The organism is Celerinatantimonas yamalensis (genome assembly GCF_046054155.1).
Classification (GTDB): Bacteria; Pseudomonadota; Gammaproteobacteria; order Enterobacterales; family Celerinatantimonadaceae; genus Celerinatantimonas; species Celerinatantimonas yamalensis.
On sequence record NZ_JBEQCT010000001.1, the window covers coordinates 632,979 to 974,053 of the forward strand.

Sequence of the window (341,075 nt, forward strand, 5' to 3'; positions counted from 1 at the left end):
CCATGAAATGGGGTTTGCTAAACAAGTCGCCGACCGAGTTATTTTCATGGATCGCGGTGAAATTATTGAACAAAATAATCCTCACGATTTCTTTGAAAATCCAATCTCAGACCGAACCAAGCTATTCTTGAGTCAGATCTTGAATCACTAAAATATCAATATTGAGGGCATCTGTGAAAGATGCCCTCGTTCGCAAATTTGTTCTCAACTGTTTTATTTATTTCTCTTCTCTGCCGATAACTCATCAGTTACATCTATACTAAGCTCTAGCTGTCCAATAGGAGTATATGAACGATGAAGTTATCACTACAAGTGAAACTGATCACTATCACCATACTATTGTTAACTGTTATTTCGCTTTGTTTCGGTTATCTTGCATACTCACAATTAGCTACTTCACGTGAAGAATCAATCCGCTCTGAAAGTAATGCCCAAGCACAAGCATTTATCCTATACCTATCAACATGGGCTGAAGATCGTCAACAAACGATGGCTGCTTTAGCAACACAACTCGATGCAGAACTAAAAAGCGCCCCTGTGCTCAATCATCAAACAACGCTCCGATATCTCAATCAAGCAAAAACCAGTGGCAGTTTTGCTCTAACGTTTGTGGGATTAAATGATGGAACAATGTATCGCGATAATCCCAGCTTAGATAAAAAAGGGTATGATCCACGTGTTCGGAGCTGGTATAAGTCAGCAAAAGACCTACAAAAACCTTTGACCACAATACCCTATGTCGCTGTGACAGGTAATAAATTGGCGATTACGTTTGTCTATCCGTTGATCGTTGATGGCCAATATCGGGGAGCTATTGGTGGGCTTTTTTATATGGACAAAATCATTGATAAAGTTTTAAATCTCAAAATTCAAGGGGGTGGTTTTGCTTTGTTACTGGATAAGCGTGACGCAATAGCCGCTTATAGAGATAAATCGATGATCACTAAATCGCCACAGAAATTAAGCCCCTTCTTTAGTACACAAACACTTTCCTCACTCGATGGCCACCCCAGTCTACATGATCTAACCATTGCAGGGAAAAAGACACTTGTTTATTTAGATGCCATCCCGAATACCAACTGGATTTTAGGATTTGTCATGAATAAACAGATCCTATATGCGCCTATCAATCAGTTGTTATGGAAAACAATATTGGTTGCCGCTACTCTCTTGTTGCTAAGCATTTTTTTCGCTACGATTTTAATTCGGTGGTTATTTAAAGACCTACGCCAAGTTTCAGAGGGACTTGCCAATATTGCAAGTGGTAATGGTGATCTAACGCTACGGATCCAGACTACATCACAAGATGAAATTGGTGATCTAGCTCGTAATTTTAATACATTCGTTGAATATTTACATGGGATCATTAGCCGCTTGCGAAGCGCTGGCGACAACTTAGTTGATGAGGCAAAAAATGCTCACCAACTCTCTGATGCGAGCGCGCAACGTGTCCAACATCAACAACAAGAGGTGACGCTAGTTGCCACTGCTGTACACCAAATGACAGCAGCAACACAGGAAATTGCCAATAATGCAGCCCACACAGCAAGTACATCAGACGATGCTGTACATCTAAGTCAAACAGGGCTTGTTCAAGTAAACAAAAGCCAAGAAAGTATTAATTTATTGGCTAATGAAATCCAAGAAACTTCATCAGCGATTAGTGAATTAGACAAACACGTGCAAGAGATAGGCTCAATTCTATCGACAATCTCAGCGATTGCCGAACAGACGAATTTACTAGCACTAAATGCAGCAATTGAGGCTGCGCGCGCGGGTGAGCAAGGTCGTGGCTTTGCAGTGGTAGCGGATGAAGTTCGTTCGTTATCTCAACGAACTCATTTATCTACAGAAGAAATTCGTAATATGATCAATGTACTGCAAGGAGCAACAGAAAATGCAGTCAATCAGATGAACAGCAGCCACAGTACGGCGCAAAAGAGTGTCACCGACAGCGATGCGGCAAAACAAAGCTTCATCGATATTCGTCAAGCAATTGAAACAATCAATGAAATGGCAACTCAAATAGCAACCGCAGCAGAAGAGCAGACATCCGTAACGGCGGAAATTAATGAAAATACAACAAATATTAATGTCGTATCAGAACAGCTCAGTCAAACCGCGCAAAATGGGGCTAAACAAGCTGAAATTCTTTCTGAGATCAGTGAAAGAATTCGTAAAGACATTAGTGTGTTTAAACTATAGACGTTGCTTCATATAATACATTTGTAAATCTTCACTAATAGCAACCTGTTGATTATGTTCGACAGGTTGTTTTCTATAAAATAGGCCGTAGGAACTTGGTGAGAATCCACGTTTGGCACACAGCTGTTGGATGCCTTGATAGGCTGGTGACAATGACACTCCGATGCCAATACGGCGACATGCTCGAAGAGCTTTAAGCTCAATCCGGCTGATTAGCGCGGTGGCCACGCCTTGATTTCGCATTTCGGGAAGAACAATCAAGGTCGTGATTTCGGGAATATTAGCTTCTTGAAAAGGCGGAAAATCAGATTTCCAATTCATACAGATAAAACCAATAATTTTTTGCTCTCGTAAAGCAATCCAACTTTCCGTGTTCTCAAGCAATTGTTGGTGGTAATTATCAGGATTATCACATTTAGATAGAAATAATGACGAATGGGCAAACCGATCATAGAGATGTCCACACCACTCCTCTTGAAGAGGTTTGATACTACAAATAGTTTTACTGGTGGCTTGCAACATAACCTAACCCAAATCATTTCAACATCAACACGTTAACCTACCGTGTTATCACAATAATTTCTAGTATAACCGCTAAATTCATTCATAAAATATGCTGCAGTCTGTCTTATTCTTGCGTTTATACACAATCGGGCAATAATACTATATTGTCTTTATCAAATAGATAGGGGGTAAATGGGATATAACAGCGGCTGTAATGGATAGAGCTTCTTTAGTTTCAATTTACTACTGAAACTATTCATGGGAATCTGTTTTATAGAAAATTAACTAGAACGAATAATTGGCCCCTCTTATGAAGAGGCCAATTAGGAGTGTCGAAAACTGCGAATGATTCAATCCGACTTAGGTTCTGCGTGTTCTACTCGGCTTTTTAACTTCTGACCAGGTCGAAACGTAACAACTCGTCTAGCACTGATAGGAATATCTTCGCCAGTTTTAGGATTTCGGCCAGGACGTTGACTCTTCTCACGAAGGTCAAAATTCCCGAACCCTGAAACTTTAACTTGTTCCCCAGATTCTAATGCTATACGGATTTCCTCAAAAAAAGCCTCAACAACATCTTTTGATTCTTTTTTACTAAACCCCAACCGATCAAAGAGACTCTCTGCCAGGTCAGCCTTAGTTAGTGCCATATTTAATCCCTCAAGGATGCATCGAATTCGGACTTGAGTGCAGCAACAATGTTATCAACTATTGTAACAATCTCACCTTCTTCCAAGGTATGCGAGGTATCCTGTAATGTCAGACTCAGCGCAATGCTTTTCTTCCCTTCAGTAACACCTTTACCTTGGTATACATCAAACAAGTTTACGCCAACTAATTGATTTGTGCCATTTTTCCAAACAGATTTTATCAAATCTGCGGCATTAATCGATTGTTCAACAACAATTGCGATATCTCGACGGTTCGCAGGGAACTTAGAAACTAGTTTTGCTTGAGGAATAACAGCTTGAGTGAGAGCCTCTGCTGTCAGTTCAAACAAAAAAACTCGGCCACTCAATCCAAATGTTTTTTCAAATTTTGGGTGAATTGCCCCTATCCAACCCACTGTTTCATTATTGCGTAAAATTTTTGCCGATTGACCCGGATGTAACGCTGGATTTTCAGCTTTAACAAAGTCAAATTCTGCTGAACAACCTGTCGATGCAATCAGTACTTCAACATCACCCTTCACATCGAAAAAATCAACGTCACGAGTATTGCCATGCCAATTTTCAGCACTAGATAGCCCACAAATAACCCCTGCCACCATCTGCTCTTGACGTACATTCAATGGCGATGATCTATCAGGGACAAAACGTAGGCCCGTTTCAAATAAGCGAATACGACTCTGCTGACGCTTCTGGTTATAAGAAAGCACATCTAGCAATCCAGTCCAAAGACTCAAGCGCATCTGAGACATATCTGATGATATAGGATTAGGTAAATCCATGGTCTCTTGTTGTGGATGCAGTAACTGTTGTTTTTTAGGATCCACAAAACTATAAGTAATTGCTTCTTGGTAATCTCGATCGACTAAGATATGACGAAGCCGACTTAGTGACAATTTCGACTCAGGCACTGCAGACATTGTTAAATGAGCGACTGGCGCTTTATTAGGAATCGAGTTGTAACCATAAATCCGAGCAACTTCTTCAATAAGATCTTGCTCAATCTCGAGATCAAAGCGATAGCTAGGCGCAACGACATTCCAACCCGAATCTATTTCTACAACATGCAGTCCTAGTCGAGTTAATATTTCTGTCACTTGAGTACGTTCAAAAGCTTGTCCAATAAAACGCTCTAAACGAGAATGGCGAAGAATAATCGATTGCGGCTTAGGAAGGTGTTCAGGGGCCTCGGCAACGTTCACATCGCCGGCTAGACCACCACATATAGCTAATATGAGCCCACTGGCACGATCTAAAGCGCGCTCTTGTAATTGCCAGTCTACGCCACGTTCAAAGCGATGAGATGCGTCAGTATGCAAGCCATACTGACGAGCACGCCCTGTAATAGCCAGTGGTGAAAAGAAGGCACTTTCCAAGAAAATCGTTGTCGTTTTCTCACTGATACCGGTTGCCTGACCACCAAAAATACCTGCCAAAGCAATGGGTCCTTTTTGGTCTGCGATCACCAGTGTATTATCGCTTAATTCAATTGTTTGCTCGTCCAAGGTGACAAGCTTCTCACCATTTTTTGCTAAACGAATATCAATACCACCTGATAATTTATCTGCATCAAAGGCGTGCAAGGGCTGCCCTAACTCAAGGAGTATATAATTAGTAATATCAACAATTGGGTCAATTGAACGAATTCCGCCTCGTCGCAATTTTTCAGCCATCCACAACGGTGTGGTTGCTGTCATATCGATCCCTTCGATGACTCGCCCTAAATAGCGAGGACAAGCATCTTTTGCAGAGACAACAACCCCAACTTGGCGGGCAGACTTACTATCAACACCTGAAATTTCGGGTTCAATGACATCAATATTGTTCAGTACTCCTACTTCTCGAGCAACCCCGGCAATACTAAGACAGTCAGCACGATTTGGCGTAAGATCAATATCAATCGATTGATCATTGAGCATTAGGTAATCGCGTAAATCTTTGCCCACTGGCGCATCAACAGCTAACTCGATAATACCATCATGGTCATCACTTATTTCTAATTCCCTAGCACTACATAGCATACCGAATGAGGGTTGACCGCGCAGCTTTGCTTTTTTAATTTTAAAATCGCCCGGTAAGATTGCGCCAACCATTGCAACCGCAACTTTTAAACCTTGACGACAATTTGGTGCACCGCAAACAATAGAAATAAGCTCATCGTTACCCACATTTACCTGAGTAACGCGCAGTTTGTCAGCATCAGGATGTTGTTCACAATGAACGACTTCACCGACAATGACGCCACTAAATGACCCCGCGACAGGTGATACTTCATCAACTTCTAAGCCCGCCATTGTCACTTGTTCACACAACGCATTTGAGTCGATTTGCGGATTAACCCATTCGCGCAACCAAGCTTCACTAAATTTCATTACCCTATTCCTAGTTGAATTGCTTCAGAAAACGCAGATCATTTTCAAAGAAAGCCCGCAGATCGTTAACGCCGTAACGAAGCATCGTCAAGCGTTCAACGCCCATTCCAAATGCAAACCCAGTATATTGTTCTGGGTCAATGCCCACAGATGTGAGCACATTTGGGTGGACCATGCCGCAACCAAGGACTTCCAACCAGCCATTTTGGCCCAATATATCTACTTCTGCTGAAGTCTCAGTAAATGGAAAATAAGACGGTCGGAAGCGAATTTTTAGATCAGCCTCAAAAAAGTTTTGAAGAAAGTCATACAAAACACCTTTAAGTTCGGTAAAGCGTACATCCGTATCAACCATCAAACCTTCAACTTGGTGAAACATGGGAGTATGAGTCTGATCATAGTCATTGCGGTACACCCGTCCAGGGGAGATGATCCGGATCGGTGGTTTTTCCACTTCCATCGTTCGAATTTGCACACCAGAGGTTTGCGTGCGCAAAACTAACTCAGGGTTAAAATAGAAGGTATCATGATCAGCGCGAGCTGGATGGTGCTTAGGAATGTTCAGCGCATCAAAGTTATGATAATCATCTTCAACTTCTGGGCCATGGCGTGTAGTAAAACCTAATTGTCCAAAATATTGCTCAATACGCTCAATTGTTCGAGTGACCGGATGCAAGCCCCCTGATTGAGCTTGACGCCCTGGTAAGCTGACATCAATACTCTCACCCACTAATTTGGCGTTTAAAGCAGCATCTTGTATCGCACCACGCTTATCATTGATAGCTTGCGTAATAGTTTGTTTCGCTTGATTAATAGCTTGACCAGCTGCAGGCCGCTGCTCAGCACTTAGTTTCCCAAGTGTTTGCATCTGCTGAGTCATCAAACCTTTTTTTCCTAAAAATTCAACGCGGACAGCGTCCAGCGCAGCTAGATCGTCAGCTTGCCCTAGCTGTAAAAGGGCCTGAGCGATCAGCGCTTCGAGTTGTTGCATGAGTTCCTCTATCCCGCTTCGCAATGGATTGAGCGATTAATAAAATATGAAAGATAAATAGTAAAGGAAAGTCTTTAAAATGGCTAGGTGATGAGCGTAAAAGTCGCTAATTATCAACATATTCAGACATAAAAAAGCCCAGCACTAGGCTGGGCTCTCATAAATTCTCTAAAATTACAGTACGCTTTTAGCTTTTTCTACTAAAGCAGCAAATGCAATTTTGTCGAATACAGCGATGTCGGCCAGGATCTTACGATCAATCTCGATAGATGCTTTTTTCAGACCATCAATAAAACGGCTATAAGACAGGCCATTTTGACGAGCTGCAGCATTGATACGAGCAATCCAAAGCTGACGGAATTGACGTTTACGCTGACGGCGGTCACGATATGCATATTGACCAGCTTTGATTACAGCTTGGAATGCAACACGATAAACACGTGAACGAGCTCCATAATAACCTTTGGCTTGACTCAGAACCTTTTTGTGACGCGCACGGGCAGTTACACCACGTTTAACTCTTGCCATCTGTTCTCTCCTCTAACTTAAGCGTACGGCAACATGCGGACAACAGCTGCAACATCGGATTTTGCAACCATACTTTTAGCACGCAATTGACGTTTAACTTTGGTACGACGCTTAGTCAGAATATGACGCAGACCAGCTTGTTTACATTTAAAACCACCGGAACCGGTTTTTTTGAAGCGCTTTGCAGCACCCCGGTCAGTTTTCATTTTTGGCATTTTCATGCACTCCGCATTGTGATTAATAATATGCAGCAAGGCGAACAAACTCAGCCACACATTGTGTGGCTAAGTTATATTACTTGAAAGCCTTAGCTACTTCTTCTTAGAAGCAAGGACCATCACTGCCTGGCGACCTTCCATCTTCGGAAACGCTTCAACAACAGCTAACTCTTCTAAATCGTCTTTAATACGATTGAGGAGATCAAAACCTAACCGCTGATGAGCCATTTCGCGACCACGGAAACGCAAGGTCACTTTGGCCTTATTGCCCTCTTCAATAAAGCGAATCAGGTTGCGTAGTTTTACCTGATAATCGCCTTCATCAGTCCCAGGTCGGAATTTAATTTCCTTAACCTGAATCTGCTTTTGCTTCTTCTTCTGCTCTTTGGCTGATTTACTTTTTTCGTAGAGGAATTTCCCGTAATCCATGACCCGGCAAACAGGCGGCTCCGCATTAGGGCTAATCTCCACCAAGTCTACACCTGACTGAGAGGCCTGTTCCAAAGCTTCTTCTATCGTTACAACTCCAGCCTGTTCACCATCAAATCCAATTAATCGGACTTCAGGTACTCGAATTTCACGGTTAATTTTATTTGGTCGAACAACTTTTTGCTGACCTCTTCTTCCACCTTTTATAATCTATTCCTCCAACGTTGCTGTAACACGAGTGTCAATTTCAGCACGTAATTTAGTAATCAGATCTGCGATCTTCATTTTGCCAAGATCAACACCCTTGCGAGTACGGATAGCGACTTCTTGAGTCTCGACTTCTTTGTCGCCGACGACCAATAAGTACGGCACCCGTTTAAGAGTATGTTCTCGGATTTTAAAGCCTATTTTCTCGTTTCTCAAGTCCGCACTGGCTCTAATTCCAGCATTATTGAGTTGTGCCACGGTTTCATTCACAAAATCAGCTTGTTTATCGGTAATATTCATAACAACCGCTTGAGTGGGTGCCAACCATAACGGAAATAAGCCAGCATACTCTTCAGTTAAAATACCAAAAAAACGCTCTAGGGAACCGAGAATAGCGCGATGAATCATTACGGGTATCTTGCGTTCATTGTCTTCCGCGACATATGATGCGCCAAGACGCTCAGGCATTGAGAAATCCAGTTGGATTGTACCACACTGCCATGCCCTGTCCAGACAATCATACAGTGTAAATTCAATTTTAGGACCATAGAAAGCCCCCTCACCCGGTTGAATGTCATAATCCAACTGATTATGCGCTAGCGCTTTTTTTAACGCCTCTTCAGCTTTGTCCCAAGTTTCATCACTACCCACACGTTTTTCTGGGCGAGTAGATAATTTCACGACAATTTTCTCAAATCCAAAAGTCGAGTACATGTCATAAACCATTTTGATACATGCTGATACTTCGTCTTGGATCTGCGCTTCTGTACAAAAGATATGTGCATCATCTTGAGTAAAACCACGCACGCGCATTAGCCCGTGCAGCGAACCTGATGGTTCATTACGATGGCAACAGCCAAATTCAGCCATTCTCAGTGGTAAATCACGATATGATTTTAGCCCTTGATTAAAAATTTGTATATGTCCTGGGCAGTTCATTGGTTTAATCGCATACTCACGATTCTCTGAAGATGTTGTGAACATGTTTTCAGCATACTTGTCCCAATGGCCTGACTTTTCCCACAAAACCCGGTCCATCATAAATGGCCCTTTGACTTCTTGATAGTGGTATTGGTGAAGCTTTTCACGAACAAAATTTTCCAATTCACGAAAAATAGTCCAACCGTCATTATGCCAAAAAACCATTCCAGGTGCTTCTTCTTGCCAATGAAATAAGTCTAGCGCTTTGCCAATTTTACGATGATCACGTTTAGCTGCTTCTTCTAAGCGGTTTAAATAAGCTTTAAGTTGTTTCTTATCGGCCCAAGCAGTGCCGTAAATACGCTGCAACATTTTATTGTTACTATCGCCACGCCAGTACGCACCTGCAATTTTCATCAGTTTAAAGTGCTGACAAAAACGCATATTAGGCACATGAGGGCCACGACACATATCGATATATTCTTGGTGATGATACAACCCTGGGCGATCACTTGGATCAATCCCCTCAATGACCTCGAGTTTATATGTCTCACCACGTTCTTGGAAAACACGTTTTGCCTCGTCGACAGAAACCTTTTCCTTGATAACGTCATAGTTGGTTTTGGCCAACTCATGCATTCGATTTTCTAAAGCATCCAGATCTTCCTGAGTCAGCGAATGCTCTAAGTCCACATCATAATAAAACCCATTATCGATGGTTGGACCAATCGCCATTTTTACATCTGGCCACAGCTGCTTAATTGCGTGTCCCAACAGATGAGCACAAGAATGGCGGATAATTTCTAAGCCATCGTCGTCCTTAGACGTGATGATCGCGATGTTAGCATCGGTGCTGATTACTTCACACGCATCAACACGTTGACCATTGATACGTCCAGCGATGCAAGCTTTTGCAAGACCGGTTCCAATATCGGCGGCAATTTCAGCAATAGAAACAGGTTTCTCAAATTGACGTTGACTACCATCAGGAAGAGTAATAACTGGCATAACGATTCCTTAAATTACAGTGGTGATGCCTACCAAACATCACATGCAAATATGAATTTATGGGGTAAAACTAAATAAAAATATGTCCCGCTCGTTACCATCGAGCGGCGACCGCTAATATTATCTGAACCACACTATAAACTCAAATAAGGTCGTGATATAACTCTAGGTTTTACGAGCAAATCACTGCGTTGGTTTTGATAATGGCAGTTAATAGACCATAAAAGGTGTTTTTTAGCACTAAACACGTTACTCTCTGCGGTCTATTTCTAGCCAGTTTTATATTTTCATATGAAGTCATTTATTCAAAATGAAGCGTTTCGTTTAGTTCGCCTCGCATTTCCAGTGTTAATCACCCAGCTTATCATGATTGGGATGAGCGTTGTTGATACGTTAATGGCTGGCCAAGTTAGTGCGACCGATTTAGCTGCCGTAGCGCTGGGTGGAAGCTTGATCATGCCACTGGTATTTTTTTGTCAGGGGGTGTTGTTAGCTGTCACACCTATTATTGCCAACCATTTTGGTGCCAAGCGTTATCGCTATATACGTCGAAACATGATGCAGTCATTATGGTTAGCGTTCTTTTTGAGTCTATTCGGATTTGCCATCGCAACGCAACTCGGTCGTGTTGCAGCGATGATGAGCCAAGATCAGCATCTTATTGCGTTAGCCAGCCGCTATATCCACTTTATGTCTTTTGGTATATTTGGCGGATGCTTCTATCAAGCTTGGCGAGGTCTAAATGAAGGTATGGGCAATACCCGTGTGATCATGATGTTTGGTATATTAGGGTTATTGCTTAATATTCCAGCTAACTACATCTTTATACACGGATTGTTTGGTCTCCCCCGCCTTGGTGGTGCTGGATGTGGGTTAGCGACAGCATTGGTGTTTACCTTTATGGCATTGGGGCTGGGTGGATATGTATACAGTTGTAAACGATATCGTTATTTGCAGCTATTTCAGATTCAATTTTGGCCACGATGGGATCGTATCTACGCGATTTTATGCTTAGGATTACCGATCGCGTTTTCTATTTTCTTTGAAATCAGTTTGTTTTCTGCAATCACATTATTAATGACACCGTTTGGTCCAACAACCATCGCAGGGCACCAAGTGGCCTTAAACGTCGTCAGCGTTGTGTTTATGGTGCCTTTGAGTATAGGGATCACATTAACCATTCGGGTCGGACAGCTACTCGGTGAGCGCCGCCTAGTTGATGCCCGTCGTGTTGGTTTACTTGGGCTAGGTTTATGCTTAATCGTAGCAATGTTTACAGCTTCGCTCACGCTAATTTTTAGACCTAATATTGTCCATTTTTATAGTCAAGATCCGCAGGTACAAATAGTAGCTATTCATTTATTACTTATCGGCGCTGCATTTCAAATTTTTGATGCATTGCAGGTAGTCACAGCTGGTATTCTTCGCGGTTATCAAGATACGCGTAGTGTATTATGGATCACACTGATTAGTTATTGGCCAATTGGACTCGGCAGTGGATGTATTCTCGGTCTAACTGACTGGCTCACGAAAAAGCCCATGGGGGCGACAGGTTTTTGGCTGGCATTTATGTTCGGACTAGGTTGTTCCGCAATACTGCTGCTGATTCGCTTTTCGCGGTTAAGTCGTCGTTATGCAAATTGGAACATCCCAAGCCAAAAAGTCCAACATGCAATTTAACTAGTAGTGCACCTTAGAATCTAAAAAATAGCCATTAACAGTAAAAAGCCCTAACAATTTTGTTAGGGCTTTTTTAAATCAAATATCCGTTAATAATGAATAGACCCGTAGCGTTGGTAGACTACACGGCCTGAGCGAACACCTTTGGGGGCTCATCCTCCACCAACCGATCACGCATCACTTTGATGACTTCAAAGCAGTGCATTGTTTTAGCTGCGCCTAAAACCAGTTCTTTTTCTAAACACATACAAAGCGCTGTAGTTGGTTCCACATCAAGCACGATGAACCGAGCCAGTCCGCATTGTGTTTTCAGAGAAACAACTTCTGCAAATTCGCAAGGTTGCATCTGACTGCCTTGTTCGAAAAACCAGCTTTGTGGCATCACGGGTTTGTGATACTCAGCAAGCGCTAATGCATTTAACGCAGTCTGAACCTTGATGGGGTCAGGCCAATTAAATCCCTGTAAGACATCGAGAAGCTGAAGATAGCGCTGCGTTTGGTCACACGTAAATTCACCTGCTCGCTGGGCAGCCAGACTCATCTTACGCCCATCAAGCTCACTGACGAACTGCATTTGCTCCCCAAGTAGCAATGTCATCCGCTGCAACGTTGGATCATAAAACCATCGCCAAGTTTTATTAGGGTGCAATAACATATCCTAACCTTTATTAAGCATATGTATTAGGTATATGGCATTTTAATAAAAGATTCAACCAAAAATTTAAATTGCCTGATTAATCTGCTGAATTAATTCGGGTCCTCGATAGATAAATCCACTATATATTTGAATCAGCTTCGCACCGGCCATGACTTTTTCTTTAGCTGCCATTGCCGAATCAATTCCACCCACACCGATAATAGGCACTTGATCACAGAGATAACCATGCAATTTTTTTATAACCTGTGTTGATGTCGATTGTAGCGGCCGACCACTCAATCCACCTTGTTCATTTGCATAGCGCATCCCTTCTACCATGGTACGATCAATCGTAGTATTGGTTGCGATGACACCATCAATTTTATATTTAATGAGGCTATTGGCAATCTGTTCAATTTCTTGATCGCTAAGATCAGGCGCGATTTTAACAACCAATGGTTTATATTTTCCATGTTGTTCAGCTAACTGCTGTCGGCGTTGAACCAAGCTATTCAATAAATCATCCAAGGCATCGCCATACTGCAACGTCCGCAGTCCTGGCGTGTTCGGACTTGAAATATTTACCGCGATATAAGATGCATATGGGTAGGCTTTTTCTAGACAAATTAAATAATCATCTTTGCCCTGTTCAACTGGCGTAGTGAAATTTTTGCCAATATTAATGCCTAAAACACCTTTAAAATTAGATTTTTTGATCTGTTCGATCAGATAATCGATCCCTTTATTATTAAACCCCATGCGATTAATAATGCCTTCAGCATCTAATAATCGGAATAACCGAGGTTTTTCGTTTCCCTCTTGAGGTTTTGGCGTAACGGTTCCAACCTCTAGAAAACCAAATCCCATTGCAGCAAATGCGTCTAAACATTCACCATTTTTATCGAGTCCTGCAGCTAATCCCACAGGATTAGGAAAGCTGATCCCCATAACATTAATGGGGTCATGAACAATATTACGCCGATACAGGTAGCTTAATGGAGTACAGCCTGTAGTTTTAAAAAGCGAAATAATAGCATCATGAGCACGCTCAGGTGCGAGTTGAAACAGCAAACTTTTTGCCAATGGATAATACATTAGAACTCCCTTAGGTCACCCCCCCGAAGACGCGGGGCTTCGGGGGGAATAGTCTACCCTAAATCGGCGCAGTTTAAATTCAATAAATTGAGTTCACGCAACAATACTGAAAATTTAGCAAATTCATGGGTAGTGGATGTCTTAAAATCAGCCAACATATGCTGCCAACGTTCAATTAATTGGCTATGAGCAAGCATCCATTCATCAACGCCAGGATCAGCATCCAATTTCTCCTGCTCTAACCAGCGAATAGAATGAGTTACCAATACGCGTTGTTGCCAATCTAGCTCTTCACGAAATGACGCACGTGCTAATGCTTGCCAATGATTATCAACAGGCTGAGTCAGAATCTGATTCAAGAACCAATGTAACCCCATTTTTGCCCCTAAACTAAAGTAGAGATCAGCAACATAAAATGCGGTGCTATCTACTTGTTCACTTATTTCAGCAATATCGAGGCACGCAAAGATAGAGCTCAGTTCAGCCACTCGCCGAGCAACCTCTACAGGAACCCCTGCCAATGCCCATAGATCAACGTTATCTTGAATTTCAGTGACCTCTTCTGGAACAAGTGCATCATCAAGAGAATTGATTAAAGTTTGATAGACCGGTTGATAGCGGGCGACCTGCTCATCGATCGTTAACTTACGGTTACGCTGGCGTAAAAAACGGCGCACCGCACGACGCATCAACCGGCGAACTTTCCCCATTAAATCGAGTTGTACTTGTGCATCAACTTGATTATCTAAAGCTTCAAGCTGCTCAAACAGGTGTTGAATTCCAAAAATTTCGCGGCTCATAACATAACAAATGCAAATTTCAGCAGCGCTAGCCCCAGTATCATCTTGCAATCGAGCCACAAAATTAAAACCCATATCATCGACTATCTGATTGGCTAATCGGGTGGCAATAATCTCTGAGCGAAGTGGATGTTCGTCCATGGCATCGCGATAACGCTCTTGCAATAATGGAGGGAATGATTGCACTAATACTTGCTGGAAATACTCGTCTTCAGTCAACTCTGGCGTATTAAATTGCTGTTTGAGTACCATCTTCGCATAGGCTACCAAGATAGCCATCTCAGGGCGTGTTAAACCAATTTTAGTAGCAATTCGTTCGCTAAGTTCATCATCGGATGGTAAGTTCTCCAAAGTGCGATCTAGCCAGCCCTGACGCTCTAGTGAGTGGATAAAGCGGATATTCTCTTTACCAACCCCCTGCCCTAGAGATTCTGTAATACTAATACTTTGCCCTTGGCGATAAGCATGGCGCAAAACAATCGTTGAGATATCATCGGTCATTTGGGTTAGAATTTCATTGCGTTGCTTCTCAGTGAGATCCCCCTTACGGACTAATGAATTGAGTAAAATCTTAATATTGACTTCGTTATCGGAGCAATCGACCCCACCCACATTATCAGTAAAATCGGTATTAATCTGACCGCCATGGGTCGCAAATTCAATCCGCCCTTGCTGGGTACATCCTAGATTTCCCCCTTCGCCCACAATTTTCGCACCCAACTCAGCGCCATTAATACGAACGGGATCATTGGCGCGATCCCCCACTTCTAGATCAGTCTCATGAGTCGCTTTCACATAAGTCCCAATACCACCATTCCAAAGTAAATCAACAGGTGCTTTGAGAATCACTTTGATCAATTCATTGGGCGCGAGACGTTTTGCATCTGTAGCCAATATCTGACGCATCTCTACGCTCAAAGGAATGGATTTAGCTGAGCGTAAAAATAATCCTCCACCTTTGGAAATTAACGAGCGATCATAGTCATCCCAGCTTGAACGAGGTTTATCAAAAAGTCGTTTTCGTTCTTGATATGAGGCCGCCGTATCGGGAGTTGGGTCGATAAAAATATGCATGTGGTTAAAGGCCGCTATCAATTGCGTTTGCTCTGACAATAACATTCCGTTGCCAAACACATCGCCCGCCATATCGCCAATCCCAATACAACTAAAGGGTTCCAGCTGGCAGTTTTTACCCAACTCTTTAAAATGACGTTGAACGGACTCCCATGCCCCTTTTGCAGTAATGCCCATTCCTTTATGATCATAACCATGACTGCCACCTGAGGCGAACGCATCACCCAACCAAAATTGATACTGGGCACTAATTTCATTGGCAATATCAGAAAATGTCGCGGTTCCTTTATCTGCAGCAACGACTAAATAAGGGTCGTCTTCATCATGACGAATCACATCTTCAGGCGAAATAATTTCCCCATCAAGAATATTGTCAGTTATATCAAGCAATCCTCGAATAAAGATTCGATAACAGTTCTGCCCCTCGCTAAGCCAAGCATCTCGATCGGTTATCGCGGGGAGTTGCTTACAAACAAACCCTCCTTTGGCCCCCACGGGTACAATGACCGTATTTTTAACTTGTTGCGCTTTCATTAACCCTAGGATCTCAGTGCGAAAATCTTCACGTCGATCTGACCAGCGCAATCCACCACGAGCCACTTTCCCACCTCGCAAATGCACACCTTCCACCCGCGGAGAATAGACAAAGATCTCAAAATGTGGTTTGGGCTCCGGCATTTCACTAATGTGTTCTGGTAGAAATTTAAATGAGATGTAATCGCGCATCTGATTGTAGCGATAATAGTTGGTTCGAATAGTTGCTTGAATTAATTCAAGGAAGCGACGAATAATGCGGTCATCATCTAGATTATCAACTCGCTCTAAAGAATCAATAATCGACTGACTAAGCAATTCTTCTTGTGCACTATCTCGTAAATCCAACGCAAAACGGGACTGAAACAGTTGGACCAACATCGCTGCAATATGCGGATAGCGCGAGAGTGCTTCTTCCATATATTGTTGGCTAAATTTAACCCCAATTTGCCGCATATATTTAGCATATGAACGCAAAATCGTGACGTTTCGACCAGTTAAGCCAGCCTGCAGAACTAGTCGGTTAAATCCATCACTTTCTATGGTGCCACGCCATATTCCTGCAAATGCTTGTTGGAAATTATCTCGATATTTATCCAGTTCTAGCTCACCATCGCCGACATAACACATCGCAAATTCTAAAATCCAATACGTTTGCTCCTCAACAGTATGAATTCGATAAGGTGACTCACCAATCACACGTAGTCCCATATTTTCTAACATCGGCAAAATATCAGATAAAAATAACGGAGCTCCAAGATGAAATAATTTGAGATTAACTTGATTGCTGCTGCGTTTTTGCTCTTGAGGGCGATACAATAGCATCCCCAATTCTTCCTCAGAATGAAGTTGCTCTAACTGGCTAATATCAGCAACAGCTGAGCCCGGCATGACTGATTCTTTAAATGAACGAGGAAATGCAGCTTGATACTTGCGAATTAAACGATGCGCTTCGTCTTCCCCAAAGTTCGCAATTAATGAATCGGATAATTTATCATCCCAAGAGCGCGCGGCTTCAATCAAATTTTGCTCCAATTCAGCCAAGTTGATGTCATCACGGGGCGCTTCAACACGCACTAAATAGTGCGTTCTAGCCAGTGCACCTTCGGTGAAATAAGTCGAGAACTCAACGTCTCCAACTCCAGAAAAATATTCTTTGAGAATTGCTTGGGTTTTCTGACGAAAACTAGTGTTGAAACGCTCTTTGGTTGTGTAAACCAAACAAGAATAAAACCGACCGTAGATATCACGTCTCACGAATAATTTCACTTGATCGCGTTCTTGGATCTGGAACACTGCAATGCCCGTTTCTAGAAGTTCATCTTCGCTGGCCTGAATTAAGTCATCACGCGGGTAGGTTTCAATAAAATTCAACAGCGCTTTATAAGCATGCGATCCAGCAGAAAGATCCGAATTATCCATAATACGTTTAACTTTCTCATTGATCAGAGGAATATCCATGACACTATGATTATAAATAACGGATGCATACAGACCGATAAAGCGATGTTCGCCTACAACCTTGCCTTTTACATCAAATGCTTTCACCCCAATATGATCAATATAAGCGGGCCGATGAACACGTGATTTAAAGCGACTTTTATTAAGCAATAATGGATTTTTATTCAACGCTAAGTAACGCGCTTCCTCGGGAACTGAAGATAAAATCACCGTAGGCGTTTCAATATCACTGCGGAAAATACCAAAAACGTCCCCCTCAGCAGGCTCCAAATGATAGTCCCCTTCGACAGGTTTAAGGGCATAAAATCGATAACCTAAAAAAGTAAAATTATCATTACTTAACCATTTTAAGAATCCAAGCTGTTGGTCAAAGTCATATTGATGTTGCTGAGCAGACTGCTCAAGAGAGCGAGTGACGGTTTGTAATTTATCTCGCATCGACATCCAGTCACACACCACCAGAGATATTTCTTTTAAAACTTGAGAGAGTTCATCTTTAATAGTATCGATCGTTTGTTGTGATGACTGGCGGTCAATCTCAATAATAAATGCAGTTTGATGGGCACTATCTCGATTTTCAGCGGTGCGAGCAATGGTGCTCACTAATCCTTTACTATCGCGTTGTACAGCCATAGGCTCGTGTAAAAATAGATGCGCGTTGATCCCGGAGCGATTTAGAGCCATTCGAATCGAGTCGACTAAGAAGGGTTGATCCCGCACGACAATTTCAACGACTGTATGTGCTGATTGCCAGCCATGGCGAGACAATTCAGGGTTATAGACATATATATACGTTTCATCAACCGTAGTTTCTTGCAGCGCATTCCAAAGATTAATGCCCATTCCATAGAGATCGCTATCACTATGACGTGATAAATCAATGCTTGATAATCCCTCAAACATTTTTGCCATAAATTGCGTCGCAATAGACGCTTCACCATCAGGAAGTTTACGCTCGACAATCGCGTAGACTTTTTCAAGCAATACGGATGAAACATGTACTCTCGTCATCAGATATTTCCTTCAGTCGACACTAGAAACTTAATAACTATAGAATCAATTTTAACCGTGCTCATAGTAACGCTATTTAATAAATAATTTTCAAACTGTTATCACTTTATTAACTTATTTTTTCTAATGACACGTATTTATTTTTGTTATCCGTAGTTAAACGAAACCGCCCCCGGAGTCCTATTTGAGTTAGAAAAGGTAAAAAATGACATGCTTGAATCTGCAATGAAAGACCACTATCACTGCGCACAATGAGATTTTTCACAACGCCTCGATAAACATCGAGGAATTCATCATAGCTAATATAGATATTAAATAAATATTGTTTCATTATAGACATATAAAAAGGAAAGGAGCTCGAAAGCTCCTAATATTTACTTATGAATTAATTTGGCTAAGTGCCTTGTCGACTTTTTCATACAAGTCACCACTGATATTAGGTAATGCGGCTAACTTACCTAATATGACTTTAATTTTTGCCTGACGCGTTTTGCCTAATCGAGCAAATTGAATTAGCGGCGTGAGCAACCCCGCGGCTAATTGCGGATTATTCTCGTTAAGCTGCATTAAAATCTCTGACAAAAACTCATATCCACTGCCATCTTCAGCATGAAATGCCACAGCGTTCCAATAACAGAATCGACCAACGAGTGCTCGAGTTCGGTTCGGATTACTTAAGCTAAAACTAGGATGCTTTAATAAACTTTTCACTCGCTGCAGCGCATCAGTACCTGGATAAGTCGCTTGTAAATTAAACCATTTATCCATCACTAACCCATCGTGCTGCCATTTTTTCTCAAAGTCACGCATCAGCTCATCGCGGCAAGGGAGATCCGCTTGGTTAGCCGCAGTGAGTGCAGCCAAAGTCATCGTCATGGTCTGAGCCTGCCGGTACTCATTTGCAATAAGTGCTTCATCACGGAACGCTGCAAATTGTAACAATTGTGATTTCAAACTGCGCCAACCGATTTGAATCGCTTCCAAATCATTGTGATCAATTTGACTCGCATGATGGATTAACGCAGTCATCTCATCTTCAAGTTGTTCAGCTAAGTATTGCATCAATTTCCCACGGACACTGTCAATCGTTGCAATATCTGCTTCATCAAACAACTGAATAAGCTCTATAGTACTTGGCAAGGTAAACAATAATGCATTGAACGCTGGGTCTATGTCAGGGTCTAGAAGAGCACCACGCAACACATCCACAAACGACTCAGGTAGTTCAAATACACCACCATTTTGCTGATTGTGAACATTCAACCGGATATATTTATGAATCAAGTGTTGCAGAGCATCCCAACGGCAAAATGTATCTGTCGCAAACTGAGTAATCCGTAACAGCTGCTCATCGCTATAATCGTAATGACATTTCACTGGCGCTGAAAATTGTTGCAATAGGCAAATCGTCGGTTCATTGGCCACATTTTCAAAAATAAAGGTTTCTTCTTGGTCTCGCAGATTTAAAACTGCTCCATTACGCTGCGTATCACAGCCTACTAATGCTATCGATTCACCTGCATCCGTTAGAAGTTCGATGTCAACTGGGATATGAAGCGGTAATTTTTCATCTTGATCTGCAGTCACCGGCGTCATTTGACGAATAGTTAAATGATATTGTTTAGTTTGTGCATCATAGCGATCAGAAACATCTAACTGAGGGGTTCCGGATTGTGAATACCAACGACGAAATAGACCTAAATCAATACCAGAAGCATCTTGCATCGCTTGGGTAAAATCATCACATGTAACGGCTTGTCCATCATGACGTTGAAAATAAAGTGCCATCCCTGCTTGGAATTTTTCTTCACCAAGTAAGGTATGGATCATTCGAATCACTTCTGCACCTTTCTCATACACGGTCAGTGTATAAAAGTTATTCATTTCAATAACTTTTTCTGGGCGAATTGGATGCGCCATTGGACCAGCATCTTCAACAAATTGCTGACCACGTAATATACGAACGCTATTAATGCGCTTGACCGAACGATAGTTCAAATCAGAGCTAAACTCTTGATCGCGGAAGACCGTTAGCCCCTCTTTAAGTGATAACTGAAACCAATCGCGGCACGTGACACGGTTACCGGTCCAGTTATGAAAATACTCATGGCCGATCACCGATTCAATTCCCATGTAATCGGCATCCGTTGCAGTATCTGGGCTGGCTAGTACATATTTAGAGTTAAAGACGTTTAGGCCTTTATTTTCCATTGCCCCCATGTTGAAAAAATCAACCGCGACGACCATATAAATATCAAGATCGTATTCTAAATCAAAACGCTGTTCATCCCAGGCCATCGATTTTTTAAGCGATTCCATCGCATGATGCGCACGATATAGATTGCCTTTGTCAACGAATATTTCGAGTGCCACTTGGCGGCCACTACGTGTGGTAAAGGTATCCGCTAATTGATCAAAATCGCCTGCAACGAGTGCAAACAAATAGCAGGGCTTAGGAAATGGATCTTGCCAACGTACCCAATGGCGATCGTTATCCAGCTCGCCTCCGTCGACTTTATTACCATTAGATAATAAAAATGGATAGCCTGTTTTAGGTGCCTCAATACGCGTTGTAAACGTTGCTAATACGTCAGGGCGATCTTGATAAAAGGTGATCCGACGAAAACCTTCCGCTTCACATTGAGTACAAAAGGCGTCACCTGATTTATACAATCCTTCCAAAGCTGAGTTATTTTTCGGGTCAATTTCATTCACGATAGTCAGCTGGCAGCTGCCAATACCAGAAATTGTCAGGCTGTCATCACTGCATTGATAATCATCATGTGCTTGGCCATTAACCAAAATCTGTAACAAATTAAGCGACTTATTACCATCAAGATGCAGCACTTCTCCTTCGCGCAGTTGCTTTACATCTAAAATCGCAGTCACTTTGGTTCGATGATCATCAAGTATGATATCAAGATCCACATGCTCAGTAGTGAATGCAGGTGAGAGGTAATCTTTGCGATATTTAGCTACATGCGTAGACATCTATCAAATCCTTATCCGAAAAATATGACCCTAGTGTAATAAAACTGCTTATAGCGGCAACCAAAATCAAAGAAAAACGCGATATTTCTAATTTTATTTATCAAAATCGATTAAAAAAAAAGCAAAAACAACGATTAATGATAATTGTATAAAAATTTTTCTAGATAAGCGTAGCTTATTTAATAAATGCTCAACTAAAAAAATCTCTCATAATCAACTCATACCGTTCACTTAAGATAAGCGGCATTGTTCGTATAGATGTATTTTTTCAGTCTTGGTCTAACTGTTTGAAAATGTTCTTTCCCTTCGTGCTTCTAATATCAAGCGAGCCCTACGATGGATGTTCTTGAGCAGATAAGGGAGCGCACTAGAAGTGCGAATAAACTAACCCATAGGTTCGTAGAGAATGGTCCTTGATAATGATCAGTCCATCAATGACTTTGTTAATGATCTCAATATAATGAATAGAATTGAGAAAGCCCCGAGCATTTGTCGCGCACTGCAATGAAACAATCAGCTAAGCTTTAATGGTACTCGGATCATGGACGCTAAAGTCAACTGCCCTAATCGGTCAATAAGTACACATCATCTATCCAAGCAAGGGGATAGTCAATTGGATCATATTTCGACCTAATTGGGTGTCCAAGTGGTGAAGATACCCAAGGCTTGTGAAATATCCACAAAAAATCCGAATGCATCGAATACACTCGGATTTTTACATTCTTAAGAGGTCAGTTGACCGACCCTATTTGGCTTAATTGATCGGCATTACCTCACATAATCGAGGACTTTTTACGTTTTTGAATCGTTAGAGTGAATGCTCTAGATATTTCAATAACCATGGCAACACGCCGATGGCATTGAGAAAAACTAATGTAATAGCAGCAGGCGTGATATATCGCAGACAAAAGATATACTGTGAAAAGCCTACTTTCATCTCAAAACTTTTCGCAGTGCGTTTGTTCACTTTTAACTTCCAACCGACGAATATTGCAGTAAACAATCCGCACACCGGCAACATAATATTAGCCGTTACATAGTCGAGAATATCAAAGAAACCGTTGCCCAAGGGAGTCTTAAATGTCGCCCAGCTCGCGCCAGCAAGCGAGAATATAGACAATAAACTCAGCAGCCAAATTAATACACCACATAAGATCGTGGCACTGATACGAGTCATTCCCCGACGTTCAACAAAATAGGCGATTGGCGCTTCAAATAAAGATAAAACCGAGGTCAATGCGGCAAACGTAACCATAACAAAAAACAGTGTGGCAATGAAGCCACCCAGTGGCATGTTACTAAACGCAATCGGTAAAGACTTAAATAACAAACCTGGACCGGCTCCCGGTGCAATACCATGCGCAAATACAACAGGATAAATAGCTAGTCCAGCAAAAAGGGCCACAACTGTGTCAGCTAAAGCAACAATAATGGATGTCTTAGCAATCGAAGTGCCCTCCGGCAGATAAGCCCCATACATGATCATAATCCCTAATGACAAACTCAAGGTAAAAAAAGCGTGCCCCAGCGCAACCAGAAAACCACTAAAACTTAATTTACTGAAATCAGGGTAAAACATAAATTGCACAGCACCATGAAAGTCACCTGTTGCACATGAATACAACATGACAATCACAAGTAAAATAAACAATGCTGGCATCATATAGCGGATTGCAATTTCCAGTCCTTGTTTCACGCCGTGAGACAAAACATAGACGGATACACCAATGATAATGGTTGTAAACAAGATAAGTTTATCTACTGACCCGACTAAACTGCCAAAAAGATGTTGGATCACTGCAGACTGACCATTCGCCGCAGTGATTGCACCACTGGCTGAATAATAGATATAAGCAACGGCCCAGCCGGCAATAACAACATAGAAACTTAAGATCAAAAATCCAGCTAGAACACCCAACGCACCATTATATGACCAATTAGAGCTGATATTATGTTCTCGAGCCACTTTGCCCATTGCGTGAGCAGGTGAAGAACGGCCTTCTTTACCGATATATACTTCAGCCATCATCACAGGAATACCGACCAGAAGAACACAAAAAAGATAAACAAGGACAAATGCTCCACCGCCATTTTGCCCCATGATATACGGAAACTTCCAAAGATTTCCTAATCCGACTGCCGAACCTGTTGCAGCTAAAATAAAGGCCAATTTGCTTGACCAACGGCTACTAACCGATGTTGTAGTACTCATTTGTTTAAAACTATTCCCTGAGTTTATATTTTTAGTAAATTTCACCAAATTTAATCACAAATGAGCATTTTTTAATATGCTTATGACAACACGAAGCAATCATTCAAACAATAATGCTATTCTAATTATGCCAGCTAGCATATCGTACCAGCTGGCAGATATTAACTAGTTAATCATCTGTCGAAAATAACAGCAATCCCATATGGAATTGCTTAAAAAAGACTATTATTAGACAAACATGCTACTAGTGTAACAACTTATTGATGTTTTAATCCTGCAAGCAACCAACTCTGCTCATAATCTTTCATCCGATCAATAGCGCTCATCGATTCATCACTATCAGCCACTTGGTTACTCATTAACACAAAGGGGATCAGTTTTCCTCGCCGGTAAATATAGCCAGCTAAATTGGAAACACCATCCATCGACCCTGTTTTTGCATGAATTTCCCCCTTTAATTGCGCCGTTAAAACACTATGGCGATAACGTAACGTGCCATCAACACCGGATATTGGCAAATCATCAATCAATGAATGAAATTTCGGATCATGCAACCAAAGCTGTAGAACTTTGTAAAAGGTTTCAGGGTAAATAAGATCCTCTCGTGATAACCCTGACCCATCCATCATCACTTGATTACGCTTGGCAATATGGTGGATCGCTAATACTTGCCAGACAACCTTAGCACCTTCTCGGTAGGTCCCTACGCCTTTATCAGATTGCCAAGCAAGTTGCTTGAATAAGCTATCAGCAATGACGTTATCCGAAACTTTTAGCATGTGATGTAATAAATCGGCCAACGGTTTTGACACATGTGCAACATATTTTGTATAAGGTGACGTAACCGACATAAAGTGCAATTCCCCATCCCACTGCACGCCTTCAAGTTGAGTCATCTTCTGCAAGATGGCACGAAGATAAGCATGTACATTGACGACTGAAAACGCTAAGGGGAGCTCCGTTTTTTCAGCAGAAATACATCCAGATAAGGTAAAGTGGTTGTTGCTTGTTACTTCGTGTAGTGGTTCGCAAGTAGATGATGATGGCCTGGTTATTACCTGATTGGTAAAACTGACCCCAGCATAATCTGAAACAAACAATCGAGCTGGCTGACCCATTTGAGTGGGTCTCAAGTTACCTCGTACGCAGTTATGATCAAGAATAATAGCAGTGACAGGCGCAGCAAAGCAGATCCCATGATCATTCCATACTTGTCCAAGTCCCCATTGATGGCCGCTATAGTGCGAATCATCGACATCAAAGCGAATGATCTGATTGATCCCAGCCTGTTTTAAGTGATGGACTAGTTGTGCTAGATCGGTGATCGTTAATGTTGGGTCACCATTAAAAATAAGCTGTACAGCTGCTTGATGGGTACCCTCTTTTTTATAATGTAGTGACGTGACAAATTGAAATTTAGGTCCCAGTTTCTCCCATGCAGCCGTAGCTGTTAACAGCTTCATTAGGCTGGCTGGTTTTGCTAAATATTGATCATTATGACTGCTCCAATCGGAGCGGGTCATCACAAGTGCTCCTGGGGGAGAATCATCAGCGTAGGTGGTAATAGAAAAAATAATAAATAAAAAAATAAACAATGTTCGAATGACAGGCACAACAAAATCTCGTCAATAAGGTGTCTGGAGCCTTAGATTAACAAAATGGCAATAAAAAAGGCAGCTCAAATGGCTGCCTTTATCTATCAATCGTGGAACTAAGCTCGACGAATGCGTAATTTACGCTGTTTCACATAAGCTTTGCCTAGATCACGGAATACTGTATCTGACATACCTTTCGGTAATTCAACAGTACTGTGATCATCAAACAATTCAATGCGTCCAATGAACTGACTTTCAATGTTCGCTTCATTGGCAATAGCACCAACAATATGTTTAGGTTGTGCACCGTGACTACGGCCAACATCAACACGAAAGCGTTCCATCGGAACATCAGCTGTCGGACGTGAACGTTTCCGTTCATGGCCACCAGTGTTTGCCCCTGCCGAACGTTCACGGCGACTACTGCTGGGTTTACGCACCCGCGCAGATTCTTGATGTTTTTCACGAGCGGGTTCAACTACTTTTAATGGACGAGAACCTTGAGCAATCATCAATAATTTTGCTGCTAGATCCTCAATTGAACCTTCATGCAGCGTCATTAACTCTTGAGTTAATTGACGGTAGTCATCTAACTGTTTACTTTCACTGAGTTTAACTAACTTAGCAGTGAAGCGTTCTAGGCGACAAGTTTCAAGCTCTTTGGCTGTCGGCAAGCTAATTGGCTCTATTTTCTGGCGGGTAGCCCGTTCAATTTGATGCAGCATCCGTTGTTCACGACGAGCAGCAAACAAAATTGCTTCCCCTGAACGACCCGCACGACCAGTACGACCGATTCGATGTACATACGCTTCGGTATCAAACGGAATGTCATAATTAACAACTAATTCAATACGCTCAACATCCAAGCCACGAGCTGCAACATCTGTCGCCACAACGACGTCAATTTCGCCATTTTTCAATTGTTCAACAGCACGTTCACGCAAGTTTTGACTCATATCGCCATTAAGAGCTTGGCTACGAAAACCTCGCGCTTCCATGGCACTGGCTAACTCAACTGTTGCTTGCTTGGTACGGACAAATACGATTGTCGCATTTTCTTGCATCTCGAGAATACGAGCTAACGCTTCCTGTTTTGAGTAGCGTTCAACCATCCAATAACCTTGTTTGACATTGGCAACGGTCTCGGTTTTTCCCGCAATTTTGATCTCTTTCGGATCACGCATATACTGACGTGTCAGTTTTCTAATAACTGTTGGCATTGTTGCCGAGAATAGCGCAGTTTGGCGTGTCTCAGGGGTTTTTGACATGATTTTTTCAACATCGTCAATAAAGCCCATACGCAACATTTCATCCGCTTCATCCAGCACCAAAGCACGCAAATGATCAAGCTTTAAAGTACCGCGTTCGAGATGATCAATCACTCGACCAGGTGTACCAACAACAATTTGAGCACCGCGGCGCAAAGCACGTAACTGCTGACCATAATCTTGACCACCATAGAGCGCCAAAACTTTAATGTCACTCAATACTTTCGCGTAACTTTCAATTGCTTCAGCAACTTGCCCGGCTAACTCACGGGTTGGCGCTAAAACTAATAATTGGGTATTTTTTTCACTCGGGTCAATCCGAGCTATGAGAGGCAGTGAAAATGCAGCTGTTTTCCCCGTACCGGTCTGAGCCATGCCAAGTACGTCGTGACCTTCAAGTAGTAACGGAATAGTCTGCGCCTGAATTGGCGATGGTTCAGTATAACCGAGCTCGGCAACCGCCCTAAGGATTTCTGATGGAAGTGGAAATTGAGCAAAGCCTGAACATGTTTCAGTCATACTGTGCAACACCTTTAGATTATGTAAAAGGGTGTCACTATACGCTTTTTTTTGTGATGTGTCTCCCAGTATTTAACTATAATTAGATAACGTACTGGGAGATAACCAAATTTAGCTTTGCGATACTTACCTACTCTGCAGATTGCTCTGCATCATCGGCATGCTTCGCTGCGGCTTCCTTGATTAACGAGGCAAGCTCGCCTTCTCGGAACATTTCCATGATAATATCACAACCACCGACCAGCTCACCTTCAACCCACAACTGTGGGAATGTCGGCCAATTTGCGTATTTAGGCAGTTCGGCGCGAATTTCTGGATTCTGCAAGATGTCAACATAGGCAAAGCGCTCACCACATTGCGACAATGCCTGAACGGCTTGCGCTGAAAAACCACAGCTCGGGAATTTGGGAGAACCTTTCATGTATAGCAGAATAGGGTTTTCGCTAATCTGTTGTTTAATCCGTTCTACGGTTTCCATTCACACTCTCTTATTACTTACTGGGCGGGGGTATTGCCGCCATCAAACCATAACATCACTATATTAGCATTAATGAACTACGCATGAAGCAATATTCACCTTAGAATGATACAGCAATGCAACTTTTTGTGATCCCAACTATAACAGAGCGCAGCGGTAGTTTCACCCATTGATCCGCATCAATGATTTTTTCTTAAATTTGTTGTAGCCCCTTGTCATTTATTGCTAAACTGGAAATTGAAATTAGTCAAAATTACAACATAAGTTATTCATATTCACACTATATTGTATCTGTGAATATCAATAACTTTTCAATCATGGAGATCATCATGGCTTTCGAATTACCTGCACTGCCATATGCGAAAAACGCACTGGAACCACATATTTCCGCTGAAACATTGGAATACCATTACGGCAAACACCATCAAACCTATGTTACAAAATTAAATGGTTTGGTTAAAGGTACTGAGTTTGAAGGCAAATCTCTTGAGGAGATCATTGTTAATTCAACGGGTGGCATTTTTAATAATGCCGCACAAGTGTGGAACCACACATTCTACTGGAACTGTTTATCACCTAATGGTGGTGGTGAAGCAGAAGGTGAATTAGCTGCAGCAATCACTGCACAATTTGGTTCTTTTGAGGCATTTAAAACTCAGTTTTCTGATAGTGCTACTGGGAACTTTGGTTCGGGCTGGACTTGGTTAGTTAAAACAACTGAAGGCAAACTGGCCATCGTTAACACAAGCAATGCGGGCACCCCATTGACTGATAGCGCAACACCACTGTTAACCTGTGATGTCTGGGAACACGCTTATTATATTGATTATCGAAATGCCCGTCCTAACTATCTGAAAGGATTCTGGGAATTGGTTAATTGGGAATTTGTTGCTGCAAATTTAGCTGCATAAATTCTACTTAAAATTGTGATCGATAAAGCCGCCTTAACAGGCGGCTTTTTTATTCGGAACAACTAACGATCACTATGCCCTAACTCGCGCTCAGGCGCAATAATATCGCGAACCCGCTGCTTGATCTCTTTTGCCTCAGGGAAACGCCCTTCTTGTTGCCGACTCCAGACTAGCTCATCATTTACATAGATATCGAACCCACCTTTTAAACCTGGACAAAGCGCTACTTCAGCTAGCTCATCATCAAAGGTAAATAATAACTCTTGTGCAAGCCAACTAGCTCTTAATAGCCAACGACATAGACTACAATAATGAATAGATATTTTGGGTTTAACTGGACTCATCGCAGCTCCTTGGTTATTTGATCAACCCGTTGGCACACGCGCTTAGCTGAAATTGGATGCGCTGTACCGAGTTGCTGCGCGAATAAACTGACCCTTAGCTCTTCTATCATCCAGCGGATCTCATCACAGTAATCCTGGGCTAACGGGTGGTGTTTAAGCTTACTGGTTAACCCATTATATGCATCTAGCGCTGGCTGGATTTGGATCATTGCTAATCGGTCTTTATTGGGGTCGATGGGTAATTTTTCCAAACGACGCGTCACGGCTTGCAAATATCGCTGAATATCGCGCATTTTTGCTGCCCCAGCCTGAGTCACAAAACCTCGAAAGACCAACTGCTGAAGTTGTGTTTTCACATCATTGAATGCCATCACCTGATCGAATGCAACCCGTCCCTTCATCTTCTTAGTTATTGTATAATGTGCTGAAAGAATTTTTTCAACTTCAGCTGCGATAGCCAGTGTTGTGTCAGCAATTTCCGATCTAACTCGTTCTTTAGCAAGCAGAAATTCATTTTCATGCCGAATCATATTCGTCTCAACCAATTGATCAACAGCCGCTTGGATACAATCGTCTAACAGGTCTTCAATTTTACCAAACGGGTTGAAATACAATCCCAATTTCGTTTTATTCGGCAACTTCTGTTGTAAATACTTAATCGGTGATGGCACATTGAGTAACAGTAATCGTCGTACACCTTGACGATGGTTCTGCGCCGCGCGTTCTGGGCGATCAAACACCTGTACATCAACATGCGTGGTTTTATCAACTAATGCCGGATAACTTTTAATGATTAAACCACTTTGTGACGCTGAGATCTCTTCTGGCAACGCTTGATCAGGCCAGGTATAGAGCTCTTTTACTTCGAGTTTTTGACTTCGCGCCGTTTCATTTAACTGCTCAGTAACCTGCCCTTTGAGTTGTTGTTGCAATGCATTGAGCTCTCGGCCTTGGGCAACTAACTGGCCTTGATCAATTACTTTAAAGTTAATCCGCAGATGAGCTGGTAACTGTGTTGCATCCCATTGTTCATCATCAATGCGTACGCCAGTCATCCGCAATAATTGATGAGCTAACGCAGCCACAAAGAGTTTCTCATCATCTCGCAGCGGCAAAGCTTCCATACATGCTTTAGCATAATTGGGTGCAGGCACAAAATTACGGCGAAATGTTTTAGGTAATGATTTAATCCAAGCAATGATCAATTCTTCACGAAATGCGGGGATCTGCCAGTCAAACCCTTGCTCATGGATCTGATTGAGCATTGCCAGCGGAATGGTAACCGAAACGCCATCATCAATCTGATTGGGCTCAAACACATAGCTCAGAGGTAACGTCAACGCCCCCTGTTGCCAAACATCCGGATATTGCCTCGCTGTCACATGCTCAGCATCATGGCGCATCAACATTTGTTTTTCAAAATTTAATCGATGTGGATCAGTTTGTTGAGCTTGTTTCCACCAACGATTAAAGTGTTGAATTGAAACAATATCTTCAGGGATCCGCTCAGCATAAAAATAATATAAACTTTCGTCATCAATCCTGACATCGCGTCGGCGGCTCTTTTGCTCGAGCTCTTCGACCTCATCTAATAGAGCTTGATTGATTTTCAAAAATTCAGGTTGATAACGCCATTCTCCTTCAACTAACGCACTGCGAATAAAAATGTCTCTCGAAAGCTTAGGATCTACCGAACCATATTGGCAAAGGCGTCGCACCACAATCGGCACACCAAACAGTGTCTTCGTTTGATAGGCTAAGACGGCGCCCTGTTTGGCCGACCAATGTGGTTCGCTATAACTTACTTTGACTAAATGCTGTCCTAGTGTTTCTAACCATTCAGGCTTAATCGTCGCCGCATCACGCGCAAACAATCGTGATGTTTCAACCAACTGAGCACTCACAATCCATTTAGGTGGTTTCTTGGCTAAGGCTGAGCCAGGGAAAATAACAAACCGGGTATTACGTGCTCCAAGAAACTCTCGTTCTTTATCACGAAATCCTAAATGACTCAGTAGGCCGGTCACCATCGCCTGATGAATCGTGTCATACTCAGCGCGTTGTTGATTAACTTTAAGCCCTAACTCAGCGGCGACTTGACGAAGCTGTTGATAGATATCCTGCCATTCACGAACACGCATGTAAGCAAGAAACTCTTTGGTGCACAGTTTGCGAAATTGATTATGAGAAAGCTCACTTTGACACCCTCGCAAATAATCCCAAAGATTCAGATAGCTGACAAAATCTGATTGTTTATCAATAAATCGTTGATGCTGCAGATCGGCTGCTTGTTTGGCATCAAGAGGTCGCTCACGTGGATCTTGAATCGATAGCGCAGCACAGATGACCATGATCTCTCGGACACAACCAAGTTGACCGCCAGCAAGTACCATTCTCGCCATTCTTGGATCAACGGGCAATCGTGCTAATTGTTGTCCTAGGGATGTTAGTTTAATCCCTCTAAAATTACCATTTTGCGGAGTCACCGCACCTAATTCATCGAGGAGATTAATCCCATCATTAATGCTTCTCTGATCAGGTGGATCAATAAATGGGAAGCTCTGTATGTCGCCCAAGCGCAGTGCTGCCATTTGTAAAATAACTGACGCTAAGTTAGTACGACGAATTTCAGGATCAGTAAATTCGGGCCGAGATAAGAAATCATCTTCGCTATAAAGGCGAATGCAGATCCCTTCTGCTATACGGCCACAGCGTCCTTTTCGTTGATTAGCACTTGCTTGTGAAATAGCTTCAATAGGCAAACGCTGAACTTTCGCTCGGGCACTATAGCGGCTAATTCGGGCCGTCCCTGGATCAATCACATAGCGAATTCCAGGCACCGTCAGACTGGTTTCGGCGACATTGGTTGCCAAAACAATTCGTCGGCCAGTATGTGGGGCAAAAATCTTATTCTGCTCAGCATTAGAGAGTCGAGCATATAATGGAAGTATCTCAGTATGCGGTAATTGGCGTCGCCGCAACCAATCAGCAGTGTCTCTGATCTCACGTTCGCCATTCATAAAAATAAGGATATCACCGCGTTGTTCTCGGTATAATTCATCAATGGCCATATCAATAGCATCGTTTAAGTCATGCTCCTTACTCGTTTCAATGGCAGAACGATAGCGGGTTTCAACCGGATAAGTGCGCCCTTCAACAAGTAACATTGGAGCATCGTTAAAGTGCTTCGAAAAACGCTCAGGATCGATCGTCGCGGAGGTAATAATCACCTTCAGATCACGGCGCTTGAGCAAAATATGTTTGAGATAACCGAGAATAAAATCAATATTAAGACTGCGCTCATGCGCTTCATCAATAATCAGTACTTCATATTGACTTAAAAAGCGATCATGCTGTAGCTCGGCAAGTAATACACCATCCGTCATCAATTTAATCAGTGTATTATCACCGACTTGATCATTAAAGCGGATTTTATAACCCACCTGTTCACCGGGTTGGGTCTGGAGTTCTTCACACAAACGAGCACTTACACTTCGCGCGGCTAAGCGTCGCGGCTGCGTGTGGCCAATTAGCCCACGTTGGCCTAATCCGAGTTCAAGGCATATTTTGGGTAATTGCGTGGTCTTACCCGAACCGGTTTCACCTGCAACAATAACAACCTGGTGTTGCGCGATCGCTTCGGCGATATCATCTTTATTGGCAACGACAGGCAGTTCAGCCGGATAATTGAAAGATGGAACAAGTTGTCGACGCCGCTCTACTTCAGCAAATGAACGTTGAATACGCTCGCTGACTCTGGATACGGCTTGAGAGTTAATGTCATCCTGTTGCTGAGCCAATTTTTGGATAATTTGTCTCAACCGATGTTGGTCTCGACATAAAACAGAAGACAATTGTTCGATGAGCTTAGCTATTGACGGTCGCAAATTCCGCACCTCTACCCTAACATAAGGCGCTGATGCTACCAATTCTTAGCCGTTAAACCAACCTACTCGAGGCTTTTGCGTCATTATTTATGAACAAAACAGCTGGCTAATTGGTCACTCATTGCATGAAGCACCTCACGACGAGTAATCATACCGATCAATTGACCATTTTCCACGACTGGATACATTTTAGGTTTATGATCGCACATCATCTGCGCCAATTCTATAACACTCATCGTTGGCTCAACGGTTAACACATCCGTTCGCATCACATCATCAACCAATGAGATGGACTCGCAGTGATAGGCATCTTTCAGAATTTTGCTTAAACAATCTTGCTCAGATACCCACCCCAATAGATGCGATTGATCATCACAAACAGGCGCCCCAATCTGTTGGTTTTTAACTAGTAACTCAACAACTTGGGCTAATGATTGTTGAGGATGAAAAATGATCGACTGCTCTAGTAGATAATCACGCACTAACAAAGACATATTGATGATCTCCATAACTGACCTGTATAAAGTCTAGCCAGCGATGCTACAATTTGCTGGAAATTTGATCGTTCTCGCTATATCTATGTATGAATATATACATTTACCCCATTTGAGTGATGCTTAAATTCTGATAAAATCTTATCTTGTAAATGACTGAGTAAAACATCTTTTACTTTGGTCATTCGTTTAGTTACCTTTTTGCTGTTTTACAGCTGCTACGTTTAAGTAATACCCTCCGCAGTTCTCCCAATTGCGGAGGGCTTTTTCCGAAGTACTTAGTGATCAATCAGATGTCACGCCTTAGTAGTTCTGTTAGCATAATCATTTGTTAAGAATACTTGGGCGTTTTTGTATGACGGATACATTATTGTTTCATGATTATGAGACCTTTGGCACTTCACCTGCATTTGACAGACCGGCACAGTTTGCAGCCATTCGAACCGATCTAGATTTAAATCCAATTGGCGAGCCTATTGAATTGTTCTCTCAGATAGCTAATGACTATGTTCCTAATCCAACCGCTTGTTTAATCACTGGGATTACACCACAACAAACGCTCGAACGGGGTCTATGCGAAGACGCTTTTATTAATCAAATTAATCAGCATTTTAGTCAGCCTCAAACCTGTGGTGTTGGTTACAACAGCATTCGTTTTGATGATGAAGTGACTCGCTATACTCTGTATCGTAATTTTTATGACCCTTATGCCCGAGAATGGCAAAATGGTAATTCTCGTTGGGATTTAATTGATGTCGCTCGCGCCTTCTATGCATTGCGCCCCGACGGTATTGAATGGCCAGTTGATGAACAGGGGTTACCATCATTCAGGTTAGAAAAACTCACTGCAGCCAACGGCCTAGAACACGGAAATGCGCATGATGCATTAGCGGATGTTCGCGCAACGATTGATTTTGCCAAGTTATTAAAAAAAGCTCAGCCTAAGCTTTATGATTTCGCGTTTTCACTACGTGATAAACGCCATGTGGCGAGCTTCTTTGATCTAGTCAATTTAAAACCATTAGTCCATGTCTCTGGTATGTTTGGCGCCGCTCAGGGTTGTATATCATGGATTGCTCCACTGACTTGGCATCCAGTTAATAAAAATGCCGTGATAGTGGTCGACCTCAATCAAGATATCTCACCGCTCATTGAACTTGATAGTCGAGCTATCTATCAGCGGTTATACACGCGACGCGATCAACTTAGCGATGATGAAAATCCGATCCCCGTAAAACTCATTCATACCAATAAGTGTCCGTTTATCGCGCCGGCCAAAGCCCTAAGTGCGCAGCGAGGTGAAGAACTTGGCTTGAATGGTCAGCAATGCCGCAGCAGTTTAGAATTATTAAAAGCACATCCAGAAATCCGCGATAAACTAGCTGAGGTCTTTAATACTCCTCGAAAGATCGCTCATGACGATGTGGATGGTGCGCTTTATCAAGGATTTATTGGAAAAGGAGACAAAGCGCTGATGGAAATCCTCCACGGCAGCGATCCGGCAGCAATTAGTAAGGATGCATTCCAATTTGAAGACCCTCGTTTAAATCAGCTATTACTGCGCTACAAGGCTCGTAATTACCCTTATGCTTTAACCGACAGCGAACAACAACAATGGCATGCTTATCGACAAGAGCATCTGCCCGCTCACATTGAGCAACGGTTGTTAGAACTTGAAGAACTAGGCCAAGAGCATCAAAATAATCCAACGAAAATGGCGATTCTTAAGTCCATTTATCGTTATTTAGAAACGCTCTAAAAGAGAAATCGATTGGTCAGACCATTTACCAATCGATTTCACAAACCTATACATAGATCACAGAAAAGCGCTACAATATGAATCTCTTTCATTTAGTTAAACACTTTGCCGTTCCTATGTGGCCCATTCGCTTATGCCGAGATTTCGTTATCATCTATGCTTGTTTGATGATGGGTGAATTCGTCTCGCTATTACTCCCGATTAAATTTCCTTCCAGTATTATCGGCCTGCTCATTTTATTTGTTTTATTATCGCTACGCATCATTCCTGCTCGTTGGGTTGAATTTGGTGCAGAAAAACTCCTATCAGTGATCGCGCTGTTTTTTATTCCCCCTGGCGTCTCCGTCATTCAAGATCTCACTGATATTCGACTTTTTGGCTGGCAACTGATCGTTTCACTGATTTGTGCATGGTTAGCGATGGTGGTCACCATTACTTATTTGTTTCAATGGATGGAAAAAAAATGAGCTGGCTATTTTTACCGATGACCTTGGTGATCTACTATTTATCTGTACGTTTATACAAACGTTATCCGAACCCGCTATTGGCGCCATTTTTGGTCAGTTTGGTCGTGATTATTGCTATCTTACTTCTCTGTGGTATTGATTATCCCACTTATAATAAAGGGACTAAACCACTGACATTTTTACTTGATCCCGGCATTGTCGCCTTAGCATATCCTTTATTTACCTCCTTAAATGAAGTCCGTCGGCAATTCTTACCGATTATTACGGCTGTGATTGTTGGCGCCCTGGTCGGATTCATTGTAAGTATGAGTGTTCTGCATTACCTAGGAGGAGATGCTCAAATGTTAGCCACAATTGCACCGCGCGCAGTCACTACACCGATAGCAATGGAAGTTTCGAGAAATCTTGCTGGAAAACCTGGGTTAACAGCAACCTTAGTCATCATCGCCGGATTATTAGGTTCAGTCGGTGGATTCAGTTTGTTTAAATTGCTGCGGATTCGCTCAGAAGCGGCAATGGGGATGGCGCTTGGCTGTGCAAGTCATGCATTGGGAACAGCTAAGGCAACCGAAATTAATCCTAAAATTGCAGCATTTAGTTCAATTGCTCTGATTTTGAGTGCGATCACTACTTCTTTATGTGCTCCTATGCTTCAATGGTTTATCCATTGGATTTCTTAAAGTGATATGTGATGAATGATAATTTAAACATCGATCAATTGGCTTTATCAGAGGCTGTGAAGCAAGCATGGCATCAACAGGTAGGCCCGCAGCGAACAAGCCGACTCGATGGTGCACAGATCAAACAGCTCACCCAATCTTGTCAACTCAGTATTGTCGAACTAGCTGAGCAGTTGTTACCCATTGCAGCCTCTTATGCTGTTACGCCAATCTCTCACTTTAATGTTGGCGCCATCGCTATCGATCAACACGGTCAACTGTTTATGGGCGCTAACTATGAGCAGACGCAAGTTCCATTGTCATTGACCTTGCATGCAGAACAAGCTGCGTTGTTCAACGCATTAAATCACGCAGCTGCCCCGCTAAGACATTTGGTTGTCAATGCCGCCCCCTGTGGTCATTGCCGTCAATTTATTCGTGAACTCCCCGAATATAACAATTTAGATGTGTCCTTTTCTGGACAGCATTTTCAATTTGAACAACTACTGCCACACTCATTTGGGCCTAATGATTTAGGTATAAGCGTTCCCTTAATCAGTTACCCAGAGACAACGGATGTGCAATCGCTCTCAAAACATAGTTATGCGCCGTACAGTCATTGTCAAATCGGATTGCTGGCTAAACGCGCTGAAACCCCCCTAGCGAGTAGTTGGTATGTTGAAAACGCGGCGTTTAACCCATCTGCATCGCCATTAACGCTTTTGCTTTCGCAGTTACATTTAAATGGCTATCAACTAGCGCAAGTTGAATCAATCGATATTGCTTGCAATCAAGCATCGATAAGTTTTCAAGATGAGCTCAATACCTTTTGTGCGCTTCATCCACAAATAAAAATACAAAAATTTAACTAATTTATTGAAATATAATAAGTTATTAAGAATATTTTCACTCCACCTACAGCCTGTAGCAATATAAGCTGTAGGTTCATTTTGTTATTTTCATGTCTAAATCAAAAATTGAAGGATAGATCTCATAAATATGTATGATACACTAATGACTAATGGGGTGTGACCACCCTTTTTTTAGCTAGCCCGTCACAAAGACCTATCCTTAACCGCGTACTTGGCTAGACATATAAAATAGACGAGCAATCACTATGTTTCAGAATATAACCTTGGGCGGGCTCCTGTTTAGTCCACTCGTCATTTTTATCCCTATAGCTTTTGTATTGTCCGCTATCACGCGTCTTATTTTACATAAGCTGCATATTCATCAGTATATTTGGAAGGTTGCCTGGTTCGAGGTCGCTTCATTTGTTTGTTATTTAGCAATAACGGTTTATCTATTGGGTGGAGTTACTTATTCATGACGAAATTTTTACGTATTTCAGTAACCATTGTATTTGTAGTCATTGCAATCTTTGCTGGACGTTGGGTATGGAGAGATTATTTATATTCGCCTTGGACCCGCGACGGTCGCATTCGGGCGCAGATCATCACCGTTGCACCAGACGTGTCAGGATGGGTTACGCAACTGCATATTACCAATGATCAAAAAGTTAAGCAGAATCAATTGTTGTTTAAAGTCGATGATAAGCGTTATCTCGCGGCTGTAGCACAAAATAAAGCCAGCACTGAGTATCAACTTTATGCTTGGGATCTTGCCAAGCATAAATATCAACGCCGACTCGATTTAACGGATAAACAAGCAATCAGTGCAGAAGATTTAGAAACCTCGCGCATCAATACAAAACTGGCCAAAGCAAACTACGATCTGGCAAAAGCAAATCTGGCTACCGCCCAGCTTGATTTAGAACGTACGCAAATCCGAGCGCCAGAGGCTGGAGAGGTAGTTAATCTCAATTTACAGCAAGGCAACTATGTTAGTCGCGGTAAGTCTGTATTGGCGATCGTGAAACAACATTCCTTTTATGTAACTGGTTATTTTGAAGAAACGAAGCTCCCTCTGGTTCATTTAGGGCAACAAGCCAAAATTACGCTGATGAGTGGTGGTAAACCACTTCTGGGCAAAGTTACCAGTATTGGTCGCGCGATCGCCAACACCAATACCAACGGCAATAATGAACTTTTGCCACAAGTTCAACAGACTTTTAACTGGGTTCGCTTAGCACAGCGAATTCCTGTTGACATTCAACTAACCAGTATCCCCGCAGGGATCCACCTTAGTGCTGGTATGACTGTATCCATTCAGTTAACGAATACTAAATAGGAGGTTATTTGGGTACTGTTCTAAGTTATATTCTGATGCCGGATAGGCGCTCAGTGCAATTTGCATTAAAAGGGGTTATCTCGATGTCTCTCGCCCTGACCATTGCTATTGCGCTGCAACTTGACAGACCTTATTGGGCTGTCATCTCGGCAGTCTTTTTACAAATTCGACCAGAGAGCGGCTTAGTACTTGAAAAATCACTCTGTCAAATCTGTGGGACAGTAGTTGGAGGGATTGTCGGAATTTTCATCTTGGATGCGTTTATGCCATACCCTTATTTAGCATTAGGGACGCTGACTGTTTGGCTTGGACTCAACTCCGCTTTATCCGCCATGGTGCGACGAGTTAATTTGATTTACGCATTTGCCATGGCAGGCGTAACTGCTGAACTCATTGTACTACTAGTGATGGTTGTCCCCGCTCAAGCTGATAGTCAGACAGTTTTTAACGTCGCGCAGGCGCGAGTTAGTGAGATTATTATTGGCGCTATTTGTGCGGCGGTTGTCAGTAATTTATTTTGGCCAGTGAAAGTCAAAGAATTATTGAAAACACATGCCAACGGTGCCATCCACAAAACGCTCGCTTACCTTGCTACCGAACTTGATCCAACAGGGTCCCATGAAGATCGCCACCAGCAAATTGATGGGATCCTGCAAATGCTAACCGAAGTGAGTGATAATTGCAGCGCAGTAAATTATGAAGGCCCTGAGGGTCCCGGCCGTGCGCGTGCAGCCAATCAAATTTGCCATAAAATACTTTCATTGCTCTCATCTATCCAAATTTTTGGGCGATTGCAACGGCGCAATGCTGAGTTAATCACCCCAGGGTTAGCTCATGTGCTCGAAGCAATGCGTCAAAACTTTGAACAAATTGCTAGCTCAACCGATTTAAAGCAAAGTTACCAATTAACTAAGACATTTCGACATAATCTAGCCACCTATCGCACCACCCATTGGTGTGACACGCCATTAGAAACTCGGTTATTGCGGGTAGCTCTTGAAATGACATCTGATCTAACCATTCTACTAAAAGCTTTTCTCGCCCTAGAGAATCGAGACACCACACTGCTGCATGCTTCGAGTATGAAGCCGTATCGCGATCCTATTATTGGCTTAATTACTGGGGGGCGAACTGCGCTAGTATTTATGATCGGCACGTTTATATGGATACAAACTGGCGCTTATGCGGCGCTCATGATCATGATTTTGCCGGTTATTTTTTCAATCATGCTGGCCCGTTTACCTTTGATGCTCAACAGCATAGTACTAAAACGAATGCTAGTCGGCGTAGTCATCTCTATCCCTGTGGCTATATTCTATGTTGCTGGCTTATTGGCGCAGAGTAGTGGTCAGCTTGGCGAACTTTTATTGATCTTATCCGGCCCTTATTTTGTTGGCGGGCTTGCATTGGCTAATCGCCCCACGCTTCCTTATGGTCTGGGGTTTTTAATTTCGTTTACTATTTTAGTTCATGTCAGTACGACCATGACAAAGGCATTTGCAACGGATTACACTCTCAGCTCTGCACTGGGGATCCTTGTTGCAATCGGCATGTTATATTGGGTCTTTCAAATGATTTCCGGACCCAGCGCTCAGTTCATGGTAAAACGGTTATTTCAGTCGACGTATCAAGATCTGTTGCAAATGAATAAACAAGAGCGCCCCGAGGCCTGGTTTAATCGTCGAATGGCCGATCGCTTAATTCGTTTAACCAATTACGATCAACGGTCAAAAACGCGAGCGGTAACCGATCTTGCTTTAACTGGATTGAATCTAGGTCACATTTCCATTCGCCTTCAATCGCTGTGTCAAAGCTATGCACAAGCCCCTCTGCAAACATTAGAACATTGGCAGCAAGCACTTGCCGAATCCTTTCTACTTGCCACCAAAGGCCGTTATTCAACACAGTTGGCAACAGCTAATGAAGCACTGCTCAATGAATTATCAGCAATACTCGGTGAATCATCACAGTTAGCGATGATCCAGGGGATGTTCCAACGCTTAACGCTCACTTTACAACGCAGCGCACAAGTCATGGCTAAAGCGATTGGCGACTAAAGCAACTCATCGCACCATTCTAGAACATTTCCTTCAGTTTGAGCATGCCTGCGATAAATTGCTAAATGGTCAATGCTGACCATTTCCTAGCATCCGCTTTCTTCCCACCTTATAATGCTGCCTGTCGTTTTCTGGTTAAGTTTTTAGATAGCAATGCTAGCCAAAAGAATGAAAGCAAGGCAAAGCATCCCCCCAATATTTAGGAGAGTTTCATAAATGAAGTTAGGTTCCCCCCTTACAATGAATGCTACCAAAGCACTTTTACTTGGTTCAGGTGAATTGGGTAAAGAGGTCGCCATTGAATTTCAACGCTTCGGCGTCGAAGTGATCGCTGTTGATCGTTACCCAAATGCTCCTGCAATGCATGTTGCCCAGCGCCACTATGTAGTCGATATGCTTGATGGCGATGCAATAGCAAAGATTGTGCATGATGAGCAACCTGACTTTATTGTTCCTGAAATTGAAGCGATAGCGACCGCTAAACTAATTGAACTTGAGCAACAAGGATTTAATGTTGTCCCAACTGCGCGAGCCGCTCAACTAACCATGGACCGTGAAGGGATACGGCGTCTGGCTGCAGAAACCTGTCAATTACCGACGTCGCCTTATCAGTTTGCGCAAACGCAAACGCAATTTGAACAAGCCGTTTTGGCGATTGGCTATCCTTGCGTTGTCAAACCAGTCATGAGTTCATCGGGGAAAGGGCAATCGGTCATTCGCGCGCATCACGATATAGCCTCGGCATGGAATTATGCTCAATCAGGTGGCCGTGCCGGAGCGGGTCGCGTGATTGTTGAAGGGTTTGTTGAATTTGACTATGAAATCACATTATTAACCATCCGTGCCGTAGATGGTATTCATTTCTGTGCTCCTATTGGGCACCGCCAGGAAGATGGTGACTATCGCGAATCATGGCAGCCACAACAGATGTCTCCTGTTGCACTTGGACGTAGCCAAACGATTGCTCAAACTATCGTTGAAGAACTCGGTGGATATGGATTATTCGGTGTGGAACTATTTATTAAAGGCGATAATGTCTACTTTAGTGAAATTTCACCTCGACCACATGATACTGGAATGGTCACTATGATCTCACAAAACTTGTCAGAATTTGCCCTACATGTTCGCGCGATATTAGGCCTACCTATTGGCCATATTGAGCTATATGGTCCAAGCGCATCAGCGGTAATTCTCGGCAATGGTTATTCAAATCAGTTGAGTTATCATGGTATTGAAAATGCGCTAGCCATCCATGACACGCAAATTCGGCTATTTGGCAAACCTGAAATAGCGGGTCGCCGGCGATTAGGTGTTGCACTTGGTCGAGCAAAAACAGTTGAAGATTCAGTCAAACGTGTTAAAAAAGTAATAACAGGAATTATTATAGACTATGAATGAGTAATATAGCGCATCACTTACTAGATGATGAAGAGTTAGCCCTACTACTGGCACCGGTACAGACATCCGGTGTCACGAGTCTGTCTCGCATTATTAGTGCAGGCGTTTTGATCGACACACCCATTGATGGGGTCCAACTTCTCTACTGCCAGCAAATCGGCGAGTTGATGACCTATCTACTGAACGATACCGATATCGATGCGATTATTCTTGCCGATGAGCTATTAACTGCTGAAAATATTCATCTACTTTTGCCTTTATTAGAACATCTTGAACAAATTAAGTTATTTATTTTAGGTTCAATGCCTGAAATTTTAGACAATTTTCCTGATTTTTTCTTCTGCCAAAATAAAAGAATACTCCTCAGTGAAATACAAGATTGGCATGAACGGTTACAGAGTGACTATAATAACTGGCTGGTAACTGGGAATATAGCCATCTCAGAAACATATCGGCAATCAGTCAATAATATTTTTTCAGTAGAAATTCTAATCACAATTCAGCAGCTAATTAAAGAACAAAAACCTCTAATTGCATTACTTGATTGTTCAGTAAACAATACAAATCTTCGCCAAGAAATGCTGCAACTTGCCCACTTCTACCCTCAGATACCACTGGTTCTCATTAGTGATCAACAAGCCGTATTGCTTCACAGCTGCCAGCATTTAGCCAAACAGCTAAAACTGAATGTAATGGCCGTGCTAGAACATGGGCAACTTGATAATGTTCTGCATACCATCATCGTACGTTATTATCGCCGCTACCTACGCTGGTTAAATCACCGAACCATTTATGATGATCACCATGCAGGACTTGTCTATCAAGTGGGCCAAACGAAACCCTATGGAACCTTTCATTGGCCACCCCGAAGCTTTGCGTCTCAGCCACATTATTATGTTAATTGGCAAATCTTGTGTAATAAAAGTCAACAGCACGATCTGGTGAAAGCTGCAGCTTATATACAAACGCTGTACCAACTAGAGAGCCATCAATTGCTGATCGTTTTTGACGGACCGACCCCCAAAGATGAACAAATTGCAGCCGCCATTGAGTTATTGCTCCAAGGGATCCGCATCTGCTGGGTCCCTCGTTCAGTCAGGCAACTGCTCAATACTCGTGAGCAAGTTGGAATATCACAAATCTTCGTTCCCTTATCAGTATGGCAAGAATTAGTTGCTGATTCCGCTCTGTTAAAAAGATGGCAGACTCGTTATGAACATCAGCAAGTTGATATTGGCCTGTTGGGTGGGTATTGTGCCATGCTTCAATATACTCAAGAATTGGGGTTAACGTTCATGGCCGAACCCTGTGACGCTGACTAATCATTGCGTCTACGCAGGGTTGTCAATATCAACGAACGTTACCTCAAAATTATAGTGCTCTGCCAGCCACTCACCGAGTGCGGTTACCCCATAACGTTCACTCGCATGATGACCACTGGCAAAATAATCAATACCCATTTCTCGAGCAACATGCGTCGTCTGCTCTGATATTTCACCACTAATAAATGCGTCTAAACCTTGCTCAGCGGCGAGTGTTAAAAAACTTTGCCCACCCCCCGTGCAAATGCCAACTTTTTTAATTAGCCGTTGATGTCCCTGAATATGAAGGGGCTCGCGCTTCAATACTTGCCCGATTCGAGCTGCTAATTGCTCACCACTTAACGGTATATCTAATTCACCAACCATCGCTACACTTTGCTTGTCCCATGGCTCTAAACCGCGCCGCAGAGTAATCCCTAAGCGTTTAGCCAACTGAACGTTATTACCAAGCTCGGGGTGAATATCGAGTGGCAAATGATAGGCGAGTAAATTGATCTGATGCGCCATTAGTAATGCGATCCTTTTGCCTTTCATATGCGTTAAAACCGGTGACTCACCTTTCCAAAAATAGCCATGATGAACCAATAAAGCATCCGCATTGAGTTCAATAGCTTGCTCAATGAGCGCTTGGTTGGCCGTCACACCTGTGACAATTTTCCTGATGGATGAACGTCCTTGGACTTGTAATCCATTTGGACAATAATCTTTGATAGCAAAGGATTTAAGCTGCTCATTCAGAATGTTCTGTAAACGAAATGGATCCATTTTCCATCTCCAATTAGTGTATGATGAAAAGCATGTTAAAAGTTCATCTACGCCCACGCAAGCGCTAGAGTGACGAATCATCACTGCGGTTCAAACGACATGCTAACTCCTGAACACGAACACCGGATCAACGTTTACCGTTATTGCCTCAGTTCTCCCCCACTTGCACAATTGCCGAATATGCTCACCGCCGACGATCTAAAAGAGATCAATGCGGTTCTTCCTGATTATCCTCATCACTTACCGGAATATAACGGTCGCTTGGGAATATGGTATGAACACTTATGGCTCGCGATTGTAGACAGTCACCCAAATTGGCAGCTCATTGCAAGTAACTACCCCATTCAAGAAGGAAAAAAAACGCAAGGAGCCATTGACTTACTGATTGCCGACCACCAGAAACAGCAAATAATTCATCTCGAACTCGCGGTTAAGTTTTATATGCAGTTCTATCAGAGTGGCTGGCAAGGTTGGTTTGGGCCAAATCCAACCGATCAGTTTTCAAAAAAATTGGCTTGGATGTTAACGCACCAACTACCAATAGGGTTTCATCCAACCATTCAGAAGCTCCGGTTACAATTTCCACATTATCAGTTTGTTCAACGGATGCTGATGCAGGGACGATTATTTACCGCAGGTCTTAGGTGTACTGATGGTGTTTGGCTAAGAGACTCACAGTTACAAGGGATTATAAGAGGTCGCTATTTGCAGGTTACAAAAAATAATTGGTTGACGCCGCAAGAGCTAGCCTATCAGCCGTTACCTGAACATATTAACTCAGTGGTGATGGTTTATGGTCAAGGACAACAGATGATGTTAGTCCCTGACCATTGGCCGATGCTTATCGAAGCGCAGGATCATCCTCAGGTGAATATTCACACATAAATTCACCGACATGATCGACCATTTCACTGCTACCACAAATAAACGGTGAACGTTGATGCAGCTCTGATGGCTCAATATCTAAGATACGGCGAAATCCATCGGTTGCTTTTCCTCCGGCTTGCTCTGCCAAGAAAGCCATTGGGTTACACTCGTACAATAACCGCAATTTACCATTAGGAGCACTTGCAAATGATGGATACAGATAAACCCCACCTTTAATCATGTTCCGATGAAAATCAGCCACTAATGAACCAATATAGCGAGATGTATAAGGACGATTAGTTTTTTCATCACGCTCTTGACAGTACTTGATATATTTTTTTATACCATTGGGGAACTTGATATAATTCCCTTCATTAATTGAATAAATACGACCCTGTTGCGGAATCATCATATTTTCATGTGAAAGATAAAAGACCCCCAATGACGGATCACAGGTAAAGCCGTGAACACCGTGCCCAGTGGTGTACACTAACATCGTCGATGACCCATAAACCACATAACCAGCTGCGACTTGCTTATAACCAGGTTGTAAGAAATCTTCCATAGTGACTTGTGAACCGATTGGGCTCAAGCGTCGATAGATAGAAAAGATCGTCCCAACGGTCACATTGACATCGATATTGGAGGACCCATCTAGTGGATCCATCAACACGACATATTTACTTCGACTCTGTCTTTCGCCATTAAAGATAATAATATCTTCTTCTTCTTCAGATGCGACACCACACACTTCACCACGGGCTTCCAAAGCTGCTTTAAATTTTTCATTCGCATAAAGATCGAGTTTCTGCTGTTGCTCTCCCTGAACATTTTCCAAACCCGTTGCACCAATGATATCAACTAAGCCTGCTTTATTAATTTCACGGTTAACTACTTTCGCAGCAAGTCGAATAGAACCAAGCAGCTGAGTTAACTCACCAGATGCTTCTGGAAACTGATGTTGCTTTGCAACGATGTATTCCCCTAGGGTAATCATTATCAAGTCCTGATTATAAATAGAAAAATTGTAGCCATTAATGTGTTATAGCCATAGAACCAATATTATTCAACGCTTTAAAATTTATTACAAACGTTACTTAGATGATACGTTTATTTCTTATGCGAAACAAAGAGCGTAACACACTCAAAGTTACCCGCATTGTCAAAAATTCCCTATTGTAACAACCAGGAATGGCTTACCCAACACGATCAATATTTAGCAGACGCATAGAACTGTTCTTGATAATCTCTTAAAGAGTCGCTAGCAAAGATTAGCGCACTACACACATCAATCAATAGGGATATGTATGAATAACATGATAATAAGGCGTTTCACATTACTGTTCGCCATCTTGCTAGGGTTGATCATCCCAACGACTTATGCGGCTTATCTTCCCGCCGTAGAAGCACAACATGGAATGGTTGTTACCTCACAAAGGCTCGCTTCTAAAGCGGGCATAAAAATTTTAAAAATGGGGGGAAATGCCATTGATGCTGCAGTTGCGGTTGGTTATGCACAAGCCGTAGTGAACCCATGCTGTGGTAATATTGGCGGTGGAGGGTTTATGACCATTCATTTAGCCGATGGTAAAAATACCTTCATTGATTTTCGTGAAAAAGCACCGGCTAAAGCTAGTGCGACGATGTATCAAGATGCCCAAGGTAACTTGATAAAAGGTGCAAGTTTACACGGCTATCTAGCCGTTGGTGTCCCCGGTACCGTCAGAGGCCTAGAAATGGCGCTTAAAAAATACGGAAGCGGTAAATTGACGCGCGCCCAGATCATGGCACCCGCGATTGCTCTGGCTCGTGATGGGTTTATATTGACACGGGCCGACACCGATATTCTGGATTTAAAATTAGCTACTTTTCACCACGACCCACAAGCCGCAAAAATTTTCTTGCGCCCTGATGGCTCGGCGCTGCAACCGGGCGATCGTCTAATACAAAAAAATCTCGCACGTACTTTAGAATCCATCGCTAAACATGGACCAAAAGCATTCTACCAAGGGGCCATTCCAAAAGCGGTTGCACACGCATCGCAACAAGGTGGCGGGATCATCAGCGCGGCAGACTTTGCCAATTATCAAGCCAAAGAACGCCAACCAATTCATTGCCAATATCGAGGATATCAGTTCATTTCAGCACCGCCACCAAGTTCAGGCGGCGTCACCATGTGTGAAATATTAAATATTCTCTCTGGATATGATCTCAAATCAATGGGGTACGGCTCAGCAGAAGCTGTCCATTATATGGTCGAAGCAATGCGTCATGCTTATGTCGACCGTAATACATTGCTCGGCGATCCTGACTTTGTCAAAATGCCATTAAGCAAGTTACTAAGTGATAAATACGCCAGCGATATACGCCAACAAATTAGCGCTGATAAAGCAGGCGATTCAAGCACCCTACATCCTGGCGTGTGGCCCCATGAAAAACCTGAAACCACTCACTTTTCCATCGTCGACCAACAAGGAAATGCAGTTTCAACGACTTACACGATCAATGGCCGGTTTGGCGCGGGCGTAATGGCCCCTCACGCTGGTTTTTTCCTCAATGATGAGATGGATGATTTTACCAGTAAAATCGGTGAAAAAAATATGTATGGCCTAGTGCAAGGTAAAGTCAATGCGATAGCGCCAGGCAAACGGCCACTCTCTTCGATGTCACCGACTATTGTCACTAAAGATGGGCACATTTACTTAGTCGTCGGCTCGCCAGGAGGCTCACGTATTATCACCATTACCTTGGAAACCGTTGTCAATATCATTGATTTTGGAATGGGCCCGCAAGAAGCCGTCAATGCGCCTCGCATTCACCATCAATGGTTACCTGACAAGGTTTACTATGAAACGCGAGGATTATCCCCTGACACGTTAAAGCAGCTCAAAAAAATGGGATATAACATGGTGCAACAAACGCCATGGGGAGCCACCGAACTGATAATGGTTGGTTTACCACTGCCAACAAACACGATTAAAAGTTCAGGCAATGACTCAGCTGTATCTGGCAAAATTCGCCCAGGCTTTCTCTATGGCGCGAATGACGCGCGTCGTCCAGCGGGTGCTGCAATAGGTTACTAATCACGGCTTAACTCAACTCAAGGGGCTCGGCATGGTACATGCCGAGTCCTTTTAAGCGCTAATGGGCATATATTTGCTTAGCCCATCGTGTTAACCCCTCGGTGACACTCCCAAAGTTATCCCCACTCACCTGTTCAATACCGACAAAGCGTGTTTTAAGATAATCGCGAATGATTGGCGATTGGGCACTTCCCCCAGTTAAAAACAAGACATCCGGCTGATGCCCAGCCTGCTGGATCACCTCCTCAATTAACTGCGCAAGTGTATCGGTTAATTTATGGCTTGCCTCAACAAGCTGTGCAACCGAAATCGGCACGCTCAGACTGGCTTCAATATAATCCAGCGAACATACATAATGGGTCTGCTCAGCTAAGGTGATCTTAGTTTGCTCGGCACTGCGATTTAAACGTTGCGTCAATTGTTCTTGCTGCAAGTGAGAGAGGCGTTGCCAAAAGTGAGGCTGCATATCATCTTTGAGCTGAGCGAGTAATTGGCTAGTTTGGCGGGCATAAAAATCACTTTGCGCAGGTAGATTATTAACCGATGCGGCATCGTGATAAATTTTATGTGGCATGGGTTGCCCAGAAGCCAAGGTTTGATTCATTCCTAACTGCGGCATTAACGCCAATAGATTGAGGGCAATATCAAAATCATTCCCACCGAGCCGCTTGCCACTGTAGCCTAATACCAATCGCTCATGATCAAATTTCTGATCGTATTCAGGTCCCATTTCCATCATTGAGATATCACTGGTTCCTCCACCAATATCAACGACAAGGACACGTTTGGCTTGCGTGAGTGTCGCTTGATAAGTCAATCCAGCCGCTAATGGCTCATATAAAAATTCGATCTGCTTAAATCCTGCAAACTTAGCCGCTTGTGTTAGGATCTGAACGGCTTGGATATTACTTTGTTGGCTATTAACTCCTTGAAAATTAACTGGCCTACCAATCACGACTTGTTCAGGCCAACACTGGGTATGCTGTGCCACTTGGCTTCGAATATGCCACATCGTTGCGGCGATAATATCTTCAAACTGCTGCTGATGGCGCTCAGTTAAACCACTTGCTCCAAGAAACGACTTGGGCGATTTGACATAATAACAATCCAATGGATCATCCATATATGCGGCAAAAGCCTGTTGCCCAAAATACAGCTCACCGCCATACCCATCTAATTGTGCTTCTTTAAGCGCTAATAAGCTGCGTTGAATATGCGGCTGGCGGTGAATCGAATAAGCCTGACCTAAACCTACGGGTTGCAATTGTTGATACAACCAACCACTGATAACTTCTCTAGTGGGCGCAAATAAAGTCGAAGGCAAATAGCGGCCATGCGCGGGTAAAGACGCTAAAACAGGACGTTGGTCTTGATACAGACCAAATGCACAATTTGAGGTGCCGAAATCAAATCCAGCAAAAGTAGAATAAGTCACAGTCGCGGCCATTAACAAAATTGGATAAGGCCGCGCAGCTTAAACTAAAATAAGGGCCATCAGCAAGTCTCTCAGCATGATTAATGCCGACGAAAGTACCGAATAGTGTAGCAAATTAAACCGGCAACAATGACCGCACTAAGCGCTTTAAAGCCACTCATTTGCAATGTTGCTAATGGCTGTTGTGAATGCCCTAATGCTTGACCTGCAAATAGGGTCGCCGTAGCTGAAAGCAATAATCGATTCATCTTCCCTCTTTTTAATTTCTTATTTCATCTTATATAACGTCATATGACTCAATCCATGTCGCTACGACATGTCCACCGTTGCGCATGTTAACACAATTGTCTGTTTTTGCACCACTAGTAAGCTGCCGTCATCGGCTAATTGTGTTGAAAAAAGACACAAAAAAACTTGCAATTCGACTCTTTTGAAAATACTGTATATCCATACACTGTATATATACACAGTATTGGAGAGCGACAATGAGTGAACCACTAACATCCATGATGGAACAACAACTAATTTGGCAGGGTAAAGATTGGCATCCAAGTCATCAGCCGCTCACTCATAGTGGGTATCCAACACTTGATAACCAATTAATTGATCATGGCTGGTCTTGCGATAGTATCAATGAAATCTATGTTGAATCTCCTGGCCTAGGCGAGTTGCAATTAGTCGCCCCCGTGCTCGCAGAACTCAGTGAACAGAAACGGTGGATCATTTGGATTGCTCCCCCTGCAATACCCAACGCCCCTGCATTACGACAACTTAATATTAATATTGATCGGATCTTAATTGTGCATTCAGACTCTAAAAAAGATCGCTTTTGGGCGTTAGAGCAAGCACTGCAAAGTGGCTCTTGCAGTGGTGTTTTAGGTTGGTGTGAGGGGTTATCAGCCATTCAAATACGACGCTTAAAATTGGCAGCGAAGCGAGGCAATAGTATTGCATTTTTATTTCGACCTTTGAGCGAGCGGGCTTTAGCATCACCAGCAAATAATCGAATGCAAATCCAGGCCACCTCAGTAGTTAATCAATTTTGTATCGATTTATTTAAACGTGATGGTGGCTGGCCGACACAGATCAACAACTGTCTTTATCAGGATGGTTTTAGCTGCTGAAGAAGAGTCAACCACTAGCAATATACTGGTTTATGATGTTGGAGCACGCAACGGATCAAGCTACAACAAATAACCCATTATTGCTCATAGTTGGCCCATCTTAAGCGGACATATTCAGGTCAATTAAGATATCTACTATTATGTACTGGCTTTATCTCGATCTTCCCTGTGTTGCGCTGGATCTTATGCAGCGCAATCATTCTCGTCATCAACCTCTTGCAATCATTGCTCAGCAACGAATTGTGCAAGCCAATCAGAGTGCCCAGCAACTTGGCATTAAACTTGGGCAATCCGTGCTCAACGCGCAACAAATCGTTTCGTCATTACAAATCGCTCCCATATCAGAAGCTGAAATCGACGCTTGTCTGCATTCACTCGCTGAACAATTACTGGAATTGACCCCAAAAGTTAGTATCATCAAACAACAAGGTCTATTAGTTTGCTCGGATGCAATGGACGCGATTTACCCGACCATTCAGCAACACCTTCGCACCCTAATTCTCTATATTCGCAGCCAAGCGCTGCAAAGTGATGGTGTCGCAGCAATGACTGCACCGTTGGCGATTTGGCTTGGTCAGCTACGCCGCCGCCAACCGCAGCATCCCCGCATTCTACTGCGTATCGAGAACGGTGATCTGCCAATATGGGCGAGTGCCTTGCCTAAACCGATGATCACCCATTTGGCTGATATGGGATTAGCCACGCTTGGACAACTCTTACAATTACCAAGAGCCGATCTCAGAGCGCGATTTGGCCGAGAACTGCTCGACTATATTGACAGCTGTTTAGGTAAACATCAGATAACTTATCAATGGCAAACAGCGAGCGCTCAATTTTCTCGCAAAATGATGCTTAATTATGAAGCAACCGCCACCACTCACTTACACCACCCATGTGAACGGTTGATCCAAACATTTGCTCACTATTTACAAACCAATCAATTTACCTGTCAGCAGCTTAATCTGGAGCTCCATTATCGGCAAAGCCCAAGTGAAACAGTCTTAATTCAAAGTATCCAATACCAACATCAAGCTCAGGCATGGTTAATGTTGGTACAACTACGTTTAGAGGCTATTCAACTTGTCGAGCCGGTGATCGCAATGACGCTCACCAGCGGCATTTGCCGAGCACAACAAAGCAAGAACTATGATATTTGGCAACAGACCAGCCCACAAAATGATGCGGCATTACTCAATCAACTGACCCAGCGGCTCGGTAACGCGGCCGTTTATCGGCTGCGTCATGGCGATGATCACCAGCCTGAACGAGCCTCGATACTGAAAAACCTAGATGAATCAAGCGACGAACCATTACCAGAGCAGCTTCCTAAACGAACACGACCAATCTGGTTATTACCGCAACCGTTGGCGATAACCTCCATGCAATTTGAATGTTTGGATACCCCAGAACTGATTGAACTCGATCACCAAGAGCACCGTTGTGTACGTTGCTATCAGCGCATTCGATTTCACGATACACAGGCGCAAGGCTGGGCGTTTTATGACCCGCTATCAACGCCGGCTGGTTGGTGGCTACATGGCTGGTTTGCTTAAACTTATAAGTGGCTTTGCTGAATTAAACGCCTTGAGTTGGTTCAGTTTTTTAAAAAGTGCAGCGAGCCCAGAGCAACTGGTTGAAGGGGCTGCTCATCGTGGCTATGAGGCGATTGCTATCACCGATGAATGCTCTCTCGCCGGAGTAGTCAGAGCTTGGCAACAAAGCAAAATCACCCCCATACAACTGATTATCGGCGCTTCATTTTTAACTTACGAGCAGCTACAACTGGTCGTACTAGTAAAAAATACACAAGGGTATCAGCAGCTTTGCCGAGCCATTAGCCAAGCTCGGCAGGCTCAAAAAGGCAAAACCTATCAGATTAGCGCAGAGCAGCTGACAGCTTGCGATCAATGTTTGATTTTATGGCGACCAACAGCATTATCAACCTTGAGCGCGCAATTATCTGTACTCAGCAAAGCTCACTGGTCCGAGCAATATGCGCTGATTACCGACGATCTCTCGGACTCAGCGTTTGAGCTAAGCACTTTGCGCCAACAGTTACAGCAACGCCAAATCCAACCCGTTGCATCCACTTGGCCAAGGTTAATTAGTCGCCGGCAAAAAGGTCAGATTGATCTGATTGATGCAATCGCCGCACATACTCCTCTGGCACAAATGGGCCAACGTCTCGCAGTCAATGCCGAGCGACGACTTCAGCCGCGAGATACATTATCTCAGCGCTATCGGCCCTCAGAGTTACAAGCGAGCTGCGAGATCGCGCAGCAGTGTCATTTTGCATTGGATAGCCTGCGTTATCACTATCCAAACGATCATGCACCTTCGGGCATGACCGCCGATCAATATCTACAACGGCTCACCGAACAAGGTATTGATGAACGTTTCCCCGAAGGGATGAAGTCCATACACCAGCAACAGCTTGATAAAGAACTGAAATTAATCAGCCAGTTGAATTATGCAAACTACTTTTTGACCATTTATGATCTGGTGCAGTTTGCCAAACATCGGCATATTTTATATCAAGGACGAGGTTCAGCGGCTAACTCTATCGTGTGTTATCTTCTGGGGATCACTGAGGTTGACCCTGATCAGGTGAACCTATTATTTGAACGATTTATCTCAAAAGAACGCCTTGAGCCACCCGATATTGATGTGGACTTTGAGCACCACCGCCGCGAGGAGGTTATTCAATATATCTATCAAAAGTATGGCCGAGATCGCGCCGCATTAACTGCGACTGTGATCTGTTATCGCGCCCGCAGTGCGCTGAGAGATGTAGGCAAAGCACTCGAACTATCAGATATAGTCATCGAGCAACTCGGCCGATTGCCTGATTGGCGTGATAAAAGTGTGCCAACCCAAACACATCTACAACGCACTGGGTTACTTTCTCCCACGCGTTGCCAGCAACTCGCTAACATGGTTGATGCGCTACGTGGCATGCCGCGCCATCTATCACAACATGTGGGGGGATTTGTCATCGCAAGAGATAAATTAGTTGATTTAGTCCCCATCGAGCCGGCTTCTATGGCTAATCGCACCATTATTCAATGGGATAAAAATGACTTAGAGGCATTAGGAATGATGAAGGTTGATGTTTTAGCGCTTGGCATGTTGAGCGCTATTCGACGTGCATTGGATCTGATCCGTCATCTTCCTAACTCACCACAATGTTTGGCCGACATCCCCAAAGAAGATCCCAATGTCTACGCAATGATCACCGATGCTGACACTATTGGCGTGTTTCAAATTGAATCACGTGCACAAATGAACATGCTCCCACGGCTTAAACCAAGCTGTTATTATGATCTGGTTATTGAAGTTGCCATTGTTCGCCCTGGCCCGATTCAAGGTGAAATGGTACACCCTTACCTGCTACGCCGCGAGGGAAAGCAACCCTATGCTTATCCCAATCAAGCTATCGAAAAGGTACTCTCTAGAACGTTAGGAATACCCATATTTCAAGAACAAGTCATCCAATTAGCGATGGTTGCCGCAAACTTTAACGCTGGTGAAGCAGACCAGCTGCGCCGAGCTATTACTGGGTGGAAACATCATACCGATCTGGCGCCCTTTGAACAAAAATTACGCGAGGGTTTAGCAAAAAATGGCTATGATACAACATTTTCCCAACAGGTGATCCAACAGATCCACGGGTTTGGTGGCTATGGCTTCCCTGAATCGCATGCAGCTAGTTTTGCGCTATTGGTCTATTTTTCCGCTTGGCTTAAATATTATTATCCAGCGCAATTTTGCGCATCCCTATTGAATAGCCAGCCAATGGGGTTTTATTCATCCGATCAATTGATCCAAGATGCGCGGCGCCATCAGGTTAACGTGCTTGCAATTGATATTTGTCATAGTCATTGGCAACACACCATTGAAGATGGTGCTCTGCGTCTAGGCTTGTGTTTGGTCAGCTCGCTAAGTTTCCCTGCTTGTCAGCGCTTTTTACACTATCGAGATGAACACACAATTACTGCTGATACGCTCCCACTGTTTTTTGATCTATCCAGTCGTCAAGCTCTTGCCAAAGCGGATGCATTGCGTTTCCTATTGGGTCACCGCTATCAAGCGCAGTGGGAAATAAGCCAGCTGTATCCCACACTACCTTTATTGCAATCTTTACCTAAAGACGGCACGATTCATCTTCCTGCCCCGAGTGAATATCAAGATGTGTTAAGTGATTATTACAGTACTAAGGTCAGCTTGAGGCGTCACCCATTAACATTATTACGCGAGCAAGGGGCATTGCGTCTGATAATAAATAGTCAACAATTACAATTTTGTCATCACGGCCAACTGGTTTGCATCTGTGGTCTAGTTACCGGTCGGCAACGTCCTGGCAGTCCTGCTGATGTGACATTTGTCACTCTTGAAGATGAATATGGCGCAATCAATGTCATTGTTTGGTCAGCAACAGCCAAAGCACAACGCAAAGCGCTAATTGAAGCGCAACTGCTGACCGTCTATGGCATTGTTGAGCGTGAAGAGCGAGTCATTCATGTGGTTGCAGGGCGACTGATTGATGACAGTGACAAGCTTGCGATGCTGCCCGTATTCTCAAGGGATTTTCGATAATATATTGACTGAAAGGTCAGGCATATTACAGCAAGCTGGTTTAACATCGAAAATACAACGATCGGATCATGACCGATCTGAGTTCCCATTAGGCAACACGGCAACAACACTGATATTTTCGTCATCTTAAATTCATCGATCTATGTTGTCATAGAGCATTAGTGTCAGGGATACAATCTATATAGTCAATTAAATTCAAGGAGATAAAAGTTATGGTACGAATTTTTACCCTGCGACAAATTGCCTCAATGGCTACATTGATGTGGGGTCTATCAGGTGTTGTCCAAGCAGAGCAGACGATGGATCTCGATGTATTTGCGATCCCATCTTCATCCATTAACCATTTAGTGGCGACTACAAGTGATCAACTAAAACAACAAGGGATGGTCAGTTTTTATGAAAAAGGGATGCCAGTTCACGCCACGCTGTATTTAACCAATTATCCAGAAAGGGCTAAATCGCACTTACTTCGCATTGCCAAACAGATCGCAGCGCGCTCAAAACCTTTTGCCCTCAAAGCAGATGGCATCACGGTAACCAAAGGTAATTGGGTATTCATTAATCTTAAAGACTCTAAGTCATTCCAACGACTGGCCGATGAGGTTACTCTAGCAGCTGAGCCTTATCGTAATCAAGCAGCACAGTTGCCAAGCTGGGTGAAGGACTATCCGAATAAGTTAGCTGCGTTTACGCGGTATGGAAGCCCTAATGTGTTTCAAAATTTTCAGCCTCATTTAACCTTATTAGCTAACGAAAAAAGTCCAAACCTACGTCAGTTTAAGCAGGCTGTTTTAACCAATCCACCTCAAGCGAGCGGGCAGATCATTGGAATTGGCGTTGGAATAGCCGATCAATGGGGACAGCAGAAAAAAGTGCTGGCTACCTATCTTTTCCCAGCCAATACACATAAGTAAACAGCGTGTCGGCCCTTGGAAAAGGGCCAACATCTAGTTATTAAGGCGTAATGGTAAAACGAGGCTTGACGCAAGACCCCGTTACGTCAATCTGGTAAGTCTTATTGGCTTGATTCAGTGAAAATGACAGAGCCCCCGACGGATCCCATGTCCCCTTGCCGGTCAAATGAGTGCCATCATTCAACGAAAGCTGCAGCGAATCAAACAACAATTGATTACCATCAAATTGAGCTCGGCCACTCAACTGTGAAAGCTCACTATGCCCCTCAGCTTTAAAGTGAACTAAGTCAATTCCTACTAGCATTGCATTTTGCATCGCTACTTGAATACGCCCTTTCATCTGAGTTAATTCAGTTAGCGGTGTTTGCCCTTCTAACTGAGCACTGATGCGCACAGTGCCTTGTATGGGCGATTGCTGACAGGTACTTTTAAGCATTGACTGACTGGTCACGCCTGCAATATCGGCACTCATATTAAATACAGGATGAGTCGCGACTAAATTTATTCCCATATTAGCAGTCAGATTACCATCGTAAAAATCGGCTGTGGCTTGTTTGAACGTTAACATACCTTGATCGAAATTGACTTGACTCAGCAGGTTAGCTAAATGTAATTGACCAATTTGCAAATCATCAGCTTTGATTTGACCATCCGCTTTAACATCGAGATATAACGGATCATGGTAGCTTCCCAATCGATTTAACAACAGCTTGGCTGCTGGCAACGTCAGTTGAGATGCGGTTGCGTTAAAATTTACAGCAATAGGTCGTTTCGACCAATCAACATTCAACTCACCATCAATACTTGCTTGTTGATTAACGCTAATCGCTAATGGCCGTAGCGATAAATGTTTGGAACTCGAATTATAGTTAACACTACCTATAATGGTTGCTTGCTTTAGACCTTGCTCGGCCGCAGCACCATGAAACTGATATGTCTGTGTAAAATCATTGATCGACCACTGATGCCAATTATCAGTAATACGTATCGCACCTTGCAACTGACTGAAAAAATTCAGTTTGCCATCATTAAACTGATAGGTTGCCTGGATCGGGCGCGTTTGCTCAGTGGTTAATTTACCAATGGACAGATCGAGCGGGGCAATTTGCACATGCCGATTCGTCCGATTGTCGTCGATATTCAGTGACGCTTTTTTTACTTCCAACCCTTGGGCGGTAATGGACCAAGAAGAGCGCAACGGCAACGTGTGAAAACCACCTGATGCGCGGCGAATATCAGCGAGCAAGGACTGGACATTGGTATAGCCATCTTTTAGCCTAACCCAATGAAACGTCACATCAGAGAGCTCAATTTTACCAAGCTCTAAATGCCGCGCCAATAATCCCCATGGTGATACGGCCACGTCCATTTGCCCAATGGTCACCAAATTGCCTTGACGAAAATCTGGATCATCGCGCAAACTTAAGTTCTGTGCCGACAAGCCAAGCTTTGGCCAAAAATGCCATTTCATCGGGCCATCGATCGTGAATTGACGACCGGTTTTAGCCTGAACTTCAGCACTTAACACTTGTTTGAGTTCACTCGGCTTCACCTGCAATATGAATGTAAGTAATCCTGCGCAGGCAAGTGCAATAACGACGACCAAGATGACAATCAGTTTTTTCATGCATCAGCCCTAGGTATTTTGTTCATCTTCATCAATTCGGCTAGCCACTGCACCTTGCTGATTCTGATATTTGGCATTTGTGCGCTTATTATATGGCCGCGCGGAATGACCGGACAATGTCTCAAAATTTAAGGCGCCAATTGCCATTTTGGGGCGCAGTGCAAGAGGCAATTTTCCGGAGTTATAAAACTCCAATACAATTTTACCCGACCAACCTGGATCGATTCGATGTGCAGTCACATGAACCATCAAACCCAAGCGAGCTAATGACGACCGCCCATCTAACCATCCCACTAAGTCATCGGGGAGTGTCACTGACTCATAGGTCGCAGCCAATGCCAGTTCACCAGGATGTAAGAAAAAGGCATCCCCATCAGAGATATAAATCTCATCACTCATCACTTTATGTAACTGCTCGGTGACTTCATCTTTCGGCCCACTTAAATCAATATATGGGGCGGTATGATCATTAAATACCCGAAACTCATGTCCCAATCGAATATCCACTGACACCCCGCTAATCATTCCTGGTGTTGGTGCCGGTTCGATAATAATTCGGCGTTCACTCAGACAACGTTCAATATCAACATCACAAAGGCGCATCAGTTTTTCTCCTCAGAGCTAGCTAGTAAGTGGCGAATACGTGTTTTTATGATGTCAATCGCAATGCGGTTTTTCCCGCCTCGAGGAATAATCACATCCGCATACTGTTTTGATGGTTCAATAAACTGTTTAAACATCGGACGAACAGTCAAATGATATTGTGCTAACACTGACTCGAGGCTTCGGCTTCTTTCTCTGACGTCCCGTTCAACACGGCGAGCAAGACAGATATCAAGCGGTGTATCCATAAAAATACTGGCATCAAGTTGTTCGCGGATCGATTTCTCAGTAAAAAGCAAAATACCTTCAAGAAGAATGACTTGCGTCGGTTTGAAGTGCCTTGTTTGGGTTAACCGAGTATGTTCATGATAAGAATATTGTGGTAGCTCGACAGCGTGGCCCGCTTTAAGCATTTTAAGATGCTCAACCAACAGCGCATGGTCCATCGATTGCGGATGATCATAATTAGTACGTACCCGTTCGGCCATCGTCATATTCGACTGGTCTTTATAGTAGCTATCCTCGGAAATAACGCTGATACATTCAACGCCTAGCTCATCACTGACCTCTTGATACACACTTTTTGCAAACAAGCTTTTGCCTGATGCTGAAGCTCCAGCAATTCCGATCACTACACACTGAGAAGATTTAGACATAGTTTATTTTTATGTTAATATTAGATTAGTCAGTTTATATAGAAAAACCCCGTACGTTCATTTGCGCACAGGGTTTAAACGTTTTTTGTCAGGCCAGTCAAGATGTCTTAGAGCTAGCCGACCACACATTTAAAGCACTTCAACAGCGATAGGTTCTGCACGAGCGCTCGAATCAAAATAAAGACGTGTCACAATTTGCTCAGCTAATTGACGATACAGCAACGCACTTGCACAACCACTTTGCTGTAGATTATGACCGTTCTCATTACAACTATTTACTTCACTATCAAATGGTAACTGAGCAAGAATAGGTAACTGGGTGGCCTTCGCTAACATTTCCCCACCATTTTGCCCAAATAGATAATGAATCTGATCACACGATGGGCACGTATAGTAACTCATATTTTCGATAATTCCGAGTACTGGTACTTCAACATGATGAAACATTGAAATCCCTTTATGCGCATCCCTCAATGCTAATGCTTGCGGCGTGGTCACAACTAGGCTCGCAGTCACCGGCATCTGTTGTGCCATGGTTAACTGGATGTCGCCAGTACCAGGGGGCATATCAATAAACAGATAGTCGAGATCAGGCCAATTGGTCTCTTGTAACAGTTGTAATAACGCTTTGCTGGCCATTGGTCCGCGCCAAATAGCCGCTTCTTCTGGAGGCTGCAAAAAACCAATACTATTTGCAAAAAGCTGATGCGCATATAATGGCTCCATAGTCTTACCGTCATTGGTGGTCGGTTGCTGACCCTCTAATCCGAGTAACAGCGGGATTGACGGCCCATAAATATCCGCATCCAAAATACCAACTCGCGCGCCACTAGCCGCAAGGGCCGTCGCTAAATTAACCGTGACCGATGATTTTCCCACACCCCCTTTAGCCGAACTGACTGCCAACATATTTTTAACGCCAGCCAGTGCTGTTTGGTGTTTTCCCTTCAATGCTCGAGGACTGACCTGAGGTTGATACTCAACATGGCCTAACGCCTGTTGCAGATAATCATGAACACTCGGGCAAGCAAAAGGAGGCGCAAACAACCACGGATGTTCAGCATTATTGGTCTGCTTTAGCCATCCTGATTCGCCGATAGTTACCACCCAGTATTCTGGCCGAAATTGAAAAACCTGATTTTCCATGATGTTACCCTATTACCTTTGCTTGACTGTATTATACGCATTTAGCACGCAGGCGCGATGGGTGTCTAGGAAAAGTGTAGTCAATCAGGTAGGATGGCAGGATGTGAACAAAATCATCTTCTGAATTTGACATCTATCAAGTTGCTCACTTTGCTTAAACTGAAATAATAAGTCGATCATAAGTGTCAGCTTGAATCCAACTAAAACATAGATGTCTGATCAACCATCTTAATGGTGATCAAACAGGTATATATTCCTGCCCTTTTGGCCTGAGGAATATCAACAGAGATGTTTTAACTATATAATCGCAACCATTTCTTTTACTTAACGCATTTGAATCAGCATGACAACACAACGAAATATTTTGGTAACTGCAGCACTGCCATACGCCAATGGTGCCATTCATCTTGGCCATTTATTAGAGCATATTCAAACTGACATTTGGGTTCGTTTTCAACGCTTACGAGGCCATCATTGCTACCACATGTGTGCCGATGATGCTCATGGCACTCCCATTATGCTTAAAGCCCAGCAACTCGGTATTACACCTGAAGCGCTGATCAGCCAAGTGCGCAAAGAACATATGGCTGATTTTGCAGGTTTTCGCATCGGATTTGATAACTACTATTCAACTCACAGTGATGAAAACCGAAGCTGTTCAGAGCATATCTATACTGTACTGCGCGACAACGGCTACATCAAAACACGCACCATTTCACAACTATTTGATCCAGAAAAACAAATGTTTTTACCTGATCGTTTTGTCAAAGGGACCTGCCCTAATTGTGGCTCCGATGACCAATATGGCGATAACTGTGATAGCTGCGGTGCAACGTATAGTCCGACTGAGCTGAAAAACCCGCGCTCTGTCGTATCAGGTGCAACACCAGAGCTTCGTGAATCAGAACACTATTTCTTTGATTTACCTGCTTTTGAAAGCATGCTCGAAACTTGGATTGACTCCGGTTCACTGCAAACGGGTGTAGCCAATAAATTGCGGGAATGGTTTGAGCAAGGGCTACAACAGTGGGATATTAGTCGTGATGCGCCCTATTTCGGCTTTGAAATTCCTGATGCGCCCGGCAAATACTTCTATGTTTGGCTAGATGCTCCAATTGGCTATATGGGGGCTTTCAAAAACTATTGTGATAAGCATAACCACAATATTGATTTTGACGCATTCTGGAACAAGGATTCCAATGCGGAGATTTATCACTTTATTGGTAAAGACATCATTTACTTCCATGGTCTATTTTGGCCTGCAATGCTTGAAGGTGCAGGCTATCGCAAACCCACCAATATTTTTGCCCATGGTTATGTCACGGTAAATGGTGAAAAGATGTCCAAATCAAAAGGGACGTTTATTCAAGCCAGTACTTACCTCAAACATCTTAATCCAGCTTATCTACGCTATTATTATGCCGCGAAGTTAAATAACCGTATCGATGATCTAGATCTTAATCTTGAAGATTTTGCCCAGCGCGTTAATTCCGATTTGGTCGGTAAAGTCATTAATATTGCTAGTCGCACTGCAGGCTTTATTCATAAGCGCTTTGGTGGCAAGCTTGCCGAGCAAGTTATTGCTCCTGAGTTATTGGCGCATTTTGTCGATGCTAGCGCAACCATTGCGGAGTATTATGAAGCCCGTGAATTTGGTAAAGCAATTCGTGAAATCATGGCGCTTGCCGATAAGGCGAACCAATATATTGCCGAACAAGCACCTTGGAAATTAGTCAAAGATAATGCAACGCTTGAGCAAGCCCATCAAGTTTGTTCATTAGCTTTAGAATGCTTCCGAATTCTTATTACCTACCTAAAACCAGTATTACCTGATTTAGCCCAGCAAACTGAAGAATTACTGAATTCAGAACTGACTTGGGATGCGATCTCAGTCCCTATCTTTGGCAAAACGATCAATCCGTTTAAAGCGTTATTGCAACGTGTCGAGATGGAAAAAATTGAAGCGATGGTTGAAAGCTCAAAAGAAGATTTGGCGAAAATGAACCAACCACAACCCACCGGACCACTGATCGATGAACCTATCAGTGAAATCATTGACTTTGATGATTTTGCTAAAGTTGACCTACGTGTCGCACGGATTGTGAAGGCTGAACAGGTACCAGATGCCAACAAGTTACTGAAATTGCAGCTGGACTTAGGCGGCGAAACCCGACAGGTATTTGCGGGGATCAAATCAGCGTATCAACCTGAAGATCTTGAGGGACGGCTCACCGTGATGGTGGCCAATCTAGCACCACGTAAAATGCGCTTTGGTATCTCTGAAGGAATGATCGCTGCTGCCGGTCCTGGAGGTAAAGACATCTGGCTGTTAAGCCCTGACGACGGGGCGGAACCTGGCATGCGCATTAAATAAGTTCGGTTAGCTTAAAACGTATTTATACCAAAGGCCTGCAAGGGCCTTTTTTATTGTGACCATTTTCTCATTTTAAAAACATTATCAAAACATTGTTTCAAATTGATGAGTAAGTGCAATTTTCTATTAATAGAAAAGGCTATTATCAATAGCAAATATAGTAAAACAAGGAAAGTGATAATGAAGATGATCCGACTTGCTCAGCTCACAACGCTTTTGCTTGGGGGAAACCTCTTGCTATTGAGTTCCCACGCCAACGCAACTGTTTTAAAGCTGGCACATAATCTTGATAATAATCATGTAGTTGCTGTTGCATTCCAGCATATGGCAAAGGAAGTAAACGAACAGTCTCATGGCTCTCTAAAAATTCGCATTTACCCCAATGGACAAATGGGAGGTCCTCGCGAAAACCTTGAGATGCTGCAACAAGGTGCACTCGATATGACCAAAGCAATGGCCAGTGAACTAGAACCTTTTGATTCAATTTTTTCTATTTTTAGCCTGCCCTACTTATTTTCAAGTAGTGAACAATACCATAAAGTGCTATATGGCCCGGTTGAAGAAGAACTTGCCAATCATATCAAACCCAAAGGACTCTACCCAATAGGTGTTTATGTCGGTGGAAGTCGCAGTTTTTATGCCAAAAAACCAATTCGAACTCCAGATGATCTCAAAGGGTTACGGGTGCGCGTCATTACCACTCCAACCACCATCCGGATGATCCAATTATTGGGTGGCTCACCAGCCCCAATTCCTTTTGGTGAAGTCTATACCGCACTTCAACAAGGTGTCGTGGATGCTGCCGAGAATAACATTCCGTCCTATGTGCAAACTCGACATATGGAGATCACACCTTACTTTTCAGCAGACCAGCATACTTCTATTCCCGATTACTTAGTCATCTCGACACGCAGTTGGAATAAGCTAACAGCTGAACAACAAAAAATATTGAAAACAGCCATCGAACATTCCGAGCAATACGAACAGAAACTTTGGACAGCGCAGGTGAAAAAATCCAAAGCGCAGGCAATTAAAGTCGGAGTACATTTCATCGAAGTTGACAAAACGGCTTTTCGTGAAAAACTCAAACCAATGTGGCTCGAAATGGAAAAAGATCCAGAACAAGCTAGATTACTTAAAGAGATCCAAGCAATTCAATAAATCATATTTAAGAGGGCATAGCTGCCCTCCATTCTGATTCTTATATACACATTCAAATTAATTATTTATTTAAATTTGATCTCATAGAATAATTTTTCAACTCTTTTTATAGAGTTACAATATAAACCCCTGAACGTATATTAAGATATTTTTATATATAAATTTTGCAATTCCACTGGAATCTTAATGACTAATCATTTTATTTTTAATAAAATTGTTTTTTTCACTTACTCAATACACTAGAGAAAATGAGAGTATCATCTATAATACTATAAATAATCAATACAATACAGGTACTATTTTGAAATTCCATTAGACTGTACATTGAAAAATTTATACAGACTACAGTAATGTAGCTAAACTCTTCAATATATAGCTCACCTTGTTTTATTTTAAAATAAGCGTTATGTTTATATAACTTAAGCTATGGGAGAGCTACTGTATGCTAAATGATTTACCAGAGCTAAATTTTGGTCAATCTGCAATATTTCTAGACTTTGACGGCACGCTCGTCGATCTTCAATCGACTCCAGATGCTGTCATTGTGGGAGACGTTTTAAAGAAAATGCTCTTCCAGTTAGACCAACGGACACATCAATCGCTAGCTATTATCAGTGGACGGAGCATTGCATCGTTGGATCAACTGCTCGCTATTGCTAATCTACGACTTGGTGGCAGTCATGGAATGGAATATCGATTGTCATCTGGCGCCTCCACCACCATTCATCCAGACGTCGTCCCTATACCGGAGCAACTGGTCAAACAGTGCCAATCATTTTGCCAGAAACATCAGCTTCTGTGGGAATCAAAGCCACTATCAGCCGCAATTCACTACCGCGACAATCCAAAACTTGAAGCTGATATAGATGATTATTTAACACATCTTATCTGTCACGATCCAAACTTAGAGATCCAACGCGGTAAATTTATTCGTGAATTAAAACCGAAAGGGATCAGCAAAGCCTCAGCACTCGAGATTTTCATGGCTAAGCCACCTTTTTACTCAAAAATACCTTGGTATTTTGGCGACGATATCACCGACGAAGATGCCTTTTCATGGATAAATCAACACGGTGGTGTCAGTGTAAAAATTGGCGATGGCGAGACGCTAGCAAATTACCATCTACCCACCCCACAGCATGTATTAAACTATTTTTTATCGAATTTACATAGCGAGGAGTAATATGCCTGATAACAATCTAGACTTAGCATTAATCGGTAACTGTACGATCAGTGCGCTCGTAAATAATATGGGCGAGATTGTCTGGTGCTGTATGCCTCGTTTTGATAGTGACCCTATCTTTGCATCCTTATTAAAAACGGGGGATAAAGCTTCTTTAACAGGAACTTATGGGATCGATTTGGCCGATTATTCCTATAGTGAACAGCAATATTACAAAAACACAGCCATCGTCAAAACAACACTCTATGACCAACATGGAAACGGTGTAATTATTACCGACTTTGCCCCACGTTTTTGGCAGTATGGTAGAACTTATCGCCCGGTGACGTTAATGCGCATCGTGACACCCATAGGTTCGCCTAAAATAAGAATTCGATTACGCCCAGCTGATAATACTCAAAATACCCCCTATCAACGGATTGAAGGTAGTAACCACATAAGTTTTATCGGTGAAACGCAATCATTACGCTTAACGACCGATGTGTCCGTGATTAGTATCCATGATGAAAAATGGTTTATTTTAGATCAAGAACGGCACCTGATTTTTGGCTCTGACGAAAGTATTGAAGAACCAATAACGCAGCTAACACAGCGCTTTTTGAATGAAACTGAAACAAATTGGCAAGATTGGGTACGTAATTTAGCGATCCCATTTGAGTGGCAAGATGCAGTCATCCGCTCTGCGATTACTCTCAAATTAAGCGCATTTGAGGATACAGGGGCCATTGTTGCCGCAATGACCACATCCATTCCAGAAGCTCGCAACACCCAGCGCAACTGGGACTATCGCTTCTGCTGGTTAAGAGATAGTTATTTTACGGTTCATGCTCTTAACCGACTGGGTATTACGGCAACCATGGAGCAATATCTACAATATTTAGTTAATTTAGCTGCAAGTGTTGATGATGAATATATGCAGCCGGTCTTTTGCATCAACGGCGATAAACAGATGGAAGAGCGCATTATTGATGCTTTAGACGGCTATCAAAGTATGGGCCCGGTCCGTTTTGGTAATCAAGCTGCCGACCAAATTCAGCATGATGTCTATGGCGCCATCGTATTGTCCGCAACACAAATGTTCTTTGATGCACGAATTCGTCGTCCCGGCGATCAACGGTTATTTCAACTGCTAGAAGCAGTCGGTGAAAAGGCGATTCAATATTACAACCAACCTGATGCTGGTATTTGGGAGCTTAGAGGAAGTCAACATATTCATACATTTTCAAGTATGATGTGTTGGGCTGCAGCTGACCGATTGGCCAAAATTGCTGCAGTTTTGCAACTTCCTCAGCGTCAGCTGTATTGGCAACAACATGCCAATACCATCCGACAAGATATTGACCACAATGCATTTAATGCACAACTCAATAGCTACACCGCTACTTGGGGAGGTGACACAATGGATGCCAGCTTACTATTGGCATGTAACTTAGGTTATCTCAATGGTAATGACCCTCGATTTGTTGGCACAGTTGAAGCGATAGAGCAACAGCTTCGACCTTCTGGAAGTAAATATCTGTTTCGTTATGTCATCGAAGATGATTTTGGGGCACCAGAAAATGCATTTACCATCTGCTCTTTTTGGTATATCGAAGCATTAGCAACAATTGGCCGTAAGCAAGAAGCTCGAGAACTGTTTGAAGACCTTTTAGAGAAGCGAAACCATGTCGGCTTACTATCGGAAGACCTAGAACCGAGCAGCGGCGAGTTATGGGGGAATTTTCCACAAACATATAGCATGGTAGGGATCATCAACTGTGCACGAATTTTAAGTCAACGTTGGGAGGATGAACTATGAGTCGACTTATCGTGGTATCCAATCGGGTCGCCAGACCAGACGCGTTAAGTAAAGGAGCCCAAGGCGGGTTAGCTGTTGGCGTATTGGCAGCGATGGCCGAAAATGGTGGCTTATGGTTTGGTTGGAATGGTCGGATCGAAAATCGTTCGACCTCTGAAGTTCGCGAAGAACGGCGGAAAAATATCGATTTTGTAACCGTTGGTTTAAGACAAAACGAATACAACAATTTTTACCGCGGTTATGCCAATAGCGTGCTTTGGCCACTCTTTCATCAACGTCCCGATCTGATGAACTACCGTCATCATTATCGAATGGGGTATTTAGGTGTAAACCGTAAATATGTGGACTATTTACTGCCTTACTTAAAAAAAGATGACGTTATTTGGATTCATGACTACCAATTGATTCCGATGGCACGAATGCTACGGGAAGCAGGCGTCAAATCACCTATTGGTTTTTTTCTTCATACACCGTTTCCACCACTGGATTTGTTACGCGCCCTTCCCGACCATCGGGAAGTTCTAAATGAAATGCTTCATTATGATCTACTGGGTTTTCATACACTCACTGACGAAAGAGATTTTCACGAGTCAATTCGTTATAGCCTTAATGGTGATATTTCACCTTCTGGTTTAATTGAATGTCAAGGCCATCAAGTCAAGACCGGCGTATATCCGATTGGAATTGAAACCGCAGACATACCCAACTTGGTTCAAAGTGGGAAACTTTCAAAAGAATATCAGCAGTTGAAAAAAGAACTCTCCGATCGGAAATTACTGATTGGTGTCGATCGACTAGATTACAGCAAGGGAATATTTCATCGCTTTCAAGCCTATGAACAGTTGCTTAAACACCACGGCGAACTACATCGAAACATCGTCTATATGCAAGTTGCACCAACCTCTCGAGGTGATGTTCAAGCCTATGGTCAGCTAGCACAGCAAATTGATCAGGCAGCGGGTCATGTTAATGGCACTTATGCTGACTTTGATTGGACACCCTTACGGTATTTGAATCGAGGATTTAGACGCAACACGGTTTTAGCTTTATATAATCTATCGCATGTGGGGTTTGTGACGCCCTTGCGTGATGGAATGAATTTAGTCGCCAAAGAGTTTGTAGCCGCTCAAGATGGTGAAGATCCCGGCGTATTGGTTCTGTCTAAAATGGCTGGGGCTGCTGCAGAGCTCACTTCGGCTGTCATCGTCAACCCATATGACACGGAGGCGGTTGCCAGTAGCTTAGCTGAGGCAATTCAAATGCCATTGGATGAGCGCATCGATCGTTGGCAACAAATGATGGTGGTGTTACAACGCAATGATATCCATGCATGGCAACATAATTTTCGAGCCGATTTAATTGCTCGCCCACATAAATTAACGCCCTAGTAATCATAAGAACTCCTTTTTAGGAGTTCACCAATTTAAGATCACGAGACGCTTTACGATTAACTTGCTTGTGCTGATTGAACCTTTTATAGTCTCTCGATTTAAGATGTTATGAGTGATAAAAATTTTAATCAACTGTCAAGTAAGTTCACCCAAAATATTTACGGCACTATCAAAGGACAAATTAGGGTTCAAGTGCTCATGAGAGATTTGCTTGAACACACTCCATTAGCCACTCGTAAATTACGGATCTTAGATGCGGGTGGCGGGTTTGGATACCTTAGCCAGAAGCTTGCTGCAATGGGTCACGAGGTGGTGTTGTGTGATATATCTGAAACACTACTTGACAAAGCAGCGCAAAATATTGCTGAATCCGAGATACCACTATCAATCACATTGCGACATTGCGCCATCCAAGATCTGCCCGATGAACTCGGCCAATTTGATATCGTTCTTTGCCATGCGGTATTAGAGTGGCTTGAGGATGGACATCAAACGCTCGCTAAGCTAGAACGCTTTGTGAGTGCTTCAGGATATCTATCATTGATGTTCTACAATCTTGAAGCCCAACGTTTTCACGCCTTAGTATGCGGTAATTTTGACTATGTTGAGAATGGTTTAAAGGCCAAAAAAACTGTCCGTCTCACCCCACAACATGCTTACTCCTTAACAACAATTCGCCGATGGCTGACTGACTGGAAACTCAATGAGTGTCATACCTCAGGCGTTCGTATTATCAACGATTATCTTAAAGCTAGAGCTCGTGATCAAATCACCAATGAATCACTGATTGATATGGAACTTAAGTACTCCACTCATCCTTGTTATATTGAGCTTGGACGTTATATTCATATAATAAGTGTGAAATAGAATTAAGATTTGTCATTAATTCTAACTTAATTAAAATAAAATTGATCTTAATCATGTTAATAAGTCGTTATTTTTTCTTAAATTATACATGTAATAATGCTATTTAAATAAATCTTTAATTTTGATGAAAATTTAAAATTAACCTTTGTTTCTTTGATTTAGATCAATTTTGTTTTAATGGCAATTTTTGTCTATATTTTTCACTCTGACAACTATTGTGCGCATAATGAGACATATATAGAACCACAAAAAAACACATTCAAAACAAATTTGAAACATTTAATAAACAATTCATGATAAACCTAAAAAATTGCTAAAAAATACGTCTTTAAACTCTTAATTAAGATCAATTAATGGCATAATTATTTCGTGGTTATTGAGTTTTTAATACAAAAACAGAATGCCTCAATACAAAACAACCCAGAATAGCGGTGACGTGTAGCGCCTACCGCCTTCTTGGTGTAGGAGTCAACGCTTTTGCATACCCTCTACGCTAAGATATGTAAAATTATAATTCGTTACTTAAGGAGCAGATAATGATTAACGAAACGGTGGTCGAGCTTTCACGCTGGCAGTTCGCCCTCACCGCGCTATATCACTTCCTGTTCGTCCCATTGACGCTAGGTATGTCCTTTTTGTTGGCCATCATGGAAACAACCTACGTCATTACTGGACGGCAAGTTTATAAAGATATGACACGGTTTTGGGGGAAGCTCTTCGGGATTAACTTCGCCCTCGGCGTTGCAACGGGCTTAACCATGGAGTTCCAGTTCGGGACAAACTGGTCGTATTTCTCTCACTATGTAGGTGATATCTTCGGTGCCCCATTAGCGATTGAAGGCTTGATGGCGTTTTTCCTCGAATCCACGTTAGTCGGCCTGTTTTTCTTTGGTTGGGATCGCCTAAGCAAAGTAAAACATATGGCTGTCACTTGGTTTGTTGCCATAGCTTCAAATTTATCGGCGCTGTGGATCCTGATTGCCAATGGCTGGATGCAAAACCCAGTAGGTGCGCACTTCAACTATGAAACCATGCGCATGGAACTGACCAGTTTTTCTGCGCTGTTATTTAACCCTGTGGCACAAGTTAAATTCGTGCATACAGTTTCAGCAGGCTATTGCACCGGTGCAGTGTTTGTATTAGTGATCTCTAGTTACTATTTGCTCAAAGGACGTGATTTACCGTTTGCTCGACGCTCTTTTGCCATCGCGGCTGCATTTGGTCTAGCTGCGAGTTTAAGCGTGATCGTCCTCGGGGATGAATCAGGTTATGAAATGGGTGACGTGCAGAAAACCAAATTAGCAGCCATTGAAGGTGTATGGAAAACAGAACCAGCTCCCGCCGCATGGACGTTAATTGGTTTTCCCAATCAAAAACTCAAAGAAACCGAATATGCGATTAAAATTCCTGGGGTTCTGGGTTTAATTGCGACGCGCTCTCTTGATGAAAAAGTAACAGGTCTTGATGACTTGATGAAATATCATCGCCAGCGCATTATCAATGGGATCTACGCTTACCAACTTTTGACAAAATTGAAAGCAGGAACAGCGACCGATCTAGAGAAAGCCAATTTTGATAAAGTGAAAAATGATCTGGGTTACGGGCTATTAGTTAAAGTTTATAACCCCGAAATGAAAGACATCACTACGGCCCAGATTGACGCAGCCGTTAAGAGCAGCGTACCAGAGGTCGCCCCATTGTTCTGGGCGTTTCGCATCATGGTCGCCTGTGGTGGTCTGATGTTATTAATATTTGCAGCAGCTTTTTACCAGAATGCTCGTCGCCGAATTGGTCAAAATCGAACCTTCTTGAAGATCTGCATGCTGGCACTACCTCTTCCTTGGCTTGCTTGTGAATGCGGTTGGTTTGTTGCCGAATTTGGTCGCCAACCATGGGCAATTGGGGAAATATTACCAACAGGTCTAGCTGTTTCTAATTTGTCAGAAACAGACATACTCATCACAATGATTAGTATGATTGGACTTTATACTCTCTTCCTCGTCGCCGAGATGTATCTGATGATTCGATTCTCGAAACAAGGACCATCTAGCTTACATACCGGACGTTATGCGCTGGAACATGAAGCTTCTGCGACAGCCAAGGAGATTTAATCAATGGATTATCAAACTCTTAAATTTATCTGGTGGATATTGATGGGTGTACTGTTGATTGGTTTCACAGTCACTGATGGTTTCGATATGGGGGTTGGGATCTTACTGCGCATTATAGGTAAGCGTGACTCTGAACGCCGTATTATGATTAATAGTATGGCGCCTCACTGGGATGGTAACCAAGTTTGGTTCATTACCGCTGGTGGCGCATTATTTGCCGCATGGCCAGTCGTTTATGCAACTTCATTCTCTGGGTTTTATCTTGCAGTATTGTTAGCATTGGCAGGTCTTTGGTTCCGCCCTGTGGGCTTTGACTATCGTTCTAAGTTAGAAAATAGTCAATGGCGTAATGCTTGGGATTGGGGAATTACCTTTGGTTCATTTGTTCCACCACTTATTTTTGGTGTCGCATTTGGTAACATTCTACAGGGGGTTCCATTCCATTTTAATGACCTAATGGAGTCTTACTATACAGGTTCATTTTTTGGCCTATTAAATCCGTTTGGTGTTTTAGCCGGTTTAGTCAGTGTCATGATGGTCGCGACACAAGGCGGCGCTTGGTTACAGATGAAAACCACTGATGAACTGCATGCCCGCGCATGTAAATCAACAGCTATTACGGGTCTGTTATGTGCCGTATTATTTGCTCTAGCAGGTGTTTGGCTAGCTTATGGTATTGACGGTTATGTCGTCACCAGTTCAATTAACGCTAACGCCGATATCACACCGCTGATGAAAACTGTCTCTATTCAGCCTGGTGCTTGGCTAACCAACTATAGCAAATACCCCATTTTAGTCGTAGCCCCCGTGCTCGGTATTGGTGGGATGTTATTAGCCGCGTTGGCCTCATTGAAAAACAAAGGATGGCAATCATTCTTATGTTCTTCACTAGGTATTGTTGGGGTAATCTTAACTGCCGGCGGCTCAATGTTCCCATTTTTGATGCCTTCATCAACTAATCCGAACATGAGTTTGACCATGTGGGATGCAACATCAAGCGATAAAACGCTCACCATTATGTTTGTCGTCGTTTGTATATTTGTACCCTTGATTTTGGTGTATACCCTTTGGAATTACTGGGTCATGCGTGGTCGGTTAGATGCCAAACACATCGAAGACAATAGCCATTCACTGTATTAAAGGAGTACGATTATGTGGTATTTTACCTGGATTTTAGGTGTACTTCTGGCCTGTTCTTTTGGTGTAATCAATGCAATTTGGCTAGAATTCAACGGTTATGAAGGTGAAAAGGTTGAGCAACAAGGTTCAGACGACTAAGTCCAACAACCTGCTCAAAAACCTACAGGCGCAGCAACGAGCATCTTTCGTTGCTGCGTTTTTTGCGGGTACCGTCATTACGGTGACGGTTATTATTCAAGCAGCGTTATTGGCAACTATCATTAGCCAATTAATATTGGCCCATCACTTTGCAATTCATCTCGTGTTTTGGCTCATGATCACCTTACTGGTTCGAGCTATCGCAGGTTTTTATAAAGACAAAAGTTGTGCACAGGCAAGTACATCGATTCGTTCATCGTTGCGCCGCCAGCTCATTGAACATCTAGCAATGCTCGGCCCTGCCCGTCATATCATTGATCAAGATGGTGGATTATCGACCACAGTCTACGAGCAGGTTGATGCCTTAGATGACTACTTTAGCCGCTATCAAATACAAGCGGTTATGTGTCTATTAATCCCCGTTGCAATTTTACTTGCGGCAGCGTATATATCCTGGTTCGCATTTACAGTCTTTGCCCTCACCGCGCCGATGGTTATCTACTTTATGATTTTGGTCGGGCAAAAAGCGGCTGAAGCAAATCGACGTCAGTTTGCGGTGTTGGCATTATTGTCCAATCAATTTGTTGACTTAACCCGCGGATTATTTCAATTACGCCTATTAACCCGTGAAAAAAAAGCGGAGCAGCGGCTCACAGAAAGCGCCGAAGCTTATCAATCAACCACCATGAAAGTGCTTGGGTTAGCTTTTTTATCAACGGCGACATTAGAGCTATTTGCGTCGGTATCAATTGCTATTATCGCTGTCATTTTAGGATTGGGGCTAGTCAAACAGGTTCCTGGCTATCAAGGGCAGACTTTTTTAGATCTGCATGACTCACTCTTTATGTTATTACTGGCACCTGAGTACTATCTCCCGCTACGCCAGCTTGGTGGCGATTATCACGCCAAACAGAAAGCACTTGCTGCCGCTGAAAAAATCCTAGAAATTCTAAGTATCAATATTGTTCATCCAATGACTGACAACCAACAGCCATTGCAACAAGCGAATCCCGATATTGTTTTTTCTAAAGTGAGTTGGATCATCGATGATCGCTACTTGCTAAATGACATAAACTTGTCTATTCACGTCGCAGAACGGTTATGGTTAAGTGGTGAATCAGGAGCCGGAAAATCCAGCTTACTGAATTTATTACTCGGTTTTCACCTCGATTATCAGGGTCATATTCAAATAGGCGGAATTGAGTTAAAGCAGCTTGATCTTGCGAGTTGGAGAAGCCAACTCGCATGGATACCGCAGACACCTGAGTGGGTCAGTGGCACTCTTGCACAAAATCTTATACTGGGTCTTGGCGCAGTCAATGATACGCAAGTAGCACAAGCTTTACGTCAAGCGGAAGCAGCTGAGTTCATTAAAGCGCTCCCGTTAGGCTTAGACACACCTGTTTCTGAATTAGGTTCTGGACTTTCGGGTGGCCAGCTACAGCGGTTATCCATTGCACGAGCAATTTTGTCTGATGCACCTATTTGGCTTTTAGATGAACCAGCTGCACACCTTGATCCTGAGACAGCACAAGCACTTTATCAAACTTTAGAAAAAGTGACCCAAGGCAAAACGACACTGCTAATTAGTCATGATACCCACCCTGTCGCTTGGTGTGATCGCGCACTTAGTATTCATCAAGGAGCGCTTCATCCATTTAAGCAAGAGGAGATATCTGATGAAAGCTGATCAAAAACTAACGATCTACTCTTTGATAAAAAATAACCCAGGCATGTTATGGCTCGCTTTAATCTTGGGAACAATATCCAGCTTGGCTGCTGTTTTCTTACTCGCTGTCTCTGGTTGGTTTATTACTTCAGCAGGGTTAGCTGGGGCAATGGGTCTAACGATCGCATTTAATTTTTTTACACCAGGTGCGATTATTCGACTCATGGCGATACTGCGCACAAGCGGTCGATATGCTGAGCAGCTTACTGCGCACTATCATCTACTCGATCTACTTAAAGATCTCCGTCTATGGGTATGGAAGCAATTAACTCGCCATGCGCTTCCACAGCATTTACGTATTGGGGCACTATTGCAACGAATTGTCAGTGATGTCGACTTGCTTAATAGTTGGCCACTGCAAGTGTGGATGCCGCGTATTTATGCATGGATCTGCGTGTTGTTTTATTTAGTCGTCATTGACTTGTTCGCCCACGCTACATTGATTCCAATGGCATCAGGGCTTCTGATTAACTGTATCGTATTACCATGGCTTTGTTACAAGCTAGGTAAACGTATGGTTTGGCAATTACAGCTAATTGGTATCTATCGCCGCTCACGTTTTATTAACTTTTTTGGCGCGTTAATCACCTTATCGATCCGAGGACGCTGGCAAAACTATGCCCAACGCTTATTTGAGATGGATAATCGCCAATTTGACATTGAATATCGAATGCAAGTGTTAGCAGCAGCGACTCGTCATTTGATGTTGGCTATTATTGCAATCACCATCATGAGTAGCTCAATTCTTGCGGCCCCACAGCTTATCAACGGCACAATCAATGGTTCAGTATTTGCCGGACTTTTATTTGCACTATTAGGGCTTAATGAAGTGCTATCCCCACTAGCCATGAGTTTTATTGGTACCGCGAAAGCGCAGGTAGGGGTGAAACGACTCAATCAGTTATGTCCAGATCAACCCATTGCTCCGCCAGAAAATCATGCCAATATGCCTGAACTGCATGAAATCACGTTTCGTCAGGCGACTATTCGTAAATCTGGCGCCGTTAATGGAATCAGTCAACTTGACCTGCAACTATCGCTGGGTATGCAGCTTTGGCTACGGGGCCCAAGTGGTATCGGTAAAAGTACCTTGCTCGATGCAATCGCCAACCAACTCGAACCCGAGTCTGGGGAAATTGACTATAATGGTCAGTCGCTGCGCCATAACGAACGGCTACGCTATCAATCCCAGATTGGCTATCTGTCTCAATCACCTTATATATTTAATCAAACAATAGCCGGAAATTTGCGCTTAGGTGATGAACAAGCCAGCGATGAACAATTATTTGCAGCGCTTAAAGCTGTTGCTCTGGAACAATGGGTTGCCGCACTGCCTAAGGGAATGAATACCCTACTTGGTGCACAAGGTAGTAATATTTCAGGGGGACAAGCTCGCAGATTAGCTCTTGCTAGGGTGTTATTACAAAAACCCGTTTTGATGCTGCTTGATGAGCCCTTTGAAGGGTTGGATAAACAAACAATCGATGTCATCTCGACAGCACTACAAGGTCTATTTAAACCACCAATATTGGTGGTAGCTAGTCACTTAGATGTGCCGATGTTCGAGCAATTTCAGCAGCTTAAACTTTTATCCCAGTAATATATAAAAAGCCACCTAGGCAAGGTGGCTTTTTACAGTTCAACCAAACTAACAGTAATCTTTGAATGGATTTTCGGATGGCAATGGAATCGCTGTAGCAAATTGGCTCAACGTCAATTGCTGTGGGCTTAACGTGACATCAGTACTATCCATGACGGCTTGACCGAATTCATAGATCATCGGCTCGTCGCCCTGGCATGCAGCTTGATCAACCTGTTGAATGCGTAACTGCACATCTTTATTTTTAGCCTGATAGGTAGCGAGTCTTTGTTCACCATATTTATTGTGTAACATGTTCATTGTTTGCGTGGGTGATAAAACCAATGCAGAGGCATTATTCCCGCCGAATCCTTTTGCGTTAATGATCACCCCTTGGCAATTTTTACCCGCCTCACCCATATATTGATGATCGGTCAAAATATTTAGGTTGGAGCAGTGAACATCATCTGCAATATGATCAATGGTTTTAATCCCTGGAATATAGCCATAACGCCATACTCCTAAAGAAGCAATAAGTTGATCGCCCGCAGCAACCCCCATAGAATGACCCACATATGCCTTAATCGCCGTTACAGGCCAGTTTTCAATACCAAATGTTTTCGCAACTTCGTTAATAATATGGCTTTCAGTCACTCGGTTTTGCGGTGTTCCTGTTCCATGCGCCTGAACATAAGTTTGCTTTAATCCACTCTCACCTAAAATAGCTTTAGCAAGTGCGGTTGCCTTAGCCATGGTGACATAGTTACCCACACCAGGCGCTGAAATAGATTTCTTATTGGCATCCGCGTTCACAAATACATCCGCAACTGACCCATAAATTGTTGCACCTAACTCAATCGCTAACTCATCATCCATCAGACAGATAAATTGCGACGACTCACCCATGATAAAACCAGCATTATCTGAAAAAGGCCGACAAGCACGGCGATTATCAGGTTGATCACTACCATCTAGTGCACACAGCTGTTTATCCTCAGCAAGCGCTCCCATCACGCGATAGCCTTCCATCAGTTCTGCAACCACCGGCGCTTCAGCATTACCAATGATCGCAACACGTGCAATTCCTTGATGGATGTCTTGCAGACCTTGACGCAAGTTATATAAAAAAGTGGCGCAAGCCCCCATATTGGTGCCGGTATTCCCAATGGATCCTAAAACATAGCTATTGATAAAGTCAGCAGGCATTTGTGCAAATGACATTGCCATCATTTTAGAACTCACTCGGCCACCCGTTAACGGCGCAGCCATCATGCCCAGCATCGACTGTTCATCAATTTGCCCCATCGAGCTACCCGCATAGACACTGACTTGATCAGGGGTAATATGATTTAGAACATCAGTCCAATCAAACCCAAGTGAGTTAATCAAATCGGATGCGCCATAAATGCTCAACATCAAACCTTTAGGATGAAAACGAGCATTGTACAAAGCCCCTGGATCAAAGCCTGATGGAATATTAGCGGCGCTACTTACTGGGTAGCTATTGTATTCTGGCAATAGTGCATTGAGCTCGCCAAGCACCGTCACGCGAACTTTACTACCCTGCTCTTCGAGCTGCCAATGCGCTGGGATTTGATCCGGTAATTTACTTTTGCGAAGCGTAAATTGAATTTCGCCATCTTGACTGCTGAGCGTCGCTTTGGACTGATAAAGCACATGATCTGGATCGAATGATTCCACTCGGCGAACCAAAGTGCCTTGTTTAATAGATTGGATCAACTCATCATCAATCAGTTGTGCAGATACTCCCATACGTGTTGCTAGATCGCGCCACGTCGAGTTCATTTGCTCAGCACTTAATATATCCGCGATCATCCGCTTATAACTATGAAAGCCAGAACTACGGCCGGCGGCATTCATACCCCCCAGACCAACGATCACCGGAATTTTTGTCATTACTATGCCTACACCTATAAAATATGACGCTAAGGTTACCAATTTATGATAATCTGTAACCTGATATATATGCCAAAAAACATGAAATATAGGCCAAATTTACGTTATGAATGTTGCTTTCGTGCTTTATGCTCGAGCATTAGTCACCGGAGTCTCATTAGCTGTTGAAATGTTAACCAGCGCAGCTATGTTACGTGAGCGGGCATTGCAAAAAACGAACCCCTTAGTGGTACGCATTGTAGCCGCCGATAAAACACCTCCGCGTTTAACTGGCGGACTTATTCTACAACCCGACATCACCTTTGATGATGAATTTGACACCGATATTATTATTTTCCCGCCCATGTGGGGAAATCCTTTAACGGCCATTAAGCAAACCCCTGATTTAATTAATTGGTTGATTCGTCATTATCAACGTGGATGTCAAATTGTCGCCGCAGGAACAGGCGTTATTTGGCCCGCTGAGGCAGGGCTATTAGATGGTCAGGTCGCTACAACACATTGGTCTTTCTATGATAGATTTGCCAGCCGTTACCCGCAGATAAAACTGAATCGAAAAGCTTCAATTACCGCTGCCGATGGGATCTATTGCACGGGAAGCATCAACTCGCAGGCTGAAATGTTGTTGTACCTCATTACTGAGCATTTTGGACAGCGAATAGCCAGTATTATCGAAACTCAATATGGGCATGAAGTTTCTAAAACCTCGCAACAACCGTTTTATCAGATTGGAGGACAACTGCAATTTGATGAATCAATCGCTCTTGCCCAAGATTGGATGAAACGTAATTTAGCCACCTCAATGACCGCTCAAACAATTTCGATGCAATGCAGTCTGCCGCTACGCACCTTTAACCGAAAATTTAAAGAACAGGTCGGTCAAACACCACATCAGTATTTACAACAACTCCGTATTCATACAGCTCAGCAACTTTTACGCGATTTTAGTATGTCTATTCAAGACGTTGCCGAACAAGTTGGCTATCATGATAGCTATCATTTTTCAACACGGTTTAAACAGCTTTGCCAAATCACTCCCAGCGAATACCGTAAAATGGTAAAAGCGAAGATCTATAATGCCTGAATCGTCTCTATCGAAAAAAGGTGCTTGATATTTTACATCCATATTTAACCGCGTAATATGGATGTAAAGATGATAAGAAATGATAGCATGATACTCATTGACCAACTCGCAGAACGCCACATTCAGCAAGCGATAGAACAAGGACAACTCAACCAGTTAGCCGGGACTGGGCGTCCGTTAAAACTTGATGATGACAGCCATGTTCCAGCAGAGCTACGAGCAGGGTATCGCGTTTTAAAAAACGCAGGTTTTATTCCACCCGAGTTAGCCGAACGTAAAGAAGCTTTACGGCTATGCGATTTATTAAAATCGACAGGATTACCGGATGCGGATCCAACCACACAGCATCCGATTTATCAACAGCTTAAAAAACTCGAACTCAAAATGCGGGTCAAGGGCATCAATACCTACGCGATCCAACATTACCTGCACCGTTTTTCAGTTAAGACGTCATAAGCATTTTGTGAATAATTTGCGCAGCTAATGGCAATTCACTGACGCCTTCTTTGGCTAAGAAATGACCATAACCAGACATCTGATAGGTTTGCATCATCAGCTGTTCAGCCAAACGCCGGCTATACTGAGCAGGAACCACAGGATCATTATCACTATAGAGCATGACACGATGCTTAATTTGCTCTTGTAGTTGTTGGTAAGGCAACTGAAGTTGGCTGAATGGATCAAGCTCAGCCAGTGTTGCGATTGATTCCGCAAACCCGGCCACTAACAGTACTCCGTGGATCGGTTGTCCCAACTGAGCTAAAAAACGTAATAAACTAATACACCCCAAACTGTGACCGATTAAAATTGTTGAATGATCAATTTGAAGATGCTGATTGAGCGTAGTAAGCCAGCTCTCAACCTTCGGCTCATTAGGATCTGGCATGGCAATACGCTTAAATTGAACATGACAATTGTCGACAAACTGCGCTTCTAACCAAGGGAACCAATGCGAATTAACTGAAGCGGTATAACCATGCACAAGGTAGATTTGCTGCATCAAAGGAATGACTCCTCAATCCTATTCCTATCAATAAATCATCCAATTTAATAACAATAAAATTGCGCTGTCTAATACGAGAGTGGAATTAAATAGAACTAATCAGGCAGTCTAAATCTAAAACAAATCGTTCGGATTAAACAATAAGACAAGATAACAACAACGCTATCTTGTCTTGAGTAGCTTGTCCAAGACAACTATTGATCATTCAGTCATGATGGTGGTGATCGCCATGGGCGTGTACGTGACCATGATCAAGCTCTTCGGCCGTTGCATCACGAATTTCTTCAATGCTTACATTAAAGAATAGATCCATACCGGCTAATGGATGGTTGCCATCTACAACAGCTTCATCATCATTCACTTCAAGAATCATCACGGTTTGTTCACCAGTATCAGTCGATGCCCGAAACTGCATACCTGCTTCCACGTCCATTCCTTCAAACATGGATAGAGGCACCGACTGGGTCAGATGATCATCTCGCTGACCGTATGCCTTTTCGGCTGGGACCTCAACGTCAAATTTTTCACCAACTTTACGTCCCATCAACGCTTCTTCTAAACCAGGGACTAAAAAACCTTGTCCGGCAATATATGACAGCGGTTCTTTATCTTTTGAGCTGTCAAGTTCAGTTCCTTGCGCCGAAACAGTGTAATGAATCAGTACGACCTTATTTTCTTCAATTTTCATAATTGACCTACGAGCTTTATGTGTAAACGAACGAGTGTAGCGTTATCTGAACCTTATCGCTAGAATAGACACCAAATTCTCAACTGATTGGATACCTTTGCACCAACTTCGCGATTATCAACAGCATGCTGTTGATGCTGTAGTTCGCCATTTTCGTCAAACTGATGAATCAGCTATTATTGTGTTGCCCACTGGCGCGGGTAAAAGTTTAGTGATTGCCGAATTGGCTAGACTGGCACATTACCCAATTTTAGTTCTCGCACATGTCAGCGAACTGGTTGAACAAAACGCGCAGAAGTATCGACAACTAGGCCTTGAATGCAGCATCTTTGCTGCAGGCCTCAACCAAAAACAAACAAATAAACAAGTTTGTTTTGCCAGCATTCAGTCAGTTGCCCGTAACCTAACTAAGTTTGAGCGCTTTTATTCACTGGTAATCATTGATGAATGCCATCGCGTCGGCTGCGATCCTGATAGCCAATACCAGTTGCTGCTGATGCATTTACATCGTTTTAATCCACACCTGAAAGTGCTTGGACTTACTGCGACGCCTTATCGATTAAACCAAGGTTGGTGCTACCAATTTGATTATCGTGGGTTCGTCAGACCCATTAAAGAAGCCGCTTTTAAGCACTGCATCTATGAATTGCCTCTGGCGGCACTTATTCGGCGTGGCTATCTCACTCCACCAACATTAATTGATGCACCGATTGCAGAGTACTCGTTTGAGGCATGTCGCACCATGAACGGGCTTTTTGATAACCCCGCGATAAACCGATTATTAGTAAAATCACAGCGGGTTACGCAATCGATTATTGAGCAAGTGATTGAACTATCGCAGCAACGTCAAGGCATTATGATCTTTGCTGCAACGGTTGAACATGCCCAAGAAATCATAGGATATTTATCTGGTCAGTCAGCGGCTATAATTGTTGCCACAACGTCCAAAGGTGAACGCGCCAGCATCATCGAACAATTTAAACATCGCCAAATTAAGTATCTTGTAAATGTATCTGTATTAACAACGGGCTTTGATGCGCCTCATGTTGACATGATTGCTTTACTGCGTCCCACAGCCTCGGTGAGTCTATTCCAGCAAATTATTGGACGAGGATTACGTCTTGCCTCAGGAAAAAAAGATTGCCTAGTGATTGATTATGCGGGGAATGGATTTGATCTATATCAGCCAGAGATTGGCCAACCAAAACCTGATAGCACCAGTGTACCAGTCATGGTTCCTTGCCCAGTTTGTGATTTTGCCAATACCTTTTGGGGCAAAGTTGACGCCAACGGTGCTCTGATTGAGCATTATGGTCGCCGTTGTCAAGGACGGATTGAAACCGCTACAGGCCCCGCGCAGTGTGACTACCGCTTTCGCTTCAAACAATGCCCACACTGTATGGAAGAAAATGATATTGCCGCTAGGCGTTGTCAACACTGCGGCTATCAATTGATCGATCCGGATGATCTATTAAAGCGAGCCCTCTCACTTAAAGATGCCATGGTCATCCGCTGCTGTGGCATGCATTTTTCCAAGAAAAAAGAGGCACTGGTCATTCAATATTTTGATGAAGATGGCGCACAGCTCCAAGAACAATTTTATTTAGCAAAACCTGCATCTCGTAAAAAGTTTTATGCTCTATTCTTGAAACGTCAATGGCAAGATCCCATCATCCCTCAAAGTGTTGAAGAAGCGATTGCCCATCAACAGAATTTTCGTCATCCTGACTTTGTCGTTGCTCGTAAAAAGCAGCAATATTGGCGCATTCAAGAGCATATTTTTGATTATCAAGGACGCTATCGACTCGCCCATCAACTCAATTAAAATTGACAATTCAATGAATATTGCTCAGAGTTAATCTATGCAAACAAATATAACGAACCCACTTAACAGTGCTGTGCTTGAGTTCCTTGCCAAACAAGCGCACTCCATCACAGAATATCAGCTGTTACAACGGGTTAAATCTCATCCTTTTATGCAACGTTTTTCGCCCAGTAGTCCTGAGCTGCGGTTATTTCAGCAACATTTCTTATTGATGAATGCGCTTTATCAACTGCAAGAGAATTTATCAGGTTATGGTTATGGGCTACTTATCCATGCACTAAAAATTGAAATGATTACACTCAATACTGATACTTCGACACGGTCGCTCAATCAGAGTGATCCATTGAGAGATTATTATTTAGATTGGCAACAACTCGCTAAAACCAATGAAAATGATGTACAGACACTCTTGAACTCATTTTGGCGACAGTTCAAGCAAGGATCAACGAAACAACATGAAGCACTGAACATACTTGATCTCCCCAAGGGGGCCAATCAGGCTCAAATTCAAAAGCAATATCGGATATTAGCGCTGCGTTATCATCCCGACCGAGGCGGTGATCCACAGCGCTTTTCGCAAATTTGCCGTGCTTACCAACAGCTAAAGCACTAATCCATACATGGCTTTAATCTCTTGGGCAACACCAGAGGTAACATGTTGTGCTTTTTGCGTTCCTGCTTTTAGCACACCGAGCAAATAAGATGTGTCACTCATTAGCACTTGACGGCGTTCACGAATAGGCCGGATAAGTTCTTGTAAGCATTCCTCTAAGATATTCTTAATCTTCGTATCTCCGAGGCCACCGGCACGATATTCCGACTTCAATTGTGTGACATAATGACTATCAGGATGAAACGCATCCAAATAGGTAAAAACCACATTCCCTTCAACTTGACCTGGGTCACTTACCCGCAGGTGATTTGGATCAGTATACATTGATTTGACTGATTGGCGGATCTCAGCTTCATCACTACTGAGCATAATGGTATTGCCCAATGACTTTGACATTTTATTTTTACCATCGACCGAAGGGAGCCGTGATACATTCGATAGCAATGGCTTACATTCATTTAAAATATGCTTGTCGGCTAATCGATTCACTTTGCGTACAATTTCATTGGTCTGTTCAAGCATCGGTAGTTGATCATCCCCAACAGGAACCAACGTTGCTCGAAAAGCTGTAATATCTGCCGCTTGGCTAATAGGGTAAGTTAAAAAACCTGCTGGAATCGAATCACCAAATTGTTTTGATGCAATCTCATTTTTCACCGTTGGATTACGCTCTAAACGAGCAACACTCACAAGGTTTGCGTAAAACATGGTCAATTCTGCCAAAGCTGGTAACGCTGATTGTTGGCAAATTGTCGTTTTAGTCGGGTCAATGCCCACAGCCAAATAATCAGCGAGTACTTCGATAATATTCTGAGAGACCTTTTTCAGATCAGTTCCATTATCAGTAAGGGCTTGCATATCTGCGATGAGAATTGTTTGAGGAAATTTTTTTTGAAGTGCTACCCGCTGTTGAAGCGAGCCCACATAGTGCCCTAGATGTAATGCCCCCGTCGGGCGATCACCAGTTAATATTGAATCAGACATAAATGACTTTCCTTGTAGTAACCTACCAAGGCAGTCGAAATAAATTAACCAACCGCCAGGCAGGCGGCAATAACAAAGTTAGCGCCGCAAAAGACGGCTACGCCAACAGATGAGCAGACTGAATAACACGAATAAATAGCCCATATAAAATATTTGTTACAAAAAACCAGCCCGAAGGCTGGTTTTACATCAACTTAGCTCAGATAAATCTGGGTCTTAGAAGTTGTATTGCAGGCCAGCATGGTATGCATTGCTGTTATCAATTTGGTCAGCAGTGTTGTTGGTCCATTGGACCATACCTTTCACGTTGCTGGTGAAGTGGTATTGCATACCCAATTTGAATGCTTTCGCATATTTTGAATCGTTACCAGTAGCATCGCTATCTTGTTTACCGTATGCATAACCAGTTAACAGAGAGATTTTGCCCATGTTATATTTAGCGGCAAACTCATAACCATTACGTTTAGCAGACTGATTGACACCGTCTTCTTTGTCATGAGTATACAATGCTGCAACATACAAGTTATCCATGGTGTAATCAACACCAAAACCGTAGTTGTTTTTATGCTCGTCACCCGCAAAGTTCTGACGCGCATATGCTGCACGAACGTTCAGACCTAAACCAGTGTCATACACAACGGCTAAGCTGTGTGCATTGCTTTGGTCGGTAAATGTACCCACACCACCATTAAAGGTGTCAATAGCTGCTGCGCCACTACCCTGTTGAGTATCGAACTGATATGAAGCTTGAACAGTTACAGGACCAAAAGCATTGGTATAAATTGCTTGGTTTGGATTGAAATTCTTACCATAAGTACCTACGTAAGATTCTTGACCATCCCAATCAAAAATATCGGTTACTTTAGTCAAAGAACTATAGAAAGGTGTATGGTCTTGGCCTAATTCTAGGCTACCAGCTTGACCATAATCTAAACCGACAAAAACTTCACGTGACATTAAATCATCATTGCCAGCAACATTAGAACTCAATTGATCACGTTGTGACTGCATGTCCCATGCTACATGAGCGAAAGCAGAAAGGCCTTCAGAAATTTGTGTGGTCCCTTTAACGCCAAAACGCGCACTAAAGTCAGAACGAGTTTGAGAATCGTGGTTACGATTTACAGAAAATTTACCACGACCAAAAACGTCCAACGTTTGTGAATCAGTTTTATAAACATTTGCAGCAGTTGCTGCGGCAGAGACTGCCAGCATAGCTGGAATAGTCAACGCTAAAATAGTTTTTTTCATTGTCCGGTGCCTTATAAACAATTAAACACATAATCCTTAATATTCGCAGTCTGACAGTGATATCATCTAACCTGTCGAGTAAAAGGTTAACATCGGTTATTTAATTTCGCAATGAAAAAATGAACTTTTTACAAATCCCGTAACCACAAGATTTTAAGGGGAAAACAAGAATTAGTTAGATGTCATAAATGTGACAATCGTCAAATTTTTGCAATAGAATTTCTATAATACATCAACTCTGGTTTTATCTAATAATAAATATATTATTTTATAAAATCTTGTAAGCGATTTTATAATCTCTAATACCTCTTTCGCTTTACTTTAAAAGAAAACTTATTATTGTATACTATCTGTTTGAAATAGCCTGAATGGACACCATGCTCAGCGCTAAACACAAACAGCTCATTCGAACCACTTATCAAACACTACGCCAGCAAAATCCAGACTTAGTGCCTCGTCGTGCGCAAACTGCCTTGATTGCTAAAATCGCCCAAAATATCGCTGGAGAGCTTAATCGTCATCACCGGCTATTATTGGCTGAATCAGGTACAGGAACAGGTAAATCACTGGCTTACTTATTGGCGGCCATTCCTCTGACACTACAATTAAATAAAAAGTTAATTATCAGTACAGCAACAGTGGCCTTACAACGCCAGTTGATAGCACATGAGCTACCGAAAGTGCATCAAGCCATGGGCGGGAGTTTTCAGTTTAATCTAGCCAAAGGACGCCAGCGTTATTGTTGTCAACATAAACTCAAACGACTCTCGCTGAATCCACAAAACCAAAAAGATGTTCCTTTAGTTGCGAGTCTTTGGCAGGCGCTAAAAAATAGTCAGTGGCAGGGTGATCGTGATAGTTGGCCAAATACAATTCCAGACGCCATTTGGCAGGCTATTCAAAGTGATGGATTTAGTTGTAGCAGTGCAATAGCTCGTCACCGTCATTGCCCTTTTAGCAAGGCTCGTCAGGCGTTGCAAAAAGCACAGGTAATCGTGACTAATCATAGTTTACTGATTGCTGACTTAGAAAAAGGTGGCGGTGTTATACTCCCTGATCCAGAAGATTGTATCTACATATTAGACGAAGCTCATTTAATCCCAGAAATTACCCGTCAAGCTAGCTTATGTCAGGTTGGTTTATCACACACCTCTGAACAATTAAAAAATATTCGAACATTTATTCAACAAGTCGATAAAAAAATCACCACCGGGACATTTATTCAAACTCGCTTACAGCTGCTTGATACAACGGCCGAACTACAAAAACTCATCAATCGACTCAGCGATTTTCAAGCGCTCAATCCAAACGCTTTTAAAGAAGGGATTTGGCGTTTTACGCCTGGAAAACTGCCACAGCAACTGGTCAATTTAGCGCATAATTATCAAGGGGATTGTCAACGATTACAGCGTGCACTAGAGCAACTAGCCGAGCAACTACAAGATGCCGCCAATGACAGTGTGCTGCGTGAAGCCATCGCTGAAAGCTGGCTCGCCCAACTTGGCCCATTTCAATTAATGGCTGAGAATTTGCTAAATACACTTTATCACTGTCAACGCGAATCCAGTCAGACACCTTATGCATATTGGTTTGAACAAACGCAACATGACATTTTGTTATCAACGTCACCTTTAGAAGTGGGAGGAAAGCTACAAGCTATTCTTTGGGATCAGGCTTTTTCGGTTACAGCTTTATCTGCAACGTTATCGGCCTTAGGGCGTTTTGACTATTTTATTCATCAAGCAGGTCTATTACACAAGCTAACCGATGAACAGCAACTATTTAATCCGTCACCTTTTAATTACGCTCAAGTCACTCTAAAACTAACTCGCCACTTCCCCGAACCCGGCGATGAGCATTATATAAAATCCCTCACAAAGTACCTTAAACAATGTTATCAGGCCAATCAAGCAACGGTCGTTCTATGCACCTCTTATCAACTTGTTGAGCAGCTCTGTGATGACTTAAGTGACATTCCTCGTTTGCTTGGTCAAGGACGTTTATCCAATCAGCAACTTCTAACTCGCTATAAGGTGCTTATCGACGAACATCAATCAGCCTTACTTATCGCAACAACGGGTTTTGGTGAGGGGATCGATCTGCCCGGTCATTATCTAACGCATTTAGTGATTCCTCGCTTACCGTTTGCTGTCCCAACTGATCCGGTTACTCAAAGTTATGCTGAATTACTTGAGCTCAAAGGCTTAAATCCATTTTTACAACTCACACTCCCCTTAGCGAGTCGAAAACTGATCCAATGTTGTGGCCGACTGATGAGAAAAGAGAGCGATTCAGGTATTATCTCGATCCTTGATTCGAGAATCGTGACAAGGCGTTATGGAAAGCAACTCATTGATGCTCTTCCACCTTATCATATTGAATATATAAATGATTGAATTATCTATAAATATTCTACCAATTATCATTATCACGGGGTTAATCGCAGGATTTATTGATGCAATTGCTGGTGGGGGTGGATTATTGACAATCCCAGCTTTGTTAGGGATAGGTTTACCCCCTCATTTAGCGCTTGGAACGAATAAACTGGCAGCAAGTTTTGGCTCGAGTACCGCAGCAATTACGTTTTATCGCAAACAATTATTTAAACCAACGCTCTGGTGGCGCTCATTTGTCGCCACTGCAGTTGGTGCGGTATGCGGCGCCTTTATTGTTGATTGGGTTAGTAAGGCATGGCTTGATAAACTGCTCCCAGCCATCATTATAGGCAGCGCGCTATATACGATAGTAAGTCAACGCAGCACGCATCGACTATACAAAGATGACGCCTTCATTCAATGCCATCCGTGTAAGCAAATCACTCAAGGGCTTGCGCTTGGGGTCTACGATGGTTTTGCAGGCCCTGGGATAGGGGCGTTTTGGTTAGTATCATCGATGGCTCTTTATCGGCTGAGCATGTTGTTGTGCGCAGGATTAGCAAAGGCGATGAATTTTACCAGCAATTTTGTATCTTTGCTCACTTTCATCTATCTTGGTCACGTGAATTGGCTCATTGGTTTAACGCTTGGCATTAGTATCATGATCGGTGCCTTTTTTGGCGCCCATTCAGCCATTCGCTTTGGGGAAGGATTTATTCGACCTATCTTTATTACTGTTGTCATTATTTTAGCAGGTAAATTAGCATGGCAAGCTGGGTTCTAGCAGATATCAACAAATTGGAGCAGCAATTGCGGCTTCTCCATCAACAAGCTCAGGAGAAAGACAGCCAAGGCATTTATCACGCCTACCAAGTATTAGGGCGAAAAGATGAGCGATTTCATTGTATGAGTGATCAATTTGTTGACTATGCAGATGAACTGTCAGCTGATTTAGTCCGGTTACAACAACTGCAAAAAAAGACCCAAGATATTGAACTTCTTAAACATTATTGCGATCAACTCTGTGGTAAGTTTGTCATGTTGCAAACTACATTGCAAAAGTTACGTCCTAAAGAATTGACTACCTATAAAAAGGTAGAAGCATGGCAAGAACAATTAAAAAAAGCCGCAAATTCAGGTCATCTCTCTGAACTTTATGCTAAATTAGAGCAACAAAAAGTATTTGAAGAACGTTTAACTACGCAGATTGAGCAGCAGATCCGTCAGCTCAACAAATCTCAAAGTATTGAACAAAGCGCTCAATTACAACAAAATATCTTAGATTTAAAACAACGACATGGACGCTGCCAGCGTGCTACTTGGCAGATCGAACAATTAATCAGTCAGAAACAATCGCGCTATTAGGAGTCATACGCATGCGCTTGAATAAAAAAACACTACTATTAGGTTCTCTTGTATTGGGGGCTACCTCGCTGCCTACGATGGCAGCGACCTTCCAAGTTCCAACGTCATTTCAGATCATGTATGTTGACTTACATGATGCCCAAAAATTTGGTGATGATTTTAAAGTCAACATAAAACCAGGTAAACACCAGTTTGTAGTGCGTTACAAACAGATCGTCAGTCACGGCGATAATGATGATATGTTCTCTTCACAGCCCATTATCATTGACATGGATGTTAGCAAAGATGAAGCGATTCAGCTTCAGGCTCCGATGTTGACTGATAAAAGTAAAGCAAACATCTATTCACAACACCCCACTTTCTCAATAGTTAACGAGAACGGACAGAAATTGACCTACAAGCAGCAGACCCTTCCACTGCAACCGGGCTTTCAGTTGGGTGTCGATTACGTCAAACAGATCAAAGCCCTAGAAAATGGTAGCCCGTCAAATTCTGGTGATGACATGGAAGGACCCGCTGCGGCTGAAATAAAAGCAGTAGACAAAACAACCGCATTCTCTATGCTAAAATTTTGGTATAACAAATCTGACGAAACCACTCGAAAAGATATCCGAATTTGGATGATTGACCACTCATATCAAGCTAAAACATCAGCTACTACACCTTATCAAATGCTAAAATTTTGGTTTAATAAAGCAAATAAGGCACAGAAAAAAGCCTTCCAAGTGTGGTTATTGCAGTAAAAATAACAACTTAAGAGCTCTGTAAAGTTCTTTGATCTCACCCCTCTGCATTCTACCGCTCGATTGTGTTATAATTGAGCGGTAGGTTTCAAATAGCAAATTTTATGTCTCTCGAAAACGCGCCCCCAGAAATACAGCTTGCCGTTGATTTGATCCAGTTGTTGGAAGAGCATCAAGTTGATCCTGAGTTAGTTTTGCTGGCATTGGACATCGTTAAGTCCGACTATCAAAAGAAACTTGCAAATCGAACAAAAATCGACCAGATTTAAATAACCAGAAACTAATTTCCCCACTCTATCAATTGAAGTCGGAATTAGGTATACCCATCTAAGAGCCAAGTACTTATTGGAAACGAGGTCAAAAAATTATGAATACGTCCGCGCATCAGAGTAAGGAGAATCAACCTACCCCTAGAGCACCATTATCAGTCGTTAGTAATGATGCCCCTTATGCGACCATCAGTGAACTTGCTGAAATTTATGATATTGAAACAAACATTGTTCAACAACGGCTAGGTGCTCACTGGTCGCTGGAAAAAGCGCTGACCACTCACAATTAGATTTTTTCGGTTTGCTTAAATAAAAGAGCCCACTTGAATCAGTGGGCTTTTCAATCTAAGCGAGCAACATAATTGATCTTAGCTAACTACCAACCTGTTATTTCTCGCAATGCTTGACCAATATCTGCCAAACTACGAACAGTTTTAACGCCAGCATCCTCTAACGCCGCAAATTTCTCAGCTGCAGTCCCCTTGCCACCGGCAATAATGGCCCCAGCATGCCCCATGCGTTTACCTGCAGGTGCAGTCACACCCGCGATATATGAAACCACTGGCTTAGTCACATATTCCTTGATAAATGCAGCGGCTTCTTCTTCAGCGGAGCCACCAATTTCACCGATCATGACGATGGCTTCAGTTTTAGGATCATCTTGATAGAGTTTCAAAATGTCGATAAAACTTGAGCCAGGAATAGGGTCACCACCAATACCGACGCAACTGGATTGACCGAACCCTTCATCAGTTGTTTGTTTAACGGCTTCATAGGTTAACGTCCCTGAGCGCGAAACGATCCCAACTTTTCCAGGCAAGTGAATATGACCAGGCATAATCCCAATTTTACACTCACCAGGAGTGATAACTCCAGGACAGTTCGGACCAATCATCCTTACGCCAGTCTGCTCAAGTTTTTGTTTAACAATAAGCATATCTAAAGTTGGGATCCCTTCAGTAATGCAAACAATGAGTTCAACCCCAGCATCAATCGCTTCAAGAATGGCATCTTTACAAAAAGGAGCCGGCACATAAATAACTGAAGCTGTTGCACCCGTTTTTTCAACTGCATCACGAACAGTATTAAATACCGGTAAACCTAAATGGCTAGTGCCGCCTTTACCAGGCGACACGCCACCAACCAATTGTGTTCCATACTCAAGCGCTTGTTCTGAGTGAAAGGTCCCCTGACCACCGGTAAATCCCTGACAAATAACTTTAGTGTTCTTATCAATCAGAATGCTCATTGGTTTCCTCCTGCCGCTTTAACGACTTGTTCAGCAGCATCGGTTAAGCTAGTTGCAGCGATAATATTCAGTCCAGACTCAGCCAGTTTTTGAGTACCTAACGGGGCATTATTGCCTTCTAAACGAACAACCACAGGCACATGCACGCCAACTTCTTCAACGGCACCAATAATCCCTTCCGCAATGAGATCACAGCGTACAATACCACCAAAAATATTCACCAAGACTGCTTGAACGTGACTATCTGAAAGAATAATTTTGAATGCTTCAACCACTCGTTCTTTAGTTGCACCGCCACCAACATCTAAAAAGTTAGCAGGTTCACCGCCGTGTAATTTAATAATATCCATGGTTCCCATAGCCAATCCAGCACCATTGACCATACAACCAATATTGCCCTCTAGGGCAACATAGTTTAGCTCCCATTGAGCGGCCCGTGCTTCACGCTCATCTTCTTGTGAAGTATCTTGCATATCACGCAATTTAGGCTGGCGATACAATGCATTGCTATCAACGTTGATTTTGCCATCCAAGCACAATAAGTCACCTTTTTGGGTAATGATCAACGGATTGATCTCAATCAGAGCCAAATCATATTGATTAAATAGTGTGGCTAATCCCATAAACAGTTTTACAAACTGTTTTTGCTGCGTTGCATTAAGATTCAATTTAAACGCAAGCTCTCGGGCTTGATAAGGCTGAGGACCCGTTAGTGGATCAATGGCAGTGGTATGAATTAACTCGGGTGTTTTTGCTGCAACTGTTTCAATTTCTACCCCACCTTCAGTGGAGGCCATAAAAACAACCCGCTGACTCGCCCGATCGACTACCGCACCCAGATAAAGTTCCGATTCAATATCACTCGCTTGTTCGACCAGAATTTTATGAACAGGTTGTCCCTTTTCATCAGTCTGGTATGTGACCAGGTTTTTCCCTAACCAATGCTGTGCAAATTCACGGATTTCATCTTTACTGGACGTCACTTTTACCCCGCCAGCTTTACCTCGTCCACCGGCGTGAACTTGGCATTTAACCACCCACTTATCGCCGGGAAGCGAGTCAACATGTGCGGCTGCATCTTGTGGAGTTTCGGCAACATACCCATCAGGAACAGGCAGACCAAACTCGCGAAACAGCTGTTTTGCTTGATATTCATGAAGATTCATGGTGTTTGTTTCCGTTATTATGTTCTATTTCAGAAGAAGAGAAAATCGACGTATTAATACGTCGATTCAATAGATTATACATCCAGCAATAAACGAGCTGGGTCCTCGAGTAATTCTTTAATAGTAACGAGGAAGCTGACTGACTCACGGCCATCAACTTGACGATGATCATAAGAAAGAGCAAGGTACATCATTGGCAATATCTCTACCTTGCCATCAATAGCCATAGGCCGATCTTGAATTTTATGCATACCCAAAATCGCGCTTTGCGGCGGATTAATAATTGGTGTAGACATTAATGAACCGAACACACCACCATTAGTGATCGTAAAGTTCCCGCCAATCATCTCTTCGACCGTTAACTTGCCATCCCGCCCTTTGATTGCCAATTCTTTAATTTTTTTCTCAATATCGGCAAGGCCTAATGAATCGCAATCATGCAACACAGGGGTCACCAAACCTCGTGGTGTGGACACCGCAATGCTAACATCAAAATAGTTATGATAAACAATATCATCACCATCGAGTGAAGCATTCACATCAGGGAAACGTTTTAGCGCCTCAACCACTGCTTTCACGTAAAACGACATGAAGCCCAATCGAATACCGTGACGTTCTTCAAAGCGGTCTCGATAGATTTTACGTAAATCCATAATAGGTTTCATATTGACTTCGTTGAAGGTCGTCAACATCGCAGTGGTATTTTTAGCCTCCAATAAACGCTCTGCCACACGTCGGCGTAAACGTGTCATTGGAACTCGTTTTTCAGAACGCCCCTGATTGACAACTGGATCACTTGAAACGCTATCTGGCGTTTTATTCGTTGATTTAGCAGCTACTTTGATATGCGCTTCAATATCTTCTTTAGTAATACGACTATTTTTACCCGAACCTTTCACCTGTTCAGGTTTAAGGCCATTTTCGGCTAGCAAGCGACGAATCGCAGGCCCAACTGCATCTTCACTATTCTTATGCTGGTCAGCGCTATCAACAGCTGCTTTATTGTCTTCTTTAGCCGAGTCATTCTTTTTGGTTTCTTCACCAACAACGACATCTGTTCTGAGCACACCAATGACTTGCTGCGCGTTTACTGTTGCCCCTTCATCAAAGATAATGCTATCAAGCACACCACTCTCTAAAGCAGGGACTTCTAAAACCACTTTATCGGTTTCAATATCAACGATTACCTCATCCCGTTCAACAGCATCTCCTGGTTTTTTATGCCAAGTTGCGATAGTTGCATCGGCGACCGATTCGGGTAGGTCAGGTACCTTGATTTCGATGGTCATTTAATAATTTCCTATATCAATTCGATTACTTAATAGTTAATGCATCTTGAACGAGTGCTCGTTGTTGCTCTAAATGCAGTGACATATAACCAACAGCAGGCGATGCTGAGGCTTCACGCCCAGCGTAACGAAGTTTTGCATTGTCTGGTATGGCAGCAAAAAAATGATGCTGACTACAGTACCAAGCCCCTTGGTTTTGAGGTTCTTCTTGGCACCAAACAAACTGTTTAACGTGTTGATATTTCTCTAGTAATTGAGAAATATCTTCATAAGGGAATGGGTAGAGTTGCTCAATACGAATAATAGCAACATTCGTTTGCTCTGCTTTACGGCGCGCGTCCAACAGGTCGTAGTAAACCTTACCTGCACACATGACAATTTGTTCAACCTGCTCAGGAATTAGTTCATCAATTTCATCGAGCACATTATAAAACCTCCCAGAAGCCAACTCGTCAAGCGATGAAACAGCCGTTGGATGACGAAGGAGCGATTTAGGTGACATTACAATTAATGGTCGTCGAATTTTACGAATATGTTGCCGGCGTAACATGTGATAAACCTGAGCAGGTGTTGAAGGCACACAGACCTGCATGTTTTGTTCAGCACACAGTTGTAAAAAACGTTCTAAACGAGCGGATGAATGCTCTGGCCCCTGCCCTTCATAACCGTGCGGAAGTAACATCACTAACCCGCACATCCTGCCCCATTTTTGTTCACCAGAGGATAAAAATTGGTCAATCACAACTTGGGCGCCGTTAGCAAAATCACCAAACTGAGCTTCCCACAACACCAGTGATTCAGGTTCAGCTGTCGAATAACCATATTCAAAAGCTAACACCGCTTCTTCTGATAGGACCGAATCATATAAATAAAATGGTCCTTGCTGATCACTTAAATTTTTTAGTGGAAAATAAGTAGAGCCATCATCTTGATTATGCAGCACCGCATGGCGATGGAAAAATGTCCCTCGCCCTGTATCTTGACCTGTTAAACGAACTCCGGCTCCACTATCAAGCAGTGTGGCATAAGCTAAATTTTCAGCGAACCCCCAATCAGCGGGTTTTTCGCCTTTAGCCATTAACGCACGGTCTTCATAGACTTTACGAACACGTGGATGCAATTTATGACTGTCGGGATAAATCGATATTTTTTCTGCCAACTCTTTTACTTTGTCTATATCTAGCCGAGTATCGTATTCAATATCCCAAGAATGGTTAAGATAAGGTTTCCAGTTAACTGAATGACCCGTCATCGGGCGCCATTCCTCTACAACGCACTCACCACGATCAAGTTGATCGCGATATCCATTACTGAGCGAATTAACCTCGGAATCTTCTAAAATATTCTCGCTAGTCAGTTGATTAGCATAAACTTTCCGAGGGGTTGGGTGTTTTTTGATCTTTTGATACATCAACGGTTGCGTTGCATTCGGCTCATCCGCTTCGTTATGCCCATGACGGCGATAACAGACTAACTCAACGACTACATCCCGCTTAAAGGTGTTACGAAAATCAAGAGCTAATTGTCCAACAAATGCAACCGCTTGTGGGTCATCGCCGTTTACATGGAAAATAGGCGCCTGCACCATTTTGGCAATATCAGTACAATATTGGGTAGAGCGAGAATCTCGAGGGTTCGATGTTGTAAAACCGATTTGGTTGTTGATTACGATACGAACTGTCCCGCCTACACTATAGCCGCGGGTTTGTGACATATTGAATGTTTCTTGGACAACCCCTTGTCCGGCAATCGCAGCATCACCATGGATTGTAATCGGTAAACAACTATCACCACGACGGTCTTGACGAGCTCTCACTGAACCAATCACAACGGGATTAACGATCTCTAAATGCGAGGGGTTAAACGCTAAAGAAAGGTGGACATTACCGCCAGGGGTTGCAAAATCAGAACTAAACCCTTGGTGATATTTTACGTCCCCAGTTCCCCAAGCACTATCGTGACGCCCTGCAAATTCATCAAATAGTTCAGCCGACGTCTTACCAAGAACATTTACCAACACATTTAAACGACCACGGTGAGCCATTCCTATCACAACTTCCTTAAGGCCAGCACTACCACTTGAACGAACGAGTTCCTTAAGTAAAACAATTAAACTATCGCCACCTTCAAGTGAAAACCGTTTTGCCCCAGGAAACTTAGCCCCTAAGTATTTCTCAAGGCCCTCAGCGGCGGTAAGGCTTTTAAGTAAACGAATTTGATCATCTTTAGAATAATTGCCACACCCTTCCACTGACTCCAAGTGCGCTTGGATCCAACGCTTTTCTTCAGTATCAGTGATATGCATATACTCAGCACCAATGGAGCCACAATACGTTTTTTGCAATGACCGATATAGTTCATCTAGCGGCATGGTCTCGCGGCCAATTGCATATGAACCGACATTAAATGCTTGGTTAAAGTCACTATCTTCTAAATTATGAAAGGCAGGATCTAAATCAGGAACTCGAGGCTGTTTCCATAGTTCAAGAGGATCTAACTTGGCATGTTGGTGCCCACGAAAACGGAACGCATTAATTAATTGAAGAACTTTTACTTGCTTAGAGCCTGTTTGAGGGTCTTGTGCAGAAGAACTTATTCGAGAATTATTATCTCGTGCCAATCGGAGGAAATATTCCTTCAGTGGAGAAAGCGGCACGTCATCTGGAATATTCGACCGGTGAGGGAGTGCGTTAAATACCGCAACCCAATCATCCGGTACAGATTCAGGGTCTTCAAGAAAGGCTTCATAGAGTTCTTCAACATAAGCAATATTGGCGCCATATAGATGTGAAGAATCGAGCCAATCTTTCATTATGCCATTTTGCATCAATTATTTCCCTTGTACTCATCTCTTTATTCAGGTCAAATCAATTCCCCATAAAATAGCCTTTAAAAAGCTAAAGGCTGTTTAGGGATTGGTCACACATTAGGACTATACGGCTTCTTTTAATAGCATTGACTTAATTTTACCAATTGCCTTGGTTGGATTAAGTCCTTTAGGGCAGACACTGACACAGTTCATAATACTATGACAACGAAAAACACTAAATGCATCATCTAATTCAGAAAGGCGCTCTTTGGATGCATTATCGCGACTATCTGCTAGCCAACGATAAGAAGCCAAAAGTCCAGCCGGTCCAACAAATTTATCAGGGTTCCACCAAAAAGATGGACACGCAGTCGAACAGCAAGCGCAAAGAATACACTCATACATGCCGTCAAGTTCAGCACGTTGTTCGGGTGATTGTAAATGTTCACGAGCAGGTGGCGGTGTTGAATCATTTTGATGAATTAAATATGGCTTAATTCGCTCATAGTTTTCATAGAATTGACTCATATCAATAATCAAATCTCGAACCACAGGCAAACCAGGCAAAGGTCGAATGACCACCTCTCCTTTTCCTAATAAATCAGACAATGGCGTGATACAGGCTAATCCATTTTTACCGTTTAAATTCATACCATCTGAGCCACACACACCTTCACGGCATGAACGACGAAATGCAAGTGTTGGGTCTTGCTCTTTCAGTTTTAACAGTGCATCAAGCACCATCATATCCGACCCTTCTGGAATATCGAGCAGATAATCCTTCATATACGGTTTGTTATCTGTCGCAGGATTGTAGCGATAGATGGAAAATTTCACATTCATTAATAGCCACTCCTCAATTAATAAGTTCTGATTTTCGGTGGGAAGGCTTCTCGTAAATGAGGTGCCATATTGACAGCTCGGCGTTGCATTTGCTCAGATTCAGGGTTATAGAGAGAATGACATAACCAATTTTGATCGTCACGATCTGGGAAATCCTCACGGCTATGCGCCCCTCGACTCTCAGTACGGAAATTTGCCGCACTTGCGGTCGCCAACGCTGTTGCCATCAAATTATCGAGTTCTAAACACTCGACACGTTGCGTATTAAAATCTCGAGACTTATCATCAAGACGGGCATTTTGTAGCCGCTCACGAATTGTTTTAAGCTCTGCCAGCCCTTCCGCCATCACACTACCTTCACGGAATACAGAAAAGTGCATTTGCATACAGTGTTGCAATTCATGGCGTAATTTTGCCGGATCTTCACCATCTTTAGATGAGTTTTCCCAGCGATTATAGCGGTGCATTGCACTTTCAATATCTGACTCTGAAGCCTCTTGCGATAATTGTGTCTCAGCTAAATAGGTTTTTAAGAAACGTCCTGCTGAACGGCCAAATACAATCAGATCAAGTAATGAATTACCACCTAAGCGATTCGCACCATGAACAGACACACACGCGATCTCACCGACGGCAAACAACCCATTGACTATTTTATCATTTCCTTGGGCATCTTGACAAAGGGCTTGTCCATGAATTGTCGTTGGAATTCCCCCCATTTGGTAGTGGCATGTTGGAATAACAGGGATCGGCTCTTTTACCGGATCGATGTGTGCGAAGGTACGAGACAACTCGCAAATCCCCGGTAAACGAGACTCAAGGACTTCTTCACCCAGGTGATCCAATTTTAATTTAAGGTGTGTTCCCCACGGACCTTCACAACCACGACCTTCAAGAATTTCTGTCATCATCGAACGGGCGACAACATCACGGCTAGCCAAATCTTTAGCATTTGGTGCATAACGTTCCATAAAACGCTCACCATCTTTATTCAGTAAGTAGCCGCCTTCACCTCGACACCCTTCTGTTACTAAGACGCCAGCACCAGCAATACCAGTTGGATGAAATTGCCACATTTCCATATCTTGAACAGGCACATTAGCACGCAAAGCCATACCAATTCCATCGCCAGTATTGATATGCGCGTTAGTTGTCGACGCAAAGATACGCCCTGCACCGCCTGTCGCCAATACTGTTGCCCTAGCTTTAAAATAAACTAGTTCACCCGTTTCAATACTAATTGCCGTGACGCCAACCACATCGTTTTGGCTGTTTTTAACCAGATCGAGCGCATACCACTCAGAAAAAACAGTGGTTTTGTTTTTGATATTTTGCTGATATAGAGTATGTAGCAATGCATGCCCAGTTCTATCAGCTGCGGCTGCAGTACGCGATGCTTGCTCCCCTCCAAAATCTCTCGACTGTCCGCCAAAAGGACGTTGATAAATTTTACCATTTGGCAATCGTGAAAAAGGCAACCCCATATGTTCAAGCTCAATGACTGCTTCAGGGCCGGCATTACACATAAACTCAATCGCGTCTTGGTCACCGATATAATCGGAGCCTTTGACGGTATCGTACATATGCCACTGCCAATTGTCTGGATGGGTGTTTCCGAGGGCAACTGTAATACCGCCTTGAGCAGATACAGTGTGAGAACGGGTTGGAAATACTTTAGAAATCAATGCGCAGGAATTACCTTGTTGAGAAATCTGCAACGCTGCACGCATACCAGCACCGCCAGCACCAATAACTACTGCATCAAATTCACGAATCGTTAAAGTCACTCTATACACTCCATAAAATCACAATGCCCGCCGCTACATAAAACAAAGCGACCACATTAAGCACCCATTGACAAGCGAGACGTAGTGCCGTGTGATGAACATAATCACTTAATACTTGCCAAAGTCCGATCCAAGCATGGATCAACATGGCAACAAGAGCCATCAAGGTAAAGGCCTTTGTCGAAACTTCACTAAAAAAGCTATGCCATAACTCATAGGTGACATCATTAAATGCGACAAAACTGACTAGATAGATGACATAAAGAGCAAGAATAGCCGCTGACGCACGCACTAATATATAGTCATGAGTTCCACTTCGCCCCACTGTTGCAGCATTATTTACCATACAAGTATCCCCATCAGTACAGCAATAACTGCCACGACAATAAAGCCGCCTCGAGCACTCGCTGAACCGCTTTGTAATTCTTCCCAGTAGCCAAAGTCCATTACTACATGCCGTATTCCGAACACAATGTGATAAGCTAAGACGCTTAAGATAATCCACATAACCAGTTTTACAGGCAGCGAGTCAAGCCAACCCATCACCACAGCAAAACCATCTGCTGAATGCAATGATTTGGAAAGCAGACTTAACAGTACAGCCAATGCAAAAAAAGTAATAACGCCGGAAACACGATGAAGAATCGATGCGATAGCCGCTATAGGGAAGCGAATCGTTTGTATATCTAAATTTACAGGTCTGGATTTATTATTCACAATATTTACCCACTTACATCCATGAGTTTACGCTGGATTAGTAACCTAATTGAGATTACATAGTTATAAATATGTTAAAAATTATTTTTACTTAGTCAATGCTTGTTTTGGAAGCATTGCGACACATTAATACCTTTCCAAATCACTAAGTTGTAGTCATAACTACTGAGCCAGTATAGTGAGGCGGTACTTCAAATACAATTAACAATTGTGCAAAGTATTCTTTTTTTAAAATATGAGGCATAGTTCACATTTCTCTATTTAACAAATAGTATATACAAGTGTAACAATTCCCATTCTTCTCAGTAGTTTGACAACCCTTCTGATCGGGGTAATACTGAATTCACATTTAACCATATAAATTACAAATTATAGAGCAAGGGAGACGTGCTATGGCTGATAATGTAGCCACATTACATTTGCCCGGACAGGAGCCTATTGAGCTTCCGATTATGTCTGGGACAGCCGGACATGATGTAATCGATGTTCGGCAGCTAGGCTCAAAAGGCTACTTCACCTTTGATCCCGGTTTTTTATCAACCGCATCATGCGAGTCACAAATAACCTTCATTGATGGAGACAAAGGGCTATTATTACACCGCGGTTATCCGATTGAGCAACTCGCAGAGCAATCAGAATACCTTGAGGTATGTTATTTATTGCTATTTGGAGAGCGCCCCACTGAAGAACAGTATAGTCAATTTAAACTAATCGTGACTCGTCATACGATGCTTCACGAACAGTTAATCCATTTTTTCCAAGGTTTTCGCCGAGATTCTCATCCAATGGCCATCATGGTTGGTGTTGTTGGTGCATTATCTGCTTTTTATCATGATTCTCTGGATGTCACTAATGAACGACATCGTGAGATCGCCGCCTATCGATTACTCTCAAAAATGCCAACTCTGGCAGCAATGAGTTACAAATATTCGATTGGCCAACCGTTTGTGTATCCAAGAAATGATCTTAGTTATGCCGGTAATTTCCTAAACATGATGTTCTCTGTTCCCACCGAAGACTATGTCCCCAATCCAGTTGTTGAAAAAGCGATGGACCGTATTTTTATCCTCCATGCTGATCATGAACAAAATGCCTCGACTTCAACGGTTCGATTAGCAGGCTCATCTGCATCAAACCCATTTGCCTGTATTGCTGCAGGGATTGCCTGCCTTTGGGGGCCAGCGCATGGTGGTGCTAACGAAGCTTGCCTCGCTATGCTAGAAGAAATAGGTTCCGTTGATCGCATACCAGAATTTATTGAGCGAGCGAAGGATAAAGATGACCCATTCCGTTTGATGGGTTTTGGACATCGCGTCTACAAAAATTATGATCCTCGTGCTAAAGTCATGCGGGAAACCTGTCATGATGTATTAGAAGAGTTAAAAATTGATGATCCGCTCTTAGATGTGGCGATGGCACTCGAACACATTGCATTGACCGATGAATATTTTATCGAGAAGAAACTCTACCCTAATGTTGATTTCTATTCAGGGATTGTTATGCGCGCAATCGGCATACCAACCACTATGTTTACCGTAATGTTTGCGCTAGCTCGCACTGTCGGCTGGATTGCTCATTGGATAGAAATGTTGCAAACACCAGGTCAACGAATTGGTCGACCGCGGCAACTTTACACAGGGGAAAGCATGCGAGATTTTCCGAAAAAACCTCGTGAATAGTATTTCATTACTAGATAAAAAGGCCGCGAAGGTCTTTTTATCTATATAGTCACGTTCTACCATCAAATTTAGCTAATTTTATGATAAATCTAGCTGTTAGTACATTGACTGGTAATGATTTGACGCACTTTGATCAGATCTTCTGGCGTATCAACCCCAACAAGAGGCTCAACCAGAGCTTTCGTTATCTTTATAGAAAAACCATGCCAAAGGACTCGTAGCTGCTCAAGTTTTTCAATCAGCTCGAGCGGCGATGGCGGTAATGCTACATATTGGCGAATAAAGCCAGCACGATAGGCGTAAATTCCAATATGACGCATATAGCTTTCTAGCGGCCAGATCTGCTCACGCGAATATGGAATTGCGGCACGGCTAAAATACAATGCCCGTTCTCGGCTATCACAAACAACTTTGACTACATTGGGATCTTGAAGCGTTTCGATATCGGATATATGAGCGCCTAAGGTCGCCATGGGCATTTGTGCATCAGCGCTTAATAGTTTGGCAACCTGATCGACAATGATTGGTGGAATTAGCGGTTCATCACCTTGAATATTAACAATAATTTCTTGATCATCCAGCTGTAACTTAGTGACTACTTCAGCGAGTCGCTCAGTCCCTGATTCATGACTTGTCTGCGTTAAGCAAACCTCGCCTTGAAATTGCCTAACACAATCAACAATCCGCTGATCGTCAGTTGCTACGACCACGCGATTTGCGCCACATAGACACGCTTGCTCGTATACACGTTGAATCATCGGTTTACCAGCAATGTCAATTAAAGGTTTACCTGGCAATCTGGTTGACGCATACCGAGCCGGAATAACAATGGTGTAATTCATTTAGGCAACTCATCACAGGTTAACTCCCGCGCCTTGTCTTCTAATAACACCGGGATCCCTTGGTCAATCGCATAAGCTAACCTATCAAACTTACAAATCAACTCATTATTGTTTTTGTCAAAATACAGTTTTCCCTTACAAATAGGACAAGCGACAATTTCCAACAGATTATGATCAAGCGACATACACACGCTCCAGTTGTTGTAAGATAGAAGAATAAAATGCATCAGGCAACTGCGCCGATACAGGTAGATAATACCACTTAGGGCCGGCTTGATGACTATATTTCAAGGCATCTTTCTCAGTCATAAGTACAATTTGGTCATGATATTTTTGAATTTGCTCATGAGTGAGTCGTCCGTGATCACCAATCTCTATACATTCATCAATCCCAATGCCCATCTGCCGTAGTGTTTGATAAAAACGAGGCGGATGACCAATACCAGCCAACGCCACACCATGGCTAGGCATGCTTACTGATTCGACTAACTGACCGGAACCAACATAGCGCCAATCATCAGGTGTTAGCGCCATCACATCCGCATCGTAGTGATCAATAGGGCCACCATTAGCAACTATTCGATCGACGCTCATTAAACGAGAAAGTGGCTCTCGCAGCGGCCCTGCCGGCAAGCAAAAACAATTACCAAATTGACGCTCGGCATCCACCACACAGATTTCGATATCACGAGCCAATTGATAATGTTGCATGCCATCATCAGCAATAATAACATCGCACTCTGGATAACCTTTTTGGACAAATTCAACGGCTTGCGGCCGACGCCGACAGATGACCACGGGGCAACCTGTACGACGCCGAATTAACAGAGGTTCATCGCCGCAAAGTGATGTATCCATATCGTCGTTCACCGCCAACGGTCCAACCGCTTGTCCTCCATACCCTCGGCTGATCACAGCGGGTGTATAGCCTTGCGTTCTTAAATAGTGGCAAAGCGCGAGTACAACAGGTGTTTTGCCATTGCCACCAATACCAATATTTCCGACAATAATAACGGGTAGTGTACTGCGGTAACTGCGCTGTGGATGCTGTTGATATTGACGGTACCGATACCGAACAATCACACTGAACAACCAACTGAGCGGCCAAAGCAACCATGTTAGCGGTCCTTTTCGATACCATATGGTGTTAAGCACTTTCACCGCCAAACTGCAGTTGGTAGAGCTGATAATAAGCACCTTGTTTGTCGATAAGCTGTTGATGTGTTCCGCGCTCGAGTAAATGCCCCTCATCGATAACGAGAATTTCATCAGCATTTTCAATGGTCGACAAACGGTGAGCAATGACAATTGCAGTACGGTCTTGGCAGACCCGTTCAATTGCTTCTTGAATTTTACGCTCGGATGCCGTATCTAGTGCAGAGGTTGCTTCATCCAAAATTAAAATTGGAGCGTCACGTAATAATGCACGAGCAATGGCAACCCGCTGACGTTGTCCACCAGAGAGCATGACTCCACGCTCGCCAATGACCGTATCAAGACCTTCAGGTAGCTGGTTAGAAAATTCCAAGACATTCGCCATATTCGCGGCCCGATCAATTGCCTCACGCGCAACATCGACCTGTGGATAAGCAATGTTTTCAGCGATTGTGCCCGAAAATAAATGCACATTTTGCGAAACCATCGAAAACTGGCGGCGTAATGAAGCAATGGTGTAATCACGCACGCTATGGCCATCGATTCGAATCACTCCCTCTTGAATATCATAGAATCGCGGGAGCAAACTCGCTATTGTGGTCTTACCACTGCCTGAGCGCCCAACCAAGGCAATAGTTTTGCCCGGTTCAACCTGAAAACTAATATCTTTTAATACTGGCTCAAGTTTGGTTGGATAGCTGAAGGTAACATGATCAAGCGTAATTTTCCCCGAAACACGTTCAACTTCCATCGACCCCGTGTCTTCTTCACTTGGTTCATCTAATACACCAAAAATACTAGTACACGCGGCCATGCCCCGTTGAAAATTGGTATTCAGTTGGGTAAGTTGTTTAATCGGTTGTTGAAGCATCATCATTGAAGTTACAATTACGGTAAAAGTCCCAGCTGTCAATTGATGCATAATTTGCGGAAAAGAAGCAAGATAGAGTACAACAGCCAACCCAGAAGCCGCAACCGATTGCACAATTGGATTAGATATCGCTGAGGTTGCCGACATTTTCATCTGCTGGCGGCGAATCTGATTACTGACTTCATCAAAGCGCAGGGACTCTTTGTCTTGGCCATTAAACGCCAATACTTCCCGATGACCATTAAGCATCTGCTCTGAAACTGCAGTTACAGAGCCCATCGCATCTTGCAAATTTTTACTGATCCGACGAAAGCGTCGACTGACGATTCGAATAGCAATAGCGACCACGGGGCCTATCAGTATAAAGATAACGGATAACTGCCAGCTATTATAAAACATCATACATAACAGACCGATCACCAATCCACCCTGCTTAATCATGGTCACCAATGTTTTAGTTGCAGCCTCGGCAATCTGGTTTGTATCGTAAGTGATTTTAGAGAGCAGTGTTCCAATCGAATTGCGATCAAAAAATGAAACTGGCATATTCATCAGATGATCAAAAATCTCGCGCTGCATTCTCATCACGACATGAGTTCCTACCCAAGACATGCAATAGGATGAAACAAAGTTAAATGTCCCTCGACAAAGAACGATACCAATCACAAAAAAAGGCATGATTTTTAAGATAGATGGATTTTTACCACTCAATCCTTCATCAATCAGAGGCTTGATTGAATAAATAAAAGAAACATCAACAATTGCGTAGCCAATCATACCGATGATGGCGGCTACCAGTCCTGCCTTTCGTTCTGAAACATAACTGAGTAGCCGGATAAAGTTTGATTTATTAGCTGGTTCTTCTTTCTCGTGTTCCATAGAATTATCAACTTAGAAAAATGACGGCCATTTTAACGGGTTGAGTCTCGATCACCAACCCCTCTTATCAACCAATAGTCGATTGTACCAAAAAGGCGCCAGATTCTGCCGATAACTGATGATTTTTTCACGGCGTAAATGAAACTTAACGGCAATTTGGCCAAGGTTAGCGGTATTATAAAGGTGAATGCCAAGGTGTTGATAGCGACGCACCACGGATGGATGAGGAAAATGGTAGTAATTATCAAACCCGCTGCTAATCACCGCCCAGTGTGGCCTAATCCGTTCCAACCATAGTTTAGATGACGAAGTATGGCTTCCATGATGCGGTACACTTAATCCATCGACTGGGGGAAATGGTTGCTTTAACCACCACGTTTCAGCGGGTTTTTCAATATCCCCCGTTAGCAACACACGATGATAAGCATCACTAATCATAAGGATACAAGAGTGATCATTTGGCGAGCGCTCATCAACGTTCGGTTGAATAAATTGTAATCGCAATGACTGCCAATGTCGGACACCTTGACAATTATGCACTTTAAATCTCGGATCAGCGCCAAAAATTGATTGAGCCTGAGGATATTTTTGGTGCAATAACCGATAACCGCCCGCGTGGTCACGATCAGCATGACTCAAAACGATCATGTCAATGTTCAATCTAGACTCATGAAGGAACGGCAAAATAACTGAGCGAGCGTAGGAAAAACCACTGCGATAGCGATTCCCTGTATCATAAATAAGTGCATGTCCGTGGGACTGAACGATCACTGATAATCCTTGTCCCACATCAAGAAAATCAACCTGCCACCGACCAGCCTGATTCGCAAAGTTTGGTGCAATTGCCCATAGGAGCAGCGCGGCTATCGCACCGCGCGATCTAAGTCTTAAAATAATTGCCAGTAATATTAGCCCCAACAACAAGTGCGGCCAAAGATGGTGCGGAATTGGCAACGCTAGCGAGCTGATATGTGTCAGCAATACTAAAGCTTTATCTAACCACTCTAATCCCCACCCAACTAGGTGATAGATGATATGTGCAGCGCTGTGTAGTTGACAGATCGCACACACACTTGCAACCATTAACAGAGGGATCACGAGAAAACTAAAAATGGGAATAAAACACAGGTTTAATGGAATGGACCAAAGCGAGAAATAACCAAACAACCAAATCTGCAAAGGCAACAATAAAATGACTAGACCCAATTGAATCAGTAGAATGCGATACCATCCATCAATTGGCACCACCCACAACATCACCAAAACAGCTAACATTGCGGCAAAAGAGAGCCATAAACCGCCCGATAAAATAGCTAAAGGCCACCCGAGGCTGACCATGAAAGCTGCCACTAACCAAGCATCCATTCGAGTGATCGGAATGCGTAAACTTGTCATCGTGAGCCAAAGCATCAACATAATTTGCGCTCGCTGCGCAGATACTGGCCAATTAGCTAGATAGCCGTACATCCCTGCGAGTAGCATTGCACTCATTGCAGGTAAAAACCGCTTCATTTGCGGCCATAATAGACTCAGTAGACGCCCTAACAAAAATCCCCAGAATGCGAGGATCCCCAGATGCAGTCCAGATATTGCCAATAAATGCCCAACTCCAGCATTCATCCATCGCCGTTTTTGTTTGGCATCTATATTAACTTTATCACCAACACTCAGCGCTTGTATCATCCCATCCTGAGGGATATGGGCATAATCCTTTTTAAGTATTGCCAGTAACCGAGTACGAAAATGAGAACCGGGTGATTGCTGAATAACGTGATGAATTGATCCAGTGGCAATAATTGCGTGCGCGACTAAATAACGCTGATAATTAAAGCCGCCTTCATTTAAACTGCCATGAGTAGCTTTGAGGGTTGCTTTGACGGTGATCTGCTGCCCCATATGCCATCGCTGATGGTGCGTTCGGCGATTTGACCAATACTGTGATAAGTATACAAATTGCGCCATCACCCACTGCGGCCGCTGTTGATCAAGTTGAGCAATTCGTAGCGTAATTTTTTGGCTATATGGGTGATTGGATACTGCTACAATTTGCCCTTGTATGATATGGTATCGATCTTGTCCTGCTAGCTGTTGCACAGCCTGTTGAAACACCATCGCATGCCAAGAAAAATAGCTGACGGCCAAGCAAGCACCAGCTATTATATAGTAGCGTTTTAATAATGCGCCACAAGCAAGCAGTAACAAACACAAGATGACCGGTAAGGGTGGAAGTACAGGCCAGAATAACGACGAACTTAGGGCGACCAACCAGCCTAAGATAAAATATTTCATAACAACTATTGATGAATTTGACAGTATAATAGCATGCCAAAACGAATTTTGCAGCGCATCATGCCTGATCCTGAACAGTTAAAGCAGAATAAGAATTTAAGGTTTTTAAGTCGATGGTTACAAGATGGTAACCTTTGGCGATTAACGCGTCGTTCAGCGGCTGGCGCTTTTGCCGTTGGATTATTTATGGCATTTGTCCCGCTGCCTTCACAAATGCTGTTAGCTGCAGCTGGCGCTGTGCTATTTCGAGTCAACTTACCATTATCAGTAGCATTGGTTTGGGTCTCCAACCCACTAACTATGCCACCATTATTTTATTTTTGCTATCGCATAGGTGCCGTTGCATTGCAAAGGCCAACCGAGCAGTTTCATTTTCAATTATCATGGCAATGGCTTATCGAAACGATGGCCCATATCGGCCCTCCGTTTTTACTTGGATGTTTTATCTGTGGTGTGTTCTTCTCGCTACTCGGGTATATCAGCGTAAGTCAGTTATGGCGCTATTCGACTATCCGCCGCTATCAGCAACGTAGACATAAACGCTAATCAATAAAAAGCCCTTTTTAAGGGCTTTTTATATCAATCTAATTTGAAAGCTCTTCAGCTGGCTGAATATGTCGGGCTTGACTGGCTGGCCAAATAGTTGCCAGTAAACCAATCCCTGCAGCCGTCACACTCACTAAGGCTACATTGGTCCAATCTAGCTGACTCGGTAGAAAATCCACAAAATAGACGTCGGGTGACAATAGACGTCGGCCCGTTATGCGCTCAATAAACGCGACAACATCAGGTAACCACCAGCTCCCTAGCACACCAAAGACAATTCCCCAAAAACAACCTACAATCGCATTGTATGCGCCGTACACCATGAAGGCGCGGATTAAAAGCCCATCTTGCGCCCCGAGTGTTTTCAAAATGGCCAAGTCTTTACGCTTATCCGCGACCGCCAAAATCAACGTCGAAATAATATTAAAGCTAGCTACCGCAACAATCAGCAACATAATGGCATACATGATAGTACGAACCATTTGAATATCTTGATATAAGTAGCCATATTGTTGTGTCCAGCTCTGCACATAAACTAACTGTGGATATTGTAGCCCTACCTGACGAACAATGTGCGTTGCACGCAAGGGATCGGTAACCTTGACACTGATCCCTGTCACTTCATCATGTTTCCAACCATTTAACAACTGAGCTTGATGTAATGCCATGAAAGCCAATTGACCATCTAACTGACCACCAATTTGAAAAGTGCCAAGCACCGGCATTCTGACTCGACGCGGAGCTTGAAGTGATCTGGTTTGATTCTTAGCAGGTAGCATCAACGTGACCACATCACCGGCATGCACATCCAGTTTAGCAGCGATTTGCGCACCCAACACAAGTCCAGGTTTTGCCTCGGCTAGCTGACGCCACGCATTCGGTTGTACAAAGGGGCGTAAGTTAGTCACTTGTAATTGTAACTCAGGCTCAATTCCGCGGATCCCAACCGCCGATAGATGGCCATCATGAGCAAGCAATCCATTCATCGAGATATAAGGCGCAGCCCCCAGTACATTGGGTGTATTGCGAGCAATCGTGGCTAATTTACTAGCTTGTTTTAATGGCGGTTGAACGGCGGGCAATTCGCCTTGACTAACCACTGACAAGAAGCGATCATTTAACTCTTTCTGAAACCCATTCATCACCGATAAACCAATAATTAAAACCGCAACACCAAGTGCAATGCCGATCGTTGACGAACGAGAGATAAAGGCCACTAATCCTCGGCGATGACCAAACCGGTGATAACGCAACCCAATAAACAGCGCTAAAAAACGCATCATAATGACATGACCTCAGCGGCGGATTGGTCTAATAGACCATCATTCATTAATAGTTGTCGATCAAAACGGCCTGCCAACTGACGATCATGAGTCACCACCACAAATGCGGTCCCTTGTTCGCGGTTTAATTCTAGCAATAGCTCATATACTGAATCTGTCGACTGACTATCTAAATTACCAGTGGGTTCATCGGCCAATACGACATCAGGCTTATTCACCAATGCTCGAGCAATCGCAGTACGCTGACGTTCACCACCGGACATTTCGCTAGGACGACTATTTAAGCGATGTCCTAGCCCAACACGTTCTAACAAAGTACTTGCCTGCGCTAGCGCTTTGGTCGGCGAGATACCAGCAATCAGTTGCGGCATAGCGACATTCTCTTGGGCACTAAATTCACCTAACAGATGATGAAATTGATACACAAAACCTAGCCGCTGATTACGCAACGTGGCTAACTTTCGGGTACTTAACCGCGCCAGTGACAAACCATCTAAGTAAATATCCCCAGACGTTGGCTTATCTAAGCCCCCCAATAAATGAAGTAAGGTGCTTTTGCCACTGCCTGAGCTGCCAACGATAGCCATTGCTTCACCAGCTTGAAGCGTCAAATCAACGCCTCTAAGCACAGAGACCGTTTGCTCACCATCTTTATAATGCTTACATAACTGGCTGCAACTTAATATTGTCTTACTCATATCTTAACGCCTCTGCTGGTTGAATTCGGCTTGCTTGCCAAGCTGGATAAACTGTTGCTAATACGCTTAAACACATTGCCAGCCATGCAATGCTGGTGACTTGCACCGATTCAATCACAATGGGTACCCCCCCTGAACCAAGCGCCATATTTAACCCGAGGAGGGATAAAACAGGGTTAAGATGATGTGCCAAGGTGATCCCTAAACCCACGCCAATCAGTGCCCCCAAACAGCCACTCCAAGCGCCTTGGATCATAAAAATCCGTAGTAATTGGCCACGCTGCATACCCAAAGTTTGCAAAATAGCCACATCGGCCTGTTTATCACCCACCATCATCACCAGCGCTGAGAGGATATTAAAGGCCGCTACCGCAATCACAAGGCAAAACAATAAACTCATCATGGTTTTTTCCATCTTAACAGCGGAAAAAAGTTGTCCATAATAATGCCGCCAATCGAGGCCACCTTTAGGCAAATAGCGGCTATACTGCTCGATATTAAGTGGATCAGGAACAAACAAGCGCGTTTGTTGCACCATTGCCAGAGGCTGGCGGAGTAGCCGGGCGGCATCACTATCATTAACCCAAATAAATTGACTATCCACTTCTGCGGCAAACTGAAAAATACCCACAACATGAAAAGTTCGTTGCGAGGGGATCTCGCCAAACGGGGTATATACAAGCGTATTAGTAGCCATTAAACGCACATTGTCGCCAACTGAAACCCCTAATTGACGCGCAACTTCACTACCTAAAATGACGTTAAATTGATTAGATTTTAATGCGCTTAGCGAGCCCTGGATCAAATGCTGTGCCATAATCGCTCGATCATATTCATGCAAAGGCGATAACCCTTGCATCTGAACCGCTTGCAATTGTTGACGACTTTGTATCACTACCATCGCACTCACCAACGGCGATTTCGGCAAATGCGCCAAAGCCGCTGGCACCTTATCATGCGCGGGGATTTGTAAATGCGGCACAACATTTAAAATGCGCTGTTCAAGCTGCGTTTGAAAGCCATTCATCACTGAAATTACGGTGATTAATGCCGCCACACCGAGTGTAATACCAATTGTAGAGAAACCACTCACAAACGTCGCAAACCGCTGTTTATGACTTCCTCGAGAAAATCGCCAAGCGATTTTAAATGCTAACTGCCAAGTTTGTTGCACGTGATTCCACTGAACCGTCAATAAATAGCGGCTATCATACCGTGCTCAAAGATGGGCAACAATGCAATGCCCGCTTTTTTAATTAATTTGCTATGATGAGAGGATCTTACGTAATTTTATCGGAGCCTTGGTTTAATGAATGACGAAACTTCTTATTTTAGTGTCTCTTATCAACTAAATCTGAATATTAAGCCGTTACCAATCGGTACCGAGTTACCCGATTATGAGCAATTTCTAAATGCTATTCCCGAATCATTTCGACTGGCCGCTAGCAATCAAAACCGAGTCAGTGATATCGGGACCAGTTTATCCGCACTAGGTGAAGCAGGTGTTGCGCTGCAGCGCTATCTCAAAGCACAAGCAGATAAACTCGATATGATATTAACTTACATGTTGTCGCTACAAGATGAGGTGGCGGCTCGCACCCAATCAACCCATTTCGGTGGTTCACAAATTCGCTTTCACTGGCCAACTACCTTAGAAGTTGGGCAACTTGTTGAGATGAAGATATTTCTTTCAGATGAGGCAACGGCTATCTACTGTTATGCTCGCGTTATCGATGTCATCAACAACGAACCATTCAATATTGCCTGTGAATATGCTTTAATTCGTGAGGAAGATTGTGAAAGCTTGGTTCGTGCCAGCTTACATATCCAATCAAAACTGTTGCAAGCACGCGCTAATGCCCGCCAGCAACACGACTAATTTACTAACTGAATATCCAGTAGAAGGTTTGTCACCAGTTATGACAGAGTTGTTTCCTAATCTCCCGTACCTCGAAGGGCCTGGTGACCAAAAAAGTCTTGGCCAATTACCTGGCAGTAGTATCGCACTAGCCGTCTATCATTACATTCAACACAGTAGTGCGCCATTAGTCATTCTAACCTGCGATACGCGCTCGGCATTACGCTTAGAGCACGAGCTGTCCGGGTTAAAAACGACTCGACCAGTGGTTTTTTTACCTGATTGGGAAACTCTCCCCTATGACCATTTTTCACCTCATCAAGAGATCATCTCAACACGTTTAAGAACGCTTCACCAAATGCTCAGTCAACCGAGTCATCAAGTGATGATTACCACGGTTGGCACATGGATGATGCGAACAGCATCGACCAATTATCTACTGGGTCGCAGCTTGCAACTAAAAACAGCGCAAGCACTCGATATTGAAGCGTTTCGGATTAACTTGGTTGATACCGGTTATCAACCGGTCGAACAGGTGATCGAACATGGTGAGTTTGCCATCCGCGGCAGTATCTTAGATATCTTTCCGATGGGATCCGATGTCCCTTATCGGATCGATTTTTTTGACAATGAAATTGACTCAATCCGATATTTTGACCCAGATGACCAGCGTAGCCGTGACATAGTCGAACAGATCGATCTACTGCCAGCCCATGAATTTCCAAGTGACAAACCAGCAATTGAGCTTTTTCGCAGTCGTTGGCGCCAACGCTTTGATACACCGCGCGAGCCAGAATCAATCTATCAACAAGTTTCAAAAGGCATCTGGCCCCCCGGAATTGAGTACTATTTACCGTTATTTCATGAGCAGACCACCACACTGTCACAATTGATGCCTGACGATTTACAGATCTTGGCAATTGATGATCTGCAATCAGCGGTAAAACAATACTGGCAGGATATTAATGAACGCTATGAAAATCATCGCTACGATCGCTTGCGTCCCGTGCTTGAGCCTAATGAGCTATTTGAAAACGTTGAACAATGTCTAGGTGGGTTGAAAAAATTTGCCCGCGTTAACTTACAAACACAGCCATTAACCCCGGCCCCAGGGCGAAAAAATTTACAACTGCAAGCACTCCCCGATCTTAGCTTTAGTCATCAGCTGAATGAACCGACTCAAAAAGTTCGCCAATTTATTGAGCACTTTGACGGTCGAATCTGCTTTGTGGTTGAAACAGCTGGTCGGCGTGAGGCTCTCTTAGCACTCTTAAAACCATTAAAATTATCGATTAAAACTATCGAACAGCTAGACGAACTGGGTCAAGCGGCGCGTTTTAGTCTGTTAATTGCACCACTCGAACAAGGGTTTATCTTAAGCGAACAACAGCTCTGTTTTATTGGTGAAAGCGATCTGCTAGGCAAACGCATTGTCCAGCGCCACTCTCGCAAAAATTCAGCGGGAAATCCTGAAGCACTGATTCGCAACTTGGCAGAGCTTTCGCTCGGCCAGCCAGTCGTTCATTTAGAGCATGGGGTTGGGCGTTATCAAGGCTTAACGACACTTGAAACCGCGGGTATAAAAACAGAATTTTTAACTCTGCTCTATGCTAATGATGCGAAGCTCTATGTCCCCGTTGCATCGTTACATCTTATTAGTCGATACAGCGGCAGTAGTGAAGACTCGGCACCGCTCCATAAATTAGGTAACGATGCTTGGCAAAAGTCACGTAAAAAAGCGGCAGAAAAAGTGCGCGATGTTGCAGCCGAGTTGTTAGAAATTTATGCGCAGCGGGCCGTCAAGCCAGGGTATTCATTTCAAATCGATACCGAGAGCTACCAGCAGTTTTGTGCCGATTTTCCGTTTGAAGAAACCGATGATCAACACAATGCGATTCAAGCCGTATTGGCCGATATGCAACAACCCGTTGCGATGGATCGGTTAGTCTGTGGTGATGTCGGCTTTGGCAAAACCGAGGTTGCCATGCGCGGTGCATTTATTGCAGTCAATGATAACAAACAGGTTGCTATCTTAGTCCCAACCACATTGTTGGCTCAGCAACATTATGACAATTTCTGTGATCGGTTTGCCAATTGGCCGGTACGCGTCGAAGTGCTTTCGCGCTTTAAAACCGCTAAACAGCAAAGCCAAATTATAGACGCCTTGGCGCAAGGCAAAATCGATATTCTCATCGGCACCCATAAATTACTATCAAAAACGGTCAAATTTGCCGACTTGGGGTTATTAATTGTCGATGAAGAACATCGCTTTGGGGTCCGTCACAAAGAACAAATTAAAGCCATGCGCGCCGATGTGGACATTTTAACGCTCACAGCAACACCGATTCCACGCACACTGAATATGGCCATGAGTGGGATGCGTGATCTGTCGATCATTGCCACACCACCAGCACGGCGTTTATCGGTAAAAACATTTGTCAGAAAACGCGATGATGCACTGATTAAAGAAGCGATTATTCGTGAAATTACTCGGGGTGGGCAAGTCTATTTTCTGCATAATAATGTTGAAACCATCGACCGAGTCGCTGAGCAGCTGCAAGCATCCATTCCTCATGCAAGAGTCGCTATTGGTCATGGACAGATGCGCGAGCGCCAGTTGGAACAGATCATGGGTGACTTTCACCACCAGCGATTTAACATTTTGGTCTGCACCACGATTATTGAAACGGGTATCGATATTCCCAATGCCAATACCATCATTATTGATCGTGCAGATCATTTCGGTTTAGCCCAACTTCATCAGCTCCGTGGCCGTGTCGGACGATCGCATCACCAAGCTTATGCGTATCTGATGACGCCCGCCCCTAAAGCGATGACCCGAGATGCAAAACTACGCCTTGAAGCAATCGCCGAACTTGAAGATCTAGGTGCGGGATTTACACTGGCTACCCACGATCTTGAAATTCGCGGCGCAGGTGAACTGCTTGGAGATGAACAAAGTGGCCAAATTGAAGCCATTGGTTATTCACTGTATATGGAGATGCTCGAGCGCGCTGTCAATGCGTTAAAATCGGGCAAAGAGCCCTCACTCGATTTGCTTCAAGCGGACCACGCTGAAGTAGAACTGTCGATCCCAGCTTTACTCCCAGATACCTACATCAGTGATGTCAATACTCGTCTTTCTATTTACAAACGGCTCGCCAGTTGTGATGACGAAGCCCAAATGCGCGAGCTACAAGTGGAACTGATTGACCGATTTGGCTTGCTACCTGATGCCGCCAAGAACCTCTTCACACTGCAAGAGTTGAAACAGCGCGCAACACATTTAGGAGTGAAACGCGTAGAAGCAGGTACTAAATCAGGCTCTCTTGAATTTACACAACAATCAACAGTGAACCCAAGCTATCTCGTACAATTGCTCAGTGATGGCTCACAACGATACAAGATGGAAGGACCGAACCGCTTGATTTTTACCATCACCTCAACTGATCGTCGAGAAAAAATAGAACAAGTTGAACAACTACTCACTGATCTTGCAAACCACCAATTGCCGGAAGCTCAATATGCTTAAACCTATTGCTTATATCCTGATCGCGCTTGTTTCAATCAGCACCCCTATTATAGCTAACGCGCAATCTCGCTCATTCGATATTGAAGTGATTATCTTCAAACGTCACCAACCGCAGCCTACTGGTGAATATTGGGATCAAACCCAACAAAAATTATCAATTCATCCAACGCAATGGTTGTTGGCACCACTACTCAAATGTCAATCGAGCGACTGCGTCAGTAGTCAGGCCGTGACGCAGATCCCAACAGTTATCAATGGCAGCAACTGGCCTGTACAAAAACCAACATCATTACAGATGCTGCCAAGCAGCCAATTTAAACTCAATACACAGTGGCAACGCTTAAGCCGTGATACTGCATTTACACCGCTTATACACCTTGCTTGGCGTGAAAAAGTACCATCACGTAGCCGAGCAATCTATTTGGGTATTATGGCTGGCAAACGTCTACCAAATGATTTACGCAGCTCAGTTAATGCGCCATATTGGCAGTTACAAGGTGGGATAAAAATTAGTTTGCAACATTATCTGTATATTGACTCTCAACTATTACTCACCGAAGTAAAAAACACAGCGGCTCAATCAACCGCTGTCAATACGCAAACGAATATCGTACCCAACTCAGCCAACACTCAACCTTTAAACGCATTAGTCAGTTATAAATTTGATCAAAAAATTCGAGTGCGATCTGGTGAAATCCACTATTTCGATCACCCTAAAATGGGGATGTTAATTCAGATTCGAAAAATACCTGGCGCAAATTAATGATGAACTAATACGCTAACTCAATTGGCCATAATATTAATTGAACTATGGGTTAGCGACAAAGTTGGCGGTCCACTGCCAGTAAAGCCGCCACAGTGATCGCATCGGTAATCAAGCCTTGGTCAATCATGGCTAAGGCTTCACTAAATGCAACGCAGCGCACTGTGATATCTTCACTTTCCTCTAAATGTTGTTCACCTTGTGTTAAGCCGGTCGCCAGATAGAGATGCGCTTGCTCATCGGTGACTGAATTAGACAAATGCAACGTGAGCAGCGGCTGTAGATGTGCAGCTTTCAGCCCCGTTTCTTCACTTAATTCACGCAGCGCGGCAACCTCAAGTGCTTCACCATTCGGACATCCACCTTCGGGGATCTCCCACGAATAACTCGCTAATGGATAACGGCTTTGCCCAACCAGGTAGACCTGCCGATCATCGGTCATCGCCACTACCCCAACGGCTCTATTTTTAAAATGCACGACGCCATAGCGCGTTGGATGGCCAGCCGGATTAATCACGTCGCGATCTTCCACTCGTAACCACGAATTCTCAAATACAACCTGCGACGATTTTGTTTGCCATGCCATGATGATGCCTTTTAATACCTATAGATGTCACCATTAAAGCATATCAACTGACTGATGCTAAAGCGCTAATACTTATCATTGATCAGATTTTTTATGGAGATATTCACATCGAAAGCGGTTTGTGAAAGACACATAGGGCAAAGCGTCCAAATGAAGTAATGATGAAATAAATGATGCGTAGACAGCCGTAGTAGAGGCATCAAAGCGATGCCTCTAAAGATTCGATTAATGCAGTTTAAGTTTAGGACGTAGCATTTGGTTGATACGTCCAACCAGCATAATCAACCCTGTTTTAAGATAGCCAAATAATGCAATTTGGTGCATGCGATACAATGAGATATACATGACACGAGCAATTCGTCCTTCAACTTTCATCGAGCCTTTCATTAAATTACCCATTAGCGAACCAACGGTACTGTAATTACTCAGAGAGACCAATGAACCATAGTCTTTATAGACATATTCTTTAAGAGGTTTTTCTTTGAGCCCCGCAAGGATGTTGTCATAGACCTGAGAAGCCATCTGGTGCGCTGATTGCGCGCGAGGTGGAACAGTTTTACCCGTTTCGTCAATCGGACAACTGGCACAGTCACCAATTGCGTAAATATGTTCATCGCGTGTGGTCTGTAATGTTTTACGAACCATCAATTGATTGATGCGGTTACTTTCAAGACCTGCTAGTTCATGCATAAATCCAGGACATTTAATCCCTGCTGCCCAAACCATTAAGTCAGCTTCTAACAGCTCACCCGATTTGGTCGTCAACCCTTGCGCTGACGCTTCCGTAATCATAGTTGCAGTGCGGACATCCACCCCCATCTTAACCAATTCGCTATGGGCTGATGACGATATCCGCTCAGGTAAGGCGGGTAAAATACGCGGACCCGCTTCAACCAGTGTCACTTCCAAACATTCATTAGAGACGTGCGGTAATCCATAGGCCTTCAGCTGCTGCGCGGCATTATGCAACTCGGCAGACAATTCCACGCCTGTCGCCCCACCGCCAACAATCGCAATACGGACTTTTTCATCGTCATTCGGATGCGCAGGATCGCTAACTTGACCTGAAAATTGTAAAAAACGATTGAGTAACCGTTGGTGAAATAAATGTGCGCGTTCTGGATTGTCTAAAAAGATACAATGATCTGCAACGCCCTGGGTACCAAAGTCATTTGACACCGAGCCAATGGCCATTACCAAAATATTATAGTCAACGGTACGCTCAGGCAATAACACGACACCTTCTTCGATAACAGCTGACAGGTGAACCTGTTTCTTTTCGCGATCAAGGTTGCACATTTCCCCCTGCTGGTAGTGAAAGCCGCTGTGGGAAGCCTGAGAGCGATAACTGAGCGCATCAATTCCTGAATCAAGCGATCCTGCAGCGACTTCATGTAGCAATGGTTTCCATAAATGGGTGCGATCACGATCAATTAAGGTAATCTCAGCTTTCTTTTTTCGACCGAGCTTACGTCCTAGTTTCGTGACCAGCTCTAAACCGCCAGCACCGCCACCGACAACCACAATTTTCAGCATGGGTACGTCTCCAAATTAAAAATAAATGAATCTTTACTCTAAAAACTAATTAACTTGTTATTTTTTATAATTTTATAGGCTAAATTTAGTTTTTATAAGATGTTATAGGAAGTGATTATAAGGAAATATCAGTGACTTTCATCACATTTTTTCGATTTTTGGCGAATTACTTGCCAGATAACCTTAAGAAATAAGAGAGTATTGATGATATTAAGAAAAGATGTCTATTTTATCAATTTATGGTCGATAGAAGCAGGCATCAGGATGTCGACCCCAATGTTAACTTATGAGATCGACACCCTGAATACAGTTTATGAAAGCCAGCGTTGTAGGCGTTGATAACGCGGCGATTGGCTTAACTCTGTCCAGTTCAAAGCCTTCCCTTGAGGACAAAGTTGCAAGGCTTTATCATGACTAATACACTGATGATCTAATCCATCAAGTAACTGCTCAGTGCTCTGCCTATCGTTACAAGCAAGCAGTAAATCGCACCCAGCAGCCAACGCCAAATTAGCTCGCTCAAGTGGTGTACCCGCAATATGTGCGGCTTGCATCGAGAGATCATCACTAAAAATCAACCCCTGGTACCCATATCGTTGGCGCAAAATAGTCTGTAACCATTTTTGACTAAAACCAGCCGGTTGACTACTGACATTAGGATAGATCACATGAGCTGGCATCAACGCATCCAATAAACCGGCTCGAATAAGCTTCAGAAAAGGAATTAAGTCATGGGATTCAATCTGCTCAAAAGATCGTGTATCGATCACTTGAGCAATATGCGAATCGGCCTGAACGCTGCCATGGCCAGGAAAATGTTTGCCCACACTACACATATGTGCATCACGCATACCAAAAATAAAGGCTTGCGCCATCGCCACGACCCCTTCAGGGTTATCTGCAAAGGCCCGATTTCCGATGACATGACTCATCCCGTCGATATCCAACACCGGTGCTAAGCTTAAATCAATATCACAAGCTCTAAGCTCACTGGCCATCAGCCATCCTAACTCTTGAGCATAATGTAAGGGCTCAACCGAGAGCTGCTGCGCCAAATGATACATTTGCCCTGCGGCTGGAATGGCGCTGAATTGTTGGCGAAAACGTTGGACTCGTCCGCCTTCTTGATCGGTAACAATTAGCAACGGCTGGGCGCGCGACTCTCGGATCAAACGCACTAAATCACACAATTGCTGGCGATCTTGGTAATTGCGACTAAATAAAATCACCCCTGCAACCAGTGGATGAGCCAATATTTCGCGTTCGATAGCAGATACATCGACACCATTAAGATCTATAAATAATGGCCCCATGCTTACCAGCCAAACAATGAACGTTTAGCATCTTTGCGAATTTGCGTTTCATCAGCCCAAACGATCAGCCCTGTTTTCAAATCCATCAATCGCATTGTCATTTTGTAGTAGACATCTTTTTGACTGCTAGTTGATTTAACAATACTGGATAAATCGCCATAGAGCATATACTCCGCCCCAACTTGATGACCAAATTGCACGGCCTGCGAAGGATCGACTAAACCACTTTGGTTTTGATAATTAAGCTGTTTGCGCACCGCATTGACCCGGCTCATATCAACAAATTGAAACTGCCCAGACTGAATTAATTTGGTTGAAATAGAATCGGTGATTGACTCCGTATCAATATGTTCACTCGTTTTATTTTTAATACCCTGAACATACAAAATAGGCAATTTGTGACGCGCCTCAAGGCGAGTTAAAAATGGCGACGCCAAAAGTGAATCAGTCATGCTATTGGCAATTTTTTGTAGATCAGTCGAACCAAAATCAACATTAACGGTTTCAACCGCTTGAGCATCACCATAACTAACTTTTTGCGCGCACCCACTCAGGGTTAACGCAGCAATGACCGCCGAAGCGACCAGCAAAGGGGTTTTGTGACTCATACTCACTCCTAATTAATCGGCTTGGCGAATGTAAACGCGAAAAGCACTCGCTTTAGTGGATTGGCTTATTGAATGTAATTGCTTTGTCTCTTTGCCATGCAGCATCACTGCAAGCCATGGTGTTTGTGCTAATTGCTGGCCACTGGCATCATACCAATAAAATCGGTACTGTAAATTTTGGTCATAGTTACTAGTGGATTGCAACGTAATAAACGCCTGCTGACGACCGTCCGAGCGCGCTTTGATCCCAGCATGAGTAAAAGTAAGTTTTCTGGCTAATAACGAGTTATCGCTTTGCACCAGTTGGTTGGGCATATCCGTTGCGGCGATCACTGGGGTTCCGACTCCAGCTGAGTATGTGGCACAGCCACTTAACATCATCAGTGCTGCTGAAACAGCCAATATATGACGACGCATAACGCCTCCTTATTATAGTAAAAAGTTCTGAGAGACCCATGTTTGGCCTATCTGACTGACTATCACTAACGTAACTCGATTGGCTTTCACCTGAATCGGCACTTGTTTTCCAATTCCAACAAACCGTAATTGATAAGTCCCCGCATCCACCGAGTTTGCCGAAAAACCAACCGCCGCAGGAAGTGATTCCCAACTGCGGGTATCGGCATGTTCAGTTACTGCATTATATAGATTAGCAACCAAACCTAGCCAAGGATTTTGTTTAGTTATTTTATTGGCTAGTACCGTTTTACTCGATAGGCGAATAACCTGACGAAGTATCATGCCGGGTAACTGCTCTTTGAGCGAGTGCGCTGCCAACGCTTGTAGTTGAGTCGCAGATTCAATCGTTGTTACTTGCCCGGCAAGATTAATCTGCAAAGGGGGACTTGACACAACTTCATCAGGTAAGTAGGGAAACGCAACAGATAGATATTGCAAGCGGTCTCCGACTAAAATGGGTAGATGCAATGCCACTTGACGCCGATAAGGGATCAAATTTTGTTCTGTTAGTACCATCACTAAACCTTGATGAGAGGTCAGACTCAATGGCTTAAATCGCCGCTCAAGATTGGCCAAATCGGGCATACCGAGCTGCTTTGCCAGTCGTGTTGTTAATGCGCCTATCGCTGGATTATCTGGGGCAATCTGAAGGGCCCGTTTCAAATCAATGTACGCATCGTTGGGCTGATTCGCTGCTAAATAAAGCGCGCTACTGAGCAAATAGGTATAACCATTTTGATAGGCACTCTTGCTTTTTTTTAGCAACGCTTGCATCGATGGGTACTGCGCCAATGTTGATTGCACTTGGTCGCGGTACTGCGATTGTATTTCAGAGAGCTGCGAGCTATGTTGGTCAATCGCCTTTTGTTGTAGTAATTCACCTTTACGAACCTCAACCAACGCCCCACTCAGATCGTTTTGATGAAGATAATTCAGCGCTTGATAATGATGCAGCATTACCCGCTCATACACAGGGATTTGATAACTACGCGCTGTATCATTGGATAACACGGCAATACTATCCTGCACGCCACTAGACAGTCGAAATTGCGCTTGACTCTCCAGCCACTGTTGATGTTTTTCGACTATTGAAAAGTGCTTTTGGCTCGCCGAATAATGGCCAGCTAGCTGTTGCAACCGCCCCAGTTCTAGCTGCTTGAGATAATAATTCGTATCACTGGTCGAACCAACATCCACATCACTAATTGCTTGCTTTAACTGCCCGCTTTGAACCGCATGGCGCATATCAGTCATCTGTGCGCTATAAGGTTCAACGAGATCTTTACCCGACAGTGAAGCACACCCCGCTATCAAGGCCAACAACACACTCAGAACGGCCCAACGGAGCCCACCCATTAATTGATTCATTTAACCGCGCTACAGTAATGGTCCCAAGGGTGTTCCCCCAAGAAGATGCATATGCAGATGAAAAACCTCTTGTCCGCCATATTCATTACAATTAATCACTAATCGATAGCCATCCTCAGCGATCTTCTCTTTCGCTGCAAGTTGGCGAGCAACGCTCACCATACGACCCATCGTCAACTCATCTTCAACCTCAACATCATTAACCGTGGGGATTAATTTGTTTGGAATGATCAAAATATGAACTGGGGCCTTTGGTGAAATATCACGAAAAGCCGTTACTAACTCATCTTGATACAACAATTCAGTCGCAATCTCTTGACGAATAATTTTACTAAAAATGGTTTCTTCAGCCATATATCCTCCAGAATAATATGAATACAGTTTCACTGTAGGGAAAATAGCTTAATCGAGGATGCTAAATAAATCTATCGAATCGTTGCATCAACAACACTTTACCCATAGGATCATAGTCTATGTTGTATCTCAATGGTTATCATCCTCACAATGCCGCACCTTCAGCCTGACAATCATCCTAGCTTAACCTCAACCTTAGTCCTGCTCATGGCGGTCACCACCGGGGTGGCAGTTGCCAGTAACTATTATGCCCAGCCGTTACTCGATACCTTAGCCGACTACTTTCATATTTCTCAGTCAATGGCCGGTAATGTGGTGACCATCGCACAATTAAGTTATGGAACAGGGTTACTGCTAGCTGTGCCGATTGCTGATATTGTTGAACGCCGCGCTCTAATGATCAACCTGTTAGCGCTGACCTGCGTAGGGCTAATGATCAGCGCCTTTTCGCCCAATATTTATTGGCTATTCGTCGGAACAGCAATGACTGGATTTTGCTCTGTCGTGGCGCAAGTTCTAGTCCCTTTTGCTGCGACCTTAGCCGCTCCGCAAAATCGAGGACATATCGTTGGTCGGGTCATGGCAGGGTTATTATTAGGGATATTAATGGCCCGAGTCTTCGCCGGCGGCCTTTCCACATTTGTGAATTGGCGATGGGTTTATGGACTTGCTGCTCTTATTTTGGCTGGTATTACCATAGCACTGGCCCAAATACTCCCCCACGCTCCCAGCACCCAACATATTCGCTACCGACAGCTCATTGGATCGGTTCTCAAATTGTTTCAACAGCAACCCATTCTGGTCTATCGCTCCTTACTAGGAATGATGTCATTTTGTCTGTTTAGTATGTTTTGGACACCGCTTGCTTTTCTACTCGCTAAACCGCCTTATCAATACAGTGATGCAATCATTGGCCTGTTTGGTCTGGTGGGGGCAGCGGGCGTAATGGCCGCTACTTGGGCAGGAAAACTTGCTGATGCAGGCCATGGACGACAAGCGACATTCGCTGGGCTAGTCGGGCTTATCATCAGTTGGGGATTGTTATATTTTTCCCCTCATTCGCTCACATTGCTACTTGTGGGGGTCGTTTTGTTAGATCTCACCTCACAATTGGTGCATGTGAGCAATCAAAATGTCATTTACAGCCTTGATGAAAGTATCCGCAACCGCCTCAACGCAGGGTATATGACCTGCTATTTCATCGGCGGTGCTTTTGGCTCTTGGCTATCGGTCACCCTATATCAAATCGGTGGATGGTCATGGGTATCACTAGCCGGCCTTAGCATTGCCAGTTTGGCGCTACTGGTTGCACTGTATAAACATCAATAGAACAATTCTTTCTCACTAAGTGCCGTATTGTGGGAACACCTTTACACGGTTGTTTCCCCCTAACGGCATCGGCATACAACTATAGGAAAATAACGCGCTATTTTTTACAATTCCACAATCGCGCCCTTACCCACACCTTCATAACCATGGATACGAATAATTTGTCGAGGATGGCTCTTTTTGATACAAGATCCAATATAGTAGGTCAAATTCTCGACGGTGGTATCACAGTCCAGCAGATCACATTCAGGCTGGGGCACCGCAAGTTCAAAAAATCCCTGCGGAGCATGATAAGCAAAGCCAAGATGGTTTGGCATCACCGCATGTTTCGCAAAACTCAGTTCGCTGAGTTCACAACAATCGTCACTTGATCCTAAATAGATATTGCGCCATTTCATCGCCCAGCTCGCACAGAGTTCATCATCTAATTCATCGTCGACAAAAATTTCGATCATCGAGCGATGACCATGCGCGATACGTTGGCAGTTACCATCATGTTTTTTTAAGCCATGGCTATAGTGATAATACGGTCCTTCAATCGTTTCGTTACGCAAACGAATGGTAAGATCATCAATATTTTCAGGAAGATGAGGTGTTAAAACGGCAATCAAGTGTTTAATAATGGCCGCTTCGGTAATTTCAACGCAATCAATCAAACAAAAAGCCTGCTCTGGGCAACATAAGTAGAGATGTCGATCTTGGGCGCGCTGAAAACTGACCTGCATCCGGCCATCGGCCACAGCATGGAACTGGCACTGCGGTGAACGACTAGGCACAAGTAATTTATGATCAACATACTGATCGATCATTTTTTTGATGGTTTTTTTGACCACACCAAAATCAAGCAGCATATTCATCTGATTCAATTGACCGCCCAATTCAATATCCACAATCCAACTATCACCGACTAAACCGCGGTCTGGACAAAGAAAGGTCGAGTCAATCACCGTTAAATCGTTAACAAAAAGTTTCATTCCAGTTGTTCAACAGCTCTGTGATTCATATCTAGATCCGCTATTATACCTACACCATTGAACAAATGAACGATCAACCCCCATGCAAAGACTATTAATTAAAAACGCAACGTTAGTTAATGAGAATCAATGCCGTATTGCTGATGTCCGAATCGTCGGTGAACGGATTGAGGTGATTGGGCAATCGTTGAGTGCACAAACTGGCGAACAAATCATCGATGCCAGTGGTTTACACCTGTTTCCCGGCGTGATTGATGACCAAGTCCATTTTCGGGAACCGGGATTAACGCATAAAGGCAATATCCAAAGCGAATCACGCGCAGCAGTGGCAGGTGGTATTACCAGTTTTATGGAAATGCCAAATGTGAATCCACAGACCACCACGCTCGATGCACTTGAAGAAAAATATCAACGCGCCGCTGGCCGCGCATTTGCCAACCACAGCTTTTATTTAGGTGCCACCAATGACAACTTGGAGGTTATTAAGTCCCTCGATCCGAATGCGGCCTGTGGAGTTAAAATTTTTATGGGAGCAAGCACCGGCAATATGTTGGTTGACGACGAAGCCGTACTCACCGGTATTTTTGCCAATTCGCCAGTATTAATTGCCACTCATTGCGAAAATACGCCGATGATCCAACAGTTAGAGACGCAATATAAGGCGCAATATGGTGAAAATATCCCGATGCAGATGCATGCCGAGATCCGCAGCCGAGAGGCCTGTTACCAGTCTTCATCAACGGCCATCGCATTAGCAAAAAAAAATGGCGCTCGCCTGCATGTATTGCACTTAACTACCGCCGAAGAACTTAATCAATTCCCAGCCATTACCGATCTCAGTCAACTCGCACAAGCCACTGTTACCGCTGAAGCTTGTGTTCATCATCTGTGGTTTAATAAAGATGACTACGCCACGCTCGGTGCTCAGATAAAATGTAACCCGTCTATCAAACTACGATCTGATCAATTAGCCCTACAACAGGCGGTCAATGATGATCGCATCGCCGTGATTGCCACCGACCACGCCCCCCATACCTGGTCGGAAAAGCAAAACAGCTACTTCAACGCACCATCCGGTTTGCCATTAGTCCAACATATGTTGCCAGCCCTACTAGAGCTTTATCATCAAGGTGTTTTCACATTAGAACGAATTGTTCGAAAAACCGCCCACGCAGTGGCAGAACGCTATCAACTCAAAGATCGGGGCTACATTCGAGAAGGCTATTTTGCTGATTTGACATTGGTTGACCTTAACCAATCGGTCACCGTTAACCCAGATAACATTCTATATCACTGTGGTTGGTCACCTTTTAACGGGCAATCCTTCCGCAGCGCCGTCACCACGACGTTAGTGAATGGTCAACTAGTTTGGCATCAAGGCGCCATTCAAAGTCAGGCAAATGGGCAGCGACTAACGTTTAATCGCTAATACGCAGTCTTCCTCATCATTTTGTGATAGAGGAAGACCTAAAACCCATCTCGGTTAAGATTCGTCTACGTCGCTGGCTCGGCGTAGCTGTTCGCGTAGATTAGGCGGTAATCCAACAATTGTCAGCGTATCTGTTTGTGGGTCATAGCTCACCCGATCACCCAATAACGGTTGATCAAAGCTAATGGTCATGCCCTTGCCTTGGCCAAAATATTTGGTGAGTTTTTTCAACGAACTGCGATCTGCAGGAAACTGCTCTTCAATCGGGAAATTTTCGGCCGCAAATGTATAGAAGTCATTGGCAGGCCCATCAGTTTGCGGCAAATTGGCCGACAGCTCTTTGACTTGAATTTCTTCACCATCTTTGAGCTGTTGATCACAATACGATTTGACCTGCGCGCGATATTCCGATTTTTCCTCAGGTTCTAGCTGCGAAACGGCGCAATATTGGTCAACTGCACTCATCAACATCGCATTCTGCTGTTTGGTATCAAAGCCCTCTTCGCAACTTAAAAAATCGATAAAAAAGTCAGCGATTTTGCGACCGGCTCGCCCACGAATAAAAGATACATAGCGTTTTGATTCAGAATTACGCTGCATTTCAGTCAGCTCGATACGCGCCGCAAGCTGGATGGCAGAGGTTTCTAAATAGTGACTGGCCGTGATCTCCATCGAATCATTCACCGAAGGCGATACTTTGTCTTGCAGCAAGACAATTTGCAGATACTCGCTGCCAATAAATTCATAGTGGCTAATCAACAAGGTGCCCTGCTCTTGCAGTTCATAGTGATTGATGCGAGCCACTAACTCGTTGGCTAGCGCGTGAGAAAACGGGATAAATGACTGTTCTGCTAACAAGTATTGATTTAACTCAGTTGGCAGCCGAGCCGCTGGATCGGCAAAGTAACCAAATCCTTTGGCAGCCTTACTATTGTAGGTTAAATGTAAATTTCCCACTAACTCTAGCGCATTATCAGTGACCGGTGGTTCATGGTCGCGTAGTTGCAGAGTCATTTCTCCTTGCTCATTAACAGCAATAGAGTGTAAAACTAAGTGATTTAGCGATAAGCTCATAGTCGTTTTGTTAGTTTTTGTGTCTTGGGTACGGTATTATACGCATCTTTTCTTTTGGAATCAGACGAACAACATGGCTATCATTTCAAAATATCCATCTGAACAAGTGGAACAAATGCTTCAAGAAGTGATGACAGTTTTGGAAAACCATCAAGCACCACCTGATTTGGCGTTGATGGTCCTTGGGAATGCAGCGACCACATGGCTGAATCGTCGCGTAGCGGCCGAGCAGCGTCAAGTGCTAGCCGAGCGCTTTGGCAAAGCACTTATCAGCTCAATTGAGCCTCCCAGAAATTCATAGTTTGTAAGGAATAACCAGCAATATGGCTCAAGGCGCGCTCAAATATCGCGACAAAGTCTCCCAGCTCATCAGTTGGGGGCACTGGTTTTGCTTAGGAAATATTGTTATCACGCTATTGATAGCTATCCGCTATCTTTATATTGCACATTGGCCGGATACCTATTTGGGACAGGCCTACATGCTCATTAGTTGGCTAGGGCAATTTTCTTTTTTGCCGTTTATGATTTTTTTGCTAACACTGTTTCCTCTGAGCTTTTTACTCCCAAGTAATCGTAGCATGCGCTTTCTAGGTGCCATTATTGCCACTATCGGCATGAGCGCGCTAGCCATTGATACACAAGTCTTTTCTCGATTCTATGTTCATCTTAACCCCATGTTATGGCAGTTGTTGATTGATAAAGAGAATAATCGCCAGAGCACAGACGTGAATTTGGTCTTTATTTTAGTTCCGTTGATTTTTTTTATGGAACTATTAATGGCCAGACTCTGCTGGGTCAGTTTGCGCCGATTAGAACGTCGACGAATTGGCAAACCAATTGCTATCGGTTTCTTTATCTGTTTTTTCCTCACACATATCATTCACGTATGGGCCGACGCGACTATCTATCGGCCGATTACCTCACAAAAAATTAATTATCCATTGTTTTATCCGATGACTGCCAGAAACTTTCTCAATTCTTATGGCTTAATCGATATTGAGCGGATCCGTCAAAAATCCCGCCAAGCGGGTCTGCACGATGGGAATCCACTTACCTATCCAGAACGACCACTAGAGTACACCAACCAGACCACTCCACCGATGAATCTATTGATGATCGTCGTCGAAGGGCTACGCTTTGATGCGCTTAACGCTAAGAGCATGCCAAAGACTTGGCAACTGGCACAACATTCACTGCAATTTACCCATCATTACAGTGGGAGTAATGATCATACATTGGGTTTGTATTCACTCTTTTATGGTTTACCAACCTCTTATTGGAAAAGTGTCGAGGAAGCTTCGATAAGCCCTGTGATGTTTACGGCGCTTAAGCATCGAGACTATAAAATTGCCTTATTTAACAGTGATGGCTTTCATAATGCGGCGTTAGATAATACGGTTTGGGGTGATATTCCGGCGAAGCAATTGTCACAAGCGAAGATGGATGGTGGCGTGAAAGGTGATGGGCAAGTCGTCTCACTTTGGCAGCAATGGCAAGCCGCTCATGCTCAAACACAGCCTTGGTTTAATTATCTTGATTTCACAGGTGTCGTTCATCTCGATGTGCCACCTCACACGCTACCAAATTCAGTTAACAGCAGTCGCCAATGGCAAACGATGTATCAACATGCGGTTGCCAATGCAGACCAAAAAATCGGACAAGTATTAACGACTTTGCAAGATTCGGGACAGTTAAAAAACACAGTAGTGATCATCACCTCCGATCATGGTCAAGAGTTTTCTGATCAACAGAGTGGTCGTTGGGGATATGGTAATAATCTCTCTAAATATCAAACTCAAGTACCATTGGTCATCCATTGGCCCGGAATTGCGCCAAAGGTTATTAACACCGATACCAGCCATCTGGATATCAGTACGACCATTAATAGCGAGCTGTTGGGGGTGAACAATCAGCCCAGTGACTATAGCATTGGTACCGATCTATTGACCTTATCAAGTCAGTCCCGAGGATGGATTTTAGTCGGCAATGCCGATGAACAAGCGATCTATCAGAAACACAAGATTACTCTGTTTAATAATCACGGTGACTATCAAGTTCGCAATCGCGATTACCAGAAAGTAAATGCGCGAGCCGATATGCCAATTATATTGCAAGTACTGAATGAATTACGTCGATTTTATCGAGATGATTCATAATTCGCCAGAATGAACAAAAGTGCAGCAATCGCACGATATGAAAGTAATAAACGGTTGCAAGGACCATAAAAAACAGTAAGATGAGTTCAGATTCGGAACGTAGCGCAGCCTGGTAGCGCACCGTCATGGGGTGTCGGGGGTCGGAGGTTCAAATCCTCTCGTTCCGACCATTTTAAAAAAACCAACCGCTTAGGTTGGTTTTTTTGATCATAATACACAAATAGAATATCATTGATAAAATAATCCCTCCTCTTTTGTGCTTTTTTGCCAAAATAGTATGATGCACCCTCGCATTTTTATTTTGTATTAAGGTTCTTATCATGTCTTCGGTCATCCCTCTCACAATTAAGCATATTGAACAGCTCGGTCGACTCAATCAGCAGCTTCTTGAAGATGAAGGGAATAGCAAGAACCTAAGCCACAGCTATCTATGCCAACGCATGCGCGGTTGGCTAAAAGATGCCAACTATTTTGGTTTTGGTTGTGTTATTGAAGGTCAGATCGCTGCCTATATTCTCGCCTGCTATGAAGATGACTTTATCTATGTTCGCCAGCTTGTCACAGACCGAGAATATCGCCGACAAGGGCATGCCAGCAAGTTACTCCAACATATAGAGACATATCTCGGTTCAGCAAAGCAGATCAGGCTAGACGTGCTCATGAATAATCAAAGTGCCATGTTTTTTTATGCTAAGTTGGGGTTTAAGCCCTTCTATATGGCTATGATAAAGCATACTTAAGTCACATTAAGCTGATTTCATGGCTGTTACTCTGAGGTAAAGAGTGTACTTTTTATCGCCAACCTATAAAATGACAATTTAATCATTAATAATTAGATCTTACAGGTTTATATGTGCTTGTGATTTTTCAACGTAACTAGGTAAGGCTTAAAAAACAAGCAAGCCCTGAAATGTATCCCTCTATGATAAAGCTGGTTACATGGATATGTGCCAGCTTAACCATCTCGGGAAGCACAAATCTGAGCCTTAACAGATTAACCTATTGAGACTAATCAGTATCAGTCACGCTAATGAGATGTTATCACTGCGTTAAGCTTATCCATTGAGTCAGCGGACGTTAATCGCTAAGCAATCAATAGGGCATGATTTAGCAGACTGGCTCAGTTAAAGGACAAACTAGATGTTTTTTAAACGTAGCCTCAAGCACCAACATATTTTATCCGATAGAGTGGCTAAAACTATATCAACCCACAGCTCAAAGCTTTGTGAAGAATTATTGGAGCCACTTCACTTTAGCGAAGGAACAGCACTGGTGATCGCTTTTATTTCACCATTTTGTGAGTTTTCCAGCGTGATCAAACAACTTAATCAATATCTTCCATTTACCCATCATGTATTAGCGCTCATGACTGCAGGTGAACTCAGTGGTGATCAGGCTAAATTTTATCATACCGAGCCCGAAACAGACACCATCGTGCTACACAGCTTTAGCCAACGACTGATCGCTGAAGTATCGATTCATACAATAGATCTACTCGCTAAATCATCCCCCTCTGGCACTTATCTCAGTGATAAGCACGTAGCGGCAATTGCACAGCAACTGACCCAAATTGCCCCTCCATTCGCCATTGAAAGTTCCAATACGGTTGCACTCACCTACTTTGATGGCCTATCTCATTGCGAGAATTTGTTCACTCAAGCACTCTATCAAACCAATACACTCCCCTGCTATTTTATTGGCGGAAGTGCAGGTGGTAAGCTTGATTTCAAACAAGCTGCTATTGCTTATAATGGCGAAGTGAAAAATGATGCGGTGCTACTGACTTTGTGTAAAATCGCCCCTGAGTACCGCTATGGGATCCTAAAAACACATAACTTTGAACCAACAGGATTTGCCTTAGATATTGCCGAATTTGACTCGTTAACACGAACTTTAAAAACCGTACTCGCACCAGACAAACGCTTAACAACCCCCGTTGAAGTGCTCTGTGACTACTTTCATTGCAGAAGTGAACAGTTAAATGACAACTTGTCTGGCTACTCATTTGGAATAAAATTAGATCAGTCAATTTATATTCGCTCCATCGCTGAAATCCACTCAAATGGCAGCCTACAATTTTTTAGCGACATTGAATTTGGCGAGCAATTGCTGTTAGTCAAAGCAAACGACTTTATTGCCACAACTGAAAAAGACTATCAAACGTTTCTAAAAGATAAGCCAAGCCAACCTGTTGCAATGATCGCCAACGATTGCATATTACGCCGACTCAATAATCAACAAAAGCTGGCCGATATGCACTCATTTGATGGGTTATGTGTTTCTGGTTTTTCTTCATTTGGTGAATTTTTGGGCGTGCATCAAAATCAAACGCTTACCGCGTTGGCCTTTTTCAAAGTCGAGCCAGGGCAATCATTTCGCGATAAATATGCCAACCATTATCCCTATTACTATGCCGTATATAAAAACTATCACACGCATTTACAGTTGGTGAGTATGACCCGGATCAGTCAACTCCAAGAACAACTGATCCAAAGGATGCAAAAATACCAGCCACAACTGCGTTCATCAACAGAAAAACTGCGCCAGATTGTCGAACAAGCCAATGATTCAGCACAGCGTCAGCAGAATATACAACAACAATTTAATTTATATATGCAGCTTATTGATCAGCAAACGCAGCAGCGTAGCTCTCTTGATGAAAGCATGGAACAACTCAAAGTAAATACGGTGCGCATCAAAGATGTGATTCAATCAATAAGTAGCATTGCCGATCAAACCAATTTACTGGCTCTTAATGCGGCGATTGAAGCGGCTCGTGCCGGTGATGCTGGTCGGGGATTCGCCGTTGTGGCTGATGAAGTCCGCGCTCTATCTCAGCGAACCCAACATAGTTTAGATGAAACAATACAGGCCATTGATAAAGTCTCTTTCTCGGTCACTAATATTGATTCTTTAGTTAACAAAATAAGCCAAGTACTGGAACAGATTACAGCAAACTCGCGGCAACTAGACACTGAACTCACCCACCTATCAGACGACAGCCACCTGATGTCTACACGCGCGGAATCAGGACTCAGAGAAACAGATAGTATCATTGAACAAATGACGCAGGTTGAATATGAAATCGCGCTCATCAGTCAATTATCAACATTTATCAAGCAAAGCACGGCGTTGTAATGCGGGTCCAATACATAGACTTATAAATAGCTTTATAGTACAATTATTTACTTATAAAGAGGTTGAGAAAACTTAGGGCATCATTAACTGTATGGTGCCTTCTGTATTTAGGGCTTGGGATCAGCCCTCTGAGCATGTCCTTCTATTTATATTTACCTTTCATGTAACTGCTCAGATTAATTGCTATATAGGGATTTCAATAAGAGAATTAACGATATGTATTCAAGTAATAATTCCTATTTACAATCAATTTATGACAGTCAGATCACGGAAAAAATGCTCAATGAAGAGAAGAAAGTTGAGCAGTTGGAATTAGGTGAGCAGCTGATTTGGATCAAACGCCCCGAGGCAACTCGCTCTAACCTCTTTCATCGAATCGTCCACCAGCTGACAAAATTAAAAATTTTAGTGCCTGTAGAACGCAAAACACCGCTGCAGAGCTTGAACTTTGAAGCGTTAAAACTCAAGACATTGGCACGCTCTGGCATATCGGTGGCTGAGGTGATAGGACAAGACCGTCAATTCCTTTATTTATCTGATACGGGAACCGATCTACGTTGTTACTTTAAAAAAAACCCATTAAGCCATCATGAACGAACTGCAATTATTTTAAAGGCCGTAAAGGTATTAGCAGCAATCCATCAGGCGGGACATTACCATGGCGGAGCGCAAATCAAAAATTACACCATCGATGCGCAAGGTGTCGTTTCAGCCATTGATTTTGAAGACAGTTTCAGTTCGTGCACTTCGCTAATTGATACCCAATACAGAGACTTATTTTTATTTTTGATGTCCCTGAGTGCTTACGGTGATCGATCCACCTATAGACAAGTGATTGATTGCTATTTCACATGCACGGGCAATGACGTAATTAAACAAGAATTACAACAAGTAGGTAGTCGAATGAAGCCCTTAGTCAAACTATTAGGCTGGATGGCAAGTCATCATCATTTAAGCCTTGATGTGATTGGGGTTTACTCTTTACTGAGTTTCCTTACAACACTTTAGTTCGCGCCATGTTGATAAAAGAAAAAGATCGCTATTGCGATCTTTTTTTTGTCTTAAGTAACTATCTCCAAAAGAGAAGATTCACTTACTATTAGGCTTTGAGTAAACGGTTCATCCGCTGTACAAAATCGGCTGGATTATCAAGGCTTCCACGCTCAGCCAACTCAGCCTGTTGCATCAACAGTCTAACCCATTCACCAAACTGCTGTTCATCTTGTTCATCAGCAACGCGTTTCACGAGTGGATGATCCGGATTTAATTCAAAGATATATTTCTGCTCAGGCACAGGTTGTCCAGCAGCCTGCATCAGTTTGAGCATTTGAGTACTCATATCATGCTCACCAACCACGATACATGATGGCGTATCAGTTAGACGATAAGTTAAACGAGCATCTTTCACATCTTCACCCAGAACTTGTTTAACGCGCTCGATAAATGATGCGTATTCTGTTTTATCCTGTTCTTTGCGCTCTTTTAACTCTTCATCATCTTCTAAGCCACCCAGGTCAAGATCACCTTTGGTCACAGACACAAACTGCTTGCTATCAAATTCGGTTAAATGTCCCATCAACCATTCATCGATACGTTCATGCATCAACAACACTTCGATGCCTTTTTTACGGAAGATCTCAAGCAGAGGGCTATGTGCTGCAGCTTCATAGCTATCGGCAGTAATAAAATAGATCTTATCTTGCTCTTCTTGCATCCGGCTAACATAGTCTTCCAATGAGACGATTTCATCAGCACCATCGGTATGCGTTGAGGCAAATCGTAATAGCTTCGCCACACGTTCTTTATTCACAAAGTCTTCTGCAGGACCTTCTTTGAGGACATTACCAAACTCTTTCCAGAATTGTTGGTATTCATCTCCCTCTTTCTTCGCCAGTTTTTCCAACATGCCTAATGCCCGCTTGGTGCAGGCTTGACGCAAGTTAGCCGTGACTTTGGTATCTTGTAAAATCTCGCGAGAAATGTTCAATGGAAGATCGTTAGAATCGAGGACACCTTTAACAAAACGCAAGTAGTTCGGCATAAACTGTTCTGCATCATCCATAATAAAGACGCGTTGAACATACAATTTTAAGCCATGCTGATGATCGCGATTCCATAAATCCCAAGGAGCTTTCGAAGGAATATACAATAAGCTGGTATATTGTTGTTTCCCTTCTACCTTGTTGTGGCTCCAAATAAGTGGATCAGTAAAATCATGAGAAATATGTTTATAGAACTCATTATACTCTTCATCACTCACTTCACCTTTTGAGCGAGTCCACAACGCCTGGGCACGATTAATTGCTTCCCATTCACCTGGGGTTGCAGCAATTTTTTCACCATCTTCGCCTTCTCGCTCTGGCTCACCTTCCTTGAACATCTCAACCGGAATGCTGATATGATCTGAGTATTTAGTCACTAGTGAGCGAAGTTTCCAATCATTGAGAAATTCGTCTTCTTCATCACGAAGGTGCAACACAATACGTGTGCCGCGCTCAGCTTTAGTGATGTCACTAATTTCAAATTCACCTTTGCCTTCAGATTGCCAATGCACACCTTGATCTGTGCTTACCCCTGCGGCGCGTGTTTCAACACTCACTTTATCGGCGACAATAAAAGAAGAATAAAAACCAACCCCAAATTGACCGATCAATTGTGAATCAGACGCTTGATCACCAGTCAGATTACCAAAAAATTCTTTGGTGCCTGATTTTGCAATCGTACCGAGGTTATCGATCACCTCATCGCGCGTCATACCGATCCCATTATCATCAACGGTAATGGTTTTAGCATCTTTATCAAAACTGATGCGAACCCGCAATTCGGCATTGTCTTCATACAGCGCATTATTCTCTAATGCTTTAAATCGCAACTTATCCGCGGCATCTGCGGCATTTGAGACTAATTCTCGAAGAAAAATTTCCTTGTTGGAATATAACGAATGGATCATCAAATGCAGTAACTGTTCAGTATGTGCATTAAATTTACGACTTTCGGTGTGTTGTTCTGCCATTATCTGCAAATCTCCACGTTCATTTGGCTTCTATACAATTCGATAGGATCTATTTGAGGTCAATGATAGAGATTTTCAATAGCTACAAACTAAATATTATCAACATCGTTGATAAAGAGATGAAACAAAATCCTTTTCAGGTCACATTTTGAGCACTTTGTATTATTTTTGCGCATAGAATAGCTATACTGACAGTGTAGAGAATGTCCTGAGAGATAAACCAATGTTACCTTTTTAAAGGTAACCGGGCCCAGAGTGAAATCTGGGCCCTTTTCATTAAATTAAGCAACCGCAAGTCCGATGTTTATCCACTAGCATTCGATGTCACGCTGCCAGCGTGTTTTATGACCAAAAACAAGTCGATTATTCGTCATTTTCAAGGTATCGATTTGAATAAGCCAAGTTGGTGCAGGTTTCGCTCGAGCAATGGGAAATTTTTGGTAATACAGCTGAAGCGCATTTTGCTTCTCTGAGCCATTCAATAACAACGAGCGACCAGTGTATTGAACCCCTTGTAAATGGGCAATACTTTGGGTTTGATCAGAAACCGTACCGCATACCTTAGGATAATCCTTCATTATTTGACCGTGGCGAGTATTCAGCGAACTTAGCACGATAAAGCCAAGCACCTCAGCAGACCAAACATAAAAACAATTAGCAGCCCACAGACCTTGTGCATCTTGTCCGGCAATAGTCACAACGTGCTGTGATGAAAGATACGATTCCAGTGCACTCGATATTGGTTGGTTTACAGTTGATGTCATCGTTATTTTATGAGGAGGCTAAAAGTCTATGATCACGTGTTTCACTCGATAAAAGCAAGCCTTGTTTCAATATGACAAAAATTTTGTTTAAAAAACCAGCAAGGCTCATTTCAACCAACCGAAATGATAGCCATTAGCACAATAAATCCACTAACAAAAAATCAAAAAAATCTTTGAGCGAGTACTTTTACTACAAATTGAGCATTATTAAATCAATCAATTCCAAACCAATTAGATTTCTAGACGTCTAGATTGACAAACATCTAAATCATTTTAAAATAACGACCAAATTGTGATTAGGTGATTTAGGGATATGAGCCAAAACAACGAAAAAACCATCAAACCAAGTGCTGTTGCACTGCTGCCTATCGGCGTGTTTCTTTTATTATTTATAGGTGTTGGCGCTTACTTGCAGAGCCAAGGCACTCATTTTGCGTTTTATCAATTGCCTTCACCCGTTGCCATTTTGCCAGCATTGGCTTTAGCACTAGTCCTCAGCAAGGAAAAGCTCAATCACGCTATCGATTCAATGATTGCAGGTATGGGACATAGTAATATTATCACTATGTGCCTTATCTATTTACTAGCGGGTGGATTTAGTGTTGTAGCAAAGGCTACAGGTGGTGTTGATGCAGTCGTTGGGTTAGGATTGAGTATCATTCCAAGCTGGTTTCTCGTCCCAGGGATCTTTATTGTCTCAGCATTTATTGCCACTGCAATGGGAACATCAATGGGCACAATCGCCGCCGTTGCTCCCATCGCATTAGGCATCAGTCAAGCAGCTGGCGTACCTGAACCTTTAATGGCTGGAGCCGTGTTAAGTGGTGCCATGTTTGGTGACAACTTATCGGTCATTTCAGATACTACCATTGCGGCAACGCGAACTCAGAACTGCGAAATGAGAGATAAATTTCGTGAGAATTTCTGGATAGCCCTACCCGCCGCAATTATTTCCCTGCTTGTTTTTTGGTATCTCAGTGGTCATGCACAGATCCCCCACCAAGACTTTGCCATCATGCCCGCGCTTCCCTACATCTTTATATTGATTCTCGCGGTCGTTGGAGTCAATGTCTTTGCGGTACTTACTTTGGGGATTGTATTAGCAGGACTCAGCGGCATTATCGGGGCTGACTATGCTTGGATGACCTTTGCCAAAGATATCTATAAAGGCTTCACAGGAATGCAAGAAATCTTCATTCTCTCGTTGCTGATTGGTGGTCTCAGTGAATTAATGCGTCGCCAAGGTGGTCTAGCCTACTTACAGCGTTTAGTAAGCAAGTTTGTCTCGCTTTTTGGTCAAAATAAAGGGACCGCTCAATTGGGCATTGCACTCTTAGTGATGCTGACCAACATCTGTACCGCCAACAACACCATCGCGATTTTAATCGCTGGTGGCGTTGCCAAAGAAGTGGCCGATGAACATGAAATTAGCGGGCGTCGCAGCGCTTCTATTTTAGATATCTTTGCATGTGTAATCCAAGGGATCTTACCTTATGGTGCACAAGTCTTGTTATTAGGTTCGCTGTTTAAACTATCCCCATTAACCATTTCAGCAATGGCCATCTACCCAATGCTATTAGGTGTAGTCTCGTTGATTACCTTATTTGTTCGTCATCAAAAAACAGCCTAGGCTACTTTTAAAAAGCTGAGCTAAATGCTCTAATGCCGATCAGTTAAACCAAATGGGCTCGGTTAACCGAGCCATTAAAAATGTCAAAATCCGAGTGTATTCAATGCACTTGGATTTTTTATGGATATTTCATAAGCCCTAGATGTCATCAGCAATTAGTCAAAACATTGGTTGATTGACGTCCCCTCGAGCAGATTATACGAAGCGTATTCACTGACCGATACCTATCACAATACCAAAGCGTAAGTTGACTTTAGCGTCCATGCTCTGGCTGTTCGTGGGAATGGTCATCGATGGTTGATACGATGCGTGTCCCGTTGCAGCTGACATTGACAGTCTCTATGGGCATCGTTGGGAAATAGAAATGGGCTATCGAGAGCAGAAACAGTTCATGCTGGTCATTGACTGACCTGTAGTTGTCTCCCAGAACTGGTCAAAGCGCTCAGAGATTATTACTGACGTATAACTTAATTTGTTGTAGGGCGATCGAGTGGACAGTGCTTCACATTGAAAAAAACTATCGACGCTATCGGTGATAGCTTTAATAGCACATTGGCTTAAGTCATGCGATTACAACGGGTGATTATCTTATTCAACCCCCAGGCGCCCCCTCGTCAGATCAAGAACGTCCAGCGCTTGGTGTTAGGAGGACTAAGGAAAAGAATGTGTCCTCGAACAGAAAAAATACGCCTATAAAAAAGCCGCCCACCTTAGGTGAACGGCATTTGCTTTGAATCAGCGGCCTTTTTGTATTATGAGCACACCAACTACCAAGGCGTTGCTAAACGAACCAACTGGATAATAGGCTGTGGATAAACCCCCAGCAACAGCACTAATGCAGAAGCTGCAAGAGTCACAATACCGCCAGCAGTAATCGCCCAGTCTTTGGTGGTATCCTGCGCATACTCTTGACGAGGAGCCAAATACAAGCTCACAGTGACACGTAAATAGTAATACAGACCGATTGCACTACCGATCACAACCGCTCCCGTTAACCACCATAGATGTGCATGCACGCCTATCGCCAATACGTAGAACTTCCCAATAAAGCCAAATGTCATTGGGATCCCAGCTAATGACAACATAGCAATCGTCATGACTGCGGCTAAAACTGGGCGATGCCAAAAGAGTCCTCGATACACATACAACTCATCAGCATCATTTCCTCGATACGGGCTGGACATCAAACTTACAACACCAAAAGCACCCACACTGGCTAATAGATAACCGGCTAAATATACGCCGGTAGTTTCCATTGCTAGTTGATGATCCTTAACTGCTACCAATGCGACAAATAGATACCCCAGATGCGCAATTGATGAATACCCAAGTAATCGCTTGATGTTGCTTTGCGAAACAGCCATTACATTACCAAAGAGAATCGATACAAACGCCATCACAGCAAGTACCAGCTGAACCGAGTGGTTATTGGTCAACGGGGCATCGAGGAAAAAGCGCATAACGACCGCAAAAATAGCAATCTTGCTAGCAGTTGCCAAGTAAGCAGACACTGGCGTTGGTGCGCCTTGATACACATCTGGTGTCCACAGATGAAAGGGTACCAAAGACAATTTGAACCCAAACCCAACTAACATCATCCCAATGCCAACGAGCAATAAGGGCTCATGCAGCATACTTTGGTTTAGGCTTGCGCCAATCGCTGTAAATGACAAAGAACCTGACTCGGCATATAACAAGGCCATCCCAAATAACAGAAAAGATGATGCGCCAGCAGATAATAATGTGTACTTGATAGCTGCTTCGAATGATCGTTTCTGTTCAATGGCATAGCCAGCCAAGCCAAATAGCGGTAATGAGACAAGCTCAATCCCTAAAAATAGGGTTGCCATATGATTCGCGCAAGCAAGTAATAACCCACCACAGGTAGAAATTAATACCAGCAGATAAAACTCTTCACGGTTATCTTTAAAGCCTTTGAGCCATGAATAGGCAAACGTACAGGTTGCCAGTGAAGCTAGCAACACCAGCGCCGAATAGAACATCGTAAACCCATCGACTTTCATCAATGGCGTGACTTGCGTTGGGATCTCAGATCCGACTGCAATTAACGAGAGAAGTGCCGCGTTTAAGCCAATCACGCTAAGCAGGGCGGTGCCAATATGGCATCGCCGCCAAGCGATAGCCAGCATCACCAAAACGACCGTTAACCCAACGATCAAAAGTGGTAATAACGCGATCAGTTGTTCAATAGTTATGGTCATGGCAAATTATAGCCCTGTGGTTGAAATAGATGAAACAGACGTAAACCAATGTTGAATATTCGCAATGGCCGCATGCGATGTTTCCAGCACCCCTTGAGGGAAGAAACCTAACAAGACCAACAACGCCACCAATACCAAACTCATTGATAGTTCACGCGCCGACATGGCTGCTAAAGGTTGCTCAGATTTCGCTTGACCAAAATAGGCTCGCTGTATCATCGCCAACGAATAAATGGATGCAAATACCAACCCAAATGTGGAAATGATAGTAATCACAGGCACAACTTTATAACTGCCAAACAACATCATAAATTCGCCAACAAAGTTCCCCGTACCAGGCATACCTAGTGTAGCGACAGCAAAGAACATCGAGAGTCCGGGGAGATAGCGTAAACGCCCCCATAATCCCCCCATTTCGCGCATATCACGAGTTCCAAGACGTTCATAAAGCTGACCACAAAGAATGAATAACGCCGACGCTGATAAGCCGTGTGCGATCATCATTACAACCGCCCCTTGATAGGCCAATTGACTACCGGTGAAAATAGCAATCATCACTAAGCCCATATGCGACACACTAGTATAAGCAATGAGGCGTTTGATGTCGGTCTGAGCGAAGGCCATCCAAGCACCGTAGAAAACCCCTATGGCACCCAAACACATTGCTATTGGCGCAAATTCAGCAGAGGCATGAGGGAATAACGGCAGAGAGAATCGCAATAACCCGTATGCTGCAGTTTTCAGCAATATACCGGCTAAATCAACAGAACCTGCCGTAGGTGCCTGACTATGTGCATCAGGTAACCAACCATGAAAGGGAACTAATGGCATTTTCACGGCAAATGCAATAAAGAAGCCAAGCATCAGCAAGTAAGCTGTCTCATTGCTCATCTTCGTGCCAAGCAATTGTTCATAGTTAAACGTCCATACCCCAGTGGCATGGTAATGAACAAATACTAAGCCCAAAATAGCAACTAACATGATCAGGCCACTGACTTGGGTATAGATGAAGAACTTAATCGCCGTTCGAATCCGTGTCTTACCATCTGATCCTTTATGACCCCATAATGCGATCAAAAAGTACATCGGAACCAGCATCATCTCCCAGAAAAAGAAGAATAAAAACAGGTCAATGGATAAGAATACCCCCATCACTCCACCAATAATCCACAATAGATTAAGGTGGAAGAAGCCTTCATAGTGTTTGATCTCCTTCCAAGAACAAACCACTGCTAATAGCCCCAGAAAGGCGGTTAAAACAACCATCAGCAATGACAAGCCGTCGAGCGCTAAATGAATCGATATCCCGAAACGAGGGATCCACGGCGCAACATATTCAACTTGCCACTGTGGAAGACCATGTGGGATAACTAAGCCATAATGTCCTTGCCCCCAAAGTAACAACGACAACAGCAAGGTAAGCGCCATCGAGATCACCGCAATCCAACGCGGTAATACTCGGCTAAAGCGCTCGCTCTGCCAGCATAAAAAACCACCGATAAAAGGCAGAAGAATGAGCCAAGGTAATAGCATGGCGTTATACGTTCCTCTTCATTTGATAACATTGCCAGCATCGCTGAGACGCTGGCACCAAAGCCTCGCCACTTAATTCCAAAGCAAAAGGCCTAATATGATCACAGCACCAATCCCCATCGATGCCATATACCAACGAACCTGACCATTTTCACTATATGTCAGGACACGATTACTCCCTTGTGCCAAGAAGCGAGCACTATCAACTGCTGCATTGATTGGATCACTGCGCAGTAACCGAGAAATCGCTAAATAAGTACGGACAAATAACAAATCGTACAACCAATCAAATCCCCAAGCATTAAACCAATACCGTCGCAGCAGTCGGCCAAGTCCAGTCATCGCTATACGCTCGACCACTCGACTTTTGCCTAACCACAACCATGCAGCAATAGCTACCCCTACAACGGCAATCACACCAGAAACCATCTGTACGCTAATCGATTCTGGTCCAGATAGTTCAGGTAATACATCATGCAAAGGCGGTTTAATAAAGGCACCAACGAAAGTCGAAAGAACCATCAACACCAGCAACGGCAAATGATGTGAAATCCCCCGCCCTGGCGTCGCCTTAATCTGTGCTTTACCATGGAAAACGATGAAGATCATTCGGAAGGTATACATTGACGTTAAAAAGGCCCCAACCAGACCAGCGGTTAACAGATTAATATGACCGCTTACAAAAGCCCCTGAAAGGATTTCGTCTTTACTATAAAACCCAGCAGTTACCAACGGTAATGCAGCCAGCGCACCGCCACCCACTAAAAAGCATGTATAGACCAATGGGATCTGTTTCCGTAACCCACCCATTTTGAAAATGTTCTGTTCATGATGGCAAGCAAGGATGACTGAGCCTGATGATAAGAACAATAATGCTTTAAAGAAGGCATGGATCATGAGATGAAAGATTGCCGCATCCCACGCTTGGACACCTAAGGCCAAGAACATATAACCAATTTGGCTCATAGTAGAATAAGCCAATACACGCTTGATGTCGGTTTGTACTAATGCCGCAAATCCAGCGAGAACCAGAGTTATTGCACCAATGATCCCAACCAAATGTAGTATTTCGGGTGACAGTAAGAACAACACATGGGTACGAGCAATTAAATAAACCCCCGCTGTAACCATCGTCGCCGCATGAATCAAAGCGGACACAGGTGTTGGACCGGCCATCGCATCGGCGAGCCACGTTTGCAGCGGTAGCTGTGCCGATTTACCTACTGCACCACCAAGTAGCATCAAGGTCGCCCAGAACATCACCGATGATCCTACGGCCACTTGCGCAGGTGCGCTCATTGCCAACTGATGAATATTCAATGTGCCAAATTGGGCATAGAGAATAAATAAAGCAAAGGCTAAAAATACATCGCCGACACGAGTTACAATAAAGGCCTTCATCGCCGCAGCACCATTAGCTGGATTTTTATAATAAAACCCAATTAACAGATAACTACACAGACCAACACCTTCCCACCCTAGATAGAGAAATAATAAGTTGTCAGCTAAGACCAAAACCAACATGCTGGCAATGAATAAATTGGTATAAGCGAAGAATCGAGAATAACCTTCTTCAGAACGCATATACCACGATGCAAACAGATGGATTAAGGCCCCTACACCGGTAACCACTGAAATCATAGTAAGCGATAAGCCATCGAGGCGTAAGGTCGCTTGAATATCAAATGGCCCCTCATGGATCCATGTCCATAGAGGTTGTTCAAACACACCCTGTCCATGTTGGAAAAAACTTATTCCAACAATCAGTGTTATTACGGCCGAAAGCAGTACTGAACCGACACCAATACTCGCAGAGGTGTTTTCAGACCATCGTCCCCGTGAAAAAGCTAGTACAACAAACCCTAGCAGAGGGAATAAAATAGTTAAATACAGTAAATTCATCCGCGCATCTCACTGACAGTATCCACATTCAAAGACTGACGACGACGGTGCAATTGCAATAAAAGCGCAAGCCCGATACTCGCCTCGGCTGCGGCTAAGCTGATGGCCAAAATGTACATAACCTGCCCATCGGGCTGATGCCAATAACTGCCGGCAGTCACAAAAGCTAATGCAGCCGCGTTGATCATGACTTCTAAGCTAATCAACATAAACAACAAGTTACGTCGAATCAATAGACCAGCAAAGCCAAGTGTAAACAGAATTGAAGCGAGAATTAATCCATGTTGTAAAGGAATCATGCTTTGCCCTCCGTACGGCGCTGCGCTTCTTTATCTCGACCTAAATGGAAGGCAACAACTAAACCTGCTAACAGTAATAGGGATGCTAATTCAACGGCTAGTACATAGGGGCCAAACAGTGACACGCCAACAGCTTTAGCGCCAATCAACTGCACGTGAATAATACTATGGCGTAAACTGGTAATCCCATGAACTAACGCGCCCAATAAAACTGCAGATAAAAGTCCTGGTCCAACCCACAACGAAGGACGCAGCCATGCTCGTTCTTGCTGAATGGTTTCTTGACCTAAATTTAGCATCATCACGACGAAAACAAACAACACCATAATGGCTCCTGCGTAGACGATAATTTCCAACGCGCCGGCGAAATACGCCCCCATGGAGAAGAATACCACCGCCACTGATAACAGTGAGACCACTAAATACAACAATGCATGCACAGGATTACTGTGACTAATCACCCGGATGGTGGTTAACACTGCAACCAAAGCAGCTACATAAAAAACAATATCCATCGCAAATTCCTTAAGGCATTAACCCTTTGACATCGATAGGCTTCGCTTCATTTTCACCACTCCCTTTCGACTTCCCATCGATCGACATTCCAGCCATCCGATAGAAGTTATAATCAGGATATTTACCTGGCCCTGAAATCAGCAAATCATCTTTTTCATAAACCAAATCTTGGCGATTAAATTCACCCATTTCAAAGTCTGGTGTCAATTGAATTGCAGTGGTTGGGCAAGCTTCTTCGCACATGCCACAAAATATACACCGAGAAAAGTTGATACGAAAAAACTCGGGATACCAACGCCCATCATCTTTTTCTGCTTTTTGCAGAGAAATACATCCCACAGGACAAGCAACAGCACACAAGTTACACGCAACGCAACGTTCTTCACCGTCAGGATCTCGCGTCAAAACTATACGTCCACGGTAACGTGGAGGAACGGGAACAGGGACATCGGGATACATATGGGTTTCGCGTTTGGCAAATGCATGCATGCCGATCATCCACAGACTTCGCACCTGTGAGCCAAAGCCAACCAACAAATCTTTTAACGTCATGGTTGTCTCCTTATTTAACCTTGTTGAATCAATATCAACGCAGCAGTAACTAATAAATTTGCCAGCGTAATCGGAAGGCAAATTTTCCAACCAAATGACATCACCTGGTCATAACGAGGACGAGGTAAGGCGGCACGAACCAAAATAAACATCATCATAAAAAATGCAGTTTTCAGAGCAAACCAAATAACTGGTGGCAAGAAAGGCCCCTGCCAACCGCCAAAAAATAGCGTCACAATCAGAGCAGAAATAGTCACAATACCGATATATTCACCGACAAAGAACAAACCGAACTTCATCCCTGAATATTCAATATGATATCCGTCAGCCAGCTCTTGCTCTGCTTCTGGTTGGTCAAATGGATGCCGGTGACATACCGCAATTCCAGCAATGACAAATGTCACAAAACCAAAGAACTGTGGAATGATATTCCATAGATGGGCTTGATTAGCGATGATATCGGTTAATTTGAATGAGCCCGCTTTAGCCACTACCCCCATCAATGACAATCCAAGGAATACTTCATAACTTAAAGTTTGTGCCGACGCACGAATTGCACCAAGCAGTGAAAATTTATTGTTACTTGACCATCCGGCAAATAATACGCCATACACACCTAAACCTGCCATCATCAAGAAGAACAGCAACCCAATATTAAGATCAGAGACAATCCATGTTGGACTCACTGGCACAATTGCAAAGGCCAGCAACAATGCAGTGAAGGCAATCATTGGTGCCAGAGTAAATAAAAACCGATCAGCAAATGGTGGGATCCAATCTTCTTTAAAGAACATTTTGATCATATCTGCGACAAGCTGCAGTGAACCGCCCCAGCCTACTCGGTTTGGTCCATACCGATTTTGAAATAGACCCAATAGGCGACGTTCACCAAAGCTCATAAATGCACCACACGCCACCACAACCAGCAAGATGACTAGCGCTTTGGCCACTGCGATAATTGTAGCCATCACGGTGGGAGTAAAAATGCTCATGCTTGTCCCTCCAGCAATTCTTCTATCGTCTGCCCTGCCAACACTGCTGGCAATCCTTCAGTACCTAATGGCAAGCCAACAGTTCCGGGGAGCAATGCCTCACTTAATTGCAGTGGTAACTGCCATGTGCTTCCACCCCAAGAGAACTTCAGCGTTGTATTCGCCGAAACGCCTAAGGTATTCGCATCTTGCACGTTCAACGTAACGTAGTGCTGACCAGCGCGCTCTGCAATAACAGCACTGCGTTGGGATAGCTCGTCACTACCAAACAAACGATAGAGCGCAGCGACTTGCCACTGACCCGGGACCACAGTAAAAGCCGCGGGTATATCAGCAAAGTAACGAGCCGAACCACTTGCTTGGAACAGACGTACACCTGGATCACCATGGCGTAAATGCCCACCCACTTCATCTTGAAATTTGTTCCATGCTTGCGGTGAATTCCAACCTGGCGCCCAAGCAAAGGCAACTTCATTGCGATCAGCACCGGGGCTGTTATTGCCTTCCATCGAGAAAGCAAACGGCGAATCAACATCTTGTGGTTGACGTGGCTCATGCACACTAATATTGGCCCGCAGCGCAGTACGACCACTATAACGATGAGGTGAACGCGCTAGTTTTTGACCTCTAACGCGATAATCAGCATTAAAATCACTATCAACCATCGCAGCAAGATACGGGAATTCTCTCACCAATTCAGCGATCACATGATCAAGCGTTCCCCAATCGGAGACTTGACCACGATTGAGCACATCAATTTCATGCAACCAGCGCCAGCTGTCTAATATCACAGCATCGGGACGATAATAACTGGGTTCATAAACTTTGAAAAATCGCTGTGCGCGGCCTTCCAAATTGACAACAGTTCCATCGCCTTCAACAAAACTAGCCGCCGAGAGTAATAAATTAGCTTGCTCGGCTAAACGATGCTGCTGATGATCGACCACAATCAGCTCTTCTAACTGGCTTAATGCCTTATCAAGGCGCGCTGCAGGTAAACGCTGATAGAGGTCATTTTCTAATACAACCGCGGTATCGGCATCATCAGCGATGGCATCCAATGCATCGTCTAATGATTTAGCACCTAATAATGTCAAGCCAATGCTATTCACTTCACGGGCGACCAACGTTAAACCAACTTCTTTATCCCCTTGCAATTTCAGAGCTTGAGCAATATTTGCCGCCGCGTCAATTAGGGCTATCTCACCGGCTTGGCTACCACTAATAATCAGTGGTTTACGAGACTCTTTTAACGCTGATGCGATAAACTCTGCTTTTTGTTGCAATTCAGGCGCTAAATCACTCACGGCTGGCGCATTTGAGTCAATCGCATGAGCAATAGCAAAACCAAGCCGAGCTTGATCAGCTGCGGGTGCTGAATAACGCCACGCGGCGACATCATCCAAGCGTGTTTTATCACTGTGAGTGACAAACAATGGATACCGAGCATGCTGGCCAATATTTTGAATCGCGGCCATCTGCCAATCAGCTACTCGCTGAGCAGAAGCCATCTGCCGAGCTTTACCTTTTACCGCTTGGCGAATAGCTAATGCAATTCGAGCTGCAGTCTGAGTGACATCTTCACCTAAGATCACGATAGCATCGTAATCTTCCATATCATGCAGTGATGGTGTATTGATCCCACTGTGTTCAAGAATATCAACCATCCGGCGCAAACGTTGCTGTTCACCAGCTTCAATGCCGCTGAAAAAGTTGTCGACCCCAACCAACTGGCGCAGCGCATAGTTGCTTTCAAGGCTTGCTCGAGGAGAACCAATCCCAATCACTCTTTTCGCTTGTGTAAAAATACCAACGGCGGCACGAGTTGCTTGCTCTGCGTTGAGTTCTAACGAATCATCACCGCGACGTTGCATTGGGCGCTGAGGTCGTGACGCTAAATTCACATAACCATACCCAAAGCGGCCACGGTCACATAAGAAGTAATGGTTTACATCACCGTTAAAGCGATTTTCAATCCGACGTAGTTCGCCATAACGTTCACCAGGACTAATATTACAACCCACACTGCATTGCTGGCAGATGCTCGGTGCAAACTGCATATCCCATTTACGATTGTAACGGGATGAATGGGTTTTATCAGTGAATACCCCAGTTGGACACACTTCGACCAAGTTACCAGAAAACTCGTTCTCTAATGTTCCCGACTCAGTACGGCCAAAATAAATGTTGTTATTCGCGCCATATACACCCAAATCTTCGCCATCGGCGTAATCTTTGTAATAACGAACACATCGATAACAAGCGATACAACGATTCATCTCATGAGCAATAAATGGGCCCAATTCTTGATTTTCGTGAGTACGCTTACTAAACCGATATTTACGAGAACTATGACCTGTCATAACAGTCATATCTTGAAGATGACAATTTCCGCCTTCTTCGCAAACTGGGCAATCATGTGGGTGATTCGACATCAACCACTCCACAACGCTCTCGCGAAAAGCCTTTGCTTCCGCATCTTCAATCGAAATGTATGCACCATCTGCTGCTGGTGTCATACACGACATGACTAATCGGCCGCGTGTATCATCTGCGTCTTTATATTGCTTTACGGCACATTGGCGACATGAGCCAACGCTCCCTAGCGCAGGGTGCCAACAAAAGTAAGGGACATCGATACCGAGGGACAAACAAGCCTCTAAAAGGTTCTTCGCACCATCGACTTCGTAATCTTTGCCGTCTACATGAATGGTTGCCATATTTCGTATGCTTCCCATTGGCCCGCTGTTGCAAGCAGGCGTTAAACACATGAATTTTAAATTAGGTGAGCGCGCTATAACTGATTGGGTTGGATCCCTTGAATTGCGCGTAAATTAATTGCATCACCTGATATACCCGCTTCAAATTCTTCACGGAAAAACTTAATTGCGCTTTGCAGCGGCTCGACAGCCCCAGGGGCGTGCGCGCAAAACGTATTTCCCGGGCCAAGCGCGCGGCAAAGGTACTCTAATGTTTCGATATCACCGGGTTGACCCTCACCTTTTTCAATCGCTCGTAAAATTTTAACGCTCCACGGCAAACCATCACGACATGGCGTACACCAGCCGCACGATTCTCGAGCAAAAAATTCTTCCAAATTGCGCATCAACGACACCATGTTAATACGATTATCTATAGCCAGAGACAGTGCGGTTCCCATTCGACTTCCTGCTTTACCGATATGATCAAAGTCCATCGGTAAATCAAGGTGTTCCGGTAACAAAAAGTCTGTTCCAGCACCGCCAGGTTGCCAAGCCTTGAGGGTTAAACCTTGCTGCATTCCACCGGCATAATCTTCCAACACTTCACGGGCGGTCGTTCCAATAGGTAATTCCCACACCCCAGGATTATTAACCATGCCCGAAAAGCCCATCAATTTAGTACCCGCATCATCACTACCACTAGCCGATAAACCGTGATACCAATCCGAACCTCGATTTAAAATGCCAGGGACATTACAGATGGATTCAACATTGTTGACACAAGTTGGTTTTCCCCATACCCCAGACATGGCTGGAAAAGGCGGTTTAGCACGAGGGTTCGCGCGGCGACCCTCTAGTGAGTTAATCAGTGCGGTTTCTTCACCACAGATATAACGCCCTGCACCAGTATGAACAAACAGTTCAAAATCTTTGCCACTGCCTAAAATATTCTTTCCTAAAAAGCCAGCCTTATGGGCTTCATCGATCGCACGACGAAGATTCTCGGCCGCCTCAACATATTCACCACGCAAAAAGATATAACCGCGATAGGCTTTGATGGCCTGAGCGGCGATGATCATCCCTTCAACAAGAAGATGCGGCATTTGTTCCATCAACAAACGGTCTTTATAAGTACCCGGTTCCATTTCATCGGCATTACAAATCATATAACGGACATTAAGTGACTCATCTTTTGGCATCAAACTCCATTTCACGCCCGTTGGAAAGCCTGCACCACCGCGTCCTCGTAAGCCAGCATCTTTGACTTGCGTAACAACCTCTTCGGGCGATATTGCTAACGCTTTTTCAACCCCAACATATCCTTCTTGACGACGATATTCATCAAACCAAACTGGCTGACCATCATCGTTGAGACGCCAAGTTAATGGATGGGTTTCAGCATTTCGAGTGATCGATAAACTCATTGATACTGCTCCAAAATGGTTGAAAGTTCAGACGGTTTAAGATGATTGTGGGTGTGATCATCGATCATCATCGTTGGCCCTTTATCACAATTACCTAAACAACATGTTGGTAACAACGTAAAGCGACCGTCGGCAGTCGTTTCTCCAGGCTTAATGGCCAGTTGCTTTTCAAGCTCTTTGACAACGCCCTCGAAACCGGTGACATAACACACCACGCTATCGCAATAACGGATCACATGGCGACCAACTGGTTGTCGATAGATCTGACTATAAAAGGTTGCAACACCTTCTATATCACTTGCTGGTATAGCCAAAATTTCAGCGATAGCGCGAATCGCGCCATCGGGCACCCACCCATGGCTTTTTTGGACAATTTTTAGCGCTTCAATTGAGACAGAACGCGGATCCTCATAATGATGTTTTTCATGCTCAATAGCTTGAGCATCCGCTTCACTTAAGACAAAGTCATTGCCGTATTCAACTTTTACCGCAATAGTTTCATTGGGTTGTTTCATGATTAACGATCCACGTCTGACATAACAAAATCAATACTCCCAAGGTACACAATCAGATCTGAGACTAAACTCCCTCGGATCACAGAGGGTATCTGCTGGAGATGTGCAAAACTCGGAGTGCGCACCCGAGTTCGATAACTCGTCGTGCTGCCATCACTGGTCAAGTAGTAGCTATTGATCCCCTTGGTTGCCTCTATCATCTGAAATGATTCATTCGCTGGCATAACAGGCCCCCACGACACTTGTAAAAAGTGGGTAATCAAGGTTTCAATATGCTGCAATGCGCGCTCTTTAGGTGGCGGGGTAGTCAGCGGATGATCGGCTTTAAAAGGTCCCGCTGGCATATTACGCAAGCATTGATTCAGAATTTTTAAGCTCTGACGGATCTCTTCGACTTTAAGCATGACACGGTTATAACAATCACTAATGCCACCCCCAATTGGGATCTCAAAATCAAAGTTTTCATAGCCTGAATAAGGGCGCCATTTACGCACATCAAACTCTATCCCAGTGGCTCGAAGCCCCGCTCCCGTGACCCCCCACTCTAATGCTTCTTTAGCATTATAAGAGGCAACACCTTGTGAACGACCTTTAAGAACACTATTTTGCAGTGCAGCTTTTACATATTCATTAAGCCGTTTTGGCATCCAATCTAAGAACTCTTTGAGCAGTCCTTCCCAACCTCTTGGTAGATCATGAGCAACACCACCAATTCGAAACCAAGCTGGATGCATCCGAAAACCAGTGATCGCTTCCACGACATCATAGATTTTTTGCCGATCAGTAAACGCGAAAAATACGGGCGTCATTGCCCCAACATCTTGAATAAACGTTGAGATATAAAGCAAATGGCTGTTGATTCGAAATAGCTCTGAGAGCATCACTCGAATCACTTCAACGCGCTGTGGCACTTCAATGCCAGCGAGTTTTTCGACAGCAAGAATATAAGGCATTTCATTGACACACCCACCTAGATACTCAATCCGGTCCGTATAGGGAATGTAACTATGCCATGATTGACGTTCAGCCATTTTCTCAGCACCGCGATGGTGGTAGCCAATATCTGGCACACAATCTTTAATCTCTTCGCCATCAAGCTGTAAGACAATACGAAAAGCACCATGAGCTGAAGGGTGGTTTGGCCCCAAATTAAGGAACATATAGTCTTCATTTTCATTGCTACGTTCCATCCCCCACTCTTCTGGTTTGAAAGTCAACGACTCCATTTCCAGATCTTCTTTTTGCCGAGTGAGTTCAAATGGGTCAAATTCAGTCGCACGAGCAGGGTAATCTTTACGTAATGGATGGCCCTCCCAAGATTGCGGCATCATTAATCGCCGTAAATTAGGATGGCCTTTAAAGACGATCCCAAACATCTCCCACGTTTCGCGTTCATACCAATTTGCATTGGCAAAAATACTCGTAATCGTCGGCAACTCAAGACTACTCTCATCTAGAGCGACTTTGATCATCACATCACTATTTCGTTCGATCGATAATAGGTGATAAAACACGGTATAGTCAGCAGCGGGAAGCTGTTCGCGATGAGTCCGTTGACGCTCATCAACCCCATGCATGTCATACAACATTGAATACGGTTTAGACCGCGTTTTCAAAAAATGCAGACAATCTTTTATATGTTCCCGAGCAATCCAAAGTACAGGCATCCCCGTGCGGGTTGGTTGCAAATATAAAGCCTGCTCCCCGAACTGTTGCATTAGTTCGGCGACAATCGGATCATCTCGGTGATCAGTTGTTTGCCAAGGCGGATTCGCCGGCTGTGTTGCAGTGTCAGTCATCATTTATCACTATTTTGCTTAAGCCTAAAACTAATCTGAACGGCATCAGATCTCATCTGGAGTTCGTAAATTTTTCACCGCAATGCGTTCACCATGTTTACGCTCTCGCTCAGACTGCATATTAGCGCGATACACACCTTGGTCACCAACAACCCACGACAACGGTCGACGTTCTTTGCTAATCGATTCCTGCAATAATGTTAACGCTTGGATATAGGCTTCAGGCCGCGGAGGACAACCAGGAATATAAACATCGACAGGTAAAAACTTATCAACACCTTGGACAACAGAATAAATATCGTACATGCCACCTGAGTTTGCACAAGCCCCCATAGAGATAACCCATTTAGGCTCTAACATCTGGTCGTAGAGACGTTGGATAACTGGGGCCATTTTGGTAAAACAAGTTCCAGCAACAACCATAAAGTCAGCTTGACGAGGCGACGCTCGCAATACTTCAGAACCAAAACGTGCAACATCATGAGCTGCAGTAAATGCAGTAGTCATTTCAACATAGCAACACGATAGACCAAAGTTGTAAGGCCATAATGAGTTCTTGCGCCCCCAATTGACCATATCATTCAGCGCGGTGTCGAGTTTCCCCATATACACGCTGCGATGCACATGTTGATCTAATGGATCGGCGACGATTTGCTTAGTTTCTAACGGATAGCGATCATTCTCGCCATCAGGCTCTGCACGAGTGAGCGTATAATCCATGATGGGACCTCTTGGTTATTTAGGCGAACCGTCAACGGTTTTCATGATTTCAGATTGTTCAATTTGACTTCTCGAACGCTTAGGCGCCCAGTCGAGTGCTTTAGTCCGAATGAGATACACCAGACCTATTAGCAAAACGACAATAAAAATAGTGGCTTCAACGAATCCAGTCCAACCGTTTTCGCGAATACTGACAGCCCAAGCATATAAATAGAGTGCTTCGACATCAAATATGACAAAAAACATAGCAACTAGATAAAATTTAGCGGGCATTCGAAGACGAGCCGAACCCACGGAGGCAATTCCTGATTCAAATGGCGTGTTTTTATAACGAGCCTTTGCACGTCCACCTAAAAAATACCCACCTAAGAGCATCGCACCGCCTAACGCGATTGCGACCACCAGAAATATCGCGAAAGCCCAGTATTGAGCGATTACATCAATGGTTGTTGACATAGTTATGGCGCTTACAGTTTGTGGTAGACAGCATCAATCTAGCACATTCTAACGAAGCTAAATTGATACAACGATTTTTTGGGATAGCTGAGGCAAAGATGGTAATGCCTTTTGCTTACTCCTAAACATTACTCTAACTAAGTGACCACTTAATTACCTGTGCAAATTAGACAAAATAGTTTCCGCCAACTCATGCTGTTAACTATCGATTGGTCTTTTCTACTATTCGCCGTTTCCAAGTATGGTGCACAATACCACTACTCAGAGGAATACGAATACGTCAACGATTTATTGACACTGTATATCCATAAATCCTTGGAATATTTTACATCAACTTTACTCTTCTTAACATAGCTTCATCTGCCTAGCCCCGTGATAACTACAAAGAATGGGGTATATGTGATGAAAATGTTAAAATACATATAATTTTATATGCGATACACCTTAATCCCTCTAAATATAAGGGTTATCTATTTTTTTTATAGAGAAATAGGCTATATAATAATATTTATATGTGAATACCCTATAAAAAGTATAATTTTAGACGATTAAATCCTACTTTTTTGGGATCAAATATGGAAACACCTTTTTAAAAATTTTTGATCTGCATAGTTAGTTAGCTTATAGCTAGGTTCAAAATCGCTTGGTTAAAGATAGCCGTGTAAAACAAAGGGTCTATGGAATTTTTGAGCTAACAATCAAAGTTAAAAGAGTTTACAGCAACACAGTGAAGGCCAAATATCTGGTCCATAATGATCATATTTTTTTTTATATTTTTGAAATATTTGAGATTATTTAAAATGCTTTGAGCGAATTATAGACAAAAAAGTACGAAATTGCTTTTTGAGGCCAAAAAACTTCGCACTATCAACTTATTTGTCAAAAAAACATAATCATCTTCATTATTGGAGATATCGTCTATCAATTGGACTACTGCTTGGCATAATATGTTGAATATGGTACTTGTGTAGTCTAAATGAGTGCAAAAAAGTGTTATACTTGAATCATGCAACTACCTAGGTTAAGCAAAAATAATCGGAAGCAACCACCTAAGTGGTAATAATATGGCTTATTTTTTATACAAATCATAATTTTTTATAAAACAAGCCAATAAAACAACAACATCGTACACGCTGTAATATGGGAGATTTTAAGTGGTGACTGATATGAACAATGATACGGCCATTCAAAAAATAGAATATAACTTGTCATACTTAGCCAGGTGGCTGGAAGCCAATCATCGGCGGCGTAACTACCCGCTAGAACGAGCTCATTACTTATTACTTTGTTTACTCACCGAAAAATCTCCGCAGTCATCTGGCATTTTAGCCGCTCAGCTAGGACTGGATTCTTCGACTGTAACTCGCCAAATCAAAGCAATGATTGATTTACAATTGCTGCAACGCTTACCCGACCCCTGTGATCGCCGAGGATGTTTGATTAATGTCACTGCGCTTGGGGTTGAAAAGTATAATGCGATGCAAGAGATAAAACGTCATAACGTTGAAAAAATCTTCCAAGACTGGAGCCCAGAAGATAAAGAACAATTGGGTGACTTATTAGCTAAAGTAAACGAATCTATCTATAACAACTTAGATAAACTATAGACGCGCCACAACCCTGACCAAATTTGTCTTATATTAATTTGCTCAGTGATGCCATAATTGACTAGATTTTAAAAGCCCAATCAAATCTGAGAGGGCTTTTTTAGCTCTATCTCTGCACCACAACGTCTAACGAATCGTGCTCGTGACGTGTTATGATCACCGCTACTGACTTGGATGTCGGGGTTTCACTGTGATCACCAAAACTCATTAATGGAATCAATACGTTAGCTTCAGGAAAATACGCTGCAATATTTCCTTGAGGAATCGCATAAGGAATTGCCTTAAACCCCTTTATCTGACGAGTTACATCATCACTCCAAAGGGTTTTGATATCGATCTTGTCACCTTCGCTTAAGTTCAAGTTCGCCATATCGATAGGGTTGATAAAAACAACCTCTCGTTCTCCAAAGATCCCTCGATAACGGTCATCGTAGCCATAGACAGTGGTATTATATTGATCATGTGAACGTAATGTTTGCAGCACAAAAATCGGGGCATTCGTTTGAGCAATTAACTGTTTAGGGATAATTGACTCAGGCAAAATATTCGCCAAAATCTGAGCTTTGTGACTTGGAGTTTTCCAACAAAGATCACGCGCACTATTTCCCAAATAAAACCCACCCGGCCGATCTAAGCGTTGGTTGAATTGCTCAAATCCAGGAATTACAGCCTCAATAAGCTCTCGAATGCAATCATAGTTATCAGCCATAGCTTGCCAGTCAATTGGATAATGCGCCCCCAATAAAGCCTTGGCGATTCCTACAATAACAGCAGGCTCAGAGCGCATTTGGTCATCATGATGCATCTCAACCCGCCCTGACGATGCATGAACCATTGAAAAGGAGTCTTCCACTGTTATTTTTTGCTCGCCACTGGCTTGCATATCAATATCTGTACGCCCTAAGCATGGCAAAATTAATGATTCATGGCCGGGATTCACATGGCTTCGATTTAACTTTGTCGCAATATTAACCGTCAGTTGACTTCCTCGCATCGCCTGAACAATAAGAGACGTATCTGGCGCAGCAGCCACTATATTTCCACCTAAGCCAATAAATACTTTGCTTTGTCCACTACTTAAGGCGCGTAATGCTTGCACAACATTATGCCCTTTGGAAACTGGCGGCTTAAAACCACAAGCTTGCTCTAAGCTTGCTAAAAAACTCGCAGAGGGTTGCTCATTAATGCCAACTGTTCGATCGCCTTGGACATTGGAATGACCGCGAACAGGACAGAGTCCCGCGCCCGGTTTACCGATTTGTCCAAACAGTAGCTGTAAATTCACAAACTCTTGAATGATATCGACAGAATGCTTGTGTTGTGTCACCCCCATTGCCCAAGTCACTATAACGCGTTTGGCATGCTGATATATATTGGCCGCTTGTTCGAGTTGTTCCCGACTTAAACCTGATTGCTCAACAATCTGCTCCCAAGAGGTTTGTGCAACGATGGCCAAATATTCTTCCATCCCTTGTGTTTGAGCCGCGATAAATTCTCGGTCAAAAATGCTTTCACCATGTTGCTGGGCAATCTCATCACGTTCAGCTAATATTTTTACCATTCCACGAACAGCGGCCATATCACCCCCCAATTTGGGGGTGAAATAATCACTAGTCGTCGGATTCGAGTGATAGGTGAGCATTTCAAGTGGATCTTGTGGATTGGTAAAACGTTCTAAACCACGCTCTTTTAGGTTGTTAAATGCCACTACCCGCGCACCACGTTTTGTCGCATGGCTCAATGTTTCTAACATGCGGGGATGATTAGTTCCTGGATTTTGTCCGAACAAAAAAATTGCATCCGCTATCTCAAAATCATCAATGGTGACAGTCCCTTTACCAATTCCAATCGATTCAGCTAGCGCATAGCTGGTTGCTTCATGACACATATTGGAGCAATCAGGAAAATTATTCGTACCATAGCTACGTGCCATTAATTGATAGAGGAAAGCAGCTTCATTACTGGCTCGGCCAGAGGTATAAAATTCTGCCTGATTCGGATCATCCAGTGCCCGAAGCTGCTTGGCTATAAGCTCAAATGCGTTGTCCCAACTAATCGGTTCATAATGATCCGTTTCACGATTATAACGGACAGGCTCAGATAGTCGGCCTTGAAATTCCAGATAGTAATCGGTTTGCTGATTGAGCCAACTGACCGAGTGCTTAGCAAAAAAATTGCCATCGACCCGTCGACTAGTCGCTTCCCAGTTAACGGCTTTAGCACCATTTTCACAAAATCGAAAACGGCCGGGGATCCCTTTTTCACCCCAAGCACAACCCGGACAATCAAAACCATGGTCTTGGTTAGCTTTCAGCAAGTTGGAAATATTTTTAGCAACATTTTGGCTTTTGAGCAAATGAGTCGTTGTTGCTTTCAACGCGCCCCATCCCCCTGCAGGTCCTTGGTATTCTTTATGGCTCATGTAACTATCCGTCTTATCGCAATCGCCAATGTCCATGGTACACATTAAACTGGTTGCGTTTTGTAAACCCAATGAGGGTCATATTAAACTGTTTGGCCATATCAATAGCCAAACTGGATGGTGCACCGACAGCTACTATCACAGGGATCGCAGCCAACATTGCCTTTTGCACCAATTCAAAACTCACACGCCCGCTTAAAACAAGGACACACTGCGCCTGCCAGAGCGTTTGTTGGTATATGTGACCAATCAACTTATCGACGGCATTATGGCGCCCAACATCCTCAGCTAAGACGGGAAGTTGCCGATCATGCCAATACCCAGCACCATGGACGGCTCCCGTTTTGGCAAACAGAGGCTGCATCTGGCGTAATTGCTCTGGCATCGCCAATACATCATCGCCGCCCAGCCAACCAGCTTGTTCATCAAGTTTAATCGGATGTTTTAAGCATAACGATCGCATCGAGGTCATACCACAGATCCCACAACTCGACTGACTCATATAACTGCGTTGTAATTGCTGCCAATCAGGTGATACCCCTTCTTTTAAGGTCACCACCAGATGATTTGCTGCGTGACGTCCTTCAGGATCAAAGGGCTCAATTAACATGACATCATCGAGTGAATTGACAACCTGTTGCGTTAAAATAAGTCCTTGTATCAACGCCACATCATCGCCAGGTGTACGCATTGTCATACTCCACTCTCGGCGCATCGGCTCAGAAGACGCCAAGTCATACCATTGAAGACTAATTTGTAATGGCTCTTCAATAGCCACGTAGTCTTGTTCTAACTGCGCATCTTGATGGCGATTAATGCGCTGACGGTAGATACTACTTAGCCCTGGCGCATGATCATGCGTTAACATAATGTAAACATCCCGTAATTAGATAGTAGTCGATTCTATAAAACTGGTCTCGATAATAATAACTATGTCATACAACAATTGGTGTTGCTGCATGCAGTGTGCAGATGATGTTTTTTAAGGTAGATGCCTAGAAAAATTAACGAGTTTTCTTTCTTGAATGAGCATAAAATTACTCCCCTACAGCATCTCGGTCAAGTTCAATTTAGCACTCTGAATGCTGCAATAAAATTGCTAATTTGTAATCATTTATGCGCGCTAATTAACACCTCGAGCGTTATCATCTTTACTTCTAAACTTGGCATGTTATCGTGGCTGAAGATCTAATTATCCGTCCTAATGGAGAGATTTTATGAGTCAGCCTATCTCTACGATTGCATTTGACATGATTGATGGTCAAAGCAGTTCTCTTAATGATTATGCAAATAAAGTTATTTTAGTTGTCAATGTTGCATCTAAGTGTGGTTTAACACCACAATACGAACAGCTAGTTAGCTTATATCACCAATATCAAGCCCAAGGATTAGTCATTATTGGTTTCCCAGCCAATAATTTTGCTGGACAAGAGCCTGGCAGCAATGGGGAAATTGCAACATTTTGTAGCGCGACCTATGGCGTTGATTTTCCAATGGCAAGTAAAATTTCGGTCAACGGTGATGATCGCCATCCTCTGTATCAGGCTTTGATCGATGCCCAACCGAACGCAGTTCGAAATCAAAACAGTCAACTCGAACAAAAACTTACTGAAAAGGGACTTGCGTCTAAAAACGAAACAGATATCACTTGGAACTTTGAAAAATTCTTAGTCAATCGCCAAGGCGACGTGATTAGTCGTTTTGCGCCGGATATCACTCCAATTGATGAACGAATCACTAATGCAATTAAAGCCGCTATCGCTTAATTGTTTAATCATGATGTGCAGCAAATAATAGCTGCGCATCATTGTAACCGTTAATCAATCAAACCACGCTGCACAAGCCAATCAAGCACTTTTAAAGCAGCAACAGAGCAGCGGCTTTTGTCTTGACTGTTTAACCAAGCTAATTCTTCAATTTCAGCACTTGCTAACGCAGTTCCAGTTGTTTCGCCCCAATAACAAGTCAATTGCACCTCAACACCCAGAGGCTTACCATCTGCCTGCGCACGGAATACTTTTGCGGGTATAAGTGATTCAGGGTTTAATGACACACTTAATTCTTCTTGAATTTCCCGAATCAAAGCTTGTTGATCCGTTTCCCCTGATTCACGTTTGCCACCCGGTAAGTAAAACTGCGATTTACCATAAGAACGCGTTGCCAAAAAGCGTCGATTTTGAACCACAACCCATGCCAATTTATCAATCATAATAACCAAATATTCTATCGAAAGTAGATGATATATAAGTTAATTTTCGCAAATACTTAGATAAATTACGAGAAAATTGTCAACATTATTTGTTGCGATCTTCATGAAAATTTCATAAAACCCTCGCTAATACATTTATTGCTCTAACTATTTAGCATTAATTTCCTATTGTCTTTTAAGCATCAAAAAAAGCCTGATTATAGGAAATTTCACCATATTTGCCTATTTTTTTCATTTTATTACATTTTTTAATATAGTGCTTCGATCACAAAAATGATACTAGACATTAAAATTGTTTAGTGTACGATAGTTACAACACTAAGTTAAAAAACAAAATAAAAATACAACAATGTGGATTAATGGCTTGATACTTAAACAAAAAAACAAGTCATGAGATACAGATAAATAATTTGAGCAATAAGGATTTAATCATGAACGATGCGTTCATTTTTAGACAACCAACACTGCAAGATGGAATGGCGGTATACCAACTAATACAAGATTGTCCGCCATTAGATACAAACTCAAGTTACTGCAATCTGTTGCAATGTAGCCATTTTGCAGCGACCAGTATCGCGGCATTTGATGCGCATCAACACCTCGTTGGTTTTATCAGTGGCTATACGCTTGCTGATTCACCGAATACTCTCTTTATCTGGCAAGTTGCAGTGACTCGTCAGGCTCGAGGGAAATCTTTAGCGAAACAGATGCTCAATCACTTAATTGAACGCATCACTCCGCAATTCATTCACACCACTATCACCGATGATAATCAGCCATCATGGGGCCTGTTTCGCGCAATCGCTCATCAGCACAATGTGCCGTTGGCCGATAAACCCTACTTTGATAGCCAGCAACATTTTGCTGGTGCTCATCCCAGCGAACAATTGGTCATATTAGGACCTTTTCAAGCAGCTTAACCGCTCTCGCTATCTTCATTGTTAATCACTAACTGACCTTAGGAGTCACTGATGACAATTTTCGATGAAATCGAATCTACAGTACAAAGCTATGCCCGTTCTTTCCCTTGTGTTTTCCATAAAGCAAAAGGCGAGTATCTCTATGACGAACAAGGTAATAACTATCTCGACTTTTTGGCAGGAGCAGGCACGTTAAACTATGGCCACAATAACGACATTTTTAAACAACCGCTCATTGACTATATCAATGAGGATGGCATCACCCATGGGCTCGATATGCACACCCGAGCGAAAGCTGCCTTTTTAGAAAGTTTTAAAGAAAAAATTCTCGATCCTCGCAAGCTCGATATGGTTGTGCAATTTACCGGACCAACCGGGACCAACGCCGTTGAAGCAGCCTTGAAATTAGCGCGCAAAGTCAAAGACCGCGACAACATTATTTCATTTACCAATGGCTTCCATGGCGTCACGCTTGGCGCTCTGAGCACAACTGGTAATTCCCATCACCGCGGCGCTTCAGGTGTCACTATGGGAGGAAATAGCCGTATGCCATTTGATGGTTACATGGGCGACGGCATCGATACTACGCAATATCTAGATAAAGTCTTAAGCGATCCAAGTAGTGGTGTCGATAAACCCGCTGCGGTGATTGTCGAAACTGTTCAAGGTGAAGGGGGTATTAATGTCGCTAGTATGCAATGGCTTAAAGCACTGGAAACCGTCTGCCGCCGTCACGATGTTTTGTTGATTGTCGATGATATTCAAGCTGGCTGTGGTCGAACTGGCACCTTCTTTAGCTTTGAACCGGCAGGGATTCAACCCGATATGGTGACCCTATCAAAATCAATTTCTGGCTATGGTGTGCCATTTGCTCTGCTGTTACTGCGCCCGGAATTAGATCAATGGAAGCCTGCAGAACATAACGGTACGTTCCGCGGCAACAATATGGCTTTTGTAACAGGTAAAGTTGCAATTGATCACTACTGGTCAAATGATGGTTTCGAGCAAGAAATTCGCCGTAAAGGCGACATTATAGGTCAGCGCTTGGAACATCTTGCAACAACCTATGGTGAAGGCAATTTCACAGCCAAAGGCCGTGGAATGTTCCGTGGCATTAGCTGTGTCACAGGTGAATTAGCGGGGAAAATAACCCGTCGCGCATTTGAGAAAGGGCTGATTATTGAAACCAGCGGCGCGGATAATGAAATCATCAAGTGTTTATGCCCACTGACCATAAGCGAAACAGCGTTAAATCATGGCTTAGATATTCTCGAAGAGTCAATGCAAGAAATTTGTTCGAAGACAGAACAGATCCCTGAGGGGAAAGAGTATTTTGAATATGACATTGCAAGCTAACGAACAGGCCATGCTGCAGGTTGCCGCTGGTGAGCGGCGCTTGCTCGAACCGACGAAAAAGACCGTGATATTATATTGTTATCAAGGCCAGAGCATGATTCGCCGTGACTCACAGCCCCGTCGCCAAAGCTTATATGCAGGTGACCATTGTCTTATCGACAAAGATGAAGCTGCCACAATAACCGGCTGCGAGCCAACTCTATTGGCCGTTGTACCAACTTCTATCAATGACGAAGAGGAAAATCAATGATTGTACGTACACTTCAAGAATGTGAACAAAGTAACCGCCGTATTGTTTCGCCCGACGGCAACTGGGAAAGCACGCGGATGCAGCTCAAAGAAGATCAAACGGGTTATGCATTCAACATTACGACCATTTATGCGGGAAAAGATTTTTTCCTGCATTATAAGCGCCACTTTGAATCGGTGTATTGCATCAGCGGTCGCGGTGAAATTGAAAGCAAAGTCGATGGTAAAGTTTATCCAATTACTCCCGGTACTTTGTACATTCTCGATCAACACGATCCACACATGTTGCGCGCTTTCGAAGAACTTAAACTGGCTTGTGTGTTTAATCCGCCCCTCACTGGCCGTGAAGTTCACAATCCAGATGGTTCTTATGATCTAGAAGCCGCTCCAATTGAGGCTTAACATCATCATTATCGAAGCGAAATTACAGTAATAAGAGGAGCCCCCCGGTGGCCAAACAACATCATCTGACGGTTGAAAAAATTGGTGGAACATCCATGAGTCGTTATGACTCAGTTCGCGATAACATCATTCGCCGTTCAGGTCGCAGTAAACCACCCTATCATCGCATCCTCGTGGTGTCGGCTTATGCCGGCATCACTGACCGTTTATTGGAACATAAAAAAAGTGGTCAACCCGGCATCTATGCACTTTTTGCTAATGGGCGCCAAGATGATAGCTGGCAAGACGCATTACGACAATTAGATATCGAAATGCAACAAATTAATGCAGAGCTATTTGCTGACGACTCAACCTTGTGCGACGCAGCTAATGCGTTTATGAGCAACCGTTTGACGCGCGCACGACACTGCCTTGAGGATTTGGAAAATCTTTGCCGACACGGACATTTCTCACTGGCTGATCATTTAGCGACGGTACGCGAGATGCTTGCCAGCCTTGGTGAATCACATAGTGCGTGGAATATGGCAGAACGACTTAAAAACGATGGCATTAATGCTCGATTTGTCGATCTAACGGGTTGGCAAGACGATGCGGAACAAAACCTTGATGAGCGAATAAAAAGTGCATTTGATGATATTGATTTGGCCAATGAACTGCCCATTACGACCGGTTATGCTCACACGCAAGAAGGGTTGATGTCGACATTTGATCGCGGTTATAGCGAAATGACGTTTAGCCGAATTGCCGTCATGTTTGAAGCGGATGAAGCGATCATTCATAAAGAGTTCCATCTCAGCAGTGCCGACCCTCGCGTCGTCGGTACCGATAAAGCGGTTCCAATTGGTCGCACCAACTATGATGTGGCTGACCAGTTAGCAAACTTAGGAATGGAGGCAATTCATCCTAAAGCAGCTAAAGGATTACGCCAACATGACATTCCTCTGCGAATCAAAAATACCTTTGAGCCTGAACATACGGGTACGTTAATCACCCGTGACTATGTCAGTGAAAAACCCTGTGCTGAGATCATCGCAGGCACACAAGGCTTATATGCACTGGAAGTCTATGATCAAAATATGAGTGGCAATCATATTCATTATGATCTTGAAATTCTAAAACAATTAGCACGGTTTAACATTCCAGTGATAGCCAAAGATACCAATGCCAATACAATTACCCACTATATTAGTGCAAGTTTGAAAATCATTAAGAGGGTACGTCGCGCGCTTGAAGAACATTTCGATGAAGCCATTATTGATCAACAGCAAGTTGCCATGGTATGTGCTATCGGTAGCGATCTTCGTGTCCCAGGCATTTTAGCGAAAACTACACAATGTTTGGCTAATCATCAGATTCAAATCAAAGCCGTTCATCAATCCCCACGCGAGGTGGATATCCAATTTATTATCCACCAAAATGACTACCACAAAGCGACCCAAAGCTTGCATCAATGTTTGGTCGAAATTCACGACCACGGTCGCGCTATCTGTTTAGCGTCATAACCTCATGACTCGTAAATTTTGTCCCGTAATTAAAAAACCACCCTTTCTTTTTAATTACGGGGTTGTCGTTTGTTGGTGATCCACTAGAAACTTTAGGTAACCAGACCGGTATCGACGCTTTACATCGGGGCAGCGAATTAGACACACGCTTCTTTCTCCTATAACACCACTCTAGAAAAATAGTTGAGCGTGCTTTATAGCCTAACACTAACCAATCTAACCCAAATCATTAGGTTTACTTGCTTTGAAATCCGCAACGCTATATCGAACCTAACTCGACTTTATAACAAGTCTGTTGTAAATCTAGAACCAAACATTCAACAACTCAATGCTGCCAAAACCCCACGACTTGAGCTAGATGCGGCTGGCTCATCCTAAGTAATTGTTCTTACTATCATTCAAGTACAGGAAAAACCAATTTTTATGGCAATGACTGAGTCAGTCAATAACCGGGTCCTTTAAGTCAGGTAATCACGTCTATCCATTTTCCAATTTAGCTATTCGATGCTATGGTGTTCCATCCATTATTTACAGCTATTAGTGAAAATTATAAGGGAATCATCGATGGTAACATCACGTATCTCAACGTTTGTTAAAAGCAGCCTGTTAACCATACTCAGCACCCTGACATTTTCAGCACAAGCACAAATTACCCAAATTCGTTTTGCCGTTGATCCAACATACCCTCCTTTTGAATCCAAACAGCCCGACGGCAAAATAATCGGCTTTGATATCGATTTAGGGAATGCTATTTGCCGGCAAGTTGGTGCTCAATGTCATTGGGTTGAAAGTAGTTTTGATACGATGATCCCCGCCTTAAAAGCGCATAAATTTGATGCCATTCTCTCTGATATGGGGATCACGGAAGCACGTTTAAAACAGATCAACTTTTCTATTCCAATCTACAATACTCCCATTCGCTTGGTTACACACAAAGGGAAACATCTAGAACCCAACGCTAAGTCTCTGCTTGGCATGCGCATCGGTGTTGAACAAGGCACGGTGCAAGAAACCTATGCCAAAGCGAAATGGCAGCCCCATGGGGTCGATGTGGTCATTTATGCCGATCAGTCACAAGTGGAATCAGATCTATTATCCGGGCAGATTGACGCTTTATTGACTGATGCAGTGCAAGCCAAAATTGGCTTTTTGTCTCAACCTCGCGCCAAAGGGTTCGCCTTAACAGGTCAGCCAATTCCCTCCAAAGGATTGGTCGGGCCAACCGCTATCGGCCTGCGTAAAAACGATACACAACTTAAAGCAGCGATTGATAATGCCTTAATAACACTTGCTCAAAATGGCACACTTCAAAAAATTCAGAAAAAATATTTCGAGACCGATATCATCGTGATCCCTCAACAGCACCGATAATCACCCTTTGTCTACACGGTGGCTTCACAGGAATATCTTATGCACCAACCAAAGCCTATATTCAAGCATCAATTACATGATGAATTGCCCGGAATGGTGGTTGCTTGGTCCCTTAAGCAGCAGCTAATTAAAAGTAGCCAGCTAGTCCCCTCAATCACCGTTATCCCTGCGGTTAACCCGATTGCTTTAAACCAGTTTCAACAAGAGATGCATCTGGTGCGCTTTGAACAAACTAGTGGTCAGAATTTCAATCGTCACTATCCCGTCTTCAGCCCAACCTTAGCGCGGCAGTTAAAAGATCAATTTAGCGGCGATGCATCTTCTAAGCAAATGCTGATCCGCCAAACCTTAGCAACACGGCTCAAAGCCTTAAAGCCAGTGACTGAATTAGACTCACTGCGAGCCACATGACTCTACTTGGCACATGATGCCGACTCATGTTGGACCTGCATTGTAATTGGCAAGCTAGCGCCCATTTGTACACCATTCCACAGGCATAGCCAGATATCGAACCTTTGGCGCGTTATTTAGGGACTGAGGTCCAATTACTCGCAGAGATTTCAAGCGGTAAACCTTTTGATGAAACCTGCTATGAACCATGACGCTATTTCAAACAGCATTGTGGGCAAAGCTACCCTATTCCGTTGGGCCTTAAGCCGGTCACCATTGAACTGCGGGGAGTGACAGATGTGAATCAGCTATAACAAGGTATAAGAGCAATCAAAAAAAAAGAGTGTCACGTGCGACTATTCAATTTGGCAGAGCGTATGCAAACAGGCCACTCAAAATCGGGTACATCGAATGATGCTCAAATCTAAGACCCAGCCCGTAGAGCCCCAAATAGCTTATATCAACAACTGCAAGGATAATTTGTTAGATCAATCCAGTAGCGCGCAATACATCTTGATAAAACGGGACCAAATATCATATTTTCCAATTGTCCACCATTGTTCTCAATCACTTTGCGCGAAGCAATATTATCCTGATCGGCCGTCACTAATACTTTGCTAAAGCCCTTTTCTCTCGCTTTTACTAGCACAAGCTTCAACATCAATGATCCATTCCCTTGGCGCCGAGCACTCGGCATCATATCGTAACCAATATGCCCACCCTCTTGGTATAAGAAGTCATTGTCAATACGATGACGTAAACGAATACACCCCAAAAGATGCGAGCAGTGATTATCCACCAACCAATAATGGTCACTCGGGACATACCCTGTACGCAAATTAATCCCATTTGCCTCATTATCGAGCTGATGAATATAGCTTGCATAATCATGATGCCCAAGGCGATAACGCTCAGCATTCATCGCATCATGGCGAATATAATCATCATAAAATGCATCAAATGCGTTTTTAAGTGCTAATGTCGGAACAATTAATTTCATCGTCATCGCTTAGATTCTGCCTTCAACAGTGCGTTTATTCACATGTCCATTCAACGAGTGATAAAATACTACCCGCCCCAAAAAGCCGTTAATGACAGCATGATCGGTAGCGTCACTAAACTCGCTAACGTCGAGAGCGTTAAGCTCTTGCATGGGAAGCTCGTATCTTTGCCGGTCAGTTGGGCAAATAGAACCGACATTCCAGCAACAGGACAAGCAGCCAGCACCATGGCAATCATCAACAAAGAACCATGCAAGCCAAACATCAATAACACCAATAAGGCGACAAAAGGAAATAACAGATTGCGCATCAGCACACTGATCCAGGCATAACCGCTTAACCAGATGGTTCGCAGTTGAATTTGGGTCATAGCCGCGCCCACAACGATCATCGAGATAGCCGTGTTCATATTTGCAATATACCCTAAGGTCGAATAGAGCGGTTTTGGCAATTTAATAGACAAAACAAAAAAGCAGATCCCAACCAAAGAAGCGACCGTATTTGGATTAGATATCACTTTAAGCAATGAATGGCGGTCAAATTTTCCGGTATAGATAACAACACCGTGCGTCCAAACAAACAACCCGTTCACCGCAATATATACTGAGCCGTAAAATACCCCTGCATCCCCCATCAATGCCGCTACTAGAGGGATCCCCATAAAGCCACAATTGGAATACACTGCGGTAAATTGCATCGGCATCACCAGATTAGACTGTCTGATAGTTTTTCGATTCAATAAGACTTTACTTAAAAAAATGTACAATAGATGAATGCCGGCTGAAGTTAAAAACATCAGCAAAAATTGATCCAACATGCTCTCTGAAAATGGTGTTTGAAACGCCTTTAAGATCAAGCATGGCATGACGATATAACACAACAGCCATGTCAATTGTTGAAATGTTGGCGCGCTAAAAACTTTATATTTAGCTAAACCGAACCCCAACCCCATTAACAAAAATAACACGCTAATTTGATTCATCATTACATCAAGATGCATAAACAATGATCACTAGAATGAAAAATAATAAGATACTCGATATTGTACATGGATAATTTGTTTTTATGCGATCATTTATAAAGAGATCGAAGCTTATCTTGACAGCTCACAAACCATGCCTTGCTTTGTCACTGCCCACGTGTGAAGTACCACTGAAATTACGGGGTAAAAAATACGTGTCAAAGCACGACGCAATTGGAGGACAATTCAGAGAGATGAGCGCACCTGCAACTTAGCAATGTCGCTCGTATTGGCGGGTGAAACCGCTAACGCTGAACTTTCATGGTTATCACACTAAAGCGGCCGTTTGCTGTTTTAAGAACTCTAATAACTTTTGTGTCATCACACTTTGTTGGCGATGCTGTGGGTAAACGACGTGAATATCTAACAGCGGTGGGCGAAATTCATCGAGAACGGTCACCAACGCGCCCGAAGCAAGTGACTTTGCAACAATGAACTCAGGTAATAACGTGATTCCAAGACCTGCTACAGCAGCGTGCGCTAATGTCTCGCCATTATTAGCAACCATTGGCCCACTCACGCTATATAGTTTAAGCTGCCCTTCAACGCACAAGTCCCAGTTCATCTGAGTTTTTAAGCCAAAACGCAAACAACTATGCTGCAACAACTGCTCAGGTGATGTCGGAACGCCACAGCGCCGAATATAATCAGGGCTACAACATAAAACTCGATTGAGCTTACCTAAGTGCCGAGCAATTAAAGTTGAATCAGCCAAACGGCCAACTCGAAGTGCCAAATCAAACCCTTCACCGATAACATCGACATAGCGATCAGCAAGCTCCACTTGGCAAGAGACGCCCGCATTTTCTCTGAGAAATTGACAGATAATTGGTGAGAGGTGACTCATTCCATACGACATTGGCAGACTAATTTTAAATGAACCATGTAATTGCTGGTTCTGAATAGACATAGCCTGTTTCATCTGATCAATGTCATCTAAGATCTGCTCGGCATGGGTTTTAAATCGCTCACCGGCTTCGGTAATCGACAGCTTACGAGTATTGCGCACGAACAGCTGTACATTCAGTGATGCTTCAAGCGCCGCTACTCGTCGACTGACATATTGCTTAGATAACATCAGTTGTTCACTGGCTTTCGTAAAGCGGCCGACTTGAGCTACCGCCAAAAAAATTTTCAGATCATCTATTTGCATCGCTAATTCAGTGTCTACTAAATGGTGACGGTTATTCACAATAATAGCTCATTAATCGTCAAATTTGTTTACTGAATAATAAAACTGCGCTGTAAATTTACAATAACTGGAATCAACAGAAACTAACTTTAAACATAGAAAGGCCGCATTATGCGGCCTTTCTACTTTTTTATTAAGCTCCCTTTTCCAACATGGAGCGGACCCCTTCTAACTGTAGCAATGCAGCTTTACGTTCGACTCCACCCGCATAGCCAGTCAGTTTTCCATTGGATCCAATCACCCGATGACAAGGAACAATAATTGAGATGGGATTTCGTCCATTGGCCGCCCCTACCGCACGCACAGCACGAGGATGACCTATCGCATTAGCCAGTTGCTGATAGGTTCGTGTTTCACCAAATGGGATGGTCATTAATGCCTGCCAAACTGAACGCTGAAAAGGAGTCCCCGTCATGACCACCGGCAAAGTGAACCTTGTGCGTTTTCCAGCTAAATACTCATTAAGCTGAAGGATAACCGCCACCAACATGGGATGTTGATCGTTTCTGCGACCCAAATCGTCGGGTAGTGTCGTTTGAGTTTCAAACCATATCCCGCTGATTCCTCGTTCACAGGTTTGAATGGTGACATCGCCCAAGAGCGTAGCCGCATGGGTAAAATACATCATCTTATTGATTCCATAAGTGAAATGTGGCGTAACTGCCCCATGGGGATACTGTCTCTTCCGATAACCCTGAGAAATGCGCCAACTGTTTTTTTACGATCAAATCCGACACAAGAAAACAGTCGGTTAACGACAACCCCCGTAGCTGAGCGTAACTGACAGTCCATGGTCCAATTCCTTTAAGCTTGAGCCACTCCATGGGATCAGAATCCGGATATTGGCGAATATGCTCAGCAAATCGTTTCAATGTATCTTTGCGGCTTTGGGGCATTTTAAGAAACTCAAGATCGCCATCTGCCACAGTATCCGGCGTTGGAAAACAGACACTATTGCCATGCGTAGTGATCCCCTCCACCAACTGATTCAGCTTGGTAGTTGCCCCTTTTACCGATACCTGCTGGCCAAGAATGGCCCTGACACCAGCTTCCCATGGATTCCATACGCCGGGAATTCGAATTCCCGGCTGTTTGACCATGCCGTGCGCCAGTTGCCCAAGATACTGCTCTATCACCTCAGTATCTGCATCCAGATCCAACATACGACGCACTCCGCAAATAAGCGGTTTTAACACATCGATTGCATCACTTTGCACTTCCATCATCAGACGTTGCTTGTTATCTGCCATGATGCGAAACCCCACGGTATGATCGCCGATACGGACTTGACGAGCATAGCTATGTTCATCCACTGTCTCTAGCCCCTTAATGGCACGCAAACGGTAGAAAGCCAGCATATGAGGCCAGTTCAGCTTTCCCCTATAGGACAACTGAATTTGGGGTCTTGCGGTTACGGTCTGATTACGCCGAATATCGGACGGACGCAGTTTCATCTGCTTACGAAAGGCATCCTGAAAGCGACGAGTACTGTTAAACCCTGCTGCAAAACCAATATCGGTCACAGACAAGCTACTTGAATGCAGCAACTGCTTTGCGAACATCAGTTTCTGGTAGAGATCATACTGTTTGGGTGACATACCCAGATAACGCTGAAACAGCTGACGTAAATACCGATCGGTAATCCCTAGCCGCTCAGCTAGATACGCGACGGATCCCTGCGTTAATGCACCTTGCTCAATATTCCTCAGAGCGCGTAGATATGTGGTTTCAACCCCTTTCCACGCCCACGAGGACGGCGCGCTGTCAGGTCGGCAACGCAGGCAGGGACGATATCCTGCCTGAAGTGCCTGTGTTTTATCGGAAAAGTATTCCACATTTTCTTCACTTGGCAGTTTTGCCGGACATATCGGGCGACAAAAAATACCAGTGGTTTTTACCGCAATAAAAAAACAACCGTCAAAACGGCGATCGCGAGACAACCGCGCCTGTCGGCATTGTTCTGCAGTCAGGTCAGTATAGGGATGGAGCATATCGGTTCCCGCTGTCTGTTATCTTATGGCTACTATACATGGGAAATCCCTCCGATAGCGCCATTTCCGGAACTGAATATGACACAGGTGGCAGTTCTCTCTTCCGGTTACGCACATAACCACGATAACGCCCATATCCGGTGACTCAATTAGCCCGTAAATGGTGTCCCAAAATATCCTGCCACCCAATTCGCCTCAAAGTAGTGTTGGCCGCAATCCTTTTGTAACTCTCCCATAAAATAATGGCATACCATTTTGGAATTTCTCTGATTACACTGAATGGATAGGATAACTCGTTATGAAAAAATCACGTCATACCGAAACTTAGATCGTCAAGATCTTGAAGGAAGTAGAAATGAGCCGACAGGTTAAAGAAGTCTGTCGTGAATAGGGTATATCGGATGCAACCTATTACCACCAAAAATCGAAATACGGTGGTATGTAACCATCTGATATAAAAGATTTAAAGAGCTTAAATATGAAAATCGCCGCTTAGAATCCATGTTTGCTGAATTAAGTTTAGATCCTCGGATACTCAAAGACATTGTGAAACAAAGCTGTAAAGCCACGATGAAGTGTGAGCTTGTCGATTAAGCTCGACAACGGCATAACGTCAGTTTAAGGCTTGCTTATCCGCTGTTGGTATTAGCGATTCGGTGTATCGATATCACCTCGACAAAACAAAATCCGCACCGATAACTAATCGTCCACTTAATAGCGACTATTATTCTCAAAATAGCTCATTGATCATCAAACTAGTTTACTGAATAATGGCGGCATATACCACTTGTACACTATTTCAGCTCGATGCTTCAGTCATAACCACTGACATTCGAGAAAGATGGAATCAACTTTAGGATGAAAAAATGCGTTATTTTTCACTCGAAAAATACAAAAACCCACTTTTGTTCGCTGCTCGTATTTTATTAATGCTATTGTTCGTTATTTTCGGCTGGCAAAAGTTGGTCGGTTTTGGTAACGCTGCAGGCTATATGGCCGCTGAGCATTTACCATTTCCGACAATAACGGCAGCCATCGTTGTGATGATTGAATTTGGGCTAGGATTACTCCTAGTCATCGGATTTTACACCCGCCCCATCGCCTTATTTATGATGGTGTATACCCTTCTCACGGCGCTGATTGGGCATCATTATTGGAATGAATCCGGCATGCAAGCATATGGCGATATGATTAACTTCTATAAAAATATTAGTATCATGGGTGGCCTACTGTTGCTTGCCTTAACCGGCCCGGGCAAATATTCACTCGATCAAAAATAGTATTCACCCGAGCCACTCACATCAAGTGGCTCGAAACCCGCCCCTGCGCCCATAGCTTAATCACACCTCAGATTTTCCACCACAACCCAATATCACTGCGCAGGTGCAGTCTCAAATGAGTGACGTCTTTTAACCTTCCAGAATAGCTAAAATATGTTTCATCGACTGCTCATATTCGGCATCATTGGAATTTTTAAAAATCAAGAAATCATCAATTACATCTGGATCATCCAGCTTTTCTGGAATATCAAAATTAACACCTTGAATGTACTCATCCCAATGCTCAAGCTTCCAAGTATCGCGAGATGAATTACGCGCAATCATTCTCTGTTTGATAACATCAACATTGGTGATCACCCAAACGACTGTTAATCTTGCCTGTTTGTCTATTAACTGTTTTTTCAGATTCGTAATGTAGTCAACATCACGGATCTCGCGAGTAAACGGCGCATTAATCAGCACAATGTCATCGTATTCTAACGCTTCCATCGCCAATGCTAACGTCGCCTGATATTCATAATCACGAATATTTGCTTCAAAAAAATCTGAACTGCGGTTTACTTGCTGATGTGCCACTTTAAAAATCTGATGCGACAGCACAATCAACGTGTCTTTATCCAGATAAACCACATGTTTTAATTCTTTAGCTAACTGTTTAGAAATATACGTTTTACCACTCGCTGGCGGCGACGTAACAAGAATGAGTCGTTTCATAGCGGATCCCTACCAAAACATAAAAACTACATTCATCGTATCTCAGGCATTTGCAAATGTAGTGAACAAAATCAAGGAAACTGCCGAATAGCGAATTTCTTATAAATTCTAGCTCACTCGGCCTTATTGTTTTATTTTTAATCGGTATCCCTGCTGATGACACCATCGCTCGCATCATATCGGCGATTGACTCAGAGCCATTCCATGATCGTTTCGTGAATAAAATGTCTTCGGTGCATACACTCGCTTCGTGGCTAATCCAACCGTGAAGAAAGAGTCAGTACTCTCCATATGATGAGTGTATATACTTGTTCAAATAAATTGGTGTTCGGCCAGCTAAAGACTGAGCAAAAAAGTAACGAGATAACCGAGAGGCCCTGAGCTGATACAAATCTTCGATCGCAGAGGCTCCCTAGCCACGATTAATGCCATGGCATACCAACTCACATAGCCAAAGCCAAAGCCATAATAGACCAAGGTGGTGATTACCTGCTTGCGGGTTAAAAGAAATCAAGACAAGCTTCGACAAGCAATAGAAAATGCGATTTCATCGCAGCAAGCTAATCTGGCAGATAACCTCAAATTCGAAGACAAACATGACCGTATCGAATCGCAGCTGTGTTACGTTTTTGACAGTTTGAAACTGGAGGGCAACTTCTCACGCTGGAAAGGCCTGTAACGCATCGTGATGGTAGAAAATTTTCACCTCGATAAAGGAAAGTCAGTCAACTTAGAGTTCCGTTACTACATCTGCTCTAAAATGCTTCGAAGTGAGACAAACTAGATTAAGTATTATGGGCAAGAAGAAGCGCTAAATAATGAACACAGTCATGCTGGAATCAGTATTAAAGCTGGTTTTAACGAAGTGGGTGAATGTTAACCGCTCATGCGACTCTGACTAACCACACCACCAGAATATTCCAAATGGTAGCAACAGTCGTCCTCTAAAGAGCTTTCGCACTTTATCATGCAACCATTTTTCGCACTAACGAACTTATAAGCGTTTTTATTTGCAGAAGGTTTACGAAGATTTTGAACGTGTAAACATCCCATATCATTGTAAAAAACAACCAAATTAGGTTTAGGACACTTTATGGGGTTTAAAAGGACATCTTATGGCTTTATCGTGTTGCTAACCGACTGATTTATAGCAAACGATCAGGACAATTTATGCTTTCAGCGACAAATTGGGTGGTGGTTCTACGAGCAACACCCCGGCACTCGAGTCGTCTGCTGCGGCTGCTCCCTTCCAGGCCTGACCGGGTTCACAGAGTATCGATGCGGGAGAACCCGCAGAACCACCATAATAGGCGTTTAACAATAATTACGCTAAACGTGGGCAGGATAATAACAACCATGCTTGAGAATGCAAGCTCAGATTACCCCTTTACCCGTTGTTTGCTGAAATTTCAGTCAAAAACACATCATCAAACAGAAGGGCCGTCCAATAACGGCCCAAAAACATTAAAATAATTTTTGTTGCAATGTATAGAGGTCTTGCGAAAATGGTCGACGCATATTTTCAATACATTCAATAATGTCGTGGTGCACGAGCTGATTGTTTTGTATACCAATACAACGGCCACCTTTACCGTCGAGCAACAGCTCAACCGCATATCCACCCATCCAACTCGCAAGCACACGGTCACGCGCTGTCGGTGAACCACCTCGCTGAATATGTCCCAATACCGTTGCTCGTGTTTCACGGCCCGTTGCCATCTCAATCCCAGCGGCCAGTTCATTGACGTTGGTAATATGTTCAGTGATAGCAATAATGGCGTGTTTTTTCCCTTTTAATTTGCCTTCATTTAAGCTTTTGAGCAAATCGGTGCGGCTAAAGCCAACTTCTGGGATAATTAAGTATTCAGCACCACCCGCAATAGCAGCTTGTAGAGCTAAATCACCGCAATAACGGCCCATAATTTCAACGACAGAAATACGATTATGCGATGATGACGTATCACGAATACGGTCAATCGCATCAATAGCTGTGTTTAAGGCCGTGTCAAAACCAATGGTATAATCGGTGCCCGCAATATCATTATCAATCGTTCCTGGAATACCAATACAAGGGAATCCCATCTCGGTAAGTTTCTTAGCGCCCATATAAGAGCCATCACCACCGATAACGACGAGTGCGTCAATGTCGTGTTTTTTCAAATTCGCGACGGCTTCTTCACGGATCTTTTCGTCTTTAAACTCAGGGAAACGTGCAGAACCCAAGAACGTACCGCCACGGTTGATGATATCAGACACGCTGTAACGTTCCATCTTTTTAATTTTGTTTTGATGCAGACCGAAATAACCGTCGTAAATACCAAAGACTTCAAGATCATAAGATAATCCGGTGCGTACCACGGCCCGGATTGCCGCATTCATACCCGGTGCATCACCGCCACTGGTTAGAACACCAATTTTTTTTACCATTGGTTCCTCTCAATTCATCCTGTTGGAAATGTTGAAAAAATATTACATCTGTTCGCTTAGATAGCGATGAGCAAAGTTGAAATATCCACTCTATGAGGCCTCTTTTCGATAGATGTACCGCAACCTGTCATTTCATGGGGGTATTCTGCCACACTTAAAGCTAAACTTTAATGACTAGCCTCAAACACTTTAATATTTAAGTAAGAATATTACAAAAATAAGGATCAAATTTTAGGTAGCAGACTAGGTTTAAAACACTTTTTCTACATTCTGCAGCACCCGGTAACCGTTTACCAGGTGTTGCAGTAGAAATCGAAACGAACGCTGAACACGGCTTCAACCTTGTTAAAGCAGTTTGTCACCACTTCCATGCCCTAGCGAAGATAAAATATCATCATTCAATGATAATATGTTTGTTTTGCTGATTCGATGCCGATAAATTTCACGCAAATAACGGATCGCATTTTTGACGTTGTTGATGTCTAAGCGTATATCATTGATGGAGACGAAACGCTGCTGGTCTTCAATTAACTCGCGATATTTTTTCTCATACATCGGTTTGATGGCATACCAGTTGGTATCAAGAATTTTCGCCGGATTTTCATACTGGCTGAAGTAACGTTCAACCAAACTGTCATCAAATACATCAGAGCGAATTAAATCAATCACAGCTTTATCGATGTCATCACTGAAACGGTACTCATCTTTGGCAAAACAACGTTTCATATAAGCGACCATGAGTGTTAAAAAGTCATCACTTAGGCAAGGACTTTTGGCGATTAAGGTGGTCAATGATAAGTTAGCAGAAGCACCAATCACAAGTGCATAGCGTTTTAAGGTCGTATTCGGACACAGGCGGTTCAAATGAATTTTCAAACGATTCAGAGCGCTAAAGGACAGTTTATAATCGCGTGGTAACGAGATAATCGAAACGACAGATGAACAATTTTTATAAAAATGCAGCCGATTTAATTCACTGGGATCATATCCACTAGCACGATAGTCAATAATTGCCTGACGGTAACGTTCTGACTCAATTGGTAAGATACTAATCCCTTCAATCGCTGAAGTACTATCATTGAAGTGGGGTAAATCGATAGAACGGCAAAATAGATCATCGATATCAACCGCCTCTTGGTGGGCATTATCACTTACTACACTTTCAGCATAAGCCACAGCAACTGGGCCCGCTAAACTCATAAAAAGATCATTGGCATCTAAACGAATGGTTTCAGCGATATCAATCCCAGCGCGTCGAAAATAATCTTCGTCGTAATCAGTGGTGACCGCTTGCGCGGTTAAAATATTAAAAATTTGCTGGGAGATATATTGGTTGGCGTACTTTTCCATGGTGTTCACATCAATGTCGCTTGATGACTCACCATTTGCCTCTTGAGCATAACGCATAATGTCATTAGAAATGAGCATCATCGCATTCCAAGGACGAATCCGCTTCATCACATCCTCTGGGACTTCGTCTTCTTCACGCTCTTCGTTATAAGAAAAATTCCATTCCTCTGAGATATATTTGGTCAGTAGTCGTCCCGCATTGATGTGCAGAGCCTCAGATATATCTAAATCGTGCCCTGAAATATTCGGTAAAATGCAGATCCCCGAGGTAAAAATCGGTTCAAAGACAAAACTATGACGTTTATCTACCTGTTGGTTTTGTACCGCACGATAATCAAATGTCTTGCTTAAATAGGAGAATTGCTGTGCCAAACCAAACTCAGAGGCCATCCCCGAACCGGTACCGCCACCTGCACTAAAAATATAAAAATACAATCTTGACTGATTCGCTTTAATACCACAGGAGTCAACCAAATAAGAATGCATGTGCCGCCAACTGTCATTCCGAAAGCTTGAGGTATCTTTATTGAGAATAATTTTAGCAAGATATTGCCCCAAGATAGGTGCATTCCCTGCCCCACCAGCATGAACCTCAGACAGGTCCATGACCTGTAATTTGCGGTATTCTTTTAAAAAGCGAGCCCGTCCATTTTGACTAGAAAAACGGATCCGCCCTTCAATATCTTTATCTAGATCGCCAAGCATCACGATCGGCTCAATTAAAAAGACCGGTTGCGCTTGGCTTTTATTTTCAAGGGGAAGGTGATTTTTGATCCAGCGCATCGGCTCAAATTCTCGTTCATGCGCTTTTTGTTGCTGATATTCGAGTTCACTGATGTAGTTGGTGCGCGCATTAAATACTAGTGTTGCCACATCCAAGGCAATATTTGAGCCACAGCGTCCCAAACCGATCAAACAGACGGATGGAAAATTCTGCTCTTGTGCTTTGTCGCCATCAACTAGATCAGGGCTTATCTTCTGGCGAATTACATCGAGATTTTCTAAAATTTGCTCAAGGTCATTTTCGGTGTAATACAGGTGCTCTATTGGTAGATTATCTTGGCCCATTCCATTGTCCTTATATTGAGCGCAGATTTAGCATTGCTCTAATTAAGGTTGATAAATTCCCATAGTGCAAGTTTATCCAACTAATGTATTAATATTTATATTTTTTATTAAAATAACTAGCTGTAAATCACCTTATTCGAGCCTTTGTGTTCACAAAAAACCGACCTTTTCAGGACCGGTTTTTTATTGGAACAGCGTTACTTTTTTTTACGTTTATCGTTTACTTGCCAATGCCCGTCGTGATATATCGCTGACCAGCCAGTCGCTTTTTTGTCGACCTCAGTCATCACATATTGCTCTTTATTTTTACGACTGTAGCGTACCACCGCAGGTAATCCGTCTGGATCATGAGTAGGGGCATCCGCCAAATAGTAAAACTTAGGTGAAATACGCCCCCTAAAGCGCTGCAATTCGGCCACTTGTGGTGCCCGTGTTTCACGCGATTTGGGGAATGTATTTGCGGCTAAAAATAATCCTGAAGCCCCATCACGCAACACAAAATATGCATCACTTTGGCTACACTTTAGCTCCGGCAAATGCACAGGGTCTTCTCGAGGCGGTGCAACTTCACCATTTTTAAGGATCTTCCGTGTGTTGTTACATTCGGCATTAGTACATGCCATATACTTGCCAAATCGCCCAGTTTTAAGCTGCATATCATGACCACATTTTTCACATTCGACGACAGGCCCATCGTACCCTTTAATTTTAAAGTTCCCTTGTTCTATGACATGTCCATCGCAATCAGGGTTATTACCACACACGTGCAATTTACGATGCTCATCAATTAAGTAGCTATCCATCGCTGTACCACATTTAGGGCAACGTTCTTTGGCTCGCAACGCTTCGGTCTCTAACTCTTCTTCATCGGTAGTAACGACTTCTTCACCAGGGATCAAGTTAATCGTGCATTTACAGCGCTCTTTAGGGGGTAAGGCATAGCCACTACAACCTAAGAACACACCAGTACTGGCAGTTCGTATCCCCATTTTCCGGCCGCACTGTGGGCAATCAATATCCGTCAAGACTGGCGTGTTCGCTCGCATCCCATGATCATCATCTTCAGCGGCATGCAGCTTATGCGAAAAATCGACATAGAATTGATCGAGCGTTTGTTTCCAATTGCGATGCCCTTCAGCAACTTCATCCAACTCCGCCTCCATATTGGCGGTAAAATCATAACTGAGTAAGTTGGCAAAGTTTTCACACAGGCGATCGGTCACAATCTCGCCCATTTTTTCTGCATAAAAACGCCGATTTTCCACATGCACGTAGCCACGATCTTGAATCGTTGAAATAATCGATGCATAGGTTGATGGTCGACCAATACCGCGTTTTTCTAACTCTTTAACCAGCGACGCTTCATTGAAACGAGCTGGCGGCTTGGTAAACAGCTGCTGCGGATCAAGTGCACTAAGGGCTAATATCTCACCTTCATACACTGAAGGTAATGTTTGGTCTTCCTCTTTTTTTGAACTCGAGGTCGGCATGACTTTAGTCCAACCATCAAAACGCAAAATACGCCCGCGCGCTTTAAGCTCATAGTCACCCGCTTGCACAGTCAAGGTCGTCGAGTCATATTCTGCAGGCGTCATCTGACAGGCAACAAATTGACGCCAAATCAACTCATACAGTTTTTTTGCATCATTATCAACATCACTGAGATCGCCAGATTTAACCGTTACTGCACTCGGGCGGATCGCTTCATGCGCTTCTTGGGCCCCTTCTTTGTTGCTGTAACTATTGGCTTTCCCAGGAAGATAACGCTCACCATACTGCTCACCGATAAAGTCGCGAACCGCACTGAGTGCGTCTTGACTAAGATTGGTCGAGTCAGTACGCATATAGGTGATGTAACCGGCTTCATAGAGGCGTTGCGCCAACATCATGGTCCGTTTCACCCCATAACCGAGTCGCACACTGGCAGCTTGTTGTAACGTCGAGGTAATAAAAGGAGCCCGCGGCCTCGTTTTAGTCGGCTTATCCTCGCGCTTAATCAGTTGATATTGCGCAGTTTTAAGAGCCGCTAAAGCAACATCAGCTTGATCTTTCGTGTGCGCGTCGAACGTCTTGCCTTTAAATTTAGCCACTTGCATGCGCAGATTGGCTTGCTCACTGCTTAATAAATCAGCAAATATATTCCAGTATTCCTCAGGAACAAAGGCTTTAATCTCGCGCTCACGTTCAACCACTAAACGCACGGCAACCGATTGTACGCGACCGGCTGACAAGCCCCGAGCTATCTTTTTCCACAGCAAGGGTGAAACCATATATCCGACGACACGATCCAAAAAACGCCGTGCTTGCTGCGCATTGACTCTGTCGACATTCAATTTACCAGGTTTGGAAAAGGCCTGTTGAATGGCTGTCTTCGTTATTTCATTAAACACCACACGCTTAAAACGTGAGTCATCACCGCCAATAATTTCACGCAGGTGCCAAGCAATCGCTTCCCCTTCGCGGTCTAAATCCGTCGCTAGATAGATAGTATCGGCTTTTTCAGCAAGCTGCTTTAGCTCTTTAACCACTTTCTCTTTACCAGGCACGACTTGATAGTTCGCCTGCCAACCATGGTCAGGGTCAATTCCCATTCGGGTCACTAGCGCTTGCTGTTCTCGTTCCTTTTTGATTTGCGCTTTATCCTGCGCAGACAACCCCTTAGTCGATACTGGGGTCGCTTTTTTCTTTGTCGTTACGCCTGAACCACTCTTCGGTAGGTCACGCACATGCCCTACGCTGGATTTAACAACAAACTGATTGCCAAGATACTTATTGATCGTTTTCGCCTTGGCTGGCGACTCCACAATAACCAGTGATTTACTCATGCTCTCAAATACCATTGACCCGCATATCTGCGACGGGCTTATAAAAAGAAATTATACCTAGTCTTGCGGCACATCCTCGCAAGCTCAACCTTAATTTGCAACCTTGTTTCATTCAGACATACGTCTATCGCTTCATTGTGCACTCACAAACTAATCGGTATAAATCGACTCAAACTGATTTAGTTGATTCGCTGAATCACTCATCCTTAGCACCTCGATTGCGACAAAACCATAGATAAAATTGCACTGTTTTGCCATACTTTTGCACAGGATATAACCAATAATTCAATCAATTAAATCTCTCTTAAGCGCTGAGGATAGCTATGAAACATTACGAAGTAAACTTTGATGGCCTAGTTGGACCAACTCATAACTATGCTGGGTTATCATTTGGCAACGTAGCATCAGTATCCAATGCTAAGAATCAGTCCAACCCACGAGAAGCCGCCAAACAAGGTCTGGCGAAGATGAAATCACTGACTGATTTAGGATTAACCCAAGGCGTACTTGCTCCTCAACAGCGCCCTGATTTAACCACATTGCGACGACTTGGTTTTAGCGGAACAGATGCAAAAGTGTTAGAACAAGCCGCCTTGCGTTGTCCTCAGGCACTATTAGCATGCTATTCAGCATCAAGCATGTGGACTGCAAATGCAGCGACCGTTTCCCCCAGCGCCGACACGCAAGATGGTCGTGTTCACTTTACACCAGCCAATCTCGTTGATAAGTTTCATCGCTCTATCGAACCCGACGTTACGGGCGCCATTCTAAAAGCAACTTTTCACGACAGCAAATATTTTGCACATCATCAACATCTACCATCACACACCGATTTTGGCGATGAAGGCGCAGCTAACCATACACGATTATGTCAACAATACGGTCATGCGGGCTTAGAACTATTCGTCTACGGACGTAGTTGTTCTCAAAATGAACACCTCCAGCCGCACAAATTTCCGGCCCGGCAAACGCTTGAAGCTTCGCAAGCGATTGCCCGCCTACATGGTCTCGATGAAGAAACAGCCTTGTTTATTCAGCAAAATCCAGCGGTGATTGATCAAGGGGTTTTTCATAACGATGTGATTGCCGTCGGCAACCAGAATGTCTTTTTCTACCACGAGCAGGCATTTTTACATCCAGAACAGTTGTGTCAAGATATTCGCCGCTTACTCCCTAACACTGATCTGCACTTTATCCAAGTGAGCGAGCAGCAAGTCAACTTAGCTGATGCGGTTAAGAGCTATTTATTTAATACTCAAATCGTCACATTAAATAATGGCACGATGGCGATCATCGCGCCAACTGATTGTCAAGAAACACCTGCAGTGAAAGCTTTGCTAGACGATATTTTGACACGTAACACGCCGATTCAGCAGGTGCTTTATTTTGATGTAAAACAAAGTATGCGCAATGGTGGTGGGCCTGCCTGTTTAAGGCTTCGCGTAGCATTGAGCGATCAAGAACTAAGCGCTGTGAACCCCAATACCTTGCTAGATGATACGCTATTTAACACGCTTAATCAGTGGGTTGATAAACATTATCGTGATCGACTCAGTTTTGATGATCTTAAAGACCCTTCACTTATCACCGAGTCATATACAGCGCTTGACGAGCTGACATATATTCTTAAATTAGGTTCGGTCTACCCCTTCCAACAAGTCGGGTAATGTAAATGCCCCTGAGATGATCGCAGGGGCATTTAATTGGCGTTAATTTGCTAAGCAGTGATTTGCTTGGGTACATCCCAGTTTGGCCAACTTTGCTTTTATTTGGCCGCGTCGACCTTGATCAGCGATAGGTCGATCAGATCGAAGCGGTGCATGATAGGCTTTTAGAAAATACGCCACCGCTTGTTTTTTGTTCCCTTGAGAACGCAAAAAATCGGCATAAAAATAGTTGCTGTCGATTCCATTTGGGTTAATTTCTAGTGATTTTTGTAAATACTTTTTTGCTTCGCTATCACTGCCAAAGCCGATTGGCCACCCTGGCACTTGATAATACAGCGACCCAAGAGTGGTATAAGCAGAACCGTCTAAAATAGTGGGCTTTTCAGACAACACCTGCAATAGCTCTTTTTTTGCATGTTTGACCAAATCTAAGGCGCTAAAACCACCTTTTTGCCCGGCTAAGGAACTTTGACTAATCGCTAGCCATATTTTTATATCGCTGCGTTCTGGATATTGCGCTGCAATACTTGCAACATGCCGGGTTGTATCTTCTAAACAAGTCTGTTTCGGTTTGTCACCACTGACTTGATATTCACAGTGTGCCCATTGATGCTGAATATCAAGTAACAGTGGATCGGCCATCGCATGATTGACCAACAATGTTATTGTCGCGCCAAACGCGCATTGAAAAATGCTGCGGGTCATTATTTTTTCTCCTGACGAAGGATCGGTTCAATGATCGATCGTTGTTTAACTAATTCGCGTCCAACCCAACTTGGTCGTAGCTGATTAAGTAGAACAAATAAACGCTCTGGCCAGCCGATCCAACGTACGCTACGGTTTGCCTTAATTGCTTGCAATACAATGCTAGCGACCTCTTCAGGACTATCGACATTTTGTTTTAGACGTTGCTGCATAGACTGAGCGCGAGCATCATTCAAGGTTGTTGCAGTGGCTCTAGGAGCGACATACAGCACTTGTCGGCCCGATCCTGACCATTCCCGAGCTAGTGCTTCACTAAATCGATACATGGCTGCTTTGCTCGCGCCATAGACGCTATATCCCGGCATGCCTATCGCAGCGAGTACCGAACCAATATTAACCAGCATCCCAGGGCTTGTCAGCCACTGCTGTGCGGCTAACGCGATCTGCATCGGCACCTCAACATTAAGCATTAGTTGCCGGCTAATATCGCTACTTTGATGATCACAAAACAGATCTAAACTTTGACAACCGGCGTTATTAATCACCATATTGATGCTGTGTGTTTGCCCATAGTCGTTAAGTCTCGCTAAAAACTGTTGCAAGGCGTGAGGCTCTAACAGCTCGGCACACCAACACTGATGCGATCCTGCAGGTAGTGATGCTGCTAACTGCTCTAAACGCACCATATCACGTCCAACTAAAATTAAGTTTGCCCCAGCCTGAGCAAGCTGCATTGCCAACGCTTGCCCAATTCCGCCAGTGGCGCCTGTTAACACAATACATTGTTGACTAATTTGCATCACACCCCCTCTTGAATGGGGCGGATTTGCGCTAACATTTGCCCATACAGTGCAAAAACCATATTGGCAGAATCAATGATCACCTGCTGGTCGCGTTTATCTGTAATTTTATCCATTAATCCTGCAAATAATTTGATATGTTGTTGATCTAAACTACTGTGTGAACGCAGATAACTCATGGCCTCATCAGGCAGTTGCAAGTGCTGCTGGATCAAGTCAGCCATGGCACCGCCAACCCCAACACTGGTTCCCTCTAATACCCATACCATACCGAATAGCGCCAATGGATTATGACGATCAATTTGATAATACAGATAAGCGACCATCAGTTCGATTGGCGCACAAACACGGCCTATTCCAGCATTTTGTTGCACAGCTCTAATATCCGCGCCGCACACTTTAAGGTCGTCCAAAATCCACAAGTGATGTCCTTGTTCCTCTTCGATGTATTCAGCTAACGGTGCTTGCATCCATTCATCACGCTCTTTTAGACGAGAACCACATGCCATGAGTAAGGGCACCGTGTGTTTGACGTGATGATAGGCTTGCGTTAGAAAAGCCTGATAACTCGGTAGATCAATATCACCGCGTTGGCACGCCGCAAAAATAGGCGCATTGAGCATATGATGTCGAGCCACCTCGGTCGCTTGTTGTAATTGCGCAAAAAATAGCTCATTCATGACAGTCCACTCCAGTAGAAGAAATTGTGTTCGCTGCGTCGAGCTGATGCAATGGCACCACGCTCACAGCATCATTAACCGTTAATATAGGTTGCCATCCGCGGCTGACTAACCAAGTTTGAATGTGCTGACGGCGCCAACGACCATTGCTGGTACGCCAATCGCTAAGCATAGGGTTATGCTGCCAGCACCAATAAATGTGATAAAGACGAGCATAATCAGGTAGCTGTTGATTAAACGATTGCACGCTTTGTTGCAGCTCATCAAGCATTTTTTCGGCCATCTCATCCGATGAGGGCTGTTTGAGCAATACCACGGCCTCTAACTGCGCGCCTCCATCACCAAACACCACCAATTGTTGTAACAAAGGCCAAATTTGCGCTTCAGACTCAAGCCATTCCGGTGAAATATTACGGCCAAAGCTGGTAATGAGTAGATTTGACGCCCGGCCTTCTATGTAGAGATAGCCTTGCGCATCTTGATGCGCTAAATCGCCGGTATCGAGCCATTGTTCACCGAGTTCCGGTTGACCGAGATAGCCTTGCATTAACGATCCACGGACCCACAAATGCCCTTGTTCATCGATACGCAGTTGGCGATGTTCAAGCGCTTGCCCCACACTCCCGATACGATTTGCCTGAGGGGTGTTAAAACTCACCACAGAAGCGGCTTCCGATAAGCCATAGCCCTGATAGACGGGCAACCCTAACTGCTCAGCCTGCGCAAGAAGGCGCTGCGAAACCCTCGCACCGCCAAGAGCAATAAATTGTAGTTGACTAAATGGCGCCATTGAATGGCTGGTAAGCTGCACTAATGCGCCTAATAAAGCAGGCGTGACCACCAGCGAATGTGGTTGATGCTGGCGCAATGCTTGGCTAAAAATTGCGGCATCAAAACGACTGGAGCCAAATAAGCCGACATGTTGACTACGACGGATCACACAGCTCGCGCCAAGGGCGAAAGGCACATAGAGTGCACAGATATTTTCAAGTAAGACACTTAAAGGCAACAACGCCATATGACAAGAGAGGTTTTGCTGATTGGCACTTAAACGACTGGCCAATGATTCGGCCACATCGGCTTGTGCTTGACGGCTCAAACAAACCCCTTTGGGGTCGCCTGTTGATCCTGAGGTAAAGGTGATCTTCTGTGTATCGCGGGGAAACACAACAGTATCTGTCACACGCTGACAATAGAGCGGCATATCCATAAGATACGTCGTTGCATGCATCTGTTCAGGCCAATCGCCCCAATAACCATCAGCTTGACAGCTTTTAGCTAAATAACTGATTTGTTTGGCACTAAAAAATGTTGGCACAGGCACCAAGACAATGCCTGCACGCATCGCGCTTAAATCAGCGATCGCCCAATTTAAGCTATTATCGGCTCGTAATAACACACAGCGGATCTGGCGTTTGACAAGCTCGCTAGTTGTCCGAGCCACCCGCTCTTCTAACTGAGCATAGCTAAGCGCTTGATAGCCTCCATCCAACCAGTCGCCTTCGAGAGCGATCCGATCGGGATATTGTGTAGCTCCGTGGTTCAGCCACTGATTAATTTTGTCCATCAATAACGTCTCCTATCACGCCCAATTCAGGTTGTAATGTTTGTCGCAATTGCGTGGCCATTAGGCTTAAATCAGCACCTAAAACACGCGGGCGATGGTGATAGTAATTCCCCCATAGGGTTGCTTCATCAGTTGGCAGTGATTCAAGCGACGCGCCACTTAATGTCAATGGATGCATGCCACAGCGTTTAAACAATGCCCACAAAGGGCCTGTTGCAGTAACCATTGCCCACTTAAACCCGCGGGCTAACAACAGCTCAGCTACGGCCAAAAATAAGTGCGGCGCTTGGGCGATCGAAAAAGTGGCCAACTGACCAATTTCAACGAGCTGGTCACGACAAACGGATGCTTGCAGAAGCTCACCTAACATAACTTCTGCTGGCGTTTCTAGATATTGTTCGAGATGCAGTGGCAGGTGAGCACCGCGAAAACCGCAGGCAAATTGAATATTTTGGTGGCGATCAAAGCTAACGATAAAATAAGGATGGAAATCTCGAATTGTCGCTCCAAATGCACTTCGATAGCGCATTGAGATAAACACTTCAATGTCTTTACGCATCAATGATTCAGGGCCAACAATCACTAAAGGCGGAGAACAAGGACGAACTTGTGAACAAAGTGGCATCAATGAATGACCTTCTACAGGTAAATCTCATGTCATTTTTAACAAGATCTTAATGAAAAATAGATTAGTTATATTTTTTCTACATTTTTGCACCATGATCGGCCAAAAAAAAAGCTTGCAATTGCAAGCTTCCTATTGAAGATCAATGCGATAATTTTAGCGCATCCAATCCCATTTACCTTGATTGAGTAGGCGACTAAATGAGCGATCAACACCCATCGATACCGCTTTACCTAATTTTTCACTCAATGTTTTTTTGCTCTGATAATGAACATTAACCACTTGCATGTGTTGATAATGTTTCATCAAATAATCATCACTAGTCGTCATAGCGTCAATCAGTCCTTTTTCAAGGGCTTGTTGGCCAAACCAATGTTCACCAGTGGCAACCTTGTCAACATCTAATTCAGGGCGATATTGATGAACAAATCCCTTGAAAAGCTGATGCGTTTCTTCTAATTCTTGGCGAAATTTTTCACGAGCCTCTTCAGTGTTTTCACCAAAAACTGTCAATGTCCGTTTATATTTACCAGCCGTGATCTGCTCATAATCAATATCATTTTTTTTCAAAAGTTTATTAAAATTAGGTAGCTGCGCAACAACGCCGATGGAACCAACGATCGCAAATGGTGCTGCTAAAATCTTGTTGGCAATACACGCCATCATATAACCACCGCTTGCGGCAACTTTATCAACAGCGACGGTCAGTGGAATGTTCGCTTCGCGGATCCTCGCCAACTGCGAGGCTGCAAGTCCATATCCATGGACCATACCACCACCACTTTCAAGACGAATTAATACTTCATCAGTCAATTTGGCGACAGATAAAATTGCAGTAACCTCTTCACGTAATGATCGCACTTCTTTGGCATCAATACTGCCTTTAAAATCGATGACAAAAAGCTTGTTTTCATCTGATTTAGACTGCTTTTTCTCCTGTTTGAGCTTGGCCTTCACCGCTTTTTGATGAGCTTTTCGTTCTTCTTTAGCCATCAACTCTTCAGTGATTTGATCACTCATCCGTCGATATTGGCTAGAGAGATCCGTGATCTGTAATCCACCTGCTTTTTGGCGACTTTTCATGCCTGCTGCAACAACGATTACAGCGATTGCTGCCACTGCCGCTACAATAATCACCGCTTCAAGCAGAAATATCCCCACATGGTATAAAAAATCCACAATCATTCTCCAATATAATTTGCTCTATTCTAGGATCGGTTGATAGGGAGTGTCTACGGTTAACTCTTGAAGAGTTTGACTCGTCAAGGCTGTTAATTTGCGGTATAAGGAAAGGCTATGATAATTTACAGTCGCGAGGGAATGTGATGGCTACCAGCCAAGAGCTTGATTACTTGCACTTTCAACCTCAACCTCAAGCGTTTAAAGATAAGGTCATTCTCATCAGTGGTGCTAGTGATGGTTTGGGTCGCTGCGCTGCGCTGCATTATGCACAATATGGAGCAGATTTAGTCTTATTAGGCCGAGACCGGCGTAAGTTAGAGCAAACACTGTCACTGATAAAACCGTTTAATACCCAAACCTTAGCGATCGATTTTGACCTCGCCCATGCTGATCAAACAGCGTATCAATCGTTAATCGCCCACATTGAGACGCTGTGGCATCGCCTTGACGGAGCCCTTTTCAGTGCTGGTATTCTCGGGGAACTTGTATCAGTAATCGACATTAATATTCATAACTTTGATCAAGTCATGAATATTAATGTCCGCTCGCAATTATTGCTTAGCCAATCCTTACTGCCACTACTTTTAAAAGCATCCTTGAGTTCACTGATTTTTACCAGTTCCAGCGTTGGTCATATCGGCCGAGCTGGTTGGGGCAGCTATGCTATCTCAAAATTTGCCGTTGAAGGTTTAACTCAAACCTTGGCGGATGAGTATCATGCTAGTTCGCTGCGCGTTAATTGTATCAATCCCGGCGCCACCCGCACGGCTATGCGTGCTCAAGCAAACCCGCAAGAAAATCCTTTGATCCTCAAAACACCCGAAGATATTATGCCGACTTATCTTTATTTGATGGATGATAGCAGTCAATCAGTCAATGGCCTTTGTTTGGATGCGCAACCTAAATGAGTCTTTACCGTGCTCGCACCACCATTGAGCAGTGGCGTATTTTTCAAGCCGTTGTGCACTGTAACGGCTATGCGCAGGCAGCCAAAGAGCTGAACAAAAGTCAATCGTCACTGAATCATGCTGTAGCCAAGTTGCAAGCTCAACTTGGCGTACAACTGTTGGAAGTAAAAGGTCGTAAAGCCCAACTAACCGCTGCAGGCGAAGTCATGTTACGTCGCAGCCAATTCTTAACACAGCAGATAGAAGATCTAGAACAACTAGCACATTCGCTTGAACGTGGTTGGGAGCCAACACTGACGATTGCCGTTGAACATTTTCATCCGAAAGATAAAATATATCAGGCGCTGAAGTTATTTCACCCACAAAGTCGCGGCACTCGAGTGACGATTATAGATACCGTTATCTCAGCAACTGCAGAGGCGATTACTGATGCGAGTGCAGATCTAGTTATTACCCCGGAGCTACCGCTTGGCGTTCTGGGGACCTGCTTGTGCCATACCAGACTTGTTTTAGTTGCCCATCGCCAACACCCCCTCGCTCGGCAATCGAACATTAGTTACGACGATCTAACGCAGCATTTGCAATTGGTTGTTCGGGATAATGGTAAACACCCCGATAATCGTCACGGTTGGCTCAAAGCGGAACAACGCTGGACACTATCAAACTTTAATGAAGCAATCGAGTTACTCTTACAAGGAATGGGATTTGCTTGGCTACCGGAACATCAGGTTAAAGAGCATCTGAGTTCAGGGATTCTCATTAATTTAAAGGTACAACGCGGCGCAACGCGCCAATTTACTAGCTATCTGGTGGCACCAAAGCCCCAACATCAAGGCCCAGCCGGCGCATTACTTGAGCAGCTTATTGTCGACCAATATACGTCATCAGCGAGCTGATTCAATTATATATTGCAGCCAGTATAGCGAGAATTTTGGATAACGTGTTGGGGGGAGCGGGTCGGGAAATGGCTGAAAAAAATAGTTAGCTGCGACCATATCGGCATCGACACAGTGAACCCTCAACGCTAGTAAACTCCGCCAGGGAGGTCTCATAAGCTCTTATGCACTTAAGCGTAACTAGCTCATTAAAAGGGCCTTTGTAATTCCAACAAGTTAGATGCCGCTATGTTAGCAACCTACGCAACTGGCCCCATTTCACCAACCATTATCTGTCCAAAGCAGACAATAACCTATAGTTTTTTAGGGTTATTGGCAGTTGCCCATTTACATCAAACACGATTTGGATCAAAATCATCAAGATAAAAGCGAATTATTATCATTTGCAATATGTTTTATAAGCGATACTATTAATCATAATCGCTATCGACAATAACTATACTGTACGCCATTTGATGCGATACTCAGCAACTATTAGCAGTGGAACATAATGAATCAATTAAATAACTTGCCACTCTCTGTGAGGGTCAGTCAACTTCAACTCGGCCACCAAGCAACAATTATCCAAATTCATGGCTCTTCTCGTGACATTCAACGAATGAACATGCTAGGTCTTCGTAAGGGAATTTCTTTAACGGTTGTTCATGGGCCCGGTCGACGCGGCGCAGTTGTAAAAGTCGGCGGCGCTCGCATTGCGCTCAGCCAAGAAATTATCGACCAAATTGAAGTATCGACCACTGCTGACAAGGAGACTTCATCATTATGAGTTCATGCTGTGGATCGCCTCAGGATCATGTATCTAAAAGTAATACACCTATCATCGCCTTAGCGGGTAACCCTAACTGCGGAAAAACGACATTATTTAATTTGTTGACTGGCGCTCATCAGCATATTGGCAATTGGCCTGGGGTTACCGTTGAAAAACGCTCGGGCATGATGAACTTAGCTAACCAACGGGCGAGTTTAGTCGACCTGCCTGGCGTTTATAGCTTGCTCGGCGGTGGCAGTGATGACCAAGCCGTTGCGCGCGATTTTTTACTGGATCAGAACATCGATTTAATTGTTAATATTGTTGATGCTTCAAATCTTGAACGACATTTAAGCATGACCTCAGAGTTATTGACCATTGGCAAGCCGATGATCATGGTGTTGAATATGATTGATGAAGCGCAATCATTGGGCTTAAAACCAGAGGTTGAGCAGTTATCAAAAAAACTCGGTATTCGCGTGATTCCGATGGTCGCACGCAAAGGACAAGGCCGCGAAGAGCTGCTAGATTGCATTGAACACAGTTTAACTAAGCCACAGCTTGGCATTCCCGTTGCGTACGATAACCAAACGCAATCGGCCATTGAAGGATTAACCAACGCAATAGCGCATGATAATCCAGCGCGAAGTCGTTTTTCAGCATTTCGTTTACTTGAAGGGTTATCATCCACTTCAGACAGCCAACTACAAAGCTTATTGGATACCTATCGCCAGCAGGTTTATGACAGCCAAGGTGAAGATCTTGCGGACATGATTGCCGCGGCTCGTTTTGACTGGACATTAAGTTGTGCGACACTTGCGTTTAGTCCAATCAAAGCCAACCCCATGCGCCAGAAAATTACCACTTGGCTTGATAATATCGTGCTCAGCGACTGGCTGGGTGTTCCGATTTTTCTAGCTGTTTTATATGTTGTTTTTGTCGTCAGTTATAGTGGCGGTAACATTTTACTCGACTTTTTTGACCAAGCATCATCTGCATTATTAATTAGTGGGGTTGGCCATGTACTCTACCTCATTGGTTTACCTGATTGGCTCGTCTCTGTGGTTGCTGGCGGAATCGGTGGTGGTTTAAACCTTGTGATCGCATTCATTCCGCCAATCGGGCTCACATTTCTATTCTTAGCACTACTAGATGACTCAGGCTATATGGCCCGAGCTGCTTATGCGATGGACCGGCTGATGCGCCGTATAGGATTGCCCGGTAACACACTAGTACCTATGGTGATAGGCTTTGGCTGTAACGTCCCTGCCATTATGGGCTCGCGTATTATTGAAGACCCGCGCGGACGAATTCTAACCGTACTCATGCAACCATTTATGTCATGCTCGGCACGTTTAACCATTTATATGGCTTTCGCCGTCGTTTTCTTCCGCGATAATGGTGGCCAAGTGGTCTTTTTATTATATGTCATCGGTATCGTTGTCGCGTTTTTAACTGCCTGGTTACTTGGGAAAACAGCGTTAACTGGCAAACCACAACCTTTTGCCATGGAATTACCGCCTTATCGCTTACCCAGCTTGCGTAGTGTGACCTTGCAAAGTTGGCATCGTTTAAAAATATTTATGTTCCGCGTTGGCCGCGTAATTGCCGTCATTGGTGTTGTGCTATTCGTTCTACCCGGTATCGGTTGGCATAATGGCAAGCTCACATCAACCGATATTGATCACTCATTACTTGCTCAAGGCAGCCGAGCTATTGCACCTATCTTTGCTCCGATGGGGATTAAAGCCGATAACTGGCCAGCTGTGTCAGGTTTGATTGCCGGCGCTGCTGCCAAAGAGATCGTTATCGGAACCATGAATGGTATCTATCAGCGACAAAATGCAGAAGACAATATGGCGAACTATCGTCATCCTGATATTTTAAAGCAATTAAAAGATGCGCTAGCCACTATTCCTGCGAACGCGATGACCTTTATCTCAACATTAGGTGATCCATTGGGAATTGCTAATCTCAATAACAACGATGACGCGCGCCAGACATCAGGGGCAAGTAGTGCGACCTTACAAGCGCTTGCCGTTGGTTTTACACCGTTGTCAGCCTTCGCTTATATGGTCTTTATTCTACTATATATGCCGTGCGCCAGTACCATGGGCGCCCTGCGACGTGAAGTAGGTTGGGGATGGATGGTCTTCTCTTCCGCTTATGGCGTTGCCTTAGGCTGGGCTGGTGGTACCCTAATATTCCAACTGGGGACCTTTATCGAACACCCTGATAGCTCACTCGCTTGGAGTGCCGGCATTGTAGCTGCTTTTATTATTGTTCTGTTTGGATTACGTTTGTTTGGTAAACATCAAATCCAACAAACAGCTATTACGATGGAGAGTACTCTGTGAACCCACTTTTTGCGGTAAGAGACTTATTGCGTGAACATCATGTGGCAACCCTCAGCCAAATAGCTGTAACCTTGCAACTCTCTCAGCCGATAGTCGAACAAGCTTTAGCGCATTGGCAGCGTCGCGGTATGGTATCGTTGCGCGTTGACAATGGCTGCCAAAGTGGTGGCTGTAGTAATTGTGAATCAGGTGGCTGCAGTTCAAAAGCGTTTTATCAATGGCAACCAGAGCAAAGGTTGAGCCCTTTACACGTTAACGCTAAAATAATTAGCTAAAATCAGCCCAGATAGGCTCCAATAGCCTATCTGCTTTTATATTGAGAGTTATTCATGGCAAGTTTACACGACCAACTCAGCCAATTAGTCTATAGCACCGATCGAGGTCGAATTGAGCCAGAAGCTGAGTCCGAAGTGATCCCCGAAGGGAATGGTGTGATTCGCATTCAGCGAGAAACAAAAGGTCGCAAAGGTAAGGGCGTGACTGTATTGAGTGGTTTTGGCATCAGCCAAGATGCGTTAAAACAGCAGGCTAAAATCCTTAAGAAATATTGCGGTGTGGGGGGGAGTGTCAAAGATTACACCATCGAGATCCAAGGCGATCAACGTGCTTTGATTGAAAAGTGGCTTACCGATCATCAGTATCGATTCAAACGAGTCGGGGGATAATTCCCCCAATTTGCTTTGACAAGCTAAATTCGCTAGAATAGCCGCCGCTTTTGGGGAGTAGTCGTCGCACTAAATATGATGCGAGTGATTGTCAACATTCTTGCCACTCATTTGGCATGGTAATCACAGCCAATATTGGCCTGACAAGACCAAGTCGCTTATCCAACACCAATAATAATGAGGTGGGTCATGGATATGCTACTGTGTTTTTGTCTGACCCACCTCTTGGTAATAAACTTCATGGACGCATTGTTCACTTCGGCTGTATCAGTTAGTATCGCTGAATTAGGTGACAAAACACAGTTATTGGCACTTATTCTGACCTGTCGGTTTCGCAAACCTCTCGCAATTATTGCTGGAATGGTCCTAGCCACTCTTTTAAATCATCTTATTGCAGGGTATTTAGGAATTGTTATCGGACAATGGTTGCAACCTAATATCACTCGTTGGATTATCGCTGCTTCATTTTTTATGGTCGCTATTTGGGCATTATTTCCTGATAAGATGAATGATGAATCACACAGTGCCATGCGCTATGGCCCATTTTTAGCCACTTTGATCACGTTTTTTATTGCTGAAATTGGGGATAAAACGCAAATTGCGACACTGCTGTTAGCAGCCAAATTCCACAACATTGAATACGTTGTGATAGGCAGTACGTTGGGAGTTTGTGTTGCCAATATTCCTGTGATGTTACTCGGTTACTACCATGTAGATAAATTACCTTTGCAATGGATCCGCCGAGGTGCATGTTTATTATTTACTGGTTTAGGAATTTACACGCTATGTTCATAGCGTGCGGATAACCTCTCCTAACCAGAGGGAGTTGACACAAATGAGCCGCAATCTGAATCTAGTGCGGCTCTCTTTCTCTTAAAACAGGTCTCTTAGAATAATTTCTTTAAAACAATGCACTATTTAACCAAAGGTGCATTAAAATGCCCCCTACATACCCTAGTGCAATAACCGGTGACCAACGAAGGTGACCAAAGAAAGTATAAAAGCCTCTGGCCTGCCCCATCAGCGCAACCCCAGCTGCAGAACCAATTGAGAGTAAACTCCCACCAATCCCAGCCGTCATCGTCACCAACAACCATTGACCAACACTCATGGCTGGGTGCATAGAAAGGACAGCAAACATGACCGGAATATTATCAACAACGGAGCTGAGCACCCCGACCGCAATATTGGCATAAGTAGGATTCCAATTGGAATACATCGCCGTTGAAGCTAACTCCAAATAGCCAACAAAGCCTAATCCACCGACACACATGACCACGCCGTAGAAAAATAGTAATGTATCCCATTCAGCTTGAGCAATGCGATTAAACACATCAAACGGAACAACACTTCCCAGATAACTCATTGCTTGCTTGTCACCACTTTGCTCAGCTTTTGCTTTGTGCATAGCAAGTTTACGAGGGAAACTACGGCGCAAGTAATAGCCCATACATTGCAGGTAACCTAACCCCATCATCATGCCCATCACGGGTGGCAAATCAAATGAATTATGCGCAATCACCGCGGTTACAATCGTAAGCACGAACAAGCCAATGATACGTCGTGCACCGCGTTGCATTGAAATATCTTCGCTACTGGATTTAACCGGACCTCGGGCAATGAAAAAAGTCATAATGACAGCGGGAATGACAAAACTCACTAAAGCAGGGAAAAACAGATCAAAGAATTGATTAAATCCAATCACCCCTTTTTGCCAAACCATCAATGTTGTAATATCACCAAATGGGCTAAAAGCACCGCCAGCATTAGCAGCAACGACAATATTGATACAGGCCATATTAATGAAGCGTCGTTCACCTTTAGCCACTTTAACGACAACGGCACACATCAACAGAGCTGTCGTCATATTATCGGCAACTGGTGAAATAACAAAGGCCAATAATCCAGTCAACCAAAACAGTGTTCGATACGATAGCTGTTTACTCACCAACCAACACCGCAATTTATCGAAGACGCGGCGCTCTTCCATAGCACTGATATAGGTCATTGCAACCAACAAGAACAACAATAGCTCACCATACTCTTCTAAATTTGAGCTAAAAGCTTCTCCAACCCACGCCGCATGTGGCGATCCCCGTTCAGCAATGCCGATCGCAAACCAGATAACTCCAGCCGCGATCAATACGGGTTTTGATTTATGTAACTGGGTCCATTCTTCACTGGCAACCAGTAAATAAGCGACAACAAAAACAATAAGGCATAGCCATGCTGTCGGTGTGCCAACTAAATGAAGATGAGGGACGGGTTGTTCTGCTAGAGCCGGAAAACTCAAACTCAATAATAGCCAAACTCCCCATCGGAGATATTTAGACATAATAATTCCTGTTCGTTAATGCGTTCGCAGGCAACTGGACGGACCTTCTAAGCAGACCAATTTGCCAGTTGCCAGAATTAATTATCGATGACAATGCCCCATGTCTGTGGATATCATCGGTTAGTGTTCTACCCAAAAGTGCACTATACAGAGACTAAGGTGATAAGATAACCGCTTTATATTAAGGCACTTTCTTACCTAAGATTGTGATACGAATAGCTAGCAATGAACTTGACAAAGATCAGCGTTCACACTAATACGAAATATAATTTCATTTCTAGTTATAAAATCACGCACCTTGATAGAATCTTACAAACTCCTTCACAAAATGATGCTATCCAACTCATTGCTCATTCACTTGAGACACTTTGCTCTGAGACTTAAAGCCAACTAAAAATCAGGTTACAATAGCTCCCTATTTTCAATGAGTGTTAGCCATGCCATTATTCGACCCTACTGCGTTTCGCCGTGAGTTCAGCTGTTTTTCTAGCTCAGATATGTTGGGGATCTATCTAGATAACGCGGCAACGACACAGCTCCCTGATGAAGTTGTACAAACATTAGTCAGCTACTATCAGCAAGGGCGAAGTAACGTGCATCGCTCTTCATCATTACTTGCCAATCAAGTCACCATCGCTTTTGAACAAGCCAGAACCACTGTGGCCGCATGGCTCGGAGCAGACACTGAACAACTCATCTGGACCAGCGGCAGCACCGATGGACTGAATCGTATTGCCTCTGGTTTAACCGGCCAGTTTCAAGAAAATCAGGCGATTATCGTTTCAGCTTTAGAACACCATGCTAACTTAATCCCGTGGCAACAGGTATGTCAACAGAACAACCTGCAGTTGCTGATTATTCCAACAACAGAAGCTGGGGATCTAGATTTAACGCAATTCGAATATTTATTAAACACTCATTCTGTTGCACTCGTTGCCTGCTGCCATGTGGCCAATAGTTTAGGCACACACAATAATGTGGCATTGATTAGCAAATTATCCCATCAATATGGCGCCTTATGCGTGATTGATGGTGCCCAAGCAGTTGCTCATCTAGATGTCGATATCAAGCAGCTTGATTGTGATGCTTATGTATTTTCTGGCCATAAAATGTATGCGCCAACAGGGATTGGCGCACTCATCGGGCGAATTGATTTTTTAGAGCGGCTAACCCCTACGCGATTTGGAGGAGAAATGGTCCGAGAGGTCGGATATTACAATGCAAGTTATCGTGAACTCCCCTATCGGCTGGAACCGGGCACCCCCAATATCGATGGTGCTTTGGCACTGGCTCAAGCGGTTACATTTATTCGTCGCTGGCATGCGGGTCGTCATGATTACGAGCAAAACCTCCTAAATTATACAATCGCGCAACTTGCAGCTATTGATGGCGTAAAACTAGTCGCGACACCATTACAGCAGTGTGCGGTGATCGCTTTTGAGGTCATTGACGTTCATCCATTTGACATTACCAGTTGGCTTAACGAGCAACAAATAGCGATCCGTTGTGGCTATCATTGCGCGATGCCTATCACCAAGGCTCTCACGCGTTATGGGAGTATTCGTGTGTCGCTGGCCAGTTATAATACTCAATCAGACATTGACTTATTCATTCAAACTTTACAACAAGCTATCGATATTAATCGCTTATGAACTATCCTCAATCAGAAAACATCCCCTCTTGGTCGGATCTTTGTGAATTATTCCAACAGGCTAAAAGCTGGGAAGAGCGTTATCGACAACTGTTATTGCTCGCAAAAAAATTGCCACCACTTTCAGAATCACAACATCGGGCCGAATACGAAGTCCAAGGTTGTGAAAGTCGTAGTTGGGTGTATCTGCACGATGAGGCTATATGGCTAGATAGTGAAGCACGGATTATTCGCGGGTTAATGGTGGTTCTTTTAGTTGTTATTCATCACCACTGTATACAAGATATTTCGACCATTAATATTATTGAAAGATTAGAAACACTAGGACTACGTCATTATATTAGTGATTCGCGAATAAATGGCATTCAAGCTATTTGGCAAAATATCAATTATTTACATACATATGAGCGTGATATAGATCCCAAAGTTATTTAATTTTTTATGACAGTAATAAAAATGTAATTTATTTTTCTTATAACTGGCTGGAAACAGCTTGCAGCTATAAAGGCTCTGTGTATACTAAATTACGTTTAAATTAATAGTGTCATGCCATTGACTAGATTATGAGTTTCATACTCGTATGCTTGGTAAGCACTTCTATTTAAGCGAACTATGAAGATATTTTTTATTGCAGGATCGTGATATGTCCAATAGATTGACTGGTACCGTAAAATTCTTTAATGAAACTAAAGGTTTTGGTTTTATTTCTCAACAAAATGGACCTGATGTGTTTGTTCACTTCAGTGCTATCCAATCTGATGGTTTTAAAACCCTTAAAGACGGTCAACAGGTCGAGTTTACTCTGGGCCAGAGCCAAAAAGGCCCTCAAGCAGAGAATGTTATTCCTCTGTAATACGCCACAGATGATATTAATTAGCCGCAATAGCGGCTATTTTTTGATCAACAGCGTACCGTCTAGGTGCTCGTTCTGCCCTGAACACGCCCTGTTAAACGTTAGGTAACTGGCATTTTATTCAATTCAGCAACTACCATATCACCAAATTCATCTGTCTTAATCAGTTTTACATTCTTACCTTTAGCAAGATCTGGTGTGCAATAACCCGCGGCAAAAACTGCTCGCATTGCTTGCCATAAATTATGTGCTTCTTTTTTCATTCCAAAGCTCATATCTAACATCATGGCAACTGAACCTATCATCGAATATGGATTAGCAATATTTTGCCCAGCAATATCTGGCGCACTCCCATGCGATGGTTCATAGTATGATTTTTCTGGTCCCACACAGGCCGACGGCATTAAACCTAATGAACCCAAAATCCCACCGCCTTCGTCACTTAATATATCACCGAACATATTCTCCATGACCATCACGTCAAATTGTCCGGGGTTAAGACATAAATATGTAGCGGCTGCATCAACTAATATATGTTTAACTTCAACATCTGGATAATCAACTGCGACTTCAGAGACGACCTCATTCCATAAGACGCTAGATTTTAGAACATTACTTTTATGAATATTATGGAGGACCTTTTTCCTTGATTGAGCCGTTTCAAAGGCGACCGTTACAATGGCTTTAATTTGGTCTTCGTTATATTCAAGCGTTTCTTTAACATAACGCTTACCCTGCTCATTGATACCGGTAACTTTTTCACCAAAATAAAGCCCACCGACCAATTCACGAATAATCATAAAATCAATGCCATCACCGATAATATCTTCTTTTAGTGGCGAGAAAAATGCCAGTTCTTTTGGTAGATACACAGGACGGAAATTAGCAAAGGTATTATAGCGGCGACGCATTGGCAATAAGGCACCCCGTTCTGGTTGTTCATCAACAGGTATTTTTTGTGACTCTTCGTGGCTTAAACCAATTGTCCCTTTTAAGATAGCATCAGCTGCATCACAAATTTGCATGGTTTCTTGCGGAAAGGCCTTCCCTGTTTCAAAATAAGCAGCGGCACCAAATAAAGCGGGTTGCAACTCAAATTGCACATCGCGATGACGAGCTTCGATTGCTTTCAATACCTTAACCGCTTCACGCATAATCTCTGGACCAATCCCGTCCCCAGCTAACAATGCAATTTTATACTGATTCATTCTCAACTCCTGAAATCTAAGCCCTCGTAGGCTAAGTTAGCTTGTGCTCTTTGAGTTTTTTCGCCACGGCAGTGTGTGATAATCCCAGCTTTTTAGCTAAAGAACGTGTACTCGGATACTGTGGATAATGATAACTCAAGAGCAATCGTTCAAAGTCGTTCATCGCTTGATGATAATCCTTATCGAGTAGACCACTTACCATCGGTTCGCTTTTCTGTCGGCGATGCTCATATTGAATATCTCTTACTATCCAGGCTCTTGGGCCTGTTCTAGCCATAGTATCACGTAACACCTGCAATAGTTGAGCAATATTGCCTGGCCATTGACATTTTTTAAGGAATTGTTGCACAGATTTACTCAAAGCTAGTGAAGAACGCCCCAAGCTCAAATAATATTCATCCAACCATGCTTGCGCCAACGCGACAATATCATCGGGACGGTTACGTAATGGCGCAATTTCAATACACTGACCAATCCCAGAATAAAATAGCTCATTACCAATTTGCTCGATCAACCGCTCGGGGCTGTATTGCGACGTAAAGGTAACCTGTTTGACACTGTTCAACTGCGCCATGATTCGAGGCAGTTGCTCCGAGGAGAAATTCTCTAATTGATAAACCAACACCATTTCAGGGCGATTGATGGCAATTTCAAGTAACTGTTCATCTAAAGCGGTGTCATCAATGGGGCCAGCCAATTCCGGCATACTCTCGAGCGAATTTCCTTGTAAATGGTTTAGAAGCTTAGCAGAAAAACGTTTACCACTGCCTACTTCACCATAGAGCAGGAGCGGTCTAGGCTGTTGGGCTATCTGCTGCAATTGCTCGATAACTCTGGAATACTCATTAGCCTGAGCAATCAGTCCAAATGGAGCAAAACTGTCGCGAATACTGGCCAAATCTAAATTAGGGACATATTGTCCCTCCAAACGGAACACCATCAACACACTAGGAAAATGCGATAACGACAACTCATCAGCGAGTGGCTCAACAAACGCACGATAAGGCCGTTCGCCTAAGTACACTTCAGCAAACTCTGTACGCCCATTGCCACTCCCCAGCCAACGACTGATAGAAAAGCCTTTTACAAAGTCAGTGAGAGGTCGCCCCAATAGCTGTTCAAATAAACTCTGACAGGCGAACGCGCTCGCCTGATTAGCATGCAAAATGAGGCCATTGCGATCAACAAGCAACACAGGGTATATAATTTGGTCCAGCAATAATTGAATTTGGCGATCCCCTAATTCAGATGGGATCATTCCTACGACTCGGGCATCCAGAACACTATCTAAACAGCGGATACCGGTTAACAGTTCCTTTAAATCAGCGAAATCTAAATCAGAAATCACAATATAGATAAAGCCAGACGGATCAGACTCTATCCCATCAATAGAAAGTTGGTACGCTGCCAGTATTTCAAAAATATGGGAAATAACTTCAATACTACAAGGACAGACTATTTCCAAACATCTCATAACTATCCTGCACTTCGTTCAGCCAATTCATCACAGCGGGCGGCCATGATGAAATCCATTTCGGTTAAGCCCTGTTGGCGGTATGTCCACCAACTTACCTGTACCCATCCCCATTGAATGACCAGTCGTGGATGATGTTTTTCCAATTCTGCGATATTGCCAATTTGGTTAGCCAATAACATCGCATCAGCAAATTGTTGACACTGATATTTTTTGACTAATCGTGGCGATTCATCAACATGCTGTAGTTGCCAATGGTCAAGGTGAGCCAACAATTGCTCAATCTGCGTATGGCTTAATACCTTCAGCTTTAAAGGTTGTTCTTTTTTAGTCATCATGACACTCCTTATCGGTCCTGTATGATCAATATAGCGGATCAGCCCTTCAATGATCATCTCTTAGACGTCATGACGACTAAATCTTTTAATAACTGCCGCTGAATTGATGCCAATTTAGGGAGTTGTTGTGATGTAATCGTCAATGGTCGACAAACTTGCATACATTTATAACCTAGGCGCGCAGTCAACAATCCTGCACTCAGTCCATCAGCCATACTCGCAGATAACTTACGAGTTAAATTGGTACCTGTCATTTCAACCCCTAGATCGGCAATAACTTGGCTCGCTCCAGCAAAAGCAATATTACCAAGAATGATTTTCATCAAACTCATCTGCATCATTAATCCGCTGGGTAATCCATACAATTTGGCCAGTAACCGCATGAGTCGTAAATTACGCCACATCATTAAAGCCATATCTAAACTCGCAAAAGGACTCAGGGCCAACATAACGGCCGACTGCGACGAAAACTTTAATATCAATGCCTTGGCGCGCTTATCCTGTTCACTGAGCACTTGTTGCTCAAAAATCGATAAAATTTCTGAGGGCTCATGATAATTCTGTATCGACTGTTGCCACTGCGTTTGAGAGCAATGCATTGAGCTCGCCATCTTGGCACATTGACGACGAAGCTTTGTGACCGAATATTGATTGGTATGTTGCAACCAATCGTGGCTGTGTTTTTGACGCATCGACAAACAAAACACCGCCCACCATTCATAACCGATAGCAATCAACACCACCACGCTTAACACAACCACACTGATTGCAAATAACTGATTTAACGCAAGGGGCTCATAAATCAATGAATACAGTGAAGTAAATAGTGGCCACAACAAAATGAATAATCCACTGCTAAAAGCGACTCGCCAGTACCAACGTAGCCGTGAAGGTCCAGTGGATATAATCGGTTCGACGATGGGAGATATCATCTCTTCAGAATATGCTTGCCAATCGACATTTTCTGACGAAAAGTCACGACGTTGCCCTAACGGTTCATCCACCGATGAGGACGATGACTCTTTATCTGGATAATCTTGGCGTGGGGGAACGTTCATCAATTACTCCTCATCATTTAAGTGCTGGGTTATAACTAGTCTGTCGCTTCATGACAACTTATCACCAACAAGATACTCTAACAACGCATCCATTCGCATATGGGGAAGCAGCTGATTTAAGGGCTTTGAAGGGGGTAAAAATTGCGGAAAATCGAAGTGATGCTGCTGCCAAAATGATGACTCAGGAATACTACGAGGAACCCCACCAGGAAACACATTAATCATCTCTCCACTGCTTAGATCACGACCGCGAAGGGCTGACTGACCATGGATACGACCTTGTTCTGTCGCCACCACAGCACTGGTAACCATGGTTTGATAAGCGGTGCCGCTAAAGCGGATGCGGTTGACCGCTGGCGCTAACAGTTCATCAAGCAGTAGCGCCAACGCAGGATATTGGTCAAGTGTCACGCGATCAGCCTGTGAAGCGGCGAACACGACTCTATCAATACGAGGCGAAAAAAGTCGGTTAAATATGTGACGCCGTCCATAATGAAAACTCTCGAGTGCTTGGCACAGCGCTTTTTGCATTTGCAATATGGCACCCTCGCCATGGTTAAGTGCGTCGAGCACATCAACCAGCACCACCTGACGATCAAATCGACTGAAATAATCTCTATAAAATGGCGCGACCACCTGATCGCGATAATAGTTATAACGCCGTTGTAAAACGCGATAACAGCTATCCTCAGATAATTGCTCGGGGTGTTTAACCGGTTGTCCAAACCACGGGAAAAAAGCCAAAACAGGGGCGCCTTTAAGCTCGCCTGGCAATAAAAATCGCCCCGGTTGCAACCAATATCCCCCCACATCACGGGCGGCAATAAGATAATGCTGGTAATCCTCAGCAATCGCATCTAACGGGTAATCATTGGCTGGCCGAGCCGAATCAAGCTGACTTAATTGGTTGAACAGTTTTTGTGTGGGTACCGGAGTTAGCGCAAAGGCTTGCTGCATGCTGTCACTCCACTGCTGAAAAGATTGTTCTAATAAAGGAAGATCCAGCAGCCATTCGCCCGGGTAGTCAAACAAATCTAAATAGAGATCCCGATGATGAAATAATCGCTGGCGAATCGCACCACTGGGTTGATAGCGGATCACCAGACGAATTTCATTAAGCGTTTCTGTTGCCTGGGGCCATAGTCCCTGCGACAACATCTCTCGTTGTTGGGCATAGGGGAAAGTGGGAATATGTAAACTCTCATAGTGTGCCTGTTTACTTCCCATCAAACGCCCACTGGCAGCGACCTGCCACAGAGGGAAAGCACTTGCATCAGCATGTAGTAAAGCATCCACCAATGCCGTCATAAACGTTGTCTTGCCGCTTCGGCGTAATCCAGTCACAGCAATACGCAGATATTGGTCACTTCCGCGTTTAAACCACTCGTTACTCTTCATCTGCCATGATGATCGCAAATCAATTCTCCGCCTTCACCCCACTAAATGATCATAGTTTAACCGAAAAGGTGGTGTTGAAGAAGCCTTGCTTTTTTAATTATCTTTATGAAATTTTTACAAATTTTTCTATTTTTTAGAAAAAAATCTTAAAAATGTAGATACAAACAAGAGGAGCCTTTTATAATTCATCCTTTATCCATCACCGATATGAGAGGTTTTAGCTCAGAGATGTTAAACTCAGCGGCTTATGATGGAGCCATTAACCACCTCATTATACAGTTATAATGAAATATGGATGATGTCACCCTATTCACATGAACAGGAAGTAAACGATGCTACGTTACTTCATCAGGCGGATCATGCTATTGCTGATCACCCTGCTAATACTTAATTTGATTGCATTTTTATTGGATCGTTATCAAGTCGGGGGAATGGTGCCGGTGACCGGCAACCCCATCATACTGTTTGGGCAATTTTTATGGAATAACATACATGGCCATTTGGGCGTTTCGCACGTGACGGGTCGCCCCGTTATGCAAGAAATATTACAAGTATTCCCTGCAACTCTGGAACTTTGTTTCTCGGCGTTTATTCTTTCATTAATCATTGGAATCCCACTTGGAACAATCTCTGGACTGTTTCGTCGACATTGGATCCGTCGAGCCATACTCAGTTTGACCGTGATAGGTTATAGCATTCCAGTATTTTGGTTAGCTATTCTCTGTATCATGTATTTTTCACTGGAGTTGGGCTGGTTTCCCGTTGCCGGACGTTTTAATCCCTTATTCCCCATTCCTCATGTGACTGGCTTCGGGATTATTGACGCCTTACTCATGCCGAATGATCAAATGAGTTCTATTGCACTATGGTCGGTGATTCATCACCTAATATTACCTGCATTAGTGTTAGCCATTTTGCCAACAACTGAGGTCATTAAGCAGCTTTCAACTGCCATGACAAAGGTTATGCAAGAAAATTATATTAAGGCCGCTGCGCTAAAAGGCTTATCTAAAACAGAGATCGTACTACGCCATGCACTACGCAATACCTTACCCACTATATTTCCCACTTTGGGGCTTCAATTTGGCAGTGTACTGACCATGGCTATGGTCATGGAAATGGTATTTTCATGGCCAGGTATTGGCCGCTGGTTGATCACCGCAGTCTATGAACACGACTACATTGCCATTCGCGGGGGAATGTTGGTCGTTGCAAGTTTTGTCATTTGCGCCACTATTTTGACCGATCTATTTACCGCGCTCACCTACCCGATACGGCGCAAGGAGATCTATGAGCAACTCTAATATTTTTGCCCAAGAATATATTCCTTCAACCCCAGTTCGGATCTGGCGTAGTTTCAGTAACGACCGTATGGCGATGCTGGGATTATGGGGCGTAGCACTATTTATCTTACTGTCGATTATTGGCCCACTTATTGTCGGCCATGCGATTGATCAAACTAGTAATCTGCTGCTCTATCCCCCTTACTGGGATAATAAAGGGATCATGAACCATTTCCTAGGCACTGATGATTTAGGCCGCGATATGCTCTCTAGGCTTGTCTACGGTACACGCCTAACCTTTGGTGGTGCTTTAGGCGTTGTTATCGTTGCTTTAATTATCGGGGTACCTATCGGTATATTGGCAGGCGTAACACGGGGCTATAAATCCAGCATTTTGCACCATCTCATGGATACAGCCTTATCAATCCCTTCATTGTTGCTTGCGCTGTTATTAGTATCAGTGATGGGCATGGGCTTAAATGTGACATTAATAGCCGTCACATTGGCTCAAATTCCCAAGTTTTTACGCTCAACCTACACGGTTGTCGTAGAGCAAATGCAAAAAGAGTACCTGCTAGCCATTAAGCTGGATGGGGCCTCAAATCTACATATTCTCAAGTATGGCATTTTGCCTAACATTACTGAGACCATTGTCACGCAAACAACCCGCGCACTATCGTCTGCTATTTTAGATATTACCGCTTTGGGCTTTATCGGCATTGGCGCCCAGCCGCCACTTCCCGAATGGGGGGCATTACTGGGTGGAAGTCGAGATTTATTGCTGGTTGCACCTTGGACCGTTATTATGCCTGGAGTGGCGATCATGATCTCAATTATAATGGTCAACTTGGTCGGTGAAGGTCTCCGCCATGCGTTGAATGAAGGGATCGAATAATGGCATTATTAGATATTCGTAATCTCACCATTGAAATCGAAACACCAACCGGATTGGTTAAAGCGGTCGAGCGCGTCAGTATCACAATGGCTGAAGGTGAGATCAGAGCACTGGTCGGTGAATCAGGTTCAGGTAAAAGCTTAATTGCCAAAGCAATACTGGGCGTGACCAAACCAACTTGGCGAATTCAAGCCGATCGCATGCGGTTGGGTAAATTAGATTTATTAACCCTCACCCCTAAACAACGCCGCGAAATCATGGGTCGCGAAATTGCAATGATTTTTCAAGAACCCGCCAGTTGTCTTGATCCTGCCGAAAAAGTTGGCGAACAACTGCGTGAAGCGATCCCTTGGAGTTTATTTAAGGGCCATTTTTGGCAACGTATTCATTGGCGTAACCGAGAAGCGCGAAAACTACTTCATCGAGTAGGCATTAAAAATCCACACAAAGTGATGCATAGCTATCCCTATCAACTCTCTGATGGCATCTGCCAAAAGATCATGATCGCTATGGCTATTGCAGGTCAACCAAGGTTATTAGTGGCTGATGAGCCAACCACTGCGATGGAAACGACCACTGCGATGCAGATCTTACGTCTACTGGACAAACTGAATAAACTCAATAACACCGCGATTTTGTTGGTCAGCCACGATTTTCGCACACTAGCCGATTTAACCGATCAGGTCACCGTGCTCTATTGCGGCCAAACTGTGGAATCAGGCCAATCCAAGCAGGTTTTAGAAAATCCAAATCATCCTTATACATCGGCCTTAATTGATGCAGTGCCGAATTTTCGAGATGGTTTAATACCTAAAAGCCGATTGCCATCATTACCTGGAGCGACGCCTTCTTTACAGCATCTGCCTATTGGCTGCCGACTTGGCCCACGTTGCCCACGGGCACAACGAGAGTGTGTTCAACAGCCGCCACTAAGGCAGTTTAAAGGGCATTATTTCGCCTGCCATTACCCACTCAATTGGGATGAAAACAACGGATGAGTGCTTTATTAGAGATCACCAATTTATCGCAGCAGGTCCAAGTTCATAATACCTGGTTTAAACGCCGCAAGATTGAGATCTTAAAATCGATCAATCTCACGCTTAAACAAGGGCATACGCTATCACTTATTGGTGAGTCAGGGTCAGGTAAATCGACTCTCGCCCGCTTAATTGCGGGACTTAATCAGCCAACAGAAGGTGAAATCTGTATCAATGGCGAACCCCTTGAATATGGTGAGCATAGTAAACGCTGTAAGCTGATACGGATGATTTTTCAAGATCCGAATACATCGCTTAATCCTCGTTGCCGTATTGGCCAAATTTTAGAAGTTCCGCTGGCACTAAATACCTATCTTCAGGAACAACAACGTAAGCAGCGTATTGCATCCACTTTAAAACTGGTTGGATTACTGCCAGAACATGCTCAGTACTACCCACAAATGTTAAGTAATGGCCAAAAACAGCGAGTAGCATTGGCACGCGCTTTAATTCTCAATCCAAAAATAGTCGTCGCAGATGAAAGTATTTCATCACTTGATGTCTCGGTACGATCTCAGATCATCAACTTATTACTTGAGTTACAAGAGCGGTTTGCACTGAGCTATATCATTGTGTCTAATGATTTGGGAATGGTCAGCCATATGAGTGATCAGGTGGCAGTGATGCATCAAGGTGAAATTGTCGAATGGGCAACGACGCAAACATTATTTGAACAACCTCAGCATGAAATAACGCAGCGGCTGCTCAATGCATATAACACTGAGTTTAAAAAATAAGCTCACCATAGAATCTGCGACTGGATTGCAATCAGGTTGTGATATTATACCTCAGTTTTACAATCGCCTTATCCGGTTAATAACTGAATAAGCCAAAGGAACCAAATAATGATTATTAAACCCAAAATTCGTGGATTTATTTGCACGACCACACATCCCATTGGCTGTGAAGCTAATGTGAACGAGCAGATAGGCTACGTTCAAAGCAAAGGCCAACTCAACAATGCTCCCAAGCGAGTTCTTGTGATTGGGGCTTCGACTGGATATGGTCTGGCCTCACGGATTACTGCCGCATTTGGCGGTGGTGCTGCAACATTAGGCGTGTTTTTAGAAAAAGCACCCACTGAGAAAAAAACAGCCTCAGCTGGCTGGTACAATAGTGCAGCGTTTGAAAAAGCGGCTCATCAAAGCGGTTTGTATGCTAAAAGCATTAATGGCGATGCATTTTCAGATGAAATCCGCCAAGCAACAATTGAGCAAATTAAAGCTGACTTAGACAAAGTTGATCTAGTTGTTTATTCATTAGCCTCCCCTGTACGCAAAATGCCAGATACGGGTGAGCTAATCCGCTCAACGTTAAAACCCATTGACTGCACTTATACTGCAACAGCAGTTGATACAAATAAAGATGCTATCTTTGAGGCTAATATTGAAGCGGCAAACCAAGAAGAAATCGATAACACCGTAAAAGTAATGGGTGGCCAAGATTGGGAACTTTGGATTGCAGCGCTTAAAGAAGCCAATGTTCTAGCCGATGGTGCGCATACCGTCGCGTATAGTTATATCGGTGCTGATCTGACTTGGCCTATCTACTGGCATGGCACTATCGGGCAGGCAAAAAAGGACTTAGACCGCGCAGCAGCAGCAATTAACACCAATCTAAGCGAACTCAATGGTAGAGCCAATGTAACCGTATTAAAAAGTGTCGTCACACAAGCAAGTGCAGCCATTCCAGTAATGCCATTGTATCTGTCACTCGTCTTTAAAATTATGCAGGAAAAAGGCATTCATGAAGGTTGCATAGAGCAAATCCAACGACTTTTTGAACAACGTTTATGTAGTGATGATAAGCAGATTAGTACAGATGAAGGGAACCGCATCCGTTTAGATGACTGGGAACTACGTGACGATGTTCAACAAACGTGTCGTGATATGTGGCCAACTATCACCACAGAAAACCTCAAAGAACAGACCAGCTATCAACTCTATAAAGATGAGTTTATGAAATTATTTGGCTTTGGCTTAGATGGCGTCGATTACGATGCTGATGTCAGTCCATTAGTTGATTTCACACCGCTTGAAGTCTAATTTCTTCAGCAAGCCCAAATAAAAAAGCCATGTTTTAAGCATGGCTTTTTAGTCTTCAACTAAGTGCTGTTGGGAGATGAATGACCATCCACTATTTAGATTCGAGAAGCGCCTTAGGTACTGGACCAACCCGATTGTAAGTCAATTTTCCAACTCGTGGCATACGAATAAATAGCCGCTCTAAATCGCGAGATATTTCATACTTATAGCTATCGACATTGGTGGTCACGTAGATGGTGCGACCTTGAATTTTATATTGCGTATTAATCAAACTACCATGACGTAAAACACCACGCTCAGTAAATACAAGCTCTTCTGTTTTACCAAAATAAGGTTCAGCCGAACGCCATCTACCCACCAACGGATTCACTATCTGTGGGTGATAATAGAAGCCATAGTAACTAACAGCCACCGCAGCCACAACAAGAGTCGTTGCTGCTAACAATAAAATAACCAGCCGCCGCCGACGAATCAGCGGCTGGTTCACTTGCTTTGTCTTAACCATTATACTCAATGTTTGCTTTACTTTTTAAATAGTCTAGCAGTAATCGATAATCCTCATTGACAAAGTACCCTTGCAATTTTTGAGCAATCTGCCCATCTAATTTTGCATCAGGCTTCGGTTGAGCAACGTTTAATAGCTTAACCACATAAGAATCACCACTCGCTAATTGCACCACTTGCGAAGGTTCTTTACCAGCCTTCGGATGAGGCATTGAGAACACCTGTTGGAGCAGTTGTGGGTCCAGCTCTTGATCATTACGCGTCACTGCTTTCACTTGCTGTTCTTGAAGACCTTTAGCTTGAATTAGCTGCGCAAATTGCTGAGGGTTGGCAATTGCTGCAAGCAACTTCTTAGCATAAGCTTGACTAAGTTTAAGTTGCTGCTGTGCAACAAAACTCTTAGTCACTTGATCTTTTACTTTATCAAATGGTTGAGTCTTAGCTGCTTGGTGGCCTGTCAGTCGGACAACAACAGCTTGTTCAGGACTAAGATTGATGACATTACTATTTTGTTTCTTTTCAATCGCGTCTTGAGAGAAGACTTGTTTAACCACTTCTGGATTTTGCAGATCTCCAGGTAAATTAGCTCGTGTCACATTTGTCGCTGAGAGCACTTTAACACCCATCTGTTTAGCAACCTGATCTAAACTATCAGGCATTTCAAAAGAAAGATTGCTCAACTTCTGTGACAGATCATAGAACTGAGTCATAGCCTGATCTTGCTGAATTTTTTTCACGACCTTCGCTTTGACACTATCCAGTGATGGCATTTTTGAATTTTGGATACCTAACAGCTTAATAATATGATAACCATATTTCGTTTTCACCACGGAACTAATGTCACCCACTTTGGCAAGGCCAAATGCCGCCTTATCAAAATTTGCAGGCATAACACCCTTCTGGAACCAATCTAACACGCCGCCTTTTTTGGCGCTAAAAGTGTCTTGCGAATCTTTTTTAGCCAGTGCTGCGAAATCAGCACCATCTTTAAGTTGTTTTTCAATCGCTTCGGCTTTGGCTTTAGCTTGGGCTGGATCCTTACCAAATTTAATTAAGATATGAGCAACATGGCGCTGTGCAGGCAATTGATAATCATTGGCATGATTATTCAAATAGCTTTGCGCTTGTTGATCACTGACCTGAATGGTTTTAGCCAATTGCTTCGCATCAACCAGGATGTAGTTAAAACTAACCATTTCAGGTGAGCGGAATTGCTGAAGGTGTGCTTGATAATAATTGTTAAGCTCTTTATCTGTGACCTTTACATCATCAGCAAATTTATCACCAGGCACTGCGACATAACTAAACTGACGAGTCTGACTCTGCAAATTAGCCAACTGAGTCACTTCATTTGGTAATGTAAATTGCGTTGCAAATAAAGCGCTTTGAAGTTGCTGATTCATCAGGTCCTTACGAATCAACTGGCTAAAACGCGCAGGCGTCAACCCAGCCGTCGCTAAACGCTGGCGGAAGGTTGCATTATCAAAATGCCCATCTTTTTGAAAAGCAGCCATTGCTAAAATAGCTTGTTTAACTTGAGCGTCTGAGACGCTAATTCTCATCGCTTTTGATTGTTGATCGATCAGCTTTTGATCAACTAAGCGTTGCAATACATTTTTTTTCAACTGAGCCATATATTGCGGATTATCCGCTAGTTGCAAAAATGCACTGCCAAACCGGCTCTGCATTTGCTGGCGTTCATTTTGATAGGCTTGCTGAAATTCAGCCTGTGAAATAACGTCCCCATTAACTTTAGCAGCATAGCTTGCACTGGGCGATGCAACATAACTACCGATTCCAGCTAAGGCAAATGATACAATGATTAGACCAAGAATAATCTTAATGACTAAGCTTTGGCCCCCCTCTTGAATCTTATCCAACATGCTTTGGTTCACTCTTTAACGACGTTTAGATAACGAAAAAGCGCATCATTGATGCGCTCTGCGGTTATGCAGCGAATTATGACTCATTGATTTACTGCATTTTTAAGCAACTTGCCAGCTTTAAATGCCGGAACTTTCGCTGCAGGAATTTCGATCGCGGCACCTGTCTGTGGATTACGGCCACTGCGCGCAGCTCGCTCTCTCACATCAAACGTCCCAAAACCAATAATACTGACGGCATCGCCAGCTTGAAGTGAATCTTGAATCACTTCAAGTATAGAATCTAATACTCGCTTAGCCGCCGCTTTAGACAAATCAGCGCTGTCTGCTATTTGATCAATTAACTGAGCTTTATTCACAAGAATCCCCTTTAGTGACTAATCCAAATGCCAGTAAGCCTTATCATCCTGAAGGCTTTTACATAGCTATAATTGCCAGCTCTTATGCGCTGAGCTGACAATTATTATTTATCAAGCGCCTGAGCTCAAGCGGTTTCAGCATTTTTAGTAACGAATTCGACACCAAACGGGTTACGCTCTAATGCCAGCTCTAATACTTCTTCTATCCAACGAACAGGACGAATGTCCAATTCTCTTTTAACGTTGTCTGGAATCTCTTCCAAGTCCCGCTCATTCTCTTTGGGTATTAAGACAAGCTTAACCCCGCCGCGATGCGCCGCGAGCAGTTTTTCTTTGAGACCACCAATAGGAAGTACTTCACCACGCAGCGTAATCTCACCGGTCATAGCAACATCGGCGCGCACTGGATTACCCGTTAATGCAGAGACAAGTGCAGTCGACATTGCAATCCCAGCACTTGGGCCATCTTTGGGGGTTGCCCCTTCAGGCACATGTACATGGATATCTCGTTTTTCATAAAAGTCAGGGTTAATACCTAACTTGTCAGCTCGCGCACGAACCACAGTCATAGCAGCTTGGATGGACTCTAACATGACATCACCTAATGAGCCAGTCTGAGTCATTTTACCTTTGCCGGGAACCGAAGCGGTTTCAATCGTGAGTAGATCACCTCCCACTTCCGTCCATGCAAGCCCGGTAACCATACCGATCCGGTTATGTTCTTCCGCTTTTCCATAATCAAAACGCTGTACACCTAAATAATCATGAAGGTTGTCACCATCCACAGATATATGTTTTACCTCAGGATGCAGCAAGATTTTTTTCACAGCTTTGCGACAGATTTTAGAGATTTCACGCTCTAACCCACGCACCCCTGCTTCACGCGTAAAATAGCGAATAATACCAGTAATAGCGCTATCTTCAATCGTCAGCTCATTTGGTTTCAAACCATTGCGTTTGATTTGTTTATCAGTCAAATGCTGCTTGGCAATGTTCAACTTCTCGTCTTCGGTATAACCGGACAAACGAATCACTTCCATACGATCAAGCAATGGACCTGGAATATTCATTGAATTCGAGGTCGCAACAAACATCACATCAGACAAATCGTAGTCAACTTCCAAATAGTGGTCATTGAAGCTATTATTCTGTTCGGGATCAAGCACCTCAAGCAAAGCGGACGCCGGGTCCCCTCGCATATCCGATGACATTTTGTCGATCTCATCTAATAAGAATAGCGGGTTTTTTACCCCTACTTTGGCCATTTTCTGAATCAGTTTACCAGGCATTGAGCCAATATAAGTGCGACGATGGCCACGAACTTCTGCTTCATCACGGACCCCACCTAATGCCATCCGTACATATTTACGACCTGTTGAGCGAGCGATTGATTGACCAAGCGAAGTTTTCCCAACCCCTGGAGGCCCAACCAAACATAAAATAGGGCCTTTAAGTTTATTGGTTCGATTTTGCACAGCCAGATATTCTAAAATACGCTCTTTGACTTTCTCTAAGCCATAGTGATCTGTATCGAGAACCTCTTCGGCCTTCGCCAAGTCTTTTTTCACTTTAGAACGCTTAGTCCAAGGAACACTGATCATCCAATCAACGTAACCGCGAACCACCGTTGCTTCAGCAGACATAGGCGACATCATTTTGAGTTTGTTCAATTCCGCTTCAGTCTTCTCGCGTGCTTCTTGCGGCATTTTGGCATCTGCAATTTTTTGCGCTAAAACTTCGAATTCATCTTGACCTTCGTCCATCTCGCCGAGTTCTTTTTGAATCGCCTTCATTTGCTCATTGAGATAATATTCGCGCTGGCTTTTTTCCATCTGTTTTTTGACGCGAGTACGAATTTTTTTCTCAACCTGCAATAGGTCGATCTCCGACTCCATCATGGCCATTAAATATTCCAGTCGCGCGGTCACGCTGGCTATCTCTAACACTTTTTGCTTATCTGCCAATTTCAACGGCATATGAGCGGCCATGGTATCGGCTAGACGAGCCGCGTCATCAATCCCAGAAACGGAAGTTAAAACTTCGGGGGGAATCTTTTTATTTAACTTAATATAGCCTTCAAACTGCGAAATAGCTGAGCGAACTAATACTTCTTGTTCTCGCTCATCAATCGGCTCAGATTGAATAAATTGGATACGAGCTTCGAAGTAGTCTTCATTATCTGTAAACTCACTTAATTTAGCTCGTTGGCTCCCCTCTACCAGTACTTTCACTGTCCCATCAGGCAGTTTTAGTAACTGGAGAATATTCGCAACTGTCCCAACATCATAAAGTTCATCAACATTCGGTTCATCAGTTGATGCATCCTTTTGAGCAATGAGTAGCACTTGTTTATCGTGCTCCATTGCCGTTTCAAGACATTGGATAGACTTTTTGCGTCCCACAAATAGAGGGATGACCATATGGGGATAAACCACAACATCACGAAGTGGTAATACGGGCATGGTAATGCTTTCTGAACGCTCTAAGGTCATTGGATCCTCTCTGCCTTAGCTGAAATATAAATTCGCTATCTTCAGTATATTGGGGTGCGGTGCGTAGATTCAATCAAAGAGGTGATAAAAACTGACAAAAAGCACCTAACTGAGCACTATTAAGCCAATTGTGAAGGAAGGTGTAACACTGATGTAAAAAGATGGCTCGATCATCGAGCCATCTTTTTCAACTTATTCGCCAGATAATGCTTTCGCTTGGTCTTTATTCGAGTAGATAATTAATGGATCACTCTCGCCACCAATCACCGTACCATCAATAACCACCTTACTGACATTGTCCAATGACGGCAATTCATACATAGTATCTAACAAAACAGCTTCAACAATTGAACGCAAGCCACGAGCACCCGTTTTACGTGCTAACGCTTTATGTGCAATCGCCTGCAACGCATCTTCACGGAACTCAAGTTCAACATCTTCTAGCTTGAATAGCTCGCCATATTGCTTGGTTAACGCATTTTTAGGTTCGCTGAGGATCTGTACCAGAGCCGACTCATCCAATTCAGTCAATGTCGCAACCACAGGCAAACGACCAATAAATTCAGGAATCAACCCATATTTAACTAAATCTTCAGGTTCAACGTTAGCAAAGGTTTCAGATATCGTACGCTTTTGCTCAGTTGTTTTAACATCGCTACCAAAACCAATCCCACTGTTAGTATCACAGCGCTGACCAATGATCTTATCTAAACCCGCAAATGCGCCACCACAGATAAACAGAATCTTCGATGTATCAACCTGCAAGAATTCTTGCTGTGGATGTTTACGACCACCTTGTGGTGGAACCGATGCAACAGTCCCTTCAATCAGTTTTAGCAATGCTTGTTGAACACCCTCGCCAGACACATCCCGGGTGATCGATGGATTGTCTGATTTTCGTGAAATTTTATCAATCTCATCAATATAGACAATACCACGCTCAGCTTTGTCAACATCATAATCGCATTTTTGCAGCAGTTTTTGGATGATATTTTCAACATCTTCACCCACATAACCCGCTTCAGTCAGCGTCGTTGCATCAGCCATTGTAAATGGAACATCCAATAACCGAGCCATCGTTTCAGCCAACAAGGTTTTACCACTACCTGTTGGGCCAATCAGTAAGATATTACTTTTACCTAGCTCAACCTGATTGCCTTTGCCTGCATTACGCAGACGCTTGTAGTGGTTATAGACCGCGACTGACAGTACTTTTTTTGCCTGCTCTTGACCTATCACATACTCGTCTAAATGCGCACGAATATCTCTGGGCACAGGCAGTGACTCACCTTCGTGCTTGGGTGATATATCTTTGATCTCTTCGCGGATAATATCATTGCACAGTTCCACACACTCATCACAGATATAAACCGAAGGGCCTGCGATCAATTTGCGAACTTCATGCTGACTTTTCCCACAAAATGAGCAGTACAACAGTTTACCGCTGTCTCCATCACCTTTGTGTTTATCTGTCATTGGCTAACCTCACAACTGCAGAGCTAATCATCGCTTTATGCGGTTATATCGATGATGATCACACTCTACATACTTTTCAAATTAACTTAACCGCGATTAATAAATATATCGTCCACTAGACCATATGCTTTAGCTTCTTCTGCGCTCATATAGTTATCACGATCGGTATCCAGAGCAATTTGTTCATACGATTGCCCGGTATGATGAGCGAGTAACTCGTTCATCTGGCGTTTTGTTTTGATGATCTCATTGGCATGAATTTCAATATCTGATGCCTGCCCCTGATAGCCACCTAACGGCTGATGAATCATCACTTTCGAATTTGGTAGACAGTAGCGTTTGCCCGGCGCCCCACCTGCCAACAAAAATGATCCCATACTTGCAGCCATCCCCATGCACACCGTGCTAATGTCTGGCTTAATGAACTGCATAGTATCATAAATCGCCATGCCAGCTGTAATTACACCACCTGGAGAATTAATATAGAGGAAAATATCTTTTTCTGGGTTTTCAGATTCTAAAAACAATAACTGGGCCACAATCAGATTGGCCATATTGTCTTCTACCTGCCCTGTAAGAAAAATTACTCGCTCTTTTAACAGGCGAGAAAAGATATCGTAAGAGCGCTCACCTTTGGATGTCTGTTCAACAACCATAGGCACCAAGGCGGCGAGAGGGTTACTCATATCGGGATAATTTGTTGACATCAATGCACTCTTCCTTAAACAAAATGGCTCGGGAGAAATAAACCTACCGAGCCATTATAAGCAAGCCTTCACGGCTAAAGTCAAATCAAACCCAATAGGGAATGATTTACTTGTTCATGATTTCATCAAAACTACGCGTAACTTCAGTTACTTTCGCTTTTTCAAGAATCAATTCAATGGCCTGTTCTTCTAAAACAACGTTCGCTAGGTTTTCTTTCAGCTCTTTGTTGTTATTGTAGTACTCAATCAGTTGTTCTGGTTGCTCATATGCTGAAGCAATCTCGGCTAAATGCTCTTGAATTTTTTCTTCATTCGCATCAAGCTCATTGGTTTTAATCACTTCACCTAACAATAAACCAACTTTAACACGGCGTTCAGCTTGTTCACTAAACAACTCATCAGGCAGCTGCGGTAAGTTTTTCGCGTTAGTTTGGCCGCCAAAACGTTCCATTGCCTGCTTACGAAGTTGTTCGATTTCACCATCAACCAATGCTTTAGGCACCACGATATCATTGGCTTCAACCAACTTGTTCAAGACCAAATCTTTCACATCAGCTTTGAGTTTCTGGTTAAGCTCACGTGCCATATTTTTACGCAGCTCAGTTTTTAACTCGTCAAGATCGCCTGATTCAATACCAAACTGAATAATGAATTCAGCCGTTACTTCAGGTAACTCGGCTTCTTCAACTTTAGTCAATTTAATATCAAATTCAGCTTTTTTACCTTTCAGGTTTTCCGCATGATAGTCTTCAGGGAAAGTGACTTCAATGGTAAATTCTTCGCCCGCTTTGTGACCGACAACACCTTCTTCAAAACCAGGGATCATACGGCCAGAACCGATTTCCAGTGAAAAGCCTTCAGCTTTACCACCTTCAAACTCTTCACCATCAATTTTGCCAAGAAAATCTAATGTCGCACGTCCGCCATCAGCCAACGCAGCTTCGCTGTCCAGCCAGCTGACACGTTGCTTACGTAACGTTTCAATCATCGCATCGACATCACTGTCAGCCACTTCTGATGATACTCGCTCAACTTCTAATTGCGCAAAATCGCTCAACGTCACTTCAGGGAAAACTTCAAAAGTTGCAGTAAAGTGGAACTGACCGTCAGTTGATTCACCAGCTGTTAAAGTTGGTGCACCAGCTGGATTCACTTTTTCTTGCATCACTGCTTCATAGAAATGACGCTGCATTGCTTTGTCTTTTACATCTTCTGCAATTGCGTCACCGTAACGTTTTGCAATCACTGACGCAGGAACTTTCCCAGGGCGAAAACCTGGCATACGTTCACGTTTAGCAATATCACGAACTGCTTGTTTGATTTCTTGGTCAATCGTATCAGCATCAATAGCAATAGATAGACGACGTTCCAGACCTTCAGTCGTTTCTAATGAAACCTGCATTTTTTTTCCTCATATCAGTCAGCTAATACTGACTTTTCCACTAGAGTAAATCATTCGATTAGTGCTAGAAAGCATGGTTCTATTAGGCCTGTTTCGAGCTTCATTGTCAAAGTGACATACTTTCAAACAAACCCAACTCTATGGCTAATTGCCACTCAGATCCCCCAAAAAAACGCATCTAGCATTGGCGAACCTAAATAGAACCAAACTTCCTGAAAACCGGCAATTTGGATTTACACCCATTCATCAAGACGCAGCATTATAGCTATGCTTTTTCGATGAGTCGAGAAGGTGACTATAAAATCGCGACATGTTCGAAAAACAATGTTGCTTACCCCTCCCGAAATGATTGCAAAACAACCCCAACTCTTGCGTATCAGCACCCTTTTTATGAAATATGGATATATAGGCAATAAACACTAATTTTAATCAATTAGGAGCAATCATTAAGACACTAAGATCCAATTAATCTATCAAATATTTTAATTATTCAATATAAGTTAGCACATAACACTTCACTTTTACTTCGTTTTAGCGCACTATATCCGCTATTCTTGTTCACCTAAAAGTGGGCTGTTCGCCAACATCGATGCTATAAGTCATAAAGGTCAGAATCTATGATAACTGGCTGGAGCAAAGTGGGAAATCCAATGAAAAAGACAATGTATGAAAAAATATGGGATGCGCATGTCGTTTATGAACCAGAGAATGGCACCCCACTGTTATATGTTGACCGCCATTTAATGCACGAAGTGACGAGTCCCCAAGCGTTTGAAGGGCTCCGGGTTGCAGGACGTTCAATCCGTAACCCTGCCAGCATTTTAGCAACGATGGACCACTGTATTCCGACTAAAAATCGTGACTTAATTGAAGATCCGATTGGCCGAAAACAAGTTGAGACCTTGGCGCAAAACTGTGCTGATAATGGCCTAAATCTCTATGATATGAGTAACCGATACAACGGGATTATCCATATTGTGGTGCCTGAGCATGGCTTTGTTCATCCCGGAATGGTTGTCTGTTGTGGCGACAGCCACACTGCGACGCATGGTGCATTTGGCGCGCTTGCATTTGGTATCGGGACATCTGAGGTCGAACATATTATGGCGACTCAGACCCTCCAACAGAAAAAATCCAAAACCATGCAAGTCAAAGTTGATGGCCAGTTAACCCAATATGCGACAGCTAAAGATATTGCACTGGCCATTATTGGTAAAATTGGTACAGCTGGCGGTACCGGTTATGTGATTGAGTTTGCAGGTTCCGCCATTGAAGCGCTCTCGATGGAAGGTCGAATGACCTTATGTAATATGGCCATTGAAGGAGGTGCTCGCGCGGGATTGATTGCCCCTGATGAAAAAACTTTCGAGTTTCTTAAAGGCCGTGAGTTTGCACCTCAAAACGACCATTGGGATGATGCCGTTGCCTATTGGAAATCACTGTGCACTGATGAAGGCGCCGAATTTGATAAAGTAATCGAGTTAGATGCCGCACAGATCACACCACAAGTCACTTGGGGAACATCGCCTGAACAAGTATTACCTGTTGACCAGCCATTACCAGATCCAAGCCAGATCAGTGATCTGATTAAATCGACATCGGCTGCAAATGCATTGCGCTACATGGGCTTAAAAGCAGGCACTAAATTGACTGACGTTGCTGTTGATGTGGTCTTTATTGGCTCTTGCACCAATGGTCGTATTGAAGATTTTCGCGCCGCAGCCAAATTGCTAGAAGGGAAGAAAGTCGCACATGGGGTGCAAGCTATTGCGGTTCCAGGCTCTTACCCTGTTAAAGAACAAGCCGAACGTGAAGGACTCGATAAAATTTTTATTGAAGCCGGATGGGAATGGCGAGAACCAGGTTGTTCGATGTGTTTGGCCATGAACGGAGATTTTCTCAAACCGGGACAACGAAGTGCATCAACTTCCAACCGTAATTTTGAAGGTCGTCAAGGCAAAGGAGGACGTACTCATCTGGTTTCTCCTGCAATGGCCGCTGCAGCATCCGTTGCCGGTAAATTCGTCGACTTACGTCATTGGAAATAATTGCACAGCAACCCACATTTGAGGAGAATGAATATGCAACCCTATACCACTCATACGTCGATTGCTGCAGCGATGAATCGTTCCAACGTCGACACTGATCAGATCATTCCTAAACAGTTTTTGAAAAAAGTAGAACGTACTGGATTTGGCATCCATTTGTTTAATGATTGGCGTTATCTGGATGATGGCAGCGATAACTCAGAATTTGAACTAAATCAACCCGCCGTTCAAGGTGCAAAAATTTTAGTAGCCGGCGATAACTTTGGTTGCGGAAGCTCTCGTGAACACGCGCCATGGGCAATTGCTGACTACGGTTTTAATACGGTCATTTCAACTAGTTTTGCCGATATTTTCTTTAACAACTGCTTTAAAAATGGCATTTTACCCATCAAAGTAACTACGGATCAGCTAGCTGCTTTATTTGCTGAGTTAGAAGCTCACCCAGGGAGTCAATTCAGCGTTGATTTAAAAACACAGACCGTTACAACTGCGGCCGGCCTCATCATTGAATTTGAAGTGGATCAATTTCGCAAACATAGTTTGCTGGAAGGCTTGGATGATATCGGTTGGACACTGCAACACGAAGAGAAAATCACCGCATTTGAACAGCAACAAAAACAGGCTCTGCCCTGGTTATGGCCAAACGCATGATCGTAACGCAATAGCAAACCGGACCATGGAGTCCGGTTTTTAACAAGGACAGATCATCAGTTATGAATCAGGTAAAATTACTCGATACTACCTTGCGTGACGGCGAACAGACACAAGGCGTATCATATCACCCCGATGAGAAGGTCAGTTTAGGTAAGGCGTTATTACAACGGCTCAATGTTGATCGCATAGAGGTCGCTTCAGCACGGGTGTCTAACGGTGAAAAACAAGCCGTGCACCAACTATGTGATTGGGCTAAACAGCACAACTATCTAGATCGCATTGAAATTTTAGGATTTGTTGATGGCAAACGCAGTGTTGATTGGGTCGTCGAATCTGGGGCACAAGTGATCAACTTACTCAGTAAAGGCAGTGAACACCATTGCCGTACACAACTTGCTAAATCGCCAACCGAACACCTTTCCGATATACTTGCATGCATTGATTACGCCACCAGCCAAAACCTTCGCTGTAACCTCTATTTAGAAGATTGGTCCAATGGGTATAAAGATAACTCTGAGTATGTCTATGCGCTTGTGACGGGGCTCAGCCATGCGCCCATTGAACACATCATGTTGCCAGATACGTTAGGCGTGATGACCCCTGATGAGGTAACCCGCGCGATTACAGACATGTGTCAGCGTTTTCCGACTCGCCAATTCGATTTTCACCCACATAATGATTATGGCCTCGCCACTGCTAATGCAATGGCTGCAGTTGCTGCGGGTGCAAGTAGTATTCACTGTACAGTGAATTGCTTAGGCGAGCGCGCAGGTAATGCTTCATTAGCCGAGGTCGCAGTCGTATTAAAAGATAAGCTCGGCGTGGTGGTTCAATTAAATGAAAGTGAAATTCATGACATTTCAAAACTAGTCGAAAATTTTTCTGGGAAACGGGTTGCAGCGAATACCCCGGTGGTGGGTGCTGATGTCTTTACCCAAACAGCCGGGATTCACGCTGATGGCGACCGTAAAGGAAATCTTTATGTGACAGACTTAACCCCTGAGCGATTTCATCGCGAGCGCCGTTATGCGCTGGGCAAACTCTCTGGTAAAGCATCGGTGATTAAGAATCTCGAAGCATTAGATATTGAGTTAGATAATCACGACATTGAACGGGTACTCGCACGAATTGTACAACTGGGTGATATGAAAGAGGTTATTACCCCAGAAGATTTGCCCTTTATCATTGCCGATACCTTAGAGGCGAAACAATTTAATTATTTGGAACTACTTAACTGCTCGATTACCAGCGGACTTGATATGTATTCAACAGCCAGTATTCGCCTTCAATATAAAGATCAAATCATTAAGTCGGCTGGATCAGGAAATGGGGGATTTGATGCATTCATCGACGCGATGCAAACACCGCTACAGCAATTTAAGCTGACATTGCCAACATTGACGGATTTTGAAATCCGTATTCCTCCCGGAGGTAAGACCAACGCCTTAACGGAATGCTTCATTAGCTGGCAATGTGAAGATGGTCAAAAACTGCGTACTCGCGGCGTACACAGTAATCAAGTTTATGCCGGAGTTCACGCCACGTTGCGGATGATCAACATGTTGATGCATCAGCATCTATAAAACCAGCTCCCCCAGATCCCGCACTGATAAGGGATAGGGGGCGTTTTACAGATGCTCGGCAAGACGGGCTAAACCACGATCTAAATCCTCTATCAAATCTTGCGTGTCTTCTAAACCAATATGAACTCTAATTAGTGGCCCGGTTTGCTGCCAATCCGTTACACTGCGCAGATGGGCAATATGCTCTGGCATATGACCTAAGATCAAGCTCTCAAATCCACCCCATGAAAAGCCAATTTTAAAATGTTCCATGCCATCAAGCATCGCGTTAATACCCGCTTGATTGCCCTTTTTAAGCACAAATGAAAACAACCCATTAGAACCTGAGAAGTCCCGAATAAAGTGCTCATGGCCAGGGCACGTTGCTAGTGCTGGATGACGCACATGATCAACGTCAGCGCGTTTTGCAAGCCAGTAAGCGAGCTCAAGCGCATTTTTTTGATGTTGTTTCATGCGTACACCGAGCGTACGTATTCCTCGCAGCGCTAAATATAGATCATCGGGAGAAGTACACTGCCCTAACAGATAGCTGTTTTCACGTAGCTGATCCCAATGTTCAGCAGTCGTTGTTGCTGTTCCTAGCATCACATCCGAATGGCCCACAACATACTTGGTAGCCGCTTGGATAGACACATCAACACCTAATTCAAACGGTTGTAAATTCACCGGCGATGCCCAGGTGTTATCAAGCATAGTCAATATGCCATGTGCCCTAGCGACATGCGTGATCGCGGGAACATCCTGTACTTCCATCGTCAACGAACCAGGGGATTCGAGATAGATCACTTTGGTATTAGGTTGAATCAACGCCTCAATATCAGCACCAATCAATGGATCATAATAGGTCGTTTCGATTCCATAGCGACTCAACAAGGTATCGCATAGATCGCGGGTGGGCTCATATACATTATCAACCACTAACAGGTGATCACCCGCTTGTAAAAAAGATAACAATGAACCGCTAATAGCCGCAGTGCCAGATGGATATAGCGCGCAGCCAACCCCACCTTCGAGCTCATTCATCGCATCTTGAAAAGCAAAGGCTGTAGAGGTGCCTCGGCGACCATAAAATAGGGTCTTGCTATGGCGTTGCTGCGTTGCCTTTTTCATCTCACTCACAGAATCAAATACAACTGTTGACGCACGTACAACAGCTGGATTCACCGCGCCTCTGGTCCATTCTTTACTTCGGCCAGACGCTACAAATTTGGTATCTTTTTTCATAGGGCCTACATTTTGGAGTTATAAGAAAATTCGTTTGAGATATAACAGAGTGCCCCATCAAGAACATCCGAAAATCCAGCAAACTATGTCAATAATAGTGATCGATCAGCTATGCCAAAAAAATAAAATAAGCTTGCATGTTAAATATACGCCAATCTAGTATCCAAAAGTTCAATTAATCCACGATAATGAGTCCATAGACAAGCGTCAAGGGGGACTGACTTATTTAGCAGAATTTGCGAAGAAACATGTGACATAAGGGAACGATGGAACGGAAAATCGCAGGTAATGAAAGCAAATTCAGATAGCTAGCTTGTCATTGACGCTCATAACCCATATCCACTGGCGTTTGAAAAACGTAGCCGTTACCTGAACGTAAAGTAGTAACTATTCAGAAAACAAACCTATTGGAAAGGCGAGCTTCCAAGCCACCACCTATAATTGGGAAGTGAACCACATAAGAAAAAGCGAAGGAGCCAATCATCTATCAAATAATTCGAACTGGCTTCTTCACTCACTATTAATAACTACAATTTAGGCTCAGTGCGCGGGCTTTTATCTGTTGATTGAGAGCGAATTCGCTCAGCAGAACCCTTCGTGGGCGAATTTGCTTGTCTATCAACTAAAATACCAATTAATGCAAATGCCATCATCCACAAAATAAGTGCATGACGCATCTGCAAAAATGGTGAGTTACTACTAAAAAAGGTCACTGAATCCCACTGGTTAAAATCACTCAATAACCAAAGAGTCCCCTGCCAGAGCCATCCTAATCCCAACGCCGCCCCAAGTAGCGCAATAAAGGCAAGCTTTCTATACCACACCCCCCAAGCACAGAGCATACACACTAGCGCAACAAACAACGTGCATACAAACCAAAGCAGTGGCATAGGCGATGCCAGTTGCATTAATGCGCAGCAACATAGCAGTAAGACCATCACACCGGCAAAAAAACGCTTCACACTACTTCCCCTGCTTGATCATGAATACCATTAAAGCCTATCAAAACATGGGCCGCAATAAAACGGCGGGATTAGCAATGAAATGCAAAAGTTGTCGAGTGCTTGAATACACCATCAGGGCGTACAATACACGCCTCAGCTTCATCACTATTGGGTTGATCAGGCATAAACTGCGTTTCTAAACAAAAGCCATCGCGATTTTGATAAACCAACTCATTGTGCCCGCGTGTACCTTCTAAATAATGTCCCGTATAAAGCTGCAGTGCCGGTGAGCTGGTATACAATGTCATCGCGACTTGTTCATCGCCGGAACGAACTTGCGCGGCCGGTTGATCACCACTATTGGACAAGATAAAACAGTGATCAAAGCCACGATAACGCTGATCATCTACCACTTTACGCCAGTCTTGATTTAACGCTTTAGCATGGCGAAAATCAAACGGCGTATTGGTCACCGAAATCGGCGCACCGACCGGCAAACTGGCCTGATCAACGGGCAGATAACGATCCGCATTCAATTGCACCACGTGGCTCCCCACATCGCCAGCCACGCCGTCCAAATTAAAATAGCTATGATTGGTCAAATTGATAGGGCAAGGTTTATCAACAGTAGCGCTGTAATCAATTTGCACGCGATCATCTTCACTCAAGGTAAAGGTCACAACCACCGTTGCATTGCCTGGAAAACCCTGGTCACCATCTGGCGAATGGAGTGTAAATTGAACTGCGGGCTGCTGCTCTAGTACTTTCGCTTGCCATAGTTGATGAGAAAAACCTTCTGGACCGCCGTGCAAACAGTGATTACCTTCATTAGCGACCACTGAATAGGATTGACCATCGATCGTAAATTCCGCATTGCGAATACGATTCGCATAGCGACCAACCGTTGCCCCTAAATAGGGGCTTTGTTGGTAGTCATTTAACGTGTCACACCCAAGCACCATCTGCCGTAACTTGCCATCCGGCATTGCAAGTTTCAGTGATGTGAGCGTTGCGCCCCAATCAGAAACGGTCAGTTGAGTTCCACGACGATTAGTTAAATGGAAAAGACGAGCGGCTTGGCCATCTGGGGTCAATTGCCACTTCTCCCATGTGACCGCTATATCAGCTCGCTGAGGCATGTTGTTCTCCTGTAAAACTTTCAGATAAGGCAAAATCAACGTATGTGACACTAATCACGTTGCAAAAAAATGACGCTATTAAACCAAAACACAGTTAGCAAATCTGGTTCTAGATCGCAGAACAGACGATGAGATGACTCTCTGGTCGAAATGTCGACAAATACGACCTGAGAATCATCGTTGTACAAGCTCTGCGACTCTATCTATCTGTGGCACTGACGAAGGTCTCTAGCTTGCCACTTAAATCTGCAGCTATTTTGCCCTGCTGGCTAATAAACTCAAGTAAAATTCAGTTAAATAGCGCTAAAAGCTTACTGCTGGTGAATCGAGAGTTCAAGCGTATGTAACTTTCCATAACACTAGCATTCATTTAAACTAAGACTTTTACAAACTGAGTGCATCATGGCAACAGTTCAACGGCTCGATAAATTTATCAGCCACGCAGCGGATCTGCCCCGCAGCCAAGTAAAAAGGCTGCTTCATGCTGGACGCATCACCGTCAATGGCACAATCACAAAACAGGCAAAATTAGTCGTCGATAGCGATGATGATATTCGTCTTGATAAATCGCGCCTAATCCAAGCGCGATTGGCTTATATCATGCTGAATAAACCAACAGGCTATGTCAGTACCCGAGATGACTCAACCTATCCGTCAGCCCTTGACTTAATTGAAGGGCACTTTCATCCCCCCTTGCATGTAGCTGGACGACTTGATGCTGATGCGACAGGATTATTATTCTTAACCAATGATGGGCAGTGGTCTCATCGGGTAACGTCACCCAATCATCAACACCCAAAAACATATTGCGTCACATTAGCTGAACCATTAAGTGAACAGGCCATCCAGCAGTTAGAGCAAGGCGTCATGTTACACGGCGATGAACGGCCCACATTACCTGCACAGGTTGAACAATTAGATGCCTTAACCATTCGCTTAGTGATTCAAGAAGGACGCTACCATCAAGTTAAACGCATGCTGGCGGCTGTTGGCAATAAAGTGATGCAACTGCACCGTGAACAAATAGGGTCAGTACGACTAGACGAACAACTGAATGTTGGCACATCACGAGAGCTCTCTCAAATAGAGCGCGAACATTTCATTGGTTAATCACCGCGGCCAGCAGCATATGGTATTACGTCCGGCTGCTTTGGCTTCATAAAGCATATCGTCAGCGCGCTGAAATAACTCATCAGCGCTGCTGCCTTGTTCCCAATCCACAACCCCCATGCTACAGCTACATCGTATATTTTCCGTAAAAGCATGTTGAACAAACGATTGTTGGATCTGCTGGGCTAATTTATGGGCCTCAGCCAGCCGCGTTTCTGGCAATAAAATAACAAATTCTTCACCGCCCCAACGCGCCAAAATATCGCTCGATCGCAGCCTTAATTGAAGCAAATTGGCCACTTCAACTAAGATCTTATCACCGATCACATGGCCATATTTATCATTCACTTGCTTAAAATAATCCAAGTCCACTAAAATCAAGGTCAGTGGATGTTGATAGCGCTCACTGCGGTTTAAATCTCGCTTTAACTGTTCGTTAAAATAGTTGCGATTATACAATTTCGTTAAAACATCAGTATTGGCCTGATGAGCTAAACGAGTGGTTTGTATATGCTGTTCGAGAATATCTACACCAGAGAAGACAAATAAATGATCTTGATGCATAGAGCGTATCACCGTAATACTCAATTTGAGATAGGTAGTCTTATCGCCAAACGTAACTTTTACCTGACCCAACCAACCATTTTGCGCTCGGGCACTATCCAAAAGGGGTTTTACTCGAGGTCGCAATTCAACAAATCTGTCAAGAGATCGTCCCAGCACCTGATATTCTCGGCGGTCAATTTTATCCAAACAAAACTGGTTAATTTGTTGCACTACCCCGTTAGCATCAACCACTATCATCACAATATTGCTATCAAATGCCGCTTTCTGAAGCTTCTGGGACACGATAAGCTGCATGTTCCGTTTACGGCCATCGACATATTGTCGAATCAATAGTCCTCCCATCCCCACCAAAAAAATCAGCATCAACCCCATGCCAATGATCCAGTCATTCATCTGCTTGAGAATCGATGCTAACGAGATATACACAACGGCAGGGTCACTATGTTGGTCGAATTGAAACCAAGCCACTAACAGCTGGCCACTCATTAATTGAATCGACTGATTTTTAAGAGATGTCAACGCTTTCAAGCGTTCCACGTACGCCGATGTTGTGGATAAATCAGGCCAGCCCAATTTTAATGCCAATAACGTTTGATCACTATTTTCACCACGGCGTATCCCAAATGGGGTTAACACAATCGATTGATTCAAAACAGAGGAGTGACTAGGGAACTCATAAGACTGATTAACCTGTTCGATAGTAAATGTATTAAATAGCCAGCCAAGTAGTTGGCCTCCCGCATTGAGCACTGGGGTACTTAAAAAAGTATAGTTCGGCAACGCCGAAGACGCCAAGGACTCTGCCGTTGATAGCTGCGGATGCTTTTTAAGATATGCCAAAACAGCGACAGGTAATTGATGTGTCATCGTATAGCCACTAGATTGTTGCTGATACCCCACCACCTGGCCATCGCGGCGCAAAAAGTAAATATCACCAGCCAGTTGATAGTTACGCCTCGATGCATCCCATAACCGTTTAAGTTCTGAATCTAATTGTTTATGGTTGTTATGTTCAAGCATGAAACTAATCGTTTGTGCCATCCAAAACAGATTCTGTGTTAACAGACCACGAGTATGATATAGCTCATCGGGATACAGCGAAAAAGTGAGATAAAAATCGTGAGTCATACTCTCTCTTATCCCATCATATTTCTCATATAGCGAGTAACCGATAATAAAGATGACTAGTATTGACCACCCCATGAACAGCAAGCCAAAAGAGGTCGATAGTTTGTCTCGAAAATGATCACTCAACTGACAAATATTCCGCCAGATTACGCCCACCTATATGCTCCTTTAAAATTGTGATGCTATATATATTATAGATTAGCTTACTTTAAAGGCGTTCAACCTCATTGATTAGTTGGTCCGGCAGCTGTTTGGTTGTAGGTATTTGTAGATCGCGCAACTGCTGCGCTTGTCCGACTAAATTACCGCGACCTTGTGATAATTTTTGTATTGCGCTGTGATAACTCCCTTGCGCTTTGTCCAAATTTCCCCCCACAAGCAGCAAATCATCGACAAACCCACAAAATTTATCATATAAGCGCCCCGCTCGCTCGGCGATTTCAGCCACATTACGCTGCTGATATTCACTACGCCACAAATTTTCTACAGTGCGCAGAGCCACTAATAAACTCGATGGGCTCACCAATAAGATGTTCAAGCGACTCGCTAATGGAATCAACTCAGCGTCATGTTGAATAGCGAGTTGAAAAGCCGCTTCAATAGGCACAAATAACAAGACAAAATCTAGTCCATGTACGCCATAAAGCGTTTGATAATTTTTCTTACCCAATCCGTTAATGTGGCCTTTAAGGGAACGTACGTGCGCCTGCAATTCCTGCTCTCGAACCTTGTCGTCTTCTGCACGGCAGAAGCGTTCATACGCCACCAGCGTCACTTTAGAGTCAATAATAACACAGCGTTGCTTGGGTAAATCTACGACGACGTCTGGTTTGATCAATTGACCTTGTTGATTTTTACCCGACACTTGCATGCGATATTCATGGTCCTGACGAAGGCCCGACTCTTCCAACAATCGTGACAGAACCACTTCGCCCCAATTACCTTGTTGTTTATTATCACCTTTGAGCGCGCGAGTCAGATTCAAGGCCTCGGTGCTCATCTGCTGGTTTAATTCACTCAAACGTTCTACTTGTGCTTTCAACGAGTGACGTTCCCGCGATTCCGTATCATAACTTTGCTGTACTTGCTGACGGAAATTCTCTAATTGTTGGCGCAGTGGCCCTAACAGTCCCGTTAAACTCAGTTGATTTTGTTCTTGCAGAACACTGCTTTTTTTATCAAAAATTTGATTGGCTAAGTTTTCAAAGGCTTCTTTAAATCGCTGCTCGGTTTGTTCTAACAGCTGTAGCTGCTGTTGCTGCGAACATTGCTGTTGCTCTGCACGCGCTAACTTACTTTGCAGCTGAGCTTGCAACTGATAACTTTGCTCTAACTGACTACGCTGTTTATCCAATTGCAATTGTAGCTGCTCAGCATATTCGGCCTTCGCTTGCCATTGCCCTTGTTGATTACTTTGCTGCTGGTATTGCTGTTGCCAATGGTAACTTTGGTCTCTAAACGTGTCGAGTTCGCTCTGTAGAAGCTCATTTTCTCGCACTAAAGCACCACACTGTTGCGTAAGCTTATTTTGCCAATATTGCATGCGCCAATTGACCAGCCAACCACATAGCGCAATAAATCCAATAACATAGGCCCATAACCCTGGAATGGGTTGAGTAAATAACTCACTCACAACCGTCTCTCCGTTGTAACTCTCGTGTTTGATGCGTATCATCTAGCCTGTATCTATTTGAATCAAGGAATTATTATGGGACTTTTTAATTCAATCAAAGGCCTGTTTAATTATTCACAAGTGAATCAATCCACTGAACATGAGTCGACAGATTATCAAAGTTTTTCGATAATCCCTGCGCCAGTTGCTGAACAAGGCCAATATCGTGTTGCCGGTTACATTCGCAAAAGCATCGATGATGAACAAAGGGAACATCGTTTTATCCGCAGCGATGTTTGTCCCAGCGAACAACAAGCAGTCGAACTAACCATTAGCAAATGCCAAACACTGATCGACCAAATGGGCGACAAACTGTTTGAACAATAATTTTGGGTTTTATTCAAATTCGATGAAAAATAGTTATCGAATTTTAAAATGGAGTTTATAGCATGCGTTGGCTATTCATGTTTTTTCCTCTTATGCTACTGACGGCTTGTAGCCAAGGGCCGATTGCCGCACAAGATACAGGTGTAAAAACAGGTAAAATTGTCCATGGCAAACAACAAGAGCTCACTGCTTTTGAAGATATTCCCGCAGACTCAGGAACCAAGCTTGACCCAGAGTCATCAATTATTATTAGTGAAGGTGATAATTGGTTAGGACGGCTCACTTTAAACAACGATATGAGTCCCTTTCACACATTTGAGTATTATCGCAAACATATGCCACAGCTAGGTTGGAATTTAGTTGCATCGGTCAAAAGTGAACGATCTGTGCTGACCTATATCAAAGGTAATCGGGTGGCTATTGTACAGATCTCTGGCAGTCAATTTGGCAATAGTAAAACAACAATTACAGTATCACCTAGTACTGGCGTGAGCCTCAAACAACCTTAAGTGACTTGAGATGGGCCCGCCCATCTCAAACAAATAATCGCGAAAACGATCAATTAAGCATTGCCAATATCATTTGTTTCACGCCTGTGATATCAAATGGTTTATCGACTAATGCCGATACCCCACTTTGACGAATACCGTTCAGCTTAGAAACATCATTTTCAGAAGTAACCATCATGACTGGGATATGTCGAAACATTTCAGATTGACGCAAGGCCTCAACAAATGCAGCCCCATCCATGACTGGCATATTGTAGTCAGAAATAATTAAATCTGCGCTGCGCTGATTCAGTTCCAACAAACCATGTTGGCCATTATCGGCGGTGCGAATATCGCTAATCCCCAGGTTTTGTAAAACACGACTAATATGGCGTCGCGCTGTCGAACTATCATCAACGACTAACACCGATAGGGTTTGCAATTGCTCGTGCACATCTTCATGTTCTTCAGGCTCAATAAAACTCAATGTTGAGCGCAGCGCATTTTTGAGGTCCAAAAATTGAAAGGGTTTAGGTAAAATAGCAACAACACCCGCTTGACGAATTATATCTAAGGAGTGAAATTTATCCTCACTGGAAATCAACATATAGGCAGTCGCTTCTAACAAAGAATTTTCGCGTAATTGTTCAATCAAATCAGTCGCTGTGCCATCATTGAAGTACATGGCACTAATAACCAAATCTGGAAACTTCTCCACGGCAATGTCATATGCACTTTCACAGTTGTGCGCAAATAAAAATCGATCAACACCGGCTTCATGCAACTGGCGGTGAATAATATTACGTTGAGTTTGCGAAGGCTCAACTAACAAAATTGTTAATTCGGACAGTGAAAGACGCTCCATGATAGCCACTTTTTAATCAGTTATTCGCACAACTATAGTCGAAATGCCCAATAAGAGGCAATCAATTGGAGGAATTTTCAATATAGATCAAATCAGATGAGCACTCAGATGTTTTTGCATTGATGGCTTGAAATTGCTAATAATACCCCAATCTATGCAAGTAAAGTCACTATAGGAATTACGTATGTCCAATGCCGAATATATCGTCGATATTAGTATGGAAAATGCCAAAGCAATCCTTATCGACCGATCATTTGAACACCCGGTTGTTGTTGATTTTTGGGCCGATTGGTGTGAGCCGTGTAAAGACCTTATGCCAATTCTAGAAAAATTGGCCAACGAATATCAAGGTGCCTTTACTTTAGCCCGCGTTAATGCCGAGAAAGATACGTTACAACCGCTTGCTGGTCAATTTGGCGTTCGCAGTTTACCAACCGTCATGATAATGAAAGATGGTCAACCTGTTGATGGTTTTGCCGGTGCACAACCTGAAGGGACTATTCGCGAGATATTAGATAAATATCTTCCTAAAGCAGAAGATTTGAAACTGGCACAAGCCAAAGAACTTCTGGCCGTCGATGCGCCAGCCGCCCTGCCTATTGCCAAAGAAGCATGGCTGCTTGATCCAACTCGTAGTGATATTCACTTTACTTATATTCGCGCATTATTGGCGGTCAATAAACGTGATGAAGCCAAGCAATTGTTAGATCAAACAAAGCTAGAAGATCAGCAAGCTGAATATAATGAATTAGTCAGCCAGTTTGAGCTATTAGAACAAGCTGCCGACACACCAGAAATTCGCGCCTTAGAAGAACTTTTAAAAGACTCACCGGATGATGCGCAGGTCAAGGTCAAGCTAGCGATCCAATATGATTTAGCGAGTCGCCATGAAGAAGCACTGGAATTATTAATGAGTCTCTTGGATCACGATCTAGATAGTGCAGATGGCCAAGCGAAAAAAACCTTTTTGGATATCGTCAATACCCTATCAGGCGATCCGGTCGCGTCCAAATATCGACGTCGCTACTTTAGCTTATTGTATTAATACAGCGTGTATCGACTGAAGTCAAAAGCGCAGTTCATACTGCGCTTTTGATTACGATCAACCTCGTTATAAAATCTTCGCTAAAAACTGTTTGAGACGTGGATGTTCTGGACGATCAAATACGGCCTCTGGCGTATCATCAACCAATAATGCCCCTTCTTCCATAAATAGCACTCGGTCAGCGACTTCTTTGGCAAACCCCATTTCATGGGTCACAATAGCCATTGTCATCCCCTCTTTGGCTAATCCTTTCATCACATCAAGGACTTCACCCACCATTTCGGGGTCTAAAGCAGAGGTCGGCTCATCAAACAACATTAAATCAGGACGCATCGCCAAAGCCCGGGCAATAGCCACACGCTGCTGTTGTCCACCGGACAAATGAGTTGGATAGTTATCCATCCGATCCGCCAAACCCACCCGCTTCATCAGCTCTTTAGCATGCTGCTTAACTTCCTTCATTGGCCGTTTAGAAACCTTCAGTGGTGCAAGCATAACGTTTTCTAAAGCCGTCTTATGCGGAAATAGATTAAAGCTCTGAAAGACCATCCCAACATTTTGGCGCAATTGGTTAATATCGGTGCCCTTGTCATACATATTAACGCCATCGACCACAATAGTGCCTGAGCTTATCTCCTCAAGCTGATTCAGCGTGCGTAAAAAAGTTGATTTACCGGATCCTGAAGGGCCAATAATCACCACAACTTCACCGCGATGAATTGTCGCAGAAACCGATTTTAAAGCATGGCAACCATTCGGGTAGAACTTATCTATCCCTTCAGTTACCACCATCTTTTCACCATTAAATTGATTAGTCACTGGCAGATAACCTCTTCTCTAATCGTTGAATAGCCCATGACAGCGAGCCTGTCACCAACAGATATAAAGCCGCAACTGTAAACCACACTTCAAATGGTGCAAAACTACCACTGACTACTTCACGCCCCGCTTTGGTTAAGTCAGTAATTGAGATAACCGACACCAACGACGAATCTTTGATCAAGTTGATGAACTGACCGGCTAATGGCGGCAAAATACGCTTAAACGCCTGCGGTAGTACCACATAACGCATCGCCGTCGGATAGGTCATTCCCAATGATCGTGCGGCTTCCATCTGTCCGGTAGCTACAGACTGGATCCCCGCACGAATAATCTCGACGACATACGCCCCCGTGAAAACCGACAACGCCACCACCCCTGAAGTAAAGCGATCCAAATTTAATACCGTCCCAATGAAGAAATAAACGATAAAAATTTGAACCAATAGTGGGGTACCACGGATGAGTTCCACATAGGTTAATGACAAATCGCGAGCGACTTGATTTTTAGACACCCGCATGAGACCAAAAATGAGCCCAAGCAATACGGCAAAAATTAATGAAATAAATGATATTTTAACGGTCATCCAAAGACCGACAGCAATAGGTCCAAATTGCCAGTTTTTGAGTTCTGCAACCGTGTCACCCTGAGACACCATGTCGCCATCACCAACAAGCAATTTGTCATATTTTTTGACAAGTTGCGGTTTACTCTGACCTTGAATTTGAATAGATAAATGCCCATTCTGCAAATGGGCTGTCCCATCCCCTTGAGCCCGAATATCTTTCATTTGGGTATTTAAAATATAGGGCCATAAACGCTCCCAATGCCAATTATAATTGATGCTATTACCGGAGTAATAAATTCCCCCAATTAACATCGCCATGATCACAAGGTAGATCCCGTGTCCTGCCCAACGGCTGGATTTTGATTGCATCAAACAACTCTCTCTTTCATCGAATTAAAACCAGCTGAGTCATCAACTCAACTGGTCATTAGATTACTGGATCTGATTCAACCAGCTGTTGGATTTAAACCAACGGTCATAAATCCGTTTATAGGTTCCATCACCTTTAGTTTGGCGTAAAAAGTTATTGAGGAAGTTCAAAAAATCTGGGTCATTTTGACGAATGGCCCAAGCAAGGGGTTCGTAAGTAAATGGTTTATCAAGAAATACAACTTGTTTTTTATGTTGCGCGGCATAGATCGCATTAAAGGGTAGATCATAAACGAAGGCATCGGCCTTACCATTAGCCACCTGCAGCACCGCATCCGCTTCAGTATCAAACAACTGTAATTTAGCGTTAGGGATATCTCGCTTCGCTGATTGTGCGCCGGTAGTGCCCAATTTAGAGGCAATAGTATATTTACTGCTATTTAAATCTTTATAGCTGGTAATTTTACCTTTTAACTTAGGCGAAATAAGGATCGTTTGACCGATCACGATGTAAGGGTCTGCAAAATTCACTTTTAAATTGCGTTTTGGGGTGATCGTCATCCCACCCATGATAATATCGCACTTCCCAGTTTGCAGAGCTGGAATAATACCATCCCATGCGGTATTCACAGGGACAAACTGAACCCCCATTGCACGAGCCATGGTTTTCCCCATATCAATATCAAACCCAATAAATCGACCATCTTTAGTTTTCATTTCAAACGGCATATAGCCCGCTTCGAAACAAACGCGCAATTTACCTGAATTTTGAATCGTCTCCAGCGCTGATTGCGCCATCGCTTGAGTGCTTAGTAGCGCAGAGCATGCTAAAACCACACCAGCAGTATAAGTTAGTAACTTTTTCATTATATCCATCTCTATTTTTATGTTTTTTTAGCCGTAAATATCCGATTTACGACATATGATGTTGTGTTTGTGTAGTTTTACAATATAACTTCATATTGCCCTACGCTACTCATAATGCGACATAGTGGTATAAAATATCAATAGGCTAGGTAAACTAACCCACAAAATATCTCAGATTATGTTGCCCCTTAGCACAGACCAACTCTCTAGGGCAATGATTTTTGAGGCGAATCACAGCAATTATCGATGGATCACTTGGATAAGATTGCCCTCTGTTACAAACTTCCGTAATCTTATAGCATCCATACAGATGAGTCAGGATGTAGAATGTCTCAAATTATCAATCAGCGTTTGCAGCAGATCCGCAGTTTTATGCAAGAGCATGCGCTTGATGCCTTTATTATTCCTCGCGCCGATGAATACCTTGGCGAATATGTTCCCACTTGTAATGAACGGCTTCATTGGATCAGTGGATTTACCGGTTCAGCGGGTGCAGTGGTCATCTTAAACGAACAAGCTGCTATCTTTGTCGACGGCCGTTACACCGTACAAGTTCGCCAACAGGTCGACAGTGCGTTATTTAGCTATCATCACCTCATTGAAGAACCATTCTTATTTTGGGTCTGCCAAAAACTCAGCGCAGGCCGGCAGGTGGGTATCGATAGCCGTACTTTCAGCCTCACCCAGTACCAACAAGCTAAAGCACTGTGTGACCATCAACGCATCACATTAGTAGAAACGCCCATCAATCCTGTTGATAAGCTTTGGCAAGACCGCCCTAGTGCACCTAGTGGTATCGCCACCTTGATGAGTAATGCATGTGTCGGCGCGAGTAGTCTGGAAAAACGCTTACAAATAGGTGAACAGATCCACCAAACTGGCGCACAAGCGGCACTTATCACCGCGCCAGATTCGATTGCATGGCTACTCAATATTCGCGGCAGCGATATTTCCCGCCTGCCAGTGGTGTTAAGCCAAGCAATTTTACATGCCGATGGTCAAATGCAGTGGTTTGTCGATCCCGCAAAAATTCCTGAAGGGTTTATCGAACATGTCGGTCAAGGTGTCAGCGTTGCACCAGAGACTGATTTCGCCGATGGCCTTAAACAACTGGCTACACAATACCAAAAAGTGTTAGCCGACCCAGCCACTAGTAATGCATGGTGTCAGTTAAGACTGCAAGAACAAAGCGTGCAGTTGGTTGCACTGGCAGACCCTTGTTTACTCCCGAAAGCGTGCAAAAATACAGCTGAAATAGAAGGCATGCGCGAAGCTCATCGACGCGACGCATTAGCTGAAGTGCGCTTTTTAGCATGGCTCGCCCAACACGAACAACAAGGCACCTTACCTGATGAAGCACAGGCGGCCGATCACTTGCAGCAGCTACGTTATCTGGATAGTGATTGTGTTGATTTAAGTTTTGATACAATTTCAGCATCTTCAAGTAATGCAGCCATGTGTCACTATAACCATGAAAATGCAGACGTGCCTGCAGCGCTGCAAATGGACAGCGTGTACCTCGTTGATAGCGGTGGTCAATATCGTTTTGGCACCACTGATATCACTCGCACAGTGGCAATAGGACAACCTTCTCAGGAAATCTGTCAGCGTTTTACCCTAGTCCTCAAGGGAATGATTGCTCTGGCATGTCAACGTTTTCCAAAAGGAACGACTGGCACTCAATTAGATGTACTTGCTCGTCAATATTTATGGCAGCAAGGGTTGGATTTTGATCATGGCACAGGTCATGGTGTAGGTCATTTTTTAAGTGTGCATGAAGGGCCGCAACGCATATCCAAAGCATTCAACGATGTTGCTTTGGCACCAGGCATGGTGATCTCCGATGAACCGGGCTATTATCAAGATGGCGATTACGGGATACGCTGTGAAAATTTACTGGTCGTTGAGCCACTAGAGTTCCCTCATTCAGATCGGCCATTTTATCAATTTGCCACATTAACCTTTGTACCATTCGATAGACGGTTGATCATACCCAGTCTGCTTAGTGATGCTGAGCGACAATGGCTCAACCACTATCATCAGCAGGTATTTGAACTGGTCAGCTCACAGCTAGAGAGTACAGATATTGATACCCTTACTTGGCTGAAAGCTGCAACAGCAACGCTTTAATCATCACCCATTCAGCAGTCCGTCTTAATCATCAACGGATTGCTGAATCACCGATGCTTGATGACTTTGCCACTCATCATCGCCACTTAAATCAACATTGACGATGCCATCTTTGGGCCACTGAATATAATCTTTATCTAGCAGAGCTCCCAAAGGAACAATGATGAATTGCTGTTCTGTTGCAAGCTGCAGCCACTGCTTAAATAACCCAAACTGCGCGCTGCCCTCCACTTCCGCATGAATATTATAGACGTTGAGCTGATTGGTTTTAATCTGCTCAAGAATATGTTGATTATAGTTTTTGCGTGTTATGCCGTGTCGACCAATCAATTCTTCGTAGGTTGGAAGCGTCACTGGGATCTGCGGTGCCATACCCTGAGCCGGCACGAAGATAAATTTTCCCCGGCAATCACTGTTATAACGAAATGGAAACGCTTCTTTTTCCGTCAACGTTGGTTCACTACAACGCCATCCAGCAGCTGCACTGCATTCAACATCTCGTCCGAGGACTTGGCTTAATAGCTGGTAACCTTTTTCCAGTTCAACACGCAATTCCAAGGGCGACATTTGCTCGGTTTTGCTCATCCATTTGTGATGATCCCACGCATGCAAGCCCACTTCATGGCCTGCTTTATCGGCGCATTGAATAATATCGGCAACGCGTCGACCAATCACCGGCCCTCGCCATAACGCACCATTAAAGTGATAATGTACGCCAGCAAAAGAAGTGCGAATAAAACGTTTAAAATAAGCTGGATGCCATAGCCGCCAGAACTGACGACCATTGTTATCGGGGCCAACCGAAAAGAAAAATGAAGCATGGATCTGATACTCATCAAATAACTTGAGTAATCGCGGTACCCCATCGCGAGCGCCGCGATAAGTATCGACATCCACCCGAAGCCCTACGATCGTTTGACTAGATTGCTTCATAATACTCTCATTCATTGCAATCTGAGAGGCAGCAACATATACCACCTCTTATCAGATATTCCTTGCATCATTGCTACCATCTAAACTTTCAATTGGCTCACACCATTGAAAGACGAAGACATAGCACCCGTTAATGCGCTCTTAAAATTCCCTATTAAAATACACGCATCAGGCAACAACGAACAATGATCATTCCAATTTTATTGGATCAAATTGAGTCAGCAAATTCACGTAAGACCTAGCGGCGTACTTGATTGGCCAGCCACATGCCAGAGAGCATCGCAATCACAAATAGGAGTAATGGCGTCGCAGCACTGGAAATACTGGTGATCGCGGGCCCTGGACAAATACCAACTAATCCCCAACCAACACCAAATAGTGCCGCACCGACAATGAGTTGCCAGTCGAAATCACGCCGAGTAGGAAGCTCAAAATGAAGCGCTAAAAGTGGTTTTTTCATCCGCCGCACCAATACCCAATAACCGGTACTGAAAACCACTAAAGCCCCACCCATCACAAACAATAAAGTAGGGTCCCAATCATGGGTCACATGTAAAAAGCCAATGACCCGCTGCGGATCAACCATTTGTGAGATCACAAGACCTGCACCAAACAGCAATCCGACCAACCACGCAATAACCATCGATAACTCCTAATGCAACAATGATGCAGTAATCATCGCCACAACCATAAAGGTAACTGTTGCGACTAATGAGCGAGGCGATAACCGTCCTACCCCACAAATTCCATGGCCACTGGTGCAGCCATTCCCTAGACGCGTGCCAAACCCAACTAACAAGCCCGCAATTAATGCCAGATAAGGATTAATTTGGCTAAAACTAGGCAGGTACACCCCCAAAGGGGCTACGATCCAAGGTGCCATGAGCAATCCCACTACAAATGCTGACTGCCACAGTTTAGGTTGGCTCCCACCAGAGAGCAGTGCTGAGACGATCCCACTGATACCGGCAATTTTACCGTTAACCACCAGCAGCAGCAGCGACGCGAGACCGATGCACGCCCCTCCAATCAAAGCCATCCACCATGCATAGTGCATTAGAGCTCTCCCTGTTGGCTTTGTTGCCAATCACAATAAGTTCGATATCCACCGGTCAAATTAACGACTTTCCAGCCAGACTGACACAACATCCGAGCCGCCACGTGTCCGCGCAGCCCCACTTGGCAATAAACCATGATGGGTAATGTTGGGTTCAATTCATTCATCCGTGTTCGCAGTTCATCGAGCGGAATATGCAATGCGTTAGGTAGCATGCCATTTTGCAATTCAGCCTCATTACGAATATCTAAAATTTGTCCTTGATAATCAGCAACCTGCTCTGGATAAATCAGTTCATCATTTCCTTCAAGCCAGTTCACAGCGACAAATCCAGCCTGATTCAGCGGATCTTTCGCACTACCGTAAGGTGGGGCATAACACAATTCAAGTTCTTCGAGATCATAAACACTCATCTGTGCTTGTAGTGCAAGAGCAAGCACATCGATGCGTTTATCCACACCGTCTTTGCCCACGGCTTGCCCCCCAAGTAAGCGGCCATTGTCAGGAGAGAACAATAATTTAAGATGAATCGGCTGCGCCCCAGGATAATAACCAGCATGTTGGCTGCTGTGGGTATAAAGTTTACGATAAGCTATCTGCTGAGCTTTGAGTCGTTTTTCACTAGCGCCGGTGCTAGCAACCGCCAAATCAAAAACTCGGCAAATCGAACTGCCTTGTGTTCCCCGATATTCACACTCACGTCCAGCCATATTATCCGCAGCAATACGGCCTTGACGATTAGCCGGCCCAGCCAGTGGTATTGAGGCCGGTTGACCGGTCACCCAATCGATGACTTCTATCGCATCTCCCACAGCATAAATATCTGGATCGCTGGTTTGCAAATGCTGATTAACTTGAATCGAATGACCTTGACCTAATACTAACCCAGCTTGTTGGGCAAGCTGATTTTCAGCTCGAACACCCACGGCGCAAATCAGCATCGACACATCCACTGACTCGCCAGAGGATAACTCCAACACTAACTCCTCAGTTTGTGGTCGCACCGCTTTAAGCGCGCTATTTAAACGTAAATCAATGCCGTGCTGGCGCAAGGTTCGATGTAGCGGTGAGGCCATTTCAGGATCAATACTCGCCATCACTTGTGCACCAGCTTCAATAAGCATGACGCAATAGCCCAACTGATGCAGCGCCTCAGTAATCTCTAAACCAATAAATCCAGCCCCTAGAACCGCAATGGGTCGATCTTTGGTGACATGTTGTAATTGCGCAATAATCTGATCCATATCAGGCAATGAACGTAACAATAACACTCTCGCATCATCCATTCCCGGTAGATTGGGTTTAATGGCACTAGCTCCGGGGCTTAACAGTAACTTATCATAGTTTAATGAATAAACTTGCCCATCAGCCTTCACTACAACTCTGTGTTCTTTGGGATCAATCTCTATCGCTTCATGGTGAATACGCACATCCACGTTAAATCGTTTTGAAAATCGCTCTGGTGTTTGGACCAATAAGTCTTCGCGAGCACTTATCTCACCGCTGATATGGTAAGGAAGCCCGCAGTTGGCAAACGAAATATAGGGACCTCGCTCAAGCAACACAATTTCAACTGATTCATCCATTCGTCTTAGCCGAGCCGCCGCTGAAGCGCCCCCAGCAACACCGCCAATGATCACTACTCGTTTCATAATGCCTCTGTTAATTTAGATAAAACTAATTTAATGATTTTATATTAGAAAAGTCTAAATTAAAATACTATTGTAGATTGAATTCATAGTATAGATCTAATGCGTTATCTAGGCCGCTGACGACTTCCAAATAAAATTTAGGGATTAATTGGTAACGCAAAGTTAATTCATTACTAGCAGCAAACATACCTCGTCCATATTTCACTTGCACACCAGGGAATAGGTAACCACTTACTTGGACCTGCGCATTGTCACCACTACCACTGGTCGATAAGCTCAGCTGTTTAATCCCAATTGTGTTTCCTAACTTCGTCACCAGTTCACCGGTTTGATTCAACCCGGTGCTAAGCAGCAGTGATGTAAGAACCGAACTATCCCCTTGACTACTGATCCCATGGCCACGCAGTAAATAGGAAAGCTGTTCGCTTTGCGCCATTAGCGGGTTAGAAAATAATTTCACGGTAAGGTGTTTAGGTGTTCCCACTGCCGTGACACCGACCGTTACATTGTCAGTCGTTTGACTCGGATCGCGGATAGCTTTGATGTTAATGATTGGAGTAGCTGTTTCGCCAGAAAAAGTCAGTGATCCTGATTGGATCTGTAAATATTGGCCATAGGCGATAAATTGTCCGTCTTGAAGATTAATCTGCCCAGTGGTTTGCATCGTTTGACCTGGACGTTGATTGACATTCAGTTTCCCTGTCAATTGACTGGTTAGACCAAATGCATTGAGATACAAGGCATTACCGAGATTAAGATCGACATTTATCGCTAGTGCTTGCCCTACGGGTGCAGTTTTGGGTTGGTCAACGATATGAACATCGGTTGATAACGACGTGGCAGATGTCGGCAATTTGGCCACTTTAATCTGCCCTTTATCAACTTTTACTGTGCCATCGATGCTTAATTGCATTTGATTAAAGCGCACACGTAACTGCGGAGAAACCTCTAGGTCAGCTGGTGGATAGTGCACGGGCAACTTATCACCGCTAAGCTTAACATCGGCGCTTAGCGCTCCACCTGCCCAACCAATGCGCCCTTGCCATGAAGCAAGATGCCCCGCACTTTGAAATTGCCCAGTCAGTTTTGCTGATTGCCCTTGGATCTGAATATCACTATTGAGATCAGCGACGGGCAATGGCAATTGCGGCCCTTCTAATGCGCCATGACGCAGTTTTAATTCACCATTAATCGTTGGATGACGGCTAACACCGGCAATACGAAGCTGTCCATCAATACTTCCCTGTAACAGGGTCAATGATTTAACAAGCGGCGCATAGGGTGCCAGTTGTAATTGCTTAACACGCAGTTGTCCTTGTAATGGATACGGCGCACCATGTTGTAAATCAGCTTGCAGCTGCGCAGTTAAATCACCCAGCTGCTTACTTTGACTGAGCAACTCGAACTGCGCATCGCCAGCTCTTGCCTGTGCATTAAGGCGCAAGGTTTGGTAGTGATATTGCTGAGATTGCTGATTACTGTTTGTAATCACCACACTCCCAGGAGACACTTGCAGTGCAAGACGACCTTGTGGGCGCTGCCCCACTTGCCAATGGACATTAAATTTTCCGTTAAGCGTCGCTTGCCAGCGCACTGATTGGAACCACAAACTAATGAGTGGCTGCAGCGCAAAACCATCCAGCTTTCCTGTCAATTGCCCTTGGGCAGGGCTAATAAGGGTTGGTTCGGTCAAACACAATTTCCCTTGCTGGGAATCGCGCAAACAGATTGGTGCCAAGGTCAGATGGGTTTGCTCAATGCTCAAGGTTGTTGGATGTGCTTGAGTCAATCGCCCTAGCTCACTATCAATGGATAGCTGTTGCAGCTGGCCGCTCCAATGCTTCAAGCTGCCTTGTCCTATCAGCGTGACTTGCATATTGCGTTTTGCTTGCTCGGCTTTTAAATGCAATTGCTGCTGCTCATTTCCCCGATAATCGGCACTTAGATTAACAGGCGACTGCGCGCCATAACGTCCGTCCTGTATCGTGAGATTAAAATGGCCACGTAGCGCTGAACTAAGCAGCATCTCACCTTGACTTTGCAAAGATCCCATCATTATCGGCTGCTCTTGCAAATGTAATTTTTGCGCCGCCAACTGCCAACTCAGTTGTGGTTGCTCAGTGCTCCCACTCAGGCTTAGCTCACCATGGAGCGTCCCCGCTGAAAACCACGGTAGTTGTTTTAACTGATTAAACGCCAAAGAGGCTTTTAACTGCAACGACTGAGTGATCGAGCCACTAACATCAAGCTGATTTTGACCTAGCTGGGCTTGCACATTAATGCGGTCTACTTGGCGATTTTGGCCGTGAGCCTTCAATTGAAGCTTCCATGGCTGATTTTGCCATTGTCCATGCAAATCAGACCCTGAGATACTCCAGAGAGATTGCGCAAGTGTGGCGGTCAGCTTGCCATTAATTTGTGGCAGTGATAACCCCACCCAAGTGGACAAGTCCAATTTCTGCGCATTAATGGTCGTTTGCAGCGCTAATGTCGATTGCCAGCTGAACATCCCATTGGCATTTAGCTGCCCGGTAGGGCTAGTTAGTTGCAGTTGAAAATGCTGCAATTGACTTTGATCACCCACAAATTGCCCTTGTACATTCAGCTGTTGTTGCTTGGCTTGCAACTTAGCACTGAGTTGTCCTTGATAACCGAGAAGAGAACCTTGCAGTTGCAATGCGCCACTTATTTGTTGAACAGGGGCTAGCCGAGCAGCTTGGCTTTGTGCGTGCAGCTCTAATTGAAACGGCAATGTTGGATTATGCCAGTTCAATTGCCCTTTTAACTGAGCATCTCCATCACCTTGATAAGCCGCGTTTATTTTCAAAGCCGTTGCGGGCCCTTGCCCGCTAAGCTGAAGCTTGCCAAGCTTCTGACGCTGAACGTTAAGATGAAATTGGCTATGAAACGGCGCCTTAAGTCCAAGGGTCAGAGCACCATCAACTTGCCCTTGATCGGTGTCTAACTTGAGCGCGACCACATTTAACTGCTCAGGCGAAACTTGGCCAGTCAATTGAAAATTAGCTACTTTCAAAGGTGTTGCCAAGTCAAGAGTCCCCGCTGTTGCAACAAGTTTGCGAATATCGATGCGATAGGGAATATTCAACTTTACCAATGCAGTAGTTAACGATTGGGTTAAATGAATCGATGTCGATGAAGCCGGCGCATTGGAAACAGAAACATTCATCGGTACTTTTTTCTCAGCAGAAGAAGTCGATGCAGTTTGATATGACCAATGATCCATGACGAAGCGCTGCACTTGGATCTGATCGCGATGCCACTGCGCCTGCAACTTTAATTGGCGCCAGGCCAACCGTTCGTCGGCAATCATTAAATGTACCTGCTGAAGGTCAACACCTTGCAAGAAAATCGGCCATGGTGGCAGCCAAGCTGCGCTTGATGAATGCGACGATTGTGACTTAGATGATGCAATTGGATGCCATTGCACATCCAAGCGTTTCACCGCTATCTGACGCATACAAATTTGGCTGCGTAGCAAACATGACCAGCTCATATCAACAGTCAAGTCACGTGCCGCCACGTGCATATCAGCCGTTTTATAATCGACTGAACTAAGGCTTAACCCGCTAAGTAGCGAGCCATTGATGTTGCCAATGGTTAAACCCGGAACATACTCGCTGGCATAACGCAACAACGCGCGGTTGGCTTGCGGACTTGCTAAAACAACCAGAAGTAGTGTGATAAGTACCGCTAATATTGGGAGTAAAACTCGTAAAATTCGCCATAACTGCTTCATAAATCAGGCCCTAACGAAAAGTGAATTCGCCAACTATCGCTACCATCAACTAATGGTTTGGCCAAATCAATACGTACTGGCCCTATTGGGGTAAGCCAACGAATACCGACCCCAGTGCCAGCATACAAAGGCTGACTAAAATCATTCGCTGCCGTTCCTGTATCGTAAAACAAGGCAACTCGCCACTTTTGCGCAAACTGATAATCATATTCAACACTGCCCGTCAGCAGATACTTCCCACCAACCAATTTGCCCGCGCTGTCTTTGGGTGAAATAGTCTTATAACCATAACCACGAATACTTTGATCGCCGCCGGCGAAAAAACGCATTGAAGCAGGGACGTCATCAATATTATTGACGATAATCACCCCACCGGTGGCTCGAACAATCAATCGATTGCGATGATAACTGCGTAGCCATTTAGTCGTCGCTTTGATCTTGGTTAACGCCACATCAGAGAACCACAATGGACTGGAGACCTGTGCAGTCAATTGCTGCGAATCTCCCCAATATGGGTCAGCTTGTGGACCGAGCGAGCGCAATCGACTCACACTGAAACCGGGCATAAACAATAAAGTCGACGCGTTTTGACTACCTTGTCGGTAATCTTCATAGAGTGTTTTAAAAAAGATTTGTGGTGTCCAGATGGAGCTCCAATCCCATTGCCGCAATAGCGTAATGAGGTGCGTCCGGCTATCAGTGTCATTATCCACCTGACGGTTGTAGCCCGTTTGCAGTGCGACAAAATCACTAATTGGATTGCCAATAGGGATGCGATATTCCGTTTCAATGGTTTGTTCAAGTTTAGAGGCTTCAATGGAGGCGTTAAATTGATGACCATAACGGTTCACCCACGGGTGGTTCCATTTTAATTTGCCTTTCACCCCTTGGTCGGTCGAATAGCCTAATCCGACCCCAAAAATATTCGCCGGTTTGCGCTCCAATGACACTTTGATATCAATCTGCCCATTATGGCGTTGTTCCAACTCTGGAGTCACTAGTACCGAGCGGAAGTAACCCGTTTGATTTAAAGATTGACTAAAATCTGCGACTTTTTGCGCGGTGTAAGGTTGTCCACTTTTAAATTTTGCAAGATCTCGCACCAGCGGTATCGCCATATTAGCTTGTACAAAATCAAGCCGACCAAAGCGGTAGCGCTCACCACTATCATACTGCAAAATGATATCTGCTTGGTGCTTGGCCAATGTGACATTAACGCGACTTTTAATAAAATGCCCGTCGAAATATCCATGGCTGCTGGCGTAGTTATCAATAGCTGATTTAAGCTGCTCATAATCTTCGCTATTAAATACGCCACCGATTTGAAGGGGGTATTTAGTGCGAAGAGCCGCAAAATCAGAATCAGATTTAATCGCGCCGTTTACCTGCCAATTTAATCGATGGATCACCACAGCTTTGCCCGGATTTAAATGCACCCGAACTGAAAGATCTTGATCATCTCGCTGGACTTGGACCTGATTCTCGCTGGTAAAATAGCCTAGGGCCTCAAGCGCCTTATTGGCTTGTTCCTCGCTGCGGCGGCGGATAAGCTCAAGACTATCGTTTATGCTAAGCGTTTGACTTTGTAAAAAGGCTTCAACATTTGTCCGCTGTGCTTTGTTGCCACCGTCAACATTATATCGCACACCGGCCCAAAGCGGTGCCGATACCAACCAAACAAGCAACGCTACTCTGCGCAACTGAAATTCCTGATATAATGAACATTCATAATCATATTGTTACAGAGTTTTTGAGTTGATGATAGAAGAACATCGCCATACAGATTGGCCCAAACCCGTGATTGCATTAGCTGGATTCAGCGGCTCAGGGAAAACCACTCTTTTGTGTAAACTGTTGGATCAGTTGACCTCGCAAGGCTTTAATGTAGCAGTCATTAAACATAGTCATCATCAGGTTGAATTAGATCAACCTGGTAAAGATAGTTACCGCTTAACACATAGCGGCGCCAGCCAACTGTTGCTGAGTTGTCCCAATCAAGCCATCTTGTTTCATGCACAAACACAGCATGATGATATCAATAGCCAGCTGCGCTTATTAGACTGGAAAAGTCTAGATTTAGTCATCGTAGAAGGCTATCGCCACAGCAACATAGCAAAGTTAGAAGTGCATCGCCCCGAACTAGGCAAACCGCTATTGTGTCTCGATGATCCTGATATTTTTGCCCTGGCCTGCAATCAACCGATGGAGCAGGTAACCTGTCCGGTTTGGCCATTGAATGCTCCGGATAAAATTGCCCAGTTGCTCATCAATTACTGTTTTGGCGATACATTGACCCATGATCACGGTGACTGACAGAGCACAATCAATAGAGCCTATTAATTGGCGCGAAATAATGGCAGATGAAACAATTAATGGGTGACTATAACGAGGAGCTCATCTTATCTAAAAAACGCTGCATTGCCGCAACAGTTGCTTCACTGCAATGATGTTCAATACCTTCGGCATCACTGAGAGCAGTATCTTCTGGGACACCTAAAGTCAGTAAAGTTTGCAACACCACACCATGGCGCTGAGAGACTTTTAGCGCCATTTGCTGGCCAAATTCAGTGAGAAAGATTCCTCGGTAAGGGCGGGCCTCCACCAATCCATCGCGTTTAAGGCGAGTAATCACTTTAGATACGGCCGCGGGGCTAACGCCAAAACGCAGCGCCAGATCACTGGCTCGCGCCTCGCCCATATGAGCATGCATATGAGCTATCTCTTCAACATAATCCTCGACTAGTTCACGCTGATGATCTTCTTTAACTCGTTGAAAGTGTTGGTGTTGTGACACAACAATTTACCTATTTGATTATTATATTTATTAAGCAAGGGTATAAAATAGCACATAGACATTCAGGATTATAATTAAACTGCAAATTGCACCGCCAATGACCGTCAACCAACGTTTGTTCACTAAATTACCCATTAAACCTTTATCCGCGGTAAACGTCAGCAGTGGGATCAGCGCAAAGGGAATACCAAAACTTAATACCACTTGGCTACCCACCAATGCTTTTTGTTCTGAGATCCCCATGAAAATGACCGCAATGGCTGGCACCATGGTCACCAAACGACGAACGCTAATGGGGATCGTAAATTTCACAAAGCCCTGCATTAACACCTGCCCTGACATCGTTCCGACAATTGATGAAGATAAACCGGCTAATAGCAGTGCAAAACCAAAGATATAACTGGCTGCATTACCGCCTAACAGCGGCGCTAACAATTTGTAACTTTCACTAATGGTTACCACCCCCTCATACCCATGACGATGAAATGTTGCTGCTGCCAATGCCAATAGGGCAATATTCACTAGCCCTGCTAATGCCATCCCAACAATGACATCCAAGCGATAAAACCGCATCAATTTGTGACGATCGCTATCATCTTTGGCTTTAACCCGATGTTGCGACAATGCCGAGTGCAAGTAGATGACATGCGGCATAATCGTCGCGCCCAATATCCCGGTTGCCAGATACACCGCGTAATTATCAGGAAATTGTGGCACCAATAATCCGTGCAACATGGCTCCAGTGTCGGGTTGGCTTAAAAATAATTCGGTAAAAAAGCCTCCTGCAATCGCCATAATCATAGCCCCGATAATGATCTCCATCACCCTAAAACCATATCGTTGTAGTTGCAATGCGGCATAAGTCACAATCCCAGTGAGGAGAGCGCCTTGCATCATGGATAAACCAAATAATAAGTTAAAGGCTAGCGCTGCACCTAAAAATTCAGCCAAGTCGGTCGCAATCGCCACAACTTCGGCTTGAATCCAGTAAACCCACACCAGCGGTCTCGGATAGCGTTCGCGGATAACCTCTGCCAAATTTTTCCCAGTTGCAAGCCCAAGCCGTGCTGAAAATGTTTGGATCAACATCGCCATAATATTTGCCAGTAAGACAACCCAAAGCAGCACATAACCATAGCGTGATCCCGCTTCGATATTGGTCGCAAAATTTCCTGGATCAACATACGCTACAGCAGCAATCAGCGCTGGTCCAAAGAGCGCCATCCAGCCGGTACGCCCGCCTTTGCCAGAAAGTGTTTTATGAGCCAGAAGTTGTATTGATGAATCTGATATTGACCGCAGCATGATGAATAATCCAACAAAGTTAACCATGGTTAACAATATATACTAAAGTTAATCTAATTCAATGGGGTGCCGAATGATTAAAAAAAGCGCAGAGCTAAAATCAGTCTTTATGCACGTTCAACTCATATTAAATTATTTAATAACTTATTGATTTAAAATAATTAATATAAATAACTATTAGAGCATTAACAGGCTGAATGGGATCATTGGAAATTTCCGAATAGTGTAATAAGTAGAACCTATGGATAGATGTTGCTCCTCACAGCAAGCGAGGAGCTAAGGTGAAAATGATGCTTAACAGGTTTTATGTATTGATGCTTGATAGATCGAGTCAATCGCGGCTTTCAGCAAACCATCAAACTCAATATCATCTTGCTGAGCCCGAAGATCTTGCAACAACGCACGGCTAAACGAAGCAATTAGACCTGGACAAGATGTCAATTTTTCATTGGCTTCATCGCGTGAATATCCCCCCGACAGAGCGACAACACGCACCACATGCGAATCATCACGCAACCCATCATAACAATGAGGATCAATTGGAATTGACACTTTAACCATGATCCTTACGGCTGGATCCAGTTGCGCCAGATGCCGTTTAAATTCTTCGGCCAAAAGTTTTTCTGAGTGGTCTCTATCCGGCGCAGTGATGGTACATTCGGGTTCTAAAATCGGGACCAAACCATGCCGCGCGATTTGCATCGCTATATCAAATTGCTGATCAACAATGGCTCGAATACCCGCAGGATCGTAACTATCGATCACCGAACGCATCTTGGTGCCAAATACGCCATGGGAAACGGCTCGTTCAAGCGTTGCATCTAAATCAGCAATCGGCTTCATTAACCGCACGCCACTTTCTGGTTCAGCTAACCCTTTATCACATTTTAAAAATGGCACAATATGCTTGCGCTGCCACAAATATTCAGCGCTTCCTAAGCCATCGATGCTGCGATCCATGGTGTCTTCAAATAAAATTGCCCCCATGATCTTCGATGTATCAAACTCTTTTGAGGTAATAACACGAGTGCGCATCGCGTGCACTAGTTCAAACATTTTGGCTTTATCGTGAACACCATCCTGAGTGTATACGGACTCGTCAATGCCGTATCCCTTAAGCGCTTTAGGGGTAGAGCCTCCAGATTGGTCAAGTGCTGCGATGAATCCCTGTCCATGGGTTGCTTGGTCAAGCTTTTGTGAATCAATGGGATGTAGAACAGTCATGATGTTGTCTCCGTATGTTAGAGAACGAGTAAGGTATATTGAAGGTTGAATGTCATTCAATAAAATCGAAGCATCACACTTACTAAAGATATATTTGTAAAATGACGCATATATCGGTGATAAAAATACAGATCAACCCCGTTTTTATATCCTGTCTTTTGTTGCGAATTCAATATACATCAATCACCACTATACCATGTTGGCCCAGCTTGCCAATTCATCTCATTAAGCGATTACACGACCGATAAATTAAGAATGATTCGCAATTCCCCCTTGACCTTGTAGTGCACTTTAAGATTTACAATTAACAATCGCAGTAACAAACGGAACAAAATTCATGTCAGGAGGAATCATCATGCAAACGCTTTATTCAATTGGCCAAGCATTTGTCAATTTGTGGTTAGATGCCGCTGCTTGGCTGGTGCTCGGATTGATCGTAGCGGGTCTACTGCAGACATTATTGCATAGTGATAAACTCGCGCAGCACCTTCGCGGTGATGGCTTATGGCCAGCTATCAAAGCGGCCTTATTAGGGATGCCATTGCCCCTTTGTTCGTGCGGAGTCATTCCCGCAGCCATTGGGCTTCGCCGTGCTGGAGCTTCAAAAAGTGCCACAACCGCCTTTTTAATCTCAACCCCAGAAACAGGTGTTGACTCTATTGCAATCTCTTACGCGCTGTTAGGTCCGTTTATGGCGATTATTCGTCCTATCGCCGCGGTTTGTTCTGCCATTGTAAGCGCTGCACTCGTCTTACTCGAATCTAATCATAGCCAAGCAACCACACCAACAAAAACACCTTGTCATGCACAATCGAGTTGCTGTTGCCATGACCATGGTACAGAGTCGGCCACATCCACAAACCAAGGCCTTATCAAACGCTTATGGCAGGGGCAACGCTACGCTTTTAGCGAATTACTTGAGGATCTGTCAGTGTGGTTATTGGTCGGATTATTGATATCAGCGATTGTTGTCACCAAAGTGCCTTATGATGCACTCGCTGATATCAGCCGTGGTCCATGGGCGATGATTATCATGGCGCTGATTGGCGTTCCCATGTATATCTGTGCATCAGCGTCTACGCCATTAGCGGCAGGCTTAATGCTCGCGGGGGTCTCTCCTGGAGCCATTTTAGTCTTTTTGCTAGCAGGTCCAGCAACGAATGTCGCCACATTAGGCATGGTACACAAAGAAATGGGCTGGCAAACATTGATAAGTTATTTAGTTGGCGTTATCGGTGTAGCAATAGGGTTTGGTTATCTGACCAACTGGTTAGTTGATCTATGGCAGATCAATATCCAAAACGAACTTTCCAGCAGTCACAACTTGATGCCCAGTTGGCTTGCCGCAACTGCAGCAATATTCCTAGCGATTGTCGTACTCGTTGATCTGTGTCGAAAAGTTCGCAGTTTGTTGTCTGCCCATCATCGTCATAGCCATGATGGGCATCATCATTAAGAAGGGAGCTTCGCCCCGATCACTTTAGCCATATACGCTCGCTCGGCTTGTTTTTGCCGAGCGGTCAACATCTGCCCATAAAGCGCGCTTTGGATAGCCGCAAAGGACAACTGCTGCGCATCTTGATGGCTTTCACACCAGAGCAAATGCACGCCCATTGGCGATTCGACCGGGTCACTCACTTGGTTATCGGTTAGCTCAAATGCAACCGCTTCTAATTCAGGATACAACTGCCCTTTCTGTACCCGGCCCAACACCCCACCTTGTAACGCAGAAGGGCACTCTGAGTGGCGCATTGCCGCATCGGCAAACTGCGTTGGATCGGCGCGTAACTGCGCGGCCAGTGTATACATCCATGGCCATACTTGTTCAAGGGTATTTTCCGCTAAATCATCATTAATAGTGCGTAAAATATGCCGCAAAACGCGCTGTTCTGGCTGTACAAATTGCTCAGGGTGCTGTTGATAAAATTCCATCAGTTCACTTTCAACCGGAGGCTCAACTTGTTCGCGCACATGGGCCAACACCCGATCCGCTTTTAAAGCTTGGGTTAAACTCTGTTGCAATAGCTCATCATCAAGTTCTAGCCAATCGCGGGCCTGATGATAGTCATTCATTGAGGGAAACTGTGCAATCAAGGTTTGTTCAGCCATCAATAGCTCTTCAGATGTAACCGGATGAGCACTTTGACGAGCGACATAGCCTTCAATCCATTGTGCTTTGGTCAAATGAGCGAGTAGCTGTTGCTGTTGTTTGGACGACAAATCCTGCGGCAAACAATGATAATCTTCAATCGCGCAGCGCAAAAGGGGGTAGCGTATTTTAGCTTGAATGGTATTAGTTTGGTAATTCATCAACTGTCTCTAGCAGCGTTTCGGCAATACTATAAAGCTTATCATTTCCAAAATTAACGTGATAGTGCACCGGCGTCGATGAACGATCTACTTTTAGGATCTGACCATGCGTCCCTTGCCCCACTCGCAGCTCACCCTGCACGCTCAGCGCGCACTTCACCCGCACTTTTTGGCGAAACTCAAATAAACTCGGCTGCCACGGGTCATCGGCAGCGATTAATTCACTTTCGCGCACCCCAACCGCGTAGCCATAATCGGCAAAGAAAACGCTATAGATCAGTTGCGTTTGCAAAAATAATCCCACTTCAAGAACTTGGCCAATACTCCCTTTCGCCACTAATAGATCGCCTCGGGTCGCGCCCGCAAAACTACCATCATTATAAATCCGTCGCACCACCCGAACCGCCGCATCAATCGCAAACTTAGCTCGCTCAGATTCATTGCTCATTATCACTCTCCCACAAAGAACTTAAAACAACTCGGCTAGGCCGCAGCCGCTGATAGACAGCAAGGGGCGAATGTTCACCCAGCGCGGGTTGCGTTTGCCGCTGATATGCCTGACCCAATAGTTGCGCTGCAAGTTGGTAAGCTGGCGCACCAGCAGCCGGCTCACTCATTTGTGACAGCGCAATGTGAAAATCTTTCAATATATGCAGTTCGCGCCCCGCTAATAATTCGGACTGATACGCCACCGCAAAAAAATCTAAGAAATCCCGAGCACTCGCCAATGACGTAACCCCGGGTATCTGCTTAAACCACTGCATTTAAACCTCCACTGAGTCCGGTGAGCTGTGCATAAAGCATCAATAATTCATTTTCATTAACAACCCGCTTGGCTCGTTCAGCTACCAACCTGATTTGCTCTAATAACGCCAATGATTGTGCCTCATCCAATTCAATGCCTAATTTCGCATAGGCCCATTGCAAAGCATGTCGTCCCGAGTGTTTACCAATAACCAATTGATGCTGACGACCCAATAGCGCCGGATCAATCCCTTGATAGTTATGAGGATCTTGCAACATGGCAGCAACATGGATCCCCGACTCATGAGTGAATACACTCTCACCAACTAATGCTTTATCTTGTGCAATAGGGCGATTTGCCGCAGCACTGACCAAGTGGCATAACTCCAGAATTTGGGTAAGCTGATAATGCTCAGGCAACTGCCCTGATTGATGTAATACCATGAGGATTTCTTCAAGAGGGGCATTGCCAGCTCGTTCACCGACACCTAATACCGTGGTATTCACACTCCCTGCCCCCGCTTTAATCGCAGCCCAAGTATTGGCCGTTGCCATACCCATATCATTATGGGCATGCATCTCAATAACCAACGTTGTGTGTTCTTTTATAGTCCGAATCCACTGCTGGGTAGTAAAAGGATCTAATACACCCACCGTATCGGCAAAACGCAGTCGCTTCGCCCCCGCTCGCTCAGCAATTCCGGCCAGCGCTAATACCTCATGGATATCGGCCCGAGAACCATCTTCTAGTCCCACGCAGACATTGAGCCCCAACTTAATGGCCTGGCTGATCCGCGCTGCCAATTGTTGTTGTAACTGTAAATAGCTCAAGTGCAATTTAAAGTGCCGCTGCTGCGCAGATGCTGGGATAGAAATGTCAACCCAATCAACCCCCAGTGATGCTGCCACTTGGATATCCTCAGCAAGCATGCGGCACCATACCATCATGCTCACTTTCGGACATTGCTCACGAATAAACCGAATATCTTGCTGCGCACTCGCCCCCATCGCCGCCACACCCACTTCTAACTGTTCCACACCGAGTGCGACTAATTGAGTAGCGATTTGCAGTTTTTCACGGCGACTAAAAGCCACCCCGGGGGCCTGCTCGCCATCTCGCAAGGTGGTGTCATTGATTATCACTGGGTTATCCATAAACACCTCGTTTAGCCGAATGATGGAATAAATGCACTCTTGGCGCTTTGTTGTTGCTGCCAATAGGGCGAAATAGCTCGCAGTCGTTCGATAATGCCCGGCAGAACTTCGATCACGCGATCAATCTCTTTTTCTCGGGTATAACGTGACAGGGCAAAACGGACACTGCCATGTGCAGCCGTTTGCGGAATACCCATCGCCCGCATCACATGAGATGGCTCTAATGAGCCAGAGGTACAAGCACTACCACTTGAAGCAGCAATTCCATATTGATTAAGCATCAACAAAATAGCTTCGCCTTCAACATATTCAAAGGCAATATTTAGTGTATTCGGAGTGCGATGCTCAACATCGCCGGTCACTAAACAATGTGAGATTTGCTCGGTCAACCCTTGCTGCAATTTATCCCGCAAGCGTGCGGTTTCTTCAGTCAACATTGGCAGATGGATCTCAGCGAGTTCAGCCGCTTTACCCAGCCCGACAATCCCCGTGGTATTTTCTGTACCAGCGCGCCGACCCCGCTCTTGGTGCCCACCTCGCAGCCACGGCCGATAGCGACAACCGCGGCGCAAGTAAAGCGCACCGACACCTTTGGGCGCATGAATTTTATGTCCGGACATCGATAACATATCAATGGCACTGTCTTTTAGATTAATGGGTATTTTACCTAGCGCTTGTACGGCATCAGTGTGAAATAAAATGCCATGCGATTTCGCCAGTTGCGCCATTTTTTCAACCGGAAACACCGTCCCTGTTTCATTATTGGCCCACATCACACTGACCAGTGCCACCTTGTCACTGAGCAACTGCTGATACTCATCCATCGCCAGACGTCCTTTGCTGTCGACCTCTAAATAGTGCACTCGATAACCTTGCTCGCGCGCAAGATATTCACAAGCAGACAGGATGGCCGGATGCTCTACCACCGTGGTAATGATCTCACGGCGAGCTGGTTGTGCAGCCACTGCCGAGTAAATGGCCGTATTATCTGACTCACTGCCACACGAAGTGAATATCACCTCACTGTCGTATTCGGCACCAATCAATGATTGCACCTGCTCACGCGCGAGCGCAATGGCACTTTCAGCTTCACCACCAAATTGATGAATAGACGAAGGGTTGCCATAATGCTGACAAAAAAATGGTGCCAATGCATCGAATACGACAGGGTCAACGCGAGTTGTGGCGTTGTTATCAAGATATATTCCAGACATAATTCTCTCCTTGTGACGCTTAAGCGTTCGCTTGAGCGGTGATCGATACATTCACTAATCGGTAGTAATGCCCCAATTGCTCCATTAGTTGTTGGCTCAGCCAACCTAAGGTCATATCCGTCATCATGCATCCTTGACAATTTCCCGAGAGCATGACTGCCACCTCGTTGTCATGTACGCCAACCAGCTCTATATCTCCCCCATCGGCTTGTAGCGAGGGGCGTAATGAGTCAATCACGGTTGATATCGAATCGAGCGTTTGCTGATCATGGGCATTCATCGCTGGCGATGCCACCGTAGTCACAGGTAAAGCCGCTGTAGCAACAGATTCATCAACCAATTTAGCCAGCAGCATTTCTATTTTTTCATGGCAACTGGTACACGCTCCCCCTGCTTTGGTATAATGGATCACATCTTCAAGGGTGGTTAGATGATTGGTTTTCACCGCGCGCATAATCATCCCTTCATCCACCGCAAAGCAGCGGCAGATCAGTGCCCCTTCTTCTTCATCGTGCGCTTCAATAGTTTCGCCGCGATATTGAGCAATCGCGGCATGTAAGGCTTCTTGTCCCATCACTGAACAATGCATTTTTTCTGCTGGCAGACCATCCAAATAGTTAGCAATGTCCTGATTGGTAATACGTGCCGCTTCATCGAGGCTACGACCAATAATCAACTCAGTCAGTGCAGAAGAGGAGGCAATCGCACTACCACAGCCAAATGTCTGAAACCCCGCATCCTCAATAATATCGGTATCCGGATCAACTTTAAGCATCAGTCGAAGCGCATCGCCACAGCTAAGTGAACCGACATCACCAATCGCATTAGCCTGCTCAACTACTTTGGCATTACGCGGATTAAAAAAATGATCTTTTACTTTTTCGGAATACTTCCACATATCAAGCTCCTTGATGATTCTCGATAACATCCAGTTTGGGGGGATAACAGGCTGCATGTTCACATGAACATGGGGCCCATTGAGCATTAAACAGTAGGCTGATCACTTGGCTCTGGGTCTCAACATCAATCTCTAACGAAACGGCCAGAGTTGCCAATGATGCGCTAATCCAAACCGGTAAATCCCCCACTTGTTCTTGACGATCATCAGGCTGGGCACAGTGCTGCAATTTGGCCTGGATCTGTAATCCTTGGCAACGGTTGCCAGCCCCAAAAAGTCGCATTCCCTGTTCGGGAAAACGCTGATGTAATCGCTGTAAATAGGGTCGAGCTTGCTCTGTCACTACAATCACAATGGCTCCTTACTGGATGCTGACTGACATATCATTGCAAATCACAAACCAAAATAAAATTCATATTATTCAGTTGGTTATAAGTTTGTTGTTCGGCAGGTATAACACAAGTTGTCATTTTTGTGTTGGATGCGACAAAGCGCGGCAGGATCTATAAAAACGAACACAATGGAGATTTGAAACATAACCGGCATAAAAAAGGGCTAATCATTAGCCCATGGACACGTTGATATGCATCACCATCAATGCTGATGGCATCCTTTCGGACAGACTCGCTCACAAGCGCCGCAGCCAATGCAATCCCCCGCATCGGTCACCGTCATCACCATCCGCACTGAGTCATCTATCCAATCGTCATCATCGCTATCATCATTCTCAATTAATTCAAAGACATTGCGACCACACACTTTATAACATCGACCACAACCGATACACTGTGCACTGTCAATTGATTGAATATATTGAGGCTGCCAATCCCGCCCATCTGCTGTGAATGAACTTGTCATACGATCTCTCCTTGTTTGTCCAAATCACTCTATTGAGTCATCCCACTGTTCATCGAATCCGTCGTCCCAATCACTTAGAGCATCAGTGTGATGATGGATCTGGCGCTTAAGCGGTGCATCTTTACGATTCAGTTCACGGTGTAGCTCAGTGACCAAGGCCAAAATGGAACTCCCTTCAAGCACGCGCACCGGTCTTATCCCTTTGGCCCAGAGTAAACGCACCACCGCATCCCCCACCGCCACAACATATACGGCTAAACAGTCTTTGAGTAAATTCAAGCGCATCTCAATATTATCTTGGTGGTGGCCTGACGGGGGCTCACTCATCTCAATAATCTCAACCAACTGCGGTGCCCCTTGTCCCACGCTATAAATGCTAAAGCGCGAGGCACTGGCAAAATGTTGGTTCACTTGATGTTGGTCACTGCTGGCGAAGGCCACCTTAAGATGACTGATCTCACCATTAGCCAGTTGTAATTGTCGGCGGACTTTTACATTTTCCATTGAAACCCCCTCTACCTTTTTAGATGATGCGACAGGCCTGCTTTTTCGCTCGGAACATCGCGCAAAGTGGGATCAACACGCTAACAATCATTGACGTCAGATTGCTTAAGTGGACTGTGATAAACTGGCCGGTGCACCATTTGCAAATGCACCTGATTGGCTAATTCAAACAACGTATCACGAACTCCCGCGTACAGCTGACGGCGCTGACGAAACCCACCAAAATGATCAAAAATAGGAAAACCGCTCAAAATAAGCGACATTGATAGCTGCTCGGCCAACCTCTGTGCATGAGAGTTAGCAATTAGTAACTGCGCGGGCGTTGCCAGCAGTTGCTGGTGAAGATCAGAAAAATCCCCAATCAGTACTTGCTCGCAAGGCAGTTCAACGAGTTGACTGTAGCGCGACGGCGCCATCACCACTTGTTCTTGTAACCCCACCATGTGTGCAACAGCTAACCAATAACTCAGTAATTCAGGTTCAGCAGCTAAAGCGATAGGAACAGCATTTAACACGCTATGACAGTCAAGCAAGGCATCTTGCAATTGCCGTCGTTCCCGATTGATATACTCAGGCACCGCATGATCGCTCAGCTCAATTAATAGTTCAATAAAGCGATCACACTGCACTAAATCACCAAGGTGATCGAAATAGAAGCTTGGCACTTCACTGTGCTGCGCCAAATACTTACCAGCACGATACACACTAAATCCCACTGCGATGGTCGCAATACTTTCAGTTAATCGCGGCAGCTCTTGCAGCGGCGTGCCGCCCATCGACACCGATGAATAATCTTGGTCAGCTAAATGACCATCTAGCGACTCACTGATATCGGGTAAAATGGTTGCTTTTAACCCAAACGCTTCAATCAAGCGTTGCAACGCTTCAATATCCGCCGCTGTGCAGCCGTGCCCCACTAATAAATTAATACGCTTTTTGCGAATCGTTTTTACCCTTGGTTCACTGGCAGTATCACTGACATAGTGACGCACCACCGCTTCCACCACGGCCGAATATCCACTTTCAAGCGACCCATAAAAATCGGGGGTATTCACTACCAATACCGTCAATTTATGATGCTGAGGGTATTCGTCTCGAAATTCACGCAGCGCTCGGGTTAAATCGGTGCCTTGGGCCTCACTTAAGCCATTACTCATCACCACAACGACCCGCAAGGACGAATTTTGGGCCAGATGATCCAATGCTTTTTTGACATTACCATCAGAACCCATAATCGTTGAAATAGGGTCCATCGCAGTGGATTGCAGCGCGACGGGTTCTTGATAGTGACGCACAAAAAATGCTTTAGCAAAGGCGCTACAACCTTGCGCCGAATGCATCAACGCCATACTGTCAGATAGCCCTAGAGTAGCAATAGTCGCCCCTAAGACTTGGCTGGTTTTTAGCGGCGAAATACTCAATGGTTTACGAATTGGAATCACGTCAGCCATGCAGAACACCTCCCCGTGAATGTTGCCAACTGGCCCGAGAGCGCACCTGCGCCCAGATAGGGCTATGAAGGGTTTGACATAATTGATGAGCCAGTTCAAGCATGCCGTCATAACCGGCATAGGCATGTTCTCGCTCCTGATTGATATCCAAAAATGGGAGCCTTGCTTTTAATGCGGTATAGCGGTTACGTCCTCCAGCTACCATCATATCGGCGCGGTAGTGATAACAGATATCCAAGAGATGCCGTGGATTAGGATCGTCAAGCATCAGGGCATCTTCGCCCATCAGCTCACGGATCCGCGCCTTGTCCGCTTCGGTTGATTTACGTGTCCCCGTTGCCACCACATCCAGCCCTAAATCTTGCAATGCGGACACCACAGACCATGATTTCACACCACCGGTATAGAGCAGTACGCGCTTCCCTGCTAATTGCTGACGATACTCGGCAAGTTGGCCACTGATGCGCTGCTCTTCACGTATGATCAACGCCTCGCAGCGTGCAGTTAAATCATCGTCAGCTAAATGCTGAACAATAGTGCGCAGCGCTTCACTGGTTGCTCGCATGCCATAAAAACTGCCTTCAAACCATGGAATTTGGTAGCGATCTTCAAGTTTGCGCGCCACATTCATCATCGAGCGTGAACACACCACCATATTCAATTCACTACGATGCATGGTCTGAATTTCGCCAAATCGAGCATCACCAGAGAGTGAAGCTAAAACTCGGATCCCCAGTTCATCGAGCAGTTTTTGAATCGACCAGAATTCGCCAGCGATATTAAATTCACCAATCAGGCTGATATCATGCACGCCTGGTGGCGGGGCATCAGGTTCTCGGGTGCCAATGACCTTATCCACCATGACTTCACCTGCGATTCGGTTGCCTAAGTTTTTACTCCCATAAAAACCAGCCGCATCCACGACGATCACAGGTAACTGGTAGCGCTGCTCAGCAAGACGTGCTGCCGCTTGGATGTCATCGCCCTCCATTGCGGGGACACAAGTGTTGTAAATGAAGACTGCGGCAGGATGATAATGTTGTTGGATATACCCAACAGCGGCCACCAGTTTGCTTTCACCACGGCCCATAATAACATCTTGTTCGGTTAAGTCGGTGGTCATACCCAAGTGAAATAATCCAGGGATACTGGATAAACTGCCGCGGTTATCCCACGAGCTTCCCGCACAACCAATGGGCCCGTGCACTAAATGCGCCACATCAGCAATCGGCAATAAGGCGATCTGAGCCCCATCAAAGGCACAACCACCCGCAGTGGCGCCCGGTTTGGGGGGTTGACAGCCTGACTTTTGTTGATGGTTATGTTCGCACAAAGGCTCATCCATCATGATCCGCATCGAATGCTTCATTTGACCTCCTCAAACAACTGAGCGAATTACTGCGTTTGGATTACTATTAATTTGTTAATATATGCAAAGTTCGTTCTTAGTCGCTAAAGCGCGTCAAATGGGCAATCGTACCTGTCAGCTTCCCCACAAAAGAGACAAAATGTCTCTTCATGCCGACCAATCCATCATTTGCCAAGACTCCCCCATGATTTTTTTTAGCCATGGCGGTAATTCGCCTTGTTTAAGCCGTTGCTGGAGCTTAGCTAGCGTCTGTTCAACCGAGGTAGATTCTGCGACTTTCATGGGGTAAATATCGGCGCGAATCACCCGTGCAGCGGCTGGGCCTCCGATGGCGGCCACAAACAATAATTGGCAATCATTGAGCGCATTCACGCGCGCCCCATGATCATCTGCGCCGTGGGCTTCGGGCATCTGCCGCAGCGCAACAATCTCGACACTCGAACTGGACACATCGTATACAGAGATCAGTGGACAACGGCTGAAATGGCCATTAATTGTCTCACCATCAAGGCTTGCTAGCGCACAGCGCAATGTCTGCGCCGGTCTGGGCACCCGCCGTTCAAGCAATTGCCAGCGCTCCAATAACGGTGTCTCAAGTAGCGCTTTGAGCTGTGCGACTGTGTGTGAACACAGCCCAGCGAGATCGTCTACGTTACCTTGTAGCAGTGCTTGCAGATTGATCTGATGCGCTGGGATCTGCAATTGTTCAGCGATTTGGTAACGCCGACACACCAGCTGTTCTAGTTGAGAATATTGCATCATAACTCTCCATATTTTCCGGACTTTTCATTCATCCCCTATTGCCCATCCAGCTATCACGTTTTTTCAATGGCGCGATAACTTAGCCTCGGGAAAGCCGCACTTTAAATGGAAACGAGGGAACAGCAGGTTGTGGCGCTAAATACCAGGCTTGTCCATCAGCCAATTCCAAACGCCCGCCCCAACAATCCGCCTTCTCAAATTCAATTTGCACCACTCGTGCTTCTAGATCCCGCTTGGCGATATAACAATACAGTCCATCGCTCTGCTGGCGTAAAATCACATTCGCCATGACCACTCCCTTGCCTTTGAACAAAAACAAACAGCCGCTTGATACAAGCGCCTGTTTACGTTTCAATCCACTAACGTACTAAATCAAAACCATAATCGGTTTGACCCATCGCCATGGTGCGTTCATCCAATTGCTCTAACACAGCGTTTACCAGTGTAGTGAGAATTTGCATCGCCCCCTCATACCCCCAAGTTGTCTGTCGATGGAGATGGTGGCGGTCAAACAACGGAAAACCGAGTCGAATCAGCGGTACTTCAAATTCCTTACCTTTTGCTCGCGTATCACGTTGAATAAATTTGCCATAGGAGTTCCCGATCATAAAATCAGGTTTGCGCGTAAACATTAGCGAGCGAAAATGCCATAGATCTTTACCGACAAAAACCTCACTGTTTTGTCCATAAGGCGATGCTTCAAGGATCGCATCCATCTCTTTTTTCCAACGTTTGTTGGCATTGTGACAAAGCACGACCGTTGGTTCAGCACCAAGTTCAAGTAAAAACTGCGCCATTCCCATGACAAAATCAGGGTCCCCATATAAGCCAAACTGCTGACCATGTAACCAAGTGTGGGAATCGGTCATCATGTCAACTAATCGACCCCGCTCCAGTGTTAAGGCCTCACCAATCGGTTTCCCAGTGAGCTCGCTAATGGTCATCAACAACTCATCGGTTGCACTCAGCCCAATTGGCACACGCGTCGGTGTCACCGGTTGTTGCCAGGTGACTTTGATAAATTTACTGGTTTTAGTCAAACCATGGGGCTGCAACAACAATGTATCGATGGCATTGGGCGCTTCACTAATTTGTTCCTGAGTCGTCCCCCCTGCGTACATTCGATACTCACCATCGGCAGGGGTATCCAGAACTTCAGAAGGGTCGCTGAGCAATGAATAATCCACGCCCATTTGCACCATCATCCGTTTTAACACCCGATAATTGCCAAGGTAGGTTTCAAAACCTGTGACCAGATTAATTTTGCCATTACTACCAACTGCCTTATCGGCCATTTTGTTCACCGTGAAGTAACGGCAAAACCCTTCAAACATGGCATCCCAACCGGTAATGTGACTCCCCGCAAAGCTTGGCGTATGCGCAAATGGCAATGGCAGCTCATTGGGAACATACCCATCTTTTTTAGCATTTAGGGTGTAAGCATTCAGATCATCCCCAATTACCTCAGCCATACAGGTAGTTGAAACTGCGATCATTTCCGGTTTGTACAACGCGTAGGCATTCTCCAAACCATCATTCATGTTTTTATTGCCACCAAACACCGCGGCATCTTCTGTCATCGAATCTGACACACAAGCAATTGGTTCTTTAAAATGACGGTTAAAATAGGTCCGAAAATAGGCGACACAACCCTGGCTCCCATGCACGTATGGCAACGTGTTTTTAAACCCAAGGGAACACAAAACTGCGCCGAGTGGCTGACACATTTTAGCCGGATTAATGGTTAGCGTTTTACGTTCAAAGTTAAGATCTTGATAGGCTTGAGTAGTCGTCCACTCAAAAACCTCTTTGATCTTTTCAGCCGTTTCTGGCTCTTCAAACAGAGCCTTTTTACGGTTTAATACATCCTGATACTCCGGTTGTTCAAACAGAGGATAACCAGGTTTAATTTTATCAATTGATTGCGCCATCATTTATCTCCTTAAGCGACTTTTTCCTCTGCGACAACAGCGTCAGTCTGATTATCAACTTTTAGCCATGGGGGCGTAGTCAGTGACCAACACGGATTGTTGATAGTCATATCCATATCTCGGGCAAAGACAGCAAAACCATCATAGCCATGATACGGACCGGAATAATCCCAACTATGCATCTGGCGAAATGGAATCCCCATTTTCTGGAAGATATATTTCTCTTTAATCCCAGAACCGATCAGATCGGGTTTGACCGCTTTAACAAACTCTTCAAACTCATAGCCTGTGATATCGTCATACAGTAATGTGGCTTCTTTTAATTCACCGACGGTGCGATCATAGTCATCCGCATGGGCGAACTCATATCCGGCACCGACAATCTCCATGCCCAAGTCTTCATAAGCACCGATAATATGTCGTGAGCGTAATCCCCCCACGTACAACATCACTTTTTTGCCTTCCAAGCGTGGTCGATATTTGTCAATCACCGCTTGATACTCCCCTTGATAGGAAGCGATCACCTTCTCAGCATTTTGTTGAATGGTTTCATCAAAGTAGCTGGCAATCGTGCGTAGCGACTCAGCAATTTTAGTCGGGCCAAAGAGGTTATATTCGATCCATGGAATACCATACTTTTCTTCCATATGCCGCGCGATATAGTTCATTGAGCGGTAACAATGGATCAGGTTTAACTTCGATTTAGGTGTATTTTCAATCTCTGCCAGCGAACCATCGCCTGACCACTGCGCGATCACCCGCAGACCCATTTGTTCGAGTAAAATCCGTGAACTCCAAGCATCCCCACCGATGTTATAATCACCAATAATGGCGACATCATAATCAGTTGCTTCAAACGAATTTTCATCATCACGATTACCCAATACCCAGTCACGAATCGCATCGTTGGCAATGTGGTGACCTAGCGATTGAGAGACACCTCGAAACCCTTCACAGCGAACAGGAATACAGGTTTTACCGTTGCGTTTTTTATTGGCTTTAGCGACCGCTTCAATATCATCCCCAATCAGTCCCACCGGGCATTCAGATTGAATCGTTGTGCCTTTATTCAGAGGGAATAAGGTATCGATCTCTTCTAAGATAGTGGTTAGTTTTTTGTCCCCACCAAACACAATATCGCGCTCTTGAAAATCCGAGGTAAAGTTGATCATCGAAAAGCTATCAACACCAGAGACCCCCGTTAGGTAGTTCCGTCGTCCACCTGTGGAATACATCCCACAACCCACAGGGCCGTGAGACACATGAATTAGGTCTTTGAGCGGCCCGAAGACGACGCCTTTGGAACCTGCATATGAGCAGCCACGAATCGTCATCGCCCCAGGGACTGATTTACGATTAGAGACCACACACTTACCATCACTTTGTGGATCACTGGTGGTTAAATGCTTGGCGCGGTCCTTTTTCGCCTTGTCAGGATAGATCTCCAATACTTCCTGAATCAGCGCCTGATTCTCTTCTATAGTTCTGTCTGTCATTTGAGGTACTCCTTGTCCATATCAGCGTCGACGCAACGTTATACCAATGTGGCCGATTTACCGATGATGCTTTCGTCTTCCTCTTCGAGGATGCCAAACTCCATCAACAACTCTTCTAATTCATCCATAGTGATCGGCGTTGGAATCACAAATTTTTTGTTATCAATCACTTTTTGTGCCAGTGTTCGATACTCTTGTGCTTGGTTAGCAGTGGGATCATATTCAATGACCGTCATACGACGAATTTCGGCACGTTGCACCACGTTATCGCGCGGTACAAAATGGATCATTTGCGTACCCAATTTTTCGGCTAGCGCCATAATCAGTTCATCTTCACAATCAGTATTACGCGAGTTACAGATCAATCCAGCTAGACGCACACTGCCCGATTTAGCGTATTTACAGATCCCCTTCGAAATATTATTTGCCGCATACATCGCCATCATTTCGCCAGAGACCACGATGTAAATTTCTTGCGCTTTGTTTTCACGAATTGGCATGGCAAATCCACCGCAAACCACATCCCCAAGCACGTCATAGAAAACAAAATCGAGGTCTTCGTCATAAGCGCCTTCTTCTTCAAGGAAGTTAATTGCGGTGATAACCCCACGACCCGCACAACCAACGCCCGGCTCAGGGCCACCTGATTCAACGCATTTCACCCCGCCGTAACCGACTTTGAGCACATCTTCTAATTCAAGATCTTCAACCGACCCCTGTTCAGCGGCCATTTCCATAATGGTGTTTTGCGCTTTGGCATGCAGCATTAAGCGAGTTGAGTCAGCTTTTGGATCACAGCCGACAATCATTACTTTCTTATTGGCTTCAGCTAAAGCGGCGACTAAATTTTGTGTAGTGGTCGATTTTCCGATCCCACCTTTTCCGTAAATGGCACATTGACGCATGACCATGGTGTATCTCCTAGTGATGTGAATACCGTTGATAATGTGCACACTCTGTACCATGACCAATGTTTATATTTAACTAATTGAAAAATAATATGAAAATATATATTTAGACGTTATCGACACGTATTAACTCCCACAAAAACCAGCGAATTGTCACAGAGCCGACAATGACGACCTAAGCCTTACACAGCCAAATTAATCAGCACGCTGTGCGCTTTGTTTATTCCAAAACTTAGCTTAAAATAAGCAAATTCATCAGCTAGTTACCAAGTTTCTATGCAGACCCAAGTACTTCCTATCGACACAATGACCCTTAGCGACGAACAGTTACTGAGCGGCGATGCGGGCACGCCGACAATGATCGCCGGTGTGCTTCGTCTTCCCAGCGCTTGCAGTCAACCACTCGTGGTGCTATTACACGGCTCCAGTGGCTATCACGATCAAATAGATGAATGGGTCGCACGGTTCAATCAACAATCAATCGCAACCTTTGTGATTGACAGTTTTACGGGACGAGGATTGAGCAATGTTGATACTAATCAAAGCGATTTAGGCCGTTTGTCGAGTATTGTCGATGCCTATGCAGCGCTTGCTCGCTTGTGCCAACACCCTAGCATCGATGCCAAAAAAATTGCGCTGATGGGTTTTTCTCGCGGGGGACAAGGCGCTCTGTATGCGGCGATGAGTCGTTTTTCTAAACGTTTTAGCCAAGCACCCAATCACTTTGCTGCATTTGTTTCATTTTACCCAAACTGCAGTTTTCAATATATTGACGATACCCAATTGGTCGATCGCCCTATCCGTATTTTTCATGGTGAATGTGATGACTTTAACCCCATCGCAGCCAGTCAGATGTTTACCCAGCGAGCACAACAAGCTGGCGCTGATATTCAGCTGATCAGTTATCCTGATGCCCAGCACGGATTTGACAGTCAAGCTTTGCCTGAGCGGATCTTTCGCTCAAAGAGTCAGTCCACACGTCACTGCCAAATTATTGAGCAAACTCCCGGCCAACTGATCAATCAGGCCACGGGCAATCGCTTTAGCTATAGTGATACAACTATCGAACGCGGCACGCATTTAGGTTATCAAGCCAAAGCCGCGCAAGATGCGCAGCGGCGAGTCAGTGAATTTTTTAAGCAGGTTTTTCATCTTTAAGATCTGTGTGTTCAACACATATTGACGTATTCGTTCAATCTCGACATGCTAGGACTACAGATCGATGTTAACCGAGGATGAACGAATGGCTCGCAAGCTCATTATAGATACCGACCCTGGCGTTGATGATGCCATGGCAATTTTATTTGCCATGCAATCCCCCCAACTGGATGTGATTGGCCTGACGACCACCTTTGGCAATGTTTGCGTTGAAAGAGCGACGGAAAATGCACTTATTTTAGCAGAGCTCGGCAATAGTACAGCGCCGGTGGCACAAGGAGTGAGTGTTCCTTTGCAAATGCCTCCCAAACCACATGCTGAGGCAGTCCATGGCGATGATGGTTTGGGCAACATTCATTGGCCCGCTTCGCAGCGCAAACCCCTCTCGCTCAGCGCTGCTGAATTTATTATCGAACAGGTGCGTACAAATCCTGGCCAAGTCACCTTAATTGCACTCGGACCGCTTGGCAATTTAGCTCAAGCCCTCACGCTTGATCCCCAAATAGCCGATCTGGTTGACGAAGTGATCCTAATGGGCGGTGCGGCACAAACGTTTGGTAATATGTCACCCGTCGCTGAAGCGAATATCTTTAATGATCCGCATGCCGCCGACCAAGTATTCACCGCCCCGTGGAAAGTCACCATGATCGGGTTGGACGTCACCCATCAAGTATTATTGACCAATACCCGGCTGATGCGCATTCAACAAAACAACCCGAAAATAGGCGATTTTTTATACCGATCTGCCCAATTTTATATTGATTTTTATCGGAATTTGCATGGCGTCGATGGCTGCTATTTCCATGATGCTTCCACTATTGCCTACGCGCTTGACCCTAGCTTATTTAAAGTTGAACCAGCAGCCATTCGCGTCGCATGTGAAGGCATTGCTAGCGGTCAAACCATTGTTTGTCCTAAAGGGATGAGCTTCCCTGAACCACACTGGGATAATTTACCGTTGGTGGATGTTTGTATGCAGGTTGATAGTGAGCGCATGCTCGATTTGTTCGAACAAACGCTCAGTCAAACTCAGTAAGCGAGCAAAAAATTAATGACCCAATATGCCGTAGCATATTGGGTGAGCTTGAATAGGGTAACCGTGTATAAGCAAAAAAGTTCAATTGACCGTTAAAGCTGCACGACTTTTGCTCTGACTTTACCGATATGCTACCCCATCATGCTTTCCTGCCTATTAACGTAGTGTTAGCCGCTAACATGGAGATCAATGCAATATGCTAAATTTACTCGATATTGACGATTTCGATGCAGAAGATATCTTACAAATATGGAAAAATGTTACAGATAGTTCGCCTACCAGCTTTGAAGGTCATATTGCTTGGTCGTTCGAAGGCAATGGAATACGGACAAGAACCACTTTCATTCAAGCATTCCAAAAACTTGGCGCTCAGTATATAGAGCTACCCAATTTTTTAAAAACAGATGAATCGGTGCAGGATTTGGCGGGTTATATGGATGAATTCTATTCAATGTATGTCATTCGTCACGCTAACCACCAAAGATTAACCGCGTTTGCAGCTGAGACAACAAGGCCAGTGATCAACGCCATGTCCAGTGATGCTCATCCTTGCGAAGTATTGACTGACGCCTATTATCTTTTATCAAAGTTTGGATCGCTCAGCGGCGTACGTATTTTACTGTGGGGACCTGTGACGAATATTTTTAAATCGTGGCATTCATTATCGAGTGTTTTAGGACTAAATATGACGCACTTTTGTCCCAGCGAATACCACCAAAAAACAAAAAATGTCATGTATACCGAGCAGTTAACAGAAAACTATGATGTTGTTGTGAGCGATGCTTGGCCTGTTGGCTTTTTTGATACGAAGTACAGTCTTTCTGAGAATAAGTTACGTGATATGGGTTATCCAATTTTACTCCCAACACCACCAGTGACTGTAGGTCGTGAGTTACAACAGTCGTTAAGCGATACGACAAATTTTGTGGGCTACCAGAGCAAAGCATTATTATTGCCCGTACAAACAGCGATTATTGCCTACTTACTCAGAAAAGGGTAAGTCAGCACCACAGATCAAACGAAGTGACGCCGAAAACTACTTTAGCAGCGCATAAACGCTGATCATACTACAAACATGGCTAAGGAGCATTTAACACGTGGATGTCATTATCTTAAATGGTGCGAGCAGCTCGGGTAAGAGTTCCATTGCCAAACAATTACAAGCCCTTTTGGATGAAAATTATCTACATATTGGCATTGATACTTTTATTGCGATGATGCCACAACGATGTAATGCTCTTACACAACCCGATCAAACTGCAGATGGTTTTTATTGGAAAACAGAGCAGATCAAGGGTAAACAAACACTAAGAATCAAAAGCGGCGATTATGGCCGGCAGATTAATCGAGCCTATCATTCGTGCGTCAAACACCTCATCAACTCAGGTTTAAAAGTCATTGTTGATGACGTAATGAATGGTCAAAAAGAGCAGCAGGCTTGGTTAGCCGCACTGGGCGACAGTAGCCGTCTATTTGTCGGTGTTTTATGTGAAGAAAGCGAACTGTTACGTCGTGAAAATGCCCGCAGTGACCGGATCAATGGTTCGGCCCTTGAACAAGCCAATAGGGTTCACGAAGGGGTCAATTACGATCTAACCGTCTCGACCAGTTCACTCTCTGCAATTGATTGTGCAAAGCAGATTATTTGGCACATCACAAATAATTAAGCCAAAGTTTGTCGCAAAAGATAGCGTCGAGTGGCCGGTCATTTAGGCGCAATGCATCGTTTAACGTTAACCCCGCTAAGCGATTATTTATCTGAAAATGCTTATCACCTAACCTCACTTGCACTTTCAACGCAATTAAAATCAGGTTTTCTGATCCGGCTCAGGCTAAGCAAAATGGCGAGTATCGATCCACCAAGTGCTAGATAAAAACAGAGGTGAATAGAGCGCACGATCGAACTACCCGCCCCCACTCGCCCAATATCGATATGAGCCAATATGGAAAGAATGATCCCGACACACGCCGCACCTAAACATTGACCGAAAGTACGCATAATAGCCAATACGCCCGATGCGTAACTGCTATTCGCCATGGCCACATTGGCCAACATTTCACGATTATTAGGGCTTTGAAATAAGCCAAAACCAATGCCACAGAGCAAATTTCGCCAGCAGAGATCCCAAATTGCAGGCGATGTTGGCAATAACGCCAGTGACAAAAGCCCCGCAGCAAAAATGGTCAGACCAATCGTCGAAATATAGGCAGGTTTATATTGGTCCGCTAAACGGCCTGCCCTGGGCGCTGCCAGCGCTATTCCAATCGGCCACGGGGTAAATAGTAACGCACTTTGCAATGCACTGTATCCATAGACATTTTCAAATAAAAAGGGTAATACAATAAACGTCATATTTTGACTGACAAATGAAATCAGCGAGGTAAAAGCCGCTAATGAAAAGCGTGCTGAAGAGAACATGGCAAGGGGAATCAATGGTCGTTCGGCGCGTCGTTGCCGACGGATAAAAACCCAAGTACTGATTAGTGCCGCGCCAGCATAGCTCGTTGCCACTTCAATGGGATGCCGCCACTGAGCGCTATCCGAAGCGATTTGAGAAAAGCTATTAGCACACATAATCAACGACCCTAGGGCAATCGCCGACATGACCGCGCCTAAGGTATCAAACCGTTCTGTCACGCAGTTAGGCTGGTTATCAATCGTCCGCAGCACGAGTGTTATGGCAGCGATACCTAACGGTAGATTCATTGCAAATAACCATTGCCAACGAAAAAAAGCGAGTATCGTCCCTCCTAAAATAGGAGCCAATGCGGTACATAGCGCAATTAATAACGCATTCAGACCTAAGATTCGCCCGAGTAACCGGCGAGGAAACACTGATTTAAGCAACGCCGGAGCAATGCTCAATGTGGCCGCCCCACCGATCCCTTGTACGAATCGCATCACAATTAGTAGTGGTAAAGAGGATGAGCCCGCGCAGCCCAGTGAAGCCAGAGTAAAAAGGCCTAACCCAGCCACAAACTGAACCCGATAACCAATTCGAGTGGCTAGCGCCGCAAAGATAGCCAGCGTCATCGCCACTGACAACAGGTAGGCATTCATCACCCATATTGCCGCCGACGCAGGAACGCGCAAGGTTTGCGAGATGGTGGGTAAGGCAATGTTGATCATCGACGCATCAAATACATTCATCGTGGTGGTGATCATCACCGCAATCATGGCTAGACAACGCGCCTTACCCGGCAACCCTTCATCACCCGGCTTATCAGAAAATAATGTCATATCACTCTCACTTCTACATGGGTCAACATCGCGGCATCTGTAAAAAATCATCACAGTTTTATTGGTAATGAAAGTGTATAAAAGTAAGATAAATAGTGGAAGATGCATCATTTACAGTTATATATTGCATATGACGCCATGTCATTTGAATTAGCTTTGAGAACCGCAGATGAATCAGCCTGACTTTAACTTATTATTGGCACTCGATGCGCTATTAAGCGAACAAAGTGTGGTAGGAGCCGCTCGCCGCTTAAATCTGAGCACTTCTGCAATGAGCCGAACTTTGAGCCGAATACGTACGGTCACTGGCGATCCGCTGCTCGTCCGTGCGGGGCGTAATATGGTTTTAACGCCCTATGCTCAGCAAATTAGAGAGCAAACCCAGCACACTGTTTTTGAAGCGCAATCGATTCTTCGCCCAAATTTCAAAACCCTAGAAACCGCTTCTCTTGAGCGAACATTTGTTCTTAGAACCAATGACGGTTTTGTGGAAGCATTGGGTCCATCACTGATTAGTCAGGTGGCGCAAGTCGCCCCTTTGGTACAACTGCGCTTTACGCCCAAATCTGAGAAAAACACGCGTCATCTGCGAGAGGGCTTGATCGATCTTGAAATGGGTGTAGGGGGCGAGCAGATGGGCCCAGAAATACGTATACAGATGCTCTTCCAAGATCGCTTTATTGGCGTGATCAATCAACACCATCCGTTAGCGCAAACCAAACAAATAACCGTAACAGAGTATATAGCGTTCAAACACGTGGTGACATCGCGCCGCGGTTTAGCCACTGGCCCTATCGATAGGGCCCTAGATAAATTAGGGTTACAACGGCATATTGCAGCGGTAGTGCCCAGTTTTAACGCAGCATTTACAGTCGCAATGACAACCGATTTTATCGCTTTAGTACCAGAATCGTTTGCATCCCAGCACCCGTTAATCAATAACGCCCAGCAATTAAATCAACTCAAAACATTTGAACTACCCGTCGCAACGCCGTCTATTAGCGTCTCTCAAATGTGGCACCCCCGTTTGCAGATGGACTCAGCGCATCGTTGGTTTCGTAACTTGGTTCTCAGTGTATGCCGAGAAAAAATGGGATCAGATGCTCCTTGCTGATCCGATCAAGTCACGCACAGCTTGCAGCTAGTCAACAGGTTCAAAACACTCTTGATAAGATGTGCATTCATCGCACGAAGGCGAGCGGCAAACTAAGGCGCCATGCTCAAGGCATAGTTGCCGGTAAAAAAACTTTTTCCAACGCATCGCAGGGTAATTACGCGCGGCGAGTTCGGGGAAACAATCCACCATCAATTGGGTGAGCATCGCTCTTTTAGGCAGCCCTAGATCCTGCCATAAATGGTGAAATCCCATACTAGCGCTGGAAATCACCATCGCCATATCCCAATCGTTAGGGGTTTGAAAATGCAAGAGCCATTGATAAAGTTGTTGAAATTCATCCTTGCGTCGCTGCTTTTGTAATTGTAGCAACCGAGCTTTAAGCGACTCTTGCTCTATATTGGGTGTGGTATCACAACTATTCGCTAATACCAGCAACCGCGCATAGTCATTTTCGCCAAGCTGTAAGTTTTCGCCTAAAATCCCAAAACCCTGACGCTGACGAGCCACGAGTAGACAACTCCAATATTGCACCTTTTCGTCAGTCATTTTGCCTCCACTATTTCATCTGAAAGCTTATCCAACATCCAACTGTATCTGTGGCATCTTTTGACTATCTTGCCACCATTGCTGCAACGACTGGTGAATTGGTTGCCAGGCGTAATCGATCACTGGCACCGTATGCTGTTGTTCCAACTGTTGCCAAGGTTCGCGGCCAATGCGCGCGCAAAACACAGCGTCGATATCCCCTAGCACCTGAAACACTGACTCGTTCGGTTTTGTTTCATCACATTGCGATTCACCTTGGCAATATAACGGTACATGGCGACGCTGCACAAAATGTACGCCATCATCAGTTACCGAATAAATTAACAAGGCTCGAGCATGGCCAAAATGTTGATCAATCACCGTCATACTTGAGCTGGCGACTGCAACCAACTTCGCATCATCATCACTGGCGGCTCCGTGGCTGGCAATATCGGCCTGAATGCGCGTCCGATTGGCCATCACGACAGCATAATCTAATGGCAAATTAGGCAACTGGGCTAAATTGAATTGTTGACTGCGATCTTCACCTAAAAATCCAATCGCATCGGCTCGGCACTGCTGGCAATGCGTCATTTGAGCCATTTGTTCACCGCAATTTTCACGCACTGACTCCACTTGCTCGGCAGTGGGCTCGGGCTCATGTGCTAAGCCAAACTTGGTTCCATACTCAGGCTTGGCTAACAGTGGCATGACATTATGTAAAAACACCTGCTGGCGATGTAGCTCTCGGCTTAACTCTGGCAGATGGTGTTGATTGATTCGAGGGATCAGCACCGAATTCACTTTCACCAAAACCTGGCGCTCCATTAATTTGCGGAGTCCTTCAAGTTGTTGGTCGATCAATAGCTGTCCAGCACTAAGGCCTGTATAGCTTTGCCCTTCAAAGGCGACCCACTCATAGATTTCTGCCGCAAGGTAGGCATCTAGGGTGTTAATAGTAATGGTGACATGATCAACCCCGACATCACACAGTTCATCAATAAACTCGGGTAATGCGAGCCCATTGGTTGATAGGCATAAGCGCATATCGGGCATGTTTTGCCTAAGCAATTCCAACGTTCGCAGCGTTTTTTGCGGATTTGCCAAAGGGTCACCGGGACCTGCAATACCAATCACCGAAAGCTGCGGAATCTGTTCGGCCACATACATCGCCTTATGCAAGGCTTGCATTGGGGTTAACAATTCGGAGACCACCCCTGGGCGGGATTCATTCGAGCAATCAAATTTACGATTGCAATAATTGCACTGCATATTACATTTAGGGGCTACCGCTAAATGCATTCTGGCGAATCGATGACTGCCCGCTTGCGAATAACAAGGGTGATTAGCCACCTGCTCGCTCATCGCTCTTGACAGCACTGATCCATTTTTCGCATCCGGATGGCAGTTTGCTGAACACGATCCCATAGCTCTCTCCTTTTCATTCAAACCAACCTTGGTTTACCTCATAAAGAACTATTGCAAATCGTAGACCAGTTCAAGTGGATTTATAACGTATTGTTTTTATATAATTTTTATTTAATACAACAACTATTCACACACGTTTGTCGCGCTTTCTCCCAACATTGTTGTAGATCTTACAGGTGACGCATTTGGATGTTCATCACCTGAATACGATAAGCTATTTGACGCGGAGTCATCCCTAAAATGCGCGCTGCTTTCGCTTGTACCCAGCCGCTGGCTTCGAGCGCGGCAATCACTCGCTGGCGTTCATCCAGGCTTTCATCCTGCGGCGAAACAGCGCTGGCGTAACGTGACATTGAACTTTGTACCATACTGGGCTGTGGTTTGGGATGCATGGGAGATTTCTCTAAAATAATCATATCGCGGTCGATCAGTCCAGACTCACTTAACACCGCCGCTCGTTCTAAACAGTTTTCTAGCTCGCGCACATTGCCTGGCCAATTATGTGCCATCAGTAACCGCACGGCCCCTTCACTAATATGCAATTTGCGGTGTTGCTTTTGGCTGAGTTTTTCCAATAAAAACTCCGCTAGTGAATCGATATCTTCAATTCGCTCACGTAACGATGGTAACTCGATAGGCATCACATTCAAACGATAATAGAGGTCTTCACGAAATTCACCCTCACGGACTTTGTCTTCTAGATTTTTATTCGTCGCGGTCACAACGCGCGCATCGACTCGCAAGGTTTCGTTCCCTCCGACTCGCTCAAATTCGCCCTCTTGCAGAACACGTAATAATTTGGCTTGGAACAGTGGACTAATCTCACCGATTTCATCAAGAAAAATGGTCCCCCCATCGGCTTGCTCAAAGCGGCCTTTTCGTTGACGAACCGCGCCCGTAAACGCGCCCTTTTCGTGACCAAATAATTCACTTTCTAATAAACTCTCCGGCAACGCCGCGCAATTCAGCCGCACAAAGCTTTGATTAGAACGAGGGGAGTTATAATGAATAGCATTGGCAATTAGCTCTTTACCAGTTCCACTTTCACCGCGGATCAACACCGTTGTATCCCACTTAGCCACTTGGCGCACCATCGAGAACACTTGCCGCATTGCCGGGGTTTTGCCAACCATATTAGCAAAGCCATATTGGCCCCGCACTTTACGCCGCAATCGGTCACGCTCTTCAATAATTCCTTGGCGTTGCGTATTGGCTTGTCCTACGAGTCGAACCGTCTGCCCCACTAAGTTAGCGACCACTTCTAAGAATCGTGTTCTAGCCGCGAGTTCTTCAGGGCGAGACTCCATAGGCTGAGCGGCGAGCACCCCAAATGGTTTAGCATCGGGACCAAGGATTGGCACACAAATAAATGGCAATTGATAGTCATACACATTCATTCGATCTAAAAATCGCGGTTCATTTTCCAGCTTTGCAACAACGGCCGCCTCCCCTTGACGCATCACTTGGCCTAGGATCCCTTCGCCTAGCCGATAGCGAATTTGCGAGACATCTTTACTCACCTCAGCCGACACACCATAGAGTTTTTCTAACATCAAGGCTTGTTGCGAGGAGTCATACAAAGCCACCATTCCTAACTGCATTGAGACCTGCTCTTGCAAACAAGCGAGCATTTGCGAAAGCGCTTGTTCAAGATCGAGCGTACGGCTCATCACTAGGCTCAACTGTTGCAGTGCCTGCAGTTGCTGACGAGATGAAAAATCATGTACTGTCGATTTAGTAATCATCCAAGGCCTCCTCCATATGTTCAACAGGTAATGCCAATATCACACAGCTTCCGCCGCCCATGATCGGCTCCACATCCATGGTTCCTTGATGTTCCAATACAATATCTCGCGCCAAACAAAGTCCTAGTCCAAACTCATCGCGTAGCGATTCACGATTATAAAAAGGCTGCATAATCCGGTGACAAGCTTCTTTACCAAGGAGGGGGCCATTATCGCGAATACGCACCAAGAACCATGCATCATCTAAGTCAAATGTAATATTCACCTGAGGCTGATGACTTACATCACCGCATCCTCCTTTTAACGCGGCGACTAAGGCATGCTCCACCACTAGATCCAGCGCACTTAATATGCGAACTCGCTGACCGGTTAAGGTAGCGACATCCACTTCGCCTATCACCATCTTGACGCCAAGCCTGCGAGCTCGGCTTTGTGCTAACAATGCTAAATCATCAGTTAACGCAGCCACCTCAAAATGGATGCTCATTTCCGATTTAAGGCGAGGCATACTGGCCTGTAGGGCTTGCAAAGCTTGTTCTGCACTATTGAGAATATCACTGAGCGCAGCCGATGGGCCCGCGAGGGGTTGATTCAATCGTTTCATGGCATACAATAAATTAATCGGTTGACTCAACTGGTAGGTCGCCGTTTGCAAAGTTTCGCGAATAGCTGAAAGCATTTTACTATCCGCTAATTGCCCTTGAAGCTGCTCGAGATGATTTTGAATAAGCAACTTATTTGAGGCAGTGCAATCTTGTCCTACTAAAATATAAAGCTGTTCATTGTGATGGCTAAAATAGTGACTTACCTTTTCATTCACATGCGCGAGTGGCTGACAACTTAACGATAGCCATCGCTTCTCGGAACGAACCCAGTATTCAATGATGAGCGCGTCAGTTGAGCTTAAAAATGTATCAAGGATTTGTTGATGCTGCTGATATAGCTGCTGACTAAAAAAGGTTAATGGCTCGCTGCCTGCTAAATCAGTCTTCAATGTTTTATAGGCGAGATTATCTAAAATCACCCGTTGCTGCTTGTCGAAAACGACGACCATGTTGTCATTGGCATTGAGGACCGCTTCAAAATGCGCTTTTTGGTTACTAAGCTCTTGCGTTAATTGATACGATTGACTGACATCACGTTGAATGCCGATAAAATGCGTGATCGCACCATCGTTGTCGAATACTGGAGCAATCGTAATCTCTGCCAAATAATCCACACCATCACGAGTACGATTAACCAGTTTGCCACTCCAAACCTGCCCTGAGGTGATTTGTTTCCAAAGCTGTTGATAACAGTCTTTGGGTGTTTGGCGAGACGATAACATCCGCTGATTCTTACCCTTGAGCTCAGCTAACGAATAACCAGTCAACTGCGAGAAACATTGATTGGCATAACAGATATTCGCATCTAAATCGGTCATGGAAATCGCAATGGGCGCCTGATCCACCACCTGGGCAAATAACCCCTCAGGCACATGCTGTAATAGCTCAGCAAACGGCCGCTCCCACGTTAACGAACCATACGAAGGTTGCATCACTTCTGCCATAGAAAATTCCTTCAACAAGACTGTATGAAACCCGACAATTTGTTCGAGCTGGCCTGAAATCGACCGTAGCTAGGATAATGGATGCATAAAATGCGCCCTATTTAATAACCACAATATAGATAGGTGTTTGGGCTTATTTCGGCCCTGTACGCCTGACGGCGATGCGCCATATTGATTCATTTTTAAACTAAAAGGCACATTTACTGTGCACCTTGTCATTGGCATAAGTTTCGCAGTACCTCCCCTATTAGACATTGAAAGTGAGGCGATACAATGCAAACACTCCTACTCCTATTTGTCGCCAATGTGTTGGTGAACAATGTGGTATTGGCGCGCTTTTTAGGACTTTGCCCATTTATGGGGGTTAGCCGGGACATCGAGTCGGCTTTGGGAATGGGATTAGCCACCACCTTCGTGTTGACTATGAGCTCAATTGCTACATGGCTTTTAGAATATGGGGTACTTGAGCCTCTTGGACTTGGTTATCTCAGACTACTTACCATGATTATGGTGATCGCCGCAATGGTTCAACTCACCGAACTCTATATTGCCAAACAAAGCCCTGCATTACATCAAGTGTTAGGGATCTTCTTACCGCTTATTACCACTAACTGTGCAGTGCTCGGTGTGGCACTACTGATTATTCAACAGCAATTGAGCTTCACCCAAAGCCTCGTTTACGGATTTGCCAGCGCCTTAGGCTTCACTCTAGTCATTGTGATTTTTGCGGGGCTACGGATGCGCCTGGCTTTAAGTCACGTTCCTAAGATTTTTGCGGGAACCCCGATTGCGTTTATTACAGCAGGAACCTTAGCAATGGCCTTTAGCGGATTTGCTGGAATGGCCCATTGAGGCAAGGAGAACAGTGATGTTAAATTTTTTGACCTTTCCACTTTTAGCCGCCGCGGTGGGATATCTGTTGGGAATAGCCGCCAAACAATGGTATGTCGCCAAAAACCCATTAGAGCAAACCATTGCCGATTTGCTACCCAACGGTCAATGTGGGCAATGTGGCTACCCCGGTTGCAACGAAGCAGCCAAGGCCATGGTCGCTTATCAACTCAGTGCAACAGGCTGCCCACTCGCAGATGCAGTGGTCATTTCTAAAATTGCTGACACATTAGGTATTCCTCTTGAGAATAAAGAAAGTGATGAGGCAATAGGCATGGTGGCGGGGATTGATGTAGACAAGTGTGACGGCTGTAGTCGCTGCTTAAAAAAATGCCCCTTTGATGCCATTGTCGGTGCGCCCAAACAACTCCACGGTATCATTGCCAGTGCATGTACTGGTTGTCAGCAATGCATAGCCGTCTGCCCGCACCAAGGCATTACACTCTATCCTGACCCGCAATTACTCAATCCCATCCACAAGCCTATGTGGCAGTCACTTCAGTTGGACAGACAACATGTTTAAATTTGCTAAAAATATCGTTGGCGGTATTCATCCTATTGATGATGGCAAATCACTTACCAGTGACAAGGCTATTGAACCTTTAGCACGGCTCCCCCCGCGTTTATACATTAAGCTCAAACAGCATCCTGGCGCACCAGCTAATGCGCTGGTACACGCTGGTGATCGAGTACAGGCAGGGCAATGTATCGCTCAAGCTAATGGCAATTTTAGCACGCCGCTGCATGCGCCATTACATGGCCGTGTTGTCGCCGTCACCGAGCAATACATTGAGCTTAAACCTGATAGCGTCCAACCCCCAATAGAACCCGCTCAATCACATTCACCGCTCAATGAGGATCGCAGCATCTTAATTGAACGAATTGCTCAAGCAGGTATTGTCGGTATGGGCGGCGCGATGTTTCCATTGGCCGACAAACTCGCACTCAGCGAACAATACGCCATTGATACATTATTAATCAACGGCAGTGAATGTGAACCCTATATGAGCTGTGACGATAGAGTCATGCAAGAGCAGTCTGCTCAGATCGTGGGTGGCATTCGCTTACTTCTGCACATTACCCATGCCAAGCAAGCCATTATTGGCATTGAAAAAAATAAGCCTGCAGCAATCACGGCGATGCAATCAGCCACCAGCGAAGATAGCAAAATTCGCGTGCAACCCCTTCCCGCCCTCTACCCGCTGGGTTCATCAAAACAGCTGATTCGAGCGTTAACAGGTATTCAACTAGAACAAGGAAGACGTTCTGCCAGCTACGGGGTATTAGTGCATAACGTAGCCAGTTGTGTCGCAGTTTTTCAAGCGTTACGTTTTGCCCGACCGATGACCCATCGCGTCGTCACAATCAGTGGTCGAGCGATCAGCGAACCTCGCAATATCTACGCCCCCATTGGTACCCCAATATCACACTTGATCAACCAATGCCAAGGCCTAAGCGAATCCCCTGTACAACGCATTATGGGCGGGCCAATGATGGGCCGTGCCATCACCAATATCCATCAGCCCATTGTTAAAGGTACTTGCGGGATATTAATGCTCTCAACCAGTGAAAGTCAGGTCGAGCAGCCCAGTAGCTGTCTGCGCTGTGGCCGCTGCGCACAAGTTTGTCCGATGCAATTACAACCCCTTCATTTATTACCATTGGTTCAACATGAACAGTTTGACCAAGCTAAACAATTAGGTCTTGGGCAATGTTTATCGTGCGGGGCTTGTGCCTATGTCTGTCCGGCGTCACTCCCCTTAACAGCCAGCTTCAATTGGGGCAAGTCTGAGCTAAAAATACAGCGCTATCTGACTAATAAGTCAGAATTAACTCGGCAACGAGCCAGTGCTCATCAACAGCGTATTGTCGCGGAAACAGAAGCAAAAAAATCCGCCAAAGCGGCGAAAGCAAGCAAACGACAAAATCGACGTCACATGACAGAGGAGCAACCGCGATGAACCAACAAGCACCTTTTACTCACCTTGGTGTACGCATCCCACAAATGATGCGGCAAGTGCTATTCGCGCTCCTTCCAGCTTGGCTATTTGCAATCTATCTCTTTGGCCCCAAAGCACTGTTGTTATCAGTCGGCTGTATCGCTGCGGCGCTTGCGAGCGAATGGCTTTGCCAACGCCTGAACAGCACCACACAAGGAAGCTGGCTCGATGGTTCAGCGCTGGTCAGCGCATTAATTCTAGCCATGAGTTTACCCCCTCATGCCCCAGTCTGGTTAGGTTGTATCGGCGGCTTCTTAGCCATTGCGCTTGGCAAGCAGTGCTATGGTGGATTAGGGCAAAATTTGTTTAATCCGGCCATGTTTGCACGGGTCATCTTGTTGATCGCCTTCCCTGTCGCGATGACGCACTGGCCGCAGCCTTCACCTGCAAGCTGGCATCTTCTCAGTGCTGATGGCATCAGTGCCGCCACACCGCTTGCGCATGAAGGACAGTATCGCGTAGTTTCCCTGTTCAATCGGGTCATCGGTGACACTAATGGTAGCTTAGGTGAGACATCGGTCATTGCCCTAAGTCTCGGGGGAATTTACCTTTTATATAAGCGTATTATTGAATATCCATTGGTTATATCAAGCCTGCTCGGGTGTTTGATCCCCGCCACATTAGCGTGGTTCATCTCGCCAGCAACGCATTTGTCCCCACTCACCGAGCTCACCAGTGGTGCCCTCATATTTGCCGCATTTTTTATCATCACCGATCCAGTGACTGCGCCCTCATCGCGATTTGGACAATGGCTATACGGAGGACTATTTGGCTTACTAGTTTGGTTGATCCGCGAATTTGCAAATTATCCAGAAGGCGTCGCATTTGCAATATTGCTATGTAATGGCATCAATCCGCTGATCGAGCATTACACCCGCCCAGCCATATTTGGGCAACGCATCAGCCGGAGGAAGCCATGAACACGGCGACGATTAAACCACCCCACACTCAAGCCGTTATATTGGCATCTTTTGCACTATTAGTGACCTTATTAGTGATGTTCTCCAATCGCTGGTTAGGCCCGCTCATTGTGGCTCAAGAACATCGCGACCAACTGAGTAAGATCCAGCAAGTGCTTCCCCATGCACTATATGATAATGACCCTAGTCGTCACGAAATTACCCTGACACTCAATAATGGTCAGACCGTTGATTACTTTTTAGCAACACTTAAAGGACAACCTAGCGCATTTATTTTTAACTCGATTGCACAAGGCTACTCGGGTGACATTCGCTTAATGATTGGGATTCAAACTAATGGCGTCCTCAGTGGAGTACGTGTATTGGAGCACCATGAAACGCCCGGTCTAGGTGACAAAATAGAAGCTGATAAAAGTAACTGGATTTTGCAATTTAGAGGGTTGTCACTACAAAACCCGTCTGAATCGCAGTGGATGGTGACCAAAGATGGCGGGCATTTTTCAGCCTTTAGCGGCGCTACCATTACGCCGCGCGGGGTGGTGAAAGGGATCCGCCAAACATTAGAGATGTTCCGCCAATATCACACTGTTTTTATGCATCACAAGGAGGTCGATAATGGCCATTAAACAATATATGCGCCAGCTTTATGAAGGCTTGTGGCCCAATAATATCGTCTTAAAACAAACTTTGGCACTTTGCCCAACCCTTGCTGTCACAAGCTCTGCCACCAATGGATTGGGAATGGGGCTGGCGACCTTAGTGGTGATCATGCTCTCAAACGTATCGATTTCTTGTATTCGCAGCTGGGTGACACCTCAAGTCCGCCTCCCTGTATTTACGCTGATTATCGCCGCGTTAGTCACCTTGGTCGATCAAGCCATGAATGCATGGGTGCATGACCTGCATAAAATTTTAGGACTATTCATTCCACTCATCGTCACTAACTGCGCTATTTTTGGTCGAGCTGAGAGTTTTGCCTCTAAAAATGCACCGGTACCCTCATTAGTAGATGGACTAGCAACTGGTATTGGCTTTACCTTTGCGTTGGTCTTGCTCGGCGCCTCACGAGAAATCGTTGGACAAGGGACATTATTTAGCCACGCTTCATTACTCCTTGGCCCCCATTTTACTTGGCTAGAAGTAACCCTATTGCCTAATTATCATGGCTTTTTACCCGCGATTTTGCCCAGTGGTGGATTTTTCTTTCTGGGACTTCTCATTGTCGGCTATCGCTTAGTTGAACAAGTAAGGGTCAAACGCAAACTCAGCGCTAGTGCAATGTCGATGGAGTCAACCTCATGAAAATTTCAGTTGCCCATGCAGCAGGGCGTTGTGGTAAATGGATTGAGATCGAGGTCAATGAACCGGTCACCATTCGTCAAGCGCTTGAACAATCCACACTGCTTACTGACTTCCCCACTCTTGATATTGGGCACTGTAAGGTTGGGCTATTTGGCAAAATTGCATCGCTTGATACACCCGTTAGTGCGGGGGCTCGGGTCGAGATTTATCGACCACTAGCCATAAACCCGCGAATGACTGACGATGATGATGATGAATATGAAGATTAATCAACCTCTATCACTGATCTGTGTCGCGCCGCGAACACGAAACACTAAGGAACTATCATGACAAAAGTAGGCATTTTTTTTGGAACAGATACAGGTAACACCCGCAAAGTGGCTAAATGGATCCACCAAGCCCTCGGTGATGAGCAGCAAGTTGCTAAGCCACTGAATATCAATCGGGTCACTGTGGCTGATTTACTGGCGTTTGATGCATTGATCTTAGGAACACCAACGCTCGGTGAAGGTGAATTGCCAGGGCTTGAAACACAGTGCGAAGCCCCAAGCTGGCAAGAATTTGTTCCCATGTTAGATGATGCTGATTTTAGCGGTAAAACCATTGCATTATTTGGCCTTGGGGATCAACTTGGCTACGGTGATGAATTTGTCGATGCGTTAGGTGAGCTTTATGACCGCTTCGCTGATACGGGCGCCAAGATGATCGGTAACTGGCCAGCTGACGGCTATCATTTTACTCATTCAGCAGCACTCGATGGTGATGAATTTGTTGGGTTAGTCATCGATCAAGACAATCAAGCAGAGCAAACATCAGCGCGCATTGAGCAATGGATTAGCCAAATCAAACCAGCACTGGGACTATAAACTATAAACATGGTTACGGCTTTGACAGCGCTAAGCCTGTGCTGTCAAGCCAACACCTCAGTATTGTCACATTAATAACACATTCGCTTTATCAGCGGCAACTTCAACCCGATCACGCCCATTGTCTTTCGCTTGGTAAAGCGCTTGATCGGCGCGCTTCATCAGATCAGTGATGGACTCACCAAGACGATATTCGGCAACACCAAAACTTGAAGTACAATGAAATTGATCGCCAAATTTAAATTGGGCAACATTCTTGCGTAACGACTGCGCCACCCCATAAGCCTGTGATAACGTGGTATTTGGCAACACAATCACAAATTCTTCACCACCTATGCGGGCAATATGATCCCCTTGACGGATATTTTGTTGTAATACTGCCGCGAAACTTTGTAACACAGCATCACCACACGAATGTCCATACTGATCATTCACATACTTAAAATGGTCAATATCGATCATAATCAAGGTGATCGGTTTCATTAAAAAATTAGTTTTAGCCAGTTCATCGACAAATAATTGATCTATTTTTTTTCGATTCCATAATCCTGTCAACCCATCTGTATGGGCCGATTTTTCCAAATTACATTGCTGTAAGTAGGTGGTTTTTCGAATTGTTTCAATCACAGTCGCATTCACTAAACCAAACATGAATGCGGATATCAGCCACAAGATATGTAACAGGAAGAATTGTTGAGGAATTGGCTGCACCACCATGGCACAGACAACGATCAACATCGAGGCGAAAGCAGACAGACACGCTGGGCGATAGGTGAGCCCAGAAATAGTAAGCGTCCAGATAATACTAAGGTAAAGCTCTGGCGCAAAAAAAATAAAGTAAGCCGTCCCCATATTGACCCATAGATTACAAAATACAGCAATCACAGGCGCTATAACGAGTAAACATCGAATGATCCGATACATCCGAGGATAAAAGCTACACACACCGATAAATAAAAGCATGAATGGAACAATCAAGCCATGCAGCGTCAAACGGACCCCTGCCATGGGAAGATGTAGATGGTATTCGATGACTGCATAGGCAACATAAAGTAACGCGGTGAGAAAAGCGCTATAACGCAGTTGTAATAAGGTTGTTTGAATACTCCAAAACTGATAAGCAGACCATTGATGCGGCTTGGATTGAATCATCGAAGATAAAGGCAACACGCGAATGTCCCTATTCAAAAACAAATATAAACACCCGCCTAGCTAAGCACATGCTCCGCTGCAGCGTCCGCACCGAGCCTAAACGAATACCTAAGTGGCTATTTATCCATTATGGCATAAAAGCACATGCCAATGCCGCCCCATAAAAATGAACAACTCATACGACAATCATAAAATAAGCGATCATCTCTCATCTTTACAACCCATTTACAGCATAATAACACCAATAAAAGTAGTGTTATAGACATTAACAAACAATCACATCGGCCGATGTCAAGCGACTCAAGTGGAATAACAACATTTGCCGACAAAACCCGCAATAGCTTGAATAACAGCTATCGGGGGATAACCAAGAATAATTCATCAACTAGAGCGAGATGATACATGCCGCCACCTGAGCATCCATCTCACCGGTTAGATGGATCCGCACAGGGCCAGTTAGCGCCTTCATACAAGATAATTTGTAAACGACTGATTGAACAAACCGGTTAAGCTGTTACAGCAACCACTTGGCAAGAGAACTCAGTGGAGGCATTGAGGTATCTCTATAAAAAGAAACTATTTTGCTATTTTAATACCGGAACATATGAACCATGACACGGAGTGTCAGAAGGGCAAACTCGACTGTTGTCGCATAACAGAAATGTAGCATTTATCTAAAACACAAAGTGATGATTGATTAAAAAGCTCAGTTCTCTATCCACCGAGCTTTAAAAGACTTCAAGTATAAACCTTAACACACCAACCGCTCATCGCACCGTTCAGCTGCCTGAACTAACCACATGTGATGCACAAATTTTATTGCCTGAGGGATCGCGCAAATAAGCCAGATACATCTGACGTTGACCGTTAATCCGCAGCCCTGGGGGTTCTTCACAAGAAACGCCACCATTGGCCACACCTGCAGCATGCCATGCATCAACAAGTTCGGGAGTCGCCACTTTAAATCCTATTGTCATCCCATTACCAGCCGTCGCAGGTTCACCGTTGATAGGCTGCGTGAGCGCAAACACATTCCCTTGTTCCTTATAGAAACATCGACCTTTCGGATCAATAAACCCCTCGTTGTAACCTAAAACACCTAAAATCGCATCATAAAACTGTTTGGACTCTTCAACATTATTCGCCCCCAGCATTACATGACTAAACATACCGTGATCCTTGTCCATCATAATTAAGCAGAGCACTTAATGTGCTACATCTTTGCTCGCTTGTCTAGGCTCAGAGGCCATAGAAACATCAACTCGCACCTCACACTCATTATTTTTAAAATAAGACAAGCCGACCTGCCAATCAGCACGCATTTGATGGCTTAGTTGGCTCGCAACACCACAGTCGCTTGCAAGCGGCGCTGACCAAAGCGAGACATTTTCTCGAATTCATCCCGAGCAATCGGCATATATTGACAATCTAACGGACTTTGGTTGGGATCTTTTTCTTCAAAATCTGGATCATGGACCAAAATACAATGCTCGTCATAACCAGACATCACCACCCAATGAGGCGACTTTTTCCCATCCATCCGAAAAGTGCTGATCAATATAATGGCCAAAGCTCCGGAATCAAAGGCGGTGATCAATTGTGCTAATGGCATCACTGAATAATGAACGGGAATATCTTCAGTTTTACATTGCTTCATAAAGCTATAGTGCACCCGTTCAATGACCGCTTTTTTTAATTGATCACGAACACTGTCAACAAATAATGGCCCCTCTTGGCTTAGCCAGACTTTTGCCGACAATCCCCGCTTCTGCGCGGCTAAGGCTAAGCCCATGGGATGGCAACCACCATGACCGGCGGTCATAAAAATGGTCGTCGCTTCCCGCCAGATATCTAACTCATCTTCGGGGGTTGCTTGGTAATTTGGATTAAACGCTGAAAGTACCATTTGTAAGGACACCGGCCCACAGGTAAACGGCGTTCGTTGTGCCAACCAAGGGAGCGGATGCGAGCTTTGTTCAACACTCATATGACGAAGCGGCTTTTGCATCCGAATCGCATCGCTTTGATCTTCATAATAAGCATGGTAGTAACCGAACTCACGGTAGTCCATTTTTTGATATAAGGTGATGGCGACTTGGTTCAGTGCACTGACTTCCAAACGCAATAATGTTTTGCCAGTGTTAATTGCTTTTTGTTCACAGGCTTTCAGCAACCGAATGCCAATTCCGAAGCCACGTGCAAAAGAAGCAACCGCCAATGAATACAAGCGCGCTAAGCGAGTTCCTTGGCGCAAATGCAATAGTGCATAACCCAACAAACCTTGCGCCCCAACAGCTATCAATAACACCGAACCATCACTCATAATCGCTCGGCGAAAACTGCGACGACTAAGGCGATCATAATTAAACGCGAGCTCTTCTAGGGCCACCAACGCCGTTAAATCATCCAATGTCGCTAGACGAATATCTGGATTGAAAAGCTGTTCATTTTTACATGCAGTCATGATCATCATCTCGCCTTAAACTAGGCATAAAGTCGCTTAAACAAACCATTCAGCCCATCTCAAAGCAGTGAATATGGCAAGCATAATAATCGAATATTTTAGGTTGAATGATCAGCAAAAGATAGCGAAATGGGCATCCCAAAAAACATTTTATTTATCTTAATTTGGACTATTGTTAAAACACAAAAACAGGCGCACTATCCGCGTCAATCACTTGTACATTTACCATTACTCACCTTTATTAAAAAGGAACCCCAAAGCCAATGTCACAGACGTACATTGTTGTTGATCAGGCCAAAGATTGGTCCGCATTTTTACCCAGTGATCATGTGATCACCTTTTCGCAATATCTAAACTTGACAACCAAAAGCCAAGAGCGAATTCGCGTTATCAACCTATGTAAAAGTAGTAAGTATCTTTCAGATGGTTATTATTGTTCGCTATTGGCTGAAAGTCGCGGACACCACGTTATGCCTTCAGTTAGGGTGTTAAATGACTTAGGCAAAAAAAGTCTTTACGAGCTAGAGCTCTCTCATTGGCTACCACTATTGGCAACAAAGCTCGTCATCCCTGATGCGCCTACCGATCTAAAATTTCATTGCATATTTGGTCAATGCGTTCATCCAGAGATGAAAGAGTTTGCCCACAAATTGTTCGAGAGCTTCCCTTGTCCGATCATAGAGGTAACCTTGAAGTATCGTAAGCAGTGGCAAGTAACCGCATTACAACCAACCTCTCAACGCCAACTCAATGATACGGAAGAAAATCTTTTCGCTGAATCGTTAGAAGCATTCAGCAACAAAGTCTGGAGCACCGGTCGGGTTCATCGCACCGCGAAATTCGATCTCGCCATCTTAGCTAATTCACAAGAAGTATTGCCACCGAGTGATACACAGGCGTTGAAAAAATTTGTCCAAGCAGGGAAACAATTGGGCATTCATATCGATGTGATTGGCCCCAAAGATATTATGCGATTGCCAGAATATGACGCACTGTTCATTCGCGAAACAACGAACATTGACCACCATACTTATCAATTTGCTAAAACGGCCGAAGATATGGGCTTAGTGGTGATGGATGATCCTCAATCGATTATGCGCTGCACCAATAAAGTTTACTTGGCAGATTTATTCCATACCCATAAAGTCCCCTGCCCGAAAACGCAGATTGTCCATAGAAGGGATCATAATATAGAAGAATCGCTCGAAGCTGTCATCAGTTACCCCATGGTGGTCAAAATTCCTGACGGTTCGTTCTCTAAAGGCGTAATCAAAGCAGAAAATCGGGATGAATTAAGAACAAGTTTAACAAGCTTATTTAAGAAGTCGTCTTTATTACTGGTGCAGGAATATCTATACACTGAATTCGACTGGCGTATCGGTATTTTGAACAATAAACCTATTTTCGCCTGTCGTTATTATATGGTTAAAAATCACTGGCAGATCTACAAACACACAGAGACTGACAGTAAAAGCGGTGGTTTTGATACATTGGCCACCTTTGAAGTACCAAGACGCGTATTACAAGCTGCAATTGCGGCAACGAAACCCATTGGTGACGGTCTGTACGGAGTCGATGTAAAAGAGGTCAACGGCCGCGGGTATGTGATCGAAGTAAACGATAACCCAAGTATTGATCGAGGCGTAGAAGACAAATATTTAGGGAATGAACTCTACATGCAGATTATGTCTGAATTTTTGCGCCGCATGCAGCTTAAACGCAGCGATAACCCAGCCTAAACACAAATTATCCCAAGCCTTTCCTGAATAAAACCCCCAAGGCTTGGGGCTATTTGAGCAATAAATAATACATAAAACCGCTCTAAAAATGGATGTTCAGCACATACTAGACGATAAAGCATACTGCCTTGTCGTTTATTAAGCGCAACAAAACGATAAATCCATTTAACTTACAGAAGTACTGGCACCGGTTAATACATTAGATATTTACGAGCTTCCCAACATTTTTTCACTGAAAGGATCTATGCGTTTTTCGGCAATATCTTTTTTGTCCACAGCCTCGATTTAGCGCTCGATAAACTGTGGAACAATGACATTGAACGGTTTTTTCGATTTTAGAGAAGAAGTTCCCCATTCCAAAAGTACGGACATCTGGTATATTCTCCCCTCGATCAACAGCTGATAACTCATGGTCATACTGGTTCATCTTTGGCGAAAAAAGCTTACCACTTTCAGCGTTGGCTTTCTCTTGTATACCATTCAATGAGCGTCGCACTTATGATCTGAAATCGGGCATAATGACTAAGATATGTAGTCAGTTCTATTCACTAATGCGATATAGCTCGGCTATAAATCGTCATTTATGGGGCATCGCAAATTCAATGGGAGTCATTCGTGTTATCTAGGTTACCGAAGTGGGTAGAATATGGGGCTTTTTTACTTGCACTGGTGGCAGGCTATGTCAACGCTATCGCTTTATTAGGGTTTGAACATCAGGCCGTATCGCATTTGTCAGGCACCGCTACCTTAGTGGGCAGTCAGATTGTCAATGGCTCTGGGCAGCTTTTTCATCTATTAGGCATTTTATTGAGCTTTGTGTTCGGTTCGGCCATATCAGGTTTTATGCTAACGGGGACATCACTCAAATTGGGACGTTTTTACGATGTCTTATTAGTGATGGAAGCTTGTTTCCTACTTGTTGCCATGTATTTGCTAATGAATGACAATACAACGGGACATTTTTTTGCCTCCGCCGCATGTGGACTACAAAATGCGTTAGCAACCACCTACAGTGGTGCCGTGATAAGAACAACCCATGTTACAGGCATTTTTACCGATCTAGGCATCATGTTAGGCAGCGCTTTTCGCGGCAAAGATTTAGATAAACGCAAAATGTGGCTATTTGTGATTATCGTGCTTGGGTTCATATCTGGCGGTTCTGTGGGCACGTTGGTCTATGACACCTACCGCTTTAAAGCTTTAGCTATTCCAGCTGCCTTTTGTTTTCTATTGGCGATTGTATACCGTATTTATAGGCAAAAATTGATACAAACTGAACCCATCACATTTGAACAGAGCTCGTCACAATAATGTCTACCCCACCCCATAACGGGAGAACGAGCATCTGGTAAATAAGCTCTACCAGCATTTATCTTTGCTGAGAAAAATGACAACGGGAGTCAACACAGTTCTATCACTCGACTGAAAATGAGCTGTTTCTCATAATACTAATTGATCCGCAGCATCACTGAAAAAACTCAGATTGTTGAGTGCCTCTTAGTCTTTTTCCTAGCAGATGTTTTAGTTAAAACACTTTTCATGGATCATAATCAATACGACAAAGTGCTGTGTACCAATATCACTTCATCCTAAATTTTTACCGTTACTTTTCATACTATTGAGGGTCCTATCTAGGCTGCCATGGTCAAGATTATCTCTAGCAACATAAAAATCGCGAGTTCAACTTTCAACGTTCCCGTTTAAAAAAATAGTAAGCTAAAGCCAAAACCCGATTTGAAAAATGACTCAAATAAATAGGCGTCGGATCTAATGTCAAAGGTAAAACGGCCTACTGCTATCAAACTACTGTGCATTAGGAATATCGTGCGCACTATTACAGGTTTTTTGTGCAGGACAATATTTATCCAACAGCATCAACGTCACCCCATTCGTCCAACCGAAACCATCTTGTAACGGATATTCACCACCACCACCACCCCCTAATTTTTTACCTTCAACCACATATTTTTCCACCAGCTTATGCTCTTTATCATAAGTGACCTGGACATTACGCAAAAATCGCAATCCGACCTTTTTTGATAATTGAGGTTGATGGTAATAATCTAACCCTTTAACCGCAATCCACTGTAGCGGCGCCCAGCCATTAGGCGCATCCCACTGCTGGCCCGTATTTAAGGTAGTGGTGAGCAATCCGCCAGGTTTAATCAGTTGTTGATCAACCGCTTTTGCCGTCTGTTTCGCTTGGTTTTTCTCTGCAATTTGCATATAGAGAGGGAAAAGTGTCGCCGCAGTCAACTGTGGATGGATCTTTTTCTCTTTCCAATTGTAATCCGCATACCAACCTTGTTGATCATTCCACAAATAATGATTAATGGCCGCGCGGCGAACATTCGCTCGTTGGGTATATAGCTTCGCTAGGTCAGACTGGTCATTCAGTTTATAGGCCTTGGCAAGCACCCGTTCCAAATGGTAAATCAAGCTATTCAAATCAACAGGAACCAACTGCGTGGTCCGAATCGAAGTTAATTGATTTGTTTTAGCAAACCAACGAGAGCTAAAATCCCAACCCGAAGCCGCGCCTGCTCGCAGATTACGATAAAGTTTGGCTCTATCATCCTGCGGCACGTGCCGAGCAGTTTTAATATCATCGAGCCAAGATTCTGTACGAGGCACATCTCGGGCATCCCAATAGCGATTAAGCAACGTTCCATCATCAAGCTTCACCACACGATTAACAGCATGACCTCGTTTAACTCGATCACGGCCTTGCATCCAATAATCATATTCTAATTGTAACTGTGGCAAATAATGTCGATACGCTTTATCCCCCTCATGAGTCGCTAGTAGATCGACCATCATGCTAAAAAATGGGGGTTGAGAACGGCTCAGATAATAACTGCGATTACCATTAGGGATGAGTCCATAATGGTCGAGCTCCCAAGCAAAATTATCCACCATATTTTTAATACTATCCCAGTGGCCACTTTCAGCTAAGCCCAACATGGTAAAATAACTATCCCAGTAATAGACCTCACGAAAACGTCCGCCAGGAACCACATAAGAATAGGGCAATGGCAACAACGAATCATATTTCCCTGACATTTTCGCAGTTCGAGTTAATACCGGCCATAACCCATCAATATGAGCACGTAAACTCTGATTAGATGGCGGCACATAAGCTTGCCCTTGACTGGGCAAAATGAAATGGTGTTGCACAAACTGCTTTAGATCAAAATCAGGTTGAGTTTTCTGGCTCTGCCAACTCGCAATAATGGATGCTGGATCAGAGGTAGGCACCGCATCGGCAAAGGTCTTTTGGTCAGTAAATAATGCCGCCTTTTGCACCGTATCGAATAGCGAACCCAACAAAATATCTGGAGGCTGAGGGGACCTACTCGCGGAGCTGTCGGCATAGACAGTTATCGGCAAAAGGCCTAGAGCAATACTTAAGATGATCGGGGTGAGACGAAAAGGCTTTCTAGGCAACATGGCAGCAATATCAGTCATTCGCTTATACTCCTTTGCAACTTAAATGAAAGACACCACAACAATATTAATACAATGATCAATAGGTAATATCGACCAACAGCACAGAAATTAGCTTGCAGCACACATTTAATCGAATGGGTTTAAAAATGCCACCGGTAACGAACATTTCTCTATCCACCTCAAAAACTACTTTATTTGTAAATTTCGATAAAACGACAATCTAATCCACTCATAAGACAATCACGGTATTTGTGCCCGGTTAGCCTGCACACTGCAGCAGAAAATTAAGAAGCCTTTCAAAAATCCATAAAAAAGCCACCTTGTTAAAAAGGTGGCTTGTAAATCCGTACAGATAACTCATATGCCGTGATGAAAAACATAAAGATAACCGCGAACAACTATCGCGCACCCTATGTTTGATAACCTCAATCGTTCATGAACTACCCAGTAAGCCCTTGCTTAGCAAGATACTCATCATATGAACCATGAAAATCACTCACACCATCTTGAGTAATCTCGATAATCCGAGTCGCAATGGAGGAAACAAACTGACGATCGTGAGAGACAAATAATAACGTCCCTTTATAATTTTCAAGCGCTAAATTCAACGCTTCAATCGATTCCATATCCATATGGTTGGTCGGCTCATCCATCAACAAAATATTCGGTTGTTGCATGATCAACTTACCAAAGAGCATACGGCCTTGTTCACCACCGGAGATGACTTTCACCGACTTATTGATTTCATTTTGTGAAAACAGCATGCGCCCAAGAATGCCACGAACAGTCTGTTCGTCATCACCTTCTTGTTTCCACTGCCCCATCCAATCTAATAGATTCATATCTTGACCGAATTCATGCGCATGGTCTTGCGCGTAATAGCCAATATTACTATTTTCAGACCACTTGATCTCACCGGCTATCGGCGCCATCACCCCGGCTAATGTATTGAGTAATGTCGATTTACCAATACCATTTTTCCCGATAATCGCAATGCGCTCGCCCACTTCAATCATCAAATCCACACCATCAAACAAAATATTGTCACCATAACCTTGTTTGAGTTGGTTCACTTCAAGAGCATTACGAAACAACTCTTTCTCTTGATCAAAGCGAATAAAAGGTGATTGACGGCTGGATGGCTTGACCTCTTCAAGCTCAATTTTATCCATACGCTTTTGCCGAGAAGTGGCTTGCTTGGCTTTTGACGCATTGGCTGAGAAGCGACTGACGAATGTTCTTAACTCTGCAATTTGTGCTTTTTTCTTCGCATTATCAGCATGTAAGCGCTCACGAACCTGTTCGGCGGCAATCATGTACTCATCGTAATTACCATGGAATAAGCGCAGTTCCCCATAATCTAAATCAGCCATATGGGTACAGACGGTATTTAGAAAATGCCGGTCATGCGAGATAATAATCATGGTGCAATTACGCGTCTGCAGTGTTTGCTCTAACCAAGCAATGGTATGCATATCGAGGTTGTTGGTCGGTTCATCAAGCAACATGATATCAGGTTCAGCAAACAATACTTGAGCCAGTAAAACCCGCAATTTCAGACCGGGGGCAATGGCGTTCATTAAACCAAAATGCTGACTTTCTGGAATACCTAAGCCAAGCAGTAGCTCGCCTGCTCGCGCTTCGGCTGAATAGCCATCCATTTCGGCAAACTCAGTCTCTAGATCACCCACACGCATGCCATCTTCATCAGACATCTCAGGTAATGAATAGATCCGGTCACGCTCCTCTTTGACGCGCCACAGTTCCTTATGACCCATAATCACCGTATCAATCACGGTATATTCTTCAAAAGCGAACTGATCTTGTCCTAGTTTGGCAATCCGTTCGTTGGGATCGGTCATCACCGTTCCTGCAGAAGGCTCTAACTCATCACTCAAAATTTTCATGAAGGTAGATTTGCCACTGCCGTTCGCGCCAATAAGGCCGTAACGGTTGCCATGACCAAATTTGATCGATATGTTTTCAAACAATGGCTTAGCGCCAAATTGCATGGTGATGTTTGCAGTTGCTAGCACAAAAAAATTCCAAGTCGGTAGTAAACAAAAACAAAGCAGGCTAAGCGCCAACTTTTCGAATGGCGACATATTACCAGTTTTTGTGCGCTACATCAGGTTTTGAACATTGATCAAATAACAATCTATTCGCTCTATTTTGCGCTAAAGTCACCTGCAAGGGTAAAAAGCTATTATTTTCAATGGGTTTATGTCGCATTCACGATGTTGCCATCACACTGTTTTTTATTTGCACTTAGTTAAGGAACAATAAGGGCGGCTGAAGGGATTTAATCTTGATGACCGATTGCGGATAGCACCTTTAGACGAAATGATATACAGCTCATAGCTTATGGATAGACCACCCAATAATCCATATATATAATTGAATATATTGAAACTTTTATCATCAAATGAATAATGCCGCAATGTGAATCTCAACCAAATAAAGCTATCTATCTAGCGATAACCCTTGCAGTCAAGACCCACTTTGCACATTCACTTTACTCTGCTAAAAATTCGTCCACTGCACTCAACGCCTGTGTACCGTAGACAAGAGAAGGGCCGCCCCCCATCATGACAGCAACATTGATAGTTTCGATCAATTCTTGTCTTGTTGCGCCCGCTTGGATTGACGCTTTCGTATGAGCAGCAATACAGCCATCACAACGTGCAGCAATACCAATACTCAAAGCCATCAGCTCTTTGAGCTTGTTAGATAGTGCACCTTCTTGCATGGCAGCCTTGTGCATCGCCATAAAACTATCGAGCATAACAGGCGATGACCTTTTGTATTCGCGAGCAAAGGTATTTTGTTCGGTATTGATCTCTTTATAATTTTTCACGGCATTCATTCCACAATACATTAGAATATACTAATATATTACACTGATTAATTTAACAAAGCACGCTCCACAACAGCGAGCCTGCAACAAAACTGAACACTGCCGACGATGACCAATGAAGGGTATTAAAAAAAGTTGCACTTTATAGTTAATATGGATTAAAGCGACTACGTGGTCAGATCTGTTATCTGCTCGAGAAACAATGGGCTTTAACTAGCTCCCCCACCATTCCCCTAAAGTGCATTAAGCCATCCCAGTGCAAATAGCGCGAAAAAAGCCCATGCCCTGTCACTTAGATATGTTTAAATTCAAAAATATACAACACAAAGATAAATGTCCCATCCGCTCAACCAAAGAGCTTTGGATACTGTGACCCATTTATCTATTAAACGATTTGGCGCAACACAAGTCACAAAGCTGTAGCCAAATAGATACAAATCGAAAAAACCTCCTACGACTTAAAAAGTCTACAATATTGACGGTTTAAAATGCCCACAAACGCTTATCTAAATAAGACGATCCATAAGCAATGCCGTAATTTTTATTTTTAACTATGCTCATTCATTTCAAATAACAAAAAAGCATTTACACTTTACAAACAAGATTATGGCACATCCATCCTTACTCATTAAATTAAATTAGAATTCATCTCCAATAGTTTAATTAATTATATATTTATAACCACATCGAGACCAATTAATAACTAACTTTATATAATGAAAAGTGGTTATTTGAAAAAATAAGACTGCCTAGTCGTATATCTATTTTTTTGATATTTACATTCATACACTTAAAGCGACCTCTCAGTCTAGAATCCTGACGATTTAGCCAACCCAAGCTATTATATGTTGGGCTCATTCGATGAGCAAAATTGCAGCACATCGCCAATCACTGCGGATTACAAACTGCGCCCCATAAATTATCCAACGGTGCAATGGATTCTGACAACATCTGACTGAGTTGTGAATAGCTATATGCGAGCTTAATTTGATGCTCATCACTGTAATCATCTTCCCAAATAGTGGCATCAGTTAAATCAAAATGGCGCGGCGCCGCTAACGTTAAACCAGACTCTGGGCGCAAATCGTTCAATTCCAATTGCAGCGCTAATTGCTCAGAGGCCTGCTGAGCCAGCGCCGAATACCCTAATTGATCAAGCAATAGAATGGCATGCGCATGGGTGACACTATGAATGCGCTCACCGGTATAAAAATACCCACCAGAACTGTAGTACACATCGGTTGTACTTCGCTCCAGCGCACTGCGACACAGCGCCAGCAGATCCAACTCATGAGCATTTTTTGCAGTAAAGCGGCGATAGTCACTGCATCCGAAGTATCGCGCCCAATTATCAACGCTACAATTATTTAATAGTTGGGCAATATTAGCGACTGCTCGCTGGCTAACGTTGATGTGATACTTAGCAATCGCTTCTAAAAATAATGCTCCATAGATCACGCCATGTCCTGAACGGCTCAACTGCTGCGCATTATTCTCAATTGCACTGACAATCGAACTAAAATCAGTGGCCAGAGGGCTGGGCTCAAGCACTTCAAATAGTGCTGGATGGTTTTCTTGGTGCTGCTCTAATCGAGCTTTCAGCGCTCTTGCGGCACGCTCGGGTAACTGATTACTCTCTAGTAGCTGCACACCTGCGAGGATAGACGCCCCGACATGCCCTTGAAACCACCCATCACTCTGTTGCACTGCAACATTGGCAAGCGCTAAAATACCCTGTTCAATTAATAGCGTCATATTCATCCTATCAAGGTTATCCTGCTGATTTAGTCTAAATAACAATGTCGCATCACCCGCAGCTAGGGTCAATAAGTAGCAAAAATACAGTCAGGAATATAGTGTTTGAATAAATCTACATGAATAAATAGTCCACTGAGTTCGATATGCAGATAATTACCCTGCCTAATTGCAGCAGCATCACCATTCAGATCACGGATGATACGCCAAATAAAAGAGTCACGGCAACGCTAATGATTACTATGTGAACACATCATCAGTTGAGAGAAACAGAATAAATGCAGCATGCGCTTTACCAATAGGTAAACGCTATCTTTCCCCATTAATAAGTGGAATTTAGTTTTCCTCGAAGACCAATTAAGTTACCAAAAGGATCTTCGACTTGGCACATTGCCAAGCCATTTTCGATCATTAAAGGTCCGCGATATAACCTCGCGCCCAGCTTATTGAAATGCGCTAATGCGTCATTCAAATTTTTGAATGACCAATATAAAACACTGCCACATTTACCTGCACTTACTTTTTCATCAGCCTGAACAATTTCAAGAGAGAAACCATCGATGCTTAAGACGGTAAAATCAAACTCTTCTAAATAACAAACGCTCGCCATAGGGAACGCCTTTTGATACCACTTTAAGCCTAATTGAACATCAGGAACGTGAATCAATACAGCAACTGGTTTCATCAGATACCTCTTGTTATGCCATGCTCTAGGCAGATCCATAGTTGGAATTTCTTATCACTACATCGGTTAGCCGTTAAGATGCCATAGAAAAGAGACAGGCTCGCAAAACCATGAACGACACATCACAACCACCTTAATGCGGATTCACTATAATCGACTCAAACTACTTGCCACCGGCTAAATCGATAAAAGAGCCTGTGACATAAGATGCTTCATCAGATAATAACCATGCAATTGCATTCGCGACTTCATCAGCACGGCCGCCACGTTGCAATGGGATCTGCGGCGCTAAGCGATGAACCCTATTCGGTTCTCCCCCATCGGTGTGCATATCTGTATAAATGAACCCAGGTCTCACGGCGTTAACCCGAATGCCTTGTGCTGCAACTTCCAATGACAAACCTTTCGTCAGTGAATCCATCGCACCTTTAGAAGCCGCATAGTCAACATATTCAAATGGCGCACCGGAGCGAGAAGCAGCTGATGAGACATTGACGATCGAACCGGTAGCGTGGTTGCGCTTGATAAACTCACGAGAACAAAGAAAACAGCTTGTAACATTCGAGCACATGACTTGATTAAATCGCTCGACATCAATATCAACAAAACTAGATTGGGTAAAAAGAATGCCTGCGTTGTTGACTAAGTGGGTGACATTTCCGAGTGTTTTTTCAACCGCATCAAATAACGCAATCACTTCATTTTCATCAGACACATCGGCTTGAAACGAAAAGGCCTGACCACCTAATGCAACAATATCACTCACAATTGCCTCTGCACTTTGTGCATTAGAGCGATAATTCACACAGACAAGATAGCCTCTTGAAGCTAACAACTTAGATGTAGCTGCACCAATACCTCGGCCGCCGCCAGTGACGATCACAACATGACTCATATCTATTCCTATCACTTATTTAGAAAAATTCAATCCCGTGACTTTAATGGGTAATAAAACCACTAACAACCCATATTCCAAAAAACTAAATTAAGCCAATATGCGCCGCCAAGATCATAATCAAATATATTTTTTATTCAGAATATTGTTAATGCCTCAACCACGTCCTTAAAGACGCGCTGACTAAGCGATGGATTCTACTTACAACTAAGGCTAGTATTGCAGAAAATAAGCCAATCCGGCATCCGCCGTATGCATGTGCTTTATATTATTATGCTCAGGCTTTTATCGCATGGGCAACATTTTTTATGCAACGCCTTGCCGATGCGCTGACCCCTGATAACTGAAAAAAGCCATGAATAACGCCAAGGTAGCGCTCACAATAGGCCTCTACTCCATGCGAAATTAATAACCGATATAGCTTTTCACCTTCATCTCTGAGGGGATCGAATTCAGCAGTAATAATGTAGGAAGGTGGCAGCCCTACAAAATCAGCTTTTTCTAGAGGGTTAAGCTCAGAATTATCTAATACTCTGGCGTACTCACCGATATACAACCTAAAACCAGAAAGCAGCATATTGGCTGTAATGATAAAATCTGTGCCATTAGCTATATAGCTATCTGACTTTCCTTCAGGATCAAGCATCGGATATATGAGTATCTGTTTTCTAGGCAACCATGATTGTTTCGTCTTTAAACGTAAACAAGTAGTTAAAGCTAATTGCGCGCCTGCGCTATCACCCACAAATGTGATGTTATTTGTGTCACCGCCATATTGATGGCCAAATTCTTTGATACTCAACACGGCCCGATAGGCATCATCATGAGCGGCGGGATAACAATATTCTGGAGCTAAGCGATACTGAATACAGACAACTAAATTATTAGAGTATTGGGCAAGCTGTCTTAACTGCTGATCGTGGGTGTCAAATCCACCACTGATAAAACAACCACCATGGAAGTAAATTGTGACAGGTAAGTGGCTCTGATTGGTGGGCTTGTAAACTTTGACTTGAATGCCATTTAATTCATCAACAAACTCTTGAGCCATACTCGGGCTTGAACCTGCTAAAACCGCACTAGAAGCATACCCTTTTCTTCTATCGCTAATACTTTGTAGAGAAGGACAAGGCTTCCCTGCATCGATAAAGCCCTTAACTAATTCTCTTATTCCTAATTCTAGATGGTTAATCACAACTGAGGCCCTCATTATTGATAAGCCAACAATGATAAAACTAAAAAATAAACATGTATATAAACACAGTAAAAATTGATATTTTTGTACGTAAACATACAGGCTGTATTCACCAAAGCCTTAAATCAAGTACCTCTTGTAATGTTCAGACACCGTCACGTTAGCCTCATCCCTCTGGCTAAAGTGCAGTATTTTCTTTTCAAAAAAGCACTTAAATCACTGTTTCAATGGACACATAACCAGCAGAATCGTGGATAGAAGAAAGAACATTCAACATCTCACCTATTCCCTCCTTGCTGTTAGCCGATATACCCCCTGGAAAATTTCATCATTCGGCATACGACTTAAAGTTCGAACCATCTACTCTTTGGGCAAGGCTCTCCATTGAATTAAGTTACACGACAAATTTCTGGTAATCCTCATCAATGGCGTCTTTGTGTTGTTTTGAGGTATAACATCTGAATAATGGACATACTGAATGACCGTTTTATGCTTAGAAGGCAGTAGCAAAAAGACGGCCATTAGCTATATTCTCGTTAATTCCTAGGTTATATCAAAAGTCTTCACGCCCTTGCAGGTCGGTGAAATCACTCATAATCCATTTCTTATAGCCAGGACGGGTTTTTAACGCCTCAAACCACGTACTCACATGAGCTGGTAATTCAATTTCCAGCCCTTGAGTGGTCAAACGATAAAAGACCCCGCCGACGCAGATATCTGCAAGTGTGATTGAAGTGCCTGCCAAAAACTCACTCTTTGCTAAAGCCTGTTCAATTAACCCGATACACTGTTGGCATTTGTCTAATTCGCGATTGACGGCTTCCATGTTTCTTTTGCTTGGGGGCATCCGATAATAATTCCAAAATACGCCCATAAATGCAGGTTGAAACGTGACCTGAGACCAATCTTGCCAGCGCTCATAAAGCGAGCGCGTATAGGCGTTGTCGACATACCAATCCAACCCACCATAACTTGCCGCTAGATACCGCAAAATGGTGTGCGATTCCCAAATGGCTTGGTTATTGTCGATGAGCACAGGAACTTTTTGCATCGGATTGAGCATTTTAAATTGCTCAGTATCTAAACCGCCAAATCGCCCACCCACCTCGACATGTTCATAAGGGATCTGGAGCTCTTCGAGAAACCATAATATTTTTTGAACATTAAATGATGTGATTCTTCCGTAGAGTTTCAATGGACTTACCTCTTTTTGTAACCGCTCATATTTAACATGCTGACTAATGGGTTGAAAAACATCGCTAGACACCTAGTTCAATGAGTAAGTCAACCCAATGCGCCACCTAAAATTTGATGAACACCACAACCGCCAAGTCACGCGCCTCCCATACATGCGCCGATACCAACCACTACCAAAATACGGGTGAAATAAGTTGATAACACGATACCCACATAACCCATGCACATTTTCCACTGACACAAAAACAGTTACTCAATAAACCGTGTTAGCTAAGTTATTATTAGATGAGTCACGAACGCCACATTAAGCTGGCATAAACATCTCAGATTGTTTGAATGAGAAACAAACTTGCGAACAACTCCTCGCTTTTTAGATAAAAATAACTGGTGCTACTTCGTGCTACGATCAGCGGGATGGTTTACCCCATCATTGGTCACAACGTCACCTAAATCAAACGGGTTCACGCCCTCTAAACAGCCGACATTAAACCCATATTCGCTTGGATTAGAACGGCGTTGATGATGGGTATAAATCCCGCAATGGGAGCAAAAGTAATGTTTCGCGGTCTGGGTATTAAACTGATACAGTTTTAAGGCATTTTGCCCTTTAACAATACGGATCCCATCCAGTTTGACTGACGCCACAATCGCGCCTTTGCGCCGACAGATCGAACAATCACAACGCCTTGGATTCTCAATCCCATTAGGTAGCGTAAGTTCTAACTCAACAGCCCCGCAGTGACAGGTTGCCTTATGCTTAAGCTGAATGGGTGTTGTGCCAACCATTTTGATCATCGTTTTATCCCTTAATGTTTCATCAACCTTATATCCGAACCAGTACACAAGTGACGCGAAATGCCGATTAGCTATTTTTTAGTCCCACCATTGAAAAATGATGGCTGGCGATATTAAATCCTGCACGCAGGTAAAAGCGATGCGCGGCAAAGCGTTGAACGCCTGAATCTAAATGAATTTGGTCACAATCAATTTGCACTGCATAATTTTTAAACCAATTCATTATAAATTGACCAACACCGCGTGAACGATGCGCTGAATGAGTAATCAGATCATCAATGTAGATAGACTTACCCCACGCCAATTTTTCACTCACGGTGAAACCTGCAACCGCTAATACGCCCTCAGGAGATTTCACGTAAACCACTTGATAACCACTTGAAAGTTGTTTATCGACTTGAGCTGACAGAGTTTCCATATCGTAGCCGGTTCGCAATTGCAGCAAAACGTCTAGCACTGCTGAATAATCTGAATCTTTCGTTAAAAAATGAATGTCCATATGTTCTCCAATCGGCTGTCAACACCCCATTAACATACTGTTATCAAGTTCGTTTTACCAGATTTTATCTAGATCTTGCGCATATAATAAAATGGCACGTTGATAACGTTTAATCGCCTTGCAGTCGCTGCTTGCAACTAATAGCTCCAGCAACAAAGCAGTCGCTTGTTTATGCCGGCCTACATTGTATAAACACATTGCATAAAACGGCTGAACTTCTAGAGCATCGGGATACTCGCTCAAAGTATATTCAAAGTATGCCAGCGCCTCTGTGTAACACCCTAAACTTCGATAGGTACTCGCCAAACCAAATAAAGCATCAAATCGCTGATCGATAGTGAGCGTACCTTGCAAGGCTTCAAGATAATGCACAATAGCTTGCTGCTCACTGCCCTCGTTATCGTGCGACCAAGCAATATGTAAATGCGCAATTGCCCGATAGCTTTCGTCATTCAGTAAACTTGTCAGCAGCGTTCGAGATTGCTCAAATAATCCAGCTTGGCGCAAGTCAATTGCTTGTTTGATCACAGAATCCATTTTAAAAGCCCTGCTTACTTACAACTCTAATCCACCCATATGGACGCCCAAGAACCGCCTTTAGACTGGTGACCACGGCTCAATCACAAGGCTTGGCCAACGTGTTTGGTAGCGTCGATTCATCGCATTGTAATTATCTTCACTCATCGCCGTTTTATTGGGCCGGATAATCATATTGGCAAGATCATCAAGCCCAAAGGGAGCGAAAACTCGCATGCTATCATTTTGTAACCTGACACCAACGGCAAAACATGGCAACCACATCCGGATCCCATCTTCAGTTTCAGTCAGTGGCGCAATATCTGAGCCAAACTTTTTCCCATACCATTGATGGACCTTGGCTTGATTTTTAACATCAACCGGTCGATCAAACGCCCTGATCTGGTGTATCTGCTGTTCATAGTGCAGCTCGGCATTGTCAGCCGCACGATCAAAGTAAACTACATCAAAGTCTTTAATTTGGTCAAGTGGCGCATGACCAAGCTGACAATTCCACACGGCCTGGGTGATAGCCCCACCGGCCAAATAATGATTAGGCAGTTCCATCTCTTGTAAAATGCTAAGCAACGCCATCATTTCAGGAATGTCGGCGATGGTAGCCACTAATTTTTGTTCGTCCATGCACATCCCCTTATTTAATCGGTTTTCACTTGTCATTGACTATACTAACCATTGCGTGATCGTGCCGCGGCCATCGACTATCCCAAGGCGCGCCACACTACCGTTAATCAGCGTCAAGTTTGGCGGAGCATGACCAATGTCAACATCATACATCACAGGAATGTTTTTATTAGCAAGATGCTCGTTAAGCACTTCAAGGTATGTCAGATCACTATCATTATCGCTGTCGGCTCTAAAATTACGACCTAAAATCAAGCCATTAATATGATCAAATACACCGCGGAACTGCATACTGTGAATCGCACGAACCAGATCACATGGGCTCATTTCAACATTTTCAAGATAGAGAAGTACGCCTTCTTCATACGTTGCGCTCAACGTCGATAAACTTAAAAAAGACGTTTCGAACAAATGAATGAGTGTATCCCAACATCCGCCAATTAAGCGTCCGGAGATAAACTCATCCGACTTTGATTTGTTCAACCATCGCCACTGAGTTGGGCTCTCACCCACCACAAAAGCCAACGGATCACGATCAATTTTCGGCCAAGTCATCGTGTACTTATCTGAGCTGTACTGCTCGAAAACCCCACCAATTGGCGTTTCCAAGTAGTTCAAGGTGTTGGCAATAAGGGGGGCGGTATTCGTAGAGATTAAATCCATCAGATTCGAGCTATGCACACTTGCCCATCCAAGTATCGAATGAATAGCAACACTCAATGTACTGACATCTGAAAACCCAAATAACCATTTAGGTTTTGATTGGGCAATCCGCTTAAAATCTAATAGTGGAAGTAATTCCATCGCCAATTCACCGCCCCAAGGCGGGGCAATCGCATCAATACGATCATCGGTTAGAAACCGCATTAACTCCTCTGCACGCACTTCTTTAGGCGCACTGACATGTTTACGCTGACCTTTCAGACAGTCACCAACAATCACATCATAACCTCGCTCCTGAAGCGTCCGCACAATTTCCGCGAAACGGCGTTCGTGACATGGTTCAATCCCCGTAGAAAATGCCGTAATGGCAATTCGGCTTCCGGGCCGAAGTGGTTCTGGATAAATCACTATAATTGCTCCTATCAATATATAGTTGTATGTCGTCTGATTAATGAACCAGTAGCCATGCGACCTTCTCATGGGCTGCAAACAATAGTCATGCGTGACACAAAATTTGTTTATATCGGCTCGATTTATCCATCATAAAAACAAATAAACACATGTATATCAACACAGCTAAACTGTAAAAAAACGCAGTTAAACGTACACTTATCGCATACAGATAACTACCTTTTCTGCAAGACAGCTTGCACGAATGCGCCACATCGTTGTCAAACGCTCCGGATGTGACCAATGCCCATTATCGTCAAAAAGTTGGACATTTAAGGTGGGTTGGTACCGCGCAATCTGCTGCATGTTGCAGTCCGATGGAAAAGCGATTTGGGTAGCAAAGAATTAAGCTCAGATCTAAACTGACAGATGTTGATTCAACATACGGTCACGATCAGATTAGGTCTGAGAAGTCTTAATAAGCCATCTCGAAACATCATGCTGCGCGCGACTGGCACACCCATATGCGTATTGCTAGGTTATTCGTAAAAGCAGATAAAATTTACTCGTCTAACTGAAGCACATGGAATCGGTGACGAAAACCAAGCCCCTCGTAAAACGCTAACGCTTGTTCATTACCTTCAGCTACATAGACTCTGGTTGTTTCTGGCAAATACGCCCTGATCCATTCAGGTTTGAATGTAATACCGCTAGCACACCGTGTTTAATCTCTTTAGGATGACTAATTGAGCTGATATCGAAGTCGCTGGTGTTCACCCTCACCTTGGCTATCGATGTATTGAGCACCACTGCTTTCGATCACTTTACGCGATGCGATATTATCAGCACGGCAGATAATATAAGCGGGCTCGTTTAATACATGCTGTTTAACATGCATCAATAGAAACTTAGCCACACCTTTTCTGCGACATGTTTTGCGCGTCTCGTAGCCAATATGTCCAATCTCATTTTCAATATAGTCATTGGATTGATGACGCACCCTAATTGCGCCTTGAATTTCACCGTCTGATACACAAAAGTAGGTGGAATACGCCCCCCAGCCTTCTGGTAAATATAGACCTTTGGCATGACCAATGAGTGTTTCCAAAAATGCATTTGGATCGATGATGGCAAACGCATAGTACTCAAGTTGTTCATCCCAACAAGCTTGAATGTATTTGACGTATTCATCATTATTAATTTGTGTTGGCTCAACAATTCTCATTTGGCTCATCGGTAATTAACCGTTACATCGCTTAAAGGATGGACAAGCGTGTTCAGTACATTGATTAACTCAGATAAATGCTCAATCGATAATCCGCCCTGAACCGCATCAGCCATTGGATGAAACCCTGAAAGTAAAACCGCGCTCATTCCTGCGTTGAGAGCAGCTTGTCTGTCATTTTCTGGATGATCGCCGACATATAGACACTCGTCGGGTCGAAAGCCTGCATTCCGGGCTGTCTCTATAAATATCTTAGGATTTGGTTTTTTTAGACCAAACGCTTGCGAACTAACCAACTCGCGAATCAAGTGCGCAAAGCTTGTCGATTTTAATGTCTGTTGACGACTTTTCTCAGCACCGTTAGAAATAATACCCACATAATAACCCGCTGCTGTTAGGCGTTCGATCAGTGCTTTTGCCCCATCCATTTCAACTGTACTCTGAGGAAACTCGCTTTGCCAATAAGCGCTAATTTCTTCGGCAGAAACGTAGTTATTCCAAGGTAAATGCTCGCTTAACTCACAACCGATCGCTGTATAAATTTTTTGATAGGGTGACGTTTTAGGTAAGTAACCGCCCTGGTCGATACTTCGGATCAGTGACGATACATCCTTGTCGGTGATAAGGGATAAATGATGCGCATAATGGCACACAAATGATTGTGCGAATTGGCCGATGCTAGCAGCTCGATCAACCAGCGTATTGTCTAAATCAAAATAAATGGCTCGAATCATGATCGATGAACACTTCTATTCATTGGTAAGTTTACAAGTAGTGAATAAGTGGCACCACATAATTGGGATATGGCTTGTCGATCGTGAAACTTTCAAAACCGAGTTTACGATAAAACGCCTCCGCATTCAGTGACGAGTTGACGCGAATATAACCGCGATGATCACGCGCTTGCACGTGTGACAAGGCCGCAAAAAAAAGCGCCTTTCCCAACCCTCTACCCTGCGCTTTCGGGTCGATAAATAAGTCGGATAAATTCCAAGCGTTGCGAAGCAAAATATACCCCAGGATTTGCCCCTCGGGCCCCACCGACTTGAGAAATACATGTTCAGGACTTGATAGACCGATGCCAATATGAGCGTGAGTATCGGCAATGATACCCTGTTTAAGTTCTGGGGCAGCTTGCACCGATTGCAAAATAGCCTCTGTCGATATTGTGTTAAGCGCTGCTAGATCATGTTGTTCTAATCATCTGATTTAAATCTCTTTAATTCTACAGGTGCTTGTCACAGAGTACTGCATTGCACCGCTACTAACAAAACCAAATCGTATCGGTCATCTTGGCTATAACAGGTATTCATGTCAAACCGTAATCATCACAATCACAGTGAGTTACATGAATCCATCGATGCGACAAGAGCGTTCCATCTAGCGACTGCGCGTCATCTGATACAAACAATGGCGCTCTAGCCAATGCCCCGTAGCGAGTTGGGGATGATTAAAGTCTTGATGGGTATTCACCATCCCAATTTTTTCCATCACCCGCTGAGAGGGTATATTGGCCAATGCAGTGAACGCATAAACGCAAGGCACAGCAAGTGTGTTAAAAGCAAACTCTAGTGCCTTTTCTGCCGCTTCTGGCGCATACCCTTCGCCCCAAAATTCAGCGGCTAGCCGCCAACCAATTTCAACAAACGGAGCATTCGGAATACCACTGTCTTCAGCTTGGCGATGCAATCCAACAAATCCAATAAATTGACCCGTTGATTTGAGCTCAACAGCCCAAAAACCCCAACCATTTTCAGCAATGAGATGTTGAATGCGTTGCGCTTGTAGATTGCTTTGCTGCTTAGACAAAGTTGTGGGAAAGTAACGCATCACTTGCTGATCAGCATTAAGCTTTGCATAGTGTGCATAATCATCACGCCGCCATTGCCGGAGCACTAATCGCTGTGTTTCCATCCCCATATGCCTCTCCTTGGCCCTTAACCACATCAAATAAAATCAAATTTCTCCGTTAACTTGGGTATAACGAACGTCTCGTGCATCGCCTACAATTACATCAATAATTTCAGACACGCCGGCTCTAAAATTGATGTTTGCCTGCTCGGCTACGTTAGCATCATATTCAATCGGTGAGATAACGCCACCAAACGGTTGAGCCACCAAAACCATAGATGTCGTTGACTAACCAATCCTTGTACTAATTTCCAATATCCGTTTCGGCTTGCTTAACGTAAGGATTAAATTTCAAAAATCTTGCGACCTCTTCATCCACAATGGGAATAAACTCTTTTGACGCTGTTTATTGGATAACTAATTGTTCTGAGGTGTGCATGATATACAACTCGTTTACAGATTAATGAGTCGACTTATGTCCGGCAAAAAAGTAAATCGACTGTAAACACGCCACTGATTTGCATGTCTACGCCAACCAGTTGTATCCATAAACACCAGCTTTTATACTGATTTGACGATATCCACGCTGACGCCTAAATTGGGATGCCCCACAACCGCCATATTGCGTTATCCAAATGGTTCTGACTTATTTTTGTCATACCACATTTTTAACGATGGCACTTACTTCCAACTCATCACCCCATCATATTCGGTACAATGCTCTATAGCGCTTGAAGCACTAGCAATATATACCTGCACTTTAGCTGAAGCGGCATAGCTTAAATACTTCGAACATTGTGCACTTTGACCATTACCGACAACGACCATTGTGTTGGGCTTAAGCGTGCATTTCACCATTTTATCCAATGGCGACCACTGATAACATATTTCATAATCTTCTCTATATTGAGAAATAGGCCCCGATGGCATAAAAAAGGACCACCATTGGCCGAATTTACTACTAGGATTGGTACTATTCCATGCACGATAAATGGTTACGTGCGCATTCTTTTTGCTTTGGTAAACCCGCCCTTGGCACAACTTTCCTTGCTGCGGCTTGCCAAGTGCTTGACTGAGAAGTGCCTCATTGGCAATCGGCTCAAATTGAGCGACTAAGGCTTGGGGTAAATCAATGTGTCCAAGACAGTTCGGTGCAGTAACATTCGCTTTTTCAGTGAGATAACTAGAACAACCTGGTAAAACGATGAAAAAGGCACCCAGTAAAATCCTTTTCATATAAATCATTCCTTTTATTGATGAAGCAGATCATGCATCGTCTCAACGAAGCAGGTAACTTGCAGTACCAACGAAAAATTGTCCCGTTGCCCACACCAACTTAACGATGCTTAACAATCGCCTATCACTGTAAAATACAGCTAAACGACCAGGACGATACAACACCACGAGTCCTCAGACGTTACTGGACCTAATGCATAAAAGAGATTTTGTCCATCTATCCGCGTCTGGGAATAATTCAGTTTCAATTATAGTACCAATACGACTATCGATCTTTTTGAAATACCCTACTCTATAACGGCCATCCTTATTTTCTGCTCTATCTTTTTGAATGGGTACAGACTCGACACGGTGTGTAGCAAGAATACTCGCATAAGACAGGTATTTGAGTGAATAAGCCGATCAACACAATCACTGACAGCATTAGAATGACAATACAGCTAACTCTGTGTCGAACCAGATAGACTGCAGAAAAGACGGTTAACGATAGGCATGATAGGAGCGGCTTATAGACAATAAATAACCCACGGAGATCAGCATCACAACCGAGTACCTGACTGATTGGGTTAGCTGAATTAACTCGACCCTTTTGCGTAAAAAAGCCAAACTAGACCTAACCTATAGGCCTCAGTGGTGATGTGATGCAGCATACTGACGCTCGGTTAAAAACTAGCAAAGTATAGCGGCATTACATGAGTACTGCAGCGAGTACAAAAACCGCGCAACTTTAACACCCTTGATGGCGTCTCCGTTATCCGTTTGATTGTTTAGTTTTTTGATACTCAAAAAACTTAAACTCTTTATTTAAGTCTAGTTGTGATTCTCCAATTTTTAAGTATCCCAATTTTTCATAAAAATGATGATTACGATACGCTTTCGAAGGCGTTACCAGATTCCAAACGGTCATACTCGGATACTTCGCCTCAATCAAATGCATTGCAGTAGAACCTATTTGCCTATTTTGAAATTCTTTGGCTATAAAAAAGTATTTAATTTCAATGTCACTATCATGTGCTGGGACAGCTAACATTCCACCAGCAACTTTGTCATTATTGACAATTTTGTAGTAATGTCCTTTTTCAACTTCTGATGCATGCCAAGTAAGCGATTCAATTCCAGGGGGATAAGACCCATACTGCTCAAAATCAGGGGAGAAGGCATCCATACTAATTAACTTGAGTATCTCAGCATCTTCTAATGTTGCTAACTCCAAACTGACCATATTCTTCCTTTCTAAATCAAACGTAACATGAAAAAACATAACGTCCAGTATGGTTTGAGTAGCTTGTTCTATGCCAGATATTCAGTATAGCCTAGCCGCTCAACAATCAGACCACCGTTGTCCAATTTGGGCATCGCGATACCAACTCATCAATGCCTTATGCTTGTCATCATCCGCAGCTGGCGACCAAGGGGCAAAATCTTCTTCTTTGAATGGCACATACGGGCCTTGTTTGACTTCAAAGATAACGGCATTAGGCTCAAGCGAAAGTACGGCATGCCAGCCTGCAATTGGGGTTTCAATTAACGACTCACTTTCCCCTAAAATAGCTCGGTTGCTCACCACGCCATGATCATCAAAAGTCAGAACAATAAAACGCCCACGCAAAGCGGTGAGTAGCTCCCAAGTCTGCATATGACGATGCGGACGAATATAAGTATCCGGCTCCATCGCTATCGCCAAGCGCTGAACTGAGTCAGATAACTCAGAATGGATATTATGATTCATGCGCTGGCGTGGCGATTGTCGAGCATCATCACTGAGAGTAGAAAGACGGTCAAAGCTCAGTTTATTCATAGAATAAATCACTTATAAGAAAGATTGAAAAAAATCATGCTAAAGCGACCGTCTCTGGTAGTCAATTCATTGTCGTAAATTTGCTGTTCTAACCGCTTGCCGATTGCAATTATAGCGTCATCCCTAAAGCCCTTTCGATCACTTACGCATGAAACTCACACTAAAAATCGCAAAGCAAGAGATAAACAACTTGGGTTAAATAACTTTCAGCAAAAACCACCCCATGCTCGCAATCGCCTATTAAAGACAACTGAATTGTCCTGAGGACATTCACTGGCAAAACGGCCGCTAGCGCTGAGCAGCATTCAAGCCAATGGCATTGCCAAGAGGGTCTTTGAGCATGGCGACGTCTGCACCTAGATCAGTTTTTCCTGGCCCCCGATAGAGCGAAGCTCCCATTGCAGTGAGTTTTGTAACAACTTCTGCGACGTTGTTTACTTCAAAATAAGTAACAGAACCATTGGAGCCCATGTTATTTTTGGAATCAGTCACAACTTCTTGAGCGTCATCTATCGCTCACGCATGAATCTAACCAAAAGAAATCAGAAAACGTGAGACATGCAACTTCAGTTAAAATCATCCAGATTCAGCAAATGCCTATTTTCCAAAAAGCGATCAAAATAGCATGCAAAGCTATTTAACCCCTCTTCGGGTGTACACGCTTACAGGCGAAAACAACTCACTTTATTTTAAATTCAGCGCTCAGCTGAGATAACCCCAATAGAACTTATGGCATAGCACATAACTTCTATTGGGATCTGAAGCATTTTTACTGAACAACAGTGCTTCACCGCTGAGCTAATGAACAGGCAAACAGCAATGGAGTAACGCTGATACTGACAGAGACCGTGCAAAAGCCGCATAGTTTTACATGTGCTAATGAATAGTTATGGACTTACCCAAAAAACACCCGCTTTATCACGATCAGTGATCAAAAAAATTTCTTCTATAGTATTGGCCGTTTCAACTGGCTCATATTTCTTGCGACTTCGAAGCTCTCATCGAGCGTCTTTGAAAAAATCGCATTAGCAGATGCCTCACCTATTCCAGCACGGTTGAGTTTTAATACCATCCGTGGCTGCAAGTTATTGATGATAATACCAATATTTTTATTTTGCAAATCGTCGACGATTGACTCCATCGCTACAATAGCACTCATATCAAGCAGCGTAACTTCTGACATATCAAGTATAACGATCCGAATATCAGGCCTCACTGAAGCAATTGTTTTGAGTGCTTTTTGCGCGGAACCAAAAAATAAGGGGCCATTAATATCATAAACCACGGTATTTTCAGGCATATCATATTCAGCATGATTCCCCTCAATCGTCGCGGTCTGAGCCAAACTAACACTTCGTCTTATAAACAACATCGCTGCCAATCCCATTCCTACGGCGACAGCAACTGTCATATCAAACAAAACGGTCAATAGAAAACACAATATCAGGACAAATACATCATCTTTTGGTGCTATCTTGACCGTGCGAATAAAATGTTTAGCTTCACCCATATTCCAGGCAACCATCAACAACAATGCAGCCATTGATGCCATGGGTATGTACGATAATAATGGGGCGAGAAGTAAAATGCTCACTAATATGAACAGGGCATGAATAACGGATGAAAGGGGCAAATTCCCCCCCGACCGAATGTTCGCTGCCGTGCGGGCAATAGCGGCCGTAGCGGGTAACCCACCAAACAGTGGCGAGATGATGTTCCCAATACCCTGACCTATCAGTTCATCATTTGGGTTATGTTTTTTCCCAGACATTCCGTCGGCGACAACTGAACATAACAATGATTCTAAAGAACCCAAGATGGCAATAGTAATCGCTGATGGAAGAAGCCGCCTGACCAGTTCAAAACTGAACCCAATGGGCGATCCGTCCGCGCTAGCTAAATGCCACGGCCAGTCAAAGACTGGGAGACTGGGCGGGATCCCACTTCCTATTACGCCCAATATATCAAATGAAAAACGACTACCAATAGTGGCCACAGAAAAACCGGGCAGATAAAGGCTAAGTACCCAAGCGGTAAGGCTACCAACCAGCAGCGCAACAAGGTGGCCCGGTATTTTTGAGTGGCACTTTGGCCAAACGATTAATATTGTTAACGTCAAAACACTAATTAAGGTTTCTTTCCATTCGATAGATGGTAATGCAAGGAAGATAGCCGATAGTTTGTGTAAATAATGGCCCCCTGAGGATTCAATACTAAGACCTAGAAAATCTTTTATTTGCAAAGTGGCAATGACCACACCAATTCCTGAGGTAAACCCGACAGTCACAGGATAAGGAACAATCTCGATCAATTTGCCAAGTTTTCCGACCCCCATCAAAATAAGAATAAAACCAGCCATGAACCCGCTAACTAACAACCCGCCTATGCCGAATTGATGAACAATGGGCAATAAAATGACGACAAATGCGGCAGTAGGGCCAGATATGTTGACTTTAGATCCACCGGTTAGGGAAATAACAAAACCAGCCACTATCGCCGTATAAAGACCATGCTGCGGTGGCACACCACTGGCTATCGCCAGAGCCATAGAGAGTGGGAGTGCAATAACCCCAACGGTTAACCCTGCAAGCACATTCGCTTGGATGTCTTGATACGACGGTTTACTTTGTATAGATCTTCTGAGTGCAGATAGCATTTTTGACTCGACGTTGATGTACTCTAAGGCCCGCAACAGCGGGCAGTTTTAAGCGCAGCTGGAAATAGCTCCACTACTTACGCTTGCTACTCGCATGTCAAAATGACACACGTATTACCTATTTTATAATTTCAGGCATAATCTTGATATGGCATTTTGACACAACATAAATGACATTATGGTTGCCTCCACTGCTCGCATCATCGCTAAAGCAGATGTCGATACACACAACTAACTCACTAAGATTGCCGCTATTACGGAACTGTCTAGCATTAATTCCTTTGTACTGAGTACATCAATTGAAAAAACTCATTGAATCAGAACAAATTTTAAAGCAGAGGCAGGCTGACGCAACTTTCTTAGTGGACACACTTCCCCCAGCACCGCCAAATGCAACACTCAAATTCACAGCAGAACAGAAATTTCCAAACAGAACCAAACAGGATGAAAACCGATTCAATGGTGGGGCTGAAGCCTTCAAGAACAACCTTAAAGCGATGGCTCAACAATAGACGAAGAAGGATAACACCCGAACATTCATTCTGAAATGATAACAGCAATAACTCTTATGTTATTGGCTTTAATACGCTAACAATGACGGCGATCAATACTTGAAAAGTGATAGCAGAAAAATCAATCATCTACTGCCGACAAACTCACTTCATCTTTGATCATGCGGTGAATCTGAACATATGACAGAGCGGAAAAATCAAACCAACAACGTCATTCATTTAAAGTGACCCTGTAAATAATTCTGTGTAACTGTTCCGTTGCCTACGATCATTCACGAGAAATGTGAGCGAACGATGACTGACTTGGCCATCAGATAAAAGTGATCTGATCTGGCACATGATGAAGCATCCTTGCAGTTGTATTCTTTATGCTCATGAAAAAATCAATATTCAGATGACTCAATACAAATGGGCATTATCCACAGCTCGCACCGCGTTGACCTTGCCAGCAACTGAAATGATCTTGTTCAAAAATAACTTTGTGTTCAAGTAAAGCACTATTTACATCGCGCCATTATTAATCGATTGTTAAATATCAAATTTTAGCGCACATAAGAACAGCACCCACACCATAACGCGAACACAATGGCACCTCATTCTTTGCCTCAAAACCAAACCTAGACCAAAACCTTGACGCCCCTTGCACAGCAACAAGATTAATTTGAGTAAAGCCTAACCGGTGTGCGTTGAGTAAAAGAGTATTGACCATAAACGTGCCCACGCCTTTTCCTCTGACTTTACTTGATATCGCAACATCATAAGGAAAGGCTACGATACTCAAAAGAATCGAACCGAGAATATTTTTAAACACTCAAACTCATTATTTTGATTTAAAAGCAAATCCATTGCCACTTCTAGTTCGGCTTCATCGAACAAGACAACCTGGTCGGTATGTCGCTCGCTACTGGCTGTAAACTGTTGGGCTTTTTTGAGCCTGAGTTTCTTTTCCAACAAGAGAATTTAGTTGTGTTATCGTCTCAAGGACAAAGTAATGAGCAAGTGCGGCTAATTGCTAGCTTTTTTCTCATACGAGTCAAAAAGGTCAGTCACAAGAACACCATTAATCGTCATTCCTTCCAGATTAGCATCATTGATTTCAGCGTTTGACAGATTCACGCAGCTCAAAGACACGCCCGACATATTTATATTGTGGAATTTAGCATGACGCATGTTGATGTTCTCATATATACTTCCAGAAAGATTTACATCATTGAAAATACACGATTCCAAATTACAATCATTAAATTGGGAATTTTTTAATACAGCCCAATACGATGAGTCAGTTAGATCCACACCATTAAACTTTGCACCTGTCATATCTAACTTAGAAAACTCGTAACCTTTGAACTTCGTATCTGAAAATAGATTATTATTCTCTGACATGATGTTCTCCTTTTCCTTTTTTTAGTAGATGTCAGGTAAAGTGAAGCTGCATTATGCTAAAATAACGTGGCCAGCACATAAGTCACACATAGTTGACTATCCGATTAGTTTTTATTACATACATAGTTCAACGTTTAGTACCCTTGGTATATAACAAATACCTTTTTACTTTGTTCAGTGGCCGTAACTCGAAAACCAAGGTGTTCATAACAAATTAGTCTTGAACTAAGATTTCCTTTATAACTTTCGCTGGATTACCCCCAACTACTACGTTATTACCGAAACTTTTTGTAACAACTGCCCCTGATGCAACGACAACATTGTCTCCTAATGTGACGCCTGGGTTAATTACAGCTCGCCCGCCTATCCAGCAGTTGTCACCAATATTTATTGGCTTCGCTAACTCTAAACCACAATTTCGTTCAAATGGATCCAGAGGATGTGTTGCTGTGTAAATTCCAACTTGCGGGGCCAGCATACAATTATTTCCGATATGAACTTCAGCAACATCTAAGATTACACAACCAAAGTTTGCGTAGAAATTTTCTCCGACATGAATGTTACAGCCATAGTCGCAATTAAAAACTGATTCGACAAAAATATTCTTACCGGTTGAACCCAATAACTTTTTTAGTAACTCAATACGTTGCCCATTATTTGAAACTGAAGTCGTATTAAGCTTTTCAGTCAATAATCTAGCATTTAACCTCAATTCCATTAATTCACCATCTGTAGGGTCATAAAGTTCACCAACCAGCATTTTTTCTCTTTCCGACATATCAATCACCTTTTCAGAACAACAATGACTCAATCACGGTGGAACGCCCCATGACTGATGCGCCTGGTACAGATCCGAGCATACGAAATGGCCGTATCATCCAGCTTTTCAGTTATATTGTCACTCGTGTTAAACACGTGCCTACCTATCTGCAGCAATGGTAATATCGTCCACAAAGAAGACGGCTGACTCTATATATTTAACCTCAAAGTGATGGTTACGATCCTAAAGCCGTTTGGGGTCCGTCTGCTCCCGAAATTCGTCTGAGAGTTCCACAAGCAAGGATCCATCAGCTAGGCCATTAGCTCGAATCATCGTGAGCTGCATCCGTGCATTGGACTGGCTGTGGTTGTCAAAAATGAATGACATTTCTTTATCGCGATTTTGAACAAGTTTGTAGAGCAACAAATAGCGATTATGAACAGGCTCATTTGTATCTGAGATGACCGTTTCAAACTCATCAAGAGCCCGAGTGCAAAATTGCTCGATGGCTTTCTTCTTGATAATTTTAAACGTCTTCCAATCACTCTCTTTCATGGGCACTCCTTGAGCCTAACGCTAAACGAATGGGCAGGCAGCACATAGCGTATAGCCAACGCATGAGTTGTAAGCGATGACTGTCCCGATTAAGTATTTTGTGACATGCATAGAGTTACAATTCATAAAGTGATAACTATTTTGCAGCCTTTACCACGCCAATAGTTTCAGTGAGTTTCAATGCTTCAGCTTTAAATTCGGCGGTATGTTTGGTTCCGCTCGTTTTCTTTGTTGCCATGGTGCACCTCTTGGGTGATTGTACTCACTAACTCAATGTCCGAAATAGATGGAGCGGATAATGCTTCACGAACCAGCTCCATTAGTACATTTGCGTTTTTTTATCCACAAATCACTGTCTCATGTTGTCAACTTCGACAAAGCGCTATAAAAATATAACGCTTACAACGCGCGCGTTTACAAATCGCAGTGCCAGTGATTGTTCTATGCTTTAGCCAATTCAGTGGCTGTTAATAAAGCTATAAGTTCAACGCCTTCGTCAAAAAGTTTTTCTTTTCCACCTGTTTCTCGATCAATAGTACATATTGTTTTTTCAACAACAATATCGTCATTTCTTAGCATTTTAGTTGCATCAATAATTGCCCCACCACTTGATACAACATCTTCTACCAATACAATCCTTTTACCAGCTAATTCAGTTCCCTCTGCATATTTGCAAGTGCCATAAGATTTTGGCTCTTTTCTGATAAAAGCCGCAGGCAACCCAGAATAATGACTCATCATTGTGACGATTGGAATACCGCCCATTTCCAAACCGCATAAAACTTCAGTACCTTCAGGAATAAGCTTGACCATCTCTTGTGCAATATCAGAAAGAAGTTTTGGCTCAGCTTCAAAACGATACTTATCAAAGTATCGATCACTTATTTTTCCGCTGCGCAGTACAAACTGCCCTTTTATTTCAGAAATTTCTCTTATTCTTTTTGCTATTGACATAATAACTCCCAGTTCATACTGCTCTTTACATAGAACGCCCAGCTAATAGGCAATCAGAGGACAGCGCGTTGCGCTAAAATGGCGTAACCGGCGCATTAGTCACAAACGGTGATTGTCCCGACTGAGTATTTTTTCATGTGATTTTAACCAATTGATATTTAAACTAAACTTGACAGGACATTAATTGAACCATACCACCTACATTGATACTTGGATGTTCAATTACAGCTTTTTGTCCAACCAAGCTAAAGCCATTTTTTTCATAAAAGCGCCGTGCGCCTAAATTAATTGAGAAAACCCTCAGTGAGAGTCGTGGCAACCCACGCTTTCGAGCTAAATGTTTAGCATATTCCAAAAATTTTGTACCCAATCCTTGTCCACGAGCCTGAACTAAAAAGCAGATCTCTGCTATAAATAAACTTTCTGGATCTGTTAACTCCCGGTAAGGAGTCAAGGCTTCAATCAAATCTGCTGGTAATGAGGACTTTTTAACGTCGTCCGAAGACAAACGCGATTCTTGATAGGTAATCATAACACCAACCCTTAAACCATTGTCCTTTACCAAAACCGCGTTCTTGACGCCTAAATCATTTAATGGGTCTGTTAGATATCTAATAGCTGACTCTTCAACTGATTCGTTCTTCTCTGATAATGCTTTCCACACTGCTGGCCAGACACCCCCTGAAGATTCCGCAATAAGAGGAACAATAAATTCAGCATCGAGATTATTTGCAGCATAAAAATTTTCCATATTCATATCGCCCTAATTTTGTTTTTTAAATTTCCTGTTAAGGACTGATGACCACTTGTGTTCCCCGCATAAAACCAAGTTCACCAGACAATCAGGCGCTCATCGAGTCATTTTTCCACGTGCAGCAACTTATTAGGTTTTATTATGCAGTTTATCGGTTGAATGCTGAACGAATAAGCCCAATGCCAGCCACTGCAAATAATCCTGAGACGATACTGTTAATCCAGCGACTAGCACGCTGATACCAAGCCATAACGCCTTTAAATGAGAAAAATATGGAATACAGAGCGTTAGTAGCAAACCCAACAAGTATACAAACAATTACACCCAACATGAGTGAAGTAGTACTATCGTTTGCTCCCAGCCCTACTGAAAGGGCGGCCAACCATGCGATTACAGTCTTAGGGTTCGAAACATTGAGTATAACGCCCTTGATAAACCACCCTAAATGGGACTTTGAATTACTTGCTACTTGTAACGATTTATTATCTGGATGGATAGCTGACCTGCCTGTTAAAAAGGCTAACCATAGAAGGTATAACCCACCAAATAATTTAAGTGCCATTAACAAGTAAATCGAACTTTGAAGAATGACGCCGAGGCCACTTGCCGCAACCATTCCCCAGCACACCAATCCAGTTGATAAACCAGCACCATATATTAAGCTGATCGTTCTTCCTCGACTCATCGCAACCGTTGCATTTGATATATTCGCAGGCCCTGGCGAAACTGCGATCACGAAGAACGCGAGACCTATACTGAATAAAGACAACATATTTATAACCCCTATTTTTGTATGGACAACCGCAGCCAAACTTTCCGAAAATGACGCCTAGTCAAGTGGCTGGGAACGCCACCACTAAGTTCAAAATAAACGTCTTAATCACACAAGCCAATTTGAACTGAAAAAGCTACGCGTTGCCAGTTCGAATTTAACCGCTTGTTATCTGCCAGTATACGAGAGAACATGATTACGATGTAACTCGCCCTCAAGATTAAAGTTGACTTCTCCAACCATATTGAAACCTAACCGATTATAAAAACCAAGAGCCCTATGATTATTAACCCAAGTAGACAACCAAAACGGTAAACCATATAAGCCTTCAACCTCCTTAAGAAGTTTTCGACCTATACCAGCGCCTTGAAAATGTTGTGACACATACAAAGTGACCACTTCATACCCTGAATTTGAGCTACCTTTGAAGGTCGATTCCAAATCAACAACAATAAAACCTGTCAGGTGTGAATCTTCTTCGAACACTCTTATATCAATTGATTTTTTATTAAGTAAGTCAATAAAGTGGCCTTCGGTAAAAGTAGATAAAGCATATTGCGATATTTGAGAGCGGATCCCTTTTATTGCGTATGTATGTAGCCACACTTGAAGAGATAGTACGGCTAAATCCATACAATCACTTTTTTCTGCTTTCCTTATCATTTATGAACTCCTCTAGGCTCATAACGACCGCTTCTCAGGGATCCCCACATAAATCCCTGTCAGTTCAAACGGCTAGACAGCATGGTGTTATTTGATTGAATCAATTTCGCCAAAAACCTATTCAATCCAACGCCATACACGATATCCATATCTTACACGATTTACTCAAAAATCAATGCCCGCAAATTCACCAAAAGCAGCTTAATTTTCAGTCGCTCTTAAAAGTGGGAAACCTTAAATGAGGGTATCCTTGTCAGTCTTATGATAAAGAAATTATTCACTCGACTGAGCTCGTGCTGGCTCAATAGCCAAAGAATCACCAATATTCCACAACCTTCTTAATTTTGCAAAAACAGGTATGCAATCCCTCTCACCTTTGCTTAATGGACGAACTGACTCGTAGCCTTTCAATAGCTCTAACTTTTGCGATTCAGGCATGTATTCAGTCAAAGCTAATTCATAAGCACGCCACCCATAGGCACAGTGATCAAAATCAAATAATGTTAACTGGCTACCATTAAAGTGGATATTACCGGGATGTAAATCACAATGAATAATACCGAACTCATCACCGGACACATCAAGTGAAGTGATGATTTCAACTAGCTCTTCTATAGGTTGCATTGACGAGATCATTTCTTCAAATTCTTCGAGTTCTTGCTCTGAAACGATTCTAAATTCTTTGTTACGTTGTTGAGCGATAATTTTCAAAGGTTCATCGACTAGATACGTCCTATCCAGATGATAGCGACGGTATTCTGACTGAAAACCGTTCGCAGCCAAATGAAGTTCTGCGGCTGTTCTCCCCAATATAAAACATTGTTCTGGCGTGACTGAGAGTGCATCACCTTCAGCATAGGAAAACAGTGCGAATGCTCTATTACCGAATGCTGTCGCTGTCCACCCTAGCGATTCGCCGTTATCTCTTCGACTTGCAGGTGCAACCGGTATACCAGCGCTATAAAGATAATCGAGTAGGTCCAGTTCAAACTTGAACGCATCTGGAGATTCAATATAATTTTTGTGGTTCAAATATACGCGGAAAATATACCACTCAGTACCAATGCCAATGAGATAATGATCGTTGAACCCCCGCCTGAGGAACTTGCAATGATGTGCCTGTCCTAATGATCGATATTCGGCATTGACCAGTTTCAGCACTTCGGCGGATGTTAGTAATGTATTCATTTCTTGTCCTACTTCATGTTTATAACTAACTTAACAGAGCACCCACTTAAAGGCTAATAAGGTCGTTAATTGACTTAATTTTTTCGACACTAAAGTGAGTACACTAATTAACTCCCCGTGCATGGCATTGTTATGTTTTTAGTGAAAACCGCGCCCCCCGTGCTTAACGTCAGCTGTACTGTGTCCGATTTAATTGCCTTGTATGCGTGTGCTGATTATTACCCTTGTTCTAGGTCATTTTTTTGCTTTTGTTTGATGTCAGCCCATGAAATGCCATTTTCAATTGCAGATACTCGCTCTTCGTATTTTCGACATGCTCTTTGAATAATTGACTCGAGCTTTACCCCTTTTTCTTTTTCCAGAGACAAAACTGCGTTTAAATAATCCCACAGTACATCACCTAGTTCATCTTCGAGATAGCACAAGCGATCTTTGGGAAGTTCTTCAACAACTTCATCAACTTCTTCTTTGATCTCAGCTAAATACGTAGAAGAACCTTGATACCAAGAGTTATTCTTATCGAATTCTGATTTACGTTTAGCTATTTCTATCAATTTATCAATATGTTTCATTTCATTTCCTACGAAAATACCTAACGCCATTGCTAATAGACAGCCAACGTACAGCGCGTTGCGCTAAAATGGCGTAGCCAGCGCATTAATCGCAAGCGGTGGTTGTCCCAGTTGAGATTTTGTTATGCCTACCTTTTAGCCATTGGATGCTCTGGGTTCAATTGAAGAAGATCCCATAAGTTGCCATACAAATCCTCAAATACCGCGACTGTGCCGTAATCCTGCTCTTTCGGGTCACGAACAAACTTAATACCTATTGATTTCATACGCTCATAATCGCGCCAAAAGTCGTCAGTATTTAAGAAAAGAAATACGCGCCCGCCTGTTTGATTACCGATAAAGTTAAGTTGTTCAGGTTTTGATGCTTTTGCCAATAATAAGGTGACGCCATGTGAGTTAGGCGGAGCAACTATCACCCAACGTTTGTCTTGCTCTGGTTGATATGTATCTTCGATAAGCTCAAACTTAAGCTTGTTTACATAAAAATCTATTGCTTCATCATAGTCTTTTACTACCAATGCAATATGTACAATACTTTGCTTCATTTTCTTTCCTTAAATGATGAAGTTTCTAGGTTTGCATAACGCCCCTAATAACTTGCAAATAACTGTTGGCTAAACTTCAGTATAGCGAAAATAGCCAGCCGTTATTTTACATATCGATTTTATTGTTAGTAGTTTTTTCACTACTTAGCTATCGTTTCTCCAACCTAAAATAAATTGAAAAATATCTGAATCTTTATAATCATAAGGCTGAGAAAGCGATAAAACCTTATCAACAGATTCGGAGATGTCATTTGACTCAATAAATACAGCAAGATCTGAAAACGCCTCACTCAATTTAAGAAAGTAATCATATTGTTGAATAGAAAGTTTGCGATATCTTCCAATTTTTCTACTAATTTGATCTGAGTTTGTTCCCGAATTCTTAGAGTGGTCCATTTCTCGTGCCGCTCTATTTTTCTCGTTAATGTGAAAGAAAATATATTTATCTGGAAATGAAATTTTATTGGCTTTCAACATATCTAAATAAAATTCAATCATTTCATCATCGCATCCCCAGTTTTCATCGGAAAATAAATAGTTGAATCACACAGGCTGAAAAATATCCCCATCTAAAATTTTTATACTTTTCGAATCTGATTCTAGGATTGCCACCATGCTCCACCTTTCTACTTGCTTTTGATAGTTCCAAAGCTGAGACTCTCGATTTTCTTTACCAAATAAGACGTTTACCTCGGAGATAACTTGGCAATTATGATGACTTTTTAATGTTTTTAAACCGTACTGTTCCCTACGGCGGAAGCACCTTCAAATACTAACTTCATTACAGTCCCCCACCCTTCATACGATTAACTGCTAACGCCAGCCATAAGAAACGCCCTGACTGACAAGAGCGTCCGAGGGCCATCGGCCCGTAACAAACTTAATGGCCTTGTATGGCGAGTTCAAGACTAAAAGAATGCCGGCATTAAGCCATCAAATCCCGATGGGCCGTTTGAACTAAACATGCAATCAGAATCATCAATACGGACAAAGCCAAGCTTACTATAAAACTGATGGTCAATATCACTATGTAAGTATATGGCTTTGCAGTTATGGTTAGCGAACAACTCCGTCTTCACTAAACTTACCAAGTGAGATGCATAGCCTTTACCACGAAGGCTTGGTAGAGTTGCCACTGAGCCCACACCAAAACAGCCGTCTTTGAGACCAAACATGCCGCTATAAACAATGAGAGACGATACAATTTGATCATTTTCCGTTAGCGCATACCAAGTACCAGCTTGATACTTTTCACTCCTGCGACAGCCTGCTAAATACTCTTCAAAGGAAAGGCCATCATTCCACACATCAAAGCCCATAGTATAAATAACATCTAGTTCATGAGCCTTTGCTTCTTTTAAGTACATCCGTGTAAACCTCCTGAATTGACCAAGACATTGGTGTTCCCCATAAAAAATAACACCTTTAGAATATTTTAAGTCCTTATTAAAATTAATTTTTCATCATCGATAATTAGCTCATACCTAGCCTGCCATCTCTTGCAGTTTTCTTTGCGTAATAGCCTCGGGACGATTATCCATAAATTGGAAAGGAGACTTACTGCCGGCCTGTTCATGAGGAACAGTCATTCGCTACCGATTGTCTTTTATTTTCTTGTGTTTTGTCAGCGTAAGTTTCATTTTTAAAATGCTTCTTTCGTTGACAGAAGCATTGGAGTATGGAGACAGATAACGCCGCTCTTTGCGAAGAGCAAGCGCAGGGCCGCGAACAACGACTTATTAGGCGAATTTGCTACGGAATGCAAAGTATACTGCCCCAACCAAACAAAAACCTGCCCATAAATAATCTAGTTTTAGAGGCTCTCTAAGATAGAAAACCGAAAATGGGACAAAGACCATTAACGTAATTATTTCTTGCATAATTTTTAGTTGGCCAACATTTAGAACTGTATAGCCAATCCTATTCGCTGGAACTTGTAACATATACTCAAAAAGTGCAATCCCCCAACTAACTAGGGCAGCTATCACCCAAGGTTTATTATTCAGTTCTTTTAAATGGGCATACCACGCAAAAGTCATGAAAACATTACTACAAACAAGCAGTGAAATACTGATTACTATAGGGTTCATTACATATCAAACTCATACAAATCGCTCACCACTTTTTAAACTGATGAGCTGTGCCAAAGTTCTGCACATTCTACTGGTGGACTTGTATACCGTAAATATCTATTTTGACCAAAACCCTATTTACCTAACGCTGAATTAAGTAGTGGGCAACACCGCCGCCAAGCCTAACCCATTGTGCTGAAAACACAACTTTGAAATAAGAATGCCGAGCGTTGGGAATCTGTCTTAAACGTCTTGTATACAAAATCTCACAACACGCACAATACTTATACTATGATTACTAAATCTTGTTTTGATTGGATAGGTTATTTTGATTTTTGACACTTAATCCACTCTTGTGAAGCATCGCCCATCGTCAATCCAGTTGCATTCTTCATCCAATGCATAAAATCTCGGTTGAACTTAAACTGCTCACCAAATTTGGATTTGAAATATCTACGTACATTTTGTGTGGTTTTATAACTGTCCGTAATTATTGTATTGTCATTAATATGATTTTTATGCCAATCAACCTTTTCCATGGTTTTTAAATCTCCTTTTTGTATAGACATAATGACACGAGGTGCTAGCCTCCAGTTTTGTGGGTTAGCTTAAAGCCAGTGCCATAACTAGTGTGCAAACAACTAAATCTAGAGGCATGAATAACGATAACATAATTGTTATTGGCTTAGATACACACAAATTCTTTATCCAAGTCGCACTGTTACAAGAGCATCGAGGGACACAACCTCACCATATTGGACGTGTTGAATCTAATCAATCCGCTGTAATTAAACTGGCTCAGCAACTACAGTCCAAATACTCTAAAGCCACTCTTCATTTTGTGTACAGGGCTGGCCTTTGTGGTTACTGGACTTATCGCTTACTGACCAGTCTTGGTCATTGTTGTTAGGCGCGAATTCAACTCCAAAGTGCACCATCTCTCATTCCAAAAAAATCGGATGACCCAGAGGCGAGCGCATGAGTGTATTCACTTTTCAACCAACGCCTGTGGCTAGAACCTCCTCTAAAAAGCGGGGATCCATTAAGCAACGCTTTTTTGCCCACAAGGCTGATTTTGATTGGTTCAGCGCGCCCCCTATTTAATGCCATGAGTCTGAGGCAGGCAAAGTTTTCTGTACCATTGTCTTTATAGATTTGGCACGCGTCGTCACTCAGAGTAACATCCAGCACCCAGAGCATCGACTCAATGCCTCAATGCCCCATCGCGCGGCTTGCTGATTGATGCCTTTGATCCCTTGGTTTGACAGGCCATGGCATCAATCGTAACCAGTGCACCTCGTAAATCCAGTAGCCGGATGAGCCCAGGAATGGCGCTCATTTCATAGCTCTTTTCGTCCGTTTTTAGCGGTCCAAGCACAAAGTGATTTTCGCTGGTATACGCACTAACCCTATGAATGGTGCTGCTTCTATCATTGCGGTTGTAAAAGCCTTTCAGCGTTTTACCGTTGATAGCAACCACTTGTCCATCTCTCATCTGATACACCGCTTTCATCCAGTCGATAACGCAGGCTTGAAAGGCGCTGATATCGCGCGTGCAATAGTATTATCGGCAGGAATACTTGCCTTAAACATATCCTTTTGCTTAAACCAATCATACTGGCCTTCGATATATTCTCGGATATCAAGCCATCTTTTCGCGCCGGCGATAACAGCACAGAATGAGGCAAAGAGAAGGTCAAAAAGCAGGTAAGTCACTTTGACGGTTGCCATCAACGGCACTGAAGTAGCTTTTAAATATCTCGATATTTAAAAGCTAGTGAGTTTTGGGGAAAAGGATATATGATCACAGCCATCATTGATCGTCAGATCGATCTTTGTTGGTTAAAAAATGTTCACACTCTCGCTCTGGTGAGTTGAGGGCTTACGGCAAACAAGTACTGGGATTATGAGCAGGGTGTTTTTCTGCTGGAATTTACGGTTTGACTTGGAGCCGCGAGGGAGAAACCGTCAGTTTCTATTCAAATGCCCCAGCTAGTCCAAATAAAGCCGAAAGTTACTCCGCTTGATCAGCAGTAACAATTAATATTATACTGGCACCTCGGATACATCACTTTCGTTCCCTATAGAAATGGATCAAAAATAGAAGTGGATCAAAAATGGATGCATGTTTTTTTCAATGACATGCAGCAATATCGGGGTAATTTGCTATTAATAAAAGCGAGTAGAGGTGTTTTTATAGCCTTTTTACTTGTGATATTGATGCCTCGAGACGTTAAAGGTTTCATTCACTTGTTGATCAATTCTTCAAATGCACTGTTAACTACGTCACAGCTATCATCGTTGATATCAATTCTAGTTTTCAACGGAATACTGTTATTTAGTTATCTAATTCAAGCTAAAATTCTGCCTGTTGCATACAACACGAATTATATCGCCAGTATTTTTGATAGTTTGTCAGTGTTTATTTCAAGAGCTATATTTTTTCTCGCCACAAACTGGTTTATTCTTGTCTGGATTTTGGCAGGCGTGATACTGTCACCCAATGTAGTTAGTAGTGTTATTATTCTAAAAATTTTATTCGTTACCTTGAATATCTCTTTCACTTTATCCTTAATGCATGAAAAAAGATATTTTTTATTACCGATATTATTCTTGCAGCTAGTTATATATGCTTATTTAAGTGATGTGGTTATTATATCTATCGCAAACACTGTTATATTGCTCTTCTTGTTTTCAGAAATATACAAAAATGACATTAAAAAAATTAAGCTCTTACGTTTATTTAAAAGAAAATTTAAGCCTAGTATATACCATAATTTTATTAGTGGTCATCAATCTTTACGAGTTGGTATTTTGCTAAGAGGGAATTTTCTCTCATCAATTGGTATCGGGTGCACTTTAATTTTCTTCTATGAGATATTTTATCATTCACTGTTATCAGCAGAAGGACAAAGCACTAAAATAATATGGCTGTATACATTAGCTACACTTTATTTATTATCATATGTTTATGCAAAGCTACACTTGGAAAGAAAAAAAATTGGGTGTTTTTTAGCCTCTATATCACCACGTTCAACCGAGGTTATTCACGATTTCTTCTTTGTTTTTATTATCTTTGAAATCGTTCAGATTTTATCAATTTTTTCCTTTCCTATAACACAAAAATGGCTCCATAGTTTATCTTTCATTGTACTTCCCATACCTATATTGGCACTTTTCTGCTTTTTACTAACCATTAATAACCGAAATCGGAAAATATACCATTTTGTATCTTTCTGTTTGATAGCGTGGTTGATTTTATGGATCTTCTAGAAGTTAGCAACATTTCTGTCACCTTTGGCAAAAAAATAATCTTTGATAATTTTAATTATATATTTCGTCCGGGAGTGACATTGGTGACAGGTCAAAATGGCGTTGGAAAATCGACTCTGTTGTCTGTAGTAAGCACAACAACATCCCCAGACAACGGTGAGGTTAGCTACCAAGTAGCAGGTATCAAAAAACCATTCGATATTATTAAAGATGGCATTTTCGTTCCTGACAAGCCTGATTTTTATCAATTTATGACAATTAAAGAGTTTTTTAAGTTAATAAAAAAAATTAAAAACTTGTCGTTCGATTTCTATGAAAACGCGATTTTTGAAGAATTTAGCTTGAAAAAACACCTTAATACGCCACTACGTGAGCTATCGTTTGGCACCAAGAAGAAGATTTTTTTACTAGTTGCTTTAACGGTTGATTCTCCGGTGATTATTTTAGACGAGCCGACCAATGGTTTAGATTCTGAAAGCCACGAAATATTAGTAAAACACTTAAATATAAGCCGTCAAGCAGGCCATATTATTATTATGTCTAGTCATGATACGAATTTCACGAAAAATTTTAATGATGAAATAATCAACCTTTAAAAGGTTACGAATAACATCAAACTTGAACTGAAAATTCCAAGAATTGGGAATCCGTCTTAAACACTTTGTTATAATTTTATTTATAGACGACCTTAAACCGCTCTAAAACCAAACGCATGTCTTCATTTAGTTCAATACCTAGCTCTTCACATTCGAGACTAAAAAATCTCCAATGAGCTTCACGCCACCACTCTAGAGATTTGTCGCCTTCACCCTCTTCAGCTGCAAACTCTGCCGTGACTTCGCTGTATTTACATGTGCTTACTGAGGTTAATTCTATGATGCAAATCGGTTTACCGTTCCAATCAGTCACAACTTGAAGATGGCCCACTTGTGGCATTTCCTCGCCTTTGTGACTATACCAATATTCCATGCTGCATGATGCACTCTTTTCACCACGCAAGATTAAGTCAGCACATAGGTTGGCATTGTATTCATCTGCACAAAAATAGTCAGCGCTGAAAGAGCTATACTTTTGAGCAACTTCAATAGGCAGTGAGCCCAAATATTCGTTTAAGTAAAATTGACTTCTATCTTCCATAATTCTCGATACTCGATTAAAAATAATCGCGGTAGAGCGCCCCGTTACTGAGGAGACCTCACACAAATCCGGACATCCAGCTCCACAATGATACATTCACTCGTGTAGTGATGACTGATAATAAAACAGCGATTATTCAGTATTCTGCTCTCCGTTATCCTTATGAAGTTCATTCTCCAACTCTGTTTCATTTGTTATCACTCAATGTGATCAAATTCAGTTCGGTTTTCATAGTTTATCCAGCCCTACATTGTCCGGTCTATGTCTCTGCTAAACACGGGATATAACTGCCAGTCCCTTCGCCATGTGATCGGCTTTCCCGTCTCGGACGACTATGAACTGGTTTGACTGCCAAAGGATCATCGTTGGTCTCGCTTTTGGCTAAACGTCCCTACCATTTCCTTATGGAACCCCTTGGCTCTCTCAAGTTCCTGATGCATCTCTTCATACATACCACGGCTTAATAACTCCGCTGACTCGCCGCAACCTCACTTTTAACGGTTGCTTTGCTTGGACTTCGGTGGCGTTACAAACCTCGTCAGTCAGATTGGCTTTATCGAAGCGATACCAGCACTTCAGGGACACGTATCCCCTATGGTCTACATAATTCTCTGTGTACGCTTCACCTGTTTTGTTCACCGTAAAAAAAAATCGGCTCCGCCACAGGCGCAACACTCGATACAGGTGGTGAGTTAAACCTTACCTGACAGGGACTTTCACCCTGCAAGATGCATCAAGCTTCGCTTGACGCACTAACGCCCGCTTCAGCTGCGCCGAATGCGTAGTATTTGGCATCAGACTGCAAGCGCTTGTTAGGGCAAAGGCACACGATACAGAGTATTACCCTTTTTGCTAATTCGGGTTTCAAGAATATTTTCAGAAACCATTTTTTGTAACGTGCTACGAATAAATGGGTACTCGTAACGGGAAATTGCAGAAAACCCTTGCTGTTTTGAACCCCAAACACGAATTCTTGAAGGAGAGAATGCCCATTTCTTGTACTTGGTTAAAAACTCTAATAGAAGTTTTTGTAATCCAGGTTCATGTATTGTTTCGGTAAGCTCAGCCATTTCATTTGTACTTCTGGCCTGAGCTTCCAATGATTCAATCCTATCCTCAAGATAGATCAAATCCTCCGCGTGTTCTAATGCCTGCTCACGGACAATCTGCGTAAATTCAATGCCTCCGATTTTTGAAATCCGTATACCTAATTTAGACCATGGAATCCAAACAAGAAATAGAGCAGATATGGAAAACAAAAATATACCACTTAACCCTAGATCTTTAGGTGAGGCAAGAACTTTAGGTGCGCAAAGATATTTCCATGTATAAGCAACAATAAATATGAGAAAAGCACCACTAACTATTGAAGTTAGAATCTTCAGCCAAGATGGAAGATCAAAACAGGTGGACGAAGCCTCTAACTCCTCTTCAGGCTGTTCGTAATTATTTTCTTGATGGCTCATGTTGATCCTCAAATGGCCCTAACGCCTTGCTCACCGGAAAATTAGGAGCGCAGCGAGTAATTTTTCCGAGTGCAGCAACTTATAGTTCTTCCGTTCTTTGATCTAGAGGCTTTTCTAAATCTCTTATTCAATGGAACATGCTTCTGTTAGTTACGAATATGCTTGCGCCAAACATTTAATGTTCATAACAAGACTCTCGAACTAACAGAAGTCATTTTGGTTCAAAACGCATACTCAGGGAATGTCGCCGACCGACTATCTATAAGACCTGCGCGAACCAAAAATCTAGCACATTCCGTGTTCTACTTTAACCAAAGGTTACCTTCAATGAAAGTTCTATCTCCTTCACAATTTGCCTGCCTAATCGGCATTGACTGGGCCGATCGAAAACATGACTTTTGCATCACTGACCACTTAGGCCAACGCTACACTTACGGCGTAATATCCTCTCAACCAGAAGCTATTGATAAATGGGTTTTAGAACTTAAACAGCAGTACCCGAAGCAAAAGATTGCCGTGAGCTGTGAGTTAAAAAAGGGACCGTTAGTTCATGCTCTGTTAAAGTACGATCACATCACGGTATTCTCAATTAACCCCTCTACCGTGGCTAAATACCGAAAGGCGTTTACACACAGTGGCGCGAAGGATGACCCGGCAGACGCCAAAATCCAGGTTGATCTTTTGCGGTTGCATATGGACAAACTAAACCCGATTGAGCCCGATACGGCCGAAATTAGAGCCTTAGGTCAGCTTGTTGAATACCGACGGACATTGGTACAAGATCGTGTTGATCTATCCAATAGGATAACCGGTATATTAAAGAGTTATTACCCGCAGGCCCTTGATCTCTTTAAAGAACGGGACACTGTCATTTTCTGTGAGTTCTTAACACGCTGGCCAGACCTGGGTTCTGCTAAACGGGCAAAACCCGTTACTTTGCGGAAGTTCTTTAACCAGTTTAACTCTCGCTATGGAGAAATTAACGAGCAACGTATCAAACACATTAAAGAAACCATGCCTCTTACCGAGGACTCAGGCATCATTGAACCCAATGCCCTAATGATAAAACTGCTTGTGCCGCAGTTAAACCTGCTCATTAGTGCGATAAAAGAATTAGATAACGACATAAAACACCGACACAAGGCTCAAGAACAACACGTTATATTCGATAGCTTTCCGGGTGCAGGACCTCAACTTGCGCCGCGATTGCTGGTTGCCTTTGGCTCTGAAATGGATCGTTACCAAAGTGCAGCAGACTTACAACGCTATGCAGGGGTGGCGCCGGTAATCGAGCAAAGCGGTAAAAAATCTTGGACGCATTGGCGCTACAGTTGCCCGAAATTTTTACGACAAACGTTTGTTGAATGGGCGGGACAATCCGTCCGTTTTTCATTCTGGGCCAATGCTTATTACAAGCAACAAATGGAAAAAGGAAAGCCTCACAATACAGTGATTCGATCTCTCGCTTTCAAGTGGATACGGATAGCCTTTACCTGCTGGAAAACCAACACACCTTATGATGAATCGAAGTACTTGGAAGCATTAAAGCGAAGAGGATCTCCGCTTTTAGAATATGCCTTAAAGAGTTAAAAAATAGTAGTGGTCCACCTCAGGGCGTGTTGTTAAGCGGCACTTGGAGAAGACTAAAATTAAAAATCACCTTTTGATGTGACTTCCCCTTCAATTTTCTCAACAAAGGTTGCAACACAGTCACGTAGCTCGGATAGCTTATCTGGTGTAATTTCCACATGATTACCTTCCTTTGTTCTTCCGCCTCTGTGGACTATGTCATGACGAATTACAATGTATTGCATTAGCTGTTCAATTTCTGGCCTTTCGATATCCAACGAACTCGAAAAAAGCGGCATAACCCTGTCAAGACGATGCCAGACAGTTTTCTGTATATATTGCTCTACCTGATCTCTTAGCGCCTCAAGACGGTTAAATATAGTTGATAGCGATAATTTTTCTTTTTTAAACTCGGAGCAGTGGGAAACGAATCTTTTAAAAACGGCCTCATCAGATTTAATCCAATATGACATAGTGTCTGACAGGTATGTTTCTAAAGCAGCAATCAGATGTGAATAAAGAAGTTGGCGTAGCAGTCTTTTATGCTCAGAATCTAGAGCCGCTGCGTTTAACGAATCAATTTCTGATAAACGTTGGAGAAATTGTTGATAAGGTGAGTCTTCCGAGTCAACTTCAAAAGAAAAGTATTCATCGTAATCGGGCTCAGTATGTATTGGGGCCCATTCATATATCCCGTCCGACTCTACATCATCAATTACAGCACGTACTATCTCATCATCAAATAAATCCCCGAACCTGCCATACAACTCATCCTCTGCTTCGTAAGGACCGCCATGAATATAGAGGTATCCTCCTTCGCGGCCATTGTAAGGTGTATCATTCGCAGGGTCCCAAAAACGACTCAGGAACCATTGCCGCATTGCCTCATGACGCAGGTCAGGCGGTGCTGATGAAAGCCATTCATTATTAGGTTCAAAGCCTGACCTTGTATTCACGCCCGCCTCTTCTGGCAAATCCGGATAGTAATCTTCAAGATGGTCGTTATGGCCCATCGTTAACCTCGGTAAATTTCTTTATGGTCCAGCTTGGGAAAAAGCGAAGCCGCTTAACTTCCCACTAAGGGGCGCTAACACATGGGCTAAAATTAGGAACGAAGTGACGCAGCCCATGTGTTAGCGTCCCAGCGAGCGAAGCGAGAGCCTTGAGTGGTTTGTTATGTGCCAACGTACTCGCCTACAGTACAATTCGTAGGGCGCTTGTCATTCCAAGATTTAATTAAGAGTTCTTTTGCTTCTGCATGCCAAAATTTGATCACTTTATAATCTTTCCCACTAATACTACCTTCCAGCTTTTCACAGTTTTCAATGCCAAAGCTAGCGTTTATGTTTGGCGACTTAACATGAAAGTGAGGTGGTGGATGCTCGTTAGAGTAAATTTCTATTTTTAACGATTTTACCTTTGCTACTAGCTGCTTTATTTCGATTAAGCATAGTTTGCCATCGTATTCTTCAACGTAACATGGACCATGTAAGAGCGCATCAAGCCATTCAGCAAATTCGTCGATATCGTCAAGTTCATCAGGTGAAACTTTGTGAAATCGATTGTATTGTCTAGCAATATCCTTCGGAATACTCACTAAACCTCCTTGGCACATAACGCCCGGTTAAGCAGCTGCCAAAGCTATAACTAACTTGCTGCAACGCGCCATAAACACTAAGCCATTTGGTATTAAAAATGCCACACGTTGGCAGTCTGGCTTTAACCGTTTGTTATGTGCTTTGTAAAGCTAATAACGATGACTTAACCTGGAATGATTGGCATCTCCGCAGGGTTTGCGAAATATAATGTAAAGAAAATTGCTATCGTTCCTAAAGCTGTTATGGTTAAACCAGAAATATTTATTTTGGCTTGGATTTTTTCCTTAGCTACTCCAGAAAAAATTAGAGCGACACTAAGACTAATTAATATTCGAGAAAATAAGTACTCCATCCCCGTGTCAATATCTATAAAAAATACCACTAACCCAGAAGCAACAAATAATATGATACCGATAATAAGTGATACCCAGTCAATCTTTATTGATGTCAATTTATAGCTACCTTTTGCATCAAAGCCATTTGTAGGCAAATTATACTTAATGAATCTATTTTTTAAGGTCAGCGCTTGATTTTTTTTATATGTCTTAAAAATCTGTTGCGATGTTTTCAAAAAATTAGCGTCTGGAGAATACGGGACGGACACCGTCTTTGTTGAAGTAGAAATCATCACATCCCAATAAGTAATCGAATAATCGAGTATATTTTCAATACTGGTTAAAACATCTTCAATTTGGGTCTTTGAAAGCGACTCACTTTCCGAAGAAATGCTTGAAAGAAAGGATTCAAATTTAGAAAAAAACTTTGTTCCCTGTAAATGGGCTGCATTTAGCTCATTTACAGGAACATTAGGCATACTTGATAACACTTTTTGAAAGCACTCATCAAGACTATTCTTTTCGTTAGAAACTTTGTCTTCCAATGAACTGAATTTTTTAGGATCCATTACTTCCTGACTTACCTGCTGCTACTTTTATTTGCAATAAAATATTTTTTGATGCGCTCATATCAATACTTTCAAATAGAAAACATTCAGTATTTTCAACAACATCATATACTATTTTACGAAACTCATCTTCTGTAGTAGTTGCTGTTAAGCGAAGCAATATTTCAGCAACTTCGTTGTTACTAGGTGTTTCTACAAACTTAAATTTCTCTTGAATTAAATTTGCAATATCCTGTTGAGTCATTAGTCTTTCCCTTTATAAGTTACGCCTATCTACCTGTATTTTAAGCATTTTAATCATAAGTACAACGTTATAGTGATACTTTTATGATATCGAGCAAAGACCCGGCACATAACGTGTAGTTCAATTGCCGAATGCTGGCGCTAATTTTGGGAACCAAAATTCGTGACAGTAGAAGGTCAATTGTAACGTTTTGTTATGTGCGTTCTACCGACTTAACTTACTTTGTTGATATTTTCTCCTGAACCATTTTAATGAACCAAAAATGAAACCAACTAACAACCAACTAGCCAGACTTTTGAATAAATACGCAGGAGACAGTTCTGCTGAGTGAGAAAAATAGTTATAGATATTATCTAGAATAAATACCGGAATAGAAAAACATATAAAACCATTAAAGATTAAAAATTGTAGATAACCCCTGTTTTCCCAGTAGTTATTTGAAGATTTTTCCATGATATATAGCGCCCTAATTGAATCCTATGAATACAATTTATCACTTAGTAAAACTGAATTGGAGTGAATTTTAGTTACTGATAGATTTAATGATTTTTGAAAGCGCATAACGCCGCCAGCAGGGGCAGACAAAGCGCGCAGCGGTTTGGCTGTCCCTCTGGCTGGCTTTGTTAGGCATTTAGTTTATCCATCATTTCGTTAATTGGTAGCTCAGCCTCAAAAAACTTTTTAAAGGCCAAGTGTAACGATCTGATCCAAGTTTCACTTTCAGGAAATTTTAGGAATTTTAATGCTTTTTCGGGTATAGGGTTCTTCTGATAATGAAAGGTTGAGTTTCTAAAAAGCCGAAGTGCGTCTACAAACTCTTCTTGGGAAAGGAGCTCATCCACTTTTTGGTTGGTACATTTAAGCTCTTTGTAACCTTCTATTACGACGTAGATTAGCCCATAGAGAACAGATAGCCGTGCAAAGGATGAATGAAACTCTGCAAATTCAGCCAAGCCTTCTGGAAGACCATGCTCTCCACCGACCTTAGTCGCAACAACTTCTTTTACTGCATCTGCATTTAGCCAATGTTTGTGGAGTGATATTAGTTCTTCCATAAGTCCTCGTATTGCTTAACGCATTGCTCACCGGAAAATTAGGAGCGCAGCGAGTAATTTTTCCGTGTGCAGAAACTTGTTAGAGAGCAAATAGCAATACGCTGCGGGTTGCCGCAGGTTTTTCTCTCTATGAAGAAAGAGCATATTTATTGCGCTATCGATACAATCCATCTAATCCAGGCAACGAAAAGAATTGAGACGGTTTTCCTGTTTTGGTTTCATAGTCTCGATTGAGACGACTATTACTTGTAACTAGAACGCAATAATTTTTCGCTCTAGTTATCCCAACAAAATGTAAATTCAACTCCTGCTCCCAATTATCATATATTACATCGAAGCAACCTCGAACAAACTTTCTTTTAGGGTGAATCCAATCGTATAGATCCAAGTGATAGACAAGCTCAAATTCTAGCCCTTTAGATTTATGAAGCGTCATAACTTGAACTTCATTCTCATTTATCGGCTTATAGTGCTGAAGCAACCTAGATTCCAAGCATATTGTATTGATCAACTCTTTATCTGAAGCACTGATATCGACATTTAAGACTTGACCAGTGATATCCACAATTGCACGTGATAGTTCATCTTGAACTTTATCACCAATAGCTGATATCGTTTTACGCAATACAGATAAACTATTATTCGAAACTGGAGTAAATGACTGTATATACTCAACAACATCATTTAAACGATGATGCTCGTCGAATCGAAACCTTAAAAGCTGAGAAAATAAATTACAACCCCTTGTGTTTCTGACTGCCAATGGGTCTTCGTCAAAGATTCGAAACGGTACATTTAATCCATTACTAAGAAATTCTAGAGATATGTTATTTCTTACAAGTATTCCTATTTGCGAGTATGATTCAACTAGATTATTCTTAAATGCAAGTTCAATTGACTCATTTATTTTTTCAGTAACATCTACTTGAGTGCCTGTGTAGTTGCGCCTATATACTCTGATATCACTAGCTGGCAATAAATCACATTCAGCGTCGTAAAGCCGGTTAGAATAATTAGTAATTGATGGGTGACAGCGATGATTGATATTTACGATATGATGTTCGAAGACATCAGGTTTGTTTGTTAACTCTTTAATAAACTCAGGGTCACTCCCACGCCAAGCATAGATAGATTGTTGTACATCACCAACTGCAACACCTACTAGCCCCAGTTCTAGTAACTTGAGAAAGAGTACATGTTGTGGCTCAGATGAGTCTTGATATTCATCTATGTATACCGAGTTGTATTTTGCTGCAATATATCTTTGACAAGCATGAGATTCCGTTATGACATGATTGGCTATCACACCAAGCAGTTCGAGCAAGACAAAACCATGATCGAATAATATGACAATATCATCTTCTAAGCATTTAAAAGTAGTTGAGTTTACCTCATCGCTGTAATGAGGTATTAGACTCAGTTTGTCCATAACACATTTAGGTATTTCATCAAATTTAATGCACTCTAATTGGTGCTTTTGCCTATCAAGAACTCTTGCCAAAAAAGGATGTATAATCTCACTCAAACAAAAATGATCAATAGTGCCAAAAAAGCTCATTTTTGTATCGCAAGCATTCTTCTTACATCGCTTTCTTAATTCCTTACTGGCCTTTACAGTAAAAGTAATCCCAATAACACCTCGATAAGACGGAAGCTCTTTAACTTCATTTCTTATCTTTTCTGCAATAACAGTAGTCTTTCCACTTCCTGGGCAAGCAGTAATGACCATATTTGAATTTGAGCTTATCGCTGCTTTTTGATCTGGAGTATACTCGAAATCACTCATGTTATTGGCCTACCATCTTAACAGCATGATGCAATGGCTTAGCTAACTCCCCCCCACTTAACCCTGCAAGCGCCTTTTGATTTTGTGACAAAAAATCTCGCATTCTAATAGCTTTCTTACTCTGCAAGTATTTTACTGCATCATTAATAGCGGTCTTTCCGGAATAATTTAACAATTCATCCGGAAGCTCTAAAGCCAGATCCGCTTCTAGATCAATCTTTGAAAGAAATATTCCGTGTGGATTTATTTTATCTGAAGTCGTTTTCCAAAATCCAGAGTCAACTAAGCCTTGCGAAGTTGTTGTTGGTGTATAGTCGGGGCCAATAGCTAGGCCAGCCAATGATAAGCATCTATTAATACCGACAGCTCTTTTGTTAACACTATTTTTAATACCTGAAACATCATTATCTGTTCTAAACACCCAAGGTATTTCCATAGCATCCAAAATTTTTCTGTAAACTTTGAATTGAATTCCATCAACACTCAGGATTGAGATATTATGAAAATCCAAATCTATTCCTATCTGTATTGCCAATTCTTCGTAAAAGAGTTTTTCTGATGGTCCTTCAACCAAAAAAACACAGCTAGAAAAAAAGGCCTCAGCAGGAAGAATACTCATCCTATAACCTAAGTCGTCCCATGCATCGGAAATACATGCCGAACAGCCACCGTTAGCCGCTACACTTCCATTTTCAGCCAAGAGAATTCGAACTATTGAGTCTGGCTTATATCGTTCTGTTATTTGAGGAGAATGGCTTGTAATTATAGTTTGTCCGGGAAGATCATGGATTAAATAATCAGCCAGCTTCCGTTGTTGATGTGGATGTAAATGAGCTTCAGGTTCTTCAACACAATAAAATGTAACCTCGTGTTCAGGATCAAACTCTCTTTGACTTTTTGCCTTCCATAAGGCTAATAATATTTGATTATTTCGACCATCACCACCAAGCATTAGTTTTGAGCCAGATGTAGATGCGCCTAATTCTAAATTTTCAATAAACTTATTTACTTTTATAGCCCCAGTATCTAAATGAACACTATAGTTATCATTTTTATATGAAAGTTTTTTCAACTCCTCATTAACTGCTGAGGTAGCATCTTTCACATAGTTAAGCTCCGCAATCTTTTCATTAACTTCGTTTAACTTGGCTGATATGGCTACCATTTCAACTTGGTCATGCTCGAGTTCTTCGTCTTCAAGGCGGTCTTGAGACTGTTTAAGTAATTGTCTTTTTTCTATTTGAATAAACTTTTGAAGGTCTCTTCGGGATTGTACATATCGTAAATTTAACTGTTTCAAATAGAATCTTGATGGAATAAGCTCAAGCTCATCATCCGAACATCCGATAGATATCTCGTAATCTAGTGTCTTTCTATCTGCTGTAATAGCAATCACGGTCTTACTTTCATCACTCACACTCCCCTTCAGCGCAGAAAGAACAGCATCCTCATTGATATCAGAAAAATAGATTTTAATAGAGAAAGATTCTGCCTGAATTCCATCGTTATCTATGAAGAAATCCGTAGCTTCCGGCTCAATATCCCTATCTGACAACGACTTATCAAGTAGCAAACGGATGCTATAGAGTAAATTTGTTTTACCAACATCATTGCTTCCAATCATTAGCGTCTTATCTGTAAAGCGAATAGTTGCGTCTCGGAAGTTCCTAAAGCCTTCAAGACTCACTTTTTCAATTATCAATTTAAGTATCCTTTAAAACAATCTGAAAGCTCAGGTTTTGATAGCAAGCAAATTTTCTCATCATGCAATGAATCAGAGTTGCCCTCTAACGCCTTAATAACTGGCGTGTAGGTTGGTGTTGTTTTTGCATCTTTTTCTTTTGCAAAAACGATGACAACCGTAATACGTCCAGTTGATTAACTTGTTATATCAATGGTTAATGATTTCCATTAGTATTTTTCCGTACTTATTTTTTTTGTATATAACCCCACCTGAATCTTCTTCACCAAGATCCCCACCATCCATGCCACCGAAGCTTAAAAAACCTACTTTATAAAGCTCTCCAGCAGTAAGTTGGTCGCTAGCACAACCATCAGAAAAATCTAATATAAAGTTTAAATCGCGATAAAAAGCACGTTCAATCATTAAACAAATACGAATTGCTTCATCATAAGAGCAACGGTCAAGAAAGTGCAATTCAAATGTTCGAGCATATAATTTAAATTTACTAATATCGTCAGTTTTATCAATTAAATTCAAAATTGTTTCGCCAAACTTCTCTCTTTTAGAATCATTTGATAATTCTTCAGACACAAATTTAGCTCTTGCTTCTTCGTCAATATTTTTAAACTCAACAAGAAATTTGAGTAGTTTCTTTACATAAAACCTTTCTTTTATCGAAATCCCAGATTTAAACAATCCAACTACAGAGCCGATAATTGGAATATCCTTTAATACTCCACCTTCTAATAAAGAGTCTACGCCAACCTCAAGGAGGTTAGAGGAAACGTTTGTCAGTTCATTACCTAGATTTGTAGCTAATGTTTTTTCTAATTGATTCATAGCGCCTCAAAAATTGGTGGATATAACGGGGAGCTCAGCCGCCCGGAGCGAGAACCGAGAACTTCCCAACAATTAAATTCTTTTGAAAAACCAAGGTCTTTCAAAAAGCCGCTATCTCTCCGGGTCGGCCTGCAGCGTTTTGTTATGCATTTAACTCTACTAATTCCAATTACAGGACACCTATTTCAATTTCTAATTTCGTACAAACGGGACCCAGCGCAGCCACTAAGTTTTCTTTTCCTTCCAAGGAATAGTGAGCAGGGGTAATACCAGCTAAATCGCTTGGGAGCGTTATTCCTTCCTCACAGACTATGAACGTATAGCTACGTCCTAATGCACCCATAAATAGACCAAGCTCAAATAGTACGTTATCTCGAGCAGTCATCTTCACGTCGCCGCGTGAAATAATCACATCGTCCTGAGTTAGAACCAAAATCGCATAATCGAATGATTTTACCTTCTCAACCAAGGTCTCCAACGTTCCTTTAGATAGACCAAAAACTCTTTGATGCCATATAGTGCTATTTATGCTGTGCTCTAAATTTAGTTGGATTATCTTGGCTGCATTAAATCCTTCGACGGAACATCCGATAAAGACCTTAGGTTTCCCATGTCTTTTAGTTTCCAAGGGCTCTATCTCGTCATTGATGTCTCCCAAAGTGGACAAAGCAATTTTAACTTGACCAAGAACCTCCAATGCTTTTGGATGTGTTACTAAATTTGGTGTTGTATCTTCACGAAAAAGCATCAATTTCTTATCTGAGAACACTTCATTAAATGATTTCGCAATCGAGTTGTAGTACCTGATGCCATCTGGACTTAGCTGGCCAGGTCCAGAGATTCCAGGCTGCGGTTCCTCGGAAATTACAGCACGCACTGTATCTGCAAATGCGCTGAATACCGTCTTGAGATATTTTGTATCCACCTTATCTTGTCCTTCTCATTGCATAACGCCTTGTTAAGGGGTGAAGCACGCAGCACCGATGCTTCCGCATACCACCTTAATCACTTAAACCAACGCATAGTAAAAATGCCACGCGTGCTGAATCCCTCTTGAACAATTTGTTATACGCGCCCTATCGGTTGTACTTAACCTTATTCAGAACTTCTTTTAGTTCATGCGTTTTCTCAAGGTTTACATCGTGAATATTGGCTAAAGCACAAACATAGTACAAGACGTCATATAACTCTTCTGCGATTGAACCTTTGAGTTCATCTAGCGTTGGTTGCCCACGTTTACCTTTGCGAATTGATTCCGATAATTCGCCAACTTCTTCGATTAGTTTTAAAAAATAGTGTTCAGATTGCTCTGGCGCATAATCGAATTCTTTTATATGACTTTGTAACTCAGATAACTTCATAACATCCTTTTTGTATCATTTTCCATTAAGCGTATAACGCCGCGTTAAGTAGTGAGCAACGCTACCACTGAACCTAACCTATTGTGCCATAAACACTTAAGCTGAATAAAACCAAAAATGCCACGCGTTGCGAATCTGCCTTAAACGCTTTGTTATATCCGACCTTCAGATACCAGTGAACTTACTATCACCTTTGCTTCGACGGGCACAAGATTTAACTGACTTAAATCATTAAGTTTTACCCATATTAGTTCATATCGGTTACTGCAATTTTGTGCTTTAAACTCTGGACTTTGCGTTGATAATTTAGGTTCAAAAAACGGCACACTTACAAGAAAGAAATGCTCCTTTCGCCCACGATTTACAACTGAGAAAATTTCTTCTGAATTGTCTATTTCCAAAGAAGTTTCCTCGAAAACTTCTCGGACTATCGCTTGCGAAAGTAACTCTCTGAACTCTACTCCGCCACCGGGGAACACCCAATAAAGTCGACTACCTTTAACGCGTTTTATGAGAAGTATTTCAGCATTTTCGCGGTTTACCAATAGAGCGCTAACTCTCTGTTTCTGCATTTTTAGCTCCAAGGATATAACGCCCGGCTAAGGGGTTGACAACGCACCGCCGAGCTCAAAAAACACACTGTAAACGCTGAACTTCAATTTTGCACCAAAGCCGCCACGCGTTGGCAATCCCTCTTGAGCCGTTTGTTA

General features: G+C 43.6%; 303 protein-coding genes, 1 tRNA gene, 1 other RNA gene, 6 pseudogenes and 1 riboswitch (1 of these 312 only partly in view). Of the genes and pseudogenes, 112 read left to right on the forward strand and 199 right to left on the reverse strand.

What is annotated here, in order from left to right:
* On the forward strand, positions 1-151 hold the 3' end of the coding sequence (locus ABUE30_RS03095; RefSeq protein WP_408622199.1) for an amino acid ABC transporter ATP-binding protein. The gene continues 617 nt to the left of window position 1, outside the view; 151 of the gene's 768 nt are visible here — the last part of the coding sequence; the start codon falls outside the window, past its left edge; it ends in the stop codon at positions 149-151.
* A 143-nt stretch (positions 152-294) separates the two neighbouring features.
* Positions 295-2,205 carry a methyl-accepting chemotaxis protein gene (locus tag ABUE30_RS03100; RefSeq protein ID WP_408622200.1) on the forward strand — a complete coding sequence of 637 codons (1,911 nt, stop codon included), beginning with the start codon at positions 295-297 and terminating at the stop codon, positions 2,203-2,205.
* On the opposite strand, the gene ABUE30_RS03105 is transcribed toward ABUE30_RS03100, so the two are convergent.
* From ABUE30_RS03105 to thrS, 8 genes are all read right to left on the reverse strand, one after another.
* The gene (locus ABUE30_RS03105; RefSeq protein ID WP_408622201.1) at positions 2,200-2,727 is read right to left on the reverse strand and encodes a GNAT family N-acetyltransferase; all 528 of its coding nucleotides are present in this window, start codon (positions 2,725-2,727) and stop codon (positions 2,200-2,202) included. The two genes, ABUE30_RS03100 and ABUE30_RS03105, sit on opposite strands and share 6 nt — an antisense overlap.
* Before the next feature lie 332 nt (positions 2,728-3,059).
* Positions 3,060-3,359, reverse strand: coding sequence for an integration host factor subunit alpha (locus ABUE30_RS03110; RefSeq protein WP_408622202.1), 300 nt, complete (start codon positions 3,357-3,359; stop codon positions 3,060-3,062).
* Between the two features lie 2 nt (positions 3,360-3,361).
* Positions 3,362-5,749 (reverse strand): phenylalanine--tRNA ligase subunit beta, encoded by a 2,388-nt coding sequence (pheT, locus tag ABUE30_RS03115; RefSeq protein ID WP_408622203.1) that lies wholly within the window; start codon positions 5,747-5,749, stop codon positions 3,362-3,364.
* Positions 5,750-5,759: 10 nt separating this feature from the next.
* Positions 5,760-6,740 carry a phenylalanine--tRNA ligase subunit alpha gene (gene pheS, locus ABUE30_RS03120; RefSeq protein WP_408622204.1) on the reverse strand — a complete coding sequence of 327 codons (981 nt, stop codon included), beginning with the start codon at positions 6,738-6,740 and terminating at the stop codon, positions 5,760-5,762.
* A 174-nt stretch (positions 6,741-6,914) separates the two neighbouring features.
* Positions 6,915-7,268: a 50S ribosomal protein L20 gene (gene rplT / locus ABUE30_RS03125; protein ID WP_408622205.1), complete on the reverse strand. Its 354-nt coding sequence runs from the start codon at positions 7,266-7,268 to the stop codon at positions 6,915-6,917.
* Positions 7,269-7,285: 17 nt separating this feature from the next.
* Positions 7,286-7,483: a 50S ribosomal protein L35 gene (gene rpmI, locus ABUE30_RS03130; protein WP_408622528.1), complete on the reverse strand. Its 198-nt coding sequence runs from the start codon at positions 7,481-7,483 to the stop codon at positions 7,286-7,288.
* Between the two features lie 96 nt (positions 7,484-7,579).
* The gene (infC, locus tag ABUE30_RS03135; RefSeq protein WP_408622529.1) at positions 7,580-8,122 is read right to left on the reverse strand and encodes a translation initiation factor IF-3; all 543 of its coding nucleotides are present in this window, start codon (positions 8,120-8,122) and stop codon (positions 7,580-7,582) included.
* Between the two features lie 3 nt (positions 8,123-8,125).
* The gene (gene thrS / locus ABUE30_RS03140; protein WP_408622206.1) at positions 8,126-10,051 is read right to left on the reverse strand and encodes a threonine--tRNA ligase; all 1,926 of its coding nucleotides are present in this window, start codon (positions 10,049-10,051) and stop codon (positions 8,126-8,128) included.
* Between the two features lie 291 nt (positions 10,052-10,342).
* On the opposite strand from thrS, the gene ABUE30_RS03145 reads away from it, so the two are divergent.
* A complete protein-coding gene (locus ABUE30_RS03145) occupies positions 10,343-11,731 on the forward strand; it encodes an MATE family efflux transporter (protein ID WP_408622207.1) in 1,389 nt (462 codons plus the stop codon).
* A gap of 121 nt (positions 11,732-11,852) precedes the next feature.
* Here ABUE30_RS03145 and ABUE30_RS03150 read toward each other — a convergent pair whose 3' ends face one another.
* From ABUE30_RS03150 to ABUE30_RS03190, 9 genes are all read right to left on the reverse strand, one after another.
* Positions 11,853-12,386: a cell division protein ZapC domain-containing protein gene (locus ABUE30_RS03150; RefSeq protein ID WP_408622208.1), complete on the reverse strand. Its 534-nt coding sequence runs from the start codon at positions 12,384-12,386 to the stop codon at positions 11,853-11,855.
* A 66-nt stretch (positions 12,387-12,452) separates the two neighbouring features.
* Positions 12,453-13,463, reverse strand: a complete 1,011-nt coding sequence (pyrD, locus tag ABUE30_RS03155) for a quinone-dependent dihydroorotate dehydrogenase (protein ID WP_408622209.1) — start codon at positions 13,461-13,463, stop codon at positions 12,453-12,455.
* Between the two features lie 53 nt (positions 13,464-13,516).
* Positions 13,517-18,343: an NAD-glutamate dehydrogenase gene (locus ABUE30_RS03160; RefSeq protein WP_408622210.1), complete on the reverse strand. Its 4,827-nt coding sequence runs from the start codon at positions 18,341-18,343 to the stop codon at positions 13,517-13,519.
* 109 nt (positions 18,344-18,452) lie between these two features.
* Positions 18,453-18,674, reverse strand: coding sequence for a DUF2835 domain-containing protein (locus tag ABUE30_RS03165; RefSeq protein ID WP_408622211.1), 222 nt, complete (start codon positions 18,672-18,674; stop codon positions 18,453-18,455).
* A gap of 47 nt (positions 18,675-18,721) precedes the next feature.
* Positions 18,722-21,334, reverse strand: coding sequence for an aminopeptidase N (pepN, locus tag ABUE30_RS03170; RefSeq protein ID WP_408622212.1), 2,613 nt, complete (start codon positions 21,332-21,334; stop codon positions 18,722-18,724).
* A gap of 808 nt (positions 21,335-22,142) precedes the next feature.
* A complete protein-coding gene (locus ABUE30_RS03175) occupies positions 22,143-23,546 on the reverse strand; it encodes a sodium-dependent transporter (protein ID WP_408622213.1) in 1,404 nt (467 codons plus the stop codon).
* Between the two features lie 257 nt (positions 23,547-23,803).
* Positions 23,804-25,069: a D-alanyl-D-alanine carboxypeptidase/D-alanyl-D-alanine endopeptidase gene (gene dacB / locus ABUE30_RS03180; RefSeq protein WP_408622214.1), complete on the reverse strand. Its 1,266-nt coding sequence runs from the start codon at positions 25,067-25,069 to the stop codon at positions 23,804-23,806.
* A gap of 188 nt (positions 25,070-25,257) precedes the next feature.
* Positions 25,258-26,928 (reverse strand): DEAD/DEAH box helicase, encoded by a 1,671-nt coding sequence (locus tag ABUE30_RS03185; protein ID WP_408622215.1) that lies wholly within the window; start codon positions 26,926-26,928, stop codon positions 25,258-25,260.
* 130 nt (positions 26,929-27,058) lie between these two features.
* Positions 27,059-27,406 carry a Grx4 family monothiol glutaredoxin gene (locus ABUE30_RS03190; protein ID WP_408622216.1) on the reverse strand — a complete coding sequence of 116 codons (348 nt, stop codon included), beginning with the start codon at positions 27,404-27,406 and terminating at the stop codon, positions 27,059-27,061.
* A gap of 329 nt (positions 27,407-27,735) precedes the next feature.
* Between ABUE30_RS03190 and sodB the strand changes: the two genes are divergently transcribed.
* Positions 27,736-28,317, forward strand: a complete 582-nt coding sequence (sodB, locus tag ABUE30_RS03195) for a superoxide dismutase [Fe] (RefSeq protein ID WP_408622217.1) — start codon at positions 27,736-27,738, stop codon at positions 28,315-28,317.
* Positions 28,318-28,379: 62 nt separating this feature from the next.
* Here the strand turns inward: sodB and ABUE30_RS03200 are convergent, their stop codons facing one another.
* The 3 genes from ABUE30_RS03200 to ABUE30_RS03210 all read right to left on the reverse strand — a co-directional run bounded on the left by ABUE30_RS03200 (position 28,380) and on the right by ABUE30_RS03210 (position 33,042).
* Positions 28,380-28,661, reverse strand: a complete 282-nt coding sequence (locus ABUE30_RS03200; protein ID WP_408622218.1) for a SelT/SelW/SelH family protein — start codon at positions 28,659-28,661, stop codon at positions 28,380-28,382.
* The gene (gene hrpA, locus ABUE30_RS03205) at positions 28,658-32,548 is read right to left on the reverse strand and encodes an ATP-dependent RNA helicase HrpA (RefSeq protein ID WP_408622219.1); all 3,891 of its coding nucleotides are present in this window, start codon (positions 32,546-32,548) and stop codon (positions 28,658-28,660) included. Before hrpA ends, ABUE30_RS03200 begins: the two co-directional genes overlap by 4 nt.
* An 83-nt stretch (positions 32,549-32,631) precedes the next feature.
* Entirely contained in the window at positions 32,632-33,042 is a 411-nt protein-coding gene (locus ABUE30_RS03210; protein ID WP_408622220.1) for a CBS domain-containing protein, read from the reverse strand.
* A gap of 355 nt (positions 33,043-33,397) precedes the next feature.
* On the opposite strand from ABUE30_RS03210, the gene sbcB reads away from it, so the two are divergent.
* The 9 genes from sbcB to ABUE30_RS03255 all read left to right on the forward strand — a co-directional run bounded on the left by sbcB (position 33,398) and on the right by ABUE30_RS03255 (position 42,894).
* On the forward strand, positions 33,398-34,801 hold the full coding sequence (sbcB, locus tag ABUE30_RS03215) for an exodeoxyribonuclease I (RefSeq protein ID WP_408622221.1): 1,404 nt from the start codon (positions 33,398-33,400) through the stop codon (positions 34,799-34,801).
* A gap of 77 nt (positions 34,802-34,878) precedes the next feature.
* Positions 34,879-35,268 carry a CidA/LrgA family protein gene (locus ABUE30_RS03220; protein ID WP_408622222.1) on the forward strand — a complete coding sequence of 130 codons (390 nt, stop codon included), beginning with the start codon at positions 34,879-34,881 and terminating at the stop codon, positions 35,266-35,268.
* On the forward strand, positions 35,265-35,948 hold the full coding sequence (locus tag ABUE30_RS03225) for an LrgB family protein (RefSeq protein WP_408622223.1): 684 nt from the start codon (positions 35,265-35,267) through the stop codon (positions 35,946-35,948). The genes ABUE30_RS03220 and ABUE30_RS03225 overlap by 4 nt, the downstream gene beginning before the upstream one ends.
* A gap of 11 nt (positions 35,949-35,959) precedes the next feature.
* Positions 35,960-36,799, forward strand: coding sequence for a cytidine deaminase (gene cdd, locus ABUE30_RS03230; protein WP_408622224.1), 840 nt, complete (start codon positions 35,960-35,962; stop codon positions 36,797-36,799).
* A 245-nt stretch (positions 36,800-37,044) separates the two neighbouring features.
* Complete coding sequence (locus ABUE30_RS03235) at positions 37,045-37,257, forward strand: DUF1656 domain-containing protein (protein ID WP_408622225.1); 213 nt, start codon at positions 37,045-37,047, stop codon at positions 37,255-37,257.
* Positions 37,254-38,117, forward strand: a complete 864-nt coding sequence (locus ABUE30_RS03240; protein ID WP_408622226.1) for an efflux RND transporter periplasmic adaptor subunit — start codon at positions 37,254-37,256, stop codon at positions 38,115-38,117. The genes ABUE30_RS03235 and ABUE30_RS03240 overlap by 4 nt, the downstream gene beginning before the upstream one ends.
* Positions 38,118-38,125: 8 nt before the next feature.
* Positions 38,126-40,174 (forward strand): FUSC family protein, encoded by a 2,049-nt coding sequence (locus ABUE30_RS03245; protein WP_408622227.1) that lies wholly within the window; start codon positions 38,126-38,128, stop codon positions 40,172-40,174.
* 216 nt (positions 40,175-40,390) lie between these two features.
* Entirely contained in the window at positions 40,391-41,572 is a 1,182-nt protein-coding gene (gene purT, locus ABUE30_RS03250) for a formate-dependent phosphoribosylglycinamide formyltransferase (RefSeq protein ID WP_408622228.1), read from the forward strand.
* Positions 41,569-42,894, forward strand: coding sequence for a hypothetical protein (locus ABUE30_RS03255; protein ID WP_408622229.1), 1,326 nt, complete (start codon positions 41,569-41,571; stop codon positions 42,892-42,894). Before purT ends, ABUE30_RS03255 begins: the two co-directional genes overlap by 4 nt.
* 9 nt (positions 42,895-42,903) lie before the next feature.
* Here ABUE30_RS03255 and ABUE30_RS03260 read toward each other — a convergent pair whose 3' ends face one another.
* Positions 42,904-43,659 (reverse strand): Nif3-like dinuclear metal center hexameric protein, encoded by a 756-nt coding sequence (locus tag ABUE30_RS03260; RefSeq protein WP_408622230.1) that lies wholly within the window; start codon positions 43,657-43,659, stop codon positions 42,904-42,906.
* A 99-nt stretch (positions 43,660-43,758) separates the two neighbouring features.
* Here ABUE30_RS03260 and ABUE30_RS03265 point away from each other — a divergent pair, with 99 nt between their 5' ends.
* Entirely contained in the window at positions 43,759-44,544 is a 786-nt protein-coding gene (locus ABUE30_RS03265) for a DUF1853 family protein (RefSeq protein WP_408622231.1), read from the forward strand.
* Here ABUE30_RS03265 and fbp read toward each other — a convergent pair.
* On the reverse strand, positions 44,501-45,523 hold the full coding sequence (gene fbp, locus ABUE30_RS03270) for a class 1 fructose-bisphosphatase (protein WP_408622232.1): 1,023 nt from the start codon (positions 45,521-45,523) through the stop codon (positions 44,501-44,503). The two genes, ABUE30_RS03265 and fbp, sit on opposite strands and share 44 nt — an antisense overlap.
* 319 nt (positions 45,524-45,842) lie before the next feature.
* Here fbp and ggt point away from each other — a divergent pair, with 319 nt between their 5' ends.
* Complete coding sequence (ggt, locus tag ABUE30_RS03275; protein WP_408622530.1) at positions 45,843-47,609, forward strand: gamma-glutamyltransferase; 1,767 nt, start codon at positions 45,843-45,845, stop codon at positions 47,607-47,609.
* 58 nt (positions 47,610-47,667) lie between these two features.
* Here the strand turns inward: ggt and yegD are convergent, their stop codons facing one another.
* Positions 47,668-49,044 (reverse strand): molecular chaperone, encoded by a 1,377-nt coding sequence (yegD, locus tag ABUE30_RS03280; RefSeq protein ID WP_408622233.1) that lies wholly within the window; start codon positions 49,042-49,044, stop codon positions 47,668-47,670.
* A gap of 80 nt (positions 49,045-49,124) precedes the next feature.
* Positions 49,125-49,292 carry a hypothetical protein gene (locus tag ABUE30_RS03285; RefSeq protein WP_408622234.1) on the reverse strand — a complete coding sequence of 56 codons (168 nt, stop codon included), beginning with the start codon at positions 49,290-49,292 and terminating at the stop codon, positions 49,125-49,127.
* 237 nt (positions 49,293-49,529) lie between these two features.
* On the opposite strand from ABUE30_RS03285, the gene imuA reads away from it, so the two are divergent.
* The 4 genes from imuA to ABUE30_RS03305 all read left to right on the forward strand — a co-directional run bounded on the left by imuA (position 49,530) and on the right by ABUE30_RS03305 (position 55,678).
* Positions 49,530-50,168, forward strand: coding sequence for a translesion DNA synthesis-associated protein ImuA (gene imuA / locus ABUE30_RS03290; protein WP_408622235.1), 639 nt, complete (start codon positions 49,530-49,532; stop codon positions 50,166-50,168).
* 140 nt (positions 50,169-50,308) lie between these two features.
* On the forward strand, positions 50,309-51,721 hold the full coding sequence (locus ABUE30_RS03295; protein ID WP_408622236.1) for a Y-family DNA polymerase: 1,413 nt from the start codon (positions 50,309-50,311) through the stop codon (positions 51,719-51,721).
* A complete protein-coding gene (locus ABUE30_RS03300; RefSeq protein WP_408622237.1) occupies positions 51,669-54,764 on the forward strand; it encodes an error-prone DNA polymerase in 3,096 nt (1,031 codons plus the stop codon). The genes ABUE30_RS03295 and ABUE30_RS03300 overlap by 53 nt, the downstream gene beginning before the upstream one ends.
* A gap of 212 nt (positions 54,765-54,976) precedes the next feature.
* Positions 54,977-55,678, forward strand: a complete 702-nt coding sequence (locus ABUE30_RS03305; RefSeq protein ID WP_408622238.1) for a 2'-5' RNA ligase family protein — start codon at positions 54,977-54,979, stop codon at positions 55,676-55,678.
* Between the two features lie 40 nt (positions 55,679-55,718).
* Here the strand turns inward: ABUE30_RS03305 and ABUE30_RS03310 are convergent, their stop codons facing one another.
* The 4 genes from ABUE30_RS03310 to apbC form a co-directional block, all read right to left on the reverse strand.
* Positions 55,719-57,305 (reverse strand): AsmA family protein, encoded by a 1,587-nt coding sequence (locus ABUE30_RS03310; RefSeq protein ID WP_408622239.1) that lies wholly within the window; start codon positions 57,303-57,305, stop codon positions 55,719-55,721.
* A 9-nt stretch (positions 57,306-57,314) separates the two neighbouring features.
* On the reverse strand, positions 57,315-57,908 hold the full coding sequence (gene dcd, locus ABUE30_RS03315) for a dCTP deaminase (RefSeq protein WP_408622240.1): 594 nt from the start codon (positions 57,906-57,908) through the stop codon (positions 57,315-57,317).
* A complete protein-coding gene (udk, locus tag ABUE30_RS03320; RefSeq protein WP_408622241.1) occupies positions 57,908-58,564 on the reverse strand; it encodes a uridine kinase in 657 nt (218 codons plus the stop codon). Before udk ends, dcd begins: the two co-directional genes overlap by 1 nt.
* A 129-nt stretch (positions 58,565-58,693) precedes the next feature.
* Positions 58,694-59,710 carry an iron-sulfur cluster carrier protein ApbC gene (gene apbC / locus ABUE30_RS03325; RefSeq protein ID WP_408622242.1) on the reverse strand — a complete coding sequence of 339 codons (1,017 nt, stop codon included), beginning with the start codon at positions 59,708-59,710 and terminating at the stop codon, positions 58,694-58,696.
* A 343-nt stretch (positions 59,711-60,053) separates the two neighbouring features.
* Between apbC and metG the strand changes: the two genes are divergently transcribed.
* The 11 genes from metG (at position 60,054) to ABUE30_RS03380 (ending at position 75,202) form a co-directional block, all read left to right on the forward strand.
* Positions 60,054-62,084, forward strand: a complete 2,031-nt coding sequence (gene metG / locus ABUE30_RS03330; RefSeq protein ID WP_408622243.1) for a methionine--tRNA ligase — start codon at positions 60,054-60,056, stop codon at positions 62,082-62,084.
* 180 nt (positions 62,085-62,264) lie between these two features.
* Positions 62,265-63,245, forward strand: a complete 981-nt coding sequence (locus ABUE30_RS03335) for a TRAP transporter substrate-binding protein (protein WP_408622244.1) — start codon at positions 62,265-62,267, stop codon at positions 63,243-63,245.
* A gap of 442 nt (positions 63,246-63,687) precedes the next feature.
* Positions 63,688-64,428, forward strand: coding sequence for a trehalose-phosphatase (gene otsB / locus ABUE30_RS03340; protein ID WP_408622245.1), 741 nt, complete (start codon positions 63,688-63,690; stop codon positions 64,426-64,428).
* Between the two features lies 1 nt (position 64,429).
* Positions 64,430-66,226, forward strand: coding sequence for a glycoside hydrolase family 15 protein (locus ABUE30_RS03345; protein ID WP_408622246.1), 1,797 nt, complete (start codon positions 64,430-64,432; stop codon positions 66,224-66,226).
* On the forward strand, positions 66,223-67,614 hold the full coding sequence (locus ABUE30_RS03350; protein WP_408622247.1) for an alpha,alpha-trehalose-phosphate synthase (UDP-forming): 1,392 nt from the start codon (positions 66,223-66,225) through the stop codon (positions 67,612-67,614). The genes ABUE30_RS03345 and ABUE30_RS03350 overlap by 4 nt, the downstream gene beginning before the upstream one ends.
* A 111-nt stretch (positions 67,615-67,725) precedes the next feature.
* Positions 67,726-68,484, forward strand: coding sequence for a methyltransferase domain-containing protein (locus tag ABUE30_RS03355; protein WP_408622248.1), 759 nt, complete (start codon positions 67,726-67,728; stop codon positions 68,482-68,484).
* Between the two features lie 536 nt (positions 68,485-69,020).
* Entirely contained in the window at positions 69,021-70,595 is a 1,575-nt protein-coding gene (locus ABUE30_RS03360) for a cytochrome ubiquinol oxidase subunit I (RefSeq protein WP_408622249.1), read from the forward strand.
* 3 nt (positions 70,596-70,598) lie between these two features.
* Positions 70,599-71,735, forward strand: coding sequence for a cytochrome d ubiquinol oxidase subunit II (cydB, locus tag ABUE30_RS03365; protein ID WP_408622251.1), 1,137 nt, complete (start codon positions 70,599-70,601; stop codon positions 71,733-71,735).
* Positions 71,736-71,747: 12 nt separating this feature from the next.
* Positions 71,748-71,873 carry a cytochrome bd-I oxidase subunit CydX gene (gene cydX / locus ABUE30_RS03370; RefSeq protein WP_408622252.1) on the forward strand — a complete coding sequence of 42 codons (126 nt, stop codon included), beginning with the start codon at positions 71,748-71,750 and terminating at the stop codon, positions 71,871-71,873.
* Positions 71,839-73,563, forward strand: coding sequence for a thiol reductant ABC exporter subunit CydD (gene cydD / locus ABUE30_RS03375; protein ID WP_408622253.1), 1,725 nt, complete (start codon positions 71,839-71,841; stop codon positions 73,561-73,563). Before cydX ends, cydD begins: the two co-directional genes overlap by 35 nt.
* Positions 73,553-75,202, forward strand: coding sequence for an amino acid ABC transporter ATP-binding/permease protein (locus ABUE30_RS03380; protein WP_408622254.1), 1,650 nt, complete (start codon positions 73,553-73,555; stop codon positions 75,200-75,202). The genes cydD and ABUE30_RS03380 overlap by 11 nt, the downstream gene beginning before the upstream one ends.
* Before the next feature lie 48 nt (positions 75,203-75,250).
* On the opposite strand, the gene ABUE30_RS03385 is transcribed toward ABUE30_RS03380, so the two are convergent.
* Complete coding sequence (locus ABUE30_RS03385) at positions 75,251-77,098, reverse strand: beta-ketoacyl synthase (protein ID WP_408622255.1); 1,848 nt, start codon at positions 77,096-77,098, stop codon at positions 75,251-75,253.
* A 106-nt stretch (positions 77,099-77,204) separates the two neighbouring features.
* Between ABUE30_RS03385 and ABUE30_RS03390 the strand changes: the two genes are divergently transcribed.
* Both ABUE30_RS03390 and ABUE30_RS03395 read left to right on the forward strand, forming a co-directional pair.
* Entirely contained in the window at positions 77,205-78,182 is a 978-nt protein-coding gene (locus ABUE30_RS03390; RefSeq protein ID WP_408622256.1) for a GlxA family transcriptional regulator, read from the forward strand.
* An 87-nt stretch (positions 78,183-78,269) separates the two neighbouring features.
* Positions 78,270-78,638 carry a DnaJ family domain-containing protein gene (locus ABUE30_RS03395; protein ID WP_408622531.1) on the forward strand — a complete coding sequence of 123 codons (369 nt, stop codon included), beginning with the start codon at positions 78,270-78,272 and terminating at the stop codon, positions 78,636-78,638.
* Here the strand turns inward: ABUE30_RS03395 and ABUE30_RS03400 are convergent.
* Together ABUE30_RS03400 and ABUE30_RS03405 are read right to left on the reverse strand one after the other, a co-directional pair.
* Positions 78,625-79,182 carry an RBBP9/YdeN family alpha/beta hydrolase gene (locus tag ABUE30_RS03400; RefSeq protein WP_408622257.1) on the reverse strand — a complete coding sequence of 186 codons (558 nt, stop codon included), beginning with the start codon at positions 79,180-79,182 and terminating at the stop codon, positions 78,625-78,627. The genes ABUE30_RS03395 and ABUE30_RS03400 overlap by 14 nt on opposite strands.
* Before the next feature lie 208 nt (positions 79,183-79,390).
* Positions 79,391-79,873: an FKBP-type peptidyl-prolyl cis-trans isomerase gene (locus ABUE30_RS03405; protein ID WP_408622258.1), complete on the reverse strand. Its 483-nt coding sequence runs from the start codon at positions 79,871-79,873 to the stop codon at positions 79,391-79,393.
* A gap of 91 nt (positions 79,874-79,964) precedes the next feature.
* Here ABUE30_RS03405 and ABUE30_RS03410 point away from each other — a divergent pair, with 91 nt between their 5' ends.
* Positions 79,965-81,698: a DEAD/DEAH box helicase gene (locus ABUE30_RS03410; RefSeq protein WP_408622532.1), complete on the forward strand. Its 1,734-nt coding sequence runs from the start codon at positions 79,965-79,967 to the stop codon at positions 81,696-81,698.
* 37 nt (positions 81,699-81,735) lie between these two features.
* The gene (locus ABUE30_RS03415) at positions 81,736-82,311 is read left to right on the forward strand and encodes a DNA-J related domain-containing protein (protein WP_408622259.1); all 576 of its coding nucleotides are present in this window, start codon (positions 81,736-81,738) and stop codon (positions 82,309-82,311) included.
* Here ABUE30_RS03415 and trpS read toward each other — a convergent pair.
* Both trpS and ABUE30_RS03425 read right to left on the reverse strand, forming a co-directional pair.
* Positions 82,300-83,295 (reverse strand): tryptophan--tRNA ligase, encoded by a 996-nt coding sequence (gene trpS, locus ABUE30_RS03420; protein ID WP_408622260.1) that lies wholly within the window; start codon positions 83,293-83,295, stop codon positions 82,300-82,302. The genes ABUE30_RS03415 and trpS overlap by 12 nt on opposite strands.
* 216 nt (positions 83,296-83,511) lie before the next feature.
* Positions 83,512-84,546, reverse strand: a complete 1,035-nt coding sequence (locus ABUE30_RS03425; RefSeq protein WP_408622261.1) for a porin — start codon at positions 84,544-84,546, stop codon at positions 83,512-83,514.
* A gap of 368 nt (positions 84,547-84,914) precedes the next feature.
* On the opposite strand from ABUE30_RS03425, the gene dinG reads away from it, so the two are divergent.
* The 6 genes from dinG (at position 84,915) to ABUE30_RS03455 (ending at position 89,588) form a co-directional block, all read left to right on the forward strand.
* The gene (gene dinG, locus ABUE30_RS03430) at positions 84,915-86,942 is read left to right on the forward strand and encodes an ATP-dependent DNA helicase DinG (protein WP_408622262.1); all 2,028 of its coding nucleotides are present in this window, start codon (positions 84,915-84,917) and stop codon (positions 86,940-86,942) included.
* Complete coding sequence (locus tag ABUE30_RS03435) at positions 86,935-87,705, forward strand: sulfite exporter TauE/SafE family protein (protein WP_408622263.1); 771 nt, start codon at positions 86,935-86,937, stop codon at positions 87,703-87,705. The genes dinG and ABUE30_RS03435 overlap by 8 nt, the downstream gene beginning before the upstream one ends.
* Complete coding sequence (priC, locus tag ABUE30_RS03440; protein ID WP_408622264.1) at positions 87,687-88,286, forward strand: primosomal replication protein PriC; 600 nt, start codon at positions 87,687-87,689, stop codon at positions 88,284-88,286. Before ABUE30_RS03435 ends, priC begins: the two co-directional genes overlap by 19 nt.
* 17 nt (positions 88,287-88,303) lie before the next feature.
* Positions 88,304-89,029: a YccT family protein gene (locus tag ABUE30_RS03445; protein ID WP_408622265.1), complete on the forward strand. Its 726-nt coding sequence runs from the start codon at positions 88,304-88,306 to the stop codon at positions 89,027-89,029.
* A 104-nt stretch (positions 89,030-89,133) separates the two neighbouring features.
* The gene (rsmS, locus tag ABUE30_RS03450; protein WP_408622266.1) at positions 89,134-89,298 is read left to right on the forward strand and encodes a pleiotropic regulatory protein RsmS; all 165 of its coding nucleotides are present in this window, start codon (positions 89,134-89,136) and stop codon (positions 89,296-89,298) included.
* Positions 89,299-89,396: 98 nt separating this feature from the next.
* Positions 89,397-89,588, forward strand: a complete 192-nt coding sequence (locus tag ABUE30_RS03455) for a hypothetical protein (RefSeq protein ID WP_408622267.1) — start codon at positions 89,397-89,399, stop codon at positions 89,586-89,588.
* A gap of 86 nt (positions 89,589-89,674) precedes the next feature.
* Here ABUE30_RS03455 and sucD read toward each other — a convergent pair whose 3' ends face one another.
* The 8 genes from sucD to sdhC form a co-directional block, all read right to left on the reverse strand.
* On the reverse strand, positions 89,675-90,547 hold the full coding sequence (sucD, locus tag ABUE30_RS03460) for a succinate--CoA ligase subunit alpha (protein WP_408622268.1): 873 nt from the start codon (positions 90,545-90,547) through the stop codon (positions 89,675-89,677).
* Entirely contained in the window at positions 90,544-91,713 is a 1,170-nt protein-coding gene (sucC, locus tag ABUE30_RS03465) for an ADP-forming succinate--CoA ligase subunit beta (RefSeq protein ID WP_408622269.1), read from the reverse strand. The genes sucD and sucC overlap by 4 nt, the downstream gene beginning before the upstream one ends.
* Positions 91,714-91,787: 74 nt before the next feature.
* Complete coding sequence (gene odhB / locus ABUE30_RS03470; RefSeq protein ID WP_408622270.1) at positions 91,788-93,002, reverse strand: 2-oxoglutarate dehydrogenase complex dihydrolipoyllysine-residue succinyltransferase; 1,215 nt, start codon at positions 93,000-93,002, stop codon at positions 91,788-91,790.
* Positions 93,003-93,027: 25 nt separating this feature from the next.
* Positions 93,028-95,829 carry a 2-oxoglutarate dehydrogenase E1 component gene (gene sucA / locus ABUE30_RS03475; protein ID WP_408622271.1) on the reverse strand — a complete coding sequence of 934 codons (2,802 nt, stop codon included), beginning with the start codon at positions 95,827-95,829 and terminating at the stop codon, positions 93,028-93,030.
* Positions 95,830-95,934: 105 nt separating this feature from the next.
* Entirely contained in the window at positions 95,935-96,654 is a 720-nt protein-coding gene (locus tag ABUE30_RS03480; RefSeq protein ID WP_408622272.1) for a succinate dehydrogenase iron-sulfur subunit, read from the reverse strand.
* Positions 96,655-96,671: 17 nt separating this feature from the next.
* Positions 96,672-98,441: a succinate dehydrogenase flavoprotein subunit gene (gene sdhA / locus ABUE30_RS03485; RefSeq protein WP_408622273.1), complete on the reverse strand. Its 1,770-nt coding sequence runs from the start codon at positions 98,439-98,441 to the stop codon at positions 96,672-96,674.
* Position 98,442: 1 nt separating this feature from the next.
* A complete protein-coding gene (gene sdhD / locus ABUE30_RS03490; protein ID WP_408622274.1) occupies positions 98,443-98,787 on the reverse strand; it encodes a succinate dehydrogenase, hydrophobic membrane anchor protein in 345 nt (114 codons plus the stop codon).
* Positions 98,781-99,158 (reverse strand): succinate dehydrogenase, cytochrome b556 subunit, encoded by a 378-nt coding sequence (gene sdhC, locus ABUE30_RS03495; protein ID WP_408622275.1) that lies wholly within the window; start codon positions 99,156-99,158, stop codon positions 98,781-98,783. The genes sdhD and sdhC overlap by 7 nt, the downstream gene beginning before the upstream one ends.
* Positions 99,159-99,550: 392 nt before the next feature.
* Here sdhC and ABUE30_RS03500 point away from each other — a divergent pair, with 392 nt between their 5' ends.
* Positions 99,551-100,837, forward strand: coding sequence for a citrate synthase (locus ABUE30_RS03500; RefSeq protein ID WP_408622276.1), 1,287 nt, complete (start codon positions 99,551-99,553; stop codon positions 100,835-100,837).
* Between the two features lie 89 nt (positions 100,838-100,926).
* On the opposite strand, the gene kdsB is transcribed toward ABUE30_RS03500, so the two are convergent.
* The 5 genes from kdsB to ABUE30_RS03525 are packed head-to-tail and all read right to left on the reverse strand — an operon-like array spanning position 100,927 to position 106,873.
* Entirely contained in the window at positions 100,927-101,679 is a 753-nt protein-coding gene (kdsB, locus tag ABUE30_RS03505; RefSeq protein ID WP_408622277.1) for a 3-deoxy-manno-octulosonate cytidylyltransferase, read from the reverse strand.
* Positions 101,676-101,864 (reverse strand): Trm112 family protein, encoded by a 189-nt coding sequence (locus ABUE30_RS03510; protein WP_408622278.1) that lies wholly within the window; start codon positions 101,862-101,864, stop codon positions 101,676-101,678. The genes kdsB and ABUE30_RS03510 overlap by 4 nt, the downstream gene beginning before the upstream one ends.
* On the reverse strand, positions 101,854-102,834 hold the full coding sequence (gene lpxK / locus ABUE30_RS03515) for a tetraacyldisaccharide 4'-kinase (protein WP_408622279.1): 981 nt from the start codon (positions 102,832-102,834) through the stop codon (positions 101,854-101,856). The genes ABUE30_RS03510 and lpxK overlap by 11 nt, the downstream gene beginning before the upstream one ends.
* Complete coding sequence (msbA, locus tag ABUE30_RS03520; RefSeq protein ID WP_408622280.1) at positions 102,827-104,584, reverse strand: lipid A export permease/ATP-binding protein MsbA; 1,758 nt, start codon at positions 104,582-104,584, stop codon at positions 102,827-102,829. The genes lpxK and msbA overlap by 8 nt, the downstream gene beginning before the upstream one ends.
* Before the next feature lie 51 nt (positions 104,585-104,635).
* The gene (locus ABUE30_RS03525) at positions 104,636-106,873 is read right to left on the reverse strand and encodes a DNA internalization-related competence protein ComEC/Rec2 (RefSeq protein ID WP_408622281.1); all 2,238 of its coding nucleotides are present in this window, start codon (positions 106,871-106,873) and stop codon (positions 104,636-104,638) included.
* Between the two features lie 33 nt (positions 106,874-106,906).
* Between ABUE30_RS03525 and ABUE30_RS03530 the strand changes: the two genes are divergently transcribed.
* Positions 106,907-107,419 (forward strand): DUF2062 domain-containing protein, encoded by a 513-nt coding sequence (locus ABUE30_RS03530; protein WP_408622282.1) that lies wholly within the window; start codon positions 106,907-106,909, stop codon positions 107,417-107,419.
* Between the two features lie 38 nt (positions 107,420-107,457).
* Here ABUE30_RS03530 and lolE read toward each other — a convergent pair whose 3' ends face one another.
* The 3 genes from lolE to ABUE30_RS03545 are packed head-to-tail and all read right to left on the reverse strand — an operon-like array spanning position 107,458 to position 110,574.
* A complete protein-coding gene (gene lolE / locus ABUE30_RS03535; RefSeq protein WP_408622283.1) occupies positions 107,458-108,702 on the reverse strand; it encodes a lipoprotein-releasing ABC transporter permease subunit LolE in 1,245 nt (414 codons plus the stop codon).
* Positions 108,699-109,400: a lipoprotein-releasing ABC transporter ATP-binding protein LolD gene (gene lolD / locus ABUE30_RS03540; protein ID WP_408622284.1), complete on the reverse strand. Its 702-nt coding sequence runs from the start codon at positions 109,398-109,400 to the stop codon at positions 108,699-108,701. The genes lolE and lolD overlap by 4 nt, the downstream gene beginning before the upstream one ends.
* Complete coding sequence (locus tag ABUE30_RS03545) at positions 109,393-110,574, reverse strand: lipoprotein-releasing ABC transporter permease subunit (RefSeq protein ID WP_408622285.1); 1,182 nt, start codon at positions 110,572-110,574, stop codon at positions 109,393-109,395. The genes lolD and ABUE30_RS03545 overlap by 8 nt, the downstream gene beginning before the upstream one ends.
* Before the next feature lie 135 nt (positions 110,575-110,709).
* Here ABUE30_RS03545 and ABUE30_RS03550 point away from each other — a divergent pair, with 135 nt between their 5' ends.
* Genes ABUE30_RS03550 through ABUE30_RS03560 form a run of 3 tightly spaced genes read left to right on the forward strand, consistent with a single transcriptional unit; the run spans position 110,710 to position 115,553 of the window.
* Positions 110,710-111,279 carry a PilZ domain-containing protein gene (locus ABUE30_RS03550; protein ID WP_408622286.1) on the forward strand — a complete coding sequence of 190 codons (570 nt, stop codon included), beginning with the start codon at positions 110,710-110,712 and terminating at the stop codon, positions 111,277-111,279.
* Positions 111,280-111,319: 40 nt separating this feature from the next.
* Positions 111,320-114,790 (forward strand): transcription-repair coupling factor, encoded by a 3,471-nt coding sequence (gene mfd / locus ABUE30_RS03555; RefSeq protein WP_408622287.1) that lies wholly within the window; start codon positions 111,320-111,322, stop codon positions 114,788-114,790.
* Complete coding sequence (locus ABUE30_RS03560) at positions 114,783-115,553, forward strand: peptidoglycan binding protein CsiV (protein WP_408622289.1); 771 nt, start codon at positions 114,783-114,785, stop codon at positions 115,551-115,553. The genes mfd and ABUE30_RS03560 overlap by 8 nt, the downstream gene beginning before the upstream one ends.
* Positions 115,554-115,605: 52 nt before the next feature.
* On the opposite strand, the gene ABUE30_RS03565 is transcribed toward ABUE30_RS03560, so the two are convergent.
* The 7 genes from ABUE30_RS03565 to ABUE30_RS03595 all read right to left on the reverse strand — a co-directional run bounded on the left by ABUE30_RS03565 (position 115,606) and on the right by ABUE30_RS03595 (position 121,777).
* Positions 115,606-116,139, reverse strand: coding sequence for an NUDIX domain-containing protein (locus ABUE30_RS03565; RefSeq protein ID WP_408622290.1), 534 nt, complete (start codon positions 116,137-116,139; stop codon positions 115,606-115,608).
* A gap of 225 nt (positions 116,140-116,364) precedes the next feature.
* Positions 116,365-117,675, reverse strand: coding sequence for an NAD(P)/FAD-dependent oxidoreductase (locus ABUE30_RS03570; RefSeq protein WP_408622291.1), 1,311 nt, complete (start codon positions 117,673-117,675; stop codon positions 116,365-116,367).
* Between the two features lie 311 nt (positions 117,676-117,986).
* Entirely contained in the window at positions 117,987-118,988 is a 1,002-nt protein-coding gene (gene nagZ, locus ABUE30_RS03575) for a beta-N-acetylhexosaminidase (RefSeq protein ID WP_408622292.1), read from the reverse strand.
* Positions 118,989-118,990: 2 nt separating this feature from the next.
* On the reverse strand, positions 118,991-119,596 hold the full coding sequence (gene lpoB / locus ABUE30_RS03580) for a penicillin-binding protein activator LpoB (RefSeq protein WP_408622293.1): 606 nt from the start codon (positions 119,594-119,596) through the stop codon (positions 118,991-118,993).
* Between the two features lie 12 nt (positions 119,597-119,608).
* Positions 119,609-120,013, reverse strand: a complete 405-nt coding sequence (locus ABUE30_RS03585; RefSeq protein ID WP_408622294.1) for a YcfL family protein — start codon at positions 120,011-120,013, stop codon at positions 119,609-119,611.
* 12 nt (positions 120,014-120,025) lie between these two features.
* Entirely contained in the window at positions 120,026-121,423 is a 1,398-nt protein-coding gene (locus ABUE30_RS03590; RefSeq protein WP_408622295.1) for a COG3014 family protein, read from the reverse strand.
* A gap of 9 nt (positions 121,424-121,432) precedes the next feature.
* Positions 121,433-121,777 carry an HIT domain-containing protein gene (locus ABUE30_RS03595; protein ID WP_408622296.1) on the reverse strand — a complete coding sequence of 115 codons (345 nt, stop codon included), beginning with the start codon at positions 121,775-121,777 and terminating at the stop codon, positions 121,433-121,435.
* Between the two features lie 150 nt (positions 121,778-121,927).
* Here ABUE30_RS03595 and ABUE30_RS03600 point away from each other — a divergent pair, with 150 nt between their 5' ends.
* Positions 121,928-123,106: an MFS transporter gene (locus tag ABUE30_RS03600; RefSeq protein ID WP_408622297.1), complete on the forward strand. Its 1,179-nt coding sequence runs from the start codon at positions 121,928-121,930 to the stop codon at positions 123,104-123,106.
* A gap of 104 nt (positions 123,107-123,210) precedes the next feature.
* On the opposite strand, the gene ABUE30_RS03605 is transcribed toward ABUE30_RS03600, so the two are convergent.
* Positions 123,211-124,080, reverse strand: coding sequence for a 6-carboxytetrahydropterin synthase (locus ABUE30_RS03605; protein WP_408622298.1), 870 nt, complete (start codon positions 124,078-124,080; stop codon positions 123,211-123,213).
* 82 nt (positions 124,081-124,162) lie between these two features.
* On the opposite strand from ABUE30_RS03605, the gene ABUE30_RS03610 reads away from it, so the two are divergent.
* A complete protein-coding gene (locus tag ABUE30_RS03610) occupies positions 124,163-125,509 on the forward strand; it encodes a dihydroorotase (RefSeq protein ID WP_408622299.1) in 1,347 nt (448 codons plus the stop codon).
* A 54-nt stretch (positions 125,510-125,563) separates the two neighbouring features.
* Here the strand turns inward: ABUE30_RS03610 and yejK are convergent, their stop codons facing one another.
* Complete coding sequence (gene yejK / locus ABUE30_RS03615) at positions 125,564-126,583, reverse strand: nucleoid-associated protein YejK (RefSeq protein ID WP_408622300.1); 1,020 nt, start codon at positions 126,581-126,583, stop codon at positions 125,564-125,566.
* 73 nt (positions 126,584-126,656) lie between these two features.
* On the opposite strand from yejK, the gene ABUE30_RS03620 reads away from it, so the two are divergent.
* From ABUE30_RS03620 to ABUE30_RS03645, 6 genes are all read left to right on the forward strand, one after another.
* Positions 126,657-126,884: a YejL family protein gene (locus tag ABUE30_RS03620; protein ID WP_408622301.1), complete on the forward strand. Its 228-nt coding sequence runs from the start codon at positions 126,657-126,659 to the stop codon at positions 126,882-126,884.
* A gap of 22 nt (positions 126,885-126,906) precedes the next feature.
* Positions 126,907-128,739: a DUF3413 domain-containing protein gene (locus ABUE30_RS03625; RefSeq protein WP_408622302.1), complete on the forward strand. Its 1,833-nt coding sequence runs from the start codon at positions 126,907-126,909 to the stop codon at positions 128,737-128,739.
* A 93-nt stretch (positions 128,740-128,832) separates the two neighbouring features.
* Positions 128,833-128,909, forward strand: a tRNA-Pro gene (locus ABUE30_RS03630).
* Positions 128,910-129,059: 150 nt separating this feature from the next.
* The gene (locus ABUE30_RS03635; RefSeq protein WP_408622303.1) at positions 129,060-129,479 is read left to right on the forward strand and encodes a GNAT family N-acetyltransferase; all 420 of its coding nucleotides are present in this window, start codon (positions 129,060-129,062) and stop codon (positions 129,477-129,479) included.
* A gap of 400 nt (positions 129,480-129,879) precedes the next feature.
* The gene (locus ABUE30_RS03640) at positions 129,880-131,877 is read left to right on the forward strand and encodes a methyl-accepting chemotaxis protein (protein WP_408622304.1); all 1,998 of its coding nucleotides are present in this window, start codon (positions 129,880-129,882) and stop codon (positions 131,875-131,877) included.
* 216 nt (positions 131,878-132,093) lie between these two features.
* Complete coding sequence (locus tag ABUE30_RS03645; protein ID WP_408622305.1) at positions 132,094-132,885, forward strand: BUD32 family EKC/KEOPS complex subunit; 792 nt, start codon at positions 132,094-132,096, stop codon at positions 132,883-132,885.
* Positions 132,886-132,976: 91 nt separating this feature from the next.
* Here ABUE30_RS03645 and htpG read toward each other — a convergent pair whose 3' ends face one another.
* Positions 132,977-134,890, reverse strand: coding sequence for a molecular chaperone HtpG (gene htpG, locus ABUE30_RS03650; RefSeq protein WP_408622306.1), 1,914 nt, complete (start codon positions 134,888-134,890; stop codon positions 132,977-132,979).
* A 311-nt stretch (positions 134,891-135,201) separates the two neighbouring features.
* Entirely contained in the window at positions 135,202-135,654 is a 453-nt protein-coding gene (locus tag ABUE30_RS03655; protein ID WP_408622307.1) for a hypothetical protein, read from the reverse strand.
* A gap of 313 nt (positions 135,655-135,967) precedes the next feature.
* Between ABUE30_RS03655 and ABUE30_RS03660 the strand changes: the two genes are divergently transcribed.
* Complete coding sequence (locus tag ABUE30_RS03660) at positions 135,968-137,284, forward strand: Na+/H+ antiporter NhaC family protein (protein WP_408622308.1); 1,317 nt, start codon at positions 135,968-135,970, stop codon at positions 137,282-137,284.
* Between the two features lie 767 nt (positions 137,285-138,051).
* Here ABUE30_RS03660 and nuoN read toward each other — a convergent pair.
* From nuoN to ABUE30_RS03725, 13 genes are all read right to left on the reverse strand, one after another.
* Entirely contained in the window at positions 138,052-139,506 is a 1,455-nt protein-coding gene (gene nuoN / locus ABUE30_RS03665) for an NADH-quinone oxidoreductase subunit NuoN (RefSeq protein ID WP_408622309.1), read from the reverse strand.
* Between the two features lie 6 nt (positions 139,507-139,512).
* Positions 139,513-141,039, reverse strand: a complete 1,527-nt coding sequence (gene nuoM / locus ABUE30_RS03670; RefSeq protein ID WP_408622310.1) for an NADH-quinone oxidoreductase subunit M — start codon at positions 141,037-141,039, stop codon at positions 139,513-139,515.
* 72 nt (positions 141,040-141,111) lie between these two features.
* Positions 141,112-142,941, reverse strand: coding sequence for an NADH-quinone oxidoreductase subunit L (nuoL, locus tag ABUE30_RS03675; RefSeq protein ID WP_408622311.1), 1,830 nt, complete (start codon positions 142,939-142,941; stop codon positions 141,112-141,114).
* A complete protein-coding gene (nuoK, locus tag ABUE30_RS03680) occupies positions 142,938-143,240 on the reverse strand; it encodes an NADH-quinone oxidoreductase subunit NuoK (protein ID WP_408622312.1) in 303 nt (100 codons plus the stop codon). The genes nuoL and nuoK overlap by 4 nt, the downstream gene beginning before the upstream one ends.
* Complete coding sequence (gene nuoJ, locus ABUE30_RS03685; protein WP_408622313.1) at positions 143,237-143,755, reverse strand: NADH-quinone oxidoreductase subunit J; 519 nt, start codon at positions 143,753-143,755, stop codon at positions 143,237-143,239. The genes nuoK and nuoJ overlap by 4 nt, the downstream gene beginning before the upstream one ends.
* A gap of 10 nt (positions 143,756-143,765) precedes the next feature.
* On the reverse strand, positions 143,766-144,308 hold the full coding sequence (nuoI, locus tag ABUE30_RS03690) for an NADH-quinone oxidoreductase subunit NuoI (RefSeq protein WP_408622314.1): 543 nt from the start codon (positions 144,306-144,308) through the stop codon (positions 143,766-143,768).
* A gap of 14 nt (positions 144,309-144,322) precedes the next feature.
* Positions 144,323-145,300, reverse strand: coding sequence for an NADH-quinone oxidoreductase subunit NuoH (nuoH, locus tag ABUE30_RS03695; RefSeq protein ID WP_408622315.1), 978 nt, complete (start codon positions 145,298-145,300; stop codon positions 144,323-144,325).
* On the reverse strand, positions 145,297-148,020 hold the full coding sequence (nuoG, locus tag ABUE30_RS03700; protein WP_408622316.1) for an NADH-quinone oxidoreductase subunit NuoG: 2,724 nt from the start codon (positions 148,018-148,020) through the stop codon (positions 145,297-145,299). Before nuoG ends, nuoH begins: the two co-directional genes overlap by 4 nt.
* 74 nt (positions 148,021-148,094) lie before the next feature.
* The gene (nuoF, locus tag ABUE30_RS03705) at positions 148,095-149,426 is read right to left on the reverse strand and encodes an NADH-quinone oxidoreductase subunit NuoF (RefSeq protein ID WP_408622317.1); all 1,332 of its coding nucleotides are present in this window, start codon (positions 149,424-149,426) and stop codon (positions 148,095-148,097) included.
* Positions 149,423-149,941 (reverse strand): NADH-quinone oxidoreductase subunit NuoE, encoded by a 519-nt coding sequence (nuoE, locus tag ABUE30_RS03710; protein ID WP_408622318.1) that lies wholly within the window; start codon positions 149,939-149,941, stop codon positions 149,423-149,425. Before nuoE ends, nuoF begins: the two co-directional genes overlap by 4 nt.
* A gap of 2 nt (positions 149,942-149,943) precedes the next feature.
* Positions 149,944-151,740 carry an NADH-quinone oxidoreductase subunit C/D gene (nuoC, locus tag ABUE30_RS03715; protein WP_408622319.1) on the reverse strand — a complete coding sequence of 599 codons (1,797 nt, stop codon included), beginning with the start codon at positions 151,738-151,740 and terminating at the stop codon, positions 149,944-149,946.
* Between the two features lie 45 nt (positions 151,741-151,785).
* On the reverse strand, positions 151,786-152,460 hold the full coding sequence (locus ABUE30_RS03720; RefSeq protein WP_408622320.1) for a NuoB/complex I 20 kDa subunit family protein: 675 nt from the start codon (positions 152,458-152,460) through the stop codon (positions 151,786-151,788).
* A gap of 15 nt (positions 152,461-152,475) precedes the next feature.
* A complete protein-coding gene (locus tag ABUE30_RS03725) occupies positions 152,476-152,922 on the reverse strand; it encodes an NADH-quinone oxidoreductase subunit A (protein WP_408622534.1) in 447 nt (148 codons plus the stop codon).
* Positions 152,923-154,082: 1,160 nt separating this feature from the next.
* Between ABUE30_RS03725 and ABUE30_RS03730 the strand changes: the two genes are divergently transcribed.
* Positions 154,083-154,523, forward strand: coding sequence for a MarR family winged helix-turn-helix transcriptional regulator (locus ABUE30_RS03730; protein ID WP_408622321.1), 441 nt, complete (start codon positions 154,083-154,085; stop codon positions 154,521-154,523).
* Positions 154,524-154,629: 106 nt separating this feature from the next.
* Here ABUE30_RS03730 and ABUE30_RS03735 read toward each other — a convergent pair whose 3' ends face one another.
* Positions 154,630-156,945 (reverse strand): FdhF/YdeP family oxidoreductase, encoded by a 2,316-nt coding sequence (locus ABUE30_RS03735; protein WP_408622322.1) that lies wholly within the window; start codon positions 156,943-156,945, stop codon positions 154,630-154,632.
* Positions 156,946-156,958: 13 nt separating this feature from the next.
* Entirely contained in the window at positions 156,959-157,813 is an 855-nt protein-coding gene (locus ABUE30_RS03740; protein ID WP_408622323.1) for a formate dehydrogenase accessory sulfurtransferase FdhD, read from the reverse strand.
* Between the two features lie 349 nt (positions 157,814-158,162).
* Here ABUE30_RS03740 and ABUE30_RS03745 point away from each other — a divergent pair, with 349 nt between their 5' ends.
* Positions 158,163-158,711, forward strand: a complete 549-nt coding sequence (locus tag ABUE30_RS03745; RefSeq protein ID WP_408622324.1) for a glutathione peroxidase — start codon at positions 158,163-158,165, stop codon at positions 158,709-158,711.
* 50 nt (positions 158,712-158,761) lie between these two features.
* On the opposite strand, the gene ABUE30_RS03750 is transcribed toward ABUE30_RS03745, so the two are convergent.
* The gene (locus ABUE30_RS03750) at positions 158,762-159,154 is read right to left on the reverse strand and encodes an NUDIX hydrolase (protein ID WP_408622325.1); all 393 of its coding nucleotides are present in this window, start codon (positions 159,152-159,154) and stop codon (positions 158,762-158,764) included.
* Between the two features lie 431 nt (positions 159,155-159,585).
* Here ABUE30_RS03750 and ectA point away from each other — a divergent pair, with 431 nt between their 5' ends.
* The 7 genes from ectA to ABUE30_RS03785 all read left to right on the forward strand — a co-directional run bounded on the left by ectA (position 159,586) and on the right by ABUE30_RS03785 (position 165,365).
* Positions 159,586-160,074 (forward strand): diaminobutyrate acetyltransferase, encoded by a 489-nt coding sequence (gene ectA, locus ABUE30_RS03755; RefSeq protein ID WP_408622326.1) that lies wholly within the window; start codon positions 159,586-159,588, stop codon positions 160,072-160,074.
* Positions 160,075-160,125: 51 nt separating this feature from the next.
* On the forward strand, positions 160,126-161,430 hold the full coding sequence (gene ectB / locus ABUE30_RS03760; protein WP_408622327.1) for a diaminobutyrate--2-oxoglutarate transaminase: 1,305 nt from the start codon (positions 160,126-160,128) through the stop codon (positions 161,428-161,430).
* Positions 161,414-161,680, forward strand: coding sequence for a hypothetical protein (locus ABUE30_RS03765; protein WP_408622328.1), 267 nt, complete (start codon positions 161,414-161,416; stop codon positions 161,678-161,680). Before ectB ends, ABUE30_RS03765 begins: the two co-directional genes overlap by 17 nt.
* Entirely contained in the window at positions 161,677-162,081 is a 405-nt protein-coding gene (locus ABUE30_RS03770; RefSeq protein WP_408622329.1) for an ectoine synthase, read from the forward strand. The genes ABUE30_RS03765 and ABUE30_RS03770 overlap by 4 nt, the downstream gene beginning before the upstream one ends.
* Positions 162,082-162,128: 47 nt before the next feature.
* Entirely contained in the window at positions 162,129-163,583 is a 1,455-nt protein-coding gene (locus ABUE30_RS03775; protein ID WP_408622330.1) for an aspartate kinase, read from the forward strand.
* A 564-nt stretch (positions 163,584-164,147) separates the two neighbouring features.
* On the forward strand, positions 164,148-164,954 hold the full coding sequence (locus ABUE30_RS03780; RefSeq protein ID WP_408622331.1) for a transporter substrate-binding domain-containing protein: 807 nt from the start codon (positions 164,148-164,150) through the stop codon (positions 164,952-164,954).
* A gap of 39 nt (positions 164,955-164,993) precedes the next feature.
* The gene (locus ABUE30_RS03785) at positions 164,994-165,365 is read left to right on the forward strand and encodes a M14 family metallopeptidase (protein ID WP_408622332.1); all 372 of its coding nucleotides are present in this window, start codon (positions 164,994-164,996) and stop codon (positions 165,363-165,365) included.
* 439 nt (positions 165,366-165,804) lie between these two features.
* On the opposite strand, the gene ABUE30_RS03790 is transcribed toward ABUE30_RS03785, so the two are convergent.
* From ABUE30_RS03790 to ABUE30_RS03810, 5 genes are all read right to left on the reverse strand, one after another.
* Positions 165,805-166,344 carry a GNAT family N-acetyltransferase gene (locus ABUE30_RS03790; protein ID WP_408622333.1) on the reverse strand — a complete coding sequence of 180 codons (540 nt, stop codon included), beginning with the start codon at positions 166,342-166,344 and terminating at the stop codon, positions 165,805-165,807.
* 68 nt (positions 166,345-166,412) lie between these two features.
* The gene (locus ABUE30_RS03795) at positions 166,413-167,327 is read right to left on the reverse strand and encodes an AEC family transporter (RefSeq protein ID WP_408622334.1); all 915 of its coding nucleotides are present in this window, start codon (positions 167,325-167,327) and stop codon (positions 166,413-166,415) included.
* 307 nt (positions 167,328-167,634) lie between these two features.
* Positions 167,635-168,519, reverse strand: coding sequence for a LysR family transcriptional regulator (locus ABUE30_RS03800; RefSeq protein ID WP_408622535.1), 885 nt, complete (start codon positions 168,517-168,519; stop codon positions 167,635-167,637).
* A gap of 172 nt (positions 168,520-168,691) precedes the next feature.
* Positions 168,692-169,186 carry a methylated-DNA--[protein]-cysteine S-methyltransferase gene (locus ABUE30_RS03805; RefSeq protein ID WP_408622335.1) on the reverse strand — a complete coding sequence of 165 codons (495 nt, stop codon included), beginning with the start codon at positions 169,184-169,186 and terminating at the stop codon, positions 168,692-168,694.
* Between the two features lies 1 nt (position 169,187).
* Positions 169,188-170,549, reverse strand: coding sequence for a DNA-3-methyladenine glycosylase 2 family protein (locus tag ABUE30_RS03810; RefSeq protein ID WP_408622336.1), 1,362 nt, complete (start codon positions 170,547-170,549; stop codon positions 169,188-169,190).
* A gap of 355 nt (positions 170,550-170,904) precedes the next feature.
* Between ABUE30_RS03810 and ABUE30_RS03815 the strand changes: the two are divergent.
* Together ABUE30_RS03815 and ABUE30_RS03820 are read left to right on the forward strand one after the other, a co-directional pair.
* Positions 170,905-171,226 (forward strand): annotated as a pseudogene (locus ABUE30_RS03815) (transposase); the annotation flags it as partial.
* Positions 171,227-171,415: 189 nt separating this feature from the next.
* The gene (locus tag ABUE30_RS03820; RefSeq protein ID WP_408622337.1) at positions 171,416-171,829 is read left to right on the forward strand and encodes a DoxX family protein; all 414 of its coding nucleotides are present in this window, start codon (positions 171,416-171,418) and stop codon (positions 171,827-171,829) included.
* A gap of 129 nt (positions 171,830-171,958) precedes the next feature.
* On the opposite strand, the gene ABUE30_RS03825 is transcribed toward ABUE30_RS03820, so the two are convergent.
* Positions 171,959-172,543 (reverse strand): AAA family ATPase, encoded by a 585-nt coding sequence (locus ABUE30_RS03825; protein WP_408622338.1) that lies wholly within the window; start codon positions 172,541-172,543, stop codon positions 171,959-171,961.
* A 131-nt stretch (positions 172,544-172,674) separates the two neighbouring features.
* Here ABUE30_RS03825 and ABUE30_RS03830 point away from each other — a divergent pair.
* Positions 172,675-173,318, forward strand: a pseudogene (locus ABUE30_RS03830) (ISAs1 family transposase); the annotation flags it as partial.
* Between the two features lie 423 nt (positions 173,319-173,741).
* On the opposite strand, the gene ffs reads toward ABUE30_RS03830, so the two are convergent.
* From ffs to topA, 4 genes are all read right to left on the reverse strand, one after another.
* An RNA gene (gene ffs / locus ABUE30_RS03835) (signal recognition particle sRNA small type) lies at positions 173,742-173,838 on the reverse strand.
* A gap of 169 nt (positions 173,839-174,007) precedes the next feature.
* Positions 174,008-174,970, reverse strand: a complete 963-nt coding sequence (pfkA, locus tag ABUE30_RS03840; RefSeq protein ID WP_408622339.1) for a 6-phosphofructokinase — start codon at positions 174,968-174,970, stop codon at positions 174,008-174,010.
* A 345-nt stretch (positions 174,971-175,315) separates the two neighbouring features.
* On the reverse strand, positions 175,316-177,388 hold the full coding sequence (locus ABUE30_RS03845; protein WP_408622340.1) for a hypothetical protein: 2,073 nt from the start codon (positions 177,386-177,388) through the stop codon (positions 175,316-175,318).
* A gap of 197 nt (positions 177,389-177,585) precedes the next feature.
* Positions 177,586-180,213 carry a type I DNA topoisomerase gene (gene topA, locus ABUE30_RS03850; RefSeq protein WP_408622342.1) on the reverse strand — a complete coding sequence of 876 codons (2,628 nt, stop codon included), beginning with the start codon at positions 180,211-180,213 and terminating at the stop codon, positions 177,586-177,588.
* Between the two features lie 323 nt (positions 180,214-180,536).
* Between topA and astB the strand changes: the two genes are divergently transcribed.
* The gene (gene astB, locus ABUE30_RS03855) at positions 180,537-181,880 is read left to right on the forward strand and encodes an N-succinylarginine dihydrolase (protein WP_408622343.1); all 1,344 of its coding nucleotides are present in this window, start codon (positions 180,537-180,539) and stop codon (positions 181,878-181,880) included.
* 42 nt (positions 181,881-181,922) lie between these two features.
* Here the strand turns inward: astB and ABUE30_RS03860 are convergent, their stop codons facing one another.
* The 6 genes from ABUE30_RS03860 to sohB form a co-directional block, all read right to left on the reverse strand.
* The gene (locus ABUE30_RS03860; protein WP_408622344.1) at positions 181,923-182,585 is read right to left on the reverse strand and encodes a hypothetical protein; all 663 of its coding nucleotides are present in this window, start codon (positions 182,583-182,585) and stop codon (positions 181,923-181,925) included.
* The gene (locus ABUE30_RS03865; protein ID WP_408622345.1) at positions 182,585-183,385 is read right to left on the reverse strand and encodes an SDR family oxidoreductase; all 801 of its coding nucleotides are present in this window, start codon (positions 183,383-183,385) and stop codon (positions 182,585-182,587) included. The genes ABUE30_RS03860 and ABUE30_RS03865 overlap by 1 nt, the downstream gene beginning before the upstream one ends.
* Positions 183,385-184,065: a TenA family transcriptional regulator gene (locus tag ABUE30_RS03870; protein ID WP_408622346.1), complete on the reverse strand. Its 681-nt coding sequence runs from the start codon at positions 184,063-184,065 to the stop codon at positions 183,385-183,387. The genes ABUE30_RS03865 and ABUE30_RS03870 overlap by 1 nt, the downstream gene beginning before the upstream one ends.
* A complete protein-coding gene (locus ABUE30_RS03875) occupies positions 184,058-185,632 on the reverse strand; it encodes an AMP-binding protein (protein ID WP_408622347.1) in 1,575 nt (524 codons plus the stop codon). Before ABUE30_RS03875 ends, ABUE30_RS03870 begins: the two co-directional genes overlap by 8 nt.
* A complete protein-coding gene (locus tag ABUE30_RS03880; protein WP_408622348.1) occupies positions 185,619-186,257 on the reverse strand; it encodes a thermostable hemolysin in 639 nt (212 codons plus the stop codon). The genes ABUE30_RS03875 and ABUE30_RS03880 overlap by 14 nt, the downstream gene beginning before the upstream one ends.
* A gap of 156 nt (positions 186,258-186,413) precedes the next feature.
* Entirely contained in the window at positions 186,414-187,436 is a 1,023-nt protein-coding gene (gene sohB / locus ABUE30_RS03885; RefSeq protein ID WP_408622349.1) for a protease SohB, read from the reverse strand.
* Between the two features lie 173 nt (positions 187,437-187,609).
* On the opposite strand from sohB, the gene ABUE30_RS03890 reads away from it, so the two are divergent.
* The 7 genes from ABUE30_RS03890 (at position 187,610) to ABUE30_RS03920 (ending at position 193,808) form a co-directional block, all read left to right on the forward strand.
* Positions 187,610-188,347, forward strand: coding sequence for a YciK family oxidoreductase (locus ABUE30_RS03890; RefSeq protein WP_408622536.1), 738 nt, complete (start codon positions 187,610-187,612; stop codon positions 188,345-188,347).
* The gene (locus ABUE30_RS03895) at positions 188,344-189,243 is read left to right on the forward strand and encodes a LysR family transcriptional regulator (RefSeq protein WP_408622350.1); all 900 of its coding nucleotides are present in this window, start codon (positions 188,344-188,346) and stop codon (positions 189,241-189,243) included. Before ABUE30_RS03890 ends, ABUE30_RS03895 begins: the two co-directional genes overlap by 4 nt.
* A 490-nt stretch (positions 189,244-189,733) precedes the next feature.
* On the forward strand, positions 189,734-190,009 hold the full coding sequence (locus tag ABUE30_RS03900; protein ID WP_408622351.1) for a FeoA family protein: 276 nt from the start codon (positions 189,734-189,736) through the stop codon (positions 190,007-190,009).
* Positions 190,006-192,348 (forward strand): Fe(2+) transporter permease subunit FeoB, encoded by a 2,343-nt coding sequence (gene feoB, locus ABUE30_RS03905; RefSeq protein WP_408622352.1) that lies wholly within the window; start codon positions 190,006-190,008, stop codon positions 192,346-192,348. The genes ABUE30_RS03900 and feoB overlap by 4 nt, the downstream gene beginning before the upstream one ends.
* A complete protein-coding gene (locus ABUE30_RS03910) occupies positions 192,345-192,623 on the forward strand; it encodes a FeoC-like transcriptional regulator (RefSeq protein WP_408622353.1) in 279 nt (92 codons plus the stop codon). The genes feoB and ABUE30_RS03910 overlap by 4 nt, the downstream gene beginning before the upstream one ends.
* Before the next feature lie 54 nt (positions 192,624-192,677).
* Positions 192,678-193,013, forward strand: a complete 336-nt coding sequence (locus ABUE30_RS03915) for an SUI1 family translation initiation factor (protein WP_408622354.1) — start codon at positions 192,678-192,680, stop codon at positions 193,011-193,013.
* Positions 193,014-193,057: 44 nt separating this feature from the next.
* Positions 193,058-193,155: riboswitch (yybP-ykoY riboswitch) on the forward strand.
* A 98-nt stretch (positions 193,156-193,253) separates the two neighbouring features.
* Positions 193,254-193,808 carry a TMEM165/GDT1 family protein gene (locus ABUE30_RS03920; protein WP_408622355.1) on the forward strand — a complete coding sequence of 185 codons (555 nt, stop codon included), beginning with the start codon at positions 193,254-193,256 and terminating at the stop codon, positions 193,806-193,808.
* A gap of 106 nt (positions 193,809-193,914) precedes the next feature.
* Here ABUE30_RS03920 and nhaD read toward each other — a convergent pair whose 3' ends face one another.
* Positions 193,915-195,348 (reverse strand): sodium:proton antiporter NhaD, encoded by a 1,434-nt coding sequence (gene nhaD / locus ABUE30_RS03925; protein WP_408622356.1) that lies wholly within the window; start codon positions 195,346-195,348, stop codon positions 193,915-193,917.
* 437 nt (positions 195,349-195,785) lie between these two features.
* Here nhaD and ABUE30_RS03930 point away from each other — a divergent pair, with 437 nt between their 5' ends.
* The 3 genes from ABUE30_RS03930 (at position 195,786) to ABUE30_RS03940 (ending at position 197,852) form a co-directional block, all read left to right on the forward strand.
* The gene (locus tag ABUE30_RS03930; RefSeq protein ID WP_408622357.1) at positions 195,786-197,000 is read left to right on the forward strand and encodes an aminotransferase class V-fold PLP-dependent enzyme; all 1,215 of its coding nucleotides are present in this window, start codon (positions 195,786-195,788) and stop codon (positions 196,998-197,000) included.
* Complete coding sequence (locus ABUE30_RS03935) at positions 196,997-197,434, forward strand: SufE family protein (protein WP_408622358.1); 438 nt, start codon at positions 196,997-196,999, stop codon at positions 197,432-197,434. The genes ABUE30_RS03930 and ABUE30_RS03935 overlap by 4 nt, the downstream gene beginning before the upstream one ends.
* A gap of 208 nt (positions 197,435-197,642) precedes the next feature.
* A complete protein-coding gene (locus tag ABUE30_RS03940) occupies positions 197,643-197,852 on the forward strand; it encodes a cold-shock protein (RefSeq protein ID WP_408622359.1) in 210 nt (69 codons plus the stop codon).
* A gap of 101 nt (positions 197,853-197,953) precedes the next feature.
* On the opposite strand, the gene leuB is transcribed toward ABUE30_RS03940, so the two are convergent.
* From leuB to ABUE30_RS03965, 5 genes are read right to left on the reverse strand one after another with little or no spacing between them, the layout of a single operon-like run.
* Positions 197,954-199,060: a 3-isopropylmalate dehydrogenase gene (gene leuB / locus ABUE30_RS03945; RefSeq protein ID WP_408622360.1), complete on the reverse strand. Its 1,107-nt coding sequence runs from the start codon at positions 199,058-199,060 to the stop codon at positions 197,954-197,956.
* 31 nt (positions 199,061-199,091) lie between these two features.
* Positions 199,092-200,534, reverse strand: a complete 1,443-nt coding sequence (locus ABUE30_RS03950; protein ID WP_408622361.1) for a TyrR/PhhR family helix-turn-helix DNA-binding protein — start codon at positions 200,532-200,534, stop codon at positions 199,092-199,094.
* Positions 200,535-200,536: 2 nt separating this feature from the next.
* Positions 200,537-200,869, reverse strand: coding sequence for a 4a-hydroxytetrahydrobiopterin dehydratase (locus ABUE30_RS03955; RefSeq protein WP_408622362.1), 333 nt, complete (start codon positions 200,867-200,869; stop codon positions 200,537-200,539).
* Positions 200,870-200,925: 56 nt separating this feature from the next.
* A complete protein-coding gene (locus tag ABUE30_RS03960; protein ID WP_408622363.1) occupies positions 200,926-201,930 on the reverse strand; it encodes a TIGR01620 family protein in 1,005 nt (334 codons plus the stop codon).
* Between the two features lie 48 nt (positions 201,931-201,978).
* Complete coding sequence (locus tag ABUE30_RS03965; protein ID WP_408622364.1) at positions 201,979-203,346, reverse strand: YcjX family GTP-binding protein; 1,368 nt, start codon at positions 203,344-203,346, stop codon at positions 201,979-201,981.
* A 314-nt stretch (positions 203,347-203,660) separates the two neighbouring features.
* On the opposite strand from ABUE30_RS03965, the gene ABUE30_RS03970 reads away from it, so the two are divergent.
* The 5 genes and pseudogenes from ABUE30_RS03970 (at position 203,661) to fabV (ending at position 208,588) form a co-directional block, all read left to right on the forward strand.
* Positions 203,661-204,632 (forward strand): ABC transporter permease, encoded by a 972-nt coding sequence (locus ABUE30_RS03970; protein ID WP_408622365.1) that lies wholly within the window; start codon positions 203,661-203,663, stop codon positions 204,630-204,632.
* Positions 204,619-205,506 carry an ABC transporter permease subunit gene (locus ABUE30_RS03975; protein ID WP_408622366.1) on the forward strand — a complete coding sequence of 296 codons (888 nt, stop codon included), beginning with the start codon at positions 204,619-204,621 and terminating at the stop codon, positions 205,504-205,506. Before ABUE30_RS03970 ends, ABUE30_RS03975 begins: the two co-directional genes overlap by 14 nt.
* A complete protein-coding gene (locus ABUE30_RS03980) occupies positions 205,506-206,504 on the forward strand; it encodes a peptide ABC transporter ATP-binding protein (protein WP_408622367.1) in 999 nt (332 codons plus the stop codon). The genes ABUE30_RS03975 and ABUE30_RS03980 overlap by 1 nt, the downstream gene beginning before the upstream one ends.
* 110 nt (positions 206,505-206,614) lie before the next feature.
* Positions 206,615-207,280 (forward strand): annotated as a pseudogene (locus tag ABUE30_RS03985) (ATP-binding cassette domain-containing protein); the annotation flags it as partial.
* A gap of 108 nt (positions 207,281-207,388) precedes the next feature.
* Positions 207,389-208,588, forward strand: a complete 1,200-nt coding sequence (gene fabV / locus ABUE30_RS03990) for an enoyl-ACP reductase FabV (RefSeq protein ID WP_408622368.1) — start codon at positions 207,389-207,391, stop codon at positions 208,586-208,588.
* Between the two features lie 91 nt (positions 208,589-208,679).
* Here fabV and ABUE30_RS03995 read toward each other — a convergent pair whose 3' ends face one another.
* The 7 genes from ABUE30_RS03995 to tig form a co-directional block, all read right to left on the reverse strand.
* The gene (locus ABUE30_RS03995; RefSeq protein WP_408622369.1) at positions 208,680-209,093 is read right to left on the reverse strand and encodes a DUF2850 domain-containing protein; all 414 of its coding nucleotides are present in this window, start codon (positions 209,091-209,093) and stop codon (positions 208,680-208,682) included.
* The gene (locus ABUE30_RS04000; protein ID WP_408622370.1) at positions 209,086-210,975 is read right to left on the reverse strand and encodes a SurA N-terminal domain-containing protein; all 1,890 of its coding nucleotides are present in this window, start codon (positions 210,973-210,975) and stop codon (positions 209,086-209,088) included. The genes ABUE30_RS03995 and ABUE30_RS04000 overlap by 8 nt, the downstream gene beginning before the upstream one ends.
* A gap of 83 nt (positions 210,976-211,058) precedes the next feature.
* Entirely contained in the window at positions 211,059-211,334 is a 276-nt protein-coding gene (locus tag ABUE30_RS04005) for an HU family DNA-binding protein (RefSeq protein ID WP_408622371.1), read from the reverse strand.
* Between the two features lie 125 nt (positions 211,335-211,459).
* Positions 211,460-213,826, reverse strand: a complete 2,367-nt coding sequence (lon, locus tag ABUE30_RS04010) for an endopeptidase La (RefSeq protein WP_408622372.1) — start codon at positions 213,824-213,826, stop codon at positions 211,460-211,462.
* Positions 213,827-214,018: 192 nt separating this feature from the next.
* Positions 214,019-215,302 (reverse strand): ATP-dependent protease ATP-binding subunit ClpX, encoded by a 1,284-nt coding sequence (gene clpX, locus ABUE30_RS04015; protein ID WP_408622373.1) that lies wholly within the window; start codon positions 215,300-215,302, stop codon positions 214,019-214,021.
* A gap of 86 nt (positions 215,303-215,388) precedes the next feature.
* Positions 215,389-216,009: an ATP-dependent Clp endopeptidase proteolytic subunit ClpP gene (gene clpP, locus ABUE30_RS04020; protein ID WP_408622374.1), complete on the reverse strand. Its 621-nt coding sequence runs from the start codon at positions 216,007-216,009 to the stop codon at positions 215,389-215,391.
* Between the two features lie 106 nt (positions 216,010-216,115).
* Positions 216,116-217,411: a trigger factor gene (gene tig, locus ABUE30_RS04025; protein WP_408622375.1), complete on the reverse strand. Its 1,296-nt coding sequence runs from the start codon at positions 217,409-217,411 to the stop codon at positions 216,116-216,118.
* A 650-nt stretch (positions 217,412-218,061) separates the two neighbouring features.
* On the opposite strand from tig, the gene leuC reads away from it, so the two are divergent.
* The 3 genes from leuC to ABUE30_RS04040 all read left to right on the forward strand — a co-directional run bounded on the left by leuC (position 218,062) and on the right by ABUE30_RS04040 (position 221,696).
* The gene (gene leuC / locus ABUE30_RS04030) at positions 218,062-219,459 is read left to right on the forward strand and encodes a 3-isopropylmalate dehydratase large subunit (RefSeq protein ID WP_408622376.1); all 1,398 of its coding nucleotides are present in this window, start codon (positions 218,062-218,064) and stop codon (positions 219,457-219,459) included.
* Positions 219,460-219,492: 33 nt separating this feature from the next.
* Positions 219,493-220,110, forward strand: coding sequence for a 3-isopropylmalate dehydratase small subunit (gene leuD, locus ABUE30_RS04035; RefSeq protein WP_408622377.1), 618 nt, complete (start codon positions 219,493-219,495; stop codon positions 220,108-220,110).
* A 62-nt stretch (positions 220,111-220,172) separates the two neighbouring features.
* Complete coding sequence (locus tag ABUE30_RS04040; protein ID WP_408622378.1) at positions 220,173-221,696, forward strand: alpha-isopropylmalate synthase regulatory domain-containing protein; 1,524 nt, start codon at positions 220,173-220,175, stop codon at positions 221,694-221,696.
* A 45-nt stretch (positions 221,697-221,741) separates the two neighbouring features.
* Here the strand turns inward: ABUE30_RS04040 and ABUE30_RS04045 are convergent, their stop codons facing one another.
* The 3 genes from ABUE30_RS04045 to ABUE30_RS04055 form a co-directional block, all read right to left on the reverse strand.
* Positions 221,742-222,920 (reverse strand): cystathionine beta-lyase, encoded by a 1,179-nt coding sequence (locus tag ABUE30_RS04045; RefSeq protein WP_408622379.1) that lies wholly within the window; start codon positions 222,918-222,920, stop codon positions 221,742-221,744.
* Between the two features lie 527 nt (positions 222,921-223,447).
* Positions 223,448-223,882 carry a hypothetical protein gene (locus ABUE30_RS04050; RefSeq protein ID WP_408622380.1) on the reverse strand — a complete coding sequence of 145 codons (435 nt, stop codon included), beginning with the start codon at positions 223,880-223,882 and terminating at the stop codon, positions 223,448-223,450.
* Between the two features lie 71 nt (positions 223,883-223,953).
* A complete protein-coding gene (locus ABUE30_RS04055; RefSeq protein ID WP_408622381.1) occupies positions 223,954-225,003 on the reverse strand; it encodes an aldose epimerase family protein in 1,050 nt (349 codons plus the stop codon).
* 402 nt (positions 225,004-225,405) lie between these two features.
* On the opposite strand from ABUE30_RS04055, the gene ABUE30_RS04060 reads away from it, so the two are divergent.
* Positions 225,406-226,113, forward strand: coding sequence for a pseudouridine synthase (locus ABUE30_RS04060; protein ID WP_408622382.1), 708 nt, complete (start codon positions 225,406-225,408; stop codon positions 226,111-226,113).
* On the opposite strand, the gene ABUE30_RS04065 is transcribed toward ABUE30_RS04060, so the two are convergent.
* Together ABUE30_RS04065 and rmuC are read right to left on the reverse strand one after the other, a co-directional pair.
* Positions 226,114-227,964 (reverse strand): GGDEF domain-containing protein, encoded by a 1,851-nt coding sequence (locus tag ABUE30_RS04065; protein WP_408622383.1) that lies wholly within the window; start codon positions 227,962-227,964, stop codon positions 226,114-226,116.
* A 52-nt stretch (positions 227,965-228,016) separates the two neighbouring features.
* Positions 228,017-229,441: a DNA recombination protein RmuC gene (gene rmuC, locus ABUE30_RS04070; RefSeq protein ID WP_408622384.1), complete on the reverse strand. Its 1,425-nt coding sequence runs from the start codon at positions 229,439-229,441 to the stop codon at positions 228,017-228,019.
* 75 nt (positions 229,442-229,516) lie between these two features.
* Between rmuC and ABUE30_RS04075 the strand changes: the two genes are divergently transcribed.
* Positions 229,517-229,807: an HlyU family transcriptional regulator gene (locus tag ABUE30_RS04075; protein WP_408622385.1), complete on the forward strand. Its 291-nt coding sequence runs from the start codon at positions 229,517-229,519 to the stop codon at positions 229,805-229,807.
* A 62-nt stretch (positions 229,808-229,869) separates the two neighbouring features.
* On the forward strand, positions 229,870-230,316 hold the full coding sequence (locus ABUE30_RS04080) for a hypothetical protein (protein ID WP_408622386.1): 447 nt from the start codon (positions 229,870-229,872) through the stop codon (positions 230,314-230,316).
* A 49-nt stretch (positions 230,317-230,365) separates the two neighbouring features.
* Here ABUE30_RS04080 and ABUE30_RS04085 read toward each other — a convergent pair whose 3' ends face one another.
* A complete protein-coding gene (locus ABUE30_RS04085) occupies positions 230,366-231,160 on the reverse strand; it encodes a response regulator (protein ID WP_408622387.1) in 795 nt (264 codons plus the stop codon).
* Between the two features lie 184 nt (positions 231,161-231,344).
* Between ABUE30_RS04085 and ABUE30_RS04090 the strand changes: the two genes are divergently transcribed.
* On the forward strand, positions 231,345-232,205 hold the full coding sequence (locus ABUE30_RS04090) for a tetratricopeptide repeat protein (RefSeq protein WP_408622388.1): 861 nt from the start codon (positions 231,345-231,347) through the stop codon (positions 232,203-232,205).
* A 66-nt stretch (positions 232,206-232,271) separates the two neighbouring features.
* Here ABUE30_RS04090 and ABUE30_RS04095 read toward each other — a convergent pair whose 3' ends face one another.
* The 3 genes from ABUE30_RS04095 to ABUE30_RS04105 form a co-directional block, all read right to left on the reverse strand.
* Entirely contained in the window at positions 232,272-232,997 is a 726-nt protein-coding gene (locus tag ABUE30_RS04095; RefSeq protein ID WP_408622537.1) for an amino acid ABC transporter ATP-binding protein, read from the reverse strand.
* A 19-nt stretch (positions 232,998-233,016) separates the two neighbouring features.
* A complete protein-coding gene (locus ABUE30_RS04100; protein WP_408622389.1) occupies positions 233,017-233,961 on the reverse strand; it encodes an amino acid ABC transporter permease in 945 nt (314 codons plus the stop codon).
* Between the two features lie 63 nt (positions 233,962-234,024).
* Positions 234,025-234,828: a transporter substrate-binding domain-containing protein gene (locus tag ABUE30_RS04105; RefSeq protein ID WP_408622390.1), complete on the reverse strand. Its 804-nt coding sequence runs from the start codon at positions 234,826-234,828 to the stop codon at positions 234,025-234,027.
* Between the two features lie 327 nt (positions 234,829-235,155).
* On the opposite strand from ABUE30_RS04105, the gene ABUE30_RS04110 reads away from it, so the two are divergent.
* On the forward strand, positions 235,156-236,958 hold the full coding sequence (locus ABUE30_RS04110; protein ID WP_408622391.1) for an aminopeptidase P family protein: 1,803 nt from the start codon (positions 235,156-235,158) through the stop codon (positions 236,956-236,958).
* Positions 236,959-236,982: 24 nt separating this feature from the next.
* Here the strand turns inward: ABUE30_RS04110 and ABUE30_RS04115 are convergent, their stop codons facing one another.
* The 6 genes from ABUE30_RS04115 to tamA form a co-directional block, all read right to left on the reverse strand.
* Entirely contained in the window at positions 236,983-237,891 is a 909-nt protein-coding gene (locus ABUE30_RS04115; protein WP_408622392.1) for a polysaccharide deacetylase family protein, read from the reverse strand.
* A gap of 238 nt (positions 237,892-238,129) precedes the next feature.
* The gene (locus ABUE30_RS04120; RefSeq protein WP_408622393.1) at positions 238,130-238,534 is read right to left on the reverse strand and encodes a DUF6691 family protein; all 405 of its coding nucleotides are present in this window, start codon (positions 238,532-238,534) and stop codon (positions 238,130-238,132) included.
* A gap of 9 nt (positions 238,535-238,543) precedes the next feature.
* Positions 238,544-238,948: a YeeE/YedE family protein gene (locus ABUE30_RS04125; RefSeq protein WP_408622394.1), complete on the reverse strand. Its 405-nt coding sequence runs from the start codon at positions 238,946-238,948 to the stop codon at positions 238,544-238,546.
* Positions 238,948-240,600, reverse strand: coding sequence for an FAD-dependent oxidoreductase (locus ABUE30_RS04130; protein WP_408622395.1), 1,653 nt, complete (start codon positions 240,598-240,600; stop codon positions 238,948-238,950). The genes ABUE30_RS04125 and ABUE30_RS04130 overlap by 1 nt, the downstream gene beginning before the upstream one ends.
* A gap of 67 nt (positions 240,601-240,667) precedes the next feature.
* The gene (tamB, locus tag ABUE30_RS04135) at positions 240,668-244,357 is read right to left on the reverse strand and encodes an autotransporter assembly complex protein TamB (protein ID WP_408622396.1); all 3,690 of its coding nucleotides are present in this window, start codon (positions 244,355-244,357) and stop codon (positions 240,668-240,670) included.
* Positions 244,354-246,057 carry an autotransporter assembly complex protein TamA gene (gene tamA, locus ABUE30_RS04140; protein WP_408622397.1) on the reverse strand — a complete coding sequence of 568 codons (1,704 nt, stop codon included), beginning with the start codon at positions 246,055-246,057 and terminating at the stop codon, positions 244,354-244,356. Before tamA ends, tamB begins: the two co-directional genes overlap by 4 nt.
* Before the next feature lie 58 nt (positions 246,058-246,115).
* On the opposite strand from tamA, the gene mobB reads away from it, so the two are divergent.
* Positions 246,116-246,670, forward strand: coding sequence for a molybdopterin-guanine dinucleotide biosynthesis protein B (gene mobB / locus ABUE30_RS04145; protein WP_408622398.1), 555 nt, complete (start codon positions 246,116-246,118; stop codon positions 246,668-246,670).
* 67 nt (positions 246,671-246,737) lie between these two features.
* Here the strand turns inward: mobB and mntR are convergent, their stop codons facing one another.
* From mntR to ABUE30_RS04160, 3 genes are all read right to left on the reverse strand, one after another.
* Positions 246,738-247,151 carry a manganese-binding transcriptional regulator MntR gene (mntR, locus tag ABUE30_RS04150; RefSeq protein ID WP_408622399.1) on the reverse strand — a complete coding sequence of 138 codons (414 nt, stop codon included), beginning with the start codon at positions 247,149-247,151 and terminating at the stop codon, positions 246,738-246,740.
* 30 nt (positions 247,152-247,181) lie between these two features.
* Entirely contained in the window at positions 247,182-248,375 is a 1,194-nt protein-coding gene (locus tag ABUE30_RS04155) for an Nramp family divalent metal transporter (protein ID WP_408622538.1), read from the reverse strand.
* A gap of 375 nt (positions 248,376-248,750) precedes the next feature.
* Positions 248,751-249,662: a fructose bisphosphate aldolase gene (locus tag ABUE30_RS04160; protein WP_408622539.1), complete on the reverse strand. Its 912-nt coding sequence runs from the start codon at positions 249,660-249,662 to the stop codon at positions 248,751-248,753.
* A gap of 373 nt (positions 249,663-250,035) precedes the next feature.
* On the opposite strand from ABUE30_RS04160, the gene ABUE30_RS04165 reads away from it, so the two are divergent.
* A complete protein-coding gene (locus ABUE30_RS04165) occupies positions 250,036-251,136 on the forward strand; it encodes an SO_0444 family Cu/Zn efflux transporter (protein WP_408622400.1) in 1,101 nt (366 codons plus the stop codon).
* Here the strand turns inward: ABUE30_RS04165 and nifM are convergent.
* The 16 genes from nifM to nifH all read right to left on the reverse strand — a co-directional run bounded on the left by nifM (position 251,133) and on the right by nifH (position 265,283).
* Positions 251,133-251,990: a nitrogen fixation protein NifM gene (gene nifM, locus ABUE30_RS04170; protein ID WP_408622401.1), complete on the reverse strand. Its 858-nt coding sequence runs from the start codon at positions 251,988-251,990 to the stop codon at positions 251,133-251,135. The two genes, ABUE30_RS04165 and nifM, sit on opposite strands and share 4 nt — an antisense overlap.
* Positions 251,974-252,438: a nitrogen fixation protein NifZ gene (locus ABUE30_RS04175; protein WP_408622402.1), complete on the reverse strand. Its 465-nt coding sequence runs from the start codon at positions 252,436-252,438 to the stop codon at positions 251,974-251,976. Before ABUE30_RS04175 ends, nifM begins: the two co-directional genes overlap by 17 nt.
* Positions 252,428-252,754 (reverse strand): nitrogenase-stabilizing/protective protein NifW, encoded by a 327-nt coding sequence (locus ABUE30_RS04180; RefSeq protein WP_408622403.1) that lies wholly within the window; start codon positions 252,752-252,754, stop codon positions 252,428-252,430. Before ABUE30_RS04180 ends, ABUE30_RS04175 begins: the two co-directional genes overlap by 11 nt.
* Complete coding sequence (gene nifV, locus ABUE30_RS04185) at positions 252,741-253,889, reverse strand: homocitrate synthase (protein WP_408622404.1); 1,149 nt, start codon at positions 253,887-253,889, stop codon at positions 252,741-252,743. The genes ABUE30_RS04180 and nifV overlap by 14 nt, the downstream gene beginning before the upstream one ends.
* 11 nt (positions 253,890-253,900) lie before the next feature.
* Positions 253,901-255,103 carry a cysteine desulfurase NifS gene (gene nifS / locus ABUE30_RS04190; RefSeq protein ID WP_408622406.1) on the reverse strand — a complete coding sequence of 401 codons (1,203 nt, stop codon included), beginning with the start codon at positions 255,101-255,103 and terminating at the stop codon, positions 253,901-253,903.
* Between the two features lie 19 nt (positions 255,104-255,122).
* Positions 255,123-256,001 (reverse strand): Fe-S cluster assembly protein NifU, encoded by an 879-nt coding sequence (gene nifU, locus ABUE30_RS04195; protein WP_408622407.1) that lies wholly within the window; start codon positions 255,999-256,001, stop codon positions 255,123-255,125.
* Between the two features lies 1 nt (position 256,002).
* Positions 256,003-256,353 carry a hypothetical protein gene (locus ABUE30_RS04200; protein ID WP_408622408.1) on the reverse strand — a complete coding sequence of 117 codons (351 nt, stop codon included), beginning with the start codon at positions 256,351-256,353 and terminating at the stop codon, positions 256,003-256,005.
* A 242-nt stretch (positions 256,354-256,595) separates the two neighbouring features.
* A complete protein-coding gene (gene fdxB / locus ABUE30_RS04205; protein ID WP_408622409.1) occupies positions 256,596-256,859 on the reverse strand; it encodes a ferredoxin III, nif-specific in 264 nt (87 codons plus the stop codon).
* A gap of 24 nt (positions 256,860-256,883) precedes the next feature.
* Positions 256,884-257,363, reverse strand: a complete 480-nt coding sequence (locus tag ABUE30_RS04210) for a NifB/NifX family molybdenum-iron cluster-binding protein (protein ID WP_408622410.1) — start codon at positions 257,361-257,363, stop codon at positions 256,884-256,886.
* Positions 257,364-257,443: 80 nt separating this feature from the next.
* Positions 257,444-258,814 (reverse strand): nitrogenase iron-molybdenum cofactor biosynthesis protein NifN, encoded by a 1,371-nt coding sequence (nifN, locus tag ABUE30_RS04215; RefSeq protein WP_408622411.1) that lies wholly within the window; start codon positions 258,812-258,814, stop codon positions 257,444-257,446.
* Positions 258,807-260,183: a nitrogenase iron-molybdenum cofactor biosynthesis protein NifE gene (gene nifE / locus ABUE30_RS04220; protein WP_408622412.1), complete on the reverse strand. Its 1,377-nt coding sequence runs from the start codon at positions 260,181-260,183 to the stop codon at positions 258,807-258,809. Before nifE ends, nifN begins: the two co-directional genes overlap by 8 nt.
* 147 nt (positions 260,184-260,330) lie before the next feature.
* The gene (locus ABUE30_RS04225) at positions 260,331-260,945 is read right to left on the reverse strand and encodes a NifB/NifX family molybdenum-iron cluster-binding protein (RefSeq protein ID WP_408622413.1); all 615 of its coding nucleotides are present in this window, start codon (positions 260,943-260,945) and stop codon (positions 260,331-260,333) included.
* A gap of 79 nt (positions 260,946-261,024) precedes the next feature.
* A complete protein-coding gene (gene nifT, locus ABUE30_RS04230; protein WP_408622414.1) occupies positions 261,025-261,234 on the reverse strand; it encodes a putative nitrogen fixation protein NifT in 210 nt (69 codons plus the stop codon).
* 70 nt (positions 261,235-261,304) lie between these two features.
* Positions 261,305-262,876, reverse strand: a complete 1,572-nt coding sequence (gene nifK, locus ABUE30_RS04235) for a nitrogenase molybdenum-iron protein subunit beta (protein WP_408622415.1) — start codon at positions 262,874-262,876, stop codon at positions 261,305-261,307.
* A gap of 11 nt (positions 262,877-262,887) precedes the next feature.
* The gene (gene nifD, locus ABUE30_RS04240) at positions 262,888-264,372 is read right to left on the reverse strand and encodes a nitrogenase molybdenum-iron protein alpha chain (protein WP_408622416.1); all 1,485 of its coding nucleotides are present in this window, start codon (positions 264,370-264,372) and stop codon (positions 262,888-262,890) included.
* A 38-nt stretch (positions 264,373-264,410) separates the two neighbouring features.
* Positions 264,411-265,283, reverse strand: a complete 873-nt coding sequence (gene nifH, locus ABUE30_RS04245) for a nitrogenase iron protein (RefSeq protein ID WP_408622417.1) — start codon at positions 265,281-265,283, stop codon at positions 264,411-264,413.
* Between the two features lie 273 nt (positions 265,284-265,556).
* On the opposite strand from nifH, the gene ABUE30_RS04250 reads away from it, so the two are divergent.
* From ABUE30_RS04250 to ABUE30_RS04265, 4 genes are all read left to right on the forward strand, one after another.
* The gene (locus tag ABUE30_RS04250) at positions 265,557-266,438 is read left to right on the forward strand and encodes a dienelactone hydrolase family protein (protein ID WP_408622418.1); all 882 of its coding nucleotides are present in this window, start codon (positions 265,557-265,559) and stop codon (positions 266,436-266,438) included.
* Positions 266,439-266,502: 64 nt separating this feature from the next.
* On the forward strand, positions 266,503-267,474 hold the full coding sequence (locus ABUE30_RS04255) for a nucleoside hydrolase (protein ID WP_408622419.1): 972 nt from the start codon (positions 266,503-266,505) through the stop codon (positions 267,472-267,474).
* 196 nt (positions 267,475-267,670) lie between these two features.
* Positions 267,671-268,474, forward strand: coding sequence for an ornithine carbamoyltransferase (locus ABUE30_RS04260; RefSeq protein WP_408622420.1), 804 nt, complete (start codon positions 267,671-267,673; stop codon positions 268,472-268,474).
* 97 nt (positions 268,475-268,571) lie between these two features.
* Complete coding sequence (locus ABUE30_RS04265; RefSeq protein ID WP_408622421.1) at positions 268,572-269,141, forward strand: chloramphenicol phosphotransferase CPT family protein; 570 nt, start codon at positions 268,572-268,574, stop codon at positions 269,139-269,141.
* Positions 269,142-269,245: 104 nt separating this feature from the next.
* Here the strand turns inward: ABUE30_RS04265 and ABUE30_RS04270 are convergent, their stop codons facing one another.
* Positions 269,246-270,715, reverse strand: coding sequence for an MFS transporter (locus ABUE30_RS04270; protein WP_408622422.1), 1,470 nt, complete (start codon positions 270,713-270,715; stop codon positions 269,246-269,248).
* A 169-nt stretch (positions 270,716-270,884) separates the two neighbouring features.
* Here ABUE30_RS04270 and ABUE30_RS04275 point away from each other — a divergent pair, with 169 nt between their 5' ends.
* Positions 270,885-271,829, forward strand: coding sequence for a LysR family transcriptional regulator (locus tag ABUE30_RS04275; protein ID WP_408622423.1), 945 nt, complete (start codon positions 270,885-270,887; stop codon positions 271,827-271,829).
* A 27-nt stretch (positions 271,830-271,856) separates the two neighbouring features.
* On the opposite strand, the gene ABUE30_RS04280 is transcribed toward ABUE30_RS04275, so the two are convergent.
* The 4 genes from ABUE30_RS04280 to nifL form a co-directional block, all read right to left on the reverse strand.
* Complete coding sequence (locus ABUE30_RS04280) at positions 271,857-272,378, reverse strand: nitrogen fixation protein NifQ (protein WP_408622424.1); 522 nt, start codon at positions 272,376-272,378, stop codon at positions 271,857-271,859.
* Positions 272,379-272,405: 27 nt separating this feature from the next.
* Positions 272,406-273,785, reverse strand: a complete 1,380-nt coding sequence (gene nifB / locus ABUE30_RS04285; protein ID WP_408622425.1) for a nitrogenase cofactor biosynthesis protein NifB — start codon at positions 273,783-273,785, stop codon at positions 272,406-272,408.
* A gap of 170 nt (positions 273,786-273,955) precedes the next feature.
* Positions 273,956-275,530 (reverse strand): nif-specific transcriptional activator NifA, encoded by a 1,575-nt coding sequence (nifA, locus tag ABUE30_RS04290; RefSeq protein ID WP_408622426.1) that lies wholly within the window; start codon positions 275,528-275,530, stop codon positions 273,956-273,958.
* Entirely contained in the window at positions 275,520-277,079 is a 1,560-nt protein-coding gene (gene nifL / locus ABUE30_RS04295) for a nitrogen fixation negative regulator NifL (RefSeq protein WP_408622427.1), read from the reverse strand. Before nifL ends, nifA begins: the two co-directional genes overlap by 11 nt.
* A gap of 273 nt (positions 277,080-277,352) precedes the next feature.
* Here nifL and rsxA point away from each other — a divergent pair, with 273 nt between their 5' ends.
* The 8 genes from rsxA to ABUE30_RS04335 are packed head-to-tail and all read left to right on the forward strand — an operon-like array spanning position 277,353 to position 283,058.
* Positions 277,353-277,931, forward strand: coding sequence for an electron transport complex subunit RsxA (rsxA, locus tag ABUE30_RS04300; RefSeq protein ID WP_408622428.1), 579 nt, complete (start codon positions 277,353-277,355; stop codon positions 277,929-277,931).
* A 16-nt stretch (positions 277,932-277,947) separates the two neighbouring features.
* Complete coding sequence (locus ABUE30_RS04305) at positions 277,948-278,493, forward strand: RnfABCDGE type electron transport complex subunit B (protein WP_408622429.1); 546 nt, start codon at positions 277,948-277,950, stop codon at positions 278,491-278,493.
* A complete protein-coding gene (gene rsxC, locus ABUE30_RS04310) occupies positions 278,486-279,931 on the forward strand; it encodes an electron transport complex subunit RsxC (RefSeq protein WP_408622430.1) in 1,446 nt (481 codons plus the stop codon). The genes ABUE30_RS04305 and rsxC overlap by 8 nt, the downstream gene beginning before the upstream one ends.
* Positions 279,928-280,890, forward strand: coding sequence for an RnfABCDGE type electron transport complex subunit D (locus ABUE30_RS04315; protein ID WP_408622431.1), 963 nt, complete (start codon positions 279,928-279,930; stop codon positions 280,888-280,890). Before rsxC ends, ABUE30_RS04315 begins: the two co-directional genes overlap by 4 nt.
* Positions 280,887-281,516 (forward strand): electron transport complex subunit RsxG, encoded by a 630-nt coding sequence (gene rsxG, locus ABUE30_RS04320; protein WP_408622432.1) that lies wholly within the window; start codon positions 280,887-280,889, stop codon positions 281,514-281,516. Before ABUE30_RS04315 ends, rsxG begins: the two co-directional genes overlap by 4 nt.
* Entirely contained in the window at positions 281,506-282,192 is a 687-nt protein-coding gene (locus ABUE30_RS04325) for an electron transport complex subunit E (protein ID WP_408622433.1), read from the forward strand. Before rsxG ends, ABUE30_RS04325 begins: the two co-directional genes overlap by 11 nt.
* Positions 282,189-282,461 carry an RnfH family protein gene (locus ABUE30_RS04330; RefSeq protein WP_408622434.1) on the forward strand — a complete coding sequence of 91 codons (273 nt, stop codon included), beginning with the start codon at positions 282,189-282,191 and terminating at the stop codon, positions 282,459-282,461. The genes ABUE30_RS04325 and ABUE30_RS04330 overlap by 4 nt, the downstream gene beginning before the upstream one ends.
* A gap of 57 nt (positions 282,462-282,518) precedes the next feature.
* Positions 282,519-283,058 carry a flavodoxin gene (locus tag ABUE30_RS04335; protein ID WP_408622435.1) on the forward strand — a complete coding sequence of 180 codons (540 nt, stop codon included), beginning with the start codon at positions 282,519-282,521 and terminating at the stop codon, positions 283,056-283,058.
* Positions 283,059-283,124: 66 nt separating this feature from the next.
* Here the strand turns inward: ABUE30_RS04335 and ABUE30_RS04340 are convergent, their stop codons facing one another.
* From ABUE30_RS04340 to ABUE30_RS04350, 3 genes are all read right to left on the reverse strand, one after another.
* Positions 283,125-284,228 carry a GGDEF domain-containing protein gene (locus tag ABUE30_RS04340; RefSeq protein WP_408622436.1) on the reverse strand — a complete coding sequence of 368 codons (1,104 nt, stop codon included), beginning with the start codon at positions 284,226-284,228 and terminating at the stop codon, positions 283,125-283,127.
* A gap of 761 nt (positions 284,229-284,989) precedes the next feature.
* Complete coding sequence (locus ABUE30_RS04345) at positions 284,990-285,379, reverse strand: VOC family protein (protein ID WP_408622437.1); 390 nt, start codon at positions 285,377-285,379, stop codon at positions 284,990-284,992.
* A 161-nt stretch (positions 285,380-285,540) separates the two neighbouring features.
* Entirely contained in the window at positions 285,541-286,674 is a 1,134-nt protein-coding gene (locus tag ABUE30_RS04350; RefSeq protein ID WP_408622438.1) for a GNAT family N-acetyltransferase/peptidase C39 family protein, read from the reverse strand.
* A 263-nt stretch (positions 286,675-286,937) separates the two neighbouring features.
* Here ABUE30_RS04350 and ABUE30_RS04355 point away from each other — a divergent pair, with 263 nt between their 5' ends.
* Both ABUE30_RS04355 and ABUE30_RS04360 read left to right on the forward strand, forming a co-directional pair.
* The gene (locus tag ABUE30_RS04355) at positions 286,938-288,413 is read left to right on the forward strand and encodes a RimK family protein (protein WP_408622439.1); all 1,476 of its coding nucleotides are present in this window, start codon (positions 286,938-286,940) and stop codon (positions 288,411-288,413) included.
* 615 nt (positions 288,414-289,028) lie between these two features.
* Positions 289,029-289,724, forward strand: coding sequence for a YoaK family protein (locus ABUE30_RS04360; RefSeq protein WP_408622440.1), 696 nt, complete (start codon positions 289,029-289,031; stop codon positions 289,722-289,724).
* A 492-nt stretch (positions 289,725-290,216) separates the two neighbouring features.
* On the opposite strand, the gene treA is transcribed toward ABUE30_RS04360, so the two are convergent.
* The 23 genes from treA to dauA all read right to left on the reverse strand — a co-directional run bounded on the left by treA (position 290,217) and on the right by dauA (position 312,718).
* Positions 290,217-291,881 (reverse strand): alpha,alpha-trehalase TreA, encoded by a 1,665-nt coding sequence (gene treA, locus ABUE30_RS04365; protein ID WP_408622441.1) that lies wholly within the window; start codon positions 291,879-291,881, stop codon positions 290,217-290,219.
* A 422-nt stretch (positions 291,882-292,303) separates the two neighbouring features.
* Positions 292,304-293,899, reverse strand: a complete 1,596-nt coding sequence (locus ABUE30_RS04370; RefSeq protein WP_408622442.1) for an ABC-F family ATPase — start codon at positions 293,897-293,899, stop codon at positions 292,304-292,306.
* 479 nt (positions 293,900-294,378) lie between these two features.
* Entirely contained in the window at positions 294,379-294,720 is a 342-nt protein-coding gene (locus tag ABUE30_RS04375; RefSeq protein ID WP_408622540.1) for a carboxymuconolactone decarboxylase family protein, read from the reverse strand.
* An 888-nt stretch (positions 294,721-295,608) separates the two neighbouring features.
* Positions 295,609-296,475, reverse strand: coding sequence for a hypothetical protein (locus ABUE30_RS04380; RefSeq protein WP_408622443.1), 867 nt, complete (start codon positions 296,473-296,475; stop codon positions 295,609-295,611).
* Positions 296,476-296,797: 322 nt separating this feature from the next.
* Complete coding sequence (locus ABUE30_RS04385; RefSeq protein ID WP_408622444.1) at positions 296,798-297,160, reverse strand: VOC family protein; 363 nt, start codon at positions 297,158-297,160, stop codon at positions 296,798-296,800.
* A gap of 163 nt (positions 297,161-297,323) precedes the next feature.
* Positions 297,324-298,055 carry an SDR family oxidoreductase gene (locus ABUE30_RS04390; protein ID WP_408622445.1) on the reverse strand — a complete coding sequence of 244 codons (732 nt, stop codon included), beginning with the start codon at positions 298,053-298,055 and terminating at the stop codon, positions 297,324-297,326.
* Between the two features lie 277 nt (positions 298,056-298,332).
* Positions 298,333-299,250 (reverse strand): alpha/beta hydrolase, encoded by a 918-nt coding sequence (locus ABUE30_RS04395; RefSeq protein WP_408622446.1) that lies wholly within the window; start codon positions 299,248-299,250, stop codon positions 298,333-298,335.
* A 553-nt stretch (positions 299,251-299,803) separates the two neighbouring features.
* Positions 299,804-300,517 carry a glutathione S-transferase family protein gene (locus ABUE30_RS04400; protein WP_408622447.1) on the reverse strand — a complete coding sequence of 238 codons (714 nt, stop codon included), beginning with the start codon at positions 300,515-300,517 and terminating at the stop codon, positions 299,804-299,806.
* 320 nt (positions 300,518-300,837) lie between these two features.
* Positions 300,838-301,242, reverse strand: coding sequence for a GFA family protein (locus tag ABUE30_RS04405; RefSeq protein ID WP_408622448.1), 405 nt, complete (start codon positions 301,240-301,242; stop codon positions 300,838-300,840).
* Positions 301,243-301,309: 67 nt separating this feature from the next.
* Entirely contained in the window at positions 301,310-301,741 is a 432-nt protein-coding gene (locus ABUE30_RS04410; protein WP_408622449.1) for a GNAT family N-acetyltransferase, read from the reverse strand.
* Between the two features lie 54 nt (positions 301,742-301,795).
* Entirely contained in the window at positions 301,796-302,278 is a 483-nt protein-coding gene (locus ABUE30_RS04415; RefSeq protein ID WP_408622450.1) for a tetratricopeptide repeat protein, read from the reverse strand.
* Between the two features lie 60 nt (positions 302,279-302,338).
* A complete protein-coding gene (locus ABUE30_RS04420) occupies positions 302,339-302,899 on the reverse strand; it encodes a nucleotidyltransferase family protein (RefSeq protein ID WP_408622451.1) in 561 nt (186 codons plus the stop codon).
* A 39-nt stretch (positions 302,900-302,938) separates the two neighbouring features.
* Entirely contained in the window at positions 302,939-303,970 is a 1,032-nt protein-coding gene (locus tag ABUE30_RS04425; RefSeq protein WP_408622452.1) for a S66 family peptidase, read from the reverse strand.
* Positions 303,971-304,694: 724 nt separating this feature from the next.
* Complete coding sequence (locus ABUE30_RS04430) at positions 304,695-305,177, reverse strand: GNAT family N-acetyltransferase (protein WP_408622453.1); 483 nt, start codon at positions 305,175-305,177, stop codon at positions 304,695-304,697.
* A gap of 5 nt (positions 305,178-305,182) precedes the next feature.
* Positions 305,183-305,911 carry an HAD family hydrolase gene (locus ABUE30_RS04435; RefSeq protein ID WP_408622454.1) on the reverse strand — a complete coding sequence of 243 codons (729 nt, stop codon included), beginning with the start codon at positions 305,909-305,911 and terminating at the stop codon, positions 305,183-305,185.
* 31 nt (positions 305,912-305,942) lie between these two features.
* A complete protein-coding gene (locus ABUE30_RS04440; protein WP_408622541.1) occupies positions 305,943-306,317 on the reverse strand; it encodes a GNAT family N-acetyltransferase in 375 nt (124 codons plus the stop codon).
* 240 nt (positions 306,318-306,557) lie between these two features.
* A complete protein-coding gene (locus ABUE30_RS04445) occupies positions 306,558-307,097 on the reverse strand; it encodes a GNAT family N-acetyltransferase (protein ID WP_408622455.1) in 540 nt (179 codons plus the stop codon).
* 36 nt (positions 307,098-307,133) lie between these two features.
* The gene (locus ABUE30_RS04450; protein WP_408622456.1) at positions 307,134-307,304 is read right to left on the reverse strand and encodes an O-methyltransferase; all 171 of its coding nucleotides are present in this window, start codon (positions 307,302-307,304) and stop codon (positions 307,134-307,136) included.
* A gap of 405 nt (positions 307,305-307,709) precedes the next feature.
* Positions 307,710-308,264, reverse strand: coding sequence for a hypothetical protein (locus ABUE30_RS04455; protein WP_408622457.1), 555 nt, complete (start codon positions 308,262-308,264; stop codon positions 307,710-307,712).
* Between the two features lie 751 nt (positions 308,265-309,015).
* Positions 309,016-309,486: a GNAT family N-acetyltransferase gene (locus tag ABUE30_RS04460; RefSeq protein ID WP_408622458.1), complete on the reverse strand. Its 471-nt coding sequence runs from the start codon at positions 309,484-309,486 to the stop codon at positions 309,016-309,018.
* A gap of 99 nt (positions 309,487-309,585) precedes the next feature.
* Positions 309,586-310,062 carry a WbuC family cupin fold metalloprotein gene (locus tag ABUE30_RS04465; RefSeq protein ID WP_408622459.1) on the reverse strand — a complete coding sequence of 159 codons (477 nt, stop codon included), beginning with the start codon at positions 310,060-310,062 and terminating at the stop codon, positions 309,586-309,588.
* A gap of 288 nt (positions 310,063-310,350) precedes the next feature.
* Positions 310,351-310,554, reverse strand: coding sequence for a VOC family protein (locus tag ABUE30_RS04470; RefSeq protein ID WP_408622461.1), 204 nt, complete (start codon positions 310,552-310,554; stop codon positions 310,351-310,353).
* 454 nt (positions 310,555-311,008) lie between these two features.
* Positions 311,009-312,718: a C4-dicarboxylic acid transporter DauA gene (gene dauA / locus ABUE30_RS04475; RefSeq protein WP_408622463.1), complete on the reverse strand. Its 1,710-nt coding sequence runs from the start codon at positions 312,716-312,718 to the stop codon at positions 311,009-311,011.
* A 178-nt stretch (positions 312,719-312,896) separates the two neighbouring features.
* Between dauA and ABUE30_RS04480 the strand changes: the two are divergent.
* Positions 312,897-313,137, forward strand: a pseudogene (locus ABUE30_RS04480) (DUF1778 domain-containing protein); the annotation flags it as partial.
* Between the two features lie 628 nt (positions 313,138-313,765).
* Here ABUE30_RS04480 and ABUE30_RS04485 read toward each other — a convergent pair.
* The 15 genes from ABUE30_RS04485 to ABUE30_RS04555 all read right to left on the reverse strand — a co-directional run bounded on the left by ABUE30_RS04485 (position 313,766) and on the right by ABUE30_RS04555 (position 323,987).
* On the reverse strand, positions 313,766-314,041 hold the full coding sequence (locus ABUE30_RS04485) for a GNAT family N-acetyltransferase (RefSeq protein WP_408622464.1): 276 nt from the start codon (positions 314,039-314,041) through the stop codon (positions 313,766-313,768).
* Positions 314,042-314,235: 194 nt separating this feature from the next.
* Entirely contained in the window at positions 314,236-314,613 is a 378-nt protein-coding gene (locus ABUE30_RS04490) for a pentapeptide repeat-containing protein (protein ID WP_408622466.1), read from the reverse strand.
* A gap of 214 nt (positions 314,614-314,827) precedes the next feature.
* Entirely contained in the window at positions 314,828-315,391 is a 564-nt protein-coding gene (locus ABUE30_RS04495) for a sugar O-acetyltransferase (protein ID WP_408622468.1), read from the reverse strand.
* A gap of 225 nt (positions 315,392-315,616) precedes the next feature.
* Positions 315,617-315,928 carry a hypothetical protein gene (locus tag ABUE30_RS04500; RefSeq protein WP_408622470.1) on the reverse strand — a complete coding sequence of 104 codons (312 nt, stop codon included), beginning with the start codon at positions 315,926-315,928 and terminating at the stop codon, positions 315,617-315,619.
* 441 nt (positions 315,929-316,369) lie between these two features.
* Positions 316,370-316,882, reverse strand: coding sequence for an orotate phosphoribosyltransferase (gene pyrE / locus ABUE30_RS04505; RefSeq protein WP_408622471.1), 513 nt, complete (start codon positions 316,880-316,882; stop codon positions 316,370-316,372).
* Positions 316,883-317,045: 163 nt separating this feature from the next.
* Positions 317,046-317,633 carry a GNAT family N-acetyltransferase gene (locus ABUE30_RS04510; RefSeq protein ID WP_408622473.1) on the reverse strand — a complete coding sequence of 196 codons (588 nt, stop codon included), beginning with the start codon at positions 317,631-317,633 and terminating at the stop codon, positions 317,046-317,048.
* A gap of 151 nt (positions 317,634-317,784) precedes the next feature.
* Positions 317,785-318,408 carry a LysE family translocator gene (locus ABUE30_RS04515; protein WP_408622475.1) on the reverse strand — a complete coding sequence of 208 codons (624 nt, stop codon included), beginning with the start codon at positions 318,406-318,408 and terminating at the stop codon, positions 317,785-317,787.
* 168 nt (positions 318,409-318,576) lie between these two features.
* Positions 318,577-319,071: a GNAT family N-acetyltransferase gene (locus tag ABUE30_RS04520; RefSeq protein ID WP_408622477.1), complete on the reverse strand. Its 495-nt coding sequence runs from the start codon at positions 319,069-319,071 to the stop codon at positions 318,577-318,579.
* Positions 319,072-319,344: 273 nt separating this feature from the next.
* Positions 319,345-320,259: a phosphotransferase enzyme family protein gene (locus ABUE30_RS04525; RefSeq protein WP_408622479.1), complete on the reverse strand. Its 915-nt coding sequence runs from the start codon at positions 320,257-320,259 to the stop codon at positions 319,345-319,347.
* Positions 320,260-320,477: 218 nt separating this feature from the next.
* Positions 320,478-320,831, reverse strand: a complete 354-nt coding sequence (locus ABUE30_RS04530; RefSeq protein ID WP_408622481.1) for a MazG nucleotide pyrophosphohydrolase domain-containing protein — start codon at positions 320,829-320,831, stop codon at positions 320,478-320,480.
* A 128-nt stretch (positions 320,832-320,959) separates the two neighbouring features.
* Positions 320,960-321,376 (reverse strand): VOC family protein, encoded by a 417-nt coding sequence (locus ABUE30_RS04535; RefSeq protein WP_408622482.1) that lies wholly within the window; start codon positions 321,374-321,376, stop codon positions 320,960-320,962.
* A gap of 144 nt (positions 321,377-321,520) precedes the next feature.
* The gene (locus ABUE30_RS04540; RefSeq protein ID WP_408622484.1) at positions 321,521-321,874 is read right to left on the reverse strand and encodes a hypothetical protein; all 354 of its coding nucleotides are present in this window, start codon (positions 321,872-321,874) and stop codon (positions 321,521-321,523) included.
* A 410-nt stretch (positions 321,875-322,284) separates the two neighbouring features.
* Entirely contained in the window at positions 322,285-322,743 is a 459-nt protein-coding gene (locus ABUE30_RS04545) for a GNAT family N-acetyltransferase (RefSeq protein WP_408622486.1), read from the reverse strand.
* Between the two features lie 372 nt (positions 322,744-323,115).
* Complete coding sequence (locus ABUE30_RS04550) at positions 323,116-323,466, reverse strand: DMT family protein (RefSeq protein ID WP_408622487.1); 351 nt, start codon at positions 323,464-323,466, stop codon at positions 323,116-323,118.
* A 305-nt stretch (positions 323,467-323,771) separates the two neighbouring features.
* Positions 323,772-323,987 (reverse strand): DUF6434 domain-containing protein, encoded by a 216-nt coding sequence (locus tag ABUE30_RS04555; RefSeq protein WP_408622488.1) that lies wholly within the window; start codon positions 323,985-323,987, stop codon positions 323,772-323,774.
* Between the two features lie 116 nt (positions 323,988-324,103).
* Between ABUE30_RS04555 and ABUE30_RS04560 the strand changes: the two are divergent.
* Positions 324,104-324,355 (forward strand): annotated as a pseudogene (locus tag ABUE30_RS04560) (IS110 family transposase); the annotation flags it as partial.
* A gap of 88 nt (positions 324,356-324,443) precedes the next feature.
* Here the strand turns inward: ABUE30_RS04560 and ABUE30_RS04565 are convergent.
* Positions 324,444-325,179, reverse strand: a pseudogene (locus tag ABUE30_RS04565) (ISAs1 family transposase).
* A 375-nt stretch (positions 325,180-325,554) separates the two neighbouring features.
* Between ABUE30_RS04565 and ABUE30_RS04570 the strand changes: the two are divergent.
* Positions 325,555-326,721 carry a hypothetical protein gene (locus ABUE30_RS04570; RefSeq protein ID WP_408622489.1) on the forward strand — a complete coding sequence of 389 codons (1,167 nt, stop codon included), beginning with the start codon at positions 325,555-325,557 and terminating at the stop codon, positions 326,719-326,721.
* Entirely contained in the window at positions 326,709-327,317 is a 609-nt protein-coding gene (locus ABUE30_RS04575; RefSeq protein ID WP_408622490.1) for an ABC transporter ATP-binding protein, read from the forward strand. Before ABUE30_RS04570 ends, ABUE30_RS04575 begins: the two co-directional genes overlap by 13 nt.
* Before the next feature lie 76 nt (positions 327,318-327,393).
* On the opposite strand, the gene ABUE30_RS04580 is transcribed toward ABUE30_RS04575, so the two are convergent.
* Both ABUE30_RS04580 and ABUE30_RS04585 read right to left on the reverse strand, forming a co-directional pair.
* The gene (locus ABUE30_RS04580; RefSeq protein WP_408622491.1) at positions 327,394-327,858 is read right to left on the reverse strand and encodes an ASCH domain-containing protein; all 465 of its coding nucleotides are present in this window, start codon (positions 327,856-327,858) and stop codon (positions 327,394-327,396) included.
* Positions 327,859-328,670: 812 nt separating this feature from the next.
* Positions 328,671-329,324 carry a hypothetical protein gene (locus tag ABUE30_RS04585; RefSeq protein ID WP_408622492.1) on the reverse strand — a complete coding sequence of 218 codons (654 nt, stop codon included), beginning with the start codon at positions 329,322-329,324 and terminating at the stop codon, positions 328,671-328,673.
* Between the two features lie 327 nt (positions 329,325-329,651).
* Between ABUE30_RS04585 and ABUE30_RS04590 the strand changes: the two genes are divergently transcribed.
* A complete protein-coding gene (locus ABUE30_RS04590) occupies positions 329,652-330,914 on the forward strand; it encodes an IS110 family RNA-guided transposase (protein ID WP_408622493.1) in 1,263 nt (420 codons plus the stop codon).
* A gap of 59 nt (positions 330,915-330,973) precedes the next feature.
* Here the strand turns inward: ABUE30_RS04590 and ABUE30_RS04595 are convergent, their stop codons facing one another.
* The 11 genes from ABUE30_RS04595 to ABUE30_RS04645 all read right to left on the reverse strand — a co-directional run bounded on the left by ABUE30_RS04595 (position 330,974) and on the right by ABUE30_RS04645 (position 340,937).
* Positions 330,974-331,906 (reverse strand): HEPN domain-containing protein, encoded by a 933-nt coding sequence (locus ABUE30_RS04595; protein ID WP_408622494.1) that lies wholly within the window; start codon positions 331,904-331,906, stop codon positions 330,974-330,976.
* Between the two features lie 161 nt (positions 331,907-332,067).
* Entirely contained in the window at positions 332,068-332,490 is a 423-nt protein-coding gene (locus ABUE30_RS04600; protein ID WP_408622495.1) for a DUF4160 domain-containing protein, read from the reverse strand.
* 164 nt (positions 332,491-332,654) lie between these two features.
* Positions 332,655-333,395 carry a hypothetical protein gene (locus ABUE30_RS04605; RefSeq protein ID WP_408622496.1) on the reverse strand — a complete coding sequence of 247 codons (741 nt, stop codon included), beginning with the start codon at positions 333,393-333,395 and terminating at the stop codon, positions 332,655-332,657.
* Complete coding sequence (locus ABUE30_RS04610; RefSeq protein ID WP_408622497.1) at positions 333,385-333,639, reverse strand: hypothetical protein; 255 nt, start codon at positions 333,637-333,639, stop codon at positions 333,385-333,387. The genes ABUE30_RS04605 and ABUE30_RS04610 overlap by 11 nt, the downstream gene beginning before the upstream one ends.
* A gap of 623 nt (positions 333,640-334,262) precedes the next feature.
* Positions 334,263-334,694 (reverse strand): hypothetical protein, encoded by a 432-nt coding sequence (locus tag ABUE30_RS04615; protein ID WP_408622498.1) that lies wholly within the window; start codon positions 334,692-334,694, stop codon positions 334,263-334,265.
* A gap of 154 nt (positions 334,695-334,848) precedes the next feature.
* Positions 334,849-336,480 (reverse strand): UvrD-helicase domain-containing protein, encoded by a 1,632-nt coding sequence (locus tag ABUE30_RS04620; protein ID WP_408622499.1) that lies wholly within the window; start codon positions 336,478-336,480, stop codon positions 334,849-334,851.
* Position 336,481: 1 nt separating this feature from the next.
* Entirely contained in the window at positions 336,482-338,182 is a 1,701-nt protein-coding gene (locus ABUE30_RS04625) for an ATP-dependent nuclease (RefSeq protein WP_408622500.1), read from the reverse strand.
* 189 nt (positions 338,183-338,371) lie between these two features.
* Positions 338,372-339,004 (reverse strand): hypothetical protein, encoded by a 633-nt coding sequence (locus tag ABUE30_RS04630; protein WP_408622501.1) that lies wholly within the window; start codon positions 339,002-339,004, stop codon positions 338,372-338,374.
* A 169-nt stretch (positions 339,005-339,173) separates the two neighbouring features.
* Positions 339,174-339,929, reverse strand: coding sequence for a TIR domain-containing protein (locus ABUE30_RS04635; RefSeq protein ID WP_408622502.1), 756 nt, complete (start codon positions 339,927-339,929; stop codon positions 339,174-339,176).
* 151 nt (positions 339,930-340,080) lie between these two features.
* A complete protein-coding gene (locus tag ABUE30_RS04640) occupies positions 340,081-340,365 on the reverse strand; it encodes a MazG nucleotide pyrophosphohydrolase domain-containing protein (protein ID WP_017449629.1) in 285 nt (94 codons plus the stop codon).
* 152 nt (positions 340,366-340,517) lie between these two features.
* Positions 340,518-340,937 (reverse strand): NUDIX domain-containing protein, encoded by a 420-nt coding sequence (locus ABUE30_RS04645; protein WP_408622503.1) that lies wholly within the window; start codon positions 340,935-340,937, stop codon positions 340,518-340,520.
* Positions 340,938-341,075: the final 138 nt, after the last annotated feature.

Bases quoted from the DNA above. Each gene is read 5' to 3' on its own strand.
- ABUE30_RS03550 (WP_408622286.1), top strand. From the start codon at position 110,710: ATGAATGACGAAACTTCTTATTTTAGTGTCTCTTATCAACTAAATCTG.
- nuoE (WP_408622318.1), bottom strand. From the start codon at position 149,941: ATGAAACAACCCAATGAAACTATTGCGGTAAAAGTTGAATACGGCAAT.
- ABUE30_RS04060 (WP_408622382.1), top strand. From the start codon at position 225,406: ATGGCAACAGTTCAACGGCTCGATAAATTTATCAGCCACGCAGCGGAT.
- ABUE30_RS03780 (WP_408622331.1), top strand. From the start codon at position 164,148: ATGGTAACATCACGTATCTCAACGTTTGTTAAAAGCAGCCTGTTAACC.
- dauA (WP_408622463.1), bottom strand. From the start codon at position 312,718: ATGCTATCTGCACTCAGAAGATCTATACAAAGTAAACCGTCGTATCAA.
- ABUE30_RS03940 (WP_408622359.1), top strand. From the start codon at position 197,643: ATGTCCAATAGATTGACTGGTACCGTAAAATTCTTTAATGAAACTAAA.
- ABUE30_RS03800 (WP_408622535.1), bottom strand. From the start codon at position 168,519: ATGCAAATAGATGATCTGAAAATTTTTTTGGCGGTAGCTCAAGTCGGC.
- ABUE30_RS03865 (WP_408622345.1), bottom strand. From the start codon at position 183,385: ATGCAAATTAGTCAACAATGTATTGTGTTAACAGGCGCCACTGGCGGA.
- ABUE30_RS03980 (WP_408622367.1), top strand. From the start codon at position 205,506: ATGGCATTATTAGATATTCGTAATCTCACCATTGAAATCGAAACACCA.
- ABUE30_RS04510 (WP_408622473.1), bottom strand. From the start codon at position 317,633: ATGGAAAATTTTTATGCTGCAAATAATCTCGATGCTGAATTTATTGTT.
- ABUE30_RS04435 (WP_408622454.1), bottom strand. From the start codon at position 305,911: ATGATTCGAGCCATTTATTTTGATTTAGACAATACGCTGGTTGATCGA.
- ABUE30_RS03145 (WP_408622207.1), top strand. From the start codon at position 10,343: ATGAAGTCATTTATTCAAAATGAAGCGTTTCGTTTAGTTCGCCTCGCA.
- lpoB (WP_408622293.1), bottom strand. From the start codon at position 119,596: ATGAGTCACAAAACCCCTTTGCTGGTCGCTTCGGCGGTCATTGCTGCG.
- nuoJ (WP_408622313.1), bottom strand. From the start codon at position 143,755: ATGGATATTGTTTTTTATGTAGCTGCTTTGGTTGCAGTGTTAACCACC.
- pheS (WP_408622204.1), bottom strand. From the start codon at position 6,740: ATGCAACAACTCGAAGCGCTGATCGCTCAGGCCCTTTTACAGCTAGGG.
- ABUE30_RS04130 (WP_408622395.1), bottom strand. From the start codon at position 240,600: ATGAAACGAGTAGTGATCATTGGCGGTGTTGCTGGGGGCGCTTCAGCG.
- ABUE30_RS03380 (WP_408622254.1), top strand. From the start codon at position 73,553: ATGAAAGCTGATCAAAAACTAACGATCTACTCTTTGATAAAAAATAAC.
- ABUE30_RS03750 (WP_408622325.1), bottom strand. From the start codon at position 159,154: ATGATTGATAAATTGGCATGGGTTGTGGTTCAAAATCGACGCTTTTTG.
- ABUE30_RS03930 (WP_408622357.1), top strand. From the start codon at position 195,786: ATGCCATTATTCGACCCTACTGCGTTTCGCCGTGAGTTCAGCTGTTTT.
- nuoG (WP_408622316.1), bottom strand. From the start codon at position 148,020: ATGGCAACCATTCATGTAGACGGCAAAGATTACGAAGTCGATGGTGCG.
- pyrE (WP_408622471.1), bottom strand. From the start codon at position 316,882: ATGTCAATAGCAAAAAGAATAAGAGAAATTTCTGAAATAAAAGGGCAG.
- ABUE30_RS03590 (WP_408622295.1), bottom strand. From the start codon at position 121,423: ATGAATCAATTAATGGGTGGGCTCCGTTGGGCCGTTCTGAGTGTGTTG.
- ABUE30_RS03895 (WP_408622350.1), top strand. From the start codon at position 188,344: ATGAGTCTTTACCGTGCTCGCACCACCATTGAGCAGTGGCGTATTTTT.
- ABUE30_RS03175 (WP_408622213.1), bottom strand. From the start codon at position 23,546: ATGAGTACTACAACATCGGTTAGTAGCCGTTGGTCAAGCAAATTGGCC.
- nifT (WP_408622414.1), bottom strand. From the start codon at position 261,234: ATGGCGAATGTGATTTTACGCCAGCAGAGCGATGGACTGTATTGTTAT.
- sucC (WP_408622269.1), bottom strand. From the start codon at position 91,713: ATGAATCTTCATGAATATCAAGCAAAACAGCTGTTTCGCGAGTTTGGT.
- tig (WP_408622375.1), bottom strand. From the start codon at position 217,411: ATGCAGGTTTCATTAGAAACGACTGAAGGTCTGGAACGTCGTCTATCT.
- ABUE30_RS04580 (WP_408622491.1), bottom strand. From the start codon at position 327,858: ATGGAAGATAGAAGTCAATTTTACTTAAACGAATATTTGGGCTCACTG.
- clpX (WP_408622373.1), bottom strand. From the start codon at position 215,302: ATGACAGATAAACACAAAGGTGATGGAGACAGCGGTAAACTGTTGTAC.
- ABUE30_RS04350 (WP_408622438.1), bottom strand. From the start codon at position 286,674: ATGACTGCATGTAAAAATGAACAGCTTTTCAATCCAGATATTCGTCTA.
- ABUE30_RS04605 (WP_408622496.1), bottom strand. From the start codon at position 333,395: ATGGATCCTAAAAAATTCAGTTCATTGGAAGACAAAGTTTCTAACGAA.
- ABUE30_RS04120 (WP_408622393.1), bottom strand. From the start codon at position 238,534: ATGGTTATTGCGTGGTTGGTCGGATTGCTGTTTGGTGCAGGTCTTGTG.
- ABUE30_RS03605 (WP_408622298.1), bottom strand. From the start codon at position 124,080: ATGAAACTTTTTGTTAACGATTTAACGGTGATTGACTCGACCTTTCTT.
- sucA (WP_408622271.1), bottom strand. From the start codon at position 95,829: ATGCAAAATGGCATAATGAAAGATTGGCTCGATTCTTCACATCTATAT.
- ABUE30_RS03395 (WP_408622531.1), top strand. From the start codon at position 78,270: ATGATACTCATTGACCAACTCGCAGAACGCCACATTCAGCAAGCGATA.
- clpP (WP_408622374.1), bottom strand. From the start codon at position 216,009: ATGTCAACAAATTATCCCGATATGAGTAACCCTCTCGCCGCCTTGGTG.
- ABUE30_RS04515 (WP_408622475.1), bottom strand. From the start codon at position 318,408: ATGTTGTCTTTATTCAGTATAGGTCTCGCGTTCTTCGTGATCGCAGTT.
- ABUE30_RS04405 (WP_408622448.1), bottom strand. From the start codon at position 301,242: ATGATCAAAATGGTTGGCACAACACCCATTCAGCTTAAGCATAAGGCA.
- ABUE30_RS03285 (WP_408622234.1), bottom strand. From the start codon at position 49,292: ATGAATCGATTATTGCTTTCAGCTACGGCGACCCTATTTGCAGGTCAA.
- treA (WP_408622441.1), bottom strand. From the start codon at position 291,881: ATGACTGATATTGCTGCCATGTTGCCTAGAAAGCCTTTTCGTCTCACC.
- rsmS (WP_408622266.1), top strand. From the start codon at position 89,134: ATGTCTCTCGAAAACGCGCCCCCAGAAATACAGCTTGCCGTTGATTTG.
- nifE (WP_408622412.1), bottom strand. From the start codon at position 260,183: ATGAAGCATTCGATGCGGATCATGATGGATGAGCCTTTGTGCGAACAT.
- ABUE30_RS04645 (WP_408622503.1), bottom strand. From the start codon at position 340,937: ATGCAGAAACAGAGAGTTAGCGCTCTATTGGTAAACCGCGAAAATGCT.
- ABUE30_RS03745 (WP_408622324.1), top strand. From the start codon at position 158,163: ATGAGTCAGCCTATCTCTACGATTGCATTTGACATGATTGATGGTCAA.
- ABUE30_RS03200 (WP_408622218.1), bottom strand. From the start codon at position 28,661: ATGAGTCCAGTTAAACCCAAAATATCTATTCATTATTGTAGTCTATGT.
- tamB (WP_408622396.1), bottom strand. From the start codon at position 244,357: ATGAAGCAGTTATGGCGAATTTTACGAGTTTTACTCCCAATATTAGCG.
- ABUE30_RS03790 (WP_408622333.1), bottom strand. From the start codon at position 166,344: ATGAAATTAATTGTTCCGACATTAGCACTTAAAAACGCATTTGATGCA.
- ABUE30_RS03960 (WP_408622363.1), bottom strand. From the start codon at position 201,930: ATGAACGTTCCCCCACGCCAAGATTATCCAGATAAAGAGTCATCGTCC.
- ABUE30_RS03220 (WP_408622222.1), top strand. From the start codon at position 34,879: ATGAATCTCTTTCATTTAGTTAAACACTTTGCCGTTCCTATGTGGCCC.
- leuC (WP_408622376.1), top strand. From the start codon at position 218,062: ATGAAAAAGACAATGTATGAAAAAATATGGGATGCGCATGTCGTTTAT.
- ABUE30_RS03355 (WP_408622248.1), top strand. From the start codon at position 67,726: ATGAGTGATAAAAATTTTAATCAACTGTCAAGTAAGTTCACCCAAAAT.
- ABUE30_RS04355 (WP_408622439.1), top strand. From the start codon at position 286,938: ATGTCACAGACGTACATTGTTGTTGATCAGGCCAAAGATTGGTCCGCA.
- ABUE30_RS04495 (WP_408622468.1), bottom strand. From the start codon at position 315,391: ATGTCGGAAAGAGAAAAAATGCTGGTTGGTGAACTTTATGACCCTACA.
- ABUE30_RS04045 (WP_408622379.1), bottom strand. From the start codon at position 222,920: ATGAAAAAAGATACCAAATTTGTAGCGTCTGGCCGAAGTAAAGAATGG.
- ABUE30_RS03860 (WP_408622344.1), bottom strand. From the start codon at position 182,585: ATGACCCGCAGCATTTTTCAATGCGCGTTTGGCGCGACAATAACATTG.
- odhB (WP_408622270.1), bottom strand. From the start codon at position 93,002: ATGACCATCGAAATCAAGGTACCTGACCTACCCGAATCGGTCGCCGAT.
- nifK (WP_408622415.1), bottom strand. From the start codon at position 262,876: ATGGCGCAATCAATTGATAAAATTAAACCTGGTTATCCTCTGTTTGAA.
- priC (WP_408622264.1), top strand. From the start codon at position 87,687: ATGGCAAGCTGGGTTCTAGCAGATATCAACAAATTGGAGCAGCAATTG.
- ABUE30_RS03255 (WP_408622229.1), top strand. From the start codon at position 41,569: ATGAGTAATATAGCGCATCACTTACTAGATGATGAAGAGTTAGCCCTA.
- ABUE30_RS03825 (WP_408622338.1), bottom strand. From the start codon at position 172,543: ATGAAACGACTCATTCTTGTTACGTCGCCGCCAGCGAGTGGTAAAACG.
- nuoI (WP_408622314.1), bottom strand. From the start codon at position 144,308: ATGACGTTAAAAGATTTGTTGGTTGGCTTTGGCTCACAGGTGCGAAGT.
- ABUE30_RS04455 (WP_408622457.1), bottom strand. From the start codon at position 308,264: ATGAAAAGGATTTTACTGGGTGCCTTTTTCATCGTTTTACCAGGTTGT.
- ABUE30_RS03900 (WP_408622351.1), top strand. From the start codon at position 189,734: ATGAATCAATTAAATAACTTGCCACTCTCTGTGAGGGTCAGTCAACTT.
- ABUE30_RS03500 (WP_408622276.1), top strand. From the start codon at position 99,551: ATGGCTGATAATGTAGCCACATTACATTTGCCCGGACAGGAGCCTATT.
- ABUE30_RS04585 (WP_408622492.1), bottom strand. From the start codon at position 329,324: ATGAGCCATCAAGAAAATAATTACGAACAGCCTGAAGAGGAGTTAGAG.
- ABUE30_RS03385 (WP_408622255.1), bottom strand. From the start codon at position 77,098: ATGACAAAAATTCCGGTGATCGTTGGTCTGGGGGGTATGAATGCCGCC.
- ABUE30_RS03435 (WP_408622263.1), top strand. From the start codon at position 86,935: ATGATTGAATTATCTATAAATATTCTACCAATTATCATTATCACGGGG.
- cydB (WP_408622251.1), top strand. From the start codon at position 70,599: ATGGATTATCAAACTCTTAAATTTATCTGGTGGATATTGATGGGTGTA.
- ABUE30_RS04225 (WP_408622413.1), bottom strand. From the start codon at position 260,945: ATGATGCAATATTCTCAACTAGAACAGCTGGTGTGTCGGCGTTACCAA.
- ABUE30_RS03600 (WP_408622297.1), top strand. From the start codon at position 121,928: ATGCCGCACCTTCAGCCTGACAATCATCCTAGCTTAACCTCAACCTTA.
- thrS (WP_408622206.1), bottom strand. From the start codon at position 10,051: ATGCCAGTTATTACTCTTCCTGATGGTAGTCAACGTCAATTTGAGAAA.
- nuoC (WP_408622319.1), bottom strand. From the start codon at position 151,740: ATGACTGACACTGCAACACAGCCGGCGAATCCGCCTTGGCAAACAACT.
- ABUE30_RS03150 (WP_408622208.1), bottom strand. From the start codon at position 12,386: ATGTTATTGCACCCTAATAAAACTTGGCGATGGTTTTATGATCCAACG.
- ABUE30_RS04380 (WP_408622443.1), bottom strand. From the start codon at position 296,475: ATGACGCTATTAATTGAACAGGGTATTTTAGCGCTTGCCAATGTTGCA.
- topA (WP_408622342.1), bottom strand. From the start codon at position 180,213: ATGAGTAAATCACTGGTTATTGTGGAGTCGCCAGCCAAGGCGAAAACG.
- trpS (WP_408622260.1), bottom strand. From the start codon at position 83,295: ATGTCTGATTCAATATTAACTGGTGATCGCCCGACGGGGGCATTACAT.
- ABUE30_RS04080 (WP_408622386.1), top strand. From the start codon at position 229,870: ATGCGTTGGCTATTCATGTTTTTTCCTCTTATGCTACTGACGGCTTGT.
- nifS (WP_408622406.1), bottom strand. From the start codon at position 255,103: ATGTCTGGAATATATCTTGATAACAACGCCACAACTCGCGTTGACCCT.
- nifM (WP_408622401.1), bottom strand. From the start codon at position 251,990: ATGAATTACCAAACTAATACCATTCAAGCTAAAATACGCTACCCCCTT.
- sucD (WP_408622268.1), bottom strand. From the start codon at position 90,547: ATGAGCATTCTGATTGATAAGAACACTAAAGTTATTTGTCAGGGATTT.
- ABUE30_RS04525 (WP_408622479.1), bottom strand. From the start codon at position 320,259: ATGAATACATTACTAACATCCGCCGAAGTGCTGAAACTGGTCAATGCC.
- nuoL (WP_408622311.1), bottom strand. From the start codon at position 142,941: ATGAATTTACTGTATTTAACTATTTTATTCCCTCTGCTAGGGTTTGTT.
- ABUE30_RS04410 (WP_408622449.1), bottom strand. From the start codon at position 301,741: ATGGACATTCATTTTTTAACGAAAGATTCAGATTATTCAGCAGTGCTA.
- ABUE30_RS03820 (WP_408622337.1), top strand. From the start codon at position 171,416: ATGCGTTATTTTTCACTCGAAAAATACAAAAACCCACTTTTGTTCGCT.
- nifB (WP_408622425.1), bottom strand. From the start codon at position 273,785: ATGGGATCGTGTTCAGCAAACTGCCATCCGGATGCGAAAAATGGATCA.
- ABUE30_RS04630 (WP_408622501.1), bottom strand. From the start codon at position 339,004: ATGAATCAATTAGAAAAAACATTAGCTACAAATCTAGGTAATGAACTG.
- ABUE30_RS03415 (WP_408622259.1), top strand. From the start codon at position 81,736: ATGCAAACAAATATAACGAACCCACTTAACAGTGCTGTGCTTGAGTTC.
- ABUE30_RS03260 (WP_408622230.1), bottom strand. From the start codon at position 43,659: ATGGATCCATTTCGTTTACAGAACATTCTGAATGAGCAGCTTAAATCC.
- ABUE30_RS04110 (WP_408622391.1), top strand. From the start codon at position 235,156: ATGTCTCAAATTATCAATCAGCGTTTGCAGCAGATCCGCAGTTTTATG.
- ABUE30_RS03950 (WP_408622361.1), bottom strand. From the start codon at position 200,534: ATGAGATGTTTGGAAATAGTCTGTCCTTGTAGTATTGAAGTTATTTCC.
- ABUE30_RS04335 (WP_408622435.1), top strand. From the start codon at position 282,519: ATGACAAAAGTAGGCATTTTTTTTGGAACAGATACAGGTAACACCCGC.
- ABUE30_RS04465 (WP_408622459.1), bottom strand. From the start codon at position 310,062: ATGAATAAACTGAGCTTTGACCGTCTTTCTACTCTCAGTGATGATGCT.
- ABUE30_RS03935 (WP_408622358.1), top strand. From the start codon at position 196,997: ATGAACTATCCTCAATCAGAAAACATCCCCTCTTGGTCGGATCTTTGT.
- ABUE30_RS03360 (WP_408622249.1), top strand. From the start codon at position 69,021: ATGATTAACGAAACGGTGGTCGAGCTTTCACGCTGGCAGTTCGCCCTC.
- pfkA (WP_408622339.1), bottom strand. From the start codon at position 174,970: ATGGTAAAAAAAATTGGTGTTCTAACCAGTGGCGGTGATGCACCGGGT.
- ABUE30_RS04075 (WP_408622385.1), top strand. From the start codon at position 229,517: ATGGGACTTTTTAATTCAATCAAAGGCCTGTTTAATTATTCACAAGTG.
- ABUE30_RS03845 (WP_408622340.1), bottom strand. From the start codon at position 177,388: ATGGGCCAAGATAATCTACCAATAGAGCACCTGTATTACACCGAAAAT.
- sdhD (WP_408622274.1), bottom strand. From the start codon at position 98,787: ATGGTAAATAATGCTGCAACAGTGGGGCGAAGTGGAACTCATGACTAT.
- ABUE30_RS03350 (WP_408622247.1), top strand. From the start codon at position 66,223: ATGAGTCGACTTATCGTGGTATCCAATCGGGTCGCCAGACCAGACGCG.
- ABUE30_RS03335 (WP_408622244.1), top strand. From the start codon at position 62,265: ATGAAGATGATCCGACTTGCTCAGCTCACAACGCTTTTGCTTGGGGGA.
- nuoK (WP_408622312.1), bottom strand. From the start codon at position 143,240: ATGATTCCTTTACAACATGGATTAATTCTCGCTTCAATTCTGTTTACA.
- ABUE30_RS04610 (WP_408622497.1), bottom strand. From the start codon at position 333,639: ATGACTCAACAGGATATTGCAAATTTAATTCAAGAGAAATTTAAGTTT.
- ABUE30_RS04090 (WP_408622388.1), top strand. From the start codon at position 231,345: ATGTCCAATGCCGAATATATCGTCGATATTAGTATGGAAAATGCCAAA.
- ABUE30_RS03915 (WP_408622354.1), top strand. From the start codon at position 192,678: ATGGCAAGTTTACACGACCAACTCAGCCAATTAGTCTATAGCACCGAT.
- ABUE30_RS04640 (WP_017449629.1), bottom strand. From the start codon at position 340,365: ATGAAGTTATCTGAGTTACAAAGTCATATAAAAGAATTCGATTATGCG.
- ABUE30_RS04085 (WP_408622387.1), bottom strand. From the start codon at position 231,160: ATGGAGCGTCTTTCACTGTCCGAATTAACAATTTTGTTAGTTGAGCCT.
- apbC (WP_408622242.1), bottom strand. From the start codon at position 59,710: ATGGAAAATCAGGTTTTTCAATTTCGGCCAGAATACTGGGTGGTAACT.
- ABUE30_RS03955 (WP_408622362.1), bottom strand. From the start codon at position 200,869: ATGACTAAAAAAGAACAACCTTTAAAGCTGAAGGTATTAAGCCATACG.
- yejK (WP_408622300.1), bottom strand. From the start codon at position 126,583: ATGAGCTTATCGCTAAATCACTTAGTTTTACACTCTATTGCTGTTAAT.
- sbcB (WP_408622221.1), top strand. From the start codon at position 33,398: ATGACGGATACATTATTGTTTCATGATTATGAGACCTTTGGCACTTCA.
- ABUE30_RS04000 (WP_408622370.1), bottom strand. From the start codon at position 210,975: ATGTTGGATAAGATTCAAGAGGGGGGCCAAAGCTTAGTCATTAAGATT.
- nifD (WP_408622416.1), bottom strand. From the start codon at position 264,372: ATGACAGACAGAACTATAGAAGAGAATCAGGCGCTGATTCAGGAAGTA.
- ABUE30_RS03870 (WP_408622346.1), bottom strand. From the start codon at position 184,065: ATGAATGAGCTATTTTTTGCGCAATTACAACAAGCGACCGAGGTGGCT.
- ABUE30_RS03425 (WP_408622261.1), bottom strand. From the start codon at position 84,546: ATGAAAAAAACTATTTTAGCGTTGACTATTCCAGCTATGCTGGCAGTC.
- ABUE30_RS04535 (WP_408622482.1), bottom strand. From the start codon at position 321,376: ATGAAGCAAAGTATTGTACATATTGCATTGGTAGTAAAAGACTATGAT.
- sodB (WP_408622217.1), top strand. From the start codon at position 27,736: ATGGCTTTCGAATTACCTGCACTGCCATATGCGAAAAACGCACTGGAA.
- otsB (WP_408622245.1), top strand. From the start codon at position 63,688: ATGCTAAATGATTTACCAGAGCTAAATTTTGGTCAATCTGCAATATTT.
- ectA (WP_408622326.1), top strand. From the start codon at position 159,586: ATGAACGATGCGTTCATTTTTAGACAACCAACACTGCAAGATGGAATG.
- ABUE30_RS03655 (WP_408622307.1), bottom strand. From the start codon at position 135,654: ATGACATCAACTGTAAACCAACCAATATCGAGTGCACTGGAATCGTAT.
- ABUE30_RS03165 (WP_408622211.1), bottom strand. From the start codon at position 18,674: ATGAAACAATATTTATTTAATATCTATATTAGCTATGATGAATTCCTC.
- ABUE30_RS03735 (WP_408622322.1), bottom strand. From the start codon at position 156,945: ATGAGCCATAAAGAATACCAAGGACCTGCAGGGGGATGGGGCGCGTTG.
- dacB (WP_408622214.1), bottom strand. From the start codon at position 25,069: ATGACCCGCTCCGATTGGAGCAGTCATAATGATCAATATTTAGCAAAA.
- ABUE30_RS04330 (WP_408622434.1), top strand. From the start codon at position 282,189: ATGAAAATTTCAGTTGCCCATGCAGCAGGGCGTTGTGGTAAATGGATT.
- nagZ (WP_408622292.1), bottom strand. From the start codon at position 118,988: ATGGGGCCATTATTTATAGATCTTAATGGTGTCGATGTATCTGCTATC.
- ABUE30_RS04100 (WP_408622389.1), bottom strand. From the start codon at position 233,961: ATGCAATCAAAATCCAGCCGTTGGGCAGGACACGGGATCTACCTTGTG.
- ABUE30_RS03530 (WP_408622282.1), top strand. From the start codon at position 106,907: ATGCCAAAACGAATTTTGCAGCGCATCATGCCTGATCCTGAACAGTTA.
- ABUE30_RS03770 (WP_408622329.1), top strand. From the start codon at position 161,677: ATGATTGTACGTACACTTCAAGAATGTGAACAAAGTAACCGCCGTATT.
- ABUE30_RS04105 (WP_408622390.1), bottom strand. From the start codon at position 234,828: ATGAAAAAGTTACTAACTTATACTGCTGGTGTGGTTTTAGCATGCTCT.
- ABUE30_RS04620 (WP_408622499.1), bottom strand. From the start codon at position 336,480: ATGAGTGATTTCGAGTATACTCCAGATCAAAAAGCAGCGATAAGCTCA.
- ABUE30_RS03560 (WP_408622289.1), top strand. From the start codon at position 114,783: ATGCTTAAACCTATTGCTTATATCCTGATCGCGCTTGTTTCAATCAGC.
- lolE (WP_408622283.1), bottom strand. From the start codon at position 108,702: ATGATGCGTTTTTTAGCGCTGTTTATTGGGTTGCGTTATCACCGGTTT.
- ABUE30_RS03160 (WP_408622210.1), bottom strand. From the start codon at position 18,343: ATGACGAGAGTACATGTTTCATCCGTATTGCTTGAAAAAGTCTACGCG.
- rsxG (WP_408622432.1), top strand. From the start codon at position 280,887: ATGAACACGGCGACGATTAAACCACCCCACACTCAAGCCGTTATATTG.
- nifU (WP_408622407.1), bottom strand. From the start codon at position 256,001: ATGTGGAAGTATTCCGAAAAAGTAAAAGATCATTTTTTTAATCCGCGT.
- ABUE30_RS03610 (WP_408622299.1), top strand. From the start codon at position 124,163: ATGCAAAGACTATTAATTAAAAACGCAACGTTAGTTAATGAGAATCAA.
- ABUE30_RS04555 (WP_408622488.1), bottom strand. From the start codon at position 323,987: ATGGAAAAGGTTGATTGGCATAAAAATCATATTAATGACAATACAATA.
- fabV (WP_408622368.1), top strand. From the start codon at position 207,389: ATGATTATTAAACCCAAAATTCGTGGATTTATTTGCACGACCACACAT.
- ABUE30_RS03730 (WP_408622321.1), top strand. From the start codon at position 154,083: ATGAACAATGATACGGCCATTCAAAAAATAGAATATAACTTGTCATAC.
- imuA (WP_408622235.1), top strand. From the start codon at position 49,530: ATGAGTGAACCACTAACATCCATGATGGAACAACAACTAATTTGGCAG.
- pepN (WP_408622212.1), bottom strand. From the start codon at position 21,334: ATGTCTACGCATGTAGCTAAATATCGCAAAGATTACCTCTCACCTGCA.
- ABUE30_RS04260 (WP_408622420.1), top strand. From the start codon at position 267,671: ATGCTAAATTTACTCGATATTGACGATTTCGATGCAGAAGATATCTTA.
- ABUE30_RS03480 (WP_408622272.1), bottom strand. From the start codon at position 96,654: ATGAATGTGAAATTTTCCATCTATCGCTACAATCCTGCGACAGATAAC.
- lolD (WP_408622284.1), bottom strand. From the start codon at position 109,400: ATGAGTAAGACAATATTAAGTTGCAGCCAGTTATGTAAGCATTATAAA.
- ABUE30_RS04315 (WP_408622431.1), top strand. From the start codon at position 279,928: ATGAACCAACAAGCACCTTTTACTCACCTTGGTGTACGCATCCCACAA.
- nhaD (WP_408622356.1), bottom strand. From the start codon at position 195,348: ATGTCTAAATATCTCCGATGGGGAGTTTGGCTATTATTGAGTTTGAGT.
- nifH (WP_408622417.1), bottom strand. From the start codon at position 265,283: ATGGTCATGCGTCAATGTGCCATTTACGGAAAAGGTGGGATCGGAAAA.
- ABUE30_RS04575 (WP_408622490.1), top strand. From the start codon at position 326,709: ATGGATCTTCTAGAAGTTAGCAACATTTCTGTCACCTTTGGCAAAAAA.
- ABUE30_RS04040 (WP_408622378.1), top strand. From the start codon at position 220,173: ATGAATCAGGTAAAATTACTCGATACTACCTTGCGTGACGGCGAACAG.
- nifL (WP_408622427.1), bottom strand. From the start codon at position 277,079: ATGGCAGAAGTGATGCAACCTTCGTATGGTTCGTTAACGTGGGAGCGG.
- ABUE30_RS03975 (WP_408622366.1), top strand. From the start codon at position 204,619: ATGAGCAACTCTAATATTTTTGCCCAAGAATATATTCCTTCAACCCCA.
- ABUE30_RS04415 (WP_408622450.1), bottom strand. From the start codon at position 302,278: ATGGATTCTGTGATCAAACAAGCAATTGACTTGCGCCAAGCTGGATTA.
- ABUE30_RS03585 (WP_408622294.1), bottom strand. From the start codon at position 120,013: ATGCGTCGTCATATATTGGCTGTTTCAGCAGCACTGATGATGTTAAGT.
- astB (WP_408622343.1), top strand. From the start codon at position 180,537: ATGAAACATTACGAAGTAAACTTTGATGGCCTAGTTGGACCAACTCAT.
- ABUE30_RS04210 (WP_408622410.1), bottom strand. From the start codon at position 257,363: ATGGAAAATGTAAAAGTCCGCCGACAATTACAACTGGCTAATGGTGAG.
- ABUE30_RS03345 (WP_408622246.1), top strand. From the start codon at position 64,430: ATGCCTGATAACAATCTAGACTTAGCATTAATCGGTAACTGTACGATC.
- ectB (WP_408622327.1), top strand. From the start codon at position 160,126: ATGACAATTTTCGATGAAATCGAATCTACAGTACAAAGCTATGCCCGT.
- ABUE30_RS03720 (WP_408622320.1), bottom strand. From the start codon at position 152,460: ATGGATTATACGCTCACTCGTGCAGAGCCTGATGGCGAGAATGATCGC.
- ggt (WP_408622530.1), top strand. From the start codon at position 45,843: ATGATAATAAGGCGTTTCACATTACTGTTCGCCATCTTGCTAGGGTTG.
- ABUE30_RS03810 (WP_408622336.1), bottom strand. From the start codon at position 170,549: ATGCTCCATCCCTATACTGACCTGACTGCAGAACAATGCCGACAGGCG.
- ABUE30_RS04280 (WP_408622424.1), bottom strand. From the start codon at position 272,378: ATGACTGACGAAAAGGTGCAATATTGGAGTTGTCTACTCGTGGCTCGT.
- ABUE30_RS03300 (WP_408622237.1), top strand. From the start codon at position 51,669: ATGACCCGCTATCAACGCCGGCTGGTTGGTGGCTACATGGCTGGTTTG.
- ABUE30_RS03785 (WP_408622332.1), top strand. From the start codon at position 164,994: ATGCACCAACCAAAGCCTATATTCAAGCATCAATTACATGATGAATTG.
- nuoM (WP_408622310.1), bottom strand. From the start codon at position 141,039: ATGCTATTACCTTGGCTCATTCTTCTGCCTTTTATCGGTGGTTTTTTA.
- ABUE30_RS04445 (WP_408622455.1), bottom strand. From the start codon at position 307,097: ATGGGGATGGAAACACAGCGATTAGTGCTCCGGCAATGGCGGCGTGAT.
- dinG (WP_408622262.1), top strand. From the start codon at position 84,915: ATGGACACCATGCTCAGCGCTAAACACAAACAGCTCATTCGAACCACT.
- ABUE30_RS03565 (WP_408622290.1), bottom strand. From the start codon at position 116,139: ATGGCATGGCAAACAAAATCGTCGCAGGTTGTATTTGAGAATTCGTGG.
- ABUE30_RS04305 (WP_408622429.1), top strand. From the start codon at position 277,948: ATGTTAAATTTTTTGACCTTTCCACTTTTAGCCGCCGCGGTGGGATAT.
- metG (WP_408622243.1), top strand. From the start codon at position 60,054: ATGACAACACAACGAAATATTTTGGTAACTGCAGCACTGCCATACGCC.
- ABUE30_RS04550 (WP_408622487.1), bottom strand. From the start codon at position 323,466: ATGAACCCTATAGTAATCAGTATTTCACTGCTTGTTTGTAGTAATGTT.
- ABUE30_RS03880 (WP_408622348.1), bottom strand. From the start codon at position 186,257: ATGCCACTTTGTTCACAAGTTCGTCCTTGTTCTCCGCCTTTAGTGATT.
- ABUE30_RS04255 (WP_408622419.1), top strand. From the start codon at position 266,503: ATGTTAACCGAGGATGAACGAATGGCTCGCAAGCTCATTATAGATACC.
- ABUE30_RS03100 (WP_408622200.1), top strand. From the start codon at position 295: ATGAAGTTATCACTACAAGTGAAACTGATCACTATCACCATACTATTG.
- purT (WP_408622228.1), top strand. From the start codon at position 40,391: ATGAAGTTAGGTTCCCCCCTTACAATGAATGCTACCAAAGCACTTTTA.
- ABUE30_RS03620 (WP_408622301.1), top strand. From the start codon at position 126,657: ATGGCTATCATTTCAAAATATCCATCTGAACAAGTGGAACAAATGCTT.
- ABUE30_RS04175 (WP_408622402.1), bottom strand. From the start codon at position 252,438: ATGAGCAATGAATCTGAGCGAGCTAAGTTTGCGATTGATGCGGCGGTT.
- ABUE30_RS03210 (WP_408622220.1), bottom strand. From the start codon at position 33,042: ATGTCTTTGTTAGTGCGTGATTATCTACTAGAGCAGTCGATCATTTTT.
- ABUE30_RS04155 (WP_408622538.1), bottom strand. From the start codon at position 248,375: ATGGCGCTCTTTGGACCAGCGCTGATTGCTGCTGTAGCGTATGTTGAT.
- ABUE30_RS04385 (WP_408622444.1), bottom strand. From the start codon at position 297,160: ATGAAACCAGTTGCTGTATTGATTCACGTTCCTGATGTTCAATTAGGC.
- ABUE30_RS04180 (WP_408622403.1), bottom strand. From the start codon at position 252,754: ATGCAGTGGTTTAAGCAGATACCCGGGGTTACGTCATTGGCGAGTGCT.
- ABUE30_RS04325 (WP_408622433.1), top strand. From the start codon at position 281,506: ATGGCCATTAAACAATATATGCGCCAGCTTTATGAAGGCTTGTGGCCC.
- rsxA (WP_408622428.1), top strand. From the start codon at position 277,353: ATGCAAACACTCCTACTCCTATTTGTCGCCAATGTGTTGGTGAACAAT.
- ABUE30_RS03390 (WP_408622256.1), top strand. From the start codon at position 77,205: ATGAATGTTGCTTTCGTGCTTTATGCTCGAGCATTAGTCACCGGAGTC.
- ABUE30_RS04520 (WP_408622477.1), bottom strand. From the start codon at position 319,071: ATGATAAGGAAAGCAGAAAAAAGTGATTGTATGGATTTAGCCGTACTA.
- ABUE30_RS03920 (WP_408622355.1), top strand. From the start codon at position 193,254: ATGGACGCATTGTTCACTTCGGCTGTATCAGTTAGTATCGCTGAATTA.
- ABUE30_RS04540 (WP_408622484.1), bottom strand. From the start codon at position 321,874: ATGATTGAATTTTATTTAGATATGTTGAAAGCCAATAAAATTTCATTT.
- cdd (WP_408622224.1), top strand. From the start codon at position 35,960: ATGAATGATAATTTAAACATCGATCAATTGGCTTTATCAGAGGCTGTG.
- ABUE30_RS03305 (WP_408622238.1), top strand. From the start codon at position 54,977: ATGGTACGAATTTTTACCCTGCGACAAATTGCCTCAATGGCTACATTG.
- nifV (WP_408622404.1), bottom strand. From the start codon at position 253,889: ATGGATAACCCAGTGATAATCAATGACACCACCTTGCGAGATGGCGAG.
- cydX (WP_408622252.1), top strand. From the start codon at position 71,748: ATGTGGTATTTTACCTGGATTTTAGGTGTACTTCTGGCCTGTTCTTTT.
- ABUE30_RS04450 (WP_408622456.1), bottom strand. From the start codon at position 307,304: ATGGTTTTGGTGGCTCAACCGTTTGGTGGCGTTATCTCACCGATTGAA.
- ABUE30_RS04055 (WP_408622381.1), bottom strand. From the start codon at position 225,003: ATGCCTCAGCGAGCTGATATAGCGGTCACATGGGAGAAGTGGCAATTG.
- msbA (WP_408622280.1), bottom strand. From the start codon at position 104,584: ATGGAACACGAGAAAGAAGAACCAGCTAATAAATCAAACTTTATCCGG.
- dcd (WP_408622240.1), bottom strand. From the start codon at position 57,908: ATGCGCCTTTGTGATGTTGATATTGAACGTTGTCTGAGTGAACGCCGA.
- leuB (WP_408622360.1), bottom strand. From the start codon at position 199,060: ATGAATCAGTATAAAATTGCATTGTTAGCTGGGGACGGGATTGGTCCA.
- nuoN (WP_408622309.1), bottom strand. From the start codon at position 139,506: ATGACCATAACTATTGAACAACTGATCGCGTTATTACCACTTTTGATC.
- ABUE30_RS03660 (WP_408622308.1), top strand. From the start codon at position 135,968: ATGAGCCAAAACAACGAAAAAACCATCAAACCAAGTGCTGTTGCACTG.
- ABUE30_RS03875 (WP_408622347.1), bottom strand. From the start codon at position 185,632: ATGGACAAAATTAATCAGTGGCTGAACCACGGAGCTACACAATATCCC.
- ABUE30_RS03190 (WP_408622216.1), bottom strand. From the start codon at position 27,406: ATGGAAACCGTAGAACGGATTAAACAACAGATTAGCGAAAACCCTATT.
- ABUE30_RS04420 (WP_408622451.1), bottom strand. From the start codon at position 302,899: ATGGACGAACAAAAATTAGTGGCTACCATCGCCGACATTCCTGAAATG.
- ABUE30_RS04545 (WP_408622486.1), bottom strand. From the start codon at position 322,743: ATGTACTTAAAAGAAGCAAAGGCTCATGAACTAGATGTTATTTATACT.
- lon (WP_408622372.1), bottom strand. From the start codon at position 213,826: ATGACCTTAGAGCGTTCAGAAAGCATTACCATGCCCGTATTACCACTT.
- ABUE30_RS04115 (WP_408622392.1), bottom strand. From the start codon at position 237,891: ATGAAGCAATCTAGTCAAACGATCGTAGGGCTTCGGGTGGATGTCGAT.
- ABUE30_RS04125 (WP_408622394.1), bottom strand. From the start codon at position 238,948: ATGCACTATGCATGGTGGATGGCTTTGATTGGAGGGGCGTGCATCGGT.
- nifA (WP_408622426.1), bottom strand. From the start codon at position 275,530: ATGATTACTAAATCGACAGTACATGATTTTTCATCTCGTCAGCAACTG.
- ABUE30_RS04595 (WP_408622494.1), bottom strand. From the start codon at position 331,906: ATGGGCCATAACGACCATCTTGAAGATTACTATCCGGATTTGCCAGAA.
- leuD (WP_408622377.1), top strand. From the start codon at position 219,493: ATGCAACCCTATACCACTCATACGTCGATTGCTGCAGCGATGAATCGT.
- ABUE30_RS03110 (WP_408622202.1), bottom strand. From the start codon at position 3,359: ATGGCACTAACTAAGGCTGACCTGGCAGAGAGTCTCTTTGATCGGTTG.
- ABUE30_RS03740 (WP_408622323.1), bottom strand. From the start codon at position 157,813: ATGTTAACGCATGATCATGCGCCAGGGCTAAGTAGTATCTACCGTCAG.
- ABUE30_RS04490 (WP_408622466.1), bottom strand. From the start codon at position 314,613: ATGTCAGAGAATAATAATCTATTTTCAGATACGAAGTTCAAAGGTTAC.
- ABUE30_RS03400 (WP_408622257.1), bottom strand. From the start codon at position 79,182: ATGCAGCAAATCTACCTTGTGCATGGTTATACCGCTTCAGTTAATTCG.
- rpmI (WP_408622528.1), bottom strand. From the start codon at position 7,483: ATGCCAAAAATGAAAACTGACCGGGGTGCTGCAAAGCGCTTCAAAAAA.
- ABUE30_RS04275 (WP_408622423.1), top strand. From the start codon at position 270,885: ATGAATCAGCCTGACTTTAACTTATTATTGGCACTCGATGCGCTATTA.
- nifN (WP_408622411.1), bottom strand. From the start codon at position 258,814: ATGGCTGACGTGATTCCAATTCGTAAACCATTGAGTATTTCGCCGCTA.
- ABUE30_RS03645 (WP_408622305.1), top strand. From the start codon at position 132,094: ATGTATTCAAGTAATAATTCCTATTTACAATCAATTTATGACAGTCAG.
- ABUE30_RS04500 (WP_408622470.1), bottom strand. From the start codon at position 315,928: ATGAAAGAGAGTGATTGGAAGACGTTTAAAATTATCAAGAAGAAAGCC.
- ABUE30_RS03455 (WP_408622267.1), top strand. From the start codon at position 89,397: ATGAATACGTCCGCGCATCAGAGTAAGGAGAATCAACCTACCCCTAGA.
- ABUE30_RS03795 (WP_408622334.1), bottom strand. From the start codon at position 167,327: ATGAATCAAATTAGCGTGTTATTTTTGTTAATGGGGTTGGGGTTCGGT.
- ABUE30_RS03185 (WP_408622215.1), bottom strand. From the start codon at position 26,928: ATGACTGAAACATGTTCAGGCTTTGCTCAATTTCCACTTCCATCAGAA.
- fdxB (WP_408622409.1), bottom strand. From the start codon at position 256,859: ATGACAAGTTCATTCACAGCAGATGGGCGGGATTGGCAGCCTCAATAT.
- ABUE30_RS03995 (WP_408622369.1), bottom strand. From the start codon at position 209,093: ATGGTTAAGACAAAGCAAGTGAACCAGCCGCTGATTCGTCGGCGGCGG.
- ABUE30_RS03235 (WP_408622225.1), top strand. From the start codon at position 37,045: ATGTTTCAGAATATAACCTTGGGCGGGCTCCTGTTTAGTCCACTCGTC.
- pheT (WP_408622203.1), bottom strand. From the start codon at position 5,749: ATGAAATTTAGTGAAGCTTGGTTGCGCGAATGGGTTAATCCGCAAATC.
- ABUE30_RS03625 (WP_408622302.1), top strand. From the start codon at position 126,907: ATGGCTCAAGGCGCGCTCAAATATCGCGACAAAGTCTCCCAGCTCATC.
- ABUE30_RS03310 (WP_408622239.1), bottom strand. From the start codon at position 57,305: ATGAAAAAACTGATTGTCATCTTGGTCGTCGTTATTGCACTTGCCTGC.
- ABUE30_RS04430 (WP_408622453.1), bottom strand. From the start codon at position 305,177: ATGAGAATTGTTGAGCCAACACAAATTAATAATGATGAATACGTCAAA.
- ABUE30_RS03805 (WP_408622335.1), bottom strand. From the start codon at position 169,186: ATGATGTATTTTACCCATGCGGCTACGCTCTTGGGCGATGTCACCATT.
- ABUE30_RS03105 (WP_408622201.1), bottom strand. From the start codon at position 2,727: ATGTTGCAAGCCACCAGTAAAACTATTTGTAGTATCAAACCTCTTCAA.
- htpG (WP_408622306.1), bottom strand. From the start codon at position 134,890: ATGGCAGAACAACACACCGAAAGTCGTAAATTTAATGCACATACTGAA.
- ABUE30_RS03405 (WP_408622258.1), bottom strand. From the start codon at position 79,873: ATGAAAATTGAAGAAAATAAGGTCGTACTGATTCATTACACTGTTTCG.
- ABUE30_RS04250 (WP_408622418.1), top strand. From the start codon at position 265,557: ATGCAGACCCAAGTACTTCCTATCGACACAATGACCCTTAGCGACGAA.
- feoB (WP_408622352.1), top strand. From the start codon at position 190,006: ATGAGTTCATGCTGTGGATCGCCTCAGGATCATGTATCTAAAAGTAAT.
- ABUE30_RS03595 (WP_408622296.1), bottom strand. From the start codon at position 121,777: ATGGCTGAAGAAACCATTTTTAGTAAAATTATTCGTCAAGAGATTGCG.
- ABUE30_RS04530 (WP_408622481.1), bottom strand. From the start codon at position 320,831: ATGAAACATATTGATAAATTGATAGAAATAGCTAAACGTAAATCAGAA.
- udk (WP_408622241.1), bottom strand. From the start codon at position 58,564: ATGTCTAAATCTTCTCAGTGTGTAGTGATCGGAATTGCTGGAGCTTCA.
- ABUE30_RS03240 (WP_408622226.1), top strand. From the start codon at position 37,254: ATGACGAAATTTTTACGTATTTCAGTAACCATTGTATTTGTAGTCATT.
- ABUE30_RS04345 (WP_408622437.1), bottom strand. From the start codon at position 285,379: ATGTTTAGTCATGTAATGCTGGGGGCGAATAATGTTGAAGAGTCCAAA.
- pyrD (WP_408622209.1), bottom strand. From the start codon at position 13,463: ATGTATTATCCATTGGCAAAAAGTTTGCTGTTTCAACTCGCACCTGAG.
- ABUE30_RS03570 (WP_408622291.1), bottom strand. From the start codon at position 117,675: ATGCTGAAAATTGTGGTTGTCGGTGGCGGTGCTGGCGGTTTAGAGCTG.
- nuoF (WP_408622317.1), bottom strand. From the start codon at position 149,426: ATGAGTTTATCGATCACTCGAAATGCTGAAACCCATCCATTAACTTGG.
- ABUE30_RS03765 (WP_408622328.1), top strand. From the start codon at position 161,414: ATGACATTGCAAGCTAACGAACAGGCCATGCTGCAGGTTGCCGCTGGT.
- ABUE30_RS04270 (WP_408622422.1), bottom strand. From the start codon at position 270,715: ATGACATTATTTTCTGATAAGCCGGGTGATGAAGGGTTGCCGGGTAAG.
- fbp (WP_408622232.1), bottom strand. From the start codon at position 45,523: ATGATTACCCTAGGGGAATACATCGTTGCAAAGCAACATCAGTTTCCA.
- ABUE30_RS04590 (WP_408622493.1), top strand. From the start codon at position 329,652: ATGAAAGTTCTATCTCCTTCACAATTTGCCTGCCTAATCGGCATTGAC.
- rplT (WP_408622205.1), bottom strand. From the start codon at position 7,268: ATGGCAAGAGTTAAACGTGGTGTAACTGCCCGTGCGCGTCACAAAAAG.
- nuoH (WP_408622315.1), bottom strand. From the start codon at position 145,300: ATGAGCATTTTTACTCCCACCGTGATGGCTACAATTATCGCAGTGGCC.
- ABUE30_RS04165 (WP_408622400.1), top strand. From the start codon at position 250,036: ATGCAAACGCTTTATTCAATTGGCCAAGCATTTGTCAATTTGTGGTTA.
- ABUE30_RS04095 (WP_408622537.1), bottom strand. From the start codon at position 232,997: ATGGTGGTAACTGAAGGGATAGATAAGTTCTACCCGAATGGTTGCCAT.
- kdsB (WP_408622277.1), bottom strand. From the start codon at position 101,679: ATGAATTACACCATTGTTATTCCGGCTCGGTATGCGTCAACCAGATTG.
- ABUE30_RS04390 (WP_408622445.1), bottom strand. From the start codon at position 298,055: ATGAGTCATGTTGTGATCGTCACTGGCGGCGGCCGAGGTATTGGTGCA.
- ABUE30_RS03510 (WP_408622278.1), bottom strand. From the start codon at position 101,864: ATGTCGCTTGATCATAATCTGTTGGAAATTGTCGCTTGTCCTATTTGT.
- ABUE30_RS03970 (WP_408622365.1), top strand. From the start codon at position 203,661: ATGCTACGTTACTTCATCAGGCGGATCATGCTATTGCTGATCACCCTG.
- ABUE30_RS04615 (WP_408622498.1), bottom strand. From the start codon at position 334,694: ATGGAAGAACTAATATCACTCCACAAACATTGGCTAAATGCAGATGCA.
- mobB (WP_408622398.1), top strand. From the start codon at position 246,116: ATGATAGAAGAACATCGCCATACAGATTGGCCCAAACCCGTGATTGCA.
- ABUE30_RS03635 (WP_408622303.1), top strand. From the start codon at position 129,060: ATGTCTTCGGTCATCCCTCTCACAATTAAGCATATTGAACAGCTCGGT.
- ABUE30_RS03525 (WP_408622281.1), bottom strand. From the start codon at position 106,873: ATGAAATATTTTATCTTAGGCTGGTTGGTCGCCCTAAGTTCGTCGTTA.
- ABUE30_RS03265 (WP_408622231.1), top strand. From the start codon at position 43,759: ATGCTAACTCCTGAACACGAACACCGGATCAACGTTTACCGTTATTGC.
- ABUE30_RS03225 (WP_408622223.1), top strand. From the start codon at position 35,265: ATGAGCTGGCTATTTTTACCGATGACCTTGGTGATCTACTATTTATCT.
- ABUE30_RS03640 (WP_408622304.1), top strand. From the start codon at position 129,880: ATGTTTTTTAAACGTAGCCTCAAGCACCAACATATTTTATCCGATAGA.
- mfd (WP_408622287.1), top strand. From the start codon at position 111,320: ATGACAGAGTTGTTTCCTAATCTCCCGTACCTCGAAGGGCCTGGTGAC.
- rsxC (WP_408622430.1), top strand. From the start codon at position 278,486: ATGTTTAAATTTGCTAAAAATATCGTTGGCGGTATTCATCCTATTGAT.
- ABUE30_RS03295 (WP_408622236.1), top strand. From the start codon at position 50,309: ATGTACTGGCTTTATCTCGATCTTCCCTGTGTTGCGCTGGATCTTATG.
- ABUE30_RS04460 (WP_408622458.1), bottom strand. From the start codon at position 309,486: ATGGTCAGTTTGGAGTTAGCAACATTAGAAGATGCTGAGATACTCAAG.